Source organism: Corynebacterium halotolerans YIM 70093 = DSM 44683, from assembly GCF_000341345.1.
In the GTDB taxonomy this organism is placed as follows: domain Bacteria; phylum Actinomycetota; class Actinomycetes; order Mycobacteriales; family Mycobacteriaceae; genus Corynebacterium; species Corynebacterium halotolerans.
The window spans coordinates 2,402,423-2,863,795 of the sequence record NC_020302.1 but is presented as its reverse complement, the minus strand read 5'-3'; the positions used below and the strand labels follow the sequence as shown (position 1 = coordinate 2,863,795).

The window sequence follows — 461,373 nt, the reverse complement described above, 5'->3', positions numbered from 1 at the left end:
CTTCATCCCCTTCACCCTCTTCCTGAGCGAAGAAGCACTGATGTCCTGGGGCTGGCGCGTGCCGTTCTGGCTCTCCGCCGTCGTCGTGCTCGTCGCCTTCCTGATTCGCCGGGGCCTGGAGGAGCCGCCCGCATTCCGGGAGGTGCAGGAGTCTCAGGCCAACGGTGAGGCCGTCCGCGGCCCGTCCCCGCTGGCGCTGACCCTGCGTTACCACAAGGCCGCTGTCGCCCGTGTCGCCGTCGCCGCCATGATCAACACCGTCAACGTGGTCTTCACCGTCTGGTCGTTGTCCTTCGCCACCAACGTGGTCGGCCTGGACCGTTCCACCATGCTGCTGGTCCCGGTGGCCGCCAACGTGGTGGCCCTGCTCGCCATCCCGCTCTCGGGGGCGCTGGCCGACCGCCTCGGACGCCGGCCCGTCTTCGTCATCGGTGCCATCGGATCCGCGGTGGCGATGGGCGGCTACCTGAACGCCATCTACTCCGCCAACTGGACCGCGATCTTCATCGTGGGCGTGGTGATGTCCGGACTGTTCTACTCCATGTCGAATGCCGTCTGGCCCGCCTTCTACGCCGAGATGTTCCCCACCCCGGTCCGCGTGACCGGCCTGGCGCTGGGCACCCAGATCGGCTTCGCCGTCTCCGGTGGCTTCGCCCCGGTCCTGGCCTCCGCACTGGCGGGAGCCGAGGGGGACAACTGGCTGGGCGTCGGCATCTTCGTGGGCGTCGTCAGCGTCATCGCCGCCGTCGCCGGCCTGACGGCGAAGGAGACCAGGAACCACAACCTCGACGAGATCGACGCCCTGCACACCGCCCGCGGTGAGGCCACGGACCTGGCCCGCGCCGGCGTCGAGGCCGGCAAGGAGCGCAGGACCACCATCGTGGTGGAGCCGGACCAGCCGCACCCCCGCCGCACCGAAGACAACAACAACGACCACCAGGAGGCCCGACTCTGATGCGTACCTCGATCGCCACCGTCTGCTTGTCCGGCACCCTCGCGGAGAAGCTCCGGGCGGCGGCCGACGCCGGATTCGACGGCGTGGAGATCTTCGAGCAGGATCTCACCGTCTCCCCGCACTCTCCGGAGCAGATCCGGCGGCGCGCCGCCGACCTGGGCCTCACCCTCGATCTCTTCCAGCCCTTCCGTGACTTCGAGGGGGTGGAGGAAGCGCAGTTCGAGGCGAACCTGCGCCGCATGGAGGCGAAGTTCGCGTTGATGAACCGCCTGGGCATCGACACCATCCTGCTGTGCTCGAACGTCGCCACCGCCACCATCGACGACGACGGGCTCTTCGCCGCCCAGCTGCGCCGCGCCGGTGAACTGGCCGAGCGTTACGACGTGCGCATCGCCTATGAGGCGCTGGCCTGGGGCCGCTTCGTCAACGACTTCGAGCACGCCCGACGCATCGTCGACCTGGCCGGCCACCCGCGGGTGGGCACCTGCCTGGACACCTTCCACATCCTCTCCCGCGGCTGGTCCACCGACGCGGTGGAGGAGATCGCGGGCGAGAAGATCTTCTTCGTCCAGCTCGCCGACGCCCCGCAGCTGAGCATGGACATCCTGTCCTGGTCGCGCCACCACCGCGTCTTCCCCGGCGAGGGGGACTTCGACCTGGTGAAGTTCATGCGCCACCTCGCGCGCACCGGCTACGACGGTCCGGTCTCGCTGGAGATCTTCAACGACTCCTTCCGCAAGGCCGAGGTCGGACGCACCGCCGTCGACGGCCTGCGTTCCCTGCGGTGGCTGGAGGACCAGACCTGGCGCGCCCTGCACGCCGCGGGGGAGGGCAAGGCCGCTGAAGCCCTGGAGCTGTCCCCGCTGCCCGAGGTCGCCGACCCCGAGGGCGTGGACTTCGTGGAGATCTCCACCGGCCGACTGGGGGAGACCATCAAGGTGCTCCACCAGCTCGGCTTCCGCCTCGGCGGGTACCACCGCAGCAAGCCCCAGTTCCAGGTGTGGACCCAGGGGCCGGTGCGCGTCGTCATCGGCGACCGCGGGCCGACCGGGGCCCCCACCGGCATCACCTCCCTGGGCGTGCGGACCCCGGACCCGGCCGCCGCGCAGGCCCGTGCCCACCTGCTCCAGGCCCGTCCGGTCCCCCGCGAACGGGCCGCGGGCGAGGTCGAGCTGCACGGGGTGTACGCACCCGACGGCACCGAAGTGTTCTTCAGCGGTCTGGCCCCCGAGACCGCCCCGGCGTGGCTGGCGGAATTCGGCGTCACGGACAACGACCTGGAGCCCGCCCCGCTGATCACCGGCATCGACCACGTCAATCTGGCCCAGCCCTGGCAGCACTATGACGAGACCGTGCTGTTCTACACCTCCCTCATGGCGCTGGAGACCCACAGCCGCGAGGAGTTCCCCAGCCCCATCGGGCTGATCAGCAATAAGGTCATGCGTTCGGCCAACGACACCGTGCGGTTACTGCTCAGCGTCGCCCCCGAGGACGGTGAGCAGGGTGACTTCCTGGCCGCCGCCTACCCGGAGCACATCGCCATCACCACCACCGACATCGTCGCAGTGGCGCGTCGTGCGCGACAGCGGGGACTGGCGTTCCTGCCGGTCCCCGAGAACTACTACGACGACCTGCAGGCGAGATTCGACCTGACCCCGGCCTTCCTCGCCGAACTGCGCGAGAACGACCTGCTCTACGACCGCGACGCCGACGGCGAATTCCTGCACTTCTACACCGGCACCCTGGGCACGATGTTCATCGAGGTCGTCGAGCGCCGCGGCGGTTTCTCCGGCTGGGGCGAGAACAACGCCCCGGTCCGACTCGCCGCCCAGTACCGCAACGTGCGCGACGCCGAACGCGGCATTCCGCAGTAGACCCCGGGCCCCGCCCCGGAGGCCCCGGAAAGGAATCAACCATGGCAGAACGGATTCTGCTGCTGAACGGCCCCAACCTGAACATGCTCGGTCAGCGGGAGCCGGAGATCTACGGCCACGAGACGCTCGACGACGTCGTCACGCTCGTGCGGAAACGGGCCACGGACCACGGCCTCAAGGTCGACGCAGTGCAGAGCAACCATGAGGGCGATCTCATCGACGCGCTGCACCGCGCCCGCGGCACCCACCTCGGCTGCGTGCTCAATCCCGGCGGCCTGACGCACACTTCGGTGGCGCTCCTCGACGCGGTGAAGGCGGCGGAGCTGCCCACGGTCGAGGTGCACATCAGCAATCCGCACGCCCGCGAGGAATTCCGCCGCCACTCCTACCTCTCCCCGGCCGCGAAAGCCGTCATCGCCGGCGCCGGCGTCCCCGGGTACGGATTCGCCGTGGACATCCTGGCCACCCACCACAATGAAGGACACTGACGAAGATCATGAACCACGACAGCATTCTCCTCGGCCTGATCGGCGAGGGCATCTCCCTGTCCCGCACCCCGGCCATGCACGAGGCCGAGGGGCTGGCCCAGGGGGCGGCGACGGTGTACCGCCGCCTGGACACCCTCACCGACCGGCTGAAGGGCAGATCCCTGACCGGGCTCCTCGACGCCGCACGCGCCACCGGATTCAACGGCCTCAACATCACCCACCCATACAAGCAGGCGGTCCTGCCCCTGCTCGACGAGCTCTCGGAGCAGGCCGCCGGGTTAGGGTCGGTCAACACGGTCGTCATCTCGCCCGATGGAAAACTCACCGGCCACAACACCGATGTCACCGGCTTCTCCCGGGGGCTGGAGGAGGGGCTTCCCGATGCCGGCATGACCGAGGTCGTCCAGGTCGGTGCCGGGGGAGTGGGCAACGCGGTGGCCTACTCCCTGGTCACCCACGGAGTGGAGCGGCTGTACGTCGCCGATCTGGATCCCACCCGCGCGCAGGCGCTGGCGGAGTCGATCAACGCAGCCGTCGGCCGGGAGGCCGTCACGGGTGTTGACGCGCGGGGTATCGAGGACGTCATCGCGGCCGCTGACGGCGTGGTCAACGCCACCCCGATGGGCATGCCCGCCCACCCCGGCACCGCCTTCGACACCTCCTGCCTGACGCCCCGGCACTGGGTGGGCGACGTGGTGTACATGCCCATCGAGACTCAACTGCTGGCCGAGGCCAAGGCGCTGGGATGCCGCACACTCGACGGCACCGGCATGGCCATTCACCAGGCCGTCGACGCCTTCCGCCTGTTCACCGGCCTCGAGCCTGATGCGGGGCGGATGCGCGCGACCTTCCTCTCCCTGGGCTGACCTCCCGCACCTACGACGACGGGGGAGACCGGGCCCGGACGGAGTCTCCCGGCACCTCCGCCGGGGGATGCGCACGGTGGTCCGGGATGACCCGCTGCCCCGGCCTTTCGCCCCCGGGGAATGATCTCGGGGGAATCCGGGTGGAAGCGCGATTAAGTAGGTATTTACTCCGGCGACCATTACTGTGAGAACCGTGAATCAGTCAAACAACCAGCCCGCGGGTGGCCGGGGACTGAAGGTTGCTCTCGGGGTGATCGTCGGTCTGCTCGCCCTCGCGGGAATCGCGTGGGGCGTCGACTACGCCCTGAACAAGGACAACGTGCCCCGCGGCACGAGCATCGGCGGCGTGGACATCGGCGGCATGAGCCCCGACGAGGCCGTGTCCGCCCTCGAGCGTGAGCTCGGCGGCGTCGTCGACGAGCCCGTGACCGTGCGCGCCGGTGAGCTCAGCACCGAGTTCGTCCCCGCTGCCGCCGGCCTCACACTGGACTTCGAGCAGGCCGTCGCGGCCGTCGGCACGCAGCCGGCGAACCCGTTCACCCGGCTGGCCAACCTGGTGCGCACCACGGAGGCCGAGGTCGCCACGGGCGTGGACCAGGCCCTGCTGACACCCGAGCTCGAGCGCATGCACGGCGAGCTGACGCCCGAGCCCGCCGACGGCGCGGTGACGCTGGTCGACGGCGCGGTCGAGGTCACCCAGCCCGTCAACGGGCAGAACGTGGACCCCGCCGCGCTGGAGGAGGACGTGACCAGCCGCTGGCTCGACCCCACCGGCGTCGAGGTCGACGCCGAGATCACCGAACCGGCCATCGGCACCGACGCCGTCGAGGCCGCCGAGGACACCGCCACCACCGTCGTGTCCACCCCGCTGGTGGTCCACGGCCGCGACGAGGTCGACGGCGTGATCGAACCGGCCCGGATGGGCGAGGTCGTCACCTTCGTCCCCGAGGGCGATCAGCTGCGCACCGACATCAACGTCGAGGTCGCGCAGGGCATCCTCGCCGAGACGCTCGGCACCACCGAGAGCCAGCGGCAGAACGCCCAGATCACCTTCACCGACGGCGGCCGGCAGATCACCCCGCACGTCGACGGCGTGCAGATCAACTGGGAGGCCACCTTGGCCGACTTCCCCGAGCGGGTGACCTCCGGCAACGAGGACGACCGCACCTGGGAGGCCGCCTACGAGGACGACCCGGCCGCCTTCACCACCGAGATGGCCCAGACCGCGACCTTCGACGAGGTCGTCGGCGAGTTCACCACCTCCGGCTACTCGGAGACCTCCGGCATCAACATCGCGCTGACCGCCGCCGAGGTGGACGGGGCGATCGTCGCGCCGGGCGAAACCTTCTCCCTCAACGGCTACACCGGACCCCGCGGCACCGCCCAGGGCTACGTCGAGGGCGGCATCATCATCAACGGCCGCGCCGGGGAGGCCGTCGGCGGCGGCATCAGCCAGTTCGCCACCACCCTCTACAACGCCGCGTATTTCGCGGGCTTGGAGGACGTGGCGCACACCCCGCACAGCTACTACATCTCCCGCTACCCGGCCGGCCGCGAGGCCACCGTCTACGAGGGCGCCATTGATCTGCAGTTCCGGAACAACACCGAGTACCCGGTGCGGATCGACACCGCTGTCGGCGGCGGCAACGTCACGGTCCGGCTGATGGGTGTCGACACCACCGACGTCGAGTCTGTCTCGGGCGGACGCTGGGCCCACACGCAGCCGGAGACCCGGGTGATCTCCGGGGACGACTGCATCCCCTCCGGCGGTGCGCCCGGATTCACCACCTCGGACACCCGCATCATCCGCGACCTCAACGGCAACGAGATCTCCCGCGAGACCCAGACCACCGTCTACGACCCGCAGCCGATCGTGCGCTGCAGTTAGGACGGTAGTCCGCGGGCAGACAGAAGGCCGGTGCACCCTCTGGAGAGGATGCACCGGCCTTCTGTCGTCCCGGTCGTCATGCGTTGTAAAGGGGCGGTTCACCGGCGAAAAACCGCTGATCCGGCATCTTCTCCGGGTAAACCGCCCCTTTGGGAACGCGCCGGCGTAGCCCCCGCGGGCCGGAGCCGACAAGGGGACACGCGGAAGGCCCGGTCCACCACGAGGGCGGACCGGGCCTGATGAGAGCCGGTGACGGGAATCGAACCCGCACTCTCAGCTTGGGAAGCTGATGTTCTACCACTAAACTACACCGGCAGTGATAACTGCAGCTCACGTGAGCTACCGGCTAGTGTAGCACCCGCCCTCGCCGGCGCCGCAAATGGCCCCGTGTCGGCCACCACACCGTCTGACGTACACTTGGCGACGTGCTGCTTTCCGACCGTGACATCCGTGCCGCCATCGATTCCGGTGACCTGGGCGTCGAGCCCTACGACCCTGAACTCGTCCAGCCGTCGAGTGTGGATGTGCGCATCGACAAGTTCTTCCGGGTGTTCAACAACTCGAAGTACACGCACATCGACCCGAAGCAGGCGATGGAGGATCTGACCACCCTCGTCGAGGTTCCCGACGGGGAGTCCTTCGTTCTCCACCCCGGTGAGTTCGTGCTCGCCTCCACCCTGGAGAAGTTCTCCCTGCCGACCCACCTCGCCGGCCGCCTCGAGGGCAAGTCCTCGCTCGGTCGCCTGGGTCTGCTCACCCACTCCACCGCGGGCTTCATCGACCCGGGTTTCTCGGGGCACATCACCCTCGAGCTGTCGAACGTGGCGAACCTGCCGATCACCCTGTGGCCGGGCATGAAGGTCGGGCAGATGGCGATCTTCCGGATGTCCTCACCCGCCGAGTTCCCCTACGGCACCGGCAAGCTCGGCTCGAAGTACCAGGACCAGCGCGGGCCGACCCCGTCGCGGTACTACCTCAACTTTCGTTGACCGCTTCTCGACGCCCGCGGCGGCACGTCGTCGGCACGTGCCCCCGAAGGGGGCGGGGAAGCGGGCCGGTCGGTGCCATTCACATGCGAGTTCAACCACCGTTCACGTCAAACAGGTAACAATGTCCCTTATGCGCATGACTGTGATCGGCACCGGGTACCTCGGTGCGACCCATGCGGCGTGCATGGCGGAGCTGGGCCATGACGTGCTGGGTGTGGACGTGGACGAGGCCAAGATCGACTCGCTGCAGGCCGGTGAGGTCCCCTTCTTCGAGCCCGGGCTGCCCGAGGTGCTCACCCGCAACCTCGAGGCCGGGCGCCTGGGTTTCACCACCTCCTATGAGCAGGCCGCGGCGTTCGCCCACGTGCACTTCCTGGGGGTGGGCACCCCGCAGCAGCGCGGCTCCTATGCCGCGGACATGACGTATGTGCGCGCGGTCATCGAGAACCTGGTGCCGCTGCTCGAGGGCGAGCACGTCATCTTCGGCAAGTCGACCGTTCCGGTGGGCACGGCGGAGGAGATGCAGGCCCTGGCCGATTCCCTGGCCCGGCCGGGCACGAGTGTGGAGATCGCCTGGAATCCGGAGTTCCTGCGCGAGGGCTACGCGGTCAAGGACACCATCAGTCCCGACCGCATCGTCCTGGGCGTGCGGGAGGGCAGCACCCGCGCCGAGGGGATCGCCCGCGAGGTCTACGCCACCCCCCTGGAGCAGGGCACCCCGTTTCGGGTGATGGACCTGGCCACCTCCGAGCTGGTGAAGGTCTCCGCGAACGCGTTTTTGGCCACCAAGATCTCCTTCATCAACGCCATCTCCGAGATCTGCGAGATCGCCGGCGGGGACGTCACCGCCCTGGCGGACGCCATCGGTCTGGATGAGCGCATCGGGCGCAAGTTCCTCGGCGCCGGTCTCGGCTTCGGTGGCGGTTGCCTGCCCAAGGACATCCGCGCGTTCATGGCCCGGGCCGGTGAACTCGGCGCCGATCAGGCCTTGACCTTCCTGCGCGAGGTGGACGCGATCAACATGCGCCGCCGCGACCGGATGGTGCAGCTGACCAAGCAGGTCTGCGACGGTAACCTGCTCGGCCACCGGGTGGCGGTGCTCGGGGCGGCGTTCAAGCCGAACTCCGATGACGTGCGCGATTCCCCGGCCCTGTCGGTGGCCGGGTCGTTGTCGCTGGCGGGTGCGGACGTGTCCGTCTATGACCCGCAGGCGATGGACAACGCGAAGAAGGTCTTCCCCACCCTCGGCTACGCCGATTCGGTCGAGGAGGCGCTGCGTGGTGCGGACGTGGTGGTGCTGGCCACCGAGTGGCGCCAGTTCAAGGAACTCGACCCCGTGGCCGTCGGCGAACTCGTCGACACGAAGATCATCATCGACGGCCGCAACGTCCTCGACCCGGTCACCTGGCGGGACGCCGGCTGGACCATCCACGCCCTCGGCCGCAGCCTGGACAAGGCGAGCGCGTGAGCTACGACCTGATGGTCTTCACCCTGGACGCCGTCCCGGCCGATACCCCCACGGACGAGCTGCTCGCCTGGTGCCGTAACCCCGGGCATCCCGACGGGTGGGATGTCACCTCGCCCGACGGGACGTCACCGGAGCTGGTGGCCTTCTACGACGAGCTGCGCGTGGACTTTCCGCCGGTGAACGGTCCCGACGCCCCCTCGGGGAACGAGCTCGCCGAGGTTCCGGGGCTGGAGGACCGGCTGGCCGACTACGAGATCGGCGTGGACCACATTTATCTGGCGTTCCCGTGGGGCAAGGCGGAGAAGGTGGCCCAGACGATCCCGGCGGTCGCCGAGCGGCTGGGCCTGGGTCTCTATGATCCGCAGGGGCCGAACGTGTTCTTCCCCGATGGCACGATGGTCTAGAGACAGTTCACGCGAACGGGGGCGACATGAAGGTTGTCTGTCATGCCCGGCCACCTCCGGTCAGAGTGCCGCGGGTCCCCTCTGCGCGACGTCGTGACGCCCGTGCACGGCATGGTAGAAGACAGCGGCCAGCACCGCCACGCCGGCCAGGACGGCGTACATGGTGCCGTAGCTGGTCGCGGACACCAGCACCCCCAGGGCGATTGGTCCCAGCCCGAGCCCCACGTCCATGAACAGAAACATCGTGGAGATGCCGGTGCCGAGTTTGTCCGCGGGCACCGCGCTGACGGCGATGGCCTGGCACGCCGGCATCAGGGTGCCGTAGCCCAGTCCGGTCAACGCGCCCGCGATGATGATCTGCCAGTCGGCGGTCGCGACGGCCAGCAGCCCCAGAGCGAGCGCGAAGCAGACCAGACCCAGGTAGATCACCACATTGTCGCCGTGCCGGTCCTGCACCCTACCGAGCACGAAGCGCATCACCAGCATGGTCGCCGCGTAGGCGAGGAAGAACAGTCCCGCACCGGTGACCACGTCGCGTTGTTCCGCGTACGCGTTCAGGTAGGTGATCACGCCCGCATAGCACAGGCCCACGAACAGCATGAAGGCGCCGATCGGGATCACCGCCGGATGCGCGATGTCGCTGAGTGAGAAACGAGGGTGCTTCGGCGTCTCGCCTGCTTCCCGCGCGGCCTTCTCGGCGGCGGCCTCGGCCTCCCGCTGTTCGGCGGGCCTGCGCAGGAACAACCCGAGGAGCAGGCCGACGGCCGCCGTCGCCAGCGTGACCAGGAACAGGGCGTCGTAGCTGAAGGAACCGACCAGGAACAGGCCCAGGGCCGGTCCGACCGCGGTGGCCAGGGTGGAACCGAGCGCGAAGTAGCCGGTGCCCTCGGCGCGACGCCGGGACGGGATCGCGGACTGCGCGATGGCCATCAGGGCGGTGCTGGCGAAGGCGTAGCCGAAGCCGTGGACGAAGCGCACGACGATCAGCAGCGGCAGAGTGCCGGCCGGAATGTAGAGGGCGCAGGCGATGGTCACCACGACGATGGCGGCCAGCATGATCCGGCGCCGTCCGAGGACATCGATGAGGTAGCCGGCGAAGATCCGGGCCACGGTGGCGCCGACGACGAAGGAGCTGGCGGCGAAGCCACTGGCGGCCTCCGAGGCGGCGAATTCCTTGACCGCGTACAGGGCCACCGTGGTCACCAACAGGTAGAAGAGGAGGAACTGGACGAAGTTGACCAGCCAGGACAGCAAGAAGGTGGGGGTGACCAGCGGCGGGTTGCCCGGATCCGGGGACGGTGGCATCGCGGCTCCTGTGCCGGGCCTGGTGGAGTGGGGTTGATCCGCGTCGGTGTGAGCCGTCACCGTGGTCCTCCTGGAATCTTGAGAGTGATTTGTATGATGCAAACCGTACGCCCCACAGCTGGGGTAAGGGCACACGAGGGGAAGGAAGCCATGGACCACAGAAGCACCGCGGGCCTGGTGTACGAACACATGCTGCTGTCACGGCACGCACTGCAGGGGGCGCGGCCCTATGACCGCGAGACCCCGCTCGACCGCAGCGCGACCGTCCTGCTCTCGCGGCTGGCGGCCGAGGGGCCGATGACGGTGGCGGAACTGGCCGATGTCTTCGACCTGGACATCTCGACGGTGCACCGGCAGGTCGCGGCGGCGATGAAGAAAGGACTCGTGGAACGCATCAACGATCCGGCCGGCGGCGTGGCGCGCAGGCACCGTGCGACAGGGGACGGCACCCGTCGCCTCGCCGCCGAACTCAATGCGCGCCGGACCTCAGCCGAGCGGGTGGTTGCGGACTGGACGGACGAGGACCTGGACACCTTCGTCGCGCTCCTGCGGCGATTCAACGAGGGGGTCGAGTCGGTACGGGGCAAACCCTGGCCACGCCGCGACTGAGGAACCCGGGTCACGCCCGCACCGGTTCCCGGAAATCGGTACGTCCCGCCGGCGCGGGCCGACGGGACGTGCATGAGACAGCTGGGGTGGGAACGAGGTCAGAAGTCGATGCCCTGCTCGTCCAGAATGGCCTTCAGACGGGACGGATAGTCCGTGATGATGCCGTCGACACCGGCCTCGAGCTGCTCGCGCATCTCGGACCCGTCATTGACGGTCCACGGCACCACGCGGTAGCCGCGTTCGTTGGCCTCGGTGTTGAACTGCCGGGCGGCCTCGAGATCGAAGTCGCCGTTGTCGTCGCGGCCGTAGGAGGTGTGGCCCGGGGAGAGGACCTCGACGCCGATCTGGTCGGCGGCGGCGAAGATGTCACCGTTCACCTCGTCGTAGTCGACCTCACCGGTGAAAGCGGAACCGGACTGCCAGGTTCCGTTGCTCCACAGCATGACCAGCGGGATCTCCGGGGCCTGCTCGCGGACCAGCGGCAGGGTGCGCCAGTCGAAGGACTGGATCATGGTGCGGTCGGCCACGTCGTACTCCTCGATGACGGGCAGAATGGCGTCGACGAACTCCTGCGGGGTGGCGGAGGCGTCGGGGTTGTCGGCCTCGACCTTGGTCTCGATGTTGTAGTGGACCCCGATGTCGTCCTTGGTCAATTCGAAGACGTCACGCAGCTGGAGCAGGCGGTTGGTCTCGGGGTGCTCGGCATCCGGGTAGGCGTCCAGCGGGAGGTTGCAGTTCAGCGTCTGGAGCTGTTCCCAGGTCAGGTCGTTGACGAGCTTGCCCACATAAGGGTAATCCGGGTCGCCCTGGATGAGCGGGGTTTGGACGTCGGTGCACTTGTCGGCCTGGATGGTGGGATCGTGCCAGACGACCGGGACGCCGTCCTCGGAGATGACGATGTCGAACTCGAGGGTGGTCACATCCAGCTTCTGCGACTCGATCACGCCGAGCTCGGACTCCTCGGTCCACTCCCCGCGGCCGAAGCGGTGTGACTGCAGATCGAAGGTCTCCGGCAGGTTGTCGGCCGGATCGACGGCCTGCGGGGACTCACCGCTGCTGCTGAGATCGGCCGACGAGGATGAGGAACCGGGAATGGTCCAGGCACCCAGCGACAGGGCGAGGGGGATGGCCACGACACCGGCCAGGACCGAACGGATGTGCTTCACTGCGACTCCTTGGAAAACGGAAAAATGATCGATAAACGCGCATTCCATTGTGGAGAGGCAGGACTAACACGAGGATACTAATAGATTAAGAAGCAGTGAATAATATTCGACTGGCAGGGTGCCCGCGCTCCGCGTCCTGTCTCTGTTCAACCGTCCACGGCGTCCCCCTCGTGGCGACGGCCCCTGGTCACCGACTGCGCCGAGTCCGTCCTGCGTCTCCCGGCGCCCGAGTCGGGAGGGTGAACGACAAGAATCAGTGTGAGCACCGCAGGCGTCGGTACCGGTTGACCGCCGCCATGATCTCCTGTTTGCGCGGCCGGGCCAGGCGTCCCGGATGGAAGTTGCGCCGCTGTCCCGACACGGTGTCGATCCCGTCGGCATCCACCCGGGCAAGCACGTCGTCGACGAGTTCACCCAACGACCGGCGCCCGTCCGACAGCTCACCGAGTCGGGCGAGCACCGCGGCGATCGCCCGGGTCTGTGAGTCGTCGACCAGCTGGGACACCGCGGACAAGTCGATGAACTCCTCGCCGAGCTGGATGGATGACAGGCCCTTCGCCCGCGGTGGCTTCGGGCCCCGCGGCCCGCCACGACCGCCGTGACTTCCGTGACCTCCGCGTGCACCCCGCGATTCCGGGGTGGGCGAGCCCCGTTCCGGCACCCGGGCGTCTGCTGTGGGGAACGGTGCCTGGGCCTCACGTGCCCCGGCCAGTTCCCGTGCCCGGTCCGTCACATCGAGCGGGCGGTACGAGTCGAGCAGAATGACACGATCCGCCACGTCGAGGAACGCCCCGGAACCACCGGCCACCAGCACCGTCGAGACCCCGAGTGACTCCCACAGGGCGCGCACCCGGTCGAGCAGCGGGGTGATGGGCTCGTGCGGGACCAGGGCGCGCATGCGCTCGTCGCGGATCATGAAGTTGGTCGCGGAGGTGTCCTCGTCGATCAGCAGTGTTGTCGCACCGGCCTCCAGGGCCTCGACGAGGCCCGCGGCCTGGGAGGTCGAGCCGGAGGCATTGGGAGTGGTGAAGCGCGTCGTGTCCGTGCCGGAGGGCAGGTCGCCGATGAACTGCGAGATGTCCACGTCCGTGACCGAGCGGCCGTCCTCCGCGCGCAGTGCCATGGCGTCACCGACCGCGACGGCGAACTCGCGGCCGTCGCCTCCGATGTGGTCGTAGACCCCGCGCTCGAGGGCCTTCAGCAGGGTGGACTTGCCGTGGTAGCCGCCGCCGACAATCAGGGTGACCCCGCGGGGCAGCGCCATGCCGGTGACCTCACGGCCGGAGCGCAGGGTGAACGTGCGGCGCAGGCTGTCCGGGGAGGAGAACATCACCGCGGATCCCAGGGGCAGGTCACTGTCGCCGGAGGCCCGCGCCAGCACCGCGCCGTCGGAGACGAAGGCGAGCAGATCGTGCTCCACGAGCTTGCCGCGCAGGTCCGCCTGGTCGAGGTGCAGGACCACGGCCTCCCGCAGCGCCGCGGCGTCCACGCGGAACAGGGCGTCGTCGATGACCTGGGGCAGGACGTCGCACAACAGTCGGCGGGCGGCCTGGCCCCGGATGCGCCGACCCCGGGCGGGCAGGGCGGCGTCCAGCCGGACGGAGACCTCGCGGTCGTCGATACGCACGCTGGAGCGCTCGAGGACCTGCTGGCCGGGGACGTCGATGCCCAGCGAACCCTGCTCCTTGCCGCCCCGGACGCCGAGTCCGCGGATTGCTGACGCGACCCGCCGGGTCAGATGATCGGCGGCGGCGACGGGGGAGGCATCGAGCAGTCCGGCGTCGACGGGCAGGGCGGAGCGGGGAACGGTCACCCGCACCAGAGAGGGCGGGGCGAACGGGTCCGACTGGACCCGGTCGATGTCCAGGGTCAGCCCCCGGCCCAGATCGTGGGAGCCGCGCAGGGATTTGTAGGCGCCGTAGCCGGCGCCGTCGAGCTTGTCCAGTTCCTGCGCGAGCGTCGTCATGCCCGCCAGACTACTTACTGCTTGTAGCTGACCAGAAAGTTGCCCAGGCGCTCGATGGCGTTCTCCAGCTGGGAGGCCCACGGCAGGGTGACCACGCGGAAGTGGTCGGGATCCGACCAGTTGAAGCCGGTGCCCCGCACCATGAGGATCTTCTCGGAGCGCAGGATGTCCAGCATCAGCTTGGAGTCGTCGTGGATCTCGTAGAGGTGGGAGCGCCCGAGATAAGCGCTGACGAGACCACCCGCTGTGGAAACGCTCAGCCCATTTGCTTTCATCCTGAGGGCCAAAATTGTGGCGCATTAAAGGAAAACCGCAGCAGGGCCGTTCCTCTCGAGAAATGGCTCGACAAGCTTCCACTTCATAGGGGCGCGGTGCTACAGGTTGTAGGCGTCGAGCCCCCGGTCAAGAGTCCAGATCCCGGCGTTGATGCCGGTGCGGTCCGCATACTGTTCGCGCTCCGTCAGGATACAGAGGTCACCTGCGCCAACCTGGCTTGTGGCGTGCTCCACGTACGTGCTCCCGGTACCGGCACCAGCAAGAAAACGCATCAGGAAATCTTTGTCCCAGGGGATGTCGTGGAGAATCCACGGGGCTTTGCCCTCGATTACCATCTGGAGCGTACTGCGAAACCGTTCTGCAGTTGTACGGCGCAGATCCCCGTTGGGTACCTGGGCAATGTGGTTGCCGGTCTCGATGACTGTGGTGATGGGAAGGATGAAGTCGGTGCCTGACTTCATCTGGTTCGCCATCTCCAGTTTGATTTCCTCAGAGTTCTGGTCCAAGCCGGGGACCGGAATGATGTTGCACACCACGCTGGTGTCAAGAAAGATGACGTTGCGCATCAGCTTACACCGAGAAACTTCTGGAAATCGGAATAATCCGGCTCGGCGACGACATCGTCGACGAGTTTACCCGCTGTAACGGCATCACCCAGGGTTCCTTCTGCCAACGCGCGTGCGTACCCAGGCAATTCGGTGAGCGCGGTCAATTGGCTGTATCCAGTGGTGGGGTTGCGGTGGCACACGATGATGCTGTCATTCAAGGTTCCCTCCGCAGCATCGAGCAAAGCTGGACTATGCGTCGTGGCGAGGACACGGGCGCCCGTCTCCGAGTGGCTGTTCCGGATCAAATCAAGCACTCGGTGCGCCTGGGAGGGATGAAGGCCGTTCTCGAGTTCCTCAATGACGATGAGAACACCACTATCGGAACCGGACACTTCTAATCCGGTGGTTGAGACGCTGAGTCCGCTATCGATGTCCAGACCAGATCGGGCTGACTTGAGAGTGGTGGCGATACCGAGAATTCGCAGAAGCCCATCGCTCATTTCCCGGGCAGGCGTCAATTCAGTGCTGGTGTTCTTGGTTCCACCTCGCGTTTCCTCCAACTGCAGCATCACGTCCTGAAGGGATGAGGTGGCGAATGAAATACCTGAGATCTGGTCATCAGCTACTTTCCTGGTGAGCTCAACGATCTCAGCGAAAGCAGACGGGTCATTTGCTTCGAGGCTTCGAAGTGCTGCCGAGAGGTTCTCACCGGTGCGGCGGAGAGCGACATCCTGCCCAGGCACGAAGCTCCTCATTAGATGAGGCAAGGGATCGACATGGAAGGTGCCGCGAAGCGCGAGAGCCACTGCCTCGGCCCCCTGGAGAATCGATTTCTCAGTCCTATTTAAACCTGGAAGTGCGAGTGGAATTTGAGTGAGAACCAGGCGACTGTCACGGAAAACCTGTGTCGGATTCACTCCTCGTTTGCCGCTGTATACCTCCGTCTCGATGCCCGGAAGCGCATTGTGGGTGGGCTTGGTTTGAAAGATGACGGTGTCGTTATTTCGGGTACCGCTCTTTGTCGTGATTGTCGGGCCCCGAAGACTTTCGGAGATCACCCTGAGATCCGGTGACACCTGGATCGCGACATCATAAGTGTAGGAGTCTTTTCCGCTTACGACCGTGCAACCGAGCGAGAAGTGATCTGAGCCGTGGGGAGCACAGCCGCGGGAGCCGCCTCTGACTGCGCCACCTTCGCGCCGTCGTCCGTCGAGCGCGTCCGCGAGGTCTTCTCCGCCAGCAAGCCGCGACAGAACCTCGAGGCCATCAAGCGCATTAGACTTGCCCGAGCTGTTGCGTCCCGTCAGTAGAGTGATGTCTTTGAGCGGGAGGATCGAACCGTGGAAGGACTTGAAGTCGGTGAGCCTCAGTTCAACAAGCCGTGCGGTGATCATGGCAGATAACCTCCGAGGATAGAGGAATGGGGCAACTAGAGGTTCACAATACCGGCTGGGAACTAAACCAGTGCTGGGCCTGGAATCGATAAGATCAGCGGCAGCCGGACGGAAAATGCACCTGTCGAAGCCTGATCGCCGGACTCACACGAATGTCGATAAGCAAGAAGCCTCAGATCCTTGGGACCTGAGGCTTTGAGGGCACCGCAATCTACTGCTTGTAGCTGACCAGGAAGTTGCCCAGGCGCTCGATGGCGTTCTCCAGCTGGGAGGCCCACGGCAGGGTGACCACGCGGAAGTGGTCGGGATCCGGCCAGTTGAAGCCGGTGCCCTGCACCATGAGGATCTTCTCGGAGCGCAGGATGTCCAGCATCAGCTTGGAGTCGTCGTGGATCTCGTAGACGTTCGGGTCCAGTCGCGGGAAGGCGTAGAGCGCACCCATCGGCTTGACGCAGCTGACGCCGGGAATCTCGTTGAGCTTCTCCCAGGCGATGTTGCGCTGGTTGAGCAGGCGGCCGTTCTCACCGGTCAGGCCGTAGATCGACTGGCGACCGCCGAGCGCGACCTGGATGGCGTGCTGGGCCGGGACGTTCGGGCACAGGCGGGTGCCGGCGAGCAGTTCCAGGCCCTCAATGAAGCCCCTGGCGTGCTCCTTCGGACCCGTCAGCACCATCCAGCCGGCGCGGTAGCCGGCCACCCGGTAGGCCTTGGACAGGCCGTTGTAGGTGATGGTCAGCAGGTCCGGCGCGAGCGAGGCGATGTTGATGTGCTCGGCGTCGTCGTAGAGGATCCGGTCGTAGATCTCGTCGGCCAGGATCAGCAGCTCGTGCTCGCGGGCGATGTCCACGATCTGCTGGAGGATGTGCCGCGGGTACACCGCACCGGTGGGGTTGTTCGGGTTGATCACCACGATCGCCTTGGTGTTCTCCGTGATCTTGGACTTGATGTCCTCGATCGACGGGTTCCAGTTGTCCTGCTCGTCGGCGAGGTAGTGGACCGGTTGACCGCCCGCCAACGACGTCGCCGCGCTCCACAGCGGGTAGTCGGGGGCGGGGATGAGCACCTCGTCGCCGTCGTTGAGCAGCGCCTGGGTGGTCATCGTGATCAGCTCGGACACACCGTTGCCCAGGAAGACGTCATCGACGTCGAAGTACGGGAAGTCGTCGATGACCTCGTAGCGGGTGACGATCGCCCGGCGGGCCGGGATGATGCCCTTCGAGGTGGAGTAGCCCTGTGAGGTCGGCAGGGCGGCGATCATGTCGCGCATGATGACGTCGGGAGCGTCGAAGCCGAACACCGCCGGGTTGCCGGTGTTGAGCTTCAGGATGGTGTTCCCGTCGAGCTCCAGCCGCTCAGCCTCGGCCGCCACCGGCCCGCGGATCTCGTAGAGGACGTCCTTCATCTTCTCGGACTGGTCGAACGTCCTCGGCGCACGGCGCCGGGTGGTGGTTGCGGGCTGCTGATGAATCATGGCGATCTCGCTCATGGAGTGCATTGTGCCACTCGCGCACCGATTGAGTAAACCAGGTGTTGATCACACCGGTGCTTATCGACGCCCACCCGACCCGCGGCGACGGCGGGACTGATCTACTTGCCGCGGCGCTTCTTGATGGCGTCCCCGGCCCAGTCCATCGCCTTGGTGGTCAGCTCCGCCTGCCGCTCCTTGCGCTGGACCCGCAGCTCCGCGGCACGCAGTTTCTCCGCCTCCCGCAGCTCACGCATCCGCTCCCGGTGCAGCTGCCGCTGACTGGGCTGGTGCCAGGAGGCTGGCCCGACCTTCGCCACGTACAGCATGATCGCGACCACCGGAATGATGAACAGGACAAGAAGGGCCGCCAACTCCATTCCCAGGGCACTCAACGCGATCGATCCGGCGACGGAACCGATCGTGGCCAGGCTCACCACCGCCAGTTTGGGGCGCTTTCCCTGGTCGTGGGCCTGGTCGATCTCGGCGGCGGAGTAGAAGGGCTCCACCGATGAACCGTGCTGCATCTCCGGGACGGGGGGAAGATCCGTGAACAGGGCGTTCAGCTCCGCCTGGGTCTTCGCCGCTGTCGCCAGGGCGCACCGCTCGTCGTACTCGTCCACGGTCAATCTGCCCTCGGCGTAGAACTGGCTCAGGGCGGAGATCGTGGAAGAACGTTCCACATCGGAGACGCGAATATTGTCTGCGTTCGGATTGGAGTTCACGAACTACAAGTTACCAGGTCGAGGGGTTTCGGCCGAGTACGCGGAATTCACGCGGCTTCCTGCCTGACGCCCGTGCCCGCTGCGTCTTGCGTGACGACGCCCCGCTCCCGGCACAACGGCGGGGAGGGCGGGGTGGGCAGGCGCCAACCGCCAGTTGAACGCTCAGTCTTCCTCATCTGTGGAGTCCGGCCGCGGGGAAGAAGCGCCCGGGGCAGGTGGCATAGCTGAGCCTGGGGCTGCAGGCGCCCCTCCGGGTGCCGGTGGGACTGCGCTGCCGGGGGCTGCGGGCGTGCCACCGGGAGCTGCCGGAGTTCCGCCCGGTGCGGGAGGCACAGCGCTGCCTGGTGCGGCAGGCGCGTTGCCCTGCCCGGCGGGCGTGCCACCGGGTGCGGGAGGCACGGAGCCACCGGGGGCGGGCGTGCCCCCGGGCGCAACGGGTGCAGGCGGTGCCGCATGGCCGGGTGCAGGCGGTGTGGCGCCACCGGGGGCAGGAGGAGTTCCACCGGGCGCCGGAGGCGTAGCGCTGCCCGGTGCAGCCGGAGTTCCGCCCGGGGCCGGAGGAATAGCGCCACCGGGAGCCGCGGGCGCATCGCCAAGGGTTGGAATTACAGAATTTCCGGGCGCAGCGGGGACACCGCCGGGCGCAGCGGGGACACCGCCGGGCGCAGCGGGGACACCGCCGGGCGCAGCGGGGACACCGCCGGGCGCAGCGGGGACACCGCCGGGCGCAGCGGGAGCCCCGCCAGGCACCGGAGGCGCGGCACTACCCGGTGTCACAGGGGAACCGCCGGGCGCAGCGGGAGCCCCACCAGGCGCGCTGGGGGCACCACCCGGTGCCGGTGGAGTAGCGGAGCCCGGCGCAGCGGGGGCACCACCCGGGGCGGCCGGCGCCCCACCGCTCGGCTTCTCCTCCCGGGCAGGCTTCGTCGGTTCGGTGACCGCCTTGTCCTTCTTCTTCGGGGTGATTCCCAGGTCGAAGGACTCGCGTACCGGGGCGTCGAGGAAGGCCTTCTCGTGGGCGGGCGGCAGCTCGCCGTCGACCAGCACAGAATCACGCAGCATGCGCGCGACGTCGCGGACCTTCGGTTGCTCGGCCTTCGGGGCGTCGGAAAGCGTATTCACACCGTTGCCGATCATGGTGTTGCAGAACGGGCAGCCGACTGCGATCTCCTCCGCGCCGGTGGCCAGGGCCTCGGCGCTGCGGTTCTCGTTGATGCGGGTGCCGATGTTCTCCTCCATCCACATGCGCGCACCACCCGCACCACAGCAGAAGCCCTCGTTCTTGTTGCGATCCATTTCCCGCAGCTCCATGCCGGTCACGCCGAGCAGCTCACGCGGCGGATCGAAGACCTTGTTGTGACGGCCGAGGAAGCAGGGGTCGTGGTAGGTGATCGGCTTGCGGTTCTCCGGCCCGCGGGGGACCGGGGTGATCCGCTTCTCGCGCACCAGGCGGTTGAGCAGCTGAGTGTGGTGGAAGACGTCGAAGTTGCCGCCGAAGTCCGGGTACTCGTTGCGGATGGTGTTGAAGCAGTGCGGGCAGGTGGTGATCACCTTGCGTTGTCCCGCCGGGACGCCGTCGAAGACGCCGTTGAGGGTCTCGATGTTCTCGGCGGCGAGCATCTGGAAGAGGAACTCGTTGCCCGCGCGGCGGGCGGGATCGCCCGTGCAGGTCTCCCCCGTGGAGAGGACGGAGTACTTCACGCCGGCGGTCTGCAGCAGCTCGATGACGGCGCGGGTGGTCTTGCGCCCCTCGTCGTCGAAGGCGCCAGCGCAGCCGACCCAGAACAGGTACTCGGTGTCGGCGAAATCGGTGATGTCCTCACCGAAGACGGGCACCTCGAGGCCGTCGCGGCGGGCCTCCTCGACCCAGGAGGCGCGCTCGGAGTTGTTGCGGCCCCACGGGTTGCCCTTGGTCTCCAGGTTCTTGAACAGGCCGGTCAGCTCGGAGGGGAACTCGGATTCCGCCAGCACCTTGAAGCGGCGCAGGTCGGTGATGTGGTCGATGTGCTCGATGTCCACCGGGCACTGCTCTACACAGGCGCCGCAGCTCGTGCAGCTCCAGATCACGTCCGGGTGGATGGGCTGCTCCTCACCCACGAGCTTGAGCACGTCGACGCCCGCGTGGGACTCGTCGGCCTCCGGCAGCGACGGGTCCATGAGGTAGGAGGCCTTGTCCATCGCCATGTCCCGGATGTCGATGACCACCCCCTTGGGGCTCAGCGGTTTGCCGGTGTTCCAGGCCGGGCACTGCTCCTGGCAGCGACCGCACTCGGTGCAGGTGGTCGAATCGAGCAGCATCTTCCAGGACGCGTCCCGGATGGTGCCGACGCCGAGGGAATCGTCGTCCTCGATCTCCTCCATGTTGTCCAGGGTCAGCTTCCGGCCCTGGGAGATCATCGGCTTGACCTCGCGCAGGGCCTTCTCCCCGGTGGCGTGGCGCTGGAAGAAGATGTTGAAGAAGGCGAGGAAACGGTGCCAGGCCACGCCCCAGTCCAGCTGACGGCCGATGAGCAGCAGCCACACCATGCCGGAGAGTAGTTTGACCAGAGCGAACACGCTGACGAGCACGTGGCTGGCGGGCAGCAGCTCGGCGACGTAAATGGAGACGAAGTCCGCGACCGGGTGACCGTCGCCGTAGGTGGCGATCTTGCCGGCCTTGACCAGCAGCATGCCCAGGCCCTCGATGAGCACGACCGCCTCGACGAAGTAGGCCGCCTTGACGTTCGAGCCGTAGAAGCGGGAGAGGCGTTCGCGGTGCCCCTTGTTCAGGCGCACGCCGATGAGGAAGAGGATGCCCAGAATCGTGCCCAGGGCGAGGATTTCCTCCAGGAAGCGGTACACGGACCAGCCGCTGAGCAATGGCCAGCCGCTGGCCGGGTTGAAGGTCTGGATATAGGCCTCGAACCAGACCACGGCACCGAACATGAAGCCCACCATCACGAACCAGTGGGCGATTCCCACCGCCGGTTTCCGCAGCATGTCGGGGTGGAGGAAGATCTCCTTGAGCATCTGCCCGAAACGGCGTGCCGGACGGTCGACGCGGCCCGGGGCGGGTTGGCCGGAGGAGATCAGCCGGTACATCCGCCAGGCGCCGCGCAGGAAGTAGAACCACGCGGGCAGGGACAGGAGGATGCCGAGGATGCCGAGAATGATCGTTGTGCTGGTCATCGCCGGGGCCACGGCTGTGGGGAACATTGAGCTCACATTTCCATTCGTCCGTTGACAGTGGATTGCTTCACCGGTTGGGGGAGTGCGGACCCGTTCCAGGGATCAGGTCCCGGACCGAGAGCTTCATGGTTCAACTGAGGCCTGCATCCCCAACTGGGGAGTCAGTTTCACAGCTTAGGGGGTGGAGCGGGCAGCACCCTAAGCGCACGGGGGATTTCATGCGGGGCACGGGAGATTGCGGAACTGTCGGTGGGAAGCGGGGGGGGCGCAGGGGAGGAACGGGGCATTTTCAGTCCGGCACCGCTGCAGGTCGGCTGAGAGCTGTTTCGGGGGAAGGAAACGTCGAGGCGGATGACTTTCCAGGGGGCCACTGGGGTCGTCAGACTTCAAGGATGAGAATTGTCCTCGGGTAAATCATGATCGTGGGGATCCGCTGATCCTCGTTCAGTGGGCGGCGGTGTCGGCATTGCAGCCCCTTTCGGCCCGCATGATACGCGCCCAGGCGACTGGATGTACATCGAGGTTCCGGGCGTGGAGACCCCTGCGTGACGACGTCTCGCTCGCGACTGGGTGGGTGGTGGCGGGGGCGTCGGGAAGCGGGAACCGAACGGGTATGTGGATAGCGCGCCCTACGCGTGCGCGTGGCACGATTGGTGTATGTCTCAGCCTGCTTTCAGTCCATACACGCTTCAGGTCCTCCGTGAGTACACCTCGGCGGAGACGCTTCAGCAGGGTCTTGAGCTGCACAGCCACCGAGCTGCGATGCTGACCGGGCACATGAAGGTGGAAGATGGCATCGTCTACGACTTCTTCGTGCGCAATGGGCCCGGGAAACCGGGGATGGTCCAGACTGTGGTCGAAATTGAGCCGGGTAGCGGGGTGGACAGTGAGTGCACGTGCCCGGATCTGCCGTGTGCCCACGAGGTCGCGGCGATCCTGTATCTCGTCGACAAGGGGTGGGTGAAATTCGCGGCGGACGGGGACGCCCCGCAGAAGACGGTGCCCGCCTAGCGTAGAACCCTGGATTCCGTTCTTCCGCCGGTCGTGGAGGAGGAGGTGACGAACGATGTCTGCCTGTTCTTCTCCGAGGAGGCGGGTTCGCTGCGAATCCGACCGGGGCAGCGGGGTAAGACAGGTTGGATCAAGGGGAAGGCCAAGTGGGACGCGCTGTACAACCTCAAGTGCGGTGCGAACGTCCTTCGGTTGTTGAAGGAGCTGTACAACACCTGGCTCGGTAGCACCAACCGGTACCGCTACGGCTGGGGATACGGCCACCAGGGGGACTGGCTGCCCCTGGACACCCTGGCGTTGCCACAGTTGTGGGACATCTTCACTGAACTACGGGAGGCTGGCGTGGTGTTCATCGCGTGGGACGGCCGACGCCCGGTGGACCTGTCGGCGGAACCGGCCCGCCTGCGGATCGCCGCCCGCCGGAAGGAGAAGGAGGGCGGTCTTGAACTGCTGCCGGAACTGTGCTTCGGAGATTCGCCCGCGTCCACCAGGCCCGGCGTCACCCTGGTATTCCTCGGAAAGCCGTCGACGGTGCTCGCGGAGATTGAACAGACCTCGGCCAGCAGCCAGGACATCCGGCTCCGTCCCTTTGCCGAGCCGCCGCGCGACGAGTTGCTGAGACTGTTCCGCAATCAGGAGACCCTGCGTGTGGGAGCCGAGGAGCGGGAGGATTTCGAGAACCAGTACCTGCCCAGGCTGCAGCAGCTGGTGCCGGTGGAATCACCGGACAATTCCTACCAGCCCCCGGCTCCGCGGCCCGCCGTGCTCAATCTGGAGGTCACGCCGGTGACCGGGGAAAAGGACGAACTGGTGCGCCTGCATCTGAGGTGGTCCTGGAACCGCGGACCGCTGGGGCGGGTGGACCGGGACCACGAATCCGCGGTGGTGGCCGCGGTGAAGGACACCGGTGCTTCCGTGGTAGATCAGACCCTGCCCAGGGAACGGGCCGTACCCTTCCTCGCTAAGACTCTGCCGCACCTGCAGGAGCTCGATCACGTGCACATCAGCATGACTGACGAGGTACCGGAGTTCCGCCAGGCCACTCACGCCCCACAGGTCACTGTCGGCATGAGCGCCGGGGAACAGGACTGGTTTGACCTGCAAGTTGAGGTCACGGTCGGCGGGGAGCAGGTGAGCTTCGCGGCGCTGTTCACCGCCCTGAGCCGGAACGAGGAGATCTTCGTGCTGCCATCGGGCACCTACTTCAACCTGGACACCCCGGAGCTCGACCAGCTGCGGCGGATCATTGAGGAAGCCAAGACCCTCAATGACACGTCAGTGGAGAATCTGAAGGTCAGCCGCTATCAGGTGGATCTGTGGGAGGAACTCGTCGAGACCGGCATCGTGGATGCCCAGGAACACGACTGGTGGGAAAAGATCCACTCCCTTGCCGCGGCCTCGGATCAGACGGATGCCGATTCAACGTTCGAGGTCCCGGAATCCCTCAATGCCGACCTGCGTGATTACCAGAAGATCGGCTACCGCTGGCTGGAGACACTACGCCGGAACAACCTCGGTGGCGTGCTCGCCGATGACATGGGGCTGGGAAAGACCCTGCAGGTGATCACCATGATCAGCGCCGCATTCGAGGAGGATCCGGATGGTGCCCCCTTCCTGGTCGTCGCCCCGACCAGTGTGGTGGGCAACTGGGTGCGCGAGGTGGAGAAGTTCGCGCCGGGACTTGCTGCGGTGGCGATCGAGGGCACCGCGAAGAAGCGGGGTAGGCCACTGGCCGAAGTGATCGGAGGGGCGCAGGTGGTGGTGACCAGCTACACCCTCTTCCGCCTCGAGTTCGAAGACTACGCTGCGCTGGCCTGGTCCGCAGCGATCTTCGATGAGGCGCAGATGATCAAGAACCACACCTCCAAGGCCTACAAGAACGCCCGGCTTCTCGACGTCCCAGTCAAGATCGCGGTCACCGGCACACCGCTGGAGAACAACCTCCTGGAGCTGTGGTCGCTGGTGTCCCTGACCAGCCCGGGACTACTCGGCGGGAAAACGCACTTCACTGAGTTCTACCGGTCGCCCGTCGAAAAGGAGAAGGACACCGAGCGCCTCAAGCTACTGCAGCGCAGGCTACGCCCGTTCCTGTTGCGCCGCACCAAGGAACTGGTGGCGGCGGATCTGCCAGAGAAGACCGAGAACGTCATGGAGGTCGACCTTTACCCGAAGCACCGGAGAATCTACGACCGCCGCCTACAGCGCGAGCGGCAGAAGGTACTCGGTCTGGTGGATGACCTCAACGCCAACCGCTTCGAGGTCTTCCGCTCCCTGACCCTGCTGCGTCAGCTCGCGCTGGACTGCGAACTGGCGGCGGAGGGCACCGCTCCCTCGGCGAAACTCGACACTCTGGCGGAACTGCTCTCCTCGGCGGCGGCGGAGGGACACCGGGTACTGGTGCTCAGCCAGTTCACGCGTTTCCTCACCAAGGCTCGCGACGCGGCGGTCGAGGCCGGGATCGACAGTCTCTACCTGGACGGGAAAACCCGGGGACGCCAGAAACTCATCGACGAGTTCCGCGAGGGTAAGGCTGCGGTGTTCTTCATCTCCCTGAAGGCGGGAGGCTTCGGGCTGAACCTCACCGAAGCAGATTATGTTGTCCTGCTGGATCCGTGGTGGAACCCGGCGACGGAGGCGCAAGCGGTGGACCGCGCCCACCGAATCGGTCAAACGCGACAGGTGATGGTCTACCGGTTGGTGGCCCGGGACACCATCGAATCCAAGGTCATGGAACTCAAGAAGTCCAAGGCCGCCTTGTTCGACCGCGTGCTCGAGGGCGGCGGTACCGTCGAGGCGGATGGCCTGGGCATGGACGACATCCGCGCCCTGGTGGAATAGCCGGGGCAGCTCGGGTCTGGTCCGCCACCACCGTCAGAACCAGAAGTGACCGTTCAGGCATGAGCTCGGCCACGCGGCCGCAACGTCATTCGGTGGTGGCCCGGGCATCCGGTCAATTCGTCGGCACGCAGGGACAACAATTTATCGAACAATCAGCGGCGGGCAGAGGTCGGGAACCGCACCTGCCCAGAAAAGGGGGCCAGCCCGGCACCTGACCTGGCAGCTGAATCCCATCGATGGATTCAGACTCAGAGGCAGGGGTCCTGCCTTTCTGCCGGCATCAGATGCACACCGGCACCTCACGGGCGTGCTTGACCATTTCCTCCCAGTCGACGATCTTCTTGCGCTCGCGGCCCTCTGCCTCGCCCAGGGATCGCTCCTCGGCGTCGAGGCGGTACCAGCCCTCCCAGGTGGTGTAGGCGATGCCGCGTTCGGTGAGCAGCTCGATGATGGCGTCCTCGCCCTCGTGCTTGCGCGGGGCGAGCTTGCCGGCGACGGCGTCGGCGATGAGCATGTCGGTGGTCTGCTTGGCGTCCGACTTGGTGTTGCCGATCAGGCCGATGGGGCCGCGCTTGATCCAGCCGGTGGCGTAGAGGCCCGGCAGCGTCTCGGCGCCGGCCTCGGTGAGCACGTGGCCGCCGTCGTTCGGGATGACCGCGGAACCCTCGTCGAAGGGTACGCCGGGCACTCCCTCGGAGCGGTAGCCGACGGCGCGGTAGACGGCCTGGACGGGCCAGTCGGTGAACTTGCCGGTGCCGTTGACGCCGCCGTTGCCGTCGAGTTCGGTGCGCTCGGTGCGCAGGCCGACCACGTGGCCGTCCTTCTCCAGGATCTCCACCGGGGACTCGAAGAGGTGGATCTGCAGGGTGTGCGGGGCGTCCTTCGGCTCCCGGATGGCGTACTGCTCGAGGATCTGGCAGACCAGGTCCTGGGACTTGGAGTTGCGGCGGGCCTCCTCGGAGGCGGCGTCGTAGTCGATGTCCTCCGGATCGACGACCACGTTGATGGTGTCGGAGTGGTCGAGCTCCTTGAGTTCCTGCGGCGTGAACTTGGCCTGGGCGGGTCCGCGGCGTCCGAAGACGTGGACCTCGGTGGCCTGGTTGTCCTTCAGGGACTCGTAGACGTTGTCCGGGATCTCGGTGACCTTGAGCTCCTCGCCGGTCTTGGCCAGGATGCGGGCAACGTCCAGGCCGACGTTGCCCACGCCGATTACTGCGACGGACTTGGCGGACAGATCCCAGTCACGGTCGAAACGCGGGTTGCCGTCGTAGAAGCCGACGAAATCGGCGGCGCCGTAGGACTCGGGCAGGTCGGCGCCCGGGATGTTCAGCTCGCGGTCGCGGACGGCTCCGGTGGAGAAGACGATGGCGTCGTAGTACTCGCGCAGTTCGTCGACGTGGATGTCCTTGCCGACCTCGATGTTGCCGAGCAGGCGCAGGCGCGGCTTGTCGAGCACCTTGTGCAGGGACTTGACGATGCCCTTGATGCGCGGATGGTCGGGGGCTACGCCGTAGCGGATCAGGCCGAACGGGGCGGGCATCTGCTCGAAGAGGTCGACGTGGACCTCGCGCTCCTCGTTGCGGATGAGGAGATCGGAGGCGTAGATGCCGGCGGGGCCGGCACCGATGACGGCGACGCGCAGCGGCGCAGCGTCCTGCGCGGCCTGCTCGGTCGGCTGATTCGGTTCAGTCATGACTGGGGACCTTTCAGGCTCGGAGGGGGAGATGTCAGTCAATCTGGTGCGGTTATTCTAGACCACTTGGTCTGTAAAAGTAGCACCCTTGGGCGGCGATGCCAAGGTTCCTCGCCTTTAAATTCATCCAATGAGATAACCAATGGAGTGTGTCAATTAATTTATTCATCGTGTGGGGATCCTAATTTATGCAGGTAACCGCTGCCGATGAAGGATTTGCCGGGCGAAATGGCGGCGCATTCTGAAATTAAGGGTTGTCGTAGACAGAGTGGTCCGGATAGGTTCGGTGCCGTACTGCGCGGAACGCCTTCAGGTTGATTCTGCGCCCGATCCCGAGCAGACAGAGCAGTTCAGCAAGAGGAGCAGACATGGCACCGACCACGGCGACAGAGGCGCGTCCCGCCAGGAAGGCCCGGCCGGCGCGCGCGAAGAAGCCGGAAGGCCAGTGGAAGATCGACGGCACGACCCCGCTCAACCGTGACGAGGAGGTCAAGCAGGAGGATCCGGCCATGGACGTCAGGCGGCGGGTCATCGACGTCTACTCCAAGCAGGGCTTCGCCGCCATTCCGGAGGACGATGTCCTCAAGCGTTTCAAGTGGCTCGGCATCTACACCCAGCGACGCCAGGACCTCGGCGGTGAACTGACCGGCCAGCTCGAGAACTACGAGCTCTCGGACCATTACTTCATGATGCGTGTGCGTTTTGACGGTGGCCTGGCCTCGCCCGCCAGGCTGCGCGCCGTCGGCGAGATCTCCCGGGACTACGCCCGTTCCACCGCCGACTTCACCGACCGGCAGAACATCCAGCTCCACTGGATCCGCATCGAGGACGTGCCCACCATCTGGGAGAAGCTCGAGTCCGTCGGCCTGACCACTCTGATGGGCTGCGGCGACGTGCCGCGCGTGATCCTCGGCTCCCCGGTCGCCGGCGTGGCGGTCGACGAGGTCATCGACGCCACCCCCGCGATCGAGGAGATCCAGCGCGATTACCTGCCGCGCGAGGACATCAAGAACCTGCCCCGCAAGTTCAAGACCGCCATCTCCGGCAACTCCCGGCAGGACGTCACCCACGAGGTGCAGGATGTCGCCTTTATCGGCAGCGAGCACCCGGAGCACGGTCCCGGATTCGAGGTGCTCGTCGGCGGTGGCCTGTCCACCAACCCGATGCTGGCGCAGTCGCTCGGTGCCTGGGTCCCGCTCGAGAAGGTGCCCGAGGTCTGGTACGGCGTCGTGTCGATCTTCCGTGACTACGGATACCGCCGCCTGCGTAACCGGGCGCGCCTGAAGTTCCTCGTCGCCGAGTGGGGCGTCGAGAAGTTCCGTCAGGTGCTCGAGGGCGAGTACCTGGGCTACCAGCTCGAGGACGGCCCGCGTCAGCCGATCAACCCCGGAAACCGGGATCACATCGGCATCCACCCGCAGCGCGACGGGCGCTTCTACCTCGGCGTCAAGCCGACCGTCGGCCACACCACGGGCGAGCAGCTCATCGCGATCGCCGACGTCGCGGAGCGCTTCGGCATCGAGCGGATCCGCACCACCGCAGACAAGGAGCTGATCTTCCTCGACGTCGAGCGGGAGCAGCTGGGCCCGCTGGCAGCGGCGCTCGACGAAGTTGGCCTGTACTCGAATCCGAGTGAGTTCCGCCGCGGCATCATCTCCTGCACCGGCCTGGAGTTCTGCAAGCTCGCGCACGTGACCACCAAGGCCCGGGCCATCGAGCTGGTTGATGATCTCGAGGACCGTCTCGGCGACCTCGATGTGCCGCTGAAGATCGCGCTGAACGGCTGCCCGAACGCCTGCGCGCGTACCCAGGTCTCCGACATCGGTCTCAAGGGCCAGACGGTCACCGACGCCGACGGCAACCGTGTCGAGGGCTTCCAGGTCCACCTGGGCGGCTCAATGAGCCTCGACCCCAACTTCGGTCGCAAGCTCAAGGGTCACAAGGTCATCGCGGATGAACTCGGTGACTATGTGGTCCGCGTGGTCAACAACTACAAGCGGGAGCGCAACGACGGTGAGCAGTTCCGGGAGTGGGTCCAGCGCGCCGATGAGGAGGCACTGAAGTGAGCCTGCGACGCGCCCCCAATCCGAACCGCAACCACCCCCTGTACTGCCCGTACTGCGCAGGCGAGGAGTTGTTCCCGGACACGCAGGACGACTTCGCCTGGTCCTGCCGCGACTGCACCCGGGTCTTCTCCGTGCGTTACCACGGCCAGGACGATCCGGAACACCGGCCGGCGGCGGTCCCCTCGACCGCGCAGGCCTACCAGGACTCGCTCGCCCGCCACGGCCACCGTGAAATTCTCCGCGACTCGGGCGACACTGGGTCCGTGGGCCCGCACGGAGCGGGTTCCGAGAAGAAAGAGGTGAACAGCTGAGATGACCACCAGCGTCAATCTGCTCGGCGGCAACGGCGAAGGTCGCGCGGAACCACGTGACCCCGAGCTCAGCCCCGAGGGACCGAAGTCCACCGCGCCGCTGCCCGCGGCCGTCGCGAAGCGCAACGCCGAGCTGGTCGAGCGCTACGCCGACGAGCTCTACGACGCCGACGCGCAGACCATCCTCGAGTGGACCAGGGAGCACGCGCCCGGCTGCATCGCTGTGACGCTGTCCATGGAGAACACGGTGCTGGCCGAACTCGCGGCCCGGCACCTGCCGGAGGCGGACTTCCTGTTCCTGGACACCGGCTACCACTTCGACGAGACCCTGGAGGTCGCCGAGCGCGTCGACCAGCGGTACCCGCAGCAGCTGGTCACCGCGACCCCCATCCTGCCGCGCGCCGAACAGGACTCGATCTACGGGCGCAACCTGTACCGCCACAATCCCACGGCCTGCTGCCGCATGCGCAAGGTCGAACCGCTGGCGGCGTCCCTGTCGCCCTACGCGGGCTGGATCACCGGCCTGCGTAGGGCCGACGGCCCCACCCGGGCGAGCGCGCCGGCGCTGAGCCTGGACGCCACCGGCCGGCTGAAGATCTCCCCGATCATCACCTGGTCGCTTGAGGACACCGACGCCTTCATCGCGGATCGGGACCTGATCGTCCACCCCCTGACCACCCAGGGGTACCCGTCCATCGGGTGCGCCACCTGCACTCTCCCCGTCGCCGAGGGCGACGACCCCCGGGCCGGCCGCTGGGCCGGCAACGCCAAGACAGAATGCGGACTCCACTCATGACCCTTTCCATCGACACCCCAGACACCACCAACACCCGCGAGCTCTCCCCGCACCTGAAGGACCTCGAGAACGAGTCCATCCACATCCTGCGTGAGGTGGCCGGACAGTTCGACAAGGTCGGGCTGCTGTTCTCCGGCGGCAAGGACTCCGTCGTGGTCTACGAGCTGGCCCGCCGCGCATTCGCCCCGGCCACCGTGCCCTTCGAGCTGCTGCACGTGGACACCGGCCACAACTTCCCCGAGGTCCTCAAGTTCCGCGACGACCTGGTCGAGCGCACCGGGGCGCGCCTGCGCGTGGCCAAGGTCCAGGACTGGATCGACCGCGGTGACCTGACCGAGCGCCCCGACGGCACCCGCAACCCGCTGCAGACCGTCCCGCTGGTGGAGACCATCAACGAGCAGGGTTACGACGCCGTGCTCGGCGGCGCCCGCCGCGACGAGGAGCGCGCGCGTGCCAAGGAGCGCGTGTTCTCCGTGCGGGACTCCTTCGGCGGCTGGGATCCGCGCCGCCAGCGCCCGGAGCTGTGGAGCCTGTACAACGGCGGTCACCTGGCCGGCGAGAACATCCGCGTCTTCCCGATCTCCAACTGGACCGAGGCGGACATCTGGGAGTACATCGGCGCCCGCGGCATCGAGCTGCCCCCGATCTACTTCGCCCACGACCGCGAGGTCTTCGAGCGCGACGGGATGTGGCTGACCCCCGGCGAGTGGGGTGGCCCGAAGAAGGGCGAGGAGATCGTCACCCGGCATGTGCGCTACCGCACCGTCGGCGACATGTCCTGCACCGGCGCCGTGCTCTCCGACGCCACCACCATCGACCAGGTCATCGAGGAGATCGCCTCCTCGACCCTGACCGAACGCGGCGCCACCCGCGCCGACGACCGCCTGAGCGAATCCGCGATGGAAGACCGCAAGAAGGAAGGCTACTTCTGATGACCACCGCCACCCTCCCGACCGACTCGGCCACCGAGAAGCTCGCCCAGCGCGAGACCCTGCGGCTGTGCACCGCGGGCTCCGTGGACGACGGTAAGTCCACCTTCGTCGGCCGCCTGCTGCACGACACCAAGTCCGTGCTCGCCGACCAGCTCGCCTCCGTCGAGCGCACCTCCGCCGACCGCGGTTTCGACGGCCTCGACCTGTCGCTGCTGGTCGACGGCCTGCGCGCCGAGCGCGAGCAGGGCATCACCATCGACGTGGCCTACCGCTACTTCGCCACGGACAAGCGCACCTTCATCCTCGCCGACACTCCCGGTCACGTGCAGTACACCCGCAACACGGTCACCGGCGTGTCCACCTCCCAGGTCGTCGTGCTGCTCATCGACGCCCGCCACGGCGTCGTCGAGCAGACCCGCCGCCACCTGACCGTCGCGGCCCTGCTGGGCGTGCGCAGCGTCATCCTGGCCGTCAACAAGATCGACCTGGTCGACTACGACGAGACCGTCTTCCGTGGCATCGAGTCGGAGTTCACCGCCCTGGCCGACGGCCTCGGCGTCACGGACGTCAACGTCGTGCCGATCTCCGCCCTGCGCGGCGACAACGTCGTCGACCGCGGGGAGAACACCGGCTGGTACGACGGCCCGACCGTCCTCGAGATTCTCGAGAGTGTCGAGGTACAGCGCGGCCGTGCCCACGAGCTGGGCTTCCGCTTCCCCATCCAGTACGTCATCCGCGAGCACGCCACCGACTACCGCGGCTACGCCGGGCGCATCGACGCCGGCGAGATCGCCGTCGGCGACACCGTCCACCTGCCCGAGGGCCGCACCACCACCGTCACCCACATTGACTCCTCCGACGGCGAGCTCGCCTCCGCCGGCGCCGGTGAGTCCGTGGCGCTGCGGCTGGCCGATGACATCGACCTCATCCGTGGCGACCTCATCGCCGGTGAGGACCGCCCCGAGGCCGTCCGTTCCTTCGAGGCGACCGTCGTCGGCCTGACCGACAAGGCGCTCAAGACCGGCAAGGCACTCAAGGTCCGTTACGGCACCCAGCTGGTGCGCGGCCGGGTCACCGCGGTCGAGCGCATCCTCGACATCGACGGCGCCGCTGACGTGGAGGACCCGGAGAGCTTCGGGCTCAACGACATCGCGCACGTGCGTATCGACGTCGCCGGTGAACTGAACGTGGAGCCCTACGCCGCCCGCGGTGCGGTGGGTTCCTTCCTGCTGGTCGACCAGTCGGACGGCGACACCCTCGCCGCCGGCCTGGTCGGCCACCGACTCCGCTGAGGTGAGTGACGATGACCGCACTGATCACCCTGTCCCACGGTTCCCGCCACGCCCTGGCGGAACCCGGGATCCGGCGCCTGACCCACGCGACCGCCGATGAGCTCGGGGTGGAGGCGATTGCCGCCCACCTCGACTTCACGAACCCGACGCTGCGGGAGGCCGCGGTTCAGCTGTCGCGTGGGGGAGTGCGCCGGGCGGTCGTCGTCCCTCTGCTGTTCACCCACGCCTACCACGCGAAACACGACGTCCCCGCCGCCCTCGAGGAGGCCCGCGAGGCCAGCGGGCTGCAGCTGGCGCTCACCCCCGGCCTGGGCACGGGGCCCGACGTCGCGCAGGTCCTGGCCGAGCGCGCCCGCGCGGACGCCCCCGCCGGGGCGCACCTGGTGCTCTACTCCGTGGGCTCCTCCGACACCGCCGCCAACCAGTCGGTGATCGACCTGGCCCACGACGTCGGCACCGCCACCGGGCACACCATCGAGGTCATCCCCGCCACCGGCGGGCAGGGCACCGGGGGAGCCGCACTCGTCGAGACCGCCCTGTGCCACGAACGCATCCATGTGCTGCCCCTGTTCGTCACCCAGGGGCTGCTCCTGAGGCGGGTCACCGACCAGTTCGACCACATCGAACGCGCCACCGGCGCCCGGCTGACCGCCTCCGCTCCCCTGGAGACGGCGCTGGCCGGGGTCGTCGGCCAGCGCCACCGCGACGCCCTCGCCGAGCTGCTCGCCCGCGCCTGACCCGGCTGGCTGCCCGGCCCCACCGCCCCCGACTTCCCCGCCCACCCTTCCTAAGGACGTCCGTCATGAAAACCCTCATTCTCATCGCGATCGCGGGCCTCGCGGCCCAGCTCGTCGACGGCGGCCTCGGGATGGGCTTCGGGGCGACCTCGACGACCATCCTGATCCTCCTCGCGGGCCTCGGGCCCGCACAGGCCAGCGCCGTCGTCCACACCGCCGAACTGGGCACCACCCTGGTCTCCGGATTCAGCCACTGGCGCTTCGGCAACGTGGACTGGAAGGTCGTCTTCAAACTCGCGGTCCCGGGTGCCATCGGCGCCTTCGCCGGCGCGACCTTCCTCTCCCACATCTCCACCGAGGCGGCCGTGCCCGTCACCGCCGCGATCCTCACGGCCATCGGCCTCAACCTGGTCTGGCGGTTCTCCCGCGGCCGGGTGCGCCGGGTGTACCAGGAACAGAGTTACCACACCGGATTCCTGGGCGGGCTGGGCCTCTTCGGCGGCTTCGTCGACGCCTCCGGGGGCGGCGGCTGGGGGCCGGTGACCACCTCCACCCTGCTCACCCTCGGGCGGACGGAGCCGCGCCGGGTCGTCGGCACCGTCAACACGGCGGAATTCCTGGTCACCGCGGCGGCCACGCTCGGCTTCGCGATCGGCATGTGGTCCGACCTGCTCGACAATCTCGCCGCGGTGCTCGCCCTGTTGATCGGCGGTTCCATCGCCGCCCCCATCGCGGCCTGGCTGGTCACCCACCTGGACCCGGCGATGCTCGGCGGCATCGTGGGCACCATGCTCGTGCTCGTGAACCTGCCGAACGTGCTCGGCGCCTTCGGTGTCGAGGGCACCGTCGTCCGGGTGCTGCAGGCGGCGGTTCTGGTCGCCGGGGTCGCGCTCTCGGTACTCGGCTACCGGCGGGCGGTGCGCAACCGTAAACGCGAGGGCGCGGTGGTCGCCGAGGTCAGCCTGGATCCGACGGACCGGGAGTCCGAGCGGGCGGAGCAGGAACCGGGGCGGAAAGCCGAGCACTCCGAGCAATCCGAGCCCGCCGAGCACTCCGAGTACGCGGAGGGGCGCGTGCGGTAGGCGCGGCGGTGACAGGGGCCCTCGGTCCGATGGTTACGCTGGACGACATGGCGAACATCGACCGCGGGCCCCTTTTCGTCTCCGCCACCGCGGAGGAGGCGGCCCACCTCCCGCAGGACGCGAGGGTGCTGGTCACCGGTATCGGGACCATCAACTGCGCCGTGAAGCTGTGCCGGGCGATCGAGGGGCACCGGCCCTCGCGCCTGATCAACCTCGGCACCGCCGGTGCCCTGCGGGACGGACTGTCCGGGGTCTTCGAGATCTCCTCGGTGCTGCAGCACGACTTCTCCGGCGAGCTCATCGCGCAGATGACGGGCAAGCCGTTCCCCAACGAGGTCGGCCTGGACACCGCGACGGACCTGCCCACCGCCCGCCTGGCCACTGGCGATGCCTTCATCTCCGACTCGGAAGTCCGTGACCGTCTCGGCGAGCGGGCCGATCTGGTGGACATGGAGGGCTATGCCGTCGCCCGGGTGGGCCGGGCTTACGGCATTCCGGTGACCCTGCTCAAACAGGTCAGCGACAGCGCGGACGAGTCCGCGAAGCGCACCTGGTTCGACGCCGTCGACCGGGGCGCGCGCGAGCTGGCCACGGTCGTGGGGAAGCTGGAGATGGTGTGAGGGTCTGGTCGCTGCACCCCCGTTACCTGGACCAGAAGGGTCTGGTGGCCTGCTGGCGGGAGACCCTGCTGGCGCAGAAGGTGCTCCTCGGGGAGACGAAGGGCTACCGCAACCACCCCCAGCTGATCCGCTTCCGCGCACAGCCGGACCCGGTCGCGTCGGTCGGCGCTTATCTGCGCGGCATTCACGACGAGGCGGTCGCCCGGGGTTACAACTTCGACGAGGGGAAGATCGTCTCGCGGTCTCCGGCGGAGCGGATCGACGTCACCGAGGGGCAGCTTGCTTTCGAGGCCGCGCACCTGCGCGCGAAGCTGGAGGTGCGCGACCCTGCCCGGCGGGCGACGCTGCCGCAGTTGCCCGGGCCGCACCCGCTGTTCCGGGTCGTCCCCGGTGGGGTGGAGGACTGGGAGAAGGTCTGAGCCCGACCGGCTGCGCCTGCGGATCGAGGGTGCGCAGCCGTGCACCCGGGGCCGGGAACCGGGCCCCTCAGCCCCGGGCGGTCCGGCAACCGTCCACGGGAAGGGGACGGTGGCAGACAGGAAAACACCGCCCGCGCCGGAAACTCTTTCCCGGCGCGGGCGGTGCCCCTCGTGCGCTGCCGATCAGCGTCGTTCAGCGGAGTTTAGTGCTCGCCCTCGGCGAACTCCTCGACGATCTTGGCATTGAAGGCCGGCAGGTCGTCCGGGGTGCGGGAGGAGACGAGACCGTTGTCGACGTGGCATTCCTCGTCGACCCAGGTGGCACCCGCATTGCGCAGGTCGGTCTGCAGGCTGGGGAACGAGGTCAGGGTGCGGCCCTTCACCACGTCGGCGTCGGTGAGGATCCAGCCGCCGTGGCAGATGACACCCACGGGCTTGCTGTCGGCGAAGATGTCCTTGACGAACTCCACCGCGGGCTTGTCCAGACGCAGCTTGTCGGCGTTGCCGGTACCGCCGGGCAGGATCAGGCTGTCGAAGTCCTGGGCCTTGGCGTCGGCGGTGGACAGATCCGCCTCGATCTTCGTGCCGTTCTTGCCCTCGATGGTCTCGCCACCGGGGGTGATGTACCTGACGGTGGCGCCTTCCTGGGTGACCGCCTCGACGGGGCTGGTCAGCTCGGAGTCCTCGAAACCGTTGGTGGCGAGGACGGCGATCGTGCGGTTGGTCAGCTTGGCCATGAAACTGCTCCTTCCGGGAATAATTTCGTTTCCTGCCCCGAGGGTAGTGATGGTGGCGATGGGCTGCATCGGCCCTGCTCGTGGAGTCCTGTTCTCACCATGGACGGTGATGCGCCTCTCTGCTTAGCAGCGCAAAACAGTTGCAGATCACATTTTCACCCATAAAGTTCCAGGTATTGCCCTGCCGCCGACCGAAGGAAAACACCATGGCCGAGGACAACGGAAGCACCGCGGCAACAATGCGGCGCGGGGATGACGTGGACAGTCCGGCGCGGGAGGGGACGGGGAAGCGGTCCTGGGGGGATCGCGTTCTCGACCGGATCGAGTGGCTCGGCAACAAGCTGCCCGAACCGTTCACCCTCTTCCTCATCCTCTACCTGATCACGGCGGTCGTCTCGTCGATCATGGCGTGGCTGAATGTCACCGTCCTGGTCCCGGGTTCCGATGAGCAGACCCCGATCCGGGGCCTGTTCACCGGGGAGGGGATGACGTGGCTGACCACCACGATCGGCGAGAACTACATCGGTTTCCCGCCGCTGGTGACGGTCCTGCCGATCATGCTCGCCGTCGGCATCGCCGAACGCACCGGCATGCTCGCCGCGCTGATCCGCAAGCTCTTCGGCTCGGCGAAGCCCTGGATCCTGCCCTATGCGGTGGGCATCGTGGGCGTGACCGCCTCGGTGATGGCCGACGCCGCATGGGTGGTCGTCCCGCCGCTGGCGGCCATGGTGTTCAAGGCCGCCGGACGGCACCCGGTGGCGGGCCTGATCGGCGGTTTCGCGGCCGTCGGCGCGGGCTACTCCACGGCGCTGGTGCCCACCAGCCTGGACGCCCTGTTCGCCGGCATCACCAATGCCGTGATGGCGGCACTGCCCGACATCGCCGCCACCGAAGTCAACGTGGTGTCGAACTACTACTTCAATATCGCGTCCTCGATCGTGCTGGGCATTCTCTCCGGCTTCATCACCGACCGCGTGGTCGAGCCGCGCATGGTCCGCCAGAACATCCCCACCGAGGAGGTTCCGGACGAGGACGGGTCCGACTCCCCGGACAACGGTGAACCACTGTCCCCGCAGCTGAACGCCCAGGAGAACAGGGGCCTGATCGCATCCCTGGTGGCGGGGCTCATCCTCACCGTGGTGATTCTCGCGGCGGTGCTGCCCGGAGTCTCCCCCTGGCGCAACGAGGGCGGCGGCTTCCTGCCGGATTCCCCGCTGCTGGGGTCCGTCGTCTTCCTCGTCTTCGTGTACTTCATCGTGCCGGGTGTCGTCTACGGCCTCTACGTGGGCACGGTGAAGTCGATGACGGACATCGTCGACATGATGGGCGAGTCCCTGAAGTCCATGATGAGCTTCCTGGTCCTGGCGTTCATCCTCGGCCAGTTCGTCGCCCTGTTCTCCTGGACCGGCATCGGCACCTGGACCGCGGTCCAGGGCGCCGGCGCCCTCGAGGCCATCGGGCTGACCGGCTTCCCGGCGATCATCGCCTTCATCATCCTGGCCAGCTGCCTGAACCTGCTCATCATCTCTGGTTCCGGCATGTGGACGCTGATGGCCGCGGTCTTCGTCCCGATGTTCGCGCTGCTGGGCTACGAGCCCTCCTTCATCCAGGCGGCGTTCCGTGTCGGCGACTCCGCCACGCAGATCATGACCCCACTCAACCCCTTCATGATCGTCATGCTCGCCATGCTGCGCCGTTACGAACCGAGGGCTGGTCTGGGCACCCTGATGAGCCGGCTGGTGCCCTTCGTCATCCCCTTCTGGATCGCCTGGACCGTCCTGCTCGCGGTGTGGTTCTACGTGGACCTGCCGCTGGGCCCCGGTTCCGACATCATGATCGAGCAGTAGAGGATTGTCAGCATGGAGGACATGAGCCACCGCCGGGCCCCCATCCAGCCCTCGACCGCCTATCTCGAGTACGCCGGCCGCGGCGTCCGGGCCCGCGTCCGGGCTGCCCACGAGCGGCAGGAACAGGGCGGCCCGCAACCACTGGACGCCTACCCGGAGCAGGCCCGGCTCTGGCGGGCGGCGGCCGCCCGGGTGAGGGGACTGTCCGGTGAGCTGACGGAATTGCTGCACCACCTGCACGACCATCCGGAGCTCGCCTTCGAGGAGACCCGGGCGCAGCAGGCGATCACCGGGCTGCTGCACCGCCACGGCCACCACACCGACAGCGGCGTGCACGGCGTGTCCACCGCACTGCGCAGCAGCTTCTCGACGCCGCATTTCGACCCGGCCGCCCACCGCACCGTCGCCGTCATGGCCGAGTACGACGCCCTGCCCGACATCGGTCACGCCTGCGGCCACAACATCATCGCCGCGGCGGGCGCCGGCGCGTACCTCGCGGCCGTCGACACGTTGCGCGACGCCGCCGACGCCGGTGTCGAGGGTGTCGAGGGCCGGGTCATCCTGCTGGGCACCCCCGCCGAGGAGGGGCACTCCGGCAAGGAGTACATGATCCGCGGCGGCGCCCTCGACGGCGTGGACATGGCGGTGATGATCCACCCGTTCAGCTATGACATCGCCAGCCACGTGTGGGTGGGCCGGCGCACCCTACGGACCACGTTCACCGGCGTGGCGGCGCACGCCTCCTCCCAGCCGTACATGGGACGCAACGCCCTCGACGCCGCCAGCCTGGCCTACCAGGGCATCGGGCTGCTGCGTCAGCAGATGCCACCGAGCGACCGCCTGCACGCGGTGATCACCGAGGGCGGCCACCGCCCATCCGTCATCCCGGACCGGGCCGTGATGGACATCTACGTCCGCTCGCTGGTGCCCCAGGCCCTGGTGGACCTGTCCGCCCGCATCGACGACATCCTCGACGGCGCGGCACTGATGGCCGGCGTCCGGGTGGAGAAGGGGTGGGACACCCATCCACCGACCCTGCCGGTGCGCAACAACGAGACCCTGGCCGCCCGCTGGGCCACGACCCAGGCGCACCGGGGCCGGGTTTCGCTGCCGGCCGGGGTGGTGCCGGACTCGGTGGCCGCCTCCACGGACTTCGGCAACGTCTCGCATCTGGTGCCCGCGATCCACCCGATGGTGAAGATCGCGCCGGAGGACGTCGCCCTGCACACCCGGGAGTTCGCCCGCTGGTCGCGCTCCCCCGAGGCGGAGACCGCGGCCCGGGACTCGGCCACGGGACTGGCGCAGGTGATCATCGACATCCTGGCCGACCCGGAGCTGGCCGCAGCGGCGCGCCGGGAGTTCGCGGAGGCCGGGGGAGAGCAGACGGTGGCGGACTACTTCGGGCGGGGATGAACCGTTGAGCTGGGGATATTTTCCTTGAATATTAAAGGCCCGAGCGGTCTGTTTCTTGTTGGTGTGGCACTCGTCAACGGATGAGAGGACAAGGACGACAACCATGGCCCACCGCTTTCTGACCACCCACGTCGGCTCCCTGCCGCGCACCTCCGAGCTCCTCGCCGCGACCGCCCGTCGCAATGAGGCACCATCGAGGAGGCCGAGTTCAACGCGATCCTGGAGGACGGCGTCACACGCGTCGTCGCCCGGCAGCAGGAGATCGGCATCGACATCGTCAACGACGGCGAGTACGGGCACCTGGCCCCGGCGGCCGTCGACTATGGCGCGTGGTGGACCTACTCGTTCGCCCGCCTGGGCGGACTGGAGCTGCGTAAGGAGGAGTTTCTCTCCAACGCCGAGAAGGTGCGCTCCGAGCCCGGCAACATCAAACTCACGTCCTTCCCGGACCGCCGCGACCGCCACCTCTTCGCCGACGCCTACGCCGACCCCGAGTCGGGCATCTACGCCGGCAGCCCCACCGCGGTCAACCCCGTCATCACCGCGCCGCTGACCTACACCGGCCAGGATGAGGTCGTCCGCGACACCCGCCTGGTCGCCGACCGTATCCTGAAGTTCGCCGAGGTCCTCGGGCCGGAGGTCATCGCCTCCACCGACTGCGGCCTGGGCGGCCGTCTGCACCCCCAGATCGCCTGGGCGAAGCTCGAGTCCCTCGTGGAGGGCGCGCGCATCGCCTCGCAGGAGATCTGATCACCCGCCCGCGGTGAGGGGCCGGACCGGCCTGCCGGACGGCCTCCGCCCCAGCGCCGACCACAACGACGCCCCGCGCACTGAGCGGTTCATCAGTGCGCGGGGCGTCGTCAAGCAGTGACGGGAACGGGTCAGTCGTCGTCCCTGTCCCGCTGCTTCCGCTCGTCCTCCTCGACCTTCTCCAGGTAGGAGGCCTTGGTGCTGGTGCCGCCCTTCTTCCGGAGACGGCCGAGCTCGACCATACGGTCGCGTACCGCGGCGAAGGCCTCCTGACTGCTCATGGTCGGGGGCGCGCCCTTCGCGGTGGCGATCTCGATGTCGTCACTGGTGATCTCGCCGGTGCGCAGGGCGACCATCTCGGAGTGGTAGCGGAGCCAGACGGTGATGGTGGCGGCGACCGGGACGGCGAGGAAGGCGCCGATGATGCCGAACAGCGTGGAACCGACCGTGACGGAGAGCAGCACGACGGCCGCGTGCAGGTTCAGTGCCTTGGACTGCAGCACCGGCTGGAGGATGTTGCCCTCGATCTGCTGGACGGCGATGATGAGCAGCAGCACCAGAAGGGCGTTGGTGACGCCGTTGGTCACCAGCGCGATGATGACGGCCAGCGCACCCGCGGTGAAGGCACCGACGATCGGGATGAAGCCGGCGAAGAAGGTGATGACGGCGAGCACGAGCGCCAGCGGCACACCCAGGAGCACCAGGCCGATGCCGATGAACACGGCGTCGACGAGGGACACCAGCGCCTGGGCGCGAAGGAAGCCGGCCAGGGTGTTCCACGTGCGGCTGCACACCTCGGTGAGGTGCCAGCCGGCCTTGGCGCCGGTGTACTTGCGCACCCAGGGCAGGAACCTGTCGCCGTCCTTGAGGAAGAAGAAGGTCAGCACCAGGAGGACGACGATGGTCACCGCGACGGAGGTGGCGGCCGACAGGCCCGTGAACACGCCCGAGGCGATGTTGGAGGACTGGTCCTGGAGGAACTGCGTGGCATCCTGGACGACCTGGTCGAACTGGCCGAAGTTCAGATTGAGCGGCGGACCCTGCAGCCAGTCCATGATGTCCTGGACTCCCTGCGTGGCCCGGTCCACCAGGTCGCTTCCCTGATTGGCGATGACCGGCGCCATGGCCCCGAAGATGCCGCCGATGACGGCGATGAAGCCGATGATGACGGTGAGCGAGGCGAGGGCGGGCGGGAACTTCAGCTTGCGCAGCGCCTTGGCCACCGGCCACAGCACGGTGGACACCAGCAGGGCCAGCAGGATCGGCAGCAGCCCGGCCCAGACGTATCCGAGCAGCCGGAAAGCGATGTAGCCGGCGGCGATGAAGACGATGAAGCGCAGTGCCCAGCCCGCCGCCCAGCGCCCGTCCCGGCCGATGATCTCGGAGCGGTCGGTGGTCTCCTCGGGATCGGCGGCGGAATCGGTGCCGGAGGAGTCCTGGCCGGGCTCGTCCAGGTGGCCGTCCCGCTCGACGAGCAGTTCGGCGGTGTCGGTGAAATCCCGGTCTTCGTCGTCGGCACCGGGGCCTTGGGCATCGTTGCGAGAATTCATCACAAAACCACTATTCCACGAATCGGGGGAGTGCGTCCGGCGGCAGCATTCAGCGCTCCAGGTGTCCGACGGGGCGCAGCACGCCGAAGCGGTGCATGGTCACGGAGACGGCCTGCTCCAGCAGCAGCGGCAGCAATTCGCGGCGCCCGTCCGCCAGCACCGGGTGGTCGAGGACCACCGACTGCGATTCGACGGCCGCCTCCCACAGCGGGGAGTCGACCTCGCCGAGGACGCGCACGCGCGCGCCCGGGGTGTCCTCGACCTCGACGTCGAAGGCGTCGTCGGAGATCTGACGGACCTCCACGCCGACCTTCCGCAGTTCCGCAGCCACCCGCGGGGAGGCGCTGACGTCCACCTTCGTGCCGGTGCGCAGACCCGCCAGCCGCAGGCGGATGACGTCGCGGAGCGCGAAGCCCGGGCCCACGCGCACCTTGAAGGGCTGCAGGAGCGGGCGGTAGCGGAAGATGTTCGCCTCGCTGCGCAGGGCGGTCAGGTCGTGCTCCACACCGAACTCCTCCCGCCAGGCCAGCTCGTCGAGTTCCGCGGCGCTGCGCAGCCAGGCGAGGTCGGCGTCGGTGAGCTGTCCGCGCAGCCGGTCGTAGGCGGCGCGCAGCTCGGCGGCGACCTCCGGGATGAGCTGCACCTGGGCCTGGGCGAGCGTGCCCTCGGTCCAGGTGCCCTGCTGGCCGACGTAATTCGGACCGCCGGCCTTGGCGCCGGTGCCCAGCGAGGAGTCCTTCCAGCCGCCGAAGGGCTGGCGCTGCACGATCGCTCCGGTGATGCCACGGTTGACGTACGCGTTGCCCACCTCGACGTTGTCCATCCACCAGGCGATCTCGTCGTCGTCGAGGGAGTGGATGCCGCCGGTGAGCCCGAAGCCGGTGGAATTCTGCCACTCCACCGCCTCCTCGAGGGTCTCGGCGTGCATGATGCCGAGGACAGGCCCGAAGCACTCGTTCTGGTGGTACCAGGAGCCGGGTTGGACATTGTCGCGGATGCCCGGGCTCCAGAACCGGCCCTCCTCGTCGAGCTTGCGGGGCCGGACCAGCCAGGTCTCACCCTCGTCCAGCTGGGTCAGGCCGCGCAGCAGCTTGTCTCCCGGCGGCTCGATCAGGCCGTTCATCGTGGTGGAGATGTCGGTGCCGGGGCCGACCTTGAGGGTGGACACGGCGTCGACGAGCTGGTTGAGCACGCGCTTCGACTTGCCGGCCGGGCCGACCAGGATCAGCAGGGCGGCGGCGGAGCACTTCTGCCCGGAGTGGCCGAAGGCGGAGTGGTAGATGTCGGACACGGCCAGGTCGGGGTCGGCCGCCGGGGTGACCACGATGGCGTTCTTGCCGGAGGTCTCGGCGTTGATCTGCATCTCCGGTCGCCAGGAGCGGAACAGCTTCGCGGTTTCCGAGGCGCCGGTGAGGATGACCGAGTCGACGTCCGGGTGCGAGACCAGGCGCTGGCCGGCGTCGCCCTCGTCGGTGCGGACCAGCTGGACGAGATCGCGGTCCAGGCCGTGGGCGTCCAGGGCCCGGTGGATGGCGGCGACGGCCACTTCCGCGCAGGCGACGACCTGGGGGGCGGGTTTGATGATCACCGCGGAGCCGGCCGCCAGGGCGGCGAGCACACCACCGGTGGGGATGGCCACGGGGAAGTTCCACGGCGGGGTGACCACGGTCAGCTTATGCGGGGTGAACACCGAGCGCGCGGCGTCCAGTGCGCGGGCGCTCTCGCCGTAATAGGTGGCGAAGTCGATGGCCTCGGAAACCTCCGGGTCCGACTGCTCGACGGTCTTGCCGCCCTCGTGCGCCATCACGGACAACAGGTCGGCGCGGGAGTCGGCCAGCTCATCGGCGATGGAGTCGAGCACCTCGGCACGTTCGAAGCCGCTGCGCGACGCCCACCCGGGGGCCAGTTCATGCGCCCGGGCGACGGCGGCGTCGACAACCGCGGGGTCGGTGACCTCCGGTGACTCCGGGGTGTACGGGGCGGCGGCGAGCAGGTCGAGCGCCCACGCCCGGTTGGCGCGCAGGGCGGGATCGGTGTCGGGTTCGTTGACGAAGCGTCCGATGCGCGGGGCCTGCCGCCCGGACTCGGCGCCGCGGTCCTGCCTGCGCTGCGGTTCCGCGGTTGTCGTCCAACGCTCGGCGACCGAGCGGCGGAAACGCTGCTCCTGCTCCTCCAGCGGGGTCAGGTGATCCGGGCCCTCGATCTCGGGGGCGAAGAGCGCGTGCAGGAAGTTCTGCGGCTCGGCGTTCTCCTCGAGACGGCGGACCAGGTAGCTGACGGCGACGTCGAAGTCCTCGGAGTGGACGACCGGGGTGTAGAGGATCATCCGTCCCACCACGTCCGCGACGCTGCGCGCCTGGTCCGGGGCCATGCCCTGCAGCATCTCGGCGTCCATCTGGTGCTCGACGCCGCGCCTGACGGCCAGCTCCCAGGCCAGCGACATGGTGTAGAGGTTGTGGCTGGCCACGCCCACCCGCAGGTTATCAGCGTGCTCGGGACGCAGCAGCCAGTCGAGCAGCCGCAGGTAGTTCGCGTCGACCTCCGCCTTGGTGAAGTAGGGCGCCTGCGCCCAGCCGTGCACCTCGGCCTCGGCCTTCTCCATGGACAGATTCGCACCCTTGACCAGGCGGACCTTGATCGGGGCGCCGCCCGCTTCCCGACGCCGCGCGGCGAACTCCGCGAGCTCGACCACGGCGTCGAAGGTGTCCGGCAGGTAGGCCTGCAGCACGATACCGGCCTCGTAGTCACGGAACTCCGGCTCGTCGAGCAGCTCGGTGAACAGGCGGATGGTCAGCCGCAGGTCCTTGTACTCCTCCATGTCCAGGTTGATGAACACCTGCGGGGACTGGGCGTGCGCGGCCCGGTAGAGGGGGCGCAGCGTGTCCTTCAGACGCACCACGCTGCCCTCGAGATCCCAGGGGTTGAGCTGGGCGCACAGGCTCGAGGCCTTCACCGACACGTACGTCACCCGCGGGTTGTTGATCAGTGCGAGGGTCTGCTCGGAGCGTCGGGCGGCCTCCTCGTCACCGAGGACGGCCTCGCCGAGGAGATTGAGATTGAGCTGGTAACCGGCCGCATGGGACTCGTCGAGCAGCTTGTTCAGTGCCTTGCCCTCGGCGTCGAGGACGAGGTGGCCGACCATCTGGCGCATCCGCTGCCGGGCCAGGGGCATGACCACGTTCGGCAGGGCGGGGCCGACCAGCCCGCCCAGCCGCAGCGCCGCCTTATTGAGGGGGCCGAGGAAATCGGGGCCGGCCGGCATCTTGGCCAGCGCGGCCGCGGCGGTGCCGTTGTCCTCCGGACGGGCGACCCGGTCCACGAAGTCCATGGTGAAGTTCACGCCCTCCGGATCACGGACCAGGGCGGCGAGCCGCTCCGTGGCGGTCGAGTCCGACTTGTCGGACGCGCTGGTCTGCTCCAGCCAGGTGCGGGCGCGCTTCACGGCGGACTCGACGACGTCCTCGACGTCGGAGGAGACGGGAAGCGGCGAGTAGGCGGGCGAGGTCTGGGAGGTCATGGTCATACGGTCCTTCCGGTGATGGAGCGGGCGGTGAAGGTAAAAATGGCGTTCAGCGCACCACCGGCGGACGGTCACTGACATGACGGGTGCGGGTCAACTGGAAATTCATCGCGCACACCGCCTTTCACGGGTTGTCGCGGCCATCCGGCCTGCCCGACGTTCGGCGGTGCCCCTGATGTGAGGGGCACCCTGTTTATGGTCAGTATATGAGCCACATCTCACATGTGGGAGGAGTTCATTGTCCGGGTCCCCCTGCGGAGGTGGGGGCGACTGTACCTGTATCGGCGGCGGCGTGCGTGGGCCGGTGGCGCAGCGCCTTTCATGTGTCGCGGTGACGGTGGTGGCCGAGGGGCGATGGGAACTGACCCGAGGGGGGCTGCACTGGCGGCGGTGTCGGGATGCCCAAATCGTCTTGTGGTCGTTTTTAAGAGCTTCGCTTCATGCCGCCGCTGCGAGTTCATGGGGGTACCAGTGAAAAAGAAAAAAGTTGAGTCGAGTGGGAACAACTTTGGGGTACGGTCCGTTGTAGGGTGTGAGAGCTTGAGTGACATCGGCTCAAGGCCTCTGTTAGGATGGCTTCCAGAAGTTGAGCTGGTGTCAGTCAACTTAAAAAACGTGACCAATAGGAGGAAGAATTATGGGACGCGCAGTAGGCATCGATCTCGGTACCACCAACTCGGTGGTTTCCGTGCTCGAAGGTGGCGAAGCCACCGTCATCGCCAACTCCGAGGGCGCCCGGACCACTCCGTCCGTCGTCGCCTTCGCCAAGAACGGTGAGGTTCTCGTCGGCCAGTCCGCCAAGAACCAGGCCGTGACCAACGTCGACCGCACCATCCGCTCCGTCAAGCGCCACATCGGCACCGACTGGACCGTCGACATCGACGACAAGCAGTACACCCCGCAGGAGATCTCGGCCCGCACGCTGATGAAGCTGAAGCGTGACGCCGAGTCCTACCTGGGTGACGAGGTCACCGACGCCGTGATCACCGTCCCGGCCTACTTCGAGGACGCCCAGCGCCAGGCCACCAAGGAGGCCGGCCAGATCGCTGGCCTGAACGTCCTGCGCATCGTCAACGAGCCCACTGCCGCGGCTCTGGCCTACGGCCTGGAGAAGGGCGAGCAGGAGCAGACCATCCTGGTCTTCGACCTCGGTGGCGGCACCTTCGACGTCTCCCTGCTGGAGATCGGCGACGGTGTCGTCGAGGTCCGCGCCACCGCCGGTGACAACGCCCTCGGCGGCGACGACTGGGACCAGCGCATCGTCGACTGGCTGGTGGACAAGTTCAAGTCCGCCAACGGCATTGACCTGACCAAGGACAAGATGGCACTGCAGCGTCTGCGCGAGGCCGCCGAGAAGGCCAAGATCGAGCTGTCGTCCTCCCAGCAGGCCACCATCAACTTGCCGTACATCACCGTCGACGCCGAGAAGAACCCGTTGTTCCTCGACGAGACCCTGTCCCGCACCGAGTTCCAGCGCATCACCCAGGACCTGCTCGACCGCACCAAGCAGCCGTTCAACCAGGTGATCAAGGACGCCGAGCTCTCCGTCTCCGAGATCGACCACGTCGTCCTCGTCGGCGGCTCCACTCGTATGCCGGCCGTCTCCGAACTGGTCAAGGAGCTCACCGGTGGCAAGGAGCCGAACAAGGGCGTCAACCCGGACGAGGTTGTCGCCGTGGGCGCCGCCCTGCAGGCCGGCGTTCTGCGCGGTGAGGTCAAGGACGTCCTCCTGCTGGACGTCACCCCGCTGTCCCTGGGCATCGAGACCAAGGGTGGCGTGATGACCAAGCTCATCGAGCGCAACACCACCATCCCGACCAAGCGCTCCGAGACCTTCACCACCGCCGAGGACAACCAGCCCTCCGTGCAGATCCAGGTCTTCCAGGGTGAGCGTGAGATGGCCACGGCCAACAAGCTGCTGGGCTCCTTCGAGCTGGGCGGTATCGCCCCGGCCCCGCGCGGCGTCCCGCAGATCGAGGTCACCTTCGACATCGACGCCAACGGCATCGTCCACGTCACCGCCAAGGACAAGGGCACCGGCAAGGAGAACACGATCAAGATCCAGGAGGGCTCCGGCCTCTCCCAGGAGGAGATCGACCGCATGGTCAAGGATGCCGAGGCCCACGCGGAGGAGGACAAGAAGCGCCGCGAGGAGCAGGAGACCCGCAACTCCGCCGAGTCCATGGCCTACCAGACCCGCAAGTTCATGGAGGAGAACGCCGACAAGGTCTCCGAGGACATCAAGACCAAGGTGGAGGACGCCGCCAAGGAGGTCGACGAGGCCCTCAAGGGCGAGGACCTCGACGCCATCAAGGCTGCCGTCGAGAAGCTGTCCACCGAGTCCCAGGAGATGGGCAAGGCCATCTACGAGGCCGAGGCCAACGCCGGCGCCACCCAGGCTGACGCCGCCCCGGAGGGTGACGACAACGTCGTCGACGCCGAGGTCGTGGACGAGGACTCCACCGACGAGAAGAAGGACGGAGACAAGTAGTGACTGACCCCTACAAGCTCCCCGACAACCCGGGCGACCCGGACTCCACTGACAACGAGGGGACCTTCCCGGACGAGGCCGAGAACCTCGCCGAGGAGGCGGCCCGCTCCCAGGGTGGTGACGAGGACGACGACCTGCTGACCACTGCCCCGGACCCGATCGTCGACGAGGACGTCGACCAGTTCGACCCCACCCGCGAGGCGGACCTCGAGGGCGACGTGGAGACCGCGCTCGATGACATCGATGCCGAGCTCGGCCCCGACTCCGAGATCGACGGTGACGGCGAGGCGACGAGCGTCGAGCTCCAGCTCGCCGAGCGTACCGAGGACCTGCAGCGCCTGAGTGCGGAGTACGCCAACTACCGGCGGCGCACCGAGCGTGAGCGCGAGGCCGTCATCGACACTGCCAAGGCGTCGGTGCTGACCCAGCTGCTGCCGATCCTCGACGACCTCGACCTGGCCCGCCAGCATGGTGACCTGAGCGAAGGTCCGCTCAAGGTCTTCGCCGACAAGTTCACCGACACCGTGAACGGGCTGAAGCTCACCGCTTTCGGCGCTGAGGGCGACGAGTTCGACCCCGAGATCCACGAGGCGGTCCAGGACCTGTCCTCCGGCGAGGAGAAGTCCGTGGGCACGGTGCTGCGCAAGGGCTATCGCGTGGGCGACCGTCTGGTCCGCACCGCGATGGTCATTATCGCGGACCCGACCGGGGGCGGCGCCGATGAGGAAAAGGGCGGCGGCGCGGAGCAGTAACCGCCCCACCGATCCCACCCTCCTGCACCGCCGTCCCAGGGGACGCCCCCAGCGCCGCCCCCGGGCGGCGGTGCATCCTTCTTTCCACCGGCAGTACCCGACCAACCCGACCTTCCTGAAAGGAGGAGATGCCCAGTGACGATCCAGCGCGAATGGGCAGACAAGAACTACTACGCAGATCTAGGGGTCTCCTCGTCCGCATCCGCCGAGGACATCAAGAAGGCCTACCGGAAGCTGGCACGAGAGAACCACCCCGACACGAACCCCGGTGACAAGGTCGCCGAGGACCGCTTCAAGAAGGTCGCCGAGGCCTATGACGTCCTCGGTGACGAGAAGAAGCGCCAGGAATACGACGAGCTGAAGTCCATGCTCCGCTCCGGCGGGTTCGGTGGCTTCGGCGGGGGCGGGGGTACCGGCTTCTCCGGCGGGTTTCGCCAGGCGGCGGAGGACTTCGACGTCTCGGACATCTTCGGGGGCCGGGGAGGATCCGGTGGAAGATTTTCTTCGGACGGCGGTCTGGGCGATCTCTTCGGTGGCGTTTTCAACCGTGGCAACGGTCCTCGTCACGCAGCTCGGCCGACACGGGGAGCGGACGTCGAAACGGAGATCACCCTTAATTTCCGCGAGGCGGCGAAGGGGACGACGATCCCGCTCCAACTGAGCGGCGAGGCCCCCTGCAACACCTGCCACGGCTCGGGTTCGAAGTCCGGCAACCCCTCCACCTGCGGGGTCTGCAACGGCTCCGGGTTCACCTCGGAGAACCGGGGGGCCTTCGGCTTCTCCGCACCGTGCACCAACTGCGGCGGTACCGGCCAGGTCATCACCGACCCCTGCCCGACCTGCTCGGGTACCGGCACGGTCCACCGCACCCGCTCGATCACCGTGCGCATCCCCGCGGGCGTGATCGACGGGCAGAAGGTGCGCCTGGCCGGCCAGGGCGAGGCCGGACCGAACGGCAAGCCGGCCGGCGACCTGTTCGTCACCGTGCACGTGCGTGACGACGCCGTGTTCACCCGCTCGGGCGACGACCTCGAGGTCACCGTCCCGGTGTCCTTCGGCGAACTCGCCCTGGGCGACACCATCACGGTGCCCACCCTGGACGCCCCCGTCCGGGTCAAGGTGCCCGCGGGCACCCCGGACGGCCGCACCCTGCGGGTACGTGGACGGGGCATCCCCCGGCGCAGCGGTCAGGCCGGTGACCTGCTCGTCACCGTGCAGGTCACCGTCCCGAAGCACCTGGACGCCGCCGCGGCCAGCGCGCTGCGGACCTACGTTCAGGCGGAACGGGACTCGGGCTTCAACCCGCGGGCCGACTGGCCCGGTAACGAATAAGGCAGCAGGAGAGTCAGGAAGGAGGTGACGCACAGTGGCAACCGGGAAGAACAAACAGGACAAGTCCTCCACCGAGGAGCTCGGCGAGGTCTTCGTCATCTCGGTCGCCGCCGAGCTGGCGGGCATGCACGCCCAGACCCTGCGGACCTATGACCGCATGGGGCTGGTCACCCCGCTGCGCACCTCGGGCGGCGGGCGCCGCTACTCCCGCCGCGACGTGGCGATGCTGCGCAAAATCCAGCGCCTGTCCCAGGAGGACGGGGTCAACCTCGCCGGCATCAAGGCCATCATCGAGCTGACCGAGGAACGCGACCGACTGCGCTCCGAGCTCGAGGAGGTGCGCGAGGAGAACCAGCGCCTGCGCGGCAGGATCAACCGCCACTCCCATAATCGGGGCGGTGAACTGGTCCACGTGCCGCGCTCCACGGCGGTGGTGATGTGGGAGCCGCGCCGCATGCGGCGGCGTTGAGTCCCGCTTCCTCGGCTACCCGACGAAGTACCTGACACCCGCCCCATCCCGCTGTTTCGGGGGTGGGGCGGATTTCTCCTGTCCGGCGCCCCGTGCCCCACGGGGGCGGGGGTCGCGGCGTCGGCGCGCATCGTCACCATCTGAACCCTCGCCACCCCCTCGTGGGGGAGACCACCGCGCGGGGTGTCTCCGGTTTGTCCAGCGTGCCGAATCGCGGCGCCCGAAATTCGCCACCCTGCCAGTCCCGCTGCCACAAGTCCTTGCAGGGTGGAGTTCCAACGGTTAAGAATGTGACAGGTGGCACACCTGTCCGCCTCGCATGACTCACCGCACACCTGGAGGACTCCATGACCGTCTACGCCAACCCGGGCTCCGAGGGCTCGATCGTCAACTACGAGAAGCGCTACGACAACTACATCGGCGGCACGTGGACTCCGCCGGTGGACGGCCGCTACATGGACAACATCACCCCGATCACCGGAGAGGTGTTCTGCCAGGTGGCACGTTCCAGCGCCGCCGACGTCGAGCTGGCCCTGGACGCCGCGCACGCCGCGGCCCCGGCGTGGGGAAAGACCTCTCCGGCCGAGCGGGCGCTGATCCTCCACCGCATCGGCGACCGGATCGAGGAGCACCTCGAGGAGATCGCCGTCGCCGAGACCTGGGAGAACGGCAAGGCCGTACGTGAGACCCTCGCCGCCGACATCCCGCTCGCCGCCGACCACTACCGCTACTTCGCCGGCGCCATCCGCGCCCAGGAGGGCGGCATCTCCCAGATCGACGACGACACCGTCGCCTACCACTTCCACGAGCCGCTCGGCGTCGTCGGCCAGATCATCCCCTGGAACTTCCCGATCCTCATGGCCACCTGGAAGATCGCCCCGGCCCTGGCCGCCGGCAACACCATCGTGCTCAAGCCCGCCGAGCAGACCCCCGCGTCGCTGCTCTACCTGATTGACATCATCGGCGACCTGCTGCCTGACGGCGTGCTCAACATCGTCAACGGCCTCGGCGAGGAGGCCGGCGCCGCGCTGTCCTCCTCCGACCGCATCGCCAAGATCGCCTTCACCGGCTCCACCGCGGTGGGCAAGATGATCAACAAGGCCGCGTCCGACAAGATCATCCCGGTCACCCTCGAGCTGGGTGGCAAGTCCCCGTCCATCTTCTTCCCCGACATCATGGACGCCGACGACTCCTTCCGCGAGAAAGCCGTCGAGGGCTTCTCGATGTTCGCGCTCAACCAGGGCGAGGTGTGCACCTGCCCCTCGCGCGCCCTGGTCCACGAGTCCATCGCCGACGAATTCCTGGAGCTCGGTGTCAAGCGCGTCGAGGCCATCAGGATCGGCAACCCGCTCGACACCGAGACCATGATGGGTGCCCAGGCCTCCCAGGAACAGATGGACAAGATCACCGGCTACCTCAAGCTCGGCCCGGAGGAGGGCGCGGAGACCCTCACCGGTGGCGGCCTGAACAAGGTCGAGGGCTACGAGAACGGCTACTACATCCAGCCGACCGTCTACAAGGGCGACAACTCCATGCGCATCTTCCGGGAGGAGATCTTCGGCCCGGTCCTGTCGGTGGCGACGTTCAAGGACTACGACGACGCCATCCGCATCGCCAACGAGACCAACTACGGTCTCGGCGCTGGTGTGTGGACCCGCAACGCGAACACCTCCTACCGCGCCGGACGCGACATCCAGGCCGGCCGAGTGTGGGTGAACCACTACCACGTCTACCCGGCCCACTCCGCCTTCGGCGGTTACAAGGAGTCCGGCATCGGCCGCGAGAACCACCTGATGATGCTCGCGCACTACCAGCAGACGAAGAACATGCTGGTCTCCTACAGCGAGTCCCCGGCCGGGCTCTTCTAGCCCAGCCCCGGTCTCAGCGACCCGGCCTCCCTGTCAGATCACCGATCCGGTCGAGGAAGTCGGGGTCGTCCCAGTAGGAGGCGTGGTCGCCCCGGGGATCCGCCTCCCAGACCTGCGCCCCGAACCGTTCGGAGGTCGGATCCACCCCGTGTACCCCGGTGCGTGGGGTGGCCACGAGCCCGATCGGATCGGCGCCGTTGGTCACGGCGTGCACGCCGGGGGAGTCCCCGAGCAGGTGCAGCTGTCCGGCATGGGTGGCCCCGACCCCGGGACTGCCGACGAGCACCAGCTCATCGGCGTGGAGGCCGGATTCCCCGGCGTCGGCCGCCGCCCCCGCGACAACCGAGCCGTAGCTGTAGCCGACCACGATGCGCTGCTGGTCGGGAAACCGCTGGGCCAGTTCCGCCTGGAAGCGGCGCAGCTCCGCACCCGCCCGGTGGGCCGGTTGCCGGGCCAGGGCGTGGGGGACCTGTTCCGGGGCAGTGTATCCCAGCCACACCACGCCCGCCCCACCTGTGGCCGAGGTCAGTGCCCGGGTGCGGTCGATGTGGGTGGTCCAGCCGGACGGGTCGGAGGAGCCTGTCCCGGCGACGAAGGTGGCGACCGAGTCCGCGGACTCCAGATCGCCCACGGCGGCGACGAGTCGGCCGTCGGAGGCCTCCAGCAGCCGCAGGTCCGGGTGTTGCCGGGCCAGCTCCACCACGTGCGGCGGGGCGTCGAGAAGCATCAGTTCGTGCACGGCGTCGACGGGCAGATCGGGCAGATCCGACAGCCGCCGCGGCGGTTCGGCCGGGACGGGAGTGCACAGCGCGTCGATTCGGCGGGCGCACGCCCAGTCCAGCAGCTCGCCCAGGGCGGCGAGATCGCGCAGCAGGGCGTCGACGGTGGGGGAGGCGCCGCTGACCTGCTCCGCGACGGCGAGCGCCCGGTCGGCCGTCGCGTCGAGTTCCTCGCGCAGCGTGGCGGTCACGGCGAGTACCCGCGCGACCAGCTCCATCTGCCGTGGCGGCAGGGACAGCGGGGTGGTCAGTTCGTGGAGGCGGGCCACGGCTTCGACGGCGGCCTCGCCGGTGAATCCGCTGGCCGGCAGCCGGTCCCAGTCCCGGTGGCGGGCGTCGGTGTCACCGGTCAGGACGGTGGCGGAGTGGGTGAGGGCACCGGCGGCGGAGCGCAGGGCGGTGGCGTCGGGGAGCATCACCGCATCACCTCCCGGAGTCGGCGTGCGGACGCGGCGTCGTGCGAGAAGGCCCGGTGGGCGAAGTCGCGGATTCCCGCCAGGTGGTCGAGGAGAGTGGCCTCGGCGTCGCGGCGGGTGGTGCGCCAGCCCAGCACGGCGCGGGCGAGGGCCGCGGCGGTGCGGGAGCCGGCGGGCAGGGCGGGGGAACCGGGATCGGGGGACGGGCGGTGGAGCAGGTCGGTGAGCAGATCGACGGTGGCGGTCGGCAACTGGAGGTGGCTCATGCGGTCAGTGTCCGCAACGGCCGCGCAAGGGCCAAGCGGGGTGGGTGCGGGGTTGTGGAGAAACGGGGGTTATCCACATATCGTGGGGTGCATGCGGATCGGAATCGTGCAGCTGCAGTCCACAGGGGATACCGTCGAGAATTTGGCGCTCGCCCGCGAACGCGTCCGGGAGGCCGCCGGGCAGGGGGCGCGACTGATCGTCCTGCCCGAGGCGACCAGCCAGTCCTTCGACTCGGGGCGGCTGGACAAACAGGCCCAGGACCTCGACGGTGAGTTCGCCACCGGTCTGCGGGAGACCGCCGAGGAGCTCGGCGTCACGGTCGTGGCCGGTATGTTCCGCCCCGCCGACACCATTGAGCGTGACGACAAGACGATCAACCGCGTCTACAACACCGCGTTGTTGACCGGGCCGGACATCCACACCGGCTACGACAAGATCCACACCTTCGACGCGTACAACTACGCCGAGTCCGACACCGTGCACCCGGGCGAGGACCTCGTGGTCTTCGAGGTCGACGGGGTCGGGGTCGGCGTGGCGATCTGCTACGACATCCGCTTCCCCGACCTGTTCCGGACGCTCGCGCAGAATGGCGCGGAGGTGATCGTGGTGCCCACCAGCTGGATGGACGGGCCGGACAAGCTCGACCAGTGGCGCCTGCTCACCGCGGCCCGCGCCCTCGACTCGACCTCCTACCTCGTCGCCGCCGCGCAGGCCCGACCCGGTGGGGAGGCGGAGGCCGGCCGGGCATCGGGGCCGACGGGCATCGGCCATTCCTGTGTGGTGGGTCCGACCGGCAAGCGCCTGGCGGAGGCCGGGTATGAGCCGGAGGTCATGGTCTTCGACCTGGATCTCGATGAGGTGGAGAAGACTCGCGCATCGCTGCCGGTGCTCGAGAACTAGGGCGGGTGGCGGAGGCCGGCGTTCCGCCCGCCGCCGGTCTTTCCGTCACCCCTTCCCGGCACCACCGAACCGACCTATGCTGGAGGCGACACTCTCCAGCTGACAGGCAACCTCCCGGTCCGGCTCAGAGCCCGGCCCCCGGGGCATCGCCGGGAAGGTACCGGGACATGACGGAGTTTCTGGACAGGCTCGACGCCGGACGGCAACTGGCGCAGCGGCTGCGCGGGCTGTGCAACCGGGACATCGTGGTGGTGGGGCTTCCCCGCGGCGGGGTTCCCGTGGCGGGGGTGGTCGCCCGCGAGCTCGACGCGCCCCTGGATGTGGTGATGGTGCGCAAGCTCGGCGTGCCGCGCTACCCCGAGGTGGCCATGGGGGCGATCGGCGAGCAGGGCGTGCGCGTGCTCGATGAGGCGATCGTCGACCGGGCCGGGGTGACGCCCGGGCAGGTGGCGGAGGTGGAGCAGCAGGAGCAGGCGGTGCTGCAGGAACGGGCCGCCCGCTTCCGGGAGGGGCGCGAACGACTGGATCTGAGCGGCCGCACCGTGCTGATCGTCGACGACGGTATCGCCACCGGCGCCACGGCCCGGGTCGCCTGCCTGAGCGCCCGTCAGCAGGGCGCGGTCACCGTGCTGGTGGCCGCGCCGGTGGCCACCCGGCAGGCGGTCGAACGGCTCACCGACGCGGACGAGGTTGTGGTCCTGTCCACCCCACCGGACTTCCGGGCGGTGGGGCAGTACTACCGGGACTTCTCCCCCACGACGGACGATGAGGTGGTGGCGGCCCTGGACCGGGCCGCCCGCCGCCGACGGGAACGGGCGGGCGGAGACACCGCAGCGCCTGCGGCACCAATGGAACAGGCTCCGGTCTCAGATGAGGTACGGATCCCTGCGGGACAGGTGGTGCTCGAGGGACATTTCCACCTGCCCTCGGCGGGTGCCCCCGTGGTGGTCTTCGCCCACGGCAGTGGCAGCAGTCGGCACAGTCGGCGCAACCACTACGTGGCGTCCGTGCTGCAGGAGGCCGGGCTGGGCACTCTGCTGCTGGACCTGCTCACCCGGGAGGAGGCGGCGGACCGGGCCAATGTCTTCGACATCGGACTGCTGGCCGGGCGTCTGACCGCGGCGGAGGACTGGGTACGCGGACAGTCGCAGAGCATGTCCTCGCCCATCGGGTTCTTCGGGGCCAGCACCGGTGCCGGGGCCGCACTGCGGGCCGCCGCCGAACCGGGGACGTCGGCCGGCGCCGTCGTCTCGCGGGGTGGCCGACCGGACCTGGCCGGGCAGCAGCTGGCGGACGTCCAGGCGCCGACGCTGCTCATCGTGGGCGGACAGGACCGGGAGGTCCTGGCCCTGAACCGCCAGGCCCGGGACCAGCTCCGGTGCGAGAGTCGCCTGGAGATCGTGGAGGGCGCGACGCACCTGTTCGAGGAGCCGGGCACCCTGGAACAGGCCGCCGGGCTCGCGCGGGAGTGGTTCCTCCGGCACCTGTCCCCACCCGACGGCACGGCAACGGACATGGAGGCGGCGTCATGAGATTCTTCGGCTCCCGCGGTGATTCGGACACCGGGGCGGGCGAGGAACTGCGCTCCCTCGCAAGCCCCCTGCGCGCTCCGGCGGACCTGGAGCCACTGGTGGAACAGGCCGCCGACGCCCGGTTCGTCTGCATCGGCGAGGCCTCCCACGGCACCCACGAGTTCTACCGGTGGCGCGCGGAACTGAGCCGCCGGCTGATCACCGAGCACGGCTTCACCTGGATCGGCGTCGAGGGCGACTGGCCCGACTGCTGGCGGATCAACCGGTGGGTGCGCAACCGGGACGACCACGACCTCGACGCCCGCGATGTACTCAAGCACTTCCACCGCTGGCCGACCTGGATGTGGGCGAACGAGGAGGTCGCGGACTTCCTCGACTGGTTACGCGACTGGAACTCGAACCAGCCGTCCGAGCGGCAGGTCAGCTTCTACGGCCTGGACGTCTACTCCCTGTGGGACTCCCTCCGGCAGACCATCAGCTGGCTCGAGACCAATGCCCCCGAGGCGCTCCCGGCCGCCCACCAGGCCTGGCAGTGCTTCGCCGGCTACAACGAGGATCCGCACTCCTATGCCCGCAGCCTGCGGATGGTGGACGAGGCCTGCGAGGACGACGTCGTGGAGCTGCTGGTGCACGTGCGCCGGCTCGCCATGGACGGGGTCCCCGCGGAACCGGAGGCGCTGGATGCGGCCCTCAATGCCCTCGTCGCCGCCGATGCCGAGCACTACTACCGCTCCATGGTCCTGGGCAACCGGCAGTCGTGGAATATCCGCGACATCCACATGGCCGACACCATCGACCTGCTGGCGGAACATCACGGTGAGCACTCCAAGGCGCTGGTCTGGGAGCACAACACCCACGTCGGCGACGCCCGCGCCACCGACATGGCCGATGCCGGGCTGGTCAACGTGGGGCAGCTGGTGCGGGAACGGCACGGCGGGGACGGGGTGGTCCTCGTGGGCTTCGCCTCCCACCGCGGCACGGTCATCGCCGCCGAGCGGTGGGGAGCACCCCAGGAGGTCATGACGGTCCCCGAGGCCCGCGCCGGCAGCCACGAGGCGCTGCTGCACGAGACACTGGGCGAATCCGCGGTGCTCGTCTTCGGCCCGGAGCGCTCGGGGCCGTGGCTGGATTCGCGCCGGGGACACCGTGCCATCGGCGTCGTGTACCACCCTCGGCGCGAGGCGGGCAACTACGTGGCGACGGTGATGGGCGGCCGCTACGACGCGCTGCTCTGGCTGGAGGAGACCACGGCCCTTCGGCCACTGCACCGGGAGGGCCCGCCCGGGGAGCCTGAGCTGGACACCGAGCCCTCCGGTTTCTAGATGATTGATTCCGGGGGTTTAGTGGTCGTACGCGGTCAATGATCTTAGGACCGGCTGGCCGGTGGTGTGGTTGTGCCAGATCACCGCGCTCAACGCCAGCAACCGCCGCACCATCCGGCTGAGCACCCCGGAGATGGTCCGGCCTCCGTGCTGCTCCAGGCCCAACTGGCCTTTCAACGTGTCAAACACCGACTCGATCCGTTGCCGCAGAGGTTTCAGAAAGTGCTTGCCGGGCCTGGATGTTTCCCCTTTCCGGGCCGGCCGGATGAGTTCGACACCACCATTGTTGAGTTCTTCTTCCAACCAGGTGCCGTTGTAGCCCTTGTCCGCCATGATGATCTGGCCGGCCGGCACGGGCACCGGTGCCGCATCCAGCATGGACAGCAGGGTGGCGCGTTCATCGGCCTTCGCCCCGGTGAGCGCGTAGCCGACCGGCAGACCGTGCAGGGTGGAGACCAGATGCAGCCGTAGTCCCCAGAAAAAGCGGGAGTGCGACGCGCAGTAGCCGTACTCGGCGAACCCGGCCATGTTCGATCGTTTCACCGTTTCCCGGGAGCGGCCACATTCGACCGGGGTGGAGTCCACGACCCAGACGTCATCGTTGAGCAGCCCGGTACAGGTGGCCAGGTGGGTCATGATGTGCTGCATGAGTTCGGTGAGGTTGCGTTGGCGTTTGTTGTAGCCGGGCTGCTGGGGGATATAGGGAAATACGCTGGCCAGTCGTGTGCGGGCGAAGCGGATGAAGCGGCGTTCGGAGGTGAATCCGAGCAGGGTTTCGATGATGCCCAGGACGATGAGTTCCGCGTCGCTGATCCGTGGTTGGATTCCGGTGGCTGGTCGCTGTGGCGCGAGCTCGGGATGGGTGTTGATGAAGTCGTCGGCGGTGACGTAGAGTGCGGTTGCGAGAGTGTTGAGATTGTTGTCCACAACTTCGATCTTGAACACTCTCGCTTTATTTTTGGGTAGCGACTCCCCTGGAATCAATCATCTAGCATTCCGCGCCGGGTGCGGTGCAGGGGGAGCTGTGCACCGGCGTGAACACGTTCAGGGCGGGCGCGCCCTGGGGAATAACGGACGGCCGGAGGACGTTGTCGTCTGGGATGCCGCGTAGCTGTCGCCGGTCGTGGTCCGAATCCAGCGGTCGGCCCGTGGTTGCGTGAGGCGCCCGTCTTCTCTGCGTCGTGGAATCGCCGGTCAGCTGGCGCGGGAAAGATGTGCTGCCGCACCCGGGGCGGTGGGGTGGGCCCGCGGAGAGTTATTCGTGTCGTCAGGGTCGCCGGAAACAGGCAAGGCACCAGGCAAGGTGGTACTGCCGCGGGCGATGGGCTCCCCGGCAGTTCGTGACGGTCAGATAACACGGGGTTGTCATCGGGGAACGGGTGCAGGCCGTCTGTGAATGCCGGAAATCCCGTGTGCGGTGGGAATTTGCCCCCGGAAAACCGAGACGTTATTGTTACCCTCCATCAGATAACGGAACGGTCACGACATCGTTGCAAATGCAACACAAATTGTGACGGTAGGCAGATAACCCCACGAAGAGAGAAGATTTATGCTTAGCAAGGCTCAGCGGACGACCAGGCGTCGCATCGCCCTCGCGGCCGTCGCCGGCGGAGCGGTCTCCACCGCGGGCATCGGAGGAGCCACCGCGGCGACCCTCACCCAGACCGAGACCCCCGCCTCCTCCGAGGTGGCGGCCGTCGATTACGAGCTGGTCAACGACGCCACCCAGATGTCGTCCTCCCTGGCCGAGAGCGCCCCGCAGATCCTGGCGCTCTCCGAGTACAAGCCGGTCAGCAACATCCAGGACCAGCTGACCAAGGCCGTGGAGTACAGCGCCGGGCGCGCCCAGGCCGATCTGGCCGCCCGCGCGCCCTCCGTGGTCAAGCCGGCCCAGGGCACCTTCACCTCCGGCTACGGCCCCCGCTGGGGCGCCTTCCACGCCGGCATCGACATCGCGGCCCCGATCGGCACCCCGATTCTGGCCGTCATGGACGGCACCGTCATCAACTCCGGCCCGGCCTCCGGCTACGGCCAGTGGATCCGCATCAAGCACGACGACGGTTCCATGTCGGTCTACGGCCACATGTCGACCCTGGCCGTCGGTGTCGGTGAGCGCGTCAGCGCCGGCCAGTACATCGCGGGCATGGGCAGCGAGGGCTTCTCCACCGGCTCGCACCTCCACTTCGAGATCCACCCCACCGGCAACGGCGCCGTGGATCCCGTCCCGTGGTTCGCCGAGCGCGGGATCTACATCTAGCAGTCCCCGGAAGAGGACCCGGTCGCCATCAGGTGACCGGGTCCTCACCTCTTTCCGCCGGCCGGTCGACGCGGCTTACCGCGGGCCCTTCGCCGGCCACTCCTCGGTACGCTCCCACGCCTCGGCCTGGATATTCTCCGCCGTGATGCCGCCGGCGAGCAGGGTGTCGACCGTGCCGCGCACCCGGTCGGCCTCCCCGGCCACCAGCATCTCGTAGTGGGGCCAGGGCCCGGCGTCGGTGACCACCTCGCCGATCTCCCGGCGCACCCGCGGTGCCAGCCGCTGGAGGGCCTGCGGTGGCACGGTCGACCGGACCCACCAGGCGTCCTCGGCGTGCTCGACGACCGGCACCACCGTCAACCAGGACAGCGCCTTCGACAGCTGCCACAGGCTCATCAGGTCGTAGAGCTCGCCGGGGTACTCGGCCCCGAAGAACAGGTGCACGCTCGGGGGGTTCTCCGCGGTGAGCAGCTCGAACAGAATGGCCCGCAGCGGGGCCAGGCCGGTGGAGTGGGCGATCATCACGATGCCGCGGTCGCCGCGGACGCGCAGCCCGCCCCGCGGGGCACCCAGCGTCCAGTAGTCGCCGGGGCGGGTGGTGGCCAGCAGGTGGGAGGCCGAGCCGGTGTCGTGGGCGCGCACGTGGAACTCGAGCTGGCCGTGCTCGTCCGAGGGCAGTGCGGGGGAGAGCGTGCGCCAGACCCCCGGCAGGTAGGAGGCGGTCACCGGCAGGTGCTGGCCGGCGCGGTAGGGGACGGGCAGGCCGGACTCGAGCCGGATCACGGACACCCGGCGTGAGCGGCGTTCCACGCTGACGACCTCCGCGGAGGACGCCGGCAGCTCGCCCGCCATGTCCGCCTCCCGGGCGGCGTCGGCCATGGCCCCGCAGACGCGGGCGAAGACGTCCCCGGCGGCGTCGACAAGCGGGTCGTCGACGCCGCCGTGCTCCGCCGTCACGGTCCGCAGTCCGCCGCGCAGGGCGGTGAGGAATGCGGGGTAGACCTCGGCGGGGAAGCCGTGGCGGCGGTGGTCGACGCCGAGCCGGCGGATGCGGGCGAGGACATCGTCGGGCAGGGTGCCGTCGGATGAGGTGCGTTCCAGCACCCAGGCCAGGGAGGACGCCAGGTCCACGTGGGTCTCGCGCAGCGTCAGGGGGAAGACCTGGCGGGCCTCGAGGACGTCGAGGTAGAACCGCCGGTGGACCTCGTCGCGGAACTCCCCGGACCGGGCGCGCAGAACTCCGCCGACGGCGGACAGGGGTGACGAGGGCATGGCCCCCATTGTGCCCGCTGTCGCCACGGTGACCACAGTCGACACCCGAACCGCGTCCGCCCCGGTGCCCAATGGTGCGTTTAAACTGGGCTGACCCGGCACGGGTACCGACCACGGGGAAGGGATACGCATGATCGAGTTCGAGGGTGTCACCAAGACCTATCCGGGGTCGGCCCGCCCCGCCGTCACCGGCTTCAGTCACCGGGTGGCGCCCGGATCCACCACCGTGTTCGTGGGGCCGTCGGGCTGCGGCAAAACCACCCTGCTGCGCATGGTCAACCGGATGGTGGAACCCGATGCGGGCCGCGTGCTGGTCCGCGGCGAGGACGTCACGGACGGCAACCCGGTCGCGCTGCGCCGGTCCATCGGCTACGTCATGCAGCACTCGGGGCTGCTGCCGCACCGCACGGTCGTCGACAACATCGCCTCCGTCGCCCGCCTCCACGGGGTGGGTCGGCGGGACGCCCGCGAGCGCGCCGGCGAGATGCTGCGGCTCGTCGGTCTCGACCCCGATCTGGGCGGCCGGTACCCCGCGGAGCTCTCCGGCGGTCAGGCCCAGCGGGTGGGCGTGGCCCGCGGGCTGGTGGCCGACCCGGACATTCTGCTCATGGACGAGCCCTTCGCCGCGGTGGATCCGGTGGTGCGCCGGGGTCTGCAGGAGGAGGTCATGGGCCTGCAGGAACGCCTGGCCAAGACGATTCTCATGATCACCCACGACATCGACGAGGCGTTCCTGCTCGGCGACGAGATCGTCCTGCTGGGCATGGAGGGCCGCATCGAGCAGGTGGGCACGGCGGAGGAGTTCGTCACCGCGCCGGCCAACGGCCGGGTCCGCGAGTTCACCGGCGCGGAGGCGCGCCTGCTGCAGGTCACCGAGCGCGGCGGACGACGCCTCGTCGTCGACCGCGGCGGTCGGGTGCGGGGAGTGCTCGAATGAGGTGGGAGTGGATATGGACCAACCACGAGCGTGTCCTCGAGCTGGCGTGGGCGCACGTGAACCTGTCGTGGCCGGCGGTCGTCGCGTCCTTCCTGCTGGCCCTGCCCGTCGGCTGGTGCGCCCACCGGTACCGCCCGGCCCGGGAGGTGCTGGTGGTGGCCACCGGCCTGCTCTACGTCATCCCCTCGCTGGCGCTGTTCGTGGTCATGCCCCTGGCCCTGGGCACCTCAATCCTGTCCCCGTTCAACGTGGTGGTGGCCATGACCCTCTACGGTCTGGCGCTGCAGGTGCGCACCGCCGCGGACGCCTTCGACACCGTGCCCGGTGAGGTCCGCCAGGCGGCGGTGGCGATGGGGTACCCGGCCTGGCGGCGGGTGCTCACCGTCGACCTGCCCCTGGCGGGCCCGGTCCTGCTGTCCGGGATCCGGGTGGTCTCCGCCTCGACGATCAGCCTGGTCTCCGTCGGCGCGCTGATCGGGGTCTCCTCCCTGGGCACCCTGTTCACGGAGGGCTTCCAGCGCTCCTTTCCCACCGAGATCATCGCGGGCCTGCTGGGCACCGTGGTGCTGGCCGTGATCTTCGACGCCGTCCTGGTGGCGGTCGGCCGGCTGACGATGCCGTGGACGAGGACGCGGACACGGATGCGGACGCGGGCGACCGGGAGGGTGCGATGAACCAGCTCTCCCAGGCGTTCGCCTTCCTGGCCGACCCCGCCAACTGGGACGGGGCCGGGGGAATCACCCAACGCACCCTCGAGCACCTGATGTACACCGGCCTGGCGGTGGCCGTGGCCTGCCTCATCGCCGTCCCGCTCGGCCTGTGGGTCGGCCACACCCGCCGTGCCGCTGACAGCGTGGTCGCCGCCGCGGGGGCGCTGCGCGCGCTGCCGTCGCTGGGCCTGCTGACCTGGCTGACCATCGAGATGAGCATCGGGGTGCGTATGCCCCTGGTGCCGGCGACGGTCGTGCTGGTCATTCTGGCGGTGCCCCCGCTGCTGGCCGGCACGGTTTCGGGCATGGTCGCCGTGCCGCGGGCGGTGACCGAGGCCGCCCGGGCGACCGGTTACAGCGAACGGCAGATCCTCACCGGGGTGGAGCTGCCCCTGGCCGCCTCCACCATGGTCGGAGGGCTGCGCTCGTGCGTGGTGCAGGTGCTGGCGACGACCACCGTCGTGGCCTACATTGGGCTGTCAGGCCTGGGCCGTTATCTCATCGACGGGCTGGCGCTACGGGACTACCCGCAGATGCTGGCGGGCGCCCTGCTGGTGACCGCGCTCGCGCTGATCGTGGATCTCGTCCTCGCGGGCCTGCAACGCACGCTCAAGCCCCAAGGGAGTCCCGCATGAGAATCCGTCCCCGTCACGCCACCGTCACCGTCGCCGCCGGTGTGCTGTTCGGTCTGACCCTGACCGCCTGCTCGTCGGAGGACCCCCTGGCGGGCGACGACGCCGGGACCACCGCGGCGGGCGGCGACGACACCATCGTCATCGGCACCGCGAACTTCCCCGAGTCCGAGATCATCGGCCAGGTGTGGGCGGCGGCGCTGGAGGACGCCGGTTTCGACGTCGAGGTCAACTCCGGCATCGGCTCCCGCGAGGTCTACCTGCGGGCGCTGGAGGAGGGCAGCGTCGACCTGGTGCCCGAGTACCTCGGCAACCTCACCCAGTTCCTCCTCACCGACGCCGGTGGACAGGAGATCGGGACCGGCGCCGACGCGGAGGAGGTGTACGAGACCCTCCAGCAGGCGCTGCCCGAGGGGCTGGCCGCCGGTGAGTACGCCGAGGGCGAGTCCAAGGACTCCTACCGGGTGACCCGGGAGCTGGCCGAGGAGCACCAGCTGGAGACCCTCGGGGACCTGAACAACCTGGAGCAGGTCCGCATCGCCGGCAACCCCGAGCTGGCCGAGCGCCCCTACGGCCCGCAGGGCCTGACCGAGGTCTACGGCGTGGGCGCCGACAAGATCACCCTGGTCCCGATCTCCGACGGCGGCGGTCCCCTGACCATCGCCGCGCTGACGGAGGGCACCGCCGAGGTGGGCAACATCTACACCACCTCGCCGCTGCTCGACGCGGACGGCAACGAGGTCGACCTGGTGACCCTGGAGGATCCGGAGCAGCTGATCCTCCCGCAGAATGTGCTGCCGCTCATGCAGGCCGACGCCGTGCCGCCGGAGGCCCGCGACGTCATCAACGGCGTCAACGACTCGCTGACCACCGATGCGCTGGTGGAGATGAACCTGCGCAATATCGGCGAGGAGAAGGCCGAGCCCACCGTGATCGCCCGCGACTTCGTCGACGAGCAGCAATGATTCCCCGCTGCCGGAGGGCAGCTGCGGGAAGCCGATGACCGTCCTGTTGCGCCACTGGGGACCGGACGGCACGTGGCGCCCGCGGATTATTCGGCGGTGACCCATGAGGCGGACCGCGACAAGATCACACCGATCACGTGCACTCCCTACGGCATCAACTCCGACCGGCTGCCCGTGACCGCCGGAAGCGGGCGCGCCGGGCGGCGGAGTGAGCGCGAGCCCCCGCCTTTCGTGGAGGACGGCAGCTCCGGCGGGGCTCTGGTGTCGGGCTCCGGTTCGTGAGTCCCCTTCATCAGTATTTTGGGGCATGTTCAAACCCGCCCACGTTCACCGAAACCCGCCCATTTTCACCGCCCCGCCACGCACAAACGCCCGCCCCCGAATCCAGAAGGGGCGGGCGTCCACGACGCGGAAGGTCAGTCGATCGGGTAGCCCTCGACGCGGCCCTCGGAGGCCGGGAGCCAGCCGAGTGCCGGGGCCACGTGCTCGGCGAAATTGGACAGGATGGACAGGTTGACGTCCACACCCATCTGGTTGGGGACAGTCAGCATCAGGGTGTCGGCGGCCATAACGGCCGGATCGGCCCTGAGCTGCTCGATGAGCTTGTCCGGTTCGGCGGCGTAGGAGCGGCCGAAGGTCACCGGGGAGCCCTCGCCGAGGGAGCCGATCTGGTCCTGCGAGTTGCCCTGCAGGCCGAACAGCTGCCGGTCACGCTCGCTGACGATCGGGAAGACCGAACGGGAGACGGACACCCGCGGGGTCCAGTCGTGGCCGGCCTCCTTCCAGGCGGCGCGGTAACGCCGGATCTGCTCGAACTGCATCTCACCCAACGAACTCCCGTCGGCCTCGGAGACCAGGGTGGAGCTCATGAGGTTCACGCCGTCACGCGCGGCCTGCTCGGCGGTGGAGTGGGAGCCGGCGCCCCACCAGATGTTCCGGCGCAGCTGCGGTGAGTGCGGGAAGACCGGCAGCGGGGTGCCGCCGCGGTACATCCGCGGGTACTGCTGATCCTCCGGGGCGGCCTTGGCCACGCCGTAGCCGTCGATGGCGGCCAGGAAGGTCTCGAACTTGTTGCGCGCCATGTCCGCGCCGTTGGGGGCCTCCGCGGCGTAGCCGAAGGACTCCCAGCCGCGCTCGGCCGGCTCCGGTGATCCCCGGGAGACGCCGAGGGCGACTCGGCCGTCGGAGAGCAGGTCGAGGGCGGCGGCCTCCTCCGCCAGGTAGAGGGGGTTCTCGTAGCGCATGTCGATCACGCCGGTGCCGACCTCGATGTGCTTCGTGGAGCCGGCGATCGCGCCGAGCAGCGGCATGGGGGACGCGCCCTGCGGGGCGAAGTGGTGGACGCGGAAGTAGGCGCCGTTGACGCCGATCTCGTCGGCGGCCTTGCCCAGCTCGAGGGCCTGCTGGAGGACCTCGCGGGCGCCGGGGCCCGCCTGGTTACCGATGGCGTAGTGGCCGAAGCTCAGGAATCCGAAGGCTTTCATGTTCTCAATCCTAGGTTTGTTCGTCAGATGTGCACGGGGGTCTTTTCGCGCAGGCGCCGGTGGGCCAGTCGACCTGCCAGGCGTCCGGCCCGGGTCGCGCCGACCGTCGAGGCGGTCGAGCCGTAGCCGACGAGCAGCACGCGCGGGTCGGCGGCCGGGGTAACCTCGTCGACCAGCTCGATGCCGCGCGGACCGCGCAGTTTCATCGGCGCGAGGTGGCGCAGGGCGGCGCGGAAGCCGGTGTTCCAGAAGATGACGTCGACGTCGAGCTCGTGGCCGGCCGGCAGCGGGTCCCAGGAGGCCGGGACCTGCAGCCGGCCGCTTACCGACGGCCCGAGTCCCTCGGCGTCGTGGCTGGCCGGTTCTCCGAAACGCACGCCGCGCGGTCCGATCGAATTGAACATGCCGCGGGAGACCAGCACGCCGCGCTCCACGCCGGCGAGGTACTCGGGCAGCTGCGGGATGCCGGTGGTGCGCACCACTGAGGCGGGGGCCAGCCCGTGGTGGGTGCGCTCGCGCACGGCCTTCTCGACGGCCAGGCCCCAGCCGGAGTCGAACTCACGCTCCGTGAAATTCGGCGGGCGGCGGGTGGCCCAGACGGTCTCGGTGACGTCCTCGAGTTCGAGGAGGAACTGCACCGCCGACAGCCCGCCGCCGACGACCAGGGTCTTCTTGCCCGCGAAGTCCTCGCGGCGGACGTAGTCCTTCGTGTGCAGCTGGTGGCCGGTGAACTTCTCGATGCCTGGGATATAGGGGATGTACGGGTTGTCCCAGGTGCCGGTGGCGTTGAGGACGATCCCGGCGGTGAAGTCACCGTGCTGTTGCGTGCTCACCCGCAGCGGGGAGCGGTCGTCGTCCGGGTCGGTCGGCTCGACGCGGAGCACCTTGGCCGGTCGCAGGACCTGCAGGTCGAAGGTGTCCTCATAGGCTCCGTAGTACTCGGCCACGAGAATCGAGGAGGGTGTGGTGGGGTCCGGGTGCTCCATGGGCAGCCCGGGCAGGTCCGCGATGCCGTGGGCCTGGCCGAGCGTCAGGGAGTCCCACCGGTGGCGCCAGGCGCCGCCGGGGCCGGGGTTGGCGTCGAGGACCAGGAAATCCGAACCCGGGTTCAGGCCGCGCCGGCTCAGCTCGTGGGCGGCCGCCAGGCCCGCTTGGCCTGCGCCGATGATGATGGCTCGGAGATCAGTGGTGGACATGCCACTAACCTTACCAAAAGATAGTGATGTGTCAACGTAATTGTGTTCCGGCTTTCGATGAGGGGCGCGGCTGTGGCCTGGGATACAGTGAAGGCGATCTGTCGCTGGTTGCCCTGTGCCCGTCCCGCCCGGGACGGGTCGATTTCTGTGGAAAGGACGTGGGAGCGTGGAGTACACCCCGTACAGTTTGTTGATCGATGTCGGCTGGATCTCGCTGCTCATGGTCGTGGGCAATTTTCTCCGCCGCAATGTGCGCATCTTCCAGAGCCTGCTCATGCCGGCGCCCATCACCGCCGGCCTGCTCGGCATGGTGCTTGGGCCGCAGGTGCTCGATCTGATCGGCTTCTCGGAGCACATCGGCACCTACACCTCTCTGCTGATCGCCGTGGTCTTCGCCGCCATGGCGTACGGCATGGATCTGACCCCCTCGGTGCGCACCGGCGCGAAGACCATGTGGTCGTACTCCACCGGCATGTTCATGGCGCAGTGGGGCATCTTCATCCTGTTGGGCGTCTTCCTGTTCGCCCCGCTCTTCGGCACCGAGAACTGGTTCGGCATGATGCTGCCCGTCGGCTTCGTCGGCGGCTTCGGCACCGCCGCGGCCGTCGGCGGCGCCCTGGAGGGAGCGGGCGCCGCCGCGGCCAGCTCGCTCGGTTTCACCTCCGCGACCGTCGGCACGCTCGCCGCGATCGTCGGCGGCATCATCTTCACCACCTGGGGTGTGCGCACCGGCCGCACCTCACAGATGCCCGGGAAGCTGCCGTGGGATCTGCGCTCCGGGTACATCGATGAGCTGGACCAGCGCCCGTCCATCGGCCGGGCCACCACCAACCCCTCGGCGATCGAGCCGCTGGCGCTGCACCTCGGCGTCATCGTGCTCACCGTCATGATCGCCTACTTCATCAACGGGTTCGTCAACGACCTGTTCCCGAACATCTCCATCCCGCTGTTCGCCATGTCCTTTGTCATCGGCCTGCTCGGCCGCGTGTTCTTCCACGTGGTGAAGAAGCCCGACTACCTGGACAAGGACACGGTCAGCTCCATCTCCGGCGCCTCCACCGACTACCTGATCGCCTTCGGCATCGCGTCCATTGCTCCCGCGGTCGTCGCCGAGTACTGGCAGCCGCTGCTCCTCCTGTTCGTCCTCGGCGTCATCTTCTGCCTCATCTTCTTCTTCGTCATGTCACCACTGTTCTTCGGTGAGAAGTGGCTCGAGCGCGGCATCTTCGGTTGGGGTTGGGCGACCGCCGCCGTGGCCACCGGCATCGCGCTGCTCAAGATCGTCGACCCGAAGCTCAAGTCGGGCACCCTCAATGAGTACGGCGTGGCCTACGTCGGCTTCGCCCCCTTCGAGATCGGCATGACCATCATCGCACCCATCGCCGTGCTCGCCGGTTTCACGGCGGGCCTCGGCTGGGCCTCGCTGCTCATCGCGCTCGTCGCCCTCGGCCTGGCGGTATTCCTGGGCTGGCTGCCGGGCAAGGGGGAGAAAACGGGCTCCGGCGCGAGCCCGGGTTCCGGCTCCGGGGCCAACGCCGGGGCCGGTTCCTCGGCGCAGTAGCCAGGGCTCACCGGCACCGGGCCGTCACCGTCGATGTGGGTTCGCGTGGACGTTTCGCTTTCGGACGCCCGCCCGCACCTCACGGTGTCCACGCGGCCTCACGGGCGGGTGGCCTGCTCCAACAGCTCGAGGATGTGGGAGTAGGGCCGTCCGGTCGCCCGGGTCATGCCGATCTCGCAGGTGCGGTTGCAGGAGGCGTGCGCCGCCGCGTCCAGCCTCCCGACCTCCGCGGCCTCGGGGGCGGTGGCCGAGGCGGTCAGTTCGGGGTGGAGCATGCCGCGGTCGCCCGCGAAGGCGCAGCAGCCCCAGTTCACGGGCACGTGGACGGTTTCCGCGACCGCCGCGCCGAGGGCACCCAGCTGGGCGTCGAGGCCGATCCGCCGGGAGGAACAGGTCGGATGCAGGGTCAGGGATTCGACCGGGGCGGTGACCTCCAGGGCCGGGAGGAGGTGCTCGACGGCGAAGTCCACGGCGTCGACGACCTCCACCCCCTCCTTCTCGAGCGCGGCGGCGAAGCCCTCGGTGCAGCTGGCGGCGTCGCTGACCACCGGCAGCCGGCCGTTGCCGCTGACCTCGCGCACGCTGGCGCGCACCCGGTCCGCCATGAGTTCCTGCCCCGCCGCCTGGCCCTTGGACGACCAGGGCGTGCCGCAGCACAGCGACTCGATGTTCCCCGGCACACGCAGCGCCAGCCCGGCGCGCTCGAGCAGGCGGATGAAGGCCTGCGTGGCTCCCGTCCCCGCCCCGGCACCGTCGCCTTCCGCGCCGAACATGCTGTTGACGCAGGAGGGCAGGAAGACGCCGCTGACCTCGGCGGTGGGATCCCCGACGATCCCGCCCAGCTTCTTCCGCGCCGCGCCCCCGGCGGGCAGGTCACCGGAGTAGCGGGGGACGGTGTCCTCGCCGAGCACCGCCCGGCCGAGGTCGGTGGCGGTGCGCACCACCGGGGTGGGCAGCCGTGACGCCGTGCTCAGCGCCGTGGAGCCGGCGCGGGTGACCGGACCCCAGGTCTTCGCGGCGGCCGTCCAGGCGGTGGAGCTGACCGGGCCGTGGTGTTCCCGGCGCCGCCGCTTGATGAAGTCGCCGGTGTTGATCTGCACGGGGCACGCCGTCTGGCACATGCCGTCGACGGCGCAGGTCTGCTCCCCGGGGTAGTCGTACTCGCGGGACAACTCCTCGGCGGTGGCGTGATCGCCGCGGGCCTGCGCGGCGGCCTGGGCGCGACGGACGACGATGCGCTGGCGCGGGGTGAGGGTGAGGTCGCGGCTCGGGCAGACCGGCTCGCAGTAGCCGCACTCGGTGCACCGGTTGATCTCCTCCTCGACGGGTTCCGGCACCTTGAGGTCGCGCAGATGCGCCTGCGGGTCGTCGTTGAGGATGACGCCGGGGTTGAGCATGGTGTCGGGATCGCAGGCGCGCTTGAGCTCCTGCATGACCTCGTAGAGTTCGTCGCCGTACTGGCGGCGGACGAAGGGGGCCATGGCGTGGCCGGTGCCGTGCTCCGCCTTCAGGTTTCCGCCGGCCGAGAGCACCAGGTCGGCCGTCTGCTCGTGGAACTCGTGGAAGCGGTGGAGCGAGTCATCGGTGTCGAAGCGGTCCGTGAGCATGTAGTGGATATTGCCGTCCTTGGCGTGGCCGAAGATCACCCCGTCGCGGTAGCCGTTCCGGGAGAACAGCTCCTGCAGGGCCTCGCAGGTCGCCGCGATGGCCGGCACGGGCACCGCGATGTCCTCGAGCAGGGAGGTCGTCCCACTCGGCCGGGCACCGGCCACACTGGCGTAGAGCCCCTTGCGGAAGTTCCAGGCGGCGTTGCGGGCGACCGCGTCGGGGGAGAAGGGGGCGGCCGCGTGCAGGCGGGTGCCGGCGAGCACCTCGGTGCCCGAGCGTTCGAGGTGCTCGAGCTCCTCCTGCTCGTCGGCGTGGTACTCGACGAGCAGGGCGGCCTCCTGCCCGACCTTGAAACCCATGATCGCGGACGGCGCGCCGGGCAGGGACTGGCCCACCCGCAGGGAGGTGGCGTCCATCAGCTCCAGGGTGGCGACCCCGGTGCCGACCAGGTCGGGCAGGACGCGGGTGGCGGCGTCGAGATCCGGGAACACCGCCAGGGCGGTGGTGGCCAGGGGGCTGATCCGCACGGTGCGGAAGACCGCTTCGGCGACGAACGCCAGGGTCCCCTCCGAACCGATGATCAGGTGGGTGAGCAGGTCGAGCGGCGAGTCGTGGTCGAGGAAGGAGTTCAGACCGTAGCCCATGGTGTTCTTCAGGGCGAAGTGGCGTTCGATGATCGCGACGGACTCGGCGTTGTCGCGCACCCGGAGCTGCAGCCGGAGCAGGGTGTCCACCAGTTCGGGTTCCTGCGCCCGGAGCGCTTCCTCGGCGTCCGGGGCCGCGGTGTCGATCAACGTGCCGGAGGGGAGCACGAAGGTCATGGACTCCAGGGTCCGGTAGGTGTTGAACTCGGTGCCGCAGGCCATGCCACTGGAATTGTTGTTGATCACCCCGCCGATGGTGGCGGCGGCCTCGCTCGCGGGATCCGGGCCCAGCTTGTGGCCGTGGGCGGCGAGATGGGCGTTGACCTGGCGGACGGTCAGTCCGGGCTGGACCCGGACACGTCGGCCACCGTCGAGGACCTCGATATTCCGGAAGTTGCGGCGCACATCGATCAGCAGGCCGTCGGTGGTGGCCTGGCCGGCCAGGCTGGTGCCGCCGGACCGGAGAGTGACCGGTGTGCCGGACGCCCGCGCCGCGCGGAAGACGGCGGCGACCTCGGCGGCGTCGGCGGCGATGATGACCGCCTGGGGCGTGCGGAGGTAGTGGGAGGCGTTGCCGGCGTAGGCGACGCGGTCGAGCAGGGAGGTCCGGTACCTCCCGGGTTCCGCGACGGCCGCGGCGACGGTGCTGGTGGGCGGGTCCTGGCGGGCGGTCAACGTGGACATGTGCTCCCTTAACGGCTGGCTGGACGTCTGATGGGGGGAGGCGTGGGCGTTCCCTTGTACCCATGTAGCCAGAAAATCCCGCGGAAAACTGCGGAATCGGCGAAAAAATGTGCCTTGGGTCACTCAATGGTGCCGCGGGGATGTCACTGTACCGATCTTCTTGCCGACGTCCGCCCCTGTCTGGCCGTCGCGCGCGAACATCACCGGGGCGCCGGTTGCTCGCGCCGGGCCCCTCCACGGCGATCCGGTGTCGTGTGCCCCTGTGGTGGTCGGGCGTGATCTCCGCGTAGTTCCCGCGTGGCGGCTCCGCGGCGTCCATGTCCACCATTGTCCGCCATTGCCCGGGCCTGGTGCGCGGGCCTGATGCGCCCCGTGCCGTCCTCACCTAAACTTGAGCGCGTCGGACTCAAACTTTTTTCGGCTTGAGTGGAACAGACTCAACTCTTTGTGCGTTGTAGTGAGTGACGAACAGGGATTTAGAGAAAGGAATGTGCCTTGAGCTCGTTCAACCCCACCACCAAGACTCAGGAGGCCCTGCAGGACGCCCTGCAGCAGGCCTCGAGCAACGGCAACCCGGACATCCGTCCGGCGCATCTTCTCGCCGCCATCCTCGACCAGACCGACGGCATCGCCGCCCCGGTACTCAAGGCCACCGGCGTCGACCCGGAGACGGTCCTCAAGGAGGCCCGGGAACTGGTCGACTCCTACCCCAGGGCCGAGGGTGCCAACCTGGCGAACCCGAACTTCAACCGCGACGCCCTCAATGCGCTGACCGCCGCCCAGGAACTGGCCGGCGAGCTCGGCGACGAGTACGTCTCCACCGAGGTGCTGCTGGCCGGCATCGCCCGCGGCTCCTCCGATGCCGCTGATCTGCTGAAGAAGCGCGGCGCCACCTACGACGCCATCAAGGGCACCTTCCCGTCGGTGCGGGGCTCCGCCAAGGTGACCAGCCAGGATCCGGAGGGCCAGTTCCAGGCCCTGGAGAAGTACTCCACCGACCTGACCGCCCGGGCCCGCGAGGGCAAGATCGACCCGGTCATCGGCCGCGACGCCGAGATCCGCCGGGTGGTCCAGGTGCTGTCCCGCCGCACCAAGAACAACCCGGTGCTCATCGGTGAGCCGGGCGTGGGCAAGACCGCCATCGTGGAGGGCCTGGCCCGGCGCATCGTCGCCGGGGACGTGCCGGAGTCGCTGCGCGGCAAGACCCTGATCTCCCTGGATCTGGGGTCGATGGTCGCCGGCGCGAAGTACCGCGGTGAGTTCGAGGAGCGGCTGAAGGCCGTCCTCGACGAGATCAAGAACTCCAACGGTCAGATCGTCACCTTCATCGACGAGCTGCACACCGTCGTCGGCGCCGGCGCGACGGGCGAGTCCGCCATGGACGCCGGCAACATGATCAAGCCGCTGCTCGCCCGGGGTGAGCTGCGCCTGGTCGGTGCGACCACGCTCAACGAGTACCGCAAGTACATCGAGAAGGACGCCGCCCTGGAGCGCCGCTTCCAGCAGGTCTACGTCGGTGAGCCGTCGGTCGAGGACACCGTCGGCATCCTGCGCGGCCTGAAGGAGCGCTACGAGGTCCACCACGGTGTGCGGATCCAGGACTCCGCCCTGGTCGCCGCGTCCACGCTCTCGGACCGCTACATCACCAGCCGCTTCCTGCCGGACAAGGCCATCGACCTGGTCGACGAGGCCGCCTCCCGCCTGCGCATGGAGATCGACTCCTCTCCGGAGGAGATTGACGAGCTTGAGCGCATCGTCCGCCGCCTCGAGATCGAGGAGGTCGCCCTGCAGAACGAGACCGACGTGGCCTCGCGGGAGCGGCTGGAGAAGCTGCGCCAGGAACTGGCCGACGAGCGAGAGAGGCTCGGTGAGCTCAAGGCCCGCTGGACCAACGAGAAGTCCGCGATCGACAGGGTGCGCGAGGCCAAGGAACAGCTGGAGAAGCTGCGCTCCGAGTCGGAGATCGCCGAGCGTGACGGCGACTACGGCAAGGTCGCCGAGCTGCGTTACGGTCGCATCCCCGAGCTGGAGAAGCAGGTCGAGGAGGCCGAGGTTGAGGTGCAGGACGGCGGCAACAACGCCATGCTGACCGAGGAGGTCACCCCGGACACCATCGCCGAGGTCGTCTCCGCGTGGACCGGCATCCCGGCCGGCAAGATGCTCGCCGGCGAAACCGAGAAGCTCCTGGCCATGGAGCGGGTCATCGCCAAGCGTGTCGTCGGCCAGCACGAGGCCGTCCAGGCCGTCTCCGACGCCGTCCGCCGCTCCCGGGCCGGCGTGGCCGACCCGGATCGCCCGACTGGTTCCTTCCTCTTCCTGGGGCCGACGGGCGTCGGCAAGACCGAGCTGGCCAAGGCCGTCGCGGACTTCCTCTTCGACGACGAGCGCGCCATGGTCCGCGTCGACATGTCCGAGTACGGCGAGAAACACTCCGTCGCCCGTCTCGTCGGTGCCCCTCCGGGGTACGTCGGCTACGACACCGGCGGTCAGCTGACCGAGGCCGTGCGCCGCCGCCCGTACACCCTGGTGCTCTTCGACGAGGTCGAGAAGGCCCACCCGGACGTCTTCGACGTGCTGCTGCAGGTCCTCGACGAGGGCCGGCTGACCGACGGTCAGGGCCGTACCGTGGACTTCCGCAACACGGTGATCATCCTGACCTCGAACCTCGGCGCCGGCGGCACCCGTGAGCAGATCATGGACGCCGTCAAGCACGCCTTCAAGCCGGAGTTCATCAACCGGCTCGACGACGTCGTGGTCTTCGACCCGCTGTCCGAGGACCAGCTGACCAGCATCGTCGACATCCAGATCGGCCAGCTGGCCAAGCGGCTGTCCGCCCGCCGACTCACGCTCCAGGTCTCGGACGCCGCGAAGCTGTGGCTGGCCGAGCGCGGCTACGATCCGGCGTACGGTGCCCGCCCGCTGCGCCGCCTGATCCAGCAGGCCATCGGCGACCGCCTGGCCAAGGAACTGTTGGCCGGTGACGTGCGCGACGGTGACACCGTCCATGTCGACGTCGCCGACGGCGGCCAGAGCCTCGACGTCTCGGCGCCGAGGTAGGCGGCCTGGTTGCACACCCGTCACGCCATCCTTTCCGGGTGGGGTGGCGGGTGTCGGCGTGTCTGGGCGGGATGGGATTGCCGGGATCGGATCGCCGGGAAGGTGGCCGGCCCTTAGACCACCCGTCCTGCTCCATGCAGGGCGTCCCGACGACAGGCACAATGTGTTCCGGAGGCCGGGCATTTGAGTCGAGCGGAACCGGAGAACCACATGGCAACGGATGACCGATAACAGCGATCCACCCGGAGCCCCCGATTCCCCTGACCGGGACCCGAAGAAGAACCGGAACAACTACTTCCTGCGCGTTTTCTACCATCACCCGGAAGACCCGGATCTCATGGTCCCCATGCGTTATGGAAGCGGCGTCGACTTCAACTACGCCCGCTGGCCCGGCCGGGCCGCGGCGATCCTTGTCGCAGCAGGTCTGGCCTATGTGTTGTTGACGGCGCTCACCTGAGGACGCGGATTTCGGCTGATGCGTTAGCCTACGGTTTATGAGCGATACCTCGTCCCGGCAGGACCCGATGGTCGACTGGGTGTGGACCATGCCCGATTTCGGCGTCACGTGGTGCAGGTGCACACCTGACCCCCTGACCGGGCTGCCGCCGCATTCCGTGACCCGGCCGCTGATCACCCACCACCTGGTGCGCGTGCTCGGCTCGGTCCCGGACCGGGTGAGCAACCAGGAGATCAGCCTTGTGGTCATGGATCTGTGGAAGTTCCCGGCTATGGCGCCGCCGATCGCCGAAGCGCTGATGCGCTCGGTCAAGGCGGTCAACGGGCTCATGGGCCAGGACTATCCGACGAACACGGCCCTGGCCGTGATCAAACACTTCTCCAACACCTGGAACGGCGAGCCCGCCCGCTGATCGCGTAGCCGAAATCGCCGTACCATGGAGGCATGACCGACACGTCCTCCCCGTCCACGGTGGTCGCGCTGATTCTGGCCGGTGGGCGCGGCAGCAGGTTGTCCCCGCTGACCGACGCTCGTCCGAAGCCCGCGGTGCCATTGGCCGGGTCCTACCGGCTCATCGACGTCACACTGTCGAACCTGGCGCACTCAGATCTGCGCGATGTGTGGATCGTCGAGCAGTACCGTCCAGGTCTGCTCAACCGGCACCTGGCGGGCGGCCGGCCGTGGGACATGGACGGCACGCGTCACGGCCTGCGGATCATGCCGCCGGCGGAGCGTGACGACGATGACCAGGACGGATTCTCCGAGGGTAACGGCCATGCGCTCTATCAGCAGCTGGATGCGCTGACCGAGTTCGGCGCGGACACCGTCGTGGTGCTCAGCGCGGACCACCTCTATCAACTCGACATGCGTCCGGTGCTGGCCCGGCACCGCGAGCGCGGCAGCGAGCTGACGATCGTCACCACCGAAATAAGCGAGGACCCCTCCCGCTACGGAGTGGTGAGCTCAGACGAGCAGGGGACCGTGACCGGTTACGACTACAAGCCCTCCGACCCTTCCGGCAACATCGTCGCCACCGAAGTCTTCGTCTACCAGGTGGACGCCCTCCAGCGGGCGATCACCGAACTCCTTGAGGCGGAACCGGATTCGGACGGCACCACCCTGGGCGACTACGGCGAGACCATCGTCCCCCACCTGGTGGGACAGGGCCGCGCCCACGAGTACCGGATGGACGGCTACTGGCGTGACCTGGGCACCATCGACGCCTATTTTCAGGCCCACATGGAACTCATCGACGGTACCGGTATCCAGCTCGACCGCCCCGACTGGCCGCTGCTGACCAACCTGATGGTCAGCTCCCCGGCGCATATCGACGCCGGCGCCACCATCACCACCAGCATGGTGTGCCCCGGTGCCCGCATCGCCGGTTCGGTCGACCACAGTCTCATCGGCCCCGGCGTCACCGTGGAGCGGGGAGCGACGGTGTCCCGGTCCGTGCTCACGGGGGATGTGGTGGTGCCGGCGGGTGCGCACCTGGAATCGGTCATCGCGGACCACGGGGTGACCATCCCCGCCGAACATGTCGGGAAGAAGGACCCCGGCCCCGGCGACATCACCGTCATCGTCGATGAGGCCTCCACCGATCAGGGTGACGCACTGACCCCGTAGACTGGGGCGGACATGATCACCCTCATCGCCCCCGTCGAGGCTCCGGGCGTCGACTCCGAGGAGATCGCCGCCGACGCCCTCGGCGGCGGCCACTTCATCATCCGCTCCGTGCCGGTGGTCGCCGAGGGCATCGCGCTCGGCGACATCGTCGCCTGTGTCACCGTCGACGGTCGTCCCCATATCGACCGCGTCGTCGTCCCCGGCGGCAACACCACCCTGCGCGTGCTTGTCGACGCCCCCTTCGCGGCGTCGGTACGCGCCCACCTGGTCGCGCTGGGCTGTCCCGTGGCGGAGTCCCTGCCCGGTCTCTTCGCCGTCAGCGTCGCGCCCGACGCTCCGGGAGAGGGGATCCGGGCGTGGCTCGGCGGTCTGGCGGACCAGGGTGTGGCGCAGGTGGCGGAGAAATAGGGATCGTTCACTCCGCGGCCCCCGCCGCGCCGGCGATGTCCTGGCTCGTCCCCGCGTAGTACTCCGACAGCCTCCGGTAGGGCCGTGACAGGAACGCCAGCAGCACCACGACCAGCATGATCGCCCCGGAGATGAGGAACATCAGTGCCATGCCGCGGGTCGATCCCTCACCGAGCAGCCAGCCGAAGGCCGCCCGTCCGGCGTCGGAGGCCATCCACGGGATGATGTAGGCCTCGGCGAGGATCGCCACGACGAAGGTGGACAGCGGGTTGGCGGCCATCTCCACCGCCATGGCCAGGCCGAAGACGCGCCCCTGCTGCCGGAACGGCACCACCCGCTGCAGGATGGTCTGCTCCGCCGCCTCGGCCGCTGGGATGGTCAGCATGAACGCGAGGATGCCGCCGGCGTAGAGCCACCACCACTCGCGCAGCCCGAAGACCATACCGAGCACCGCCACCCCTACGTTGACCAGCAGGAGGGTGCGCACCGGGTTGCGGCCCAGCCCCGTCTTGGCGATCAGCGCGCCACCGGCGATGAACCCCAGGCTCGTCACCCCGAGCACCACACCCCACACCTGCGGGCTGAACAGCTCGAGGCCGTAGGGGTCCATCAACGCGGTGTACACCCCGCCGATGAGGTTGTTGAAGGAGGTGAACAGGATGAGCGCCAGCAGTCCGGGCACCGACATGATCACCGCCAGCGAGCCCTTCAGATCCAGCCCCCTGCTGACGACGTCCGTGGTGGGTGGGGCGGCGGGCACCACGCCACCGGCCTCCGTCTCGGACCCCTCCGTCGCGGCCGCCTGCGCCTCCGCGGCGGTGATGATGCGCTCCTCGGGGATTGTCACCGGGATGAGGTGCACCAGTGCCACCACGGTCAGGCCGAGTGCGATCCACATCGTCGGCCCCATGCCGAGGAACCCGATGGACACCCCCGACAGGATGGAGGTGACGAAGAACGCGACGCCCTGCACCGCGCCCACCAGCCCATTGGCCCTGTCACGGCCGTCCTCGGGGACCATGAGCGTGACCGTGGTGGACAGGGCGATATTGCGCATGTGCTCGACCACGGCGCCGAGGAGGATGAGCCCGGCGAAGAGCCAGAGGGCGGTGTCGTCGGCGCTGACGTCGTCGGGATCCACCCAGCCGGCCCACACACCCGCGGCCAGGGTGAACGCGATGAAGGTGGCCACGGCGGCGAACATCATCACGTTCTTCTTGCGGTTGTGGTCGACCACCGAGCCGAAGAAGATCGAACCGACGGCGATCAACAGCACGTAGGTGCCGTTGAGCACGCCGGCGAGCGCCACATTACGGGTTTCCAGGTACACCCAGAACGTCAGCGCGAACCACAGATAACTGGTGGTCACATTGGCGATCAGGGTGTTGGCCAGGACGTGGTGGAAGTTGGTCACGGCGGGCTCCTGGGAAGAGATGCTTGTCGACGCCCCGCCCGGCGCGCCGGAAGCGGAATAATTGAAAAATACCTGAAATAGGACCGGTCCGGGAAGAGGGTTGCGGTACCGACCGCAGGACGGTTCCGCGTGGTTGGTCGCCGACCACCCCGGGCTCAAGTGGGCACTGTCCGCCGGGGCGTTCGCCACCGCGATCCGGACGGTGCACCCGGGCCGGCGCTTCCTGGACCCCGATCTGGCCGCGCTGACGATCGCGGCGGGGGAGTCACCGCTGACGAGCGGGAGGCCGAGGTCATCGCCGCCTCGATCCATCTCGCGCCCGGGAGCTGGGCTGGATCTAGGGCAGGTAGATGGCGGGCAGGTTCGGACGGTCGGGCAGACCGAGTCGCCGGAGCATCGTGCGGTAGGCGTGCCCCGTGACGACCTCCCGGTAGGTGAAGTGGTTGCTGGTGATCCCCGTCCGCGTCAGGTCGTCGGCGCGGCGTTTCTGCTTGCGGAGTTTGTTTTTCTGTTCGGCCGGGGACTGCCCGTATTTCTCCATCCCGTCACACTCGACGGATTCATGGGTCCCTTTCACCGCGAAATCCAGGAAGTAGGTACGGCCGTCAACCACCACCCGCAGTTGCGGGATGACATCGAAGTCCCCGTAATAGACGACCTGCGCATGGAAGATCGCCTCCAGCGCGGAATCCAGATTCCCGGCCGCCCGTTCGAGAATCCGGGGAAGCTCCTTCGTCCCGTGGAGATTCAGTTTCTCGGTGATGCGGAGGACGTCGCTCCGGTTGCACTTGTTGTGGGCCAGGGCCGCGCTCAGGGCGACGAACGCGGCGCTGAAGCCGTGGTATCGTCCCAGATCAACGATGGTTCGGGCAATACTCGTCACGCGGATACCGGCGATCTCGCTGACGTGCTGTGGAGGGAGCCGCCCGTGCAGCTGACGGTAGCCGAGACCCCGCCCCACCCGGTCGCCGTGCGGACGATAAAACTCCAGTTCCGATGGCGCCGAGTCAACCAGCCAGAGCCCGTGGACCGCAGCGGCGGACAGCCCGCCGAGGATCTTTCCGTGATGATGCCCCAACGCCAGGCTCCGGTACCGGTAGTGCTCCCAGTCCTCGATCCCCGCCAGGGAGATGGACGGGATGTACACGCCACGTTCAAGCCTGGTCAGGACGCCTTTCTTCAACAGGGACCGCAATCTGGTTCCGATATCTGTCAGATGAGTCTGGTCCCTCGGACAGATCATCCCGTGCTGATTCTTGATGAGTTGCCTCAGGTCAGTCGACCCGGCCTGAAGAAGATCCCCCGGCACCTGTTCCCCCTCACTACATCATTGCCCGCCATCTTCTGCAGTGAAAGGTAGTTGACAAGGCCGGTTCATCCAGGGCAGACTCCGGCCCCTGCGTCTTTTCTGTGGAGTTCGGCGAGTTGTCCACAGGCTGTCCCGGACGGACTTCGTCCCAGGCCTACGGGACGGTAGGATCCACGGGTTTCTGTGGTTTGGTCGGCGTTTTCGGTGAAGTTGGTCATGTTTTAACCTGCCCAATTTGTCGGGAAGGTGGGTGCGGCGGCTGGCCGAGGGGTTCAGTGGAACGGTGTTCCCGGTGGGGCCGGTTTCGGGTTTCCGGGGCGGCTGCGTCCGCGTCTTCGGTGAAGTTGGTCATGTTTCAACGCGCTCAATTTGTCACCGGCACAAGCTAAATAGTGTCCTCACCGCCTGCCTCCCAGCGGAATCGCCATTTCTGCGCGAGTTGTTGGGGGCGCCTAAAATCGCGGCCATGAATAACCTCGTGTCCGCCACCGACCTCCGAGAAGCCGTCTACCACGGCAAGAAGATCACTCTTCTCGCCTCCCACTGGGCCCCGGGGGAGGGGGCCGGGTACCGGATGTTCGAGTCCGAGCACATCCCCACCGCCCTGTTCTGCGACCCGTCGACGGCTCTCGCGGGTGTCCCGGGCTCGCACGCCGGCCGCAACCCGTTGCCGGATCCCGGGCACCTGCAGCGGTGGTTCGGGAAGTGGGGCCTCGACCAGGGCAGTCGGGTCGTCGTCTACGACGAGGGGCGGGGACTGTACGCCGCCCGCGCCTGGTGGGTCCTCCGGTGGGCGGGGCTCGAGAACGTCACCGTCCTCGACGGTGGCCTACCCTCCTGGGAACACGAGGGATACCCGGTCGTCGGTGGCCCCGGCAACATCACCGCGCCGGGCGACGCGAAGGTCTCCGCCGGTCAGCTGCCTGTGGCCACCATCGACGACGTCCGCGCCCACGACGGACTGCTTCTCGACGCCCGCGAGGCCCGTCGTTTCGCCGGCCACCGCGAGGTCCTCGATCTGAAAGCCGGCCACATCCCCGGCGCGGTCAACGTGCCCGTGCGCGACCTGTGCCACGACGACAACACGCTCCGCAGCCGGGACGAGATCCGGGAACGCTTCGAGCGGGCTGGCGTGACCTCCGGGGAGAACGTCATCGTCTACTCCGGCTCCGGCAATCACTCGGCCCTGTTGCTTCTCGCGATGGAGCAGGTCGGGCTGTCCGGTGCTGCGCACTACATCGGCGGCTGGTCGCAGTGGAGCGCGGACCGTACCAACCCCGTCGAGCGCGGCGAGTAGAAACCAGCTGCACCCACACCGCGAAAAGTGCGTGGTGGCGCACTAATGTCTACTCTGATGGCCACTCTCGCATTCGTCCTCGCCGCGCTCGCCGTCCTGGCGGCCGCCCTGCTGTGGTATTTTGATGCCCGGCAGCGCAGCCGGCGCGCCCAGCCGACGCAGAACAAGCGTTCCGACCAGTCGACGGCCGCGGCCCCACAGCCGCAGTCGGCTGGACAGGAGTCGGACTCGGGCCCGGAACCCGAGCCGGAGGAGGTTGCTCCCTCGGACAATGACGAGCCTCTCGACGTCGAGGTCGAGGAGACGGCGGAGGAGAACCCGAAGACCGCCGTGTCGCAGGAGTTCGAGCCGGGCCCGGAGCCTCCTGAACCGGGGCCGGAAACGAAATCTGTCCCGCGGCCCGAGCCGGATCCCGGCCCCGAACCTGCACCGGAACCCGAATCCGTTCCGGAGCCGAAGCTGGCACCCGCACCCGCACCCGACCCGGAACCGGAGCCCGAACCGACATCGGAATCTGCACCCGGCCCCGACGATGAACCGGACGAGGAGGAAGAGTCCCAGCGTCCGGCCAGGTCCGCGAAGTCGCACCGGGCCTCGGGGCTGCTGCCGGGCTCCCTGCGTCGCGAGCGTCGTGCGTGGGCCACGGAGAAGGGCTTCGACTTCCTCCGTTCCGATGAGTACCTCAACGACGAGTGGGCACGTGGTGCCGCGGCCAGTGGCGCCGCCGCCCGGGACATCGTCCGCGGCGAGGCCTTCGGCCACGAGATGGTGCTCATGGACCTCGGCGGGGTCAACGTCATGGCGGTGCGCCGGGGCGGGGCCTCGGGTGTGGTGGTGGATTTCCGTCGCGAATCCTTCGAGGACCACCAGCCCTCGGACGACCTCATCGTGGTGCGTACGATCGGGGACTTCCACATCTTCGCCACCGAGTCCGGCCCCGCCGAGCGGCTCATCGACAAGCGGGTGACGACCGCGCTGTCGGCGTTGCCCGAGGTGGTCACCGCCGTGTGGATGGAGTCGGACTGGGTGCTGGCCCAGACGGACAAGGGATCCCACTCCGGCGACTGGGAGGCGATGCTGGCCCCGCTGGCGCTGCTGGCCGACGCCGCCCGCGTCCTGCCCCCGCGGCCCTCCGCCGCGCAGATCCTGCACGTGGAGGACCTCGACCCGACCCGCCGGATGGCGCCGCCCGGGGAACCGGTGCCCGTGGACCGCGAGCACCCCGAGGAGGTTGAGCCGCTGGCCCGGCCGCTGGTCGTCCGCCCGGAGGAACCCCTGGAGATGCCCACCCGCGTCCGCGCGGAGACCCGCGGCGTGGTCGAACCGCGTGCGATCGGCGCCGACGAGGTCGAGGCCATCGCCGACGGCGCGGAGACCGACCCGTTCGGACAGTTCCGCGGCACCCGCATGCCCCGGGACCTGAGCAGGGGGCCGTCCATCTTCGACGACGACGGCGACCGCTAGTCTGGATCCGAACCAAGTCACGACCAAGGAGTCCTCATGAGCCGCACCGATGCCCCCGAAATCGATGCCACCCAGCTCGCCGAACTCGCCGAGCTGGTCAAGGAGCTCGCCGTGGTCCACGGCCGCGTCACCCTGTCCTCGGGCAAGGAGGCCGACTACTACGTCGATCTGCGGCGGGCCACCCTGCACCACCGCGCCTCCCGGCTCATCGGCACCCTGCTGCGCCAGCTGACCGCCGACTGGGACTTCGTCGCCGTCGGCGGCCTGACCCTGGGCGCGGACCCGGTGGCCACCTCCGTCATGCACGCCGAAGGCCGCGGGATCGACGCATTCGTCGTGCGCAAGGAGGCCAAGAAGCACGGCATGCAGCGCCGCATCGAGGGGCCGGACATCGTGGGCCGGAAGGTGCTGGTCGTGGAGGACACCACCACCACCGGCAATTCCCCGCTCACCGCCGTCACCGCGCTGCGCGAGGCCGGCGCCGAGGTCGTCGGCGTCGCCACGGTCGTCGACCGTGCCACCGGTGCCGACGAGGTCATTCGCGCCGAGGGCCTGGAGTACCGCTACCTGCTCGGACTCGATGAGCTCGGACTCGACTAAGGGCCCCACTGAGTGGGGTGAGGGCCGCCACGGCGTCGGCCCCTGGGAACAGCGGTACCCCGGTCAGCCGCTGCCCGCCGATCCGCGTTACGACGCCGAGCTGCTCGCCGAGGGCGACCGCCGCAACGTCGTCGATGCGTACCGGTACTGGAGCCGCGAGGCGATCGTCGCGGACATCGACACCCGTCGGCACCCGTTGCACATCGCCATCGAGAACTTCGAGAACGACGCCAATATCGGCACCGTGGTGCGCACCGCCAACGCCTTCGCCGTCGATACCGTGCACATCGTCGGCCGTCGACGCTGGAACCGCCGCGGGGCGATGGTCACCGACCGCTACCAGCACCTCATGCACCACCCGGACGTGCACTCGCTGCTGGTGTGGGCGCTCCGCAACGATCTCACGGTCGTGTCCATCGACAACACCCCCGGCGCCGTGCCACTGGAGACCGTCGAGCTGCCGCGCGAGTGCCTTCTGCTGTTCGGTCAGGAGGGCCCCGGTATCAGCCCCGAGGCCGCCGAGGGGTCCCTGATGACCTGCTCAATCGCCCAGTTCGGATCGACGCGTTCCATCAACGCGGGGGTGGCGGCCGGCATCGCCATGCACACGTGGGTGAGACAGCACGCGGATCTTGGCCGTTCCTGGTGAGTTTTAATTACGATGGGGTAACAACCCGACCATCAGGAGCGACGGAACCACTGTGCTAGAGAAATGGGCCCATCGTGCGGACCTCGCGGAGGCCGCGATCAACGACCGCCACGCCAGCCGGGTGTGGGGCATACCGCGCACCAATCTGGCGGTCGTCAGCTGGCCGCCGACCACGAAGGAGAAGCTCTTCTTCCACTGGCACTACTGGTGGCAGGCGCACTACCTCGACTGCCTCATCGACGCCGCCCGGCGCCGCACCACCCAGGGCCGCCGCGACCGCATCCGGGAGACCATCCGGGGCATCCGGCTGCGCAACCTCGGGAAGCTGACCTCCAACCTGTACTACGACGACAAGGCCTGGTTGACGCTGGCGCTCGCGCGCGCGGGCCGGCTGAGCAAGATCCGGCGGCCGAAGGTGCTGGACCCGCTGGAGCAGGACATCATGGCCGGCATCGACGGGTTGACCGGGGTGCTGCCGTGGCGGAAGGGGGAGACGTTCTACAACGTGCCCAGCAACGGACCGTCCGCGATCATGATGGCGCGCACGGGACGTCTCGACCAGGCGGTCTCGATCGTCGACTGGATCTTCGACCACCTCATCGACGACGACGGCCTGGTCATGGACGGGCTGCGGATGCGCATGCACGGCCCGGAGCTGGTGCGCGACATCCACCCCTACTGCCAGGGTGTGGTGCTGGGCGCCTGCCTGGAGATCGCGCTCAAGCTGCGTGAACGCGCCGGTTTCGGGCACGACGAGAAAATCGAGGGCTATGACGACGCGGTGCGCGCCGACGACTCCATGCCCTACCTCATCCACGTCCGCAGCATCGTGCAGTCGATCGCCTCGTACATGGCCACCCCTGCCGGCGTGATCGACTGGGAGACCGGTGAGGGCGACGGCGGGCTGTTCAAGGGCATCCTCGCCCGCTACCTGGCCGATGTCGCGGTGCGCCTGCCCACGGACAGCCCGGCCAACCGCGCGACCAGGAAGATCGCCGCCCGCCTGGTCACCGCCTCCGCGGAATCGGTGTGGAATCACCGCCTGGAGGTCGACGGCCTGCCGGTCTTCGCCACCGACTGGACCGCGGACGCCCGGCTGCCCCACAACTACAGCCTGGGCCCGTCCACGCTGCCGGAGGCGATCGGGATGGTCCGCATCGCCGAACGTGACCTGTCCGTCCAGCTCTCGGGGTGGATGCTGCTCGAGGCTGCGGCGCGCGTGGCCGGCGAGTCGGAGACGGAACGCCGGGACGGACGGGAATAGGGGTCGGCGTTCAACGTCCCGATTCGCGGGTGATCCCTGACGGACCCCCGCATCCACCCCGGGGAACCCCACCCGAATGGTGGTTGATTGGTCATACCGCGAGCGTGGGCCTGCGAACACAGGCATACTGGGGGATGGCACCGGCCGCGGTGAAGCCGTAAAAGAGCCGGTGAAGCGATTTTTCGACAACCGCCAATCTGGAGGATCAACCACATGCCCATCGCAACTCCCGATGTCTACAACGAGATGCTGGATCGTGCGAAGGAGGGCGGCTTCGCCTACCCCGCGATCAACTGCACCTCGTCCGAGACGATCAACGCCGCGATCAAGGGATTCGCTGAGGCCGAGTCCGACGGCATCATCCAGTTCTCCACCGGTGGTGCGGAATTCGGTTCCGGCCTGGGTGTGAAGAACAAGGTCGCCGGCGCCGTGGCCCTGGCCTCCTTCGCCCACGAGGTGGCCAAGCACTACAACGTCAACATCGCCCTCCACACGGATCACTGCCAGAAGGAGGTGCTCGATGAGTTCGTGCGGCCGCTGATCGCCATCTCCCAGGAGCGTGTGGACCGCGGCGAGAACCCGCTGTTCCAGTCCCACATGTGGGATGGTTCCGCGGTCCCGATCGACGAGAACCTCGAGATCGCCCAGGAACTGCTGGAGAAGGCCCGCAAGGCCCAGATCATCCTCGAGATCGAGATCGGCGTCGTCGGCGGCGAGGAGGACGGTGTCCAGGCGAAGGCCGGCGCCAACCTCTACACCACCCCCGAGGACTTCGAGAAGACCATCGACGCCATCGGCACCGGTGACAAGGGCCGCTACCTGCTGGCCGCCACCTTCGGCAACGTCCACGGCGTGTACAAGCCGGGCAACGTGAGGCTGCGTCCGGAGATCCTGCTGGAGGGCCAGCAGGTCGCCCGCCAGAAGCTGGGCCTGGGCGACGACGCCCTGCCCTTCGACTTCGTCTTCCACGGCGGCTCCGGCTCCGAGAAGGAGAAGATCGAGGAGGCCCTGCGCCACGGTGTCATCAAGATGAACGTCGACACCGACACCCAGTACGCCTTCACCCGTCCCATCGCCTCCCACATGTTCGAGAACTACGACGGCGTACTGAAGATCGACGGCGAGGTCGGCAACAAGAAGGCCTACGACCCGCGCTCCTACCTGAAGAAGGCCGAGCAGTCCATGTCCGAGCGCGTCATCGAGGCCTGCAAGGACCTGCACTCCGTCGGCAAGTCCACCGCGAAGTAACCCTGTGAGGTAACCTCCGCTTTCCGACGCCCCGGCCGCCGCACCCTGATGCGGGGGCCGGGGCGCCGTCGTTTCCACGGCGGTGTCCGGGGGCACCGCTAGAGTATGGGGCATGGCCAAGCTGAGAATCGGCACCCTGGAGCGGCTCAAGGTCGTCGAGGGGTCCATGCAGTCGCGGGCCCGCCGGGTCCGCAAGCGGATTGGGCCGATCCTGCAGGCGGCCGTCGCCGCGGGTGTGGCCTACTGGGTCGCCCAGGACGTCTTCGGGCACCCGGTCCCGTTCTTCGCACCCATCGCGGTCGTGATCATCCTCAGCCTCTCCGGCGGGGAGCGCATCCGGCGCGCCGTCGAGCTGTCGGTGGGCTGTTCCGTTGGCGTCGGCGTCGGTGACCTCCTCTTCCCGCTGCTGGGGCCGGGGGCGTGGCAGATCGCGGTGGCCGTCGGGGTGTCGCTGTTCCTGGCGTCCTTTTTGTCGAAATCGCAGCTGGTCACCAATCAGGTGGCCATCGGCTCGATCCTCATCGCCACGATCATGCCGCCGGGGACCGCCGGTGGTGGACCGGAGCGCATGTTCGACGCCATCATCGGCTCGGTCATCGGACTGCTGACGATCGCGCTGATACCGACCTCCCCCCTGGGGCAGGCGCGGCAGGAGGTCTCGAAGGTGCTCGGCATCGCCTCCTCGGTGCTCGACGACGTCGCGACCGCCCTGGAGAAGGGGGACGCGCGCGCCCTCGACGAGGCGCTGACCGCCGTACGCAACTCCCAGAACGACATCAACACCATGCTCGCCGCGGCGAAGACCGGCCGCGAGACCTCGACGCTCTCCCCGCTGCTGTGGGGCTGGCGGCGTCGGGTCCGTTCCCTGGAGCGCATTCTGCAGCCGGTGGACAACGCGATCCGCAACGTCCGCGTGCTCGCCCGGCGTGCGCTCGTGCTCTGTGAGGACGGTGATCAGGTCAGTCAGCGGCAGATCAACATCATCGACGAACTCGCCGACATCACCGCCTCCCTGTCGGATCTCTACGAGTCCCACGGGGAGGTCAATGAGGCCACCGAGATTCCCGAGCTGGTCCGCCGCCTGCGTGTCATGGGGGCCCGGGCGGACATGGGCGTGGTCAATGACGAGGCGGTGCTCTCCGAGTACGTCGTCCTGGCGCAGTCGCGCTCCATCGTCTCGGATCTGCTGCAGGTGTGCGGCATGTCCCGGGAGTCCTCCCTGGCCATGCTGGCCCCGACCTCCCGGCACCCGGCCTACCCGCCGGAGGTGTGGAAGGAACTCGCGGACGAGGACGACAACCGCAACGAGGGCGGGGACGAGGACCGGGGACGTCGCTGACGCGGGGACGGCGACCATGCAGAAAGCTCCTGTCCGGCCGGGGTGGCCGGGCAGGAGCTTTGTTCAGCTGACCCCGGATCAGCGTTTAACGGTTGCGGGGGTCGTTCGGGCCGACGTCACGCGGGTCGAAGCGGGGGTCGGTCTCATCGGCGTTGGCGGCGCCAGCGCCCCCGGTGCGGTCGCGGTCGGTGCCGCCGACGCCCTCGGCCTCAATCCGCTCCTTGGCCACGTCCTCGGTGACCTGCTCGGTGTCGCGGACGGTGTCCTTCTCCAGGCGGACCTTCTCCACGGGCTGGGCCTCCTTGGAGACGTTCACCCGCTCCTCGTGCAGGGTCACGGAGGCCTCGTCCTCGGTGAGCTCGCCGCCGGTGCGGGCGCGGGCGTCATCCGCGTCGACCGGGGTGCGCTCGACGTGGACCTCCTCGCGCTCCACGGGGACCTCGACGGTCTCGGTGTCGTGGACGACGTACTTGCGCAGGCGGGCCTGACCGGTGTTCACCCGGTCCTTGTCCACCTGGAGGTGCTCCTCAGAGCGGACGATCTCATCGCCCTCGCCGCCCACGCGGTCGCGGTCGACCCGCTCCTCGTCGCGGTCACCGGTGAGGCCGGCTGCGGCGCCTGTGCCCGCCACGCCGGCACCTGCGGCCATGCCGCCGGGGACGTCGTGGGTGGTGTTCGCCTCTGCGTAGGGATCAGCGTCGGTACCGCGGGTGGCGAGGGGATCACTGAGAGTCTCACGCTCCTGGTCGCGCTCACGACGCTCGTAACCGGGGCCGCGGTCGGGCTCGTAGGACTCGACGTTCTCCGCGCCCTCAAGGCCGTAATGGCGGTAGATCGTGTCCTGCTCCTCTGCGCTCAGGTGGGCGTCGGCGTCAATGTTCGGCGCGTCCTTGATGCGCTCCTTGGAGAAGGCCAGGTTGAGGTTCTCCCCGTCCAGGCGGTGGCCGCGCAGCGGCACCAGGCTGGAGCCCATGCCGAACAGACCGTGGCCCACCTCGACGAAATCGGGCTGGCCACTGGCGTCGTTGATGTAGACCTCCTTGACCGAGCCCAGCTTCTCGCCGTCCTTGTCGTAGGCGGTGGCGGTAGTCAGATCGCGGACGTTCCTGTTGACCATGTCGTGTGTCCTCTCTCAGTCAGTACGTGCTGTCGTAATTGCTTCCCTTCCCCCGGGCCGTATATTGCAATGACGCGGTCGCTGCACCGGGGGTTAACTTTTCTGCTGTGCGCCGTTGCACTTCCGACCGTAGGGACGGCTCGGGTCCGATTTCATGGGTCACCGCCAGCTGGGAGCCACGCCAAGGTATCTGGCGGGGAAGACACAGAGACTGCCGTTACAATGGTTTTGTTTGTGCTTTTATCCGCGCCCGAGATGCAAATCGGAGCGAGGAAAATGCACCACATCGGGGTAATTGCGGGCTGCACTGGAGCGATCCGGCACGGCGGAAAAGGGATCGGGAGACTCGGGAAGTGACCGGAGGGTCACTTACCAGCGACTTTGAGATTGCGGAACGGTCAAGATTTCCAGCCTGTGATCTTTATCACAAAATGCGCTTCCCGGGGTTCGCCCGTCGCTATGAGGTCGTCCCCGCGCGGCGGAACCCTTCCTCAGGGGCGCACGATCTGCAGATCGCGCAGATGCCGGTAGAACGTCACCCGTTCCAGTGGGCGCTTGTGGCGCACGCCGTCCACCGTCACAGCCAGCTCCGGGCCACCGGCCTGGATGGCGCGGCCGGTGGCCAGCGAATCGGCGTCGAGGCGCCCCCGGATGGTCGGGGTCCGCTGCAGGAACCAGCCGGTCAGCGGTCGTTCCGAGAGTTGCTGGGTTATCTCCGGGGAGAAGGAATTGGCGATGGACAGGCCGATGCGTCCACGCAGACCCGGCCCGCCGGCCGAGGGGGCGTGGATGCCCTCGCTGTCGCCGGGGGCCGGGACGGTCTCGATCGGGGAGACCGCGCGCACGGCGGCAATCCCCGGGGCGTCGGTCATCGGCACCAGTCGGGCGCCGAACACGCCGTGGAAGCGCACCGCCGGATTTCCCTCGTGGCGTACCAGGACGTGGTCGTCGACGATGATCTCACCGGTCAGCTCCGTGCCGTCCCACTGGGAAATTGTCGCGGATCCCGCCACGGCAACCCCGGCATCGGTGCGGATGACCGGTACCGGACGGACCCGCCCCGTCACCGCGAGCTCCACGGCCTGCGACGGTGCTCCCGGCAGCCCCCAGCCGCGGCCGGCGGTGGTGCCGGCGGCCGGAACGAAACCGACCTCCGCCCACAGGTGGTCGGCGCGCATCATGCGGGTGAGTACCGCGGACAGAGCGGCGTCGGTGCCCAGCACGACCACCCGCAGCCGCTCGGTCAGGTACGGGGCCTGTGGCGCCGACTGCGGGGTGGCGAGGTGCTCCACGTCGGGCCGGGCGGCGATCTCGCCCAGCGAGGGGGTCGGATCCTCGGGCAGGATCTCCTTCGCCGCTTCGTCGAGGAAGCGCAGCTCGCTCCGTGCGGGGACCTCGCTGAGCTCGTGGATCTCCACGCGGGCGTCGGTACCCGCCCTGTGCAGGAGCGTGTCCACCTCATCGGGGGTGACCTCGGGCAGGGCGTTTCCACAACGCAGGATGAGCAGTCGCATGAGGGGTGATTCTACGCCGCGGCCGAGGGCATTCAGAGGGCGGTATTGGGGTTGGTGGGCGGAGTCGGTAGTAGACTATGCACACGTCTGTGTGTCCGGCACGGCGGATAGTGTCTTCGCCGGACCCACCTGTACTCGATGAGTGATCGGAAGTGACGTAACCAATGGCTGCAATCGTGATCGTCGGCGCCCAGTGGGGCGACGAGGGCAAGGGCAAGGCCACCGACATCCTGGGCGGCCGGGTCGACTACGTGGTCAAGCCCAACGGCGGCAACAACGCCGGGCACACCGTGGTCGTCGGTGGGGAGAAGTACGAGCTCAAGCTCCTGCCCGCCGGTGTGCTCTCCGAAAACGCCGTCCCCATCCTCGGTAACGGCGTCGTGGTCAACCTCGAGGCCCTGTTCGAGGAGATCGACGGCCTGGAGGCCCGTGGCGCGGACGCCTCGCGCCTGAGGATCTCCGCCAACGCCCACCTGGTCGCCCCGTACCACCAGGTGCTCGATCGGGTGCAGGAGCGCTTCCTGGGCAAGCGCGCCATCGGCACCACCGGCCGCGGCATCGGCCCCACCTACGCCGACAAGGTCGGCCGCGTGGGGCTGCGTGTCCAGGACATCTTCGACGAGTCCATCCTGCGGCAGAAGATCGAGTCGGCGCTGGATGTGAAGAACCAGATGCTGATCAAGATGTACAACCGCCGGGCCATCGACCCGCAGGAGATCGTCGACTACTTCCTCGGTTACGCCGACCGCCTGCGCCCGATGGTCATCGACGCGGAGCGCGTGCTCAACCAGGCCCTCGACGAGGGCAAGCACGTCCTCATGGAGGGTGGCCAGGCCACCATGCTCGATGTCGACCACGGCACCTACCCGTTCGTCACCTCCTCGAACCCGACCGCCGGCGGTGCCTGCGTCGGCGCCGGCATCGGACCGACCCGGGTGACCAGCAGCCTGGGCATCATCAAGGCCTACACCACCCGTGTCGGCGCTGGTCCCTTCCCGACGGAGCTGTTCGACAAGTGGGGTGAGTACCTGCAGGAGGTCGGCGGTGAGGTCGGCGTGAACACCGGCCGTAAGCGCCGCTGCGGCTGGTACGACTCGGTCATCGCCCGTTACGCCACCCGCGTCAACGGCTTCACCGACTACTTCCTGACCAAGCTGGACGTGCTCACCGGCATCGGCGAGATCCCGATCTGCGTGGCCTACGACGTCGACGGCGAGCGCTTCGATGAGATGCCGCTGACCCAGTCCCAGTTCCACCACGCCCAGCCCATCTTCGAGACCATGCCCGCCTGGGACGAGGACATCACCGGCTGCACCACCTTCGAGGAGCTTCCCGCAAGGGCCCGGGACTACGTGCTGCGCCTGGAGGAGTTGTCCGGGGCCCGCTTCTCCTACATCGGTGTCGGCCCGGGCCGCGACCAGACGATCGTGCGCCACGACGTCCTGGAGAACTGAGGCAGCACCTGAGACCACCCGCCACTGTTTGACTCCGCCCGCGCGCCGACGCCCGTTCGCACGGGCCCCCGGGGCGCGGGTGGCGCGGTTTCACGGGGTTCCGGGGCTCTGTGGGATAATCCAGACACCCCGGCCGCGAAGGAGTTTTTGCACGCATGGACATCCCAGACCAGATCGGCACCCCGCTGACCCCGAACGCCACGAAGGTGCTGTTGCTGGGCGCCGGGGAGCTGGGCAAGGAGCTGGCGATCTCGTTCCAGCGCCTCGGGGTGGAGGTCCATGCCGCCGACCGCTACGAGGGTGCCCCGGCCCAGCAGGTCGCGCACGTCCCCCACCTCGTGGACGTCTCCGACGGGGCCGCGGTCCTGTCGCTGGTGGACCGGGTCCGCCCGGACTACGTCGTCTCGGAGGTTGATCGGGTCGCCGCCGACGCTCTCGCCGAGATCGAGGAGGCGGGCACCTCGTGTGTCGTGCCGTCGGCGAAGGCCTGTTCCCTGACCGTCGGCCGCGAGAAGATCCGGCGGATGGCCAGCGAGGAGCTGGGCCTGCCCACCACCGCCTACCGCCTCGCCTCCACCGTCGAGGAATACCGCGCGGCCGTGGCCGAGATGGGTTTCCCGTGCATCGTGAAGTCCACCGTCAGCGCCTCGGGACGCAGTCACAGCGTCGTGCGCTCGGAGGGGGACGTCGAGCCGGCCTGGGAGAACTCCCACCGCGGCCCGTACGCAGACGCCGACGTGATGGTCGAGCGCTTCGTGAACTTCGACTATGAGCTCTCCCTGCTCGCGGCGCGCTCCATCGATCCGGCGACCGGCAGGATGGCCACGTGGTTCTCTGAACCTATCGGGCACCTGCACCGCGACGGCGACCTCGTCGAGTCCTGGCAGCCCATGGAGGTCAACCCCCGCGCCCTCGAGAACGCCCGCTCCATGGCCGCGCGCATCACCAACGCCCTGGGCGGGCGGGGGCTGTTCGGGGTGGAGATGTTCGTCGCCGGTGAGGACGTCTACTTCTCCTCGGTGTCCCCGCGCCCGCACGAGACCGGCATGGTCACCCTGTCCTCCCAGCGTTTCTCCGAGTTCGACCTGCACGTGCGGGCGGTGCTCGGGATGCCCGTCGACATGACCCTGACCTCCCCGGGGGCCTGCGTGCTCCTGCACTCCTCCCGGGAATCCGAGACGGTCAGCTACTCCGGCATCGCCGAGGCGCTGGCGGTTCCCGAGGTCGACGTCCGGATCTTCGGCAAACAGGGCGCCTACCCGCGTCGCCGCCTGGGTCTGGTGCTCGCCACCGCCGAGGACGTGGAGACCGCCCGCGCGCAGGCCCGGGAGGCGGCCGCGGCGGTCACGGTCAACGACGGGGAGTCCGACGCCGACTGAGACGGGCGTCGACAAGCGCCTGCAACGCATGCGGCCCGGGAGAACGCGTGTTCTCCCGGGCCCGTTCCATACCGGCGGTGATGCTACTTCCGGGTGATCAGCTCGGCGAGCTTGGCGGCCGCCAGCCGCATCGGCTGGTGGGGGATGCCCTCGTCGTCGACGAGCTCACCGGTGGGCTCGAAACCGAATTCACGGTAGTAACCGATGAGCGGCTCCTGGGCGGTGAGGACGACGTCCCGGCCGGGCTCCTGCTCGAAGGACAGGCGCAGGGTCTGGCGGATGAGCTCCGGGGCCAGGCCCGTGTTGCGGCGGGACGGGACGACGCACACGCGCCCGAGCTGCATGACGGGCGTGCCCTCCCACTCGGCGGGGAAGAGGCGGGCGGTGCCCACCAGCTCGCGGTTGCCGCTGTCGTTGCTCCAGGCGAGCATGTGGAAGGTGGAGTCGAGCGCGTCGACGTCGTCGATCTCGACGTAGGGGGTCTGCTGCTCGTTGACGAAGACATCGACGCGCAGCTTGTAGAGTCGGTGGACCTCAAGCGGGGACATCTCCGCGAGGTGGCTGACGGCGTAGAAGGTGGTCATGGCGAAAGAATCTACACCTGGACCTTTCCGGTGGACGAATCGGTTGAAGGTGAATCCCTGGGTCAGGGGACCGGGAGACACAACAGGGCCGCACCCGGACGAATGCCCGGACACGGCCCTGATTCTAGCGGGAAATCAGATCTCGTACTCGGGTCCCGAGTGCTGGACCATTTCGTCCCACTCGACGATCTTCTTGCGCTCGCGGCCCTCGGCCTCGCCGGCCTCACGCTCGGCGGCGTCGAGACGGTACCAGCCCTCCCAGGTGGTCACGGCGATGCCGCGGGACTCGAGGAATTCGACGACGGCGTTCTCCTCCGGCTTGGCCGGGGCGGCCAGCGACCCGGCCTTCCAGTCGTCGAGCAGCATGCCGGTGGTGTCCTTGGCGTCGGACTTGGTGTTGCCGATCAGGCCGACGGGGCCGCGCTTGATCCAGCCGGTGGCGTACAGGCCGGGTACCGGGGAATCGGTCTCCGGGTCGAGGACACGGCCGCCGTCGTTGGGGATGACGGCGCGCTCGGCGTCGAAGGGCACACCCTCGACGGCCTCGGAGCGGTAGCCGACGGCGCGGTAGACGGCCTGGACGTCCCAGGTGGTGAACTTGCCCGTGCCCTGGACACCACCCTCGCCGTCGAGCTCGGTGCGCTCGGTCTTCAGGCCGACGACCTTGCCGTCCTCACCGAGGATCTCCACCGGGGACTCGAAGAAGTGGATGAACAGCTTGTGCGGGGCGTCCTTCGGATCGCGGATGGCGTAGCCCTCGAGGGTCTGGCACACCAGGTCCTGCGACTTGGAGTCGCGGCGGGCCTGCTCGGAGGCGGCGTCGTAGTCGATGTCCTCGGGGTCGACGATGACCTCGATGCTCTCCGAGTGGTCGAGCTCCTTGAGCTCCATCGGGGTGAACTTCGCCTGCGCGGGACCGCGGCGGCCGAAGATGTGGACCTCCTTCGCGCGATTGCCGGCGAGGTTCTCGTAGACGTTGTCCGGGATCTCGGTGACCTTGAGCTCGTCGGCGGTCTTGGCCAGGATGCGCGCGATGTCGAGGGCGACGTTGCCCACGCCGATCACGGCGACCTTCTCGGCCGACAGATCCCAGTCGCGGGAGAAGTCCGGGTTGCCGTCGTAGAAGCCCACGAACTGGCCGGCACCGTAGGAACCCTCCAGCTCCGAGCCCGCGATCCGCAGCTCGCGGTCGCCGGTCGCGCCCGTGGAGAAGACGATGGCGTCGTAGAACTCACGCAGCTCGTCGACGGAGATGTCCGTGCCGATCTCGATGTTGCCCAGCAGGCGAATCTCCGGCTTGTCCAGCACGTTGTGGAGCGAACGGACGATTCCCTTGATGCGCGGGTGATCCGGGGCCACGCCGTAGCGGATCAGGCCGAACGGCGCCGGCATCCGCTCGAAGAGGTCGATCTTCACGTCCTCACCGGACTTGACGAGCAGATCCGAGGCATAGATGCCGGCGGGACCGGCACCGACGACGGCGACACGCAGGGGGCGCGACATTATATGCGACATCCTTCACGGGGTGGGGGTAAATTTTCTCCCTCCATCTTACCGGCCTCGCGCACGGGGAGGAATCCGCCGACCTGCGGCCGGGGATCGGCCCTACCGCAACACGCGTGGGGGTGGCTTCGGGGGTGGGGCCGACGGGTACGGAGCCGGGAATCAACGGAAGATTCACCGACATTCGCAGTCGCCCGGAGATGTTTTTTGTTGCGCGGTCGGCAGGAGTCGGGCGCGGCGGTAGCGTGGGGGCAGGTCTGTGCCGGGCTGCTGGCATCATCGCAAAAATCTGCTTTGAGCTGCGCTAATGGCAGCCGAAAATGACGGAGTTGATGGGGGATGATCTGGTCCCGGAGGGGCAAGGGTGGGTGAAGTGTCCGGTTATGTGGTGTTAAGGTTGATAATTTTCCTTTCCCCGACTGTGGCGGGGGCTACATTCCATTAGGATTGCGGGGGATCCCACAGTGGCGGCGCGGATGCACGGGAGATCCGACGGCATCCGGACCGCTCAGCGACAGAAAGGTTACGCATGTCTGATCCCCGATCAGCTCTGCTCGCCGTCGTCAACCGTAACTTTGACGGCGTCGACATCGACGGCCTCGCCGCGGCACTCGGACTGAGCGTCAAGCGCCTCAAGAAGCTCGATCCGCACGTCGGCTCGATCGTCGGGGCGGGGCTCCTCGACGATGGGCCTGCCCTGATCGTCGGCACCGGCAACCTGCATTTCGACGCCGAGGTGGCCGCCGCCCTCGGCCTGCCGATCCTGCTGTTGACCGACCGTCCGGGCCGGCACATCCAGCTCGCCGAGCGCCACGCCAAGGAGCTCGAGGCCGTTGTCGCCGCCGCAGTCACCGAGGACGGGCTGCGCGACGTCGTCAAGATCCAGGAGGCACTGCACGTCGCCGAGGTCGCCCCGGTCATGTCCGCCCCGGTCTTCGAGAACTGGCTGCTCGAGCGGGCGAAGAAGAACTGCGCGCACATCGTCCTGCCGGAGGGTGAGGACGACCGTATCCTGCTCGCGGCCCACCAGCTGCTCGCCCGCAACGTCGTCGAGCTGACCATCCTGGGGGATCCGGCCGAGATCAAGAACCGCGCCGACGAGCTCGGCGTGGATCTCTCCGACGCCGACATCGTCAACCACCACACTTCCCCGCTGGCCGAGGAGTTCGCCGAGGACTTCGTCGAGCTGCGCAAGAAGAAGGGCGTGCCCCTTGAGGAGGCACGCGAGACGATGAAGGACATCTCCTATTTCGGCACGATGATGGTGCACAAGGGCCTGGCCGACGGCATGGTCTCCGGCGCGGCGCACACCACCGCCCACACCATCAAGCCGTCCTTCCAGATCATCAAGACCACCCCGGACGCCTCCGTGGTCTCCTCGATTTTCCTGATGGTGCTGCGCGGTCGGCTGTGGGCCTTCGGGGACTGCGCCGTCAACCCGAACCCGAGCGCCGAGCAGCTCGGCGAGATCGCGGTGGTCTCCGCGAAGACGGCCTCCCAGTTCGGCATCGACCCGCGCGTGGCCATCCTGTCCTACTCCACCGGCGCCTCCGGCACCGGAGCGGACGTCGACCGCGCCGTCGAGGCCCTCGGACACGCCCGGCGCATCAACCCGGATCTCTGCGTCGACGGACCGCTGCAGTTCGACGCCGCCGTCGACCCCGGTGTGGCGCGCAAGAAGATGCCCGATTCCGACGTCGCCGGCCACGCCAACGTCTTCGTCTTCCCCGATCTCGAGGCCGGCAACATCGGCTACAAGACGGCCCAGCGAACGGGTTCCGCCCTCGCTGTCGGCCCGATCCTGCAGGGCCTGAACAAGCCCGTCAACGATCTCTCCCGCGGCGCCACGGTCCCCGACATCGTCAACACCGTCGCCATCACCGCCATCCAGGCTGGAGGAAAGCAGTAATGACCTACGCACTCGTCCTGAACTCCGGTTCCTCATCCATCAAGTTCCAGCTGCTGGACCCGAATGCGGGCGCCAACGACGAACCGCTGGTCTCCGGCCTCGTCGAGCGCATCGGTGAGGCAACCGGCGCCATCGCCCTCACGGTCAGAGGGGAGAAGATCACCTCCGAGGTCCCGATCCCGGATCACTCCGCGGGTCTGGAGATGGCGTTCGCGTTGATGGCCGAGCATGGTGTCGGGCCGAGCGACGTCGAGATCACCGCCGTCGGCCACCGCGTCGTCCACGGCGGCAAGGTCTTCTCCGCCCCGGAGCTGATCAGCGACCAGGTCGTGGAGATGATCCGCGATCTCATCCCGCTGGCCCCGCTGCACAACCCGGCCAATATCGACGGCATCGAGGTCGCCCGCCAGATCCTGCCGGACATCCCCCACGTGGCCGTCTTCGACACCGGCTTCTTCCACGACATGCCGCCGGCCGCCGCCCTCTACGCCATCAACGCCGAAACCGCCGCCGAGCACGGCCTGCGCCGCTACGGCTTCCACGGCACCTCCCACGAGTTCGTCTCCCAACAGGTGCCGGACCTGCTGGGCAAGTCGGCCGACGAGGTCAACCAGATCACCCTGCACCTGGGCAACGGCGCGTCCGCCTCCGCGATCCGCGGCGGGCACGCGATCGACACCTCCATGGGGCTGACCCCGCTCGCCGGCCTGGTCATGGGCACCCGCTGCGGCGACATCGACCCGGGCATCATTTTCCACCTCTACCGCCAGGGCCTGAGCATCGACTCGATCGACAACCTGCTCAACCGGCAGTCCGGTGTGAAGGGCCTGTCCGGCGTCAACGACTTCCGTGCCCTGCGCGAGATGATCGAGGACGGGGACACCGACGCCTGGTCGGCCTACAACATCTACATCCACCAGCTGCGCCGTTTCATCGGCTCCTACATGATCTCCCTCGGCCGTGTCGACGCCATCACCTTCACCGCCGGCGTCGGCGAGAATGCCTCCTTCGTCCGCGAGGACGCCCTGGCCGGCCTGGACATGTACGGCATCGAGATCGACCCCGGGCGCAACGGCCTGCCCAACGACGGCCCGCGGGAGATCTCCACGGACAACTCCCGGATCAAGGTCTTCGTCGTTCCCACCAACGAGGAGCTGGCCATCGCGCAGAAGGCCACGCAACTCGCGGCCCGGATGCAGACCAGCGTGAGCTAGCTGCCCCGGGGTTGTCACAACTGGTCCGGCCCCGTTTCCCGAGCACCGCGGCAATCCGGGAAGAGGGCCGGGTTCTGCGCCGGATGGACAGCAGCACCGGAGGCTGACAGACGCAGGGACTGGCGCTTCGTTTCGGCACCACCGTCTGCGGCCGGCGCCGCTCTGGCCGGCGGCTTATGGGGGTGGCCCTGACCCCGGTCCCTGACCCCTCTGATGCGGGCATCGCCGGGTGGTCATACCGTGGTCCCCCATGGGACGGAAGATGCTGCTCGGCTGCACCGGTACTCTCGTGGTCCTCGCGCTCGTCGTCGCGGTGGCGGTCTACGTCTGGGGCCCGACCTACGGAGCGGCATTGCTGGGACGGCCGGTTTTCCTCCTCCCGCCGACCCCCCGAGCGCTACGCCGCCGCGGTCCTCGACACCGCGGCCTCCCGCGGGTTGCGCGCCTCCTCAGACGAGTTCATCCGGGCCCGCGCGGAGGCGGAGGAGGCAGCCGGGCAGGCTGACGGGATCTCCGAGATCCACGACGAACTCGACGCCGCGCTCACCGCCGCAGGCGGAAAACACTCTGGCCTGGTCACACCCGGGCAGATGGAGGAGGCGCTCGCACAGCCGGTCGCCCAACCCACGGTGACCGTCGACGGCGGCGTCGCCACCGCCACCGTCCCGGCCCACTTTGTCGAACACGACGGCCAGGCCTACGCCGACCGGCTCGGGCACGGGATCCACGACGCCGTCGCGCACGAGGCCTGCGGGGTCATCGTCGACCTGCGCGGCAACAGCGGCGGCGACATGGGGCCGATGCTCGCGGGCCTGTCCGGTCTCATCTCCGACGGGACGGCGCTGACCTTCATCGACCGGTACAACGAGCGGCCCGTGCTGGTCGAGGGCAACGCGACCCGGGGCGGCGGCAGTGCGGTCAGCGTCGACGGCGCCGGAAAATACGATGTGCCGGTGGCTGTGCTGGCCGACGCCGGCACCGGCAGTTCCGGGGAGATGACCATGCTGGCCTTCCGTGGCCTGCATTATTCCCGCAGCTTCGGCGAGCCGACCGCCGGCTACGCCACAGCGAACACCACCTTCAACATGCCGGATGGCGCCCAGGTGATGCTCACCACCGCTGAGGTGAGGGACCGGACGGGCGTGACCTTCAACGACACGCCCGTCGTACCCGATGAGGTGACCGGTGCGGAGCAGGCGGCTGACGCGGCCGCGGGGTGGTTGGCCTACGAGTACGGCTGCCGTTGACACCGTGGGAACCGGAGGAGCGGAGCCCGCGCTAGACGACGATGATTAGCACGAGGAGGACAACGAGAAGGAGGAGCGAGCCCAACAGGCCGACCGTCCGGTGACGGTCGCCGCCTTCCCCGGGTTGAGGGGGCGGCTCCGGCATGCCGGCGGTCGGGCTGCCGCTCATTCCGTTGAAAGTCTGCCCCGTCATCGGGTCGTGCTTATCGTGATGATTCGTCATGGGGCTCTCCTCCCGTTCTCTCCAGACTATCCGTGGGGACGCGGGGTTGTGCTTGGGCAGAGGTTCAGGGGTGGGTGACTCACGGGTATCCTGGTGATCTCCGGAGCGGCGACTGGATGGGACACTTTCCCGGCTTCAGGGGACCGGGCGGGGCGGCGAAGTCCCCCTGTTGAATCGGCGGGGAAGCTCCGGCAGCCGGGGGAGTCACAAGAGTACGGCCACCCGGGCCCGCCACGGCACCGAGAGGCTGGCGCCCAGACTCCTAGAACCAGGTGACCGGCCGTACCTGATTCGCCATGTCCACCAGCGCGTAGCGGTGGCGGGGGTAGGGGGCCTGGCGGGCCTGGCGGCGCAGGGTCTCGGACAGGCCGGTCCGCAGGCCGCGCTGTGTGAAGTCGTGCTCGAACAGCGGGTTCGCGGAGGCCGCCGACTCCACCCCCGCGTCGCGCAGGAAGTTCAGCCCGGCGGACATGACGGCGATCTTGATCTGCAGGAAGCGCGGCTCGTTGGTCGGGATCTCCTCCAGCCGACGCGCCGCGCGGCGGATGCGGGACTCGGTCAGCGTGCCGGAGATCAGCTGCAGGATCGTGGTCAGCTGCGCCATCCGGTGGTGGCGGGAGGCCTGCGGCACCTTGTCCAGGGCGGCGACGGCCATCTCGATCTGGTCCTCGGCCATCAGTTGACGGGCCAGGCCGAACGCCGAGGAGACCGTCGTCAGGTTCGTCACCCACACCAGCCCGTAGAGGCGCATGGCGTTGAACCGCAGGAGCGGCGGGTCCTGGGTCAGGTGCGACCAGGTGGTGGACATGTCGGTGAAGATCTCGTTGTCGAGATCGGCGAGGCTGCCACCCAGCACGGAGGTCGCGCGTGCGGTCTTCTCGTCCAGCAGGGCGCTGTGGTGGAAACCGAGCTGCTGGAGGATGAGCTCGTTGACGGCCGCCAGCGCGAGCTTCGGGGCGGCCTCCCCGGGCAGGATGTTGAGCACCTCGGCGAAGTGGCGCTGGGCGGCGACGTAGTCGTCCAGCAGCAGGGCCGTCACGCCCGAGTACCACTGGAAGCGCCAGTCGTGGCCGAGTTCGGATTCCAGGGATCCCAGCCAGGTGCGCGCCTGCCCGGTGAATCCCAGGTCGAGCATGGCGCGCACCACGCCGAGGGGGATCTCGGCGGACTGCTCGTACTCCTCGGTCTTCATCGCCTGGCGCAGGGTCTCCAGGGCCTCCTGCGGCTCGGTGTAGGACGAGCCCGAGAGCATGGCCGCGCCGACGTCGTTGCGGTCGATCAGGGGCGCGGGCAGGGCGGAAACGACCTCGGGGGCGGTGATGCGCACGGTGCGGTCGACGCCGTCGATGAGCTGGTCGGTGCGGAAGACCAGGTGCTTCGTGCCGAAGGTGGTGCGCTGCGGGGAGAACAGCGAGTGCTGGGCGGGGTACTGCACCCCGTCGCGTACGGCGAGCACCTCACGCAGGACCCCGTAGAGCTGGGTGCGTAGCTCCTCGACGTTGCGGAAGCGCTTCGCCGGATCGGAGTGGGTGGCCCGCAGCAGGAGCCGGTAGAAGGACAGGTAGCGGCGGAAGATCGGTTCGGTGTTCGGGCTCGGCAACCCGTGGGTGTAGACGCCGTTCTGTTTGGGCAGGTGGACGGTCAACGCCGCCAGGGTGCGGCCGACGGTGTAGATGTCACTGGCCACGGAGGGTCCTTCGGCGCCGACCTCCGGGGCCTGGAAACCCTTGGTGCCGTAGATGAAGCCGAACGCCCCGATGCCGGAGACCGCGCCCAGGTCGATGAGCTTGACCTGTTCCTCGGTGACGATGATGTTGTCCGGCTTCAGGTCGTTGTAGACGACGCCGCGGGAGTGGAGGTAGTCGAGCGCCTCCAGCGTCTCGAGGATGTAGCCGATCGCCAGGTCCACGCGCAGCAGGTGGTCCGGCTGCGCGTTGCGACGGTCGCGCAGCGACGGCCCGCCGACGTACTCCATGACGATGAATCCACCGGGCACCCGCGGATCATCGATGAAGTTGTAGATCTTCACGATCCCGGGGTGGGTGATGTCGGCGAGGAACTCGCGCTCGGCGATGGCGGTGGCCGTCTCGTCGCGGGACTTCTCCGCCTGCATGCCCTTGAGCACCACCAGGCGTCCCGAGACGAAATGGTCGTTGGCCAGGTAGATCCAGCCCAGGCCGCCGTGGGCGATCACGCCGAGAATCTCGTACTGGCCGGCCACCATCTCCCCCGGGTTGAGCTGCGGGGCGGGGATGCCCTTCTTCTTCACCGCCTTGTCGGGGTCGATCAGGGCGTTCTCGGGGCGGGTGGGCACCACGAACGGCAGGTGGACCATGCCGTCGGCGACGGTGCGCCCCACGCGCCGGGCCCCGCGGCGCTGACGGAACGTGGACAGTGCCTGCTCGCGGGCGCGGGCGGAGGTGTCGGCCGAGGACGGATCGGTGGCCGCTTCCTCACCGTCATGCCGGTCACGCAGCTCGTTGAGGTCGGCGAGCAGGGCGTCGATGTCGGCGCCCCGGTCGGCGTGGTCGTCCCACCCGTCGTCCTCGTCCTCGTCCTCGTCGGCGAAGGGGTCGAACTTCACCGCCTGGGTGCCTTCACCGGTGTCCTCCCCGGCGCCTTTCGAGGCTTTCTGCGCGGCCTCCCGCGGCGTGGGTTCCTCGTCCTCGTCCTCGTCGGCGAAGGGGTCGAACTTCACCGCCTGGGTGCCCTCGCCCGCGTCCTCCCCGGAGTCGTCCCCGCGCGGTCCGCGGTCCTCGCCACCGGTGTGGGCGGAGCGGCCGGTGCCCCGGGAGTCGGTGACATTGTCCAGATGATCGATGTGTCTGAGGCGTTCGGAACGGTCCGAGATGTGGTCGGGGGAGAGCTTGTCCCCGTGATCGTCGGGATGCTCGGTTCCGTCGGGCCGCTCGGGGCTCACTGGTCCACCTCCTCGTCGGACTCTTCAGGTTCAGTCGGTGCGGGTTCTTCACGGTAGTGCAGTGGGGGCGGACCGGAGGTGGCCAGGTAGGAGGAGAACCAGCGGTCATAGAGCCGCCACCAGGTGCCGTCCTCGCGGATGCGCTCGATCGTCGAGTTGACCTGCCGGATGAGCCCGGAGGGGTCGTGGTCCTCGGTGGGCAGTGGCATGCCCACGGCGTAGTCCTCGCGGGCCAGCGACATGCCGACGATGCGGGTGTAGGGATCCTGGGCGGCGATGCCGGAGAGGATCGTGTCGTCGGAGAGGATGGCGTGGGCCTGGTTCTGCTGCAGGGCCACCAGGCAGTCCGCCCAGTTGCGGGTCTTGAGGATCTGCGACTCGGGGGCGAAGAGGCGCGCCTTCTCCAGGGCGGTGGAGCCGTCGGCGACGCAGACGGTGCGCCCGGGCAGCTGGCCGACGCCCTCGATCGCGGAGTTGTCCATCACCAGCAGTCGGGAGTCGGTGGTCAGGTACGGGGTGGAGAAGCTGACCTCCTCCTGGCGGGTGGCGGTGACCGTCATCGTGCGGATGACCACGTCGACGTCGTGGTTCTTCAGCGAGTTGGCCCGGTCGGCGCTGTCGACGAAGCGGAAGTCCACCCGCTCCGGATCTCCGAAGATGTCGCGGGCGATCTCGCGGGCCAGATCCACCTCGAAGCCACGCAGCTCGCCCGAGACGGCGTCGCGGTAGGACAGCAGGTTCTGGGACTGGTCGACGCCGACGACGAGGCGGCCGCGTTCCACGATCTCCGGGACGCGCTCCTCGGGCGTGGCGTCGCCGGGGCGCAGCGAACCTTCCACGTCCTCGGTGTCGATCTCGCGGGGACTGACCGACCCGGCCGGTTCCACGGTCGCCCCGGCGGGCAGCGGTGGGCCGTAACCACGGGCGGTGCCGACCTCGGGCCGGGGAGCCTGGGGCCCGGAGTGGGGGATGAGTGAACAGGACGACAGCGCCAGTGCGGCCGCGAGGCCGGCGGCGATGAGGGGGAGGCGTCGGATGCTCACAGGTACTCCTGCAGTCTCGGGCGCACGCCCAGCCACACGGCGACCACCGCGGCCAGGGACAGCACCAGCACGGCGGTGGAGACCAGCTGCGTGGCCGCCAGGCCGTCATTGATGAAGGCGCGCATCGACGACCGGGCGTCGGCGATCAGCCGGGACAGCGCGGCGTCGAGTGTGTCGTAGGCGCCGGCGGCCGTCGGCGGGGAGCCCGGGGCGACGGTCGTGGTCGTCGACAGCCGCACCGCCTCCTGGAAATCGCCGGTGCGCAGCGCCTCGGCGAAGCGGGCGTGCGCGTCCTCCCAGTTGATCAGCGCGGTGCGCGCCTCGTTGACCAGTCGGCTGTTGCCGCTGGTGGCCAGGGGGTTGTGCCCCTCGGCGGCCTCGTAGTCGTCGAGGGCGGCGGTCACGCCGTCGATGGTGTCGGCGAAGGAGGCCTGGGATTCGTCGACGGATTCGCGGCGCACCAGCGACAGGGTCTCCGTGGTGCGGGCCTGCTGCGCCTGGATGCGGGAGGCGGTCAGGGAGTCCCAGGGCATGGACGCCTCCTCGAAACCGCGGGTGCCGGCCTGCCAGGTGCCGAAATTGGACACCGAGACCCAGATGATCGCCGTGACCAGCAGTGCCGTGGCGGCCAGGAAACCCTTGTTGAGTCTGCGGCGGGTCAGCCGCCACAGCCACCACTGGGCCAGCAGGAGGAAGACCACGGCGGCGAGCAGGCCGGACAGTGGCACCCACTGCGGGGCGGTCAGGTGGTTCTGCTGTTCACGCACCTGCCCGCTGGTCAGGATGAACAGCTCGGAGGCCGCGGGCAGGATCTCCTCGCGCATGAGGGAGGAGGCCTCGGCCATGTACGCCACGCTCACCGGGTTGCCCGCCCGGTTGTTGGTGCGCGCGGTCTCCACCAGGCCGGTGTAGACGGGCAACTGCCGCTGGATGGTGGTGACCAGCTCCAGGGCGCGGTCGTCGTCCATGGTCATGCCGGCCGCCGTCTCGGAGGCGGCGACCGACGCCCGGTCGACCGCGGCGTTGTAGCGCGCCCGGGTGCCGGCGGATTCCACGCCGGCCTGGACGAAGCCGGTGGTGGCGATCGTGTCGGCCAGCGACAGGGAGGTGTAGAGGTTGTGGGCCGCGTAACTCATCGGCTCCGTGGAGGTCAGCAGGACATCCAGGGCGGTCTGGCGGGTGGCGGAGGACTGCGACATGGAGTAGCCCGCCGCGAAGATCGCCACCGACAGCACCAGCGTGACCGTCAGCAGCTTGCCCGGGGTGGTGGCGATGTAGGAGAAGATGCGCCGCAACCACAGCACCGGCACCGTGAAGGTCCCCGTCGCCCGGGACACGAGACTGCGGTGGCTCTCCTCCTCCTCGGAGCTGACCTCGTCGAGCCAGTGATCCTGGGTGTCCTCCGGGACGTCGGCACCGTCATCCTCCACCGCGGGGCGGGCGGGGGTGGTCACGGCGTCGCCGAGATCGCGCAGCCGGGTCCGGGTGCGGACGAGCTGCGCACCTGCGGAATCCCCCGACTGAATCGGCGGTGCAGGCTCGGAGGTGTCCTTGGCGCCGGTCATTACCTTAGGATAACCCGCTCACCACATTGAATGCCATGCTTGCGTTCACCTCCCGGCGGCGGTGGCGGGGAAAGGTCCGGGCGGCGGTCGGAACTGCCCGGGCGAGGGGAGGAACATCGCCGTCCCGATACCGCTACGCTCGAATCCATGAACGGTGACGGCAACGGCTGGGCGGCGGGGCCCGGCGGAGTGAAGGTGTGGGGCCGCTACGGTGCTGCCGGGCTGCTCCTGCTCGCGGAACCGGACGCCACGGGCGTCGAGGTGCTCATGCAGCACCGCGCCCCGTGGACCAACGCCGGCGATACCTGGGCGCTGCCGGGCGGGGCACGGGACTCCCACGAGTCCACGGCCGAGGCCGCGCTCCGGGAGGCCATCGAGGAGTGCTCCCTGGATCCCTCGCTGATCGACGTCCTCCACGAGGAGATCACCGCCGGCCCTTTCCCGGCGGACCCGGACCAGCCGGAGCTGGCCGGGGACTGGACGTACACCACCGTCATCGCCCGGACCCGCGGCGGCCGCCGCCTGCTGACGCACGCCAATGAGGAGTCGCTGGAACTGCGCTGGGTGCCGCTCGACGAGCTCGATTCCCTGCCGTTGATGCCCGCGTTCCAGAAGGCCCTGCCCGGCCTGCGGGAGATCATCGCCGACCTGTGAGGCTGAGCCGCCGCCGCGGCGTCGACTGGGTTCAGCGGGCGCGCACCCGGAAATCTGTGGCAGTCTGGACGACATGATTGACGTGGAAGGCCTGACAAAGCAGTATGGGCAGGTCCGTGCTGTCGACGATCTGACGTTTTCCGTGAAACCCGGGATCGTCACCGGATTCCTGGGCCCCAACGGGGCGGGCAAGTCCACCACCATGCGCATGATCCTCGGGCTGGACCGCCCCACCGCCGGGACCGCGACCATCGGCGGCAAGCGCTACCGCGACCTGAAGAACCCCGTCACGGAGGTCGGCGCCCTGCTCGACGCAAAAGCGGTGCACCCCAACCGCAGTGCCGCCAACCACCTGAAGTGGCTCGCCCAGTCCAATGGCCTGCCCGCGCGCCGGGTCGACGAGGTCCTGGGCCTGGTCGGCCTGACGGAGGTGGCGGGCAAGAAGGCCGGCGGCTTCTCCCTGGGCATGGGCCAGCGCCTCGGCCTGGCCGGCGCCCTGCTGGGGGACCCGCAGGTGCTCATCCTCGACGAGCCGGTCAACGGCCTGGACCCGGAGGGTATCCGCTGGGTGCGCGGCCTGCTCAAGGCGCTGGCCGACGAGGGCCGGACCGTCCTGGTCAGCTCCCACCTGCTGTCGGAGATGGCGATGACGGCCGACCACCTGATCGTCATCGGTCGCGGACGCCTGGTCGCCGACACCTCCACCTACGAGTTCATCAAGCAGCACTCCGCCTCGACGGTGGTGGTGCGTTCCGGGCACCACGATGAGTTCCTCTCCGCCCTGCGCGAGGAGAACATCGATTTCCACGTGGGCACGGACCCGGAGGGGCGGGCGACGATCGAGATACCGGAGCGGAGCACCGACGAGATCGGTGCCCTGGCCTTCTCGACGGGCGTGCTGCTCAGCGAGCTGAGCCTGCGGCGCGCCTCCCTGGAGGACGCCTTCATGGAGATGACCGGGGACGCGGTGCAGTACCACGGCACCACGGCCGCCACGACCCAGCCGGGCGTCGAGAAGCCCCGGACGGAGGAGAAGCAACCGTGACGTTCCTGAACACCCTCGCCTCCGAGTGGACCAAGCTGCGCACCACCCGGTCCTTCTGGTGGACCACGGCGCTGTTCCTGTTCTTCAGCCTCGGCTGGGCGGTCATGCAGGGCAACTTCACCCCCGAAGTCCAGGCCGGGATCCCCACGCTGCGGGCGCCGGCGATCGTCCTGGCGGTCTACAGCTTCGGCTTCACCGTGCTGATCATCCAGGCGGTCATGGTGGTGACCACCGAGTACCGCTACAACCTGCAGTCCGTCACCTACCTGGCCAGCCCGCAGCGCTGGGTCGTCGCGTTGGCGAAACTGGTGATGTACGTGGTCATGGCTGCGGTGCTGACCTTCCTGACGGTGATCGTCAGCTACTACCTGGCGAAGATGCTGGCCCCCGCCTCCGCGGCGGAGCTGTTCCACCCCTTCGATGACGAGCAGGCGCTGCGGCTGATGTGGGTCTATCCCGTCGCGGCCGTGATGTTGATGACGTTCGCCCAGGGCATCGCGCTGCTGCTGCGGCAGACCACCGGCGCGGTGGCCCTGATGCTCATCTGGTTCATGGGCGTCGAGGCGCTCGTCGGCATCATTCCCCGGGTCGGCGACAAGATCCTGCCCTACCTGCCCATGGAGAACCTCGACGCCTTCATCAATGACGAGGCCGTCCAGAACGCCCCGTGGGGGGTCGGCGGCAGCGGGCTGTATTTCGCTGCGTGGGCGGTGGTGCTGTGGATTCTCGGCGCCATCGTCCTGGAGCGGCGCGACGCCTGAGACGACGGGGGACGCCGGTTCAGTTGAAAGTGGTGTAGACCAGCAGGATGAGGGCGGGGATGACGAGGTAGAACCCCGCGAGTAGGGAACCCGTGGCCACGTACCCGTGGGTGGCGGCCCGGCCACCGGCCTGGGCCGCCCGGATGAGCAGCTCGCGCAACGGGCGGATGAGCAGCACCAGCAGGGTGCCGATCACGTTGAACAGCACATGGATCAGCGCGGCCTGCAGGGCGAAAGGGCCCAGCCAGCCGGGCACCGCCAGGGCGGTGACCAGCGACATGAACGTGGTGCCGATGTTGGCACCCAGGATGATGGGCAGCAGTTCGCGCAGTCTCATCGACTTCGCCGCCGCGAAGGGCAGCAGGGACGACACCGTCACCGACGACGCCTGGACGCCCATCGTGATGAGCGCACCGGACGTGACACTGAGCAGGTCGGAGGTGCCGGAGGAACGCTTGATCAGCGTGCGGGTGGTGGCGGCCATGAGGGTGCGCAGCTGCGCACTCATCGTGCGCACCGCCAGCAGCACCAGCACGATGCCCAGGACGATCGCCACGGCCGAGGCGACCCGCGGCTCGAAGAACGCGCCGAGCAGACCCTGGGGGCCCACCGCGTCGACGAGCGGGGAGAACAGCGAGAACAGGAGACCACTGGTGGCCGTCGAGGTCTCACTGTCACTGACGGTCAGACCTGCCAGGAAGCCGGAGAGATGCTGGAGCGGTTGGAAGATCAGCTCCAGCGGCAGCAGCAGTGCCACGAACAAGACGTTGAACCCGGTGTGCAGGGAGGCCGCGGAGTACGCGCGCCGGAACTCGCCGCGCTGGCCGAGGTAGCTGAAGGCGACGATCGACGCGGTGATCGTCGTGCCGATGTTCGCGCCCAGGATGACCGGGACCGCCACGGCGACGGGGACGACGCCGGATCCCACGGCCGCGACGGTCAGTGTGGTCACCGTCGACGAGGACTGGATCGCCGCGGTGGCCAGGACGCCGACGAGCAGGCCGATGAAGGGGTGGGTCGCCAGGTCGAACAGCTGGGAGACCATGCCGGAACCCACACCGTACACGCCGTCGATCATCAGGTAGATGGCCGTGATCATCACGATGACGGAGGTGACGACGGCGAGCCAGCGGACGGCGGCCCCGGGGAAGGACAGCGCGACCACGTCACGGTCCTGTGGGATGGGCCGTGGGCTGAGGTAGTGGTGGGTTCCCGGGAAGGACGGGCGCTGGATTCGCGGGGTACGCATTTCCTCGGTGGTCACGGCACGATTCCTCTCCCCGAACGACCGGACGTGTCACCTGTTGGTAACTCAACGGACAGTGATTGTCCATGTGAATGTAGCAGTTTGGGCATTTTTCTGAAAGAAACCACCATTATTCCTGCCCGCGGAAGCTTTCCAGGGGGTAGTATGTGTGGGTTGTGCACTGCGTGAGCAGGCCGCTGAAAGAAGGAGACAGAATGACTCACGACGATCAGCGACAGGGGAAACAGCAGCTCACCGTGCCGCTGCTGATGGGGCTGGCGCTGCTGACATCCTCGGGGCCGTTCGCCATCGACATGTATCTGCCGGCGCTGCCGGTTCTCGCCGAGGACCTGGGCACCACCGACTCCATGACGCAGCTGACCCTGTCGGGCTTCGTTCTCGGCCTGGCCATCGGGCAGCTGGTGACCGGCCCGGTCTCCGACTCCCTCGGGCGCAGGAAGCTCATGGTCGGGGGAGCCATCCTGGCCCTGGCCGCCGCAGTGCTCGCCGCCCTGGCCCCCACGATCGAGATCCTCATCCTCGCCCGCCTCCTCCAGGGCCTCGGCGGCGGCGCCTGCGTGGTGCTGGCCCGCGCCGTCATCCCCGACCTCGCTCAGGGCGACAGGGCGGCCCGGGCCTTCGCCCTGCTGATGGCGATCCAGGGGATCGCGCCGATCGCCGCCCCCGTGGTCGGCGGCCTCCTCGTCGAACCCCTCGGCTGGCGAGGCCTGTTCTGGATCCTCTCCGCCATCGCGTTCGCCCAGCTGCTGGTGGCCCTGTTCGTGGTCCGGGAATCGAAGCCGCCGGAGGAGCGCAGCCCGTTCACCGTGGCCGGCATCCTGGGCAACTTCGGCTATGTCCTGCGCAACCGGGGGTATCGCGGCTACCTCATCAGCTTCGCCCTCGGTTTCTCCACCATGTTCGCCTACATCTCGGCCTCGCCCTTCGTGCTGCAGAACCAGCTCGGTTTCTCGGTGCAGGCCTACGCCCTGATCTTCGGGTTCAACTCCGTGGGGCTGCTGCTGGCCAACACCGTCAACGCCCGGTTGATCGGCCGACTCGACACCCACGACATCCTGCGTGTCTGTCTGGTCCTCATTCTCGTGTTCTCCGGCGCGCTCGTCGTGGTCATGCTCGTCCACCCGGTCGCCTGGCTCATCCTGCCGCTGCTGTTCCTCGCCGTCTCCCTGGTCGGCCCGGTCCTGAGCAATTCCACCGCGCTGGGCACCGGGCTGGTCAACCGGCGGGCCGGTGCCGCGAGCGCGCTCATGGGCTTCCTGCAGTTCGGCCTTGCCGGCGTCGTCAGTCCGCTGGTGGGCCTCGGCGCCAACGCCGGCTTGTCCATGGCCCTCGGCATGGCGGTCTGCTCCGCACTCGCGGTACTGGGCGCGGTTTACGCCGGGAAGGGCCGGGAGGCGGCGCAGGGCTGAGGCGGGGACGCGGCGTCGGAAATCACCTGCCGAACGGCGCCCCGGCAGTCACGGAGATAGGTAATGAGAAGTGCTTTTCCCGAGACGGTGTCCCCGCTGCGATTTTCGTCCACAGGGTGTCTCGTTTCCAGGGAGCTGAGACGCCCTTTCCCAAGTTCTCGGACAGGGGTGCAAGGCAGGAGATCGCAAAAGTTCACCTCCCTCGCCTGCTGAACAGGCATAATGCGTGCGTCACCCCGCCCCCGCGCTAATTTTTGCGAATAGCCCTGAGGATCGCGCCGCTCGCCGGGGCGGCTGACGCCGGGTAGGGCAGCTGATCATAGACGTTCGCCCTCCTTGCCTGCTCACCGCAGCCGCGCTACTAGCCAGCTGCAAACCACCAACCGGTTCACAAATACCAGCCATCGAGCGACACCGGCCGATGCCGCCGAAATCGGGTGATTCTCCGGCAGGGGAAGTACGTCCTCCCATCAGTCACGAATCGCCCGGGCGTAATACTCGGCGTCAGCCTAGGAGACACCACGCACGGCTACTGCAGCGCCGAGGTCAGCTTCATCACGTTGTCGATGTAACGGCGGAAGAAGCCGCGGCGGTTCCACTCCTCGAGCGTGAGCTGCCGGGAGACCGACCGGTAGATGCCGCCGAGCTCGTTGAGCTGGTCGAGAAGGTTGCCGTGGGCGATCATCATCGTCGATTCGTAGTTGAGGCCGAAGCTGCGGATGTCCATGTTCGCGGAACCGTACGCACCCACCGCTTGGTCGCCTTCGCCGTCCGGGTCGGCGAGCATGAATTTCGTGTGGAGCACGTAGGGCGAGGGGAACAGGTAGATGTGCACGCCCGCCTCGAGGAGCGCCTGGTAGTAGCTGGACTGGGCGTGGTGGACCATGAACTGGTCCGACTGCTCCGAGACCAGCAGCTCCACCCGCACCCCGCGGTAGCAGGCGGTGGTGACCGCGTCCAGCAGCGCCTCGTCCGGGATGAAGTACGGCGAGCACAGCATCAGGCGCTCCTTGGCGTGGTGGATGATCGAATTGAACATGCGCAGGTTCGGCTCGGTGGTGTAGCCGGGGCCGGAGGGCACGAACTGGACGATGTTGGTGTTCTCGGTCCCGCCCGTGTCAACCGCTGGGGGCGCGAGGTCGATCGTCTCCCCGGACTCGGTGTACCAGTCCACGGCGAAGACCAGCTCCAGGGAGGCGACCACCGGGCCGGAGAGCTCGACCAGGCTGTCGACCCATTTCCGGCCGGCGCGCCGGTGGCCGCGCAGCAGGTAGGAGCGGTCGATCAGGTTGAGCGAGCCCATGAAACCGATCTCGCCGTCGACGATGACCAGCTTGCGGTGGTTGCGCAGGTCGGGGCGTCGGAAGCGGGCCCGCCACGGTTTCAGCGGCAGCATGAGGTGCCAGTCCACACCGATGCGGGTCAGGCGGCGGCCGAGTTTGAGGTAGCCGGGGTACTTCCACGAGCCGACCTGGTCGAACAGCAGGCGCACCTTGACGCCGCGCTGCACGGCGCGTTCCAGGGCGTGGAAGAACACCTCGGTGGTGTCGTCCCAGGCCATGATGTAGATCTCGACGCTGACGTACTCCCTCGCCTCGTCGATGGCCTCGGCCATCCGCCGGATCGCCTGGTTGTAGTCGTTGTGCAGTCCGAGGTTGTGGGCGTAGACGGCGGGCAGGTTGGTCAGCCGCCGGTTGAGGCGGATCGTCGACTCGACCGTGGGGTTGAGGTCCATACCCCGGGGTTGGTCGGGGATGTGCGAGTGCACGTCCTCGATCATGACGTTCGCCTCCTGCTGGATGCGGTGGCGCCGCCGGTTGATGTAGGGGCTGCCCATCAGGAGGAACAGTGGCAGGCCGACATAGGGCAGCAGCAGAATGGCCAGCAGCCAGGCGGTGGAGGAGGAGGGGCGCCGGCCCTCGGGGACGAACCCGATGGCCAGGATCTTGATCGTGTAGTCGATGAGCAGCCCGATGAACTGCCAGGTGCTCAGATCGAGGGAGAGGGACACGGTGGTGGTGGGTCAGCGGGGCCGGGTCAGCGGACCTCGTCGAAGGCCTGGGACAGGCTGCGTTCCCGGAGGTCGTAGTCCACCAGGACCGGGGCGTGGTCGGAGGCGCCCTTGCCGGAACGTTCCTCGATGTCGACGAACGCGCTGCCCGCCGTGGCCGCCAGCGCCTCGGAGGCCAGCTGGAAGTCGATGCGCATGCCTTCGCCCTTCTGGTAGCGGAGCCCCTTGTAGTCCCAGTAGGTGTAGCGCTCGCGGGTGAGCGGGCGGGTGACCTCCGTCAGGCCGGCGTCGAGCAGGAAGTCGAAGGCGATCCGCTCCGGCTCGGTGACGTGCGTCGACCCCTCGAAGGCGGCGATGTCCCACACGTCCTCGTCGTGCGGGGCGATGTTGAAGTCGCCCAGCAGCACCAGCTTCTGATCCGGATCCTGCGCGAGGGTGTCCTGGACGTGGAAGCCCAGGGCGTAGAGCCAGCGCAGCTTGTAGTCGTAGTGCGGGTCGGCGATCTCGCGGCCGTTGGGCACGTACAGGCTCCACACCCGTACCCCGCCGCAGGTGGCGCCCACGGCACGGGCCTCCACGTCCTGCGGCTTGTCCGGGTTCTTGTGGAAGCCCGGCTGCCCGGGGAACTGCGTCTCGACGTCCGCGATGCCCACCCGGGAGATGATCGCCACGCCGTTCCACTGGCTGTAGCCCACGTGGGCGACCTCGTAGCCGATCTCCTCGAAGCGTTCGTACGGGAACTTGTCGTCAGCGCACTTGGTCTCCTGCACCGCCAGCACGTCGACGTCGTGGCGGAGCAGGAAGTCCACCATCCGGTCCGCGCGGGTGCGCGCCGAGTTCACGTTCCAGTTGACGATCCGCATGCGGACCAGACTACCGGGGCCGCTGCCGGCCCACCGCCCGGACGGGGGCGTACCGGTGCCGGAAGGTCCCGACCGGGGCAGCCGGACGGCGGTCAGTTGATGGGTGGGCGGCCGGAGATCACCCTGCCCCGCCCGGGACGTCGAACGCCCAGACCACGCCGAACCTGTCCGTCAGCTGGCCGTAGTGGTCGCCCCAGGGGGCGGGCTCGAACGGCATCGTCACTTCGCCGCCGCGGGAGGTGAACTTCCCGATCATCTCCTCGGCCTCCGCCGTGGTGTCGAAGGACAACAGGAAGGAATAGACATCCGACGACAGGGGCGGGTTGTCCTCGCCCACGGCGTCGCCGCCCGAGAGCAGCAGGCCGTCGGCCTCCAGCTGGGCGTGGGCGACGGCCTCGGGGGAGGGGGTGAAGGGGAAACCGGTGGTGTCCGTGTCGGCGTACTTCAGCACCTGGAGGTCACCGCCGAAGATCTCGTGGTAGTGGGACATGGCTTCCGCGGCGTTGCCGGGAAAGGAGATGTAGGGGAGAAAACGCAGGGACATCGTGGATCTCCTTGAAGGAGGCAGGCGGTGGCCTGCGGCCGATGGGGGTGTGTGCTGGCGCACACCCTCGAGGATAGGCCACCGGCTGCCGGTGAGCTAGCCCGTGTGCTCCGCGTAGCGGTGCCGGTGGTGCTCGATGAACCCGAGCTTCTCGTAGAGCATCCTGCCCGGCTCATTCGACGCGATGACCTGCAGATAGGCCTGCTCTGCGCGGTGGTGGCGTCCCCAGTACAGCATCTCGACGCCCAGCCGGGTGCCCAGCCCGCGCCGGCGCCACCGCTCGCTGACCTCCACCGCCGAATAACCCAGCCAGGTGGTGCCGTCCCCGGAGGCGGTCAGGGTGCCGCGGGTGATCGCCACGGTTTCCCCGGCCGGGGTGACCAATCGCCCGAATCCCATGGTCCCGTCGATGCGCGAGTGCAGCAGCTCCAGCGCACGCACGGGCAGGGCCTGCCCGCGGAAGTGGTAGAGCGACAGCCAGTCGTCGTCGGGTTGGTCGTCGATGCGGAACTCCAGATCCGGCAGTTCCGGCAGCACCGGAAGATCCTGCAGCTCCGGGGCGGCGTCCGCGTCCAGGGTCGACAGGTCACGGGTCATGACGATGATCTCCGGGCCCAGTTTCCAGCCCGGCCGGGCCGCCAGCTTCTCGGCGGGGGCGCCGATGCGCTCGGGGATGAGGAGGCGGACTGGCAGCTCGTGGCGGGCGTAGAAGGCCTCGATCTCCTCGGCCGGGACCCCGCCGAATCCGGCGGAGGGGCCCAGCGGGGCCGCGGAATTCGAGCGTTCGGTCACGCCGTCACCGGCGCGCATCAGCCACTGGCCGTCCTGAGACCAGGTGTGCTCGATGCCGGGGAAGGCCTTCGCGGTGGCCGTCTCCACGGCGCGGATATCGGAGTTGCGCACCCGCCGCGGCGAGAGCTTCTTGATGATCTTCAGTTGTCCGGCCGGGATCTCGATGGCCTCGGCCTGCGAGGGCAGACCGCCGACCTCCTGGGGGCGGACCACCAGCGGGTCCACTGAGACGACGTGGCCGATCACGTCGGTGAGGTGCCCCGGGGTGCCGGGGATCTCGCGGCGGACGACCACGCGGTCGCCCACGGCGACGGCGTCGGAGCGGAAGATGCGCGACATCACTCGTCGTGGCCGAACGGGTCCCGGTCCTCACCCGGCATCCAGGTCAGGCCGGGCTGATTCCATCCGTTGGCCTTGATGACCTTCTTCGCCGCGCGCTTGTTCCGTCCGATGAGCGTGTCGGTGTAGACGTAGCCGTCGAGGTGGCCGACCTCGTGCTGGAGCATGCGGGCGAAGAAGCCGTAGCCTTCGACGGAGACCTCGTCGCCGTGCTCGTCGAGGCCGGTGGCGCGGGCCCAGTCGGCGCGCTGGGTCGGGAAGCCCTCGCCGGGCACGGAGAGGCAGGCCTCGTCCTCCGAGCCGTCGTCGGCGGGCATGGTCACGGGGATTTCGGAGGTCTCGAGCACCGGGTTGATCAGGCACCCGCGCTTCATTCCGCCGTCCGGCCTGCTGGTGCCGTCGGGACCGTCGGTGTCGGGGCAGTGGTAGACGAACAGCCGCTTGTTCACGCCGATCTGGTTGGCGGCCAGGCCCACGCCGCGCGCGACCTCCATGGTCTCGTACATGTCGGCGATGAGCTCCTGCAGTTGCTCGACCGGCTCGGTGACGGGCTCGGTGGGATTGTGCAGCACGGGATCGCCGTGGATCACGATGGGGCGAACTGTCATGTTCTACAGTCTAGGCATGTCCGCGCACGTCTCTCTCACCGACCACGATTTCCGCATCCTCGATTTCGAGGAGCGCGCCCCGCGGTCCACCGGGGCGAAGGAGGAGGCGATCCGTTCCGAGTTGGGCATGAGCCCGATCCGGTATTACCAGCGGCTCAACATCATCATCGACGTGCCGGAGGCGATGGCCTCCCATCCCACCCTGACGGCCCGGCTCCGGCGCATCCGCGACCGGCGCGCCGAGGAACGTACCCGTGCCACCGGAGACACAGAGACCGGATAAGGCTAGAGTGACTACTGTGACAGATGTGAATCAGGACAACCAGACTTCTGGCCTTCCGCTGCGTGGCCTGGCGATGGTCCTCATCGCCGTCGCACTGCTGCTGGGCCTGTGGGGCCTCTACGCCCTGACCCAGGACGACGACTCCGATCCCAGCACCGCCGCCGACTCGAACGGCACCGCCACCGCCCCGGCGGAGCGGGGCACGGAGGACGCCGGCTCCGCCGACACCCCCGACGGCGACCGTGAGCCGGCTGCCGACGCCCCGACCGGCACCGCTGAGACCCCGGCCGACGGGGACACGGACGCCGAGGCCGGTGCAGGTGACGGCGCCGCCGCCGACCCCGGGCGCGGCACCGCTGACGCGGACGCCCCGGCTCCGGCGGGGGAGGGCACCGGCGGGAAGGCCCCCGCTCCCGAGCGCCTCAACGTCCTGAACAACTCCACCGTGCCGAACCTGGCCGCCGAGGTCTCCGAGACCCTCAGCGAGGAGGGCCACCGGCTCGGGGAGGTCGGCAACCTGGCCGACGAGATCATGCCGGAGAACACCGTGTTCTTCCAGCCCGGCAACGCCGCCGCCGAGGAACGCGCCCGCAAGCTGGCGGACCGCGTCGGCGGCGTGGCCCGGGAATACATCGACACCCTGCCCGATGAGACCGAAGGCGCCAACGACATCACCCTGGTGCTCGTCGGCCAGGTCGCACTCTAAGGATTTCCTCTCATGGCCGTGGAGTTCCAGCGTTCCCCGAATCCGACCCTCGGCGTCGAGTGGGAGATCGGGCTCGTCGACCCCGTGACCCGCGATCTCGTGCCCAAGGCCGTCGAGATCATCGACCTGGTCAAGGACAGACACCCGGAGGTGCACCTGGAGAAGGAGTTCCTCCAGAACACGGTCGAGCTGGTCACCGGCATCTGTGACACCGTGCCGCAGGCCATCGGGGAGCTGTCCCACGACCTGGCGTGCATCCGGGAGGCCGCCGATGAACTGGGGGTGCGGGTGTGGGGCTCCGGCTCCCACCCGTTCTCGGATTTCCGGGAGCAGCCGATCAGCGCGAAGATGTCCTACGCCGAGATCATCAACCGCACCCAGTACTGGGGACAGCAGATGCTGATCTGGGGCGTGCACGTCCACGTCGGCATCAGCCACGAGGATCGGGTGTGGCCGATCATCAACGCCCTGATGACCAGGTTCCCGCACATGCTGGCGCTGACGGCCTGCTCCCCGGGCTGGGACGGGCTGGACACCGGCTACGCCTCCAACCGGACGATGCTCTACCAGCAGCTGCCGACGGCCGGCCTGCCCTATCAGTTCGGCTCCTGGCAGGAGTGGCTGGACTACATGCACGACCAGGACATCTCCGGGGTGATCAGCCACACGGGCTCCATGCACTTCGACATCCGCCCCGCCAGCAAATGGGGCACCATCGAGGTCCGCGTCGCCGACGCCACCAGCAATCTCCGTGAGCTCTCCGCCCTGGTGGCCCTGGTCCACTGCCTGGTCGTCCACTACGACCGCATGATCGACCGCGGCGAGGAGCTGCCCATCCTGCAGCCCTGGCACGTGGCCGAGAACAAGTGGCGGGCCGCCCGCTACGGACTCGAGGCGCTGGTGATCACCTCCCGGGACACCGATGAGCGCTGGGTCGCGCAGGAGCTGGCCGAGCTGGTGGACATGCTCTCCCCGCTCGCCGAGGAACTCGGCTGTCGGGCGGAACTGCACCTCATCTCCGAAATCCTCGAGCGTGGGGCCGGCTACCAGCGGCAACGCCGCATCTTCCAGCGGACCGGCTCCTGGGAGGAAGTGATCGACGCGACCTGCGATGAGATGGAGGAACTGAAGCCCATTGAACACTGAACACACTGGGCCCCCTGAGCACACCGGCCGCGAAACCACCGACGTCGTCTTCCTCCACCCCACCGGCCGCCAGCCGGACTCCTGGACCGGGGTGGTCCGCAGCCTCCCCGGCGAGGTCAAGCCCTGGCTGCCGAACCTGGGGCGCGGCAGTTTCGAGGAGCAGCGTGCCGCCGTGGAGGCCTTCCTGGACAAGAACGAACTGCGGCGGGTGGCACTCGTCGGGCACGCCATGGGCGCGGTCGCCGCAGTGGCCGTCGCCGCGGCCCAGCCGCAGCGGATCACCGGCCTGGTGTTGTCCCAGCCGCAGTTGTTTTTCGACCCCTCCCAGGTCCGCAACCAGATCCGGGCGCTGAAGCTCATGCCGAAGTTCCTGCTCGGGCGCGCCGGCCTGGACAAGGCCTCGGCGATCGCCGCCCTCGAGCAGGTCCAGCACATCGACCTGCGTGAGAAGGCGAAGGCGATCACCGCCCCCACCCTCATCCTCGCCACGACGGAGGAACCCGCTGGCCTGCCCTCGGCGGAGCAGGCGGCGGAGATCATCCCCGACGCCACGCTCGCGAAGGTCTCCGGACTGTCCGGCACCTGGTACGAGACCGATCCCGCGCGCTTTGTCGCCGAGATCTCCCCGCACCTGGGCGTGGGGTAGGGGCCGCAGGATCAGATCCCGGGCTCCCCGGTCGACGTCCGCCGGTCGGGTGGTGCGTCGACGGTGCGCGTGCCGACGGCCGACGTCGACGGGCCCGCCACCAGCCGCCTGGTCGTCCGCACGCTGACGCTGACGCACCGTTCGAGGGGGCCCTGCCCGAACACCCGGCACCAGGCCAGCGCGAAGGTGGCGGCGACCACCAGGTGGATGAGGAACCACAGGAACGGTTCGTCGTAGTGCACCTCCGCGGCCAGGGCCAGCAGGTGCGCGGTGTACAGGGTGAAGGTCATCGCCCCCATCGTCGCCAGCGGGCCGAGCGGCCCCGGGATCCGCCGGGCGATCAGCAGGCAGGCGCCGAGTGTGGCCAGCCCCACGCCCAGCGCGAAGGCGATGGCGAACGGGGTGTTCGTGTGCCGGGTGGTGATCACCAGCCACCACGCCGTGCCCTCGGGCCGGAACTCCGGGCCCCACACCAGCCACCTCCACAGCAGCTCCTCGTCCATCCCGACGCTGAGGAGCAGCCGGTCGTACCCGCCCGCGCCGTACAGCAGCAGGTGGGAGACGGCCTTGGCGCCGGCGGCCAGTAGGGCGCCCACCACCAGCAGGGTGCGCTGAACCGTCTTCGAGCGCAGATCCAGCCGCCCCACCGCGAGTCCGGCCAGGACGTAGGCCATGTACGGCAGGGCCGGGTAGACGCCGGTCACCAGCAGATGGGACAGGATGCCGAGTGGTTCGGTCGCCAGCTCGTGGAAGGTCGGGTTGTAGGAGGTCGTGCCCGGCAGCCGGTTCCAGAGCAGTTGCATCAGCGGCTGGGAGAACAGGGCAAATCCGGCCGCCCACAGGAACAGCGCCCTCGCACCCAGGTGAAGGAAGGGGACGGCCAGCAGGAAGAAGGCCGCGTAGTAGACCAGGATGCCGGCCGCCGGCGGGTCCTCCGCCGGCATCACGGACGAGACGGTCAGGCCGACCAGCCCGATCAGCATCGCCCGCACGAGAAGGCCCACCCGGTCCGCGGTCATCCGCCTGCCGCGGTGCACGGAGACACCACCGGTGCCCAGCCCCAGGCCGACGCCGGCGAGCAGGGCGAACAGGGCCGCGGAGTTGCCGGAGAACAGAATCCAGGCCAGGCTCGCATCGCCGGTCTCCGGATTCCACGACGGCAGGATGTGGATGACCATCAGCCCGATCAGGGCGATGCCCCGGGCAGCGTCGACGCCCACCAGCCGTCGTGACGCCGCAGGTGTGCCCGCCACGGCTCCGGGCGGGGAAGCACCGTTCACCGGGGCCACTGCGTTCACGTTTCTTCCTTCGTCCATGGATCCACCTCACTGTCAATGAGCAGGCGGCCGTCTGGTCCCGGACAACAGGTCCCCGGCGGTCATGCCAGCAGGGTCGCGTGATTCCTGCGGTCCCACCGCAGAATTCTCATTAGTCTCTCATGAATACTGGAGAGATTTTCTCAGTTTAGCGGCAGGATGGGGAGGATGAGGCGAGTCCGGATCGCGGAGGGCCCGGGAGAAAGTGGTTTCCCGGGCCCTCCGGTCGCGTGGACCGGGATCTTCTCAGCGGCGGCGCATGGGCCGCTCCGCCGGGGCGTCGTTACGCGAGACGTCGTCCCTGACGCCGTAAAGCCCCTCGCGGCGGGACACGCGGCCCAGCCGCTGGGCGGTGACGGGGTTGGTGATCAGGGCGAAGAGCACCAGGAGGACGAGAATGCCCAGGTCCCCGGCCTCGGCGACGCCGAAGTCATCGGAGGCGGTCACCCGGAACAGCGCGCCGATCATCGTGAGGATCAGGCCGGTGGTCTGCGGCTTGGTCACGGCGTGGACGCGCGACATGGTGTCCTTGAACCGGATGACGCCGACCGCGGCGGAGAACACCAGGAACGCACCGGTGAGGATGAAGATCAGCGAGATGATGTCGGCGATGAGTGTGAAGTCCATTTCAGGAACCGTCCCTCTTGCGGAAGCGGGCGACGGACACCGTGCCGATGAAGCCCAGCAGGGCGATGACCAGCATGACGTTGGCGACGGTGGTGTCCAGGGTCCAGCAGATGTAGGTGGCCAGGGCGCACTGGAACATCGCGACGAAGCCGTCGAGTCCGAGCATCCGGTCCATCGAGTTGGGGCCGGTGACGATCTGCCAGGCCATCATCAGGAAGGACGCGGCGAAGAACACGGCCGCGATGGTCAGGAAAGCGTTGTACACGTTCGGATCCACGGCGCCTAGCCTTTCTCGAAAATGGTGATCATGCGGCGCTCGAGCGCCGCGACGTTCTCGATCTCCCGGGCGATGTCCTCGTCCGTCTCGGCGTCGAGCACGTGGATGGTCCACATACGGTTGGCGATGTCGATGTCCGAGACGGAGCCGCCGGGCTGCAGGTTGTAGAAGGTTGTGGCCAGGGTCAGCACGAGGTCATTCGACACCCGCATCGGCACCTGCAGGATCGCGGTCCTCGGCGGGGCGGCCGGCCGCAGGGCCAGCCAGGCGACCTTGAAGGAGGCGACCATGAGTTCCCCGCTCCAGATGAACAGGTAGCGGATCAATCCCAGCCAGCTGACCCGCATGCCGGCGATCGGCATGGCGGGCAGGGGCAGCGCCAGGACGACGAACAGGCCGACGAGTAGGCCGCCGGCGGCATTGGCCCAGGTGACCTCGCCCATGAGCAGGCACCACATGATGATGATCCAGATGACGAACCAGGGTCGGAATCTGCGGCGGAGTCCCTCGAACATCAGCTCTCCTCCTCGATGGCTGGCGCCGGTTGCGGAAGCTCGTGATTGCGGTTGTCCAGGACGTCGGACCGGTCGTCCAGACGCTGCTGGTCCAGGGAACGCGACGGGTTGTCCCAGTTCTCCCCGAGGACGGCCGTGCGGTAGTTGCCGGTGTCCTGGGCGGACTCCGCCGCCCGGTCGGTGACGCTCAGGATCGGGCCCGCCAGCACGGTCACCGCCAGGGAAGCGGCGATCAGGGTGGCGGTGGAGCCGATCATGCCCCCCGGAATGCGGCCCGGATCGTCCCGGTCGCGGAAGTCGACCTCGTCGGTGACGTCGGCCAACGGGGCCGGGCGGGCGATGGCGATACTGCCCTCGGGGGCGTCCTTGCGGTCGCGCCAGAAGCCCTTGGACCACACGATCACCATCACGTAGAGCGTGAGTAGCGAGGTGATCACGGTGCCGGCGATGAGTACCCAGACCACCCAGCCGCCGACGTTGGCGCCTGCCTCGAGCAGGATGATCTTGCCCAGGAAGCCGGAGAACGGCGGGATGCCGCCCAGATTGATCGCCGGGATGAAGTACAGCAGGGCGATGACCGGGGCGGTGTAGAGCAGTGAGCCCAGCCGCCGCAGCGAGGACGTGCCCGCCTGGCGCTCGATGAGGCCGACGACGAGGAACAACGCGGTCTGGACGAGGATGTGGTGCACGGCGTAGAAGATCGCGCCCGACAGTCCCTGGGCGGTGCCCAGCGCGATGCCGAAGATCATGTAGCCGATGTGACTGACCAGGGTGAACGACAGGAGTCGTTTCATGTCGTTCTGGGCCATCGCACCGAGGATGCCCACGATCATCGTCGCCAGCCCCACCCACATCAGCAGGCCGTCGAGTGCGCCGTCGGTGAACACCACCGAGCGCATGCGGATGATCGAGTACACGCCCACCTTGGTCAGCAGGCCCGCGAACACCGCGGTGACCAGCGATGGGGCGGTGGGGTAGGAGTCGGGAAGCCAGGCGTCCAGTGGGAAGACCGCGGCCTTGAGGCCGAAGGCGATGAGCAGGGTGGCGAAGATCGCCGCCCGGGTGCCGGAGGGCACCTCATCCATGCGCAGGCCGATCTGGGCCATGTTGACCGTGCCCACGGAGGCGTAGACCATCGCGAGGGCGAACAGGAAGATCATGGACGAGATCATGTTGACCATGACGTATCCGACGCCCGCCCGCACCCGCGCCGGTGAGGCGCCCAGCGTGAGCAGCACGTAGGACGCGACGAGGAAGACCTCGAAGCCCACGTAGAGGTTGAACAGGTCACCGGAGAGGAAGGACAGGTTCACGCCCATGCTCAGCAGCATGTAGGTCGGCAGGAACACCGCCACCGGCTCATCCTTGCCGCCGTCGCGCACACCCTGGCTGATGGCGTACCACATGACGCAGAACAGGACGACGGCCGAGACCGTCAGCATCACGGTGGACAGCCGGTCGGCCACCAGCGTGATGCCGATGGGCGCGTCCCAGCCGCCGATCTGCACGGTCTGGATGCCCTCCAGGTCGACGACGATGACCATCGACGCGGCGAGCGCGATCATTCCCAGCAGCGTGCCCAGCGCGATGGTGCGCTGGACGTGCGGGTGGCGGCCGGCCAGCAGAGCGAGCGCTGCCGCCAGCGCCGGGAGCGCCACCGGCAGGGGGATGAGGTACGGCATGTAGGGCAGCAGTGCCTCGACGAAGGGTCTCAGGGTCTCAGTCATCCTCTTCTCCCTTCACCGGAGCCTCGAAGGACTTCGGACCGAAGGCGTCGCCTTCGCTGGTCATGCGTCCGGTCTCCGGATCGTCGGAGGCGTCGTGGTCCGGGGCCGCCGAGGCGGCGACCGGACGGGCCGCGATCGCCGCGTCCTCGGTGTCGTCCTCGATGACGTCCGCGGTGCGGTAGCGGTACTGGCGGTAGGCCAGGGTGAGGATGAATGCGGTCATCGCCATCGAGATGACGATGGCGGTGAGGATCATCGCCTGCGCCAGGGGATCGGCGATTGTCTCGTCGTAGACCTCGCTGTCGCGGTGCATGATCGGCGGGGAGCCGGCGGAACCGCCGGCCTGGAGGATGAACAGGTTCGCGCCGTTGCCGATGAGCATCAGGCCCAGCATCATCTTCGTCATGGCGCGGTCGAGCACCAGGTACACGCCCGCGGAGACGAGGGTGCCGGCGGCCAGCAGCAGGAACAGATTGGCGACCATCTACTTCTCATCTCCTTCACGGGTGATGTCGGTGGGGCCCGGTTCCGGTTTCGGATCCGCGTCCGGCGCGTCCGGTATCTCCCCGCCGGCCGGCTGGCCACCCGGGGAGGCGGCCCCGTCTACCCCCGGCTGGGGGCCGCCGGAGGCGCCGCCCGGGGCGACCCTGACCTTCTGGCGGCGTTCCGCGGCACGGGCCATGGAACGGGCGCGGTCGCGGGCGCGCTGCTTGCGCATCTCCTCCTCCAGGTCGAGCTGACCGCCCAGGGAGGTGAGGATGTGCATGATCAGACCGACGACGATGAGGTAGACGCCGGCGTCGAAGAGCAGGGCACTGGGCACGGTGACCGTGCCCACCAGCGGCAGCGTGAACTCCCAGTAGTCGGAGCTCAGCGGCGGGCGGCCCAGGAACATCGGCCAGAATGCGGCGGCGGCCGACAGCAGCAGACCGGTGCCGAGGATGCGGCCGGCGTCGATGGGCAGGGCCTCCTCGAGCTCGGCGCGGCCACCGGCGATGTAGCGCAGGGTGAAGGCGAGCGCGGCGACCAGACCGCCGGCGAAGCCGCCGCCCGGGGCATTGTGGCCCGCGAAGAAGAAGTAGATCGAGACCACCATCATCGACGGGAAGAGGACGCGGGTGGCCACGTCCACCATCAGCGAGCGGTTCTGCTGCTTCTCCGTCTCGACGCCCGCGGCCAGCCAGCGCCGGCCGGTCACCCGCAGGGTGGGGCGGCGCGACTCGCGGGAGAAGGAGCGGGTGCGGTAGATCAGGGAGGCCACGCCGGTGGCGGCGATGACCAGTACCGAGATCTCCCCGAAGGTGTCCCAGGCGCGCAGGTCGACCAGCAGGACGTTCACGGCGTTCGAACCGTGCCCGATCTCGTAGGCCAGATCCGGCATGAACCGCGAGATCGGCTCCGCGGTACGCGCGTTGATGGCGAACATGACGATGATCGTCACCGACAGGCCGACCGCGATCGAGAGCCAGGCGCGCAGCCGCTTGGCCTTCGGCGACTGTTTCCACTCGGTGGAGGTCGGCAGCTTGCGCAGCACCAGCATGAACACGACCATCAGGACCGTCTCCACCAGGGTCTGGGTCAGCGCCAGGTCGGGTGCCCCGTGCAGGGCGAAGATGAACGCCAGGCTGTAGCCGGTGATGCCGACCATGATGACCGCGGAGAGACGGTTGTCCATCTGGGTGGCGGCGATCGCCACGATGATGATGACTACCGAGGCCAGCGCCTGCCACGGGGTGTCCCACAGCATCAGACGGACGTCGGTGCGCTCGCCGAGCACGACGACGATGATCGGCAGCGTGATCAGCACGCCGAAGATGATCGCCAGGTTGCCGGTCAGGGAGCCACGCTGGGTGGAGGCGGTCAGCCGCAGCGAGAGCCGGCGGAAGAAGTCCAGGATGGCGTCGTAGGCCGAGTCCGCGCTGCCGAGCGCCGGCTCCTCGAGCTGGGCCTTCGCCACCAGATCGCGGCGCCAGTGCATGATCACACCGCCGAGGATAATGATCACCGTCAGCAGCAGCGGCAGGGTGAAGCCGTGCCACAGGGCCAGGTGGCCGGCCTCCTCGCCCGGCGCCAGCGGGGCGATGGCGTCGAGGTGGAAGCCGATGGCCGCGTCCAGCGGGGCCGGCCACAGGCCGAGCAGGACGGTCAGCACGGTGAGGACGAACGGGGCCGCCCACAGCTTCAGCCGGATCGGGTGCATCTGCTCCACGGCCTCGGAAGTGCCGCCGCCGCTGGGGTGGTCGAGCGGCTTGACGGCGAAGGCACCGTACAGGAAGTACAGGGCGTAGGCCATGGTCAGCACGGAGCCGACCACCAGGCCCACCATCATCAGGTTGCGGGGCATGCCCACGAGCAGCGGTTCGTGCAGGACGCTCTCGAGCGAGGACTCCTTGGCGATGAAGCCGAACAGCGGGGGAACGCCGGCCATCGACGCCGCGGAGAGCACCGCCAGCACGGTCAGCAGCGGCTGGCGCCGCCCCAGACCGGAGAGCTTACGGATGTCACGGGTGCCGGCGGTGTGGTCGATGGCGCCGACGATCATGAACAGGGTCGCCTTGAACAGGGAGTGGCTGAAGGTCAGCGCCAGGCCCGCCATCATCGCCTCGCGGGAGCCGATGGCCATCACCGCGGCGATGAAGCCGAGCTGGGAGACCGTGCCGTAGGCGAGGATGAGCTTGAGGTCCTTCTGCCGCAGCGCCATCCAACCGGTCATGATCATCGTGAGCAGGGCCAGTGGGATGACCACCAGGTGCCAGGTGTTCACCACGTTGAAGTCCGGGGCCAGGCGGGCGATCAGGTAGATGCCTGCCTTCACCATGGCCGCCGAGTGCAGGTAGGCCGAGACCGGGGTGGGCGCGGCCATCGCGCCGGGCAGCCAGAAGTGGAAGGGAGCGATCGCGGACTTGGTCAGCGCGCCGGCCAGGATGAGCACGATGGCGGCGGTGATGTGCGGGGTGGTGGTGAAGTCGGCGAACTCGCCGATCTCCGACAGCCGCCAGACGCCGGTCTGCCGGCCGAGCAGGATGATGCCGACCAGCATGGCCAGACCACCCATGACGGTGACCATGAGCGCCTGTCCGGCCGCGCGCCGGGAGGAAGCGCGTTCGCCGTAGTAGCCGACCAGCAGGAAGGACAGCACCGACGTGATCTCCCAGAAGACGTACATCAGGAGGAAGTTGTCGGAGGTCACCAGGCCGAACATGGCCATGGCGAAGGCGACCATCTCGGCGCCGAAGATCGACAGCCGGCGGGGGTTCGAGTCGAAGTAGCCCCAGCAGTACAGCAGCACCAGGGCACCCACGCCCAGCACGATCAGGCTGAACAGCCCGGCCAACGGATCGAGACGGAAATCGAGATTCAGATGGGCGGCCGCCATCCATTCGATATTGGTGTTGAGCTCACCATCGTCCCGGAAGGTGCCGTCGAGGAAGAGCGACAGCACCCAGAGGAATCCGGCGGCGGGAACCAGAGCCAACACACCGAACGCGGGGCGGCCCATGGTTCTGATGAGTACGGGCGCAACCACGGCGGCGACGGCGAGGGCACCTAGAAGTATCAGCACGTGTCCGAATCTCCCCTTCGCATTGGCGGACAGGACAAAGCACAACCGCTCCGCGATGTCGGCGCCAACATGCGTGCTGCCCCCAGCGGCAGTTGATCACTCATCCTCCGCCGGGCGACGGGGACAGGGGAGAGTCACTGAGAAACACTCAAGAACAAGGCGGCGTCGTCCACGGCGCGGCCAACGCTCACCAAGTCTACAGGGCCGGACATGTCGCTGGCACTTCAGTTTCCCCTATTCTGTATATATAGGGGTCTCTCACGCCGCCCGCGGCCCCGGTTGCCGGTGCAGACAACACGGTCACCGCCGCAGGTGGGGCATGGAACGCGGGGGAGGGAATTCAGCCGTAGATGAGCTGCGCGCCGGAGCTCAGGGCCGCGGCGGCGGACGCCTCCGGGCTGGCGCCGAAGCCCATCGCCCAGGCCCGCCGACGGTGGTGGGTCTGGTGACCGACGTGCAGGAAGGTGACCGTGGCCTCGTAGAGCTCGGACTGGTGGAAGGAGAGGATCTCGACGTGGCGGCCGGCGTCGGCCAGCAGGTGGGTGCACGCGGAAACCGGGCCGGCGGCGGTGATCTCGCGCGTTTCGGCGTGGGGCTGGGCGGTCTTCGAGGTCCGGGTCAGCTCGGCAGTGAAGCGGTACTCGCCACCCCGCATGCGGGCGGACTCCAGGCGGGAGATGCGCAGCTCGGGCATCGGGGCGTAGGTGGCGGCGAACAGCGACCACTCCATGCCGCGGGCTTCCTCGCGCAGCCCCCGGGGGAGACGGTGGTCGGCGCCGAAGCGGGCACGGAAAGGATCCTCGGCGAACAGGCGCGGCTGGGCGTTCTGCTCCGGAGAGGGGGTGCTGGTGGAGGTGAAGTAGGTGACGGTCGAGCGCGGAGAGGTCTGCGGGAACATGGTGACGGTCCTTCGAATCTTGAGGGAAAGGAAATGGACCGACTCTTCAACGGCGGGAGGGAATAACGACTACTACCCCAGGTGCGGGGAGTCAGTCCCTATCCCGCACTGGGGTGTGTAGCCTCGGCTACTCGCTGAAGAGCAATGTTGTACGTCACACTGACGACGATAACCGGTGCCGTGGCAGGAGGCAAGGCCGGCGCGTGTTCCCGGTGATCACGCCAGCTCAGATCGGTGACTACCCCCGGTACCCGAGCAGGAACATGGCTTCGGCGACGGCGATGTTCTCGATCTCCGTGGGGTCGACGGACTCGTTGGGGGAGTGGATCGTGGACTGCGGCTCCTCGACGCCGAACAGGGCGATCTCCGCGTCCGGGTAGGCGTTCTGCAGGGCCAGGGTCAGCGGGATGGATCCGCCGCTGCCCACGGTCGCGGTGTCCTCCGCTCCGTAGGCGGCGGCCAGGCACCCACGCAGGTGTGCCAGGGCCGGACCGGAGAGATCGGTGCGGAACGGGTCATTGACGTCGGCGATCCCGACATCCACGCGCGCGCCCCAGGGAACGTGGTTGCGCAGGTGCGAGGCGAGCTTCTCCGCGGTGTCGGCGGCGTCCATGCCCGGGGCCACGCGCAGGTTGAGCCGGGCGGAGGCGGTGGCGGGCACGGCGTTGACGGCCTCGTCGACGGGGGTCGAGGTGAAGCCGGTGACCGTCACGGACGGGCGCGCCCAGACGAAGTCGGCCGGGGCGTCGTCCGTGTCGCCCATCAGCCGCACACCGTCGAGCACACCGGCGTCGGCGCGGAAGGTCTCGGCGTCGTAGGGCTCGCCGTCCCAGCGGGTGGTGGTGTCGACGCCGTCGATGACGGTGCGGCCGTGCTCGTCCCGCAGCGAGTCGAGTGCGCGGACCAGGGCGGCGACGGCGTCGGGGGCGGCACCGCCGAACATGCCGGAGTGCACGGGGTTGCGCAGGGTGTCCACGGTGACGGTCAGTTGCGCGCCGCCGCGCAGGGTGGTGGTCAGGGTCGGCGTGCCGACGGCCGCGTTGCCGGTGTCGGCGATGAGGATCGCGTCGGCCGCGAACAGCTCGGGGCGCTCGGCCAGCAGAGCGTCGAGACCCTCGCCGCCGCGCTCCTCGGAGCCCTCGATCACGACGGTCAGGCCCAGGCCGGTGCCGCCGGCGGCCTCGACGGCGCGCAGGGCGGCCAGGTGCATGACGAGGTTGCCCTTGCAGTCGGCGGCACCGCGGCCGTACCAGCGGCCGTCGCGCTCGGTCAGGGTGAACGGATCGGAGATCCACTCGGCGGGGTTGCCCGCCGGCACGACGTCGTAGTGGGAGTAGAGGAGGACGGTGGGCATGCCCTCGGCCGCCTCACGACGCCCGATCAGGGCGGTGGAGCCGTCGACGGTCTCGATGGCCTCGACCTCAAGGCCGGCCTCGGTGAGCGCGTGGCGCACCCACTCCGCGGCGCCCTCGGTCTGGTCCTCCAGGCCGGGCTGGGCGTGCACGGAGTTGAAGGCCACGAGCGCGGAGAGGTCGGAGAAGATACGCTCGCGTTGGGTGGTCACATGGCTGCGGACGGCATCGGTGTTGACTGGGTTGCTCATGGGGGTCCACGTTACCGCCCGCCGCCCCCGGCATGCCTTGCACTCGGGGTGTCCGACTGCTAAAACGGAGGCTGGCACTTGAATAGTCCGAGTGCCAGATGAACTGAAAGTCTTCAGCGGGTGAGGTTGGTTCACACTCACCGACCATGCCGTCGCGGGCGCCTGCCTGGAGCGCAGACGTGAGTGTCGTCCTATATACAACGAGGAGCACAAACACATGGCAAAGATCATCGCCTTCGACGAGGAAGCTCGTCGTGGTCTCGAGCGCGGCCTGAACACCCTGGCCGACGCCGTCAAGGTCACCCTCGGCCCCAAGGGCCGCAACGTCGTTCTCGAGCGCGGCTGGGGCGCCCCGGTCATCACCAACGACGGCGTATCCATCGCCCGTGAGATCGAGCTCGAGGACCCCTACGAGAAGATCGGTGCCGAGCTGGTCAAGGAGGTCGCCAAGAAGACCGACGACGTCGCCGGCGACGGCACCACCACCGCCACCGTTCTCGCCCAGGCCCTGGTCAAGGAGGGTCTGCGCAACGTTGCCGCCGGCTCCAACCCGATGGGCATCAAGCGCGGCATCGAGACCGCCGTGGAGAAGGTCACCGAGGCACTCCTGTCCGCCTCCAAGGAGGTCGAGACCGAGGAGCAGATCGCACAGACCGCCGGCATCTCCGCCGCCGATCCGGAGATCGGCAAGCAGATCGCCCGCGCCATGTACGCCGTGGGCAACGGCCAGGTGAACAAGGACTCCGTCATCACCGTCGAGGAGTCCAACACCTTCGGTGTCGAGCTCGAGGTCACCGAGGGTATGCGCTTCGACAAGGGCTACATCTCCGGCTACTTCGCCACCGACATGGAGCGCCAGGAAGCCGTCCTCGAGGATCCGTACATCCTCCTGGTCTCCTCCAAGATCTCCAACATCAAGGATCTCGTGCCGCTGCTCGAGAAGGTCATGCAGTCCAACAAGCCGCTGCTGATCATCGCCGAGGACGTCGAGGGCGAGGCCCTGTCCACCCTCGTGGTCAACAAGATCCGCGGCACCTTCAAGTCCGTTGCCGTCAAGGCCCCGGGCTTCGGCGACCGCCGCAAGGCCCAGCTGCAGGACATGGCCATCCTCACCGGTGGCCAGGTCATCTCCGAGGAGGTCGGCCTGTCCCTGGAGACCGCTGACCTGCCGCTGCTCGGCCAGGCCCGCAAGGTCGTCATCACCAAGGATGAGACCACCATCGTCCAGGGCGCCGGCAGCCAGGAGCAGATCGAGGGCCGGGTCAAGCAGATCCGCGCCGAGATCGACAACTCCGACTCCGACTACGACCGCGAGAAGCTGCAGGAGCGCCTGGCCAAGCTGGCCGGCGGTGTCGCCGTCCTCAAGGTCGGTGCCGCCACCGAGGTCGAGCTCAAGGAGCGCAAGCACCGCATCGAGGACGCCGTGCGCAACGCCAAGGCCGCTGTCGACGAGGGTATCGTCGCCGGTGGTGGCGTGGCCCTGCTGCAGGCCGCCAGCGTCCTGGAGAACGACCTGGAGCTGCACGGCGACGAGGCCACGGGCGTCAAGATCGTCCGCGAGGCCCTGTCCTCCCCGCTGAAGCAGATCGCCTCCAACGCGGGCCTCGAGGCCGGCGTCGTCGCCGACAAGGTCGCCGGCCTGCCCGCCGGTGAGGGCCTCAACGCCGCCACCGGCGAGTACGTCGACCTGATGGCCGCCGGCATCAATGACCCGGTCAAGGTCACCCGCTCGGCGCTGCAGAACGCCGCCTCCATCGCGGCTCTGTTCCTGACCACCGAGGCCGTCGTCGCCGACAAGCCGCAGCCGGCCGGTGCCGGTGGCGGCATGCCGGACGCCGACGCCATGGGCGGCATGGGCTTCTAGGCCCGTTGTGCCGGCCAGCCTGAGAGCGCCCTGAGCGCTGTTGGCGGGCCGCCTGCTTCGCGACGCCGCGGGGCCACGCTCTCAAGGGGCGTGCGGCCCCGCGGCGTCGTCGCATTTCCGGGCGCGGGGTGGGCGGGCTGCGGTATGGTTGAGGACGGTGAATTGCGGCTGCGGCAGGGAATGTATCCGCCGCCTATGTTGTCGTGCCAGCGAAAATTAGGGTTGCCTTACCCCCGGAATGGGGGGAGGGGGAAATATTTTTTCGGCGCTAGCGGGCCTCTAAATCGAGCGGTAGCTGCGAGGTGTTACGGCATATCGTTTTCGTTAACCCTCCGTTAACTTTTATTATGCCATTCCTGCAGGTCACTCCGTTTGCGCTGGGATGGGGTCTGAAAGGTTAACAATAGGGGGATAACGTTTCGGTCGCAGAAACCGTAACTAAACCTGTGTATCACGCTTGACGAGTAACCGATTTGTGACAAAATATCTTCTTGTGACGCCCTGAGGGGTGTCAGCAATCTGGAAACTTCACCAGCTTCCTGCTGGTCCCTCTCAAGGAGACATATCCATGGATCTTTCTTTCATTCAGGAGCAGCTCGACAACTTCTCCACCTTCGGTGGCGCCATCGAGGACATCTTCGACGCACTCCGTGAGCTCTTCGGTTACGACGCCTTTGATCCGGAGACCGGCGATGTGGCTGAGGGCCCCGAGGGCAACCTGAACAACCTGTCCTCCTACCTCGAGGGCTCCTCCAACGCTGAGGCTGACGCTGACGTTGACGGCGACGACGCCGGCGAGGGCTCCTCCCTCCCGGGCTCCTCCGAGGAGAACGGCGCTGAGAACGGCGACGGTGACGACGCCGAGGGTGACGCCTAAGTAACCCCCCCGCTTCGCCCGGGTTCATGAAGACCCGGGCGCTGCATCCCTCCCTTCCATCTTTCTTTCACAAGGAGCACACCATGGCTGAGCTTTCTTCCCTCGGCGTCGAGATCTTCGGCGTTCTGTCCCCGCTGGTCGACCTGGCCGGCGCCATCTCTGACCTGATCGGCCTCGGCCTCGGCCTCGGCCTCGTCTAAGCCGCATCACCCCTCAACTGAGCCCCGCTCAGTAAAGGCGCGAAGCTCCGACCTCCGGGTCGGAGTTTTCGTTGTTTCCGCCCTCTTTCATTCCTGCTCGCGCTCTGCGGAGATGCGGCTGTCGCAGGCAGGTCCAGCGCGCCGGGGACCCCGGGAATGACTAGGATCAGGGGCATGGCTGACCACAAGGACGACGAATTGCCCGTCATCGACCTCGCCCAGACCGAGGGCTACGTCGTTGACGACACCGATGAGGACGATCCGGTGCTGCTGCGTCCGGACGGCACCGCGATCGAGACCTGGCGGGAGAATTACCCGTATGACGAGCGCATGACGCGTGAGGAATACGACAAGGTCAAGCGCGCCCTTCAGATCGAGCTGCTGAAGTTCCAGAACTGGACGAAGGAGACCGGGCAGCGCCACATCATCCTCTTCGAGGGGCGTGACGCCGCCGGCAAGGGCGGCACCATCAAGCGGTTCAACGAGCATCTCAACCCGCGTGGCGCCCGCACTGTCGCCCTGGAGAAGCCCTCCCCGCGCGAGTCCACCTCCTGGTACTTCCAGCGTTACATCGCGCATTTCCCGGCGGCCGGCGAGATCGTGTTCTTCGACCGCTCCTGGTACAACCGATCCGGCGTGGAGCGGGTCATGGGCTTCTGCACCGAGTCGCAGCACGCCGAGTTCCTGCGGGAGACCCCGATGCTGGAGAACATGCTGCTGGGTTCGGGTATCTCGCTGACCAAGCTGTGGTTCTCCGTCACCCGCAAGGAGCAGCGCACCCGCTTCGCCATCCGGCAGGTGGACCCGGTCCGCCAGTGGAAGCTCTCGCCGATGGATCTGGCCTCCCTGGATCTGTGGGACGACTACACCCGCGCCAAGGAGGAGCAGTTCCGCTACACGGACACCGACGAGTCCCCGTGGATCACCATCAAGTCGAATGACAAGAAGCGCGCCCGCATCAACGCCATACGCGTGGTGCTCAGCAAGTTCGAGTACACCGACAAGGACCACGAGCTTGTCGGCCAGCCCGATCCGCTCATCGTCCAGCGCGGTCGCGATCAGATCGGCGACTAGGACCTTCTGATCAGCCTTCACGGACCCGGGTGCGCGGCACGCGCCCGGGTCCTCGTCGATTCCGGGCCGTTCCACCGCGAAACCGGTGCCGTCCTGTTAGGGTGCCTCCACAGATACCGTGGCAAGTGACGCGGATCCGAGGTTGGCGAAGGATGGGAGAGACGATGTCCATGCGAACCGGTACCGGCACCCGGGGGATGGCGGCGGTGATCGCGGCCGTCGCGGTGTTGGTGACAGCCCTGTTCACCGCCCCGGCGGCGCAGGCGCAGGCGGGGCGGGCCTACGTCGCGATGGGGGACTCCTTCCCCGCGAACCCGGCCATCCCGGAGCAGCTCGACGGTTTCTTCCGCGGCTACTGCTCGCAACGGGACGACGCCTACCCGGATCTGGTCGGGCGGGACTATTTCGGGGGTGACTACGTCAATCTGGCCTGCAACGGCAATTCCCTGAGCGGCGGGGCCGGTCCCAGCCTGGTCTCGAAGATGAATGCCGCCCACGCCCGCGGGGAGATCGGGCCGGCCACCCGGCTGGTGACCATCACCGCCGGTGCGGCGGAGGGGTGGAATCCGGCGACCCCGCGGGGGCGTGACTTCGGCATCATCGACGGTGCCGACCACGTCACCCCGCAGCGCTGGGTTGAGCGGATGGGGCCGGTGATCGGCCGCATCAACCAGCTCGCCCCGAACGCGCGGATCATGTTCGTCTCCTACCCGGAGATCGGCGACGGCAACGGCAACCTCTGCCTGGCCACCTTCAGCGGAGGTTCCGCCCACCTGCCGGTTCCGGTGCCGCTGAACGTCGAGCGCTTCATCGACACGGTCAACTCCACTGCCGCCGCGCACCAGCACCTGGGCTATGAGTACGTGGACACCGACCGTCCCGGCACCGGCACCTGCGCGCCGGTGGGCAACCAGTGGGTGCGGTCGGTCTTTGACATCCCCGGTGCCGGTGACGGTCTGCGCATGCCGTTCCACCCCACGGCGCTCGGGGAGCGGGCGGTCGCGGACATCGTGATGTCCCGGCTCTGAGCCGCGCCGGAAATGACGACAACACCCCGCCACCGGTTGTCCGGTGGCGGGGTCCTCTGCTCCCGGGCGACACGCGCTGCGCCGCTAGGCGCCGCCGTCCTTCCTCGCCCAGGGCTCGATCGGGTTGCCCTGCCACAGGGAGTCGGCGGGCACGCGGTCGCCACGCATCACCAGCGAGCCGGGGCCGACGGTCGCGGCGTCACCGAGCGTGGCCGCCGGCAGCGCCACCGAGTGGGAGGCCAGCGTTGCACCCGCGCCGAGAGTGACGTGGTCCAGGCTCATCACGCGGTCCTGGAACAGGTGGGTCTGCACGACGGTGCCGGGGCCGACGGTGGCACCGCGGCCGACCGTGCACAGGTCGGTCTCGGGGAACCAGTAGGACTCGATCCACGCGCCGCGGCCGATCTTCACGCCCAGCAGGCGCAGGGCGTTGTTGAGCGAGCCGGTGCCCAGGTTCGGGATGAGGAACCAGGGGCCGGCGACGACCTCGACGAAGGTGTCCTGCAGCTCGTTGAGCCACACGAACTCCGACCACAGCGGGTGGTCGGCCGGGCGGTGTCTACCCACGCACATCCACTTCACGACGGTCGTCACGGCCATGGCGACCACGCCGACGGCCATGGTGATCACGCCCGAGAGCAGCCACGCCAGCCACACGTTCCAGGTGACCAGCACGTACTGCATCAGCCCCAGGGCCAGGGCCAGCAGCATCGCGGAGAACATCGGGGCGAGCAGGCGCATCGTCTCGATGAAGCCGCGGGCGATCTTCACGCCCGTGCCCGGGCGGTAGGTCAGGGACTCGCCGCCGGCGGCCTCGACCTGGACCCGCCGCATGCGCTCCGGTGGGGATCCCCACCAGTTGGAGTTGGCCTTCGCCTTCTTCGGGGTGGAGGACAGCACCGCCACCAGCGAGTTCTTCGCCAGTTTGCGGCCGGGTCCGGTGATGCCGGAGTTGCCGACGAAGCTGCGTTTGCCCACGCGGGTCTCGCCGGTGAGCATCCAGCCGCCGCCGAGCTCGTAGCCGCCGATGGCGGTGTCGTCGGCGAGGAACGCGCCGTCCCTGATGTCGGTGAGCTTCGGGATCATCACGGCGGTGGAGACCTCCGCGTCCCTGCCGATTCTCGCGCCCAGGCTGCGCAGCCACACGGGCGTGAGCTGGGAGGCGTAGATGGGGAAGAGGTGGGTGCGGGCGTCGTCCATGAGCCGCTCGATGGTCCACAGCCGCCAGCCCTGGACGGAGCGCACCGGCGCCACGCCGGGTGTGAGACCGACGGACAGCAGGCGCACGCCCAGCCAGGTCATCCCGCTGTAGGCGAGGAAGGCGAGAAGGCCACCGAAGGCGCCGAACAGCACCGCGCCGATGAGCGGGTGCCCGCCGGTCAGCTCCACGAGCCAGATCACCAGCGCCACGCCCAGGCCGATCGCGACGAGCGGCTGCACACTGAGCAGGATCGAGGTCAGCCCATAGATGGGCACCCAACGCGAGCGCCGGGGCGGGTACTCGTCGGGGAAGCGGTGCTTGGAACGGCCGACCTTCTCCGCGGGGGAGCCCGACCAGCGCGAGCCCGGCTTGATGGTCTTCGTGCCGGTGACGGTGGAGCCGGCCTCCACGTGGGCATCGGCGCCGATGACGGTGCCGGGAAGCAGCGTGGAGCGCATGCCGACGCGCGCGTTCTTACCGATCTCGATGGCACCGACGCGCAGGACGTCGCCGTCGAGCCAGTACCCCGACAGGTCCACCTCCGGTTCGACGGAGGCGTGCTTGCCGATGGTCAGCAGGCCGGTCACCGGTGGCAGCGAGTGCAGGTCGACGCCGCGGTGGATGGCCACGCCCAGGGAGCGGGCGTAGTAGTTGACCCAGGTGGCACCGGCGATGGAGCGTGCCCCGGAGGCATCCGACCAGCGTTCCGCGGCCCAGATCCGCAGGTGGGTGGCCCCACCACGGCGGTAGGTGCCGGGGGTGATGCCGGCGGTGATCAGGCGGGCGCCGAAGCCGCCGATGGGCAGGCGGCCGAGCGGGGTGGCGAAGACGACGATGAGCACGACCACCAGCCACCACGGGGTGTGCACGGCCCAGCCCAGGTCGAGTTCCGCGGCGATGTTGCCGACCAGCAGCAGCCAGGCCAGCCAGCTGGTGGCCTGCAGGGTCTGGACCGGCAGCTGGATGAGCAGCTGCGCCAGGCGCGTGCCGACGCCGACCGGGGTGACCTCGCGCGGTTCGGCCTGCTCGGCGTCGTCGCCGAGGGCCACACCGGAGGTGGCGGCGATGTTCTCCACGGCCTCGGCGAGCGAGCCCAGCCGCGGGTGGTCGTAGAGGTCGCGCACGGCGACGGTGGGCACCTTCTCGCGGATGCGGCCGACCAGGGTGGCGGCGGCCAGGGAGGTGCCGCCGAGGCTGAAGAAGTCGGCGTCGGCGTCCTGCACCGAGGTGCCGAGCACGTCGACCCAGGCCTCGGCCAACCACGCCTCGGTCGGCGTGAGGCCGGTGGCCTCCACGCCGACGCCGGGCAGCGGCCACGGCAGGGCCTTCTTGTCCACCTTGCCGGAGGTGCGGATCGGCAGCTCCTCCATCACGCAGATGCGCGGGACGAGCGCGGCGGGCATGGTCTCCGCGAGCCGCTCGTGGGCGGCGCCGTGGTCGAAGCCGGTCGCCGGGTCCTCGAGGGAGACGTAGCCGACGAGCACGGACTGGTCGGCGCCGGTCTTCTGTACGGCGACGGCCGAGTTGTACACGTTCGGCAGGGCCGCGACATTGGCCTCGACTTCGCCGAGCTCGATGCGCCGGCCGCCGATCTTGACCTGGTCGTCGACGCGGCCCACGAAGTACAGCCCGTCCTCCTCGAGGCGCACGTGGTCGCCGGAGCGGTAGGCCCGCGCCCAGCCGACCGAGCGCATGGGGGCGTACTTCTCGGCGTCCTTCTCCGGGTCGAGGTAGCGGGCCAGGCCCACGCCGCCGATGACGAGCTCACCGACCTCGCCGAGACCGACGGGCTGGTCGTTGTCGTCGACGACGAGCAGATCCCAGCCGGCCAACGGCAGGCCGATGCCCACCGGCCGGCCCGGGTGCAGCTGGGCGGCCGAGGCCACGACGGTGGCCTCGGTGGGGCCGTAGGTGTTCCACATCTCGCGGTCTTCGGTGGCCAGGCGCTCGACGAGCTCCTGTGAGCAGGCCTCGCCGCCCACGATGAGCAGGCGGACGTTGTCCAGCGCCTCGGCCGGCCACAGGCCGGCGAGCGTCGGCACGGTGGAGACCACGGTAATGTCGCGGCGGATGAGCCAGGGGCCCAGGTCCATGCCGGAGCGCACCAGGGCGCGCGGGGCCGGTACCAGGCAGGCGCCGTGGCCCCAGGCCAGCCACATCTCCTCGCAGGAGGCGTCGAAGGCGACGGACAGGCCGGCCAGGACGCGGTCCTCGGGGCCGAGCGGGCCGCCGGGGGAGTCGACCAGGAACAGCTGGGCCTCGGCGTCGACGAACGCGGCCGCCGAGCGGTGGCTCACCGCCACGCCCTTGGGCTTGCCGGTGGATCCGGAGGTGAAGATGATCCAGGCGGTGTCGTCGAGCCGGGGGCGGCGGGTGTCACCGCCGGCGCGCGGGGAGAGCATGCGGAAACCCTCGTCGGTGAACACGCCGTTGATGTGCGCCTCCGAGAAAACCATCTCGGCACGCTCGTCCGGGTCATCGGCGTCGACCGGGACGTAGGCCGCGCCGGCCGCGATGGTGGCCAGGATCGCGAGGTAGAGGCCACGCGTGCCACTGGTCATGCGGACGCCGATGCGGTCGCCGCGGCGGATGCCGTTGGCGTGCAGCTCGTCCGCGAGCTCGTGGACGGCGTCGATGAGCTCGGCGTAGGTGAGGATCTCGCCGTCGTCGATGGCGGCGGCGTCGGGGTGGGCGGACGCGGTGGCGGTCAGGACGTCATAGAGGGTGCGTTTGGGAGGGGCCTCGGCGGCACGCAGGTACTGACGCGGTACGGAACTGAGGGACAATTGGGGCCTAGTCCTCCTCGCCGGCGATGATGGCCTTCGCCAGCTTGCGGAGGTGCTTGAGCTGCTTCGAGGTGGACTCGTCGAGTGCCCGGTCCTCGCCCTCGGCGACCAGCTCGGCCAGCTCGGCCTGCGCCTTCGCGCCCTTCTTGGTCGACGCCACGATCTGGCGGCGGCGGTCGTTGGGATCGCGCTCGCGCTGGACCCAGCCCCGGTTCTCCAGGGAGTCGATGAGCCGGACCATGTCCGAGGCGTCGATCGCCAGGGTCTCGGAGAGGGCGGACTGGGAGGCCGCGTCCCGGTCGACGAGGCAGGTCAGCACCCAGTACTCACGCAGGGTGGTGTCCCTGGTGTGCAGGACCGTCTCGACCTCGTCGCGGGTGCGACGGCGCAACCGCTCCAACTGGAACGAGGGCGACTGCAGCAGGGCGGTGGGGACGCCGGTGGCGGGGGTTTCCTGTTTCGACATGCGGGCAATGGTAATGAGCCCAACGTGGAAACATCAAATGATGGGCTTGTTCCCACCATTTTTTCCGCTTCAGTTCATCGGCAGGCCGGCGGCGCGCCACGCGTCGGTGCCGCCCTCGACGTTGACGGCCTCGATGCCGTGGGCCTGCTCGAGGTACTGGCACGCCTGGAAGGAACGGCCGCCGACCTTGCAGAGGACGTAGATGTCCCGGTCGGGGTCGATCTCGTCCACCCGCGCGGGGAACTCGGACAGCGGGATGTGCACCACGCCGGCGGCGTGGTCGACCGCGTACTCGTCGTGCTCGCGGACGTCGATGAGTTGGGCGTCGGCGGGCACCTCGTGGACGGTGACGGACTTCATGGTGTCGGGTCCTTTCTGCTGGGAACGTGTGGGCGTGAGTGTACTGCCCCTGCCGTGGTCGGGGCCGTCCGATACTCTCGGAACGTACCGCGCACGCGGGAGGCGTCGGGTGACGGATCGTGCCCGCCGGATGACTGAGACCCTGTGACCCTGTGAGATGTGAAGGAGAGGCCCTGATGAGTTCAGGCATGTGGTGGTTGATCGCGGTGATTCTCGTGATCGCCGTGATCGTCTTCCTCGTTCTGGGACGACGCAAGCAGAACGAGGAGACGCCGGAGCCCGCCCGCGAGGACCCCTTCGCCCACGTCACCGGCGCCCGCGAGTTCGGCCCCGACATCCTGGGGCCCGGGGCGATCGTCACCCGCGGTGGCACCGACTACGTCGTCCGCGGCACGCTGACGATCACCGAGGGCTACTACACCTGGTACGAGCACATGCTCGAGGGCGGCCACGGCTCCGAGTACCTGTCCGTCGAAGTCGACGAGGGGCGCCTCAACCTGTCCTGGTGGATCACCCGCGGCGACCTGCGGCTCGAGCCCCGCCGGGACGTGACCGTCGACGACGTGGACTACCACCTGAAGGAGAGCGGCCGGGCGACGTTCACCGGCGAGGGTGAGACCGGCCTGCCGCCGCAGGGGGAGGTGGCCTACCACGACATGGAGGCCACCGACGGCGGCGACCGGATGCTGGGAATGGAGCGCTTCGGCGACGGTCAGTGGGAGACCTCCCTCGGCCACGAGGTGCTGCCCGGCGAACTGACCGTCTACCCCGCCCCGAAACAGTGAGGGCCACCGCCACCGGACCCGTCGACCTGACCTGCACCCCCGCCGACGTCACCGCCGCCGCCCTCGGGGTGCGCTGGGACGGGCCGCTGCCCGAGATCCTCGCCGACACCGTCGTCGACGCCGGCGCGGACGGCTCCCTGCACCTGGCGGTCATCGGCGGCTCCCACGTGGTTACCGTCCGCTCCCCGGAGGGGGAGTTCCGCGAGGAGATCTCCTGCACGGCCACCGACGCCCTGCACCCCCTGCCCGAGGAGGCCGGCCGCGCCGGGTACCGACTCGAGACCCGCACCGAGACGCTCGAGCCGGGGGAGTTCAGCAGGCGCGGCGATGAGCTGCTCGACTCCGCCGGGGCCGACGGCTGGTTCGTCGTCCGCTTCCCCGGCCCCGGCCGTCACCACCTGACCGCCCTGCAGGGGTGGCGGGTGAACGGCGGCTGGAGCTGGCGCACCCGTCATCTCTACCCGGAGGAATCCACCATCGTGAGCACGAGGAGCGACTACCGACCATGAGCCATCGCTTCTACTACATCGCCGCGGCCGTCGCCGGGGTGCTCGCCGTCATCGCGATCATCGCGGCCGTCGCGACGGGCAGCCTGAGCAGCCGGATGAACGACAACTTCACGGCCACCAGCTCCACGACGTACCAGTGCACCGGCACGCCGAAGGAGACGGCCGACGACATCGAGGACCGCGTGGGCAACGCCCAGGCCCGGGCCACCGATCCGGCCGACGGCACCGAGTACCTGCGCTATGACCGGAACCTGATCTCGGTGTCGGGCACCAGCGCCGAGGACTGCACGATCCGCGTCGAGGACCTCGGCCGGGTCAACAACGGCGCCTTCATCTTCCTCGGCCCCGGCTTCGCGCCCCCGGCGCCCAGCGGCTCCAGCGGCGGCTCCTCCGGCTCCGGCTCCGGGGTGAAATAGCCCCGTCCCCGTCCTCACCTCCCGCACCCCAGCATTTCCCAGCGTTAAGGAGAACCCCACCATGTTCGACGCCCTGCTGTCCGGCTCCCTGGGCACCGTCGCCTACTTCGTCCTCGCGGCCGTCATCCTGCTCGTCGGCTTCCTCGTCCTCGACCTGCTGACCCCCGGCAAGCTGCTCGAGCTCGTGTTCGTCCACCACCACCCGAACGCGGCCGTCCTGGCCGCCGCCCAGCAGATCGCCCTCGGCATCATCATCGTCAGCGCGATCTTCCACTCCTCCGACGTCCTGGCCGTGGGACTGGTGGAAACGGCCGTCTACGCGCTGATCGGGCTGGTGCTGCAGTGCGTGGCCCTGGTCCTGGTGGAGCTGTTGACCCCGGGCTTCCGCGCCCTGGTGGAGGATCCGAAGCTGCGTTCCGGCGCCGTGGTCGTCGCCGTCACCCTGGTCGTCATCGCCGCGATCAACGCCGCCTGCATGTTGTGAGTACCCGCACCACTGAACAGCACCCCGGGCAGGCCGTGAGCCTCGCGCCCGGGGGCCTGTGGCGCCGGCTGCTGCTGGTCTCCGTGGCGGTGTGTGCCGCCTCGGGCCTGGTCTACGAACTCGCGCTGCTGTCGCTGTCGACATCGCTCAACGGCGGCGGCATCGTCGAGACCTCCCTGATCGTCGCCGGCTACGTCGCCGCCCTGGGCCTCGGCGCCCTGTGCGCCAAACCCTTCCTGCGCTGGCCCGCCCAGACCTTCCTGGCGGTGGAGACCATCCTCGGCCTGGTGGGCGGCACCTCCGCGATCATCCTCTACGTCACCTTCGCCACCATCGGTCAGTCCACGGTGCTCCTGGTGGTGGCCACCGCGCTGATCGGCATGCTGGTCGGCGCCGAGCTGCCCCTGCTGATGACCCTGGTGCAGCGCGGCCGGATCGCCGACGCCCGCTCCGCCGGCTCCCTGCTGGCCACCCTCAACTTCGCCGACTACGCCGGCGCGCTGGTCGGCGGCCTGGCCTGGCCGTTCGTGCTGCTGCCCACCCTGGGTCTGATGCGGGGCACGCTGGCCGCGGGCATGATCAACCTGCTGGCCGCGCTCTTCCTCGGCGCGGTGTTGCTGCGCCACTGGATTCCGGCGCGGCGGTTCGCGGCGTCGATCACCGCCCTGCTGGTGGCAGTGGCGGTGCTGGCGGTGCTGCTGGTGCGCTCCGACGGCATCGTCACCACCGCCCGCCAGTCCCTCTACGCCGACCCGGTGATCTACGCCCACCAGTCCGACTACCAGGACATCGTGGTCACCGAACGCGGGCAGGATCGCCGGCTCTTCCTCAACGGCGGGCTGCAGTACTCCACCCGCGACGAGTACCGCTACACCGAGTCACTGGTCTACCCCGTGCTGCACGACGACGCGCGTGACGTACTGGTCATCGGCGGCGGGGACGGCCTGGCCGCCCGCGAACTGCTGAAGATGGACATCGAGGTCACCCAGGTCGAACTCGACCCGGCGGTGATCCGGCTGGCCAACACCGTTCTGCGGGAGGACAACGGCGGCGCACTCGAGGACCCGCGGGTGAACGTGATCGTCGACGACGCCTTCACCTGGCTGCGCGCCGGCGGCGAGGGCAGGGCCTACGACGCGGTGATCATCGACCTGCCCGACCCCAACAACGAGACCATGGCCCGGCTGTACTCCGAGGAGTTCTACACACTGGCCCACCGGGTGCTCGCGCCGGGCGGGCGGATGGTCGTGCAGTCCTCCTCCGCCTTCACCACCCCGGACGTGTTCTGGCGGGTCAACGCCACCCTGGAGGCAGCCGGCTGCGAGGACGTCATCCCGTACCACGTGCACGTGCCCACCTTCGGTGACTGGGGCTTCAACCTCTGCGCGCCTTCGGGCACGCAGCTGCGGCTGCCCGCGGGCGCGCCGGAGCTGCGCTACCTCGACGACGAGGTGCTCGCCGCGGCCGGGGTCTTCGGCCGCGACAACCGGCCGCGCGAGCTGGAACCCTCGACGCTCGACCGGCCCCACATCGTCGAGGACCTGCGCCGTGGCTACCGGCAGGCGGGGCAGTGACCGGAGGCTGGATGGGGTGGGGCGTCGATAAGCGGCGCGAACTTACTCAAACTGCCCTGTAGCGAGCCTGAAAGCCGGGCTGTGGGGTAAGGATGTGTCATTTTCTGCGGACCGGATGTCAGCTGGTGCTAGGGAGCGGCGTAAGGGCGGACGTGAGGGGTTGGTCGCGCTGGAAAACGCCGGGTCGTCCGCCCTACTGCCGGTGTGGGGCCCCGGGGGCGTCGGTAAGCGGCGGTAAGCGGCGCGAACTTACACAAATTGTCCTGTAGCGAGCCTGAAAGCCGGGTTGCGGGGTAAGGGTGTGTCATTTTCTGCGGACCGGGTGCCGGCAGGTGCTGGGAAGCGGCGTAAGGGCGGACGCTGGTGGCAAACAGATCTAAAATCCGCCGTACCGTCCGTCCAACTGCAGATCCGAATTCTTCGGCTCAGGAGCGCAGCGCCCGCGAGATGCCCTGGGCGTAGGTGACGACCTTGATGGCGAAGAGGAACCGGTGGGCTGTCAATGGCTGCGGGAAATCTCCTGAGGGGGTGGTGGGGGAGCGGGGACGGGGCATGGGGTGCCCCGCAGTTCCTGGCCTCCGGTTATCCTCCACATACCGGTGGCGCCGTGAGACCCCGGGGAAGGGAACTGGGACGTGCCGTACCGACGGGAACATCAGCAGGCCACGAAGCCCGGGGCGGCGACGTGAACGAGGATGAGCTACGGCGGTTGACCGGCATGATCACCGCGCGCATGTGGACCGTGGTGCTGGTGCTCGGGCTGCTCGGGGCGGGGTTGATGTCGGTGGGGCTCCCGCCGCAGATCGGCGCGGCACTGCTCACCCTGGCGGTCCTGGTCGCCCCGCCCGCGGTGATCGCCTCGTTGGCCTGGCTGATGCGCGCACCCGCCACCCGGATTCCCCGGTGGCTGCTGTGGGTCGGGGGAGCGGGCACGGTCCTCGGACTCGGCTGGCTGATCGCGGTGCCGGGCCAGAACACAGCCATCATCATCTTCGCGCTCGGGGTGTGGGTGCTGGTCGTCGGAATCCTGTCCATGGCGGTGCTGTCGATCGCCCGGTAGGGGCCTGGGGCGCCGTCGGTAGGCTGGGCAGGGCAATTGTCTACCGCTGAGGGAGAACGGGGAAATGGGCGACTGGACCTGGCTGATCATCGTCGTCGTGGTGATCGTCTTTGTCACGCTGTGGCTGTACCTGGCCGTGAAGAGACGCAACGCCGCGATCGCGGCGCACGGGGCGAAGACGGAGACAGCATCGACCGACCCCAACTACACCTTCGAGGGCGTGGCGGGGGCCGAACGCTTCGGCCCGGCGGTGCTGGCCGCCGGCGTCCGCGTCACCTTCCGGGGTGAGACCTACCTGGTGGGCGGTACCGCCGCGCTCCGGGAGGGCGACCGGATCTGGTATGAGCACCTGCTCCAGGGCAGCCAGGGTGGCGGGGGCCGGCACTGGATCAGCGTGGAGAACATCGACGACCGCATCCGGCTCGGCTGGTGGAGCATCCGGGAGGATCTGCCCGGGGAGTCCGGCTCGCAGCTGACCCTGGACGGTCGAGTGTTCCGGCAGGAGCGGGAGGGCGACGCCGACTTCGCCGTCTCCGGGTTGTCCGGGGCGGTCTCCCGGGGCACCTACCGCTACCGCGACTTCACCGGCGACCACGACCACGGCCTGCTGCGCATTGAGACCTGGGGAGAGGACGCGAGGCCGGAGGCCTCGACGGGCCACTACATCGACCATGACGAACTTGAGGTCGTACCGCCCCGGGAGGGCTGAGCCGGCATGGAACGGGGGAACGCCCCGTCGGCGTGTTGCCGACGGGGCGTTTTCTGTGTCCGGGGGCTAGGTACGGACTTTAGTGGTAAGGGTGGCGGCTCCCACGGAGAGCTCCTCGACGCTCGGCAGTCCACGGCTGAGGATGGCAGACAGCACGGCGTGCACTGCGTGCTCCGGGTCCTCGACCATCCGGTGAGAGCGCCACGCGATGTGCTTGTCGGGGCGGACCAGAATCATGCCGTCCTCCTCGACCTCGCGCTGGTGCAGCCAGTCGCCGTAGAGGTCCTGGTACTGCTCGCCCTCACCGATGACCACGGCCTTGAGCTCGAGGCCCAGGGTTGCGGCCACCTTCTCCGCCGCCTCGGCCCAGGGACGGCCGGTGATGCCGGTGAACAGGGTGAAGCCGGTACCGGTGGCGACATCGTGGGTGGACTGCTTGGTCATGGTGTCACCGATCCAGGCGTGCGGCAGGCGCAGACCGGGGTAGGTGGACTTCTGGTGGTGCAGCATTGGGTCCTCGGTGACCTCGGGGCGGCCGTGGCCGTCGCAGACCACCGCGGTGGACTGGTAGAACTGACCGATCTCGGTGCCCTGGGCGTTGAACTCGAAGTCCTTGTTGTCGAGTGCCTCGCGCAGCACCTTCCGACGTGCCGCGCCCTCCGGTGTGGCCTCCTTGCGCAACATGAGCTTCTCGCGGAACTCCTCGTCGTTCTCGGCGTCCCAGACTCCGAGCGCCTCGAAGATCGGCTTGTACTCGCGGCCGGAGTTGTTCGCCCGGGTCACGATCTGTTTGGCGATGGGCGCGCGCTCCACCGAGTAGGTCTCCAGCAGCTCGGCGCCGGCCTGGCCCTTGATCACGGCGGCCAGCTTCCACGCCAGGTTGTAGGAGTCCTGGATGGAGGTGTTGGAGCCCAGTCCGTGGCTTGGCGGGTGACGGTGTGCGGCGTCTCCGGCGATGAACACCCGTCCCTTCTGTAGATGGGTGGCCCACTGCTCGTTGTTGCCCCACAGGGAGTAGCCGGTGATCTCCATCTCCAGGTCCGGCACGCCCACCAGATTGCGGACGATGCGCTTGGCCTCGTCCTCGTCGAGCTCCGGGGTCTCGCCGTTGATGTCGTAGCCCCAGACCACCAGCCACTCATCCCACATGCGCACGCAGCGGATGAGACCGGCACCGATGCCGCCGATATTGGAGCCCGGGTGGAAGACCCAGTACAGGATGGACGGGCGGTGGGCGACCAGGTGGGACAGATCCGCTTTGAACTGGATGTTCATGGAACCACCGATGTCCATCGCGCCCTCGAAGGGGGTGCCGATGTCCTCCGCGACCTTCGAGCGGGCACCGTCGGCGCCGACCAGGTACTTCGCTCGGATGGTGTACTCGTGGCCGGTCAGGCGGTTGCGCACCTGGACGCTCACGCCCTTATCGTCCTGGACGTGGGAGAGGTACTCGGTGGAGAACTGTGTCTGGGTCCCGCGCTTGGTGGCGTTCTCCAGCAGGATCGGCTCCATCAGGGTCTGCGGGAGGTCGCACGGCATCGAAGGGGAGGCCAGTTCGTAGTCGGCGCGGCGGTCCGGGCGGAAGCCCCAGGTGGGGCGGCGCCCGATCTCCTCGCCGGCCAGCGACTCGCAGTAGACCGTGTCACCCATCTGGTCGTGCGGGGTGGCCTGGGCCAGCACCTCGTCCTCGACCCCGGCGTCACGCAGGATCTCCATGGTCCGCTGGTTGGTGATGTGGGCACGGGGGGTGTTCGCGGTCCAGCGGTACTTGGTGATCATGATGTTGTCCACGCCGTGGGTGGACAGGAACAGCGCCGCGGAGGCGCCGGCCGGGCCGGAGCCGACGATCAGGACGTCGGTGGTGACCACATTGGCCTCCTCGGGTGCCTCGGTGGCGGTGAGTCCATCGTTGAAGACAGGCATCTTCTTCTCCCTCATGCTGCTGGGCCGGCGTCTGTGCCGGACCGTCCGGTGTGGTTTGCGGATTCGGGTCGAGTGCGGTCGCCCGTGTTCAACCCGTTGAGCAGAAATGTATTGGAGATCACAGGAGGCGAAAAGGGGAGAGGGCGATCACGTCCGGGAGGGGCGAAAATCTGTCGGCTGGGGGACAAAATGGGCGTTCCCGGGTGTCGGAGGCGGGGCGCGGTGGAGGATCGGTGGGCGCCCCTCACCCGTAGAGCAGTCCGCGCCGAGCCTCCTTGCGCCATTGCAGCGGGGTGATCCCGAAGCGTCGGCGGAAGACCCGCCCGAAGTGGCTCTGGGAGGGGAAACCTGAGCGTACGGCCACCTCGGCCACCGTCAGCCGCCCGTGGTCGGGGGAGGCCAGGAGGTCCCGGGCCAACTCCAGGCGGCGGCCCTGGATGTACCGTCCCACGGTGGTGCCCGCGTCCGCGAAGTGGCGGCCCAGCTGGCGTTCGCTGATGCCGACGGCCGCGGCCACGCGGGCCGGGGACAAGTTCTGGTCGGCCAGGTGACGCTCGATGAAGTTCTTCGCGGAGGCCACGAGCCCGGCCGCGCTGCTGTCCGGTGCGCCCAAGACCAGGCGCAGTAGTCCGAAGGTGTCCTCCTCCGCACGGGCCAGGTTCGGGCGCAGGTCACCGCGGCCGTCGGCGGCCTGTCTCTGCCCCGGCTCGGCCTCCCGTTCCGGTTCGGCCACCGGGGCGGGAGGGGCGACCATGCTCAACGTGGCCTGGAGCAGGTTGGCGAGGGCCTGTTCACTGGCGCCGGCCCCGGCCCCGAAGTCGAAGACCGCGGGCAGATCCGGTCCCGACGGGCCCACCAGTTCGGCGTAGAGGTCCTTCGGAATGGTCAGTACGATCTCGCGCAGCCCGCGGGAAAATCCACGGACGAAGGGGCGGTCGGCGTCATAGACAACCGCCTGGCCCGGGTGCAGGTTGAGGTGCCCGCCACGGTGGAAGAAGAAGGCCTCCCCCTCGACGGCGAAGAAGACCGCCATCATGCCGGTGGGGTTTTCGCTGATGAAGGACTCGGAGCGTTCAACGATCTGGGAGGTGCCGATCACGCTCGCCATCCGCACCGAGGGCAGGTGCAGATTGGTCTGCTGCGAACGCATGGGGGAGTCATCGATCGTGCGGATGTCCAGGGGAATCAACGCCCGGGCGTTATGCCCCTCCCACAACTGGACGCGGCTCTCCGGCGAGAGGCCGCGGGTGGTGAACCGCAGGATCTGCGCCGAGCGTTTCGGTTGTTCCTTGGGCATAATGGCCGTAATCATAGGTGAGCCCAGGCATCGGCGGGAGGGGGAACAGCGCCCCGGGGCTGGGGAACCTGGAAAATGACAAAACCCCCGCGGCCCCGGGAGAATCAGTCTCCCGGAGCCGCGGGGGTCCGACGCGAGCCGGTGGGCCCGGGTTTTAGTGCGGGTGCTCCTGCGGCTGCTTCTCGGAGTGCTGCTGGAGGCGCTCGAAGGCCTCGGCGAGGATCTTCTCGGCCTCGGCCTTGTCGCCCCAGCCGGCACCCTCGGCGAACTTGTTGGGCTCCAGGTCCTTGTAGTGGACGAAGAAGTGCTCAATCTCCTTCTTGACGAAGTCGTCGACGTCGTCGACGTCCTGGAACTTCTCGTAGCGCGGGTCGTCGAGGACGCAGATCAGCTTGTCGTCGCCGCCGGCCTCGTCGGTCATCTTGAACACGCCGACCGGGCGGGCGTTGACGACCACACCCGGGAACACCGGCTCCGGCAGGAGGACGAGGGCGTCGAGCGGATCACCGTCTTCACCGAGGGTGTTGTCCACGTAGCCGTAGTCGGACGGGTAGGCCATGGCGGTGAACAGGTAGCGGTCCAGATGGACACGGCCGGTGTTGTGGTCGACCTCGTACTTGTTGCGCGAACCCTTCGGGATCTCGATGGTCACTTCGACGCCCATGTGTTTCTCCTTCAGATCAATGCGGGACGGTCACTATCGTAGCCCCGCGATTTTATGTCACCGCCCCGGTACCCGCAGGCGAGGGTTGGCCGGGGAAGAAGGGGGCGACCTCGGTGAGGACGGTGCTGCCCGAGGCGACGATGAAGATCTGGACGAGCACCAGCACGGAGAACACCGTGAGCAGCAACTTGTCGGCCGGGCCGGAGGCCGTGACCCGCAGTGGGCCGGGCGGCCGGAACTTCCACCACCGCCGCCCGCCCAGGGGGATGAGCGGCGCCAACAGGGGGATTCCCTGCTTGGTGATGGCGTCGCCGAGCAGGTGTGTCAGCACGCCGACGGCGACGGCCGATCCCATCACCGCGGCGGAGGCGGTCGTCGGCACGAGCCGCCACGCCAGCAGGGCGACGAGCGCGGACGCGGCGGTGACCACGTACCAGTCCTTCTTCTTCGACCATTCCGGCAGTAACCCGCGGATCGCCAGGCCGAGGAACACGAACAACAGGCTCATCGCCGCCGGTTTACCGAAGTTGCCGATCAGGCCCCAGGCGCCTGCCCCGGTCAGCAGCGCGAACCAGAGGGTGTGGGTGGCGGTGCGGTGCCCGTTGCGGCAACGGGGATCCTTGCGGCCCCTGGTGAGGTTCACCAGCGCCTGGGAGGTGTTCTCCACCACGTGGGAAAGTCCTTGCGACAGCGGGCCGAACGAGCGCGAGACGGTCGCGGGCGGGGAATCCAGATCCGGTAGGAGGGCGGCCCCGGCGGCGATCCCGGCATAGACGAACGCCTCCTGCGGAGAGGACACCCCGCCCCAGGCTTCGGGAATGGCCTGTGCCACCGCCAGGCCGACGGCGGCACCGCTCATTGAGTGGGTGGGGCCCATCACCATGCGTGGGAATCCTTTCTGCCAAGTTTGTTAACGCAGGTGACTGTACTCAGCGTCCATGACACGACGGTCCCGCCCCCAACTGGGAAAGGCCCCGCTGACGACGGGGCGCGGGATCGGTCAGGGAGGGCGGGTGGCGAGAGGCCTGCAGTTCCCGGCGGGTCGCGGGCGGGCTGACGTGCGATCGAGTTGCGCGGGCGGACCTGCCGGAGCGTGCCGGGAGCTGAAAAGAGTGACCGGGACACGAGGGTGAACGGCTTCGAACAGGTGGGCTATCGGAGTGTGTTCTGGTCTCCGTTTGTGGTGGCACTGTCGGAGATTAGTGTCGCCAGAGGGGGCTGTGAATCTATTGGCCGACACCGTTTCCGTTGGCACCGTGATGAACGTCCGCCGGCAACGGCCATTTTGTCGACGGAATCGCCTGAAGCGGTCTGCCTTCGTCACGCCGGACAGCGTCACGCCGATAGCGTCACGCCGGACAGCGAAGGAGGGGCGGGGCGTCGATAAGCGCGCCGCGACGGTCGAGGCCGTGATGAACACCGACCGGCAACGGCCACTTTGTCGACAAAAACGCCCGAACCGGTCTGCCTTCGTCACAGCCCGCCGCGTCACCGCGCCCACCTTCCCCGATTCCTGCCCCTCCCCGCGCTAGTCTGAACGGGATGAGATTCAAGAAGCTGTGGTGGGGAGTCACCGCCGGTGTCACGGCCGTCGCGGTCGCGGCGGTGGCGGGCGTCGGGGTGCTCACGCAGCAGCGCTACGCCGATCTGGAGCACGCGCCCGCCTATGCGGTGGAGCGCCCCGAGCCGAAGATCGTGCCCGCCGGGGCCGAAGACGGCGTCGACAATGCGGCGCTCGCCGCCGAGCTGACCCGGCTGGCCGCCGACCCGGCCCTGGGCACCCTGCACGGTCAGGTCACCGATACCGTCACCGGTGAGGTCGTGTGGTCGGAGAGCCCGGATGAGCCGCTCCTGCCGGCCTCGTCGACCAAGATCCTCACCGCGGCCGCCGCCATGCTGGAGCTCGACCCCGTCCACCGGCTGACCACCGAGGTCGTGGCCGGGGACGTGCCGGGAAGCGTCGTCATCCGGGCCTCCGGCGACGTCTGGCTGACCGAGGAGCAGATCGACGACCTCGCCGAGCAGGTCGGACAGGCCGACACCGTGTTCATCGACACCTCCGTGTGGTCCGGGCCGGCGTTGATGGAGGGCTGGGACGCCGCCGACATCGACGGCGGCTACGTCGCCCCCATGGAACCGGCGATGCTCCACGGCGCCCGCATCGGCGCGACGGAGGGCGACGTGCCGCGTTCCCACACCCCGGCCCTGGATGTGGCGCAGGCGCTCGCCGACCGGGTCGGGGCGGACACGGTCGGCGAGGGTTCGGCCCCGCCCGGCGCCGAGGTGCTGGCCAGCACGGAGTCGGAGGTGCTCGCCGAGCGGGTCGAGGACATGATGGTCTGGTCCGACAACGTCATGGCCGAGGCGATCGGCCGGGAGATCGCCATTCACCGCGGTCACGAGCCCAGCGCCGAGGGCGCGACGACGGCCACCCTCGAGGTGCTCGCCGAGCACGGCTTCGACACCACCGGGGTCACGTTGAACGACAATTCCGGCCTGTCCACGGGCAACCGAATCCCGCCGCGCCTGCTGGACGACATCCTCCACACCGCCGCCACCGCGGAGGGCGAGGAGCTGCGCCCCATCCTCGCCGCCCTGCCGGTCGCCGGGGGAACGGGTACGCTGATGGACCGCTACCAGGACATGTCGGGCCGCGGCTGGGTCCGCGCGAAGACGGGTACGCTCACCGGCACCTCGGCACTCGCCGGCGTCGTCACCGCCGACTCCGGCCGAGTCTACTCCTTCGGGCTGCTGTCCAACGACTCCGCCATCCTCCCGGCCCGCGCCGCCCTGGACAACTTCGCCTCCACCATCCGGGAGTCCTGATGCCCGCCCGCCTCGGCGATCTCGAGCTGCCCAGGAAAAGTCCCCGTTTCCTGGCCTGCCGGGTCGCCGTGCGGCCGTTCATCACCAGCGAGCCCGTGGTCATCGGCCTGTCCGGTGGTGCCGACTCCCTCGCGCTGACCGCCGCCGCCCTCGCCGAGGGGGCGCGCGTCCACGCCGTGTGCATCGACCATGGCCTGCAGGAGGGTTCCCGCGACGTCGCCACGCGTGCCGCGGAGACCGCCCGCCGCCTGGGCGCCACGGCCGAGGTGGTCGCTGTCGACGTCGCGGGCACCGGCGGCCTGGAGGCCGCGGCGCGTCAGGCCCGCTACGCCGCGCTCCACGAGGCGGCCGGGGCCCGCGAGATCTGGGTCGCCCACACCCTCGACGACCAGGCCGAGACCTACCTGCTCGGCGCGCTGCGCGGCAACCCGGCCGGCATGGCCCCGCGCACCGGGCAGGTGGTGCGCCCGCTGCTGACCGTCCGCCGTGCCGACACCGCCGGCGCCTGCGCGGAGCTGGGGCTTGGGCCCTGGCGGGATCCGCAGAACGCCGATCCCGCTTTCCGTCGCGTCGCGGTGCGGCAGCGGGTGCTGCCCCTGCTGAGTGAGGTTCTCGGCGGCGACGCGGTGCCGCCTGTCGCCCAGGCCGCCTCCCGGCTGGCCGCCGACGACGCCCTGCTCGACCGGCTGGCGGGGGAACCCACCGACGACTGCGCCGAACTGGCCGCCGAGCCGGGCCCGCTCCGGCGCCGCCGCATCGCCGCCTGGTTGCGGGAACGGGGGCTGTCGGTCACCGCGGCGTCCATTGGCGCGATCGAGGCGTTGATCATCGACTGGCGGGGCCAGGGCGGCGTCGCGGTGGGCGGTACGGTGGCCGGGAGGTTGGAAGTGACCCGGGTAGATGGCAAACTGACACTAACTTCCGGAGTCCGATGAGAAAGGTCGTCTGAGCATGCACGAGAAGAAGGACTTCAATGTCCCCGCGAACCGTTACGACGAGGATGTCGAGGCGGTCCTGATCAGCGAGGACGACCTGAAGACCCGTATCAGGGAACTCGCCGACAAGGTGTCGGAGGACTACCGCGACACCGACGACGACCTCATCCTCGTCTGCGTGCTCAAGGGGGCGGTGTTCTTCCTCACCGACTTCGCCCGCGAGCTGTCCATCCCCTCCCAGATGGAGTTCATGGCCGTGTCCTCCTACGGCAACTCCACCAGCTCCTCCGGGGTGGTGCGCATTCTCAAGGACCTCGACGCCGACATCGCCGACCGCGACGTCCTCATCGTCGAGGACATCATCGACTCCGGCTTGACCCTGTCCTGGCTGATGCGCAACCTGAACGGCCGTCACCCGCGCTCGCTGAACGTGATCACCCTCCTGCGCAAGCCGGAGGTCGTCACCGCCGACGTCGACCTGTACGACGTGGGCTTCGACATCCCCAACGAGTTCGTCATCGGCTACGGCCTCGACTATGCCGAGCGCTACCGTGACCTGCCCTACGTGGGCACCCTTCATCCGCGGGTCTACTCCGGCGATTAAGCTGGACGGGAACGAAAACCGCGCCTGAAGCGTTGATCGGTAATGTGGTTCCGCCTCTTCAGGTGGCGGGAACCCAGCTGTCTGACCGTCTTCCCCGCACACGAAAGGCACAGGCCGCACGTGACTGACGAGTCACCGTCGCGGCTGCTTCCATGAAGAACAAGAGAATCCTCCAGATCGGCCTCGGCGCCGCGGTCGTGCTCGTCCTGCTGTTCGTGTTCACGCTGCTCACGGATGACACCCGCGGCTACCAACGTGTGGACACCTCCGTGGCGATGCAGCAGCTGGCCGATGCCAACGTCGAGGAAGCGCAGATCGACGACCGCGAACAGCGCGTGCGCCTCGACCTGCGCGAGCCCATCACGGTCGAGGAGCGTGAGGGCGTCGAGCAGATCATCACGCAGTATCCCGCGCGCACTGCGCCGCAGGTCTTCGACGCCGTCCAGAACTCCGGCGCCGAGAGCTACACCACCGAGGTCACGCAGGACAGCTTCCTGATGAGCATGCTGGGCTTCCTGCTGCCCATGCTGATCCTCTTCGGCCTGCTGTTCTTCTTCCTCACCCGCATGCAGTCCGGCGGCATGTTCGGCATGGGCAGCTCCAAGGCCAAGGAGCTGACCAAGGACATGCCGACGAACACCTTCGCCGACGTGGCCGGCGCTGACGAGGCCGTCGACGAGCTGCACGAGATCAAGGACTTCCTGGAGGATCCCACCCGCTACCAGGAACTCGGCGCGAAGATCCCCCGTGGCGTGCTGCTCTACGGCCCGCCCGGCACCGGTAAGACCCTCCTGGCGCGTGCGGTGGCCGGCGAGGCCGGCGTGCCCTTCTACTCGATCTCCGGTTCCGACTTCGTCGAGATGTTCGTCGGCGTCGGCGCCTCGCGCGTGCGCGACCTGTTCAAGCAGGCCAAGGAGAACAGCCCCTGCATCATCTTCGTCGACGAGATCGACGCCGTCGGCCGTCAGCGTGGTTCCGGCATGGGCGGCGGTCACGACGAGCGCGAGCAGACGCTGAACCAGCTGCTGGTGGAGATGGACGGCTTCGGTGACCGCGAGGGCGTCATCCTCATGGCCGCGACCAACCGCCCCGACATCCTCGATCCGGCCCTGCTGCGCCCGGGCCGCTTCGACCGCCAGATCCCGGTGACCAACCCGGACCTGGCCGGCCGCGCCCAGATCCTCAAGGTCCACGCCCAGGGCAAGCCCATGGGTCCGGACGCGGATCTCGACGCCCTGGCCAAGCGCACCGCCGGCATGTCCGGTGCCGATCTGGCCAACGTGGTCAACGAGGCCGCGCTGCTGACCGCCCGCATCGGCGGCAACGTCATCACCGCCGACGCCCTCGAGGAGGCCACCGACCGCGTGATCGGCGGCCCGCGCCGCAGTTCGAAGATCATCTCCGAGAAGGAGAAGAAGGTCACCGCCTACCACGAGGGCGGGCACACCCTGGCCGCGTGGGCGCTCAAGGACATCGAGCGCGTGTACAAGGTCACCATCCTGGCCCGCGGGCGCACCGGCGGTCACGCCATGACCGCCCAGGAGGACGACAAGGGCATGTACAACCGGGACGAGCTCTTCGCCCGGCTGGTCTTCGCCATGGGCGGCCGCGCCGCCGAGGAACTGGTCTTCGGCGAGCCGACCACCGGTGCCTCCGCCGACATCGAGCAGGCCACCAAGATCGCCCGCGCGATGCTCACCGAGTACGGCATGTCACCCACCCTGGGCACCGTCAAGTACGGCGAGGAGCAGGGGGATCCCTTCTCCGGCCGTGGGGGCGGCGGCTCCTCGGACTACTCTCCGGCCGTGGCCGCCGAGATCGACAAGGAGCTGCGCTACCTGCTCGACTCGGCCCACCGCCAGGCCTACCAGGTCCTGCGCGAGTACCGCGACCACCTGGACCGGCTGGCCGAGAAGCTCCTGGAGAAGGAGACCCTGCGCCGCCCGGACCTGGAGGCCCTGTTCGAGGGCATCGAGCCACGCACCGCCGGGGACGTCTTCCCGGACGAGGACTCCCACTTCCCGCGCCAGGCCGACCGCGAGCCGGTGAAGACCCCGGTCGAGCTGGCCATCGAGCGCGGCGAGGAACCGCCCAAGAAGTTCTCCCTGCTCGAGGCCTCCCAGGCCGCGCGCGCCAAGCGCCAGGCCGAGCTCGCCGCCCAGCAGGCGCAGGACGGACTCACTCCGGTCGCTCCCGTGCAGGGGCCGGCAGAGTCCGGACCGGACTCCGGTTCCGGTGAGCAGGCCGGGGGCCAGGGGCAGGCCGGCCGTCACGCCGCGCCCGAGTCGGGTTCCGGTGCCGGCTTCCCCGGCCCGCAGGGCACCGGTGGCGGACCGCGCTACGGCGGCACTCCGCCGCCGCCCGGCTGGACCGCCCCGGGCTGGCCGCCGGCGGACAACCCCTACTCGCGCGGCAACGCCGAGCCGGTCGAGCACCCGGGCGTGAAGAACTACGGTTCCGGCGAGCCCGTCGAGCAGGGCACCGCCGGTTCGACCCCGGTCTCGGCCTCCGCGCCGGACACGGAGATCATCGGCTTCCGCCTGCCCGAGAGCGAGCGTCCCGACCACCGCGGGCGGGACGAGGCGTCGGCCTCCGAGTCGAAGCCGGATTCCGAGCCCGAGCAGCGCCCGGAGCCGTCGCCGGAGCAGGCCGCGGAGCCGGAGGGCCTGGACGGGCAGGCGCGGCCGCCCCGCCCCTCCGACGCGGACACCAACCAGATCCCCCGGGTCCCGGATCCGGAGGAGAACACCGAGGACACCCAGGAGGGGCGCGATGAGCGGTAATTTCGACCAGGCGCGGGCGGAGGCCGCCGTGCGCGAACTGCTGCTGGCCGTCGGGGAGGATCCCGACCGGGAGGGACTGAAGGAGACCCCGGCCCGGGTGGCGCGCGCCTGCCAGGAGGTCTTCGCCGGCCTGCACGAGGAACCGGCCGAGGTGCTGGCCAAGACCTTCGCCGAGGACCACCAGGAACTGGTGCTGGTGCGCGACATCCCGATCTACTCACTGTGCGAGCACCACCTGCTGCCCTTCTACGGCATGGCCCACATCGGCTACATCCCGGATGAGAACGGGCGGGTCACCGGCCTGTCCAAGCTCGCCCGCCTGGTCGACCTCTACGCCAAGCGGCCGCAGGTCCAGGAGCGGCTGACCAGCCAGGTCGCCGACGCGCTCATGGAGCACCTGGGCGCCCAGTCGGTGATCGTCGTCATCGAGTGCGAGCACCTGTGCATGGGGATGCGCGGCATCCGGAAGCCGGGGGCGACCACCACGACCTCGGCCGTGCGCGGCGGGTTCCGGACCAGCGCCGCCTCCCGTGCCGAAGTCCTCAGTCTGATCAAGGGGTAGACCACCATGCGCGTCTCTGATCTCACCGTCCCGGGCCGTTGCCTGGTCATGGGCATCGTCAACGTCACCGAGGACTCCTTCTCCGACGGCGGGCGGTGGCTGGACTTCGACGCCGCCATCGCCCACGCCCGCGAGCTGGTGGACCAGGGCGCCGACATGATCGACGTCGGCGGCGAGTCCACCCGCCCTGGCGCGGTGCGGGTCGAGGCCGACGTCGAGCGCGACCGGGTGGTGCCCGTCATCCGGGCACTGGCCGCCGACGGCATTCCCACCAGCGTGGACACCATGCGGGCGTCGGTCGCCGAGGCCGCCGCGGAGGCCGGCGTCGCGATGGTCAACGACGTCTCCGGCGGCCTGGCGGATGCGGACATGTTCCGCGTGATGGCCGACGCCGACATCCCGGTGTGCCTCATGCACTGGCGCACCGTGCGCTTCGGGGACGCCGCGGGCCAGGCCGACCACGGCGGGGACGTCGTCAAGGACGTGCACGACACCCTCGACCGCCTGGTCTCCTCCGCACTGGACGCGGGCGTGGACCGCGGCAACATCGTGCTCGACCCGGGGCTGGGCTTCGCGAAGTCGCGCGAGGACAACTGGGCCCTGCTGGGCGCCCTGCCCGAGTTCATCGGCGGGGAATTCCCCATCCTGGTGGGTGCGTCCCGCAAGCGCTTCCTCGCCGCCGTGCGCGGAGACCGCGGCCTGGAGACGGTGCCCACCGACGCCGACCCGGCCACCGCCGCGGTCACCGCGATCTCCGCGCACATGGGCGCGTGGGGCGTGCGCGTGCACGACGTGCCCGTCTCCCGCGACGCCGTCGACGTCGCCGCCGCCTGGCGCTGGGGAGGCGGCCGTGGCTGACCGCATCGAACTCACGGGACTGGAGTGCTTCGGCCACCACGGGGTCTTCGAGCACGAGAAGCGTGACGGCCAGACCTTCCTGGTGGACGTGACCTGCTGGCTCGACTTCGCCGAGGCCGCCGCCGACGATGATCTGGCCAGGACCGTCAACTACGGTGAGCTCGCCGAACTCGCCCACGACATCGTCACCGGTGCCCCGCGCGACCTCATCGAGACCGTCGCCGCGGAGATCGCCGACACCGTCATCGTCCGCTTCGACCGGCTGCACGCCGTCGAGGTGACCATCCACAAGCCGGAGGCCCCCATCCCGCGCACCTTCCGCGACGTCGCCGTGGTCGCGCGCCGCTCCCGTAAGAACGCCGCGAAGTTCAGGAACGCCTGATGCGCGCGGTGCTGTCCATCGGCTCGAACATGGCGGACAGGTGGGCCCTGCTGCGCGGCGTCCACGCCGAGTTCCGCGGCGAGCTCGTCGCGGCCTCGCCCGTCTACTCCACCCCGCCGTGGGGCGTGACCGACCAGGACGAGTTCCTCAACGCCGTGCTCATCGTCGACGTCGACGCGTCCCCGCTGGAGCTGCTGCGCCGTGGCCAGCGCCTGGAGAACGAGGCCGAGCGCGTGCGCGTGCGACACTGGGGTCCGCGTACCCTCGACGTCGACGTCGTGCAGGTCACCGGGGACGACGGCGCGGAGGTGCACTCCGATGACCCGGTGCTGACCCTGCCGCACCCCTACGCGCATGAACGCGCCTTCGTCCTCGTGCCCTGGCTGGCGGCCGACGGTGAGGCCCGCCTGCACGGCCGGCGCGTCTTCGACCTGGTCGCCGGGCTGGAGGCCTCCGAGGTCGAGTCGATCCGCCGGGTGGGCACCCTGGAGGACGGGGAACGCTAGATGAAGAGGACGTCGGTCATCGCCCTCACGGCCACCGGTGGGTTCGTCGCCGCCGTCCTGGCCATCCTCACCTGGGGTTTCTACGGCTCCATGATGGCCATCCCCGCCACCGTGTCGGTCACCCTGTGGGTGATGGCGATCGTCTGTGTCTTCCTCGCCCTGCGCGTGCGCGACCGCAAGGAGGACGGGGGGATCGGGATGGACCGCAGCCAGCTCAACCCCGTCACCGCCGCGCAGTTCCTGCTCGTCGGCAAGGCCTCCGCGTGGACCGGGGCGATCGTCGGTGGGGCGTACCTCGGCATCGGAACCTATGTGCTGCCCAAGGCCGGGGAGCTGCTCGCCGCCGCCGACGACCTGCCCGGAGTGATCGCCTCCGCACTCGGCGGTCTGGCCCTGGCGGCGGCGGGGGTGTTTCTCGAACGAAACTGCGAGGTGCCGCCACCCACTGAAGGGGAATACGTTGGATAGAGTGGACCCCATGAGTGCCGAGAATTCCCCAGGTGGCTACGACCGCGGTCAGATCCTGCTGATCGTGCTCGTCGCGCTCGCCCTCATCGCGAGCCTGATCATGCTGTTCACCAACAGCGACGGCGCACTCAAGATCGCCCTGCTGGCGGCCCTGTGGGCGGCGATCATCGGCTTCTTCCTGGTCACCCGCTACCGCCGCCAGGCCGAGCGCTCCCAGGAGGAGATGGAGCACCGGGAGGACCTCCACCGCGCCGAGATGGAGAAGGCCGCCGCCGAGCGCAGGTCCGAGCAGCGTGGCAGGGAGGTCGAGCTGCGCGACAAGCAGCTGGCCCGCGACACCGAGGTGCTCGAGGAGATCAAGCAGGAACTGGCCGCCCTGCGTGCCCAGCTCGAGGAACTCAACGGTCGCGAGTTCGGCTATGAGCCGGCCGCCCTGCGTGCCGAGGCCCGCCGCATCCAGGAACTCGAGGCCCGCACCTCCGCCGCCCGCGCGGGCTTCGATGCGGGTGACCTGGTGGACCTGGACGACGACAGCGACAGGGACGCCGCGGCCACGGGCAGCGACGCCCGCGGGAAGCCGCTACGCCCGCATGTCTCCGGCGCACCCTCCGCCGAGGCCATCTCCGGCCGCCTCGGCCAGTACGAGCCCTCCCGCCCGCAGGTCAACCCCCTGACCAACCTCATCAGCGAGAGCTACCGCCAGGAGCGGCAGGGCGAGGAGGCCCCGGCCACGGGCAAGGGGCCGCGCCGCATCTTCGACACCGGCTCCTTCCAGACCGTGCCGTGGGACCAGGGCGGTGCCGAGGACGCGAAGTCCAAGGGCGCCGCCGGGCAGGATGACAAGAAGTCCGCCGAGGACGAGAAACCCGCGGAGCCGAAGAACGGGAAGAAGCAGGACAAGAAGTCGGAGAAGAAGGCCGACAAGCCTGACCAGTCGGAGAAGAAGGCCGGGAAGACGCCCGGGAAGCCTGCGGAGCCGGCGGCCGAGTCAGCAGCCGAGCCACAGAAAAAGGGCCAGGCCGACGAGGGCGGGCAGGCGGACAAGACTGAGAAACCGGCCACCGCCACTCCCGTCACCGACGCCCCTGTCGAGGACGATGAGCCGCGTCGGGGCCGTCGCCGCCGGGACGAGCACACCGAGGGCATCTCCGTCGCCGAGCTGATGGCGAATCTCAAGAAGAAGGAGAACTGATGCAGGCTCCCCGACTACGGGTGGGCGTGCTGGGGGAGGACCCCGAGGGCCACCGGCTGGGCCGCAGCCTGGCGGAGGTCGGCCACACCGTCGACATGCTCGAGGATCCCGAGGCCGCCGCCGATCTGGAGCTGGTGATCGTCTCCGCCTCCGCGGCGGACCTGCCCGCCCTCGTCGAGCAGCTGTCCGCCCGGGCCCGGCGCGGCCAGATCTATCTGCACACCTGCCTCGCCCTGGGGGTGCAGGTCTTCGACCCGCTGGAGCCCTCCGGTGCGGTCGTGGTCGCCGCGCACCCGCTGAGCAAGCGGTTGTGGGCGGTCGGGGCGGCCGACGAGCTGGGGGAGACGATCGTCGAACTGCTCGTCGGCGAACTCGGCGGCAACGCCCTGGTGGTCTCCGAGACCCAGCGCGCCCGGCTGGCCGCGGGCATGACCTACGCCGGCTTCATCGAGACGGTCCGCAAGGACGCGGTCACGCTGCTGGCGGAGGCGCTGGGCAATGTCGACCACGCCCAGGAGATCGTCGATTCCCCGGGCACCCGGCGTGCCCTGGGGCCGGTCGCCGGTCCCGGCGGCGTCGTCGATCAGCAGAAGGCCATTGAGGACCCGGGGCTGGCCCGGGCATTCCGGGAACTGGCCCGGCGGACCGCGGAGCTCACCCGCGTCGACGATGTGGAACTGTGGGCGATTCAGGAGGAGAGACCGTGACATTCACCCCCGGCCAGGCCACCGTCTTCGAGGACGCCGGCCAGATCGCCGTGCTGTCCCGCGCCATGCGCAAGGTGGGCAGACCCGTCGTGCTCGTGCCACTGGGCCGCGGGCTGCACGCCGGTCACATCGCCCTCATCCGGGCCGCCCGCCGCATCCGCGGTGCGGTCGTGGTGGTCGCCTGGGCGGGCGAGGAACTGCCCGAGGCCTTCGCCGCCGAGTCGGTCGACGCCGTCTACCGGTACAGCCAGGACGCCCTGTGGCCGCGTGGACTGCGGACCATGGTCTGGCCCGTTGACCTGGATCTCGAGCCGGTCGCAGAGACCGCCGGCCGGCTGACCCTGGCGCTCACCCTCATCAACGCCGTCGGCCCGTCGGACGTGGTCTGCGGCGAGAAGGACTACGAGCAGCTGCTGGCCCTCCAGCACGCGGTGACCGACCTGCATCTCGGGGTGCGGGTGCTCGGCGTGCCGACGGTCCGCATGCCCGACGGACTGGCGGTCTCCCTGCGCAACGCGCGCGTCGCCGAGGCGGACCGGGAGAAGGCGGTGACACTCTCGGCGGCCCTGACCGCCGGGGCGCACGTCGCGGAACACGGGGCCGACGTCGTCCTGGCGACCGCCCGCGGCGTGCTGGACGCCGCCGGAGTGGCATCCGACTACCTGGAGCTGCGCGGCATCGACCTCGGTGACGCCCCGGAGAAGGGCGACGCGCGCCTGCTGATCGCCGTCGAGCTCGGCGGGGTCCGCCTGACCGACAACGTCGGCCTGCCGCTGGGCATCGGGTTCAAGAACATCGAGGCCGAACAACAGGACTGACCGGCACGGTGGCGGTGGTGGCGGTGGGGCCGGGCAGGGACGAAGTTCCGGAGGCGTGTTTTCTCCCGGACCGTTCGCCCGGACCCGGCCTCACAGCCGCACGGCGAAGCGCTCCAGTGCCTCGTGCCCGGTGATGTCCCCGGCCTCCAGCGGCAGCTGGACCACCGGCAGGCCGGGCAGTTCGGTCCGCAGCTGGGCGAGGAAGCCCTCCTCGAGGTCGTGCCGGCGCGCCAGGAACTCGCCCTGGTCGGCCGGGGAGCGCCGGTTGACCACGCACCCGCCGACCCGCACCCCGGAGGCGGTGAGTTCGGCGTGGAACTCGACGGTCTCCAGCACGGGCAGCCGCTCGGCGGCCAGCACGAGGAAGAACACGCAGCGGTCCGGATCGGCCAGCGTCTCCCGCAGGGCCGTGAACCGCTCGCGCCGGGCCAGCAGGATCCGGCGCAGCCGCCGGTCGCGGCGGTCCACCGGATCCTCGGCGCGGCCGGCCACCGTGTCCTTCCCGGTCGGCGACAGTCCGCGCACGGCGGCGCTGAGTTTCTCGGAACGGGCGCGCCGGTCGAGCAGCCCGTCCGTCCAGGCGGCCATCAGTTCGGGCAGGGCCATCAGCCGGGCGGTGTGCCCGGAGGGGGCGGTGTCCACGATGACGTGGTCGTAGTCGCGGGCGTCGTCGGTCACGATGCCCGCGATGCGCTCGAGCACCGCCGCCTCGTGGGTGCCGGGTGCCTGAGCCGCCAACCGCAGGTGTTTGTCCACCTCGCCGCGGAGGCGCTCGGGCATCATCGCCCGCATCGTCTCCCCGACCTGGGCGAGATGCTCGTCGGTGGTGCGCGCCGGGTCGATCTCCACGACGTCGAGACGCTCGGCGACGGCGACGGTACGGTCACCGATGCGCCGGTCCCACAGGTGCCCCTGGTTGTGCGCCGGGTCGGTGCTGACCAGGAGCACGCGCCGGCCGCGGGAGGCCAGTGCCAGGGCGGCGGCGGAGGCGACCGTCGTCTTGCCGACGCCGCCCTTGCCGCCGAAGAACACGACCCGCCGGTCGCCGATGAGGTCTAACAGCATGAGATGTTCTCCAGCGGGGAGTGCTCCATGCCCATGCGCCGGTGCCAGTCGTGGAAGTCCTCGTAGACCACGGGCAGGAGCTCGAGGGTGTAGTAGCTGGCGGGGTTGGGCACCCCGAGCGCCTCGGAGAGGACCAGCATCATGAACAGGTCGTCCTCCTGCCGCTGCGCCCGGGCGAAGCTCGCCCGGTAGGGGGCGGCGTAGTACTCTGTCAGGGCGTCGGAGGCGGCGCGCAGGCGCGCGAGGAGCCCGGCCACGTCACAACCTCCGGTCGGCCAGGACGTCGTCGTCCGTGCTGTCGTCCCCGGTGCCGGCCCGCGCCGGGGCGGGGGCGTCGACATCGTCGTCGGACCAGACCACCGCCGGCTCGCGGCGGGCGCGGTTCATCGCGCCGAAGGCCTCGACGGTGACCCACAGGGCGGCGATGAGGATGACGACGTCGAGGAACAGCAGCAGCCAGTTCCCGTCCGCGAGGAACTGTCCGAGCTGGACGACCAGCGCCCACAGGCTCATCACCAGCACGAAGACCAGCGGGATGAGGATCATCCAGGTCGGGCGGCGCAGGCGGGTGAGGATGACGCAGATGATGGACAGCGTCAGGGCGGCCATCAGCTGGTTGGTGGTGCCGAACAGCGGCCAGATGAGCATGCCGCCCGAGCCGTCGCCGCCGGCGGAGAAGGTCAGGGCCAGTCCCACGACCACGACGATCACGGTGGCGACCAGGGCACCGAGCTTCACACCCATGATCTCGCCGATCTCCTGGACGACCAGGCGCTGCAGGCGCACCCCCGTGTCCATCGTGGTGGCCGCGAACAGGACGGCCATGGTGGCGAGGATGGTGGCGGACAGGGACACCGGGATGCCCAGGCCCTCGTTGATCAGGTTGCCGCCGCCCTCGACGAAGGCGCCGACGCCGCCTTCGTTGAAGGCGGTGTAGATCGACTCCCACTCGGCGATGGTGCGGAAACCCGCGGTGGTGGCGACGATCGTGCCCAGCGAGAGCAGACCCTCCCCGACGGCGCCGAAGTAACCGACGAAGCGGGCGTCGGTCTCCTTGTCCAGCTGCTTGGAGGAGGTGCCGGAGGCGACGATGCCGTGGAAGCCGGAGATCGCGCCGCAAGCGATGGTGACGAACAGCAGCGGGAACATCGACGGCGTGCCCTCGGGCACGGCGGAGTTGACCGCCGGGGCGACGACCGTGGGGGCGGTGAACAGGAAGGCCGCGTAGAGGATGCCCAGGCCGACGAACAGCTGGAGACCGTTGATGTAGTCACGCGGCTGCAGCAGCACCCACACGGGCAGCAGGGAGGCGACGCCCCCGTAGATGAAGAGCAGGAGGATCCACAACGCGGCCGGGCTCAGCCCGAAGGTGGACTCCGGCAGCACGATCGGGAACCGGTCGCCGATGATCATCAGGGAGTAGAGGGCGACGACGCCGACGACCGAGACGATCGGCAGATTCCAGTGGAAGCGGTAGATGGCCTGACCGATGAGCAGGGCGACGATGATCGCTCCCCAGGTCGGGATGACCGCCGTCGGAGTGGAGACCAGGAGGCCGGAGATGACCACGGCGAAGGCCGCAACGACCATGAGCAGCAGCAGGAAGATGACCACCAGGAACAGGTTGCGTCCCCGGGCGCCGATGTAGCGGCCGGACAGGGTGCCGATGGACTGGCCCTTGTGGCGTTGCGAGGCCCAGAGTGCGCCGAGGTCGTGCATGCCGGCGATGAAGACGGTGCCGACCGTGACCCAGATGAAGGCCGGCAACCAGCCCCAGATGACGGCGACGGCCGGGCCCACGATCGGGGCGGCGCCGGCGACGGAGGTGAAGTGGTGGCCCCACAGCACGTACTTGTTGGTCGGGACGTAGTCGACCCCGTCCTTCATGGTGTGGGCCGGGGTGCGGTAGGAGGGGGAGAGCTGGTAGATGCGTTTGCCCAGGAATCTGGAGTAGAGCAGGTACCCGGCGATCATCATGGCCAGGCCGATGCCGACGAGAATCAGGGAGTTCATGGATGCGCCTTCCGGATGTCACTCGCGGTCGTCACAGTCGTAACGGGAACGCCGCGCGGCGGGAGTGGATGGGACGCAGGCACATGGGGCATGTGTCTTGCGTCACGCCAACTTCAACCTATCCCGAGTTGCCGCCGGGCGTGCACCGTTCGGGGATTTCTCTCGCGGTGGGGTGGCCTGACGGGGTGGCCCGCGGCCCCTGCCCCCGGTGCCCCGGAATGGAGAAGACCGCCCGTCTCCCGGGGGCGGGGGACGGGCGGTCGTGGAGGTGGGCGGCGGTCAGCCGCTCACCGGGGCCGGGGCACCGGCGTGATTACGCCTCGACGCCGATGCGGCCGCCGTCGGCCTTCCAGGCGACGACCACTGCCGGACGCGGGTTGGAGTTGCCGCCACCCGGCCAGTGGGAGGCCGGGTTCTCGACGGTCGCGCCGTCGGCCTCACCCGGGTGCTGGACGCTGACCAGGACGCGCTCGTCGTTGATGATCGGGCCGCAGGTCTCGGCGGTCTGCGGGACGGTGAGGAAGCACTTGAGCTCGCCGCGGTTCTCCCCCTCGACGTCCACGGCGTACAGGCCGTCGTTGGAGCCCAGAGCGTTGCCGTCGGTGGAGACCCACAGGTTGCCGTGGGAGTCGAAGGCCAGGTTGTCCGGGCAGGAGATCGGGGAGACCCGGGACTTGTCGAAGCCGCCGAAGTAGGTGTAGGCCTCGTCCGGATCGCCGCAGACGAGCAGCAGGTTCCAGGTGAATCCGGTACCGGCGTGGTCGTCGTCGATCTCCATGACCAGGCCGTTCTTGTTCTCCTTGATGGGGGCGTACTCCATGACGCCCTCCTTGCTGCGGTCGGCGTTCTCGCCGGTGGCGCCGCGGTAGGAGTTGTTGGTCAGCGCCATGTAGACCTTGCCGGTCTTCGGGGAGGCCTCGACGTCCTCCGGGCGGTCCAGCTTGGTCGCGCCCACGACATCTGCGGCCTCGCGGGTGAAGACGGCCACTTCGTCGGCGGAGAAGCCCTCGACGTGGGACTCGGCGGTGCCGTCGGCGTGGGCGGTCAGCAGCGGGGCCCAGGTGCCGGTGCCGTCGAATTCACCGTCGGACGGGAGCTCGCCGGAGCCGTCGATCTCGCTCTGCGGGGAGTCGCCGTCCATGCGGGCGACGTACAGGGTGCCGGCGTCGAGGATGGTCATGTTGTGCTCGAGGTTGCCCTCGATCATCTTCTTCGAGGAGACGAACTTGTAGAGGTACTCGAAGCGGGAGTCGTCACCGGAGTAGCAGACGACGGTGCCGTCGCCGGTGATGTGGACGTTGCCGGCCTCGTGCTTGAAGCGGCCCAGGGCAGTGTGCTTGACCGGGGTGGAGTCCGGGTCGAGCGGGTTGAGCTCGACGATGTATCCGAAGCGGTTGACCTCGTTCGGTTCCTTGGCGACGTCGAAACGGTCGTCGAAGCGCTCCCACTTGCGGCCCGACTCGCCTTCGCCGATGCCGAAGCGGTCCAGGGACTCCTTCACGCGCGGGTCAAGGTCGCCCCTGGCGTTGGCGAAGTACTGGTTGAAGTTCTCCTCGCCGGAGAGGATGGTGCCCCACGGGGTGACGCCGCCGGCGCAGTTGTTCAGGGTACCCAGGACGTGGGTACCGGTCTGGTCGGCGGAGGTCTTGACATGGTCGGAGCCGGCGGCCGGACCGACCAGGCGGAACGGGGTGGTGGCGGTGATGCGGCGGTTGAGCGGTCCGAATTCGCGCTTCAGCTCACCGGAGCCGGCGACCTTGGACACCTCGAGGACGGTCATGCCGTGGCCGGCCCAGCCGATCTCGACCTGCTCCCTGGTCGGGTTCTCCGAATCGTAGTTCGGGTGCATGTCCGGCTCGGTGGTGTACTCGTGGTTGGCCACGTACACCAGGCGGTTCGGATCGGACGGGTGCGCGAGCAGGCCGGCGAAGTCATTGTTGAAGCCGAACTGCCGCGCGGCGGCCTCGGGGGTCTGGTTGTTGATGTCGAACCCGGGTGCGCCCTCGATGACCGGGTCGCCCCAGGCGATGAGCACGGACTGCTCGTACCCGGCGGGGACGACGACGTCGTCGAGGGTGTTCGGCTCGACCGGGGTGAACTGCAGGCCCGGGGCGGAGACGTGCCCGGTGCCGCCGTTGTTGCTGCTGCCGGGGAGAGAGGACGAGGAGCTGCCCCAGGAGGACAGGGAGCTCTGTGCGGCGGCCGGGGCCGCCAGGGCCGCGGCGCCACCGACGGTCAGGACGGTCAGGCCGCCCGCCTTCAGCGCGGAGCGGCGCGACATCAGATCGCCGAAGTACGGGTTGTCGGACTTGTTGTCACACTCGCCGAAGCAGGCGTTGCCGCACTTGTACTCACAGGTCATGGAGCTGCGGCTTGAGGTGAATTTATTGGTGAGAAGGTTGAGGCCCTTCAGTGCCACGGTGCCCTCCAAAGGCTCTAAAAAATTTCAATCTGTTGCGAAGACCAAGGGAATCGTAGGAGACGCATGTGACCGAATGGAGAGTGGAAAGTTACGCCGCGATGAATTTAATGCGGCCAGCGGGCGAAGATGTGACGAGGCTCCTCACGAAGCGAGGTATGTGTGATCCAAATCGCACGGGTTTGGCCGGGGAAATTAATTGAAACGGCTTAACTCGTGTTAATCTCATTCCTGTCGTTGTTTCTGCCCCCGAAGGAGCGAGTCCCCTTGTTCGTCACCACCCAGCCCACCCGCACCCGTCACCTCACCCCGGAGCACGAGGAGACCATCAAGGCGACGCTGCCGCTCGTCGGCGGTCAGATCGAAGAGATCGCCCGGGTCTTCTACCGCACCATGTTCGGCAATCACCCGGAACTGCTGGCCAACACCTTCAACCGCGGCAACCAGAAGAGCTCCGCCCAGCAGAAGGCGCTGGCCGCCTCCATCGCCACCTTCGCGAAGACCCTGGTGGATCCCGAGGCTCCGGACCCGGTCGACCTGCTGGGCCGCATCGCCCACAAGCACGTCTCCCTGGGCATCACCGAGGACCAGTACCAGGTCGTCCACGACAACCTCTTCGCCGCGATCGTGGAGGTGCTGGGTGCGGACGTCGTCACCGCCGACGTCGCCGAGGCCTGGGACGAGGTCTACTGGCTGATGGCCGAGACCCTCATCGGCCACGAGGACGCGCTCTACGCCTCCGCCAACGTCGAACCGGGCGACGTCTTCCGCGACGTCACCGTCACGGCCAAGGAGGAGCTCACCGGCACGGTCACCATGTTCACCCTCAGCGGCGAGGGACTGACGAAGCCGCGCCCGGGCCAGTACACCTCCGTCGGTGTGAAGTTGCCCGACGGTGCCCGTCAGCTGCGTCAGTACTCCCTGCTCGACGGCTCGGCCGACGAGTACCGCATCGCCGTCGCCCGGGACGGTGAGGTCTCCGCCTTCCTGCAGGACAATGTCGAGGTCGGCGACAGGGTGCAGGCCACCCTCGCCGCCGGTGACCTCGTCCTGGCCGAGGGCAGCGACGCCCCGGTGGTGCTGGCCTCCAACGGCATCGGCTCCACCCCGATGGTCGGCATGCTCGCCCGCCTGGTCGAGAACGGCTCCGACCGGGAGATCGTGGTGCTCCACGGCGATGACAGCGAGGCCACGGACGCGCAGCGGGAGCAGACCCGCGCGCTTGTCGAGCAGCTGCCGAACGCCAGCCTGCACACCTTCTACCGCGACAACGGTGAGCTCGTCACCGTCGACGCGGTGCCGGCCGACGCCGATGTCTACCTGTGCGGCGGTAACCAGTTCCTGCAGAGCATGCGCGCCCAGCTCGCCGGGCTGCCCGAGGGCAGGGCCCCGCGCGAGGTCCACTACGAGCTGTTCTCCCCGAACGACTGGCTGCTCTAGCGGGTGGGGCGGCGCGTGGGTCCGGGCAGGGTCCGCGCGAATAATGACCACCCGGTGCGCCGGGTGACGGAGGGAGGTTGCGATCGGGCAACCTCCCTCCGTTGTCGTCCGAGCGGATTTCGGGTGCCGGGGCGAGGGGGTCTCGGCGCACAGGGCGGCCACGTTGTCGGTGATCGTCGGCGCGGAGCCCCGGGAGGGCGGTGCCCGTCCGTGTTTGTCGCCCCAGGGTTTTGCCTGCTGCCTTCCGTCGCCCCCGCTTTCACGTCGTCACGTGAAGAAATGGATCAAGGCTCCGATGACGAACGCCGAGGTGGCCAGCGAGGCAAAGACGAACTCGAGCAGCATGCCGAGTCCCATGGACTTCATCGCCTCCCACGAGGAGCGCCAGGCCGCGGCGAGGTCTCGTCGACGGACCAGCTCGGCGATCAGCAGGCCGACGGCGAAACCGAGGAACAGCCCGACAACCGGGATGATGAACATTCCCACAATGCCCACCACGACGCCGGCCACCACCGGTCCGTTCGGGATGCGTTCCCGGCGCATCTTGCGTCCCGTCAGTACGAGGGATGCGCTCATTCCGATCAGCGCGAGCACAACGCCGATCAGGGCTGCCGTCCAGGACGCGGTCGATCCGACCAGCCAGGCCCACGCGACAAGAGTGATGATCACCAGGACGGATCCGGGCAGAATCGGGAAGATCGTGCCCAACACGCCGACCGCGAGCAGTAACCCGGCGACGATGGTGATGATGGCTTCAAGGGTGGTGGTGTCCATGGGGCCAGTGTCCCACCGGTCCCACTCGGGCACCACGCGTTTATGGGCCCGCACGCCCTTTGCCCGGAGGGGGACGGGGGAGGGGCGCCGCACCTCGGACAATGGGGGCCGGGAATCGCTCACTGTCACCGGTTTTTGCCCCTCGCTGACCGGTGGGCCCGTCAACCTACCCCGCTTCCTTCGGGGGCCGCCCACGGCGGGGGAGCTCGCCCACGTCGCGGGGCAGTCGACCCGCGCGACGCAGTGAATCGCGCAGCATGACCTCGATCTGGGCGTTCACGCTGCGCGTTTCGTCGTCGGCCCAGCGGGTGATGGCCTCGTGGACGGCCGGATCGATGCGCAGGGCAATGCTTTTACGTGCCATGGAGTGGCTCTAAGTGTAGAGGCTGCCGGTGTTGATCATCGGCTGCGCGTTGGTGTCCGAGCACAGGACGACCAGCAGATTGGACACCATCGCGGCGCGCCGCTCCGGGTCCAGATCCACGATCTCCTTGCGCTCCAGCTCGGCGAGGGCGGATTCCACCATGGACACCGCACCATCGACGATGGTCTCGCGGGCGTCGACGATCGCCGTGGCCTGCTGGCGTTGCAGCATCGACTGCGCAATCTCGGGGGCGTAGGACAGGGCGGAGATGCGGGCCTCGAGGATCTCCAGGCCGGCGACCTTCACCCGCGCGGCGACCTCATCGGCCAGCTCACGGGAGACCAGGTCCGTCGAACCGGACAGGGAGGGGTTGTTGGCCGTGCCGCCGTCGTAGGGGTGGGAGGTGGCCACGTGCCGCAGGGCGGACTCGGACTGGGACTGGATGAACTCCTCGACGTCCTCCACGGAGAAGGTGGCCTTGGCGGTGTCGGCGACCTGCCAGACGATGATCGCCCCGATCATCACCGGGTTGCCGCCCAGGTCGTTGACCTTGATCTCGCTGGTCTCGAAGTTGCGCACCCGCACGCTGACCTTGGTGGAGTAGGACAGTGGCGGGATCAGGGAGAGTCCGGTGCGGCGGTTGGTGCCCAGGTAGCGGCCGAAGAACTGGACCACGTGGGTGTGGCCGGGCGAGATGATCTTGATCATCGGCATCAGGATGAAGGACACGAGTGCCGCGAGAATACCGAGGGTGAGCAGTGCGGGGCCGCCGTCGCCGTTGCCGTCCATCAGGAAGATTCCCCAGATGGCCAGGCCGATGCCACCGAAGAGGAGGATGAGCGTGACGACGAGTGTGGCTGCGGCGGCGCCGGCCCCGGCGGTCCAGGTCGGCTGCTCGGTGACGTCGACCCGGGCACCATCGTGACCGACGGGGCGGTCGGCGACCTCGGCCCCAGGGACGGGGGAGACGTCCTGGTCGGTCGCCGGGTCAGGGTCGTGGTCGGAGGGGTGTGGGGGAGTGGTCATGGCGGGTCCTTCCGGGTCGGGTGGGCGCGAGATAATCTGATATCAGTTTACGGAATCTGATATCAGATTTCTAGGGCCCAGGTCTTTTCGGCTGTCCACCGCGCTATGCACTACCCTTGGAGGACGTGACCGACGCAAAGAATCCTCAGGCAAGCAAGGCCGATTCCGGCAACGATCTTCCCGAGCAGCTGCGCATCCGCCGCGAGAAGCGTGCCCGCCTGCTGGAGTCCGGCGTTGAGCCGTACCCCGTCGCCGTCGACCGCACCACCTCGCTGAAGGACCTGCGCGAGAAGTTCGTGGTCGTCAAGGAGGATGAGGACGTCGAGAAGCGCGAGGGCGTGACCTACCTGGCCCCCGGCGAGGAGACCGGGGCCGAGGTCGCGGTCGTCGGCCGCGTCATGTTCATCCGCAACACCGGCAAGCTGTGCTTCGCCACCCTCCAGGAGGGCGACGGCACCCAGCTGCAGGCCATGCTCTCGCTCGCCGAGGTCGGCGAGGAAGCGCTCGCCGGCTGGAAGTCGGACGTGGACCTGGGCGACTTCGTCTCCGTGCGCGGCCGCGTGGTCGCCTCCCGCCGCGGCGAGCTGTCCGTGATGGCCACCGCCTGGACGATGGCCTCGAAGTCCCTGCGCCCGCTGCCCGTGGCCTTCGCCGACATGAACGAGGACCAGCGGGTGCGTCACCGCTACACCGACCTCATCATGCGTGAGCAGGCCCGCACCAACGCCATGACCCGCATCATGGTCATGCGCGCCCTGCGCCACCACCTCGAGGACGAGGGCTTCCTGGAGATCGAGACGCCGATGCTCCAGACCCTGCACGGCGGCGCCGCGGCCCGTCCCTTCCGGACCCACTCCAACGCGCTCGACATCGATCTCTACCTGCGGATCGCGCCCGAGCTGTTCCTCAAGCGCGCCGTCGTCGGCGGCATCGACCGCGTCTTCGAGGTCAACCGCAACTTCCGCAACGAGGGCGTGGACTCCACCCACAGCCCGGAGTTCGCGATGCTGGAGACCTACCAGGCCTGGGGTGACTACTCCGATGGCGCCGAGACGATCAAGAACCTCGTCCAGGCGGTCGCGCAGGAGGTCTTCGGCTCCACCACCGTCACGCTGTCCGACGGCACCGAGTACGACCTCGGCGGCGAGTGGCCGGTCATCGAGATGTACCCCTCCCTGAACGAGGCGCTGGCGGCGAAGTTCCCCGGCCAGCCCGAGGTGACCATCGACACAGGTGTCGAGGAGCTCAAGGCGATCGCGGAGGTCATCGGCCTCGAGGTCCCGGCCAAGGGCGGCTGGGGCCACGGCAAGCTCGTCGAGGAGATCTGGGAGACGCTGTGTGAGGACCAGCTCGAGGGCCCGATCTTCGTCAAGGACTTCCCCGTCGAGACCTCCCCGCTGACCCGCCAGCACCGCTCCAAGCCGGGCGTGACCGAGAAGTGGGATCTCTACGTCCGCGGCTTCGAGCTGGCCACCGGATACTCCGAACTCGTCGACCCCGTCATCCAGCGCGAGCGGTTCGAGGACCAGGCCCGCCTGGCCGCCGGCGGCGACGACGAGGCCATGGTGCTAGACGAGGACTTCCTCGCCGCCATGGAGCAGGGCATGCCGCCGACCGCGGGCTGCGGCATGGGCATCGACCGCCTGCTCATGGCCCTGACCGGCCTGGGCATCCGCGAGACCGTGCTCTTCCCGATGGTCAAGCCGGAACCGAGGCAGTAGCACGCTTCTCGACGCCCCGTTTGACGACGCCGCGCCCCACGCACCGTATGCGTGGGGCGCGGCGTCGGTTTTTGTGTTTCAAGGATCGCTCCGGTGGGGGTCGGCGATGGAGAGCTGACCGGGCGGATGCTCGAAGAGGGGTCTTTCAGAGGCAGACGAGGTAGCCCCCAACGGGGCATGGGCAGGCGAAGACGAGAAAAGACCTGACTCAGGTTCCGCCTACTGGGTGCAAATTCAGGGAAATACACCTCCTCAAAGGGCGAGTGCCCGGAGGGTCCGACCATTCTCGCCATCTACTGTCAGCGTTCCTGCCGTGAAAAGACACGGGTGGCGGTGCCGGCGGACAAGGCCTGCTGTCTCCCCAGCGAACCGGTCATACCTGCGGGGTCGGGGCATCGCCCCCTGATCCCGGACAAAGAAGGCCGGAAAGCCCACAGTAAGGCCAAAGGAACCCGGGGTGGGAGGCCACCGGTCTTCGATTCTGCGGCCCATGAGGGCCGCAACGTCATCGGGCGGTTGCATACCTACAAGCACAATCCCAGGGTGGGCACGCGTCACGACAAACTTACCGTCCGGTTTTGGGCGGTTATCCAGGTCGCGGGCGGCAACCGCTGGCTCACATGACTTTCAGGACAGGAGTCGGAAGCCCCATGAACCGTGTGCCGGGATCAGGACTCTTGCTTTTCGCTCGAAGTGCCCGAGCTGATTGTCGGCCGTATGATTGCAGACGAAAGTAGACCGGGTCCCACAGGACCCGACCTACTTCAATCAACGACTTTCCGCCTCCGTGGCTCAGCGTGCCGTCGCGTCCGCCATCTGCGGGGCTTCCCCACGGGTGTGCAGGTAGCCGGCGATTGCCAGGCGGTTGATTGCGGACCTGCTCACGATGCCCACAACCTGGCCGTTCTCGCCGCGGACCACCGGCACCTTCTTGATATGCGCGTCCGACACCGCCGCAACAGCATCTGCGATCGAGGAGCCGACGTCGATGGTGAGGACGTCGTGGGTGGCCAGCTTCATGACGTTCAGGCCCGCCAGATCGGACATGGCCTGCTCCAGGTCCTCGTCGGCACCGATCGCGTAGGAATAGATCGACGTGGAGGACGGGTGAGCTGCGGACAGGTAGCGCATGACGTCACCATCGGAGAGGAAGCCTGCCAGGGAGCCGTCCGTATCGATGATCGGTGCCCCGGAGATGCCGCGTTCAGCGAAGGTCTGCAGAGCCTCCAGCACCGTCTGGTCGGAGGACAGGGCGTAGACGTCGGACTTCATGATCGACTCGACGGTGTTCTCCGGGCTCTGGGCAGTATCGGTCGAGCGCTGGGACTGCGCCGAGCGGTAGGCGAGGAACGCCAGGAGGATGCCGATCAGCGAGGTGACGACCACCAGGACGACAGCACCGCGGAAGCCGGTGAGCAGCGAGTCGAACTCGTTGTTTCCGGCGTTCAGGTTCGCGGTGGTCAGAGCACCGTAAATGCCGGCGGCCAGGGAGGTGCCCACGCAACCGGCGATCTGGAAGCTGGTGGAGACCACCGTGACACCGTGCGGGCTGGTTTCCCGGTCGAGGTGGGACAGGGCGAAGGTCTGCGACGGTCCGATGACGAACGCAGTGGCCAGCACGGCCGGAATGTAGAGCAGTGCGAAGAGCAGGATCGATGAGTAGCCGGCAGCCACCCCGACCAGGGTGACGAAGACGGCCATGATGAGGAATCCGAGCGGAATCGACCAACGACCACCGTGGCGGTCGAACAGGCGACCTGCCACCGGCCCCATCACGACGGTGAGGAGGATTCCCGGTGCGAGCGCGAGCGAGGCGCCCAGCGGCGCCATACCGTGTGCGGCCTGCAGGAACAGCGGAATGGTGACGTTCATCGCGAACACGAACAGCAGGCCGAGCATGGTCATCAGCACGCCGAACACGAACGGGGCACTGGAGAACGGACGCAGGTCGATCAGCGGATGCTCGATACGACGCTGGCGGATGACGAACATCCACAGTGCCAGCAGGCCGATGACGGCGGAGACGCCGGCGTAGAGGGCGGTGCCACTGAATGCGGAGGACACACCGTAGAGGATGCCGACCAGGCCCACTGCCACGAGCAGGAACGACAGGATGTCGAGAACCTGGCGACCCAGCTCAGCGACATTGCGCAGAGCAATTGCGCCGGCCAGCAGCACGATGAGGGTGAGGCCACCGAAGACCCACATCAGGGTGGTCCACGGGGCAACGGTCAGAAGCGCGCCGGACAGGACGATCGCCAGTGACGGCCCCAGCGTGGTCATTGCAGCCATGATGCCCATGTTGAGCCCCAGCTTCTCGCGCGGCGAGACAGCCAGGGTGATGTTCATGCCGATGGGCGTGAGAAGGCCTGTGCCGATGGCCTGCAGCAGGCGTGCGATGAGGAGCACGCTGAAGGTCGGGGCGAGGGCGCCCACCACCGAGCCGACCACCATGATCGCGACGACGGCGACGAACAGCGGGCGGGTGGGGAACCGGTGGTAGAGGACGTTCGAGACCGGTACGAACACGGCGGCAACCAGCAGATAGCCGGTGGTCAGCCACTGGACGGTGTTCACGTCGACGTTGAAGTCCTCCATGATCGGCGTGAAGGCGACATTGAGGAAGGTCTCGTTGAAGGTGGCGAGGAACGCGGCGGCGGCCGCGACCGCGATCATCCAGGCGGCACGGCCCGGGGAGTGCACAGGGGCAGTTTGAGATGGGGGCATGGATTTTCCTGACATTCGGCGGTGGAGTGGCTGATCGACCGTGCCGTGTCAGAAGGTTCTGCAGATACCTCGCGTGTCGTGTCATCGATGCGCCGTGACGGCAAAGTAGCCATCGAGCCCAACAGTGTATCACGTAGTTGAGTCTTAGTCCAAGCAGTTGCCATCGGTGGGGGCCAGATGCCGGAGAATGGGTGTAGCTGGTGAGGAGGGGCTGACCCCACTGCGCTCATCTCTGCTCAGGGAGGGATGCTGAACCACCGGAGAGGCGATGTCCCGGAACCAGGTGTTGTCGCAAACTCGCGTACTGCGCCCCGTTGAGGCGCGGTCTCCTGGGGCCCTGCTGGTCGGGCACCTTCAGGTCGGCGGTCCGGTGATTGGGCTGCCGCTGTTGATGACCGTGCCCTTTGACTCTGCTCGCGTTCGAGAAGTGAGACACGAAGATGAGCGTGAACGCCGGGGTCGCCTCGGTGGTCCCGGCGGTCCGTCCCATCCCGTCCGGCCTTTGCCCCCATGCGCTGCCCCGGAAATACCTGTCCCGGGTCAAGGTCCCCATCGTGCTCGTGTGCCTGTTCATGTTGCCCGGTGCTCTCCTCCGGGATGCGTTCTCCCCGCCCATCGGCCGCATCTACGGCAAGGCGGGTCTCCGTCCGGTGGCCATCCCCGGCACCCCTGCTCATGATGGTCTCCCAGGGATGGCTTGTCTTCACTATCACGGAGGACACCTCCGTCGGCCTGCTCAGCGCCATCATCATCTTCAATATCGGCATGACCCCCGTCATGACCCCACTGCCGATGGATTTCTGTGCTCACGGCTCCGCGATCATGAACATGCCGCAGCGGTTCGACGGCGCGGCGGTCATCGCCCCGGTGTTCATGGGCCCGCTCCCGCACATACCGAAGGTCGTCGTAGAGTCCGGCTCGACCACGCAGGAGACCGCAAGGTGGACGTCGAGTCTGTTGAGCGGTCACTTCGCCACCGCATCCGCTGGGACGGCCGCCGGGCAGGCGATGTAGTTTCCCCGCCCATCCCGCGTACGAATTTCAACGCCCTATCGCCGCCCCGCACACGCCGGGCCGGCGGTGGGACGCTTTCCTGTCCGCCATCGTCATGACTCCATTGCCGGATCTTCACTGGGGCGCGCTTTGAGGACCGGGGGTCCCGGCTTTCGGCCCGGAAGCCTTCCGCCTGCGTTCTCATGACGCGCCCGAGCACGTGGTGTTGTACGTTTCCGGCACTCCGGGCCAGATTTTGCAGGGACCGGGTACCGACGATCCCCGGTGTCCTGACGCAGTGGCGGGATGCGGGACGCGGGACCGGAGCTGTGGTCATGGTGGATTGAAACCGGAGGGGAGAGGCCTGGAGCGGGGCGTAGAGAACGCCGCTCTAGACTCCAAGGTTTTTCCAAGGTCTAGAACCGTTAGGGCTGTGATTTATATACACCATGCCACAGAAAAGTAACGGACTTTCTGAGTATTTTCGTTAAGGTCGCTAATTTCTGGGTTTTGTAATGTTTTACAGCTGATGACCTTGTTTTTCTCTGGACCTGCTGTTTTGTGAAGGTGATATTTGCAGGAATTGGCCCACTATCTATCGCTGGCCTTTGGATGCTTTTGGTTATCGGGGGGCCTATGGTGTGACTTTTGGGGAACAACTTGCTAAGTACTTTCGGGGAAGGGGGAGATTGTCCAATTAGCGCCTTGACCTCTTCTTTTTCAGAATCAGACAGTGGATGGGAGTGGAATTTCACTCGGAATCCCATTGCTTGCGGCGTGAAATTACCCCCACATTAGGGAGGTTCCGCGGGAAGTTTTTCGGACCCTTCCGGGGGAGGCTGAAGCCGTCCAGCTGCAGGTAACGGGCGTAATATTCTCGTAATTTTTCTCAGGCAGGTGATGTTCAGGCTCGAAGAGAAACCTTAGAAAAAGCTGGCGGGACCCCTTTGGCTGCCTTATAGTTCGGGCAGCGACAGGTTGCTGGACCGAAGCACCAAGCACGACATGGAACACGTCCCGTAAAACGTCTCACTGTCGATTGTCGCGCCCCAGCGGGTCACCACGGGCCAATCCCGGGTGGTTTGCACTTCCCACAGATGACCAACGAGGAGAACCACTCCAATGATCAAGAACCGCATCCGCACCGCGGCTCTCGCAGGTGCCATCGCTGTCGCCACCGGTGTCTCCGGCCTGGCCGTCCCGGCCATGGCGCAGGACGCCCAGGTTGCCACTGCACAGTTCACCGTCGAGGATGGCTCCGCCGCCGTCTCCGCCGACCCGCAGAACATCGACGAGAACGAGCTGCGTGAGCTGACCGACGCCACTGGTGACTACCTCCGTGGCTGGGATCGTGCCGACGGTGTCCGCGACATCGTCCGCGCCTACCTTGAGACCGGTGAGGCCGGCTTCGACCCGTCCGAGGAAGCTGCTCAGGCCGCTTTCGAGGGCGCCCGCGCTGACGCTGCCGCTCAGCTCGCCACCTCGGCAGAGAACATCACCAAGGCCCGTCAGTCTGTCGCGTTCGCTCTGCAGGCCGACCACACTGCCACCAACGCATGGAACGCCCTGCGTGGTGCCCTGGATGACACCCGAGATGTGGTGAACCCGCTGATCGAGGCCACCAACGAGGCCAACCGGTACCAGGGCGAGGAGTTCTGGGACTTTGAGGCCCTGTACACCACCGGTGGTATCGGCCACTCCGAGTCTGACCTGGCTGCCGCCTACCGCGATCTGCTCGAGCTGCGGGACGACATCAACACCCAGTACGAGACCGCTGGTGAGTGGCAGATTGACGACCGCTACAACCGCGTCACTCGCGAGCACATGGCCGCCCTCGACGTTCTGAAGGAGGAGGTTGATGCTCAGGTGGCCGCCATCGAGGGTGTCTACCAGGAGGCCATCGACACCAACCGTGAGGCCCAGCGTTCCGACGTCCTGGTTCGCCAGCTCTACCTGGAGCGCGCCACTGCTCAGCGCGACACCCTCCGCGTTGTCGAAGCCACCTTCCGCACCGCCGCCCGCCAGGTCGAGCTGTACGGTGATAATGACACGCTGGTGGGTAACGACGAGCAGTCCCTGCGGGGTCTCTACACCGCTCTGCTCGCTCCGAATGGCCCGCTGCTCAACGGCCTGAGCATGAACCTCGATTTCCTCGATGAGGCTGATCGTGAGACCTACTTCGGCCACGACGCCTGGTGGACCGACCTGGGCAACAACGCTGACGGTCGCTTCCAGATTTACCGCGAGCACCTGACCTTCGCGTCCGAGAGCTACTCCAAGATCTTCGCGAACGCCACCGTCTGGCAGAACGAGCTCTCCCGTGTCGAGCTGCTCGATCAGAAGGCTGCCGACGAGGTCGCCGAGCGTGAGGCAGAGCGAGAGGCTGAGAAGGCCGCCGCCGAGGAGGCTGCGCGTCAGGCCAAGGAGGCCGCTGAGCGTGAGGAGCGGATCGCCAAGGCCCTTGAGGAGCTGGCCAAGGCCCGCGAGGAGGCCGGCAAGGACAACGGCAACAACAACGGTGACGACAACGACGACGACGACGTCAACGAGGGTTCCTCTGAGGGCTCCTCCGTCGGTGGCCTGGGCATCTTCGCCGCCCTGGCCGGCGTCGTCGGCCTGATCGCCGCCGCCTTCCCGTTCGTCTCCAACTTCCTGAACCTGAACCGCTAATCTGACTGGGCGCTGAACCGCCCCACGGAACAACGGTTTCACGAAACAGCCCGTCCAGTTGGACGGGCTGTTTTCGCGTTCCTATATATATAGGAGACACCACCCGCGCGTATTCCTGCGGGGTGGGTGCGACGCGGCGTCGATAAGCACAGGTGGGGCGCCCGAGTTGAAGGACGGCACCGCGGGTGGCAGCATAGTGAGGTTTCCCTTATCCGTTATCTCCGGAAGGTCCCATTTCCCACATGAACACCGGATCCCCCACCGGGCAACCGCCCGTGATCCCCCGCGAGGTCAAGATCGTACTGTCGGTACTGGTCATCTCGGCGATGGTGATGATCCTCAACGAGACCATCCTGTCTGTGGCGCTGCCGGCCATCATGTCGGACTTCAATGTCGGCGCGGACGTGGCACAGTGGCTGACCACCGGCTTCATGCTCACCATGGCCGTGGTCATCCCGACCACCGGTTTCCTGCTGCAGCGCTTCACCACCAAGGCGATCTTCCTCACCGCCTTGAGCCTGTTCGCCGTCGGCACCCTGGTCGCGGCCATCGCCCCCGCCTTCAGCGTGCTGCTGGGCGCCCGTGTCATCCAGGCCGCCGGCACCGCGCTGGTCCTGCCGCTGCTGATGACCGTCGCGCTCACCGTCATCCCGCCGGAGCGCCGCGGCACCGTCATGGGCATCATCGCGATCGTCATCTCCGTGGCACCCGCCATCGGCCCGACGGTCTCCGGCTTCATCCTCAACTCGCTCAGCTGGCACTGGCTGTTCTGGGTCATGCTGCCGATCGCGCTGCTCGCCCTGATCGCCGGCGGTTCCATCATCCGCAACATCGGCGAGACCCGGACCTCCCCGTTCGACGTGCCCTCGGTCATCCTCTCCGCCGCGGCCTTCGGCGGCCTGGTCTACGGACTGAGCTCCATGTCCTCCATCATCGAGGGGGAGGGAACCGCCGCCATCACCGCGATCATCGTCGGCGTGTTCGCCCTGGTGGGCTTCGTCTGGCGCCAGATCGGCCTGGGGAAGAAGGACCGGGCGCTGCTGGATCTGAGCCCCTTCCGGATCCGCAACTTCACCGTCTCCCTGGTCGTGGTGCTGCTGGCGATGGGCTCCCTGCTGGGCACCATCATGGTCCTGCCGATCTACCTGCAGACCGCGCTCGGGGTCAGTGCCCTGGTCACCGGCCTGGTCGTGATGCCGGGTGGTCTCCTGCAGGGGCTGGCGGCCCCGCTGATCGGCCGACTCTACGACGCGGTCGGCCCGCGCCCGATCCTGATCCCCGGCGCCATCCTCATGACCGCGACGGTGTGGTGGATGACCACGCTGAGCACGGACTCGCCCACCTGGATCGTCGTGGCCATGCACATCTGCTTCTCCATCGGCCTGGCCCTCATGATGACCCCGCTGATGACCACCGCGCTCGGCTCGGTCCCCGCGCACATGTACAGCCACGGCTCCGCCATCCTGAACACCCTGCAGCAGCTGGCCGGTGCCGCCGGTACCGCCGCCATGATCGCCGCGCTGTCCATCGGCACTGGGCTGGCGTCGGAGGCGGGGCGGACGACCGCGGAGGCCACCGCCACGGGTACCCGCTCGGCCTTCATCCTCGCCGGGGTGATCGCGATCTTCGCCCTGATCGGTTCCTTCTTCGTCACCCGCGTGCAGGAGCCGGTGGAGCAACAGGTGCCGGCCACCGCGGACGAGGCGGACGAGGGCGCTCCTCGGGCCGTGTGATCCGCGACTGAAACGGCACGGCCCCGTCCATTCCTGATCACCGGGAATGAACGGGGTCGTTCTTGTCCGGGTGAAACCGTGTCCCCTCGGGGCGCTAGCCCCGCGTCTCGCGGGCCTTGCCCTCGGCGTAGCCCTCCAGCGACTGCACCCCGATGACCGCGCGCTCGTGAAAGGCCTCGATGGAGTCGGCGCCGGCGTAGGTGAAGGAGGAACGCACACCCGAGGTGATCTGGTCCACCAGGTCCTCCACGCCGCCCTGCTTCGGGTCCAGGTAGATGCGGGCGGAGGAGATGCCCTCCTCGAACATGGCGCGCCGGGCCCGCTCGAACGCCTCGACGTCCGCGTTGCGGTTCTCGACGGCCCGTCGCGAGGCCATGCCGAAGGAATCCTTGTACATCCGGCCGTCGGACTCGAAGTGCAGGTCCCCCGGGGACTCGAAGGTGCCGGAGAACCAGGAACCCACCATCACGTTGGAGGCGCCGGCCGCCAGGGCCAGGGCGACGTCGCGCGGATCGCGCACCCCGCCGTCGGCCCAGACGTGCGCGCCGAGTTCCCGGGCGGCCGCCGAGCACTCCACGACCGCGCTGAACTGCGGGCGGCCCACGCCGGTCTGCATGCGCGTGGTGCACATCGCGCCGGGCCCGACACCGACCTTGACGATGTCCGCGCCCGCCTCGACCAGATCCCGCACGCCCTGCGCGGTGACCACGTTGCCGGCGACCACGGGGACGTCGACATCCATGGCGCGCACACGCTTCAGCGCGGAGATCATCGACTCCTGGTGGCCGTGGGCGGTGTCGACGACGAGGACGTCGGCGCCGGCGTCGAGAAGCGTGCGGACGCTGCGCTCGATGTCGCTGTTGATGCCGATCGCCGCGCCGACGCGCAACCGGCCCTTCGCGTCGGTCGCCGGGGTGTAGATGGTGGCACGCAGCGCACCGGCACGGGTGAGGATGCCCTTGAGGTCGCCCCGGGTGTCGACGACCGGCGCCAGCTTGCGGCTGGCCTCACGCAGGCGGGTGAACGCCTCGCGTGGTTCGATGTCCTCGGGAAGCGTGAGCAGTGAGGTGGACATCAGGGTGCCGACCTGCGTGAAGTTGTCGACGCTCCGCAGATCCTTGCCCGTGATCAGCCCGACCGGCTTGTCGTCATCCACGACGACCGCGGCACCGTGGGCGCGCTTGTACAGCAGGTTGCGCGCGTAGCCGACGGTGTGGTGCGGCTTGATGGTGATCGGGGTGTCGAAGACCAGGTGGGCGCTCTTGACCTTGGCGATCGTCTCGGCCGCGATCTCCGCGGGCACGTCCTGCGGGAGGATGGCGACGCCGCCGCGCCGGGCGATGGTCTCGGCCATCCGGCGACCGGCGACCGCCGTCATGTTGGCCACCACCAGGGGGATGGTCGTGCCCGTGCCGTCCGGGGTGGACAGATCGACCGACATGCGGGAACCGATGTCGGAGCGTGAGGGCACCATGAACACATCGGCGTAGGTCAGCTCATAGGGTGGGGTGGAATCGTCGAGAAAACGCATCGCTGCCTCTTTCGTCTCTGTCGTCGAGAGGAATTCGCTCGCCGTCGACGTTACGCATCGCGGGCGATCGGCGGGTGGGGACGGGTGCGGGAATTTCGTGCTGCGGTGTGGCACAGGGGAAAGGGTTGGGGCGGTGGCCCAGGGGGCGGACGCGGCACCGGTGGCCACTCTGCGCCCGCGGCACGTCAGGCGGTGTCCTTCATCCGCCCGGAAGATGCCGGTTCCGGGCCCTGAATCTAATTCGAAATCCGTTGTTCGCTACCGGCGTACAAACCTTTGACCAGGGGAGATGGCCCTTTTCTGGGATTTGACGGGTCCAGGAGCAAATTTCTGGGGCCACTCGCGCGTTAGAGTGAGTGACAAGTTAGGCCAAAAGGTTAGGGGAACGACATGTTCGAGAGGTTCACGGACCGTGCACGCCGCGTTATCGTCCTGGCACAGGAAGAAGCGCGGATGCTTAACCACAACTACATCGGCACGGAGCACATCCTGCTCGGCCTCATCCACGAGGGTGAGGGCGTGGCGGCCAAGGCTCTGGAGTCCATGGGTATCTCCCTGGAGGACGTCCGCCGCGAGGTCGAGGAAATCATCGGACACGGCAGCCAGCCGCACACCGGTCACATTCCTTTTACCCCGCGCGCCAAGAAGGTCCTCGAGCTCTCCCTGCGTGAGGGCCTCCAGATGGGTCACAAGTACATCGGCACCGAGTTCCTGCTGCTCGGCCTGATCCGCGAGGGGGAGGGCGTGGCCGCCCAGGTGCTCACCAAGCTGGGTGCCGACCTGCCGCGCGTGCGCCAGCAGGTCATCCAGCTGCTCTCCGGTTACGAGGGCGGCCAGGGCAGCAACCCGGAGTCCCCGCAGGGCGGTGGCCAGGGTGGTGGCCCGATCGGCGCCGGCACCGGTGCCGCACGTGGCGGCCAGGCCGGCCAGGGTGGCGCCGGCGAGCGCTCCAACTCGCTGGTGCTCGACCAGTTCGGCCGCAACCTGACCCAGGCCGCCAAGGACGGTAAGCTGGATCCGGTCGTCGGCCGCGGCAAGGAGATCGAGCGGATCATGCAGGTCCTCTCCCGCCGCACCAAGAACAACCCGGTGCTCATCGGCGAGCCGGGCGTCGGCAAGACCGCCGTCGTCGAGGGCCTGGCCCTGGACATCGTCAACGGCAAGGTGCCGGAGACCCTGAAGGACAAGCAGGTCTACTCCCTGGATCTGGGTTCCCTGGTCGCCGGCTCCCGCTACCGCGGTGACTTCGAGGAGCGCCTGAAGAAGGTCCTCAAGGAGATCAACCAGCGCGGCGACATCATCCTGTTCATCGACGAGATCCACACCCTCGTCGGTGCCGGTGCCGCCGAGGGCGCCATCGACGCTGCGTCGCTGCTGAAGCCGAAGCTGGCCCGTGGCGAGCTGCAGACCATCGGTGCGACCACCCTGGATGAGTACCGCAAGCACATCGAGAAGGACGCCGCCCTGGAGCGCCGCTTCCAGCCGGTCCAGGTCCCGGAGCCGTCCGTCGAGCTGTCCGTCGAGATTCTCAAGGGGCTGCGCGACAAGTACGAGGCGCACCACCGCGTGTCCATCACCGACGGTGCACTGACCGCGGCCGCCCAGCTCGCCGACCGCTACATCAACGACCGCTTCCTGCCGGACAAGGCCGTCGACCTCATCGACGAGGCCGGTGCCCGCATGCGCATCAAGCGTATGACCGCCCCCGAGGGTCTGCGCGAGATCGACGAGCGCATTGCCGACGTTCGCCGCGAGAAGGAGGCGGCGATAGACGCCCAGGACTTCGAGAAGGCCGCCGGCCTGCGCGACAAGGAGCGCAAGCTGGGCGAGGAGCGTTCCGAGAAGGAGAAGCAGTGGCGCTCCGGTGATCTCGAGGAGATCGCCGAGGTCGGCGAGGAGCAGATCGCCGAGGTGCTCGGCGCGTGGACCGGTATCCCGGTCTTCAAGCTCACCGAGTCCGAGTCCAACCGACTGCTCAACATGGAGGATGAGCTCCACAAGCGCATCATCGGCCAGGACGACGCGGTCAAGGCGGTCTCCCGGGCCATCCGCCGCACCCGTGCCGGCCTGAAGGACCCGAAGCGCCCCTCCGGCTCCTTCATCTTCGCCGGCCCGTCCGGTGTCGGTAAGACCGAGCTGTCGAAGGCGCTGGCGGAGTTCCTGTTCGGTGACGACGACTCCCTCATCCAGATCGACATGGGTGAGTACCACGACCGCTTCACCGCGTCGCGTCTGTTCGGTGCTCCCCCCGGGTACGTCGGTTACGAGGAGGGCGGCCAGCTGACCGAGAAGGTCCGCCGCAAGCCGTTCTCCGTGGTCCTCTTCGACGAGATCGAGAAGGCGCACAAGGAGATCTACAACACCCTCCTGCAGGTGCTCGAGGACGGCCGTCTCACCGACGGTCAGGGCCGCGTGGTCGATTTCAAGAACACCGTGCTCATCTTCACCTCGAACCTGGGTACCCAGGACATCTCGAAGGCTGTCGGCATGGGCTTCACCGGCTCCAACGAGACGGACTCCGACGCCCAGTACGACCGGATGAAGAACAAGGTCAACGACGAGCTGAAGAAGCACTTCCGCCCCGAGTTCCTCAACCGTATCGACGAGATCGTGGTCTTCCACCAGCTCACCCGGGAGCAGATCGTCGCGATGGTCGAGCTGCTCATCGGCCGCGTGTCCAAGGCCCTGGCCGAGAAGGACATGGCCGTCGAGCTCACCGACAAGGCCAAGAACCTGCTCGCCAAGCGTGGCTTCGACCCGGTGCTCGGTGCCCGTCCGCTGCGTCGCACCATCCAGCGCGAGATCGAGGACACCATGTCCGAGAAGATCCTCTTCGGCGAGCTCGGTGCCGGCGAGATCGTCACGGTCGACGTCGAGGGTTGGGACGACGAGTCCAAGGACGCCGACAGCGCGAAGTTCACCTTCACCCCGCGTCCGAAGCCGCTGCCGGAGGAGGACTTCGGGGACCTCTCCCCGGAGGACATCGACAAGCTCGAGGAGAGCTACGACGAGGCCGACGGCGACCGGGTCTCCAGCATCGAGGCGCCGCGCTCGGGCTTCGGCCCCGGTGAGACCGGTGGCGCAGGCGGCGGTGCGGCGCAGCAGTAGCTGACGCCTCCCACGGGAGTCGTGAAGCTCTCCGCCCGTCCGACCATCGAACAGCTCCCCTTCCCGAATCATCGGGAAGGGGAGCTGTCCGTCTGTGTGGGGCCGCCGGGGTTTCACGTTCCGCTCCTCGGGCGGGGAGCAGGTGCCCCACAACGGGGCGCTGTCGACGCAGACCACGACGGCAACCACCACGCGAGACTGCCCCCTACGATCGCCCCGGTCCCATAAGGTGGAGGCACCATCCCCGCCAACGATCACCGAAGGAGCACCGGCCGTGGGTTTCAGTTTCCGCAAGCGCAAGAAGATCGGCAGGAACAGTTGGCTGAACCTCTCCCGCTCGGGTGCCTCGGCGTCGACGAAGGTCGGTCCGGTCACCCTGAACAGCCGCAGCGGTCTGCGGGTGCGGCTGCCCGGCGGCTTCAACTTCCGCGGCCGCTGGAAGTAGAAAGTAGACGCCCTCAGCGGGGCAGGTGGAACAGGCCCGCCCCGTCCTGCTCCGCCAGACCGTCCTCCAGCAGGGAGAACAGGGCCCGCGAGCGCTGCGCCGCGTCCGGCCACACCACGTCGATCTCCGCCTGCGGAACCGGGTGTTCCGCGGAGCGCAGCACGCCCATGATCAGGCCGCGCACCTGCCGGTCGGTACCCGCGAACTTCTGCACCCGCTTCTTCGCCGCGGCCTGCTCCTCCTCGCTGGGGGCGGGGCTGCCGGCCTGCACCCAGGCGCAGTCCCCGCGCACCGGGCACATCCCGCACACGGGGTTCTTCGCCGTGCACACCAGGGCGCCCAGCTCCATCATGGCCACCGAGAACCGCGGGCCGTCCCCGCCCTCGGGCAGCAGCTCGGCGACCTGCGCCAGCTCGCGTTTCGACGCCGTGCCGGCCAGGAACCGGCCCTCGATGAGACGGCGGTGCACGCGGCGGACGTTGGTGTCCACCACCGGCACGTTGTGCCCGTAGGCGAAGCAGGCGACGGCGCGCGCGGTGTAGTCGCCGATGCCGGGCAGAGCCAGCAGCTCATCGACGTCCTCGGGCACGCGGCCGTCGTGACGCGACACGACGGCCCTGGCGCACTCGAGCAGCCGCAGTGCCCGCCGCGGGTAACCGAGCCTGCCCCAGGCCCGCAGCACCTCCTCGGGGGAGGCGGCGGCGAAATCGGCCGGGGTGGGCCACCGGTCCATCCACTCCCGCCACACGGGTTCCACCCGGGCGACCGGGGTCTGCTGGCTCATCACCTCGCTGAGGAGCACCCCCCAGGCGGAGGTGCCGGGCTCCCGCCACGCCAGGGGGCGGGAGTGGGCGGTGAACCAGGTGATCAGGCGCTGCTGCAGGGAACTGGACATGGTGCGACCAGTGTAGTGGTCCCCCTTGTGCACCCGATGGTTCGGCCGGTGGAACAATGGGGGCATGCCAATGTCACAGGTCGAGAAAAACCCCCAGGCCGTCTGGGAAGCACTGCAGGCGGGTAACGAGCGCTTCGTCACCCACCGGGAGGAGCGTCCGAACCAGGACTCCACGCGCCGGGTCGCGCTGCGCACCGGGCAGAGCCCCCGCGCCGTCGTGCTGTCCTGCTCCGATTCCCGCGTGCCCGTCGAGCTGGTCTTCGACGTCGGACTGGGCGACCTGTTCGTCATCCGCACCGCCGGGCAGATCATCGACCAGGCCGTCCTCGGTTCCCTCGAGTTCGCGATCGAGGCCCTCGACGTCGACCTCGTCGTGGTGATGGGCCACGAGTCCTGCGGCGCCGTGAAGGCCACGGCCGCCGCGCTCGAGGGCGACGCGATCCCCAGCGGTTTCCAGCGCGTGCTCGTGGAGAAGGTCGCGCCGTCGATTCTCGAGGCCCGCTCCCAGGGCATGAGCGGAATTGTCGACTATGAGCGGCAGAACGTCACCGAGACCGTCAACCAGCTGATGACGCGCGTCCCGCAGTTGCGTGAACGGCTCAACGACGGCCGCATCGGTGCCGTCGGCCTGCGTTACCGCCTGTCCGACGGCTGCGCCGAGACCGTGGTCACCTACGGCGTGGAGTAGACACGCGGGCAGCCCGGTTCCCGCTGGTGGGGCCGGGCAGGTTTTAGAGTGGGGGATGTGAGCAACCGCAGGAATCAGCGTCTCCCCGAAGAGATCTACGTCCGCCGCCGCGTCGCCGCCGCGGTGATCATTCTCGTGCTCGTGGCCCTGCTCGTGTGGGGCCTGGTGGCCCTGAACCGCGGATCCGACGACGAGGGCGGCACCTCCCCGGCCCCCACGACGACCGCCGAGGCCAGCCCCGCCTCCGACGCCTCCGCGGCCAGCGCGGCGGCCGACGAGACGACCGAGACCGTCGAGGCCGTCGGGGGCGCCGATCCCGCCGAGACCACCGACACCACCGACACCGAATCCTCCGCGGCCGTGGAAAGCTCCGAGAGCTCGGAGGCCTCGGCCAGCTCGGAGACCACCTCCCCGGAGGCGACCACGGAGCCCAAGGACTCCTGCGGGCTGTCCGACCTGCGGATCACCGCCACCAGCGACCAGCCCTCCTACGCGCCCGACGTGCAGCCGACCTTCTACATGACGGTGGACAATCCCACCGCCGCCGACTGCGAGATCAATCTCGACGACAACGTCCTGCGCTTCGAGGTCTACGACATGAAGACCAACCAGCGGATGTGGGCGGACACCGACTGCTACCCCTCCGTGGAGGACGGCACCCGCACCTTCCCGGCCGGCGAGGAGCGCCACTTCGAGGCCGTGTGGTCGCGCCTGGGCTCCGCGCCCGGACAGTGCAACAACCGCCAGCCGGTGCCGGACGGCAGCTACTACCTCCACGGCGTGATCGGCCAGAACCCCTCCAACGCCCACTCCTTCAACCTGGGCTGAGGGGCCACGGGCTAGCGGCGTAGTCGGCCGAGTCCCTCGTGCACGTGGCGGGCCCACAGCTCGCCCACGTTGTCGACGGCCGCGATATCCCCCTCGTCGGCCTTCAGCAGTGCCTTGAGGTCGTCGAAGACGGCGATGATCTTGTTCATCAGGAACATCTGCACCCGTGGGATGCGGGCGAGCACCCGGTAGCCGCGGGGCACGATCCACTGGCTGAGCGACTCCTCGGTGGCGGGCAGTCCCAGGATGCGAGCGACGTTCGCCGGCTTGAGCAGGTCGGCGTCGGGCAGCTCGTCGAGGGACGCGAGCGCCTCGGCGACGGCCTCGTCCGAGGGCGGGCCCGCCGAGACCAGATAGTCGCGCAGCAGCATCTCGATCTCGCGGTCATTGTCGCCGCGCAGTTCCGTCAGCTGCAGGTCGAGCTGGCGGCCGCTGGTGCCCAGCTCGAGGACGTCCTCGTCGATGTCGAGCGCGACCCGCTTGACCAGCAGCTCGCGCTGGAGCACGTTCACGGCGTCGGCCACGGTGGCGTAATTGTTGACCTCGGAGACGAACAGCCGCTGGTTGGCCACGTCGAGCCGGGAGCGGTACCGCTCCAGGGTGGCGATCGCCTGGTTGGCGCGGGTGAGGATCATCTCCGGCTCCACGAGCACGCGCCGCATCCCCTCGACGTAGAGGGTGATCACGTTCATCGACTGGCTCACCGCTATGACGGGCCGTCCCGACTGCAGGGCGGTGCGCTCGGCGGTGCGGTGCCGCATGCCCGACTCGTTGGTGGGGTAGGTCGGCGCCGGCATGAGCTGGACGTTGGCCCGCCGGATGCGGGTGCCGTCGGTGGACAGGATCACCGCGCCGTCCATCTTGGACAGCTCGCGCAGGCGGGTGGGGGCGAAGGGCACGTCGAACTCGATGCCGCCGTCACACAGCGAGATGACCTCGTCGGCGTCGCCCAGGACGATGAGGGCGCCCGTGCGGCCGCGCTGAACGCGTTCCAGGCCGTCGCGCAGGGCGGTGCCGGGGGCGAGTTGCTGCAGGGCCTCACGCAGGGTGGCCGACGACGTCGCGGAATCGCTCATGGGCACCCAGGTTACTATCCCGCGGTAGCCGTGGTGCGTGTGGTGTCAATGTTGCGCCTGTTGCGTGTGTTTCGTCGCGGGTCGCCACCGCTCCCGCCCCCGGGGGTCACGGCGGCGATGGCGTCGCGCAGGGTGGACACCTGGGTGACGTGCATGCCCTTCACCGTGGTCTCCCCGCCGTCGGGGACGATCGCGCGTTCGTAGCCCAGGCGGGCGGCCTCCGTGAGTCGGCGTTCCAGGTTGGGCACCCGCCGCAGCTCCCCGGCCAGCCCGACCTCGCCGATGACCACGGTCTTGGGCGGCAGCGGCTGCTCGTGCAGCGAGGACCACGTGGCCAGCGCGACGGCCAGATCCGTGGCGGTCTCGGTGATGCGCACCCCGCCCACGGTGGCCACGTAGGCGTCCTTCTCGTTGGAGCGCTCCCCGGCGCGGGCCTGCAGGACGGCCAGGATCATCGGCACCCGGTTCGAGTCCAGCCCGGTGACCACGCGCCGCGGGTTCTTGGCCACGGGGTCGACGGTCAGGGACTGCACCTCGGCGAGGATGGGGCGCACCCCGTCCATGGCGACGGTGACGGCGGAGCCGTCCGGGGTCATGCCGCGGTGGGAGAGGAACAGTCCCGACGGGTCCGGCACCTCCCGGATGCCCTCGCCGGTCTGCTCGAAGCAGCCGACCTCGTCGGTGGCGCCGAAACGGTTCTTGATGCCGCGCAGCATCCGCAGGCTCGACTGGCGGTCGCCCTCGAAGTTCAGGACGACGTCGACCAGGTGTTCGAGCACGCGCGGGCCGGCGACATTGCCGTCCTTGGTCACGTGCCCGACGAGCAGGACGGGGATGCCGGAGGTCTTGGCCAGGGTGGTCAGCGCCGCGGTCACCGCGCGGGACTGGGCCACGCCACCGGCCACGCCCTCCACGCCGGAGGCGTGCATCGTCTGCACCGAGTCGACGATCAGCAGGGAGGGTTTGAGCTGTTCCACGTGGCCGAAGACGATGTCCAGGTTCGACTCGGCCGCCAGGTAGAGGGTGTCCTTGAGTGCCCCGGTGCGCTCCGCGCGCACGCGCACCTGCCCCGCGGACTCCTCGGCGGTGACGTACAGCGCCTTGCGCGTGTCCGCCCCCTCGGCGTCGGGCTGGGAGGCCCAGCGGGAGGCGACCTCCAGCAGGAGGGTGGACTTGCCGACGCCCGGTTCACCCGCCATGAGCACGACCGAGCCGGGCACCACGCCGTCGCCGAGCACCCGGTCGAGTTCACCGATGCCGGAGGGCACGGAGGTGGACGCCACGGCGTCGACCCGCGTGATCGGGGTGGCCGGCGCGGTCGGCGTCAGCCCGGCGGGCACCTGCCCGGACACGGCCGCATTCGCCGCCGCCCCGGCCTTCGGGGCGGCGGCGGACTCGACGAGGGTGCCCCAGGAGCCGCAGTCCGGGCAGCGGCCGAGCCACTTGGGGGAGGAGTATCCGCACTCGGAGCAGGTGTGGATGGAGCGTGCCTTCTTTGCCATGGCCTCACTGTAGAACAGGGCCCGGACACGACCTCCCGCAGAACGCGCAACACCCGGATCCCTGCAGGTGGCAGGGAATCCGGGTGCGGGCTGGGAGGGGTCAGTGCTCCTCGGTCACGCGGCCCTCGCCCGGGCCGCGGGTGAGCTCACCGGCGTCGAGGGGGGTCGGGAAATCGACGGTCGCGTCCAGCTCGATGGTGCCCGAGTCGAAGGTGAAGACGACCGGGAGGTTGCCGCCGACGGCGAAGTCGTCGTTGGGCAGGGAGGTGGCGGTGTAGGAGATGCAGTCGACCTCCTCGGCCTGCGGCATGTCCTCGATGACCGGCTGGGAGGCGCCGACGAGGGAGCACTCGTGCTCCAGCGGCACGTTGTTGTCCAGCTGGACCTCGGTGCCGTCGACCTCGATCGACTCCAGGGTGTGGGTCTGCACGGCGTCGTCCTGGTTGATGGCCGTGAACTTGAGGGCGGCGTCGCCCTCCTCGCCGACGATCACGGTGACGTCGCGGACGGCGATCGCACCGTCCTCGGAGTCGGCCCGAGCGCCGTCCACGGCGGCGACCTGCGAGGAGGTCTGGGTGACTTGGCCTGCGGAGCAGGATGCCAGCGCCAGTGCGGACAGGGCGGCGGCGGAGACGATGCCGCCGCGGCGGGCGGCCGACTTCAGGGACTTCACGGGAGCGTCCTCCATCAGTTCTGTGATCATATAGTTGTTCGCCGCTTAACCTTAGTATCTTTCCCGTCCTTCCACACAGTTCCGGGGCTCGCCCGCATCCGGAGCGGGGGCAATGCGGGGGCGAATCCCGCGCCCCCTCGGGTCCCCGCCGCCCCCGCGGGGCCCAGGCGACCACGGGTCCGGATGAAAGTGCTGGTGGGGGGCGTGGTAGAATGCGAGTTCCAGTGTGCACGCGCAGGGCGGTCCGGAACACCATGAACACCATGAACACCGCCCCGCGGCGAACCAACAGCACCCAAGGGAGTGGGAATGGATTTCAAGGTCGGGGACACCGTTGTCTACCCTCACCACGGCGCAGCCGTGATCGCGGACATCGAATATCGCGAGATGGGTGGCGAGAACCTGGAGTATCTGGTCCTCCAGATCCACCAGTCCGATCTGGTGGTGCGCGTCCCCTCCAAGAACGCCGAGCACGTCGGTGTGCGCGACGTGGTCGGCGAGGAGGGCCTGCAGAAGGTCTTCGGTGTGCTGCGCGAGACCGACGTCGAGGAGGCCGGCAACTGGTCCCGCCGCTACAAGGCCAACCAGGAGCGGCTGGCCTCCGGTGACGTCAACAAGGTCGCCGAGGTCGTCCGCGACCTGTGGCGCCGCGACCAGGACCGCGGCCTGTCCGCCGGTGAGAAGCGCATGCTGGGCAAGGCCCGGCAGATTCTCGTCGGCGAGCTGTCCCTGGCCGAGACCGTCGACGACAAGAAGGCCGACGAGTTCCTCGCCCAGGTCGACGAGACCGTCAAGCGCCACAAGGGCGGCGGCGACGAGGAGAAGAAGGAGGACCTGGACGACGTCGACGTCGACCTGGACGACCTCTCCTTCGATGACGAGGACGACGACTAGACCGCCGTGGCGGAGGACAGCCGGAGGGTGATCGCCCTCGTCGCCGCCGCCGGGCGCGGCACCCGCCTGGGGGCGAGGGTGCCCAAGGCCTTTGTCACGCTGCGCGACCGCAGCCTGGTGGAGCGCTCCGCCCTCGCGATGGTCAACTCCGCGGTCGTCGACGAGATCATCGTGCTCGTCAGCCCCGACATGGCGGCCTTCGCCGCGGACCTGCTGCGCACCCGCGGGGTGCTCGACAACGGTGAGGTGCCCGTGCGTCTCGTCCACGGCGGCGGCGAGCGTGCCGACTCCGTGTGGGCCGGCCTGCAGGCCATCACCGATGACGACGCCGTCGTGCTCATCCACGACGCCGCCCGCGCGCTGACCCCGCCCGGCATGATCGCGCGGGTGGCCCACGCCGTTCTCGCGGGTGCCCCGGCGGCCGTCCCGGTCCTGCCCGTCGCCGACACGATCAAGGAGGTCGACGACGCCCGCCAGACGGTCGTCGGCACGCCCGACCGGTCGCGCCTGCGGGCCGTGCAGACCCCGCAGGGCTTCGACCTGGCGCGGCTGCGCCGGGCCAACGAGGCCTACTTCGCCGCCGCCGACCCCGGTTTCACCGCCACCGACGACGCCTCGCTGATGGAGTGGCACGGCGTGCCCGTGACCTGCGTACAGGGCGACCCGATGGCCTTCAAGGTGACCACCCCGATCGACATGATGCTCGCCCGCACCATCACGGACGAGGCCGAACCGACCATCTTCGAGGTGCCCAGTGACTGACCCCGCCCCCATCATCCCCCGCGTCGGCATCGCCACCGACGCCCACCGGATCGAGGAGGGAAAACCCTGCTGGCTCGCCGGCCTCCTCTTCGACGGCGCGCACGGCTGCGAGGGCCACTCCGACGGCGACGTCGTGGCGCACGCCATCGTCGATGCCCTGCTCTCGGCCTCCGGGCTCGGCGATCTCGGCTCCTTCGTCGGCGTGGGACGCGCCGAGTACGACGGGGTCAGCGGGGAGCGCCTGCTGCGCGAATGCCGGGAGCTGCTGGAATCACACGGTTTCGTCATCGGCAACGCCGCCGCCCAGCTCATCGGCCAGACCCCGAAGGTCGGCCCGCGCCGTCAGGAGGCCCAGGAGGTGCTCTCCGGCATCCTCGGCGCCCCGGTTTCCGTCTCCGCCACCACGACCGACCACCTGGGTTTCACCGGCCGCGGCGAGGGACGTGCGGCTGTGGCCACCGCCGTGGTCTGGGCGCCGTAGCACCATATCCCCGCCCTGACCGGGTGGGCGTCCGGCGCAGGGCATAAAGTTGCGTCCATGGAGATTCTGATCCGCCCGACGCCGGATGAGGTGGCCGCCACCGCCGCCGACATCCTCTCCGCGCACATCAGGCGTGGGGCCGTGCTGGGTCTGGCCACCGGCTCGACACCGCTGGCCACCTACCGCGAGCTCATCGACCGCCACCGCCGCGGTGAGCTCAGCTTCGCCGGGTGCCGGGCGTTCCTGCTGGATGAGTACATCGGCCTGCCGCCCGGGCACGTGCAGAGCTACCACCACACCATCCGCAACGAGTTCACCTCGCACATCGACATCGACGACGCCGCCGTGCACAGTCCCGAGGGCACGGATCCGAGGCCCTGGGAGGCCGCAGAGCGCTACGAGCGCGCGATCACCGACGCCGGCGGGGTCGACGTCCAGCTGCTGGGGATCGGCACCAACGGCCACATCGGTTTCAACGAGCCGGCGACCTCGCTGAGCTCGACGACCCGCATGGAGACCCTGCACCCGCAGACCGTGGCGGACAACGCCCGCTTCTTCGACTCCGAGGACGAGGTGCCCACCCACGCCCTGACCCAGGGGCTGGGCACCATCCTGCGTTCGCGGCACGCGGTGCTGCTGGCCACGGGCGTCGGCAAGGCGGAGGCCGTGAAGAAGCTGGCCGAGGGGCCGTTGACCGCCGCGGTCCCGGCCTCGTCGCTGCAGCTTCACCCGCGGGCGACGGTCATCGTCGACGAGGAGGCCGGCGCCCTGCTGAGCGAGAAGGACTACTACCGCTACATCGAGGCCCACCGCCCGTCCTGGCAGGGTCACGACGGTCTGCCGGTCGATGACGCGCAGTAACCGCCCCGGCCGGGGCGGCCACCGCGGCAGGCGGTGTCCATGGCCTCGTCTAGACTGGCAGGCGTGACACTACGCATCTTCGACACCGGCACCCGCACGCTCCGCGACTTCGTCCCCGTCCGCGAGGGACACGCCTCGGTGTACCTGTGTGGCGCCACGCCGCAGTCGCAGCCGCACATCGGCCACGTGCGTTCCGGGGTCGCGTTCGACATCCTGCGCCGCTGGCTGCTGGCAAAGGGTTTCGACGTCGCGTTCGTGCGCAACGTCACCGACATCGACGACAAGATCCTCACCAGGGCCGCCGAACACGGCCGTCCCTGGTGGGAGTGGGTGTCCACCCATGAACGCGCCTTCACCTGGGCCTACGAGCAGCTCGGCGTGCTCCCGCCGTCGGTGGAACCGCGGGCGACGGGGCACGTGACCCAGATGGTCACCTACATGCGGCGACTGATGGACAACGGCTTCGCCTACGAGGTGGACGGTTCCGTCTACTTCGACGTGAAGGCCTGGGTCGACGCCGAGGGCAGCGACTACGGCTCGCTGTCCGGCAACCGCGTCGAGGACATGGAGCAGGGCGAGGCGGACAACCGCGGCAAGCGCAACCAGCTGGACTTCGCCCTGTGGAAGGCCGCCAAGCCCGGCGAGCCGTCCTGGCCCACCCCCTGGGGCGAGGGCCGTCCCGGCTGGCACCTCGAGTGCTCGGCGATGGCCACCTGGTACCTCGGCGGCACCTTCGACATCCACGCGGGCGGGCTGGATCTGCAGTTCCCGCACCACGAGAACGAGATCGCCCAGGCCCACGCCGCCGGCGACGGCTTCGCCAACTACTGGATGCACAACCACTGGGTGACCATGGCCGGCGAGAAGATGTCCAAGTCCCTGGGCAACGTACTCTCCGTGCCGCACATCCTCGAGCTGGTCCGCCCCGTGGAACTGCGCTACTACCTCGGCTCCGCCCACTACCGCTCCGTGCTCGAGTACTCCGAGGAGGCGCTCAAGGAGGCCGCCGCCGGGTACCGCCGCATCGAGGACTTCCTCGCCCGCGTCGGCGAGGTGGCGGTCGGGGAGTGGACCCCGGAGTTCGGGGCGGCCATGGACGAGGACATCTCCGTACCCAGGGCGCTCGCCGAAATCCACAACGCCGTGCGTGCCGGCAACACCGCCCTGGCCGCCGGTGACCGGGCCGAGGCGGAACGCATCGCCGGAACCGTGCGCGCCATGACCGGCGTGCTCGGCGTCGACCCGCAGTCGGAGACCTGGGCCACCGGGGCGTCGGCAAGCGACGACGCCCTGACCGCCCTCGACGTCCTCGTCCGCGCCGAACTCCAGCGCCGCACCGAGGCCCGGTCCGAGAAGGACTGGGCCACCGCCGACGCCGTGCGCGACCGCCTCACGGCCGCCGGCATCGAGGTCACCGACACCCCCGACGGCCCGCAGTGGTCGCTCAAGAACTAGAAGGAGCCACCCCATGGCAAAGAATCACGGCCGCCCCGGTGTCCGCAAGACCAACAAGAAGGGCGCCGCGAAGGGCTCCGGCGGGCAGATCCGCCGCGGCCTGAAGGGCAAGGGTCCGACGCCGAAGGCCGAGGACCGCGTCTACCACGTCGCGCACAAGCGCAAGAAGGAGGCCGAGCGCCGCGCGCAGGGCCGCCACTCGCGCGAGTCCACCACCGAACTCGTCGTCGGCCGCAACCCGGTCATCGAGTGCCTGCACGCCCGTGTGCCCGCCACCGCACTGTACGTCGCCGAGGGCGCCAGCAACGACGACCGCCTCTCCGAGGCCGTGCAGACCGCCGCGTCGCGGTCCATCCCGCTGATCGAGGTGCCGCGCCACGAGCTGGATCGCATGACCGGCAACGGCATGCACCAGGGCATCGGCCTGCAGATTCCGCCGTACGAGTACACGGAGGTCTTCGACCTGATCTCCTCGGTCAAGGACCGGGGCGAGGACGGCATGATCGTGGTGCTCGACAACATCACCGACCCCCGCAACCTGGGTGCGGTCATCCGTTCCGTCGCGGCCTTCGGCGGCCACGGCGTGGTCATCCCCGAGCGCCGCTCCGCCTCCGTGACCGCGGTGGCCTGGCGCACCTCCGCCGGCACCGCGGCCCGGCTGCCCGTGGCGCGGGCGACCAATCTGACCCGTACCATCAAGGAGTTCCAGCAGAACGGCTACCAGGTCGTCGGCCTCGACGCCGGTGGCGAACACACCCTGGACACCTACGACGGCGGCGCCGGTCCCGTGGTCATCGTCGTCGGTTCCGAGGGCAAGGGCATCTCGCGCCTGGTCAAGGAGAACTGCGACGTGATCATGTCCGTGCCGATGACCGACTGGGTCGAGTCGCTGAATGCGTCAGTGGCCGCAGGCGTGGTCCTGAGCGAGTTCGCGCGGCAGCGGCGGGCGGCGGTTTCGCGCGGGGAATAGGGCCCGGATCCGGGTGCGGGCCCGGGGAGGCGGTCGGCGGAGGGTCGGCGAGGGGCCGGTGGGGTCGGTGGGTCAAATCCACGCAGATCCTTTCAAAAGTCCCCGAACTCCGAGAATTCGCAGCCTCTCTGCGTGGATTTGATCGGTTCTGAGGCTCCCGAGTAGCACCCTGCCGGATTGTCTGCGATCTTGGAGGCATGAGCAAGGTCGGGGGGCCGTTACTTCATACCGCGGGGATGACGCGGGCCGAACGCAGCCGCATCGGTCGGCTGCATGCGAAACAACAACTGGTGAGGGTGTCTCCGGGGGTTTACATGGATGCCCGGCGCTACCACGGTCTCAGCCGAGAGAAGCAGTGGTTGGCGTGGGTGGTCGGACATGCCGCGTCGTCACCGTCCTCTGCCGTCGTCGGTCGCACGGCGGCGCGCATCGTCGGCATGCCACTGAACGGCAGGGAGCGGAACCCGCAGGTGGAACTCGCCGGGGAGAGCAGGTCGGGAGCGGGGCGCCGGAAAACGGTGCTCTACCGGTCGTTGCCTGACCACCTGCGGGACCGCGTGCTCGCCTACCCGACGGAATTCGGGACCGTGGATCTCACCCATCCGGCACAGACCGGAATCGACCTCGCCCGCTGGCACACCCTGGAGGACGCGGTACTCGGCCTGGACCACGGGCTGCGGCAGGGGTGGTTCAACGAGGGGGACCTGGAGCGGCTGCTGCGGTGGGCGGGTCCGTTGCTCCGGATCGGGAGATCCCGGCGGGCAGCGGCCTTGGCAACGCCGTTCTCGGAGAGCCCACGGGAATCGGCGCTGAAGGTGGCGATGTGGCGGAAGGGACTGCCCGCGCCGTACCAGCAGGCCGTGATATACGACTTATGCGGTGAGGACATCGGTCGCATCGACTTCTTCTTCGGGGATGTCGGACTGGGGGTGGAGTACGACGGCCGGGGCAAGTACGAGGGGGAGTTCGGCGAGGCACCCGACAGCGTGAGGCGTCGGGAGATGCACCGGCAGAAGAGACTGCTGCGTGAAGGGGTGGTGCTGGTGCGCATCGACCAGGACAGCTTCCGTGACGGCAGCGGAGTGCGCGAGGTGTGCAGGATGTACGAGCACCTCGTCCGCCAGAATTACACGATCCCAGATCGGCAGTGGGAGGCCGGCGGCCTGGCGTGGCACTGAGGGGGTGGGAGCGGGGCAAATCCACGCAGGTGAACCCCGAAGAGCGGCGCACGGCAGGGTTTCCGGCCCTGGTGCGTGGATATGACCGGACGCCCGACGTCCGGGCCCCGCGGCGGACCGCGGACCTACCCCAGCCCGAAGAACTCCGCCATCACGTCGGCTGCCACGAAGGAGTCCGTGCCGGTGCCCAGCCGCGTGTCGACCTCCTTGGGCGAGGGGACCACGTGCCCCATGCCCTCGACGGTCCACAGCTGCACGGGCGGGTGGCCCTCGCGGGACCACTCGTCCACCACGACGTCGTCGGCGAAGCGGGTGCGTGTCCGGTCCCCCTCATCCAGCCCGTTCAGCCCCGCGAAGTAGGCGGCTGACTCCGGCGCGGAGGTCACGGCGCCGCGGGAGCGGGCGGCGTCGAAACCGGCGTCACCGCCGGAGTAGGGGACCAGCGTGTCCTCGGTGCCGTGGATCGCCAGGTACGGGGTGGGGGCGGTCCCGCGCAGCGGCAGGCCCGGGGCGAAGTTGTCCGGGGTGGGCATCGTGGCGGCGAAGGTGGCCGCGCCGGCGAACAGACCGGGCGCGTCGTGGAGGAGGCGGATGACCATCTGCCCGCCGTTGGAGTAACCGGAGACGTAGACACGGGAGCGGTCGACGTGAAAGTCGGCGACCATGCGTTCGATGATCTTCCCGGTGAAGCCGACATCGTCCACGCGGAGCTGCCGGGTGCGCTCGTTGAGGTCCCGGCGGGCGTCGTTGAAGTGGTGGTGCACGCCGTCGGGGTAGACGAGGATGGTGCCGGTGCGCAGGGCGATGTCGTCGAAGCTGCGCCCGGTGAAGGTGCGGGCGACGCGGCCGGACTGGAGGGAGCCGTGGAAGAAGAACAGCAGCGCCGGGTGCTCGGGCCGCTCGGTCGGGGCGACGACATGGAAGATGCGGTCGCGTCCCTGGTGCTCGAGGGTCAGTTTCTGGGCGGAATAGGTGGCCACGTCACTCACGAGAGAGATTGTAGTTTATCTCTCACTCTGCGCCCAATGGGACGTGATGCGAACAGTCCTGAATCACAACCGCTGCGGACGCGCGGGCGGCGGATCCTCCGGGTGGCAGTGCTCGACGGCCGCGTCGTCGGGCACCGCGGTGGACTCGGAGGCGTTCCCGGCGGGCGCCGGTACGACGACGTCCGCACGCCGGGCCGCGGCCACCTCGTCGCGACTGGCCCGACGCCCGCGCCGCCACCCGACCAGTCGGCAGAGAAGGTAGATCACAAAGGAGATGGTCGTGACGAACACCGAGACCGGCAGGCCGGGAGCCAACGACAGGACGAGGCCACCCACGGCGGCGATCTCCGCGAAGAGCACCGACCACGCCACGGCCTTCACCGGCGAGGAGGTGATCTGGACGGCGGCCGCGCCGGGTGTGATCAGCAGCGCCATGACCAGCAGTGCGCCGACGATCTGCACGGACTGGGCGGCGGTCAGGCCGACGAGTACCGCGAAGAGCAGGGAGAAACCGCGCACGGGCACGCCCGCCGCCTGCGCCATCACCGGGTCCGCGGAGGCGAACAGCAGCGGCCGCCAGAACAGCCACACGGTGCCCACCACGAGCACGGCCACCAGTCCCAGCAGCCACACCGACGTGCCGGACACGCCGACGATCTGGCCGGTCAGCAGCGAGAACGCCGTCGAGGAGTTGCCGGGGTAGAGGTGGATGAACAGCACGGACAGGCCGAGGCCGAAACTCATGACCACACCGATGGCACTGTCCTGCTGCCGGCGCATCCCCAGCAGTGCGAGCAGCAGTGCGGCGACGATCGAGCCGACGACCGCGCCGCCGCCGATGTTGAGCCCGAAGAGCAGGGCCGCGGCCGCGCCCATGAGGGCGAGCTCGCTGGTGGCGTGGACGGAGAACGACATCTGCCGCAGCACGATCAGCGGGGTCATCACCCCGGAGAGCACACCGAGGATGGCGGAGGCCAGCAGCGCCTGCTGCACGAACCCGACGGTGAACAGGTACTGGGTGTCGGCGAGCATCTGGGCGAAATCCATCAGATCACCACCATCCGGCCGTTGACCTCGACGACGTCGACGCGGGTGTTGTACAGCCGGGACAGCACGTCCGAGCGCATGACCTCGTCCACGGTGCCGAGCGTGTGCCCGCCCGGGGCGAGGTAGAGCACCCGGTCGACCACGGAGAGCACCGGGTTGATGCCGTGGGTGACGAACAGCACCGAGGTTCCGTGCTCGCGTCGCCGCCGGTCGAGCATGTCGACGGTCGCCTGCTGACGCGCCAGGTCGAGGCTGAGCAGCGGCTCGTCGGCCAGCAGGATCTGCGGGTCGTTCGCCAGCGCCTGCGCCTGCCGGATGAGCTGCTGCTGGCCGCCCGACAGGGTGCCCACGCGGCGGTCCGCCAGGCCGGCGGCGCCCACGGACTCCAGGAGGGCGTCGACCTCCGCACGCTGCGGGGAACGCCGCTTCACGACGCCGTGGGCCAGCGCGAGCGAGGCCAGGTCGCGGGCGCGCATGGGCAGCTCGCCGGGGAACATGCGCTGCTGGGGGATGTAGCCCACGCGGGCGTCGACACGCACCTGCCCGCGGGTGAGGCGGCGGGTGCCGAGGACGGCGCCCAGCAGGGTGGACTTGCCCACGCCGTTGGGGCCGAGTACCGCGATGAACTCCCCGGGTCCGATGTCAAGGTCGAGGCCGGACCAGAGGGGGTCCACCGCGGCGTCTGAGAAGCTGACGAGCATTGTGCCGATCCTAGGCCGATCCCGCGCCGGTCGCCTGTGCGAGTTCCTCGACGACTCGGGAGAAGTAGCCGAGGAAGTTCTCGCCCTCCGGCGGGGTCTCGCGGATCTCGACGACCGGGACGCCCGCGTTCTGCGCCTCCTCGCGCAGGCGGTCGGTCAGATCGGTCATCGTCTGCGGGTTGTGGATGAGCAGGTCCAGGCCGCCGTCGGCGATGAGTTCCAGGAAGGCGGCGAGGTCGGCGGCGGAGGGCTCCGAGTGTGACAGCGAGGTCGCGCGGTAACCGTCCGGGGTGACCTCCTCCATCGCGGTGTGGGCCAGCAGGTGGTCGGCGATCGGCTCCGTCTGTGCGACGCGCTGGGCCGGCAGCTCCTGCAGGGCGGTCTCGACGGTCGCGAGCTGTCCGGAGAGTTCCGTGGCGTCGGCTCCGGCGGCCGGGTCGAGGGTGTTCACGGCCGCCGCGATCTGCTCCGCCACGTCCGTGACGGCCGCCGGGTCGTACCAGACGTGCTCGTTGGCCTCGGCCGGGCCGTGGTCGTGGCCCTCGTGGGAGTGTTCGTCGTGACCGTGGTCGTGTCCGCCGGACAGGGGCAGGGCGTGGATGAGCTCGGCGTCGTTGTCCTCGCCGACGGCGTCGTAGAGCCAGGCGTCGTATCCGCCCCCGCCGACGACGATGATGTCGGCGTTCTCCACGCGCGCCATGTCGGCGGCCGAGGGTTCGAAGGAGTGCGGGTCGGCGTCCTGGTCCTGCACGATCGGGGTGATCTCGACGGTGCCCGGATCTACGACGGCGGCGGCGACGTCGCCCCAGATGGCGGTGGAGGTGACGATGGACGGACCTTCCCCGCTCCCCTCGCCCCCATCTGCGGTGTCAGCGGCCTCCCCGCTGGCGGAGCAGGCGGCGGTGAACAGGAGGGAACCGGCGAACAGGGACGCGGCGGCGGACTTGGCGGTCGTGGCGGCTGGGGCGGGGAATGGGGTCATGTCCCAAATCAAACGCCTATTGGAAATAATTGTCAACATGAAAATCTATTGAAAACGGGACCGCGGGGCGGGGCTGATACATTCATGGACATGGTCAAACGCGCCCGTCCCGGCGGCACCCTCGCTTCGCTGGCCGCTGAACTCGGGGTCTCGCGCACCACCGTCTCCAACGCCTACAACCACCCGGACCAGCTCTCCGCGGCCCTGCGCACGAGGATTCTCGCCGCCGCCGAGGCGCGCGGCTACCCCGGCCCCGATCCGACCGCCCGCTCGCTGCGCACCCGGCGCACCGGATCCGTCGGCGTCCTGCTCACCGAGCACCTGTCCTACGCCTTCGAGGACTTCGCCTCCGTCGACTTCCTCGCCGGCATGGCCAGCTTCTCCGAGGAGTCCTACGGCGCCGAGTCCACGCTCACCCTCATCCCCGTCGGCCCCGAGACCGCCGAGGACGAGGCCACCGCCGCCGCGCTGGTGGGGCGCGCCGTCGTCGACGGGTTCGTCGTCTATTCCGTCGCCGAGGACGATCCGTACCTGGCCGCCGCCCGCGCCCGCCGTCTGCCGCTGGTGATCTGCGACCAGCCCACCCACATCCCGGATCTGCCGTTCGTGGGCATCGACGACCGCGCCGCCATCGCCCCGGCGGTCCGCGCGCTCGTCGAGGCGGGGCACCGCAACATCGGCATCCTCACCATCCGTCTCGACCGCGTGCGCCACGACGGGCACGTCGACCACGCCACGCTGCCGGCCGCGGGCATGCACGTGCAGCGCTCGCGCGTCCTGGGCGCGCTCGACGTGCTCGCGGACGCCGGCCTCGACCCGGCGAGGGTGCCCGTGGTCACCCGGCACATCAACGACCGTGCCAACTCAGTCGACGCGGCCCGCGAGTTGCTCGAGACCCATCCGGGGCTCACGGCCGTGCTGTGCACCACCGACTCGATGGCCTTCGGCGTGCTCGAGTATGCCCGCGACCGTGGCATCAGGGTGCCGGAGGAGCTCTCCGTCACGGGTTTCGACGGCATTGAACTGGCGCTCGTGCGTGGGCTGACCACGGTCATCCAGCCGAACAAGGCGAAGGGCGCGGCCGCCGGGCACCTGCTGCAGCAGCTCATCGACGACCGTGTGGGGGACCGGGCGAGCGAGGATCCCGCGCCGCGCAGACTGCTGGCGACGTCCTTCCACCCCGGCACCACCGTCGCCGCGCCGCGGGAGGGGTAGCGGGGGTTAGCCGCGCAGCCCGAACTCCGGGTCGCGGCCGATGTGGGCCATCAGGCGCACGTCCGCCCGCGCGTCCTCTGGGACCGGGTGGGCGGGGCCGAACTGGCCCGACTCGCGCAGACGCTCGCCCAGGGACTCCAGGCCGGCGAGATTGCGGGCCGCGAACTCCTCGTCGAGGCGGACGTCGTGGCCCTGCGAGCGTCCCAGATCCCAGGTGTGCATGAACACGTCCGGGATGAAGAAGCCCCGGGTCGCCTGCTCCACCGTCTGCCCCTCGTCGGGACCGGCGGTGAACTGCGCGCCGGAACGCTCCGGATCGTCGAGCAGGGCCTGGGTGGCCGAGACCAGCTCGGTCCACGCCTCCGCCGGATTCTCGCGGGCGTCGGTCCTCAGTCCGAGGTCCACACCCGCATTGCGTAGATTGGCCGGGTACCAGGTCGCGAGGTGGGCGACGAGGTCGCGGGCGGTCCACTCGGAGCAGGGGGTCTGCGCGTCCCAGTCGTGCACCCGCAGCACCTCGGCGGTGAAGCTGGCGGCCACGGCCCGGAAGCGGGCCGGGGTCTCCGCCGGGATACCGGTGTGGGCCGTGCGGGCGTCCGCGAGGTCGGTCAGGACGCGGGCCACCTCGGTGGTGTCGGCCACGCGCACGCTGGCGGCAGTGGCGCCCTCGCCGACCTTCACACCGAGGTCATGGTCGGCGAGCACCCGGAAGCCGTTCTCGTCGGTGGCGTCATCGCCGATGAACAGGGTGCGGGTGGCGCCGACGCGTTCGCGCTCCGCGGCGAGCCAGGTGCCCTTGGTGAACTCAGCGGCGGAGAACTCCACGATGTTCTTGCCGTAGGTGATGTGGGCGCCGCCGTGGTCGATCTCGGCCACCCGCTCGAGGATGTTCCGCGCGGCCTCCGGATCCTCCTCGGCCACCTTGGCCACGTGGGCGACCCGCTGGTACGGCTTGACCTCGAGTTCGGCCTTGGGGTGGGCGGCCAGGATCCGGGTGAGTGAGTTCTCGATGTGGGCCAGGTGCGCGCGCATGTCCTGGGTCAGCGGCAGGCTGCCGGAGGCGGATTCGGCGCCGTGGGAACCGACCAGGTTCACCGGGGTCCGCAGCGCACAGACCTGCGTGAGACCGTCGACGTGGCGGCCGGACAGGATGGTCACCGTCGTGCCCGGCAACCCGGCCAGGCGTGCGAGGGCGGCCAGGGAATCGGTGTTGACGGGCACGGCGTAGGGATCGGGGACGAGGTCGGCGAGGGTGCCGTCGAAATCGGCGACGACCAGCAGTTGATCGGTGGCGGCGAGGTCGGCGAACGTGGTGATCGAGGTGGTCATGCCCCCGAATCTACCGGGGGTCAGCCTCAGACGGCGGACAGGCGGATGACCGGGCGGTCCACCAGCTCCCCCTGCCGGGTGAGCACCAGCTCGACCTCGGATTCATGGCGCAGGTCGTACGCGGTCTCCGGGGCCAGCAGGTCGGTCAGATCCTCGTGGACGGAGCGCACGGTCCCCTGGCAGCTGTCGTCGGGCACCTCGATCTCGACGGCCTCGAAGGTGACGGCGTCGGCCTCCCGGGCGCGCGAGGGATCGCCCCCGCGGGTGAAGCTGACCGTCCCCTGGATGGGGGCGCAGCCGGTGGAGCCGGTGACGGTCGCCTCGCCGAAGATGAGCTGGGCGCGGCCGGCGGCGGCGTCGGGAAGCATGCCGGGATCCTCCGGGGTGGTCCACAGGCCGGTGATCTGCCAGGTGGAGCCGGCCACGGCGGTCTCCCGGTCCCCGCAGGCGGACAGGACCGGGGCGGTGGCCAGCAGCGCGGCCGACAGTGCCGCGAGCGCCCTCCGGCGCGGGGTCGTCATCGCGGCTCCGGCTCCCCGTCCGAGTCGCCGGTGGAGTCGGCCTGCGCGAGGCAGTCGAGGAAGGAGCTCGCCCACAGGTCCACGTCGTGGGTGGTCACCTGCTCATGCATGGCCAGCATGCGCTCCCGGGTGGCCTCCGGGGCGTCGTCGAGATCCCAGACGGCGTTGAGGATGGCGCGCTTGACGGACTCCAGGTCGAAGGGGTTGCACAGGTGGGCCTGCTCCAGCTCGACGGACGCGCCGGCGAACTCGGAGAGCACCAGCGCGCCGGAGCCGTCCGGGTGGGTGGCCACGTACTCCTTGGCCACCAGGTTCATGCCGTCCTTGAAGGAGGTGACGAGCATGATGTCGGCCATCGCGTAGTAGGCGCCCAGCTGCGACTTCGGCATGGAACGGTGCTGGTAGTGCACCACCGGGTTGCCGATGGTGCCGAAGTGGCCGTTAATGCGGCCGACGGCCTCCTCCACCTGGGAACGGGCCACGCGGTACTGCTCGATGCGCTCCCGCGAGGGGGTGGCGACCTGCACCAGCACGACCTCCTCCGGGTCGAGTGCGCCGGACTCCAGCAGCTCCTCGAAGGCGAGCAGGCGCTGGAGGATGCCCTTGGTGTAGTCGAGGCGGTCGACGCCGAGCATCACCGTCTTCGGTTCCCCGAGCTCCGCGCGCAGTTCCGCGACGGCCGCGGGATCGGCGGGGCCGATGGAGTCGACGTCGATGGAGATCGGGAACGCGCCGACACCCACGCGACGGCCGTCCGAGGTGGTGATGTGGGCGCCGATCTCCCGGGTGGCGGCGGCGCCCTCGACCCGCAGCTCGTCGGGCTGCCCGATGTGGGAGCCGGACGGACCGCTGACCTGGCGGGCCAGGTCCAGGAAATTGGCGGCGTTGGACTCGTTGTGGAAGCCGATCAGATCCGCGCCCAGCAGGCCGCGGACGACCTCCTCCCGCCACGGCAGCTGGCGGAACAGCTCCGGGCCGGGGAAGGGGATGTGCAGGAAGAAGCCGATCTTCAGGTCCGGGCGCAGCTGGCGCAGGATGCCCGGCAGCAGCTGCAGCTGGTAGTCCTGCACCCACACGGTCGCGCCCTCGGCGGCCACCGCGGCGACCTCGTCGGCGAAGCGGAGGTTGACCTCCCGGTAGGCCGACCACCACTCGCGGTCGTAGATCGGGGGCACGATCAGGTCGTGGTACAGCGGCCACAGGGTGGCGTTGGAGAAGCCCTCGTAGAAGCCCTCGAAGTCGGCGGCGGTGAGCCTGACCGGGTGCAGGAGCACGCCGGCGTCGGTACGGAAGGGCTCGAAGGTCTCGTCGGCCACACCGGGCCAGCCCACCCAGCAGCCCTGGTGTCGTTCCAGGACGGGGGAGAGGGCGGCGACGAGGCCGCCGGGGCTGGGGGCCCAGGTGCTGGTGCCGTCGGGTTCGGTGGTCAGGTCAACCGGCAGCCGGTTGGCCACCACCACGAAACTGTTGTCGCCGCTCATACAGGTGATCAGGCCTTCTTGGTGGTCTTCTTCGTCGCCTTCTTGGCGGTGGTCTTCTTGGTGGTTTTCTTCGTGGTCTTCTTGGCGGTGGTCTTCTTGGCGGCCTTCTTGGTGGTCTTCTTCGTGGCCTTGCGGGTGCGCTTGGCCGTCGTCGGCTGCGCATCCTCGTGCTCGGCGGCGACCTTCGAGTAGACCAGGCCCTCCGGCTCAACGCCGAGCATGCACATCAGCGTCACGCCGTCCAGGAAATCCTGGGAGTAGGTGGCGACGATGCGGCGCGCGCCAAGGGCGGTCTCCTCCTCCACGGCATGCAGCGCCTCGGCGGTGGGACGGGTATCGGTGACCTTGGGCGGCACGTGATCCTCCTGGGGACGGTCGGGAACTTCGGGGACAGGTGCGGTGGCGGGGACGAGCACTGGGCCGCGGCCCGGTCAACGGGTGGGCGTCCACAGGGGAATTCGTCCCCGTACGGGGCACAGTAGAAACCCCATTCTACGCTACGGGCCGGGGGATTTGCGCACCCGGCGCCGTGCGACGGGGTTGCGCTGGGCCACCTGCTGGAAGGAGAAGCGGCGGGCGGCCCGGAAGTAGCGGTAGGGATTCAGCGTCGGCGGGCGGCGTAGGCGACGGGCGATCCACTCGCCGAGCACCACGCCCGCGGCCAGGCCGGAGGCGATCGCCAGCGCCGTCGCGATATTGGTGAAGCCGATGAGCATCTGCTCGTTGAGGGCGGCGTACATGCCGCGGTAGACCGACAGTCCCGGCAGGAACGGGGTGATGCCCGCGATGGCGGTGATCAGCGGCGGGATGAGGAAGCGGCGGGCGAGCAGACCGCCGGCCAGGCCGATGATGATGGCGAAGACCGCCGAACCAATGACGGAGCCCACCCCCATCGGCAGGAGCAGGAAGTAGTAGAAGGCGGAGCCGGCCGTGCCGGTGATGCCCGAGAGCAACACCGACGACCACTCGGCGTAACTGGCGATCGCGAAGCCCGCCGCGGCGAAGCCACCGCTGATCACGCGCACCGTCGTCGAGGTGAAGTTCGGGGCCGCGATCGCCTCCAGGGGAGGCAGCGTGACACCGAACACCGCCGAGAGCTGGATTCCGATGCCCACCCCCGCGACGATGCCGCCGGTGAACAGCAGCGTCTCGAAGAACCGCGCCGAGGCCGTTACCGGCGCGCCCGTGATGCCGTCCTGCAGGGACTGCACCAACGTCAGTCCCGCGAGCAGGACGACGATGCCCGAGGCGATGATCTGGCTGGGCAGGATCTGCAGGCCGTAGCGGGCGGCGACCCCGTAGATGATGGCCGCGGGCATGGTGGCGATGATGCCGCCGAAGACATTCTGGAAGAAGTACGGCAGGCTGTGCCGGGACAGCCAGGTGTTGATCATCATGATCAGCATGGAGGTCAGGGACGAGATGGCGGCGACGAACACCCCACCGCCGAGCATCACGGCGATCGCCGCACCGAACAGTCCCCAGCCCGTGATGGAGGTGAGCGTGCCGTAGGCGGGCGGGGTGGCGGCGAGCTCGTCGAGGATCTTCTCGGCGACGTCGGGCGGGGTGGCGCCGGCCTGGATGGAACGGATCAGGCGGTCGACCTCGGAGAGCTTGGAGAAGTCGGTCGACAGGGAACGGACCACCCGGAACACGTTGACCGGGGTCTTCTTCGTGGTGCCGATGTTCGTGAAGATCGTGATGGTGTTCATCGTGATGTCCACGTGGCAGTAGTGCAGGCCGTACGCGGAGGTCACGGCGTGAATCTGGGTCTTGGTGTCCGAGTTCGAGGTGCCGGAGGACAGCAGGATGTCACCGATGCGCGCGGCCAGGTCCATGACGCCGGCGACCTGCGCGTAATCGGTGAGGTCGATCGGCGCGAGCGGGGACGGCGGCGGTGCGGACCGCGCGGCGTCAATGGTGGCGATGCGCCCGGTACCGGTGAAAAACGAGCCGATTCTCTCGAACAGCGTGGACACGTGGGCGATCTACCTCGGTCGGAGAAGGGGGTGGTGAATGACAAAAACACACATTAGCCTGTGCCTTTGCCGCGCGCACACGGCTTTCCGACGCCCGTCCGGCCCACCGCCGTACGCTGCGGCAACGCCGCACGCGGAGGGGTTTTCCGGTAGGCGCGCGACCTCGGGTAGCATCTGACAACGTGCCCGCCCGTGCGCGGCGGCACGTGCTGGAGTGGCGCAATCGGTAGCGCAACGGTCTTGTAAACCGTAGGTTGCGAGTTCAAGTCTCGTCTCCAGCTCCGCAACCGCCGACCGGTGATCTCACCGGCCGGCGGTTTTCCGGTGACCGGGGCGGGGTGCGGGAACTGCCGGTGGTGCCGGGCGCGGATTGCCGGTACAGCTTCCCACCTGCGGGTCACCCCCCTTCCGTAGAATGATGTCCGCACATGCAGCCCCGTTCGGAAGGAACTCAAGACATGGCAGACATCCGGGTCGCAATCGTCGGCTACGGCAACCTCGGCCGCTCAGTGGAGAAGCTGATCCAGCAGCAGCCCGACATGGAGCTGGCGGGGATCTTCTCCCGGCGTGATTCGCTCGACACGCTGGATCCGGACACCCCGGTGCTGCCGTCCGCCGGGTTCGCCGAGCACACCGACAAGTTCGATGTGGCCCTGCTGTGCCTGGGCTCCGCCACCGACATTCCCGCGCAGGCGCCCGAGTTCATCGCGCACGCCTCCACCGTGGACACCTACGACAACCACCGCGACATCGCCCGCCACCGTGCGGAGATGGACAAGGTGGCCAAGGCCGCCGGCACCGTGGCCATCGTGGCCACCGGCTGGGATCCGGGCATGTTCTCCCTGAACCGCACGCTGGCCAAGGCCATCCTGCCCACCGCCCAGCAGCACACCTTCTGGGGTCCGGGTCTGTCGCAGGGCCACTCCGACGCCCTGCGCCGCATCGAGGGTGTGCGCAAGGCCGTGCAGTACACCATCCCCAGCGAGGACGCCCTCGGGTCCGCCCGCCGCGGCGAGGCCGGTGACCTGGACGGCAAGCAGGCCCACGTCCGCCGCTGCTTCGTCGTCTGCGACGCCGCCGACGAGGAGCGCATCGAGAACGAGATCCGCACCATGCCGGACTACTTCGTGGGCTACCAGGTCGAGGTCAACTTCATCGACGAGGCCACCTTCGACGCCGAGCACACCGGCATGCCCCACGGTGGGCACGTGGTCACCGCGGGCGACACCGGCGGTTTCACCCAGTCCATCGAGTACACCCTGGAGCTGGAGCGCAACCCCGACTTCACCGCGGCCGTCCAGATCGCCTACGCCCGTGCCGCCCACCGACTGCGCGAGGCCGGCGAGTCCGGCGCCTACACCGTCCTGGAGGTCGCCCCCTACCTGGTGTCGCCGACCTCCCTGGACGAGCTGATCACCCGCGACGTGTAGCGCGGGCACAGGTGCGGACACGGGCCTCACCCGCCGCTAGGGTGGGGCCCACACCCTGATCGTCCGACAGGAGGCCACACCGCCATGACCGAGCCGACGCCCCCGCCCGCCCTGGTCTACGCCGGTGACGACCACCTGCTCTACCTCGACGACCGCCGGGTGCATGTCCGGCTGCCCGACCACCCGCTGGAGCACCTGCCCGTCGGGGACAACGAGGCGCAGGCGCTCTACCGCCGCCACCTCGACCCGCTCCTGGCGCGGTCGGTTGCCCAGCGGGCCAACCAGCTGCTGGCCACCCTCGACGACGCCGGCACCACCTCCGCGGCCAGGATCCTCTCGGGTTGCATCACGAACCGGGCCGAGGAGGATCTGAGCGCACGCTCGGGGCGGCAGGAGGTGATGACGGCCACGGAGTCCTACCTCATCGACTGGGACCGGCGCACCATCTCGACGGGGGAGGCCACCCACGAACTGCAGGCCGTCCACCACCTTCTCCCGGGGCAGGACGGCCTGGTGCGCATCGGCGGGGTCGAGGACACGGGTCTGCCGGCGCACCGCCGCCTCGGGCTGGTGCTCAGGATCCGGGATCTCCCGGTCGACGGAGACTGAACCGGGCCCGCCCGCCCCCTCACCCCTGCTTCGCGGCGGGGTCCTTCACCGGGAACAGCAGCAGCGCGCCGACCAGCAGCACCAGCCCGATGCCCAGGATGCCGCCCCGGTCCTCGCCGCCGGAGAGGGTGACGAACACGCCGAACAGGATCGGCGAGAGCCAGGACACCGCGCGCCCGGTGGTGGCGTAGAGGCCGAACACCTGTCCCTCCCGGTGCGGCGGAGTCACCCGGGAGAGGAAGGACCGCGCCGCCGACTGGGCCGGGCCCACGAACAGGCACAGCAGCAGGCCGAAGACCCAGAACCCGGCCGGGCCGCCGACGAACAGCAGCACGACGGCGTCGACGACCATGAGCACCAGGCAGACGAGGATGACCGGCTTGGGGCCGAAGCGGTCGTCGAGGAAACCACCGACGACGGCGCCCAGGGCGGCGGCGATGTTGGCGGCGATGCCGAAGATGAGGACGTCACCGGAGCTCAACCCGTAGGCGGTGACGGCCAGGACGGCGCCGAAGGTGAACACCCCGGCCAGGCCGTCACGGAAGACGGCCGAGGCGACGAGGAAACCGAGGGCGTTGCGGTCCTCCCGCCACAGGTCACCGATGCCCCGGAACAGCTCCCGGTACTGGTCGATCACACCCCTCGGCCGGTGGCCCGCGTCAGCGGCGGGGGAGATCTCCGGGACGCGGAGCAGCAGCGGGATGGCGGAGACGGCGAACCAGGCCGCGGCGAAGACCGCCACCAGCCGGATGTTCAGGCCGCCGTCGACCGGCAGGTCGAGCAGTCCGCGGGTGTCCCCGGAGCCGGCGACGAAACCGACGTAGCACAGCAGGAGGACGACGATGCCGCCGAAGTAGCCCATGGCCCAGCCGAAACCGGAGACCCGGCCGACGTTGTCCTCCGTGGCGACCTGCCGCAGCTGCGCGAAGTAGTTGACCTCCGCGAACTCGAAGGTGATCGACGCCAGGGCCATGATCGCCAGGCCGAGCCAGAAGAACAGCTGATCGTCATTGCGCACGAAAAACAGCGCCGCCATGAGCATGACGGTGACGAAGGTCCAGGTGCCCACGGCCCGTTTCCGGGTGCCCCGCAGGTCGCTGCGCTGCCCCATGATCGGGGTGATCACGGCGATCGCCACGCCGGCCGCGGCCATGGCCCAGCCGTACCACTGTGTCGGGGTGAAGCGGCTGTCGATGCCCGGGCCCACGGAGTCCGTCAGATAGACCGAGAAGATGAAGGTCACCAGCACGGCGTTGAAGGCCGCGGAGCCGCAGTCCCACAGCGCCCAGGCGGTGACCGTGCCCCGGTCCGTGCGCCGGGGGGACTGCCGGGGGCCGTCGGGGATCGCCGTGAGAGCCATAGCCGGGAGTCTAGACCGCGGGCGCGTCCTCCGCGCGGCGTCGGAATCCGCTGCCCTCCGGGGACGGGCGTCGGGAAGCGTTCCGCTTCACTACCCCACGCTGTCGGCGCTCTTCGGGTTGCCGCGGAAGCACCACGCGGTGAGCACGGCCAGCACCGCGGCGAAGACGGCGATGATGGCGAGGACACCCAGGTAGGCCTGGTCGTAGGCGGCCGCGGCCGCGGGACCGTGCACCGGGTGCGCGAGCCCGGCGAGGGGATCCGCGGGGGCCGACGCCGGGGCCCGCAGGAGATAGAACATCGGCAGCAGGCTGCCTAGGATGGCCACCGACAGCAACGTGCCGAACTCGTAGGAGACCTCCTCCACCCCGGCGGCCATGCCGGCGCGGCGCACCGGGGCCGAGCCCATGATCGCGGTGGAGGACACCGACATGATCGCCCCGGCCCCCGCGCCGACGAACAGCAGACCCACGACGAAGGGGACGAAGTCGTCCCGGCCCCCGGCCCAGCACGCCAGCCCCACCCCGGTCGCCACGGCCGCGAAACCGCCGGAGATCAGCGGGGTGAACCCGATGCGGTGCAGGAAGGCACCGCCGAGAATCGACATCGGGAACGCCGAGGCCGTCACCGCCGCGACGAGCAGGCCCGCCTCCAGCGGGCTGAAACCGCCCACGAGCTGGAAACGCTGGGTGGTCATCAGCTCCACGCCGGCCACCGCGAACATCGCCCCGCCGGCGGCGAGTACCCCGCCGGTGAAGATGCGGGAGCGGAAGACGTCGAAGGCCAGCAGGGGGTCGTCCAGACGGCGCTGACGGCGGGTGAAGGCCACCGCGCCGAGGGCGAACACGGCGGCCGCCCCGGCCAGCAGCCAGGGCTGGCGCGCCGGGTTCGTCAGTTCCTTGACCGTCATCACCAGCCCCGACAGGGTGAGCAGGGCGTAGAGGGAGGAGACGGCGTCCCAGCGCTTGTCCGGGTTCGGTATATTCGCCGGGGCGACCACCACCGTGCCCAGCAGGGTGAGGACGACCACCGGCACGTTGATGAGGAAGACCGAGCCCCACCAGAAGTGCTCCAGCAGCAGCCCGCCGAGTACGGGGCCGGCGGCCGCGCCGATCACGGCGATCGAGCCCCACACCCCGATGGCGGTGTTGCGTTCCCGCTCATCGGAGAAGGTGATGCGGATCAGCGCGAGGGTCGCCGGCATCATCGTCGCGGCCCCGACCCCGAGCAGGGCGCGGGCGGCGACGAGGAACCACGCGGTGGGCGCGAAGGCGGCGGCCAGCGACGCCACGCCGAAGACCGACAGGCCGATGAGGAACATCAGACGGTGCCCGATCCGGTCGCCGAGGGTGCCGGTGCCCAGGAGCAGGCCCGCCATCATCAACGGGTAGGCGTTGATGATCCACAGCCCCTGCAGCGCGGTGGTCCCGAGCTGGACGCGCAGCTCGGGCAGGGCGGTGTAGAGGATCGAATTGTCCACGCCGATCATCAACAGGCCCAGGGAGATGATGACGAGGAAACTCCACCGCCGGGCCGGGGTGGAGTCGACGTCGTCGAGGTGCGCGCGGTCGTTCACCCGCCACACTGTACCGGCGGTTTCACCCGCGCCGGGGCGCGCGCCGACGCCCCGCGACCGGCGCTGTGGGGGAGGAATCATGCGTAGGGTCGGGGGCAGCACATCGACGCCGTCGGTGCCGCTCACCGACACTCACCCGAGCATCTCGACAGGAGTGGAAACCATGCCCCGGACCTACGCCGCACAACTCATCGCCACCCTGGAGGCCCAGGGCGTGGAACGCATCTACGGCATCGTCGGCGACAGCCTCAACCCCGTCGTGGACGCCCTGCGCGACTCCTCCATCGAGTGGGTGCACGTCCGCAACGAGGAGGCCGCCGCCTTCGCCGCCGGCGCCGAGTCCCTGATGACCGGCAAACTGGCCGTGTGCGCCGGGTCCTGCGGGCCGGGCAACACCCACTTCGTCCAGGGCCTCTACGACGCCCACCGCAACGGGGCGAAGGTGCTGGCCATCGCCTCCCACATCCCCTCGCTGCAGATCGGCTCCACCTACTTCCAGGAGACCCACCCGGAGCTGCTGTTCAACGAATGCTCCGCCTACTGCGAGATGGTCAACTCCACCGACCAGGGCGGGAGGATCCTCCACCACGCCATCCAGTCCACCGTCGCGGGCAAGGGCGTCTCCGTCCTGGTGCTGCCGGGCGACATCGCCGAGCACGAGGCCACCGACGACACCTTCACCGACTCCGTCATCGCCACCGGATCCCCCATCACCTTCCCGGATCCGGCCGAGGCGGCCGCGCTGGTGGCCGCGATCAACGACGCCGACTCGGTCACCCTGTTCTGCGGGGAAGGCGTGAAGAACGCCCGCGGTCAGGTCCTCGCCCTGGCCGAGAAGATCAAGTCGCCCATCGGCCACGCCTTCGGCGGCAAGATGCACATCCAGTACGACAACCCCTTCGACGTCGGCATGTCCGGCCTGCTCGGCTACGGTGCCTGCCGTGACGCGATGTTCGACGCCGACCTGCTGATCCTGCTGGGCACCGACTTCCCGTACACGGACTTCCTGCCCGCCGGCAACGTCGCACAGGTTGACATCGACGCCTCCCACATCGGCCGCCGCACCACCATCCACCACCCGGTGGTCGGTGACGTGGCCGCGGTCATCGAGAACATTCTCCCGCACGTCGAGGAGAAGACGGACCGCTCCTTCCTCGACCGTCAGCTGCGCAACCACGCGGAGGCGCTGGAGGGGGTCGTGGAGGCCTACACCACAGGCGTCGAGAAGCACACGCCCATCCACCCCGAGTACGTCGCCGCCGTCATCGACGAGCTCGCCGCCGACGACGCCGTATTCACCGTCGACACCGGCATGTGCAACGTGTGGGCGGCGCGCTACATCACCCCGAACGGGCGTCGCGAGGAGCTCGGCTCCTTCCGCCACGGCTCCATGGCCAACGCCCTGCCGCAGGCCATCGGCGCGCAGGCCGCCGACCGTGGGCGCCAGGTCATCTCGTTCTCCGGCGACGGCGGGCTGTCGATGCTGCTCGGTGAGCTGCTGACCGTCAGGCTGCACGACCTGCCGGTCAAGACGGTCGTGTTCAACAACTCCTCACTCGGCATGGTCAAGCTGGAGATGCTCGTCGGGGGCATGCCGGAGTTCGGGACCGACCACGAGCATGTCAATTTCGCGGCCATCGCCGAGGGCATGGGCATCAGGACCGTGCGCATCGAGAACCCGAAGAAGGTGCGCTCCGGCATCGCCGAGGCGCTGGCGCACGACGGGCCGGTGCTCGTCGACGTCGTGACCGACCCCAATGCGCTGTCCATCCCGCCGAACATCACGTGGGACATGCTGCTCGGGTTCTCGAAGGCGACCACCCGCACCATCTTCGGCGGCGGCGTGGGCCGCATGGTGAACCTGGCGCGCTCCAACCTGCGCAACATCCCGAAGCCGTAGAGGTGCGGGCCGGTTAGTCTGGGCGGCATGACCCGCCCGACCCGTTTGGCCGACCTGCCGCACCCGCCCGATACCCCGGCGGTGCTCATCGACCGCTCCGTCCTCGACCGTAACCTCGCGGGGATGGCCGAGTTCGCCGCGGCCCGGGGGCTGCGGCTGCGCCCGCACGTCAAGACCCACAAGATTCCCGAGATCGCCCGCGCTCAATTGGCCCGGGAGGCGGCGGGATTGACGGTGGCCACCATCGGGGAGGCCGAGGTCTTCGCCGCGGTGGGCTGCACGGACCTGTTCATCGCCTATCCCGTCTGGCCGACCCCGGCCAAGGGCGGGCGGATCCGCGCCCTGCTCGAGGCGGGCGTGCGGCTGCGCGTCGGCGTCGACTCCCCGGAGGCGGCCGCCCGATGGGGCGGACCCGACTTCGACGGCCTGGAGCTGATGATCGAACTGGATTCCGGGCACCACCGCTCCGGTGCGCGGGTCGATGGCGTCGGCGAGATCGCCCGCGTGGTGGCGGGAACCGGGCGTCGCCTGGCGGGGCTGTTCACCTTCCCCGGCCACAGCTACACCCCGGACGGGGTCGCCGAGGCCGCCGCGGACGAACACGACTGCCTGACTGCCGCGCGCGACCTGCTGGCCGAGTCCGGCTTCGCGGTCGCCGGTCTGGAACTGTCCGGCGGCTCGACGCCCTCGGCGACGTTGACCACTCCCGGCGCCACCACCGAGATCCGGCCCGGCGTGTACGTCTTCAACGACGCCCAGCAGCTCGAACTCGGCCGCTGCGGCTGGGATGACATCGCCCTGACCGTGGCCGCGACGGTCGTCTCGCGCCGGGAGGACCTGGGCCAGGTGATCCTCGACGCCGGCTCCAAGATCCTCGGCTCGGACCGGCCCGCCTGGGCGACCGGCTTCGCCCGCGTCCCGGGAGCGCCCGGCGCCCGCGTCACCGCGCTGTCCGAGCACCACGCCACCGTCGCCTGGCCGGCGGGCGAGCCGCTGCCGCAGCGCGGGGAGCTGCTCGAGGTGGTGCCCAACCACGTCTGCCCGGTGCTCAACCTCGTCGACGAGGTCACCGTGACCGACGGGGGAGAGATCGTGGACCACTGGACCGTGGCGGCGCGCGGGCGCAACAGCTGATGCCCTGTCATTCGTCCCTTGCGCTTGACGCGACGTCAAGCAGGACACTGGTGCCGTGACCGACCACACCATCGGCGAGGCCGCCGACATCCTCCACGTGACCACCCGCACGCTGCGGCACTGGGACGCCATCGGGCTGCTGGTGCCCAGCTGGCGCACGTGGGCGGACCACCGCCTCTACACGGACGATGACCTGGACACCGCGCTCCAGATCCTCGTCTACCGCGAGGCCGGGGTACCGCTGAAAGAGATCGGCGCCCTGCTCGCCGAACCGGCGACGGCGGAGGAGCGGCTGCGCCGCCAGCGCGACATCCTGGTGGAGAGAATCGGTCACCTGCACCGGATGGTCCGGGCAGTCGACGAAATCCTGCAGGAGGACGAGATGAATGACGAGAAGATGACCACCGAGGAGAAGATCGAGCTCTTCGGCGGCGACTGGAAGCCCGAGTACCAGGACGAGGCCGAGCAGCGCTGGGGTGGCACCCCCGAGTGGGAGCAGTCCCAGGCCCGGCAGGCGAAGATGACGAAGGAGGACTGGATCCGCGTCAAGGAGGAGCAGGACGCCTTCGTCGACGCGCTCGCCGACGCCGCCACCCGCGACGTGGAGCCCGGCTCCGACGAGGCCTCGGCGCTGGTGGCCCGGCACCTGGCGAGCATTGACCAGTGGTACGAGGTGTCCAGGTCCAGGCAGGTGCTGCTGGCGCGGATGTACGTGGCCGACGAGCGATTCAACGCCGCCTACCGCGGCCACGCGGCGTACCTGCTGAGCCTGGTCGAGGCCGAAGCCGAGAAGGAGGGCGTGGATCTGGCGGACGTGCAGTGGGGGTGAGCTCTCCGGGGAGCATGCCGCGGTAGGCCATCCTGACCATCTACGTTTTTCCTGGAGCGAATCAACGGCAGAGCAGTGACACCCTCACAGTAAACGCCCAGAACTCATTCAGCCCCACCGCAGTGCGGTGGGGTTGACTCTTGGGAGCGACGTAGAAAGTGATGGACAATGGAAGACATGAACGACACCCAGTCTCCCCAGGCGGCGGTGAAGGTCCTGGTCGTCGACGATGAGCCCAACATCGTCGAGCTGCTCACCGTGAGCCTGAAATTCCAGGGCTTCGAAGTGCGCACCGCCAGCTCGGGAACCGAAGCTCTCCGCCTGGCGCGCGAGTTCAACCCCGACGCCTACATCCTCGATGTCATGATGCCGGGGATGGACGGCTTCGAGCTCCTCGCCAAGCTGCGTGGTGAGGGGCTCGACGGCCCCGTGCTGTACCTGACCGCCAAGGACGCCGTGGAGCACCGCATCCACGGGCTGACCATCGGTGCGGACGACTACGTCACCAAACCCTTCTCCCTGGAGGAGGTCATCACCCGGCTGCGGGTCATTCTGCGCCGCGGTCACACGGTGGAGGAGTCCTCCGAGGACGCCACGATCACCTACGCGGATCTCACCCTCAACGACGACACCCACGAGGTCACCAAGTCGGGCAAGATCGTCGAGCTCTCGCCGACCGAGTTCAATCTCCTGCGCTATCTCATGCTCAACTCCGAGGTGGTGCTGTCGAAGTCGAAGATCCTCGACAACGTCTGGCACTACGACTTCGGCGGCGACGGCAATGTCGTCGAGTCCTACATCTCCTACCTCCGGCGCAAGATCGACACCGGCGACACCCCGCTCATCCACACCGTCCGCGGCGTCGGCTACGTGCTGCGCACCCCACGCCAGTAAGTGGCCAGGCGTTCCATGGCTGATCAGGCGACCACCATCCCGTCGGGTGTCCCCAACCCCTACCGGGGCCGGACGCTCGACGACCAGATGGGCTCGGCGTCGGCAAGCAACGGGAAACGGCGCCGCACCGCGTCCCCGGTCTCCACGATACGGTCGATGCCGCTGCGCACCTGGCTGGTCGTGATCATCGTGGCGGTCTCCGGGCTGGGGCTGGCGGCCAGTTCGGTGGCGGTGTCCTCGATCATGAAGGAGGTCGTCTACTCCCGCGTGGACGACGATCTCGTCGCCTCCCTCGACGGCTGGGCCAGCAGCTCCGCGATCTTCCGGGCCAACCCGTCCGCGCGGCCGCCGTCCGATTACAGCGTGATCAAGATCTACGAGGACGGCTCCACCATCATCTTCAATGACCGTAACGGTCCGCCGAATCTCAGCGAGGTGGTCATCGGCGGCCCGCCGCAGACCGTCGGGTCGGTGCCCGGTTCGGGCAAGACCACCGAGTGGCGCGTCATCGCCGAGGCCGAGGACGGAGTGACGACGGTCGTCGCCAAGGAGCTCGACCGCGAACAGAACCTGCTCTACCGCCTCGCCCTGGTGCAACTGACGATCAGTGCGCTGGTGCTGCTGGTCATGGGACTGCTGGGCTACTTCTTCATCCGCCGGGCCATGCAGCCGCTGCGCGAGGTGGAGCGCACCGCCGGCGCCATCGCCGCCGGTGATCTCGACCGGCGTGTGCCCCAGTGGCCCCGCGAGACCGAGGTCGGCCAGCTGGCCTACGCGCTCAACACGATGCTAGCCCGCCTGCAGGAGTCCGTCGAGTCCGCGCGGAGCAAGGAGGAGCAGATGCGCCGCTTCGTCGGCGACGCCTCCCACGAGCTGCGTACGCCGCTGACCTCCGTGCGCGGCTACACGGAGCTGTACCGCTCCGGCGCCACCGGCGACGTCGACCGCGTGCTGACCAAGATCAACGACGAGTCCCAGCGCATGAGCCTGCTGGTTGAGGACCTGCTGGCGCTGACCCGCGCGGAGGGCAGCCGCCTCGACAAGCGGCCCGTGGACCTGCTGGAGACCTCACTCGCGGCGGCGAGCTCCGCCCGCGCGGCGTTCGCCGGACGGACGGTCACCGTGGCCAACGAGACCTCGTCGATCCCCGTCGTCGACGGCGACCCGGCTCGCCTGCACCAGGTGCTGCTCAACCTCATCACCAACGGCCTGGTCCACGGCGGACCTGAGGCGAGCGTGGGGCTCACTCTGTGGCTCGACGGGGATGACGTCGTCGTGACCGTGGCCGATGACGGCCGCGGCATGGCCCCTGAGACCGCCGCCCACATCTTCGAGCGCTTCTACCGCGAGGATTCCTCGCGCTCCCGCACCTCGGGTGGCTCCGGGCTGGGCCTGGCGATCGCGAAATCGCTGGTCGAACAGCACGGCGGCCGAATCCGCGTGGACTCCGTGGAGGGGGAGGGATCCACCTTCACGATCCGGCTGCCGCGGCTGCAGGACAGGGAGTAGGTCGGTCGGCCTGTCGGCGGGCGTCGGGAAGCGTCACCTCCGCCGGCCGGGTGAAAGCGTCCTCGACCCGAGCCGTTCACGGCCGCCACCCCAGGGCGTCCGTGATCTCGGCGGCCAGGCCCGGCAGGTGCTCATGGCGCACCCCGTGGACCTCCACGAGCTCGCCGAGTCGACTGGAGTCGGTGGGTACCACCCGATCCGCGTCCGAGACGATCGAGACCACCCGCGTGCCCTCCGGGACCACGGCGTCGAGAGGTTGGGGCACCATCAGCTCGCGGGCGCCGACGCCCATCACGGTGCCGATGCCCCAGCCGAGCAGGCGGTTGCGGGCGGGTGGCAGCCCCCGGAAGGCCGCGCCCAGGCCGACGAGGGTGCGCACCTTTCCGGGCAGGTAGTGGGCCAGGCGCAGTCCCATCAGCCCGCCCAGGGAGTGGCCGACGATGTCGATGCGGCCGGTCGGGGAGTGTCCGAGCACCTCACCGATGCCGTCGGTGATCTCCGCGAGAGAGCGTTCCAGGCCCACGGTGCCGTGGCGGCCGTATTCGGGGGCGGCGACGGGTACGCCGGCGTCGAGTAGCCTGCGCGCGGTGCGCTCGTAGTTGCCGGGCGAGCCCATCAGCCCGTGCAGGAGCACGACGGGGGTGCCGGGGGCGTCGGCGAGCGGAGGCAGCTCCGGCAGTGTGCCGCGGTGCGGCACCCACAGCAGCAGACTCAGTGGGGACGACCGTTCTCGTCGGTGCCGAGGGCGGCACGGATCTTCTCGGCGGCCTCGTCCATCTTCGCCGGGTCCGTGGCGTCGGCGGCCATCTGATTCGCGAAGTCGTACTCGCTCATCCGGTCCGTGGGGAAGACGTGGATGTGGGCGTGGGGGACGTCGAAGCCGGCGATGATGTAGCCCGCGCGGGAGGATCCGAAGGCCTCGATGACGGCGCGGCCGACGTTCTGGGCGACCTCGTTGACCCGGCCCCAGATACGCGGATCGAGGTCGGTCCACTTGTCGACCTCCTCGACGGGAACGACCAGCACGTGGCCGTAGCGGAGGGGCTCGATGGTCAGGAAGACGACGACCGCATCATCGCGGTAGACGAAACGTCCCGGCAGTTCGCCGTTGATGATCTTGGTGAACACGCTACTCATGCCAGCCAGGGTACCTGCGGGTGCCGCTCCCGGCGGCGGAAGTTCCCGGCGGTCCACCCCCCAACTAGGATTGACCGCATGCGCATTCTCGTGATCGGATCGGGCGGCCGCGAGCACGCCCTGCTCAAGGGCCTGGCCGCCGACCCCGCCACCACCGACCTGCACGTGACCCCCGGCAACGCCGGCATGGCCGGCCTCGCCACCATCCACGCCGACGCCGGCGCGGTGGACGACCCGGCCGCCATGACCGCACTGGCCCAGCGTATCGACGCCGGGCTGGTCGTCATCGGCCCCGAGATCCCGCTCGTCGCCGGCGTGGCCGACGCCCTGCGCGCGGCCGGTATCCGGGTGTTCGGCCCCAACCGCGACGCCGCCCAGATCGAGGGCTCCAAGCAGTTCGCGAAGGAGGTCATGGCCGCCGCGGGCGTGCGGACCGCGCGCGCCGAGCAGCTGCAGCCCGGCACGGGCGACGCCGGGGTGGAGGCGGCGCTCGACCGCTTCGGCCCCACCTGGGTGGTCAAGGACGACGGCCTCGCCGGGGGCAAGGGGGTCGTCGTCACGTCCGATCGCGCGGCCGCCCGCGAGCACGTCGACGCCGTGCACGCCCTGGGTAACCCGGTGCTGCTGGAGTCCTTCCTCGACGGTCCGGAGATCTCCCTGTTCTGCCTGGTCGACGGCGAGACCGTCGTCCCGCTGCTGCCCGCCCAGGACCACAAGCGCGCCTACGACAACGACGAAGGCCCCAACACCGGCGGCATGGGCGCCTACACGCCGCTGCCCTGGCTGCCGGCCGAGGGCGTGCAGCGCATCGTCGACGAGGTGTGCGTGCCCGTCGCGAAGGAGATGGTCCGCCGCGGCACCCCGTACTCCGGGCTGCTCTACGCCGGCCTGGCGTGGGGGGCGGAGGGCCCGGCCGTCGTCGAGTTCAACGCCCGCTTCGGCGACCCGGAGACCCAGCCGGTTCTCTCGCTGCTCAAGACCCCGCTGGCCGGGCTGCTGGACGCCGTGGCCCGCGGGGAGCTGGCCTCGCAGCCGGAGTTGGAGTGGGAGGACGGCTACGCGCTGACCGTCGTGCTCGCCGCGGAAGGCTACCCGGCGTCGCCGCGCAAGGGTGTGGCGATCACCGGTTCCGCGCTCGGTGACGCCGGGAAGGTCCTGCACGCCGGCACGGCGCTGGGCCCGACGGGGGACACGGAGTCCGCCGGGGGACGCGTGCTCAACATCCTCGGCAAGGGGGCCACACTGGAGGAGGCGCGCGACACCGCCTACTCGATCCTGGACGGGATCGAGCTGGCCGGCGCCTTCTACCGCCACGACATCGCCCTGGCGGCCGTCGAGGGGCGCATCAGCCTCCGGTAAGTGGCCTAGACTGGCGGGTATGAGCACGTTCGCCAGGCAGATGGCCAGCCAGCGCAGCCAGGTCCAGCCTTTCCGGGTCATGCAGATGCTCGACCGGGTGCAGCGCCGGAGGCGTGCGGGCAGGGACACCATCATGCTGTGTGCCGGCCAGCCCGCCACCGGCGCACCGTCGGCGGTGCTCGACCTCGCCGAGCGGGAGCTGCGGGCCTCGCCCCTGGGCTACACGGAGGTCGTCGGTGACCGCGAGCTACGCGAGATCGTGGCCGGGTGGCACTCTTCGACCTACGGCGTGACGACGCCCGCGGACAACGTCATCATCACCACCGGCTCCTCCGGCGGCTTCGTCGCCGCCTTCCTGGCCGTGCTCGACCACGGCGACACCGTCGCCCTGTCCTGCCCCGGCTACCCGGCCTACCGCAATATCCTCGAGGCCTTCGGCGCCCGCATCGTGGATCTGGTCTGCGATGACTCGACCCGCTTCCAGCCGACCGCCGCGATGCTGGAGGCGCTGCCTGCAGCGGATAAGCCGCGCGCGGTGATCATCACCTCGCCGGGCAATCCGACGGGCACGATCATCGACCCTTCGGAACTGGAGCGGATTGCGCGGTGGTGTGACGCGAACGGCGCGGTGCTGATCTCCGACGAGGACTACCACGGCATGAGCTTCGGCCGGGAGTTGGCGACGGCGCGGCAGTTCAGTGATCGTGCGGTCACGGTGGGCACGCTGTCGAAGTACTTCTCCATGACCGGCTGGCGTGTCGGCTGGCTGATCGTGCCCGATGAGCTGGTCACCCCCATCGAGAACCTGCAGGCCTCCCTCGCGCTGAGCCCGCCGGCGATCTCCCAGGTGGCCGGGCGGGCAGCGTTCAGCGAGGCGGCGAAGGCCGAACTCGACGGCTATGTCGCCGACTACCGGCGGGTGCGCGATGTGCTGCTCGAGGAGCTGCCCAAGATCGGCCTGGGGCACTTCGCCGAGCCCGACGGCGGGCTGTACCTGTGGCTCGACGTGAGTTCGGTGACCGACGACTCCGAGGCGTGGTGCGGGAAACTGGTGGAGGAGATCGGAGTGGCGTTCGCGCCGGGTATCGACTTCGACCCCGTCCACGGCAACGGCTGGGTGCGACTGTCGCTGTGCGTGTCGCCTAGCGACGCCCGCGAGGCCTGCCGCCGGCTGGGTGAGTACCTGGGGCGGTAGCTGGAAAACCTGTTCGGGAAAACTGTTGACGCCGAAGTGGGAGTGGGCTAGTGTCGAACATGTAAGCGAACAACTTCGGGGGCGGGGTGAACGTGATCATGGGGGCGGCTGAGGACATCGCGCGGTGCGTCGACCAGATCGAGGCCGGTCTGGCGGGGCTGGCCGGGCACCTGGTCGATCCCTCGGCCGTCGCCTTTGACGAGATCCGCGAGCACTTCGAGCGTCTCGAGCAGGTCGTGGCCGGCAAGTCCTATCTGGACGCCGCCTTCGCGTTCATCGCCCAGGAGGCGGACGCGGGCCGACGGGTCGGCTCCACCAAGGTGGTCGACTACCTGACGAAAAGGCTGGGCTTGTCCACCGCCGAGGCGTGGAGCCGCGTCAGCCAGGCCCGCTCCCTGTTCACCCCGCCGGAGCCGCCGAAGCCGGAACCCGTTGAGGGATCGGAGTCGGAGGGGGAGCGGGTGGCCCGGGAGCGGGCCGAGCGGGAGGCTCAGGAGAGGGCCCGCCGGGAGCGCGAGGCCCAGGAGCGCATGCGGGAGAAACTCCGGAAGGAGAAGGCCGCCGCGGAGCGGCTCAAACTCATCGAGCGCGAGCTCGAGCAGCTGTCCCTGCACGCCGTGCCCGGACGCCACGTCATCTACGAGCAGGCACTCGAGGAATCCAGGCGGCGCAGCCCCGAGGACCTGCGGGCCTGGGTGCGTGAGCGCGTGCGCCACGCCAACGCCGCCGGGCGCAGACCGGACGGGGCCCGGGATCTCTTCGCGGCACTGCGCAAGCGCAGGATCCGGTTCTCCCGCCCCGACGCCGATGGCGGGGTGGCCTTCTCGGGATACCTGCCCGCCGACTCGGCCGCGAAACTCAAGGTCGCGCTCGATCCGGCCAGGAAACCCGAGCACCTGGCCTCCGTGCCGCCGGAGGAGGACAAGCGAACCCTCGATCAGCGCCGGGCTGACCAGCTCGACCACATCCTCACCGGATACCTCTCCGGAGAGGGCGCCAGACCCGGGGGAATCGGCTCGATCGTGGTCTCCACGACGATCGACGACCTCGACTCCCTGAGCCTGGACAGCCGCTTCCCGACCAATACCGGCGACCTGCTGAATCCCCTGGAACTGCTGCGGCTGGGCGCGGCCGGGACAGACTACCTGTGCCTGTTCGACAAGGATGCGGTCGTTCCGCTGGCGATGGGCCGCGCCCGGCGCACCGCCACGCTGGAACAGCGGATCGCGCTGCTGGCGGCCGAGCTGGTGTGCACCGATCCCGGCTGCGACCGCCCGGAGACCGACTGCGATGCCCACCACCTGGTCCCCTGGGTGCAGGGCGGGCGGACCGACGTCGAGAACCTGACCCTCAGATGCCGGAAACACCACGGCAACAACAACGACGCCCGGGACGGCAGCGGCGGGATGGGGCACGCTGAACGCGATCCCGTCACCGGCCGGGTCGGTCACCGCTGGGCCGGTGCCGCCGACGTCGAGGTCAACGACACCGTGGCGCAGCAACGTTCGGCGGCGGACAAACTCCGGCGGCGGGGAAGGCCCGGGGAGCCACCGGGGAATCGTCCCGGAGAGTCGCCCGGTGATCCGTCCGCTCGGCCATCCGGTCCGTCATCGGATCCGCCGCCGGATGAACCCACCCTGTTCGACCGATCCGCCTGAGCCTGTGCCCCTGTGCCCCTGTGCCTCTTGTGCCCAGGGGTCACGCGGGTGGCGTCAGGCATTCTCACCGCGCCCCTCACCTGCGCCCTGAACGGGGTCATCACCCCCGCCGTGCATTCTGTCCCGGGCCCTGGCCGTGGAATAATCAGCCCCGTGGCTGAGAAAAAGAAGATCGCAAATGTCCTGTCCTCGCGCTACGCGTCCGCGGCGCTGACCGAGCTGTGGAGCCCGGAGCACAAGATCATCCTGGAGCGCCAGCTCTGGATCGCCGTGATGAAGGCCCAGAAGAGCCTCGGCGTCGACATCCCGAACGAGGCGATCGCCGCCTACGAGTCCGTCATCGACCGCGTCGACCTGGCCTCCATCGCCGAGCGTGAGAAGGTCACCCGCCACGACGTCAAGGCCCGCATCGAGGAGTTCAACGCCCTGGCCGGGCACGAGCACATCCACAAGGGCATGACCTCCCGCGACCTCACCGAGAACGTCGAGCAGCTGCAGGTCTACCGCTCCCTGGAGCTCATCCGAGACAAGGCCGTCGCCGTCGTCGCCCGCGTCGGCGGGCGCGCCGCGCAGTACCAGACCCTGGTCATGGCCGGCCGCTCCCACAACGTCGCCGCCCAGGCCACGACCCTGGGCAAGCGCTTCGCCTCGGCCGCCGACGAGATGCTCGTGGCCATCGAGCGCGTCGAACAGCTGCTGGGCCGCTACTCGCTGCGCGGCATCAAGGGTCCGATGGGCACCGCCCAGGACATGCTCGACCTCATGGGCGGCGACGAGGACAAGCTCGCCGCCCTCGAGACCAGCATCGCCGACCACCTCGGCATCTCCCGCATCTTCGATTCCGTCGGGCAGGTCTACCCCCGTTCCCTGGACTTCGACGCCGTCTCCGCGCTCGTCCAGCTCGGTTCGGGCCCGTCGTCCCTGGCTACGACCATCCGCCTGATGGCCGGCAATGAGACCGTCACCGAGGGTTTCAAGGAGGGCCAGGTCGGCTCGTCCGCGATGCCGCACAAGATGAATGCCCGCTCCTGCGAGCGCGTCGGCGGCCTGCAGGTCATCCTGCGCGGCTACCTCACCATGCTGGCTGACCTGTCGGGCCAGCAGTGGAACGAGGGAGACGTGTTCTGCTCTGTGGTCCGCCGCGTGGCGCTTCCCGACGCCTTCTTCGCCATCGACGGCATGTTCGAGACCTTCCTGACCGTCCTCGACGAGTTCGGTGCCTTCCCCGCGATGATCGACCGCGAGCTCGAGCGCTACCTGCCGTTCCTGGCCACCACCCGCATCCTCATGGCCGCCGTCCGGGCCGGCGTCGGCCGCGAGACCGCGCACGAGGTCATCAAGGAGAACGCTGTCGCCGTCGCCCTGAACATGCGCGAGAACGGCGCGGACCAGGATCTCATCGAGCGCCTGGCCGCCGACGATCGCCTGCCGCTGGACAAGGAGGCGCTCGACGCCGCGCTGGCCGACAAGCACGCCTTCATCGGCGCCGCAGAGTCACAGGTGGCCCGGGTCATCGGCCGGGTCCAGACCCTGGTGGACAACCATCCGCAGGCCGCGGGCTACCAGCCGGGGGAGATTCTGTAGGTTTCTCAGCGGCTGGGGAGAAACAGGGACACCGTCTCCAGCACATCCCAGAGCCGGTCGGAGGAACTGCCCGACGAACCCTGCCCTTCGGGGGTGAGCTGGGGTTGCGCCTCGCCCACGTCGGCGCCGGTGCGCATCCCCTCCACGCAGTTCCCGCGGATCTGCTGCAGGGTGGGCAGGTGGTATCCGTTGCGCAGTTCCCGTGCGGCCTCCCCCGTCCGGTCCTGCTTGCCCGCCGCCGCCCCCTGGAAGGCGGGGGAGAGTAGCGTGTCGTCGGCGAAGGAGAACGGGCCGGTCAGGGCGTAGTAGTTCGACTCGAACGGGTCGGGCCGCTCCGGCCAGTCCGGCCAGTTCCGTTTCCGCTGGTACTCCACCTCGTCCAGGTTTCCGCTCCAGACGTAGGCGTCCAGCATCGTCTCGGGCAGCGCCAGCTGCGGCGCGAGCAGCGGAAGCTCGACCCCCGGCGAGTGTGGCACGGCGATGATGACCTCCACCTCGGCCGGGGTGAATCCCCGCCGGGTGAGCTCCCGGTGGATCTCCCCGCGCAGGGCGGTGGCCCTCGCCCAGTCGTCGGCGGGGTAGTGGGCGGCGTCCAGTCGGCCGTGCCGGTCGATCAGGGCGTCCAGCTCCGTGAACTGCCGCTTGAGCCGGATGTCCGAGCGGATGTCGTGGACCACCGCCCGGAAATCCCGGATCAGCGCGGTCCGGTAGTCGCGCAGCTTGTCGCGGTCGGTGGCCGACGGTGCGATGGTGCAGTGCCGCTCGCCGTCGATGGTCCGGTAGCGCAGCTCCGGATCGGCCTGCGCCATCGGCGCCGCGGTCACCGCCAGAGCCACCGCCACCACTGCCGCACCCCACCGTCGATATGCCCTACCAACCATCTCGTCCAACTCTCGTCTCAGAAATCCCAGCTACCTCATCAGTTACAAGCCTTCCCAGTGAATCAGTCTCGGTGGGGGACCGCAACGGACGGGACCACGGCCCGATTACCCAACCACCCCCCGCGGGTCTAAACTGCGGAGCCATGCGTCCTGAGCTGTCCGAGTACAACCACCTCTCCGCCGGCAAGGTCCGCGAGATCTACGAGATCGACGACGAGACCCTGCTCATGGTGGTCTCCGACCGTATTTCCGCGTACGACCACATCCTCGAGCCCGAGATCCCCGACAAGGGGCGCGTGCTCACCGCGATGAGCGTGTTCTTCTTCAACGCCATCGACTTCCCGAACCACCTCGCCGGCCCGGTCGACGATCCGCGCATCCCCGAGGAGGTCCTCGGGCGCGCGCTGGTGGTCAAGAAGCTGCGGATGCTGCCCTTCGAGTGCGTGGCCCGCGGTTATCTCACCGGCTCCGGCCTCGCCGAGTACCGCGCCGACGGCACCGTCTGCGGTATCGAGCTGCCCGCCGGCCTGACCGAGTCCTCCCGACTGGCCGAGCCGATCTTCACCCCGGCCACCAAGGCCGAGCTCGGCGACCACGACGAGAACGTCTCCTTCGACGCGGTCGTTGCCAAGCTGGGGCAGGCGCGCGCCGACGAGCTGCGTGAGGCCACCCTGCGCATCTACTCCGAGGCCGCCGCCCTGGCGGAGGACAAGGGCATCATCCTGGCCGACACGAAGTTCGAGTTCGGTCTCGACGCCGACGGCACCCTGGTGCTCGCCGACGAGGTGCTCACCCCCGACTCCTCCCGCTACTGGCCCGCCGAGGGGTACGGGGAGGGCAAGGTCCAGCCCAGCTTCGACAAGCAGTACGTGCGCAACTGGCTCACCGGGCCGAAGTCCGGCTGGGACAAGAACGGTCCGACCCCGCCGCCGGCCCTGCCGGGTTCCGTCGTCGAGGCCACCCGGGAGCGCTACGTCGAGGCCTACGAGCGACTCAGCGGGGAGAAGTTCTCCGACTGGGTCGGCTGCTGCGTCTGACGGGGCACGGCTACCATCGGGGGCCATGGTTAATTCCCCGGCACATTCCCCGGTCAATCCCCCGGCAGCACCCCGCCATCCTGTCACCCGCAGCTTCCACGGCCACGACTTCGTCGACGAGTACGAGTGGCTGCGGGACAAGACCGCGCAGGAGACGCTCGACTACCTCAACGCAGAGAACGACCACACCAAGGCCCGGACGGAGCACCTGGAGCAGCTCGCGGAGAACATCTACTCCGAGATCAAGTCCCGGGTGAAGCAGACCGACATGTCCATCCCGGTGCGTTCCGGCGACCACTGGTATTACGGGCGCACCGAGGAGGGCAAGGACTACGGCTACTCCTGCCGTATCCCCGTCGCCGAGGCCGACGACCCCTGGGTCCCGCCCGTCATCCCGGACGACGGGCCGGTCGAGGGCGAGCAGATCCTCCTCGACCTCAACGCCATGGCGGAGGGCCACGAGTTCTTCTCCCTGGGTGCCTCCAGCGTGACGCTGTCCGGCCGCTACCTCGCCTATTCCGTCGACACGGAGGGTGACGAGCGCTTCGATCTCCACGTCAAGGACCTTGAGACCGGCGAGCTGCTCGCCGACCGCATCGAGGGCGTGTTCTACGGCGCCACCTGGGCCGGCGAGGAGTACCTGTTCTACCAGCGCGTGGACGACGCCTGGCGCCCCGACACCGTGTGGCGCCACCGGATCGGCACCCCCGTCGACGAGGACGTGTGCGTCTTCCGCGAGGAGGACGAGCGCTACTTCACCGGCATCGGCTCCACGCGCAGCGAGCGTTACCTGTTCATCGAGTCCGCCTCCAAGATCACCTCCGAGACCCGGGTGCTCGACCTGGATAACCCCACCGGGGAGTTCGAGGTGCTCTGGGAGCGCGAGCCCGGCGTCGAGTACACGGTCGACCACGCCGTCATCGACGGTGAGGACCGCTGGGTGGTCACCCACAACGCCACCGGCCCCAACTTCGCCGTGGGGGAGTGCGCGGCTCTGCGTGGCGACGCCCTGCCCGGCCTGCGCGAGCTCACCGAGCTCATCACCCACCGCGACGACGTCCGCATCGAGGGCGTCGACACGTACCAGCACCAGATCATCGCCGCCTACCGGCGCGGTGCGATCGGCCGCCTGGCGGTCATGGTGCTGCCGGAGTCCGGCTACGGCGAGTTCACCGAGCTCGACTTCGACGAGGAGCTCTACACCGCCGGTGCCCTGGGGAACCCGGAGTGGGACGCCCCCGTCATCCGCATCTCCTACGGTTCCTTCACCACCCCGGCGCGCCTCTACGACTACCGCGTGGCCACCGGCGAGTACACCCTGCTCAAGGAGCAGGAGGTTCTCGGCGGCTACCACCGGGAGGACTACACCGCCTACCGGCTGTGGACCACCGCCGCCGACGGGGAGCGGATCCCGGTCTCGGTCGTCCACCGTGCCGACCTCGACGTCGACAAGCCGCAGCCCACCCTGCTCTACGGCTACGGCTCCTACGAGTCCAGCATCGACCCCGGCTTTTCCATCGCGCGGCTTTCCCTGATGGACCGCGGCATGATCTTCGCCGTCGCGCACGTCCGCGGCGGCGGCGAGATGGGCCGGGCCTGGTACGACAACGGCAAGCAGCTGAGCAAGAAGAACACCTTCACCGACTTCATCGACGTCGCCGATGACCTCATCGCCCGCGGTGTGACCGAGCCGTCCAGGCTGGTCGCCGAGGGCGGATCCGCCGGCGGCATGCTCATGGGAGCCGTGGCCAATCTGGCCGGCGACCGCTTCGCCGGCATCCAGGCCGTCGTCCCCTTCGTCGACCCGCTGACCTCCATGCTCATGCCGGAGCTTCCGCTGACCGTCACCGAGTGGGACGAGTGGGGCGATCCGTTCCACGACCCGGAGGTCTACGACTACATGGCCTCCTACGCGCCCTACGAGAACGTCGAGGCCAAGGACTACCCCGATATCCTGGCGGTCACGAGCCTGAACGACACCCGCGTGCTCTACGTGGAGCCGGCGAAGTGGATCGCCAGGCTGCGCGCCACGGCCACTGGGGGCGAGTTCCTGCTCAAGACCGAGATGTCCGCCGGACACGGGGGAGTGTCGGGCCGCTACTCCAAGTGGCGCCAGACCGCCTTCGAGTACGCCTGGACCGCGAACAAGGCCGCGGGGGTGGCTGAGTAGAAGCAAGGTCAGGCCGACTCGGGCGAGTGTCTTGGCCCGATCGGGCATGACCGGATGCGCAATCACAAAAGGTATGATCACAATCACCCCCGGGGGTGGCTAGTTTGTTCGCCTAATGAACCGTGACGCATAATTCCCCGCGTCAATCGGTGTGTGGCACATCACCGCTGCCGTCGACGATTGCGCCGCCCGGCCCGAGACGAATTTTCCGGATTTCCGCCCCACCCTTCCCGGATGATGGGGTTCCTGTTCTGATCCCCGGGCGCCGACCACGAGTTCCCCTCGGCGTGTGTGGTGCCCGGAGGGTAATCCCCCGTCGCCACGTGCACCCTGAAAGCACCCAACGGAAAGAACAAGCATGGCTGACAAGGCCGCATCCCACCCGGTTCCGAACCCCGGCTCGCCGAAGATCGCCGAGCGCGGGAAGAAGAAGGACAACACCCACTGGCTCTATATCGGCGTGATCGTCGCCGTTATCGCCGGAATCATCTTCGGCCTGGTCGCCCCGGAGGTGGCCTCCGGCTTCAAAATCCTCGGCACGATGTTCGTCGATCTCATCACGATGGTCATCACTCCGGTCATCTTCTGCACCATCGTGCTCGGTATCGGCTCGGTCCGTGCCGCGGCGTCGGTGGGCAAGGCCGGCGGCATCGCCCTGGTCTACTTCATCACCATGTCCACCCTCGCCCTGGGCATCGGCCTGGTCGTCGGCAACCTGATCAACCCCGGCTCGGGATTGAACATCGAGGCCACCAGGGGTGATGCCGCGTCGCTGGCCGGCGGGGGCCACGGGGACGGCGCCGACGAGGGGCTGGTCGGCTTCATCCAGTCGATCATCCCGGACACCTTCTTCTCCGCCTTCACTTCCGGCTCCGTCCTGCAGGTTCTGTTCGTCGCGCTGATCGTCGGCTTCGCCGTCCAGGCCATGGGCAGACAGGGTGAGCCGATCCTGGACTTCGTCGCCGCACTGCAGAAGCTGGTCTTCAAGATCCTCTCCGGCATTCTGTGGCTCGCCCCGGTCGGTGCCTTCGGCGCCATCGCCGGTGTCGTCGCCTCCACCGGTTTCGACGCCGTTCTCCAGCTGGGCGTGCTCATGCTGGCCTTCTATGTCACCTGCGTGATCTTCATCTTCGGTGTCCTGGGCTTCGTTCTGAAGACGTTCACCGGCTTCTCCATCTTCAAACTGGTCAAGTACCTGGCCCGCGAGTACCTGCTCATCTTCGCCACCTCCTCCTCTGAGTCGGCCCTGCCGAACCTGATGCGCAAGATGGAGCACGTCGGCGTCGGTAAATCCACCGTCGGCATCGTCGTACCCACCGGTTATTCCTTCAACCTGGACGGCACCGCCATCTATCTGACGATGGCCGCAATCTTCATCTCTGACGCCATGAGCATGCCCATGTCCACCGGCGAGCAGATCTCCCTGCTGGTCTTCATGATCATCGCCTCCAAGGGTGCCGCCGGCGTCTCCGGCGCGGGCATCGCCACCCTGGCCGCCGGGCTGCAGTCCCACCGCCCCGAGCTGCTCGACGGCGTCGGCCTCATCGTCGGCATCGACCGCTTCATGTCGGAGGCCCGTGCACTGACGAACTTCTCCGGCAATGCCGTGGCCACCCTCCTCGTGGGCACCTGGACCGGCACCATCGACAAGGGCCGGGTCAAGCGCGTCCTCAACGGCGAGGAGCCGTATGTGGAGGGGACCGACGAGCCTGATGACCACGACGACCACGACGTCCACGAAGATCACGGTGTCCACGCCGTCGAGCTGCAGCCGACGCCGCAGACCGGTTCCGAGAGGTACGGGACGCCGGAGAGATAGGGCGCTTTCCGGTGCCGTCCGCGGTGATCTGAGCTACTCGCCGCGACAGGGCGGGCCGGGCGTGGGATAATCGGCGGCATGCACGGCCACCTCCTGGTATCGATCTCCAGTATCTTCGATGAGACCCGGGCGGCGGTGGCGGAGATGGTCGACGCCCTGGACGGAGCGGGCATCCCCGTCTCCCTGCTGGTGGCACCCCATATCGACGGCAACTGGCGCCTGGCCCGCGACGAGCGGACGCGCGACTGGCTGCTCGCCCAGCAGAAGGCCGGGCGGGCGATCATCCTCAACGGCTTCGACCGGGCGGTCCAGGGGCGTCGCGCCGAGTTCGCGAACCTCGACGCCCACGAGGCCCGCCTGCGGCTGGCCGGCGCGACCCGGCAGATGTCCCGCATCGGCTTCGACACGGATATCTTCGCCCCGCCGCGCTGGCGACTGTCCCCGGGCACCCTTGAGGTGCTGCCGCAGTTCGGTTTCCGGCTCGCGGCGTCGACACGTGGCCTGCACCACCTGCCTGACGGGGAGTTCCACCAGTGCCGCAACCTTTCCGTCGGCGAGGGTTTCGGGGCCGCGAAGTGGTGGCGCCGCAACGTCATCCGCGCCGCCGAGCGGGGCGCGGCCAGCGGCAACTCCATCCGCCTGTCCGTTTCGGGGCGCAACCTGCTTGACGCGAAGGTGGCCAGGGACGTCCGCCACGCCGCGATCCGCGCCGTCGCCGCCGGGGCGCGGCCGGGCGACTACCGGATCTTCGCCCCGGTCTGAGGTGGTGTCTCCGGGCCGGTTTCCGGCGTCCCGTTTTTCCGGAAACGGAGGTGATCGGGCGGTATAGTTCTCGACGAACGTGTCCTGCATTACATGTTCGCCCCTGATGGGCCCCTGATGAAGGAGAACTCCGCCATGACCCTCGCCATGACCATGGAATCTCGGCTGATCATCGACAACGAGGCCCGTCCGGCCTCCGGTGGCGCCACCTTCGAGCGCCGGCACGCGCAGGAGGGGCACGTCGTCACCACCTGTGCGGCCGCGACGGTGGAGGACGCCGTCGCCGCCGTCGAGTCCGCCGCGAGGGCCTTCCCGAGCTGGGCCGCGACCGGTCCGACCGAGCGTCGCCGCATCCTGCTCAAGGCCGCTGACCTGCTGGAGGAGCGGTCGGGGGAGTTCATCGAGACGATGATGGCGGAGATCTCCGCGCCCGCGGACTGGGCCGGTTTCAACGTCTTCCTGACCACCCAGTGCCTGCGGGAGGCCGCCGGTCTCGCGTCCCAGCTGGTCGGCGAGACCATGCCGAACGACCGGGGAGTGCTGTCGATGACCGTGCGCCAGCCCGCCGGCGTGGTGCTGAGCATGGCGCCGTGGAACGCCCCCGGCGTGCTGGGGATGCGCGCGCTGGCGTACCCGATCGTGTGCGGCAACCCGGTCGTCTTCCGGGCCTCCGAGGGCAGCCCGCGGACCCACCAGATGCTCGTCGAGGTTCTCAACGACGCGGGTCTGCCGCCGGGGGTGGCGAACTTCCTCACCAACGCGCCCGAGGACTCCGACACCGTCGTCAGCGCGGTGATCGAGCACCCGGCCGTGCGCCGCATCAACTTCACCGGCTCCACGAAGGTCGGCCGCATCATCGCGGAGAAGGCCGCCCGCCACCTCAAGCCGGTGCTGCTCGAGCTCGGTGGCAAGGCCCCGCTGGTGGTGCTGGACGACGCCGACGTCGACGGCGCCGTCAACGCCGCGGTCTTCGGCGCGTTCATGTACCAGGGGCAGATCTGCATGTCGACCGAGCGCATCGTCCTGGACGAGAAGATCGCCGATGAGTTCATGGAGAAGTTCACCGCCCGCGTCGGCGAGCTCCGTCCCGGCGATCCCACCGAGGACGAGGCCGTGCAGATCGGCTACGTCTACCAGCCGCAGACCGGTGAGCGGATCAACGCGATGATCGACGACGCCGTCGGCAAGGGCGCGACGATCGCGGTCGGCGGGCGCGCGGACAACGCGGCCCTGCCGGCGACGGTCCTCGACCACGTTGTCCCGGAGATGGAGATCTACCACGCTGAGACCTTCGCCCCGATCACCACCGTGGTGCGCGTCAACGGCTACGACGAGGCGATCGCCACCGCCAATGACACCGAGTACGGCCTGGCGGCGGCCGTCCACGGCGCCGATTCCTTCCGTACCCTGCAGGCGGCGATGGCGATTCAGGCGGGCCATGTCCACATCAACGGCGCCACCGTGCAGAACGACGCGAACGCACCGTTCGGCGGCATGAAGAACAGCGGCTACGGACGGTTCGACGGCCGCAGCGTCATCCGCGAGTTCACCGAGGAGAAGTGGATCACCATCGAGAATCCCCGGCAGGGCTACGCGTTGTAGGGCTAGCCTGGCGGGTATGACCGACACCGCACTGACTGACATTCAGCTGAACCTCAACGACGCGACCGACACGACCCTGGGAGACCTGGCACCGGGCAAGCTCGTGCTCATCGTCAACACCGCCTCCGAGTGCGGGTTCACCCCGCAGTACGAGGGGCTCCAGAAGCTCCAGGACACCTACTCCGACCGCGGCTTCACCGTCCTCGGCGTGCCCTGCAACCAGTTCGGTGGCCAGGAGCCGGGGACCGACGAGGAGATCAAGGAGTTCTGCTCGTCCAGCTTCTCCGTGACCTTCCCGCTGCTGTCCAAGGTCGAGGTCAACGGCACGGGCGCACACCCGCTGTTCCGGCAGCTGACCGCCATCGCGGACGCCGAGGGCGAGGGCGGCGACGTGAAGTGGAACTTCGAGAAGTTCCTCGTCGCCCCCGACGGTGAGGTACTGGGCCGTTTCCGCTCTCGGACCGAGCCGCAGGACCCGCAGCTGGTCGAGCTGATCGAGGAGAACCTGCCGGGCTGACGGGCCCGACGGACCGGGTCTACGCCGGAACGAGGACACCCCGCCCGCACCGTCAACGGTGCAGGCGGGGTGTCGGTGATTCGGAAGGGGGTGGAATTCCCCGACTGTTCCAGCTAGCGGAAGAGGGACAGGAACTGGTCGACGATGCGACCGAGGAGGCCACCCAGATCCGCGAAGAGCTGCCCGATGAAGCCGGAGCTGCTACCGCCGGACTGGGCGTCCCGGTCGTCGGTGGCGGTGACGCGTCCGAGGTCCTGGGTGGTGCCGTCGGTGTAGGACACGATCAGGTGGCCCTCGTCGTTGATCTCGAAGGAGTCGACGCCGCGACCGTCGGTACCGTCAAGGCCATCCTCGCCGTCCTCGCCGTCGGTGGCGGTGACGCGTCCGAGGTCCTGGGTGGTGCCGTCGGAGTAGGTGGCGATCAGGTGGCCTTCGTCGTTGATCTCGAGCGTGTCGATGCCACGGCCGTCCTCACCGTCGGTGCCGTCGGTGCCGTCAAGGCCGTCCGCACCGGCGATCCGGCCCAGGTCCTGGGTGGTGCCGTCGGTGTAGGACACGATCAGGTGGCCTTCGTCGTTGATCTCGAGCGTGTCGATGCCACGGCCGTCCTCACCATCCTGGCCGACGAAGCCGGGGAGGGGACCGAAGTTCTGCTCGGTGCCGTCGGTGAAGGTGATGATCAGCTCACCCTCGGTGTTGATCAGCAGGCCGGCGATGCCCGCCGGCCGCTCCGGATCGGCCGGCTCCTCCGGCTGGCCGGGCTCCCCGGCCTCGCCGAGATTGAAGCCCACCTTGATCGGGTCATGGTCGGAGGAGCGGAACGGGGAGTCGTCGTGGAAGTCGACGATGTTGTAGTTCCGGCGCGAGTACTCGAACGCGACCGGCTCGTCGGCGTTGATGTTCCACACGCGCGCGTCCTGAATCAGCTCCATGGCCGCCTCATTGCCCAGCGCGTGATCCAGGGAGCCGAGACGGCCACCGAACTGGTAGGTCGGCTCGCCGCCCGCGAAGGCGGTGTTGATGTTGGTGTAGCCGGCGTTCTCGAGGACCGTCATCGCGGTCTCGCGCGAGTAGGCGTTGAGGTCGCCGAGGATGAAGGTGGGCTTGCCCTCCCAGTCCTCCTGCTGCCCGAGGTGGTCGAGCAGTGCCTGGGACTGGTTGGCGCGCACGTTGGGGTTGTTGCCCTGGCCGTCCCCGGTGGCCTCGTCGCCCCGGGTCACGGAGCCCTTGGACTTGAAGTGGTTGACCACCGCGACGAAGGACTCGCCGGAACCGTCGACCGGGGCGAACTCCTGAGCCAGCGGCTGGCGGGCGGTGCCGGTGTAGACCTGGTCATCGAAGATGCGGGACTCGCCGACCGGCTCCACGGTGTCCGGGTTGTAGATGAAGGCCACGCGGATGTAGTCCTCGTCGGTGCCCAGCTGCGCCGGGGACTCGACGTACGCCCAGCGCTCCTCGCCGACGGCGGCGTTCAGGGCGTCGACAAGCGTGGCCAGTGACTCGTCGCGGCGCTCGACCTCGCCGGTGACGGTGGCGGTGTTCTCGATCTCCTCGAGGCCGAGGACGTCGACGTCGAGTGCGTTGATCGCGGCGACGATCTTGTCCTGCTGGTCGGCGAGGGCCTCTTCGGTGTAGGCGCCTCGCACGTCGCAGTAGTCGGCGGCGACCGGGGTGCCGTGCATGTCCTCATAGGCCTCGCAGCCCGGCTCGTCCTGGCCCAGGGAGGTGAAGTAGTTCAGGACGTTGAAGGAGGCGATGGAGTAGTCGCCCTCCACGGTGTCAATGGCGCCGATCTCGGCCGCGCGGGAATCCTCCCAGGCGATCGGAAGCTCCTCGGCGGAGTTGTGGCCCGTGATCGGGGTGGTCGGCTGGAAGCGCCACAGGTCGTGGTCATAGTGGACGACCACCGGGTGCTGGAAGTCGACGGTGTCGCCGGTGCGGATCGACTGGTGCACCTCGCCGTCGGCGGTGATGTACGGCAGCGGGGTCTTCGTGTCGGTGTTCATGTAGTTGCGGGTGCGGCCGTCGTCGAGGGTGACCTCCTGGGCCGCCTGTTCCGCCATCAGCTGCTGCACCGGCGAGCTCGGATCCGTGTCCGGCGCATGCACGTCGGTGCCCTGGCGGAAGGCCTCGGTGCCCGGGGCCAGCCCGATCTCGCCGTAGGTGTTCAGCGCGTAGTTGTTGGTCACCGTGTAGTCGCCGGTCGGCAGGACCAGCATGGACTCGTAGGCCTCGCGGGCCTGGTCACCCGCGGGCAGGTGCTCGATGGTGACCGGATCGACCGGGGCGAAGGTCTCGGCCGCGGCGGTGACCGTCGCGTCGCTCAGCTGAGTTGTCCCGTAGTGCTCGCCGGCCTGACCGGTGACGGTCAGCGACTCGCCGATCTCCGGGTAGGAACCCGAGTTGCCCAGGTGGACGAAGATGCCGTGGGAGGCGTCACCGGTGGTCTGCTCCTCGCCACCGGTGCCCGGGGTCTGGAGGTAGAAGCCGTCGCGGCCGCCCTCGGCATAGACCCCCGTGACGACGCCCGTGGTGGTCACCGTCTGCCCCGCCAGCGGGGTGGCGTCGCCGGTGCCCTGGATCTCGGCGATGGGGATGACTTCGCCGGGCTCGGGCGGATCGACGGGGAGCTCGGGGTCCGCGGCGCCTCCGGAGGTCTCACCCGCGGCGTTGGTCGGGGACGGGCTACCCACGGTGAAGTCGGCGGCGTTGTCGTCGGTGTCCACGCCGGGAGTGGTGCGTTGAACGGAGGTCGAGTTGGAGGTGCTCTGGGCGGGGGAGCCCTCGGCGACGGAGTTGCCGCCCCAGCCGACCAGGTCGACATCATTGCCTTCTGCGTCTCTGACGCGAATGGCGGCACTACTTGCCCCAATGGTCAGTACGTTGTCATCGGTGGCGTAGTCGGGGGTGGGCAGGGCGCCGGTATCGCTGTTGCCGCTGGCCGCCTGAATGAGGAAATGTGCGCCGGGTTGGATGGTGCCGTTGAGGGCGGCGACATCGCTCTGCTCGTTTCCGTTTCCGGAGTAGCGGACAACGGTCCAACCATCGAGGGAGACCGGTTCGTCGGTTGGGTTGTACAGCTCCACGAAATCATTGGAATAGACGGAGCCGGAGTTTCCGCCACCCCCGTAGACCTCGTTGATGACGACATTGCTGCCGTCCGCTGCCGCGGTGGCCGTGGGGACGAGCAGGACGCTGGCCGCCGTGGCGGCGGCCACTCCGACGGCCAGCGTGCGCGACCGGCGGGCGGAGAAGGGGGACAGGGACATGTGTGTGCCTTCGTGGTTATCGGTTGAGCATCAGTAATTGACGACGGCGCCCTGGCCGGTGCGCGGAGCATCAGTGCGCGGTCCGTCAGGGCGTCGTCGGTGGTGAGGGCGTTGCGCCATAGATAGTCCTAATGGATGGGCGCGAATTCTGCAGAGGATGCTTTCCGTGTCGCCTGGGGGTTCACTGCGGGGTGGGGGAGAATTCATCATCCCTTCACTTCGTGGAGATTCAGGCTTTACCGCGGAAGCTCCGGGGCCTGGCCGGCACCGGGAAACGGAGGCGGCGGACGTCAACTGGAACGCGACGTCGATAAGCGGTTCTACCTGCGCCGGACGGGTGCTTCCCGGCTTTAGGGGGATTTGCTTTCGCACGCTAGACTAAAAGACGACCAATTCCGGCGAAGATAGGGAAAACAGTGGCCCGTGTTGTTGTGAATGTCATGCCGAAGGCGGAGATCCTGGACCCTCAGGGTCAGGCCGTTCATCGTGCCCTGGGGCGGATCGGTGTCACCGGCGTCAGCGATGTCCGCCAGGGCAAGCGTTTCGAGCTGGAGGTCGACGACTCCGTCTCCTCCGCCGATCTGGAGAAGGTCGCCGAGACGTTGCTGGCCAACACCGTCATCGAGGACTTCGAGGTGGTTGGTGTGGAGGTCGCCCAGTGACCGCCAAGATCGGAGTCATCACGTTCCCGGGCACGCTCGACGACGTCGACGCTCTCCGGGCCGTGCGTATCGCCGGCGCCGAGCCGGTCAACCTCTGGCACGCCGACACCGACCTCAGGGGCGTCGACGCCGTCGTCGTCCCCGGGGGGTTCTCCTACGGTGACTACCTGCGTTCCGGTGCGATCTCCGCGCTCGCCCCGGTGATGCGTTCGGTCGTCGAGGCCGCGGGCAAGGGCATGCCGGTGCTCGGCATCTGCAACGGTTTCCAGATCCTCACCGAGGCGGGTCTCCTGCCGGGTGCGCTCACCCGCAACGAGGGCCTGCACTTCCACTGCACCGACACCTACCTCGAGGTGGTCAACAACACCACCGCGTGGACCACGGACTACGGGATCGGCCAGCGGATCCTGGTGCCGGCCAAGCACGGTGAGGGCCGCTTCCAGGCCTCCGCGGAAACCGTCGCCGAGCTGGAGGGGGAGGGCCGCGTGGTCTTCCGCTACACCGACAACTACAACGGTTCCGTCAACGGCATCGCCGGCATCACCGACGCCGCCGGCCGCGTCGTCGGACTCATGCCGCACCCCGAGCACGCCGTCGAGACGCTCACCGGCCCGTCCACCGACGGTCTCGGCCTGTTCCTGTCCGCCATCGGCAAGATCGCCGCCTAAGGAAGGTTGGTTAACACATGACCGTCCACAACGACACCGTCGCAGCGGCCCAGGCCGATCCGGACGCCCCCCAGCCCTACGCCGAGCTGGGTCTGCGGGACGAGGAGTACGCCCGCATCAAGGAGATCCTCGGCCGGCGCCCCTCGGACGCGGAGCTGACTGTCTACTCCGTGATGTGGTCCGAGCACTGCTCCTACAAGTCCTCGAAGACGCACTTGCGCTACTTCGGCGAGACCACCACCCCGGAGATGTCCGAGAAGATCCTCGCCGGTATCGGTGAGAACGCCGGCGTGGTCGACATCGGGGACGGCAACGCCGTCACCTTCCGCGTCGAATCCCACAACCACCCCTCCTACGTCGAGCCCTACCAGGGCGCGGCCACCGGCGTCGGCGGCATCGTCCGCGACATCATGGCCATGGGGGCACGCCCGATCGCCGTGATGGACCAGCTGCGCTTCGGCGCGGCCGACGCCCCGGACACCAAGCGTGTCCTGCCGGGCGTGGTCTCCGGTATCGGCGGCTACGGCAACTCCCTGGGCCTGCCGAATATCGGCGGCGAGACCGTCTTCGACGAGTCCTACGCCGGCAACCCGCTGGTCAACGCCCTGTGCGTGGGTACCCTGAAGGTCGAGGATCTCAAGCTGGCCTTCGCCTCCGGAACCGGTAACAAGGTCATGCTCTTCGGCTCCCGCACCGGCCTCGACGGCATCGGCGGCGTGTCCGTGCTGGCCTCCGAGACCTTCGAGGACGGCGCCGAGCGCAAGCTCCCGGCGGTCCAGGTCGGCGACCCCTTCGCCGAGAAGGTCCTCATCGAGTGCTGCCTCGACCTGTACCACGCCGGCGTCGTCGTCGGCATCCAGGACCTCGGCGGCGCCGGCCTGGCCTGTGCGACCTCCGAGCTGGCCGCGGCCGGTGACGGCGGCATGCGCGTCAACCTCGACGCCGTCCCGCTGCGCGCCAAGAACATGTCGGCCGCCGAGATCCTGGCCTCCGAGTCCCAGGAGCGCATGTGCGCCGTCGTCGCCCCGGAGAATGTGGAGAAGTTCTTCGAGATCTGCGCGAAGTGGGACGTCACCGCGGCCGAGATCGGCGAGGTCACCGACGAGGACGACCGCCTGGTGGTCACCCACAACGGTGAGGTGGTCATCGACGCCCCGCCGTCGAGCATCGACGACGGCCCGGTCTACGAGCGCCCCTGGGCCCGCCCGGAGTGGCAGGACGAGCTGCAGCGGTACGTCCCGGTCGAGCGCCCGGCCGACCTGAGGCGGGCCCTGCTGGACATGGTGTCCTCCCCGGCGCTGTGCTCCCGTGACTTCATCACCGAGCAGTACGACCGTTACGTGCGCGGCAACACCGTCAAGGCCAAGTACTCCGACGCCGGCGTGCTGCGCATCGACGAGGAGACCAACCGCGGCGTCGCCGTCTCCGCGGACGCCTCCGGCCGCTACACCAGGCTGGACCCGAACACCGGCGCCCGCCTGGCCCTGGCCGAGGCCTACCGCAACGTCGCCGTCACCGGCGCGAAACCCGTCGCCGTGACCAACTGCCTCAACTACGGCTCCCCGGAGAATCCGGACGTGATGTGGCAGTTCCGCGAGTCCGTCCACGGGCTGGCCGACGGCGCGAAGGAGCTGGGCATCCCGGTCTCCGGCGGCAACGTCTCCTTCTACAACCAGACCGGCGACGAGCCGATCCTGCCGACCCCGGTCGTCGGCGTCCTCGGCGTCATCGACGATGTCCACGACGCCATCGGCCACGACCTCGGCACCGTCGACGAGCCGGAGGTGCTCATCCTGCTGGGCGCCACCCGCGACGAGTTCGGAGGCTCCATCTGGCAGCAGGTCTCCGGCGGCGGGCTCAACGGCCTGCCCCCACAGGTGGACCTGGCCGACGAGGAGCGTCTGGCGGACTTCTTCGTGGGCAACACCATGCTGACCGCCGCCCATGACCTCTCCGAGGGCGGCCTGGCCCAGGCGGTCGTCGAGATGGCCGTCCGCGCCGACCGCGGGGTGGAGCTGGATCTGTCCGGCGTCCACGACGACGCCTTCGTCGCCCTGTTCTCCGAGTCCGCCTCCCGCGCCCTGGTCGCCACCACCGCCGATCACGTCGACGGCGTGCTGGCCCGGGCCGCGGAGCTGGGTGTGCCGGCCGTGCAGGTCGGCAGCACCGCCGAGGGCCGGGACCTGAGCTTCGGCGAGGTCACCGTCCCGGTCGCCGAGCTGCGCGAGGCCTGGTCTTCCACCCTGCCGGAGCTGTTCGGCCACGCCGTCGGCGCCAACGCGGTCGTCGAGTAGCAGCTGACGCGCACAGACGCCCCCGTCATCCCCTCAGCGGACGACGGGGGCGTTTCGTGTTCTCAGGGTGCCGCGGGCGAAGGCACGCTCGTGACCACCGGGCTTCGAGGGCGAACACCGCGGTATCCTCGTTCGTCGGCGTGGCTGACCCGGGGAATGCCCCGCGCAACGGCGACCTTGGCGTTGGCGGGGGAGCGGCCCGGACGAGTAGACTTTACGCGTTCGTAGCTTACTGGACCGAAGGCAGGTACTCCGTGGCTGAGGAAACCCCCGATACCGGGGCAGTGGGGGGAAACCGCGACCGTGGGGGCAATGATGAACCGCTGATCCAGCTGACCCGCTGGGTGATCGACCGCGGCCAGCGTCCTGCCACGCGCGGCTGGTTCCACCTGATCGCCGCGTTCCTGTCCGTCATATCCGGCTCCGTGCTGTCCACCTACGCGTGGATGACCCTGCCCTGGGGACAGGCGTTCGGCGTGACGGTCTACGCGGTCGGGGTCTTCGTGCTCTTCGCCGTCTCCGCGATGTACCACCGCGGCCCCTGGCGCAGCATGCGCACCGTGCAGTGGTGGCGCCGGGCCGATCACGCCACCATCGCCGTGTTCATCGCCGCGACCTACACGCCGCTGTGCCTGATCATCCTGGAGCCGAGGACGGCGACGTGGATGCTCACCACCGCCTGGGTGGGGGCCCTGGCCGGCGTGGTGCTCAACCTCGTCTGGATCGCCCACCCGCGCTGGCTGGCGGTGGCGGTCTATCTGGTGCTCGGCTGGTTGATCGTGCCGCTCATCCCGCAGCTGTGGTCGAACGCCGGGCCGTTGGTCGTGTGGCTGCTGCTCATCGGTGGCGTCGTCTACTCCCTCGGTGCGCTGATCTACGGCTTCCGCTGGCCGGGCCGCAACGCCCGCATGTTCGGCTACCACGAGTACTTCCACGCCACGACCATCGTCGCCGCCATCATCCACCTGGTGGCGGTGTGGATCGTCGTGGTGCAGGGCTAGCTCCGGACCTCGGCGCGGGTCAGTCCAGCGGCAGGGGCAGCGGCCGGTCCCGGACCACCGAGCGCATCACGAGCGTCGAGTTGATCTTCTCCACCCCGGGCAGCGTGCCCAGGCGGTCGTCGCGGATGCGCTGGTAGTCCGCCAGATCCCGGGCCACGAGCCGGACCAGGAAGTCGGGGTCGCCGAACAGCCGCTCGGCGGTGAGCACCTCGGGGATCGCCGCGATCTCCTCCTCCAGCGCCGCGACCGTGGCCCGGTCCTCCCGGCCGAGAGTGATGAAGGCCGTGACCTGCATCCCGAAGCCCGCCGCCGCCGGATTCACCCGCGTGTGGAACGCCTCGATCACGCCCCCGTTCTCCAGTGCGCGCAGCCGCCGCAGGCAGGTCGACGACGACACCCCGGTGTGGTGGGACAGCTCAGCGGCGGTGATCCGCGCATTCTCCTGCACGAGCGCCAGAATCTTCCGGTCAATGGCATCCATGTGACGGATTCTTGCACAGGCCGCGGGAAAAACCACGTCAATGACGTGAAACGCCGGTATTTTCCGTACCGCCGCTGAACAGGCACGATGACGGCATCCTCACCACCGGGAGAAAGGGGGGCGCCGTGGAGGCGACCGTTCTGCTCAGTTTCTGGGCCCTGTGCCTGCTGCTCGTCGTGACCCCCGGCCCCGACTGGGCCTTCGTCCTCGGGCAGGTGCTGCGCGGGCGCGGCATCGCCGTCCCGCTGACCGGCATCGCCCTCGGTTACCTGGGGCTGACCACCGTGGTCGCCGCCGGACTCGGCGCCGTCGTCGCCTCGCACCCGGCGGTGCTCACCGCCATCACCGTGGTGGGCGCCCTCATTCTGGTGAAGATCGGCTGGTCGATGCTCCGCTCGGCGCTGCGGGGACCGGTGGACGGTTCCGCACCGGTGGACACTCCCGCACCGGTGGACGGTTCTGCACCGTTGGACAGCCCCGCGCCGGTGGCAGAGTCCGCGCCCGCCGCGGGGGAGGAGGCGGTGCCGCACCACGGCGGCGTCGGCGGCACTGTGACGGCCACCGCGACCACCCCCGCCACCCGAGTGACGACGCCCGCGCCCGTCCCCGGTCGGCTGAGGGTGCTGCTGCAGGGCGCGGCCGTCAGCGGCCTGAACCCGAAGGGGGTCATGGCGTTCGTCGCCCTGCTGCCCCAGTTCGTCGTCCCCGCGGCGGCCTGGCCGCCGGGGGCGCAGCTGTTCACCCTGGGCCTGGTGTTCATCGCCTCGGCGATGTGCGCCTACTCGCTGCTGGGTCTGTTCGCCCGGAAGGTGCTCGCGGGCAGCGACCGTGCCTCCCGGATTCTCACCGGGGTGGCGGGCACCGCCATGCTGCTGCTGGCCGCGGGCATGCTCGGCGGGCAGTTCCTGGGCTGACCCTCCTCCGCCCGCCGGGGCCCGCGTCGTTAGATGCTGTAGCTCGAGGACGCGGGGATGACCAGCGGCACGGGCGTGTACTCGGCGCGCAGCTCACGCAGCGTCGTCGCGTGCTCGGCCAGGCGGATGTCCTCCTCCGTGCGCGGGGTGAACTGGCGGGCCGGCAGGGGATTGCCGTCGATGTCCACGCTGAGGTAGGTCACCGTCGCGTGGATGGCGGTGGCCAGATTCTCCCGGCCCCCGCGGGGGCTGCCCGAGCGCACGTGGACGGACATCTGCATCGAGCGGTTGTCGGTGCGCATCATGCGGGCGTCGACCTCGATGAGGTCACCGATGGAGATCGGCTTGTAGAAGCGGATGCCCCCGGCGTAGACGGCGACGGTGTGCTCCCCCGACCACTCCATGGTGCAGGCGGCGCCCGCCTCGTCGATCCACTCCATGGCGGTGCCGCCGTGGACCTTGCCGCCCCAGTTGATGTCCGTGGGCTTGGCCAGGAAACGGTGGATGACCCGTGGGGCGTCCGACGGGCCGTCGTAGGTCTGCTTCTCCATCTCCGCCTCGATGGCCTTGCGCAGGTCGATGCGCGTCAGGGCGGCCTCGAGGACGCGGCGCTCCTCGTCGGTCGACGGCTCGAAGGGGGGCACCGCCTGGGACTTGCCGGTGGCGGTGTCCTTGGCCACGAAGATGACCAGGCAGTCGCAGGCGCGGGTGTAGATACCCTCGCGGGGATCGGCGGAGAACACCTCGTTGACGATGTGCATCGACGACCGGCCGGTCATCGCGATCCGGGAACGGACCTCCACCATGTGACCCGACGGGATGGGGCGGGTGAAGTGGATGTGACCGACGTAGGCGGTCACGCAGTAGGTGCCGGACCACTGGGTGGCACACGCGTAGGCCGCCTTGTCGATCCACTCGAGGACGCGGCCGCCGCCCACACCGTGGGAGCCGGCCATGAGCACGTCCGTGGGCGCGGCGAGGAAGCGGAGGGTGACCTCCGGGGACTTGGTTTCGGTCGACATGCGGACAGACTTTCTCAGGGCGAACAAGGGCAGTGTTTCCGCCAACCTTAACGCACGTCATACGCCGGGGGCGCTAGGATCGGCCCGCATGAGCAAGACTGTCGACCCCGCCGCCACCCGCGCCGCCGTCGATGCGGTCCGGGACTGGATCCGCGACCCCGACGGCGTCGATAAGCCGCCGCGGAAGCCGCTTGCCGACGCCGTGAAGCTCACCGCCCGCACGCTCGCCCGGGACGCGCCGGGCAGCAGCGTCGAGGTGCGGATTCCCCCGTTCGTGGCTGTCCAGTGCATCGAGGGCCCGCGCCACACCCGCGGCACCCCGCCCAACGTGGTGGAGACGGATGCGTTGACCTGGTTGCGGCTGGCCACGGGGCAGACGAGCCTGCCGGAGGCGATCGCCACGGGAGCGGTGGACGCCTCCGGTTCCCGGGCGGGGGAGGTGGCCCGCTGGCTGCCGGTTATTAGTTTGCAGGGGGTAACCGACTAAGGTTGTGCACGTGGTACTCAAGGACCGTTCCCGGACCGATTCGACCAGCGCACCCGCGGATCACTCGCCCTATGACGACCGCGGCGAGCAGGAGCCCCGTGAGGAGTGCGGCGTCTTCGGCGTCTGGGCCCCAGGCGAGGATGTCGCCAAACTGACCTACTTCGGGCTCTTCGCCCTCCAGCACCGTGGCCAGGAGGCCGCCGGCATCGCCGTCGGCGACGGTGACCGCATCGTCGTCTTCAAGGACACCGGGCTGGTCTCCCAGATCTTCGACGAGCCCTCCCTCGGGGCCCTGCAGGGCGACATCGCCATCGGGCACACCCGCTACTCGACGGCCGGCGGCGCGGACTGGGACAACGTGCAGCCCATGTTCCGCACCTCCCCGGACGGGACCGACGTGGCGCTCGGCCACAACGGCAACCTGGTCAACTTCCGCGAGCTGCGTGACGAGGCGGTCGAGCAGAAGCTGCTCAGCCCCAAGCACGCCTCCTCCGACACCGCGGTGATGAGCGCGCTGCTGGCCCACTCCGTCACCGAGGGTACCTCGGTCCTGGAGTCGGCCCGTCGGCTGCTCCCGCGCGTGCGGGGCGCGTTCTGCCTGACCTTCACCGACGGGCACACCCTCTACGCCGCCCGCGACCCCCACGGCGTGCGCCCCCTGGTGCTCGGCCGCCTCGAGCGCGGCTGGGTCGTCGCCTCGGAGACCTGCGCCCTCGACATCGTCGGCGCCTCCTTCGTCCGCGAGGTCGAGCCGGGTGAACTCGTCGCCATCGACGAGTCCGGAGTGCACACCGAGCGCTTCGCGGAGACCCGTCACAAGGGTTGCGTCTTCGAGTACGTCTACCTCGCCCGCCCGGACACGGACATCCGCGGCCGGTCCGTCAACGCCACCCGCATCGAGATCGGCCGCCGCCTGGCCCGGGAGTACCCGGCCGAGGGCGACCTGGTCATGCCGGTGCCCGAGTCCGGCACCCCGGCGGCGGTGGGCTACGCCCGCGAGTCCGGCATCCCCTTCGGGCAGGGCCTGGTCAAGAACGCCTACGTCGGCCGCACCTTCATCCAGCCCTCCCAGACGCTGCGCCAGCTCGGCATCCGCCTGAAGCTCAACCCGCTGCGCGAGGTCATCGCCGGCAAGCGACTGATCGTCGTCGACGATTCCATCGTCCGCGGCAACACCCAGCGGGCGTTGATCCGCATGCTGCGCGAGGCCGGTGCGGCGGAGGTGCACGTGCGCATCGCCTCCCCGCCGGTGAAGTGGCCGTGCTTCTACGGCATCGACTTCGCCAGCCCGGGCGAGCTGATCGCCAACGCCGGTGACAACCAGGACGAGGCCGCGGTCGTCGAGTCGATCCGCCGGGCGATCGGCGCGGACTCCCTCGGTTTCGTCTCCATCGACCAGATGGTGGAGGCCACCGAGCAGCCCCGGCACGAGCTGTGCACCGCCTGCTTCTCCGGCGACTACGAGCTTGGCCTGCCCGCCGGAAACCCGAACGCGGAACTGGTGGCCAAGCTGCAGCACACCAGGCTCGACGCCTCGGGCGATGCCGCCCAACCCGCCCAGTAACCCCCGCCGACGAAGGAAAGTGACACGACCATGAGCGAGAACGAGAACCTCTCCGCCGACCCTGCCGGGGAGGGCGCCTCCTACGCCGCCGCCGGCGTCGACATCGAGGCCGGTGACCGGGCCGTCGAGCTGTTCGCGCCGCTGGCCAAGAAGGCCACCCGTCCGGAGGTCCGCGGCGGGCTCGGCGGTTTCGCCGGCCTGTTCGCGCTGGGCAAGTACGAGGAGCCGCTGCTGGCCGCCGGTTCCGACGGGGTGGGTACCAAGCTGGCCGTCGCCCAGGCCATGGACAAGCACGACACCATCGGCATCGACCTGGTGGCCATGTGCGTCGACGATCTCGTCGTCTGCGGCGCCGAGCCGCTGTTCCTCCAGGACTACATCGCCATCGGCAAGGTCGTGCCCGAGAAGGTCGCGGAGATCGTCTCCGGCATCTCCGAGGGCTGTGTCCAGGCGGGCGCGGCCCTGCTGGGCGGCGAGACCGCCGAGCACCCCGGGGTGATGGGGGAGAACGAGTACGACGTCTCCGCCACCGCCGTCGGCGTCGTCGAGGCCGCGGATCTGCTCGGCCCGGACCGGGTGCGTTCCGGTGACGTGCTCATCGGCATGGCCTCGTCCGGCCTGCACTCCAACGGCTACTCCCTGGCCCGCCACGTCCTGCTGGAGAAGGCCGGCCTGCCGCTCGACGGTTATGTCGAGGAGCTCGGCCGCACCCTGGGTGAGGAGCTGCTCGAGCCGACCCGCATCTACGCCAAGGACTGCCTGGCGCTCGCCGCGGAGTGCGAGGTCCGTACCTTCTGCCACGTCACCGGCGGCGGACTGGCCGGCAACCTCGCCCGCGTCCTGCCCGAGGGCCTGGTGGCCGAGATGCACCGCAACACCTGGACCCCGGCCCAGATCTTCCGCACCATCTCCGCGCTCGGCCGCGTCAGCCGCGAGGAGATGGAGAAGACCTTCAACATGGGCGTGGGCATGGTCGCCGTCGTCTCCCTGCAGGACCGCGACCGGGCACTGGCCATGCTGACCGCCCGGCACATCGACTGCTGGGAGCTGGGCACCGTCCGCCAGGCCACCGACGCCGACGACGAGCGCGCCGTGCTCCTGGGCGACCACCCCGGTTTCTGATCCCCGGACCGGGGCGGACCCCGCGGTCCCGTCCCGGTGTCCCTGCGGCTGAATCGCAGACGGGCGAATCGCAGGCGGGCGAACCGTGGAAACGCCAACGGCGCGGCACCGTTCTTTCCGGGGGAAAGAGTGGTGACGCGCCGTTAACGCAGGAATATGCGTTATATGTCCCGTCGATCAGCGACGGGTGTAGGGCGATCCTTCATCGGAGTCGTCCTCGTCGTTCCAGTCCGCGTAGTCCGCGTACCGGTCTTCGACATCGCTGTAATCGTCGGGGGCGTCCTCGTAGTGGCGTCGAGACGGAGACGACTGCGAGGCGAGCTCACGCTGGAGTGAATCCAGATCCATCTCAGGTGTATTGTACTTCAGCTGGCGTGCAACCTTGGTCTGCTTTGCTTTCGCGCGACCGCGACCCATGGCCTGACCCCCTTGAGGTGTGTGAGGGCGATCCAGGGAATTCGGATGCCCCATCGGCTTTACGTCTGTGTGTATTCCTGTAGAACACAATAGCCTGAACCGTGAAAAAATTCCTCACTGCCCCCCTGAGCAGGCTAAAAGGCCTATATATAGGGAAATTGCATGATAACTGTGACGAAACGGGGGTAGTTCGGGTGGGGGCGGGGCCGCCGAATGACCCGGCGGCCCCGCGGGCTCAACGGCCCCGCAGCCGGTCGATCGCGGCGCGGCCGGCCTTCTCGCCCTCGTCCTCCGGAATCGAGGACGGGTCGACGGAGACGGCGACCTCCCCGGCCATCAGCTCACCGGAGTCGAGCGCGCTGCGCTTGACCAGACCGAGGGCGATCGGACCGAAGTCGCAGTCGTGGACCACGGTGCCGAGCCGACCGACGGTGCGGCCGTTGAAGGTCAGCGCCGAACCCGGGGCGGGGGCCTCCGGGGCGGAGCCGTCCAGGTGGAGCATGACCAGCAGCCGGGGCGAGCGGCCGAGGTTCTCCACGCGGGCGACGGTCTCCTGGCCACGGTAGCAGCCCTTCTCCAGGTGCACCGCGCCGAACCGGTCGCCGCGGCCGATCCAGGCGGACACCTCGTGCGGGATGGACTTGTGATCGAGATCGACGTCCTTCTCCGGCTCGAGGGCGCGGACCCGCTCGGCGGTGAAGGCCATCAGTCCGGCGAGCGCGGCGCCGGCGGCCAGCAGGGCGTCGACGGCGACGTCGAGACGCGCACGCTCCACGACGACGTCGCGGCGGGCGGTGCCCGGCCACTCGACGGTGCGGACGAAGACCGCGCTGACCTCCTCCGGTACGGCGACGTCACCGCCGAGGAGGGTGAGTACCCCCAGGTCGGTCTCGGTGACCTCCACCTGGGACCAGAAGACCATCTTGCGCAGGAAGTCGACGAAGGTCGGTGCCTGGCTGGCCGGCAGGTCCAGGTAGAAGGCGTCGCCGACGCGGGTGACGTCGGTGTGGTGCAGGATGCGGCCCTGGATGTCCAGGTCCAGGGCGGAGGCGGAGAAACCGTCCGCGACGTCGTCGAGCTTCTGGGAGAGCAGGTTGTTGAGGAAACCCGGCGCGTCCGGTCCGTCGACCCTGATCACCTGGCGGTGGGAGCGGTCGACGACCACGGTGGTGGTCTCCACCAGCCGTTGCTCGCCGAGCGGGTTCCCGTAGTGCCAGGCCACGCCGGCCGAGTCGACGGTCGCGTCGGCATCCCGGGCCTCCGCCGCGCCCGGGAGGTCGAGGAGGGGGGAACGGTACATGGGCTGCTGATCCAGGGGTTCTTCAATAGTCACGGACTCGATGGTAGCCCGGTGAAGCAGGCATAATCCATGGCATGGACTCTGCCGACTCTGCCGACCCCACCGACACCGCCGGTTCCGCCTCCCGCCGGTCTCCCGCGGACCCCCAGCCCGTCATCCTCGTCGTCGAGCCCTACGGCGGTTCCATCCGCCGCCACAATCCGGCGCTGCCGCTGGTCTACTGGGACGACGCCGCGGTCACCCGCGGCGACGGGGTCTTCGAGACGCTGCTGGTGCGCAAGGGCAGGGCCGCGAATTTCAAGCGCCACGCCCGTCGTTTCCTGGCCTCGGCGCGGTTGATGGAGCTTCCGGAGCCCGATCTGGACAAGTGGGAGGAGGCCACCCGGCAGGCGGTGGAGAGCTGGTACGCCGAGAACGACGGGGACGCCAGGTGCGTGTGGACCTACACGCGGGGCCGGGCCTCGACGGGCCACCCCTCGGCCTGGATCGTCGTCAGCGCCATCCCGCAGACGACGCTGCGGCAGCGGAAGGCCGGGGTGAAGGTGATGACCGCCCCGCGCGGGTACTCCATCAACACGATGCTGCCCGGGGTCGGGGACGCGACCACCGGCACCGCGTCGCCGACGCCGCCGTCCCTCGCGCCGTGGCTGACGGTGGGGGCGAAGACGCTGAGCTACGCGGCGAACATGGCCGCCCTGCGCCACGCCAACGCCCACGGCTTCGACGACGTCATCTGGGTCGAGGCCGAAACGGGGCGGGTGCTTGAGGGGGCGACGTCGAGCGTGGTGACGGTGAAGAAGGGCGGTCGGCTGCGCACGCCCACCCCGGGCGGCGACATCCTGCCCGGCACCACCCAGGCGGCGCTGTTCGGGCACGCGCGCCGGCAGGGGTGGCGCTGCAAGGAGAAGGACCTGTACGTCGACGACCTGCTGCGTGCGGAGTCGGTGTGGCTGGTCAGTTCCGTGCGCATGGGGGCGCGGGTCACCGCGCTCGACGGCCGGAAGCTGCCGGCGCCGGACAACGAGGCCGAGATCCGGCGCCTGATCGCCGACGCCCTGGCACGGTAGCGGCGGGGGTCAGCCCGCGACGCGCTTGAGCTGCGCGGACATGCGCGGGCGCAGCTCGCCGTCGACCATGCGCTCGTCGACCCAGCCCAGGTCGTTGTTGGGCATCAGGCCGTAGAGACGCTTGCCCGGGCCGAGGGCGGCCGGGCCGGTCGAGGTGACCATGGTGGAGGCGGACTCGATCTGCCAGGCGCGCTCGTTGACCGGCTCGCCGTAGAAGATCTCCGCCACGCCGGTGGAGTGGGTGCAGATGAACTCGATCTCGTCCTTGAGGGAGATGCGCCAGAAGCCGGACTCGCGCTGATCCGGGCCCGCCGGGTTGCCCTCCGGGTCGATCTTCCAGATACGCGACTCATAGGTCAGGTAGTTCTCGCCGTCGTGGGCGAAGATGATCTGCTGACCGAAGCTGTACTGCCCGTCCACGGCGGTGTCCGCCTGGCCCTCGCCGCGCCACACGCCGACCAGCGGCAGCAGTGCCAGCAGTCCGTCGTGCAGGTTCGGGCCGTGGCGCAGGTTCGCCGTGTCATCGGGCAACGGCAGCTCGCCCAGGTCCAGACCCGGGATGTTGCGGTGGGCCGTGGACTTGGACTGCTCGGCCGCCAGGTTCACGGCGTCGTTGCCGCTGAGCGTCTCAGACTGGGGCTGCGGCGTGGTGTCCTCGTGCCGGGCCGCGCCGGAGCCGGCTGCGGCGGCGTCGCCCGGGGTGTCGGACGGCGGGTTCTCGGGGGTGTCCGGGTTGTCGTTTCTGTCCTGATTCATGCGCTCAATCCTAGTCGCCGTACCGTTCCGGCAGGGAAGACGGGCGCACTGCGGCTATTGTGGCTGATGTGCGCGTGCTGATGATTTCGAATCCGAATTCGACCAGTCAGAACGACCGCCTGTTCCGCCGGGTGGTCCCTCTGCTTCGGCAGGTCGATGGCCTGCACCTGGTCAGCCGGTTCACCCACCGCCCGGGGCACGCCGAGGAGATGTGCCGGGGGCTGACGCGTGACGACGTCGATCTGGTGCTCGCCGTCGGTGGCGACGGCACCGTGAACGAGGTGGTCAACGGTCTGCTCGGCACCGTCGGCGGGGACCGTCCGGATCCCCGCGCCGTGCCGGCGGTCGCGGTGATCCCCACCGGTTCGGCCAATGTCTTCGCCCGCGCCCTCGGGTTCCCGCCCGACCCGGTGGCGGCCACCGAGTCCCTGGTGGATCTGCTGCGCCGCGACCTACGCCGACTGATCTGCCTGGGCACCTGGAATGACCGCTGGTTCGCCGTCAATGCCGGCTTCGGCATCGACGCCGACGTGATCGCTGACGTCGACCGCACCCGTGACCAGGGTTTCGCCGCCACCCCGCTGCGCTATCTACAGGTCGGGGTGCGGGCGTGGTACCGCGCCGGGCGCAGACCTCCGCACATCGACGTTGACGCGGTCAGCGCCGGGGGCGAACGGATTGAACTCACCGGGGTGCCGCTGCTGTTGGCCTCCAACACCAACCCCTGGACCTTTCTCGGGCCGCTGCCGGTGGTGACCAATCCCCGCAACTCCTTCGACCAGGGGCTCGGGCTCTTCGGGTTGACTGACATTCGCGGCGTGCGGGGCGCGGCCAGCGTGCTCCACCTCGTCGGGTTCGGACATGAGCGCTTCCCCGCGTCCTGGATCAACCGACGCATCGTCCAGTTCGACGATGCGAGTTCGGTGACCCTGAGCTGCCCTCGGCCCCAGCAGTTCCAGGCCGACGGGGAGTTCGAGGGGGAGATGCGGCGGGTGCACCTCGCCAGCATCCCCGACGCACTCGAGGTCTTCGCCCCCGAGGAGGCCTACCCCGCCCGGCACCGTAACTGGGGGCAGATCCTGCGCGACCTGGTGCGGATCTACTGAATCCGCCGGGCCTGCGGGTCCGCCGGGTCCTCCTCCGGGTCCGGGCCCGTCCGGTCCAGCGGGGAGAGGTCGGATACCTGCACGGTGACGTTGTGGCGCTGCGCCTCGAAGTAGATGGACCCGCCCGACAGGGTGACCGAGGAGGCCTGCCCGGACAGCGGCAGGCGGCGGGTGTCCAATGAGTAGGTGAACGCCTCCCGCGCCCGGTCGGCCAGTTCCTCGGGCACGTCGACCAGCGCCCGCGGGGTCAGGTGGAACATGGGGCCGACCAGGCGCAGATCGACGATGACGGTGACGGGGGCGTCGAAACCCGGGGGCGTGCCGGTCATCTGCGCCTCCGAGGACACCCCGCCCGTGGGGGAGATGTTGTAGGGGTTGGCGATGTCCAGGTCCGTCATGTCGAGCAACCGCCCCAGGGAGACACCGTCCAGGCTGATGGTCCGCGAGATCAGCTCCGCGGGCGCACCCTCGATCTCACCGCTGAACACCTGCCCCGGCTCGACCAGCAGACCGGCGACGGACGTACTGGCGTTGACCATTCCGAGACCCTCGACGTTGACGTCGAGCGCGTCGACGCTCAACCGGGGGATCTCCCCGGTGACCAGCGCCTGCAGGTAGGGGGCGCCGCCGACGAAGACCGACGGGCTCATGTCGAGGCGGGAGTTCTCCTCCACCTCCCGGGAGATGGCCCGTTCCACACGCAGGGCGGCCACGGAGTCGGTGAACCAGCCCGCCCCACCGATCACCGCGGCGACCGTGACGAGGGCGAGGGGAATGCGCGGTACAAACACCCATCTATATGTACCCGATAGTCTGGGGCGCATGGAGATTCAGACCCTGTCCCTGCCCGATCACCCGGACCTGGCGGCCCGTGTCGCGGAGCTCGCCGCCGAGGCCGGGAACGCGGACGGCGTGGCGCCGCTGTCCGAACAGTTCCTGCTCGGCCTGACCGACGCCCGGTTGGGCCACCGGCACCTGCTGGCCGTCGAGGACAACCGGCCCGCAGGCGTCGCCGCGGTCGACGGACTCACCGCTGAGATGGTCGTCGCCCCCGCTTCCCGACGCCGCGGTATCGGCACCGCCCTGCTGCGCGAGCTGGGGGGCGTCGAGGTCTGGGCGCACGGCAACCTCCCCGGCGCGCAGGCGCTGGCGGCCGCCGACGGGCGGCGTGTGACCCGCCGCCTGCTGGTGATGGCCATCGAGGGGCCGGCGCTGGCCGCCGCGGCCGAGTATGAGGGCCATGACGCCGTCACCGCCGCCAACCTGCGGGTCTCCGCGGAACGTTTCGGCCGTCTCACCGTCGAGCAGGCCTGGTTGAAGGCCAACAACGAGGCCTTCTCCTGGCACCCCGAACAGGGCGGCTGGGATCTGGCCCGGCTGCGGCGGGCCACCGAGGCGGAGTGGTTCTCGGAGGAGGACGTGCTGTTCCTCTGGCCCGACGGGCCCGCCCTGGCGGGCGCGGACGGCGACGGCGTCCCACCGCTCGCCGGATTCCACTGGACGAAGTGGCACGCCGAGTCCACCCCGGCCTTCGGCGAGGTCTACGTCGTGGGACTGGCCTCCGACTTCCGGGGCCGGGGGCTGGGGGATCCGCTGCTGCGCGTGGGTCTGTCCCACATGGTGCGGAAGGGTGCGGACCGCGTCATCCTCTATGTGGAGGCGGACAATGAGCCGGCGGTCCGGGCCTACGGGAAGCTGGGCTTCACGGTGGCGGAAGAGCACGCAGTATACGCAAATCAGTGACGCGTGTCTCAGATTTCCGCCGGGAGACCAGTTGTTCTTTCAAAGATGACTCAGTGTTAACCGGTCGTTCACCATTTGGGCCCCAGTCGGTTACGTCCAGCGCCTAGGTTTACCCCCTGTGAGCAACACTGTCGTTTGTGGCGGGGCGGACCCGTGCCTGCCGCCGACCTCCTCGGCGCCCCTCGCGGGGACTCGGCGTTGCTCGGATTTCCAACCGATGATCTGCAGAGGAAAGGTTTTTCCGTGATTCGCAACTTCAAGCGCACCGCCGCTGTCCTGGGCATCGTGGCCGCCGGTTCCGCCGCTCTCGTCGCCTGTGGCGACGAGAGCGGCAACGGCTCCACCGAGACCACCGCCTCCAACGGCTCCGGCGACGCTTCCGCCTCCGGACTCTCCGGCACCACCGGCCAGCTCGTTGGTGAGGGTGCCTCCTCCCAGCAGAACGCGATGGATTACTTCAACATCAAGTACCAGGAGGCCACCGGCGGCGACGCCTCCCTCGCCTACACCCCCTCCGGCTCCGGCTCCGGCCGCACCAACTTCGTCGGCGGCCAGGTCGACTTCGCCGGCTCCGACTCCCCGCTGTCCGAGGACCAGGTCGAGCCGGCCGCCGAGCGTTGCGGCGGCAACGAGGCCTGGCACCTGCCCTTCGTCATCGGCCCGGTCGCCATCGCCTACAACCTCGAGGGCGTCGATGAGAACCTGAGCCTTTCCATCCCGACCGTCGCCAAGATCTTCAACGGCGAGATCACGAACTGGAACGACGAGACCATCGCCGCCGAGAACGAGGGTGTCGAGCTGCCGGACACCGAGATCTCCGTGGTCTACCGTTCGGATGAGTCCGGCACCACCGACAACTTCCAGCAGTTCCTGAACACCGCCGCCCCGGACGACTGGGACACCGAGGGCCAGAACTTCCCGACCGAGGTCGGTGCCGGGGCCAACGGCTCCAACGGTGTGGCCAACGAGGTCGCCGCCATCAACGGTGGCATCACTTACGTGGAGTCCGGCTTCGCGCAGCAGCAGGGTCTGGGCATCGCCAACCTGGACTTCGGGTCGGGCCCGGTCGAGCTGAACGCTGAGAACGTCGGCACCGCCCTGGACGCCCTCGAGTTCCAGACTGAGGGGCACAACATGGTCGTCGACACCGAGGCCCTGTTCGCCCAGAACCAGGAGGGTTCCTACCCGCTGGTCCTGACCACCTATGAGATCGTCTGTTCCGCGGGTTACGATGAGGAGACCTCCAACATGGTCAAGGACTTCCTGACCGTCGCCCTGGACTCCCAGGACGAGGACCTGGAGGCCCTGGGTTATATTCCGGTCACCGGCACCCACCACGAGCGTCTGACCGCGGCCGTCGAGGCCATTCAGTAAGGTTCGCCCTGCATGTGACGTGTGAGGCCGCCAACCGGGAAAAGCCCCGGTCGGCGTCTTCCCCCTTATGCCCCCGCCCGCGTCCGGCGCGACCGGGGGCTCTGCCACGCCTGGGACGTGGCCGAGCGACACTGAACAATTTCCGCCAAGCTCTAAGGAATCGCGCTTCATGGCAAGCAACAAACAGACCACGGACGAGCAGGGGATGCTCGACCAGAGCGATCCGATGATCGCCAACACCGTGGCCACCATCGGCAACACGCAGCAACCGGAGGACACCGGCGGCGTCAAGACCACGGGCGGCGTCAAGCGTCCGGGCGACCGCGTCTTCGAGTTCCTGTCCACTGCCTCCGCCACCCTCATCACCGTCCTCATCGCCGCAATCGGTGCGTTCCTGATCTGGCGGGCCATCCCCTCCCTCAACCGGAACGCCGAGGGCTTCCTGGGCTTCTTCACCTACACGGGCGCGTGGAACACCAACAACACCGAAGCGATGTACTTCGGTATCCCGAACCTGTTCGCGGTCACCGTGCTGATCTCGGTGGTGGCCCTGGCCATCGCCATGCCGATCGCCCTCGGCATCGCGATCTTCCTGTCCAACTACGCCCCGAAGCGGGCCGTCAAGCCGCTCGGTTACCTCGTCGACATGCTCGCCGCGGTGCCGTCCATCGTCTACGGCCTGTGGGGCTGGCTGGTTCTCGGCCCGTTCCTCGCCAACTTCTACGAGTGGCTCAACGGCTGGGCCGGTGGTTTCTTCCTCTTCTCCACCTACGCCAACTCCCCATCCTTCGCGACCGGCCGCAACGTGCTCACCGGTGGCATCGTCCTGGCTGTGATGATCCTGCCGATCATCGCCGCCACCGCCCGCGAGGTCTTCGTCCAGACCCCGAAGGGTCAGATCGAGGCCGCCCTGGCACTCGGCGCCACCCGCTGGGAGGTTGTGCGCATGACCGTGCTGCCGTTCGGTCTGTCGGGCTACGTCTCCGGCTCCATGCTGGGCCTGGGCCGCGCGCTCGGTGAGACCATGGCGCTGTACCTGGTGGTGTCCCCGTCCTCCGAGTTCCGTTTCTCGCTGTTCGACGGTGGCACCACCTTCGCGACCGCGATCGCGAACGCGGCCCCCGAGTTCAACGATGACATCCGCGCCGGCGCCTACATCGCCGCAGGTCTGGTGCTGTTCCTGCTGACCTTCGTGGTCAACGCCATCGCCCGTGCTCTCGTGAACAAGAAGTAGGCGGAGAAACACTATGTCCCACAACGTCAACACCGTGACCCCGGCCTCCGAGAACCTGGCCGACCAGTCCGCCTTCTCCCACATCTCCGGTCGCCGCAAGACCACGGACAGCATCGCCACGGTCCTGGTGTACCTCACCATGGCGATCGCGATGATCCCGCTGGTGTGGGTGCTCTGGGAGGTCATCTCCCGTGGGCTGGGCCCCATCCTCGACGCCGAGTGGTGGACCTCGTCCCAGCAGGGTGTGCTCTACCATCTGCCCGGCGGCGGCGCTTTGCACGCGATCGTCGGCACCGTGATGCAGACCCTGATCGCCTCGGTCGTGTCCATCCCGGTCGGCATCTTCACCGCCATCTACCTGGTGGAGTACTCCAACGGGAACCGACTGGGCCGCATCACCACCTTCATGGTCGACATCCTCACCGGTGTCCCGTCGATCGTCGCCGCCCTGTTCATCTTCACCACCTGGATCACCCTCTTCGGGTTCGAGCGCTCCGGCATGGCCGTCGCCCTGTCGCTGGTGCTCCTGATGGTTCCGGTCGTCGTCCGCAACACCGAGGAGATGCTCCGCGTCGTCCCCATGGACCTGCGCGAGGCCTCCTACGCCCTGGGCGTGCCGAAGTGGAAGACCATCGCCAAGATCGTGCTGCCGACCGCGCTGTCCGGCATCGTCACCGGCATCATGCTGGCGATCGCCCGCGTCATGGGCGAATCCGCCCCGGTCCTGATCCTCGTCGGCTCCACCCAGACCATGAACTGGAACCCGATGGAGGGCCCGCAGTCCTCGCTGCCGCTGATGATGCTCGACATGTACAAGGCCGGCACTTCCCCGGCCGTGCTGGACAAGCTGTGGGGCGCCGCCCTCACCCTGGTCCTCATCATCGCCCTCCTCAACATCGGCGCCCGCCTCATCTCCGCCCGGTTCTCGGTCAAGCAGTAGCGCCCCCGGCGGGCGCTGCGCCCCGGATCACGACGAACACATCCCCACAGCTCACAGGAGTAATTGATGTCCAAGCTCTCCCTCAACGACGTCAACATCTACTACGGCGACTTCCACGCCGTCCAGAACGTCAACCTCGAGGTCCCGGCTCAGGCCGTGACCGCCTTCATCGGCCCGTCCGGCTGCGGCAAGTCCACGGTGCTGCGCACCCTCAACCGCATGCACGAGGTCATTCCCGGTGCCTACGTCAAGGGCAATGTCCTCCTCGACGGGGAGGACATCTACGGCCCGAAGGTCGACCCGGTCTCCGTCCGCAACACCATCGGCATGGTCTTCCAGAAGGCCAACCCGTTCCCGACCATGTCCATTGAGGACAACGTCGTCGCCGGCCTGAAGCTCTCCGGCGAGAAGAACAAGAAGAAGCTCCGTGAGGTCGCCGAGCGCTCCCTGCGCGGCGCCAACCTCTGGGAGGAGGTCAAGGACCGCCTCGACAAGCCGGGCGGCGGCCTCTCCGGCGGCCAGCAGCAGCGTCTGTGCATCGCCCGCGCCATCGCCGTCGAGCCCGAGGTGCTGCTCATGGATGAGCCCTGCTCCGCTCTCGACCCGATCTCCACCCTGGCTGTCGAGGATCTCATCCACCAGCTCAAGGAGGACTTCACCATCGTCATCGTGACGCACAACATGCAGCAGGCTGCCCGGGTGTCCGACAAGACCGCCTTCTACTCCCTCGAGGCCACCGGCAAGCCGGGTCGCCTCGTCGAGTTTGGTGACACGAAGAAGATCTTCGAGAACCCGGACCAGAAGGAGACCGAGGACTACATCGCCGGCCGCTTCGGATAATCCGACGCCCCCGATGAACCGCAGGCCCGCAGCGCACCCCGCGCTGCGGGCCTGCCGCCGTTGCGGGGGAAGAATTCCCCGTTTCCCCTAGGCTGGGGAGCGGATCGTCCACGGAGCAACAAGTGAGGGAGACACAGTGAGCACCGACAACGCCGCGCCCGCCGAGGCTCCCGTCGACCCGGCCGGCCGTGACCCCCGGGACTTCGGTGATGAGCTGCTGGCCACTGAGCAGAGACCTGTCGCGCGGGGGAGGGGCGGGCGTCGCCGAGCGGTCGTCCCCGCCTCCGACGGCGAGATCCTCGTCGCAGGCCACGCCGAGGTGGTCCGGGTGGCCGAGGACGCGGAGACCTTCAGCTCGGCGGTCTCGGCGCATCTGCAGATCCCCAACGGTCTCGACGGCCGGGAGCACATCCGCTTCCGCCGGTTGCTCGACCGCTATCTGGCGCCCGACGTCGTTGCGGAGTACGGGGAGCCGTTCCGCCACGTCGCCCGCGCGGTGGTCGACGACTTCCTCACCGGCCGCACCGCCCGGGTGGATGCGGTCGACGATCTGGGGGCGACGTTCGCGGTGCGGGCGATGCGCGCCTGGCTGGGCTGGCCGGCGGAGCTCGAGGAGCGGCTGCTGGCCTGGATCGCCGAGAACTCCGCGGCCACCCGCTCCAGGGACCGCTCCCGCACCGCGGCCGTGGCCGAGGAGTTCGACGACATCATCGCCGAGGTCGTCCGACCCAGGCTCGAGGCCCCCGACCGCTTCGACGACGTCACCGCCGAACTCGTCCACGACACCAGCCTGGGGCGGAAGCTGGAGTTTGCGGAGATCGTCTCCATCCTGCGCAACTGGACAGCCGGCGACCTCGGCTCCGTGGCCCGCTGCATCGGGGTGGTCCTCCACGGCCTGACGGAGAACCTGGCGCTGCAGGAACACCTGCGCTTCGGGGTCTCCGACGCCGAGTTCACCGCGGTCGTCGACGAGTTGCTGCGCGTCGACAACCCATTCGTCTCCAACCGGCGCGTGACCACCTGCCCGGTCACCCTCTCGGGGGTGGAGCTGCCGGAGGGACAGCGGGTGCGCATCCACTGGACCGCCGCCAACCGTGACCCCGAGGCCTTCCGTGACGTGGAGGCCTTCGACCCCGAGGGCAACGCCGGGAAGAATCTCGTGTGGGGGACGGGGCCGCACGTGTGCCCCGGCAAGCCGCTGTCGATCCTGGAGATCCGGGCATTCATCGAGGAGCTGCTGAAGGCGGCCACGGTGTGGCCCGCCGAGGGAACCGGTGACGACGGCGCGGGCGGCGCGAGCCGCGGGGTGCACCCGGTGGGCGGCTGGGAGCACTACCCGGTCGAGCTGGAACGACTCTGAGCTGCCGGCTCCGGCGGGCGGCTACTCCCGGCGGTGGGAGAACTGCCGTTCCAGTTCCTCGAAGCGGCGCGCGATGTCGGCCTCCGCCTCGTCGCGTTCGCGCTTCGCCAGGTACTCATCCGGGTTCAGCCCCGAAGTCAGATAGACGATGCGGGCGGCGACGTTGACACAATGGTCGGCGTAGCGCTCGTAGAAGCGCGCCAGCAGGGCCACGTCGACGGCCTCGCGGGTGGAGTACGCCCACTCGCGCTGGGTGAGCATGACGAGCATGTGGTCGTTGAGGTCGTCGACGGCGTCGTCGTCATCACTGAGCATCAGGGCGGCGTCGGCGTTCGGGTCGATGAGGATGTTGCGGGTCTTCTCCGCCATCTCGGTGACCAGTCGGGCCATCTCCGTGAAGTAGCCGGCCATCCGCTCGGGCACCGCGTGCTCCGGGTGGCGGCGGCGGGCCGCCTTGGCGACGTGCATGGCCAGGGCGGCCATGCGGTTGAAGTCCTCGACGATGTAGATGGAGGAGATCACCTGACGCAGATCCCGGGCGACGGGACCCTCCAGGGCGAGGAGCTCAACCGCCCGCTCCTCGCACCGGACGCGGATCTCCTCGAGCTCATCGGCCATGGAGAGGGCCTCCTCCGCCGCCTGCAGGGAGGCCCCGAGCAGGGCGTGGGATGCCTTGGACATGATCGTCTGGACGGAGTCGCACATGACGATCAGGTCGTGTGCGAAAGAGTCCAGGTCTTCACGGTAGGCGGTGCGCATACTCTCATCTTAATGTGACCATGGGAGCACCGCCCGCTGAAGCAACGGGGAGGGCCGGGGAAATCGCGGGATCAGCCGCCGGAATGCATGATCTCGGCGCCCTCGGGGACGGTCTCGTCCTCCGGGTCGTCGAGCCAGCCGTCGGGCAGCGCGACTTTGGCGGGGGAGCCCTTCCGTCCGCGGGCGCCCTCGGCGTCGTCGGCCCGGACCTCGGATTCCGCCCAGGGGGCGAGGATCTCGCGCAGCTCGGCCAGTGAGGTGATGCGGGCGAGGTTCGCGCGCAGCTCGCCGCCGACGGGGAAGCCACGCAGGTACCAGCCCATGTGCTTGCGCAGGTCGCGGCTGGCGTGGTCCTCGCCGTCGTGGGCGGCCAGCAGCTCGGCGTGACGGGTGATGATGCGGGTGACCTCGCCCAGGGTCGGCTCGGCGGGGACCGGCTCGCCGCGCAGCTCGGCGGACAGCTCCGCAAACAGCCAGGGCCGGCCCAGGCAGCCACGGCCGACGACGACGCCGTCGCAGCCCGTGGCGTCCATCATGGCGCGGGCGTCCGAGGCAGCGAAGATGTCGCCGTTGCCGAGCACCGGCACGCCGGAGCCGTCGAGGTGCTCGACCAGACGGGTGATCTCGTTCCAGTCCGCCTCGCCCGAGTAGCGCTGGGCGGCCGTGCGGGCGTGCAGGGCCACGGCGGCCGCACCCTCCTCCACGGCGATGCGCCCGGCGTCGAGGTGCGTGTGGTGCTCGTCGTCGATGCCGACGCGGAACTTCACCGTCACCGGAATGTCCGTGCCCTCCGTCGCGCGCACGGCGGCGGCCACGATATTGCCGAACAGGCGGCGCTTGTAGGGGATGGCGGAGCCGCCGCCGCGGCGGGTGACCTTCGGCACCGGGCAGCCGAAGTTCATGTCGATGTGGTCGGCCATGTCGTTGTCCACGATCATCTTCGCCGCCTCGTAGGTGTACTTCGGATCGGTCGTGTACAGCTGCAGCGAGCGCGGGTTCTCGTCGGGGGCGAACGTCGTCATGTGGAGCGTCTTCTTGTTGCGCTCCACCAGGGCGCGGGCGGTGACCATCTCGCAGACGTAGAGCCCGGAGACGGTGCCGGTGCGTTCGATCTCCTGCTCCCGGCACAGGGTGCGGAACGCCACGTTCGTCACGCCGGCCATGGGGGCGAGGACGACGGGCGAGTTCAACCTCAGGGATCCGATTGTCAGAGTCACGGTGCCCATTGTCGTCGCCTGGGGCGGAGATCCCAAACCCGTCGCGGGCCTGCCCTGGGCCCGAGTGGGCGACCTCCGCGCCGGGACGGAAAGTGGCTTAGATAATATGTTTAGGGTCACTTAACCACCTGCCCGGAATCGACATTCCGAATCGGGGCGGGGTTATGAACGCCACGAACACTGGATGGATCGGGTCCGGACCCCACGAAGGTGCCGGGACCCGCTTACAAGGAGGTCTTAGATGTCTGACCGGATCGCGAACGCGCAGCTGCGCTCGAAGGTCATGTCCGCCGATGAGGCGGCCCAGTTCATCAACCACGGCGACACGGTCGGCATGTCCGGTTTCACCGGCGCCGGTTACCCGAAGGCGCTGCCGTCAGCCATCGCCGCCAAGGCCCGTGAGATCCACGGCAGGGGCGAGGACTTCAAGATCGACGTCTTCACCGGCGCCTCCACCGCCCCGGACGCCGACGGTGTGCTGGCCGAGGCCGACGCCGTCAACTACCGCATGCCCTACCAGTCGGACCCGATCATGCGGAACAAGATCAACGCCGGCGAGATGAAGTACCAGGACATCCACCTGTCCCACTCGGGCCTGTACGTGGAGCAGGGCTTCTTCGGCAAGGTCAATGCCGCCGTCATCGAGGCCGTGCGCATCACCGAGGACGGCAATCTCATCCCGTCCTCGGCCGTGGGCAACAACCTCGAGTACCTCGAGGCCGCCGACCGGATCATCATCGAGGTCAACTCCTGGCAGTCCCTCGACCTGGAGGGCATGCACGACATCTGGAGCATGCCGAAGCTGCCGAACCGCATCCCGATCCCGATCAACAACGTCGGCGACCGCATCGGCACCACCCACATCCAGATCGACACGGACAAGGTCGTCGCGGTCGTCGAGACGGACGCCCCGGACCGCAACGCGCCGTTCAAGCCGGCCGACGAGATCTCGAAGCAGATCGCCGGCAACTTCCTCGACTTCCTCGAGGGCGAGGTCGCCGCCGGCCGCCTGACCTACGACGGCTACATCATGCAGTCGGGCGTCGGCAATGTCCCGAACGCCGTGATGGCGGGCCTGCTGGACTCCAAGTTCGAGAACATCCAGGCCTACACCGAGGTCATCCAGGACGGCATGCTCGATCTCATCGACGCCGGCAAGATGACGGTCGCCTCCGCCACCTCCTTCGCGCTGTCGCCGGAGTACGCGGAGAAGATGAACGCCGAGGCCAAGAAGTACCGCGAGCAGATCGTCCTGCGCCCGCAGCAGATCTCCAACCACCCGGAGGTCATCCGCCGCGTCGGGCTCATCGCCTCCAACGGCCTGATCGAGGCCGACATCTACGGCAACATCAACTCCACCCACGTGGGCGGCACCCGAGTCATGAACGGCATCGGCGGTTCCGGCGATTTCACCCGCAACGGCTACATCTCCTCCTTCATCACCCCGTCCGTGGCCAAGGACGGCGCGATCTCCGCGATCGTGCCGTTCGCGTCCCACATCGACCACACCGAGCACGACGCCATGGTCATCGTCTCGGAGTACGGCTACGCCGACCTGCGTGGCCTCGCGCCCCGCGACCGCGTGAAGAAGATGATCTCCATCGCGCACCCGGACTACCGTCCGCTGCTGGAGGAGTACTACGAGCGTGCGGCGAAGAACAAGTTCCTGCAGACCCCGCACGACCTGGCCACCGCCTTCGACTTCCACGTCAACCTGGCCGAGAAGGGTTCCATGAAGGGCTGAACACCAGCGCATGACTGACACGGAACCGGAGGTTGCCCCGCGCAACCTCCGGTTTCTGCTTTCCGATGACCGCGTGCCGACGCCCTGAGGGGCCGGCAGGGGTGGAGGACAACGCGAACGGGGGGAGCCTGGGGTGGGGGATAGACGCTGTTCGGGGTGAAATTCCCGCACCTCGGCCATGGGATGTCATGCCAATCGCTGGCGCGGAACCTAATCACAAGTCACAATGGATAGTGATGACACTCACTGTGTGGACCATGTGCTCTGACGTGCCTTTTACGTCAGGGCGACCGGCGCACGGCGGGTGCCCGATTACCCGACAGTAAACACGACCCGAGGTGACACTCAATGACTGACCGGATTGCGAACTCCGAGCTGCGCTCCAAGCTGATGTCCGCCGATGAGGCGGCCCAGTTCATCAACAACGGTGACACGGTCGGCATGTCCGGCTTCACCGGTGCGGCCTACCCCAAGGCGCTGCCCACCGCCATCGCCGACAAGGCCAAGGAGTTCCACTCCAAGGGTGACGAGTTCAAGATCAACGTCCTGACCGGCGCATCGACCGCCCCGGACTGTGACGGCGTGCTGGCCGAGGCCGACGCGATCAATTACCGCATGCCCTACCAGTCGGACCCGATCATGCGCGGCAAGGTCAACAGTGCCGAGATGAAGTACCAGGACATCCACCTGTCCCACTCCGGCCTGCAGGTCGAGCAGGGCTTCTTCGGCAACATCGACGTCGCCGTCATCGAGGTCACCCGCATCACCGAGGAGGGCCATCTCATCCCGTCCTCCGGTGTGGGAAACAACATCGAGTACCTCGAGGAGGCCGACAAGGTCATCCTCGAGGTCAACGAGTGGCAGTCGCTCGACCTCGAGGGCATGGCGGACATCTACCGCGTACCGCACCTGCCGAACCGCACCCCGATCCCGATCAACAACGTCGGCGACCGCATCGGCAACACCTACATCCAGATCGACACCAACAAGGTCGTCGCCGTGGTGGAGACCAACGCCCCGGACCGCAACAGCCCCTTCAAGGAGCCGGACGAGATCTCGAAGCAGATCGCCGGTAACTTCCTCGACTTCCTGGAGGCCGAGGTCGCCGCGGGCCGTCTGGCCTATGACCGATTCATCATGCAGTCCGGCGTGGGCAACGTACCCAACGCCGTGATGGCGGGCCTGCTGGACTCCAAGTTCGAGAACATCCAGGCCTACACCGAGGTCGTCCAGGACGGCATGCTGGATCTCATCGACGCCGGCAAGATGACCGTCTCCTCCGCCACCTCCTTCGCGCTGTCGCCGGAGTACGCGGAGAAGATGAACGCCGAGGCGAAGAAGTACCGCGACCACCTCGTCCTGCGTCCGCTGCAGATCTCCAACTCCCCGGAGGTCATCCGCCGCATGGGCCTGATCTCCTCCAACGGTCTGATCGAGGCCGACATCTACGGCAACGTCAACTCCACCCATGTCGGTGGTACCCGCATCATGAACGGCATCGGCGGCTCCGGTGACTTCACCCGCAACGCCTTCGCGTCGACCTTCATCTCCCCGTCGGTGGCCAAGGACGGGGCGATCTCCGCGATCGTGCCGTTCGCGTCCCACATCGACCACACCGAGCACGACGCCATGGTCATCATCACCGAATACGGCTTCGCCGACCTGCGTGGTCTGGCTCCGCGTGACCGCGTGAAGAAGATGATCGCCGTGGCCCACCCGGACTACCGTCCGCTGCTGGAGGAGTACTACGAGCGTGCGGCGAAGAACAAGTTCCTGCAGACCCCGCACGACCTGGCCACCGCCTTCGACTTCCATGTCAACCTGGCCGAGAAGGGTTCCATGAAGGGCTAGAAACCCGTCGGCCTTCCGCTGAGTGCTCCGCCCCCTCGCTGCGGCAGCGAGGGGGCGGACACCTTGATCGGGATGCGGCGGTGCCCGGGAATACGTTGTCGAGGTGCCGGAATCCGGGTGCCCCCACGGTCGAGGGAACCTGACTCACCGAGGGGTGGTTTCCCTCACCGCAGGGAGGGGAAGTAGAATCTGGGGCGCGACGGATATTGGACCGTCGCCCAAGGGCCTATAGCTCAGTTGGTAGAGCTACGGACTTTTAATCCGCAGGTCGAGGGTTCGAGCCCCTCTGGGCCCACCGACAACACCCCCTGACAGCTCGGCTGTCAGGGGGTTCGGCGTTCATGGGGCACGTCGGGAAGCGGCGACCGGGCATCTTCTGCCATACGCCCCCGGCAGGGAAGCCGCCGGGCCCGTTCCCGGACGTGGGACCCCACCGGCCGCGGCAGCCGTCGTCGGGCCCGGATGGATTCGGTGGGAATCATCGAGCCTGAAGGGGGCGTCCTGGGTGGCAGGCGTGATGTAACAATGGAATGGTGCGAGAACATGATGAAGACCACAATCATGATGAGGCTGAGAGTCTCCGAATACGCGGTTCCATACCGGATGTTCCCCGCGAAACGTACTGGAAACGGTTGTGGCGTCCCTTCTGGGCAATTCCCGCCGCCAGCGTGCTGGCCGCGCTGATCCTGGGCTCCCTCCTGCCCGTCTGGGAACGCGGGCTGCCGAGCTCCACCCTGGAGTTCGTCTTCGAGGGTGGCCCCTCCGCCGCCCGCGAGGTTCTGGGGACCATCGCCTCCTCCACGATCTCGGTGACCGGTCTCATCTTCGCCAACACCCTGGTCATACTCCAGCTGGTCAACAGTCAGTTCAGCCCCCGGATGCTCAACGGATTCCTGCGTAACCGCGTCGTGCAGGGCACCCTGGCGATGTTCCTGGCAACCTTTGTGTTCTCCCTGACCGTCCTCCGCTACGTCTGGAACGACTTCGAGAAGCTCGACGGGTTCGTTCCCCGGCTGTCGGTGACGGTCGCATTTCTGCTGGTGCTCGGTTGCCTGGGTTTCTTCCTGGCCTTCATCCGCCACATCACCTCCTCCATGCACGTGTCCAACGCCATCTCTGAGATCGGCGGGGAGGCCATGAAAGTGGCGGAACGGCTCTACCCCCTGCAGATTGAGGAGGCCGGCCGGGCACAGGGGCCAACCTGGTCCCCGCGGCCCGGCGACCCGCGGGAGGAGATCCCCGCGGACAGCCATGGTTCTCTGGTGTGGGTCGATTACCGGAAACTGGTGTCCTGGGCAGAAGAACATGAAGCCGTGATCACCGTCGACCGTCGGGTGGGGGATTATCTCGTGGCCGGCCAGCCGTTGCTGCGTGTGTGGGGGGGGGGACAGGGAACTCAGCGACCGGGACCGGAAGGCGCTGTGCGCGGCGGTGGAGGTGCGCGCGGAGCGGGAACTTCGCCAGGACCTGGCCTTCGGTTTCCGCCAACTTGCCGACATCGCCGACCGCGCCTTGTCCGCGGGCGTCAACGACCCGGCTACCGCGGTCCGGTGCATCCATGAGATCCACCGGGTCTTCCGCTATCTGGTCACCACCGTCGAACCCAGCCCCTATATCGCAGGCGATGACCGTCGGGTGCGGGTGGTGCATCAATCCCAGCACATCACGGAGATGCTCGACGAGGTCATCCGGGAGATCCACCACTACGGCGCGGGGTCGGCGATGATCCCGGACCAGCTGCGCAGCATGCTCGATGATCTGGCAGGGGTGTCCGCCGATACCTACCTGCCCGCCCTGGAACGCGGGCGGGAGTTACTGGACCGGGGGAAGGAGAGGGAGAACGAGGCCTCTGAGGCCTGACGTTCCCGCGGATGTCCGGTTCAGGACTTCACCATCCGCTGAATGGCCTTCATGGCCTCCTCGATCTTTTCGTCGGCGACGTCGCCGCCCTCGACCGCGGCACCGGTGACGCAGTGACGGATGTGGTCCTCCAGCAGCGCCAGGGCGACATTCTCCAGGGCGGAGGTCACGGCGGAGACCTGAGTGAGAATGTCGATGCAGTACTGGTCCTCGTCGACCATCCGGTGAATGCCGCGGGCCTGGCCCTCGATGCGCTTGAGGCGGGCCAGGTACTTCGACTTGTTCTCGTTGTAGCCGTGGACGTGGGCGTCATGGCAGGCGCAGGTGGCCTTCATGTCGGTGTCCTTGGTGTCCTTGGTGTCCTTGGTGTCCTTGGTGTCCTTGGTGGCCGGGGTCTGGGCGCCGTCGGGCAGGTCGGTGATGTTCGGGGTGCTCATGATGTCTACCTGTTCACTTCAATGCGGGGGTGTGGGGTCATTCCCGGCCGAGGAGGCGGGCAGTGCTGCAGTCCGGGGTCGGATCGGGCCCGCGTAGCAGCTGGGCGTTGAGTGCCACGACCGTGGACGGCGGCAGCGGGATTGCGCCGGCACCCATCGGGGGACGAGCTTTACCGGTGCCAGGGTACCCGCCGTCAGCAGTGCGCAGAGGGGGTCATGGCCGATCTCCCGTGGGAGGTTCTGGACATCTTGTGCCAACTGGCCCAGAGCGTGGAACGATCGTGGTGACCGTGATGGGCGTGGTGACTGAAACAACCGCGCGGGGGAGACTCATATTCGGAGGATCCCTTCCCACGACACTTTCATGCTGGTGAGGTATTGTCCTTATCCTATACCCCCTGGGGGTAGTGGGCAAGAAGTGCTGCCGGATCGTTGTCGGTGGGAGAAACTTCCTTGGCCTGCGGTTTTGCTCTCGGCGCGAAATGCAGTATATTTTCTAACCAGTCGCTATTGCCCCTATGTGCTCTGGCGAAGGTTCATCAGGCCCCCATCGTCTAGAGGCCTAGGACACCGCCCTTTCACGGCGGCGACACGGGTTCGAATCCCGTTGGGGGTACGAAGTAATTGCTTCGGCGACAGCTTCAATAAATGCAAGGCCCTGTGGCGCAGTTGGTTAGCGCGCCGCCCTGTCACGGCGGAGGTCGCGGGTTCAAGTCCCGTCAGGGTCGCTCATGAGGGCGTCGGTACCGGTTCGGTACCGACGCCCTTTTTCATGTCTGCCGTATCGCGTGGGCTAGCGGAGCGTGCCGGGGGCGGGGTGGGGTTCGCTGAGTCTCGTCGGGGCCCTGTCTCCGGTGGCTGCCATCCCGGCTTCGGGCCGATACTCCTCCCGGTCCGGGAGGGTCGTTCCTGCTGTTATTCTCATTGCTGAAATGCTTGCTGACCTCACGATTTGTGGGAATCGCGAGAGTCTGTGTAAAGTAACTTCTCGTGCAACGGGGCAAGCCCGGAACACCAGAATGGCCCTGTGGCGCAGTTGGTTAGCGCGCCGCCCTGTCACGGCGGAGGTCGCGGGTTCAAGTCCCGTCAGGGTCGCTGAGATTGTCTCAGTGACGATTTCCGGCCAGATAGCTCAGTCGGTAGAGCGTCCGCCTGAAAAGTGGAAGGTCGCCAGTTCGATCCTGGCTCTGGCCACACTACACCCCCTTTCCGTCCCGTACGGAAAGGGGGTTTGTGCTGCTCGGGGCATATTGCTCAGATTAGCGCGAACTAAATACTTCCCCGCGGGGAACAAAAGAGGGATACTGGCATTTGGACCCATCCCACGTCACCCCGCAGAGGAGAATCGTATGTCCGATCAGAACATCTCGGTCGATCACGATGAGGGCGCGCGCCGCTTCGTCGTTACCGTGGACGGCCGCGAGGCCGGCTACTGCTCCTATGTCCCGCGCTCCGGCGATGTCCGCGATTTCAACCACACGGTGGTGGATCAGGCGTTCCGGGGGCGTGGCTTGTCGGCACCGCTGATCCAGGCGGCCCTTGACGACACTCGCGAGGCCGGGCTGAAGATCCACTCGAGCTGTTCCGCCGTGGATCACTTCCTGAACAAGAACGAGGAGTACCGCGACCTCGTCGCCTGAACGGCCGCCCACAACGGGCGTCACGGGCCGCTGCAGGCCCGCGTGACGCGCCGTAATGAGGTAACCCCGGCCTTCCGCACCCTTCATGAGGGTGGGGGACCGGGGTTCGGGTGCCCCGGGATGGGCTGCGCCGTCCCGGATTCGTCCTGGTGGGGGAATGTCTAGATGTAGTAGTCCGGATCGACGAGTTTGACCTGCTCCTCCTTGCGGCGCGGGCGGTTCTTCGCCGGAATGCCGGTGGCGATGTGCTCCGGGGGGACGTCCTTGGTCACCACGGCGTTCGCGCCGATCGCGGAGCCGACGCCCACCGTGATCGGGCCGAGCACCTTGGCACCGGCGCCGATGGTCACGTTGTCCTCGATGGTGGGATGTCGCTTGGTCTGCGTGAGTACCTGCCCGCCCAGGGTCACCCCGTGGTAGAGCATGACCCCTTCGCCGATCTCGGCGGTCTCGCCGATGACGATGCCCATGCCGTGATCGATGAAGAAGCGGCGGCCGATGGTCGCACCCGGGTGGATCTCGATGCCGGTGAAGAAGCGGTTGAGCTGGGCCAGGATGCGGGCCGGACCGCGCAGACCCCGTTTCCATAGCCAGTGGGAGACACGGTGGCACCAGATCGCGTGAAGTCCGGAGTAGACAAGGGCGTTCTCGACGTCACCGCGGGCGGCCGGGTCATGTTCGCGGGCGTTCTTCAGGTCTTCCCGGATCATCTTCACGAGGCTGTACATGGATGACGAGTCTAACAGTGGTAACGGCGCCTGTAGCCGCCCGTTCCGAATATTATTCAGCCACGTGCCCGCGCGGAAACGCGGCGACGCCCGCCCCCGGGGCGGGGACGGGCGTCGGCACGTGCGCTCAGAGCACCGGCGGGTGACTAGTCGCGGATGTCCTCGTAGAGGATGGTGGAGACGTAGCGCTCGCCGTAGTCGCAGACGACGGTGACGATGGTCTTGCCCTCGTTCTCCGGGCGGGCGGCCAGCTCGAGGGCGGCCTTGACGTTGGCGCCGGTGGAGATGCCGCCGAGGATGCCGTCCTTGACGGCCAGCTCACGGGAGGTCGCCACGGCGTCCTCGTTGGAGACGGTCAGCACGTCGTCGAGGACCTTGCGGTCCAGGACCTCGGGGATGAAGTTGGCGCCCAGGCCCTGGATCTTGTGCGGACCGGCCTTGCCGGCGGACAGCAGCGGGGAGGCCTCCGGCTCGACCGCGTAGATCTGGGTCTCCGGCTTGCGCTCCTTGAAGACCTGGCCGACACCGGTGACGGTGCCGCCGGTTCCGACGCCGGCGACGAAGATGTCCATGTTGCCGTCGGTGTCGTGCCACAGCTCCTCGGCGGTGGTCTCGCGGTGAATCTTGGCGTTGGCCTCGTTGGCGAACTGGCGGGCCAGGATGGCGTTTTCGCGTTCGCCGACGATCTCGTTGGCCTTGTCGACCGCGCCCTGCATGCCGGCGGCGCCCGGGGTGAGGACGATCTCGGCACCATAGGCGCGCAGCATGACGCGACGCTCGTTGGACATGGTCTCCGGCATGGTCAGGACGACCTTGTAGCCACGGGCAGCGCCGACCAGGGCCAGGGCGATGCCGGTGTTGCCGGAAGTCGCCTCGACGATGGTGCCGCCCGGCTGGAGGGAGCCGTCGGCCTCAGCGGCGTCAATGATGGCCTTGCCGATGCGGTCCTTGACGGAGTTGGCCGGGTTGAAGGATTCGATCTTCACGAGCACCTCGGCCTTGAGGCCCTCGGTGATGCCGTTGAGGCGGACCAGTGGGGTATTGCCGATGGTGTCGAGGATGTTGTCGTGGATGTTGCCCATGGCGGGAAATCTCCTCACAGATGGATGGTCAGGAATTTCTGTAACTCTGTCTGGGTGTCCGTGCGCCAGGTGCGCCTTCTCGTGCCGTTGCGCTGCCGGGAGGCGGCGACGCGGGCACCCTCCGCATCCATCGTACACGACGAAAGTAGACCGATCGGTATACGGTTGCTAGACCGTTGGGTTTTTCCGTGGGGATGTGCGCTGAGCTCAGGGTTGGGGGCAGGGGAAGCAGGGGTATTTGTCAGTAAATATTCAGCATGTGATCGACCTTACAGTTTTACTGACTCCCGTCGGTGGGGGCCGCGCCGGTTGTCGGGGGTGAAAAGCGGGATACCGGTGGTGACCTGCGGCGGGAACGTTCGGGAGTTCCCGACTGTTGGCCAAGGGGGAGGGTGATCACCCCTTGGTTGTGTACTCCAATTCAAGGATTCGTAGCCGTTCCCGCAGCGGGTGTAGTTCCCTTCACCCCCGTTCCGTGGTTATACTGCGCATCTGACACAGAAAGCAGCCCACGACAGGGCGTACCACGGGTACACCTGCTTGGGGGCACCCGCAGGAGGATATTCAATGGATTCTCAGCGAATCAAGGATGACGACGAAGCAGTCCGCGCAGCACTGACGTCCCTCAAGACCGCGACGGGCATCCCGGTCACGATGTACGCCACCCTGCTGGCCGACAACCGACTGCAGATCACCCACTGGGTGGGGCTACGCACGCCGGCTCTGCAGAATCTCATCATTGATCCTGGCGCCGGCGTCGGCGGCCGCGTCGTCAGTACGCGCCGCCCGGTGGGCGTCAGCGACTATACCCGTGCCAACGTCATCTCACACGAGAACGACCGCGCCATCCAGGACGAGGGTCTGCACTCCATCGTCGCGGTGCCGGTGATCGTCAACCGGGAGATCCGGGGCGTCCTCTATGTCGGCGTTCATTCCCCGGTCCGCCTGGGGGACAAGGTGATCGAGGAGGTCACCATGACCGCCCGCACCCTCGAGCAGGATCTGGCCGTCAACTCCGCGATGCGCCGCGCCGAGGGCGGGAAGAACGGCGCCACCAAGTCGGGCCGTGTCATGAACGGTGCCGAGTGGGAGCAGGTTCGGTCGACCCACTCCAAGCTGCGGATGCTGGCCAACCGCGTCGAGGACGAGGCGCTGCGCAAGGAGCTGGAGCTGCTCTGCGATCAGATGGTCAGCCCGGTCCGTGTCAAGCAGTCCACGAAACTCTCCGCCCGCGAGCTCGACGTGCTCTCCTGCGTGGCCCTCGGCCACACCAACGTCGAGGCCGCCGAGGAGATGGGCATCGGTGCCGAGACCGTCAAGTCCTACCTGCGCTCCGTCATGCGCAAGCTGGGCGCGCACACCCGCTATGAGGCCGTCAACGCGGCCCGCCGCATCGGGGCCCTGCCCTGAGTTGGGGAGGCGACGGCGCTTGATGACGCGGCGTCACCCCGGCTGACACGGCGGGCAGCGGGGCGATCCCTACGAGGCCGGGATCCGGCTAGTCTTGATCTTCGTGAAGGATCGATTTCTTGTCTCCGGTGGTGCCCGTCTCAACGGCGCCGTGAAGGTCAGCGGCGCAAAGAACAGCGTCCTGAAACTCATGGCCGCCGCTCTGCTGGCGGAGGGCACCACCACACTGACCAACTGTCCCGAGATCCTTGATGTGCCCCTCATGCAGCGAGTGCTTGAGGGACTGGGGTGCACCGTCGAGATCGACGGTTCCACCGTGCGCATCACGACGCCCGCGGATCTGAAGTCCGACGCGGATTTCGAGGCCGTTCGCCAGTTCCGCGCCTCGGTCTGTGTGCTGGGCCCGCTGACCTCCCGCTGTGGCCGCGCCGTCGTGGCGCTGCCCGGCGGTGACGCGATCGGTTCCCGTCCGCTCGACATGCACCAGTCGGGCCTCGAGCGGCTCGGGGCCCGCACCCGCATCCACCACGGGGCCGTCGTCGCGGAGGCCGAGGAGCTTCGCGGGGCGAAGATCGCCCTCGACTTCCCCTCGGTGGGTGCCACCGAAAACATTCTGACCGCGGCTGTCCTGGCCAAGGGACGTACCGTGCTGGACAACGCCGCCCGGGAGCCCGAGATCACCGACCTGTGCGACATGCTCAACTCCATGGGCGCGCAGATCGAGGGCGCAGGCACCTCCACTCTCACTATTGACGGTGTGGATGAACTCCACCCGACCGAGCACGAGGTCATCGGAGACCGCATCGTCGCCGGCACCTGGGCCTACGCCGCAGCCATGACCCAGGGGGACATCACCGTCAGCGGGATCGCGCCGCGGAACCTCCACCTTCCGCTGGAGAAGCTGAAGGTGGCCGGTGCAACCGTGGAGACCTACGAGTCCGGCTTCCGGGTGCGCATGGGCCGTCGCCCCGACGCCGTGGACTACCAGACCCTGCCGTTCCCGGGTTTCCCCACTGATCTTCAGCCCATGGCCATCGGTATCGCTTCGATCGCCGACGGCATGAGCGTGATCACGGAGAACGTCTTCGAGTCCCGTTTCCGCTTTGTCGACGAGATGCTGCGCCTCGGGGCCGACGCCTCCGTTGACGGGCACCACGTGGTGGTCCGCGGAATCGATCAGCTTTCCTCCACTGATGTGTGGAGCTCCGATATCCGGGCCGGCGCCGGCCTCGTTCTGGCCGCCCTGGTCGCCGACGATGTCACCACGGTCCACGATGTCCACCACATCGACCGCGGCTACCCGCACTTCGTGGAGAACCTGCAGAGGCTGGGAGCGAACATCGAGCGGGCGACGCAGTAGGACCGCCGCTGAAGGTGTTACGCACCCTTTCCGTGCTCCGACCTGCGGGTTTGTGGGTTTATGGCTAGGGTGTGTAACTTTATGTGAGTCAGCGAGACCGACAACGCCCCGCCGGGTGGAACATTCCGGTGAGATGGCGGACAGGAAAACAGTCGCTGGCGATCATGGAAGAGCCTTCCGGGTGCGGAATTGACTTCGGTTGGTTCGGTCGAGTAAGTTTCTTCAAGCCGCCAGGAACACACCCGGAGTTATCGGGTGCGGACATGGTGTGCGGATGTTGTGTGAGAACTCAATAGTGTGCCAATGTACTTTTTATTTTTGTCTGTGACGTTGGTTGTGTCGTCGGTTGCCCGGCTGGCCGGTCCCTGTGGGGATGGGTTGGTGGGTGCGTGCCGGGTGGCCTTTCGGAAATGGGGCCACTGTAAAGAAATGACACTGCCACTTGGTGGTGGTGTGTGTTTCCGGTGCGTGGACGTGCAACACAATTTGGTTGCGGATGCCGGCCCTTGTTTTCAGCCCCGTCGGGTGTGGGGGTCGGTGGAAGTTTATGCAGTAAAATTATTTTGGACAATCATGAGCGCCACGGCTTTCGGGTCGTGGTGTGCTGGTTGTTCGTTTTGTTGGGTTCGGGCTTTCTACGCCTGGAAACATCCCTTCTTGAGACGGGTCTTGTGCTTGTTTTGAGGTTTGTTTTTTGTGGAGAGTTTGATCCTGGCTCAGGACGAACGCTGGCGGCGTGCTTAACACATGCAAGTCGAACGGAAAGGCCCCTTCGGGGGTACTCGAGTGGCGAACGGGTGAGTAACACGTGGGTGATCTGCCCCGCACTTCGGGATAAGCCTGGGAAACTGGGTCTAATACCGGATAGGACCTTCCTTTAGCGTGGAAGGTGGAAAGTTTTTTCGGTGTGGGATGAGCTCGCGGCCTATCAGCTGGTTGGTGGGGTAATGGCCTACCAAGGCGTCGACGGGTAGCCGGCCTGAGAGGGTGGACGGCCACATTGGGACTGAGATACGGCCCAGACTCCTACGGGAGGCAGCAGTGGGGAATATTGCACAATGGGCGCAAGCCTGATGCAGCGACGCCGCGTGGGGGATGACGGCCTTCGGGTTGTAAACCCCTTTCGCCCACGACGAAGCGTAAGTGACGGTAGTGGGATAAGAAGCACCGGCTAACTACGTGCCAGCAGCCGCGGTAATACGTAGGGTGCGAGCGTTGTCCGGAATTACTGGGCGTAAAGAGCTCGTAGGTGGTTTGTCGCGTCGTCTGTGAAATTCCGGGGCTCAACTCCGGGCGTGCAGGCGATACGGGCATAACTTGAGTGCTGTAGGGGAGACTGGAATTCCTGGTGTAGCGGTGAAATGCGCAGATATCAGGAGGAACACCGATGGCGAAGGCAGGTCTCTGGGCAGTAACTGACGCTGAGGAGCGAAAGCATGGGTAGCGAACAGGATTAGATACCCTGGTAGTCCATGCCGTAAACGGTGGGCGCTAGGTGTAGGGGACTTCCACGTCTTCTGTGCCGTAGCTAACGCATTAAGCGCCCCGCCTGGGGAGTACGGCCGCAAGGCTAAAACTCAAAGGAATTGACGGGGGCCCGCACAAGCGGCGGAGCATGTGGATTAATTCGATGCAACGCGAAGAACCTTACCTGGGCTTGACATACACCGGACCGGGCCAGAGATGGTCCTTCCCTTGTGGCCGGTGTACAGGTGGTGCATGGTTGTCGTCAGCTCGTGTCGTGAGATGTTGGGTTAAGTCCCGCAACGAGCGCAACCCTTGTCTTATGTTGCCAGCACGTGATGGTGGGGACTCATGAGAGACTGCCGGGGTCAACTCGGAGGAAGGTGGGGATGACGTCAAATCATCATGCCCCTTATGTCCAGGGCTTCACACATGCTACAATGGTCGGTACAGCAGGTCGCGAACCCGTGAGGGTGAGCCAATCCTCGTTAAAGCCGGCCTCAGTTCGGATTGGGGTCTGCAACTCGACCCCATGAAGTCGGAGTCGCTAGTAATCGCAGATCAGCAACGCTGCGGTGAATACGTTCCCGGGCCTTGTACACACCGCCCGTCACGTCATGAAAGTTGGTAACACCCGAAGCCAGCGGCCCAACCGGTTTACCGGAGGGAGCTGTCGAAGGTGGGATCGGCGATTGGGACGAAGTCGTAACAAGGTAGCCGTACCGGAAGGTGCGGCTGGATCACCTCCTTTCTAAGGAGCATAAACAAGTCGGCCCGCGCGGTAGCGCAGGTCGCGTATCGCTGGTTGGTGGTCACGAGTGTTGACCCGCCGGCACTATCAATCGGGTGGACACGCACCCCACGACCCACAGATGGTTGTGGCGGGGTGGCCGCACGGGCAGGACCGGTGGAGCAGGCGGAAATAAATGAGTGGGTATGTTGGCATGCTGTTGGGTGTCTGGGGCAACATTGTCCTGACTGACCATCCGTGACCGCACCTGTGGGGAGTGTTTCTCCTTCTGGGGTGTGGGGTGGGTGGTGTGTTGTGTGAGAACTGTATAGTGGACGCGAGCATCTTTATTTTTCTGGTGTTTTTTGTTGTGAGTATGTTGTATCCCGCACGCGCCCCGGTGGGGTGTGTGTGGTGTGTGTTTGTGTAAGGGCACATGGTGGATGCCTTGGCATGCTGGGCCGATGAAGGACGTGAGAGGCTGCGTTATGCCTCGGGGAGCTGCCAACTGAGCGTTGATCCGAGGATGTCCGAATGGGGAAACCCGGCCACCGTTGTGGGTGGTCACCCGATCATGAATTCATAGTGGTTGTGGAGGGTCACGCGGGGAAGTGAAACATCTCAGTACCCGCAGGAGAAGAAAATAATAATGATTCCGCTAGTAGTGGCGAGCGAACGTGGAGGATGGCTAAACCGTGTGTGTGTGATACCTGGCAGGGGTTGCGCATGCGGTGTTGTGGGGTTCCATGTGTCGGGTCTGCCAGCCCGGCGTCGGTGGTCGTGTGGTGAGCGGAAGTGGTCTGGGATGGCCCACGGAACAGGGTGAGAGTCCCGTACGTGAACATCATGCGGTGCTGATTGTGGTGTCCCCGAGTAGCAGCGGGCTCGTGAAATCTGCTGTGAATCTGCCGGGACCACCCGGTAAGCCTGAATACCCAGTGTGACCGATAGCGGATAGTACCGTGAGGGAATGGTGAAAAGTACCCCGGGAGGGGAGTGAAATAGTACCTGAAACCATGTGCTTACAATCCGTCAGAGCACCATTAAAGGTGTGATGGCGTGCCTTTTGAAGAATGAGCCTGCGAGTCAGCGGCATGTCGCGAGATTAACCCGTGTGTGGGGTAGTCGTAGCGAAAGCGAATCCTAACAAGGGTGACCATAGTGGCATGTCCTGGACCCGAAGCGGGGTGATCTACCCATGGCCAGTGTGAAGCGACGGTAAGACGTCGTGGAGGCGCGAACCCACTTAGGTTGAAAACTGAGGGGATGAGTTGTGGGTAGGGGTGAAAGGCCAATCAAACTCCGTGATAGCTGGTTCTCCCCGAAATGCATTTAGGTGCAGCGTTGTGTGATGCTTGCCGGAGGTAGAGCTACTGGTTGGTTGAGCGGGACTACCATCTTAGCAATGTCAGCCAAACTCCGAATGCCGGTTTCAAGTTAGCGCAGCAGTGAGACTGTGGGGGATAAGCTTCATAGTCGAGAGGGAAACAGCCCAGATCGCCGGCTAAGGCCCCTAAGCGTGTACTAAGTGGAAAAGGATGTGGGATCGCGACGACAGCCAGGAGGTTGGCTTAGAAGCAGCCATCCTTGAAAGAGTGCGTAATAGCTCACTGGTCGAGTGGTCCTGCGCCGACAATTCAGTGGGGCTCAAGTACACCGCCGAAGCCGCGGCATAAACATTGTTTATGGGTAGGGGAGCGTCGTGCACGGGGTGAAGCGGTACCGTGAGGAGCCGTGGACTGTGTGCGAGTGAGAATGCAGGCATGAGTAACGAATTGACAAGTGAGAATCTTGTCCGCCGGATGACCAAGGGTTCCTGGGTCAAGTTCGTCTTCCCAGGGTGAGTCGGGACCTAAGGCGAGGCCGACAGGCGTAGTCGATGGACAACGGGTTGATATTCCCGTACCCGTGTGTGCGCGCCCGTGGTGAATCAGTGATACTAACCACCCACAAACCACGTCACGGCCTTCGGGTCGTGAGGTGGGGCGTGCGTGGGGCCTGAGCTGGTAGTAGCCAAGTGATGGGGTGACGCAGTGGGGTAGCCGAGCCACTGATTGGATTGTGGTGTAAGCGTGTAGGGCCGGTGGTAGGCAAATCCGCCACCGATCAATGCCTGAGGCGTGATGCGTAACCCGTATTGGGTGATGTCGGTGATCCCGTGCTGTCGAGAAAAGCCTCTAGCGAGTGCACATACGGCCCGTACCCCAAACCGACACAGGTGGTCAGGTAGAGAATACTAAGGCGTTCGGGTGAACTGTGGTTAAGGAACTCGGCAAAATGCCCCCGTAACTTCGGGAGAAGGGGGGCCACCACCGGTGACGGGAGCTAGCCTCCGTGAGCTGGTGGTGGTCGCAGAGAATAGAGGGAAGCGACTGTTTATTAAAAACACAGGTCCGTGCGAAGACGATAAGTTGAGGTATACGGACTGACGCCTGCCCGGTGCTGGAAGGTTAAGAGGACCTGTTAGGACCCTTGTGGTCCGAAGCGGAGAATTTAAGCCCCAGTAAACGGCGGTGGTAACTATAACCATCCTAAGGTAGCGAAATTCCTTGTCGGGTAAGTTCCGACCTGCACGAATGGCGTAACGACTTCCCTGCTGTCTCAACCACAGGCCCGGTGAAATTGCAGTACGAGTAAAGATGCTCGTTACGCGCGGCAGGACGAAAAGACCCCGGGACCTTCACTACAGCTTGGTATTGGTGTTCGGTTCGGTTTGTGTAGGATAGGTGGGAGACTGTGAACACACCACGCCAGTGGTGTGGGAGTCGTTGTTGAAATACCACTCTGATCGGATTGGACACCTCAACCTTGGCCCATGATCTGGGTCGGGGACAGTGCCTGGTGGGTAGTTTAACTGGGGCGGTTGCCTCCTAAAGAGTAACGGAGGCGCCCAAAGGTTCCCTCAGCCTGGTTGGCAATCAGGTGGCGAGTGTAAGTGCACAAGGGAGCTTGACTGTGAGACTGACAGGTCGAGCAGGGACGAAAGTCGGGACTAGTGATCCGGCACCTACTCGTGGATGTGGTGTCGCTCAACGGATAAAAGGTACCCCGGGGATAACAGGCTGATCTTCCCCAAGAGTTCATATCGACGGGATGGTTTGGCACCTCGATGTCGGCTCGTCGCATCCTGGGGCTGGAGTAGGTCCCAAGGGTTGGGCTGTTCGCCCATTAAAGCGGCACGCGAGCTGGGTTTAGAACGTCGTGAGACAGTTCGGTCTCTATCCGCCGCGCGCGTGGAAACCTGAGAAAGGCTGTCCCTAGTACGAGAGGACCGGGACGGACGTACCTCTAGTGTGCCAGTTGTCCCGCCAGGGGCACGGCTGGTTGGCTACGTACGGAAGGGATAACCGCTGAAAGCATCTAAGCGGGAAGCCTGTTTCAAGATGAGGTTTCATCAATCAGGCCCCCCACAGACGATGGGGTTGATAGGCCAGAACTGGAACCACCGCAAGGTGAGGAGGTGACTGGTACTAATCGGCCGACGAAACACACACAACCCCCACACGGGGATTGGATGTGCACCCACGCAACGAACCTGAAAACATGTTCGCGTCCACTATGCAGTATCTGACACAACACGTCAGGACCCCACCACGGGGCCCCACGACTGTGTCGGTGGTTGATAGCGGCAGGGACACGCCCGGACCCATTCCGAACCCGGAAGCTAAGCCTGCCCGCGCTGATGGTACTGCACCCGGGAGGGTGTGGGAGAGTAAGTTACCGCCGACCAAAAACTTAAAAATATGAAGACCTCCGTGACGGAGTGGCCCACAGGCCCCGTCACGGAGGTCTTCTTCATTTCCGGACCCACCTCTGAGTCTCTCCGAACCTGCGGAAGTGGCCGCAGATTCTGCAGGCCGCGCCGGCCCCGGAGTCTCAGTAACAGACCGCGCCATCGGCCACCGAGTGGACCAGCTTGGCGTACTTGCCCAGCACGCCGTGCAGACGCGGGTTCTCGGGGATGACCCACTCAGCCCTGCGCCGCGCAAGCTCAGCGTCATCGATCCGTACATCGATCGTGCGGTTCGGGATATCCACCCGAATGGGATCGCCGTCCCGCACGAAGGCGATCGGGCCCCCGTCCACCGCCTCCGGGGCGACGTGGCCGATGCACAGGCCGGTGGAACCACCGGAGAAGCGGCCGTCGGTGATCAGCAGGACGTCCTTGCCGATGCCGGCGCCTTTGATGGCACCGGTGATGGCCAGCATCTCCCGCATGCCGGGGCCTCCCTTGGGCCCCTCGTAGCGGATGACAACGACGTCGCCCTTCTTCAGTTCACCGTTGAGCACGGCGTCCATGGCCGGCTGCTCCCGGTCGAAGACCCGGGCGGTGCCCTCGAAGATTTCTGCGTCGAAGCCTGCGGTCTTGACCACGGCACCCTCCGGAGCCAGGGAGCCCCGGAGGATGCTCAGGCCTCCCGTGGCGTGGATCGGATTGTCGAGGGCCCGCAGAATCTTGCCGTCCGGATCCGGCGTCCGCACCTCGGCGAGGTTCTCCGCGACGGTGCGGCCGGTGACGGTCAGGCAGTCGCCGTTGATCAGCCCGGCGTCGTAAAGCGCCTTCATGACGACGGGGATGCCACCGATACGGAAGACATCGGCCATGACGTACTGCCCGAAGGGCTTTAGGTTGCCCAGGTGCGGGACCCTGTCGGCCACCTCATTGAAGTCGTCGAGGGTCAGGTCTGCCTCTGCCTCGCGGGCGATCGCCAGCAGGTGCAGGACGGCGTTGGTGGAGCCTCCCAGTGCCATGACGACTGCGACGGCGTTGAGCAGGGAGTTGCGGGTGATGATGTCGCGGGCGCGGATTCCGCGGCGCAGCAGCTCGACCACGGCCTCGCCGGAGTGCCGGGCGTGGAGCATGCGGTCGCGGTGGACCGCCGGGGGAGCGGCCGAACCCGGCAGGGACATCCCCATCGCCTCGGCGGCGGAGGCCATGGTGTTGGCGGTGTACATGCCGCCGCAGGCGCCCTCTCCCGGGCAGATGGCCCGCTCGATGACATCGACGTCGTCCTCGGACAGCTTGCCGGCCCGACAGGCGCCGACGGCCTCGAAGGCGTCGATGAGCGTGACCTCCTGCTCACTGCCGTCGTCAAAACGGGCGGTGCCCGGCATCGTGGAGCCGTTGTAGAGGAACACGCTCGACAGGTTCAGCCGGGCGGCGCCCATGAGCATGCCGGGAATGGACTTGTCGCAGCCGGCCAGGAGCACGGAGCCGTCGAGCCGCTCGGCGCTCATCACGGTCTCCACGGAGTCGGTGATCACTTCGCGGGAGACCAGGGAGTAGTGCATGCCCTCGTGCCCCATGGAGATACCGTCGGAGACGGAGATCGTGCCGAACTCGAGCGGGTAGCCGCCGGCGGCGTGCACCCCGTCCTTGGCGAACTCCGCCAGCTTCTTCAGGGTCAGATTGCAGGGTGTGATCTCGTTCCAGGAGGAGGCCACGCCGACCTGCGGTTTGTCCCAGTCCTCGTCGCCCATGCCCACGGCCCGCAGCATGCCGCGGGCGGCGGTGCGCTCCAGCCCGTCGGTGACGTCGCGGGAGCGGGGCTTGATGTCCACGCCTCTGGTGTTGTCTGTGATCTTGGCCATGTCCCCGAGTCTAGGGAAGATCGGCGCCCGGAGAGGGGTTCCGGTGGCGCGGTCGCCGCAGGCAGCGCAGAGCGCGGTGCAGGTGCCGCCGGGCCATCCCGGGATCGGCGTCCCGGAGCGGAATCGGAGCGAAGATCGGGGCAACCCCCGATGTTTTGCGGGTCGGGCCCCGGTAGTTTGTAATTTGTACCCATTTAGTCATCGAGGGAGTAGAACCGATATGTCAGACCGCGAGACCACCCCGTCCGCCGGACGATCCGGCGATCAGGACCCGCAGGAGGCGACCACCGGCGTCCAGGGCGTCGGGGCCGGGACCCCCGGTGCCGCGGCCCGCGCCGTCGGGCTGTTCAAGCAGTACGGGCAGGGCGATACCGCAGTCACGGCCCTCGACCACGTCGATGTGGAGTTCGTCCGCAACCAGTTCACCGCCATCATGGGCCCGTCGGGTTCCGGCAAGTCCACCCTGATGCACTGCATGGCGGGTCTGGATTCGGCGACCGGGGGATCCGCGTTCATCGGTGACACCGATCTGTCCACGCTGCGGGACAAGGAGATGACGGCTCTGCGGCGCGACCGGCTCGGCTTCATCTTCCAGTCCTTCAACCTGGTGCCCACCCTGACGGCCGCGGAGAACATCACGCTGCCCTCCGACATCGCAGGCCGAAAGGTCGACCAGGACTGGTTCGGGGAGATCACCTCCCGGCTTGGGCTCTCTCAGCGGTTGACCCACCGTCCCGCGGAGCTCTCGGGTGGTCAGCAGCAGCGTGTGGCGTGCGCCCGCGCGCTCGTCTCCCGCCCGGAGATCATCTTCGGTGACGAGCCCACCGGCAACCTGGACTCCAAGTCCTCGGCCGAGGTGCTGTCGATCCTGCGCACCGCCGTCGACCAGGACAACCAGACCGTGGTCATCGTCACCCACGACGCGACAGCCGCCGCCTACGCTGACCGCGTCATCTTTCTCGCGGACGGCCGGATCGTCAACGAGCTGCACGCGCCGACGATGGACACGATCCTGGCCACCCTGACCGGTATCGAGGACTAGTCCATGGCATCCAGAAACTCCACCATGCGCAAGGTCAGTCTGCGCACCATCGCGGCCCATAAGCTCCGGCTGGCGCTGACGGTGTTGGCGGTCGTGCTCGGCACGGCCTTCATCTCCGGCGCGTTCATGTTCACCAACTCCCTGTCGAGCACCTTCGATTCGGCGGTCAACAACGCCTACCGGGGCGTTGACGCCGTTGTCTCCGCAGGGGAGGGCCAACCCGGGGTCTCCACGGAGACCCGGGAGGCGATCACCGCCGACGGGCAGGTCGACCGGGTGAACCTCAACGCCTCCACCACGGTGGTGGTCGCCACGGGTGAGGGTGAGCCCATCCAGACCGGCGGGGGTACCTCCAGCCTGTCGGTGTGGTACCCCCCGGAGGAACGGGTCGGCCAGGCCGAGCCCATCGTCGAGGGGGAGGCCCCGGGCAGCGTCGACGAGGTGGCCGTCAACGCTGCCGCCGCCGAGCGGTTCGGCGTCGGCGTCGGGGACACCCTGACCGTCGTCGATCCGCAGGCCCGGCACGAGGTGACCGTCACCGGTCTCTTCGACAACGAGCTCGATCAGGGCGGCTCCCTCATCCTCTACATGCCGGAGGCCGACTATCTCGAGCGCTACACCGACGGAGAGTATGTCGATCAGCTCATCATCGACGGTTCTGACGACGTCAGCGCCGAGGATCTCGTCGCCGACCTGCGTGAGCAGCACCCCGATACGACCGTCGAGACAGGGCAGACCCTGGCCGATGAGACTTCGGAGCTGGTCTCCCAGGCCCTGAGCTTCGTCAACTACTTCCTGGTCGCCTTCGGCCTGGTGGCCCTGCTGGTGGGCACCTTCCTGATCGCGAACACCTTCTCCATGATCGTCGCCCAGCGGACCAAGGAGTTCGCGCTGCTGCGCGCCCTGGGTGCCGCCCGCCGTGAGATCACCCGTTCCGTGGTCTTCGAGGCGGTCATCGTCGGTCTCGTCGGTTCCGCGCTCGGCGTGCTCGCGGGCATGGGGCTGGTCTCCGCCATCCAGGCCGTACTCGACGCCCAGGGCATGTCCCTGCCGGACGCCGGACTGGGACTGACGCCGACCGCCGTGATCCTCCCGATTGTCCTCGGCACGCTGGTCACCGTGGTCTCCGCCTGGTTCCCGGCCCGTCGCGCCGGAGAGGTCGAACCGGTCGAGGCCATGCGCAGCACCGAGTCCGCCGCCGGGTCCCCGCTGAAGGTCCGCACCATCATCGGCGCCGTCCTCATCGTCGCGGGGGCCGCCGCCGCGCTAGCGGGCGCTCTGCTGGACGATTCGGGCACCGGCACCCGCGCCAGTCTCGTCGGCGTGGGCGCGGTCGGTGTGATCGTCGGCTTCTTCTTCGCGGGCCCGGCGTTCTCCCTGCCGGTGGTGCCGACGCTGGGTCGGGTAATCGGCGCCCCCTTCGGGGCCGTCGGCCGGCTCGCGTCCACGAACTCCCGGCGCAACCCGCGTCGCACCTCCGCCACTGCCTTCGCGCTGACGCTGGGCATCGCCCTGGTCACGGCGATCGGCATGCTGGGAGAGACCATGAAGGCGTCAATCTCCGATGTCTTCGAGAACAATGTCACCGCCGACTACGTCCTCTCCGGGCCGACGAGCGGAAACTTCCCCACGCCCGCCGAGGTGCCGCAGGCCGCCCGTGACACCGAGGGCGTCGGTGAGGTGCTGACCATGTCCACCGCTCCCGTCACGGTCGACGGCGTGGCCACCTATCAGTTCGGCGGAGGCGGGACCACCGGGGTGATCGACGGCAATCCGGAGAGCATGGCCACAACGACCGTGCGCGAGGGCACCGCCGACATCGGTGAGGCGGGCGTACTCGCCAGCACCGTCTTCGCCGACGCCGTCGGCTGGGAGGTCGGCGACACCTTCGAGTTGGCGGCTCCGGGCCTCAGCCCGGAGACCACCGAGGTCGAGGTGGTCGGCATCTTCGAGCCGAACAACATCCTCGACAACATGATGGTCAGCCAGGACGCGGTCGAGGAGATCGTGCCCACTGGGGCGCTGACCGTCTCCATGGTCGGCGTCAACGGCGACGGCTCGGTGCCCGAGGACCAGCTGCGCACCAACCTCGAGGAGTCCGTGAGCGACTTCATCGTGGTGCAGGTGATGAGCACGGAGGAGATGGCCGGTCAGGCCGGCCAGGCCATCGACCAGATGCTCAACATCCTCTACGCCCTGCTCGCGCTCGCGGTGATCATCGCGGTGCTCGGCATCGTCAACACCCTGACGCTGAACGTCATCGAGCGCCGCCAGGAGATCGGCATGCTGCGCGCGGTGGGCACCCAGCGCGGCCAGGTGCGCATGATGATCACCCTCGAGGCCGTCCAGATCGCCGTCTTCGGCGCTGTGATGGGCATGATCATCGGCCTCGGTCTGGGCTGGGCGTTCCTCACCGTGCTGGCGGGCGAGGGGCTGGACACCATCTCCGTCCCGATCGGCCAGCTGCTGTGGATGCTGCTGGCCTCCGCGGTGGTCGGCGTGGTCGCCGCGCTGTGGCCGGCGCACCGGGCGGCGAAGACCCCGCCGCTGGACGCCATCGCGGATTGATTCCCCGCGGAAGTCCGCCCGCTTTCCGACGCCCCGCCCCACCGGCCACCACGGCCGGTGTGGCGGGGCGTCGTCGTGTCCCGCCCCTCGGGCCACAGTTGGGGGCGGGCCGGAACGGTGCGCGGGTGAACGGCCGGAATCGGCCCGGGCGGGGCGGGGCGGGGAGGGGAGGGGGCGTCTCCGAACGCTCACGCGCCACACGATCCGACCGGAGAGGTCATCCGCCCCAGATGCGACCGGCGAAGACGGCGCCGCGCCAGGCGAAGATGATCCCGGGGACCACCGTGGCACCGAGATAGAGCCAGAAAGTGCGCCACTGTCCCGCGCGACCGAGCTGGCCGAGTTCGCGGGCCAGTGTCGACCAGGTGGACAACGCGCCCGCGAAACCGGTCCCGGCGGCCAACGGCACCAGCCCGGGACCGCCGAGGGCCACCCCGAGGACCAGGCACGCGGTCATGTTCGCGCCCCAGGTGCCGGGGCGCCCGCCGGGCCACCGGCTCAACGCCCAACGCCCCAGACCCCCGAGGAAACCTCCCACGGCCACCGCGAGTGCGGCCCACAACAGCTCAGCGGTCCCCGTCACCGGCCACCCGCTTTCCGACGCCGCGCCGACCGCGCCGATCGGGCCCACCGGTCACCGAGCAGCCACGCACCGACGCAGCCGATGACGGTGGCCGCGACGTAGCCCGCGGCCCCCGCAGCGGAACTGTCGGCGGTGAGCACCGCGAACGTCGAGAAGCTGGTGAATCCGCCGAGGACACCCGTGCCCCAGAACAACCCCGGGCGTAGTGCGCCCATGAGCAGGGAGCCGAGGACGTTGACCGCCAGCAGCGGCCACATCCCGGCTCCCAGGACGTGCTCGACCGCGAAACGGGCCAGCGCGCCGAGGGCCGCGCCGGCCGCCACGGTCAGGGCGTCACGAAGCACCCGTTCAGGTTACTTCCAGTCCGTGCCCTGCTGCCGCAGGAAGGTCTGCACGTCCTCCGGGGTCTTGTTCAGTTTGGGGTCGAACTTCAGGTAGGCCCTGGTCTCGCGGGCCACCAGGCCGGAGAGGATGAGCAGGCCGATGAGGTTCGGCAGCGCCATCAGGCCGTTGGCCAGGTCGGAGAAGGACCACACCAGGCCCAGCTCCACGGTCGCGCCGATGAACACCACGACGGTGAACAGCATGCGGTAGGGGACGGTGCCACGGCGCCCGATCAGCGACTCCAGCGAGCGCTCACCGTAGTAGGACCAGCCGAGGATCGTGGAGAACGCGAAGAAGATGACCGACAGGGCCACGATCGTGCCGCCCCAGTCACCCGGCAGCGCCACGGAGAAGGCGTCGGCGGTCATCACGCCGGCGGACTCGCGGCCGGTGTCCCAGACGCCCGTGGTGACGATGACCAGGCCGGTGATGGTGACGACGATCAGGGTGTCGATGAAGGTCTGCGTCATGGAGACCAGGCCCTGACGCACCGGGTGGGAGGTCTTGGCCGCGGCGGCGGCGATGGCGGCGGAACCCATGCCCGACTCGTTGGAGAAGATGCCGCGGGCGACACCGAACTGGATGGCCAGCATGAAGCCCGCACCGACGAAGCCGCCCGTGGCCGCGGTGCCGGTGAACGCGTCCGTGAAGATGAGGGACAGCGCGGCCGGGATGTCCTCGGCGAGGAGCACGAGCACGACGATGCCGCCGGTGACGTAGAGCAGGATCATCAGCGGGACGAAGGCGGAGGTCACCCGACCGATGGCCTGAATGCCCCCGAGCAGTACGGCGCCGACGAACACGAACATGAGGATGCCCGAGATCCATGGATCGACGCCGAAGGTGCCCTCCATGTTGGTCGCCACCGCATTGGCCTGGGTGAGATTGCCGATGCCGAAGGAGGCGATCACCGCGAAGACGGCGAAGAGGAAGGCCAGCACCTTGCCGACGGGGCCGGGGATACCGCGCTTGAGGTAGTACTGCGGACCACCGGACTGCTCCCCCTTGGCGTCGGTGGTGCGGAATCGCACACCCAGGAAGGCCTCGGTGTACTTGGAGGCCATGCCCACCAGGCCGGTCACCCAGATCCAGAACAACGCGCCGGGCCCTCCCACCGCCAGGGCGGTGGCCACGCCGACGATATTGCCCACGCCCACGGTGGCGGCCAGCGCGGTGGTCAACGCCTGGTAGTTGGAGATGTCGCCCTTGCCGTCCGTGTCGCTGCGGTCGATCAGCCCGTGACGCAGCGCCCGTCCCAGGGTCCGGAACTGGATCGCCCCGAGCCGGATCGTCAGATAGAGACCGGTACCCAGCAGGAGGGGGATGAGGACGAAGGGCCCCCACACGATGCCTCCGAGCCAGTCGAGGACGTTCTGCACGTTTTCCATGAGGAAAATCTAGCTTGCGATAGAAATCACAACCAACAGATACGGGCAAAAAACTCGGCACGCGCCGCAATTCGCCCCCTCGCGGGGGTGTCGGACGTGTCAAAGGAGCGACTTTTCCGGGTTCCGGTGGGCCAAACGGGGGAGGGGGCGGCGATGGGGCTGCGCGGGTGACGCGGACGGATGACAATGGGGGGAAAGCCGTTCCCGGGCGCCCGCCGTCCGGGTTCACGTCCGATCCGAACCAAGGAGCACCACGTCATGGCACACGAGCGCGCCGGCCAGCCCGCCCGGCCCGAGGACCTCATCGACATCGCCGAGGTCGTCACCGCCTACTACACCCGCACGCCTGATGCGGACAACCCGGACCAGCAGGTGACCTTCGGCACCTCCGGCCACCGCGGCTCCTCCCTCGACACCGCCTTCAACGAGGCCCACATTCTGGCTACCACCCAGGCCATCGTCGACTACCGCTCCCAGCGCGCGTGGACTGGTCCGCTGTTCATCGGCCGGGACACCCACGCGCTCTCCGAGCCGGCGATGGTCTCCGCGCTCGAGGTGCTGCTGGCCAATGACGTTGACGTACTTGTCGACGCCGCGGGGCGCTACACCCCGACCCCGGCGGTCTCGCACGCGATTCTGGCCCACAACGCCGGAATCCGGTGGGGCACCGCCACGCCTTCGCCGGCCCCGGCCGACGGCATCGTGATCACCCCCTCCCACAACCCGCCGCGGGACGGCGGCTTCAAGTACAACCCGCCCAGCGGTGGCCCGGCCGACACCGACGCCACCGACTGGATCGCCAACCGTGCCAATGAGCTGCTTCGTGGCGGCCTCAGGGACGTCAAGCGCACTCCCGTCACGGGCGTGCTGGACGAACGCGCCCACCGCCATGACTACCTGGGCACCTACGTCGCCGATCTGCCGAACGTGGTCGACCTGGCCGCGATCAGGGACGCCGGGCTGTCCATCGGCGCCGACCCGATGGGAGGGGCCTCCGTGGACTACTGGGGCGCGATCGCCGAGACGCACAACCTGAATCTCACCGTGGTCAACCCGCAGGTGGACGCCACCTGGCGCTTCATGACCCTGGACACCGACGGCAAGATCCGCATGGACTGCTCGTCGCCGAACGCCATGGCCTCGCTGATCGCGAACCGTGACCGCTACGACATCGCCACCGGCAACGACGCCGACGCCGACCGCCACGGCATCGTCACCCCGGACCATGGCCTGATGAACCCCAACCACTACCTGGCCGTGGCCATCGAGTACCTCTTCGCCCACCGTCCGGGGTGGGCCGCCGACACCGCCGTGGGCAAGACCCTGGTCTCGTCCTCCATGATCGACCGCGTGGTGCACAGGCTCGGACGCACCCTCAACGAGGTCCCCGTCGGCTTCAAGTGGTTCGTCGACGGACTGCAGAACGGCGGCATCGGCTTCGGCGGCGAGGAATCCGCCGGCGCGTCCTTCCTGCGTCACAACGGCAAGGTCTGGTCCACCGACAAGGACGGCCTGATCCTGAACCTGCTCGCCGCCGAGATCACCGCCGTCACCGGCAAGACCCCTTCGCGGCGCTACGCGGAACTGGCCGAGGAGTTCGGTGCCCCCGCCTACGCGCGCACGGACGCCCCGGCGACCCGCGAGCAGAAGGCCATCCTGAAGAAGCTCTCCCCGGAACAGGTCACCGCCACCGAGCTCGCCGGCGAGGCGATCACCGCGAAGCTCACCCGCGCGCCGGGCAATGCCGCCCCCATCGGTGGGCTCAAGGTGACCACCGGGAACGCCTGGTTCGCCGCCCGCCCCTCCGGCACCGAGGACAAGTACAAGATCTACGCCGAGTCCTTCCGTGGCGAAGATCACCTCCGTCAGGTGCAGGACGAGGCGCAGGCCGTCGTCAGCGCCGTGCTCGGACAGTAGCCCCAGCTCCCGACGCTGCGGACCGTCCCGGGGGGAGGGGCGCGGATGTGGGGTGGCTGTGAACCGGCTGGGCGGGTCCGCAGAGCCGGTGCCGGGTCCGTCTGCCCAGCCTGCGACCACGGCAGATAAGTATGTACCGGGGCCGGAAGTTGCGATAAGGTCAGGGACTGTGTCGACCATCGAAATGACTGACGAGGCGCGGCGGCCGGCGGCCGGAACCGGGCCGACGTCCACCACCGCACCGAGCTTCCTCAGCGGCCCGCGGGCCCGCGTGGGGCTCGACCTCATCAGCTTCCTCGCCCGCTTCGGCATGGCGGGGATCTGGCTGTGGGCCGGTTTCTCCAAGCTCGGCAACGAGATGGGCGTGGCCCAGTCCGTGCTGGCCTACGAGATGTTCACTCCCGAGGTGGCCAATTTCATCGCCCTGGTCCTGCCGCCGCTGGAGATCGCGGCGGGACTGATGCTCCTGCTGGGCATCTTCCTGCGTCCCACCGGCAAGATCACCGCTTTCGTCCTGGGGCTGTTCACCATCGGCCTCATCCAGGCCTGGGTGCGTGGACTGGCGATCAACTGCGGGTGCTTCACCGTGAACATCAACGATACCGGGGACCACATGACGTACTTCTGGGCGGTGCTGCGTGACCTCGGTTTCCTGGCGCTGTCGCTGTGGACCGCCTACCGTCCCTTCAGGAAGTGGGCCCTGCACCCCTGATCCCCGGCCGGGCAGCCCGCCGGCACCTCACCGACGCAACCGACTGAACAGACTGGAACAAGGTATTTAATAGTGAGCACAAAGGTCAGTGATCCGAACAAGAAGGGCGGGGCAGGCTTCCTCTGGGCCATCGTCGCCGTTGTGGTGATCGCCATCGTGGTGATCGGCTACATCATCTTCTCCGGCCAGGGCGCCAAAACCGAACACCTCGCGGACCGGGAGTACGAGGAAGTGGCCTTCACGGCCGACTACCACGACGGCATGGTCACCCTGGCCGCCGAGGACGTCGCTGACGATGCCGCCGAGGTCCACCTCTACGAGGACTTCTCCTGCCCCCACTGCGCCACGCTCGCGGAGAACACCGACGCGGACATGAAGAACGCCATCGAGGACGGCCAACTCGTGGTCAACGTCCACCCGCTGAACTTCCTGGACCGCGGTAACACCGACGGGCACTCCACTCAGGCCGTGGCCGCCATCCTGGCCGTCGCCGAGACCGGGGATCCGGCGCTGTACTGGAACTACCGCTCCGTCCTGATGGAGGAGCAGGAGGACATCTACAACAAGTGGAGCAACGACGACTTCGCCAACGCCGCCGAGGAGCTCGGCGCACCCGGCGACGTGGTCGACTCCATCCGCAACGGTGAATACCACGACCAGGCCATCGAGGTGGCTCAGGGCAACGCCCAGCAGCTGGAGGAGCAGACCGGTTCGGTCTCCTCCCCGCGTGTCCTCCAGAACGGCCAGGACGTCGAGGTCGCCGACATCAACCAGTGGGTCGACGCCGTCGTCGGCCAGTAGGCGCACGCGACCGTCGCAACCGGCTGACTGAACCATCGTTCACACGCCTTTCGCGCACCCTGCCGCCGGGCCCTCCGGCGGCAGGGTGTTTTACTCGGTGACCTGGCGATTTGTTTCCTGATCGAGACGGCGTGTACATTTACATGAGTTGCAACACGGGGCTATGGCGCAGCTGGTAGCGCACCACACTGGCAGTGTGGGGGTCACGGGTTCGAATCCCGTTAGCTCCACCGCTGAACACCGCAAGCGGTGGGAAGTGAAAAATAAATAGATTCAGGGGCTATGGCGCAGCTGGTAGCGCACCACACTGGCAGTGTGGGGGTCATGGGTTCGAATCCCATTAGCTCCACCGGAAGATAGGGGCCGGTCACCGCGTTTTGCGGTGACCGGCCCCTTGTCATGTCCGCGGGACGTGGGGCAGTCCGCCGGGGCCGGGTACGGTGGCGCCCACCCATGATCTCCGGGAGACCTGACGATGGACATGCGTGTGCTCGGCCGACAGGGCCTGACGGTCTCCGCCCTCAACTACGGGGCGATGGGAACCGTGGTCAACTACGGCCCGTCCGATGACACCTGGTCCATCGCCGCGATTCGTCGCGCACATGCACGGGGTGTGACGATGTTCGACACCGCCGAAATGTACGGCTGGGGTGAAGGGGAGAGGCTGCTCGGCCACGCGGTCACGCCCTTCCGTGACGAGGTCGTGCTCGCCACGAAGTTCGGCCTGACCCCGGGCTCCGGCCCGAACTCGCGTCCCCGGCACATCAGCAAGGCCGTCGACAACAGCCTGCTCAACCTCGGCGTGGGCTCGATCGACCTGCTGTACCAGCGCCTCCCGGACCCGGATGTCCCGGTCGAGGAAGTGGTCGGGTGATGGGGAGTTCGCCACCGCCAAGGTGGAATATCTCGGCCTCTCCCACGCGGACGCCGACACCGTGTGGCGCGCGCACGCGGTGCATCCGGTCTCGGTGCTGCAGTCCGGGTATTCGATCCCCACCGGGGTCAGCGAGGAGTTGCTCGGTGCCCTGCAGGAACTCGGATCGGCTTCGTCGCCCACTCGCCCCTGGCGCGCGGCTTCCTCAGCGGAGCGGTCAGGCCGCGCGACTCCTACCGGGAGGATGACTTCCGCGGAACATCCCGTGGTGGGCACCGGAGAACTTCGCGGCGAACCTGGAGACCATGGACCGGCTCATCAGCCTCGCGGAGAGTGGGGGTCAGCCTCCCGCAGCTCGCGCTGGCGTGGCTGCTGGCCCGCGGCGACAACATCATCCCAGGTTCCCGCAACCGAGAACGTGTCGCACAGAACCTCGCCGCCACCGAGCTCACGCTGTCTGACGCCGACCTGGCACTCATCGACGACATCGCCCCCGAAGGTGGCGTGGAGGACTGGACCCGGGTTCCCACGGCCCCGCTCCGCGGCGGACGGGACGCCCGGCGCAAATGGGGGGAACGTCCCCCACGGCGGTGATTCCGCGAGGATGATGGAGGCATGGCCAACTACAGCGATGTCTACCGCGAGCTCACCCTCGACCAGTCCCTCGCCCGTCTGGCCGGGACCCAGCCGGGCCGGGTGGTCGTCCACCGCACGGGCGAAATCGACATCTTCCCGGTCAACTTCGTCGTCGACGCCGGGAACGTCTACTTCCGCACGGCCGAGGGGTCCAAGCTGTTCACCATCCACCTCAACAACGATGTGCTCTTCGAGGCCGACGGCCGCGACGGGGACACCGTCTGGTCCGTCATCGTGCGCGGCACCGCGACTGTCCTCAACAACACCGACGAGATCGCCCACGCCGAGACCCTGGGCCTGAAGCCCTGGCTCCCGACGCTGAAGTACAACTGGGTGCGCATCGCCCCCGGGGAGATCACGGGCCGTGCGTTCGAGGTCACCGAGGAACCCGAGCGCTACTGACCCGCCTTCCGGCTACCCTGGGGCGGCATGAGCGAGATCTTCACCAAACGTCCCCGTGAGGAACGTGCCGCCGAGGCCGAGGCCGCCGGGCTGCAGTGGTTGCGCCAGGCCTCGGACGCCGTCGCGGAGGTCGTGGCCGTCGGAATGAACACCCTGACCACCGTGCGGGTGCAGCCGGTCTCCCCGACGAAGGAGACCGCGCGTCGGGCCGGCCGCGAACTGGCGTTCATCCACCTCGCCGGGGCGGACGCCTTCGGTTCCCCGCCGGACGGGTGGGAGGGGCCGAACTACATCGGCATCCAACCCCAGGAGTGCCGGCCCACCCCGCACTGGGGCCTTTTCTATGCCGAACAGCGCGTGCTTCCCTTCGCCCGGGCGGCCCACCGGGTGGGCCACCTCGACCGGGACGGGCTGGACTGGGTTGAGCGGGCGTCATCGGCCGTCGCCGAGACCCACTGGGACGTCGAACCCGCGCGTATCCACGGTGACCTGTGGAGCGGCAATCTGCTCTTCGGCGCGGACGGCCCGGTGTTCATCGACCCCGCCGCCCACGGCGGCCACCCGGAGACGGACCTGGGCATGCTGGCGTTGTTCGGTGCGCCGCACCTGGACGATATTTACGCCGGGTACCGCGAGGTGCGCACCCTGCCGAAGGACTTCCGCGAGTGGATCCCCGTCCACCAGCTCCATCCGCTGGCCGTGCACACCTACACCCACGGCCCCGGCTACGCCCGGCCGCTGACGGTGGCGGCGATGGCCACCTGCGAGCGACTGGACCGGTTCCGCTGACCCGGACTCAGCGCCACCAGTCGTCGGTGGGGGTGACCGGCGGGCGGCGCTTGTGCATGCCCGCGTGCCACAGCTGCTCGAGCCGCTCGCCGGTGGTGTCATCGACGTCGCCCCCCTCGAGGTAGGTGTCGATCTCGTGGTAGGTCACGCCGAGCGCCTCCTCGTCGGGCAGGGCGGGACGGTCATCCTCCAGGTCGGCCGTGGGGACCTTCGTCCACAGTGACTCGGGCGAGCCCAGGTGCTGGAGGAGGTCGGCGCCCTGGTGCTTGTTCAGGCCGGCGAGGGGAAGGACGTCCGCCGCGCCGTCGCCGAACTTGGTGTAGAAGCCGGTGAGATTCTCCGCCGCCTGGTCGGTACCGATGACGAGCAGGCCCTTCTCGCCGGCGATGGCGTACTGGGCGACCATGCGCAGACGGGCCTTCACGTTGCCGCGGTTGAAGTCGCCGAGCTCCCCGAGACCGAGGGCGGCGGCGACGTCCCGGGAGAGGGAGGCGGTGGGATCCGCGATATTGACGGTCACGCTGTGGTCCGGCGCGATGAAGTCGAGGGCGGCGAGCGCATCGTCCTCGTCGGACTGGACCCCGTGGGGCAGGCGGACGGCCCAGAATTCGGCGTCATATCCGCGGGCACGGAGCTGCTCCACGGCGAGCTGGGCCAGCCGGCCCGCCAAGGTGGAATCCTGGCCTCCCGAGACGCCGAGCACGAAACCGTTCAGGCCCGTCTTCTCGAGGTACTCGGCCAGAAAGGTGACACGTTTCGCCACCTCTTTCTCTGGATCGATCAAGGGACGTACTTGCAGGGAGGAGATGATGGTTTTCTGCAGGTTATCGGGCTGTGTGGACATGACAGCCAGGGTACCCGGCTGCCAGAATCGGCGAGTGTGAACGAAACAACTGAATCCTCCCACGTCCTCCCGGGACCGGAACCGACGCTGGCCGACGGTCCCGACGGTCCCGCCGGGCCCGTCGAGCGTGACGCACGTACCCGCCGGTACGTGCGCACCGTCGCGGCCATCGCCGCGCTCGGCGGACTGCTCTTCGGCTACGACACCGGAGTGATGTCGGGTGCCCTGCTGTTCATCAGCCCCGAATTCGGCATGGGCCCGGCGGAGGAGGGGTGGGTGACCTCCATGCTGCTCGTCGGGGCAGCGGTCGGCGCCCTCTTCGGCGGCCGCGTCGCCGACCTCCTGGGGCGGCGGCTGACCCTCATCATCGGCGGTGCCATCTTCGTTCTCGGGTCCCTGTGGTGTGCGGTCGCCGGCTCGGTGGCGATGCTCGGCGCCGCCCGCACCTTCCTCGGCCTCGCGGTCGGCGCCGTGAGCATCGTCGTGCCCATGTACATCTCCGAGCAGGTTCCCGGCGAAGTGCGCGGGAAGATGGTCTCCCTCAACACACTGATGATCGTGGTCGGCCAGCTCGCCGCGTACCTGGTCAACTCCGTGCTCGCGCCGACCGCGAACTGGCACCTCATGCTCGGCATGGCGGCCGTCCCCGGTGCCGTCCTCGTGGTCGGCATGTGGTTCCTGCCGGACACCCCGGTCTGGTACGCCCGTCGCGGCCAGCTGGAGCGCGCCCGCGCGACCGCCGCGCGCGCCGGGATGTCGCTGGCCGAGCTCTCGGCAGTCGCCGGCGCCGGGCAGTCGCGCGGCGGGGGCGGTGAGTGGCGGGCGCTCAAGACGAACCGGTGGCTGCGGGTGACCGTGCTGCTGGCGCTGCTGATCGGCGTCACCCAGCAGATCACGGGCGTCAACGCCGTCATCTATTTCGCGCCGACGATGATGAGCCAGGTGGGCATCTCCACCGAGAATGCGGTCTACACTTCGATCGTCATTGGCGTGGTCAGTGTGCTCGCCTGCTGGGTCGGCCTCCAGATCGTCGACCGGATCGGGCGTCGCCGTCTGCTGCTCATCGGCCTGGCCGGAAACGTCGTTTCGCTGATTGTGCTGTCGGTGACCTACAACTTCGCCGAAGGCAACGTCAGCGTGGCGTTGCTGTCCCTCGGGGTCATGGCGCTGTTCATCGCCTTCCAGCAGGCGGCGGTCTCACCCACGACCTGGCTGTTGATCTCCGAGCTGGTCCCGGTGCGCATCCGTGGCCTGGGCATGGGCATCGCCGGCCTGTCCCTGTGGGTGGCCAATTGGGCGGTGGCGCAGTTCTTCCTGCCGCTGGTGGCCGTGCTCTCCGGCGCGGGCACCTTCCTGTTGTTCGCGGGTCTCGGCCTGACGGCGCTCGGTTTCGTCCGGACGTTCATCCCCGAGACCTCCGGTCGCTCGCTCGATGAGGTCGGCCGGGAGCTCGAGAGGCGACACGCCGGGCACTGAAATTGGCCCTGATGGGCGGTTTGGGCATTCCCGTCGACGTGGGGTAATATGTTCCCTCGTGTCATGGCTGACAGATACGTCCGATCCTCAGGCGGATCGATCAGCCACTGCGATAATTGAGTCTCAATTCCAATGAGCGCATAAAGAAAGGAGCGCCCGATGAAGGTTCGCAAGTCGCTTCGGTCGCTGAAGAACAAGCCGGGCGCCCAGGTTGTCCGCCGCCGCGGCAAGGTCTACGTGATCAACAAGAAGGAGCCGCGCTTCAAGGCCCGCCAGGGCTAGAGGCCGGATACTCCGGACAGTCCGAAGGCCGTCCGTCCCTCCCCACATCAGGGGAGGGCGGGCGGCCTTTGGCTTGCCCGCGCGCCTGTCGGAGCCCACCGACCACCCGTGTCCGCCGGCCCCTGCTCGTCAGCGCCCGCGCGCCTGTCGGCCCCTGATGCCCCTCGAAGGGCTCCGGGGCGTCGATGCCGGAAGCCTGTCTGCACCCGCCCCGACACGGCCCTCCGCCGAGGCGTCTGCCGATGCTCCTGTCCCCGCCTCGTCCATACTTGTTCGCCCCGGCCCTCACGCCGCTGAAGCATGGGGTGAAGTAGCGCATTCACCCCGAAAATAACGATTCAATAACGGCATGAAAGGGTGAACTGCGGAAATGACACCGTTGTTGTTTCGGGCGTGCACCCCAACGTCGGGGGCGGGTCAATATGTGGGGTCCGGAGTCCCTCTTAGCTGGGAATATCATCGATGTAACTACTATATGTAGTGCTATTTGCGGGTTCCGACCACAAAGTATAGTGTCGGTTCATGACACCCCACCAAGGGTGGAAAACAGAAGGCGAACCGCAGGAGCGCGTGAAGGCCGGCCATTCGACCGCCGGGGCGCGACAGGAACCGGCGGCCAGTACGAAGACATCGAGACCGAGGAGCACCCCATGGCTATCACTCTCTACACCAAGCCCGCCTGCATGCAGTGCAACGCCACGAAGAAGGCTCTCGACCGTGCCGGCCTGGAGTACGAAACCGTTGACATCAGCCTGGATGACGAGGCCCGTGACTACGTCATGGCCCTCGGCTACGTGCAGGCCCCCGTGGTCGAGGTCGACGGCGAGCACTGGTCCGGCTTCCGCCCCGAGCGCATCCGTGGACTGGTCGCCCAGGCCGCCTGAGCCCGCTCCTCCGTTCGTCCGGAGGCGTCAGAGTCCTACCCGGGATCCGCGACCGCCTCATCCGCCGCCCACGAGACCGGGCGGCTTTATTCGTCCACGACTTTTGTTCAATCGAGTCAGCACCGCGAAAACCGGCGGGCGTCCGCCGGTGGTGTCAGAAGGGAAGTGAGCGCTCAGTGCTCGTCGTATACTTCTCCTCCGTGACGGAGAACACGCGCCGTTTCGTCGACAAGCTGGGATTTCCCAGTGCCCGGATTCCGCTCCACCGCACCGATGAGCCGCTCATCGTCAACGAGCCCTACATTCTCATCACCCCGACCTACGGCGGCGGTGTGACGATGACGGGCAAGAATTCGAAGCCCGTGCCGAAGCAGGTCATCCACTTCCTCAACAACGAGCACAACCGCAGCTTCATCCGGGCGGTGGCCGCCGGCGGCAACACCAATTTCGGCACCGACTACGGACTCGCCGGGGAGGTCATCTCCGCCAAGTGCAAAGTGCCCTACGTCTACCGCTTTGAGCTGATGGGCACCGACGAGGACGTCCGCGTGCTGCGGGGCGGGTTGCTCGACAACGCCGAGCGCCTCGGGCTGACTCCCATGGTCACCCCGGCCCCCGCGGCCGGAACCGCCTCCTCCTAGTCTTTTCCTGGTCTCAGTTCACTGAAATTCCCCACCCACCTCCTCACCGAAAGGCCACAACACGTTGACCACCACACTGGGAAAGTCCGTTGCCGAGCCGGTCAAGCCGGTTGACCAGCTCGACTACCACGCCCTCAACGCCCTGCTGAACCTCTACGACGAGAACGGCGCGATCCAGTTCGACAAGGACCGCGAGGCCGCGAACCAGTTCTTCCTGCAGCACGTCAACCAGAACACGGTCTACTTCCACGACCTGGAGGAGAAGCTCAAGTACCTGGTCGAGAACAAGTACTACGAGACGGAGGTGCTGGACAAGTACGACTTCGAGTTCGTCAAGGATCTGTTCAAGCGCGCCTACTCCTACAAGTTCCGCTTCCAGACCTTCCTGGGCGCGTACAAGTACTACACCTCCTACACGCTCAAGACCTTCGACGGCCGCCGCTATCTCGAGCGCTTCGAGGACCGCGTCTCCATGGTCGCCCTCTCCCTGGCCGACGGTGACCGCGCCCTCGCGGAGAACCTCGTCGACGAGATCATGTCCGGCCGCTTCCAGCCGGCCACCCCGACCTTCCTCAACGAGGGCAAGGCCCAGCGCGGCGAGCCCGTGTCCTGCTTCCTGCTGCGCATCGAGGACAACATGGAGTCCATCGGCCGCGCCATCAACTCCGCCCTGCAGCTGTCCAAGCGTGGCGGCGGCGTCGCCCTGCTGCTGTCCAATCTGCGCGAGGCCGGCGCCCCCATCAAGCACATCGAGAACCAGTCCTCCGGCGTCATCCCCGTCATGAAGCTGCTCGAGGACTCCTTCTCCTACGCCAACCAGCTGGGTGCCCGCCAGGGCGCCGGCGCGGTCTACCTCAGCGCCCACCACCCGGACATCCTGAAGTTCCTGGACACCAAGCGCGAGAACGCCGACGAGAAGATCCGCATCAAGACCCTCTCCCTCGGTGTGGTGATTCCCGACATCACCTTCGAGCTGGCCAAGCGCAACGAGGACATGTACCTGTTCTCCCCGTACGACGTCGAGCGCATCTACGGCAAGCCCTTCGGCGACATCTCCGTCACCGAGCACTACCAGGAGATGGTCGAGGATCCGCGCATCCGCAAGACCAAGACCAACGCCCGCCAGTTCTTCCAGACCCTGGCGGAGATCCAGTTCGAGTCCGGCTACCCCTACATCATGTTCGAGGACACGGTCAACGCCGCGAACCCGATCGAGGGCCGGATCAACATGTCCAACCTGTGCTCGGAGATCCTGCAGGTCAACACTCCTTCCGAGTACAACGACGACCTGACCTACTCGAAGGTCGGCGAGGACATCTCCTGCAACCTGGGCTCGCTGAACATCGCCATGACGATGGACTCCCCGGACTTCGCCAAGACGATCGAGACCTCCATCCGGGGCCTGACCGCAGTCTCCGAGCAGACCTCCATCGACTCGGTGCCGTCCATCCGGGAGGGCAACAATGCCGCCCACGCCATCGGTCTGGGCCAGATGAACCTGCACGGCTACCTCGGCCGCGAGCACATCTACTACGGCTCCGAGGAGGGCCTGGACTTCACCAACGCCTACTTCGCCGCGGTGCTCTACCAGGCCCTGCGGGCCTCCAATAAGCTCGCCCGTGAGCGCGGCCAGAAGTTCGCGAACTTCGAGAACTCCGAGTACGCCTCCGGTGTGTACTTCGACAAGTTCGACCCGGCCGAGTTCGCCCCGAAGACCGACAAGGTCAAGGAGCTGTTCGCCAACTCCACCGCCCACGTGCCGGACGCGGAGGACTGGGCCCGGCTCAAGACGGACGTCATGGAGCACGGCCTGTTCAACCGCAATCTGCAGGCGGTGCCGCCGACCGGTTCAATCTCCTACATCAACAACTCCACCTCCTCGATCCACCCGATCGCCTCCAAGATCGAGATCCGCAAGGAGGGCAAGATCGGCCGCGTCTACTACCCGGCGCCGCACATGGACAACGACAACCTGGAATACTTCCAGGACTCGTACGAGATCGGCTACGAGAAGATCATCGACACCTACGCGGTGGCCACCAGGTACATCGACCAGGGTCTGTCCCTGACCCTGTTCTTCAAGGACACCGCCACCACCCGTGACATCAACCGCGCCCAGATCTACGCCTGGCGCAAGGGCATCAAGACCCTCTACTACATCCGTATGCGTCAGGTGGCGCTGGAGGGCACCGAGGTCGAGGGCTGCGTCAGCTGCATGCTCTAGATCCACCGGTCCGCCGGAACGCCGAAGGCCCGCACCCCATCAGGGGGTGCGGGCCTTCGGCGGCTGCTCCGCCCCCGCGCGGCGCTTGTCGACGCCCGTCCGACGCGGCATCGGCAGGCTACTGGAACAGGGCGGCGCGGACCTCGGTGAGAATGCGGCGCGCGTGCTGTTCGGCGGCGTCCGGGTCGCCGTCGGCGATGGCGTGGGCGAGCTCCTCGTGGGCCTCGATGGCGGTGGGGGCGGGCTCGTCGGGCTGCAGGCCGAAGGTGGTGCGCCCCTGCAGGACGTTGAGGATGCTGGGGGTCAGTGCGGCGAACATCTCGTTGTCGGAGATCTCGAGCAGCAGCGAGTGGAAGCGGATGTCGGCGGCGAGGAATTCCTCGGAGGCGCCCTGGCCGGCGTTGCCGAGCTCGCGCAGCTCCCGGGCGAGCGCCAGGAGTTCGGCACGCTCCTCGGTGCTCGCGCTATGGGCGGCGTTGCGGGAGGCGGTGGGCTCGACGGCGATCCGCAGCTCATTGAGCGACTGCAGCTGCTTGCGGCGCTCCTCGGGGCAGCGTAGACGCCAGTTGATCACCGCCGGGTCGAACACCGCCCAGGAGCTGCGGGGGAGGACGGTGATGCCGACGCGGCGTGAGGAGGAGACCAGCCCCATCTGCTCGAGCGCGCGCATTGCCTCCCGGGCGACGGTGCGGGAGATCTCGAAGCGGTCGCTGATGTCCTGGAGTGTGAAGGTCTTCCCCTCGGGCAGTGTGCGGGAGACGATGTCACTGCCGAGCTGGTCGAGTACTCCATCAAGCAGTGGGGCGGCGGGGGACTGGGGGCTGGCGGCCATCAGGGGCATCCTCGTTTCACGATGAGCGGCGCAATCCAGCGGGCGCCGGAGAAGGGCTGGGCTAGTAATGGTGATCTTAACGATCATGAATGGAGCCTGAGAGCTGTTTCACGTAAACGGGGGGAGTTTGTTCCTGCCGTAACCACCGCTGAAAGGGGAGGACTGGCCGTCTCGGGGGTGGCTGGAGGCTTTGGTCTGACCTGTGAAACTGTGGTCAGGATCCCGTCCGAAGTCGCCTCCGTCACCATCCACGGTCGGATCGTCCGCGGTGACCGCATGGCCGCGGATCCCGGCAGGGACTGTGGTGCGGGTGAGAAGGAGCCGGCACTTCCCGTGCCGCAGCGGCGATACGGCGCTGTTTCCCGTCGATCGGATCCGGGCTGCGTCGGTGTCCCTCCCCGCGCCGTCCCAGGGGGCGGGCGGTGCGGAAACCGTCAACGGTGGCCACGGGACCTCCGGTTTCCGTTGGGGGCGCTGTCATTCCTTATATATATATGAAGGAGTTCTCGCCCCAGGATGGAAGCGCGGAATTTTGGGGGAGGAGGTGGCCGAGGTGGCCGTCGCCGGGGCGTCGGCGGTGGGGAGCGGTATCCGGCCCAGGGGTCCTTATTTCCCGGCAGATTCCGGCGCTGCCCTTCGATGGAGACGGGTTCAATCGAAAGGTTGATTTCGACCGGGGGTGGGGTCGAGGTGCCCCCAGCGGTGAATCGGGTGCTCCCGGGAATTCGTCCTGTGTCATGTGTCACTGGTCGGTGGTTGGTTCGCAGGTGACTGTCCCGTCGACGGTCGTTTCCGGCGGATCTTCTGTCGTGACCGGCGGGGGAGCGGGTTAGACTGGGCTGTGTCTCCAGTAGGTACGAGCTGGAAATAATTCTTACCCGTCCTCTATGATGAGACGGTGTAACACCATGGCGGTCCGGCCTGCCCGGACTGTCCCGTAGTCAGGAGGATCGAATGACTGCTGTGGCGCCTAGGCTCGACGATTATGTCGAGCCGGAACGTCCTGCACCGACCGGGCATGAGCGCGTAGGCTCCAGGGCCTGGAACATGCTCACCACCACCGACCACAAACAGCTGGGCATCATGTATATCATCGTGTCCTTCTGCTTCTTCTTCCTCGGTGGACTGATGGCACTGCTGATTCGTGCGGAGCTTTTCACTCCGGGCCTGCAGTTCCTCTCCAACGAACAGTTCAACCAGCTGTTCACCATGCACGGCACCGTGATGCTGCTGCTCTTCGGCACCCCGATCGTCTGGGGTTTCGCCAACTTTGTCCTTCCGCTCCAGCTCGGTGCGCCGGATGTCGCTTTCCCGCGGCTGAACGCCTTCGGCCTCTGGATCACCGGCCTCGGTGGCATCGTCATGCTGACCGGCTTCCTCACCCCGGGTGGCGCCGCCGACTTCGGCTGGACCATGTACTCCCCGCTGTCGGACGCCGTCCACACCCCGGGTGTGGGCGCTGACCTGTGGATCATGGGTGTCGGCATGACCGGTATCGGCACCATCGCCTCCGCGATCAACATGCTGACCACCATCCTGTGTCTGCGTGCCCCGGGCATGACCATGTTCCGCATGCCGGTCTTCGCCTGGAACATCTTCGTGGTCTCCGTTCTGGCCCTGATGATCTTCCCGCTGCTGACCGCCGCGGCCCTGGGCGTGCTCTACGACCGCAAGCTGGGCGGCCACATCTTCGACACCGCCAACGGCGGCTCCATCCTGTGGCAGCACCTGTTCTGGTTCTTCGGCCACCCGGAGGTCTACGTCCTCGCCCTGCCGTTCTTCGGCATCGTCTCCGAGGTCATCCCGGTCTTCTCCCGTAAGCCGATGTTCGGCTACATCGGTCTGGTCTTCGCGACCCTGGCCATCGGCGGCCTGTCCATGGCCGTCTGGGCGCACCACATGTTCGTCACCGGTGCGGTCCTGCTGCCGTTCTTCTCCTTCATGACGTTCCTGATCGCGGTTCCGACCGGCGTGAAGTTCTTCAACTGGACCGGCACCATGTGGAAGGGCCACATCACCTGGGAGACCCCGATGATCTGGGCCGTGGGCTTCATGGCGACCTTCCTCTTCGGTGGTATGACCGGCATCATGCTGGCCTCCCCGCCGCTGGACTTCCACCTGTCCGACTCCTACTTCCTGATCGCCCACTTCCACTACACCCTCTTCGGCACCGTGGTGTTCGCGTCCTTCTCCGGCGTGTACTTCTGGTTCCCGAAGATGACGGGCCGCATGCTGGACGAGCGACTGGGCAAGATCCACTTCTGGCTGACCTTCGTCGGCTTCCACGGCACCTTCCTCATCCAGCACTGGCTGGGCAACATGGGTATGCCGCGTCGCTACGCCGACTACCTGGACTCCGACGGCTTCACTCTGTTCAACCAGATCTCCACCGTCTTCTCCTTTGTCCTGGGTGCCTCCGTCATCCCGTTCCTCTGGAACGTGTTCAAGTCCTGGCGCTACGGCGAGATCGTCACCGTCGACGATCCGTGGGGCTACGGCAACTCCCTCGAGTGGGCGACCTCCTGCCCGCCGCCGCGCCACAACTTCGTCTCGCTGCCGCGTATCCGCTCCGAGCGTCCGGCGTTCGAGCTGCACTACCCGCACATGGTTGAGCGCATGCGCCTCGAGGCCCACGTCGGTGCCCACGACGAGCGTGCCGAGCTCCAGAAGTCCCCGACGCCGCACGCGATGCGGGAAACTGAGGAGCAGTCCCCTCAGCGGTAGAAGCAGTTAGGGACTACGAGTATCCCCTCTGACTAGACATACCCCCGGTAGGTGCCCACCTACCGGGGGTATGTCGTTGTATCGGCCCGGGTCATGAGACAATGACCGCGTGACAAACCCCAATGAATTCGAAGGTACCCCGGACGATCAGTTGGGCATGGCGGTCAGCCTGCGCCCCGGTCTGACTCCCGCGGTCATCACCGCCACCGGCAAAGACCGCCCCGGCGTGTCCGCCGCTTTCTTCCGCGTCCTCTCCGCGCATGACATCCAGCTCCTCGACGTCGAGCAGTCTCAGTTCCGTGGTCGGCTCTCGCTTGCGGCCTACGTCGGACTGGAGGCGGCCGGCGAGGAGACCATCACCGAGGGGTTGAGCGAGACCCTCAAGGGCTACGGCCAGCGGGTCACGGTCGAGGTCGGCGAGACCCGTGAGAGTTCCCGCCCCCGCTCGACCCACGAGCTCGTGGTGCTCGGCAATCCGGTCACGGCCGCCGATGTCTCGGCCATCGGCCAGACCCTGGCGAACTATGACGCCAACATCGACCGCATCCGCGGCATCGCCGACTACCCGATCACCGGTCTCGAGCTGCGGATCACCGTGGCGAATCCGGAGCCCGGCGGTGGCAAGGCGCTGCGCAAGGCACTTGCCGAGCTCACCACCCAGCTGGGCGTGGACATCGCGATCGAGCGTGCCGGCCTGCTGCGCCGCTCCAAGCGCCTGGTCTGCTTCGACTGCGACTCCACCCTGATCACCGGCGAGGTCATCGAGATGCTGGCGGCCCACGCGGGCAAGGAGGCCGAGGTCGCCGAGGTCACCGAGCGCGCGATGCGTGGCGAGCTCGATTTCGAGGAGTCGCTGCGCGAGCGCGTGGCGACGCTCGCGGGTCTCGACGCCTCCGTGGTCGACGAGGTGGCGGCCGCCATCGAGCTGACTCCGGGTGCCCGCACCACGATTCGCACCCTGAAGAAGATGGGCTACCGCACCGCGGTCGTCTCGGGTGGGTTCATCCAGGTGCTTGAGGGGCTCGTCGAGGAACTGGAGCTGGACTACGCCCGCGCCAACACCCTCGAGATCGTCGACGGCAAGCTCACGGGCAGGGTCATTGGCAAGGTCGTCGACCGTGCCGCCAAGGCCGATTTCCTCCGCGAGTTCGCCGAGGACTCGGGCCTGGAGATGTACCAGACCGTCGCCGTGGGGGACGGCGCCAACGACATCGACATGATCTCCGCCGCGGGCCTGGGCATCGCCTTCAACGCCAAGCCCGCCCTCCGCGAGATCGCGGACACCTCCGTCAACCACCCCTTCCTCGACGAGGTGCTCCACATCCTCGGCGTCCCGCGTGAGGAGATCGACTCCTCCGATCTCGAGGAGGGGACCTTCCACAGGGTGGCCCTGATCCAGTGAGCGGCGACTGGATGACGCTCGCCCATGAGATCCTGTCGAGCCGGGTGGGAGTCGCGCACTCCGAGGATCCCGACCGCCCGGAGACCGTGCAGGCGATGCAGCTCGCCCTGCACGTCCCGAAGGCCGACCCGCCGCGGCGCACGGACCTGCTGGAGGCCGCGGCCCGCGCCGTCGTGGAGGTCTGCTTCGACGAGCGCGTGGCCACCGACCCCGCCTGGCGTAAAGCGCTGGAGAACTGGTATGACCACCTCATCCGCAAGGTGGCGCGGCGGGCCCGCAACAAGCAGTGGACCGATGTCCAGGAGGTCCCGGGGGTCACGGTCGCCGTCAACGGTGCCGAGGCCCGGGCCTTCCTGCCCTCGGCGGTCTCCGAGGTGCCGGCCCCGGTCCGCAAACTGCAGATACAGGGCACCGAGCTGCCGCAGGATGAACCGGGCGAGATCGACGCCGACCTGCCGACGATCCTCATCGACGGCGGCCTGCGGATGACCACCGGCAAGGCCGCCGCCCAGGTCGGCCACGCCAGCATGCTGCTGGCCGCCCACAAGGACCTGGAATGGGTGCGCGCGTGGGCGGCGATGGACTTCGCGCTCAATGTCCGCGAGGTCGCCCCGGACACCTTCGCCCGGTACGCGGACAACCCCCTCGCCGTGACGGTGCACGACGCGGGGTTCACGGAGGTCGCCCCGGACTCGCTGACGGTGTTCGCGATTCCGGGGCGGCTGCTGGCCCACTAGCGGGAGGCAGGGGCCGGGATCAGACGCTGGCCGCCTGCCTGGCCTCCGCACGGTGGGCATCCGGGGTCTCGTCCTCCCGGAGGGTGGGCCGCAGCAGGAGCATCGCGATGGCGATGACCAGCAGGACGGACGCCTCGTGAACGAGCATGCCCAGCGACATCGTGACTCCGCCGAGGAGGACGCCGGCCAGCAGGACCGCGACCGTGAGCAGGGCGACGGCGATGTTGACCCTCATGGTGCCCACGGTGCGCCTGGCCAGCCCCAGGGCATGGGGCAGACGCGGCAGCCGGTCGGCCATCAGGGCGATGTCGGCGGTCTCGATCGCGGCGGGCGAGCCCGCGGCCCCCATGGCCACCCCGATGTCGGCCTGAGCCAGTGCCGGGGTGTCGTTGACGCCGTCACCGACCATGGCCACCGTGTGGCCCGCCGCCTGCAGCTCCCTGACGATCGTCAGCTTGTCCTCGGGCATGAGCTCGGCGTGGACCTCGTCGACACCGAGTTCGGCGGCGACGTTCCCGGCCACGCGTCGGGCATCACCGGTGGCCATGATGATCCTGATCCCCTTGTCGTGCAGGGCCTTGATCGCGGCCGGGGCGTCCACGCGGATGGTGTCGGCCACGGCGAGGATCCCGATGGCCCGGCCGTCCACGCCGACGTACATGGCGGTCCTGCCCTGGCCGTTGAGCTCCAGGGTGCGGGAGGCGTCGGGGATCTCCCGGAGCAGGGCGGCGGAGCCGACGGCGACGGTGCGGTCGTCGACCCGGGCGCGGATGCCCTGGCCGGCGATCGGTTCCGCCTTGCCCACCATCTCGACGGTCAGGCCCCGGCTTTCGGCGCCGTGGATGATGGCCTCGGCCAGCGGGTGCTCGGAGGCGGTCTCGGCGCGGGCGGCCAGAGTGAGCACCTCATCCTCGGTGTAGTTCGGGTCGAGAACCTCGACGTCGGTCAGCTCGGGGCGGCCGTCGGTCAGCGTGCCGGTCTTGTCGACGACGACGGTGTCGACCTGGGCGGAGGTCTCCAGGTACTCGCCGCCCTTGATGAGCACGCCGTCCCGGGCGGAGCGGCCGATGCCCGCGACGATGGAGACCGGGATGGAGATGACCAGGGCACCGGGGCAACCGATGACCAGCAGGGTCAGCGCCAGCTCCACGTTCCGGGCCAACAGGCCGACCACGAGGGCGGCGAGCATGACTCCGGGGGTGTAGTAGCGGGAGAACGTCTCCAGGAAGGTCTGCGTCCTCGCCTTGTCGTCCTGGGCGTCCTCGACGCGGTGGATGATCTTCGCCAGCGTGGAGTCCGGACCGATGCCCACGGCCTCCACCTGCAGCACGCCGCTGCGCAACCAGGTGCCGGCGAAGACCTCCGAGTCCTCCGTCTTCTCGGCGGGGACGGACTCGCCGGTGATGGTGGCCTCGTCGACACCGCCGTGGCCGGAGACCACGCGCCCGTCGACGGGGATCTGCTCACCGTTCCTGACCAGGACGACGTCACCCGGGACCAGTTCCCGGATTGCGACGGTCCCGGGCTCCCCGTCGCGCAGGACGGTGGCGGTCTCGGGCGCTGTGTCGACCAGGTCGGACAGAGCCCGGCGGGTGCGGTTGAGCGTGGCCTTCTCCAGTGCGCCGCCGAGGGCGAAGAGGAAGGTCACGGCCGCGGATTCCCAGTAGTTGTTGATGAACAGCGCACCGACCGCGGCGACGACGACCAACAGGTCGATCGAGATGGTCCTGATGCGCAGCGCCCGGAAGGCGGAGACCGCGATCCGCCAGCCGGCGACCACGGCCGCGACGATCATCAGCAGATCGGATCCCGTGATCCAGGACAGGATGATCAGCAGTCCCGAGACGGTGACCACGCCCCAGGTTCTCCACGTCTTCATGAATTATCTTCCCTTTCACTCGATGTCTTCAGTGTCTTCAGTCTTTCTTTCCTGACACCTTTGAATCTAGGGGCGGAGACGGGGAAGTTCCTTGACGCGGATCAAGGAACGGGAGACCCGCTGACCTGGGCGGAAGGCAGCGGGAAGGAACGTGCGCCCCGGCAGTCCGTCGGCGCCACGGAGGGCTGCCGGCGGGCTGCCGGGGGAGGAAGGGCGGTGGGGCTAGATGGCCGAGGGCCTGGCGGTGTAGCCCACGGCGGCGACGGCCTCGACCAGGTCACGGACGCTGACCCGGGTCGGGTCGTGGGAGACGAGGATACGTCCGGAGGAGAACTTCACCTCCGCGGACTCCACGCCGTCGAGGCCGTTCAGCTTGGTCTCGATCTTGGTGATGCAGCTCGGGCAGGAGAACTCATCGGAGCGCAGGGTGGTGTTCTTCAGCTTGGTCGGGGCGGTCATCGCAACCAGTCCTTTCGTCGTCTCGGTCGGTGTCCGCACTGCCATGTTCTGGCGTGCACCTTCGACTCTAAGAGCCGGGGGAGACAACTTCCTTGACCTGGATCAAACAACGGGAAACGGTCTCAGACCGGTGTCATCCCCGGTCGATCAGCTCGTCGAGTCCGGCGTGGTCGACAATGGCGACCCATTCCCGGCCGGAGTCGATCAGGCCGAACCTTTTCATCTTCGACATTGCCCGGGACGCGGACTCCAGCGTGGTGCCGGCCATGCCGGCGATGTCGTCGCGGCGCAGCCGGATCTGCAGCAGACTGGACCCGTCCTCCCGCCGGTGGCCGAGCTTGTCGTCGAGCCGGCGGAGGACCGCACCCACCCGCTGCTCGACGCTCCTCGTGGTCCGGCCGATGTCACGCTCGCGGGACTGGGCGAGACGGTCCTGCTGCATCCGCAGGAGCGCCAGGGCCAGCCGGGGGTGCTCCTCGACCACCTCGGCCAGCGAGTCGGCGGGCAGGTACAGAGCGCAGGTGGTCTCCATCGCCCAGGCCGAGTCGACGGCCTCCGCCGGTGCGGTGCCCAGCGGTCCGATCACGTCCCCGGGGGCGGCGAGGTCGACGGTGATCCCGCGGCCGTCGATGGTGTCGCGGGTGACGCGCACGCGACCCGAGACCACGAGGTAACTGCCCGTGGCCTCGTCACCCGCGAGGAGAATCGGCTGGCCCTCGCCCCATGACCATGCGCTGAGGTGCCGGTCCAGCTCCCGGTGCTCGTCCACGGCCAGCTCCCGGGTCAGCGGGGAACGCGCCATGACCTCCATGCGCACGTCCGCCGAGCAGTGGTGGGGACGGGCGCAGTTGGCACGGACGGGATTGCCGGACATGTCCCCATGCTAGCCCCCGGGCAACCGGGGTGGGCCCTCTCGGGTTACTGGGCGACCAGCCGCTTGAGGGCCCCACGCACGACCTGCGGGTCAGTGGTCTCCCAGAAGGCCGGCATCGACGCCCGGAGGAAACTGCCGTAGCGCTTGGTGGCCAGTCGATTGTCCAGCACGGCGACGACGCCGCGATCGTTGACCGAGCGCAGCAGCCGGCCCGCACCCTGCGCCATGAGCAGCGCCGCGTGCGTGGCGGCGACCTCCATGAAACCGCTGCGCCCCTCGGCGTCGGCGGCCTCCTTGCGGGCCTGGAGCAGCGGGTCGTCGGGACGCGGGAACGGGATGCGGTCGATGAGCACCAGGGAGCAGGACCGCCCGGGCACGTCCACACCCTGCCACAGCGTCAGCGTGCCGAACAGGCAGATGTTCTCGTTCTTCGCGAACTTCTCCACCAGCGCGCCGGTGGTGTCGTCACCCTGGCACAGGACGTCGAAGGGCAGGCGGGTACGCATCGCCTGGGCGGCCTGCTCGGCGGCGCGCCGGGAGGAGAACAGGCCGAGCGTGCGGCCGCCGGCGGCCATGATCAGCTCGGCGATCTCATCGAGGGTCTCGGGCGCCAGTCCGTCGCGCCCGGGCTGGGGCAGATGCCGTGCGGTGTAGAGGATCCCGGACCTGCGCGGGTTGAACGGGGTGCCGGCGTCGAGGGAGTCCCAGCTGCCCTTCGGCAGGCCCCAGGCCGCGGCCATGGCGGAGAAGTTGCCGCCCACGGTCAGCGTCGCCGAGGTCAGCACGACAGTCTGCTCCCGGAAGAGCCGCTCGTGCAGCAGCCCCGCCACCGACAGCGGGGCGACGGTCAGCACATCACCGCGGCGTTCGCTGCGGTCGAGCCACACGACATCGCTCTGCGCGGCCGGATCGGTCTCGTCGAAGACCTCGAGGATGCGCACCACCGCGTCGTGGAGCTCCTGGAGGTGGTTGGCCAGGTTCTGGCGTTCGGCGAACTTCTCCGGGTCATTGGCCGCCTCCCCCTCGGGCGGCCGGACGATGGCCTCCCGCAACGACCACAGGCCGCCGCGCAGACCCGCCAGGCTGCCGCGGGCGCTGACCCCGAGGTCGGTCCAGCGGCCGTCGGGAAGCGATTCGCACGCCGTCTCCCAGTCACCGGTCAGCTCGTCGAGCCGCTCGTCCTTCCCGTCCGCGCCGAGCTTCCCGGCGCGCTTGGCGGCCATGCGCAGGGAGGTCGGGGCGATCTCGGCGGTGGCCACCGAGGTGATGCGGCCGTCGAGTTCGTGGGCCTCGTCGATGACCACGACGTCGTGCTCGGGCAGGATGTCGATGTCCGCCAGGGCGTCGATGGCCAGCAGGGCGTGGTTGGTGACGATGACGTCGACGTCCTGGACCTTGGCGCGGGCCAGCTCCGCGAAACACTCCTCGCCGTGTGGGCAGCGCGACGCCCCCAGGCACTCCTGGGCGGTCACGGAGACCTGCTTCCAGGCCATGTCGGGCACGCCGGGTTCGAGATCGTCGCGGTCGCCGGTCTCGGTGTCGTTCGCCCAGTCGTGGACACGGGAGATGTGCCGGCCCAACCAGGAGACGTCGGCCTCGTCGATGAGTGCGTCCTCCGGCTCGTCCGCGCCCTGGCCGAGCTTGTTCAGGCACAGGTAGTTTGAGCGGCCCTTCATGATCGCGAAGGTGGGTCTGCGCTCCATGTGCGGTTCCAGCGCCTCCGCCAGCCGGGGCAGATCCCGCTCGACGAGCTGACGCTGCAGCGCGATCGTCGCCGTGGAGACGATCACGGTGGTGCCGGTGGCCTGGGCGTGCCGGATCGCCGGGATCAGGTAGGCCAGGGACTTGCCCGTGCCGGTGCCGGCCTGGACGGCGAGGTGACGTTCGGTCTCCATGGCCTTCGTGACGGCCTCGGCCATGGCGATCTGGCCCTCGCGCCGGGCGCCGCCGAGGGACTCGACGGCGGCGTCGAGCAGATCGGGGGTGGACTGGGTCAACGGTTCCTCAGATACTTCGGGCACTGTGGTTCTAGTGCGCCGGCTCGCGGTTGCTGTCGGCGAAACCGACGAAGCGGGTGTTGATCGCGGGCTCGTCGCGGGACAGCGCCAGGCCCTCCCACGGGAGGGTGATCAGCTGGGCGGCCAGGTGGTCGCGGGACTCGTCCAGGGTCGGCAGGCCCTCGACGATCCGGCCGTCGCGCATGAGCGGGGCGGTCAGGGCGGTGGCGGTCAGCTGTCCCACGTCGGGGGCCGGTGTGCCGAAGGGGTGGACGATCTCCTCGACGGCGACGCCGGTGGCGCGGTAGGCACGCAGCGCGGACTTGGTGCCACCGGTCATGGCCTTGCCGCGGGAGCGCTTGGCCACCGGGTGGCCGTCGACCTCGACGAGCTTGTACACCAGGCCCGCGGTCGGCGCGCCTGAGCCGGTGACCACGGAGGTGCCCACGCCGAAGCCGTCGACGGGATCGCCGCGCAGACCCGCGATGGCGAACTCGTCGAGGTCTGAGGAGACGACGATCTTCGTGTTGTGGGCACCCAGCTCATCGAGCTGGCGGCGCACCCGCTGGGTGAGCACGCCCAGGTCACCGGAGTCGATGCGCACCCCGCCGAGCTCGGGTCCGGCGACCTCGATGGCGGTCTCGACGCCGCGGGTGATGTCGTAGGTGTCCACCAGCAGGGTGGTGTCCACGCCGAGGGTCTCGACCTGCGCGCGGAAGGCGGCGGCCTCGTTCGGGGTGCCGTCCTCGTTGATGTGCAGCAGCGTCCAGGCGTGGGCGGAGGTGCCGGAGGCGGGGATGCCGTAGCGGTGGGCGGCCTCCAGGTTGGAGGTGGCCACGAACCCGGCCAGGTAGGCGGCCCGGGAGGCGGAGACGGCCGCGTACTCGTGGGTGCGGCGTGAACCCATCTCGATGATCGGGCGGCCGTCGGCTGCCGTGACCATGCGGGCGGCCGCCGAGGCGACCGCGGAGTCGGCGTTCATGATCGACAGGATCACCGTCTCCAGGATCACGCATTCCGCGAAGGTGCCGCGCACCGTGAGGATGGGGGAGTAGGGGAAGTAGAGCTCGCCCTCCCGGTAGCCGTCGATCTGGCCGGTGAAGCGGTAGTCGCGTAGGAAGGCCAGGGTCTCCTCGTCGAGGAAGTCCAGGTCGGCCAGCTGCTCCTCCGTGAAGACGAAGTCACGCACGGCGCGCAGGACGCGCGCGGTGCCGGCGACCACGCCGTAGCGGCGCTCATTCGGCAGCCGGCGGGAGAACACCTCGAAGGTGCACTTCCGGTGCGCCGTGCCGTCACGGAGGGCGGCCTGCAGCATCGTCAGCTCATATTTGTCGGTGAGCAACGACGTGGAACGATTCTGGGGCAGCGAGGACACCTGAGGGGAAGTCACACCGACCACCTTAGTTCACCGTTAATTCACCGTGTCAGGCGGAGAACTGGACGACGGCCCACACCTGACCGTGGCCGTGGGCGAGACCGACGCCACGGACGGTGTGGGCGGGATCGATCAGCACGGCGGTGTGCGGCCCCGAGTGCAGCCACTGATCCAGGAGCGTGTGACCGGAGGCCTGCTCGATCGGCAGGTGTGCCTGGACCATCGCCACATTGGCGGGGGAGTTGTCCTCCCGGCCGAGGACGGCGTTGCGTTCGGCCCAGTGCTGGGCACCGATCTGCAGGTTCCCGTCGGTGACCACGGGCGGCACGCCCTCGCCGTGGCGCAGCTCCAGGACGGCCTGGATGAGATCGGTGCGGATGGTCTCGAGTTCCTCCTGCACCTCCAGTGGCGGCTGCTGGTAGTCCGGTAGCTCGGCACCGGGTACGTCATCGTCCGGCTCCGGGGCGGGCGGTGTTGAGCCACCGAGACCCGCGACCACCGCCCACACGAGGGAGACGACCGTCATCAGGGCCGTCAGACGCGGCAGAAGGTCACGGATGGCGGCTACCGGGTCACTGAGGAATCCGGGCATGCGGTTCACGTCCTCCGGGGATGTCGATGGCTGTCGGCGTCTGACGGCGCCTGTCGGTGGGGTCCGGCCTGTCGTGCGCGTCGTCCGTCGCCCCGGAGGAGACCTCCCCGCGGCCGAGGGGGACCGGCGCGGGGGCGGTCGGCTCGGAGTAGATTGGTAACGAAGCTACCTGGTCCGGCCGGTGATCACCACTGGGCCGCAGCTGTTTCCGGGACAAGTTTCCAGGGGCGGGCCGGGGGCGCCTACACACGAACGACAAGGTTGACTAGGCTGAATCACATGAACGGTCCATTCCACGCTCAGATGATGGGTTCGCCGATGGCGACCCCGGAGCTCGACGAAGCCCTCGAGGTCGACGTCTCCACGGCCGAGAATCTGCCGTGGATGTGCATCGTGTGGGACGACCCCGTCAACCTCATGAGCTACGTGGCGTACGTCTTCCAGACGGTCCTGGGCTACGACCGCAAGCGTGCCACCGAGTTGATGATGCAGGTCCACACCGAGGGCAAGGCCGTCGTCTCCTCGGGGGAACGCGACAAGGTCGAGGGCGACGTGAAGAAGCTGCACACCGCGGGCCTGTGGGCCACGATGCAGCAGTCCAGTTAGGAAAGGAAGACGCGCGTATGCAGGCGTGGCGGAAGAAGAAGGGCCTGATGCGGGCCGCGAAGTACACCACCGTGCTCGAGCCGATGGAGCGTGAGGTGCTCGGCGATCTCACCGCCACCGTCTCGGAGGCCCTGATCGCCCGGGCGCAGTCCGCCCCGAAGGATGAGCTGGCCGAGCTGACCGGCATCTCCTCCGGCCACAAGGACACCCCGGAGGATCCCTCCCTGGCGCGTCTGCTGCCCGATTTCGCCCGTGAGGGCGACGAGGAGTTCGACGGCGAGAACTCGCTGATGCGCAGTCTCCACGAAAACGACATCTGCCGCGAGAAGCTGGCCCACCTGCAGATCATCGGCCAGGCCGTCGGCCCCGACGGCGGTGTGGAGATCAGTCTCAGCGAGGAGGAGGCCCACGCCTTCATCTCCGGCCTCAATGACCTGCGCCTCTACGTCTCCGCAGGCGAGATCGCCGGCGGGGAGGGCGCGCAGGAGGACCGTGACAGTCTGGTCGAGTGGCTGGCCTTCAACCAGGACAGCCTGCTCAACGCCATGATGGGGCAATGACGGCCCCGGGGCGTGGCTCGCTTGTCGACGTCCCCGGCCTCGGCGTCGGCCATGCGGGGCTCGGCGACACCGGGGTGACCGTCGTCCTCGCCCGCTCCCGGGTGGGTGCCACCGCCTCCGTCGATGTGCGCGGCGGCGGCCCCGGTACGCGGGAGACCGACCTGCTGGAACCGCACAACACCGTCGAGCGCGTCCACGCCGTCGTCCTGGCCGGAGGGTCGGCCTTCGGACTCGCTGCCGCGGACGGCGTGATGTCCACCCTCGAGGCCGCCGGCCACGGCTTCCCCGTCTTCGGCGAGGACCGGCCGGGCCCACGGGTGCCGATCGTGCCGGGCGCGGTCATCTTCGACCTGCTCGTCGGTGACGCCGCCCACCGGCCCACCGCCGCCGACGGCGCCGCCGCCACCCGCGCCGCACTGTCGGCCGGGGACGACCGGGCGTCGGGAAGCGTCGGCGCCGGCTGCGGGGCCACCGCCGGCGTGTTGCGCGGCGGCTTCGGCCAGGCCTCCCGACGGGTGGGGGAGTACACGGTGGCCGCCGGGGTGGTCGCGAACCCGGTCGGGGAGGTCATCGACGCCGTCACCGGCCGCTTCCACGGCGACCCGACGCCCGCGCCCGTCGACCCGCGGCGCTTCGCCGCACTCGAGCGCACGGAGGCGAAGCTCAACACGACGATCGGGGTGGTCGCCACCGACGCGCCGGTGACGAAGGCGCAGGCCAGGCGCCTGGCGATGGTCGGGCACGACGGCATCGCCCGCGCGGTGCACCCGGCGCACTCGCCGCTGGACGGCGACACGCTCTTCGTCCTGTCCACCGCCGAACGCGCCCACGGCGTCGAGGTGGCCACGCTGCACGGGTTGGGGGCGGCCGCCGCCGAGGTCGTGGCCGCGGCGATCGTCGACGCCGTGGTGCAGGCCGACCCCGGGTTCGGGCTGGGCACCTACCGCGAACTCGCGGTGGGCTGACGGCGCCGGGGTTCCGCTCCCGCTAATCTGGGGTGCACCATGAGCTTCCAGAATCCGCACCCCCGGCCCCAGGGCTTTCCGGCGTCGATGGCCCCGGCCCGCAGTGAGGCGAAACGGACGGTGAGGCACCGCGTGCGCACCGGCCTGAGTTTCGCGGCCGGCTACGTCATCGTCATCTGGGCCGTCCACCTGGTCAACACCTTCGCCTTCGGCGGGCTGCTGACCTTCTTCGGCGTCCACCCGCTGGACCCGGGCGCCCTCTGGCAGATCTTCACGGCGCCGCTGCTGCACGGCAGCTTCGGGCACCTGATCTCCAACACGGTGCCGGGTGCGATCTTCAGCTTCCTCATCGGCATGTCCGGCGCCCGGGTGTGGTGGGAGGTCACCGCCGTCGTGGTCGTCGTCGGCGGGGCTGGCGTGTGGTTGCTCGGCGGGGTCGGCACCAACCACATCGGCGCCTCCGGACTGGTGTACGGGTGGCTGGCCTATCTGATCGTGCGTGGCATCTTCAACCGCAGCCTGGGGCAGATCGTCGTGGGCGTGTTCCTGGGCATGGCGTACTCCGGACTGGTGTGGGGGGTCCTGCCCGGCGCGGAGGGGATCTCCTGGCAGGCGCACCTGTTCGGCGCGGTCGGCGGATTCGGCGCCGGCGTGTTCATCACCTCCGACGACCCGCCGGCGCTGCGCGCGAAGCGGCAACAGAAGCGGTTGCAGCGGGGTCGCTGAGGGCTTCATCGGCCGCCTGGGGTAGGGTGGCGGGGGCGGAAACGGGGGTGGCACAGGGGCCCCACAGGGAACCGGCAGCGTCTCTTGACGTAACACCTAAGTAAACTTTAAGAAACTTTCTTAGATTTTCGCGTAACATGTGCCGCGTGAACGACGACAACCTGCAGTGGCTCAATGACGAGGAGACCGAGACCTGGCTCAACGTCTGGTCCTTCTACGTCTGGCTCCCGACCCGACTCGATGCCCAGCTCAAACGCGATCACGGCATCAGCCATTACGACTATTTCGCCATGGCCCGCATCTCCATGGCGGAGGACGGCCGGCTGCGCATGAGCGAACTTGCGGCGCAGTCGGACATGACACTTTCTCATCTTTCCCGCGTGGTCACCCGCCTGGAGAACCAGAACTGGGTCCGCCGCGTACCCGACCCGGCCGACGGCCGCTCCACCTTCGCCGAACTGACCGAATCCGGCTGGGATCTGATCCGCGCCGCCGCCCCGGGGCATGTCCGGGAGGTACGCCGGCTCTTCTTCGACCACCTCACCCCGGAGGAGAGCCACCAGGTCGGCGAGGCGATGAAGAAGATCGTCGTCGGACTGCGGCCGCAGAAAGAACAGGAGGGGGAGAAGAGAGGCGGCGGGCACGGCCCCGAGCGGACTTCGGACCCCTGATCCGGCCGTCCCGGGACTACCATGGTGGGCGTGTCTGAGCCCGCCGTCGCACCCGCTGTCCCCGCCACCGATCCCGCCGCCCCGATCGGCATCTTCGACTCGGGGGTCGGCGGTCTGACCGTGGCTCGGACGATCATGGATCAGCTGCCGCACGAGTCCATCATCTATATCGGCGACACCGCGCACGGACCCTACGGCCCCCTGCCGATCGCGGAGGTCCGCGGCCACGCCACCCGGATCGCGGACGAACTCGTCGAACGCGGCTGCAAGATGCTGGTCATCGCGTGCAACACCGCCTCGGCGGCGTTCCTGCACGACGCCCGCGAGCGCTACGACGTGCCCGTCGTCGAGGTCATCCAGCCGGCCGTGCGCCGCGCGATGGCCACCACCCGCAACGGGAGGGTCGGGGTCATCGGCACCACCGGCACCATCAACTCCGGCGCCTACCAGGACCTGTTCTCCATCAACCCGGGTGTCGAGGTCCACGCGCAGGCCTGCCCGAGCTTCGTCGACTTCGTCGAGCGCGGCATCACCTCCGGCCGCCAGATCCTCGGCGTCGCGCAGGCCTATGTGGAGCCGCTGCAGGCCGCGGGCGTCGACACGCTCGTGCTCGGCTGCACCCACTACCCGCTGCTCTCCGGCGTCATCCAGTTGGCCGTCGGTGACCACGTCACCCTGGTCTCCTCGGCGGAGGAGTCGGCCAAGGACGTGCTGCGCGTGCTCTCCGAACGCGACCTCCTCGCCGACCCGCGGCTCCACCCCGAACCGGTCCGCGTCTTCGAGTCCACCGGTGACCCGCTGGCCTTCGCCCAGCTCGCGCAGCGCTTCCTCGGCCCCGGTGTGATCGACGTCCACCAGATCGCCGGATGGTGAGTTTCCCGGCTTTTTCCGCCTGTTACGGTCGAAAAAAGCCCCGGGCCGTGGCACAGTAGCGTCATGAAGTTGACCATCCTCGGCTCCTCCGGAAGCGTCGGTGCCCCGGGCAACCCCGCCTCCGGGTATCTCGTCACCGTGGACAATTCGCCCGGCGTCGTCCTCGATCTGGGCCCGGGCACACTGGCCGCCCTGCAGGAGGTCCACGACCCCAGCGACGCCCACGTGGTCTTCTCCCACCTGCACGCCGACCACTGCCTCGACTTCCCCTCGCTGGTGGTCTGGCGCCGCTGGCACCCCACCGCCGCGGCCACCAGCCGGCACCTGTGCCACGGCCCGTCGAACACCATCACCCACCTGGGGGATCTGAGCTCCGACGACCTCACCGAGATCGACGACTTCTCCGACACCTTCGCCTTCTCCCCCTGGGAACTGGGGCAGGAGCACATCATCGACCGCGTGAGCATCACGCCCTTCAGGGCCGTCCACCCCGTCGAGGCCTACGCCCTGCGCGTCGAGGAGCACACCACCGGCAAGACCATCGCCTACTCCGGCGACAGCTCCTGGTCCGACTCGCTGGTCGACTGCGCCCGCGAGGCCGACATCTTCGTCTGCGAGGCCACCTGGGGGGCCAGCGACTCCGGCCGCCCGGGCGGAATGCACCTCTCCGGTGCGGAGGCCGGCCGCCTCGCGCGGCTGGCCGGGGCGAAGCGGCTGCTGCTCGTGCACATCCCGCCGTGGGGAGACGCCGAGGAGACCGTCGCCGCCGCGCGGGCCGAGTACGACGGGCCGATCAAGCTGGGCACCCCGGGTATGGTCCTGGAGGTCTGACGGGAGCAGGGGACCGGTGCACGACGCACAGCCGTACCTGAGTGGCCTGGCGCGGTTGCGCGCCAGCCCCAGCTCCACAGGACCGGATGCCGGGCACCGGCATGTGTCTCCAACGGGGCGCGGTAGCGTGGAGGTCATGACTTCCACTTTTGAACGCGCCGACGGCCGCGCCACCGATCAGCTGCGCAGCGTGCGCATCACCCGCGGCTTCACCTCCAATCCCGCCGGCTCCGTGCTCGTCGAGTTCGGCAACACCCGCGTCATGTGCACCGCCAGCGTGGAGCTGGGCGTGCCGCGCTTCAAGCGGGACTCCGGCGAAGGCTGGCTGACCGCCGAGTACTCGATGCTGCCGGCCGCCACCCACGAACGCATGCCGCGCGAGTCCATGCGCGGCAAGGTCAAGGGCCGCACCCACGAGATCTCGCGGCTGATCGGCCGCAGCCTGCGCGCCGCGGTGGATCTGTCCCAGCTGGGCGAGAACACCATCAACATCGACTGTGATGTCCTCCAGGCCGACGGCGGCACCCGCACCGCCGCCATTACCGGCGCGTACGTCGCGCTCGCCGACGCCGTCTCCGTCCTGAAGTCCCGCGGTGTGGTCCCCGGTTCCCCGCTGCTGCCGCCCGTCGCCGCTGTCTCCGTCGGGTTGATCGACGGCCGCGTGTGCCTCGACCTGCCGTACGAGGAGGACTCCCGTGCCGAGGTGGACATGAACGTCATCATGACCGAGGCCGGCAAGTTCGTCGAGATCCAGGGCACCGGCGAGCAGGGCGATTTCGGACGCGAGGAGCTGGGCGAGATGCTCGACCTCGCGGAGAAGGGCTGCCGGGAACTCATCGCCGCACAGAAGGCTGCGCTGGGGGTCTAGGGCGCATGCGGCTGCTGATGGCGTCGAACAACGCCAAGAAACTTCGTGAACTGGAGCGGATCCTCGCCGAGCACGGCGTCGACGGTGTGGAGCTGGTGCCCCTGTCGGGCGTCACCGCCTACGACGAGCCGGTCGAGGACGGCCGTACCTTCGCCGACAACGCGCTGATCAAGGCGCGCGCCGGGGCCCGCGAGACCGGGCTCGTGACCGTGGCCGACGACTCCGGCCTGGCCGTCGAGGAACTGAACGGCATGCCCGGCGTGCTCTCCGCGCGCTGGTCGGGCCGTCACGGCGATGACGCCGCGAACAACGATCTGCTGCTGGCCCAGATGGGGGACGTCCCGGATGAGCGGCGCGGCTGCGCGTTCGTCTCCGTGTGCGCCCTGGTCACCCCCGACGGCGCCGAGCACGTCGCCGAGGGCCGCTGGGAGGGACGCCTGTTGCGCGAACCGGTCGGGGAGAACGGCTTCGGCTACGACCCGCTGTTCGTCCCCGCGGAGGAGGACGCCGAGGGGGCCGCGGGACGTTCCTCGGCGCAGCTGTCCGCCGGGGAGAAGGACGCGCTGTCCCACCGCGGCAAGGCGCTCGCCCGGCTGGTGCCGGTGATCGCGGAGCTGGCGGGGAAGTAGGGGAGAACCGGGGCGCCCGGTGCCCCGGACAGGGGTCTTCCCGCGGCGGTGCGCCCCGCCGCGGCGTTCGTCACCAGTCGGTCGTGACCGGCAGTGGCGCGGTGCCGTCGAGCATGAAGTAGGTGTTGGGGTCGAAGTCCATGTCGACCACGTCGCCGACCTCCGCATCCGGAACCGCCGACAGATCCAGCGTCACGACCGTGCCGTGGTGGAGCACGACCGGGACCTCCTGACCGCGGATGGTGAACACCACATTGGTCTCGCGGCGCGGGATGTGGTTGACCAGGCCCACCTTCATCGGCTCCTCGGTCGGGTCAGTGCAGTCGTAGTCGATGCACCAACCGGCGGGGAGGGTCTTGATCTGCTCGAGCTCCGTGGTCCAGGAGTAGACCCGGTCCTCGACGTCCAACCCGCCGAAGAATGCGCCGCCGATGCGCATGAGGTCGTAGAACAGCGGCTCGATCTGGTTGTACAGCACGTCGCTCGCGCCGGCGTGGATGAGGGCGTCCTGGCCCAGGCCCGCATCCCGGATCTCCGCGACCGCGGTGTCGAAGCGGTTCTTCTGGGCCACGGTGGTGTTCGTGGCGTCGTTGTTCTCGATGGCCTCGGCGTCGTTCTCCGTGATGGTGGAGAAGTGCGTGGCGATGCCCACCAGTTCCAGGTTCTCGGATTCCTCGATCGCGCGCGCCAGGGGAAGCGCCTCGTCGGGGGTCACGCCCTCGCGGCCCAGGCCGGTGTCGATCCACTGGTGGACGCGCAGCGTGCCGTCGGACTGCGACACGATCTCCTCGGCCTCCTCGACCCACGCGAGGTTCGCGGCGGTCGCCTCGATGTCGTAGTGCAGCATCAGCGGGATGTCCTCGATCTGGGAGACGTACATGACGGCGATCTTCGACTCGATGCCGGCGTCCCGGAGGGCGATTGCGTCATCCAGCTTCGGCACGAAGAAGTACTCGGGCGCGGCCGCCTCGTCGATCACCTGACCGAACACGTCCACCGGTGCACCGTTCTTCAGCACGGCACCCAGCTGAACGCCGGGGGGATAGGCGCCCCGGACCACCTCGGCGTGCCCCCGCACCGTCTCCGTGTCCACCGTCAGGACGGGCATGTCCTGCGAGCCGTCGGTCGTGTAGGTGTACGACGTGGTCTCGGCGAGGGGAACCCCGTTCGTGCTGAGGGCGACGTCGACGGTGCCGGGCACCTCACGGGCGGGGACGATGCAGGCGTGCCGGCCCGACTTGTCGTCGAACTCGCACTCGACGCCGGTGTCGCCGAACTGGGCGGTGACCGGCTCCTCGGTTCCCTCGCCGGTATCCACGAGGACGAGGTTGCCGCCCTGGATCCCACCGTGCGCGGGGGCCAGGGAGACCACGCCGGTCCCCTCTCCCGTGTCCCCGTCCTGTGCGCCGGCCTCGCTGACTTGTGTGCATCCGGCCAGGATGAAGGCGGACAGTCCCAGGGCCGGGACCGCCAACATCCATGTCCGGCGGGCCGACCCTCTCACGAAGTACTGCTTCCCCACGGTGATTCTCCCTCTCGGTGTTGATTGGATGATGCAGACAACAGTTTCTGGTAAGAATATCCTGAGAAAATGTTTATTGCAGCTTGTGATTCAAGTGAGGGGTTGGCGGGGGTGGGGAAGATGTCCCTGGCATTGCCGCCCCTGGGACGACTGTCCCGCGGGCACGGTGGAAGGGGCTGCGTTCCGGTCGGTGCTGGCGCCGTCCTCCGGAACGTGACGACCCCGGTACCCGTCAAGGGGATACCGGGGTCGTCACGTTCCGGAATGCCGCGGAGCGGCGGCGTCCTGTCAGGGGCGGTCCAGCTGGAACTTCTCCACGACCTCCCGGCGGCGGTTGTTCTCGATGAAGAAGGACAGGAACGGCACCACGCCCGAGATCGCGGTGGTGAACCACACGACGGGCTTCCAGCGCGCCTTCAGTCCCAGATTCAGGGTCGCCAGCAGGTAGGCCATGTATGCCCATCCGTGGAAGATGGCGACCATGGTCGCCCAGGCCGGCAGGTCCACCTGGAGGAGGTACTCCATGATCATGCGGATGACCAGGAGGATGAGGAACACGCCCGTGATCCACGCCGTGACGGAGAAGATGTTCAGCGCGGTGCGCACGCGCTTCTTGCGCTGGGGGTGAATCTTCGGGGCGGTCGGGGTGGTCTGCGGGGTCATGAAGTGGTGTCTCCGGTGGTGTCGGTGTCGTCGCGCACGGACCGGTTGGTCTCGGAGTCACGGCCGCGGCGCGGGGTGTTGATCTCGTTGAAGGTGGCGACGTCGAGGGTGGGGCGCTGCGGGAGGAAATCCGCGGGAAGCTCGGTGACCCGGTCCCCGAACTCGGCCTTGTCCGCCTCGTAGAGGAAGTCCGGATCGTCGGAGTTCTCCTCGGCCTCGATCATCTCGTTCTCGTATTCAAGGTACTTGCGGTAGGCGAACACGAAGAAGGCGCCGAACAGCGGCCACTGGAAGGCGTACCCCAGATTCTGGAAGGTGCCCGAGCCGGCCTGGAACCGGGTCCACTGCCACCAGGCGAGCGCGAAGGTTGCCAGGACCGCGAGCGCGAGGAAAACGATGTGCGAGGTCCGCACCCTCTTCTTCCGCCTGCCTTGGACGTTCATATCGCTCACAAATGACAAGGATACCCCCTGTCCATAAAAAGTTGGAGTCACCGGGAGGGCGGGCTGTGGTAGGGGCGGGCGGGGCACGTTGTACACTCTTTTTTCGTATGCGCCCGTGGCGGAACTGGCAGACGCGCTGGATTTAGGTTCCAGTGCCCTAGGGCGTGTGGGTTCAAGTCCCACCGGGCGCACCAACTTCCCCGGCGTGCCGCAGGATCTTCCGTGTGGAATGCCCCGCGGCGCGCTTTTGCTGTTGTGCTCCCGCCGGAAACGCCCACCTCACGCCCCCGGAGGGGCGCAGGTGGTGGCCGTGGGGTGTCCGGCCCGCACGTCCCGCACGTCCCGCCGGGCGCGGCCGCCGACCATCCGCGCAACACTCCCGAATGGCCGTCCCGGTGTTCCGTGCCGGGGCCGACTATCCTGCGGACCATGAGCATCGACCGGTACGTGGACACCTACTTCGCCGACCGCGGCACCGGGCCGGTCGTCGAGGTCGTGCCCGATCACGCATGCCAGGAGTTCGCTCCCGGGCCGGGTGTGAGCATTTTCGCGTCTGGTTCAGCGGGTGATGAAAATCACCATGCTAGCACGAATACCTCCGTCCTGGAGAGTGCCCGCACTCTCGTCCATGAGCTGCTGCGTCCCTGAAAAAGTGGCCTGACGCGGCGAATCGCCCCCCGGCTGCACGTGCCCCGATCTCGGTGGTTGCGGACCCGTCACCCATCCGCGACGCACCTGACACCCCGGTGAAAGATGACGCTTTCCTCATGATTTTATGGCATATTTGGCAAGCAAAACATGTGGGCGAAGTGTGCCCGCATGTCGTCATGCACGAGTAGGAAACACAGGAGCGAGTTCTCACGTGACCGAATACAGCACCTCCTTTCGGACGGACCGACTGATCAACCGCTTCGACCGCGAGCCGTTCGCCCTGGCCTTCGCCGGTCAGGGCTACGACTGGTTGAAGACCCTGCGCGCCTCCGTGGCTGCCGGTGTCGGCTCCGCCATCGACGGGCTCGTCGCCCGGGCAGCCACCACGCTTGAGCCTGTCACGGACGAGCTCGCCGGTACCCGGCCCTTCGGCTTCGATCCGGTCACCTGGGCCCGGAGCGAGGACGCCCCGTCCTTCGACACCGCCCAGGCCGCGGTGTCCGTCCCGGGCATCCTCACCTCCCAGCTCGCCACGTGCGAGTCGCTGAAGAACCAGGGCCTCAATCTCGATGAGGCCGTCGCCGCGATCGGCCACTCCCAGGGTGTCCTCGGCGCCTTCGCCGTCCAGGGCCGCGCGGAGGCCGCCGACCTGCTGGCCATCGCCCAGCTCATCGGCTCCGCCATCACCCGCACCTCCCGGATGACCGGTCTCATCCAGCAGGGCGGGCAGATGCCGATGGTCGCCATCTCCGGCATCACCGCCGAGCAGCTGCAGCAGGCCATCGACCGGGTCTGCGCCGAGGTCCCGCAGGAGATCCGCCCGGTCGTCGGCCTGCGCAACGCCCGCGACAACTTCGTCCTCGTGGGCCGCCCGCACGACAACGCCGCCGTCATCGACGCGCTGCGTAAGCTCGCCGACCGCGACGCCAAGGCCGTGGAGAACAAGGAGCGCGGCGGCACCCCGTTCAATCCGCGCTTTTCCCCGCTCAACGTCCAGACCGCCTTCCACCACCCGGCCATGGAGACTGCCGTGGAGCAGGCCGTGGCCTGGGCGAAGCAGTGCGGTCTCGACGAGACCATCGCCCGCGAGGCCGCCGACGCCGTGCTGGTCACCCCGGTGGACTGGCCCGCCGAGGTCGACGGTGTCATCGCCCAGGGCGCGAAGTGGATCCTCGACGTCGGCCCGGACGGCGGCGTCGACCCGCTGACCCGCCGCATCGCCGCCGGCCGCGGCGTCGGCACGCTGGTGGTCTGCGGCAACGAGGGACAGGCCGCGCTGTTCGACGCCGGCCTGGCCCCCGAGCTGCCCGTCGACTGGTCCACCTACGCCCCGCGCATCGAGAAGTACCGCGGCCGCAACCGCCTGGTCACCCGCTTCACCGAGCTGACCGGCCGCAGCCCCATGCTGCTCGCCGGCATGACCCCGACCACCGTCGACCCGGCGATCGTCGCCGCGGCCGCGAACGCCGGCCACTGGGCCGAGCTCGCCGGCGGCGGCCAGGTCACCCCGGAGATCCTCGACGGCAACCTGGACAAGCTCGCCGGACTGCTGAAGCCGGGCGTCAACGCCCAGTTCAACACCATGTTCCTGGACCCCTACCTGTGGGGCCTGCACTTCGGCGGCAAGAAGCTGGTCACCAAGGCCCGCACCAACGGCGCTCCGCTCGACGGCGTGGTCATCTCCGCCGGCATCCCCGAGCAGGACGACGCCGTGGCGATCATCCACGAGCTGCGCGACGCCGGCTTCCCCTGGATCGCCTTCAAGCCGGGCGCAGTCCGCCACATCAACCAGATCCTCAAGATCGCCGACGCCGTGCCGGAGATCCCGATCATCCTCCACGTCGAGGGCGGCAAGGCCGGTGGCCACCACTCCTGGGAGGACCTGGACGAGCTGCTGATCGCCACCTACGGCGACATCCGCGCCCGCCGGAACACCGTGCTCGCCGTCGGCGGCGGCATCGGCACCCCGGAGCAGGCCGCCGACTACATCACCGGCTCCTGGGCCGAGAAGTACGACCTGCCCGCCATGCCGGTGGACGGCATCCTCATCGGCACCGCCGCCATGGCCGCCCAGGAGGCCACCACCTCCCCGCAGGTCAAGCAGCTGCTCGTCGAGGCCGCCGGCGGCAACGAGTGGGTCGGTGCCGGTTCCGCCAACAACGGCATCGCCTCCGGCCGCTCCCAGCTGGGCGCCGACATCCACGAGATCGACAACTCCTTCGCCCGGGCCGGCCGCCTCCTCGACGAGGTCGCCGGCGACGCCGAGGCCGTGGCCGCCCGCCGCGACGAGATCATCGCGGCCATCGGCAAGACCGCCAAGGTCTACTTCGGCGACCTCGAGACCATGACCTACCGCGAGTGGCTGAACCGTTACCTGGAGCTGTCCGGCCCCACCGACAAGGGCTGGACCGACGTGTCCTGGCACCGCCGCTTCGCCGGTATGCTCGAGCGCGCCGAGGCCCGCCTCACCGAGGTCGACCACGGCACCTTCACCCCGGTCATCGAACTCGGATACGGGGACGACGCCGCCGCGGCCGTCGAGAAGCTCGCCGAGACCTACCCGGCCATCGACGACCTCCTGCACCCGGCCGACGTCGCCTGGTTCCTCACCCACTGCCGCACCCCCGGCAAGCCGGTCAACTTCGTCCCGGTCATCGACGCCGACGTGCGCCGCTGGTGGCGCTCCGATTCCCTGTGGCAGGCCCACGACGACCGCTATGACGCCGACGCCGTGTGCATCATCCCGGGACCGGCCGCCGTCTCCGGCATCACCCGCGCCGACGAGCCCATCGCCGACCTGCTGGAGCGCTTCAACGCCGCCTCCGTCGACCGCCTCGAGGCCGCCGGCGAGCAGCCGGTCGAGCACGGGCGCACCGTCGTCGAGCACGTCCTGGCCGCGCCGGGCACCTACTGGGCCGGTCGCCACCAGCACTCCTTCATCGCCCTCCTCGGCGACGCGGAGACCTGGGAGCTCAACGACGACCGCACCGCGGCCACCCACGGTGCCACCGGTGCGACGCTGACCGCCGTCGATGAGGAGCACGCCGAGCTGACCGTCCCGCTCGCCGGCTCCACCGCCACCGGCACCACCACCGACCTGGTCATCCGCTTCACCCTCCCGACCGACGCCCCCGCGGGCGCCGTCCCGCAGGTCACCCAGGCCGACGCCGAGACCGCCATGGCCGAGCTCACCCGCGTGGCCGCCGGGGGCGAGCTTGCCGAGGTCACCGACGGTGTCGCGGAGTGGTCCACCACCATCGACGCCGAGCTGCTGGCCGACTACGACAACGTCACCACCGGCCATCTGCCGGGCACCCTGGCCTCCCACGGCACCGCCCCGGACGTCCTGGTCGGGCGGGCCTGGCCCGCCGTCTTCGCGGCCGTGCGCTCCGCGGTCATCCCGGGCACCGACTCGGCCTCCGTGGTCGAGGGCATGCTCTCCCTGGTCCACCTCGAGCACCACCTGACCATGCTCGGCGAGCTGCCGGAGGCGACCGACGGCGCCGTCGAGCTGTCCGCCACCGCCACCGCCGACGAGGTCACCGACACCAACATGGGCCGCCTCGTCGTGGTCCGCGCCCAGCTGAGCGTGGACGGTGAGCCGCTGGCCACCCTGTCCGAGCGCTTCGCCATCCGCGGCCGCAACGGCGAGGCGACCGCGCGCACCAACACCTCGGCGCTGCCGAGCGTGGTCGACACCCCGCGCTCCTTCCGCTCCTTCGCCCGCGTCGTCGCCCCGACGTCGATGAAGCCCTTCGCGATCGTCTCCGGCGACCGCAACCCGATCCACGTCTCCGACACCGCCGCCAAGCTGGCCGGCCTGCCGGGGGGCGGCGTGATCGTCCACGGCATGTGGACCTCCGCCATCGGTGAACTCGTCGCGGCCGCCGGCTTCTCCGACGAGAACACCACCACCTCCCCGGGCAAGGTCGTCGAGTACACCGCCACCATGCTCGGCGTCATCCTGCCCGGCCAGACCATCGAGTTCACCGTCGAGCGCTCGGGCGTGGACAACCGCCCCGGCCGCGGCGAGGTCCGCTCCGTGACCGCCACCGTCAACGGCAACCTGGTGCTCACCGCCACCGCCGTGATGGCCGCGCCGAGCACCTTCTACGGCTTCCCGGGCCAGGGCATCCAGTCCCAGGGCATGGGCATGGAGTCCCGCGCCTCCTCGCAGGCCGCCCGCGAGGTCTGGGATCGCGCCGACCGCCACACCCGCTCCCGGCTGGGCTTCTCCGTCCTGGAGATCGTGCAGAACAACCCGGTCGAGGTAGTCGTCGACGGCGAGCGCTTCCACCACCCGGAGGGTGTGCTCTTCCTGACCCAGTTCACCCAGGTCGCCATGGCCACCCTGGGCTGCGCCCAGGTCGCCGAGATGGAGGAGGCGGGCGCACTGAACCAGCGCGCCTACTTCGCCGGCCACTCCGTCGGCGAGTACAACGCCCTGGCCGCCTACTCGGGTGTGCTGTCGCTGGAGTCCGTCGTGGAGATCGTCTACCGCCGCGGCCTGACCATGCACCGTCTGGTCGAGCGCGACGCAGCCGGCAACTCCAACTACGGTCTGGCCGCCCTGCGGCCCAACAAGATGGGCCTGAGCGCGAAGAACGTCCACGGCTACGTCGCGGAGATCGCCGAGAAGACCGGCGAGTTCCTGGAGATCGTCAACTACAACATCGCCGGCGTGCAGTACGCCGTCGCCGGCACCCGCGCCGGCCTCCAGGCGCTCAAGGCCGACGCCGAGACCAGGGCCCCGGGCATGCGCGCCTTCATCCGCATCCCGGGCATCGACGTGCCCTTCCACTCCAGCCACCTGCGCGACGGTGTGGACGACTTCCGCGAGCACCTGGACTCCCTGCTGCCGCACGGCGCGGACCTGTCGGTGCTCAAGGACCGCTACATCCCGAACCTCGTGGCCCGCCCGTTCGAGCTGACGGAGGACTTCGTCCGTTCGATCGCCGACGTCGTGGACTCGCCCTACATCAACGAGATCCTGGCCGATTTCGACGCGGCCGCGAAGGACGAGGGCAAGCTCGCCCGCACGCTGCTCATCGAGCTGCTGGCCTGGCAGTTCGCCTCCCCGGTCCGCTGGATCGAGACCCAGGACCTCATCCTGCGCGACCGCGCGCACGGCGGTCTGGGCATGGAGCGCTTCGTCGAGGTCGGTGTCGGCTCCTCGCCGACCCTGGCCAACATGCTGGGCCAGACCCTGCGCCTGCCGCAGTACGCCGGCACCCCGATCGAGGTGCTCAACGTCGAGCGCGACCGCCAGACCGTCTTCGCCACCGACGAGCTCGTCCGCGAGGTCGCCGAGGCGGAGGAGAACACCCAGGGCACCGGGACGCCTGCGCAGCAGCAGACCGCCGAGGCCCAGGCCGCGGCCGCCCCGGCCCCGACCGAGACCGCCCCGGCGCCGGCCGCGACCGGTGGCCCGCGCCCGGACGACATCGCGTTCACCCCGGCCGACGCCACCGAGATGCTCATCGCCGTGTGGACCAAGGTCCGCCCGGATCAGATGGGCGCGACCGACTCCATCGAAACCCTCGTCGAGGGGGTCTCCTCCCGCCGCAACCAGCTGCTGCTGGACCTGGGCGTGGAGTTCGGCCTGGGCGCCATCGACGGCGCCGCCGACGCGGAGCTGAACGACCTGAAGGCCACCGTCACCAAGATGGCCAAGGGCTACTCCGCCTTCGGTCCGGTCCTCGGCGACTCCGTCGCCGACGGCCTGCGCCGCATCACCGGTCCGACCGGCAAGAAGCCGGCCTACGTGGCCGAGCGGGTCACCGGCACCTGGCAGCTCGGCCAGGGCTGGGCCGACCACGTCGTCGCCGAGGTCGTCATCGGTGCCCGCGAGGGTTCCTCCCTGCGTGGCGGCGACCTGGCCTCCCTGGCCCCGGCCGCTCCGGGCAACTCGGCCGAGCTGGATCAGCTCATCGACGCCGCCGTCCAGGCCGTCGCCGCGAAGCAGGGTGTGTCCGTGTCCCTGCCGTCCGCCGGCGGTGCCGGTGGGGGAGTCGTCGACTCCGCCGCCCTGGGCGAGTTCGCCGAGCAGGTCACCGGCCAGTCCGGTGTCCTGGCGGAGACCGCCCGGACCATCCTCACCCAGCTCGGCATCGAGCAGGTCCCGAACCAGAACCTCGAGGACGAGGAGGACGCGAACGCGCTGTTCGAGCTGGTCTCCCGCGAGCTCGGCTCCGACTGGCCGCGCCAGGTCGCCCCGCGCTTCGACGCGGATCTGGCCGTGCTCATCGACGACCGCTGGGCCTCCGCCCGGGAGGACCTCACCCGCGCCGCGCTCGGCCAGATCGACGTCGACCAGCTGGACGTCACCGGCACCGGTGAGAACGTCGCGAAGCAGGCCGAGTACCTGGGCCTGCCCGAGCAGGCCGCGCAGGCGCGGGCCAGCGAGGTCCTCGAGTACACCGGCGAGGTCGCCGTCGTCACCGGCGCGTCCCCGAACTCCATCGCCGCCGCGGTCGTCGAGAAGCTGCTGGCCGGTGGCGCCACCGTCGTGGTGACCACCTCCAGCCTGTCGACCGAGCGCCTGAAGTTCTACAAGCGGATCTACTCGCGCTCCGCCCGCGGCACCGCCGCGCTGTGGATCATCCCGGCCAACCTGTCGGCCTTCTCCGACCTGGACTCCGTGATCGAGTGGATCGGCACCGAGCAGACCGCCACCGTCAACGGCCAGAAGGAGGTCCTCAAGCCGGCCCTCATCCCGACGCTGCTGTTCCCCTTCGCCGCGCCGCGCGTCGCCGGCACCCTGGCCGACGCCGGCCCGCAGTCCGAGGCCCAGATGCGTCTGCTGCTGTGGGCCGTCGAGCGCCTGATCGCCGGCCTGTCCGGGATCGGCTCCGACACCCACGTGGGCAAGCGCCTGCATGTGGTCCTCCCGGGCTCGCCGAACCGCGGCCGCTTCGGCGGCGACGGCGCCTACGGCGAGTCCAAGGCGGCGCTCGACGCCGTGGTCACCCGCTGGAACGCCGAGCCGGTCTGGGGCGAGCGCACCAGTCTCGTCCACGCGCTGATCGGCTGGGTGCGTGGCACCGGCCTGATGGGCGGCAACGACCCGCTGGTCGAGGCCGTCGAGGCCAAGGGCGTGGCCACCTACTCCCCGGCCGAGATCGCCGAACAGCTCATCGCCCAGGCCACCGACGAGGTCCGCGCGCAGGCCGCGCAGTCCCCGGTCACGGTCGACCTGTCCGGCGGGCTCGCCGAGTCCACCTTCAACATCGCCGAGCTGGCCCGCGAGGCCGCGGCCGACGCCGCGCAGTCCGGGGCTCCGGAGCAGCAGGCGGAGCCGCGCACGCTGGCCGCCCTGCCCACCCCGTACCGCCGCCTCAACTGGACGAGGCCGGAGTTCTCCGGGGTGAGCCAGAAGCTCGACGACATGGTCGTGCTCGTCGGCGCCGGCGAGCTGGGCCCCTACGGCTCCGCCCGCACGCGTTTCGACGCCGAGCTGTCCGGCGAACTCACCGCCGCCGGTGTGACCGAGCTGGCCTGGTCCATGGGCCTCATCCACTGGGACGGCGCCTGGTACGACGCCGAGGAGAACGAGGTCCCGGAGGAGGAGATCCACTCCCGCTTCCACGACGAGGTCATCGCCAAGATCGGCGTGCGCCGCTACCACGACGACTTCGGCATGCTCGACAACCTCGCGCCGGAGCTGACCACGGTCTACCTCGACAAGGACCTGTCCTTCACGGTCTCCGACAAGGCCACCGCGAAGACCTTCGTCGACACCGATCCGGAGCACACCAGCGCCTTCTTCGACGAGGAGGGCGGCGAGTGGACCGTCGTGCGCCACGCCGGCTCCGCCGTGCGCGTGCCGCGGCGGGTGACCATGTCGCGGTTCGTCGGCGGCCAGATCCCGGAGGGCTTCGACCCGGCCGTCTACGGCATCCCGGCCGACATGATCGACAACCTCGACCGGCTGGCCCTGTGGAACCTCGTCTGCACCGTCGACGCGTTCCTGTCCTCCGGCTTCACCCCCGCCGAGCTGCTGCGCGACGTCCACCCGGCGCGCGTGTCCTCCACGCAGGGCACCGGCATGGGCGGCGTCGAGTCCATGCGCTCGCTGTACATCGACGGCCTGCTGGCCGAGCCGCGCGCGAACGACATCCTGCAGGAGGCCCTGCCGAACGTCGTCGCCGCGCACGTCATGCAGTCCTACGTCGGTGGCTACGGCCAGATGATCCACCCGGTCGCCGCCTGTGCCACCGCCGCGGTCTCCGTGGAGGAGGGCTACGACAAGATCGCCCTGGGCAAGGCCGACTTCGTCGTCGCCGGTGGCCTGGACGACCTGTCCATCGAGGGCATCACCGGCTTCGGCGACATGGCGGCCACCGCCGACTCCGCCGGCCTGGCCGCCAAGGGCATCGACTACCGCTTCTTCTCGCGGGCCAACGACCGCCGTCGTGCCGGCTTCATCGAGTCCGAGGGCGGTGGCACCCTGCTGCTGGCCCGCGGCTCCGTGGCCGCCGACCTGGGGCTGCCGGTCCTGGGTGTGATCGGTTTCGCCGAGTCCTTCGCCGACGGGGCGCACACCTCCATCCCGGCCCCGGGCCTGGGTGCGCTCTCCGCCGCCCGTGGTGGCGTGAACTCCCGGCTGGCCGAGCAGCTGGGCCGGCTGGACGTGTCGGCCGATGAGATCGCGATCATCTCCAAGCACGACACCTCCACCAACGCCAATGACCCGAACGAGTCGGACCTGCACGAGCGCATCGCCGCCTCCATGGGGCGTGCGGACGGCAACCCGCTCTACGTCATCTCCCAGAAGACGCTGACGGGCCACGCCAAGGGTGGTGCCGCCGCCTTCCAGATGATCGGCCTGACCCAGGTCCTGCGCTCCGGCATCCTGCCGGCGAACATGTCGCTCGACTGCGTCGATCCGGTCCTGGAGCGCCACCAGCACCTGGTGTGGCTGCGCGAGCAGCTGGACCTGCGTGCCCGGGCGCCGAAGGCCGGCCTGGTGACCTCGCTCGGCTTCGGCCACGTCTCCGCGCTGGTGGGCATCGTCCACCCGGGTGCCTTCCTCGAGGCTCTCCGCGCCGAGCGTGGCGACGCCGCCGCCGAGGCCTGGGAGAAGGCCGCCGCCGCCCGCGAGGAGGCCGGTCTGCGCCGCCTCGTCGCCGGCATGCACGGCCAGGCCCCGCTCTACGAGCGCCCGGTCGACCGCAACCTGGGCGGTACCGGCGACGTCGTCAAGGAGCGCGAGGCCGCGGTCCTGCTCGACGACGACGCCCGTCTCGTCGACGGCGTGCTGCGCACCGGGGGCGAGATCTAGCCCCCGCCTGCGTGCCTGACACCGACGGCCCCACCGGAAGTTTTTCCGGTGGGGCCGTCGGCCTCGGTCGGGCAGGGATCAGCTGCGGGTCTGATCCGACGGGGCGTAGTAGTCGTCGGCGTCGTCCTCGCCGGTGCGCTGCCGCGAGTTGTCCGGCTGCGACTCGGACGTCGGCTGCTCATGGGTGGGGCCGTCGGAGTCCGAGACCGTCGAGGGATCGGACTGGTCGTTTTCCACTGGGCCGGAGTTCGTGGTGGTGTCCTTCTCCGGGACGTTGTCCTCGTTCTTCGGGTCCGGCTTCTTCGTCTGAGGCTGGTCATTCGTGTTGGTGGCACCGAAGATGGCTCGCTTGATGTCGCCCATTGCTCTCAGTTCCTTTCCTCAGGGTGTGTGTACCGCCACTCTAGGTGTGTTCCGTGCCGGTCACCATAAGCGCAGGCGAGCGGCGGAGGACCCCGGGAGGGGTGGGCCCACCGGTCGTTGCGCTGCGGTCCCGCGTCCGCTGTCGCCCGGCATCCGCTGCCCCCGCGGCGGGCGGGGGCGTGGGACGATGGGGGCATGGATAACCGCCACTTCGTCGGCATCGACCTCGTCCACGTGCCCGGGTTCCGTGGGCAGCTGGAGACCCCCGGCAGCACCTTCGAGTCGGTGTTCTCCGCGCTCGAGCTGCGGGCCGCCGCCGGCAAGCCCGACCGGGCGGAGCATCTGGCGGGCCGCTGGGCGGCGAAGGAGGCGTTCATCAAGGCGTGGTCGCAGGCGATGTACGGGCGCCCGCCCGTCATCCCGGCCGAGCAGGTCACCTGGTCCGAGATCGAGGTCCAGCCGGACCGGTGGGGGAGGGTGGCCCTTGCGCTGCGCGGACAGGTCGCCGGGGCGGTGGCCCACTCGCTGGGGCAGGTGCACACGTCCCTGAGCATCAGCCATGACGGCGACTACGCCACGGCGACGGTGCTGCTGGAGGTGGGGCGGCCGGGAGCCGGGCGCCCCCGATGATGCGTCTCAGGTGGAAGGCGTGTTTCCCGTGGGGGGCGGCCCAACCCCCCCCCCGGGCCGGCGGGGTCAGCTCGTAGCCACCGCGAAGAGGTAGGCCACCAGCATGCGCTTGATCTCGCCGACGATGGAGTCGAACTGGGAGTCGTCGCGGTCGCAGTCGCGGATGGCGTAGTTCAGCAGCGAGGAGACCGTGTGCACCAGCAGGCCCGCCAGCTGCATCCGGTCCTGGTACGTGGCGCGGGGATCCAGGGGTTCCACCACGGCGGAGATGATCTCCAGCATCTGCCGTTCGGTGGCGGCGGCCGTCGCCCGGGTGGCCGGGGTGGACTGGACCGCGTGCCACACGGCGCGCCGGGAGGGGTCGTCGTGCCACATGTGTGCCAGGTGGTCGATGAACTCGTCGAGGATGTCCGGCCACTGCAGCGCCGGCACCCGCTCGGAGAACTTCTTCAGCTCGGCGACGGTCTCGGCGGTGTCGACCCGGTCGAGTTCGCAGATGAGCACGTACTTGTTGGCGAAGAACTGGTAGAGCGTGCCGATGGGGACCTCGGCGCGCTTGGCCACCTCATCGAAGGTGAAGGATTCGAAGCCGTGGTCGACGAGCACGCTGCGCGCGGCCGTGAGGATGCGGTTGAACCGCTCCCGGCTGCGTTGTTGCGCGGGCCGTCGCCGGGGGACGAGGATGCCGTCCTCCGGTGGTGCGTCGGCGTCGGAATGCTCCTTCGGCATGGTGGAGGCTAGTTCAGGTCCCGCAGGACCCGGGCGACGTGGCCGGTGGCGCGCACGTTGTAGAGGGCCAGGCCGATAGTGCCGTCCGGCTCGACGAGGAAGGTCGAGCGGATGACGCCCTGGACGATCCTGCCGTAGTTCTTCTTCTCGCCGAAGGCGCCCCAGGCGGTCATGACCTCCTTGGACTCGTCGGAGAGCAGCGGGAAGTTCAGGTCGTGGTCCGCACGGAAGTCCGCCAGCTTGTCCACCTTGTCGGGGGAGATGCCGACGACCCTGATGTTGAGGTTCTCCAGCTCGCCGAGGTTGTCGCGGAAGTCGCAGGCCTCTTTCGTGCACCCCGGCGTGTTCGCGCGCGGGTAGAAGTAGACGAGCACACGCTCGCCGGCGAAGTCGGACAGGGACGTCTCGGAGCCGGAGTCATTGGGCAGGGTGAAGGCGGGGGCGGCGTCGCCCACGGCCAGGCGCGAGGGACCAGTCATGCGCTCAACCATACCGGTACCGCGACCGGGTGCGGGGACTCCGGGCGTGGTCGCGGCATGCGGGCGCAGGTCGCGCTACACTACCCTGGGAATGACCGACGTGGGTACACGTCCATGAATTACGTTGAACCGGGAGACTTCTGTGGCACGCAACATCGATGACATCCAGCGCGATATCGAGCGCACCCGTCGCCAGCTGGCCAACACCCTCGACGAGCTCGCCGAGCGCGGCAAGCCGAAGAACCTGGTGGATGACGCCAAGCGGGAGGCGACCGGCAAGCTGCAGGACCCGACCGTTCAGAAGGTCCTCGCGGGGGTGGGCGCCGTCATCGTCGGTGGCATCATCTTCGCCGTGGTGCGTTCCCGCAAGCACAAGAAGGACATCCAGGAGGTCCAGCGCCTGCTGGCCGCCCGCGTCGTCTAGTTCCCTCTCCGCTCAGGTACCCCCCGGGCGTATGATGTGGCGGTAGCCGCCGCCCCCGACCCGGAGGAGCCTGTCGTGCGCCCGCCGACCACCCGCATCACCGCCGTTCTACTCGCGACCGCCACCGCACTGGTGCTGTCCGCCTGCGGGGCCGGCGCCGACGCCGGCCCGCCCGCCGCCGAGCAGGTCGAGCGCAGCGCGGGCATGCCGGACGAGGCGAACGACACCGACGTCCACTTCCTCGGGATGATGGTCCCGCACCACCAGCAGGCCATCGACATGTCGGAGACCCTGCTGGCGGACCCGAGGGTCGATCCCGCGGTCCGCGACCTGGCGGAGCGGATCCGGGACGGCCAGCAGGCCGAGAACGACCGGATGAACGCCTGGGCCGGGGAGTGGGGCCAGCAGGAGGCCATGGAGTACCACTCCCACCACCTCGCCAACGGGATGTTCAACCCCACTGTGCTGGGGAATTTCGCGCAGCTGGAGGGCGAGGAGCTGCAGACCCGCTTCCTCAAGCTGATGCACTTCCACCATGCCGAGGTCATCGCCATGACGCAGGATGAGGTGGACAACGGCGGTTATCCGCCGCTGACGGACCTGGCGGCCCGCATGATCGAGGTGCAGACCGCCGAGATGGCCGAGATGGAGGAGCTGCTCGGCTACGTGCCGTCCGGGTAGCGAAGGTTCCTAGACCAGCTCGGCGCCGGCGTCCTCCATCTCCTCGAGGGCGGCGTCGCCACGCGCGTTGTCGACGGCCGCGCACATGCCGGTGAGCACACGGACCTCGAACCCCGCCTGCAGGCCGTCGAGCACCGTGGCGCGCACGCAGTGGTCGGTGGCGATGCCCACGACGTCGAACTTGGTCACGCCGCGCTCGCGCAGCCAGTCGGCCAGCGGCACCCCCTCGGCCCGGCCCTCGAAGCCGGAGTAGGCGGCCTCGTACTCGCCCTTGCGGAAGAAGGCGTCGATACGGTCGGTCTTCACCGCCCCGTGCAGGCGGGCGCCGTCGGTGTCGGCGACGCAGTGCCGCGGCCAGGAATCGATGAAGTCCGGGTTGTCGGAGAAGTGGCCGCCCGGCTCGATGTGCCAGTCCTGGGTGGCCACGACGTGGGCGTAGGCGTTCTGCTCCGCGAGCTCGGAGACCTGGTAGTTGCCGATCATGGCGGCGACCTCGTCACCGCGCCCGGTGCCGAGCGCTCCGCCCGGGCAGAAGTCGTTCTGGACGTCGACGATGATCAGTGCGCGCATGGCGTGGTCCTCCTTCAGGCGATCTTCAGTGTGGCCCAGTCTATCCCGGTGACCGGGACGGAAGCGGGGGACGCGGGATGCCACTGAGGTGCCACCGTCCCCCCGGGCACTGTCACCGGCGGCGGAGACCCCCTACAGTTCCAGGCAGGACATCTGTTCTCTCCCGTCGGACGAAGGATGCGGACATGGCCGGCACTTCCGGAACATCGAGAACCACCTGCGCCATCGTGGGAGGCGGGCCCGCCGGGCTCGTTCTCGGACTGCTGCTCGCCCGCGCCGGGGTCCGGGTCACGGTGCTCGAGAAACACGCGGATTTCCTGCGGGACTTCCGGGGCGACACCGTCCACCCGACCACGCTGGCCATGCTCGACGATCTGGGCCTGTCCGAGCGCTTCGACGCCCTGCCGCAGACGCACCTGACCCAGGGCGCCTTCGCGGGCGAGGGCCGGAGGACCGTGCTCGTCGACTTCAGCCGCCTGCCGCTGCGGTATCCCTACATCGCCATGGTGCCGCAGTGGGATCTGCTGAATCTGCTGGCGGAGGCGGCCCGGGCGGAGCCGACGTTCACGCTGCTCACCGAGCACGAGGTGACCGGCGTGGTCCGGGAGGGGGACCGGGTGACCGGAGTCGACTATGACTCCCCGACCGGGCCCGGACGCCTGCTCGCCGATCTCACGGTCGCCTGCGACGGCCGTCGCTCGACCGTGCAGCAGGCGGTGGGGCTCGCCGCCCGGGAGTTTCCCGTCACCTTCGACGTCTGGTGGTTCCGCGTCCCCACCTCCCGGCCGGTCGGGCAGTCGCTGGCACCGCGGCTGGGGAAGGGGAGGGTGGTGGTCGGCATTCCCCGCGAGGGCTATCTGCAGGTCGCGTACCTGGGGCGGAAGGGCACCGACGCGAAGCTGCGGGACCGGGGGATTGCGGCGTTGCGCTCGGATGTCGCCGCGCTGCTGCCCGAACTGGCCGATGACGTCGCGGGCATCGCGTCGATGGAGGACGTCAGACACCTCGACGTGCGGGTGGACCGGCTGAAACGCTGGCACGCACCCGGGGTGCTCTGCATCGGCGACGCCGCCCACGCCATGTCACCGGTGGGCGGCATCGGCATCAACCTGGCCGTGCAGGACGCCCTCGCCGCCGCCCGCCTGCTGGCCCGGCCCCTGTCCGGCGGGGGGCCACGGCACGGGGTGGAGCGTCGTCTTGCCCGGGTGCAGCGACGCCGCACCTTCCCCACCGTCGCGACCCAGGCCCTGCAGCGTCTCCTGCACGCCCGCGTCTTCGACCCCGCGCTCAGCGGCCGGGAGGTCGCCCCACCCCGCGCTCTCCTCGCGCTGGTCCACCGGGTGCCCGCCCTGACCGCGCTGCCCGCCGCCGTCCTCGGCGTCGGCTTCCGGCCGGAGCGGGTGCCGCGGTGGGCCCGGCGCATGCCGGGGCGGGCCGATACTGCTCAATTCTGAGGGCTCTGAGGGCTCTGAGGGCTCTGCGTCGGCCCACCGACGGACAACTCCCCGCACGCCCGGTGCGGGGAGTTGTCCTGTCTCGGTCGTCAGACGGGGGCAGGGGGGGTCAGGCGGACTCGTCGAGGCCGGCGAGCCAGTCGGTGACCTGGTCGACGACGGTCTCCGGGGGTTCGGCGATGTCGAATACCTGCCCGGTCTCGTCGGGGCCGAGGTCCTCGAGCGTGTCGAACTGCGACTCCAGCAGGCTGGCGGGCATGAAGTGCCCGGGGCGGTGCAGCATGCGCTCGTGCAGCAGCTCGCGGGTGCCGTGGACGTGGACGAACACGACGCCGGGGGCGGATTCCCGGATCATGTCCCGGTATGAGCGCTTGAGCGCGCTGCAGCCGATGATGCCGCCGTCCGGGTGGTCGGTCAGCCACTCGCCGACCAGTCGCAGCCACGGCCACCGGTCCTCGTCGGTCAGGGGTTGGCCGGCGGACATCTTGTCGATGTTGGCCGGTGGGTGCAGGTCGTCGCCGTCCCGGTAGGGCAGGCCCAGCCGCTCGCCGAGCAGCTCGCCCACGGTGGACTTGCCGGAGCCGGAGACCCCCATGATCACGATGTGTTTCGTCATGGCGGTCACCAGTTGTGGACGGTGCCGTCGGCGAGGCGGTTGTACGGCAGGTAGGCCTGCTCGTAGGGGAACTTCGCGGCGGCCTCCTCGTCGAACTCCACGCCCAGGCCCGGGGTGTCGGACGGGTGCAGGTAGCCGTTCTCGAAGCTCAGGGACTCGCGGAAGACCTCCTTGGTCAGCTTCGAGTGCGGCATGTACTCCTGCAGGCCGTAGTTGTGGATGTTCAGGCCCACGTGCAGCTGGGCGGCGAAGCCGACCGGGGAGACGTCGGTGGGGCCGTGGAAGCCGGACTTGATCTGGTACATCTCGGCGAAGGCCATGACCTTCTTCAGCGGGGAGATGCCGCCGAAGTGGGTGGAGGCCGCGCGCACGTAGTCGATCAGCTGCTCCTGGATGAGGTCCTTGATGTCGTAGACCGAGTTGAAGACCTCGCCGATGGCCAGGGGAGTGGTGGTCTGGCTGCGGACGTAGCGCAGGGCCTCCTGGTTCTCGGCGGGGGTGCAGTCCTCGAGCCAGTACAGGTCGTAGGGCTCCAGCGACTTGCCCAGCTGGGCGGCCTCGCGCGGGGTCATGCGGTGGTGGCCGTCGTGCAGCAGCGGCAGCTCGGCGCCGAACTCGTTACGCACGGCCTCGAAGACAGTGGGCACATGGCGCAGGTAGGCGCGGGTGTCCCAGTCCTCCTCGACGGGCTGGGCGCCGCGGTTGGCGGGCTCGAAGTCGTAGCGCTCACCGGAGGCCTGCACCTGGGCGGCCACCCCGTAGAGCTTCTCGATGCCCGGCACGGAGGTCTGCACGCGGATGGACTTGTAGCCGTGCTCCAGCTCCTCGCGGATGGAGTCGAACAGGGAGGGCAGATCCATGCCGGAGGCGTGGCCGTAGGCGCGGCAGCCGCGTCGCGACGCCCCGCCGAGCAGCTCGTAGACCGGCATGCCGGCCATCTTGCCCTTGATGTCCCACAGGGCCATGTCGACGGCCGCGATGGCGGCCATGGTCACCGGTCCGCGGCGCCAGTAGGCGGCGCGGTAGAGGAACTGCCAGGTGTCCTCGATGGTGGCGGGGTCGCGGTCGAGCAGGAGCTGGCAGACGTGTTCCTTGAGGTAGGTGGCCACGGCCAGCTCGCGGCCGTTGAGGGTGGCGTCGCCGATGCCGGTCACACCGTCGGAGGTGGTGATCTTCAGGGTGACGAAGTTACGCGACGGGGAGGTGACGAAGACCTCGGCCTTTTCAATGCGGGTGCTCACGGAGGAGTCCTTTCTCGGAGATATCAGAACTGCATAATGGTCGTATCTTAGCCCGGACGGGGGCGGCGGATCTGTCAGTTGGGTTGGCGGATTTCGGCGACGAGTCCGCGGATGCGCTCGACGACCGCCCCGTCGGCGGCCAGCTCCTCGTCGAGGGCGGAGATCAGGGCGGGTACCGGGTCGTCGGCCCGACGGGCTGTGTCGAGCTCCCCGGCGCGGGTGTCGGCGATCTGTTCCGTGTCCAGCAGGTAGGCGATCCAGGCGGCGATCGAGAAGGCCGCGGCCTCGCCGTCGCGGCCGGCGGCCCGCTCGGCCCGCAGGATCGGCACGGCGCGCATGCGCTGCTTCGTGCCGCCGTCGACGGCGATCTGCGCGAGGTTGTGGCGGATGCGCGGGTTCTCGAACCGCTCGAGGAGACTGGCCCGGTACTCGGGCACCTTCAGCTCCGGGGCGGCGAGGTGGTGCGCGGCCTCGTCCCACAGCGCCTCCACACGCCCGCGCACGACCGGATCGCCGATCGCCCCGGCGACGGTGTCGTGCCCGCGCAGCTGCCCGAAGTAGGCCATCAGGGAGTGCGAGCCGTTGAGCAGCCACAGCTTGCGGCGCTCGAAGGTGTCGATGTCGTCGACGAACTCCACCCCGGCGTTCTCCCAGGCGGGACGGCCGGCGGGGAACCCGCCGGAGATGACCCAGCTGGCGAACGGCTCGGTGACCACCGGGGCGGCGTCGGCGAAGCCGGTCGCGGCGGTGACGTCGGCGATCAGCTCGTCGGTGGTGGCCGGGGTGATGCGGTCGATGGAGGTCGACGGGAAGGTGACGTGGGCGGCGATCCACTCCGCCAGACCGAAATCCACCTCCCGGGCCAGACCCAGGACGGATGCCCGCGTGGTCTCCCCGTTGGCGGCGATGTTGTCGCAGCTCACCACGGCCAGGCCACCGTGACCGGCGGCGCGGCGGGCACGCAGTCCGGCCACGATGCGCCCGGCCGCCGTGGCCAGGTTCGCCGGCTGCCCGGCCCGCAGCGCGGCGATGTCCGCGATGACCTGCGGATCCGCGGTGTCCAGTTCACCGGCCCCGGTGAGGTGGTAGCCGGCCTCGGTGACCGTGCACGTGATCACCGCGACCTGCGGATCGGCGACCAGCTCGACGAGCCGGGCCAGGTTGTCGGCCGGCTGGGCCTCGACGAGCGTGGAGACGATCTCCGGGGTGTCACCCTCACCAGAGCGGGTGACCAGGGCGAACAGGCCGTCCTGCGCGGAGAGCAGGTCGGACATCCGGGCGCTGCGGCCGGTGAAGGAGGCGTAGCCCCACCCCGGATCGGCCTGCTGGGTGTACCAGACCTGGTGCGCCCGGTGGAAGGCGCCCAACCCCAGGTGGACGAGGCGGACCGGGGGAGCGGTGACCGGGTGGGTGGTGCGGTTCAGGGGTTTCGGTGGGGTGCTCACAGCTTGAAGACCCTCCTCGGGGACGCGTCGATGAGATCGACGATGATGTCGGCGGCGCGGTCCTCGCTCAGGCGGTGCTCGGCGACCAGGCGGGCCAGGTAACCGGCCTCCACGCGGCGGGAGGTGTTGTGGCGCGCCGGGATGGAGCAGTACGCGCGGGTGTCGTCGATGAACCCGGAGTAGCGGGAGAATCCGGTGGTGCCGGTGGTGGCGGCCCGGAAGCGGTTCATGGCGTCGATCTCGTCGATGAACCACCAGGGTGCGCCCACGTACGTCGAGGGGTAGTAGCCGGCCAGCGGGGCCAGCTCCCGGGAGTAGGTGGTCTCGTCGATGGTGAACAGCACCAGGTGGAAGTCGGGGTTCTCGCCGAAATCGCTCAGCAACGGCTGCAGACCGTTGGTGTACTCCATCCGGAAGGGGATGTCGTGGCCGGTGTCGGCGCCGAAGCGCTTGAAGGCGCCGGCCGAGTGGTTGCGGTGCACCCCCGGGTGGATGGTCATCACGAGCCCGTCGTCCTGGGCCATCTGCGCGAAGCGGTAGGTCATGTTCGCCTCGAAGGCGCACGCCTCGGCGAAGGTGGCCTCCCCGCGCAGCCCCTTGTCCAGCAGCCGCTGGGCCTCGGCGTCGTCGAGCGGGGTGGAATCGGCGTTGTGCGTGCCGTGGTCGGAGCTGGTGGCGCCGTGGTCGATGAAGTACTGGCGGCGGTTGCGCAGCGCGGTGAGGTAGCCCTCGTAACCGGTCTGGCCCTCACCCGCGACGTCGATGAGCCTCTCGATATTCGCGGCGAACTCCGGCCGGTACATCTTGGTGTAGCCGTCGGGGCGGAAGGTCGGCAGCACGCGCGGGGTGAAGGTCGGGTCCTCGGCCAGTGCCTTGTGGTGCGCCAGGTCGTCGAGGGGATCGTCGGTGGTGGCGAGCACCTCGAGGCCGAACTCCTCCGCCAGGGCGCGGGGCCGGAAGTCCGGCTGGGCGATGATGGCGGCGAGCTCGTCGTAGATCTCGTCGGCCGTCTCTGCGGAAATGCGGTCCGGGTTGATGTTGAACACGTGCTGGAACTCCTGCTCCAACCAGTAGCCGGAGGCCGTGCCGGAGAACAGCTTCCACCGGGAGCAGAAGATTCGCCAGGCCTCGCGCGGATCCGCCTCGTGCCCGCCCACGCCCAGGTCGGCGAGGTCGACACCCGCCGAGTGCAGGACGCGCGTGACGTAGTGATCGGGGCTGATCAGCAGCGTGGTGGGGTCGGGGAAGGGGGCGTCGGCGGTGAACATCGCCGGATCCAGGTGGCCGTGCGGGGAGATGATCGGGAGATCCTCCACATGCGCGAGCAGCCGACGGGCGATGTCGCGGGTGCCCGGATCGGCCGGCAGGAGCCGGTCAGGGTGAGCTGCGTGTGATGGGGTCATGCCCCCATTCAATACCCCGGATCGGGTCACAACCACCGGGTTGCCAACAGTTGCCGTGCATGTTTTTCCGCCGCCCGCAGGCGCCGGGACTGACGGACTACTTCACCCAGTGCCGGAGCGAGTCCTTGAGCAGCTCGACGGCCTCGTCCTGCCACTTCGGGCCCCAGGTCACGCGGCGTACGCCAAGCTTGCGCAGGGTCTCCAGATCACCGGGCTGATTGGCCACGGGGGAGGCGGTGACGTTCAGCGGCACGTCGACCACCTGCACCAGGCGGGTGATCTGCTCGTGGTCGGTCACACCCACGGGGTAGAGGGAGCGGGCACCGGCGTCGGCCATCAGCTTCATGCGCTCGACGGCCTCGGCCTCCGGATCCTCGAAGTCGGCGGTGCCGCGCTTGATGGCGTCGGTGCGGGCGTCGATGACCAGGGCGAGGTCCTTCGCGTCGGCCGCCCGGCGCACCCCGGCGATGTACTCGGCGTGCTCCTCGCGGGAACGGATGCGCCCACCCTCACCGTGGACGGTGTCCTCGATGTTCATGCCGACGGCGCCGGTCTCGGCGACCTGCTCGAGCAGCTCCTCCGGGGCCAGCCCGTAGCCGGACTCGACGTCGACGCTGACGGGGACGTCGACGGCGGCGACGATGGCCCGGGCGACGTCCAGGTAGTGCTCGAAGTTCATGGTCTCGCCGTCCTCGGATCCGACGGCGTTGGCGACGGGGTGGCTGCCGATGGTCAGGCCGGGGAAGCCGGCGTCGACGGCGAGTCGGGCGCTCCAGACGTCCCAGACGGTCGGGAGCACGAGGAGCTCTCCGGAGGCGTGGGCGTCGGCGAACTGGCGGGCGAGATCGTGGTTGAGGGGCATGACGGTCCTCCTACGGGGTGGATTTCTGTGGGAAATCAAGGGGATTTCGCTCCCTGCGCCCATGATCACACAGTACGGCCCGCCGCCGCAGGGGCCGCCGCAACCGTCAGCGCCGAGGCAGACGCATCGTCGACTCCCGGACGATGAGACGGGTGGGCAGGACGCGGGGTTTGACGAAGGTGGTGCGGATGCCCTTGACCAGGGCGATCAGGTTGGCCGCCGTCACCCGCCCCACGGCCCGCAGGGGGCCGGCGACCGTCGTCAGGCTGGGGGAGACGATCGTCGTCATCTCCGTGTTGTCGAAGCCGATCACCGCGACGCCGTCGGGCACGGCGACGCCGTTGACGCGGGCCTGCTGGAGGAAGCCGACGGCCACGAGGTCGTTGAAGCACAGGACGGCGTCGGTGGGGTCGCGGCGCCAGACCTCGAAGGCGCGGCGTCCGCCGCGGATGGTCGGTTCGTCGACCCGCTGCTGGCGCACGCTCACGTGTGCGAGCCGGCGGACGTGCTCGAGACTCAGCCTCGTGGCAGAGGTCAGGGAGACCGTCGGGTCCGTGGAGTCGGTGTGGGACACGGCGTCGACGAGTCCACGCCAGCGGGTCGCGTCCGCCCAGGAGTCCTCGGGACCGGCGAGGTAGGTGATCGAGCGTGCCCCCTGCGCCTCGAGATGGATGGCCGCCTTGATCGCGCCCTCGTGGTTGTCGACGAGCACGCTCGGCACGCCCTGCACGGGGCGGTTGACGACGACCGTCGGAATCGTCCGGGCGATCTTCTGGATTTCGCCCTGCGACAGCCGGGCCGAGGCCAGCATCAGCCCGTCGACGTGCGGGATGAGCTGCTCAATGGCGCGCAGGGCGCGGGGGACGGATTCCTGGGTGTTGGCCACGGTGACGGTCATGTTCTGGGTTCTCGCGGCGTGTTCCGCACCATGGAGAATCTCGAGGAAGAACGGGTTGGTGATGTCGGCGACGACGAGCCCGAGGTTGTCGGTGCGGGTGGGTGCCTCCGCGGGACCGGGGGTGCGGGTGGCCAGCCGACTGCGGTAGCCGAGCCGGTCGGCGGTCTGGCGGATCCGCTCGGCCGTCCGGAAGCTGACGCGGTCGGGGCGGCTGAGGGCGCGCGAGACCGTGGAGGCCGCCACCCCCGCCGCCTCGGCGACGTCGTAGATGGTGACGGCCCGGTCCGTCGACTCCGAACCGGTGCTTTCTGGCATGGCCACGAGTATACGGAGCGCAGCTAGACTTGCCGCAGTACTGACCACGGCCACCGAGAGGCGAGACCCCGACGTGAAGACCCCGATCCCCGACTACCTCGGCCAGATCCTCGACAGCGTCCGTGACCGGGACGGGGGCGAGGTCGCCGACTACATTCCCGACCTCGCCACCGCCGAGCCCGAGCGGCTGGCGGCGGCCGTGTGCACCGTGTCGGGCAACGTCTACAGCGCGGGTGACGACGGCGACGAGTTCACCATGCAGTCCGTCTCCAAGCCCTTCGTCTACGCCCTGGCCCTCCAGGAGCTCGGCCGCGACGCCGTCTTCGACGCGGTCGGCATGGAGCCCTCGGGGGAGGCCTTCCACGAGCTCTCCCTCGAGGAGGGGACCCACCGGCCGATGAACCCGATGATCAACGCCGGGGCGATCACGGTGAATCAGCTGATCAACGGGGAGGACTCGAGCGTGGAGGACCGGGTGGAGGTCATCCGCGGGTTCTTCTCCGAGCTGGCCGCCCGGGAGCTGAAGGTCAACGAGTGGGTGACCGACTCCGAACTCGAGCACGCCGACCGCAACCTCTCGATAGCGCACATGCTGCGCAGCCACGGCATCATCCGCGACAACGCCCACGAGGCGGTGCTCAGTTACACCCGGCAGTGCGCCATCGAGGTCACCGTCCGGGACCTGGCGGTCATGACCGCCACCCTGGCCAACGGCGGGGTGCAGCCGGTGACCGGGAGGCGGATCCTGAACCAGGACGTCTGCCGGCTGACACTGTCTGTGATGAGCTCGGCGGGCATGTACGACGCCGCCGGCCGCTGGATGGCCACCGTGGGTATCCCCGCCAAGTCCGGGGTTTCCGGCGGACTGATCGGGACACTGCCGGGTCAGCTGGGTATCGCCACCTTCTCCCCACGGCTGAATCCGCAGGGCAACAGTGTGCGCGGAGTGCACATCTTCGAACGGCTCTCCGAGGAGATGGGGCTGCATCTCATGGCCGCCGATCCCTCCGGCACGCACGCCGTGCGCTCCATCCAGTCCGACGGCGAGGACACCGTCATCAACCTGCAGGGCCCGGTCAACTTCACGGCGGCGGAGAACATCCTCGACGAGATCTCCGGCCGCGAGTTCCCCGGCGAGCGTCTCATCCTCGACGTCTCCCGGGTCTCCGGCTTCCACCGGATGGGCCGCAAGATGGTCAAGGAGGGCCTGCGCCGCCTGCGCGAGGACGGTTTCGAGGTTGCCATCTACGACCCCGAGGGCGTGGTCGCCGACCTCGAGTTCTCCGACGGCACGCACGCCGAGAGCGTCGAGGAGCGCTGACCGCCGGATCGGTGACAGCTGTCGGGGCCGTGGCTACGCTGGGGCTCCCGACGATTGGAGGAACCATGGCCAAGCAGAACCGTAAGGAAGATCCCGGCCCCAGCGTCAAGGACAAGGAGGTCTACGAGGCCGTCCGCGACGACGGGGCCAGCAAGCAGAAGGCCGCCCGCATCGCGAACGCCGCTGCGGCCAGCTCCCGCGAGGAAATGGGGAAGAAGGGCGGCGAGGCCGGCTCCTACGAGGACTGGACCGTCGACGAACTCCGTGACCGCGCCCGGGAGCTCGACATCACCGGCCGCTCCGACATGAACAAGGACGAGCTGATCGACGCCCTGCGCAACAGCTGACGCCTGCCCGGTGGTCGACCGGCTGCTTACCGACGCCCGCGGCGGCCCCGGCCCGTCCCGGTGGGCGTCATCTTCAGGAGGACCTCCGGGCAGGCGGGCAGGGGTGACCAGGCATGCGCAGAAGACTGGTGAACGCGGGCGGTTCAGTACTCGTGTGCACGAGAGCGAAATGTTCAGAAGCCCTGTCCACAAAAGAGCAGCAGAGAAGGGACAGACCCAAGGTCTTCACCGTCGCGATATCCAGCTCTCGTGGGGCCGGAGCCGTATGGGGCCTGCAATAGGTGGTGGGCGGGGATTAGGTCAGCGATAATGCGTTCATGGTGATCAATCTGGTGCTGGCGCTGTTTTCCGGGGTGCTATTGATCCTGTCGGCGTTTTCGAGGCTGTTCCAACGGGCCAGTTTGCCCGGGCCGGTCCTGGCGTTGGCGTCCGGGGTGTTGATCGGCCCGTTCGGCCTGGATCTACTACGGATCGAGGACTTCGGTCTCCCCGCCGGGACCCTGTTGGAACAGGCGGCCCGGATCACATTGGCCATTGGGTTGACCGGGGTCGCGTTGCGGTTACCGCACGGCTACTGGCGTAGGAACGTCCGTTGGTTCCTGGCGGTCATCGGGCTGGGGATGGCCTTGATGTTCGTGGTGGCGACCGGGGTCCTCTGGGCGCTGTTGGGCGTTCCGTTCCTTATCGCCCTGTTGCTGGGAGCCATCCTGACCCCGACTGACCCAGTTGTCACCACTCCGATTGTGACGGGGTCCTTGGCTGAGGAGAAGATCACCGAGCGGGTGCGGCACAATCTCTCGGCCGAGAGCGGGATCAATGACGGGGCGGCCTACCTGTTCGTTTTCCTGCCGGTTCTGCTGATGACAGAACCAGGCCAGGCCTGGCATGGCCTGCTCACCAGGGTGCTGTTGTGGGAAGTGCTGGCTGGCGCCGTATTCGGGGCGCTGGTCGGTTGGCTGCTGGGCCGACTGTTCGTGGTGGTGAAGGACAAGGGTTTGATGGAGGAGAGCTCCTACCTCGGATTCCTCATTCCGCTGGGCCTGGCAGTGTTGGGGGCCGGGAAGCTGCTGGGTTTCGATGCGTTGTTGTCGGTGTTTGTGGCCGCCGCGGTCTTCGGGCAGACCATCCCTCAGCGCGATGAGGAGCAGGAGGATAGAGTGCAGGACGCCATCAGCCGCCTGTTTCTGCTGCCGATCTTCATCCTGCTCGGGATGGCCCTACCCCTGGACGCGTGGGTGAAGTTGGGGTGGATCGCCGTGGTGGTCCTTGCCGTAGCTGTTCTGGGGCGCCGACTCGTGACGTTGTGGCTGCTGAGGCCACTGCTCACCAAGGTGCATGATCTGCCGGAGACCTTCTTTCTCAGCTGGTTCGGGCCTATCGGCGTCTCTGCCCTGTTCTACGCAACGCTGGCGGAACGTCACACCGGCAACCACGAGATCTTTGTCTACACCACCTTGGCGGTCACTATTTCCGTTGTCGTCCACGGCATCTCCACTGTGCCGATGAGTACGTGGCTCCGCCGCCAGGAGCCGGAGCAGAAAGAGAAGCAGGACACCCCCGCCTGACCCGCTCGCCATCCCGAACCGGGTGCGCCGAAACCTTCCTCATCAACGGCCTATGTCGTTTTCAGAAGTCCGCTGCACGAAGTGCGCGTGGTGATCGAGGAGTTCAACACGCGAGTGGAAGCATTCCACCATCACGTGCACACCGAGCAGAACGACTGAACCGGGTCGGATCGTGCCGTGTCAGGCGTTCGTCACCGCCCGGCCGGTCCCGGAGCTGGAGGTCTGGCGTCGACCCCGGGCGAATGTCGGACGATCGGTCGCTCGGTGAGAACGGGAACCCGAAAGCGTGCGCGACCGTGAGCATGCTGCCGGTGGCCGTTGCCGTGTACAACGGCCAGGGTTCGTATGTGATCGGAAACCGGGGCAGCCGGTTCGGTCATGGGACGGTGGGGCGCGGGCATGGCGGCTGCTATCCGGGCCACTTTTGTCGCAAAGAAAAACCGGGCCGGGGAGATCGTGAAGATCTCTCCGGCCCGGTCTTATTGTGCGCCATCAGGGAATCGAACCCCGAACCCACTGATTAAGAGTCAGTTGCTCTACCAATTGAGCTAATGGCGCTCAGTGTTGTCTCTTTCGAGCCGCTCGGGCTCTCTCGGCAACGAAGAAAAATATAGCAGGCATTCCGACGACTAGTAAAATCAGCTGGTCAGTGGATATTTTCAGGGGGTGGATGAAGCGGTTGGCCCACCTGTCACCCCAGCCCGCTTCAAGGCGGGGTGGGTAGGGCGGAAAGGGCGGTGACGTCCTGAGGCAGGCACCACGCCCCGCTGTGCGCACCCCCACCCCGTAACGATTCGGTAATGCTGCCCACCGCCTGCGCTTCCGGATCTGGTTGTGGCGTTAATTCAGGATACGGTGGGAGGGTACGAATATTTCTGATTTGAGGGTGACAGTGAACTTCAGTGTTTCTCCGATGAAGGGGATTGTGGCCGCAGCGACAGCAGTGGTGCTGGGGGCGGCCGCACTCACCGGGTGCACCATTGACCGTCCCTCCGCGGCGGCCGACGCATCCCCGCTGACGGGGGAGCAGGCCTCCGTGGAGGCCGAGGATCTCGCTCCGGAGGTCTCCGTCGCCGACGGGGCGACTGACGTGGATCCCTCGGAACCGGTGACCGTTACCGCCCGCGGGGAGGGACTGTCCGAGGTCACCATGACCAACGAGAGCGGCGGCGTGGTCGAGGCGAGCCTGTCGGCCGACTCGCGGACCTGGATCACCGAAGAGGTCCTCGGATACAACCGCACCTACACCATCGAGGCGACCGACCGGAACGGTACGAGCACCACGACGGTGTTCAGCACCGCGACCCCGGCCGCGACGACCGGCGTGGCACTGTCCCCGCTGCCGGGATCCACGGTCGGCGTGGGGCAGACCATCGCCTTCCGCTTCAGTTCGGTGGTCGACGACCGGCAGGCCGCCCAGGACGCCATCACCATCGAGACCTCCCCGCAGGTCGAGGGCGGCTTCTACTGGCTGAACAACCGGGAGCTGCGCTGGCGCCCCAGGGAGTACTGGGAGCCGGGCACCGAGGTCTCCGTCTCCGCGGACATCTACGGCGTGGATTTCGGCGGTGGTCTCTACGGTTCCGAGGACAACGCCACGAACTTCACCATCGGTGACCGGGTGGAAACCGTGGTCGACGACGCCACCAAGACCATGACCGTCTACCGCAACGGTGAGGAGCTGCGCACCATCCCGGTGTCACTGGGGCGGGACAATGCCACGTGGGCCACCCCGAACGGCATCTACATCATCGGCGACGAGCACGAGTCCATGATCATGGACTCCACCTCTTTCGGCCTGGGCTACGACGAGGGCGGCTACCGCACGCCGGTGAAGTACGCCACGCAGATGTCCTACTCGGGCATCTTCGTCCACGCCGCCCCCTGGTCGGTCGGTGCACAGGGCAACACCAACACCTCCCACGGTTGCATCAACGTCACCACCGAGGCCGCCGCCTGGTTCCAGGACGTGGTCAAGCGCGGCGACATCGTGACGGTGAAGAACACCGTCGGTACGACACTGTCCGGTTACGACGGCCTGGGGGACTGGAACATCCCCTGGTCCGAGTGGAGCCAGGGCAACGCGGACGAGACCTCCGCCTGGTGATCTGAACCGCTCCGGTTCATGCCCCGGGCACGATCGGGGCCTGTTCCGCGCTTGAGTGGCCGAGAAGGCCCCTGGGTCTGTGGATGACGCGAAGTTCTCCACGGAGGAGCAGGATGGCCAGTTGTATCGGAGACTCCCGTCGCAGATACTGTGGTCTTTGGTTTTACGTCGAGATCAGGTCGTCGAAAGGGGATCTGATCTCGACCAATCGGGTCGAAACCGGATCCCCTTTCGACGACGTGATCTCGAACTTGGCCCGGGACCGCACCCGGATCGAACCAATCCAACCAGGCGAGAACCCGGCCCGAAACTTAGCGGGTGTTTCGCGAAACACCCGGGGCATCGCCATGTCCGGACCGGAGCGCGGGTTCTTGGCCCGGTCTATCCGGCGGTGAACCTGCGGGCGGGCGGGGCCGGGGTAGGCACATCCTCGGAGGTGGCATGGCCGCGCAGGGACGTGGCGCAGGCGATGCCGGCAGAGGCACCTTGGCCGATCGCGATCGGCACCAGCTGCAGGCCCGGGGTGATGTCACCGGTGGCATAGATTCCGTCGACGCTGGTGAGCTGGAAACCGTCGACGATGATCTGCCCCTCGTCGTCCAGATCGCATCCCAACTGAGCGGCGAGACTGTTGGTGGGGACGTGGGCATAGGAGAAGAAGATCTTGGAGCCTTCCACCACGGTCCCGTCCGCCAGGCGCAGACCCTGCAGGGCCCCAGGGTTTCCGACCAGGGCCTCGGCCGTCCCGACCACGATCTCGATGCCGTGTTCATCGAGTGTCCTGCACTGGGTCCGGTCGAAGGTCGGGTGCTCGGTATCAGTGACGAGCCGCACGGTCCTGGCCCAGTCGAGCAGCTCGGAGGCGTAGGCCGGTACGTGGGCGCCGGCACCGAGCACGATCACATCCTGGTCCCGGGCGGTGAGCCCGTCGCAGGCCGGGCAGTGGTGGATGTCGGTGCCGTAGTGGTCGTCGAATCCGGCGATCCGCGGAAACCGGTCACGCACCCCGGTGGCCAGCACGAGACGGGCGGCGGTCACCCGGTGAGTGCCGTCGACGGTGGCGCAGAACCGACCGTCCTCGTCACGGTGCACGGCGTTCACTGTCCCGTGACGGAGAAGGACCTGGGGGTACTGCTCCAACCCGGCACGGGCCTCGGCGAGCAATGCCTCAGGAGTGATCGGGTCTCGCCCCAGCAGGCCGTGGGCGAAATCGGCGAACCGGTTGCGGTGCTGTCCGGCGTCGATGACCAAGGTGGAGCGCTGATACCTTCCCAGCCAGGTTGCGGCGGACAACCCGGCGGGCCCACCGCCCACGACGAGGACATCGACGGTGGTGGGAAGGTCAGTGTTCATCGAGCCTCTTCTCGGAAGGACTCCGGGAAGCCGCAGCCGCTGCGCTCCCGGGGGTCCGGTGTTTCCGTGCGGACAAGCGGGTCAGGGGGTCGGCGTGCCACCGGTGACGGCGAGGGTCTCGCCCATGACGTAGGAGGCCTCGTCGGAGGCGAGGAACACGTAGGCGCCGGCCAGCTCCGCCGGCTGTCCGGACCTGCCCAGAGAAGAACTCTGGCCGAAGGAGGTGATCTTCTCCTGCGGCTGGCCGTGGCTCGGCTGGATCGGCGTCCAGATCGGGCCGGGAGCGACAGCGTTGACGCGGATGCCCTTGGGAGCCAGCTCCTGCGCGAGTCCCTTGCTCAGGTTGTTCATCGCCGCCTTAGTCATCGCGTAGTCGAGCAGGGTCGGCGACGGCTGGTAGGCCTGGATCGATGAGGTGAAGATGATCGACGATCCCGGCTCCATGTGCTCCAGGGCCGCCTTGGTCACCCGGTAGGAGCTGTAGATGTTGGACTTCATGGTGGCGTCGAAGTCCTCGTCGGGAATGTTCTCGATGCCCTCGTGCCAGATCTGGCGGCTGGCATTGTTGACCAGGATGTCCAGGCCACCGAAGGCCTGGACGGTCTCGTCCACGATCTTCCGGCACTGCTCAAGCTCGCAGAGGTCGCCCGGGAGGGCCAGTGCTTTCTGACCGGCGTCCTCGATGGCCTTGACAATGCGCTGTGCGTCGGGCTCCTCCTCGGGCAGGTAGGCGATGGCGACGTCGGCACCCTCGCGGGCGAAAGCCACGGCCACGGCGGAACCGATGCCGGAGTCGCCGCCTGTGATCAGGGCCCGGCGGCCCTTGAGGCGGCCGTTGCCCTGGTAGCTCTCCAGACCGATATCGGCCTGAGGTTCGAGGTCGCGGTCCAGGCCCGGGTGGGGCTGGGTCTGCTCCGGGGGAGCGATCTTGGGGTGCAGGGTGCGGGGGTCGTTCAGGGGAGACATGTGTTTGTTCCTCCTCGAAGTCGAGGTCATAAACGTTTTGTTATTCCTGCACCACCCGAGCGTACTCAAATGCCGCTGTCAGCGACGCGCGTCACAGTGACCGTGCGTGCGCCTGGAGCAGGCGCTCGGGGCGCAGGATTGGGACGGGGAGGCCTAAGGCGTCAGCATGCCACCGGTCACAGCCAGGGTCTCGCCCATGACGTAGGAGGCTTCGTCGGAGGCGAGGAACACGTAGGCGCCGGCCAGCTCGACGGGCTGTCCTGCACGGCCGAGGGGGGCCATCTCGTCGAACTGGGTCAGCTGTTCCTGTGGCTGGCCGTGACTCGGCTGCAGGGGAGTCCAGATCGGACCAGGGGCCACCGCGTTGACGCGGATGCCCTTGGGGGCCAGCTCCTGCGCGAGTCCCTTGCTCAGGTTGTTCATCGCGGCCTTGGTCATGTCGTAGTGCAGCAGGGTCGGGGTCGGCTGGTACGCCTCAATGGAGGAGGTGAAGATGATCGACGAGCCCGGCTCCAGGTGCGCCATCGCGGCCTTGGTCACGCGATAGGAGCTGTAGATATTGGACTTCATCGTCTTATCGAACTCATCGTCCGGGATGTTCTCGATGCCGTCGTGCCAGATCTGGCGGCTGGCGTTGTTGACCAGGATGTCCAGCCCGCCGAAGGCTTCGACGGTCTCGTCCACGATCTTCCGGCACTGCTCGAGTTCGCACAGGTCGCCGGGCAGGGCCAGGGCCTGCTGGCCGGCGTCCTCAATAGCCTGGATGACACGCTGTGCGTCGGGCTCCTCCTCGGGCAGGTAGGCGATGGCGACGTCGGCACCCTCTCGGGCGTAGGCGATGGCCACGGCGGCGCCGATGCCGGAGTCGCCGCCGGTGATCAGGGCCCGGCGGCCCTTGAGGCGGCCGTTGCCCTGGTAGGTCTCCAGGCCGATGTCGGACTGAGGTTCGAGGTCGCGGTCCAGGCCGGGGTGGGGCTGGGTCTGCTCGGGCGGCTCAACCTTCGGGTATCGGTTACGGGGGTCGTTCAGGGAAGTCATCTAACGGTCCCTCCTCACGGTTGTACGTTTCGGTGTAACTGCCTGCGCCACCCGAGGGTAGCCGTCTCCCCCGTTCTGAGAGCCGGACGAAAAACTGATATAATTTCGGACTTCGCGCTCAGGGGGGGCTTCTTGACCACGTCTGCTCGGCGTAGGTCAGAGGCATGGAACGGGAGTCGTCGTGCCGGGATCGGGCAGGTGCGGCGCACCGCCCGAGTAATGTCCGATCTACGGCGTCAGCATGCCGCCGGTGACATTCAGGGTTTCGCCCGTGACGTAGGAGGCCTCGTCGGAGGCCAGGAACACGTAGGCCCCGACGAGCTCGACGGGCTGTCCGGCGCGTTCGATCGGGGCCTCCTCGTCCACCGAGGGAATCTGGTCCTGCGGCTGGCCGTGGCTGACCTGCATGGGCGTCTAGACCGGACCTGGGGCGACGGCGTTGACACGGATGCCCTTCGGCGCCAGCTGCTGGGCCAGTCCCTTGCTGAAATTGTTCAACGCCGCCTTGGTCATGGAGTAGTCCATGACCAGGGGAGAGGGCTGGTAAGCCTGGACCGAGGAGGTGACGATGATCGACGATCCCGGCTCGAGGTGGGGCAGGGCGGCCCTGGTCACCCGGAAGGTGCTGTAGATGTTGGACTTCACGGTGACGTCGAAGTCCTCATCGGGAATGTTCCCGATGCCCTCGTGCCGGACCTGGTGGGCGGCGTTGTTGACGAGGATGTCCAGCCCGCCGAAGGCTTCGACGGTCTCCCCGACGATCCTCTCGCACTGCTCCAACTCGCGCAGATCCCCGGGCAGGGCCAGGGCCTTCCGGCCGGCGGCCGCAATGGCCTCGATGACACGTCGGGCATCCGGCTCCTCCTCGGGCAGGTAGGAGATCGCGACGTCGGTGCCCTCCCGGGCGAAAGCCACGGCCACGGCGGCACCGATGCCGGAGTCGCCACCGGTGATCAGGGTCCGGCGGCCCTGCAGGCGCCCATTGCCCTGGTAGCTGTCCAGCCCGAGGTCGGCGGTGGGGACCAGCTCGCGGTCCAGGCCCGGCGGCTGTTGGGTCTGCTCCGGTGGGTCCACCTTCGGGAACCTGTTCCGGGCGCGGTTCACGGAAGACATGGTGACGGTCCTTCCTCGCGGAAATAGGCCTCAGGTCAGCTTCCTGCTCCATCCCAGGGTAACGAAAGCCTTCAGTCCGTCGCGGTGGCCGTCGGGCGGCGGGGACCGCTCTACATGATGATCACCAGGTCGAAGATCCTGGCGAAGAGGGAGCGGACGGATCCGAGCAGGCCGGGGTCGTGGATGAGGGGGTCGAACATGGAGTTTCTCCGTTCAGCGGTGATCGTGGTGGAAATCGTGGCGGCTCCACGGTGTTCGTCCGGCACGTCGGGCGGAAACACCACTTCTCAGGGGCGCCATCTCCCCTTGTCCCGGGGTTGTTGACGTTACCGAACACCGGTGGTCGGTAACAGGGTGGCACCGGGGCCGCGGCGGATCTCCCGCGAGCCCGGGCTGGTAAGGATGGGGTATGGTCGCCGTCCCCAAGAATCTGCACTTTTCCCTGCTCGACCGCGCGAACAGCAACGCCGGAGCCACCGACGCCGCGGCGCTTCAGGCCGTGGTCGACCGGGCCCGGCACGTCGAGGATCTCGGTTACCGGCGCATCCTCGTCGCCGAGCACCACGGCGTGCCCGGCATCCCCGGCTCCACGCCCGCCGTGCTCGCTGCGGCGGTGGCCTCAGCGACGACGTCGATACGCGTGGGCACCGGGGGCATCATGCTGCCGAACCATCAGCCGTTGATCGTCGCGGAGCAGGTCGCCACACTGGAGGCCCTCTACCCGGGGCGCATCGACGCGGGCATCGGCTCGTCGGTGGGGTTCACCGAGCCCGTGCGCAAGGCGCTGCGGCAGCGGGATCCCCTCGGGAGCAAGGCCCGGTACCCCGAGGACCTGGAGGAGATGCTGAGCTTCCTGCGTGGCGACGCCGCGATCACCGCCCGCCCGGCCAACGGCGCCGCCACGCCTGTGTACCTGTTGGCCGGTTTCCGGTCGGCCATGCTGGCGGCGCGGAACGGCCTCGGCGTGATTCTCGGCGGCCCGTCGCTCTTCGACCGCAGTCTCGGGGTGCACGAGGGGTTGCGCCGCTACCGGGAGGAGTTCGTCCCCTCGGCGTTCCACGGGACGCCGCACGCCATCGTCTCGCTCAACATCGCGGTGGCCGACACCGAGGAGGCTGCCCGTGACCTGCTGATCCCTGAGGCGTGGGCGCAGGTGAAGGCGCGGGCGACCGGTTCCTTCGGCCCCCTGGAGCCGGTCGCGGAGCTCGACGAATCGCGGCTGACCGGCCGGGAGCGCCAGCGCCTGTCGGAGCTGCTGGCGCAGTCGGTCTACGGCACCCCCGCACAGGTGGCCGTGCAGCTGCGCGATCTGCAGGCGTTCACCGGCGTTGACGAGGTATTGGTGACGGGCGGGATGAGCGACACCGAGGGACAGCGGCGGTCGGACACCCTACTCGCGGAGATTTGAGCTGCGTCGGGCAACCTCAGGGATTAACATGATAGTGACGTGACACGGAAATCGGTGATCACCGGTTTCCCGCCCAGGAGAGGGGGCATCCCATGCCCGGACACCAGCCCACCGCGCCGCTGGCGGAGCTGCGTTCCACCGGATTCGCCAGCCTGCTGCTCCGGGGCATCCTCGCGGTGCTCCTCGGGGTGATCATGCTCATCGCCCCGGGGTTGAGCGTGGGATACATCGCGGTATTCCTCGTCGTGGTCATCGGCCTGTGGCTCATCCTCGACGGGATCGCCTCCTGCCTGCTGGCCTCCCGGGAGCGGAAACATGACCGGCGGGGCTGGGGCTGGACCCTCGCAGGTGGTGCCGTGGCGATCCTCATCGGTTGTCTGGCGCTGATCTTCCCGTTGAGCACCGCGCTGGCCGGAGGCACGCTGGTCCTGTGGTTCCTGGCCGCCGGCCTGATCCTGCGGGGCGCGCTCGAGCTCGGCGACCGCCGCCTGGGAGGGCGGGGCACCGCCATCGGGATCGTCAACATCCTCTTCGGTTTCTTCATCGCCGTCATGCTGCTGCTCAACCCGGCCGCCGTGCTGCTGGCGATGGTCTGGGTCGCCGCGGTCTACGGCATCGTGTTCGGCGTGCTCAGCATCGTCGTGGCCTTCCGGGTGCGCGACCCCCGCCGGTGAGCCGGGGTTTTCCTCCGTTTAGGTGGAGGACATCGGCTTGAGCTCCTCGGGCGCCCGGATCTCCCAGGCGTCGGTGAGCAGCTGGGTGAGCTCCTCGGGGTCGATGTGGGCCAGGCGCACCAGGATGATGGGGCGGCCCTCGTAGGACGGGGTGATGAAGTACTTCTGTGACTCGGCCATCAGCAGCATGTCCTGCTCGTCGATGTCGCGCACCCGGAACGCCAGCACGGTCTCGTTCTCACGGAGGCGGGCGAACATCCGACCGGCCACGGAGAAGGACGGGATGTCCTCGATGGTCTCCTCGATGACCTCGGGGAAGGACGTGACGATGCGGCGGACGTCCGCGGCGGTGCTCATGGGTGATGTCTCGTCGATGTTCATGGTCGGGGCCTCCTGACGTTCCGCGTTTCCAGCTGTCGCGCCCCACCTTATCGCGGGTGTGGCGCAGGCCATGTCATCCGTGTCCGGATGGGCGCCGAGGTCTGTGGGACGATGTTCGGCGGATCCACTGTTTTCGGGACAGAAAGCAACTAGGCTCGGGGGCATCACCGACACGCGTCGGATGTCCCCTTATCCGGCGCCCGTGACCCCCGTGGCACCGACCCGAGGAGGGCAGGGCACATGTCCGAGCACGTGGAGACCGCTTTCGGCGATACGGTCGCCTTCGACCGGTACGGAGGGCAGGGCCCGGGCCTGCTCTTCGTCGCCGGCGCCGGACCCTGGCGGGAGACCGACCCCGTGACCACCCGCACCGCCGAACTGCTGGCGGAACAGGGGATCGCCGCCATCGTCTACGACCGGCTGGGCCGCGGGGAATCCCAGGTGGAGGGAATCCCGATCACCCTCGACCGGGAGGTCGCGGCCGTCGAGGCGTTGCTGGGCGAGCTGCCCGGCCCGACGGTGCTGTGCGGCCACTCCTCGGGAACCGCGATCGGGCTGTACGCCGCCGGCCGCGGGATGCCGGTGGCCGGGCTGGCGCTGTGGGAGGGACCCTTGTCCCCCGATGAGGGCGGGGCCGTGGAGTGGGCGGTCGAATTCGGCCGGCTGCTCGACGCCCGGGATCTGACCGCCGCGCTGCGCCACTTCATGCGCGACATCCCCGTCGAGCTGGTCGAGATGCTCGAGGCCTCCGCCTCCTTCCCGGTCATGGTCGAGCAGGTCGACAGCCAGCGGCCGGACGCCGACGCCCTCGCGTGGGCGAAGTCCGCCGCGCACGAGGAGCTCTTCGGCTCCGTCAGCGTGCCGGTGCTGGCAATGGTCGGCGAGCAGACCTATCCCGAACTGGTCGAGGGCGCCGAGTGGATCGCCGGCTCCATTCCCGATGCCCGGTGGAAACGCGTGCCCGGTGCATACCACACCTGGGAGCCCGGCCCCATGGCCGCGGAGCTGGCGCAGTTCGTCCGTACCGTGTCGCAGGCGGGGTGATCTCCGTGCCTGTCGGCGTCCGGTCCGCTGTGTAGGCTCGGCCTCAAAGCGCAGGGGCGTGACGGGCGGCGGGTACCCGCAGCAGGCCCCGGATGCCGCGGACACCGCCCCTTCTTCCGCCAGGAGACGATGATGAGGACGATCGTCCACACCGACTACCGCACCGACTCCCTCCACCTCGAGGAACGTCCCCGACCAGGGATCGCCCCGACCGAGGTGCTCGTGCGCGTCGCCGGCGCCGGGGTGGACCGCGGCACCTGGCACCTGGTCACCGGCACCCCGGCGCTGATCCGCCTCGGCTCGGGCCTGCGGCACCCCCGCCAGCCCGTGCCGGGCAGCGAACTGTCCGGCACGGTCGAGCGCGTCGGGGAGAAGGTCACCCGGTTCGCCCCCGGCGACCACGTCTTCGGCGTCGGCCGCGGCACCTGGGCGGAGTACGCGGTGGCCGCCGAGGATGGTCTGGCCCCCGCCCCGGAATCCTCCCCGCTCGCCGATGTCGCCGTGCTCGGCGTCTCCGGGGTGACGGCCTTCGGGGCGGTGGGTGCGGCCCGGGTGCGCGCCGGGTCGACGGTGCTCGTGCTCGGCGCCAGCGGCGGCGTCGGCACGCACGTGGTCCAGCTCGCGACGGCCCGCGGCGGGTTGGTCACCGCGGTGTGCAGTGGGGCGAAGGTGGACGTGGTGCGCGGGCTGGGCGCCCGGCGGGTGCTCGACTACGAGAAGGGCGAGGATATCGACGCCGGGGACTTCGACGCCGTGATCGACCTGGGCGGCAACCGTTCCCTGAGCACGCTGGCGTCCTACCTGACCAGAGGCGGCACGGTCGTCATCGTCGGCGGTGAACAGGATGGCGGCGGCCTGCTCGGCGGATACGGGCGTCAGCTGTCCGCCCCGGTCGTCGGCACGCTGACGGGGCGTCGCCTGCGGGGGCTGACCTCGGCGACGCGCGCGGGTGAGCTGGCGGAGCTGGCCACGCTCGTCGACGCCGGGCAGCTGCGACCGGTGGTCGACCGCCGCCTGCCGCTCGAGCGGGCCGGGGAAGCGCTCCGACTGCTGGAGCAGGGGAAGGTCACCGGCAAGATCGTGCTGACGCCGTGACGGCCACGGCCGTGCTCAACGCCGGCCGGTCAGGCTGAACCGCGCCCCGCACCCGGGGCAGGTCAACGACGCGAACAGCTGCAGCAGCACGGCCGCGAGATCGGGCCGCTCGGCCTCGACCGCCCGGTACAGCTCGAGCTCAGGGCCGGCGAGTGAATCCGGGGCCGCCGGCCGGATGTCGTGGACGACGCCGTTGACGATCACCAGCGCCAGCCGCCCGGCCCGGTGACGCAGGAGCAGCAGCCGCCCACAGGCGGGGCAGGGGACAGTCACCTCCCCACCCATGAGCCGGGTCAGCAGCGGGTACCACCGGCCCCCGCCCACGAAGACCTCGACCGCCCGGACGGCGGCGAGTGATTCCACCCAATCGCTGACCTCAGGCAGCCGCAGGCGGGAGGCCAACTCGAGCCACCGTAGGTCATCGTCGGTGATGTCCCCGCGGCCGATACTGCGGGTGCCGAGCAGCTCCACCAGCCGGGACAGGGCGGCCCGGGCGAGGTCGGTGTCGTCCCGGCGGGCGAGTCGGCACAGTTCACCGGGGTCCGACAACCCGGCGACGTGATTCTTCCGGAGCACCATGCCCACAGTCTGGCAGACGGTGCGGGCGGGTGGGGCGGAAATGACGGGGGCCCTGCCCGGAACAGATGTTCCGGGCAGGGCCTCCGCTTCTTGGGGGTGGCTGACGGGACTCGAACCCGCGACACCCAGGATCACAACCTGGTGCTCTACCAGCTGAACTACAGCCACCATCGCTGCTCAAACGCAGCGGGATTAAGACTAACCCATGGACGCGAAATTACAAAAACCGCTGGTAGCGCTCGTCGGCCAGGCGGGCGGACTCCGCTGCCTCCGGCGAGGCGGGGCCGGGGGAGGGCACGAAGACGGCGCGCCGGTAGTAGTCGAGTTCCCGGATCGACTCGACGATGTCGGCCAGCGCCCGATGGGCCATGCCCTTGGCCGGCTGGTTGTAGTAGGCCTTCGGGAACCAGCGCCGCGCCAGCTCCTTGACCGAGGAGACGTCCACCATGCGGTAGTGCAGCGCGGCGTCGAGACGCGGCATCTGCTCGTGGATGAAGGCGCGGTCCGTGGCGATCGAGTTGCCCGCCAGCGGCGCGGGGTGCTCGGGGCTGCAGTGCTCCGCGATCAGCTCGAGCACGGCGTCCTCGGCCTGCGCCATCGTCACCGTGGATTCGCGGATCTGGGCGGTCAACCCGTTCTCGTTGTGCATGTTGGCCACGAAGTCGTCCATCTGCGCCAGCTCCTCCTCGGTGGCGTGGACGACCAGGTCCACGCCCTCGCCGAGGATGTTGAGGTCGGCGTCGGTGACCAGGGCGGCGACCTCGACGATGACGTGGCGCTCCAGGTCGAGGCCCGTCATCTCCAGGTCCACCCAGACCAGGCGGTCGTGCTTGGCGGGCGTGTCATTGACGGGTGTCGCCCGGGCAACGGAATCGGTCGTGGTGATCTCTTCGGACACGTGTCATCCCATCCTCTTGTAGAAGTTGCCGATCACCGGGGCCAGCAGGCCCGTCGGCGCGTACGCGGAGACGAAGTTCATCGCCTTCGACAGCGGGCCGGGCACCACCCGGCGCCGGTTCCTCGCCATCGCCTCGAGCGTCTCACGCGAGCAGGACTCGTAGGTCGTCCACAGGAAATCCGGCACCACCTTGTCCACGATGGACTTCTCGGCGTCGGGGATCTCCGCCTCACGCACCGGGCCCGGGGCCAGCAGGGTGCAGGTCACACCGGTGCCCCTGAGCTCGTAGTGCAGCGCCTCGGTGAAGGCGTTCACCCCGGCCTTGGTGAACACGTAGGTCGCGTTGTTCGGGATCGCCACATTGCCGGCCGCCGAACCGACATTGCAGACCGCACCCGTGCCGCGGGCGACCATGCCCGGCAGCACGGCGCGGGTCAGCCGGTGCACGGCGGTCGCGTTGAGGTTGAACTGGTCGACCTCGTAGTCCCAGTCCTGCTCGAGGAAGGGGCCGAAGCTGGCGATGCCGGCGGAGTTGACCAGGATGTTGACCTCGCGGGCGTCGATACGCTCGATCAGGCGGCTGACCTCGTCGTGCTTGCTCAGATCGCAGGCGAAGACCTCGGCGGTGACGCCGTGGGCGCTCTCGAGTTCGCGGGCCAGCCCGGCGAGGACGTTCTCGCGCCGGGCGACGAGGATCAGGCTGTGGCCCATGCGGGCCAGGTCACGGGCCATCGCCATCCCGATGCCCTGGCTGGCACCGGTGACAAGGGCGCGGGTGTCCGCGCCGGGGGAGGGCAGGGGCATGCGTGTTCCTTTCATGCGCAGGTTAAACCTCTACGCTAATCGACGCCGCGCGACAGTGCCGCAGCGCCTCTGCTCAGGGCCCGGACCGGCGCAGACGGTCCAGATCCGTGAGAAAGCGGGTGGGCTCGTGCTCCAGTGGCAGGCCGATGAGGTCGTGGACGCCGTCGATGCTGCCGGCCGGGTCCACGTCGGCGCGGTTGAAGAGCAGGTCCCAGTCGTCCACGGATTCCCCTGGGCCGGAGAAGAGCTCCACCGTGCGGAAGTTCGCGGAGTCCGTGAGCACCGACTCCACCAGCGTCTTGGCGATGTGCCGACGGGAGACCCCACGCCTGGCGTTCAACGGGGTGCGGTCGCCCTGCTCGAGGATCGCTCGGTCGTCACCGGGGGAGTGGCCGTCGAACCAGCCCGGACGCACGATCGTGTACGGCAGGCCGGAGGCGCGGAGGAGACGCTCGCCGCGGCGGCGCCACTCCAGGACCTCGGCCCAGGCTGGAATGTTCTGTGTCACGGAGATCGCGGACATCAGACTGACGTGGGGGCGCCGCTCGCCGAGCTGCTTGAACGCCTTGACGACGGCGGCGATGACGCCGTAGTTCACCTCCTCCGGGGAGGAGTCCTTCCCGTGGGTGAGGATCACGGCGTCGACACCGTCGACGACCGCGGTGACCGCGGCGGGATCCGTGCCCTCGGCCTCGAGGATCTCCAGGCCCTCCCGCTCGCCGAGGATGCGGTGGGCGCGGCCGGCGCTGCGGCTGGTGGCACGCACCGTCAGCCCGCGGTCGAGTGCTGCATCGACAGTGAGGCGGCCGTTGGAACCCGTGGCGCCGATGATCGCGACGGTGGTCATGCCGGTGGTGCTCCTTTCGGTCTGGCGTGCGCCCCAGGGTAGGTCGAAGGCGGCCGCGTGGCCGGGGAGCGCCGTCAGGGGGATGAAAACCGGCCGCTGCCGAGAGTCTCCTGAGCACGCGGACAGCAGGGAGACCAACCTGTTGCCGAACTGTTCCCGGAACGCATCCGAACACGCGGACGGGTGGGTATAGGTTGGCGGCATGAGCAGGACCATCCGCGCACTCACGTCCATGACCGTGGCAGGCGTAGTCGCCCTGTCCGGTACCGGGATCACACACGCCCAGTCCTCTTTCCACGAACCGTTCTCCGCCGGATCCGTCCTCAGCGCTCCCCCGGAAGACCCGGCCCCGCACAGCGGGACGGTCACGCGTCTGGAAACCGCGTTCGTGGCCCTCCACGAGCACACCGGAGTGCCGGTCAGGGAGGAGTTCCAGCGCAACGCGCAGGAGTACGCCGATCTCGGTGCGGCCGGCGAACTCGAGTACGTGCCAGTGTCCGACGGCTCTGCCGAGGGGATTTTCTCCGTCTTCAGCGCCCCCGGCGAAGATGAGTTCTTCGCCTTTGTCTGGCGGCTGACACCCGAACAGGCAGGGGTGTGGGCGGAAAACCTCGAGGCCGAGCTCTCCGGGGAACCGGGTGAAGAGGTGCGCGAAATTTTCCGGACCGGCAATTACGCCGCCGCGAGCGACGGAGAGCACATCTATATCGCCTTCTCGGGCGCGGCGCTTCCCCAGTGACCACGGAGCGGTTCCGGGGCCGTCGGGCGGTGCGGCCGCGGGCCGGAGGACCGGCCTGCCCCGGCCCGCGGACGAAAAAGTGCCCCCAGCAGGATTCGAACCCGCGACCAGCCGGGTAGAAACCGGATGCTCTAATCCACTGAGCTATGGAGGCATGGACGATTCACGTGTGCTTCGTCCGACGCGATAGTTTAGCGCAACCCGCGGAGGAAACCCGAAACCCGAATGTGATTCGTGTTATTTTTCCTTCCTGCATCCTTCCCGCCGTCCCTTCCGCCCTGCTCAGCCGGTCTCCTGCAACTATGTCCGTGGGTGGTGGGGAAGTAGGGTGAAGGGCATGGCTGTCACTCAGGACGCGAACCCGGCGGGGACCGGGACGACGTCGCAAAGCACGAACGCGGCCGACCATCCCAGGGAGCGCGTGCGCTCCACGTGGCCGCTGTACCTACTGTTCTTCGTCGTGGCCGGCCTGATCGGTGCGACGATCTCCTACGCCTTCCTCACCGAGTCGCTGACCGCGCTCGGTATCCCGGACCCGGGTTTCGTGACCACCTACGGACTGCCGTTCTTCCGCGCCGTCGGCTGGATGCTCGCGGCGCTGGCGGTCGGTTCCTTCATGTTCGCCGCGTTCTACATCTCGCCGCGGGTGCCCGAGGGCGACAACGACCGGCTGATCAAGGCCCCATTGAGCGTGGACGGGCACCTGGCCTCCCGCACGGGCGCGGTCTCGGCGCTGTGCTTCGGGCTCGTCGCCCTGCTGATGATTCCGCTGGTGCTCTCCGACGTCTCCGGCACCCCGTTCGTGCAGACCCTGCGGCCCGACGCCTTCGGGGTGGCCCTCGAGCAGGTGGCCACCGCGCAGGCGTGGGGCGTGGTCGCCGCCATCGCGCTGGTCACCGGCATAGTCGGCCTGTTCCTGCGTAACTGGGCGAGCCAGCCGCTGCTGATGCTGGGCGCCATCCTGATGATCGTGCCGCTGGCCATGGAGGGGCACTCTGCCTCCGGCGGTGACCACGACTACGGCACCAACTCCTACCTGTGGCACCTGGTCTTCATGGTCGTCTGGGTCGGCGGTCTCATGGCGCTGGTCGCCCACGGTCGCCGCCTGGGCCCGGATCTGGACGTCGCCCTGCGCCGCTATTCGGCGGTCGCCCTGTTCTCGATCATCGTCATGGCGGTCTCCGGTCTGGTCAACGCCGGCATCCGCATCGAGTTCTCCGACTGGTTCACCACCCGTTACGGCCTGATCATCGTGGCCAAGACCGTCGGGGTGATCGTCCTCGGCGTCTTCGGCTGGCTGCACCGGGCCTGGACGATCCCCAAGGTGCAGGCCAACCCCCACGACCGCCGACTGTTCCGCCGGGTGGCCATCGGCGAGGTGCTCGTGATGGCGGCCGTGACCGGCGTGGCCATCACCATGGGGCGCACCCCGCCGCCCCCGCCGCGCGATCCGAACCTCTCGCCCATGGCCGTCCAGATCGGTTACGAGCTGACGGAGGAGCCCACCTTCCTCAATGTGTGGACCATGTGGCGCTTCGACCTCCTCTTCGGCACCATCGCCCTGCTCCTGGCCGCCGGTTACCTCTACGCGGTGTGGCGGGCCCGCCGCGCGGGCAGGGACTGGGCTACCTCGCGTACCGTGTGGTGGCTGCTCGGGTGCGCGTCCCTCGTGCTCACGATGAGCTCCGGTATCGGCCTGAACATGCCGGCGTCGTACTCGATGCACATGCTCGGCCACATGATCCTGTCGATGGTCGTCCCGCTGTTCCTGGTCTTCGGCGCCCCGCTGACCCTGCTGATGACGGCCTTCAAGTCGGGCCCGCCCGGCAGGCCCGGCATCCGGGACTGGGCGTACGCCTTCACACAGAGCCGACTGCTGCGGATCATCAGCAACCCGGTGGTCAACCTCGTCCAGTTCCTGTTCTTCTTCTACGTGATGTACCTGATCATCCCGCTCTACGAGCTGATGATCTCGGAGCACGCCGGGCACATGATCATGAATGCGATCTTCCTGGTCTCGGGGTACTTCTACTTCTGGGAGGTCGTCGGGCCGGATCCGATCCCGCACCGCCGCCCCACCCCGGTGCGCCTGGCCGTGCTGTTCGTCTCCATGCCGGTGCACCTGTTCCTGGGTGTCTACCTCATGCAGCTCAACACCGTGATGGGCCAGGAGTTCTACGAGTCCCTGTTCCTGCCGTGGAACCCCGACCTGCTGGTCGATCAGAAGGAGGGCGGTGGCATCGCCTGGGCCTTCGGTTCCTTCCCGTTGGCGATCGTCTTCGCCAGGCTCGCGCTCGACTGGCGCCGCGAGGACAAGGCGGAGACGAAGGTCTACGACGACAAGGTCGCCCGCGGCGAGGACGACGAGTTCGAGTCCTACAACCAGATGCTCGCCCGCATGAACGCCGGCGGGGAGCAACGGGACGACTACTACAACAAGGAGTTTGGCAAGTAGGGACCGCGCGCGGACGCCGGATCTGTGGACAGAGGGGAGTTATCCACAGGCCGGCGTCCGCTGCGGTTTACGGCCCCGGGGGAGCGTGGCAGGGTTCGCGGTGCAAGACAAGACCGCACATCACTCAGGGGGAAGAACACCATGCCACTGCTGCCGATCACCATCACCGGAAACCTGACCAAGGACCCGTGGCTGAAGAAGCTCCAGTCGGGCAACTGCCTCGGAAGAATGCGGGTGGCCGCCAGCCGCCGGATCCGCGACGAGAACGCGCCGAGCGGCTGGCGCGACCTCGACAACCTGTTCATCAACGTCGAGTACTGGGGGCAGCTCGCCGTCAACGTCAAGAAGTCCCTGACCAAGGGCATGCCCGTCCTCGTCACCGGGGTCCTGCTCACCCACGAGTGGACCGATGAAAAAGGGGAAATGCAGCAGCGGATCATCCTGCGCGCCAGCCAGGTCGGTCTCGACCTGGCCCGGCACGTCATCGGTTCGAAGAAGTCCGAGCCGACCGAGTACAACGTGGACAACATCCCGCTGCCGGATGTCGAGGACCGCCCCGAGCTCTTCGACGAGATCCAGGCCGGGACACAGGAGCCGGCGCCCAGCTCGTTCGAACGGGGACTGGCCAGGCCGGTGGACACGAATCTCCTGGGGCAGCAGCCGACCGCTCCGGGACAGCAGCCCGAGGAGGTCGGTACTTCCGTCACGGACGCCACCGCGGACGGTGCGGCGGAGGGTGCCACAGCAGATTCCGACCCCGCGTCCGGGGAGGAGAACGCCGAGGCAGGGCGGGAGCCGGTGGGTGCCGGTGCGGAGCAGGGAGGCGGGCCTCCGTTCTGAAACCGGTGATGTACCCTTTGGGGTGACTTAACGTTCCACAACAAAGGGGAATCATGGGCGAATTCATCTACACGATGAAGAACGTGCGCAAGGCCATCGGTGACAAGGTCATTCTCGACAACGTCACCATGGCCTTCTACCCGGGTGCCAAGATCGGCGTGGTCGGCCCGAACGGCGCCGGCAAGTCGTCGATCCTCAAGATCATGGCCGGCCTGGATCAGCCGTCCAACGGCGAAGCCTTCCTCGACCCGGGCGCCACCGTCGGCATCCTGCTGCAGGAGCCGCCGCTGAACGAGGAGAAGACCGTCCGCCAGAACGTCGAGGAGGGCCTCGGCGAGATCTTCGAGAAGAAACAGCGCTTCGAGGAGATCGCCGAGGAGATGGCGACCAACTACACCGACGAGCTCATGGACGAGATGGGCAAGCTCCAGGAGGCCCTCGACGCCGCCGACGCCTGGGAGGTCGACTCCAAGATCGAGCAGGCCATGGAGGCACTGCGCTGCCCGCCGTCGGAAGCCCCGGTCACCCACCTCTCCGGTGGTGAGCGCCGCCGCGTCGCGCTGGCCAAGCTGCTGCTCTCCGAGCCGGACCTGCTGCTGCTCGATGAGCCCACCAACCACCTCGACGCCGAGAGCGTCCAGTGGCTGGAGAAGCACCTGGAGAACTACCCGGGCGCTGTCCTGGCCGTCACCCACGACCGTTACTTCCTCGACAACGTCGCGGAGTGGATCTGTGAGGTCGACCGCGGCAAGCTCTACCCCTACGAGGGCAACTACTCCACCTACCTGGAGAAGAAGGCCGAGCGCCTCCAGGTCGCGGGCAAGAAGGACCAGAAGCTGCAGAAGCGGCTGAAGGACGAGCTGGCGTGGGTCAAGTCCTCCCCGAAGGCCCGCCAGGCCAAGAACAAGGCCCGTCTGGAGCGCTACGAGGAGATGGCCGCCGAGGCCGAGAAGTACCGCAAGCTGGACTTCGAGGAGATCCAGATCCCCACGCCGCCGCGCCTGGGCAACAAGGTCGTCGAGGTCGAGGACCTGGAGAAGGGCTTCGACGACCGCATCCTGATCAAGGACCTGTCGTTCACCCTGCCGCGCAACGGCATCGTCGGCGTCATCGGCCCGAACGGCGTGGGCAAGTCGACCCTGTTCAAGACGATCGTCGGCCTGGAGGAGCCGGATTCCGGCACCGTGGAGGTCGGCAGCACCGTCCAGATCAGCTATGTCGACCAGAACCGGGAGAACCTGGACCCCGAGAAGACCGTGTGGGAGATCGTCTCCGACGGCCTCGACTACATCCACGTCGGCCAGAACGAGATCCCCTCGCGCGCCTACATCTCCTCCTTCGGTTTCAAGGGCCCGGACCAGCAGAAGCCGTCCAAGGTGCTCTCCGGTGGTGAGCGCAACCGTCTCAACCTGGCGCTGACCCTCAAGCAGGGCGGCAACCTGATCCTGCTGGATGAGCCGACCAACGACCTGGACGTCGAGACCCTCGGTTCCCTGGAGAACGCCCTGACCAAGTTCCCGGGCTGCGCCGTGGTCATCTCCCACGACCGTTGGTTCCTGGACCGCACCTGTACCCACATCCTCGCCTGGGAGGGCAATGTGGCCGAGGGCCAGTGGTACTGGTTCGAGGGCAACTTCGGTGACTACGAGAAGAACAAGGTCGAGCGCCTCGGCGAGGACGCCGCCCGCCCGTCGCGCGTCACCCACCGCAAGCTGACCCGCTAGTCGCCTGACCGGCCGGTCTCCCTGCAGTGACAGCCCGCCACCCCGGCCGGGGGAGGCGGGCTGTTGCCGTTGGGTGGGGCCGTGGCCGGGAACGGATTCCCCGCGGCAGGTGCCGGGGAGAACGTCCCCCCAGTCGCACGCGGGGGCACCGGAGATGCCGTTCCCGGGGGCGTGGTGGCGAAACTCGGTGGAGGCCTCCCTGCCCGGTGGCCTGATTACGTATAGATTGGACGCAGAAACCTCGCCCCATGTGCGCCCGGGGCGGGGCACATTTTAGTACCACCCCGGAAGAGGAACGTCCCAGCCACATGTTTTCCGATAACAATCCTGCCCTCCACGTGTCCGCCGTGCCGGTCCGTTGGTCCGACTTCGACCGCTACGGTCACCTGATGAACGCCAATTACGTGGAGCTCGCGCAGGAGGCGCGACTGCAGTTCGCGAACGACGAGTTCTACGCCAAGGGCCACGACTTCGCCGTGTTCGTCCGCCACATCGACGTCGATTTCCTGCGTCCGGTCATGCCCGACACCACTGAGGTGCGGGTGGAGACCCAGGTCGTGGAGATCGGCAACACCTCCTTCACCACCCGTCAGGAGATCAAGGACCGTCAGGGCCGCGTGGCCTGCGTGGTCGAGTGCGTGCAGGTGACCATCGACATGGACACCTCCCGTCCGCGTTCCATCACCCAGCAGGAGATCAGGATTCTCTCCCGCGCGCCGGAGGCCGAGGGGATCGAAGCTGCCGAGTCCGAGCAGTGATCGCCGAGTCGCTGCGCGTCGACGCCGGCGCTCCCGGGCTGCAGGCGCTCGTCGCCCGGGCGGTCGGTCTGGACGCCTCCGCCTCGGCGCGGTTCAGGCAGCTCACCGAGGACTCGGTCGACGTCTTCGTCACCACCCCCTTCGAGGTGGTCGCCGCCCGCCGCATCCGGGGAGCAGCCTCCCGCGACGGGGCGGTCGTCGCCGCGTCGGATCTGCTCACGGCTCTGGAGCACGACGTCGAGGAGATCGGCCCGGCCCGGGATCCGAACTGGCCCGGCGCCCTGCCTCCGGCGGAGGGGTTCCGACTGTTGGACACCCTGCCCGTGACGGTCGTGCGCGAACTCGCCGACCAGGGTCAGGCCCTGGCGCGCCAGTTCTCCGGTCCGCTGGGTCCGCCGGCGAGCCTGCTCAACCAGTCGGTCATCACCGTGACCGGGGAGGGCGGGGAAGCCGGCGGCACGGCGGAGATCCCGATGCGCATGATCTTCACCTGCACGTCGCTGGGCCTCATCCCGGGCTTCGCGGCCCCCATCGACATCCCGCGGCACCTGCGGGTGTCCACGGTGGGGCGCTGGGTGCGGATCGACGCCCCCTTCGGCAGCGTGTACCGCTCCAGCGGGCTCGCGCTCTTCTGACCGTCCCCTCACCGCGAAGCTGGGACGGCCGCTCCGGGAAGCGTGGCGGCCGTCTCACCCTGTCCCTAGGCTGGGCCGCAGGAGGTGACCGTCATGAGTCAGGAAACAATCCGACCGGTCAAGTGGACTCTGCCCATCATCACCCTCGTCGGTGTCGCCGCCGCGATCGTCACCGCGTTCTTCGGCAGCGGAGCGCTCGGCGGGACCCCCGTCAGTGAGGCCGCCGGTGGCGCGCTGTCCGCGGACGCCACCCCGGTGGCGCCCGCGGGTTCCGCGTTCAGTATCTGGAGCGTGATCTATCTCGGCCTGGCCGCCTACGCGCTGTGGCAGCTGACGCCGACGGCGCGCCGCTCGTCCCGGCAGCGGGCGCTGCGGCCCTGGGCGCTGTTGTCTGCGCTGCTCAACGCCGCCTGGATCTGGGCGGTGCAGTTTGACCTGCTGATCGGCTCGGTCGTGGTGATCGTGCTGCTGCTGGCCGTGCTGATCCGCATCATGTTCATCCTGGGCGCCCCGCGCACGGGTGGCTGGCTCGAGGTCCTGCTCGTTGACGGCACCTTCGGGCTGTACATGGGCTGGGTGTCCGTGGCCACGCTGGCCAACACCTACGCCCTGCTGGTCGCCGAGGGTATCGAGCTGTTCCGGGGCATCCCCCTCGGCGTCGTCGGTATCGTCGTCGCCGCCGGCATCGGGGTGGCCACCGCGTTGATCAGCCGGGGGCGCATCGCCCCCGGCCTGGCCACCGCCTGGGGTCTGGCGTGGGTGGCCGTCGGCCGCACCGAGGGGCAGTACGAGTCCCAGGTGCTGGTGTGGACGGCCGCCGTCGCCGCGGCCGTCGTCCTGCTCGTGGCCGTGCTCACGCGGGTGCGGTCCGGCGCCAGGATCGTTCCGCAGGCCACGGCGGACGCGACGGCGCCCGAGGAACGTTCCGGTATCGTCGCGCGCCCGGTCCGGGGCAATTGAGCCGGCGCACCCCCATGACTGACCGGGGCGTCTACCACAGGACCCACCCGGCGAGGGCGGCGAAGGCCGCGACCGACCAGGGCGGCAACGCCCACCGCGCCAGCCCGAGCCAGCACAGCGCGGCGATCGACAGGGAGGCGACACCGGTCACCCCGTGGGTGAGGACCGGATCCCAGAAGGCGGCGGCCAGCAGCCCGACGACCGCGGCGTTGACACCGGTGAATGCCGCGCGCAGGTAGGGGGAGTGGCGCCAGCGGCCCCAGAAGTGGAGGCCGGCGGTCATCAGCAGCGCCGACGGCAGGAAGATCGCGATGGTGCCGAGTACCGCACCCCCGACGGCGCCGGCGACCCCGGGCCCGCCGTCGATCGAGCCGAGGTAGGAGGCGAAGGTGAACAGCGGGCCGGGCACAGCCTGGGCGGCGGAGTAGCCGGAGAGGAACTCGGCCTCCGACATCCAGCCCTCGGCCACGGTCTGCTGCTCCAGCAGCGGCAGGACGACGTGCCCACCGCCGAAGACGAGCGCGCCCGTCTGGTAGAACGCCGACGCCCGGGTCAGGAACCAGCCGCCGACCACGGCCGCGCCGGCCCACAGGCCGATCAACAGGACGAAGAAGGCCACGAGACTGACCCCGGCGGCACGGGTGCTCACCGGCCGGATCTCGTCGAGCTGTTCAGGGTCGTCGTCCTCCCCGCCGCCGTCGGTTTCCCGGGAGCCGCGGAGCAGCAGCACGCCGAGCACCCCGGCGGCGAGGATGACGGCGATGTGGGTCCAGGTCGAGGGGACCGCGAGCACCACCAGCCCGGCGGCCACCGCGATCGTCGCCGTGAGTCTCGTGTCCGCCAGCTTCCTCGCCATTCCGGACACGGCGTGGAGGACGACGGCCACCGCCGCGGCGAGCAGTCCCCGGATCCACCCGGCCTCCGGATCGACGCCGAAGTGCCCGAGCAGCAGGGCGAAGACCACGAGTGCGGCCGCGGACGGCAGCGTGAACATCACCCAGGCGACCAGCATGCCGGCCCAGCCGGCCCGGTGGTAGCCGAGCGCCATGCCCACCTGGGAGGACGCGGGGCCGGGGAGGAACTGGGCGACGGCGACGATATCGGCGTAGGAGCGCTCCGACAGCCACCTGCGCCGGGCGACGAACTCCTCCCGGAAGTAGCCGAGGTGGGCCGTGGGTCCGCCGAAGGCGGACACCCCGAGCACACCGAAGGAGCGGATGACCTCGCCGAGCCGGTTGTTGTTCTCGTTCACATGCGGGATGTTAGAGTGCGTCAACCCGAACCGCAGTCCGGGCGGAACCACTGTGAGAGAATCAATGGAATCCAGGTCACAGTTCCTCAGGTCCAGGAGGTCTTTCTCACATGCGCATCGGTATCCCGAAGGAAGTCATGAACAGCGAGGGCCGCGTGGCCCTCAGTCCGGGCGGAGCCGGCACCTTGGTGGCCGACGGGAACGAGGTCATCGTCGAGCGCGGGGCGGGGGAGAACTCCAACTTCCCCGACGGCGAGTACGCCGCCCACGGCGCACGGCTCGTTGACACGGCCGCGGAGGCCTGGAACGACGCCGAGTTGGTGCTCAAGGTCAAGGAGCCGCTGGAATCCGAGTACGGCTTCCTGCGCGAGGACCTCATCCTGTTCGCCTACCTGCACCTGGCCGCCTCCCGGGAGGTCACCGACGCGCTGCTGGACTCGAAGACCACGGCGCTGGCCTACGAGACGGTCACGGATTCGCGCGGCGGGCTGCCGCTGCTGACCCCCATGAGCCAGGTTGCCGGCCGCCTGGCCGTCCAGGAGGGCGCACACCACCTGATGAGCCCCAAGGGCGGGCGCGGCGTGCTGCTGTCGGGGGTGCCCGGCACCGCCCCCGCGAAGGTCGTGGTGCTCGGCGGCGGCCAGGTCGGCGCCTCGGCGGTGGCCATGGCGCACGGGCTGCGCGCCGACGTCACGGTGCTCGACCTGGACCCGCAGGTCCTCGCCCGCTTCGACGACCTCTACCAGGGGCACGTGCGCACCCTGCTGTCGGATCCGCTGACGATCGAGGCGCAGCTGCTCGACGCCGACCTGGTCATCGGCGCCGTCCTGGTGGCGGGCGCCAGGACCCCGACGCTGGTGCCCGATTCCCTGGTGGCCCGCATGAGGCCGGGCGCGGTGCTCGTCGACGTGGCCGTCGATCAGGGCGGCTGCTTCGAGTCCTCACGCAAGACCTCCCACGACGCCCCGACCCACCCGGTCCACGGCACCCTGTTCTACGGCGTGCCGAATATGCCGGGCGCGGTCGCCAACACCTCCACCCGTGCCCTGACCAGCGCGACCCTGCCGTATGTGCGCGCCATCGCCCGTGCCGGGGTGGACGCCGCGATCGACCGGCACCCGGGACTCGAACCGGGTCTGATGACCCGCGGCGGGACGCTGGTCAGCAGGCCTGTCGCCGAGGCCTTCGGTCGCTGAAAAACCGGCGCGGACACACCGACGGCGGCCCCGGTTGGGGGCCGCCGTCGACGGTGTGCGAGGTGATCAGTCCGGCTGGTTGATGAGCATGGCCGCGGCGCGCTCCATGTGCTCCCAGATGGCGTGGCGGTAGGTCGGCGGGATCGTCTCCTCGTCGATCTGATCGAGGGAGTTGCGCATCAGCTCCAGCCACCGCAGCGCCGCCTCCCGGTTGACGGGGAATTCGATGTGGCGGCGGCGCAGCATGGGGGCGCCGCGGCGTTCATTGAAGGTCTGGGGTCCGCCCCAGTACTGGGCGAGGAACCACTTGAGGCGCTGCTCGGCGCCCTCCCAGTCGTCCTGCGGGTACATCGGGCCGAGGATGTCGTCCTCGGGGACCTGTGCGTAGAAGCCGCGGACGATGCGGGCGAAGGTCTCCTCGCCGCCGACGGCCTCGTACACGGACTGCGGGTTCTCCGGGGTAGTCATGCCCTCCACTCTAAGGCCCCGGGATCCGCCTAGATGTCGAAGTCCCCGGGGCGTTGCGCGCCGATGCCGTGCGGGTACGGGGTGGTGATGCCCGCGGCCTGCATGTCCTGGAGGACGCGGGCCATGATCAGGCGCTGCACGGCCCACTGCTGGCCGGGCAGGGTCTTGACGGACACGCGGAAGCTGAGGTGGTCGACGTCGAAGTCGGTCACGCCGTTGAGCACCGGTTCATCGATGACGGCGTCGGAGACCGCCTCGTCCTGGACCGTCTTCTGCGCCGAGGAGAGGATGACGTCGGCGGCCTTCTCGGCGTCGTTGGACAGGCCGACGGGCACCTGGATGCGGGCGATGGAGAACTCATCCGAGTAGTTGCCGATCCGCAGGATCTCGCCGTTGCGGACGTACCACAGGGTGCCGTCGATGTCGCGGATCGTGGTCACGCGCAGGGTGACCTCCTCGACATCGCCGATGATGCCGTCGCCGACGTCGACGGTGTCGCCCACGCCGTACTGGTCCTCCAGGAGCATGAAGATACCGGAGAGGAAGTCCTTGACCAGGGACTGCGCGCCGAAACCGAGGGCGACGCCGGCGACACCGGCGGAGGCGAGCAGCGGGGCGATGTTGACGCCGAGGGTCTGCAGGATCGCCAGGAACGCCCACAACCAGACGAAGATTCCGACGGCGGACTTGCCGACGTCCGCGAGGGTGTGCACGCGTGCCTGCCGACGGCCCTCCTGCGCCTTGCGCATGGCGGACATCTGCGCGGAGGCCTCCTCCTCTTCACGACTGCGGCGCCCGAAGGGGGCGAAGGCCGGCAGTTTGGCCTTCTTGTTGGCGGAGCGCCGGGCGAGGCGGTCGATGAGTTTGCGCAGTCCCCAGTGGGCGATCAGCGCCACGATGAGCGTGATGCCGATCTCGATGGGTTTGTCGATCAGCCACTCGCGCGTGGCGGGGTTGTCCCACCAGGTGTTGACCGCATCGACGGTCTGACCGACGCTGTCTTCCGTATTGGAGTCTTGTGCTGTGATCATCACCGCCGAGGGTAGTACGCGATTCTTGAAGAGGCTCACCGGCAGCTGAGGATAGGCTGTACACCATGTCTGCCGCATTGAGGTTCCGGGACGTCGCCGTCCGCCGGGGCGCCACCATGCTCGTGGAGGATCTGTGTCTGGATATCCCGCGGGGTTCCCACTGGGCGGTGCTGGGCCCCAACGGGGCGGGGAAGTCCACGATGCTCAAGCTGGCCGGCGGCTGGCTCCACCCCACGGCCGGTACCGTCGACATTCTCGGCCACCGGCTCGGCCGGGTGGACGTGCAGTCCCTGCGCCGGGGCATCGGCTGGGTGGATCCGCGCCAACGGTTGGGTGACATCCCGGTCCACGAGGCGGTGCTCTCCGGGCTGACGGGATCGAACGGGCTGCTTCCGCGGTGGGAGCCGAGTTCCGCGGAGCTCGAGCGGGTCGGGCGGCTGCTCGCGCTGACGGGCATGGCGGCCAAGCGGGAGCGGCGCTGGACGCAGCTGAGTCAGGGCGAGCGGGCCCGCACGCTCATCGCCCGCGCCCTGGTCACCGAGCCCGAGCTGCTGCTGCTCGACGAGCCGTCGACCGGTCTCGACCTGCCCGGGCGCGAGCGCCTCCTCCGGGTGGTCGACGACCTGCGGGCACGTCGTCCGGAGCTGACGACGGTGCTGGTCACCCACCACGTGGAGGAGATCGCGGCGTCGACCAGCGATGTGGCGATGATCGCGGACGGGAAGGTGCTGGCCGCCGGCCCGGTGGGGCAGGTGCTCACAGCGGCGAACCTCTCCCGCCTCTACGGGCTGCCGGTCCGGCTGGGGGAGGTCGCCGGGCGCTGGTTCGCCCACGCCTGAGACCGCGGGGGTGGGCGAGGGGTTCGCCAAGAATGGACAGCTTGGTCTATCATGGCGACTGATCACCCCACCAGCACCATTTCAGGAGCACGATTTCACGATGACCGCCGCCGATAACCAGGGCTTTTCCACGGCCTCGATTCACGCCGGCTATGAGCCGGACAGCCTGTACGGCCCGATCAACACCCCGATCTACGCGTCCACGACCTTCGCGCAGGACGGACTGAACGAGCTGCGCGGCGGCTACGAGTACACCCGGGTGGCCAATCCGACGATCACCGCCCTGGAGCGCACCGTCGCCGCCCTGGAGGGCGGGAAGTTCGGCAAGGCGTTCTCCTCCGGCATGGCCGCCACCGACATCGTCCTGCGCATCCTCCTGCGCCCGGGCGACCACCTGATCTTCGGCCACGACGCCTACGGCGGCACCTACCGGCTCATCGACTCCGTCTTCGCGGAGTGGGGCGTGGAGTACTCGGTCGTGGACACCACCGACGTCGACGCCGTGCGCGAGGCCATCACCGACAGGACGAAGGTGATCTGGCTGGAGACCCCGACCAACCCGAACCTGTCGGTCACCGACATCGCTGCCGTCGCCGGGATCAAGGGATCGGCCAAGCTCGTCGTCGACAACACCTTCGCCTCCCCCTACCTGCAGCGCCCGCTGGCCCTCGGCGCGGACGTGAGCCTGCACTCCACCACCAAGTACCTGGGCGGACACTCCGACGTCGTCGGCGGCGTGGTCGTCACCGACGACGCCGACTTCGACGAGCAGCTGGCCTTCTACCAGGGCGGCGTGGGCCCCATCCCGAGCGTCTTCGACGCCTACCTGACCGCCCGCGGCATCAAGACCCTGTCGGTGCGCATGGAGCGCCACTGCGACAACGCGGAGCGCATCGCCGAATTCCTCGACTCCCGCCCCGAGGTCTCCCAGGTCCTGTACCCGGGCCTGGCCTCCCACCCGGGCCACGAGGTGGCCAAGAAGCAGATGGACCGCTTCGGCGCCATGATCTCCGTGCGCTTCGCCGGTGGCGAGGAGGCCGCCCGCCAGTTCTGCCTGAACACCCGGCTGATCTGTCTGGCGGAGTCCCTCGGTGGCGTGGAATCCCTGGTCGAGCACCCGGCCAGCATGACCCACCAGTCCGTCAACGGCTCCCAGCTCGAGGTGCCGCGCGACCTGGTGCGTATCTCCGTCGGCATCGAGGACGTCGAGGACCTGCTCGCCGACGTCGAGACCGCCCTGGACGCGATCAACTGACCCGGGTCCACGGAAAACCCCCGGTGACGCCCAGCTGGCCGTCGCCGGGGGTTCGTTTGTCCTGCCGCGGCCGCACACCGGGATTACGCTGAGGGGCACCCGACCCCCGCCCCGACGAAGGGACGAGCCATGGCCACCTCCCCGCACCCGTTCCACACCCCCGACAGCACCCTCGACGACGACCTGGCCGGCTGGCTCGGCGAGCACGCCGACCACCGGGTGTTCGATGAGCTCGCCCGGCGCATTCTCTGCGGCGACATCGTCTTCCCGGCCGACGCCGGGGAACTGCTCGCCGAGGCCCTCGGGGACGAGGGCCTCCTGCCCGCCGGCGTCACGGATTCCGCGGCCGTCGCGGGCCCGGTCGCCGAACAGATCTGGCGGCACTGCGAGACAACCGCCGAAGCCTGGGCGGACGAGCACACCGACGCTGACCGGGTGATCGAGGCCTTCGAGTCCCTGGCGGAGCGGGGCATCGTCGCCGGCGTGTTCGTGGACTTCACCGACCTCGAACTCACCGACGAGTACCCCGGCGGCGTGCTGATCTGGGTCGACGAGTGGGGGAACCTCGACCCGTATGAGCGGCGCGACCTGAGCATCCAGTTCACCGGCCTGGGCGAGGCCGATGAGATGATCGGCCGCGCGCTCGTCGACGCCCTCCGCGCCGCCGGGCTCGAGCCGGCGGAACCGCTCGACGACGTGGTGACCGTGCCGGTGGTCTGGAAGTGGCACGTCGGCCGGGACAGTCCCCACGTGGATGACCTCGACCGGGACGACGTCGACGACGAGTTCGACGACACGGACTTCGTCCTGGGCGGGCCCTACTGACCGGCGTGGGCTAAACCAGGCGGATGAGCGCCACCCCCGCCACCATGAGCAGCAGGCCGAGTGCCTGCAGCGCGGTCGTCGGCTTGCGTCGGGCGCCCAGCAGCCCGAAGTGGTCGATGATGAGGCTGCCGCCCATCAGGCCGAGCAGGATGACCATCACCGTCAGCCCGGTGCCGATGATCGGGGCGAGGAAGGCGTTGCCGAAGACGAACGCGGCGCCGAGGAAACCGCCGATCCACATCCACCACGGGTTCGGGCGACCGTCGAGGCGCCTGAGCCGCCACGGCGTCCGCGTGGCCAGGACGATCAACAACAGGGTGGTCACCCCGACGGTGAAGGAGACCAGCGCGGCGGCCACCGCGGAGTCGATCACCACCCCGAGCCGGCCGTTGACGGCCGTCTGGGTGGCGCCGCACATGCCGAAGACCACGCCCGCGGCCCGCCACAGCCACAGGCCCGCCCCCTCACCACGGCCCCCGTCCAGCACCGGGGCGACGGTGCGGCGGCGCACCAGGGTGTCGAGCAGCCCGATCGCCCCGAGTACGCCGACGACCAGCAGGACCGCACCGGCCACGCGCGTGGCGGACAACGGGGCCTGTGGGGAATGGAACCACCCGAAGTGGTCGATGAGCAGGCCCATCAACACCTGCCCCGTGATGGGCAGAACCACGGTCTGCACGCTGCCCAGCCGCGGGAACAGGAAGATATTGCCGGTCAGCACGACGACGCCGAGGAAACCGCCCGCCCACAACCAGCCCGGTTGGCCGGCGGCGAGCCCCAGGTCGGGCAGGCCACCATCGACCAGCAGCGTGGCCACCAGCAGCGTGAGGGTGCCCACCAGAAACGAGATGAACGACGCCAGGAACGGCGAGCCCACCGACAGTCGCAGGCGCGAATTCGCGCTGGTCTGCAGCGGCATCACCAGACCGATGAGCACACCGAGGGGTAAAGCGAGCACGGGGACCTCCTTCATGCCTGGGCCGATCAGTTCACCCTAGTCCGGCCGGGCACCCCGGCCCGGCGGGCCCGGCCAGTCCGGCCACCGCATGCCGGAACCTGGCGGGCGTGGACACCCACGTCACCGCCGTCCCCTCGGCGGCGGGCAGGTCCTCGGTCCGGTGCACGCTCTCGATGGCCACGAAGGCGGGGGCGGTGTCCACCCGCTCGGCGAGCAGACCCGTGATATGGCACAGTTTGAACAGGAAGGACGCCTCCTGCGGCGACAACTCGGCGGCGAGGAGACACCCGCCCGTCGCGGTACCGGGATCGGTGCCCCCGGTGCCCCCGGCGCCCCCGGTGCCGGCCAGGTCCAGCCGGAACGGGAGGGGCCGCCCGCCCAGGCTCAGCGGCTCGTCCTCATTGACCATCAGGACACCACCCGCTCCGTCGCCGGCCTGCCGGACCCGCAGACGGTAGTGCCCGAGGAACGATCCCAGGACCGCGGGATCCGGGTCGACCCGTCGCCCGCGGAGATAGCGGTGGAGGTGGATGACGGCCATGACCCGGAAACTAGCAGGACGGCCGGACACGGCGCCATCGCACCACCCGGGCGGTGGCCGGGACCGGCGGGCTAGAGTCGAGGGGCATGACTGAACGCATCGCCATCGTCACCGGGGCCACTGGCGGCATGGGCCGGGAGATCGTCGCCGACCTGGCCCGCGACCACCACGTCTACGCGCTCGGGCGCAACCACGAGGCCCTCGCCGAACTGGGGGCCCTCGAGAAGGTCACCCCCGTCGGCGCCGACCTGGTCGGCGACCTGCTGGACGACGACACCGCCTCCTCCGCCGTCCGGCGCCTGCTCGGGCTCACACGCGTCGACGTTCTCGTGCACGCCGCCGCCATCGCCCGGCGCCACAGCGTGGACAGCGCCCGGGCCGGGGACTGGCGCGGCCAGTACGACCTCAACGTCGTCGTCCCCGCGGAGCTGACCCGGCTGCTGCTGCCCGCCCTGCGCGAGGCCGACGGCACGGTGGTCTTCCTCAACTCCGGGGCCGGGCGCGGCGCCTACCCCGGCAACATCGTCTACGCCGCCACGAAGCACGCGCTGCACGCGCTCGCCGACGGCCTGCGCAAGGGGGAGGCGAACAACGGCGTGCGCGTGACGACGGTCGCGCCGGGCCCGACCGACACCGGGATGCTGCGGGCCCTGCACGACGAGGCGGGGCAGGAGTACACGCCCGAGCACTACATCGCCCCCGCCGAGGTCGCCCGGGCCATCCGCCTGGTCGTCGACGCCGACGACTCCGCCCAGATCACCGGGATCGCCGTGCGCCCGCGGGTGGAGCTGGCCGACCGGCGGTAGCGCCAGGGGCCCGTCGGCGTCGAGTGCGGCCTCCAGACTGACCGGAGGCGTACCGCCGGGCGGGAAGAAGGCGGTCGCTTCGTCGGGGCTGCGTCCCGATGCCGCGTTCCACCCTCAGTGTGGTACCGCCCCGCAGGAGTGCCGAGGTCCTATGTTCCCAGCGCGACCTGCAGTGCGTGGAGTGCGGCGGTATCGGTTTCCTGCAGCATGAGTGGGTCCGTGCCGGGCATGGAGATGGTGGTGTCGGGCAGCTGTGCGTGGGTCGGGATACCGATGAGGTGGACCCGCGGGTCCACCCGGCCGTCCGCGCGCACCAGCAGGCGGGTGGCCGGGTCGACCTCGGGGGAGCCGGTCGCGATCCCGGTGCCGTCGGTCGTGGTGTCACGGAACGGGCGCAGCCGTCCGGCGTCGTCGAGGGAGACCGCGAGCGGATCGGCGGGGCGGCGCACGTCCGGTTTGTGCATCCAGGCGTCGACCAGCGTCATCGAGCGCACCTCGGCGTCGCCGGTGGTGTGGGAGTGGGCGACCCATTCCCCGGACGCCAGGTCGACCCGCAGCTTCGGGTCCGCGCCCAGGAAGGTGACCAGCCCCGCGTCGACGAGCGCGAGCAGCTGGCGGGTGCGGAACAGTGGCGGGCCGGAGCCGGCCATCTGACCCAGCGACATCATGGTGGCGAAGAGGTTGCGGCGCGACTCAAAGGTGTAGCGGCCCTCCGCCCCGAGGACCGCGGAGGGTTTGCGGGAGGCGCTGATCGACCACAGTGCGGCCTTGAGGGGACTGTCCGGGCCCAGGGTGGCCTGGCGGATGTCCTCGACCAGGGCCGTGGCGATGGCGGCGGTGACCTCGTGCCGGGTGCCGCCGACCCCGCCGAGCGGGTCGAGCCAGCGGGTGAGCGTGAACGGTTCGGCGCTGTGGGGTGCCAGCGCCGCATCGAGCGTGCCGACGCCCGCGTTGACCTGGGTGGTGTGGATCTCCGCCGCGTCGATGACCGCGACGATCTCGTCGAAGGAGGTGGTGACCGATTCCGGGCGCACCCGGTTCAGCACCCGGTAGTAGGCCTCGTAGGCGTCGCGGACGATCGCGGGCCAGACCTGAGAATCGAAGTCGATCGACGCGGGTTCCGTCGTGCCCGACAGCTCGGTGATGACGGCCCTGAGCCGGCGCAGCTCGGCCTTCGGCGGCAGGCCGCCGAAATCGGATTTCGGCAGGTAGGGGTAGCCACGGTGGGAGGTGACCACCAGGTGCGGCTCGCGGCCCGAGAGTTCGTAGCGCAGACCGGAGCGGGTGGCGGGGTCCTCGTGGAAACGCCCGCCCCGGTCGACGGTCAGCAGTGCCATGGCATCGAAGAAACCCATGCCGAGCCCGCGCACGAGCACGGTGCCGGATTCGGGGACCTGCTCGACGGGCTGGTCGACGGGGTTGCCGGGGCGGATCCACCTCAGTCCGGCGTGCTGTGCCTCCGCGTGGGCGAAACCCGCCTCGGCGTGGGTGGGGCCGGGGACCTGCCAGCCGTGGGCCAGCACGGTGGCGTCGGCGGGGACGACCGCGCCGTCGGACAGCGTGATGAGGTCCCGGTCCCGGTCGTCGTCCGCGGCCACGGCGGTGGCGCGGGCGTGGTGGTCGACCACGGTGACATTGTCGGGCAGGCGATGCAGCGCGACGTCGAGAACCCACCGCAGGTAGGCGCCGTAGAGGGCGCGCGAGGGGTGGGACTCCGGCACGGTCACGGCGATCTCCGCGGCGAAGGACTCGGCCACCCCGGCCCCGGGTGGGAACTCGTCGAAGACGGCGACCTTGCCGGGGTCGATGCCCGCGGGGTCGCCGCGCAGCAGCCGGATCCACTCGTGGAGGATGGGGCCCTCGAACACCGGGGCGGCCACGGTTGAGCGGGGCTCGGTGAAGAGGGTGACGGCCCCGGAGAGGGTGTTCATGCACAGGGTGCGGGTCTGCCCGGTGTCCCAGATGCGGCCGGCGCCGTGCTGAGCGTCGTCGATGAGGTGGAGTGTCAGCCCGGGGCGCTCGTCGGCCGGGAGCTCCCGCAGGGCCGTGCCGAGGCGTTCGACGACGGAGGTGCCGCGCGGGCCCATGCCGACGATCGCGATGGCGGGGGAGAGGGTGCTCACGGGTGCTGCTCCTGACATGACCGAAAGGGTAGCCCACACCACTGGGTGGGCCCTCGTGTCCGGGCCGGTTTGTCCGGTAGCGGCGGGACAGCCGGTCCATCCTCGGCGCCCCTGCGCGTCTGTAGCCTGGACCGCAGAAACGGGAGAAAGAAAGGTAAGGACACATCCATGGCCGACATCATCAACCTGCTCTCCGCTCTGCCCGGGGACCACGGGCTGGCCCGCCTGCGGGAGAAGCGCCCACAGGTGCTCGAGAATGCGCAGGCCAGCTTCGAGGCGCTCTTCGAGCCCGTCGATCCCGGCTCCTTCAGTTTCGCGGAGCGCTACGCCGTGGCCGCCTACGTCTCCGGGCTGCACCGGGTGGCCAACGCCCGTACCTTCTACACGGAGCTGCTGCGCGACGACGCCCCCGACGCCCTGGTCGACGCCGTCGACACCATCATCGAGGCCTCCCTGTCCACCGGACCCTACGGGACCTACCGCGAGCCCGGCCTGAGCGGGGACTCCGAGCCGGGTGGCCATGTCCTCAATGACAAGGGCGGGCTGGGCACACGCCTGGCCGCCGCCTTCGACTTCGCGCACCTGCTGGTCTTCCATCCCCGCGACTCCCGCCCCGAGTCCATCAGGCGCCTCGTATCCGCCGGCTGGTCCGCCGACGACGTGGTCAGCCTCGCCCAGCTGATCTCCTTCCTGACCTTCCAGCTGCGCGTGGTCCACGGCCTGCAGACCCTCGCCGGCCGTGATGTCGAGGTCAAGGCCGACGACAAGGCCCGTCACCCGGGCCTGGCCGCCGAGGACGTTGAGTGGGAACTGCCCGACCGGGGCCTCTTCGAGATCACCACCTACCCGGACCTGGTCCGCCCGGCGGCCTTCGTCAACCATGCCCTGGGCTGGAAGCCCTGGGTGCCGCCGGTGGTCAGGGCCGAACTGACCGATGGGCAGCGGGATGCGTTGATCACACCCGAGCGGGCTGACATGCCGTATTTCCGGCTGCTGGCCCGCGACCCCGCGGTGCTGAAGGCCCGCACCCTGACTGATTCGGGCATCTTCCACAACACCGACGGCGGTCTCGGCCGCGCCGGGCGGGAGCTGGTTGCCCTGCTCACCTCCCGGCTCAACGGCTGCGTGTACTGCGCCGCCGTCCATGCCGAGCGCACGGTCGAGGAGGGCGGGGACGCCGCGGTCGTCGACAAGCTGCTGGACGACGGCCTCGACATCGACCTCGGCTCCGACCGGTGGAACGTGCTGCGCGATGCCTCCCGCACCCTGGCATTCACCCCGATGGAGTACAACGCCGGCTGCGTGGGCAAGCTGCGGGCCGTCGGCCTCGACGATGCCGCGCTGCTCGACCACCTCTACGCGGTCTCCTTCGTCAACTGGGCCAACCGTCTGATGCTCTCGTTGGGTGAACCCGAGGTGCCCGTCCGCTTCCGGTAATGCGGGAAGCGCTCCGGTGCACCACCCCCGGTCCAGGGGTGAGGTGGGTGGGGCGGGGCGGAAGCAATAGTGGACTTCAGTGGCTGAACAGCACATATGCGATAATGAACATGGATTGGATAGGGTATGGGGGTGTCCACCTCATTCCGTCGTCATCCGGCGTACCTCGCCATCGCAGATGAACTCCGCGCCCGCATTGAACGGGGGGAACTGACGGCGGGTGACCGGTTGCCCACCGAGCGTGATCTGGTCACCGAGTTCGGGGTGGCCCGCATGACCGTGCGTCACGCTCTGGACATCCTCCAGCTGGAGGGGCTCATCGACCGCCGCCGGGGCCGCACCGGCGGCACCTTCGTGCGCAGCGTGCCCCCGGTCGTTGAACTCACGCGCATCGAGGGGCTCATGCCGCAGCTGCGGGAGCGCAACCTGACGGTGGAGTCCGAGGTACTCACGGCGGCGCGGATCCCCGCCCCCGCCCATGTCGCCCAGGCCCTCGGCCTCGAGGCCGACGACCCGGTCCTCCACCTCATCCGGCTACGCCGCGTCGAGGGCACCCCGCTGCTGCTCGAGAACTCCTTCCTCCCGGAACACCTGGTGCCCGGCCTGCTCGATGAGGACCTCACGGGCTCCCTCCACGACCTGGTGCGGGACGGATGGGGACTGCGCCCGGTGCGCAAATGGGAGACCATCACCCCGGGCATCGCCTCCGGCTGGGAGCAGGAGACCCTCGGCGTCACCCGCAACCTGCCCCTGCTGCGGCTGACCCGCACCGTGGAATCCGACCGCGGCGACATCATCCAGTACTCCGAGGACGCCCTGCGTTCGGACATCGCCCATATCCAGGTGGTCACCGAGGACGAACCGCTTCCCGGCACGGCAAAGCCGCAGCTTCGTCCGTTGGCCGTGCCCGGGGAGACGGATCGGGATCTCGACGGCCCGCTGCTCTCCGGCACGCGGGCGTAGGCCCCCGGGGCCCGGCCGGAGTGCAGGGGCGGGGGAGCTACACCAGCCGGTACCCGGAGCCGCGGACCGTCTCGATCTTCTCGGTGCCGATCTTCTTGCGCAGCGTGCGCACGTAGACGTCGACCACATTGGAACCGGGGTCGAAGTCCATGCCCCAGACCATGCTCAGCAACTGGGCGCGCGAGAGGATCTGGCCGGGGTGGCGCATGAAGGTCTCCAGCAGGCCGACCTCGCGCCGGGAGAGATCCTTCCACTTCTCGCCGACCTTCACCCGCTGGGTGCGCAGGTCGAGCACGAGACTGCCGCGGGTCATGCGGTAGGTGGTGTCGGCGCCGGCGCCCTCGACGTTGGCCTTGTCGACCAGGCGCAGCCGCACGCGCGCGAGCAGCTCCGCGAACTGGAAGGGCTTGGGCATGTAGTCGTCGGCGCCGCCCTCGAGCATGCGGATGCGGTCCTCGATCTTGGTGCGCGCGGTGAGCACGATGACGGGCATGGTCACCCTCAGTGCGCGCAGCTGCTCGAGCACGTCGGCGCCGTCCATGTGGGGCAGGCCCAGGTCCAGGATCATCAGGTCGAAATCCCCGGATCGGGCCAGGGCGAAGGCGGCCGGCCCGGAGTCCACGACATCACAGGCGTAGCCTGCGGCCTTCAGCCCACGCTGAATGAAATCGGCGATGCCGCGGTCGTCCTCGGCGACGAGAATCCTGCTCACTTCTGCTCTTTCCTCATTCTGTCGGTCTCGGTCACGGTTCCGGCACCCGTCTCCGGGGCAGGGATCTCCAGGCCGAAGATCGAGCCCAGTCCGACGGTGGAGTCGACGTAGGCCCGGCCCCCGTGGGCCTCGCCGATGGCCTGGACGATCGACAGCCCGAGCCCGGCGCCACTCGGCCGGTTCGTGCCGGTCTGCTCGCCGCGGGAGAAGCGGCTGAAGACGACGTCCTGCTGCTCGGCGGGCACCCCGGGGCCGCGGTCGCGCACCCAGATGCGGAACACCCGGCCCGTGCCCTCGCCGATGAACTCGGAGCCGAGACCGACCCCGTCCCCGCTGTAGCGCAGGGCGTTGCCCATCAGCTCCAGGACCGCCTCGGTGATCCGCTGCTCGTCGAGGGTGACCGTTCCCTCGGCGACGGCGACGAGCTGGATGCGGTCGCTGATCGTCTGCGCCTTGTCCTCGATGTCGATGGTCAGCTCGGCGGCGTCGACCTCGGCCGGGTGCACGAAGTCCCCGGAATCGGCGACGGCTAGGAACAGCAGGTCATTGACCATGCGTGCCATGCGGTCGAGTTCCGCGGTGGCCAGCTCGATGGACCGGGCGCGTTCCTCCGGCGGGGAGGACTCGAGCAGTTCGAGCTGGCCGCGGACCACGGTGATCGGGGTGCGCAGCTCATGCCCGGCGTCATCGACGAACTGGCGCTGGTCGCGGTAGGCGGCCTCCAGCCGGTCGAGCATGGCGTTGAAGGTCTCGGCCAGCTGGGCGATCTCGTCGTTGCCCTCCACGGGCACGCGCCGGGTGAGATCCGAGTTGGAGATCCGCGAGGAGACGTTCCGCAGCTGACGGATGGGGGCGATGATCTGGCCGGCGATCAGCCAGGCGATGAGCACGCTGGCGGCCAGGCCACCGAGGGCGACCAGCGAGATCAGCCGCACCTCCGCGTCGACGGCGGTGCGGTGATCCTTCGTGAACGCGATGACCGCGAAGTGGGATTCCGGATCCTCCGGGCCGGTGGACACGTTCACCCGGCCCCAGTGGGCGGGGCCGCGCTCGTCGTCGGTGACCACCCCTGCGGTGGCCGCTGACGTGGCGATCTCCCGGACCAGCGGTTCAGTGCTCGACAGCGGTTCTGGGTGGGTACCGCCGATACCGGAGAGATCCATCTGGATCAGCTGATCGTCGACCAGACCGAAGATGGCCTCGTTGTCGTCGGGGATCTGGCGGGCGAGGTAGACCTCGATGAGCCGGGCCGCAGAGCCGAAGGGCTGGGCCGTGGCGGGGTCGGTGCCCTCCTGGGCGAAGCGGCGGAACTCCTCGATCTCCTGCTCGACGGCCGCGTTGGCGGTGTTCGTCACCTGGGACAGCAGCACGGAGCGGGTGATGACGATGACGCTGGCCAGGGTGACCAGCACGACCACCGTGATCCAGAGGACGATTCGCCAGCGCAGCGAGGCGGAAGGATAACCCGAGGGGAGACGGGGCGAGGGGAGTTTCACTTAGTCGTCCCAGTCATCGTCCCAGTCATCGTCGTCCCCATCATCGTCATCCCAGTCGTCGTCATAATACTGGTAATTCAACGGCGGTTGCGGGGCCGGCGCAGGGGCCCGGTACTGCGGCTGCGGGGCAGGCGCCGGGGCTGGGTCCGGGGCCGGCTGTGGGGCGGGTGCCGGCGCCGGCTCCCGGGCCGGGGCGTCGTCCACGCCCTCATTGCCCGTACCCTGCTCAGACGGTCTGTCTTCCGACGTCGCGGGGCCGTCCCCGACGGCCGTCTCCGGGGCGCCGGTGTCGTCACCGACGCTGACGGTGGCGGTGCGCGGATCGATGTCGGGGGTCTGGTTGTTGTTCGCCAGTGCGGCGCCGCCGACGGCGACGATGAAGAGGAGGGCGACGATCGCGATGAGTGGGGCGAATCGACGGAGTGTGGGCATGGCGCGGATGTCCTTCTACTCGTGTACGGTCGTGAGCTTTGTCATCTGAGCACCATTGTCGACCGCCCCCGTGAGAACCGGGTGAGGTGAGCATGAAGGTTTCTTCATCTGCGCCGCGGTGGTGTCCCACCGTCACGCCCGTCGGGGAGTTACCGGCTGAACTGCTGGGTGGCGTAGGTCGCGCCGTCATCGGAGACCGCCAGGCCCACACCGATGCGGGTGTGGTCGGGGTTGAGGATGTTGGCGCGGTGACCGGGGCTGTTCATCCACATGTCCACGAAAGTCGCGGCGTCCACGTCCGGCGCGGTGGTGTAGGCGATGTTCTCGGCGACGTTCCACCCGGTGCTGTGCCGGAAGTTCCCGTCCCCGGCCATCTGGCCGGACCACTGCCGCGAGTTCTCGGACAGCGTCGAGTCCTGGACCAGCGGGTCGAGGCCACGGGTGGCCCGTTCCTCGTTGGTCAGGCGGATGATCTCCGCCTCCACGGCGCTGGTGTCCCGATCTGGGGCGGTGACCGGGGAAGGAGCGGTCTGCGGCAACGAACTGGAGCTGGACTGGGCGTGGGCGGGAGCGGCGCCGACCGCCAGTGCCGCCGCTACGGCGAGGGTCATCATCTTCTTCTTCATCGGTGGTTTCCTCCGGTGTTCGGTGGGATGGGTGGCGGGACGTTCCCCGCTGGGGAGAACGACCCTCCGAAAGTGGTGCCCCACGGTAGGGGACGGGGAGCACGACGACAAGAACGAAAGAGACCACAAGGACGACAGGGAAGTCCGCGCCGGGCACCGGGGTAGCATCGGCGCTCATATCCCGGAGAAGGCGAATGAAGGAGGATCAGTGACCACGATCGAGGAGCTCTTGCCCGATGACCTGCTGGAGACCCTGCGCGGACGGGCCGCCGGATACGACGAGGACAACCGGTTCTTCACGGAGGACCTGGAGGATCTGAAAGCCGCGCGCTACCTGACCATGCTGGTCCCTGAGGAATTCGGCGGGCACGGGCTCACCCTCCGGCAGGCCAGCCAGGCGCAGCGCCGGCTGGCGCAGGCGGCCCCGGCCACGGCGCTGGGCATCAACATGCATCACGTGATCATGGGTATGGCCTACACGCTGTGGCGGCGGGGCGACCACCGCCTGGACTGGGTCTTCGAGGACGCGGTCAAGGGCGAGATCTTCGCCTTCGGGATTTCCGAGGCGGGCAACGACGCCGTCCTCTTCGACTCCGTGTCCACCGCCACTCCTTCGGGGGACGGCGGGTACACCATCAGCGGCACGAAGATCTTCACCTCGCTGTCCCCCGTGTGGACCCGGCTGGTGGTCCACGCCCGGCACGAGGACCAGCTGGTCTTCGGTTTCCTCGACCGCGACGCCGACGGCATCGAGATCATCAACGACTGGGACACCCTGGGCATGCGCGCCTCCCAGTCCTGCACGACCAAACTGCACGAGGTGGTCATGCGCCCGGAGCGGGTGGGCACCCACACCCCGCTCGGCCCCAACCCCGACCCGCTGGTGTGGGGCATTTTCGGCGCCTTCGAGCTGCTGCTGGCCGCCGTGTACACGGGCATCGGTGAGCGGGCGGTCAACCTGGCCGTCGAGATCGTCGGCAAGCGTCGCTCCCACGTCAAAAACGCCCCCTACGCCCACGATCCCGACATCCGCTGGCAGATCGCCTCGGCCGGGATCCTCATGGACGGCGTCGTCCTGCAGCTGGAGAAGCTGACGGGCGATGTCGACCTGGTCGGTACCGGGGAGGAACCGCAGTACGGCGGGAAGTGGTTCCTGCACTTCTCGGGCGTGAAGGGCCGGGCCACCGAGGCCGCCAAGGAGGCCGTGGAGCTGGCCGTGCGCACCACCGGTGGCTCGCAGTACTTCCGCCGCAGCGAACTGCAGCGGCTCTACCGCGACGTCGTCGCCGGGCTCTACCACCCCTCCGACAATGAGTCCCTGCACGCCTCCTACGCGAAGGCACTGCTGGGCCCGGTCAGGGAGTAGCTGCGATCCGGGCCCGAGATCACCTGACTGAGAGCACCTCACCGAGAGCAGTACCTGATCTCGGTCTCGCGGCGGCCTCCCCACCGAGATCAGGTGGCGGTCTCGGTGGGGTCCTTTCGGGCCGGTGATCTCGGGGAGGGCCCCGAGGATCCCCGTCACACCTCCCGGCCGGGATCGGCTGCCTCTCCCGGCGCGGAACCGCCCCGAAACCCTCCTACTCCCCGGCGTCGACGCGGCGGTTGCGCAGGGCGCGTTCCACACGGGAACGCTCCTCGGTGATCACCCGCGCCAGGCCGGCGGGCAGGTCGCGCTCGAGGAAGGCGGCGGCCCGGTCGAGGCCCGCCCGGCTGATGTCCCAGCTGGGGTAGAGGCCGGCCAGGGTGCGCAGCGCCATCTCCGTCGACGAGTTCTCCCACAGCTTCTCGGCGACCTCGAAGTAGGGCCCGGCCAACGGGGCCAGATGTGGGGTCGAACCCGGGTAGACCAGGCCCTCCATCTTGTGTCGGGCGTCCAGGTTCGACAGGTCGCCGGCAATGAGCTCGTCCCACACGGCCTTCTTGGCCTCGTCGGTGTTCACCGCGGCCGCGGCGCGCAGGGCGGCCTGTCCGCCGGTGGCCGAGCGGTCGCGGGTGCGCTCGGCGGCGATCGCCGCATCGACCTCGTCGACGGCACCGTGGGCGATGAGTGCGGCCAGGGCCCGCCAGCGCAGGTCTGCGTCGACGGTCACGTGCTCGGCCGCGTCGTCGAGCACCGAGCGCAGGAAGTCGGCGGCGGCGTCGGTGAGCGGGATCCGGGTCAGCGCCTGCGCGAAGACCAGGGAGGACTCCTCGTCTCCGGTGCGCACACCGGCCAGGAAGGCGTCGGCCAGCAGCGCGTTGCCCTCTGATTCGGCCCAGGCGGGGTCGGCGTAGGAGCGTACGGCGGCCGCGGCCTGTCCCAGGATGCGCTCGAGGACGGCCAGCTCGGTCTCGTGCGCCGCGCCGCGGGCGACCAGGGCGGCGAAGTCACGCGCGCGCAGCTTCCCGTCACGGGTCATCTCCCACAGGGCGGACCAGCACAGGGTGCGGGCCATCGGGGAGTCGATGCGGTCGATGTTCTCCAGCACGAAGGCCACCGACGCATCGTCCAGACCCATCAGGCAGTAGGTCAGATCGTCGTCGTTGACCAGCACCAGGTCGGCGGCCTCCACCCCGACGAGCTCATCGACGCCGGCCGACGCGCCGTCGACGTCGAGCTCGACGCGGTGGGTGCGGCGCACGCGGCCGCCGTCGGACGGGTCAAGCGAGTAGAGGCCGACGGCGGTGCGGTGGGTGCGCAACTCACCTGCACCGGGTTCGGCGCCGGACTGCTCGACGGTGAAGGAGGTGTACTTTCCGTCCTCGACGGTGAAGGCGGGGGTCAGGCGGTTGATGCCGGTGGTTCTGAGCCACTGGTCGGCCCAGCCGGACAGGTCGCGGCCGGAGGCGGTCTGCAGGGCGCCCAGCAGGTCGTCGAAGGTGGCGTTGCCCCAGGCGTGGTCGGCGAAGTGGCGGCGCACGCCGGCGAGGAAGTTCTCCCGGCCGACATAGGCCTGCAGCTGCTTGAGCACGCTGGCGCCCTTGGCGTAGGTGATGCCGTCGAAGTTCTGCTCGACGGTCTCGATGTCGGAGGCGTCGGCGGAGATCGGGTGGGTGCTGGGCAGCTGGTCCTGGCTGTAGGCCCAGGACTTCTCGACGTTGGCGAAGGTCACCCAGGCGGTGCCGTACTGCGTCTCCTCGGCCTGCGAGATCGCCGCCGACCAGGTGGCGAAGGACTCGTTGAGCCACAGGTCGTCCCACCACTGCATGGTCACCAGGTCGCCGAACCACATGTGGGCCAGTTCGTGGAGGATGGTCTCCGCGCGGCGCTCGTAGCGGTAGTGGGTGGCCTTCGAGGTGAACACGTACTCGTCGCGGATGGTCACGCAGCCGGCGTTCTCCATCGCGCCCATGTTGTACTCGGGGCAGAAGACCTGGTCGTACTTGCCGAAGGGGTAGGCCATGCCGAAGTTGCGGTGGAAGAAGTCGAAGCCCTGCTTGGTCTCGGTGAACAGGCGTCGGGAGTCCAGGTGCTTCGCGATGGACTGGCGGCAGAACAGGCCCAGCGGGACCTCGAGCTCGGTCGGCTGGTCGGTGGGCGTCTCCGGGTGGTGGGTCAGCTGTCCGCGCCAGGTGTCGCGCACCTCGTGGTAGGGGCCGGCGCACACGGCGATCAGGTAGGTGGACAGGGGGGTGTCCACCCGGGAGAGGTGGGTGGCGGTTCCCTCGCGGCGCACGGTGCGCTGCGGGGCGTTGGAGATGACCTTCCAGTCGTCCGGGGTGTGGACCGTCAGCGCGTAGGTGGCCTTGAGATCCGGCTGATCGAAGCAGGTGAACACCCGCTTGGCGTCGGCGGTCTCGAACTGGGAGTACAGGTAGGTCAGGCCGTCCGCCGGATCGACGAAGCGGTGCAGCCCCTCGCCGGTGCGCGAGTACGGGCAGACGGCCTCCACCCGCAGGGAGTGCCGCCCCACGGACAGGTCCTTCAGCGCGATGCCGTGGGTCTCGTCGTAGCCTTCCGCGTTGAGCGTGAGTGCGTCCGGGCGGATGTCGCGGCCGTCGAGAAGCACCTCCTCGACGCGGCGGGCGCGCAGGTCGATGAAGGTGTCCCCGGCCTCACGGACGGTGAAGTTCACGACGGTGGTGGAGATGAACTCGGTCTCGGAGCCGGTCAGATCCAGGGTGATGTCGTAGTGGTCAACCTGGAGCAGGCGGGACCGGTGGGCGGCCTCGTCGCGGGTGAGATTGGTCGACGTCATAACGGCTCCTTTGCGGTGGGACGGGGGTGTGCTGCAGAGCACCGGGCAACGGCATCCAGCCTAATCCGCGCCTAAGGTGGGGCAGACAGGATCCCCTGACTGACTTATTAAGGAGACTTTCAATGGCTGAGTCCGTGAAGTTCGGCTTCGACGTCATCTGCCCGTTCGCGTGGCAGACCTCCCGTTGGATCAAGGAGGTGGAGAAGGTCCGCGACATCGAGGTCGAGTGGGTCCCCATGTCCCTGGCCGTGCTCAATGACGGCCGCGACCTGGACGAGGGCTACATGGAGGGTATGAAGGCCGCATGGGGCCCCGCCCGCGTCTTCGCCAAGGTCAAGCTGGAGGCCCCCGAGAAGGTGGACGAGCTCTACACCGCCATGGGCACCATCATCCACCCCGGTGGAGAGGGCGGCGGGAAGGGCTTCGGCGCCTACGACGAGGTGATCAAGAAGGCGCTGGCCGAGGTCGGCCTCGACGCCTCCTACGCAGAGGTGGCCAACACCGAGGACGTGGACGCCGACCTGCGTAAGTTCCACGAGGACACCATGCGGCCAGTTGGCGACGAGGTCGGCACCCCGGTGCTCCACCTCGGCGACACCGCCTTCTTCGGCCCCGTGATCACCCGCGTGCCCGAGGGCGAGGAGGCCGGTGAGATCTTCGACGCCGCCGTCCGCCTGGCGCAGTACCCCTACTTCTTCGAGGTCAAGCGGTCGCGCACGGAGATGCCGCAGGTGAAGTAGGTTTTCGCGGAAGTTTCGAACCCCCGGTCGTGGTGAACGCACGGCCGGGGTTCTTTTCTCTGGGGCTCCGGAGTTTTCCGGGCAAGGTCATCACGGTGCCTCAGTCCGTTACAGAGGGGCAGTTTGTTGCTGGATCCCCGGCTTCGCCCATGGTCAACAGGGCTAAACCGCCCCTTTGTAACAGCGGTACCGATCGCCGTCGTGGGGTGGCGCGCATCCCGGGCCCTGCCGGCACTGTGGTGCCTCACCCGGATGCACCGGCGGGTTCCGGGTCGAACGGCTACCCTCGGGATAAAACCGCAGGTTACTGCCTAACCAAGGAGCCGACCATGCCGCACCGCGAACTCGCACCCAATGTCCTGTCCTGGGCCAGCATCATCGACGACGCCACCGCCGACCAGGCGATTGCGCTCGCGAAACTGCCGTTCGTCGCCCCGCACGTGGCGCTGATGCCCGACGCCCATTTCGGCATGGGCTCGGCCGTCGGCACGGTCATTCCCACTGATGGGGCCGTACTTCCAGCTTCGGTTGGGGTCGACATCGGATGTTTCACGGGCGACACCAAGGTCCCGCTCCTTGACGGTCACCAGAAAACGCTCAGGGAAATGACCGAAGAAGGTGGAACCCACTGGGTCTACTCGCTGGATAGCGAGCGCAAGATCGTCCCTGGCCGGGCCGTCGGTCTCAAGACCCGGGAAGACGCGGAGCTGATGCGGGTGACCGTCTCCGGCGGGGAGGAGATCATCTGTACCCCGGATCACGAGTTCATGCTGAATGACGGAACCTACCGGGAAGCCAGGGACCTCCAATTCAATGACAGCCTCATGCCCCTGTACAGGAAGTGGCAGACCCGTGATGGGTATGAAAGCGCCAGCACCGGCAAAGGGAGTGCCCGTCAAACCCATGTGATGGTGTACGAGGCGCTGCACGGGGCTGTGCCTGACGATCACGTCGTGCACCACAAGAACCACATTCATTTCGATAACCGGCCGGAGAACCTGGAAATCATGGAGAAGGGGGAGCACTCCCGATACCACCGCCGGGTGGGGCACAGCTTCGACAACACATCTCCTGAGTTTCAGGAGCTGCGGATGGCGGGTATTCGGCGGCGGGCCGAAGACCCAGCCAAGCGTGAACGAATGGTGGAGGTCGGAACGAAGAACATCACCGCCTACATGGAGGGGAAGCCAGAGCACTTCAAGGAGGCGGTGGCGGACAACGGTAAGCGCGGTGCGCCCTATCTCACCAATTTCAACACCTCTCCACGCGCTTGCGATGAGTGTGGCGAAGTGTCCGAGAACCCGGCGGCGTTGCGCTGGCACAAGAACCGCGAGCATGGAACCAACCACAAGGTGATCAGGATCGAGCACCTGGATGAGCGCGCTGACGTGTACTGCCTGCAGGTTGAGGAGCACAACAACTTCGCTCTGGCAGCCGGCGTGTTCGTGCATAACTGCGGAATGATCGCCGCCCGCACCCACTACACCGCTGAAGACCTGAATCGGATTGAGCTGACCGAGCTGCGCGACCAGATCGAACGCGCCATCCCGCTCTCGCCCGGCAACTACAACCGCAGGGTCCACCACGACCACACGAGGCAGCGGGTGCAGGAACTCGAGAACCTGGCCGACCGTGACGGCGTGGACCTGTCCCATTCCCCGAAGTGGCGTGAGCAGCTCGGCAGCCTGGGCGGCGGCAACCACTTCATCGAGCTGTGCCTCGATGAGCGGGACCGGGTGTGGTGCTTCCTGCACTCCGGCAGCCGGGGCGTGGGCAACAAGATCGCCCGCAAGCACATCGGCATCGCCCGCGACCGGTCCGGCAAGGGGGACATCGAGCTGACGGACCCGGACCACGCCTATCTGCGGGAGGGCACACCCGAGTTCGACTCCTATCTGAAGGACCTGCACTGGGCGCAGACCTTCGCCCTGCTCAACCGCGAGGAGATGATGGACCGCTTCGTGGGCCAGCTCGCCCGCCTAATGGGGGATGACGCAGCCGAGATCGAGGTTGAGCGGGTCAACACCCACCACAACTACACCGAGAAAATCAATCTCTACGGCAGCGAGGTGTGGCTGACACGCAAGGGCGCGATCGACGCCACCGAGGGTAGGCCCGGCCTGATCCCCGGTTCCATGGGTACCCGCTCCTACGTCACCCGCGGCAAGGGAAACGAGGACGCGCTCTACTCCGCCCCGCACGGCGCCGGGCGCACCATGTCCCGCCGACAGGCGAAGAAGCAGTTCACCGCCGAAGATCTCGACGCCCGCATGACGGGCATCGTCTACCGGCCCGGCAAGGAATGGGTGGACGAGATTCCGGATGCGTATAAGCCGATCGATCAGGTGATGGAGGACGCGAGCGACCTCGTCGAGGTGGTCCACGAGCTGCGCCAGGTGCTCAATATCAAGGGCACGTAGGTCGGGGCGGAAGCAAGGTGCATTTTCGTGCGTGCATTCGATTGACAGGAGTGCATTTCCCCTGTTCAGCCCATTTCGGCGGAAAGGAAAATACACCTGACCGTTCGAGGATCGGTCTCACCCAGGTCCGCAGCTCCGACCGGACGCACCGCCCGACGGTACGATTGACGGTAGCTCGGCCCACGGCCCGCACATCACGGAACCAGGCACCTACGACTCGAGTTAGTGCAGGTGAAGGAACTCATGTTGGAAACCACGATCATCGCTTCGGTCATCGCCCTCATCGGAGGGGCGGTCGCCTACTACGGATGGGGAAACCATAAGCTGCTGTCCATCGTCGGCGGCGCGATCGGCATCATCGCGGCGGCGGTCGCGATCATTGGCGCCTTCATCGGCGCCCTGGCGGTCATCTTCAAGCTCATTCCGGTCCTGATCCTCGCCGGACTGATCCTGCTGCTGTGGAGGATCTTCGGCAACCGAGATCGGTCGGCGGATACCGGCTCCGACACGGCATCGGCAAACTACCGCTGATCGCAGGAGACAACGAACCCGGGACCACCGCGTGGTCCCGGGTTCTTCCGTTCCGCCGGCCGTTCAGTGCTGCAGCAGCCCCAGCAGCTCGTGACGCAGCCCGGCGCTGCGCTGCTCGCCGACCGGGTCGTCGGACTCACCGAAGCGCGGCCGCGGCAGGTCCACGGTGATGTCGGCGATGATCGTGGAGTCCGGGCTCGGCGCCATGACGAGCACCCGGTCGGAGAGCAGGATCGCCTCGTCCACGTCGTGGGTGACCATGACGACGGTGCGCCGGGACGCCTCCCACACCTGGAGCAGCTGGAGCTGCAGCTGCCGGCGGGTCAGCGCGTCGAGGGCACCGAACGGTTCGTCGAGAAGCAGGATCTCCGGATCGATGGCGAAGGCCCGGGCCAGGCCCACGCGCTGCTGCATGCCACCCGACAGGCGCGCCGGGCGCCGGTCGGCGGCGTGGGTGAGCCCGACCTTCGCCAGGAAGTCCGCGGCGATCTCGCGGCGCTGCTGCTTGCCGTACTGCGGACGGGCGGACTTCAGCCCGAACTCGATGTTGCCGCGGGCGGTCATCCACGGCAGCAGCGCGTGGTGCTGGAAGACCATGCCGCGGTCGGGGCCGGGGCCGGTGACCTGTTCGCCGCCCGTGGACACGGTGCCGGTCGACGGGAACTTCAGGCCGGCGATCATGCCGAGGATGGTGGACTTTCCGCAGCCGGAGGGGCCGAGGAGGGAGACGAACTCGCCCTCGTCGATCGTCACGGAGGTGGGCCCGATGATGGTGGTGGACCCGTAGGACTTGGTGATCTGGTCGATCTCGACGGTGGAGCTAGTCATAGCGGACAACCTTCTGCAGAGCGGCGATGAGGTGGTCGAGGATGAGGCCCGTGACGCCGATGATCACGATGGCGACCACGATGGCGTCGATGTCCAGGCGGTTCCACATGTTCCACACGAAGAAGCCGATGCCCTGGCCGCCGACGAGCATCTCGGCGGCGATGATCACCAGCCACGACGTGGACAGCGACAGGCGCAGGCCGGTGATGATGCCGGGCAGCGCGGAGGGGAACCAGACGTAGACGATCCGCTGCCACCAGGGGGTGCCGAGCGTGGCCGTCAGATCCAGGTAGGTCGGATGGATGCCCCGCACCGCGTCGATCGTGTTGACCAGGGTGGGCCACAGCGCGGAGAGCACGATGACGAACACGGCGGTGTTCTCCGCGTCGCGCAGCAGCGCCAGGCCCAGCGGCAGCCAGGCCAGCGGGGAGACCGGCCGCAGAATCTGGATCAGCGGATCCACGGCCCAGCGCAGGGTGGTGCTCGCGCCCAGCAGGAAGCCCAGCGGGATGGCGATCGCCGTGGCGATGGCGAAGCCGATGACCACCCGCCGGAGGCTGGCCACCAGGTGCCAGAAGATGCCCACGCTGGCGGGACCGTCCCGGTAGAACGGATCGGAGAGGATCTCGACGCCGCGCTCGAGCGTGCGCGCGGGCGTCGGTGCGAGGTCGCTGAGCCAGCCGGCCGACGCGGCCAGCTGCCAGACGCCGATGAACGCGGCGAACACGACGAGGCCGAGCACAGCCGCGTTGAGTGGTTTCGGGGTGGTCTTCATGCTTTCCGTCAGCTCCTCGCGTACCCGGCGGTGGGGCGGGCAGGGTCGAATCGGTGGCCGTTGATCATCACGGGGTCGCCGGCCCGGGGGACGTCGGCGGGCAGCACGGAGCGGCTGGCCCGGATGAGGACGTCGTCGTCCATCCTCAGCGCGTCCCCGCCGAGGTCCCAGCGGGCCATCTGGGTGGTCATCCAGGTGATCGCCGTGACGTCGGTGGGGTCGCCGAAGGACATCAGCTCCGGGTCGACGACCTGCTCGCCGCCCCAGGTCAGGTAGCTGCCCTCCAGTTCGGGCGTGATCAGGCCGGTCGGCTGGTTGAGGTACTTCTCCTGCGCGAGCACGGGGGAGACGTGCCCGGTCCGGGCGGGGTCGTCCGCCAAGACCGCCGCCTCGCCCAGCGCGGCGATGAGCCCGTCCGCGGTCTCCGGGTGGGCGGCGCGCCAGTCCTTGGCCATCGCCACGCTGCAGCAGGGGTGCTTGTCCCACAGGTCCTTGGTCAGGGTGAAGATCCGGCCCGCGCCGGACTGCAGCGCCCGTTGGTTGAACGGCTCGGGCCCGATGAATCCGTCGATGCCGCCGACCTCCAGCTGGGCCACCATGTCCGCCGGGCGCAGCAGCCGCAGCTCGACGTCCGCGACCGGGTCGACTCCGCCGGCGGCGAGGAAATCGCGCAGCAGCAGGGCGTGCACCGAGTACTCGAAGGGGATGCCCAGGATCATGCCGCGCATGTCCTCCGCGCCGCGCACCTCCGGGTGGTGCTCCGCGGCCAGGGTCAGGGCCTGCCCGTTGGTGTTCTGCGTGAAGCTCAGCTCCGTGGGACGCGTCGCGTTCGTCGCGCCGGAGTCGATGGCGGCGGGCATGGGGGAGAGCATGTGCGCCACGTCGAGCTCGCCGGTGGCGTAGGCGGTCCACAGATCCGCCCAGCCCGCGTACTTCTTCAGCCGCACATCGACGCCGTGGGCGGCGAACAGGCCCTCGGAGTCGGCGAGAATGAGGGGCGCGGCGCAGGCGATCGGGACGAAGCCGATCGTCAGCGGGCCGGAGGGGCCCTGGCCGGGGGAGTCCTGGGCCGGGGAGCAGGCCACCGCACCGCCGAGGGCGACGCCGGCGGCGGTCAGGCCCGCCGCGCGCAGGAAGCCCCGCCGGGAGAGCCGCCTCCTCAATGGGCCGGAGGGCTGCCGGGGATGGTGGTGCATGGGGTGGGAACCTCATTCTGCGCGGATGGGCGGAACCGCGGGGCGGGCGGCGGGCAAGGGGGAGTGAACGAAACGGTCGGTCCATGATTATAGACCGCTCTGTCTCACTGTTTGTCTGGCGACTATAACCGAGTGTCTCCCGTAGTGTCCATGCGGTGGCGTGCCCCCTGCGGGACACCTTTCCCACGGTGGCCCCCATCTGGGCCGTATGCAGGTTGTTACTGGTCCGCGAGTTAAATTCACGTAACTCCCGTATCTGCCCCGCTACTGCGCCGCAGGTGGGGGTGGTGGGGGTCGGACCGCTTCCCCTGCAAGTAGTAGACCGTACTGTCCATTTAAATGCAGTTCGTGTTAGTCTCGGCGGCGAACCCCAACCACCGCGAAAAGGAGCTGTTCGACATGTCCGACCTCACCCCGAACCACAAGGACGGCGAGCCGCTGGCCCCCATCGACGCCGAGAAGCTCTCCGAGCTGGCGAAGAAGAACACCGAGAACCCGGAGGGTGGGCGCAAGACCATCCGCACCCACACCGAGGCCGACGGCCAGTTCCGCAACTACACCCGGGTCCGTGACCTGGATCCGATCCTGGTCTCCGAGCCGCCGCAGCTGCTGGGCGACAACTCCGCGGGCAACCCGACCGAGGTCGCCCAGGCGGCCCTGGCCGCCTGCATCTCCGTGGGCATCCAGGCCATCGCCACCAACCGGGGCGTGACCCTGACCAAGATCGCCATCGACATCGAGTCCGACATCGACATCTCCCCGGTCTGGGGCGTCGGCGACCTGGCCGAGGACAAGCGTCCGGGCGTGTCCGACGTGCGCGTCAAGATCGACCTCGAGGGCGACGCCGACCGCGAGACCCTGGACCAGATCCAGAAGGACGCCGTCAAGTGGTCCCCGGTCGTCAACACCTACACTCGCCCGGCCAACCTGACCTCCGAGCTGGTCTAGCACCGAGCGCACCACCCACCCCCGATCCCCGGAAGGCCCCGATGAGCACCACCGCAGTTTCCCCGACCACCCCCGCGCTGATTCTCGACCCGGAGCTGCGCGCGAGCATCGCCGAGAACGCCAAGGCGGTGGACAAGGGCGAGAAGGACGCCCGCTACGCCCTGTCGTTGCTGGGGGAGGCGGGACTGCTCGGTCGGGACCTGCTCGACACCGCCCGTCTCATCCGGGAGCTCTCGGCGGAGGACCTCTCCGTCGGGTTCACCGTCTGGGCGGACCGTGTCACCCTCAGCTACCTGGAGGCCGCCGGCACGGGGTACGCACTCGAGCTCGCCGAGGCTCTGCGCGTCGGCCGCCGCCCCGGTGTGTCCGGCATGGCGGGCCCCTTCAAGGAGTTCGCCGGCTGCGGGGAGATCGACCTGCACGCCGAGAAGACCGATGACGGCTACGTCATCAACGGCAAGCTCAACTGGGCCTCCAACCTCTACGACGACGCCGTCGTGGTCTCCGGCGCGAAGACCGACGGGGGCGAGCGTTTCCTCTTCGTCCTGGAGGCCGGCCACAAGGGGGTGCACTTCGGCCGGCCCTTCGGCCTGCTGGGGCTGAACGCCACCGCCTCGGCCTGGGTGACCTTCGAGGACGTCCACCTCCCGGCCGCCCAGGTGCTCACCGGGGACTTCGAGTCCTTCATGGCCCAGGCGCGCCCGACCTTCTCGCTGCTGCAGATCTCCGAGTGCATCGGTGTCGCCGAGGCCTCCGCCGCGGCCGCGGGCACGCGGCTGTCCGGCGTCAACGAGACCTTCACCGGCGACGTCGAGCGGGCGGTGGCCACCAACGCCGAGCTCGTGGAGCGTCAGGAGGCGATCATCGCCCGCCTCGGGCAGGGTGAGAAGGTCTCCCCGGTGGAGCTGCTGGAACTGCGTCTCGACGCCGCCGAGGCCGCCGTGGCCGCGGCCAACGTCGAGGTCCGCGTCGCCGGCGGAGCCGGCTACGCCAAGAACTCCCCGGCCTCGCGCCGCTTCCGGGAGGCCGCGTTCATCCCGGTGCAGTCGCCGTCGGAGGCCCAGCTTCGCTGGGAGCTCGCCCGCGCGCGCGAGAACGCGGACAACTGACGCGGGCGGGTCGGACGCCTGAACCGGAAATCCGGTGGTCGGATAGAATCTGTGGCATGCGCGTTTATCTAGGAGCAGACCACGCCGGATTCGAGATGAAGAACGTCATCTCCGAACATCTGAACAAGCAGGGCCACGAGGTGATCGACTGCGGCGCCCACACCTACGACGCCGAGGACGATTACCCCGCCTTCTGCATCGAGGCCGCGAGCCGCACCGTCAATGACCCGGGTTCCCTCGGCATCGTGCTGGGTGGCTCCGGCAACGGTGAGCAGATCGCCGCGAACAAGGTCGAGGGCGCCCGCTGCGCCCTCGCCTGGTCGCCGGAGACGGCCCGCCTGGCCCGCGAGCACAACAATGCCCAGCTGATCGGCCTCGGCGGCCGCATGCACTCCGAGGAGGAGGCCATCGCGATCGTCGACGCCTTCCTGGAGCAGGAGTGGTCGCGTGCGGACCGCCACCAGCGCCGCCTCGACATCATCTCCGAGTACGAGCGCACCGGCATCGCCCCCGCCCTGCCCGAGGAATAACCCGGCCGTGGCCTGAGGGCCCCGCTTTTTCTCCCGTCCGACACGGTCGACCCGCCGTCCGCCGCCACCTTCCGCGTGGTGCCGGGCGGCGGTTTCCTGTTGTTTGCGGCCGGGACGGATGCCGGGACGGGCGGGTCAGGTGCGTTCGGGCAGGCGGAAGACGTCGATGACGTACTCCTCCTCGCGCCACCCGCCGAGCAGCTGCAGGCCGTGGCGCGGATCCCGCAGCTCGGCGTGCGCCTCGTCGCCGGTCATCTCCATGCCCTCGTCCCGGGAGCGCCAGTGCACCGCGACGATGTCCGCCCCGGGCTGCGCTGCGGCGAACAACCGCTGCAGGGTGGGGCCCAGCTTTTTCTCGGGCAGGTAGTAGAGCACCTCGGAGAGCACGATGAGATCCGCGGCCGGGAAGGCGGCGTCGGGGTCGAGCTCCTCGCCGGTGACCGTGACCCGCTCCGTCAGGCCCGCCGCCGACACCCGCTCACGACACCGCAGCCGTGGCCGCTCGATCGGCTCCCACGCCTCGAGGTGCTCGCAGCGTTCGGCCAGCCGAGCGGTGAGTACCCCCACTGAGCATCCCGGCTCGAAACCCGACCGGTAACGATGCCGGGGCAGGGCCGCGAGGGTGAGCGCGTATTTGCGCGCCTCGTAGTCGCTGGTCTCAAGCTCCCAGGGATCCTCGGTGCCGGCGTACAACACCTCGAAGAAGTTCCGGTTCATCGTGGGTCTTCCATTCTGATTCGGTCGGGGAGGCCGACAACTGCGGTGCCGGTGGCGACCTCCGTGTGCGGACAGGCCCCGACCCCGGCGGGTTCCCCGGATTCCCCGCCGGTCTGGCGGCGCCCGGCAACCGGGGCCAACTCCGTGCTAGACGTCCACCTCGTCGGGGTGGGGGCCCACGCGGCCGTCGCCACCGCGGTCGAGGTCGGTGATGGCGGTCATCTCGTCGTCGCTGAGCTCGAAGCCGAAGACGTCGATATTGCTGCGGATGCGCTCGGGCGTGCGGGACTTGGGGAAGACGATGTTGCCCTTCTGCAGGTGCCAGCGGATGACCGCCTGCGCCGGGGTCACGTCGTGGGCCTCCGCCGCGCCGCGGACCGCATCCGAGTCGAGCAGGTCGTATTTGTTCTGGCCGAGCGGGGCCCACGCCTCGACCGCCATGCCGTGGTTGCGGAAGAAGTCGACCTCCTCGGGCCGCTGGTAGGCCGGGTGCAGCTCGACCTGGTTGACCACCGGCACCACCTCGGAGGAGATCAGGAGCTTCTCCAGGTGGTGGGGCAGGAAGTTGGACACGCCGATCGAGCGGGTCAGCCCCTCCTCACGCAGTCCGACCAGCGACTCCCAGGCGGTGACGTAGGCGTCCTGCCGCGGGCACGGCCAGTGAATCAGGTAGAGATCGACGGTGTCGAGGCCCAGCTTGTCCAGCGACTCACGCAGGGCGGCCGGGGCGTCGTGGTGGCGGTCGTTCCACAGCTTGGTGGTCACGAACAGCTCGTCGCGGTCCAGTCCCGACTTCGCGATGGCACGTCCCACACCCTCCTCATTGCCGTAGACCGCAGCGGTGTCGATGTGGCGGTAGCCGGCCTCAAGCGCCTCGCTGACCACGCGTTCTGTCTCGTCGGGGTCGACCTGGAAGACACCGAAGCCGAGCTGCGGGATGGTGGTGCCGTCATTGAGTTCGATGGTGGGGATGCGGTTGTCCATACCGACCAGGCTACGCCCGATCGGGCACGGACAGCTCCACCCCGAGGATGGTGCCGGGTCCCACCGTCGACTCCGCCCAAGCCCACCCATCGAGGCCGCGGGCGGTGCTGCCCAACAGGGTGCCCGGGTCCGACAGCAGCTTCGACAGTCGGTCCTGCGGCACGACCTCGCCCCGGGCGTGCAACCACAGGCTCAGCACGCGTTCGGGCTCCGAACCCTTGAGGGGGCCGCCGGAATCCACGGGCCCGCCCGCCGGGCAACGGAGGCCTGCCCGCACGCCGGGAGGAGGGCGGTGGTCAATTGCCGACGTCCCGTCTGCCCGGCGTCGTGATCAGGCGTCCGGTGAGAGACCAGGACAACGCCGCGGCCACCCCGGCGGTGAGTAGGGCCAGGCCGGCGTGCGTGGTCAGCTGCGCGTCGGCGCGCTCCCGGGCGGAGTCCGTCCACCGGGCCACGACGAGGGTGACCGGGGTGGTCGAACCGCTGACCTCGACACGCCCCCAGTGGACGGAGCCGCCGTCGATCTCGTTGACCACCCCCGAGCTGACGGGGGAGGACAGGATTTCACCGGCGAGGGTGGAGCCGGGTTCGATGCGCCGACCGACGCGCTCCATCTGGATGATCTCCCCGTCCACCTCCGCCGCCAGGGCGTCGTCGGGGCCGGGCACCTGGTGTGACAGGTAGGACTCGACCAGCCGCGGACCGGACTCGAAGGCCCGCCCCGTCAGCGGATCGGCCGCGGTCTCGGCATAGGTGACGAACTGCTCGACACCGACCTCGACGTGGGTGTTCGCCTCCTCCGTGACCTGGGCCAGCAGACTGGTGCGCACCGCGACGAACACGAACGCCAGGCAGGCCACGACCAGGGCCGTCATCCCAATCGCCAGACACAGGCGCGGTGCCGCCGGGCGGAGCCGGGAGAGTGCGGTGGTGGGGGCCATGGCGGGGACCTCCGGATCGGGGTGGGTGGGGATCCGCATTATCGTGACCCACCCGGATGAACCACCGGTGAAAATTCCATGAGGGTTCCTTCATCGGCGCCCGGGGCGTGGGAAACGGGTGGGGCAGCAAAAAACCGGCGCCTGGGCGCCGGTTTCCGGAGGTCACCTGGTCAGCGGGGGATCAGAAGTCGAAGCCGAGGTCGAAGCCGTCGAAGAGACCGCCGCCGTCCTCCATGCCGCCCATGTCCTCGCCGCCGCCCATGTCGCCGCCGGCGTCCCCCATGTCACCGGCATCGCCCATGTCGCCGCCTTCGCCGGCGCCGCTGGCGAACTCCTCCCCGCCGTAGTTGACGCCGGACATTCCGGCGAACATCGCGGAGAACATGAACATGGAGCTCGCGGCCCACATGCCGGTCATCATGGCCGGGGCCCACCAGGCGGTGGAGTACCAGCCGGCCGGCACCGGGCGGCCGGCGACGGTGCCGCCGGGGTAGTAGTTCGGGGTCTCGTCGGAGGCGTCCGGGGAGGCGGTGATGGTCTGGCCGTCGTGTTCGATGGTGCGGCGTTCGGTGACCTTGCCGGCCTTGCGCTGGCCCTCCAGCGGCGGCAGCTCCGGGCCCGGGGTCATGCCCATGATGTCGCGCGCGGCATTCATGTAGTGCATGCCCTCAAGTGCGGACTCGCGCGCCAGCTCGGCCTGCTTGGTCGTGTCCGCGGTCGAGATGGCGGAGGAGGCGGCGTTGTAGCGCTCGGAGGCGTCGGCGATCGCCTGCGTCGAGGCGGCGTCGGTGCCCGAGATCGTCAGCACCTGCGAACCGAGACGCTCAATCCAGCGGCGGGCGTCGGCGCGGGCATCCTCGAGCCGGGCGGCCTCGCGCTCCTCTTCCTTCTTCTTGTTGGAGCGGGACGTGAAGTAGGCGGCGCCGCCGCCGAGGACGAGTAGGATGAGGAGAAGTTCCACGGGATCATTCACTCCGAGGTCGAATGTGGGAGAGGGCTTTGTGGGTACAACGATATCGCGGCCCGGAAAGTTCCGTTTTCGTTTCGGCGGGGGAGTGCGTTAGACTGTCCCGCACCGGCATGGGAATGTCGTATAGTGGCTAATACCTCAGCCTTCCAAGCTGATGACGCGGGTTCGATTCCCGTCATTCCCTCCACGTGAGCCCCGGATCGCCAGCAGCGGTCCGGGGCTTTTTCATCGCCTTCGCCGACGACGGATGGTATCGCATTGCCCGTGGTGGGTGCCCCGTCACCGGGCGCGGACACCGTTTTTTGACCCCGGTGTCGTCACCGATTAAGAGCGGACGGTAAACTTGTATCTCGTATGTCTCCCACCCCTGGGAGAACATACGGGGCGTGGCGCAGCTTGGTAGCGCACCTGCTTTGGGAGCAGGGGGTCGCAGGTTCAAATCCTGTCGCCCCGACTAGGGGGCCGGTACCCGTAACCCGGTACCCGGTCCTTAAATACGAACTTCAATGCGAATCCAGGAGAGTTACTCGTGAAGAGTTCCGTCGAGAAGCTGAGCGACACCCGCGTCAAGCTCACCGTCAATGTTCCTTTCGAGGACCTCAGCACCGAGATTGACCAGGCCTACGCCGCCATCGCGCAGCAGGTGTCCATCCCCGGTTTCCGGAAGGGCAAGGCGCCGCGCCAGCTGATCGACGCCCGCTTCGGCCGTGGCCCGATCCTGGAGCAGGTCGTCAACGACATGCTGCCGTCCCGTTACGAGCGTGCCTGCCAGGAGAACGAGCTGGTCGTCATCGGCCAGCCGGACATCGACATCACCAAGATCGAGGACAAGGAGTTCGTCGAGTTCACCGCCGAGGTTGACGTCCGCCCCGAGATCGAGGTCCCGGACTTCTCCGAGATCGCCGTCACCGTCCCGACCATCAGCGTCGACGACGCCGCCGTGGACGAGGAGCTCGACGAACTGCGCGCCCGTTTCGGTGAGCTCAAGGACACCAAGCGCAAGCTGAAGACCGGTGACTTCGCCGTCATCGACATCAAGGCCACCGTCGACGGCGAGGTCGTTGAGGAGGCCACCACCGAGGGGCTGTCCTACGAGGTCGGCGCCGGTGATCTCATCGATGGTCTGGACACCGCCCTGCGCGGCATGAAGACCGACGAGGAGAACGAGTTCACCACCACGATCGTCACCGGTGAGCACAAGGACAAGGAGGCCACCGTCTCCGTCCGCGTCCAGCAGACCAAGGAGCGCAAGCTGCCGGAGCTGGACGACGAGTTCGCCCAGATGGCCTCCGAGTTCGACACCGTCGAGGAACTGCGCGAGTCCACCAGGACCCAGGTCGAGGAGACCCGCAAGGGTCAGCAGGCCGCCAACATCCGTGATGAGGTCCTCAAGGAGGCCCTGGCCAAGACCGACTTCGCGCTGCCGGAGTCCGTCGTCGACGAGCAGGTCCACCAGCAGCTGCACCAGCTGCTCGGCCAGATGGCCCATGACGAGGCCGCCCTCGCCCAGATCCTGGAGGCCCAGGGCACCACCCGCGAGGAGTTCGACGAGCAGGCCCGCAAGGACGCCGAGGAAGCCGTGCGCACCCAGCTGTTCCTGGACACCCTGGCCGAGCAGGAGAACCCGGAGGTCTCCCAGCAGGAGCTGACCGACCACATCCTGTTCACCGCCCAGTCCTACGGCATGGACCCGAGCCAGTTCGTCGGCCAGCTGCAGCAGTCCGGCCAGATCGCCAACCTGTTCGCCGACGTCCGCCGCGGCAAGGCCCTGGCCGCCGCGATCTGCCGCGTCTCCGCGAAGGACGAGGACGGCAACGAGGTCGATCCGGCCCAGTACTTCGGTGAGGAGGAGACCGAGGAGGTCGCCGAAAACACCGAGGCCACTGAGGCTACGGAGGCTCCGGAGGCTCCGGAGGCTCCGGAGGCTTCCGGGGACGCCGAGAAGACCGAGGACTAGTCCTCCCGCGGCAGGGCTCCGACGTAGAACGTCGGGGCCCTTTCGCCTACCCGGGGAGACACGGGCGTCGGGAAGCGTTGCGACGCTGTGAGCGAACAGGGAAGCAGTTTCGCCGTCACCGCTAGTACCCTGGGGAGCATCGATGACACGAGAATTACAGGAGTTTGATTCCATGACTGACCAGATCCGGATGACGTCGCCCGGCGGGGGCCTCAACCTGGGTGACTCGGTGTACGAGCGACTGCTGCGTGAGCGCATCGTCTTCCTCGGCCAGCAGGTCGACGACGAGATCGCGAACAAGATCTGTGCCCAGATCCTGCTGCTGACCGCGGAGGATCCGCACCGCGACATCTCGCTGTACATCAACTCGCCGGGCGGCTCCGTCACCGCGGGTATGGCCATCTACGACACCATGAAGTACTCGCCGTGCGACATCGCCACCTACGGCATGGGCCTGGCCGCCTCGATGGGCCAGTTCCTGCTCTCCGGCGGCACCAAGGGCAAGCGCTTCGCCCTGCCGCACGCGCGCATCATGATGCACCAGCCCTCCGCCGGCGTCGGCGGCACCGCGGCCGACATCGCCATCCAGGCCGAGCAGTTCTCCCAGACCAAGCGCGAGATGGCCGAGCTCATCGCCGAGCACACCGGCCAGACCTTCGAGCAGGTCACCAAGGACTCCGACCGCGACCGCTGGTTCAACGCGGAGCAGGCCAAGGAGTACGGCATCGTCGACCACGTCATCACCTTCGCGCAGGGTTCGATCAGCAACTAGGGATTGAGGAGTAAAAAATAATGACCAACGGATTCCAGATGCCTTCGTCCCGTTACGTGCTGCCGTCCTTCGTCGAGCAGTCCTCCTACGGCACCAAGGAGACCAACCCCTACGCCAAGCTGTTCGAGGAGCGCATCATCTTCCTGGGCACCCAGGTCGACGACACCTCCGCCAACGACATCATGGCGCAGCTGCTCGTGCTTGAGGGGCTGGACCCGGACCGGGACATCACCATGTACATCAATTCGCCCGGTGGCTCCTTCACCGCGCTGATGGCCATCTACGACACCATGCAGTACGTCCGCCCGGACGTGCAGACCGTGTGCCTCGGCCAGGCCGCCTCCGCCGCCGCCGTGCTGCTGGCCGCCGGTGCCCCGGGCAAGCGCGCCGCGCTGCCCAACACCCGCGTGCTCATCCACCAGCCGGCCACCCAGGGCGTCCAGGGCCAGGTCTCCGACCTGGAGATCCAGGCCGCCGAGATCGAGCGCATGCGCCGCCTGATGGAGACCACGCTGGCGAAGCACACCAACCGGACCGCGGATCAGGTCCGGGAGGACACCGACCGCGACAAGATCCTCACCGCCGAGGACGCCGTCGAGTACGGCATCATCGACCAGGTCTTCGAGTACCGCAAGCTCAACGTTTAACGCGGCCACCCACTGATGAGGGGGCGCCCCGGGAATTTCTCCCTGGGGCGCCCCCTTTTCGGCGTTTCCGGGTCGGGGAGTGCACAGCCGCGCACCCCGCCACGGGCCGGGTCCCGCCTACAGCTCGCCGAGCACCCGCGGCAGCTCGTTGCGGGTGCGCACACCGAGCTTCCGGTACACCCGCGTCAGGTGGTACTCCACGGTCTTCGACGACAGGAACAGCTCCCGGGCGACCTCCCGGTTGGTGGCGCCCTCGGCCACCAGCTTCGCGATCTCCTCCTCCTGCGGCGTCAGACCCCCGGCACCCGTGGTGCGGGTGCCCAGCCCGCCGGCGCGGCGCTCGCGGTTGCAGCGTTCGACGAACTCGGTGGCGCCCATGGCGGCGAAGACCTCGCCGGCGCGGGCGAAGATCTCGTCCGCGTGCCGACGCCGTCCCAGACGGCGCAGGACGCGACCGTACTGGTAGAGGATGCGGGACTGGTAGGAGGGCAGGGGGAGGGTCTCGATGAGCTCGACCGACTCGTCGAAACGGCGGATGCCGCCCTCGATGTCGCCGCGCGCGAGCAGGATGCCGGCGCGTGGCACCCCCAGCTTGGCGTGCAGGGAGGCGATCCCGGAGCCCTCGGCCTTCTCCTCGGCGCGGGTGGTCACCTCGTCGGCCTCCTCGACCCGTCCGGCCTGCAGCAGCTGCTGGGCCCACACGTCCTCCCACGGCCAGTAGCCCGGCTGGCTGATGTCGGTCTCCCTGCCGATCTGGGTCAGGGTCTCACCGGCGCGCTGGGCCGTGGACATGTCGCCCTCGATGGCCGCGATCTGCAGGCGGCACATCGCCGAGGGGATGCGCTGGATGACGAAGGCGTCGTGGCTGAAGGTCAGCCGGTTGACGTAGGAGCGGGCGAGCTCGCGGTCACCGCGGAAGGCGGCGATCTGTCCGCCGGTCCACAGCAGCAGCGGCTCGAGGAACTTGATGCCGAAGCGCTCGGCGCGCGCCAGGCCCTGCTCGACGACGCGCTCGCCCTCCCGGTATTCGCCGAGCAGGAACATGGCGCGCGCCAGCCACCCCTCCATCCACAGGCTGATGCGCTCGGAGCCCTCGGCACCGCTGCTGAACTCCAGGTACTGGCGGGCGGCGACGGGGTCGTCGTGGGCGAGGTGGATCCAGCCGGCCGCCATCTTGCGGCGCTGCGCCAGGATCGGCGTCTCCTCGGGCAGCGGGGTGTCCGGCGGGATGGTGCCGGTGATCGCGGCCCGGCCGATCATGGCGATGTACTGCGCCTCAAGCCGGGTGGGGGAACCCTCCGGGGCCCATTCGTCGGCGATGTCCGCCCAGTGGACGACCTGTTCCGGCTGCCAGTCGTTGAGGTTGATGAACACCTTGCGGGAAGCCACGCGTGCCCGCATAACGGGATCCATGCTGTCCTGCTGCTGGAGGGTCCGCCAGGCCCGGTCGATGAGGCTGACGGCCTCGGAGCGCCGTCCCTCGTGGAGGGCGAGGTAGCCGCGCATCGAGTCGACCTTGGCGTCCTGGAGCGCCCGGCTGAGTGACCCGGCGTGCAGCCGGGCGCGCGGGATGTCCGAGGTGGCGATCAACGCCTCGATGGAGGACAGGTGGTTGTCCTGGGCGATCCTGGGGTCGGAGGCCACCCGTGCCGCGAGATCGAAGGCCTCGGCGGCGGCCCGCCACTGGCCGCCCGCGGCGAGCTGCTCGCCACGCTCGGCCAGCTGCCCGGAGATCTCGTCATCGGTGCCCGAGGTGCCGAGCGCCTCGTGGATGAGGGCGGAGCCGACGTCGTGGTGGGCGCGGTGGTATGCGGCGGCACGGTGGTGCAGCCGGGTGGCCTCGCCGGGCCCGAGCATGGAGCGCACCACGGCGCGGTCGGTGGGGTGGGTGAACCCGACGACGGGCGCCTCGGCGTTCGGGATGAACTCGAGCAGACCGGCGGCGAAGGCGGCGTCGAGCATCTCGTTGGATTCGTCGTCGGCGAGGTGGCGGATCAGGTCCGCCTGCCCGCTGCCGGTGCCGGGCAGGATGGCGACGGCGTTGAGCACGGCGTCGACGTCGATCCCCTCGCTGCGTCGCCGGAGGGACGCCCGCCACGGCCGGGGGATGGGGATGCGGGGGTTGCTCAGCCGCCAGTGGTCGGCGGGGGCGGCCTGCAGCACCTCCCGGATGCGGCCCGGGCGTCCACCGGTGATGTCGCGTAATTCGGCCGCCGCCAGCGGGGACAGGTGGGCGCCGACGGTCGACAGTGCCAGGGCGCGGACGTCCTCGACATCGAAGGGGGCGATGGTCACGGACTCGTCGGCCATCGCCTGCAGCCTGCTCACCGACATGGGACGGGGTGCGTCCTCCTTGTCGGAGACGGTCATGATGACGGCGACGCGTCCATGTTTCAGGCGGCGGGTGGCCTCGACGAGGGCCTGCAGGGAGGTGTTGTCGGCCCAGTGGGCGTCGTCGACGACGATCGCGGTGGATGCACCTGCCCGGTCCACGAGCTCGGTCAGCGAGCCGCTGTGTCCGCCGCGGTCGAGGATGTGGCCGAGCAGCTCGCCCTCGTTGCCGGCCTGCCAGGATAGTGCGGAGGCGCGGATGCCGGCCCAGCCGGGCAGGGAGCGCACGACCTCGCGCACCAGGGAGCTCTTGCCCGACCCGGCCGGCCCGGTGACGAGCAGCAGCAGGCCGCGGCCGGCCTCGAGTTCGGTGATCCGGTCCACCAGGAGACGGAGGGTGGCGCGGGCGGCGTGCTGGGTACCGAGGGCAGGGGAAGAGAACACGCCTCCCACGCTAACACCGGAGTGCCTGCGTGGGAGGCGTAATCCCTCACCAGTCCCTGAGCTTTACCCTAATGTTATCCCTGGTCGCCGCCAGCGACGGGAAGGACCGAGCCGGTGATGTAGCTGGCCTCCTTCGAGGCCAGGAACACGATCGGGGCGGCCTGCTCGTCGAGGGTGCCGTAGCGCTTGAACAGGGAGGAGTCCACCGTCTGATCGACGATCTGCTGGTACCACTCCTTCTCCTGCTCGCCCTCGGGGCCGGGGCCGCGCTGGACCTTGCGCTCCGGGGCGAGCGTGCCGCCCGGGGCGGTGGCGACCACCCGCACGTTCTTCGGCGCGGCCTCGAGGGCCAGCGCGGAGACCAGCGCGTTGACGCCGCCCTTGGAGGCCGCGTAGGGCACGCGGTTGACGCCGCGCGTGGCCACCGAGGAGACGTTGACGATGGTGCCTCCACCGTTATCGATCAGGGCCGGGAGCTCGGCGCGTACCGACCACAGGGTGGTGAACAGCGAGCGCCGCACCTCCTTCTCGATCTCCTCGGGCGTGTAGTGCTCGTAGGGCTTGGCCCAGATGGTGCCGCCGACGTTGTTGATCGCCACGTCGACGGAACCGAGCTTCTCGACGGCCGCGGCGACCATGGCCTCCGCGCCCTCCCAGGTCTCCAGGTCAGCGGTGGCTGATCCCACGGTGCCGGAGGTGACCTCGGCGAGGTCCGCCGCCACCTGGTGCACCAGCTCGGAGCGGTCGACCAGGAACACGGAGCCGTTCTCGTGGGCGATGCGGTTGGCCACGGCCTGGCCGATGCCCTGGGCCGCGCCCGTGATGAGCACGTTCTGGCCCTTGAAGCGGTCCGGGGTGAACAGCTCCGGGGTGCCCTCCACGCCCTCGCCGACCGGCATGGTGCCCTTCGCCGACTGCGGGGCGGCTTCCCGGTCTCCGGCTCCCTGCGGGGTCACTTGGCCGCCTCCGTCTCAGCGCCGAGGCGGTTCTCGATGGCCTTGTCCATGGTGGAGACGGCGTGCTCGTTGTGGGAGCGCAGCACCTCGCCGTACTTGGCCAGATCCTTGGCCTCGAGCGCGTCGATCATGTCCAGGTGCTCCTGGGCGATGGCCGACTCGATGAAGCCGTTGTCCTCGAGCTCCTTGCTCATCACATCCATGACTCGGAGATTGTTGTAGGCCTCCAGCATCGACGGGTTGCCGGAACGGTGGAACAGGAACTCGTGGTATTCGTTGTTCGCCTTCACGTAGCCGTCGGCGTCGGTGAGCTTGTCGCCCTCGATGAACGAGTTCGCCTTCTCCGCGAGCCCGCGGAACTTCTTGAGGTCGTCGCTGTCCAGGGTCTCGTGGACCAGGGACGCCACGCCGAACTCGAGGGCCATACGGGCCTCGAAGACGGCGCGGGAGTCCTGCTGGGTGCGGTGGACCTGACCGGTCTGGACGCCCGGTGCGGAGACCGAGACCTCGGCGTAGCCGGGTGCGGACTTGGTCTCGACCTCGACGACGGACTCCTTGTTGGAGCCGGCCGCGGAGTTGAACTTCTCGAAGTAGAAGTTCTCCGGCGGGGTCGGCTGGTCGTTGAGGAACTTGCGCACGGCCTCGACCATCGGCGGGGGACCACACAGGTACACGTCGGCGTTGCCGTCGTGCAGGTGCTCCTTGGAGTCCATGTGGTCGGTGACGTAGCCCTTGCGCTCGTGGTTCGACTCGGGGTCGGAGACCACGGTGAAGTAGTCGAAGTCCGGCAGGCGGTCACGGTAGGAGTCCAGCTTCTCGAGCTCGACCAGGTCGTGATCGAAGGTGGCGCCGTAGATCAGGCGGACCGGGACATCCAACAGCTCGTCCTCGGTCAGCTTCTCCAGGATGGCCATGATCGGGGCCAGGCCGGTGCCGCCGGCCAGCAGCAGGATCGGATCCAGCGGCTCACGCAGGAAGAATGAACCCATCGGTCCGGTCAGGTTGAGTTCGTCGCCGACCTTGGCGGTGTCCGTCAGGTACTCGGACATCAGGCCGCCGCGGGTCAGCTTGACCAGGAAGGTCACGATGTCCTCGGAGGGGCCGGAGGAGAACGAGTACGAGCGGTGGTCATCCCAGCCCGGCACGGAGATGTTCATGTACTGGCCGGGCAGGTAGTTGAGCTGGTCGCGCTCCTTGATCTTCACCGAGAACTTCACGGTCGACTCGGAGAGCCGGTCGAGCTCGGTGATGTTGCCGATCAGGGTGGAGGCGCCGGTCTTGGCCTGATCCGAGGTGATCGGGACCTGGATGACCATGTTGGTGAAGGGCTTCGTCTGGCAGCAGAGGATGTAGCCTTCGTCGGCCTCCTCGTCCGTCAGAGCGTCGTCGATGTACTCGCCCTCGTCGTAGTCGCCCGATTCGGCGAACGCCTTGCAGGTACCGCAGGCGCCGTCGCGGCAGTCGAACGGGATGTTGATCCGCGCCTTGTAGGAGGCGTCGATGATCGTCTGGTCTTCTTCACACTCGACGAACCGGGTGATCCCGTCCTCGAATGCCAGGGCGATTTCATGTGCCATGTTGAGGGGTTTCCTCCTTCCGGGGAAAAGTCAGGTGATTAGAGCTGGTAGATGTCCACGACGTGGTGGATGTAGTCGTTCTTCAGGACGATCTTCTTCTTCTTGATCAGCGGGGCCTCACCGGAGACGTCGATGGTCAGCCAGGTGGTGCCGAAGTAGTGGTCGGTGGTGTTGTACCGGAAGTAGTAGGAAATCCAGTTGTAGCGAACGTCGACCTCGCCCTCGCGGCGGTCGAGGATCTCCAGGTTGTTCAGGTAGTGACCGGTGCGCGGCTCCGGGATGGAGGTCGCGGAGGAACGCTCGGTGCGGATGCGGAAGACGCGGTCCTCGAGGCCGGCACGGGAAGGGTAGTAGATCAGGGAGATCTCGTTCTGCGGGTCCTGGGTCAGGGTGTCGTCGACATCCCAGGCCGGCATCCAGTACTCGACGTCCTTGCTGTAGAGCTCGAGCCACTCCTCGAACTTGCGGTCGTCGAGGAGGCGGTTCTCCTTGTAGAGGAAGTCCAGGATCTGGTCCCGGGTGATCTCGGAGGCGGACACGGCGGCGGTCATGATGTTCTCCTTAGAGGTGTTGGGGTGGGCTCGGGTGCGTCTTACTCGGCACCGCGGGTGCGGCGGCGGCGACGGCGGCCGGAGCCCTCGCTGGAGCCGGAGGCGGCCTTGGCGGCGGCCTTCTCCTTGGCGAAGGCGACGGTGGCGGAGGCGGACTCGGCGTCGTCACGCACGTGCTTGTCGGACTTGGCGGCGAGGTCGGCGTCCTCGGCGTCGACGGCCTTTTCCATCACGGACTCCCAGTAGCCGTGCTGGATGGGGTACAGACCCTCGTCCTCGGTACGGGCGCCGGAGGAGAGCACCTCGTTCAGGCCCAGGTCGCGGGCGACGTCGTTGAGGCCCTCGACCTGCTGGCCGAGGCCGCGGGTCATGTCGTTCCACGGGAAGGCGGAGGCCTGGTAGGTCTTCTGGCAGGAGCGGAACTCCTCCAGGTCGTCCGGGGTGGCCATGCCGGTGGCGTTGAAGAAGTCCTCGTACTGGCGGATGCGGTTCGCGCGTGCCTCGGCGGACTCACCCTTCGGGGCGATGCACCAGATGGAGACCTCGGTCTTGTCCACGGCCTTCGGCTCGAGACGGCGGATCTGGGTGGAGAACTGGTCCATGATGTAGACGTTCGGGTAGAGGCACAGGTTACGGGAGGCACCGACCATGAACTCGCCGCGCTTCTCGCCGTGCAGCTCCTTGAGCTCGTCGAGGCGGTCGTACACCGGGCGGTCCTCCGGGTTGCCCCACTCCTGCCACAGCATCAGGTGGCCGTTCGGGAAGGAGAAGTAGCCGCCGCCCTGCTCGCCCCAGGAGCCGGCGTCCATGGCCTTGGTGTCGTTCTCGGACTCACCGGTGCTGCGGCGGGAGGTGGTGGCCGCGTAGTTCCAGTGCACGGAGGAGACGTGGTAGCCGTCGGCGCCGTTCTCGGCCTGCAGCTTCCAGTTGCCGTCGTAGGTGTAGGTGGAGGTGCCCTTCAGGACCTCCAGACCCTCGGGCGACTGGTCGATGAGCATGTCGAGGATGACCCGGGTGTCACCCAGGAACTCGTCCAGGGTGCCGACATCCTCGTTCAGGGAACCGAAGAGGAAGCCGCGGTAGGACTCGAACTTCGGGACACGGCGCAGGTCGTGGGAGCCGTCCTTGTTGAAGTTCTCCGGGTAGGCGCCGTTCTTCTCGTCCTTGGCCTTGAGCAGGGAGCCGTCGTTGGAGAAGGTCCAGCCGTGGAAGGGGCAGGTCAGGGTGGTGCGGTTGTCCACCTTCTTACGGCAGAGCATGGCGCCGCGGTGGGAGCAGGAGTTGATCAGGCAGTTGAGCTTGCCGTCCTTGGAACGGGTGATCATCACCGGCTGACGCCCGATGTTGGTGGTGAAGTAGTCACCCGGGTTCGGGACCTGGGACTCGTGGGCGAGGAAGAGCCAGTTGCCCTCGAAGATGTAGCGCATCTCGAGGTCGAAGATCTCCTCGTCGGTGAAGATCTCGCGGTTCACGCGGACGATGCCCTCTTCGGGACGGTTCTCGAGCGCGCGGGAGAGGATCTCGCGGGTGTCGGCGGTGGGTGCGGTCATGATGAACATCCAATCTTTCTGGTCGACAAGGAAGACCGTGGCCGACGCTCGGCGGGAGCGTCCCGGTCGTGACGGTTTCCTGCGATCGATGGAACGGTGATGCCGCTCACTCTCCAAGTGAGGGATAGCGACCATCATGCACCATCATGTTATGGGTCACACTAGGGAAAGGCCTGGGACTGGGCCGGGGGTCTGTGTGCGAATGCACGACCGTGCGGTCTGCGCACCCGCCCGTGCCAGCAGAAACGGTTCCGGGCCGGGGTGGTGGAAGGTGGGGGAAGATTTTTCCTCCGCGACCCGTATTTGGGGGTGAATCGGGGGTGATTTTGGGCGATGGTGTCTGAATTCGGCGCGCAGTGGGGAGCGGTGGACTAAGGGGTGGTCCCGCATGCCTGTGCGCCTCATTCGCCCCGTCGGGCCGGACGACGCGCCCCGCCGTGCGCGGGGGTGGGGTTTCGGGTAGGGGTGGCAGCGACTGTGGGGGTCAGCTGTGTAGCCGTGGCGGTGATGGATGAGGGATTCCACCCCCGCTATCCCCCCATTTCGTCAGGGGTGTGCCTAGGATTAGGTCGGGGTGGGAGGTTTCATTCCGCGGATATTCAGGGGTGTGCAACTCCTCCACCAGTGAAAATAGGGGGCAGGGAAAGCCGTGAAAGGGTAGGATCGGCTATTTTCGGGAAGATTCGTATTTGCATCCCCTCGTGAGGTGGGACACAGTAATTACAACCCAGGAGTTGCATCACCGGTCTATTTGGGATGCACACCAAACTGGATCTACCCCAAAAACCGCCTACTCCCACGTAAAGGAGATCGTCATGGCTAATCTCGCCGATCTGCAGAACGAGGACCCCACCGCCAAGGGTTCCGGCAACGCCGCCACCGACAAGTTCAAGGGTGAGTCCGTCAAGTCCGACACCTCCAAGGAGCGTGCCAACGCGATCTACAAGGATCTGCTGGCCGCCATCGCCGAGGTCGCCCACAAGCACCAGGTCACCTACGACGAGTACCGCGTCCTGAAGAACTGGATGATCCAGGTCGGCGAGTACGGCGAGTGGCCGCTGTGGCTGGACGTCTTCGTCGAGCACGAGATCGAGGAGATCAACTACAACCGCAACTCCTACACCGGCACCAAGGGCTCCATCGAGGGTCCGTACTACGTTCCGAACTCCCCGGAGCTGCCGTGGAAGTGCGAGATGCCGATGCGTGACAAGGACAAGGAGGCCACCCCGCTGATCTTCAAGGGCCAGGTCACCGACGTCGACGGCAACGGTCTGGGCGGTGCCACCGTTGAGCTGTGGCACGCCGATGAGGAGGGCTACTACTCCCAGTTCGCCCCGGGCATCCCGGAGTGGAATCTGCGTGGCACCATCGTCACCAACGAGAACGGCGAGTACGAGATCAAGACCCTGCAGCCGGCCCCGTACCAGATCCCGACCGACGGCCCGACGGGCTGGTTCATCGAGTCCTACGGTGGCCACCCGTGGCGCCCGGCCCACCTGCACCTGCGCGTGAAGTCCCCGGGTTACCGCGAGATCACCACCCAGCTCTACTTCCAGGGTGGCGAGTGGGTCGAGAACGACGTCGCGACCGCCGTCAAGCCGGAGCTCGTCCTGGATCCGCAGAAGGATCCGGAGACCGGTTACAACCTCGTCGAGTACGGCTTCGCCCTCGACAAGGAGGACTAGCCCCCTCTGCGCGCGCCTCGCGTCCCTACACTCGTGGGGGCGTGGGGCGTTTCGTGTTTCCGCTCCCGAGCGCCCGTCCCGGCACGGCCGATACCCGCGCCAGCCTCACCCATCTCACGTAATAAGGAAGAGTTCATGTCTGATCTCACGATCGCCAAGGTCGAGACCCGCCTTCTCGACGTCCCGCTGTTCCGCCCGCACGGTTTCGCCACCTACACCGCCACGGCCCAGCCGATCCTGCTCGTCTCCGTCACCCTCGACGGCGGCGTGACCGGTTACGGCGAGGGCGTCGTCCCCGGTGGCCCCTGGTGGGGTGGTGAGTCCGCGGAGACCATGAAGGTCATCATCGACGGTCACCTGGCCCCGATCATGGAAGGCCGTCAGGTCAACGAGCTGGCCGGTATCATGGCCGACTTCGAGAGGTCCGTGGCCAACATGCGCTTCGCCAAGGCGGCCTGCGACGTCGCCATGCACGATGCCTGGGCACGTGCCCTGGACATCCCGGTGCGCGACCTGCTCGGTGGTCGTGTCCGCGACGAGATCGACGTGACGTGGGCACTCGGCGTCCTGCCGTTGGACGAGGCCGTCGCCGAGATCGAGGAGCGCATCGAGCGGTACGGCCACAAGTCCTTCAAGCTGAAGATGGGCTCGGGCGATCCGGCCGTGGACACCGCGCGCATCGCCCAGCTGGCCCAGAACCTCGGCGGCAAGGTCGGACTGCGCATCGACGTCAACGCCCGCTGGGACCGTCTCACCGCGCTGCGTTACCTGCCGAAGCTGGCCGAGGCCGGCGTCGAGCTGTTCGAGCAGCCCACCCCGGCCGATGACCTGGCCACCCTCCGCGAGATCACCACCCGCATCGGTGTGCCGGTCATGGCGGATGAGTCCGTCTGCTCCCCGGCCGACGCCCTGGCCGTGGTCAAGGCGCAGGCCGCGGACGTCATCGCCATCAAGACCACCAAGCTCGGTGGTCTGCAGGAGTCGAAGAAGACCGTTGCCATCGCCGAGGCCGCCGGGCTGGCCTGCCACGGCGCGACCTCCCTGGAGGGCCCGTTCGGCACCGCCGCCTCCATCCACTTCGCCTGCGCGACCAAGGGCATCTCCTTCGGCTCGGAGCTCTTCGGCCCGATGCTGCTCAAGGAGTCCTACACCACCACCGACCTCGAGTACGGCGACGGCGTGGTCAAGCTGCCGGAGGGCCCGGGCCTGGGTCTCGAACCCGACTGGGACAAGATCAACCACTTCACCCGCAACTGATGTCCACCTGGCTGGTACGCCTGAGCCCGCACATTCCCGGCGACATGGACCCGGAGATCCGCGCCGACCTACGCGGGCGTACCCGCGCCGGCCTGGCTGACTGGCCGGGTGCGCGGTGGTGGCGGGTGGCGGGCTCGGACACGCTCGTGGCGCTTGTCGACGCCGCGACCTCCGCCGATGTCCACGAACGGATCACGGCCCTGCCGTTGCACCGTTATCTGGCGGTGAGCGTGGAACCGCTGAGCGGCTACCGCCCCTGAGTCCGTGAGCTTGAAGGCCGCCCCCTCCTGTCAGGAGGGGCGGCCTTCCGGTTGCGGTGAACGGAGGAACCGCGGTCCCGGCTACTGCGCTGCGACGGTCTCCCGCTCCTGCAGTGCGTCAGCGGAGCCGGCGCGGTCGTGGGATCCGGAATGTGCCCGCACCCCGATCAGTGCCACGGCGGCCAGGGCCACGATGACGGCGGCGCTGAGGTACAGGGCCACCGGGGACCAGCCGGCGTCGAAGAGGTAGCCGACGGCGATGGGGGCGATGACCGCACCGGCGCGGCTGACGCCGATGGCGGTGCCCACGCCCGTGGTGCGCAGCGCGGCCGGGTAGGCCTGCGGGGTGATGGTGTACATGCCGGTCACGCAGCCATTGAGGAGCATGCCCACGGCCACTCCGGCGGCGAACATGAGCGTCGGGAGATCGGTCGCCGAGATGAAGGCGACGAGGGCGACCGCCGAGAGCAGGGAGAAGGCGATCAACAGGCGGCGGGCGTGCAGCCGGGTGGTCAGCGCGCCGTAGATCAGCGAACCGATCGTGCCACCGAAGGAGAGCATGATGCCGCCGATGATGCCCTGCTGCGCGGAGAGTCCGGACTCGGTCAGCAGCTGCGGGGTCCACTGGTTGGCGAAGTTGAAGCCGAAGGTGATCAGGGAGAACGCGACCCACAGTTTCAGCGTGGTTCCCAGGTAACCGGAGGAGAGGATCTCGCGGGTGCGGGTGCGGGGCTGCTCCCCGGCCTGCTTCGCCGACGCCGTGACGGGTCCGCTCTTGCCCAGGCGGCGGGCGACGGCCTCCACCTGCTCCGTCCGGCCCCGGGCGGCGAGGTGGTCGACGGACTCCGGGAGGAAGAACAGGGTCAGCGCCAGGGCCAGCAGGGTCAGGCCGGCACCCGTGATGAACACCGACTGCCAGCCGTAGGCCGGGATGGCCTGGGCGGCCAGGACGCCGCACAGGGAGGCGCCGAGACCGTAACCGGCGGAGTAGATGGACATCGCCAGGCCGCGGAAACGCAGGTTGGAATACTCGCTGACCACGACCGTCACACAGGCGAGGATGCCGCCGACGCCGATGCCGGTGAGGGCCCGGAAGGCCAGCAGTGTCTCGAAGTTGGTGGCGAAGCTCGAGCAGGTCAGGCCGACCAGGTCGATGAGCAGGGCGGTGATGATCAGGCGCCGGCGGCCGAAGCGGTCGGCCAGCGGGGCGAGGATGATCGAGCCGACGCCGATGCCGATGAGCGCGGCGGAGAGCAGCCAGCCGAGCTGGGCGCCGGACAGGCCGAAGTCCGCGCTGACGGACTGGGAGGTGAACGCCATGGCCACGAGGTCGTAGCCGTCGAGGGCGTTGAGGAAGGCGGCCAGGCCGATGATGAGCCACTGGTAGCCGCCCATGCGGGTGGTGTCGATGAGCTGTCGGATATCCACGGGTGATTCTTTCGGGATGGGTACAGCTGCAGCTCGGGTACCGGGGCTCCGGGGGAGAGGCAGGAACGTGTGGGTGACAAGGCGCGGCCGCAGGGGCGGGCCGCGCTTCGTCCACGGAGATCGAGGGCTCTCTGAACCGCGGGACTTCAAGCACATTACGCGACGGCGGGACGATTCGCCGGAATTATTTTCATCCCTTCACCACCCCCGGAGCCGCCGTCGGCCCTGGGGCGCGGAAAATGGCCCGGATCTTCTCGACCGGTAGGGAGGCCGCACGACATGAGCGGGACGGGCGCCGGGCCGGGCACGGCCCCCTGATCTTCGTCACGGACCCTGAGCCACACCCCTGACCAACCCCTGGGGCAGGGGTGTGGAGGCAAAGCCGCTGGCCAGTGATGTTTCACTCATGACTTCGTTGTTCGTTCCGTGAACGAGTTGCTGTGGCCTGAACCGTACTCCTATCGTGAGCGTCATCACTGTAGGGCAGATCACAGAGAGGGCTCATCATGGAGTCACGGTTGACCACCACACACAACGCGTCCACCGAGGGGGTCTTCGCGCCCCTGCACTTCCCGGAGTACCGGACCACCATCAAGCGCAACCCGAACAACGACCTGATCATGGTCCCGGAGCGCCTCGGTGAGCTGACCGGTCCGGTCTTCGGCGACCGTGACTTCGGCGGTATCGACAACGACATGACGCAGGCCAACGGCGGGGAGGCCATCGGCCAGCGCATCTTCGTCCACGGCCGGGTCCTCGGCTGGGACGGCAAGCCCGTCCCCAACACCCTGGTCGAGGCCTGGCAGGCCAATGCCGCCGGCCGCTACCGCCACAAGAACGACTCCTGGCCGGCCCCGCTGGATCCCCACTTCAACGGCGTGGCCCGCACCCTGACCGACGAGAACGGCCACTACAGCTTCTACACGATCCAGCCGGGCTGCTACCCGTGGGGCAACCACCACAACGCCTGGCGCCCCGCCCACATCCACTTCTCGCTGTTCGGCCGCCAGTTCACCGAGCGCCTGGTCACCCAGATGTACTTCCCGGGTGATCCGATGTTCTTCCAGGACCCGATCTACAACTCCGTGCCGGCCGGCGCGCGCGAACGCATGATCGCCGTCTTCGACTACGACGAGACCCGCCCGAATTTCGCCCTCGGCTACAAGTTCGACATCATCCTGCGTGGCGCCCACGCCACCCCGTTCGAGTAGACCGCCCCCACCAGTCAGCACAGCCAAGGAGTCAGAAATGATCGACACCTCCAACGCCACGGAGTTCCGCTACCCGGTCTCGGGCATCCGCGACCAGGACGAGGCCGGGTTCGGCATCACCCCCTCCCAGACCGTGGGGCCCTACGTCCACATCGGTCTGACCCTCGACGACTCCGAGCAGATCGTCCCCGAGGGCACCGAGGGCGCCGTCCACGTCACCACCACCGTCATCGACGGCGACGGCAACCCGATCTCCGACGCCATGATCGAGGTCTGGCAGACCGGGACCGACGGCGTCTTCAATTCCCCGCTGGATCCGCGCACGGGGGACCAGGCCACCGTCGAGGGTTTCCGGGGTCTGGGCCGCGGCATGGTCGACGGCACCGGCAGCGTCACCTTCACCACCCTCCTCCCGGGCGCGATCGAGTTCGAGGGCGCCGACACCGAGGCCCCGCACCTGAAGCTGGGGGTGTTCGCCCGCGGCATGCTCGAGCGTCTCTACACCCGCCTCTACTTCCCGGAGAACGAACAGGCCAACGCCGCCGACCCGGTGCTCAACGCCGTGCCGGAGGAGCGCCGCCATCTGCTCGTCGCGGAGAAGACCGGTGACGGCTACCGGCTGGAGATCGTCATGCAGCACGACGATCCGACCCGGGAGACCCCCTTCTTCCGCGTCTGAGACCGTCCCCCGCCCTCAAGTCAAGGAGCAGATGTCCATGGATCTGTGCCGGTCCACCTACGGCGACCTCGCCGGTGGTGACACGCGAGCCCACCGCCACCTCTCCGACGGGGCCTTCCTGGCCGCGATCGTGGAGTTCGAACGGGCGCTGACCGACGCCGCCGAGGACTGCGGCGCGATCACGGCCGCCGACGCGCAGGCCGCCCGCGGCGCGCTCGACCGCTACGTTCTCGACGTCGCGGAGATCTCCGCGGCCTCCGTGTCCGGCGGCACCCCCACCATCCCGATCGCCGCCGGACTGAAGAAGCTCACCCCCGACAACACGGCAGGCATCCACGTGGGGGCGACCAGCCAGGACGGCGTCGACACCGCCCTGGCCCTGTGCGCCCGGCGCGCGGGCGGGGTCATCGTCGCCCAGGCCCGGGACGTCGTGGCGCTCCTGGCCGGGCAGGCGCGCACCCACCGCCTCACCCCGGTGATGGGACGCACGCTGGGCCAGCAGGCGTTGCCGACCACCTTCGGGCTGATCGCCGCCGGCTGGGCCGAGGGCGTCGACCGGGCGGCCGGCGAGCTGGAGCGCGCGTTTCTGGCGCTGCCGGTGCAGTACGCCGGGGCGACCGGCAACCTGGCGGCCACGCACCCCCACGGCATCGAAATCCACGATCGTCTCGCCGAGCGGCTCGGCCTGGCCGACCGGCCGCTGGTCTGGCACACCAACCGGCTGCCCTTCACGACCGTGGCGACCGCTGCCGCGCAGCTCGCGGGCAGCGTGCGCAAGGTCGCCGGCGACATCATCGCCCACTCCGTCACGGAGATCGGCGAGCTGCGCGAACCCACCCCCGGTGGCAGCTCCTCAATGCCGCACAAGGCCAATCCGGCCGCGGCCGTCGCCTGCGACGGCTACGCCCGCCGCACCCCGGGACTGGCCGCCACGCTGCTCGACGCCCTCGACTGCCGCTGGCAGCGCGGGGTGGGCAGCTGGCACGCCGAGTGGCAGTCCCTGCGCGACCTGCTGGCCGCGACCGCCTCCGCGGTGGCCCGCCTGCACGCCAGCCTCGACGGGATCCACGTGGACACCGACGCCATGGCCCGCAACATGACCCGCACCGGCAACGGGCCGGACGACGCCACCGGCCACGCCGGGGAGATCGTCGACCTCATCCTCGCCGGTCTCACCGACCGCACCGATCGCACCGACCCCGCCCACCAGTAGATAAGGAATGACCACGATGAGTGACCAGTACGACTCCGGACGTGCCGCGGCCCACGAGGTCGGCATGAGAAACCGTCGGACCGTGCTCGGCGACGCGCACGTCGATGCGGCCGTCGCGAAGCAGACGCCGACGACCGAGATCTTCCAGGACTTCATCACCCGCACCGCCTGGGGCGATATCTGGAACCGCGAGGGCCTGGACCACACGCAGCGCCGCCTGCTGACGATCGCGGTCCTGACCGCCGTGGGCAATGACGGCGAGCTGGACATGCACATCCGTGCCGCGCTGCGGGCGGGCGTCGACAAGGATCTGATCGCCGAGGTGCTGCTGCACACCGCCGTCTACGCCGGCGTGCCGAACTCCAACCACGGTTTCAAGCTGCTGTCCGCCGCTGTCGCAGAAGAGGAGAACTGACATGTCCCACACCCCTGTCGCCATCATCGGGGCCGGCCCGGCCGGCCTGACCCTGTCCCACCTGCTGCACCGGCACGGCGTCGAGTCCGTGATCCTCGAGTCCCGCTCGCGTGCGGACGTCGAGGAGACCGTGCGCGCCGGCGTCCTCGAGCAGGGCACCATGCGGCTGATGCGTGAGACCGGTGTCGGTGAGCGCATGGACCGCGAGGCCGACATCGACGACGCCATCGAGATCTCGATCGACGGCAGGCGCACCCGCATCGGACTGACCGAGCTGACCGGCCACCACATGGCCGTCTACCCGCAGCACGAGTACCTCAAGGACTTCATCGCCAAGCGTCTCGAGGACGGCGGGGCCATCCACTTCGAGACCACCGTCGACGACGTCACCGGCTACGACGGTGACGAGGTCACCGTCACCTACACCGACGCCTCCGGGGCGCAGCAGACGCTGACGTGCGATTACGTGGTGGCCGGCGACGGCTCGAAGTCCCCGTACCGCACGCCCGTCCTAGAGCTCGACGGTGCGGTGCGCGACCGCCACGAGTACCCCTACGCGTGGTTCGGCATCCTGGTCAACGCCCCGCAGACGCAGAAGGAACTGATCTACGGCACCCACGACAACGGGTTCGCGCTGATCTCCACGCGCACCCCCACCGTCCAGCGCTACTACCTGCAGTGCAATCCCGAGGACACGGTGGAGCAGTGGTCGGATGAGCGCATCTGGTCCGAGCTGCACACCCGTGTGGACTCCGAGGACCTGCAGGTCTCCGAGGGCGAGATCTTCGACAAGGCCGTCCTGCGCTTCCGCTCCGCGGTCACGGACCCGATGCAGCGCGGCCGGCTGTTCCTCGCCGGCGACGCCGCCCACACCGTCCCGCCGACCGGGGCGAAGGGCCTGAACCTGGCCGTCGCGGATGTCGCCGTGCTCGCCCCGGGCCTGGTGCGCGCCGTCAAGAAGGGCAACCGCGACCTGCTCGACGAGTACTCGGCGCTCGCCGTGCCGCGCATCTGGAAAGCCCAGCACTTCTCCTACTGGATGTCGTCCATGCTGCACTCCGTGCCCGGCGACCCGCACTTCCAGACCCGCCGCCGCATCGCGGAGCTGGAATCCGTCCTGTCCACCGAGGCCGGCCGCACCTACCTGGCGCAGCAGTACGTCGGCCTCGACCTCCCCCGATTCGAGATCTAAGGACCATGACACCGACTAAGTCCGCCACCGCCTCACGCCCCACCAGAAGCGTGGGCACCGTCATCACCCTGCTCTGGCTGGCGATCCTGCTCGACGGCTTCGACCTCGTCGTCCTCGGCGCCACCATCCCGTCCATGCTGGCCGACCCGGGCTGGGATCTGAGCGCGGGTGACGCCACCACGGTCAGCACCGCCGGTCTGATCGGCATGACCATCGGCGCCCTGGCCATCGGGTTCCTCACCGACAAGCTCGGCCGCCGCCGGGTGCTGATGTTCTCCGTGCTGTCCTTCTCCATCTTCACCCTGCTGCTGGCCTTCACCGACAGTGTCGCGCTGTTCATCCTGTGGCGCTTCCTCTCCGGTGTGGGCCTCGGCGGCGCGCTGCCCACCGGCATCGCGATGGCCACCGAGTTCCGCCCCGGCTCCAAGGCCGGTTCCGCCTCGACGACCCTGATGACCGGCTACCACGTCGGCGCCGTGGCCACCGCCTTCCTGGCGCTGCTGCTGATCGAGGCCTTCGGCTGGCACTCCATGTTCATTGCCGGCGCCGTCCCCGGCCTGATCCTGGTGCCCGCCCTGTACTTCCTGCTACCGGAGTCCCCGCAGTTCCTGCGCATGAAGGGCCGGGAGGAAGAGGCCACGGCGATCGCCACGGCCTACGGCCTGTCCACCGAGGACGACCTGGACCGCCGGCACGAGGCGGAGGCCGGCACCGGTGGTCTGGCGGCGCTGTTCCGGCCCACCTTCCGCCGCAACACCATCGCCATCTGGGGCACCTCCTTCATGGGCCTGCTGCTGGTCTACGGCATGAACACCTGGCTGCCGCAGATCATGGTCCAGGCCGACTACGACCTGGGCAACTCCCTCGGCTTTCTGATGGTGCTCAATATCGGCGCCGTGATCGGCCTGGTCATCGCCGGCAAGGTCGCCGACAGCCAGTCCCCGCGCCGCACGGCACTGCTGTGGTTCTTCCTCTCCGCGGTGTTCCTCGCGCTGCTGGCCGTGCGCATGCCGATGATCGCCCTCTATGTCGCGGTCCTGCTCACCGGCGTGTTCGTGTTCAGCTCCCAGGTGCTGGTCTACGCCTTCGTCGGTGAGAACCACCCCTCCTCGGTGCGCGCCACCGCCATGGGCTTCTCCGCGGGCATCGGCCGCCTGGGGGCGATCTCCGGGCCGTTGGTCGGTGGCCTGCTGGTCACCGCCGGCATCGCCTACCCCTGGGGCTTCTTCGCCTTCGCCGGCATCGGCCTGCTCGGGGCGCTGATCTTCTCCACCTCGGTGACCCTGCGTGGCCGCGGCGGGGAGAAGGCGGCGACGTCCTCCTGAACCGGAGGATCCCTCCGAGGCTGATCCGGCACCCCGTACCAGGGCCCCGCGGCCCGCGCAGTTTCTGCGCCGGCCGCGGGGCTCGTGTCATTTCCGCCCGGCCCGGCCCACGGCCGTCACCGGAACCCACCTGCCCGGACTGATCGGCCCGGACATCTCCCTGTCGCACACGCTGGCGCTTGCCGACGTCCCGCTGGCCGAACTGCCGGGCCCGGCCGGCCCGGCGGCTCCCTCACCCACGCCGCACGGAGCTGCCGACCGAGTGGACGCCGTAGGCCACGCCCACCTGCAGGCCGGCGTGGAGCTGGTCACCGGCACGCCCGGGGCGAAGCCCTGGACGGTCCGGAGCCAGGCCGGATTGACCGGGATCCCGGAGCTCGGGAGTGAGGGGCCCACGAAGCATCGGGATCTCCCGGCGGCAAGCCAGAAGACAACCATGGAAATCGGCATAAGGAACGCCGATAAGCGGTGGTCACCTTGAACCTTCCCCGGAGAAAGGCCCGGAGAAGGCCCGGGCAGTGGGGGTGGACCAACCGGTCAGCGCCCGAACAGGGAGGTCGGTTTTCTGCCGCAGATGATCTCCCGACCTGCGGCTCACCCCGCGTTCAGCAGCTCACGCAGTTCCTGCCGGGAGCGCACCTCGAGTTTCCGGTACACGCGGGTCAGGTGGTACTCCACCGTCTTCGTCGACAGGGTCAGCTCCCGGGCCACCTCTCCGTTGGTGGCACCCTCGGCGACCCGCAGGGCGATCTGCTCCTCCTGCGGGGTCAGCCCGTGCCGGCCGCGGTGGTGCCCGCCGACCCCGCCGATGCGCCGTTCCGCCGCGCAGCGCTCCACCATGGCGGTCGCCCCCATCCGGCCGAAGACCTCGGCGGCGCGGGAGAGGATGTCGTCGGCCTGTGAACGCCGGCCGTGCCGGCGCAGCACCTTGCCGTACTCGAAGAGGATGCGGGACTGGTAGGCGGGCATGGGTACGGAGGAAATCGCGTCGACCGCGTCCTGGAAGGTGCGCAGGCCTGCCGTCAGCTGGCCGCGCTGCAGCTGGATGGTCGCCCGCGGAACGGCGTTCTTGGCGGTCAACGAGACCAGGCCAGAGGGGGAGTGGCGCTCCTCGGCCGAGCTGATGACCTCGTCGGCCCGGTCGATGCGGCCCGCCCGGATGAGCGTCTGCGCGTACACGTCCTCCCAGGGCCAGAATCCGGGGTGCTGGGTGTCGGTGCCGGTGACGATCTGGGCGAGCTGCTCGCCGGCGCGCAGTGCGGTGGGCAGGTCGGAGTTGCTGGCCGAGACGATCATCTTGCCCATCGCCGAGGGAAGCTTCTGGATCAGGAAGGCGTCCTCGCCCAGGGTCAGCCGATGCAGGTAGTTCTGCGAGAGTGCCGCATCCCCCTGCATCGCGGTGATCTGGGCGCCGGTCCACAGCAGCAGGGGCTCGAGCAGGCGGATGCCGTGGGTTTCGGCGCTGGCCAGGCCGCGCTCCACCACCAGCGCCGCCTCCGACCACTCGCCGAGCACGTACAGCGTGCGGGCCAGCCAGGCGTCCTGCCACAACCCGGTCACGGGGGAGCGCCCGGGCAGGGGCTGCAGTTTCTCCCGGGCCGTGAGCGGATCGTCGAAGGCCAGCGACAGCCAGCCGTGGACCATGCCCAGGCGCTGGCCGTTGAGCGAGTTGGTCGGGGCGAGGTCGATGGCGGGCATCCGGCCGGACAGCGCGGCGTCGGCCACGAGCCCGACGATGCGGGCCTCCATCACGGCGGTGGACTCCGGGTCCCCACTCTGCCGGATGGCGGCCACCTTGCGCTGCATGCCCACCGGATCCCAGTCCGCCAGGGAGAGCAGTACCCCGCGCACCGCCTGCTCCGGTTCGGGGCCGGGCTCATCCAGGTAGGCGTGCGCGCCACGGGGATGCCCGGCGTACAGGGCCAGATAGCCGCGCAGATTGTCCTGCTTCTCCGGCTCCACCCGTCCCCGGCACTCACCCAGGTAGAGATCGGCCACCGGCAGGTTGAGCCGGGCCGCCCCGGACAGGGCCTTGGCCAGCTGCCGACGCTCGTAGGCCACCGAACCGTGTTCCCCGGCGGGGGAGTCCGGGACGGCCTGGTCCGGGTTGAGGCTGGCCGCGACCGCCGCGTCGCGCGGGTCCCGGAACAGCCACCGCCGGCCCCGCGCGGTCGGCACACCGTGGAGGACGCCCCGCGCCACCGCCTCCGGGGCCCGGTCGAGATCCCCGCGGTGCAGGGCATCGACGGTCGCGGGGTCCAGGCCCTCGCAGATACCCGCCCACCGGTTCCGCCACGGCTCCGGAACCGGGACCGTGGCACCCGGCACCGCGAGATGGCCGCCCGGCGCGGCCGCCACCACCTCGTCGATGAACCCGGGCCAGCCACCGGTCATGGCGTGCACCGCCTCCACGGTGTCGGCGGGCACCCGGTCCCCGGCGACGGAACGCAGGTAGGCGGCGCTCTCCGGCAGCGTCAGGGGTGGTAGGTGAATCACCCGGGAGGCCAGCGGGTCCAGATCCGGGCCGTCGACGGTCGCGAGGACCGTCAGCGGGGAACCCGGCCGACGCACCCGGGTGACGAGGAACTCGAGGGACGGCTCGTCGGCGTGGTGCAGATCGTCGATGAGCAGGACCGTGTCGTCCTCCAACGGGGGAAGCAACTCCCGGACCGCGCCGGGCTGTGCGCGGTACCACGCAAACAGCGGAATCCGCACCTGCGGCCGGTGGGACAGCGGGGCCGCCAGGGCGTCGAGGGCGGTGGAACGTTTCGCCCCTTCCGGGCCGCCGATGAGGATCAGGGAACCGGAGGGGCCGGAGCCGGCCGCGGTGGTCACCCGCGCCAACAGGTGACGGCGGATGTGCCGGAGGAAGAGCGTGCTCATGTCCCGTCCGAGATTATCAGCCCTGGGGCTGGTGGGAACCGGTTTCTGCGGGCAAGGGGCGCACCGACGACACCACGCCGGTCACCGTCGCGGGAGATGACCCGGGCGGTACCGGCGTGGTGGGCAGGTGGGGGAGGACGGCTCAGTGTTTCGACGACTGCCGTCGGGCGGCCTCCCGGGCCGCGGCCTCACGGGCCTCACTGTCCTCCAGGAGCGCGGCCTGGCGGGCCTCGTCGCAGGAATCATCGCCCGCGGGATCGTCCGGGGCCGCGGGCACGGTCTCTGACTCGGTCTCAGCCTCGGGCTCGGTCTTCGCCGATTTCGGGTCCATCAACCAGGCGATCAGGCAGCCGAAGACGATGCCCCAGAACGGGGCGGTGATGCCGAGCAGCGTCATCTCGGAGACGGTCACCAGGAAGCACACGAGTGCGCCGGTGGAGAAGGCCCCCGAGAAGCCCGCCACGAAGGCGTTCTTCAGCGGGGTGAGCATGGCGATGCCGGCGAGTGCGGCGACGAAGGACGCCGGCATGGCCAGCATGAAACCGACGAACGCGGGGGAGAACAGGCCGACGCAGATCGCCCCGAGTGCGGTGACCATCGCCGCAACGTAGTGGCGCTCCTTGTTGGGGCCGGAGACGATCAGGGCGTTGGTCGGGCCGGTCAGGCAGCTGGAGATGTTGCCGATGAACGCCATCGGGATTGACACCAGGCCGCTGGCCGCGGCCGCCAGGTTGACGCCGGGCCGGTGGCCGGCGGCCTGCAGCACGGCCACGCCCTGCCCGTTCTGGACGATGACGACGGTGATCGCCAGCGGGACCACCAGCTCCGCCATCGCGCCCAGCGAGAACTCCGGGGAGACGAACACCGGGGAGGCGATCAGGCCGTCGTCGAGGATCCCCGGCTCCAGGCGTCCGGCGACGATCGCGATGAGCGTGCCGACGACCGCGGCCACCGCCACCGGCGGGGCCACCGCCGCGATCCGGGGCACGATGCTCAGCGCGACGAAGATGAGGATCATCGGGACGGCGATGAGCGGGTCACCGGTGGCCGCGGTAATCAGATCCAGGCCGAAGCGCAGGAAGATGCCCGCGACCATCGCCATCACGATCGTCGGCGGCAGCGCCGCCATGATCCTGCCGATCAGGCCGGTCCACCCCAGCAGGAAGATCAGGACACCGGTGACCAGATAGGCCCCGACCACCTCCCCGAAGCTCAGGTGCACGAGGGCGTCGCCCACGATCACGGTGCCGGGGATGGTCCAGAAATAGGCCTGTGGGCTGCGGTAGAGCCAGGTCAGGAACAGGGTCAGGATGCCGTTGCCGAGGAAGGCCCCGAAGATCCAGGAGGAGGTCTCCTCCGCGCTCAGGTTCCCGGCCGCGGCGGCCGCCAGGATCACGGCGATGGGGCCGGAGGCGGAGAAGATCAGCGCCACCAGACCGTTGCCGATCTCCTGGGGGCCGGTGTCCCGCGCGATCTCCCGGAGGGAGGGGCGGGGCAGATGCGGTTTCTCGACAGCGAGCAGGGGCAGTGCACTCATGGGTGGCCTCCTGAGGTGGGGGGGGTGCCGGGTCAGGCGCCCAGGAATTCCTGGAGCAGGGCGTTGACTTCGGCGGGACGTTCGACGGTGGGTACGTGGGCGCCCGGGGAGAGCACCTCGGCGCGCGCCTCGCCGGAGACGGCGTCGGCGATGCCCTGCAGGGTCTCCGGCGGGGTGGAGGGGTCGTCGCCACCGGCGATGGTGAGCACCGGCACGGAGATCTCGGCGAGACGGTCCTGGAAGTCCCAGTTGGCCAGGGCCTCGCAGCAGCTGGCGTAGCCCTCGTCGTCGCAGGAGGCGACCATGGTCCGGTAATGGTTGGTCGTGGCCGGCCTCGATTCGAGGAAACCGGGGCTGAACCAGCGGCCGATGACGGCATCGGCCAGGGCGCCGGTGCCGGTGGAGCGGGTGGCGGCGGCGCGCTCGATCCAGGACTCGCGGGTGCCGAACTTCGGCGAGGTGCACATGAACACCGCGCGGGTGACGCGCGGGGAGGTCGCGGCCAGGTACTGGGCGACGGCGCCGCCCAGGGACAGGCCCACCACGGCGAAGTCCTCGACGTGGAGGGTGTCCAGGGTCTCCAGGACGTCCGCCGCCAGGGCCTCGATGGTGGCCGGGCCCGGCACGACCGGGGAGCTGCCGTGGCCGCGGTGGTCGAGGGCGATCACGCGGTGGTCACGGGACAGGGCGTCGAGCTGCGGCAGCCACATGTCGGTCGTGGAGCCGATGGACCCCAGCAGGACGACGGTGCCGTTGTCGGCGTTCGTCTTGCCGTAGGTGACGTGATGCAGGACGGTCATTTAGTTCTCCTCCTTCTCGAGCACGGCGGCCAGGCCCTGGCCGCCGCCGATGCACATGGTGACCAGGGCGGTGTTGGCGTCGCTGCGCTGCAGCTGGTGGGACGCGGTGACGAGCATACGGGCGCCGGTGGCGCCGACGGGGTGGCCCAGGGAGATGCCGGAGCCCAGCGGATTCAGGCGCGGGTCCTCGGCGTCGATGCCCCACTCGGAGAGCACGGCCAGGGCCTGGGCGGCGAAGGCCTCGTTGAGCTCGATGAGGTCGATGTCGTCGAGGGTGAGATCCAGACGGTCGAGGACCTTGCTGGTGGCGGCGACCGGGCCGATGCCCATGGTCTCCGGGGCGACGCCGGCGACGGCCCAGCCGCGCAGGCTGGCCACCGGGGTCAGGTTCAGCTCGCGGGCCTTGGCGCGGGTGGTCACGATCATGGCGGCCGCGCCGTCGTTCTGGCCGGAGGCGTTGCCGGCGGTGACGGTGGCCTCCTCGTCCTGGCGGCCCATGACCGGGCGCAGCTTGGCCAGGGACTCCACGCTGGTGCCCGGGCGCGGGTGCTCGTCGCGGTCGATGACCTGCTCCGGATCCTTGCGGCGCTTACCCGGCACGGTCACGGGCACGATCTCCTCGGCGAAGATGCCGTTCTCCTGGGCGGCGACGGCCCGCTCGTGGGAGGCCACGGACAGCTTGTCCTGGGCCTCGCGGTCGATGGAGTACTCGCGGCGCAGGTTCTCGGCCGTTTCGATCATGCCGCCCGGGATCGGGTGGTGCCTGCCGCCGGCGGTCTCGCGGGCCTCGGCGAGGCGGTCGCGGAAGACCATGTTGCCGCCCTTCTTGCCCCAGCGGACGTCGGCGTCGACGGTGTACTCGGTGCGCGACATGGACTCCGCGCCACCGGCGATGATCAGGTCGGCCGCCCCGGCGGAGATGTGCGCGGCGGCGGTGACCACGGCCTGCAGGCCGGATCCGCAGCGGCGGTCCAGCTGCATGCCCGGCACGGACTCACCCAGGCCGGAGTCGAGGGCGACGACGCGGCCCAGGGCCGGGGCGGCGCCGTTCGGGGCAGCCTGGCCGAGGATGAGGTCGTCGACCTCGGCGGCGTCGATGCCGGTGCGCTCGACGACGGCGCGCACGACGGTGGCGGCCAGGTCCTGGACCGGCACGTCGGTGAAGATGCCGCCGTAGCGGCCGACGGGGGTGCGCAGCGGGGAGCACAGGACGATGTCGGTGTCCTGCGGGGTGGTGGAGGACATGTGGTGTGGTTCCTTTCTAGAACAGTTCGGTCGCGGAGAGATCCGCGGAGATCTGCCGTGCGGTGTCGATCAGCGACGGCAGGAACGCCCGGTGGAGTTCATCGAGATCATGCACGGCGGTCTGTGTGGAGATGTTGACCGCCGCCACGATTCTGCCCTCGGTGCTGTGGACCGGGGCGGCCAGCGAGCGCAGACCCGGCTCGAGCTCCTGATCGACGATCGCCCAACCCTGATCCTGCACGCGAGCGATCTCCTCGCGCAGACGGGACTCCTCGTGGATGGTGGTCGGCGCCAGAGTGACCAGCTCGGTGGCCTCGAAGTACTCGTCGAGCTCCCCGGGGATCAGCCCGGACAGCAGGACACGCCCCATCGAGGTCGCGTACGCCGGGAAGCGGGTGCCGATGGTGATCGACACGGTCATGATGCGCCGCACCGGCACGCGGTTGACGTAGACGATGTCCGGGCCGTCGAGGACGGACAGTGAGCTGGACTCGCCCACCTGGCGGGAGAGCTCCTCCAGCCGGGGCTGGGCGATGGCCGGCAGGCCGAGCCCGGACATGTAGCTGTAACCGAGCTCGAGGACACGCGGGGTCAGCCAGAACTCCACGCCGTCGGTGTCGGCGTACCCGATCCCGACGAGCGTGTGGAGGAAGCGCCGCGCGGTGGCCCGCGCCAGGCCGGTCGCCTCGGCGACCTGGGCGAGGGTCTGTCGCGGCCGGTCGGCGTTGAAGGTCCGGATGACCGACAGGCCGCGGACGAGGGACTGGACATTGGGTGTCTCTCCCGACGCCAATTCCGGCTCCTTTCGTGGATGGTGGGGGTAATGATCATCACAAAGTTCACGTTGCGAACCCTTGTGCAGATCGTGAACATCAGTGTACAGTTTTAATCATGCTGGACAAGACCTTTTCAACGACTGATGCGGCCGTGGCCGACATTCACGACGGCGCGTCCATCGCCGTCGGCGGATTCGGACTCGTCGGCATCCCCGCCCGACTCATCGACTCGCTCCGCGCCCAGGGGGCCGGCGACCTGACGATCATCTCCAACAACTGCGGCACCGACGGCTTCGGACTCGGCCTCCTCCTCGAGGACGGAAGGATCTCCCGCACCATCGGCTCCTACATCGGCTCCAACAAGGAGTACGCCCGCCAGTACCTCTCCGGCGAGCTGACCGTGGAGTTCACCCCGCAGGGCACCCTCGCCGAGCGCATGCGCGCCGGCGGCGCCGGCATCCCGGCGTTCTACACCACCGCCGGTGTGGGCACCCAGGTCGCCGAGGGTGGCCTGCCGCAGCGCTACAACTCCGACGGCACCGTCGCCGAGGTCTCCAAGCCCAAGGAGACCCGCGAGTTCAACGGCCGCCTCTACGTGCTGGAGGAGGGCATCCGCGCCGACTTCGCCCTGGTCCACGCCCACAAGGCCGACCGCTACGGCAACCTCGTCTTCCGCAGGACCGCCCGCAACTTCAACCCGGACGTCGCCATGAGCGGCAAGGTCACCATCGCCCAGGTCGAGCACCTCGTGGACGAGATTGACCCGGACGAGGTCCACACCCCCGGCATCTACGTCGACCGCGTCGTGGCGGTCGGCCCGCAGGAGACCGGTATCGAGAACAGGACGGTGAGCAAGTAATGACCTGGAGCAAGGAACAGATGGCCGCGCGTGTGGCCGAGGAGCTCGTCAACGGCCAGTACGTCAACCTCGGCATCGGCATGCCGACCCTCATTCCCGGCTACCTGCCCGAGGACCTCGAGGTCGTCCTGCACTCCGAGAACGGCATCCTCGGCGTCGGCCCGTACCCGACCGAGGACGAGCTCGACCCCGAGCTGATCAACGCCGGCAAGGAGACCATCACCGTCAACGAGGGCGGTTCCTACTTCGCCTCCTCCGACTCCTTCGCCATGATCCGCTCCCGCGCCGTCGATGTCGCGGTGCTCGGCGCCATGGAGGTCTCCCAGCACGGTGACCTGGCCAACTGGATGATTCCGGGCAAGATGGTCAAGGGCATGGGCGGTGCCATGGACCTGGTCCACGGTGCGAAGTCCATCATCGTGATGATGGACCACGTGACCAAGAAGGGCGCCTCCAAGGTGCTGCCGGCCTGCCTCCTGCCGCTGACCGGCGCCAAGTGCGTCGACATGATCGTCACCAACTACGCGGTGTTCGACGTCGACGAGAACGAGGGCCTGACCCTGCTGCAGTGCGCCGAGGGCGAGACCGTCGAGTCCGTCCGCGAGGTCACCGAGGCGCCGTTCGCGGTCGCCGAGGGTCTGGAGTAGGCTCGCGCCCCCAGCCCCCGGGGACCGGCCGGAACCGGCCCACAACCCGCCTGCCCTCCGGCAGGCGGGTTGACGCATTCGTTAGAGTGAAACCACCACCCGGGGCAGTACTGCCCTCCCCAGAGTGAAACGAGATCGATACCCCTCATGGCACGTATGCAAGAAAGCGCCGATCTGCTCAAGTGCTCCTTCTGCGGGAAGAGCCAGAAGCAGGTGAAGAAGCTCATCGCCGGCGGCGGTGTGTACATCTGCGACGAGTGCATCGAGCTGTGCAACGAAATCATCGAAGAGGAGATCGGGGCCGCGCAGGCCGCGGAGCAGAAGGAGGACAAGCTCCCGCGCCCGTCGGAGATCTCCGCCTTCCTGGACAAGTACGTCATCGGCCAGAACGACGCCAAGCGCGTGCTGTCCGTGGCGGTCTACAACCACTACAAGCGCATCCGCACCGACGAGCGCGCCGGGATGTCCTCACGCAAGCACCGGGACGACGAGGTCGAGATCGCCAAGTCGAATATCCTGCTGCTCGGTCCCACCGGCTCGGGCAAGACCTACCTGGCCCAGACCCTGGCCCGCATGCTGGACGTGCCCTTCGCCATCGCGGACGCCACCTCCCTCACGGAGGCCGGCTACGTCGGTGAGGACGTGGAGAACATCCTGCTCAAGCTGCTGCAGGCCGCCGACTTCGATGTCCAGCGCGCCCAGCGCGGCATCATCTACGTCGATGAGGTGGACAAGATCTCGCGCAAGTCCGACAACCCGTCGATCACCCGCGACGTCTCCGGCGAGGGCGTGCAGCAGGCGCTGCTGAAGATCCTGGAGGGCACCACCGCCTCCATCCCGCCGCAGGGCGGGCGCAAGCACCCGAACCAGGAGTTCATCCAGCTCGACACCTCCAATATCCTCTTCATCGTCGCCGGCGCCTTCGCCGGCCTGGAGAAGGTCATCTCCGAGCGGGTGGGCAAGAAGGGCCTGGGCTTCGGCTCCCAGATCGAGACGGCCTCCGACCGCGAGAAGCTGGACCTGTTCGCGCAGGTGCGCCCCGAGGACCTGGTCAAATTCGGCCTCATCCCCGAGTTCATCGGCCGCCTGCCGGTCGTGGCCACCGTGGACAACCTCGACCGAGAGTCGCTGGTGCGCGTGCTCACCGAGCCGAAGAACTCCCTGGTCAAGCAGTACCAGCGGCTCTTCGACATGGACGGCGTCCAGCTGACCTTCGAACCGGACTCCCTGAACGTGATCGCCGACCACGCCCTCGAGCGCGGCACCGGCGCCCGTGGCCTGCGCGCCATCATGGAGGAGCTGCTCGTGCCGGTCATGTACGACCTGCCGGACCGGGAGGACGTCGCCGAGGTCATCATCACCGAGGCCGCCGCCCTCGGCGAGGGTGAGCCCGAGCTCGTGCTCACCGAGGAAGCGGAGAAGACCGCTTAGGCGACACCGCCGCGGCCCCGGTCGGTCGGCGCAGTCGAGGGGACTGCGCCGATCAGCCGGGGCCGTTGCTGTCCGGTTTCCCGGTCAGTTCCCGCCGAAGATGTCGTTCTGGTCGGGATCGTAGATGCCTAGCGCGGACTGCGGCTCGTCGCCGGCCAGGTTGGGGGTGAGGTAGCTGCGGTACCCGGAGTCCGGGATATTAGAGGTCAAAAACGCCAGGACGGCGTCGACCACGAAGCGGTGCATGCCCGCGGTGTTCTCCTCGTTCATCATGTCCACCCCGAAGAGGTTGACGGTCAGATCCCGGTTGGCGGTGCGGTAGAACGCCAGCGAGGAGATGAGCAGGTAGATGTCGTCGGCCGAGATGCCGGGGCGGAAGGCGCCCGCGTCCTGTCCGAGCATGAGCAGCCGGTCCAGGTGCAGGGTCATCGACGACTCGTCGGTCAGGGGCGCGAGCTCGGGAGTGCCCAGCACGTGGTGGACGTTTTCCATGATCAGCAGACGCACGGCGTCGGGGTGGTCCACGAACCTGTCGAAGAGGGCGTCGACAAGCTTGCGCACGCCCTCGACGGGGACACTGGAGTCGAGCTCCAGCGCCTCCTCGTCAGGGTGGATCCACTCGATCGCCGCGACCAGCGAGCGGTGGTACAGACCCTTCTTGTCACCGAAGTGGTAGTGGATCATACGCTTCGACATGCCGGAGGCACGGGCGATGTTCTCGAGCTTCGCCTCGTGGAATCCGTCACGGGCGAACTGGGTGACGGCGACCTCGATCACCCGGTCGACGGTGACGGTCTCGTCGAAACCATCGTGCTCGGACTCCGCCTGCCGGAGATCGGCTGCGTCGTAGTGCATTCCTTGGGTTCCTTATGTTCGGAGAGTTTCAGGGGGCCGGGCCGGTGGGCCGCGGGGTGGGCGGGCATCGGGCTCGGAGGGCCCTGCGGTGAGAGCCCTCGCCTCGGTCGTGTCTATCGTGCCTGAAAGGCAACGGGGTCGAAGCGCACGCAGCACAAACGGGGGTGAACCACATAAACGGGCTGGGAATCAGGTGCAATCCTAGGGATGCCGGGCAGTATTTCCTCCCCATCCGGGGGTGACACCCCGCCTCCCGGCAGGGCTAGGCTGGGGCCAGCGACCCGCCCCCGCACGAGAGGAATCCTCCCATGACCGCCTCCACCGCCAAGATCGCCGTCACCGGCGCCGCCGGTCAGATCGCCTACTCCCTGCTGTGGCGCCTGGCCGCCGGCGACGTCTACGGTCCCGACACCCGCATTGAGCTGAGCCTGCTGGAAATCCCCGACGCCGTGGGCGCCGCCGAGGGGGTGGCCATGGAACTGGGGGACTCCGCGCTCCCGCTGCTGGCCTCCGTCGAGGTGACCGACCGAGCCGAGACCGCCTTCGACGGGGCCAACGCCGCCTTCCTCGTCGGGGCGAAGCCACGCGGGAAGGGGGAGGAGCGGGCCGACCTGCTCGCCGCCAACGGCAGGATCTTCGGGCCCCAGGGCAGGGCCCTCAACGACCACGCCGCCGATGACATCCGGGTGCTCGTGGTGGGCAACCCCGCCAACACCAACACGTTGATCGCCCGGCAGGCGGCCCGGGACATCCCCGCCGAGCGCTTCACCGCCATGATGCGCCTCGACCACAACCGCGCGCTGTCCCAGCTGGCCACCAGGCTCGACGTCGCCACCACCGACATCGACAACCTGGTGGTGTGGGGCAACCACTCCGCCACCCAGTTCCCGGACATCACCTGGGCCACCGTCCACGGCCAGCCCATCGCCGACCGGATCGACCACGACTGGTACACGGGCGAGTTCATTCCGCGGGTGGCCAGACGCGGCTCCGAGATCATCGAGGTCCGTGGCAAGTCCTCGGCCGCGTCGGCGGCGTCCTCCGCGGTCGACCACATGCGGGACTGGATCGCGGGCACCGAGACCTGGTCGAGCGCCGCGGTCGTCTCCGACGGCTCCTACGGCATCGACGCCGGCCTGGTCGCCGGCCTGCCGACGGTCGCCCGCGACGGGAAGTGGGAGATCGTCCAGGGCCTGGAGCTCAACGATTTCCAGCGCGAGCGCATCGCAGCCAACGTGGAGGAGCTGCGGGCCGAGCGCGAGGCCGTGGCCGACCTGCTGGGTTAGCTGCACCGTTCATCCACGCTGCGCCGTGTGCGCAGCTGCGCACTCCTGCCACGCGGTGGAGAGCGAGGGTCGTCGTCGCGCACCCGGCAGCTAAGATGGTGCGCGTGACTGAGCAGAACGAGACGAACCGCGCCGACAGGCTCCCCAAGTCCTGGGATCCCCAGGCTGTGGAGGCCGAGATCTACCAGGGCTGGGTCGATGCCGGCTACTTCACCGCCGACCCCGACAGTGACAGGCCCGCGTACTCCATCGTCCTGCCGCCGCCGAATGTGACCGGCCAGCTGCACATGGGCCACGCGCTCGACCACACGCTCATGGACGGCCTGGTCCGCCGCAAGCGGATGCAGGGCTATGAGGTGCTGTGGCTGCCGGGCATGGACCACGCCGGCATCGCCACCCAGACCAAGGTCGAGGCCATGCTCAAGGAGACCGAGGGCAAGGACCGCTACGACTACGGCCGTGAGGAGTTCATCGCCAAGGTCTGGGAGTGGAAGAACAACTACGGCGGCCAGATCACCGACCAGATGCGCGCCATCGGCGACAGCGTGGACTGGTCGCGTGAGCGTTTCACCCTGGACGAGGGCCTGTCGCGCGCCGTGCAGACCATCTTCAAGCACCTCTACGACCGCGGCATGATCTACCGGGCCAACCGCCTGGTCAACTGGTCACCGGTGCTCGAGACCGCGGTCTCCGACATCGAGGTCGTCTACCGGGACGTCGAGGGTGAGCTCGTCTCCATCCGTTACGGCTCGCTCAACGACGACGAGCCGCACGTCGTCGTCGCCACCACCCGCGTGGAGACGATGCTCGGCGACGTCGCCGTGGCCGTCCACCCCGACGACGAGCGCTACCGGGATCTGATCGGCCAGACCCTCGACCACCCGTTCCGCGACGACCTGAAGCTCAAGGTCATCGCCGACACTTACGTCGACCCCGAGTTCGGCTCCGGTGCGGTGAAGATCACCCCGGCCCACGATCCGAACGACTACGCGATGGGTCTGCGCCACGACCTGGACATGCCCACGATCATGGATCCCACCGGTCGCATCAGTGACACCGGCACGCAGTTCGACGGGCTGACCCGCGAGGAGGCCCGCGTGGCCGTGCGCGAGGCGCTGGCCGAGCAGGGGCGCATCGTCAAGGAGATCCGCCCCTACGTCCACTCCGTCGGCCACTCCGAGCGAAGCGGTGAGGCCATCGAGCCGCGCCTGTCCCTGCAGTGGTTCGTCAAGGTCGACCACGTGGCCCAGATGGCCGGGGACGCCATCCGCGAGGGTGACACCAGGGTCCACCCGGAGTCCATGGAGCCCCGCTACTTCGAGTGGGTCGACAACATGCACGACTGGACCATCTCGCGCCAGCTGTGGTGGGGCCACCGCATCCCGATCTGGTACGGGCCCGACGGCGAGGTGGTCTGCGTCGGACCGGACGAGGAGCCGCCGACCGGCGAGGGCTGGGAGCAGGACCCGGACGTCCTGGACACCTGGTTCTCCTCCGCCCTGTGGCCGTTCTCCACGATGGGCTGGCCGGAGAAGACCCCGGAGCTGGAGAAGTTCTACCCGACCTCCGTGCTGGTCACCGCCTACGACATCCTCTTCTTCTGGGTGGCGCGGATGATGATGTTCGGCACCTTCGCCGGCGAGATCACCCCCGAACTGCTCGGCGAGGGGGAGAACGGCCGCCCGCAGGTGCCGTTCACCGACCTGTTCCTGCACGGCCTGGTCCGCGACGAGCAGGGACGCAAGATGTCCAAGTCCCTGGGCAACGGCATCGACCCGATGGACTGGGTGACCCGCTACGGCGCCGACGCCCTGCGCTTCACCCTGGCCCGTGGTGCGAACCCGGGGACGGACCTGCCCGTCGGCGAGGACGCCGCGCAGTCCTCCCGCAACTTCGCCACCAAGCTGTTCAACGCCACCAAGTTCGCGCTCCTCAACGGTGCGCGCGTGGGCGAGCTGCCCGACCGCGCCGAACTGACCGACGCCGACCGCTGGATCCTCGACCGCCTCGAGCAGGTCCGCGCGGAGGTCGACGCCTACTTCGACGACTACCAGTTCGCCAAGGCCAACGAGGCGCTCTACCACTTCGCCTGGGACGAGGTCTGCGACTGGTACCTGGAGATCGCCAAGACCCAGATCCCGCGCGAGGGGGAGACCGCCACCGGCCGCAACACCCAGCTGGTGCTCGGCCGCGTCCTCGACGTCGTCCTGCGCCTGCTGCACCCGGCGATGCCGTTCGTCACCGAGGTGCTGTGGAAGGCCCTGACCGAGCAGGAGTCCATCGTCCTGGCCACCTGGCCGACCGCGGAGGACACCAACGGCGGCGCGGCCACCGACGAGACCGCCGCCCGCCGTATCGCCGACGCGGAGAAGCTGATCACCGAAATCCGCCGTTTCCGCTCCGACCAGGGCGTCAAGCCATCCCAGAAGGTCCCGGCCGCCATCGACTTCGCCGCCGCCGACCTCGCCGGCCAGGAGGAGCTCGTCCGCTCCCTGGCCAAGGTCACCACCCCGGAGGACGGTTTCGCCGAATCCGCCGCCATCGAGCTGCGCCTGTCCCGGGCCACCATCGCCGTGGCGCTGGACACCTCCGGGACCGTCGACGTCGCCGCCGAGCGCAAGCGTCTGGAGAAGGATCTGTCGGTGGCCAACAAGGAGCTGGAGACCACCGGCAGGAAGCTGGGCAACGAGGCCTTCCTGGCCAAGGCGCCCGAGCAGGTCGTGGACAAGATCCGCACCCGCCGTCAGGTCGCGGGCGAGGAGGTCGAGCGCATCACCGCCCGGCTCGAGGCGCTGGCGGCATTGGAGGTGCAGCAGTAATGTCCGCACAGGACCGGGACCGGGGACGCCGCGACGACCGGGACAACTCCGAGGAGGAGCTGCCCGCCAACCTCGCGGACGACGGGGACCTCGAGGATCTTGAGGGCGCGGACGGCCTCGACGCCGGCGGCGAGGCCGACCTCGACTTCGGTGCCGTGGAGGTCACGGAGTCGGGTCTGAGCCTGAACATCGGCGGCGAGAAGGAGCACGGCACCGGCGCGGACGCCCCCGTCCCCCGTCCGGTGACGGAGGAGGACCTGGCCGCACTCGCCGAGGTCGAGAACGAACTCAACCAGCGCTGGCCGGAGACGAAGATCGACCCGTCGCTGGAGCGCATCGAGCTGCTCATGGATCTGCTGGGCAACCCGCAGCGTTCCTACCCGTCCATCCACGTCGCCGGCACCAACGGCAAGACCTCGACGGTGCGGATGATCGAGTCGCTCATGCGCGCCTTCCACCGCCGCACGGGGCGCACCACCAGCCCGCACCTGCAGCTGGTCACCGAGCGCATCGGCATTGACGGTGAACCCATCCACCCGGCCGACTACGTGCGCATCTGGCGGGAGATCCAGCCGTACGTGGAGATGGTCGACGCCCGCTCGGACGTGCGCATGTCCAAGTTCGAGGTGCTCACCGCCATCGCCTACGCCGCGTTCGCCGACGCGCCCGTCGACGTCGCCGTCGTCGAGGTCGGTATGGGAGGCACGTGGGACGCGACCAACGTGATCTCGTCCGACGTCGCCGTGGTCATGCCCGTCGGGCTCGACCACACGGACTACCTCGGCGACACGATCGAGGAGATCGCCGCGGAGAAGGCCGGCATCATCAAGTCCCGCCGGAACGGCAGCGAGGAGCCCGACCCGCTCACCCCGCCGGACAACGTCGCCATCGTCGCCGGACAGGACCCGGCCGCGATGCGGATCATCCTCGAACGCGCCGTGAGCGTCGACGCCGCCGTGGCCCGCGCCGACTCCGAGTTCGGGGTGGTGGAGTCCACCATCGCCGTCGGCGGCCAGCAGCTGAAACTGCGCGGGCTGGCCGGCGAGTACGACGAGATCTTCCTGCCCCTGTCGGGTGAGCACCAGGCCCGCAACGCGGCGGTGGCCCTGGCGGCCGTCGAGGCGTTCTTCGGCGCTGGGGCGGGCCGCCCGCTGGACATCGACACCGTCCGCCGCGGCTTCGCGGGCGTGACCTCACCGGGGCGCCTGGAGCGGGTGCGCACCTCGCCGACGACGTTCGTCGACGCCACGCACAACCCCCACGGCGCGGCGGCCCTCGGGCAGGCGCTGGAGCGCGACTTCGACTTCCAGCGGCTGATCGGGGTGGTCGGCGTGCTCGACGACAAGGACGCGAAGGGAATTCTCACCGCGCTGGAGCCGCACCTGAGCGAGATCGTGTGCACGCAGAATTCGAGTCCCCGGGCACTCGACGCGTACGATCTGGCGGAGTACGCCCGGGACATCTTCGGGGAGGAACGCGTCCACGTCGACGACTCCCTGCCGGGCGCCTACGCGCTGGCCGTGGAGCTGGCGGAGGACGCCGACGTCCAGTCCGGTTCCGGCGTCGTGATCACCGGTTCCGTCGTCACCGCCGGCGAAGCCAGAACCCTGTTCGGAAAGGACCCCGCATGAGCGAGCAGCCCCGGCCCGCCGAGTACGGCCCGCTCGGCCCCGGTCACGCCCCCGCCAAGGATCCGATGAAGGGCATCCGCGGCGTCATGGCCGGCACCCTGGTGCTGGAGGCGATCACGATCCTGCTGTCGCTGACGGTGATCCTCAAGGTCGACGAGGGCGTGTACTGGACGACCTTCAACTGGGTCTACCTCACCGCGGTGGGCGTGACCCATCTCGTGCTGGCCTTCCTGCAGCGCTTCCGCTGGGCCCTGCCCGTGAACCTGGTGCTCCAGCTGTGCGTGCTGGCCGGCTTCTTCGTCCACCCGTCGGTGGGCATCATCGCGATCATCTTCCTCCTCGTGTGGTGGTACCTGCTGCATCTGCGCTCGAACATCATCCAGCGCATGAAGCGCGGACTGCTGACCACCCAGCACCTGTAGTGCGGTAGGGGGCTGCGCGGACAAGGCCCGGGACGACGGTGACGTCGTCCCGGGCCTTCGTCGTCCGCCGTGATGGGGCGGGCGTTCCGGCGCTCACCTCTTCCGCGGCGGGAGCAGCGGATGATGGGAGGCGATGGAGATGCGGTTGTAGGCGTTGATGAGGATGATCGCCCATTCGAGGGCGGCGACCTGCTCCTCGGCGAAGACCTCACAGGCGGCCAACGCCGCGTCACCGTTCTTCCGCCCCTGCGGCAGCAGGGTGAGGGTCTCCGCCAGCTCGAGGGCGGCGTTCTCCTGCTCCGTGAAGGCGGTGACCTCCCGCCAGGCCGGCAGGACGTCGAGCTTGTACTCGTCCACCCCGGCGCGCCGGGCGGCGGGCACGTGGATGGACAGGCAGGTCCCGCAGCGGTTGAGCTGGCTGACGCGCACGTTGACCAGCTCGATGAGGCTGGTGGGCAGGTCCACGTCCGGGAAGACCTTCCGCAGCTGCTTGGCGACGTCGCCGAGACCGCGGTAGAGATCGGGGTGGAACTTGTCCAGGTAGGGCGGGTGGGGGCTCATCGCTCATCCTCGTCGAACTCGGCGAGCTCGTCCGGGGTGGGCTCGCGCCAGGCCCCGTTGTGCCCCTTCTTCTCGAGGTGGCTTCTGACGAAGGGGCAGACGGCGACGATCCGGCGGCCCTCGGAGGTGGTGTCGAGCAGGGCCTGGCGGATGAGCAGGGAGGCCAGGCCGCGCCCCCCGTACTCCTCGCCGACCTCGGTGTGGAAGAAGATGCGCTCCGGGCCCTCCGTGCCGTCGCGGTCCTGGAAGTCCGCGAGGCCGGCGACGGTGGTGGCGGCCTCGCTGGGGTAGCAGATGACGTATTGGTGGTTCCCGCGGTCCAGGTGGACGTCGACGGTGTTGCCGAGTTTGTCCTGCATGATCAGATCCTCTCGTCGGGGCGGGCGACCGGGGACGGGTTGACCCGCGGGGTGATCGCCGCGTTGGGCAGCTTCGGGGCCGGGAGCCATTCCGGGCCGTCGGGGTGGTGTCCGACGTACCCTTCAGTCTTGCCGAAGCGGTCCGCCTGTGTCTGCCATTCCCCGCGATAGCCCGCGATCTCCTCGTGGGTGCGGCCGATGAAGTTCCACCACATGACGATCTCCTCGGTGAACGGCTCGCCGCCGATGAGCACCGTGCGGGCGCGGGTTCCGCCGTTGTTGCGGATGCGCAGGCGGGTCTCGCCCACGCCGGTGTAGGCCAGTTCGGCGGGGTTCACGCGCACCCCCTCGAGATCGATCTCGCCGGCGTCGACGAGCAGGCCGTGCTCGTGGTCCGGGTCGACGTCCAGCTCGAGCACCGCGCCGGGGTCGAGGCGGAGCTCCGCGCCGACGAGCGGGGTGAAGGTGGTGACGGGGGAGTCGTGGCCCAGCAGTGAGCCGAGGAAGACGAGTGCCTCGCCGCCGTCGAAGGTGACCGGGGCGGGCTCGTGGTGGTCGAAGCGGCGCGGGCCCTGCCGGTCGGAGTCGGGCAGGACGGTCCACAGCTGCACGCCGTGCAGGGTGGTGGTGTCGGGGGTGGACACCTCCGAGTGGCAGATGCCGGCGCCCGCGGTCATGAGGTTGACCTCGCCGGGGACGACAGTGGCGTGGTGGCCGCCGGAGTCGTGGTGGTCGACGTGGCCCTCGAACAGCCAGGTGACGGTCTGCAGGCCCGTATGGGGGTGCGGGGCGACGTCCATGCCGCCGGTGACGGAGACGTCGTCGGGCCCGTAGTGGTCGACGAAGCACCAGGCGCCGATCAGGCTGCGCTGGCGCTGGGGGAGGGTGCGGTGGACGGTCATGGCGCGCGGTCCGCCCAGCGGGACCTCGCGGGAGGTGATGATCTCGACCTTCGCGCCGTCGACGCAGCGCGGGTTCTCCGGGGCGAGGGCGAGCTCATCCGGGTCACGCTCGAGATTGGTCATTGCCGGTCCTTTCGGTCGTCTCGCGGCCAGCCTACCGCAACGTTGTTGACGTGTCATCAAGACGGGTGGCGTGCGCACCCGATAAAGTGGTGCCCATGCGCGCCGTCTACCTCTCCCTGGCCGCCGCCTTCTGCGTGGTCGCGATCCTCATCCAGCTCTTCAACGTCTCCGGCCTCCTCGCCATCGCCGCACTCGTCGTGGCCGGCATCTTCCTCGTCCTCGGTCTCAAGGTCTCGGCCGCGAACCGCGTCGAACAGCCCATCGTCCTCGACGAGGAGAAAAAGGACGCTCTCCGCAGGCTGAAGTCCCAGGGCAACGAATCCGGGGCCATCCGCCAGGTGCAGCTGTGGTTCCGGGACGTCTCCCCGGATCAGGCGCGCGACATCGTGCGGGATCTCGACTGACCCGCTGTGCGCCGCCTTCGCGCGACGACGGAAAGCACCTTCGGTACAGTGATCGCCATGACTGAACGCACTCTCATCCTCATCAAGCCGGACGGCGTCACCAACGGCCACGTCGGCGAGATCATCTCCCGCATTGAGCGTAAGGGCCTCAAGCTCACCGCCCTGGACCTGCGCGTCGCAGACCGCACCACCGCCGAGCAGCACTACGCCGAGCACCGCGACAAGCCCTTCTTCGGCGAGCTCGTCGAGTTCATCACCTCCGCCCCGCTGGTCGCCGGCATCGTCGAGGGCGAGCGCGCCATTGAGGCGTGGCGTCAGCTGGCCGGCGGCACTGACCCGGTCTCCAAGGCCACCCCGGGCACCATCCGCGGTGACTTCGCCCTGACCGTCGGCGAGAACGTCGTCCACGGCTCCGACTCCCCGGAGTCCGCCGAGCGCGAGATCTCCATCTGGTTCCCGAACCTGTAAACCCGCACTCACGCAGGCCCGCACCGGGTGGTGCGGGCCTTTCGCGTGCCCGGGCCAGGGCCAGCCACCGCCGAACCCCGCGATCACGATGACGTGTTCACCCACTGATTGTTCTGGAGCTGCGGAAGGGGGGCCTACCGGGAAACTGATCGCGTACTTCGCGGTCGACGCTCATCGACGCCCGAGCTGGCCCAGCACCCGCACGCCCGTGGGCGTGAGCTCGAGCAGCTGGCGGCTGACGTCGTCACCGGCGTCGATGGTGGAGATTCCCACCAGGCCGTGCCGGCGCAGCTCCCGGGCGCCGGTGAGCAGATCCGACTGATCGGTCCCGATGATCTCGTTGAGCTTCCACAGCCGCACCCGCAGTCCGTCCACGGCACCCACACCGAGCAGCGCGGTCAACAGCGTGCGGTGGTGCTCGGCGGCGTCGAGCCGTTCCCGCGTGAGACCGTCGAGGCCGGGCTCGGCCAGAATCTTGCGGGCGCGGCGGGCGCCGACGCGGGCCATCTGGCCGCCGATGCGTCTGCACATCCACGTCATGGACAGCATCGCGGCCGCCCCGTACGTGGTGCCGGCGAGCACCGGGGCCACCGGCAGCGGCTCGAGCGCGAAGCCGGCCAGGAAGGTCACCGCCGGCGGGATGACGGGCGCCCAGTAGTACCAGGTGGGGTAGTCGCCGGGGCGGGAGTCGACGGCCTCGTAGCCGGAATTGAAGACGGAGAGTTCCTCCGGGCGCCAGACCAGCAGGACCACCAGGGTCAGTGCGGCGACCGCGATCGTCGGCACCAGCAGGCCCAGGTGCGCGAAGGTCGTGAGCAGTCCGAGGCCGACCCCCGGCACGAGTGCCTGCGGCCAGGTCAGATTCAGCTGTGCCCGGTAGCGCTCGAGCTCATTGCCCATCAGTGTGCCTTCCTCATCGCCGCCGCAATTCGTGGAGCACCCGCACGCCGACCGGGGTGAGCTCGACCAGGCCGCGGGAGGGGTCGTCCCCGGCGTCGACGGCGGAGGTGCGCACCACCCCGGCCCGCGACAGTCCGGCGATCTTCTCCCGCAGCACGTCGATACCGGCGCCGGTCACCTCGGCCAGTTTCCACAGCCGCACCTGGATGCCGTCGATCGCGCCGAGCGTCACCAGCCCGGCGAGGACGCCGCGGTGCTCCTCCGCCACCGTCAGACGGAAGGAGGTCGCCTCCGCCAGGTCCGCCTTCTCGAGGGCGGCCTGTGCCCGGCGCCGCCCGATGCACCGGCTCTCCGAACCGGCGCGCCGGAACGCCCAGGTGCTGGAGGCCGTCATCGCCGTGAAATAGGCGGGAACGGCCACCGTCGGGTCCACCGTGGTGGGCTCCAGCCCCACGCCGGCGGCGAAGATGCCGATGGCGGGCAGGAACGGCCGCCAGTGGGCCGACTGCGGATAGTCCGCCTCCGAGGTGACGCGCACAACGTGACCGGTGCGCAGGGACCGCTTCGGGTGGACGATCACCGGCGCCAGGCCGAGGAGGACCAGGACACCCAGCGCGATCAGCCCGGCGATGAACAGCTCCAGATGGAACAGGGTGACACACGCTCCGGCAGCGGCACCCATGGCCAGGGCGAGCGGCCAGGAGATCTCCTGGCCGTCCCGGTACCGTTCCATGTCCTTCATACCGAAAGCAATGGTACTGCGCTCCGGCGAGGGCCGGGTGGAATGTGCGACAATGGGAATCCATTGCGCCGTCGTCGCCCCGCCGGGGTCCGCTGAGGCGGCGCATGTGAGGACAACTGAACACCGGACCGAGAAATCTTCCCGGCCGGTCTCCCTGCGCGGCGGCGGCGAGCATCTCGCCAGCGCCCGGGGAACCGCGCCGGACAACAATTACAGGAGCGCCCGTGGCTGATTCCACTGCATCCAATAACGATCCCCAGAATCCGGAAGGCGGGGACGTCGCGAAGAACGCCGACGCCACCGACGTCACCGGAAACACCGCCGCGGAGTCCGCCGAGCAGCCCAGGAAGCGCCGCGCCACCCGCAGCTCGGGCACCGGGGCGACGAAGAAGACGACACGGAAGACCACACGCAAGACTTCCGGGAAGACCACCCCGACGCCGGGCGACGACGCCCCCGCCGCAGAGGGACCGGCCCCCGAAGCCACCGACGTCACCGGAAACACCGCCGCGGAGTCCGCCGAGCAGCCCAGGAAGCGCCGCGCCACCCGCAGCTCGGGCACCAAGGCGACGAAGAAAACCGGGAAGAAGACCACGGGCGCGGCCGCCCAGACCATGGAGGGCCCGGACGCCGACTCCTCGGTCGAGCAGGCCGTGCAGGCCACCGCCGCCACGGGGACCGCGGAATCCACCGACGCCGTCGGGACGGCCGCCCCGACCGGGCAGCCGAAGAAGAACACCCGCCGCGGCGGCCGCCGGAACGCCGGCACAGACGCGAAGATGGCCAACCCCTCCGCCGACTCCACCGTGACCGCCGATCCGGTCGCCGAGCGCGCCGCCGGTGACGCAGACACGCGGAAGAAGACCAAGCGCGCGGTCAAGCGCGCCACTCCGGGCACCACTCCGGCGCCCGCCGCCGAGACCACCCCGGCCGCCGACTTCGACCGCGGCCGGCTCGGGGAGAAGACCCGCGTCCACGTGCTGGCCAAGGCCCTCGGGATGACGTCCCGCGACCTCATCGTCGCCCTCGACGCGCTGGGCATCGTCAAGGTCGCCCAGTCCTCGCTCAGCCGCGCCGAGGCCGAGCGCCTGCTCGACGCCCTCGCCGCCGGCGACACCCCGCAGGCCCCCGCCGCAGAAACCGTCACCGCGGAGGAGCCGGCCGGGGATCAGGCCGAGGACCAGGCCGAGGACCAGGCCGAGGACCAGGCCACGGGGGAGGCCACACAGCAGCAGGGCGGGGAGCCGGTGGAGAAGATCCGCACCCGCGTGCGCAAGAACGTCGCCAACGAGATCCACCAGATCGAGGAGAAGGTCGAGGCGGATCTCGCCGCCGCCATCGAGGAACAGGGCGACAGTGAGCTGCTGGAGGACATCACCCCGGAGATCACCCCGAAGCCCGAGACCGCGGAGGACACCGCCGCCCAGTTCGTGCCCCTGTTCATGGCGCCGAAGCAGACCAGGACGGCCCCGGCCGCGACCACCGACAGCACTGAGACCGGAGACGCCGGCACCGCCGACGCCACCGGGGCCGGCGACACCCCCGACGGTGGGGAGGCCGCTTCCCGACGCCGCCGCCGTGGCCGCCGTGGCGCCAGCCGCGGACGTGGCGCCGAGGACGCCCGCGGGCAGGAGCAGCGCGACGTCGACACGCACGACCTCGACACGCCCACCGCCGACCGCACCCAGGACGCTGACACCGCCGACGGCGAGGACCTGCCGGAGGAGCCGGTGGCCCTGAAGGGCTCGACCCGCCTGGAGTCCCAGAAGCGCCGTCGCGCCGAGATGCGCGAGGAGGGCCGCAAGAAACGTCACATCGTCACCCAGGCTGAGTTCCTGGCCCGCCGCGAGTCCGTGGAGCGCACCATGGTCGTGCGCGAGCGCCAGCGCCACGACCACCCGGGCCTGGTGACCCAGGTGGGTGTCCTGGAGGACGACCTGCTCGTCGAGCACTTCGTGACCTCGGAGACGCAGGCCTCGATGATCGGCAACATCTACCTCGGGCGCGTGCAGAACGTACTGCCCAGCATGGAGGCCGCGTTCATCGACATCGGCAAGGACCGCAACGGGGTGCTCTACGCCGGCGAGGTCGACTGGAAGTCCACCGGGCTGGGCGGGCGCAGCCGCCGCATCGAGCAGGCGCTGAAGTCCGGCGACCAGGTGCTCGTCCAGGTCACCAAGGACCCGGTCGGCCACAAGGGGGCGCGCCTGACCACGCAGATCTCCCTGGCGGGCCGCTACCTGGTCTACGTGCCGGGCGGCCGTTCGGCGGGTATCTCCCGCAAGCTGCCCGGGCCGGAGCGCAAGCGGCTCAAGGAGATCCTGGGCCGGGTCGTGCCCGGGCAGGGTGGGGCGATCATCCGCACCGCCGCCGAGAACGTGCCCGAGGAGGCCATCGCGGCGGACGTCAACCGCCTGCACCGCCTGTGGGAGGACGTCCAGAACGCCGCGCAGAAGGAGAAGGACTCCAAGGGCGCGAAGCCGGTGACCATGTACGAGGAGCCGGACATGCTCGTCAAGGTCGTCCGCGACCTGTTCAACGAGGACTTCTCCGCGCTGATCGTCGACGGCGACCGGGCCTGGAAGACCGTGCACGCCTACGTGAAAGCCGTCGCCCCGGACCTGCTGGACCGGGTACAGAAGTACGACCGCGCGGCCCACGGTGACCGGGACGCCTTCGAGCAGTTCCGCGTGGACGAGCAGCTGCAGAAGGCGCTCGCCCGCAAGGTCTGGTTGCCGTCGGGTGGCACCCTGATCATCGAACGCACCGAGGCGATGACCGTCATCGACGTCAACACCGGCAAGTTCACCGGCTCGGGCGGCAACCTCGAGGAGACGGTCACCCGCAACAACCTCGAGGCCGCCGAGGAGATCGTCCGCCAGATGCGCCTGCGTGACATCGGCGGCATGATCGTCGTCGACTTCATCGACATGGTCCTGCCCGAGAACCAGGATCTCGTCCTGCGGCGCCTGACCGAGGCGCTCGGCCGCGACCGTACCCGCCACCAGGTCTCCGAGGTCACCTCGCTCGGTCTGGTGCAGATGACCCGCAAGCGCCTGGGCACCGGACTGCTGGAGACCTTCTCCACCGAGTGCGAGCACTGCGCCGGCCGCGGTCTCATCCTCCACGACGATCCGGTCGAGGAGCAGCCCGAGCGCGCCGAGCACGAGGAACGTGGCCCGCGCCGCGGCCGCCGTCGCCCCCGGCCGGAGCAGGAGCCGGGGCGCCCCCCGGCGGCCGCCGCCACGCAGCGTGACGACGCCCCCAAGGCGCCCGCCGTCAGCTCCGACAGCGACATCGAGGAGCTCGCGGCCTCCGTCATCGTCGCGGGCGGCAGCGAGGACTCCGACGACAGGGCCGACCGGGCCGAGACCGGGGACACCGGCCGTTCCCGCGACGGGAAGGGCCGGAAGGGCCAGCGGGGCCGCGAGGAGCGGGACGATCAGCGCCGTTCCCCGCGCCGGGGCAGTCGCGGCCGCGGCCGGGGCCGCTCCCGGGACGATGAGCACACCAGCGACCTGGAGGAGATCGTCTCCGCCGCTGTGGACCTGGCCGCCGAGACCGACCCGGACGAGCCGTCGGCCGCCAACCTCGTGCCGCAGCACACCGGCCGCACCGCCGACGTGACCGAGGACCCGGTCGACGACGAGCCCGACATCGAGCTCGCCCCGACGGGGGAGAAGTCCTTCCAGCAGGCGGTCGCCGACTGGGAGCGCTCCCCGCGCCGGCGCCGCCGTACCCGCGGCAACTCCCGTTCCGACCACCGCCCGAACCCCGAGGACTTCGCCCAGGCCCCGACCGAACCGGTCGCCGACTGGGTGGAGCCGGGCGCGGCGAAGGAGGACGACGAGGTCGGGAAGGCCACGGACAAGTCGGCGGACCGGCCCCGGGGCGGGCAGCGCGATGAGCGTGCCGACGGCCGCCGGGAGGACGGTTCCTCCCGCCGCCGAGGCCGCCGCCGCACCACTACCCGCAGCGAGCCCCGCGCCGGGGAACCGGCACAGGAGCGGCCCGCGCAGGAGCAGGCCGCGAAGGAGCAGGCGGGACGCCGCGGGCGTCGCCGCGCGGTACGTCGGACGATGGCCCAGCCGGACGTCGAGAAGCAGCGGCCGCAGGACCGCAGCCCGGCGGCCGGGAAGCAGCGGAAGTCCGAGCCGGAGCAGGCCGCGGAGTCGACGCCGAAAGGGTCCGGCAGGGGCCGTCGCCGAGTGGTGCGTCGCACGTCGTCGTCCTGATGGGGTCGAAAGGTCCAGGTAGACGCGGTTTGTTTTTTACTTGCCCTGCGGGGTAGTATTTGACAGTCGCTGTTTTAGGGTAACTTGCGCCGTCCGCAACCCTCGGTTGCGGGCGTGCCTGCAGAACCCGGAACGCTCAGCAGTAACACGTCCATTCAGGTTGCCCCACCGGGCGCCTGAGCCGAGTTTAGATAAGGGGTAACCCTCCTATGTACGCGATCGTCAAGACCGGCGGCAAGCAGTACAAGGTTGCCGAAGGTGACCTCGTCAAGGTCGAGAAGATCGAGGGTGAGCCGGGTTCGTCCGTGGCTCTCACCCCGGTTCTGCTCGTCGATGGCGCCAACGTCAAGTCCAAGACCGATGATCTCGCCACCGTGAGCGTCGACGCTGAAATCGTCGAGCAGACCAAGGGCAAGAAGATCGACATCCTGAAGTACAAGAACAAGACCGGCTACAAGCGCCGCCAGGGCCACCGTCAGTCGCTGACGGTTCTCAAGGTCACCGGCATCAAGTAAGCCTGCCGTCTAATCCGATTAGATCCCTGAGGAGGGAAAACCAATGGCACACAAGAAGGGTGCGTCAAGCTCCAGCAACGGCCGCGACTCCGAGGCCAAGCGCCTCGGCGTCAAGCGCTTCGGTGGTCAGCAGGTCAAGGCCGGCGAGATCCTGGTCCGTCAGCGCGGCACCAAGTTCCACCCGGGCGAGAACGTCGGCCGCGGTGGCGACGACACGCTGTTCGCCCTGAAGTCCGGTGCCGTCCAGTTCGGCATCAAGCGCAACCGTCGCATGGTCAACATCGTTGAGGATGCCCCGGTCGCTGTCGACGCCTAAGTCGCCGACACCCGGTCACTTCGACCCGAACCCGCTGCACCCCGGATTCCCGGGGGCGGCGGGTTTCGTCATTGTCCGGGGCTGTGGACGGACTCAGCCGCTCCCGTCCTACCCGACGAGCACCGGGGTCGGCGGCGGGGTGGGGCTCGGCGCGTCGTCATGACGGCCGCCGTCGTCGGAGTCCCCGTCGTCCCCCTCGTCGAGGGCGGGGTCGGCGATGAAACGACCGAACCCGTCGCGCCTGGGCACCCCGTCCGTTCCGGCCGTGCTGCGCCAGGGGCCGTCGTCGAGGACGGCCATGCCCCTGAACAGCCACCGGTGGAGGACGGCGGTCACCTCCTCCTCACCGCGGCGGCGGGTGGTGTAACGCCGGCCTTCCTCCGCGACCTCGATGACCCAGGCGCCGGTGCGCTGATCGAGGTGGGTCTGGATGAACCGGTCCGCACGTGGGTGGCGGGTGAGCAGCAGGAACTCGTCCAGGTATCCGGTCTCGGCCAGCCGGGAGTCGCGGGCGGGCACCCAGTCCCACACATTCGCCGGGTTGGTGCGGTGGACGTAGGACCGCAGCGCGGCCGGCGAGGTCCAGGGCACGGACAGCTCCGTCATCTCCAGGCTCACCTCGACGCTGTCGTCGCCGTGGAGGTAGACCTGCGCGCTGCTCAGCTCCGCGAGCCCCACATCGGCGTCGATGGCCAGCTGCACGAGGTCGTTGAAGGCCTCCTCCACGGAGTCGGTCTCCAGGCTGACCAGCATGGTGCGGTCCCCCAGCTGGCGGGCGCTCGGATCCGGTACCGAGGGATCCCCGCTCACCGCGATGCGCCGGGCGATGGCCGCCGCGTCCGCCTCCAGATCCCGCAGTAGCGGGGAGGACGTGAGCCGGGTGGCCTCCATGCGGCGGACCGTGGCCTCCAGCGGATCGTACGGATCAACGTGCACTCTTCCCGATCGCGTGCGGTCGGGGATGAAATAGAGGAACTCGAAGAGCATGCCGTTACCCTAGCGGGAGGGCCGGACACAGTCACCGTCTTTGCGGCGGCGGGGCGGTGACCCACCCCGAACAGACCCCGACGGGGCGCGCTGGCACCCCGCTGCGGCGGCTTCAGCGGGAGTGGCGGCCATCCTCGCCGAGGTCGTGGCCGGCGCTGGTCTCGTATTCGATGGCGGCCTCCGGGATGTCCAGGTGCTTCCAGTCGAACTCCTTCTTCAGGGACCTGTCGCGGGTGATCCACCTGGCGAAGGCGTCCTCCACCTCGGCCCGGCCACCCACCCGGGTGTGGAAGTGCTTGGCCACGGAGCCGTCGCGGTACTCCAGCTGCCAGCTGCCGTCCTCGGGGCGGTAGGTGGTCTGCAGGTAGGTCTCCGGGGCCGAGAGGTCGGAGACGATGAGGAAGTCGGCGGCGAAGTCACCGTCGCCGGAGTCCTCCTGGGCCGCCTGCACCTCGGCCAGCAGCAGCGGGATGCGGGCGGGGGAAACCACGGGCTGGTCCAGCTCGGCCGTCTCGGTGGAGAAGTCGCGGATTTCGTCGCCGACCAGGAGGACCTCCCGGTCGGTGGCGGTGGCCAGGCCCAGGTCCTGGTCCGTGGCCAGGGTGGCCAGCCAGACGGCGGTGTCCTGGATGGAGTCGTCGGTCACGGAGACCTGCAGGCAGCGGTCGCCGCGCAGGCGCACCACGCCGTCGGCCAGTTCGATGCCCTCCCGGGGCAGGAAGGTGGCGTGGGCGTTGATCTCGTCGCGCAGCTTCTCCAGCTTCCGGGTGGGCGTGATCTCGGCGGCGTCCCGGCGCAGCCGCAGGCGCAGCCACGCCCCGTCGCCGAGGATCCTGGGGGCGCCGGAGTCGTCCCGGTCCGGCTCGAAGAGAATGAAGTCGTAACTCATGGCGGCTCCCTGTGTGTTAGGTTCGGCAATTCTCGTCTTAATGCTACGGACACGGCCGATGCTAGGATCGGCCTACCTGTACTGAACTGGAGGAATCCATACATGTCCCGCTTCGTAGACCGCGTGGTCCTGCACCTTTCCGCCGGAGACGGTGGTAACGGCGTCGCATCCGTCCACCGCGAGAAGTTCAAGCCCCTCGGCGGCCCCGACGGCGGCAACGGCGGCCACGGTGGCGACATCGTCCTCGAGGTCTCCACCCAGGTCCACACTCTGATGGACTTCCACTTCCGCCCGCACATCACGGCCGAGCGGGGCGGCAACGGCGCCGGCGACCACCGCAACGGCGCCCGCGGCAAGGACCTCATCCTCGAGGTCCCCGTCGGCACCGTCGTCCTGAACGAGGACGGGGAGACCCTGGCCGACCTGACGGTCCCGGGCACCCGTTTCATCGCGGCGGAGGGCGGCTTCGGCGGCCTGGGCAATGCCGCGCTGGCCTCCACCAAGCGCAAGGCCCCCGGCTTCGCCCTCAACGGCGAGCCGGGCGAGCAGCACGACCTGATCCTCGAGCTGAAGTCCATGGCGGACGTCGGCCTCGTCGGCTTCCCCTCGGCGGGCAAGTCCTCGCTGATCTCCGTGCTCTCGGCCGCCAAGCCGAAGATCGGCGACTACCCGTTCACCACCCTCCAGCCCAACCTGGGCGTGGTCAACGTCGGTCACGAGTCCTTCACCATGGCCGATGTGCCGGGCCTCATCCCCGGTGCCTCCGAGGGCCGCGGACTCGGGCTCGACTTCCTGCGCCACATCGAGCGCACCAGTGTGCTCGTCCACGTCGTCGACACCGCCTCCATCGATCCCGGCCGCGACCCGGTCAGCGACATCGAGGCGCTCGAGGCGGAGCTGGCGGCCTACCAGTCGGCCCTCGACGAGGACACCGGCCTCGGCGATCTGCGGGATCGCCCGCGGGTGATCGTGCTGAACAAGGCCGACGTGCCCGAGGCCGAGGAGCTCGCGGAGTTCGTCAAGGAGGACCTGGAGGAGCAGTTCGGCTGGCCCGTGTTCATCATCTCGGCCGTGGCCCGCAAGGGACTGGATCCGCTGAAGTACCACCTGCTCGAGGTCGTCCGGAAGGCCCGTAAGCGGCGTCCGAAGGCGGCGGTGGACCGCGCGCACACCGTCATCCGGCCCCGCGCCGTCGACGCCCGCGGCTCCGGACACGACTTCGACGTCGCCCCGGACCCCCAGATCGAGGGTGGCTTCATCGTCACCGGTCGCAAGGTGGAACGCTGGATCCTGCAGACCGACTTCGAGAACGACGAGGCCGTTGGATACCTCGCGGATCGTCTCGCGAAGGCAGGTGTCGAGGACGCCCTGCGCAAGGCCGGCGCGAAGGCCGGCGCGACCGTGACCATCGGCGACATTTCCTTCGAATGGGAGCCCCTGACCGGCGCGGGAGTCGATCCGACGCTCGCCGGCCGCGGTGCCGACGCCCGCCTGCAGGGCACCTCGCGCGCCTCGGCCGCCGAGCGCAAGCGGGCCTCCCAGGCCCGGCGCGGACTCATCGACGAATACGACTACGGCGACGACCGTCCGGCCGACCGGGAACGCTGGCAGGGCTAGCCCTTTGCGCACCCTTGCCGGTAATCTGGAGAGACATGACTTCCCTTCGCAGTCACGGCCTCCCTCTGTCCCCCTACGAAAGCACCGACGACACCGACGTTGAGTTCCCGGCGCCCGCCCACGGCACCGACGAAGGTCCGGCTTTCGGACACGAGTCGACCATGCGCGAGCGCATCGCCGGAGCGAAGCGGGTGGTGGTCAAGCTCGGTTCGTCCTCGTTGACCCGCGAGGACTTCACCGTCGACCCGAACAAGATCAACCACATCGTCGACGCCCTGCAGGCCCGCATGGAGCGCTCCGATGTCATCGTGGTCTCCTCCGGCGCCGTCGCCGCCGGCATGGGGCCGCTGGGCCTGACCCAGCGCCCGACCGACCTGGCCACCAAGCAGGCCGCCGCGGCCGTCGGCCAGGTCCACCTCGCCCACCAGTGGGGCCGCTCCTTCGCCCGCTACGGCCGCACCATCGGTCAGGTCCTGCTCACCGCCTCCGACGCCGGCCGCCGCGACCGTGCCCGCAACGCCCAGCGCACCATCGACCGTCTGCGCCAGATGCGCACCATCCCGATCGTCAACGAGAACGACACCGTCGCCACCTCCGAGATGCGCTTCGGCGACAACGACCGACTGTCCGCCATCGTCGCGCACCTGATGGCGGCCGATGCCCTGGTGCTGCTCTCCGACGTCGACGGCCTCTACGACAAGAACCCCGCGGAACCGGACGCGAACTTCATCTCCGAGGTGCGCACCGGACGTGACCTGAAGGGTGTCGTCGCGGGTGACGGCGGGCTGGTGGGCACCGGCGGCATGGCCTCCAAGGTCTCCGCCGCCCGCCTGGCCTCCCGCGGCGGCGTTCCCGTCCTGCTGACCTCCGCGGCGAATATCGGTCCGGCGCTGGATGACGCGAACGTCGGCACCGCGTTCCACCCGCGCGAGGACCGTCTGAGCGCCTGGAAGTTCTGGGCCCTGTACTCCGCGGACACCGGCGGCACGCTGCGTCTCGACGCCGGCGCCGTCGACGCCGTGACCGGTGGCGGCGTCTCCCTGCTCGCGGTGGGCATCACCGCCGTGGAGGGCGAGTTCCAGGCCGGTGAGATCGTCGAGATCATCGGCCCGGACGGCCAGATCGTGGGCCGCGGCGAGGTCGCCTACGACTCCGACGTCCTGCACGGCATGCTCGGCAAGCACACCGAGGATCTGCCGGAGGGGCAGCGCCGCCCCGTGGTCCACGCCGACTACCTGTCGAACTACGCCTCGCGGCTGTAGGGAAAGTAACCCGGTGTTCGGCCGGGCGGCGCGGGCGTGCGCGGCGCCCGGCCTCACCCCGGGGCCCGGCCGGCGCCGGCCCCGATAGGCTGGGGGTCCGCGCCGGCACCGGACGAAGGCGGGCCGGCGGCCGAACGGAACGCAAAGGAGAACAGGTGAAGTTCGCGATGGGGCCGGGAGTCTGGCGGGGGACGGTCGAGGAGCTGGTGGCCGCCGGCCACGAACACGTCACCGATCTGAACCGGGCCGAATTCCTCGTCTACACCGGTGGACCGCTGCCGCGGCCCCTGCCGCGGAACATCAAATGGATCCAGTACACCTTCTCGGGCGTCGACCGGCTCATCGAGGCCGGGGTGATGGTCCCGGGCGAGGTCCGCTGGGCGAACGCCGCCGGCGTCTACGGCAGGCCCGTTGCCGAGATCGCCATGTCGCTGCTGCTCTCCCAGCTCCACCAGCACAAGGCCGCCGCCCTCGCCGGCTCCTTCCGGGTGCGCGAGGAGCTCGACGCCCGTCAGGGCTGGCTCTTCGCGGACACGACCGTCGCGATCATCGGCGCCGGCGGCATCGCGAAGGAGCTCATCCCGATGCTGCGGGCCTTCGGCGTGCGGATCGTGGCGGTCAACCGCTCCGGCCGCGAGGTCGAGGGGGCGGACGAGACGCACCCGATCTCGGAGGCCGGGCACGTGTGGGGTCAGGCCGACGCCTTCGTCCTGCTGATGCCCCTGACCGAGGAGACCGACGGCATGGTCGACAGGGACATCTTCGCGCAGATGAAGACCTCCGCCGTGGTGGTCAACGTCGGCCGCGGGCCGCTGGTCGTCACCGACGACCTCGTCGAGGCGCTGCGCACCGGGCAGATCGCCGGTGCCGCCATGGACGTCACCGACCCCGAACCGCTGCCGGACGGGCATCCGCTGTGGGGGATGGACAACTGCACCATCACCCCGCACATCGCCGCCACCGGGCGTATCGCCCAGCAACTGATCGCGCCCCAGATCATCGCCAACGCCGCCGCCTTCGCCGCCGGCGAGCGCATGCCCACCGAGGTGGACGTCGAGGCGGGGTACTAGCGGCTTCCCGTGGCTCTGCCGGGAAGGTGCCTTTGCCCGTGTCCCGCTCGATGCTCCACATAGGGACATCCCCCTGTTCGGCAAATGGTGGTACGTGGGAAAAGTACCACCGGTCCGCCTGCCGGGTCGGCGGGGACGGGAGTCGGCGTGACGACGGTCGCGGCCCCCGCATCCCGGTCCGGTGTCCCCGATCCCGCCCCGCCCGGGGTGTTCCGCCGGTAGCGTGGTGAACGTCCCGACGACGAGTGAAGGAGCCGACGTGAAATTCGCTTTCCTGCCCACTGAGTGGCCAGAGTCCATCGCCGAGATCGAGGAGGCCGGCCACGAGCACGTCACCGACCTCGGCCAGGCCGACTTCCTCGTCTTCAACGGTGGCGCCGGCGCCTTCCCCGATCCGCTGCCCGACAACATCCGCTACGTGCAGGCCACCTTCGCCGGCGTCGACGCCCTCCGCGACGCCGGCTCGCTCAAGCCCGGCGAGGTGCGCTGGGCCAACGCCTCCGGCCTCTACGACGACACCGTCGCCGAGTCCACCATCGCCCTGCTGCTCGCGCAGCTGCACATGCACAAGACCGCGACCCTGGCCGGGTCCTTCTCCGTGCGCGGGAAGATGGACGAGGGCAAGGACTGGCTGTTCCAGAACAAGACCGTGGCCATCATCGGCGCCGGCGGCATCGGCGTGAGGCTCATCGAGATGCTGCGCGGCTTCAACGTGCGCACGATCGCCGTGAATCGCTCGGGTCGGCAGGTCGCCGGCGCGGACGAGACCCACCGGTTGTCCGAGGCCGGGCACGTCTGGGGCGAGGCGGACTACTTCGTGCTGCTCATGCCGTTGACCGACGAGACACGTCGGATGGTCAACGCCGACGTGTTCGCGAAGATGAAGGACACCGCCGTGGTGGTCAATGTCGGCCGGGGCCAGCTCATCGACACCGACGACCTCGTCCGCGCGTTGGCCGACGGCACCATCGCCGGCGCGGCGCTCGACGTCACCGATCCCGAGCCCCTGCCGGACGGGCACCCGCTGTGGGAGCTGGAGAACTGCGTGATCACCCCGCACGTGGCCAACACCTCCGGGGCGATCCGGGAGCGCGCCGGGCGGCTGACGGTGGTCAACGCCGCCGCCTTCGCCGCCGGCGAGCGCATGCCCAACGAGGTCGACCTCGAGGCGGGGTACTAGGGGCGGTGACCGGGGGAGGGTGACGGTGCGCTCACCTGTGTTCCTGCAGGATAGGGGCCACAGCCGCTACACTGGATAAGCATGACTGACCAGAACACCGCAGACCGCACCGCCGAGCGCGACGAAGTCCTGGCCAAGGCCAAGGCCGCCAAGGCCGTCGCCCCCGTCCTGGCGCAGCTGCCGACCCCGCGCAAGAACGAGATCCTCCTCGCCGCGGCCGAGGCCCTCGTCGACGCCACCGATCAGATCCTGTCCGCGAACCAGCGGGACATCGACACCGGCCGCGCCAACGGCATGGCCGAATCCCTCATCGACCGCCTGAGCCTCGACGGCCCCCGCATCGAGGGCATCGCCGACGGCCTGCGCCAGGTCGCCGGCCTGAACGACCCGGTGGGCGAGGTGCTCACCGGCCGGGTCATGAACAACGGCATCCAGATGCGCAAGGTCCGGGTTCCGCTGGGCGTCATGGGCATGGTCTACGAGGCCCGCCCGAACGTCACCGTCGACGCCTTCGGACTGGCCCTGAAGTCCGGCAACGTGCCGCTGCTGCGCGGCTCGAAGACCGCGAGGAACTCGAACGCGAAGCTCGTCGAACTGCTGCAGGACGTCGTCGAGCGCTTCGGTCTGCCGCGGGAGACCGTGCAGCTGCTGCCGTGCGAGACCCACGACTCCGTCCAGGACCTGATCACCGCCCGCGGCCTGGTCGACGTGGTCATCCCGCGCGGTGGTGCCCGCCTCATCGAGGCCGTGGTCACCGGCGCGACCGTCCCGGCCATCGAGACCGGCACCGGCAACTGCCACTTCTACATCGACGTCGACGCCGAGCTGGACCAGGCCATCGAGATGGCGCTGAACGGCAAGACCCGCCGCTGCTCGGTGTGCAACGCCACCGAGACCATCCTCATCGACGCAGCCCTCGCGGACGCCGACAAGCTGAAGATCGTCGAGGCCGTCCAGGACGCCGGTGTGACCGTCCACGGTGAGGTGGACGAGCTCGAGGCATTCGGGGCCAAGGACGTCGTCCAGGCCGAGGAGACCGACTGGGCGGAGGAGTACCTTTCCTTCGATATCGCGGTCAAGGTCGTCGACGGCGTCGCGGGGGCGATCGCGCACATCGCCGAGTGGTCCACCGGCCACACCGAGGGCATCGCCACGGGCAACATCGTCACCGCGCAGAAGTTCGCCGACGAGGTCGACGCCGCCGCCGTGATGATCAACGCCTCCACCGCCTTCACCGACGGCGAGGTCTACGGCATGGGCGCCGAGATCGGCATCTCCACCCAGAAGCTGCACGCCCGTGGCCCCATGGCGCTGCCGGAGCTGACCTCCACCAAGTGGATCCTGCAGGGCACCGGTCAGATCCGCCCCTGACCGTTCGCATCTGACCCGCCAGAGCTCACCGATCGGGTGGGGTGAAGTGCGCCGACGCCGTTTCCCCTTTAAAGTTCAGAGTGTCAAGCACTGCACACAGGGGGAGTTCCATGCCGCGTCGTCCCGGCCCGTCTGATCAGCTCAGCCAGCCCGGCCGACTGATCCGGCTGCTCGTCATCACCCTGCTCGCCGTCACCGGTCTGGTCGTCGCCCCGGCGACCGCGGCCGCTGCGCCGGCGATTGAGCTGCGTGACGTGCCGGGCACCGGACAGCGGTGTCCGGCGGTGACGGTGGTGGCCGCGGGGGAAGGTGAGCCGGATCCGGATGCCGCGCCGACCCGCTACAGCCCCGGGGCCCCCTGGGCGTCCAATGGCCACGAGGGGCCCGTCATCCGCGCCTTCCTGCAGAAATCGGAGACCCGTTACCGCGGGACCCACGACGGCGCCACCCTGATGGACGACGTCCACGTCCTGGGGCTTGAGCCGCGGCACAATCCGACGGTGCCCCCGGCCGCGGAACCGGCGGAGACCACCGGCACCCCGGAGGGCCTGCTCCAGACGATTCTGCTGGCCAACCGGCTCGCGCACCCGTTGCTCCAGGGCGTGGCCACCGCCGCCGACGCCCTCCTGGCCGGCACGCCCACCGGGCCCTCCGGGGCGGGGTCGGCCATCGCGGAGTATGAGGAAGCCACCGGCTGCCGTCCGCAGTACATCCTCATCGGCCACGCCCGGGGCGCGACAAACCTGGCGCAGCAGGAGCAGCCCCTGGCCGAGCGGGGACAGCTCGCCGGGGCCCTGTATCTCGGTTCCCCACTGGTCACCGCCACCGGCCGGGGTACCGTCGACGTCCCCGGGCCCGCCGGCAGCCTGCTGAGCCATCTGGCGCAGGGCGATTCCGGGGACGTGACCACCGAGAACCGCATCAGCTACTGCCTGCCCGACGACGACGCCTGCGATAACTCCGCAGCCCGCCGGCACCCCGCTCGGTCCGGGGAGGCCGGCGATCGTGACGGGCACAGCGGCAGCGACGGCTACCTGCGGTGGGACAGCCCGTGGGACAAGCGGGTCATGGA

Annotated in this window: 395 protein-coding genes, 15 tRNA genes, 3 rRNA genes and 4 pseudogenes (2 of these 417 only partly in view); 249 read left to right on the top strand and 168 right to left on the bottom strand. The window is 68.6% G+C overall.

Going from position 1 to position 461,373, the window contains the following annotated elements:
* The 5 genes from A605_RS13125 to A605_RS13105 form a co-directional block, all read left to right on the top strand.
* Positions 1-955, top strand: partial view of an MFS transporter gene (locus tag A605_RS13125; protein ID WP_015401993.1) — the 3' portion only. The gene continues 524 nt to the left of window position 1, outside the view; only the last 955 of its 1,479 coding nucleotides appear in the window; the start codon falls outside the window, past its left edge; the stop codon is at positions 953-955.
* Positions 955-2,829, top strand: coding sequence for a bifunctional sugar phosphate isomerase/epimerase/4-hydroxyphenylpyruvate dioxygenase family protein (locus A605_RS13120; RefSeq protein WP_015401992.1), 1,875 nt, complete (start codon positions 955-957; stop codon positions 2,827-2,829). Before A605_RS13125 ends, A605_RS13120 begins: the two co-directional genes overlap by 1 nt.
* A gap of 41 nt (positions 2,830-2,870) precedes the next feature.
* Positions 2,871-3,317: a type II 3-dehydroquinate dehydratase gene (gene aroQ, locus A605_RS13115; protein WP_015401991.1), complete on the top strand. Its 447-nt coding sequence runs from the start codon at positions 2,871-2,873 to the stop codon at positions 3,315-3,317.
* A gap of 8 nt (positions 3,318-3,325) precedes the next feature.
* Complete coding sequence (locus A605_RS13110) at positions 3,326-4,183, top strand: quinate/shikimate dehydrogenase (NAD+) (protein ID WP_015401990.1); 858 nt, start codon at positions 3,326-3,328, stop codon at positions 4,181-4,183.
* 193 nt (positions 4,184-4,376) lie between these two features.
* Positions 4,377-6,071: a VanW family protein gene (locus tag A605_RS13105; protein WP_244428987.1), complete on the top strand. Its 1,695-nt coding sequence runs from the start codon at positions 4,377-4,379 to the stop codon at positions 6,069-6,071.
* 244 nt (positions 6,072-6,315) lie between these two features.
* Here the strand turns inward: A605_RS13105 and A605_RS13100 are convergent.
* Positions 6,316-6,386: transfer RNA gene (locus A605_RS13100), tRNA-Gly, on the bottom strand.
* A gap of 110 nt (positions 6,387-6,496) precedes the next feature.
* Here A605_RS13100 and dcd point away from each other — a divergent pair.
* From dcd to A605_RS13085, 3 genes are all read left to right on the top strand, one after another.
* Positions 6,497-7,060 carry a dCTP deaminase gene (dcd, locus tag A605_RS13095; protein WP_015401988.1) on the top strand — a complete coding sequence of 188 codons (564 nt, stop codon included), beginning with the start codon at positions 6,497-6,499 and terminating at the stop codon, positions 7,058-7,060.
* Between the two features lie 130 nt (positions 7,061-7,190).
* The gene (locus A605_RS13090; protein WP_015401987.1) at positions 7,191-8,528 is read left to right on the top strand and encodes a UDP-glucose dehydrogenase family protein; all 1,338 of its coding nucleotides are present in this window, start codon (positions 7,191-7,193) and stop codon (positions 8,526-8,528) included.
* A complete protein-coding gene (locus A605_RS13085; RefSeq protein ID WP_015401986.1) occupies positions 8,525-8,932 on the top strand; it encodes a hypothetical protein in 408 nt (135 codons plus the stop codon). Before A605_RS13090 ends, A605_RS13085 begins: the two co-directional genes overlap by 4 nt.
* A 60-nt stretch (positions 8,933-8,992) precedes the next feature.
* Here A605_RS13085 and A605_RS13080 read toward each other — a convergent pair whose 3' ends face one another.
* Positions 8,993-10,237, bottom strand: a complete 1,245-nt coding sequence (locus A605_RS13080) for an MFS transporter (protein ID WP_015401985.1) — start codon at positions 10,235-10,237, stop codon at positions 8,993-8,995.
* A 150-nt stretch (positions 10,238-10,387) separates the two neighbouring features.
* On the opposite strand from A605_RS13080, the gene A605_RS13075 reads away from it, so the two are divergent.
* Positions 10,388-10,846, top strand: a complete 459-nt coding sequence (locus tag A605_RS13075) for a MarR family winged helix-turn-helix transcriptional regulator (RefSeq protein WP_015401984.1) — start codon at positions 10,388-10,390, stop codon at positions 10,844-10,846.
* A 98-nt stretch (positions 10,847-10,944) separates the two neighbouring features.
* On the opposite strand, the gene A605_RS13070 is transcribed toward A605_RS13075, so the two are convergent.
* The 8 genes and pseudogenes from A605_RS13070 to A605_RS13035 form a co-directional block, all read right to left on the bottom strand.
* The gene (locus A605_RS13070) at positions 10,945-12,012 is read right to left on the bottom strand and encodes a glycerophosphodiester phosphodiesterase family protein (protein WP_015401983.1); all 1,068 of its coding nucleotides are present in this window, start codon (positions 12,010-12,012) and stop codon (positions 10,945-10,947) included.
* 253 nt (positions 12,013-12,265) lie between these two features.
* Entirely contained in the window at positions 12,266-13,978 is a 1,713-nt protein-coding gene (locus A605_RS13065) for an ABC-ATPase domain-containing protein (protein WP_015401982.1), read from the bottom strand.
* A gap of 14 nt (positions 13,979-13,992) precedes the next feature.
* Positions 13,993-14,187 (bottom strand): annotated as a pseudogene (locus A605_RS13060) (aminotransferase); the annotation flags it as partial.
* 165 nt (positions 14,188-14,352) lie between these two features.
* Complete coding sequence (locus tag A605_RS13055) at positions 14,353-14,820, bottom strand: hypothetical protein (RefSeq protein ID WP_015401980.1); 468 nt, start codon at positions 14,818-14,820, stop codon at positions 14,353-14,355.
* Positions 14,820-16,196 carry an AAA family ATPase gene (locus A605_RS13050; protein WP_034990968.1) on the bottom strand — a complete coding sequence of 459 codons (1,377 nt, stop codon included), beginning with the start codon at positions 16,194-16,196 and terminating at the stop codon, positions 14,820-14,822. The genes A605_RS13055 and A605_RS13050 overlap by 1 nt, the downstream gene beginning before the upstream one ends.
* Before the next feature lie 211 nt (positions 16,197-16,407).
* The gene (locus tag A605_RS13045) at positions 16,408-17,682 is read right to left on the bottom strand and encodes a pyridoxal phosphate-dependent aminotransferase (protein ID WP_042440539.1); all 1,275 of its coding nucleotides are present in this window, start codon (positions 17,680-17,682) and stop codon (positions 16,408-16,410) included.
* Between the two features lie 101 nt (positions 17,683-17,783).
* The gene (locus A605_RS13040) at positions 17,784-18,386 is read right to left on the bottom strand and encodes a DUF1707 SHOCT-like domain-containing protein (protein ID WP_015401977.1); all 603 of its coding nucleotides are present in this window, start codon (positions 18,384-18,386) and stop codon (positions 17,784-17,786) included.
* 162 nt (positions 18,387-18,548) lie between these two features.
* Positions 18,549-21,581: a (Fe-S)-binding protein gene (locus A605_RS13035; RefSeq protein WP_015401976.1), complete on the bottom strand. Its 3,033-nt coding sequence runs from the start codon at positions 21,579-21,581 to the stop codon at positions 18,549-18,551.
* Between the two features lie 750 nt (positions 21,582-22,331).
* Here A605_RS13035 and A605_RS15415 point away from each other — a divergent pair.
* Both A605_RS15415 and A605_RS13025 read left to right on the top strand, forming a co-directional pair.
* Complete coding sequence (locus A605_RS15415) at positions 22,332-22,565, top strand: hypothetical protein (protein WP_149029445.1); 234 nt, start codon at positions 22,332-22,334, stop codon at positions 22,563-22,565.
* A gap of 45 nt (positions 22,566-22,610) precedes the next feature.
* A complete protein-coding gene (locus tag A605_RS13025; RefSeq protein ID WP_149029444.1) occupies positions 22,611-25,403 on the top strand; it encodes a DEAD/DEAH box helicase in 2,793 nt (930 codons plus the stop codon).
* 280 nt (positions 25,404-25,683) lie between these two features.
* Here A605_RS13025 and A605_RS13020 read toward each other — a convergent pair whose 3' ends face one another.
* The gene (locus A605_RS13020) at positions 25,684-27,096 is read right to left on the bottom strand and encodes an FAD-dependent oxidoreductase (protein WP_015401973.1); all 1,413 of its coding nucleotides are present in this window, start codon (positions 27,094-27,096) and stop codon (positions 25,684-25,686) included.
* Between the two features lie 368 nt (positions 27,097-27,464).
* Here A605_RS13020 and A605_RS13015 point away from each other — a divergent pair, with 368 nt between their 5' ends.
* The 9 genes from A605_RS13015 (at position 27,465) to A605_RS12975 (ending at position 35,351) form a co-directional block, all read left to right on the top strand.
* Positions 27,465-29,162, top strand: a complete 1,698-nt coding sequence (locus A605_RS13015; RefSeq protein ID WP_015401972.1) for a nitrite/sulfite reductase — start codon at positions 27,465-27,467, stop codon at positions 29,160-29,162.
* Complete coding sequence (locus A605_RS13010; RefSeq protein ID WP_015401971.1) at positions 29,159-29,473, top strand: hypothetical protein; 315 nt, start codon at positions 29,159-29,161, stop codon at positions 29,471-29,473. The genes A605_RS13015 and A605_RS13010 overlap by 4 nt, the downstream gene beginning before the upstream one ends.
* Position 29,474: 1 nt before the next feature.
* The gene (locus A605_RS13005; protein ID WP_015401970.1) at positions 29,475-30,269 is read left to right on the top strand and encodes a phosphoadenylyl-sulfate reductase; all 795 of its coding nucleotides are present in this window, start codon (positions 29,475-29,477) and stop codon (positions 30,267-30,269) included.
* Positions 30,266-31,201, top strand: a complete 936-nt coding sequence (gene cysD, locus A605_RS13000; RefSeq protein WP_015401969.1) for a sulfate adenylyltransferase subunit CysD — start codon at positions 30,266-30,268, stop codon at positions 31,199-31,201. Before A605_RS13005 ends, cysD begins: the two co-directional genes overlap by 4 nt.
* The gene (locus A605_RS12995) at positions 31,201-32,493 is read left to right on the top strand and encodes a sulfate adenylyltransferase subunit 1 (RefSeq protein ID WP_015401968.1); all 1,293 of its coding nucleotides are present in this window, start codon (positions 31,201-31,203) and stop codon (positions 32,491-32,493) included. Before cysD ends, A605_RS12995 begins: the two co-directional genes overlap by 1 nt.
* Before the next feature lie 11 nt (positions 32,494-32,504).
* The gene (locus tag A605_RS12990) at positions 32,505-33,230 is read left to right on the top strand and encodes a sirohydrochlorin chelatase (protein WP_015401967.1); all 726 of its coding nucleotides are present in this window, start codon (positions 32,505-32,507) and stop codon (positions 33,228-33,230) included.
* Between the two features lie 65 nt (positions 33,231-33,295).
* Positions 33,296-34,312, top strand: coding sequence for a sulfite exporter TauE/SafE family protein (locus A605_RS12985; RefSeq protein WP_015401966.1), 1,017 nt, complete (start codon positions 33,296-33,298; stop codon positions 34,310-34,312).
* A 47-nt stretch (positions 34,313-34,359) separates the two neighbouring features.
* On the top strand, positions 34,360-34,932 hold the full coding sequence (locus A605_RS12980; protein ID WP_027004453.1) for a nucleosidase: 573 nt from the start codon (positions 34,360-34,362) through the stop codon (positions 34,930-34,932).
* Positions 34,929-35,351, top strand: a complete 423-nt coding sequence (locus A605_RS12975) for a pyrimidine dimer DNA glycosylase/endonuclease V (RefSeq protein WP_015401964.1) — start codon at positions 34,929-34,931, stop codon at positions 35,349-35,351. The genes A605_RS12980 and A605_RS12975 overlap by 4 nt, the downstream gene beginning before the upstream one ends.
* Positions 35,352-35,554: 203 nt before the next feature.
* Here the strand turns inward: A605_RS12975 and A605_RS12970 are convergent, their stop codons facing one another.
* Positions 35,555-36,088 (bottom strand): type 1 glutamine amidotransferase domain-containing protein, encoded by a 534-nt coding sequence (locus A605_RS12970; RefSeq protein ID WP_015401963.1) that lies wholly within the window; start codon positions 36,086-36,088, stop codon positions 35,555-35,557.
* Between the two features lie 206 nt (positions 36,089-36,294).
* Here A605_RS12970 and A605_RS12965 point away from each other — a divergent pair, with 206 nt between their 5' ends.
* From A605_RS12965 to A605_RS16065, 3 genes are all read left to right on the top strand, one after another.
* Positions 36,295-37,935, top strand: coding sequence for an AbgT family transporter (locus A605_RS12965; RefSeq protein WP_015401962.1), 1,641 nt, complete (start codon positions 36,295-36,297; stop codon positions 37,933-37,935).
* Positions 37,936-37,947: 12 nt separating this feature from the next.
* Entirely contained in the window at positions 37,948-39,348 is a 1,401-nt protein-coding gene (locus A605_RS12960) for a M20 family metallopeptidase (protein WP_015401961.1), read from the top strand.
* Positions 39,349-39,753: 405 nt separating this feature from the next.
* Positions 39,754-40,098: a 5-methyltetrahydropteroyltriglutamate--homocysteine methyltransferase gene (locus tag A605_RS16065; RefSeq protein ID WP_015401960.1), complete on the top strand. Its 345-nt coding sequence runs from the start codon at positions 39,754-39,756 to the stop codon at positions 40,096-40,098.
* A gap of 131 nt (positions 40,099-40,229) precedes the next feature.
* Here A605_RS16065 and A605_RS12945 read toward each other — a convergent pair whose 3' ends face one another.
* Both A605_RS12945 and A605_RS12940 read right to left on the bottom strand, forming a co-directional pair.
* Entirely contained in the window at positions 40,230-41,648 is a 1,419-nt protein-coding gene (locus A605_RS12945; protein WP_015401959.1) for an AI-2E family transporter, read from the bottom strand.
* A 49-nt stretch (positions 41,649-41,697) separates the two neighbouring features.
* On the bottom strand, positions 41,698-45,171 hold the full coding sequence (locus A605_RS12940; RefSeq protein ID WP_015401958.1) for a proline dehydrogenase family protein: 3,474 nt from the start codon (positions 45,169-45,171) through the stop codon (positions 41,698-41,700).
* 634 nt (positions 45,172-45,805) lie between these two features.
* Between A605_RS12940 and dnaK the strand changes: the two genes are divergently transcribed.
* The 5 genes from dnaK to exaC all read left to right on the top strand — a co-directional run bounded on the left by dnaK (position 45,806) and on the right by exaC (position 52,080).
* A complete protein-coding gene (gene dnaK, locus A605_RS12935; RefSeq protein ID WP_015401957.1) occupies positions 45,806-47,659 on the top strand; it encodes a molecular chaperone DnaK in 1,854 nt (617 codons plus the stop codon).
* A complete protein-coding gene (gene grpE, locus A605_RS12930) occupies positions 47,659-48,411 on the top strand; it encodes a nucleotide exchange factor GrpE (protein WP_015401956.1) in 753 nt (250 codons plus the stop codon). The genes dnaK and grpE overlap by 1 nt, the downstream gene beginning before the upstream one ends.
* Positions 48,412-48,552: 141 nt before the next feature.
* Positions 48,553-49,743, top strand: coding sequence for a molecular chaperone DnaJ (gene dnaJ, locus A605_RS12925; RefSeq protein ID WP_425277968.1), 1,191 nt, complete (start codon positions 48,553-48,555; stop codon positions 49,741-49,743).
* A gap of 124 nt (positions 49,744-49,867) precedes the next feature.
* A complete protein-coding gene (locus A605_RS12920) occupies positions 49,868-50,212 on the top strand; it encodes a heat shock protein transcriptional repressor HspR (RefSeq protein ID WP_149029530.1) in 345 nt (114 codons plus the stop codon).
* 347 nt (positions 50,213-50,559) lie between these two features.
* Entirely contained in the window at positions 50,560-52,080 is a 1,521-nt protein-coding gene (gene exaC / locus A605_RS12915) for an acetaldehyde dehydrogenase ExaC (RefSeq protein WP_015401953.1), read from the top strand.
* Positions 52,081-52,093: 13 nt separating this feature from the next.
* Here the strand turns inward: exaC and A605_RS15600 are convergent, their stop codons facing one another.
* On the bottom strand, positions 52,094-53,275 hold the full coding sequence (locus tag A605_RS15600) for an alpha/beta hydrolase (protein ID WP_015401952.1): 1,182 nt from the start codon (positions 53,273-53,275) through the stop codon (positions 52,094-52,096).
* On the bottom strand, positions 53,275-53,541 hold the full coding sequence (locus tag A605_RS12905) for a hypothetical protein (protein ID WP_034990974.1): 267 nt from the start codon (positions 53,539-53,541) through the stop codon (positions 53,275-53,277). Before A605_RS12905 ends, A605_RS15600 begins: the two co-directional genes overlap by 1 nt.
* A 91-nt stretch (positions 53,542-53,632) precedes the next feature.
* Here A605_RS12905 and A605_RS12900 point away from each other — a divergent pair, with 91 nt between their 5' ends.
* The 3 genes from A605_RS12900 to A605_RS12890 all read left to right on the top strand — a co-directional run bounded on the left by A605_RS12900 (position 53,633) and on the right by A605_RS12890 (position 57,296).
* Positions 53,633-54,442, top strand: a complete 810-nt coding sequence (locus tag A605_RS12900) for a carbon-nitrogen hydrolase family protein (protein WP_015401950.1) — start codon at positions 53,633-53,635, stop codon at positions 54,440-54,442.
* Positions 54,443-54,609: 167 nt separating this feature from the next.
* Positions 54,610-55,974 (top strand): phosphoribosyltransferase family protein, encoded by a 1,365-nt coding sequence (locus A605_RS12895; protein ID WP_015401949.1) that lies wholly within the window; start codon positions 54,610-54,612, stop codon positions 55,972-55,974.
* Complete coding sequence (locus A605_RS12890; protein WP_015401948.1) at positions 55,971-57,296, top strand: erythromycin esterase family protein; 1,326 nt, start codon at positions 55,971-55,973, stop codon at positions 57,294-57,296. The genes A605_RS12895 and A605_RS12890 overlap by 4 nt, the downstream gene beginning before the upstream one ends.
* A gap of 18 nt (positions 57,297-57,314) precedes the next feature.
* Here A605_RS12890 and A605_RS12885 read toward each other — a convergent pair whose 3' ends face one another.
* Positions 57,315-58,223 carry an IS982 family transposase gene (locus A605_RS12885; protein ID WP_042440207.1) on the bottom strand — a complete coding sequence of 303 codons (909 nt, stop codon included), beginning with the start codon at positions 58,221-58,223 and terminating at the stop codon, positions 57,315-57,317.
* A 622-nt stretch (positions 58,224-58,845) separates the two neighbouring features.
* Between A605_RS12885 and A605_RS12880 the strand changes: the two genes are divergently transcribed.
* Entirely contained in the window at positions 58,846-59,553 is a 708-nt protein-coding gene (locus tag A605_RS12880) for a M23 family metallopeptidase (RefSeq protein ID WP_015401947.1), read from the top strand.
* 75 nt (positions 59,554-59,628) lie between these two features.
* Here A605_RS12880 and A605_RS12875 read toward each other — a convergent pair whose 3' ends face one another.
* Positions 59,629-60,825, bottom strand: coding sequence for an FAD-binding oxidoreductase (locus A605_RS12875; protein ID WP_015401946.1), 1,197 nt, complete (start codon positions 60,823-60,825; stop codon positions 59,629-59,631).
* A gap of 130 nt (positions 60,826-60,955) precedes the next feature.
* Between A605_RS12875 and A605_RS12870 the strand changes: the two genes are divergently transcribed.
* The 5 genes from A605_RS12870 (at position 60,956) to A605_RS16060 (ending at position 64,351) form a co-directional block, all read left to right on the top strand.
* A complete protein-coding gene (locus A605_RS12870; protein ID WP_015401945.1) occupies positions 60,956-61,762 on the top strand; it encodes an ABC transporter ATP-binding protein in 807 nt (268 codons plus the stop codon).
* Entirely contained in the window at positions 61,759-62,436 is a 678-nt protein-coding gene (locus A605_RS12865; protein WP_015401944.1) for an ABC transporter permease, read from the top strand. Before A605_RS12870 ends, A605_RS12865 begins: the two co-directional genes overlap by 4 nt.
* On the top strand, positions 62,433-63,107 hold the full coding sequence (locus A605_RS12860; RefSeq protein ID WP_027004394.1) for an ABC transporter permease: 675 nt from the start codon (positions 62,433-62,435) through the stop codon (positions 63,105-63,107). Before A605_RS12865 ends, A605_RS12860 begins: the two co-directional genes overlap by 4 nt.
* Positions 63,104-64,069: an ABC transporter substrate-binding protein gene (locus A605_RS12855; protein ID WP_015401942.1), complete on the top strand. Its 966-nt coding sequence runs from the start codon at positions 63,104-63,106 to the stop codon at positions 64,067-64,069. Before A605_RS12860 ends, A605_RS12855 begins: the two co-directional genes overlap by 4 nt.
* A 96-nt stretch (positions 64,070-64,165) precedes the next feature.
* Positions 64,166-64,351 (top strand): hypothetical protein, encoded by a 186-nt coding sequence (locus tag A605_RS16060; protein WP_015401941.1) that lies wholly within the window; start codon positions 64,166-64,168, stop codon positions 64,349-64,351.
* A 134-nt stretch (positions 64,352-64,485) separates the two neighbouring features.
* On the opposite strand, the gene A605_RS12845 is transcribed toward A605_RS16060, so the two are convergent.
* Together A605_RS12845 and A605_RS12840 are read right to left on the bottom strand one after the other, a co-directional pair.
* Positions 64,486-65,553 carry an LLM class flavin-dependent oxidoreductase gene (locus tag A605_RS12845; RefSeq protein WP_015401940.1) on the bottom strand — a complete coding sequence of 356 codons (1,068 nt, stop codon included), beginning with the start codon at positions 65,551-65,553 and terminating at the stop codon, positions 64,486-64,488.
* A gap of 23 nt (positions 65,554-65,576) precedes the next feature.
* A complete protein-coding gene (locus A605_RS12840; RefSeq protein WP_015401939.1) occupies positions 65,577-66,749 on the bottom strand; it encodes an NAD(P)-binding domain-containing protein in 1,173 nt (390 codons plus the stop codon).
* A gap of 166 nt (positions 66,750-66,915) precedes the next feature.
* Here A605_RS12840 and A605_RS12835 point away from each other — a divergent pair, with 166 nt between their 5' ends.
* Entirely contained in the window at positions 66,916-68,310 is a 1,395-nt protein-coding gene (locus A605_RS12835; RefSeq protein ID WP_015401938.1) for a sodium/glutamate symporter, read from the top strand.
* Between the two features lie 98 nt (positions 68,311-68,408).
* Here the strand turns inward: A605_RS12835 and A605_RS12830 are convergent, their stop codons facing one another.
* Positions 68,409-71,246 (bottom strand): FAD-binding and (Fe-S)-binding domain-containing protein, encoded by a 2,838-nt coding sequence (locus tag A605_RS12830; RefSeq protein WP_015401937.1) that lies wholly within the window; start codon positions 71,244-71,246, stop codon positions 68,409-68,411.
* Positions 71,247-71,741: 495 nt separating this feature from the next.
* Here A605_RS12830 and clpB point away from each other — a divergent pair, with 495 nt between their 5' ends.
* The 5 genes from clpB to A605_RS12805 all read left to right on the top strand — a co-directional run bounded on the left by clpB (position 71,742) and on the right by A605_RS12805 (position 76,794).
* On the top strand, positions 71,742-74,303 hold the full coding sequence (gene clpB / locus A605_RS12825; protein WP_015401936.1) for an ATP-dependent chaperone ClpB: 2,562 nt from the start codon (positions 71,742-71,744) through the stop codon (positions 74,301-74,303).
* Between the two features lie 220 nt (positions 74,304-74,523).
* A complete protein-coding gene (locus A605_RS12820; RefSeq protein ID WP_015401935.1) occupies positions 74,524-74,760 on the top strand; it encodes a DUF5808 domain-containing protein in 237 nt (78 codons plus the stop codon).
* A 37-nt stretch (positions 74,761-74,797) separates the two neighbouring features.
* Entirely contained in the window at positions 74,798-75,172 is a 375-nt protein-coding gene (locus A605_RS12815) for a hypothetical protein (RefSeq protein WP_034990900.1), read from the top strand.
* 32 nt (positions 75,173-75,204) lie between these two features.
* Entirely contained in the window at positions 75,205-76,386 is a 1,182-nt protein-coding gene (locus tag A605_RS12810; protein ID WP_015401933.1) for a glucose-1-phosphate adenylyltransferase family protein, read from the top strand.
* 12 nt (positions 76,387-76,398) lie between these two features.
* Positions 76,399-76,794 carry a DUF4265 domain-containing protein gene (locus A605_RS12805; protein WP_015401932.1) on the top strand — a complete coding sequence of 132 codons (396 nt, stop codon included), beginning with the start codon at positions 76,399-76,401 and terminating at the stop codon, positions 76,792-76,794.
* Positions 76,795-76,801: 7 nt separating this feature from the next.
* On the opposite strand, the gene A605_RS12800 is transcribed toward A605_RS12805, so the two are convergent.
* Positions 76,802-78,208, bottom strand: coding sequence for an MFS transporter (locus tag A605_RS12800; RefSeq protein WP_015401931.1), 1,407 nt, complete (start codon positions 78,206-78,208; stop codon positions 76,802-76,804).
* 337 nt (positions 78,209-78,545) lie between these two features.
* Positions 78,546-79,355, bottom strand: a complete 810-nt coding sequence (locus A605_RS15595) for a hypothetical protein (protein ID WP_162175325.1) — start codon at positions 79,353-79,355, stop codon at positions 78,546-78,548.
* A gap of 628 nt (positions 79,356-79,983) precedes the next feature.
* On the opposite strand from A605_RS15595, the gene A605_RS12790 reads away from it, so the two are divergent.
* The 7 genes from A605_RS12790 to A605_RS12760 all read left to right on the top strand — a co-directional run bounded on the left by A605_RS12790 (position 79,984) and on the right by A605_RS12760 (position 87,378).
* The gene (locus A605_RS12790; RefSeq protein WP_027004395.1) at positions 79,984-80,814 is read left to right on the top strand and encodes a sulfurtransferase; all 831 of its coding nucleotides are present in this window, start codon (positions 79,984-79,986) and stop codon (positions 80,812-80,814) included.
* Between the two features lie 57 nt (positions 80,815-80,871).
* On the top strand, positions 80,872-82,278 hold the full coding sequence (locus tag A605_RS15535) for a type III secretion system chaperone family protein (RefSeq protein WP_015401928.1): 1,407 nt from the start codon (positions 80,872-80,874) through the stop codon (positions 82,276-82,278).
* Positions 82,279-82,314: 36 nt separating this feature from the next.
* Entirely contained in the window at positions 82,315-82,878 is a 564-nt protein-coding gene (gene pyrE / locus A605_RS12780) for an orotate phosphoribosyltransferase (RefSeq protein WP_015401927.1), read from the top strand.
* Entirely contained in the window at positions 82,859-83,527 is a 669-nt protein-coding gene (locus A605_RS12775; protein WP_015401926.1) for a TrmH family RNA methyltransferase, read from the top strand. Before pyrE ends, A605_RS12775 begins: the two co-directional genes overlap by 20 nt.
* 52 nt (positions 83,528-83,579) lie before the next feature.
* A complete protein-coding gene (locus A605_RS12770; RefSeq protein ID WP_015401925.1) occupies positions 83,580-84,791 on the top strand; it encodes a glycoside hydrolase family 76 protein in 1,212 nt (403 codons plus the stop codon).
* A 213-nt stretch (positions 84,792-85,004) separates the two neighbouring features.
* Positions 85,005-86,039 carry a class II fructose-bisphosphate aldolase gene (gene fbaA, locus A605_RS12765; protein ID WP_015401924.1) on the top strand — a complete coding sequence of 345 codons (1,035 nt, stop codon included), beginning with the start codon at positions 85,005-85,007 and terminating at the stop codon, positions 86,037-86,039.
* A 112-nt stretch (positions 86,040-86,151) separates the two neighbouring features.
* A complete protein-coding gene (locus A605_RS12760) occupies positions 86,152-87,378 on the top strand; it encodes an FUSC family protein (protein WP_015401923.1) in 1,227 nt (408 codons plus the stop codon).
* Positions 87,379-87,463: 85 nt separating this feature from the next.
* Here the strand turns inward: A605_RS12760 and A605_RS12755 are convergent, their stop codons facing one another.
* Together A605_RS12755 and A605_RS12750 are read right to left on the bottom strand one after the other, a co-directional pair.
* Positions 87,464-88,495 (bottom strand): DUF2382 domain-containing protein, encoded by a 1,032-nt coding sequence (locus tag A605_RS12755; RefSeq protein WP_015401922.1) that lies wholly within the window; start codon positions 88,493-88,495, stop codon positions 87,464-87,466.
* Between the two features lie 491 nt (positions 88,496-88,986).
* On the bottom strand, positions 88,987-90,009 hold the full coding sequence (locus A605_RS12750; RefSeq protein WP_015401921.1) for a diacylglycerol kinase family protein: 1,023 nt from the start codon (positions 90,007-90,009) through the stop codon (positions 88,987-88,989).
* A 164-nt stretch (positions 90,010-90,173) separates the two neighbouring features.
* On the opposite strand from A605_RS12750, the gene A605_RS12745 reads away from it, so the two are divergent.
* Both A605_RS12745 and purT read left to right on the top strand, forming a co-directional pair.
* On the top strand, positions 90,174-91,463 hold the full coding sequence (locus A605_RS12745) for an adenylosuccinate synthase (RefSeq protein ID WP_015401920.1): 1,290 nt from the start codon (positions 90,174-90,176) through the stop codon (positions 91,461-91,463).
* 155 nt (positions 91,464-91,618) lie between these two features.
* The gene (gene purT, locus A605_RS12740; RefSeq protein ID WP_015401919.1) at positions 91,619-92,842 is read left to right on the top strand and encodes a formate-dependent phosphoribosylglycinamide formyltransferase; all 1,224 of its coding nucleotides are present in this window, start codon (positions 91,619-91,621) and stop codon (positions 92,840-92,842) included.
* Between the two features lie 83 nt (positions 92,843-92,925).
* Here purT and A605_RS12735 read toward each other — a convergent pair whose 3' ends face one another.
* Complete coding sequence (locus A605_RS12735) at positions 92,926-93,426, bottom strand: GNAT family N-acetyltransferase (RefSeq protein WP_015401918.1); 501 nt, start codon at positions 93,424-93,426, stop codon at positions 92,926-92,928.
* Positions 93,427-93,561: 135 nt separating this feature from the next.
* Entirely contained in the window at positions 93,562-94,929 is a 1,368-nt protein-coding gene (locus A605_RS12730; RefSeq protein WP_015401917.1) for an FAD-dependent oxidoreductase, read from the bottom strand.
* A 529-nt stretch (positions 94,930-95,458) separates the two neighbouring features.
* On the opposite strand from A605_RS12730, the gene pta reads away from it, so the two are divergent.
* From pta to A605_RS15120, 3 genes are all read left to right on the top strand, one after another.
* Positions 95,459-96,838, top strand: a complete 1,380-nt coding sequence (gene pta, locus A605_RS12725; RefSeq protein WP_015401916.1) for a phosphate acetyltransferase — start codon at positions 95,459-95,461, stop codon at positions 96,836-96,838.
* On the top strand, positions 96,838-98,052 hold the full coding sequence (locus A605_RS12720; protein WP_015401915.1) for an acetate kinase: 1,215 nt from the start codon (positions 96,838-96,840) through the stop codon (positions 98,050-98,052). Before pta ends, A605_RS12720 begins: the two co-directional genes overlap by 1 nt.
* A gap of 437 nt (positions 98,053-98,489) precedes the next feature.
* Entirely contained in the window at positions 98,490-99,299 is an 810-nt protein-coding gene (locus A605_RS15120; protein WP_015401914.1) for a S41 family peptidase, read from the top strand.
* 31 nt (positions 99,300-99,330) lie between these two features.
* Here A605_RS15120 and A605_RS12710 read toward each other — a convergent pair whose 3' ends face one another.
* The 4 genes from A605_RS12710 to A605_RS12695 form a co-directional block, all read right to left on the bottom strand.
* A complete protein-coding gene (locus tag A605_RS12710; RefSeq protein WP_015401913.1) occupies positions 99,331-99,522 on the bottom strand; it encodes a hypothetical protein in 192 nt (63 codons plus the stop codon).
* Positions 99,523-99,784: 262 nt separating this feature from the next.
* A complete protein-coding gene (locus A605_RS12705) occupies positions 99,785-102,442 on the bottom strand; it encodes a serine/threonine protein kinase (RefSeq protein WP_015401912.1) in 2,658 nt (885 codons plus the stop codon).
* The gene (locus A605_RS12700) at positions 102,439-103,485 is read right to left on the bottom strand and encodes a glutamate ABC transporter substrate-binding protein (RefSeq protein ID WP_015401911.1); all 1,047 of its coding nucleotides are present in this window, start codon (positions 103,483-103,485) and stop codon (positions 102,439-102,441) included. Before A605_RS12700 ends, A605_RS12705 begins: the two co-directional genes overlap by 4 nt.
* The gene (locus A605_RS12695) at positions 103,482-105,050 is read right to left on the bottom strand and encodes a hypothetical protein (RefSeq protein WP_015401910.1); all 1,569 of its coding nucleotides are present in this window, start codon (positions 105,048-105,050) and stop codon (positions 103,482-103,484) included. The genes A605_RS12700 and A605_RS12695 overlap by 4 nt, the downstream gene beginning before the upstream one ends.
* Before the next feature lie 147 nt (positions 105,051-105,197).
* Between A605_RS12695 and A605_RS12690 the strand changes: the two genes are divergently transcribed.
* The 3 genes from A605_RS12690 (at position 105,198) to A605_RS12680 (ending at position 107,510) form a co-directional block, all read left to right on the top strand.
* Entirely contained in the window at positions 105,198-105,704 is a 507-nt protein-coding gene (locus A605_RS12690; protein WP_015401909.1) for an NUDIX hydrolase, read from the top strand.
* A 73-nt stretch (positions 105,705-105,777) separates the two neighbouring features.
* Positions 105,778-106,749 (top strand): ABC transporter ATP-binding protein, encoded by a 972-nt coding sequence (locus tag A605_RS12685; protein WP_015401908.1) that lies wholly within the window; start codon positions 105,778-105,780, stop codon positions 106,747-106,749.
* Positions 106,746-107,510, top strand: coding sequence for an ABC transporter permease (locus tag A605_RS12680; RefSeq protein ID WP_015401907.1), 765 nt, complete (start codon positions 106,746-106,748; stop codon positions 107,508-107,510). The genes A605_RS12685 and A605_RS12680 overlap by 4 nt, the downstream gene beginning before the upstream one ends.
* Before the next feature lie 19 nt (positions 107,511-107,529).
* On the opposite strand, the gene A605_RS12675 is transcribed toward A605_RS12680, so the two are convergent.
* Positions 107,530-108,774 (bottom strand): Na/Pi symporter, encoded by a 1,245-nt coding sequence (locus tag A605_RS12675; protein ID WP_015401906.1) that lies wholly within the window; start codon positions 108,772-108,774, stop codon positions 107,530-107,532.
* Between the two features lie 197 nt (positions 108,775-108,971).
* On the opposite strand from A605_RS12675, the gene A605_RS12670 reads away from it, so the two are divergent.
* Entirely contained in the window at positions 108,972-110,186 is a 1,215-nt protein-coding gene (locus A605_RS12670; RefSeq protein ID WP_015401905.1) for a multidrug effflux MFS transporter, read from the top strand.
* 529 nt (positions 110,187-110,715) lie between these two features.
* Here A605_RS12670 and cls read toward each other — a convergent pair.
* The 5 genes from cls to A605_RS12645 all read right to left on the bottom strand — a co-directional run bounded on the left by cls (position 110,716) and on the right by A605_RS12645 (position 115,343).
* Positions 110,716-112,197 carry a cardiolipin synthase gene (gene cls, locus A605_RS12665; protein WP_015401904.1) on the bottom strand — a complete coding sequence of 494 codons (1,482 nt, stop codon included), beginning with the start codon at positions 112,195-112,197 and terminating at the stop codon, positions 110,716-110,718.
* A 26-nt stretch (positions 112,198-112,223) separates the two neighbouring features.
* Positions 112,224-113,060 carry an exodeoxyribonuclease III gene (locus A605_RS12660; protein ID WP_015401903.1) on the bottom strand — a complete coding sequence of 279 codons (837 nt, stop codon included), beginning with the start codon at positions 113,058-113,060 and terminating at the stop codon, positions 112,224-112,226.
* A 118-nt stretch (positions 113,061-113,178) separates the two neighbouring features.
* Positions 113,179-113,604 (bottom strand): VOC family protein, encoded by a 426-nt coding sequence (locus A605_RS12655; protein ID WP_015401902.1) that lies wholly within the window; start codon positions 113,602-113,604, stop codon positions 113,179-113,181.
* Between the two features lie 96 nt (positions 113,605-113,700).
* Positions 113,701-114,735 (bottom strand): N-acetylglutamate synthase, CG3035 family, encoded by a 1,035-nt coding sequence (locus A605_RS12650; protein WP_015401901.1) that lies wholly within the window; start codon positions 114,733-114,735, stop codon positions 113,701-113,703.
* The gene (locus A605_RS12645) at positions 114,735-115,343 is read right to left on the bottom strand and encodes a peptide deformylase (RefSeq protein ID WP_015401900.1); all 609 of its coding nucleotides are present in this window, start codon (positions 115,341-115,343) and stop codon (positions 114,735-114,737) included. The genes A605_RS12650 and A605_RS12645 overlap by 1 nt, the downstream gene beginning before the upstream one ends.
* On the opposite strand from A605_RS12645, the gene A605_RS12640 reads away from it, so the two are divergent.
* From A605_RS12640 to A605_RS12625, 4 genes are read left to right on the top strand one after another with little or no spacing between them, the layout of a single operon-like run.
* A complete protein-coding gene (locus A605_RS12640; RefSeq protein WP_027004397.1) occupies positions 115,342-115,626 on the top strand; it encodes a DUF3263 domain-containing protein in 285 nt (94 codons plus the stop codon). The genes A605_RS12645 and A605_RS12640 overlap by 2 nt on opposite strands.
* 16 nt (positions 115,627-115,642) lie before the next feature.
* Positions 115,643-116,332 (top strand): LytR C-terminal domain-containing protein, encoded by a 690-nt coding sequence (locus A605_RS12635; RefSeq protein WP_149029442.1) that lies wholly within the window; start codon positions 115,643-115,645, stop codon positions 116,330-116,332.
* Between the two features lie 12 nt (positions 116,333-116,344).
* Positions 116,345-117,478, top strand: coding sequence for a glutamate--cysteine ligase (locus tag A605_RS12630; protein WP_015401897.1), 1,134 nt, complete (start codon positions 116,345-116,347; stop codon positions 117,476-117,478).
* A complete protein-coding gene (locus tag A605_RS12625; RefSeq protein WP_015401896.1) occupies positions 117,468-118,124 on the top strand; it encodes an alpha/beta fold hydrolase in 657 nt (218 codons plus the stop codon). The genes A605_RS12630 and A605_RS12625 overlap by 11 nt, the downstream gene beginning before the upstream one ends.
* A gap of 11 nt (positions 118,125-118,135) precedes the next feature.
* On the opposite strand, the gene A605_RS12620 is transcribed toward A605_RS12625, so the two are convergent.
* From A605_RS12620 to A605_RS12580, 9 genes are all read right to left on the bottom strand, one after another.
* Positions 118,136-119,422: a heparan-alpha-glucosaminide N-acetyltransferase domain-containing protein gene (locus A605_RS12620; RefSeq protein WP_244428986.1), complete on the bottom strand. Its 1,287-nt coding sequence runs from the start codon at positions 119,420-119,422 to the stop codon at positions 118,136-118,138.
* Between the two features lie 264 nt (positions 119,423-119,686).
* The gene (gene mnhG / locus A605_RS12615; RefSeq protein WP_015401894.1) at positions 119,687-120,067 is read right to left on the bottom strand and encodes a monovalent cation/H(+) antiporter subunit G; all 381 of its coding nucleotides are present in this window, start codon (positions 120,065-120,067) and stop codon (positions 119,687-119,689) included.
* A 1-nt stretch (position 120,068) separates the two neighbouring features.
* The gene (locus A605_RS12610; RefSeq protein WP_015401893.1) at positions 120,069-120,344 is read right to left on the bottom strand and encodes a monovalent cation/H+ antiporter complex subunit F; all 276 of its coding nucleotides are present in this window, start codon (positions 120,342-120,344) and stop codon (positions 120,069-120,071) included.
* Between the two features lie 5 nt (positions 120,345-120,349).
* Complete coding sequence (locus A605_RS12605) at positions 120,350-120,859, bottom strand: Na+/H+ antiporter subunit E (RefSeq protein ID WP_015401892.1); 510 nt, start codon at positions 120,857-120,859, stop codon at positions 120,350-120,352.
* Positions 120,859-122,586: a Na+/H+ antiporter subunit D gene (locus A605_RS12600; RefSeq protein WP_015401891.1), complete on the bottom strand. Its 1,728-nt coding sequence runs from the start codon at positions 122,584-122,586 to the stop codon at positions 120,859-120,861. The genes A605_RS12605 and A605_RS12600 overlap by 1 nt, the downstream gene beginning before the upstream one ends.
* On the bottom strand, positions 122,579-123,070 hold the full coding sequence (locus A605_RS12595) for a Na(+)/H(+) antiporter subunit C (RefSeq protein ID WP_015401890.1): 492 nt from the start codon (positions 123,068-123,070) through the stop codon (positions 122,579-122,581). The genes A605_RS12600 and A605_RS12595 overlap by 8 nt, the downstream gene beginning before the upstream one ends.
* Positions 123,071-126,148 carry a Na+/H+ antiporter subunit A gene (locus tag A605_RS12590; RefSeq protein ID WP_081602138.1) on the bottom strand — a complete coding sequence of 1,026 codons (3,078 nt, stop codon included), beginning with the start codon at positions 126,146-126,148 and terminating at the stop codon, positions 123,071-123,073.
* Positions 126,149-126,488: 340 nt separating this feature from the next.
* Positions 126,489-127,046, bottom strand: coding sequence for a hypothetical protein (locus A605_RS12585; protein WP_015401888.1), 558 nt, complete (start codon positions 127,044-127,046; stop codon positions 126,489-126,491).
* Positions 127,047-127,284: 238 nt separating this feature from the next.
* Positions 127,285-128,649, bottom strand: coding sequence for a dipeptidase (locus A605_RS12580; RefSeq protein ID WP_015401887.1), 1,365 nt, complete (start codon positions 128,647-128,649; stop codon positions 127,285-127,287).
* Positions 128,650-128,866: 217 nt separating this feature from the next.
* Between A605_RS12580 and groL the strand changes: the two genes are divergently transcribed.
* The 4 genes from groL (at position 128,867) to A605_RS12560 (ending at position 133,692) form a co-directional block, all read left to right on the top strand.
* Positions 128,867-130,513 carry a chaperonin GroEL gene (gene groL, locus A605_RS12575; protein ID WP_015401886.1) on the top strand — a complete coding sequence of 549 codons (1,647 nt, stop codon included), beginning with the start codon at positions 128,867-128,869 and terminating at the stop codon, positions 130,511-130,513.
* A gap of 568 nt (positions 130,514-131,081) precedes the next feature.
* Positions 131,082-131,390, top strand: a complete 309-nt coding sequence (locus A605_RS12570; protein WP_015401885.1) for a PorH family porin — start codon at positions 131,082-131,084, stop codon at positions 131,388-131,390.
* A gap of 374 nt (positions 131,391-131,764) precedes the next feature.
* Positions 131,765-132,664, top strand: a complete 900-nt coding sequence (ppk2, locus tag A605_RS12565) for a polyphosphate kinase 2 (protein WP_015401884.1) — start codon at positions 131,765-131,767, stop codon at positions 132,662-132,664.
* A gap of 164 nt (positions 132,665-132,828) precedes the next feature.
* The gene (locus tag A605_RS12560; protein WP_015401883.1) at positions 132,829-133,692 is read left to right on the top strand and encodes an SGNH/GDSL hydrolase family protein; all 864 of its coding nucleotides are present in this window, start codon (positions 132,829-132,831) and stop codon (positions 133,690-133,692) included.
* Between the two features lie 84 nt (positions 133,693-133,776).
* Here A605_RS12560 and A605_RS12555 read toward each other — a convergent pair whose 3' ends face one another.
* From A605_RS12555 to A605_RS12545, 3 genes are all read right to left on the bottom strand, one after another.
* Positions 133,777-137,679 (bottom strand): Pls/PosA family non-ribosomal peptide synthetase, encoded by a 3,903-nt coding sequence (locus tag A605_RS12555; protein WP_015401882.1) that lies wholly within the window; start codon positions 137,677-137,679, stop codon positions 133,777-133,779.
* Between the two features lie 7 nt (positions 137,680-137,686).
* A complete protein-coding gene (locus A605_RS12550; RefSeq protein ID WP_015401881.1) occupies positions 137,687-138,145 on the bottom strand; it encodes a MarR family winged helix-turn-helix transcriptional regulator in 459 nt (152 codons plus the stop codon).
* A gap of 69 nt (positions 138,146-138,214) precedes the next feature.
* Entirely contained in the window at positions 138,215-138,505 is a 291-nt protein-coding gene (locus A605_RS12545) for a rhodanese-like domain-containing protein (protein ID WP_015401880.1), read from the bottom strand.
* Between the two features lie 176 nt (positions 138,506-138,681).
* Between A605_RS12545 and A605_RS12540 the strand changes: the two genes are divergently transcribed.
* From A605_RS12540 to A605_RS12520, 5 genes are all read left to right on the top strand, one after another.
* Positions 138,682-139,290, top strand: a complete 609-nt coding sequence (locus A605_RS12540) for a DUF4178 domain-containing protein (RefSeq protein WP_244428985.1) — start codon at positions 138,682-138,684, stop codon at positions 139,288-139,290.
* Complete coding sequence (locus A605_RS12535) at positions 139,287-139,799, top strand: DUF2617 family protein (RefSeq protein ID WP_015401878.1); 513 nt, start codon at positions 139,287-139,289, stop codon at positions 139,797-139,799. Before A605_RS12540 ends, A605_RS12535 begins: the two co-directional genes overlap by 4 nt.
* Positions 139,796-140,215, top strand: a complete 420-nt coding sequence (locus A605_RS12530) for a DUF4247 domain-containing protein (RefSeq protein WP_015401877.1) — start codon at positions 139,796-139,798, stop codon at positions 140,213-140,215. Before A605_RS12535 ends, A605_RS12530 begins: the two co-directional genes overlap by 4 nt.
* A gap of 61 nt (positions 140,216-140,276) precedes the next feature.
* Positions 140,277-140,699: a DUF350 domain-containing protein gene (locus A605_RS12525; RefSeq protein ID WP_015401876.1), complete on the top strand. Its 423-nt coding sequence runs from the start codon at positions 140,277-140,279 to the stop codon at positions 140,697-140,699.
* Positions 140,700-140,734: 35 nt separating this feature from the next.
* A complete protein-coding gene (locus tag A605_RS12520) occupies positions 140,735-142,273 on the top strand; it encodes a polyamine aminopropyltransferase (RefSeq protein ID WP_015401875.1) in 1,539 nt (512 codons plus the stop codon).
* Positions 142,274-142,698: 425 nt separating this feature from the next.
* Here the strand turns inward: A605_RS12520 and A605_RS15985 are convergent, their stop codons facing one another.
* On the bottom strand, positions 142,699-142,827 hold the full coding sequence (locus tag A605_RS15985) for a hypothetical protein (RefSeq protein ID WP_280109777.1): 129 nt from the start codon (positions 142,825-142,827) through the stop codon (positions 142,699-142,701).
* 131 nt (positions 142,828-142,958) lie between these two features.
* Here A605_RS15985 and A605_RS12515 point away from each other — a divergent pair, with 131 nt between their 5' ends.
* Positions 142,959-143,333, top strand: coding sequence for a hypothetical protein (locus A605_RS12515; protein ID WP_149029440.1), 375 nt, complete (start codon positions 142,959-142,961; stop codon positions 143,331-143,333).
* A 64-nt stretch (positions 143,334-143,397) separates the two neighbouring features.
* Positions 143,398-144,042 (top strand): DUF4178 domain-containing protein, encoded by a 645-nt coding sequence (locus A605_RS14875; RefSeq protein ID WP_015401873.1) that lies wholly within the window; start codon positions 143,398-143,400, stop codon positions 144,040-144,042.
* A 66-nt stretch (positions 144,043-144,108) separates the two neighbouring features.
* On the opposite strand, the gene A605_RS12505 is transcribed toward A605_RS14875, so the two are convergent.
* From A605_RS12505 to A605_RS12490, 4 genes are all read right to left on the bottom strand, one after another.
* A complete protein-coding gene (locus A605_RS12505) occupies positions 144,109-145,965 on the bottom strand; it encodes an FAD-dependent oxidoreductase (protein WP_015401872.1) in 1,857 nt (618 codons plus the stop codon).
* Positions 145,966-146,209: 244 nt separating this feature from the next.
* Positions 146,210-147,262 carry an AraC family transcriptional regulator gene (locus A605_RS12500; RefSeq protein ID WP_015401871.1) on the bottom strand — a complete coding sequence of 351 codons (1,053 nt, stop codon included), beginning with the start codon at positions 147,260-147,262 and terminating at the stop codon, positions 146,210-146,212.
* Between the two features lie 154 nt (positions 147,263-147,416).
* Positions 147,417-147,926 (bottom strand): inorganic diphosphatase, encoded by a 510-nt coding sequence (locus A605_RS12495; protein WP_015401870.1) that lies wholly within the window; start codon positions 147,924-147,926, stop codon positions 147,417-147,419.
* A gap of 52 nt (positions 147,927-147,978) precedes the next feature.
* Positions 147,979-148,809 (bottom strand): metal-dependent hydrolase, encoded by an 831-nt coding sequence (locus A605_RS12490; protein WP_015401869.1) that lies wholly within the window; start codon positions 148,807-148,809, stop codon positions 147,979-147,981.
* 659 nt (positions 148,810-149,468) lie between these two features.
* Here A605_RS12490 and dacB point away from each other — a divergent pair.
* From dacB to A605_RS12430, 12 genes are all read left to right on the top strand, one after another.
* A complete protein-coding gene (gene dacB, locus A605_RS12485) occupies positions 149,469-150,752 on the top strand; it encodes a D-alanyl-D-alanine carboxypeptidase/D-alanyl-D-alanine endopeptidase (protein WP_015401868.1) in 1,284 nt (427 codons plus the stop codon).
* The gene (tilS, locus tag A605_RS12480; protein ID WP_015401867.1) at positions 150,752-151,687 is read left to right on the top strand and encodes a tRNA lysidine(34) synthetase TilS; all 936 of its coding nucleotides are present in this window, start codon (positions 150,752-150,754) and stop codon (positions 151,685-151,687) included. The genes dacB and tilS overlap by 1 nt, the downstream gene beginning before the upstream one ends.
* Positions 151,688-151,703: 16 nt before the next feature.
* On the top strand, positions 151,704-152,291 hold the full coding sequence (gene hpt, locus A605_RS12475) for a hypoxanthine phosphoribosyltransferase (protein ID WP_015401866.1): 588 nt from the start codon (positions 151,704-151,706) through the stop codon (positions 152,289-152,291).
* A 152-nt stretch (positions 152,292-152,443) separates the two neighbouring features.
* Complete coding sequence (ftsH, locus tag A605_RS12470) at positions 152,444-155,074, top strand: ATP-dependent zinc metalloprotease FtsH (protein WP_015401865.1); 2,631 nt, start codon at positions 152,444-152,446, stop codon at positions 155,072-155,074.
* Positions 155,064-155,636 (top strand): GTP cyclohydrolase I FolE, encoded by a 573-nt coding sequence (gene folE, locus A605_RS12465; RefSeq protein ID WP_015401864.1) that lies wholly within the window; start codon positions 155,064-155,066, stop codon positions 155,634-155,636. The genes ftsH and folE overlap by 11 nt, the downstream gene beginning before the upstream one ends.
* A 6-nt stretch (positions 155,637-155,642) precedes the next feature.
* Positions 155,643-156,494, top strand: coding sequence for a dihydropteroate synthase (folP, locus tag A605_RS12460; protein WP_015401863.1), 852 nt, complete (start codon positions 155,643-155,645; stop codon positions 156,492-156,494).
* A complete protein-coding gene (gene folB / locus A605_RS12455; protein WP_015401862.1) occupies positions 156,487-156,876 on the top strand; it encodes a dihydroneopterin aldolase in 390 nt (129 codons plus the stop codon). Before folP ends, folB begins: the two co-directional genes overlap by 8 nt.
* Entirely contained in the window at positions 156,876-157,382 is a 507-nt protein-coding gene (gene folK, locus A605_RS12450; RefSeq protein ID WP_015401861.1) for a 2-amino-4-hydroxy-6-hydroxymethyldihydropteridine diphosphokinase, read from the top strand. Before folB ends, folK begins: the two co-directional genes overlap by 1 nt.
* The gene (locus tag A605_RS12445) at positions 157,383-157,850 is read left to right on the top strand and encodes a DUF3180 domain-containing protein (RefSeq protein ID WP_015401860.1); all 468 of its coding nucleotides are present in this window, start codon (positions 157,383-157,385) and stop codon (positions 157,848-157,850) included. It abuts the gene before it with no gap.
* A gap of 10 nt (positions 157,851-157,860) precedes the next feature.
* Entirely contained in the window at positions 157,861-159,042 is a 1,182-nt protein-coding gene (locus A605_RS12440) for a DUF6779 domain-containing protein (protein ID WP_015401859.1), read from the top strand.
* Complete coding sequence (locus A605_RS12435) at positions 159,042-159,749, top strand: 6PGD fold domain-containing protein (protein ID WP_015401858.1); 708 nt, start codon at positions 159,042-159,044, stop codon at positions 159,747-159,749. The genes A605_RS12440 and A605_RS12435 overlap by 1 nt, the downstream gene beginning before the upstream one ends.
* Positions 159,746-160,567: a pantoate--beta-alanine ligase gene (locus tag A605_RS12430; RefSeq protein WP_015401857.1), complete on the top strand. Its 822-nt coding sequence runs from the start codon at positions 159,746-159,748 to the stop codon at positions 160,565-160,567. The genes A605_RS12435 and A605_RS12430 overlap by 4 nt, the downstream gene beginning before the upstream one ends.
* 90 nt (positions 160,568-160,657) lie before the next feature.
* Here the strand turns inward: A605_RS12430 and A605_RS12425 are convergent, their stop codons facing one another.
* The 4 genes from A605_RS12425 to A605_RS12410 all read right to left on the bottom strand — a co-directional run bounded on the left by A605_RS12425 (position 160,658) and on the right by A605_RS12410 (position 166,064).
* Positions 160,658-161,632 carry an ArsA family ATPase gene (locus tag A605_RS12425; protein ID WP_015401856.1) on the bottom strand — a complete coding sequence of 325 codons (975 nt, stop codon included), beginning with the start codon at positions 161,630-161,632 and terminating at the stop codon, positions 160,658-160,660.
* Entirely contained in the window at positions 161,623-161,889 is a 267-nt protein-coding gene (locus tag A605_RS12420) for a cory-CC-star protein (protein ID WP_015401855.1), read from the bottom strand. The genes A605_RS12425 and A605_RS12420 overlap by 10 nt, the downstream gene beginning before the upstream one ends.
* 1 nt (position 161,890) lies before the next feature.
* A complete protein-coding gene (locus A605_RS12415) occupies positions 161,891-163,645 on the bottom strand; it encodes a carbon starvation CstA family protein (RefSeq protein WP_015401854.1) in 1,755 nt (584 codons plus the stop codon).
* Positions 163,646-163,958: 313 nt separating this feature from the next.
* On the bottom strand, positions 163,959-166,064 hold the full coding sequence (locus A605_RS12410) for a PhoX family protein (protein WP_027004401.1): 2,106 nt from the start codon (positions 166,062-166,064) through the stop codon (positions 163,959-163,961).
* 267 nt (positions 166,065-166,331) lie between these two features.
* Between A605_RS12410 and A605_RS12405 the strand changes: the two genes are divergently transcribed.
* Entirely contained in the window at positions 166,332-167,504 is a 1,173-nt protein-coding gene (locus A605_RS12405; RefSeq protein ID WP_015401852.1) for a globin domain-containing protein, read from the top strand.
* Between the two features lie 267 nt (positions 167,505-167,771).
* On the opposite strand, the gene A605_RS12400 is transcribed toward A605_RS12405, so the two are convergent.
* The 3 genes from A605_RS12400 to A605_RS12390 all read right to left on the bottom strand — a co-directional run bounded on the left by A605_RS12400 (position 167,772) and on the right by A605_RS12390 (position 169,668).
* A complete protein-coding gene (locus tag A605_RS12400; RefSeq protein ID WP_027004402.1) occupies positions 167,772-168,278 on the bottom strand; it encodes a DUF456 domain-containing protein in 507 nt (168 codons plus the stop codon).
* A gap of 166 nt (positions 168,279-168,444) precedes the next feature.
* Entirely contained in the window at positions 168,445-168,642 is a 198-nt protein-coding gene (locus A605_RS12395; RefSeq protein WP_015401850.1) for a type II toxin-antitoxin system antitoxin, read from the bottom strand.
* A gap of 9 nt (positions 168,643-168,651) precedes the next feature.
* Positions 168,652-169,668, bottom strand: coding sequence for an SPFH domain-containing protein (locus A605_RS12390; protein ID WP_015401849.1), 1,017 nt, complete (start codon positions 169,666-169,668; stop codon positions 168,652-168,654).
* Positions 169,669-169,793: 125 nt separating this feature from the next.
* Between A605_RS12390 and lysS the strand changes: the two genes are divergently transcribed.
* Complete coding sequence (gene lysS / locus A605_RS12385; protein ID WP_027004403.1) at positions 169,794-171,389, top strand: lysine--tRNA ligase; 1,596 nt, start codon at positions 169,794-169,796, stop codon at positions 171,387-171,389.
* A gap of 792 nt (positions 171,390-172,181) precedes the next feature.
* Here the strand turns inward: lysS and A605_RS12380 are convergent.
* Positions 172,182-174,092 (bottom strand): MFS transporter, encoded by a 1,911-nt coding sequence (locus A605_RS12380; RefSeq protein WP_015401846.1) that lies wholly within the window; start codon positions 174,090-174,092, stop codon positions 172,182-172,184.
* Between the two features lie 699 nt (positions 174,093-174,791).
* On the opposite strand from A605_RS12380, the gene A605_RS12370 reads away from it, so the two are divergent.
* The 3 genes from A605_RS12370 to A605_RS12360 all read left to right on the top strand — a co-directional run bounded on the left by A605_RS12370 (position 174,792) and on the right by A605_RS12360 (position 179,512).
* The gene (locus A605_RS12370) at positions 174,792-175,130 is read left to right on the top strand and encodes a hypothetical protein (protein WP_015401844.1); all 339 of its coding nucleotides are present in this window, start codon (positions 174,792-174,794) and stop codon (positions 175,128-175,130) included.
* A gap of 1,101 nt (positions 175,131-176,231) precedes the next feature.
* Positions 176,232-177,779 carry an S-layer protein PS2 gene (gene cspB / locus A605_RS12365; protein WP_015401843.1) on the top strand — a complete coding sequence of 516 codons (1,548 nt, stop codon included), beginning with the start codon at positions 176,232-176,234 and terminating at the stop codon, positions 177,777-177,779.
* A 242-nt stretch (positions 177,780-178,021) separates the two neighbouring features.
* A complete protein-coding gene (locus A605_RS12360) occupies positions 178,022-179,512 on the top strand; it encodes an MDR family MFS transporter (protein WP_015401842.1) in 1,491 nt (496 codons plus the stop codon).
* Between the two features lie 94 nt (positions 179,513-179,606).
* On the opposite strand, the gene A605_RS12355 is transcribed toward A605_RS12360, so the two are convergent.
* A complete protein-coding gene (locus A605_RS12355; RefSeq protein ID WP_015401841.1) occupies positions 179,607-181,043 on the bottom strand; it encodes a GuaB1 family IMP dehydrogenase-related protein in 1,437 nt (478 codons plus the stop codon).
* A gap of 390 nt (positions 181,044-181,433) precedes the next feature.
* On the opposite strand from A605_RS12355, the gene A605_RS12350 reads away from it, so the two are divergent.
* On the top strand, positions 181,434-184,151 hold the full coding sequence (locus tag A605_RS12350) for an ATP-dependent Clp protease ATP-binding subunit (protein WP_034990906.1): 2,718 nt from the start codon (positions 181,434-181,436) through the stop codon (positions 184,149-184,151).
* A 274-nt stretch (positions 184,152-184,425) separates the two neighbouring features.
* Complete coding sequence (locus A605_RS15115; protein WP_015401839.1) at positions 184,426-184,596, top strand: DUF4236 domain-containing protein; 171 nt, start codon at positions 184,426-184,428, stop codon at positions 184,594-184,596.
* Between the two features lie 13 nt (positions 184,597-184,609).
* Here A605_RS15115 and A605_RS12345 read toward each other — a convergent pair whose 3' ends face one another.
* Positions 184,610-185,491: an HhH-GPD family protein gene (locus A605_RS12345; protein ID WP_015401838.1), complete on the bottom strand. Its 882-nt coding sequence runs from the start codon at positions 185,489-185,491 to the stop codon at positions 184,610-184,612.
* Positions 185,492-185,555: 64 nt separating this feature from the next.
* On the opposite strand from A605_RS12345, the gene A605_RS12340 reads away from it, so the two are divergent.
* A complete protein-coding gene (locus A605_RS12340; protein ID WP_027004404.1) occupies positions 185,556-186,179 on the top strand; it encodes a carbonic anhydrase in 624 nt (207 codons plus the stop codon).
* Between the two features lie 57 nt (positions 186,180-186,236).
* Positions 186,237-187,007, top strand: coding sequence for a hypothetical protein (locus A605_RS12335; protein ID WP_015401836.1), 771 nt, complete (start codon positions 186,237-186,239; stop codon positions 187,005-187,007).
* Positions 187,008-187,018: 11 nt separating this feature from the next.
* Here A605_RS12335 and disA read toward each other — a convergent pair whose 3' ends face one another.
* From disA to A605_RS12320, 3 genes are all read right to left on the bottom strand, one after another.
* Positions 187,019-188,083: a DNA integrity scanning diadenylate cyclase DisA gene (gene disA / locus A605_RS12330; RefSeq protein ID WP_015401835.1), complete on the bottom strand. Its 1,065-nt coding sequence runs from the start codon at positions 188,081-188,083 to the stop codon at positions 187,019-187,021.
* A 14-nt stretch (positions 188,084-188,097) separates the two neighbouring features.
* Positions 188,098-189,585 (bottom strand): DNA repair protein RadA, encoded by a 1,488-nt coding sequence (radA, locus tag A605_RS12325; protein WP_015401834.1) that lies wholly within the window; start codon positions 189,583-189,585, stop codon positions 188,098-188,100.
* A gap of 100 nt (positions 189,586-189,685) precedes the next feature.
* Entirely contained in the window at positions 189,686-190,273 is a 588-nt protein-coding gene (locus A605_RS12320) for a hypothetical protein (protein ID WP_034990937.1), read from the bottom strand.
* A gap of 294 nt (positions 190,274-190,567) precedes the next feature.
* On the opposite strand from A605_RS12320, the gene A605_RS12315 reads away from it, so the two are divergent.
* The 7 genes from A605_RS12315 to A605_RS14870 all read left to right on the top strand — a co-directional run bounded on the left by A605_RS12315 (position 190,568) and on the right by A605_RS14870 (position 196,859).
* Positions 190,568-191,152 carry a CarD family transcriptional regulator gene (locus tag A605_RS12315; RefSeq protein ID WP_015401832.1) on the top strand — a complete coding sequence of 195 codons (585 nt, stop codon included), beginning with the start codon at positions 190,568-190,570 and terminating at the stop codon, positions 191,150-191,152.
* A 27-nt stretch (positions 191,153-191,179) separates the two neighbouring features.
* Complete coding sequence (gene ispD, locus A605_RS12310; RefSeq protein WP_015401831.1) at positions 191,180-191,914, top strand: 2-C-methyl-D-erythritol 4-phosphate cytidylyltransferase; 735 nt, start codon at positions 191,180-191,182, stop codon at positions 191,912-191,914.
* Positions 191,907-192,395: a 2-C-methyl-D-erythritol 2,4-cyclodiphosphate synthase gene (ispF, locus tag A605_RS12305; protein ID WP_015401830.1), complete on the top strand. Its 489-nt coding sequence runs from the start codon at positions 191,907-191,909 to the stop codon at positions 192,393-192,395. Before ispD ends, ispF begins: the two co-directional genes overlap by 8 nt.
* A 57-nt stretch (positions 192,396-192,452) precedes the next feature.
* Complete coding sequence (nagB, locus tag A605_RS12300; protein WP_015401829.1) at positions 192,453-193,256, top strand: glucosamine-6-phosphate deaminase; 804 nt, start codon at positions 192,453-192,455, stop codon at positions 193,254-193,256.
* Between the two features lie 63 nt (positions 193,257-193,319).
* Positions 193,320-194,711, top strand: a complete 1,392-nt coding sequence (gene cysS, locus A605_RS12295; RefSeq protein WP_015401828.1) for a cysteine--tRNA ligase — start codon at positions 193,320-193,322, stop codon at positions 194,709-194,711.
* Positions 194,712-194,724: 13 nt separating this feature from the next.
* A complete protein-coding gene (gene rlmB / locus A605_RS12290) occupies positions 194,725-195,681 on the top strand; it encodes a 23S rRNA (guanosine(2251)-2'-O)-methyltransferase RlmB (protein WP_015401827.1) in 957 nt (318 codons plus the stop codon).
* Positions 195,682-195,995: 314 nt separating this feature from the next.
* Complete coding sequence (locus tag A605_RS14870) at positions 195,996-196,859, top strand: hypothetical protein (protein ID WP_149029439.1); 864 nt, start codon at positions 195,996-195,998, stop codon at positions 196,857-196,859.
* Positions 196,860-196,984: 125 nt separating this feature from the next.
* Here the strand turns inward: A605_RS14870 and A605_RS12280 are convergent, their stop codons facing one another.
* From A605_RS12280 to A605_RS12265, 4 genes are all read right to left on the bottom strand, one after another.
* On the bottom strand, positions 196,985-197,848 hold the full coding sequence (locus tag A605_RS12280; protein ID WP_015401825.1) for a CE1 family esterase: 864 nt from the start codon (positions 197,846-197,848) through the stop codon (positions 196,985-196,987).
* 63 nt (positions 197,849-197,911) lie between these two features.
* Entirely contained in the window at positions 197,912-198,895 is a 984-nt protein-coding gene (locus A605_RS12275; protein ID WP_015401824.1) for a metal ABC transporter permease, read from the bottom strand.
* Positions 198,895-199,596 carry a metal ABC transporter ATP-binding protein gene (locus tag A605_RS12270; protein ID WP_015401823.1) on the bottom strand — a complete coding sequence of 234 codons (702 nt, stop codon included), beginning with the start codon at positions 199,594-199,596 and terminating at the stop codon, positions 198,895-198,897. Before A605_RS12270 ends, A605_RS12275 begins: the two co-directional genes overlap by 1 nt.
* 10 nt (positions 199,597-199,606) lie before the next feature.
* Positions 199,607-200,578 (bottom strand): metal ABC transporter solute-binding protein, Zn/Mn family, encoded by a 972-nt coding sequence (locus A605_RS12265; protein ID WP_015401822.1) that lies wholly within the window; start codon positions 200,576-200,578, stop codon positions 199,607-199,609.
* 90 nt (positions 200,579-200,668) lie between these two features.
* On the opposite strand from A605_RS12265, the gene A605_RS12260 reads away from it, so the two are divergent.
* Complete coding sequence (locus A605_RS12260) at positions 200,669-201,793, top strand: LacI family DNA-binding transcriptional regulator (protein WP_027004407.1); 1,125 nt, start codon at positions 200,669-200,671, stop codon at positions 201,791-201,793.
* Between the two features lie 6 nt (positions 201,794-201,799).
* Here A605_RS12260 and otsB read toward each other — a convergent pair whose 3' ends face one another.
* The 5 genes from otsB to thrE form a co-directional block, all read right to left on the bottom strand.
* Positions 201,800-203,122 carry a trehalose-phosphatase gene (gene otsB / locus A605_RS15110; RefSeq protein WP_015401820.1) on the bottom strand — a complete coding sequence of 441 codons (1,323 nt, stop codon included), beginning with the start codon at positions 203,120-203,122 and terminating at the stop codon, positions 201,800-201,802.
* A gap of 26 nt (positions 203,123-203,148) precedes the next feature.
* On the bottom strand, positions 203,149-203,643 hold the full coding sequence (locus A605_RS12250) for an META domain-containing protein (protein ID WP_015401819.1): 495 nt from the start codon (positions 203,641-203,643) through the stop codon (positions 203,149-203,151).
* The gene (locus A605_RS12245) at positions 203,640-205,124 is read right to left on the bottom strand and encodes an alpha,alpha-trehalose-phosphate synthase (UDP-forming) (RefSeq protein ID WP_015401818.1); all 1,485 of its coding nucleotides are present in this window, start codon (positions 205,122-205,124) and stop codon (positions 203,640-203,642) included. Before A605_RS12245 ends, A605_RS12250 begins: the two co-directional genes overlap by 4 nt.
* Before the next feature lie 8 nt (positions 205,125-205,132).
* Positions 205,133-205,480 (bottom strand): hypothetical protein, encoded by a 348-nt coding sequence (locus A605_RS12240; protein ID WP_015401817.1) that lies wholly within the window; start codon positions 205,478-205,480, stop codon positions 205,133-205,135.
* A gap of 141 nt (positions 205,481-205,621) precedes the next feature.
* Entirely contained in the window at positions 205,622-207,103 is a 1,482-nt protein-coding gene (thrE, locus tag A605_RS12235; RefSeq protein WP_015401816.1) for a threonine/serine exporter ThrE, read from the bottom strand.
* A 208-nt stretch (positions 207,104-207,311) separates the two neighbouring features.
* Here thrE and A605_RS12230 point away from each other — a divergent pair.
* The 3 genes from A605_RS12230 (at position 207,312) to A605_RS12220 (ending at position 209,142) form a co-directional block, all read left to right on the top strand.
* Positions 207,312-207,384 (top strand) — tRNA-Thr (locus A605_RS12230).
* Between the two features lie 177 nt (positions 207,385-207,561).
* Positions 207,562-208,533, top strand: coding sequence for a diaminopimelate dehydrogenase (locus A605_RS12225; RefSeq protein WP_015401815.1), 972 nt, complete (start codon positions 207,562-207,564; stop codon positions 208,531-208,533).
* 84 nt (positions 208,534-208,617) lie between these two features.
* Positions 208,618-209,142 carry a hypothetical protein gene (locus A605_RS12220; protein WP_015401814.1) on the top strand — a complete coding sequence of 175 codons (525 nt, stop codon included), beginning with the start codon at positions 208,618-208,620 and terminating at the stop codon, positions 209,140-209,142.
* Positions 209,143-209,161: 19 nt separating this feature from the next.
* Here A605_RS12220 and A605_RS12215 read toward each other — a convergent pair whose 3' ends face one another.
* Positions 209,162-210,502 carry an MFS transporter gene (locus tag A605_RS12215; RefSeq protein ID WP_015401813.1) on the bottom strand — a complete coding sequence of 447 codons (1,341 nt, stop codon included), beginning with the start codon at positions 210,500-210,502 and terminating at the stop codon, positions 209,162-209,164.
* A gap of 90 nt (positions 210,503-210,592) precedes the next feature.
* Positions 210,593-211,990 carry an MFS transporter gene (locus A605_RS12210; protein WP_244429048.1) on the bottom strand — a complete coding sequence of 466 codons (1,398 nt, stop codon included), beginning with the start codon at positions 211,988-211,990 and terminating at the stop codon, positions 210,593-210,595.
* 250 nt (positions 211,991-212,240) lie between these two features.
* Between A605_RS12210 and A605_RS12205 the strand changes: the two genes are divergently transcribed.
* The 5 genes from A605_RS12205 to A605_RS12185 all read left to right on the top strand — a co-directional run bounded on the left by A605_RS12205 (position 212,241) and on the right by A605_RS12185 (position 218,343).
* Positions 212,241-213,977: a pyruvate dehydrogenase gene (locus A605_RS12205; protein ID WP_015401811.1), complete on the top strand. Its 1,737-nt coding sequence runs from the start codon at positions 212,241-212,243 to the stop codon at positions 213,975-213,977.
* 27 nt (positions 213,978-214,004) lie between these two features.
* Positions 214,005-215,111 carry an alanine racemase gene (locus tag A605_RS12200; RefSeq protein ID WP_015401810.1) on the top strand — a complete coding sequence of 369 codons (1,107 nt, stop codon included), beginning with the start codon at positions 214,005-214,007 and terminating at the stop codon, positions 215,109-215,111.
* A 55-nt stretch (positions 215,112-215,166) separates the two neighbouring features.
* Entirely contained in the window at positions 215,167-215,940 is a 774-nt protein-coding gene (locus A605_RS12195) for a MerR family transcriptional regulator (RefSeq protein WP_015401809.1), read from the top strand.
* 168 nt (positions 215,941-216,108) lie between these two features.
* Complete coding sequence (locus A605_RS12190) at positions 216,109-216,834, top strand: response regulator transcription factor (protein WP_015401808.1); 726 nt, start codon at positions 216,109-216,111, stop codon at positions 216,832-216,834.
* Positions 216,835-216,849: 15 nt separating this feature from the next.
* A complete protein-coding gene (locus A605_RS12185) occupies positions 216,850-218,343 on the top strand; it encodes a sensor histidine kinase (protein ID WP_042440165.1) in 1,494 nt (497 codons plus the stop codon).
* 76 nt (positions 218,344-218,419) lie between these two features.
* Here the strand turns inward: A605_RS12185 and A605_RS12180 are convergent, their stop codons facing one another.
* Together A605_RS12180 and A605_RS12175 are read right to left on the bottom strand one after the other, a co-directional pair.
* Positions 218,420-219,040 carry an alpha/beta fold hydrolase gene (locus A605_RS12180; RefSeq protein WP_015401806.1) on the bottom strand — a complete coding sequence of 207 codons (621 nt, stop codon included), beginning with the start codon at positions 219,038-219,040 and terminating at the stop codon, positions 218,420-218,422.
* Positions 219,041-219,054: 14 nt separating this feature from the next.
* Positions 219,055-219,480 (bottom strand): HIT family protein, encoded by a 426-nt coding sequence (locus A605_RS12175; protein ID WP_015401805.1) that lies wholly within the window; start codon positions 219,478-219,480, stop codon positions 219,055-219,057.
* A 78-nt stretch (positions 219,481-219,558) separates the two neighbouring features.
* On the opposite strand from A605_RS12175, the gene purD reads away from it, so the two are divergent.
* The 4 genes from purD to purB all read left to right on the top strand — a co-directional run bounded on the left by purD (position 219,559) and on the right by purB (position 225,276).
* On the top strand, positions 219,559-220,839 hold the full coding sequence (purD, locus tag A605_RS12170) for a phosphoribosylamine--glycine ligase (protein WP_015401804.1): 1,281 nt from the start codon (positions 219,559-219,561) through the stop codon (positions 220,837-220,839).
* Positions 220,840-220,918: 79 nt separating this feature from the next.
* A complete protein-coding gene (locus A605_RS12165; RefSeq protein WP_027004412.1) occupies positions 220,919-222,034 on the top strand; it encodes a pyridoxal phosphate-dependent aminotransferase in 1,116 nt (371 codons plus the stop codon).
* A gap of 98 nt (positions 222,035-222,132) precedes the next feature.
* Positions 222,133-223,692: an HNH endonuclease signature motif containing protein gene (locus A605_RS12160; RefSeq protein WP_042440531.1), complete on the top strand. Its 1,560-nt coding sequence runs from the start codon at positions 222,133-222,135 to the stop codon at positions 223,690-223,692.
* A gap of 144 nt (positions 223,693-223,836) precedes the next feature.
* Positions 223,837-225,276: an adenylosuccinate lyase gene (gene purB / locus A605_RS12155; protein WP_027004413.1), complete on the top strand. Its 1,440-nt coding sequence runs from the start codon at positions 223,837-223,839 to the stop codon at positions 225,274-225,276.
* Between the two features lie 5 nt (positions 225,277-225,281).
* Here the strand turns inward: purB and A605_RS12150 are convergent, their stop codons facing one another.
* Positions 225,282-226,121 (bottom strand): hypothetical protein, encoded by an 840-nt coding sequence (locus tag A605_RS12150; RefSeq protein WP_015401800.1) that lies wholly within the window; start codon positions 226,119-226,121, stop codon positions 225,282-225,284.
* Between the two features lie 179 nt (positions 226,122-226,300).
* Here A605_RS12150 and A605_RS12145 point away from each other — a divergent pair, with 179 nt between their 5' ends.
* The 6 genes from A605_RS12145 to A605_RS12120 all read left to right on the top strand — a co-directional run bounded on the left by A605_RS12145 (position 226,301) and on the right by A605_RS12120 (position 234,064).
* Positions 226,301-227,194 (top strand): phosphoribosylaminoimidazolesuccinocarboxamide synthase, encoded by an 894-nt coding sequence (locus A605_RS12145; RefSeq protein ID WP_015401799.1) that lies wholly within the window; start codon positions 226,301-226,303, stop codon positions 227,192-227,194.
* A 25-nt stretch (positions 227,195-227,219) separates the two neighbouring features.
* Positions 227,220-229,364, top strand: coding sequence for a S9 family peptidase (locus A605_RS12140; RefSeq protein ID WP_015401798.1), 2,145 nt, complete (start codon positions 227,220-227,222; stop codon positions 229,362-229,364).
* A gap of 358 nt (positions 229,365-229,722) precedes the next feature.
* Positions 229,723-231,183, top strand: a complete 1,461-nt coding sequence (locus A605_RS12135; protein WP_015401797.1) for a C4-dicarboxylate transporter DctA — start codon at positions 229,723-229,725, stop codon at positions 231,181-231,183.
* A 78-nt stretch (positions 231,184-231,261) separates the two neighbouring features.
* Complete coding sequence (locus A605_RS12130; RefSeq protein ID WP_015401796.1) at positions 231,262-231,945, top strand: DUF2334 domain-containing protein; 684 nt, start codon at positions 231,262-231,264, stop codon at positions 231,943-231,945.
* A gap of 93 nt (positions 231,946-232,038) precedes the next feature.
* Positions 232,039-233,547: an aldehyde dehydrogenase gene (locus tag A605_RS12125; protein WP_244428984.1), complete on the top strand. Its 1,509-nt coding sequence runs from the start codon at positions 232,039-232,041 to the stop codon at positions 233,545-233,547.
* A gap of 16 nt (positions 233,548-233,563) precedes the next feature.
* Positions 233,564-234,064: a glutathione peroxidase gene (locus tag A605_RS12120; protein WP_015401794.1), complete on the top strand. Its 501-nt coding sequence runs from the start codon at positions 233,564-233,566 to the stop codon at positions 234,062-234,064.
* A 113-nt stretch (positions 234,065-234,177) separates the two neighbouring features.
* On the opposite strand, the gene A605_RS12115 is transcribed toward A605_RS12120, so the two are convergent.
* A complete protein-coding gene (locus A605_RS12115; protein WP_015401793.1) occupies positions 234,178-237,333 on the bottom strand; it encodes an ExeM/NucH family extracellular endonuclease in 3,156 nt (1,051 codons plus the stop codon).
* 416 nt (positions 237,334-237,749) lie between these two features.
* On the opposite strand from A605_RS12115, the gene purS reads away from it, so the two are divergent.
* The 4 genes from purS to trhA all read left to right on the top strand — a co-directional run bounded on the left by purS (position 237,750) and on the right by trhA (position 241,958).
* Positions 237,750-237,995: a phosphoribosylformylglycinamidine synthase subunit PurS gene (gene purS, locus A605_RS12110; RefSeq protein WP_015401792.1), complete on the top strand. Its 246-nt coding sequence runs from the start codon at positions 237,750-237,752 to the stop codon at positions 237,993-237,995.
* Positions 237,992-238,663 carry a phosphoribosylformylglycinamidine synthase subunit PurQ gene (gene purQ, locus A605_RS12105; RefSeq protein WP_015401791.1) on the top strand — a complete coding sequence of 224 codons (672 nt, stop codon included), beginning with the start codon at positions 237,992-237,994 and terminating at the stop codon, positions 238,661-238,663. The genes purS and purQ overlap by 4 nt, the downstream gene beginning before the upstream one ends.
* A gap of 17 nt (positions 238,664-238,680) precedes the next feature.
* A complete protein-coding gene (purL, locus tag A605_RS12100) occupies positions 238,681-240,957 on the top strand; it encodes a phosphoribosylformylglycinamidine synthase subunit PurL (protein ID WP_015401790.1) in 2,277 nt (758 codons plus the stop codon).
* 284 nt (positions 240,958-241,241) lie between these two features.
* Positions 241,242-241,958: a PAQR family membrane homeostasis protein TrhA gene (trhA, locus tag A605_RS12095; RefSeq protein ID WP_015401789.1), complete on the top strand. Its 717-nt coding sequence runs from the start codon at positions 241,242-241,244 to the stop codon at positions 241,956-241,958.
* Between the two features lie 19 nt (positions 241,959-241,977).
* On the opposite strand, the gene A605_RS12090 is transcribed toward trhA, so the two are convergent.
* Complete coding sequence (locus A605_RS12090) at positions 241,978-242,439, bottom strand: Lrp/AsnC family transcriptional regulator (protein WP_015401788.1); 462 nt, start codon at positions 242,437-242,439, stop codon at positions 241,978-241,980.
* Between the two features lie 125 nt (positions 242,440-242,564).
* Here A605_RS12090 and A605_RS14865 point away from each other — a divergent pair, with 125 nt between their 5' ends.
* Positions 242,565-243,353, top strand: a complete 789-nt coding sequence (locus A605_RS14865; protein ID WP_015401787.1) for a LysE family translocator — start codon at positions 242,565-242,567, stop codon at positions 243,351-243,353.
* Between the two features lie 29 nt (positions 243,354-243,382).
* On the opposite strand, the gene A605_RS12080 is transcribed toward A605_RS14865, so the two are convergent.
* On the bottom strand, positions 243,383-244,375 hold the full coding sequence (locus A605_RS12080; protein WP_015401786.1) for an acyl-CoA thioesterase: 993 nt from the start codon (positions 244,373-244,375) through the stop codon (positions 243,383-243,385).
* 88 nt (positions 244,376-244,463) lie between these two features.
* Here A605_RS12080 and A605_RS12075 point away from each other — a divergent pair, with 88 nt between their 5' ends.
* The 3 genes from A605_RS12075 to purM are packed head-to-tail and all read left to right on the top strand — an operon-like array spanning position 244,464 to position 247,548.
* Positions 244,464-244,862, top strand: a complete 399-nt coding sequence (locus A605_RS12075; RefSeq protein WP_015401785.1) for a sterol carrier family protein — start codon at positions 244,464-244,466, stop codon at positions 244,860-244,862.
* A 10-nt stretch (positions 244,863-244,872) separates the two neighbouring features.
* Positions 244,873-246,426, top strand: coding sequence for an amidophosphoribosyltransferase (gene purF / locus A605_RS12070; protein WP_015401784.1), 1,554 nt, complete (start codon positions 244,873-244,875; stop codon positions 246,424-246,426).
* Positions 246,427-246,456: 30 nt separating this feature from the next.
* On the top strand, positions 246,457-247,548 hold the full coding sequence (gene purM, locus A605_RS12065; RefSeq protein WP_015401783.1) for a phosphoribosylformylglycinamidine cyclo-ligase: 1,092 nt from the start codon (positions 246,457-246,459) through the stop codon (positions 247,546-247,548).
* Between the two features lie 177 nt (positions 247,549-247,725).
* On the opposite strand, the gene A605_RS12060 is transcribed toward purM, so the two are convergent.
* Positions 247,726-247,965: a DUF3073 domain-containing protein gene (locus A605_RS12060; RefSeq protein ID WP_015401782.1), complete on the bottom strand. Its 240-nt coding sequence runs from the start codon at positions 247,963-247,965 to the stop codon at positions 247,726-247,728.
* Between the two features lie 235 nt (positions 247,966-248,200).
* Positions 248,201-249,265 carry a CAF17-like 4Fe-4S cluster assembly/insertion protein YgfZ gene (gene ygfZ / locus A605_RS12055; protein WP_015401781.1) on the bottom strand — a complete coding sequence of 355 codons (1,065 nt, stop codon included), beginning with the start codon at positions 249,263-249,265 and terminating at the stop codon, positions 248,201-248,203.
* Between the two features lie 74 nt (positions 249,266-249,339).
* Here ygfZ and A605_RS12050 point away from each other — a divergent pair, with 74 nt between their 5' ends.
* Positions 249,340-250,332, top strand: coding sequence for an aminodeoxychorismate lyase (locus A605_RS12050; protein WP_015401780.1), 993 nt, complete (start codon positions 249,340-249,342; stop codon positions 250,330-250,332).
* Positions 250,333-250,341: 9 nt separating this feature from the next.
* Here the strand turns inward: A605_RS12050 and A605_RS12045 are convergent, their stop codons facing one another.
* Positions 250,342-251,088 carry a heme-binding beta-barrel domain-containing protein gene (locus tag A605_RS12045; protein ID WP_015401779.1) on the bottom strand — a complete coding sequence of 249 codons (747 nt, stop codon included), beginning with the start codon at positions 251,086-251,088 and terminating at the stop codon, positions 250,342-250,344.
* Positions 251,089-251,156: 68 nt separating this feature from the next.
* Here A605_RS12045 and A605_RS12040 point away from each other — a divergent pair, with 68 nt between their 5' ends.
* Positions 251,157-252,194 carry a diacylglycerol/lipid kinase family protein gene (locus A605_RS12040; RefSeq protein WP_027004420.1) on the top strand — a complete coding sequence of 346 codons (1,038 nt, stop codon included), beginning with the start codon at positions 251,157-251,159 and terminating at the stop codon, positions 252,192-252,194.
* Here A605_RS12040 and A605_RS12035 read toward each other — a convergent pair.
* Complete coding sequence (locus tag A605_RS12035) at positions 252,188-252,985, bottom strand: LmeA family phospholipid-binding protein (RefSeq protein WP_015401777.1); 798 nt, start codon at positions 252,983-252,985, stop codon at positions 252,188-252,190. The two genes, A605_RS12040 and A605_RS12035, sit on opposite strands and share 7 nt — an antisense overlap.
* Positions 252,986-253,016: 31 nt before the next feature.
* Here A605_RS12035 and mshD point away from each other — a divergent pair, with 31 nt between their 5' ends.
* The 6 genes from mshD (at position 253,017) to A605_RS15980 (ending at position 259,685) form a co-directional block, all read left to right on the top strand.
* Positions 253,017-253,937, top strand: coding sequence for a mycothiol synthase (mshD, locus tag A605_RS12030; RefSeq protein ID WP_015401776.1), 921 nt, complete (start codon positions 253,017-253,019; stop codon positions 253,935-253,937).
* Between the two features lie 243 nt (positions 253,938-254,180).
* Entirely contained in the window at positions 254,181-255,311 is a 1,131-nt protein-coding gene (gene pstS, locus A605_RS12025; RefSeq protein WP_015401775.1) for a phosphate ABC transporter substrate-binding protein PstS, read from the top strand.
* Positions 255,312-255,480: 169 nt separating this feature from the next.
* Complete coding sequence (gene pstC / locus A605_RS12020) at positions 255,481-256,545, top strand: phosphate ABC transporter permease subunit PstC (RefSeq protein WP_015401774.1); 1,065 nt, start codon at positions 255,481-255,483, stop codon at positions 256,543-256,545.
* A 13-nt stretch (positions 256,546-256,558) separates the two neighbouring features.
* On the top strand, positions 256,559-257,485 hold the full coding sequence (gene pstA / locus A605_RS12015; RefSeq protein WP_015401773.1) for a phosphate ABC transporter permease PstA: 927 nt from the start codon (positions 256,559-256,561) through the stop codon (positions 257,483-257,485).
* Between the two features lie 66 nt (positions 257,486-257,551).
* Entirely contained in the window at positions 257,552-258,325 is a 774-nt protein-coding gene (pstB, locus tag A605_RS12010; RefSeq protein ID WP_015401772.1) for a phosphate ABC transporter ATP-binding protein PstB, read from the top strand.
* Between the two features lie 136 nt (positions 258,326-258,461).
* Complete coding sequence (locus A605_RS15980) at positions 258,462-259,685, top strand: cytochrome P450 (protein WP_015401771.1); 1,224 nt, start codon at positions 258,462-258,464, stop codon at positions 259,683-259,685.
* Positions 259,686-259,706: 21 nt separating this feature from the next.
* On the opposite strand, the gene phoU is transcribed toward A605_RS15980, so the two are convergent.
* Together phoU and dusB are read right to left on the bottom strand one after the other, a co-directional pair.
* Positions 259,707-260,444 (bottom strand): phosphate signaling complex protein PhoU, encoded by a 738-nt coding sequence (gene phoU, locus A605_RS12000; RefSeq protein ID WP_015401770.1) that lies wholly within the window; start codon positions 260,442-260,444, stop codon positions 259,707-259,709.
* 71 nt (positions 260,445-260,515) lie between these two features.
* Positions 260,516-261,661, bottom strand: coding sequence for a tRNA dihydrouridine synthase DusB (gene dusB / locus A605_RS11995; RefSeq protein ID WP_015401769.1), 1,146 nt, complete (start codon positions 261,659-261,661; stop codon positions 260,516-260,518).
* A gap of 241 nt (positions 261,662-261,902) precedes the next feature.
* On the opposite strand from dusB, the gene A605_RS11990 reads away from it, so the two are divergent.
* The 5 genes and pseudogenes from A605_RS11990 to A605_RS15970 all read left to right on the top strand — a co-directional run bounded on the left by A605_RS11990 (position 261,903) and on the right by A605_RS15970 (position 267,116).
* Positions 261,903-263,405: an acetyl-CoA hydrolase/transferase family protein gene (locus tag A605_RS11990; RefSeq protein WP_015401768.1), complete on the top strand. Its 1,503-nt coding sequence runs from the start codon at positions 261,903-261,905 to the stop codon at positions 263,403-263,405.
* Between the two features lie 348 nt (positions 263,406-263,753).
* A complete protein-coding gene (locus A605_RS11985; RefSeq protein WP_015401767.1) occupies positions 263,754-265,256 on the top strand; it encodes an acetyl-CoA hydrolase/transferase family protein in 1,503 nt (500 codons plus the stop codon).
* Between the two features lie 222 nt (positions 265,257-265,478).
* Positions 265,479-265,551, top strand: a tRNA-Lys gene (locus A605_RS11980).
* A gap of 235 nt (positions 265,552-265,786) precedes the next feature.
* A pseudogene (locus A605_RS15975) lies at positions 265,787-266,584 on the top strand (DUF2254 domain-containing protein); the annotation flags it as partial.
* A gap of 43 nt (positions 266,585-266,627) precedes the next feature.
* Positions 266,628-267,116 carry a DUF2254 family protein gene (locus tag A605_RS15970; protein WP_341872420.1) on the top strand — a complete coding sequence of 163 codons (489 nt, stop codon included), beginning with the start codon at positions 266,628-266,630 and terminating at the stop codon, positions 267,114-267,116.
* A gap of 20 nt (positions 267,117-267,136) precedes the next feature.
* Here A605_RS15970 and A605_RS11970 read toward each other — a convergent pair whose 3' ends face one another.
* Positions 267,137-267,451 (bottom strand): metal-sensitive transcriptional regulator, encoded by a 315-nt coding sequence (locus tag A605_RS11970; RefSeq protein ID WP_027004422.1) that lies wholly within the window; start codon positions 267,449-267,451, stop codon positions 267,137-267,139.
* A 645-nt stretch (positions 267,452-268,096) separates the two neighbouring features.
* Here A605_RS11970 and A605_RS11965 point away from each other — a divergent pair.
* From A605_RS11965 to A605_RS11945, 5 genes are all read left to right on the top strand, one after another.
* Positions 268,097-268,169 (top strand) — tRNA-Glu (locus tag A605_RS11965).
* Between the two features lie 38 nt (positions 268,170-268,207).
* Positions 268,208-268,281 (top strand) — tRNA-Asp (locus tag A605_RS11960).
* A 293-nt stretch (positions 268,282-268,574) separates the two neighbouring features.
* Positions 268,575-268,648, top strand: a tRNA-Asp gene (locus tag A605_RS11955).
* A 26-nt stretch (positions 268,649-268,674) separates the two neighbouring features.
* Positions 268,675-268,747: transfer RNA gene (locus A605_RS11950), tRNA-Phe, on the top strand.
* 155 nt (positions 268,748-268,902) lie between these two features.
* The gene (locus A605_RS11945) at positions 268,903-269,193 is read left to right on the top strand and encodes a GNAT family N-acetyltransferase (protein WP_015401765.1); all 291 of its coding nucleotides are present in this window, start codon (positions 268,903-268,905) and stop codon (positions 269,191-269,193) included.
* A 161-nt stretch (positions 269,194-269,354) separates the two neighbouring features.
* Here A605_RS11945 and epsC read toward each other — a convergent pair whose 3' ends face one another.
* Entirely contained in the window at positions 269,355-269,921 is a 567-nt protein-coding gene (gene epsC, locus A605_RS11940) for a serine O-acetyltransferase EpsC (RefSeq protein ID WP_015401764.1), read from the bottom strand.
* Positions 269,922-270,067: 146 nt separating this feature from the next.
* Positions 270,068-271,003 carry a cysteine synthase A gene (cysK, locus tag A605_RS11935; RefSeq protein WP_015401763.1) on the bottom strand — a complete coding sequence of 312 codons (936 nt, stop codon included), beginning with the start codon at positions 271,001-271,003 and terminating at the stop codon, positions 270,068-270,070.
* A 567-nt stretch (positions 271,004-271,570) separates the two neighbouring features.
* Between cysK and ramA the strand changes: the two genes are divergently transcribed.
* From ramA to rrf, 5 genes are all read left to right on the top strand, one after another.
* Positions 271,571-272,413 (top strand): acetate metabolism transcriptional regulator RamA, encoded by an 843-nt coding sequence (gene ramA / locus A605_RS11930; RefSeq protein ID WP_015401762.1) that lies wholly within the window; start codon positions 271,571-271,573, stop codon positions 272,411-272,413.
* A gap of 103 nt (positions 272,414-272,516) precedes the next feature.
* Entirely contained in the window at positions 272,517-273,773 is a 1,257-nt protein-coding gene (murA, locus tag A605_RS11925) for a UDP-N-acetylglucosamine 1-carboxyvinyltransferase (RefSeq protein ID WP_015401761.1), read from the top strand.
* Positions 273,774-274,466: 693 nt separating this feature from the next.
* Positions 274,467-275,988 (top strand): 16S ribosomal RNA (locus A605_RS11920).
* 395 nt (positions 275,989-276,383) lie between these two features.
* A 23S ribosomal RNA gene (locus A605_RS11915) occupies positions 276,384-279,461 on the top strand.
* Between the two features lie 117 nt (positions 279,462-279,578).
* Positions 279,579-279,696, top strand: a 5S ribosomal RNA gene (gene rrf / locus A605_RS11910).
* Together the 16S, 23S and 5S rRNA genes form the textbook arrangement of a ribosomal RNA operon.
* 147 nt (positions 279,697-279,843) lie before the next feature.
* Here the strand turns inward: rrf and ilvD are convergent.
* Positions 279,844-281,559 (bottom strand): dihydroxy-acid dehydratase, encoded by a 1,716-nt coding sequence (gene ilvD, locus A605_RS11905; RefSeq protein WP_015401760.1) that lies wholly within the window; start codon positions 281,557-281,559, stop codon positions 279,844-279,846.
* 220 nt (positions 281,560-281,779) lie between these two features.
* Here ilvD and A605_RS11900 point away from each other — a divergent pair, with 220 nt between their 5' ends.
* Together A605_RS11900 and A605_RS11895 are read left to right on the top strand one after the other, a co-directional pair.
* Entirely contained in the window at positions 281,780-282,601 is an 822-nt protein-coding gene (locus A605_RS11900; protein WP_015401759.1) for an ABC transporter ATP-binding protein, read from the top strand.
* Positions 282,602-282,604: 3 nt separating this feature from the next.
* Positions 282,605-285,169 (top strand): ABC transporter permease, encoded by a 2,565-nt coding sequence (locus A605_RS11895; RefSeq protein ID WP_027004245.1) that lies wholly within the window; start codon positions 282,605-282,607, stop codon positions 285,167-285,169.
* 217 nt (positions 285,170-285,386) lie between these two features.
* Here the strand turns inward: A605_RS11895 and A605_RS11890 are convergent, their stop codons facing one another.
* Genes A605_RS11890 through A605_RS11880 form a run of 3 tightly spaced genes read right to left on the bottom strand, consistent with a single transcriptional unit; the run spans position 285,387 to position 287,524 of the window.
* Positions 285,387-285,752, bottom strand: a complete 366-nt coding sequence (locus tag A605_RS11890) for a fluoride efflux transporter FluC (RefSeq protein ID WP_015401757.1) — start codon at positions 285,750-285,752, stop codon at positions 285,387-285,389.
* Positions 285,749-286,096, bottom strand: coding sequence for a fluoride efflux transporter family protein (locus A605_RS11885; protein WP_015401756.1), 348 nt, complete (start codon positions 286,094-286,096; stop codon positions 285,749-285,751). The genes A605_RS11890 and A605_RS11885 overlap by 4 nt, the downstream gene beginning before the upstream one ends.
* Before the next feature lie 9 nt (positions 286,097-286,105).
* Positions 286,106-287,524, bottom strand: a complete 1,419-nt coding sequence (locus A605_RS11880) for an alanine/glycine:cation symporter family protein (RefSeq protein WP_015401755.1) — start codon at positions 287,522-287,524, stop codon at positions 286,106-286,108.
* Positions 287,525-287,782: 258 nt separating this feature from the next.
* On the opposite strand from A605_RS11880, the gene pgm reads away from it, so the two are divergent.
* From pgm to A605_RS11835, 9 genes are all read left to right on the top strand, one after another.
* On the top strand, positions 287,783-289,441 hold the full coding sequence (pgm, locus tag A605_RS11875; protein ID WP_015401754.1) for a phosphoglucomutase (alpha-D-glucose-1,6-bisphosphate-dependent): 1,659 nt from the start codon (positions 287,783-287,785) through the stop codon (positions 289,439-289,441).
* A gap of 169 nt (positions 289,442-289,610) precedes the next feature.
* On the top strand, positions 289,611-290,153 hold the full coding sequence (locus A605_RS11870) for a DoxX family protein (RefSeq protein ID WP_015401753.1): 543 nt from the start codon (positions 289,611-289,613) through the stop codon (positions 290,151-290,153).
* 72 nt (positions 290,154-290,225) lie between these two features.
* Entirely contained in the window at positions 290,226-290,954 is a 729-nt protein-coding gene (locus A605_RS11865) for a DsbA family protein (protein ID WP_015401752.1), read from the top strand.
* Positions 290,955-291,111: 157 nt separating this feature from the next.
* Positions 291,112-291,184: transfer RNA gene (locus A605_RS11860), tRNA-Ala, on the top strand.
* Positions 291,185-291,230: 46 nt separating this feature from the next.
* Positions 291,231-291,303, top strand: a tRNA-Ala gene (locus tag A605_RS11855).
* Between the two features lie 126 nt (positions 291,304-291,429).
* Positions 291,430-291,828, top strand: a complete 399-nt coding sequence (locus tag A605_RS16095; RefSeq protein ID WP_015401751.1) for an aldo/keto reductase — start codon at positions 291,430-291,432, stop codon at positions 291,826-291,828.
* A 63-nt stretch (positions 291,829-291,891) separates the two neighbouring features.
* Positions 291,892-292,422 (top strand): aldo/keto reductase, encoded by a 531-nt coding sequence (locus A605_RS16090; protein WP_244428983.1) that lies wholly within the window; start codon positions 291,892-291,894, stop codon positions 292,420-292,422.
* A 21-nt stretch (positions 292,423-292,443) separates the two neighbouring features.
* Positions 292,444-292,866 carry a pyridoxamine 5'-phosphate oxidase family protein gene (locus A605_RS11840; protein WP_015401749.1) on the top strand — a complete coding sequence of 141 codons (423 nt, stop codon included), beginning with the start codon at positions 292,444-292,446 and terminating at the stop codon, positions 292,864-292,866.
* A gap of 27 nt (positions 292,867-292,893) precedes the next feature.
* Complete coding sequence (locus A605_RS11835; RefSeq protein WP_015401748.1) at positions 292,894-293,655, top strand: fructosamine kinase family protein; 762 nt, start codon at positions 292,894-292,896, stop codon at positions 293,653-293,655.
* Between the two features lie 7 nt (positions 293,656-293,662).
* On the opposite strand, the gene nadE is transcribed toward A605_RS11835, so the two are convergent.
* Positions 293,663-294,499 carry an ammonia-dependent NAD(+) synthetase gene (nadE, locus tag A605_RS11830; protein ID WP_015401747.1) on the bottom strand — a complete coding sequence of 279 codons (837 nt, stop codon included), beginning with the start codon at positions 294,497-294,499 and terminating at the stop codon, positions 293,663-293,665.
* 87 nt (positions 294,500-294,586) lie between these two features.
* On the opposite strand from nadE, the gene A605_RS11825 reads away from it, so the two are divergent.
* The 5 genes from A605_RS11825 to nrdE all read left to right on the top strand — a co-directional run bounded on the left by A605_RS11825 (position 294,587) and on the right by nrdE (position 300,006).
* On the top strand, positions 294,587-295,975 hold the full coding sequence (locus A605_RS11825; protein WP_042440522.1) for a sugar porter family MFS transporter: 1,389 nt from the start codon (positions 294,587-294,589) through the stop codon (positions 295,973-295,975).
* Between the two features lie 159 nt (positions 295,976-296,134).
* Complete coding sequence (gene ykgO / locus A605_RS11820) at positions 296,135-296,257, top strand: type B 50S ribosomal protein L36 (RefSeq protein WP_005511141.1); 123 nt, start codon at positions 296,135-296,137, stop codon at positions 296,255-296,257.
* A gap of 650 nt (positions 296,258-296,907) precedes the next feature.
* Complete coding sequence (nrdH, locus tag A605_RS11815) at positions 296,908-297,141, top strand: glutaredoxin-like protein NrdH (RefSeq protein ID WP_015401745.1); 234 nt, start codon at positions 296,908-296,910, stop codon at positions 297,139-297,141.
* 176 nt (positions 297,142-297,317) lie between these two features.
* Entirely contained in the window at positions 297,318-297,782 is a 465-nt protein-coding gene (gene nrdI / locus A605_RS11810) for a class Ib ribonucleoside-diphosphate reductase assembly flavoprotein NrdI (protein ID WP_015401744.1), read from the top strand.
* Positions 297,783-297,846: 64 nt separating this feature from the next.
* Positions 297,847-300,006: a class 1b ribonucleoside-diphosphate reductase subunit alpha gene (gene nrdE / locus A605_RS11805; RefSeq protein WP_015401743.1), complete on the top strand. Its 2,160-nt coding sequence runs from the start codon at positions 297,847-297,849 to the stop codon at positions 300,004-300,006.
* Between the two features lie 118 nt (positions 300,007-300,124).
* On the opposite strand, the gene A605_RS11800 is transcribed toward nrdE, so the two are convergent.
* A complete protein-coding gene (locus A605_RS11800) occupies positions 300,125-300,838 on the bottom strand; it encodes a FadR/GntR family transcriptional regulator (protein ID WP_015401742.1) in 714 nt (237 codons plus the stop codon).
* A gap of 954 nt (positions 300,839-301,792) precedes the next feature.
* Here A605_RS11800 and ctaD point away from each other — a divergent pair.
* The 3 genes from ctaD (at position 301,793) to A605_RS11785 (ending at position 305,701) form a co-directional block, all read left to right on the top strand.
* A complete protein-coding gene (ctaD, locus tag A605_RS11795; RefSeq protein ID WP_027004250.1) occupies positions 301,793-303,562 on the top strand; it encodes an aa3-type cytochrome oxidase subunit I in 1,770 nt (589 codons plus the stop codon).
* 157 nt (positions 303,563-303,719) lie between these two features.
* A complete protein-coding gene (serB, locus tag A605_RS11790; RefSeq protein WP_015401740.1) occupies positions 303,720-304,964 on the top strand; it encodes a phosphoserine phosphatase SerB in 1,245 nt (414 codons plus the stop codon).
* Between the two features lie 11 nt (positions 304,965-304,975).
* Positions 304,976-305,701, top strand: coding sequence for a peptidyl-tRNA hydrolase (locus A605_RS11785; RefSeq protein ID WP_015401739.1), 726 nt, complete (start codon positions 304,976-304,978; stop codon positions 305,699-305,701).
* Positions 305,702-305,720: 19 nt separating this feature from the next.
* Here A605_RS11785 and A605_RS11780 read toward each other — a convergent pair whose 3' ends face one another.
* The 6 genes from A605_RS11780 to A605_RS14860 form a co-directional block, all read right to left on the bottom strand.
* Positions 305,721-307,580, bottom strand: a complete 1,860-nt coding sequence (locus A605_RS11780) for a heavy metal translocating P-type ATPase (RefSeq protein ID WP_015401738.1) — start codon at positions 307,578-307,580, stop codon at positions 305,721-305,723.
* A 222-nt stretch (positions 307,581-307,802) separates the two neighbouring features.
* Positions 307,803-308,039 (bottom strand): heavy-metal-associated domain-containing protein, encoded by a 237-nt coding sequence (locus tag A605_RS11775; RefSeq protein WP_015401737.1) that lies wholly within the window; start codon positions 308,037-308,039, stop codon positions 307,803-307,805.
* Positions 308,040-308,172: 133 nt separating this feature from the next.
* Complete coding sequence (locus tag A605_RS11770; RefSeq protein WP_015401736.1) at positions 308,173-308,913, bottom strand: Crp/Fnr family transcriptional regulator; 741 nt, start codon at positions 308,911-308,913, stop codon at positions 308,173-308,175.
* A gap of 44 nt (positions 308,914-308,957) precedes the next feature.
* Positions 308,958-310,934, bottom strand: a complete 1,977-nt coding sequence (locus A605_RS11765; RefSeq protein ID WP_027004253.1) for an ATP-dependent DNA helicase — start codon at positions 310,932-310,934, stop codon at positions 308,958-308,960.
* Between the two features lie 7 nt (positions 310,935-310,941).
* Positions 310,942-312,300, bottom strand: a complete 1,359-nt coding sequence (locus A605_RS11760) for a nicotinate phosphoribosyltransferase (protein ID WP_425277934.1) — start codon at positions 312,298-312,300, stop codon at positions 310,942-310,944.
* Between the two features lie 34 nt (positions 312,301-312,334).
* Positions 312,335-312,877, bottom strand: a complete 543-nt coding sequence (locus A605_RS14860) for a CAP domain-containing protein (RefSeq protein ID WP_015401733.1) — start codon at positions 312,875-312,877, stop codon at positions 312,335-312,337.
* A 318-nt stretch (positions 312,878-313,195) separates the two neighbouring features.
* Between A605_RS14860 and clpS the strand changes: the two genes are divergently transcribed.
* From clpS to A605_RS11710, 9 genes are all read left to right on the top strand, one after another.
* Positions 313,196-313,483 (top strand): ATP-dependent Clp protease adapter ClpS, encoded by a 288-nt coding sequence (gene clpS / locus A605_RS11750; RefSeq protein WP_034990608.1) that lies wholly within the window; start codon positions 313,196-313,198, stop codon positions 313,481-313,483.
* A gap of 17 nt (positions 313,484-313,500) precedes the next feature.
* The gene (locus A605_RS11745; protein ID WP_015401731.1) at positions 313,501-314,043 is read left to right on the top strand and encodes a DUF2017 domain-containing protein; all 543 of its coding nucleotides are present in this window, start codon (positions 313,501-313,503) and stop codon (positions 314,041-314,043) included.
* A complete protein-coding gene (locus A605_RS11740) occupies positions 314,040-315,008 on the top strand; it encodes a P1 family peptidase (protein WP_015401730.1) in 969 nt (322 codons plus the stop codon). The genes A605_RS11745 and A605_RS11740 overlap by 4 nt, the downstream gene beginning before the upstream one ends.
* Positions 315,009-315,095: 87 nt before the next feature.
* Entirely contained in the window at positions 315,096-315,734 is a 639-nt protein-coding gene (locus A605_RS11735; RefSeq protein ID WP_042440158.1) for a rhomboid family intramembrane serine protease, read from the top strand.
* A gap of 137 nt (positions 315,735-315,871) precedes the next feature.
* A complete protein-coding gene (locus A605_RS11730) occupies positions 315,872-316,405 on the top strand; it encodes a MarR family winged helix-turn-helix transcriptional regulator (protein WP_042440157.1) in 534 nt (177 codons plus the stop codon).
* Between the two features lie 21 nt (positions 316,406-316,426).
* Positions 316,427-317,278, top strand: a complete 852-nt coding sequence (gene murI, locus A605_RS11725; RefSeq protein ID WP_015401727.1) for a glutamate racemase — start codon at positions 316,427-316,429, stop codon at positions 317,276-317,278.
* 63 nt (positions 317,279-317,341) lie between these two features.
* Positions 317,342-318,109: an MBL fold metallo-hydrolase gene (locus tag A605_RS11720; protein WP_015401726.1), complete on the top strand. Its 768-nt coding sequence runs from the start codon at positions 317,342-317,344 to the stop codon at positions 318,107-318,109.
* 136 nt (positions 318,110-318,245) lie between these two features.
* On the top strand, positions 318,246-318,977 hold the full coding sequence (rph, locus tag A605_RS11715) for a ribonuclease PH (protein ID WP_027004256.1): 732 nt from the start codon (positions 318,246-318,248) through the stop codon (positions 318,975-318,977).
* Positions 318,978-318,982: 5 nt separating this feature from the next.
* Positions 318,983-319,606 carry a non-canonical purine NTP pyrophosphatase gene (locus tag A605_RS11710; RefSeq protein ID WP_015401724.1) on the top strand — a complete coding sequence of 208 codons (624 nt, stop codon included), beginning with the start codon at positions 318,983-318,985 and terminating at the stop codon, positions 319,604-319,606.
* Positions 319,607-319,676: 70 nt separating this feature from the next.
* Here A605_RS11710 and A605_RS11705 read toward each other — a convergent pair whose 3' ends face one another.
* The 3 genes from A605_RS11705 to A605_RS11695 all read right to left on the bottom strand — a co-directional run bounded on the left by A605_RS11705 (position 319,677) and on the right by A605_RS11695 (position 322,234).
* Positions 319,677-321,128 (bottom strand): alanine racemase, encoded by a 1,452-nt coding sequence (locus A605_RS11705; RefSeq protein WP_211208977.1) that lies wholly within the window; start codon positions 321,126-321,128, stop codon positions 319,677-319,679.
* Between the two features lie 288 nt (positions 321,129-321,416).
* Entirely contained in the window at positions 321,417-321,791 is a 375-nt protein-coding gene (locus A605_RS11700) for a DUF3817 domain-containing protein (protein ID WP_015401722.1), read from the bottom strand.
* The gene (locus A605_RS11695; protein WP_042440156.1) at positions 321,788-322,234 is read right to left on the bottom strand and encodes a membrane protein; all 447 of its coding nucleotides are present in this window, start codon (positions 322,232-322,234) and stop codon (positions 321,788-321,790) included. The genes A605_RS11700 and A605_RS11695 overlap by 4 nt, the downstream gene beginning before the upstream one ends.
* 109 nt (positions 322,235-322,343) lie before the next feature.
* Here A605_RS11695 and A605_RS11690 point away from each other — a divergent pair.
* From A605_RS11690 to A605_RS11680, 3 genes are all read left to right on the top strand, one after another.
* Positions 322,344-322,428: transfer RNA gene (locus A605_RS11690), tRNA-Leu, on the top strand.
* A 235-nt stretch (positions 322,429-322,663) separates the two neighbouring features.
* Complete coding sequence (locus A605_RS11685) at positions 322,664-322,882, top strand: hypothetical protein (protein ID WP_027004257.1); 219 nt, start codon at positions 322,664-322,666, stop codon at positions 322,880-322,882.
* Positions 322,883-323,096: 214 nt separating this feature from the next.
* Entirely contained in the window at positions 323,097-332,168 is a 9,072-nt protein-coding gene (locus A605_RS11680) for a type I polyketide synthase (RefSeq protein WP_015401719.1), read from the top strand.
* Positions 332,169-332,246: 78 nt separating this feature from the next.
* On the opposite strand, the gene A605_RS11675 is transcribed toward A605_RS11680, so the two are convergent.
* A complete protein-coding gene (locus A605_RS11675; RefSeq protein ID WP_015401718.1) occupies positions 332,247-332,531 on the bottom strand; it encodes a hypothetical protein in 285 nt (94 codons plus the stop codon).
* A 195-nt stretch (positions 332,532-332,726) separates the two neighbouring features.
* Between A605_RS11675 and acpS the strand changes: the two genes are divergently transcribed.
* Positions 332,727-333,161: a holo-ACP synthase AcpS gene (gene acpS, locus A605_RS11670; RefSeq protein ID WP_015401717.1), complete on the top strand. Its 435-nt coding sequence runs from the start codon at positions 332,727-332,729 to the stop codon at positions 333,159-333,161.
* Between the two features lie 66 nt (positions 333,162-333,227).
* On the opposite strand, the gene A605_RS11665 is transcribed toward acpS, so the two are convergent.
* Both A605_RS11665 and bcp read right to left on the bottom strand, forming a co-directional pair.
* Complete coding sequence (locus tag A605_RS11665) at positions 333,228-333,890, bottom strand: TetR/AcrR family transcriptional regulator (RefSeq protein WP_015401716.1); 663 nt, start codon at positions 333,888-333,890, stop codon at positions 333,228-333,230.
* An 8-nt stretch (positions 333,891-333,898) separates the two neighbouring features.
* The gene (gene bcp, locus A605_RS11660) at positions 333,899-334,369 is read right to left on the bottom strand and encodes a thioredoxin-dependent thiol peroxidase (RefSeq protein WP_015401715.1); all 471 of its coding nucleotides are present in this window, start codon (positions 334,367-334,369) and stop codon (positions 333,899-333,901) included.
* Between the two features lie 142 nt (positions 334,370-334,511).
* On the opposite strand from bcp, the gene A605_RS11655 reads away from it, so the two are divergent.
* On the top strand, positions 334,512-334,793 hold the full coding sequence (locus A605_RS11655; RefSeq protein WP_015401714.1) for a DUF3618 domain-containing protein: 282 nt from the start codon (positions 334,512-334,514) through the stop codon (positions 334,791-334,793).
* 75 nt (positions 334,794-334,868) lie between these two features.
* A complete protein-coding gene (locus A605_RS11650; RefSeq protein ID WP_015401713.1) occupies positions 334,869-335,474 on the top strand; it encodes a DUF305 domain-containing protein in 606 nt (201 codons plus the stop codon).
* Between the two features lie 9 nt (positions 335,475-335,483).
* On the opposite strand, the gene A605_RS11645 is transcribed toward A605_RS11650, so the two are convergent.
* A complete protein-coding gene (locus tag A605_RS11645; protein WP_015401712.1) occupies positions 335,484-336,044 on the bottom strand; it encodes a nicotinamidase in 561 nt (186 codons plus the stop codon).
* 185 nt (positions 336,045-336,229) lie between these two features.
* Between A605_RS11645 and A605_RS11640 the strand changes: the two genes are divergently transcribed.
* On the top strand, positions 336,230-337,498 hold the full coding sequence (locus A605_RS11640) for an FAD-dependent oxidoreductase (protein WP_015401711.1): 1,269 nt from the start codon (positions 336,230-336,232) through the stop codon (positions 337,496-337,498).
* A gap of 109 nt (positions 337,499-337,607) precedes the next feature.
* Here the strand turns inward: A605_RS11640 and A605_RS11635 are convergent, their stop codons facing one another.
* From A605_RS11635 to A605_RS11610, 6 genes are all read right to left on the bottom strand, one after another.
* Complete coding sequence (locus A605_RS11635) at positions 337,608-338,114, bottom strand: gluconokinase (RefSeq protein WP_034990561.1); 507 nt, start codon at positions 338,112-338,114, stop codon at positions 337,608-337,610.
* Between the two features lie 5 nt (positions 338,115-338,119).
* Positions 338,120-339,355 carry a D-mannonate dehydratase ManD gene (manD, locus tag A605_RS11630; protein WP_015401709.1) on the bottom strand — a complete coding sequence of 412 codons (1,236 nt, stop codon included), beginning with the start codon at positions 339,353-339,355 and terminating at the stop codon, positions 338,120-338,122.
* 74 nt (positions 339,356-339,429) lie between these two features.
* On the bottom strand, positions 339,430-340,800 hold the full coding sequence (locus A605_RS11625; protein ID WP_015401708.1) for a mannitol dehydrogenase family protein: 1,371 nt from the start codon (positions 340,798-340,800) through the stop codon (positions 339,430-339,432).
* On the bottom strand, positions 340,797-342,203 hold the full coding sequence (gene uxaC / locus A605_RS11620) for a glucuronate isomerase (RefSeq protein ID WP_015401707.1): 1,407 nt from the start codon (positions 342,201-342,203) through the stop codon (positions 340,797-340,799). The genes A605_RS11625 and uxaC overlap by 4 nt, the downstream gene beginning before the upstream one ends.
* Positions 342,204-342,300: 97 nt before the next feature.
* Positions 342,301-343,065, bottom strand: a complete 765-nt coding sequence (locus A605_RS11615) for an isocitrate lyase/PEP mutase family protein (RefSeq protein ID WP_015401706.1) — start codon at positions 343,063-343,065, stop codon at positions 342,301-342,303.
* Positions 343,066-343,171: 106 nt separating this feature from the next.
* The gene (locus A605_RS11610) at positions 343,172-344,278 is read right to left on the bottom strand and encodes a LacI family DNA-binding transcriptional regulator (RefSeq protein WP_015401705.1); all 1,107 of its coding nucleotides are present in this window, start codon (positions 344,276-344,278) and stop codon (positions 343,172-343,174) included.
* 73 nt (positions 344,279-344,351) lie between these two features.
* On the opposite strand from A605_RS11610, the gene A605_RS11605 reads away from it, so the two are divergent.
* The 3 genes from A605_RS11605 (at position 344,352) to A605_RS11595 (ending at position 347,511) form a co-directional block, all read left to right on the top strand.
* Positions 344,352-345,599 carry a glutaminase gene (locus A605_RS11605; protein ID WP_015401704.1) on the top strand — a complete coding sequence of 416 codons (1,248 nt, stop codon included), beginning with the start codon at positions 344,352-344,354 and terminating at the stop codon, positions 345,597-345,599.
* A gap of 65 nt (positions 345,600-345,664) precedes the next feature.
* A complete protein-coding gene (locus tag A605_RS11600) occupies positions 345,665-345,946 on the top strand; it encodes a DUF7218 family protein (RefSeq protein WP_015401703.1) in 282 nt (93 codons plus the stop codon).
* Positions 345,947-346,263: 317 nt separating this feature from the next.
* A complete protein-coding gene (locus tag A605_RS11595) occupies positions 346,264-347,511 on the top strand; it encodes a cation:proton antiporter domain-containing protein (protein ID WP_015401702.1) in 1,248 nt (415 codons plus the stop codon).
* A 485-nt stretch (positions 347,512-347,996) separates the two neighbouring features.
* Here A605_RS11595 and A605_RS11590 read toward each other — a convergent pair.
* A tRNA-Lys gene (locus A605_RS11590) sits at positions 347,997-348,069 on the bottom strand.
* 355 nt (positions 348,070-348,424) lie between these two features.
* On the opposite strand from A605_RS11590, the gene A605_RS11585 reads away from it, so the two are divergent.
* The gene (locus A605_RS11585; RefSeq protein WP_027004260.1) at positions 348,425-349,618 is read left to right on the top strand and encodes a L,D-transpeptidase; all 1,194 of its coding nucleotides are present in this window, start codon (positions 348,425-348,427) and stop codon (positions 349,616-349,618) included.
* 381 nt (positions 349,619-349,999) lie between these two features.
* Here A605_RS11585 and A605_RS11575 read toward each other — a convergent pair whose 3' ends face one another.
* From A605_RS11575 to A605_RS11560, 4 genes and pseudogenes are all read right to left on the bottom strand, one after another.
* The gene (locus A605_RS11575; RefSeq protein ID WP_015401699.1) at positions 350,000-350,971 is read right to left on the bottom strand and encodes an NAD(P)/FAD-dependent oxidoreductase; all 972 of its coding nucleotides are present in this window, start codon (positions 350,969-350,971) and stop codon (positions 350,000-350,002) included.
* 81 nt (positions 350,972-351,052) lie between these two features.
* Positions 351,053-351,937, bottom strand: a complete 885-nt coding sequence (locus A605_RS11570) for an SDR family oxidoreductase (protein WP_015401698.1) — start codon at positions 351,935-351,937, stop codon at positions 351,053-351,055.
* Positions 351,938-352,090: 153 nt separating this feature from the next.
* A complete protein-coding gene (locus A605_RS11565) occupies positions 352,091-352,975 on the bottom strand; it encodes a glucose 1-dehydrogenase (protein WP_015401697.1) in 885 nt (294 codons plus the stop codon).
* Between the two features lie 228 nt (positions 352,976-353,203).
* Positions 353,204-354,088 (bottom strand): annotated as a pseudogene (locus A605_RS11560) (SDR family oxidoreductase).
* Positions 354,089-354,497: 409 nt separating this feature from the next.
* Between A605_RS11560 and A605_RS11555 the strand changes: the two are divergent.
* Positions 354,498-355,496, top strand: a complete 999-nt coding sequence (locus tag A605_RS11555) for an MsnO8 family LLM class oxidoreductase (protein WP_015401696.1) — start codon at positions 354,498-354,500, stop codon at positions 355,494-355,496.
* Between the two features lie 92 nt (positions 355,497-355,588).
* Positions 355,589-356,170: an HdeD family acid-resistance protein gene (locus tag A605_RS11550; RefSeq protein ID WP_015401695.1), complete on the top strand. Its 582-nt coding sequence runs from the start codon at positions 355,589-355,591 to the stop codon at positions 356,168-356,170.
* 18 nt (positions 356,171-356,188) lie between these two features.
* Here the strand turns inward: A605_RS11550 and A605_RS11545 are convergent, their stop codons facing one another.
* Positions 356,189-356,551 carry an MmcQ/YjbR family DNA-binding protein gene (locus A605_RS11545; RefSeq protein WP_015401694.1) on the bottom strand — a complete coding sequence of 121 codons (363 nt, stop codon included), beginning with the start codon at positions 356,549-356,551 and terminating at the stop codon, positions 356,189-356,191.
* A 240-nt stretch (positions 356,552-356,791) separates the two neighbouring features.
* Here A605_RS11545 and A605_RS11540 point away from each other — a divergent pair, with 240 nt between their 5' ends.
* Together A605_RS11540 and A605_RS11535 are read left to right on the top strand one after the other, a co-directional pair.
* Entirely contained in the window at positions 356,792-357,595 is an 804-nt protein-coding gene (locus tag A605_RS11540) for an alpha/beta fold hydrolase (protein ID WP_015401693.1), read from the top strand.
* 132 nt (positions 357,596-357,727) lie between these two features.
* Positions 357,728-358,690, top strand: coding sequence for an NAD(P)-dependent alcohol dehydrogenase (locus A605_RS11535; protein WP_015401692.1), 963 nt, complete (start codon positions 357,728-357,730; stop codon positions 358,688-358,690).
* A 15-nt stretch (positions 358,691-358,705) separates the two neighbouring features.
* On the opposite strand, the gene A605_RS11530 is transcribed toward A605_RS11535, so the two are convergent.
* From A605_RS11530 to A605_RS11510, 5 genes are all read right to left on the bottom strand, one after another.
* Complete coding sequence (locus tag A605_RS11530; protein WP_015401691.1) at positions 358,706-359,269, bottom strand: hypothetical protein; 564 nt, start codon at positions 359,267-359,269, stop codon at positions 358,706-358,708.
* 95 nt (positions 359,270-359,364) lie between these two features.
* A tRNA-His gene (locus A605_RS11525) sits at positions 359,365-359,437 on the bottom strand.
* Positions 359,438-359,486: 49 nt separating this feature from the next.
* Complete coding sequence (gene orn / locus A605_RS11520; RefSeq protein ID WP_042440512.1) at positions 359,487-360,155, bottom strand: oligoribonuclease; 669 nt, start codon at positions 360,153-360,155, stop codon at positions 359,487-359,489.
* A gap of 15 nt (positions 360,156-360,170) precedes the next feature.
* A complete protein-coding gene (gene cmrA / locus A605_RS11515; RefSeq protein WP_015401689.1) occupies positions 360,171-360,971 on the bottom strand; it encodes a mycolate reductase in 801 nt (266 codons plus the stop codon).
* Positions 360,972-361,044: 73 nt separating this feature from the next.
* Positions 361,045-361,818 carry an NAD(P)H-binding protein gene (locus A605_RS11510; RefSeq protein ID WP_015401688.1) on the bottom strand — a complete coding sequence of 258 codons (774 nt, stop codon included), beginning with the start codon at positions 361,816-361,818 and terminating at the stop codon, positions 361,045-361,047.
* A 202-nt stretch (positions 361,819-362,020) separates the two neighbouring features.
* On the opposite strand from A605_RS11510, the gene A605_RS11505 reads away from it, so the two are divergent.
* The gene (locus tag A605_RS11505) at positions 362,021-362,557 is read left to right on the top strand and encodes a hypothetical protein (RefSeq protein ID WP_015401687.1); all 537 of its coding nucleotides are present in this window, start codon (positions 362,021-362,023) and stop codon (positions 362,555-362,557) included.
* An 80-nt stretch (positions 362,558-362,637) separates the two neighbouring features.
* Here A605_RS11505 and A605_RS11500 read toward each other — a convergent pair.
* Positions 362,638-362,711: transfer RNA gene (locus tag A605_RS11500), tRNA-Arg, on the bottom strand.
* 183 nt (positions 362,712-362,894) lie between these two features.
* Between A605_RS11500 and A605_RS11495 the strand changes: the two genes are divergently transcribed.
* From A605_RS11495 to A605_RS11470, 6 genes are all read left to right on the top strand, one after another.
* Positions 362,895-365,012 (top strand): bifunctional copper resistance protein CopD/cytochrome c oxidase assembly protein, encoded by a 2,118-nt coding sequence (locus A605_RS11495; protein WP_149029434.1) that lies wholly within the window; start codon positions 362,895-362,897, stop codon positions 365,010-365,012.
* Between the two features lie 141 nt (positions 365,013-365,153).
* Complete coding sequence (locus tag A605_RS14855; RefSeq protein WP_015401685.1) at positions 365,154-365,852, top strand: single-stranded DNA-binding protein; 699 nt, start codon at positions 365,154-365,156, stop codon at positions 365,850-365,852.
* Between the two features lie 53 nt (positions 365,853-365,905).
* Positions 365,906-367,576 (top strand): energy-dependent translational throttle protein EttA, encoded by a 1,671-nt coding sequence (ettA, locus tag A605_RS11485; protein WP_015401684.1) that lies wholly within the window; start codon positions 365,906-365,908, stop codon positions 367,574-367,576.
* A 308-nt stretch (positions 367,577-367,884) separates the two neighbouring features.
* Positions 367,885-368,334, top strand: coding sequence for an acyl-CoA thioesterase (locus A605_RS11480; protein ID WP_015401683.1), 450 nt, complete (start codon positions 367,885-367,887; stop codon positions 368,332-368,334).
* The gene (locus A605_RS11475; RefSeq protein WP_015401682.1) at positions 368,331-368,969 is read left to right on the top strand and encodes a DUF8185 domain-containing protein; all 639 of its coding nucleotides are present in this window, start codon (positions 368,331-368,333) and stop codon (positions 368,967-368,969) included. The genes A605_RS11480 and A605_RS11475 overlap by 4 nt, the downstream gene beginning before the upstream one ends.
* Before the next feature lie 93 nt (positions 368,970-369,062).
* Positions 369,063-369,929, top strand: coding sequence for a tryptophan-rich sensory protein (locus A605_RS11470; protein ID WP_015401681.1), 867 nt, complete (start codon positions 369,063-369,065; stop codon positions 369,927-369,929).
* Between the two features lie 31 nt (positions 369,930-369,960).
* Here A605_RS11470 and chrA read toward each other — a convergent pair whose 3' ends face one another.
* Positions 369,961-371,181 carry a chromate efflux transporter gene (gene chrA, locus A605_RS11465; protein ID WP_015401680.1) on the bottom strand — a complete coding sequence of 407 codons (1,221 nt, stop codon included), beginning with the start codon at positions 371,179-371,181 and terminating at the stop codon, positions 369,961-369,963.
* A gap of 110 nt (positions 371,182-371,291) precedes the next feature.
* On the opposite strand from chrA, the gene ald reads away from it, so the two are divergent.
* Entirely contained in the window at positions 371,292-372,377 is a 1,086-nt protein-coding gene (gene ald, locus A605_RS11460; protein ID WP_015401679.1) for an alanine dehydrogenase, read from the top strand.
* A 66-nt stretch (positions 372,378-372,443) separates the two neighbouring features.
* Here the strand turns inward: ald and A605_RS11455 are convergent, their stop codons facing one another.
* Together A605_RS11455 and A605_RS11450 are read right to left on the bottom strand one after the other, a co-directional pair.
* Entirely contained in the window at positions 372,444-372,845 is a 402-nt protein-coding gene (locus A605_RS11455) for a globin (protein ID WP_015401678.1), read from the bottom strand.
* A 29-nt stretch (positions 372,846-372,874) separates the two neighbouring features.
* Positions 372,875-373,876 carry a mechanosensitive ion channel family protein gene (locus A605_RS11450; protein ID WP_015401677.1) on the bottom strand — a complete coding sequence of 334 codons (1,002 nt, stop codon included), beginning with the start codon at positions 373,874-373,876 and terminating at the stop codon, positions 372,875-372,877.
* A 65-nt stretch (positions 373,877-373,941) separates the two neighbouring features.
* On the opposite strand from A605_RS11450, the gene A605_RS11445 reads away from it, so the two are divergent.
* The 3 genes from A605_RS11445 to A605_RS11435 all read left to right on the top strand — a co-directional run bounded on the left by A605_RS11445 (position 373,942) and on the right by A605_RS11435 (position 376,795).
* On the top strand, positions 373,942-374,715 hold the full coding sequence (locus A605_RS11445) for an ABC transporter ATP-binding protein (RefSeq protein ID WP_015401676.1): 774 nt from the start codon (positions 373,942-373,944) through the stop codon (positions 374,713-374,715).
* Positions 374,716-374,815: 100 nt separating this feature from the next.
* On the top strand, positions 374,816-375,970 hold the full coding sequence (locus tag A605_RS11440; protein ID WP_015401675.1) for a cystathionine gamma-synthase: 1,155 nt from the start codon (positions 374,816-374,818) through the stop codon (positions 375,968-375,970).
* 129 nt (positions 375,971-376,099) lie between these two features.
* The gene (locus A605_RS11435; RefSeq protein WP_015401674.1) at positions 376,100-376,795 is read left to right on the top strand and encodes a hypothetical protein; all 696 of its coding nucleotides are present in this window, start codon (positions 376,100-376,102) and stop codon (positions 376,793-376,795) included.
* A gap of 10 nt (positions 376,796-376,805) precedes the next feature.
* On the opposite strand, the gene A605_RS11430 is transcribed toward A605_RS11435, so the two are convergent.
* Together A605_RS11430 and A605_RS11425 are read right to left on the bottom strand one after the other, a co-directional pair.
* Positions 376,806-377,753 (bottom strand): DMT family transporter, encoded by a 948-nt coding sequence (locus A605_RS11430; protein ID WP_027004264.1) that lies wholly within the window; start codon positions 377,751-377,753, stop codon positions 376,806-376,808.
* A gap of 31 nt (positions 377,754-377,784) precedes the next feature.
* Positions 377,785-378,294 carry a hypothetical protein gene (locus A605_RS11425; RefSeq protein ID WP_015401672.1) on the bottom strand — a complete coding sequence of 170 codons (510 nt, stop codon included), beginning with the start codon at positions 378,292-378,294 and terminating at the stop codon, positions 377,785-377,787.
* A gap of 86 nt (positions 378,295-378,380) precedes the next feature.
* Here A605_RS11425 and A605_RS11420 point away from each other — a divergent pair, with 86 nt between their 5' ends.
* Complete coding sequence (locus tag A605_RS11420; protein ID WP_015401671.1) at positions 378,381-379,100, top strand: SDR family oxidoreductase; 720 nt, start codon at positions 378,381-378,383, stop codon at positions 379,098-379,100.
* 149 nt (positions 379,101-379,249) lie between these two features.
* Here the strand turns inward: A605_RS11420 and A605_RS11415 are convergent, their stop codons facing one another.
* On the bottom strand, positions 379,250-381,223 hold the full coding sequence (locus tag A605_RS11415; protein ID WP_015401670.1) for an FAD/NAD(P)-binding protein: 1,974 nt from the start codon (positions 381,221-381,223) through the stop codon (positions 379,250-379,252).
* A gap of 168 nt (positions 381,224-381,391) precedes the next feature.
* Between A605_RS11415 and A605_RS11410 the strand changes: the two genes are divergently transcribed.
* Positions 381,392-382,660 (top strand): alkylhydroperoxidase domain protein, encoded by a 1,269-nt coding sequence (locus A605_RS11410; protein WP_015401669.1) that lies wholly within the window; start codon positions 381,392-381,394, stop codon positions 382,658-382,660.
* A 132-nt stretch (positions 382,661-382,792) separates the two neighbouring features.
* The gene (locus A605_RS11405; RefSeq protein ID WP_244428981.1) at positions 382,793-383,623 is read left to right on the top strand and encodes a GntR family transcriptional regulator; all 831 of its coding nucleotides are present in this window, start codon (positions 382,793-382,795) and stop codon (positions 383,621-383,623) included.
* Between the two features lie 37 nt (positions 383,624-383,660).
* Here A605_RS11405 and A605_RS11400 read toward each other — a convergent pair whose 3' ends face one another.
* From A605_RS11400 to A605_RS15570, 4 genes are all read right to left on the bottom strand, one after another.
* Positions 383,661-384,335: a response regulator transcription factor gene (locus A605_RS11400; RefSeq protein WP_015401667.1), complete on the bottom strand. Its 675-nt coding sequence runs from the start codon at positions 384,333-384,335 to the stop codon at positions 383,661-383,663.
* Positions 384,332-385,831 (bottom strand): sensor histidine kinase, encoded by a 1,500-nt coding sequence (locus tag A605_RS11395; RefSeq protein WP_015401666.1) that lies wholly within the window; start codon positions 385,829-385,831, stop codon positions 384,332-384,334. The genes A605_RS11400 and A605_RS11395 overlap by 4 nt, the downstream gene beginning before the upstream one ends.
* Positions 385,832-386,263, bottom strand: a complete 432-nt coding sequence (locus tag A605_RS11390; RefSeq protein WP_015401665.1) for a hypothetical protein — start codon at positions 386,261-386,263, stop codon at positions 385,832-385,834.
* A 149-nt stretch (positions 386,264-386,412) separates the two neighbouring features.
* On the bottom strand, positions 386,413-386,889 hold the full coding sequence (locus tag A605_RS15570; protein WP_015401664.1) for a CAP domain-containing protein: 477 nt from the start codon (positions 386,887-386,889) through the stop codon (positions 386,413-386,415).
* 208 nt (positions 386,890-387,097) lie between these two features.
* On the opposite strand from A605_RS15570, the gene A605_RS11380 reads away from it, so the two are divergent.
* Positions 387,098-388,255 (top strand): acyl-CoA dehydrogenase family protein, encoded by a 1,158-nt coding sequence (locus A605_RS11380; protein ID WP_015401663.1) that lies wholly within the window; start codon positions 387,098-387,100, stop codon positions 388,253-388,255.
* 214 nt (positions 388,256-388,469) lie between these two features.
* Here the strand turns inward: A605_RS11380 and pepN are convergent, their stop codons facing one another.
* Complete coding sequence (gene pepN, locus A605_RS11375; protein ID WP_015401662.1) at positions 388,470-391,070, bottom strand: aminopeptidase N; 2,601 nt, start codon at positions 391,068-391,070, stop codon at positions 388,470-388,472.
* Positions 391,071-391,192: 122 nt separating this feature from the next.
* Here pepN and A605_RS11370 point away from each other — a divergent pair, with 122 nt between their 5' ends.
* The 4 genes and pseudogenes from A605_RS11370 (at position 391,193) to A605_RS11360 (ending at position 394,761) form a co-directional block, all read left to right on the top strand.
* A complete protein-coding gene (locus A605_RS11370) occupies positions 391,193-391,810 on the top strand; it encodes a mycothiol-dependent nitroreductase Rv2466c family protein (protein ID WP_015401661.1) in 618 nt (205 codons plus the stop codon).
* Positions 391,811-391,959: 149 nt separating this feature from the next.
* Positions 391,960-392,346: pseudogene (locus tag A605_RS16085) on the top strand (RtcB family protein); the annotation flags it as partial.
* Positions 392,347-392,349: 3 nt separating this feature from the next.
* Positions 392,350-394,230, top strand: coding sequence for an RtcB family protein (locus A605_RS15100; RefSeq protein ID WP_428829373.1), 1,881 nt, complete (start codon positions 392,350-392,352; stop codon positions 394,228-394,230).
* A 243-nt stretch (positions 394,231-394,473) separates the two neighbouring features.
* Positions 394,474-394,761 carry a hypothetical protein gene (locus A605_RS11360; RefSeq protein ID WP_015401659.1) on the top strand — a complete coding sequence of 96 codons (288 nt, stop codon included), beginning with the start codon at positions 394,474-394,476 and terminating at the stop codon, positions 394,759-394,761.
* Between the two features lie 63 nt (positions 394,762-394,824).
* Here A605_RS11360 and A605_RS11355 read toward each other — a convergent pair whose 3' ends face one another.
* From A605_RS11355 to A605_RS11345, 3 genes are read right to left on the bottom strand one after another with little or no spacing between them, the layout of a single operon-like run.
* The gene (locus tag A605_RS11355) at positions 394,825-395,589 is read right to left on the bottom strand and encodes an ABC transporter ATP-binding protein (RefSeq protein WP_015401658.1); all 765 of its coding nucleotides are present in this window, start codon (positions 395,587-395,589) and stop codon (positions 394,825-394,827) included.
* Positions 395,582-396,364, bottom strand: coding sequence for an ABC transporter permease (locus A605_RS11350; RefSeq protein ID WP_015401657.1), 783 nt, complete (start codon positions 396,362-396,364; stop codon positions 395,582-395,584). Before A605_RS11350 ends, A605_RS11355 begins: the two co-directional genes overlap by 8 nt.
* Positions 396,365-396,372: 8 nt before the next feature.
* Complete coding sequence (locus A605_RS11345) at positions 396,373-397,560, bottom strand: ABC transporter substrate-binding protein (protein WP_015401656.1); 1,188 nt, start codon at positions 397,558-397,560, stop codon at positions 396,373-396,375.
* A 399-nt stretch (positions 397,561-397,959) separates the two neighbouring features.
* On the opposite strand from A605_RS11345, the gene A605_RS11340 reads away from it, so the two are divergent.
* The 3 genes from A605_RS11340 to A605_RS11330 are packed head-to-tail and all read left to right on the top strand — an operon-like array spanning position 397,960 to position 400,147.
* The gene (locus A605_RS11340) at positions 397,960-398,508 is read left to right on the top strand and encodes an OsmC family protein (RefSeq protein ID WP_027004266.1); all 549 of its coding nucleotides are present in this window, start codon (positions 397,960-397,962) and stop codon (positions 398,506-398,508) included.
* Between the two features lie 41 nt (positions 398,509-398,549).
* Positions 398,550-399,617 (top strand): acyl-CoA dehydrogenase family protein, encoded by a 1,068-nt coding sequence (locus tag A605_RS11335; protein WP_015401654.1) that lies wholly within the window; start codon positions 398,550-398,552, stop codon positions 399,615-399,617.
* A gap of 56 nt (positions 399,618-399,673) precedes the next feature.
* Entirely contained in the window at positions 399,674-400,147 is a 474-nt protein-coding gene (locus A605_RS11330; protein WP_015401653.1) for a ribose-5-phosphate isomerase, read from the top strand.
* Positions 400,148-400,282: 135 nt separating this feature from the next.
* Here the strand turns inward: A605_RS11330 and A605_RS11325 are convergent, their stop codons facing one another.
* From A605_RS11325 to A605_RS11300, 5 genes are all read right to left on the bottom strand, one after another.
* Positions 400,283-400,864 carry an SAM-dependent methyltransferase gene (locus A605_RS11325; RefSeq protein WP_015401652.1) on the bottom strand — a complete coding sequence of 194 codons (582 nt, stop codon included), beginning with the start codon at positions 400,862-400,864 and terminating at the stop codon, positions 400,283-400,285.
* A 147-nt stretch (positions 400,865-401,011) separates the two neighbouring features.
* Positions 401,012-401,848 carry an aldo/keto reductase gene (locus A605_RS11315; protein WP_015401651.1) on the bottom strand — a complete coding sequence of 279 codons (837 nt, stop codon included), beginning with the start codon at positions 401,846-401,848 and terminating at the stop codon, positions 401,012-401,014.
* A 10-nt stretch (positions 401,849-401,858) separates the two neighbouring features.
* Entirely contained in the window at positions 401,859-402,089 is a 231-nt protein-coding gene (locus A605_RS11310) for a hypothetical protein (protein WP_149029433.1), read from the bottom strand.
* 55 nt (positions 402,090-402,144) lie between these two features.
* Positions 402,145-402,828, bottom strand: coding sequence for a hypothetical protein (locus tag A605_RS11305; RefSeq protein ID WP_015401650.1), 684 nt, complete (start codon positions 402,826-402,828; stop codon positions 402,145-402,147).
* 142 nt (positions 402,829-402,970) lie between these two features.
* Complete coding sequence (locus tag A605_RS11300) at positions 402,971-403,750, bottom strand: hypothetical protein (protein ID WP_015401649.1); 780 nt, start codon at positions 403,748-403,750, stop codon at positions 402,971-402,973.
* Between the two features lie 121 nt (positions 403,751-403,871).
* Here A605_RS11300 and A605_RS11295 point away from each other — a divergent pair.
* The 5 genes from A605_RS11295 (at position 403,872) to A605_RS11275 (ending at position 407,135) form a co-directional block, all read left to right on the top strand.
* Positions 403,872-403,946, top strand: a tRNA-Gly gene (locus tag A605_RS11295).
* A gap of 193 nt (positions 403,947-404,139) precedes the next feature.
* Positions 404,140-404,213, top strand: a tRNA-Pro gene (locus tag A605_RS11290).
* Between the two features lie 75 nt (positions 404,214-404,288).
* Positions 404,289-405,716, top strand: coding sequence for a trigger factor (gene tig, locus A605_RS11285; protein ID WP_015401648.1), 1,428 nt, complete (start codon positions 404,289-404,291; stop codon positions 405,714-405,716).
* 172 nt (positions 405,717-405,888) lie between these two features.
* Positions 405,889-406,488: an ATP-dependent Clp protease proteolytic subunit gene (locus tag A605_RS11280; protein ID WP_015401647.1), complete on the top strand. Its 600-nt coding sequence runs from the start codon at positions 405,889-405,891 to the stop codon at positions 406,486-406,488.
* A gap of 20 nt (positions 406,489-406,508) precedes the next feature.
* Complete coding sequence (locus A605_RS11275; protein WP_015401646.1) at positions 406,509-407,135, top strand: ATP-dependent Clp protease proteolytic subunit; 627 nt, start codon at positions 406,509-406,511, stop codon at positions 407,133-407,135.
* Positions 407,136-407,252: 117 nt separating this feature from the next.
* On the opposite strand, the gene A605_RS11270 is transcribed toward A605_RS11275, so the two are convergent.
* The 5 genes from A605_RS11270 to benA form a co-directional block, all read right to left on the bottom strand.
* Positions 407,253-409,910, bottom strand: a complete 2,658-nt coding sequence (locus tag A605_RS11270; protein WP_015401645.1) for a helix-turn-helix transcriptional regulator — start codon at positions 409,908-409,910, stop codon at positions 407,253-407,255.
* Positions 409,911-409,984: 74 nt separating this feature from the next.
* Entirely contained in the window at positions 409,985-410,809 is an 825-nt protein-coding gene (locus A605_RS11265) for a 1,6-dihydroxycyclohexa-2,4-diene-1-carboxylate dehydrogenase (protein ID WP_034990622.1), read from the bottom strand.
* 53 nt (positions 410,810-410,862) lie between these two features.
* Positions 410,863-412,443, bottom strand: coding sequence for a benzoate 1,2-dioxygenase electron transfer component BenC (benC, locus tag A605_RS11260; RefSeq protein ID WP_015401643.1), 1,581 nt, complete (start codon positions 412,441-412,443; stop codon positions 410,863-410,865).
* Between the two features lie 38 nt (positions 412,444-412,481).
* Positions 412,482-412,994 carry a benzoate 1,2-dioxygenase small subunit gene (gene benB / locus A605_RS11255; protein ID WP_015401642.1) on the bottom strand — a complete coding sequence of 171 codons (513 nt, stop codon included), beginning with the start codon at positions 412,992-412,994 and terminating at the stop codon, positions 412,482-412,484.
* 41 nt (positions 412,995-413,035) lie between these two features.
* Entirely contained in the window at positions 413,036-414,544 is a 1,509-nt protein-coding gene (gene benA, locus A605_RS11250; RefSeq protein ID WP_027004271.1) for a benzoate 1,2-dioxygenase large subunit, read from the bottom strand.
* Positions 414,545-415,359: 815 nt separating this feature from the next.
* Here benA and catA point away from each other — a divergent pair.
* The 3 genes from catA (at position 415,360) to A605_RS11235 (ending at position 417,746) form a co-directional block, all read left to right on the top strand.
* Positions 415,360-416,229: a catechol 1,2-dioxygenase gene (gene catA / locus A605_RS11245; protein WP_015401640.1), complete on the top strand. Its 870-nt coding sequence runs from the start codon at positions 415,360-415,362 to the stop codon at positions 416,227-416,229.
* Positions 416,230-416,364: 135 nt separating this feature from the next.
* On the top strand, positions 416,365-417,486 hold the full coding sequence (locus tag A605_RS11240) for a muconate/chloromuconate family cycloisomerase (RefSeq protein WP_015401639.1): 1,122 nt from the start codon (positions 416,365-416,367) through the stop codon (positions 417,484-417,486).
* Positions 417,486-417,746 carry a muconolactone Delta-isomerase gene (locus A605_RS11235; RefSeq protein ID WP_015401638.1) on the top strand — a complete coding sequence of 87 codons (261 nt, stop codon included), beginning with the start codon at positions 417,486-417,488 and terminating at the stop codon, positions 417,744-417,746. The genes A605_RS11240 and A605_RS11235 overlap by 1 nt, the downstream gene beginning before the upstream one ends.
* Positions 417,747-417,827: 81 nt before the next feature.
* Here the strand turns inward: A605_RS11235 and A605_RS11230 are convergent, their stop codons facing one another.
* The gene (locus A605_RS11230; RefSeq protein ID WP_015401637.1) at positions 417,828-419,174 is read right to left on the bottom strand and encodes an MFS transporter; all 1,347 of its coding nucleotides are present in this window, start codon (positions 419,172-419,174) and stop codon (positions 417,828-417,830) included.
* Positions 419,175-419,692: 518 nt separating this feature from the next.
* Here A605_RS11230 and pcaH point away from each other — a divergent pair.
* From pcaH to A605_RS11200, 6 genes are read left to right on the top strand one after another with little or no spacing between them, the layout of a single operon-like run.
* Entirely contained in the window at positions 419,693-420,385 is a 693-nt protein-coding gene (gene pcaH, locus A605_RS11225) for a protocatechuate 3,4-dioxygenase subunit beta (RefSeq protein WP_015401636.1), read from the top strand.
* 37 nt (positions 420,386-420,422) lie between these two features.
* On the top strand, positions 420,423-421,064 hold the full coding sequence (gene pcaG / locus A605_RS11220) for a protocatechuate 3,4-dioxygenase subunit alpha (RefSeq protein ID WP_015401635.1): 642 nt from the start codon (positions 420,423-420,425) through the stop codon (positions 421,062-421,064).
* A gap of 31 nt (positions 421,065-421,095) precedes the next feature.
* Positions 421,096-422,277, top strand: a complete 1,182-nt coding sequence (locus A605_RS11215) for a lyase family protein (RefSeq protein WP_015401634.1) — start codon at positions 421,096-421,098, stop codon at positions 422,275-422,277.
* A gap of 16 nt (positions 422,278-422,293) precedes the next feature.
* Positions 422,294-422,692: a 4-carboxymuconolactone decarboxylase gene (gene pcaC, locus A605_RS11210; protein ID WP_015401633.1), complete on the top strand. Its 399-nt coding sequence runs from the start codon at positions 422,294-422,296 to the stop codon at positions 422,690-422,692.
* 1 nt (position 422,693) lies between these two features.
* Positions 422,694-423,884 (top strand): 4-hydroxybenzoate 3-monooxygenase, encoded by a 1,191-nt coding sequence (locus A605_RS11205; RefSeq protein WP_015401632.1) that lies wholly within the window; start codon positions 422,694-422,696, stop codon positions 423,882-423,884.
* Positions 423,885-423,889: 5 nt separating this feature from the next.
* On the top strand, positions 423,890-425,209 hold the full coding sequence (locus A605_RS11200) for an MFS transporter (protein ID WP_027004273.1): 1,320 nt from the start codon (positions 423,890-423,892) through the stop codon (positions 425,207-425,209).
* Positions 425,210-425,803: 594 nt separating this feature from the next.
* Here the strand turns inward: A605_RS11200 and A605_RS11190 are convergent.
* From A605_RS11190 to A605_RS11170, 5 genes are all read right to left on the bottom strand, one after another.
* The gene (locus A605_RS11190) at positions 425,804-428,092 is read right to left on the bottom strand and encodes a helix-turn-helix transcriptional regulator (RefSeq protein ID WP_015401629.1); all 2,289 of its coding nucleotides are present in this window, start codon (positions 428,090-428,092) and stop codon (positions 425,804-425,806) included.
* A 142-nt stretch (positions 428,093-428,234) separates the two neighbouring features.
* Positions 428,235-429,629 carry a benzoate/H(+) symporter BenE family transporter gene (locus A605_RS11185; protein ID WP_015401628.1) on the bottom strand — a complete coding sequence of 465 codons (1,395 nt, stop codon included), beginning with the start codon at positions 429,627-429,629 and terminating at the stop codon, positions 428,235-428,237.
* Positions 429,630-429,661: 32 nt separating this feature from the next.
* Entirely contained in the window at positions 429,662-430,429 is a 768-nt protein-coding gene (pcaD, locus tag A605_RS11180) for a 3-oxoadipate enol-lactonase (protein ID WP_015401627.1), read from the bottom strand.
* Positions 430,430-431,674, bottom strand: a complete 1,245-nt coding sequence (locus tag A605_RS11175) for an acetyl-CoA C-acetyltransferase (protein ID WP_015401626.1) — start codon at positions 431,672-431,674, stop codon at positions 430,430-430,432.
* A gap of 16 nt (positions 431,675-431,690) precedes the next feature.
* Positions 431,691-432,467: an IclR family transcriptional regulator domain-containing protein gene (locus A605_RS11170; RefSeq protein ID WP_015401625.1), complete on the bottom strand. Its 777-nt coding sequence runs from the start codon at positions 432,465-432,467 to the stop codon at positions 431,691-431,693.
* 98 nt (positions 432,468-432,565) lie between these two features.
* On the opposite strand from A605_RS11170, the gene A605_RS11165 reads away from it, so the two are divergent.
* The 3 genes from A605_RS11165 to clpX all read left to right on the top strand — a co-directional run bounded on the left by A605_RS11165 (position 432,566) and on the right by clpX (position 435,387).
* The gene (locus tag A605_RS11165) at positions 432,566-433,309 is read left to right on the top strand and encodes a CoA transferase subunit A (RefSeq protein WP_015401624.1); all 744 of its coding nucleotides are present in this window, start codon (positions 432,566-432,568) and stop codon (positions 433,307-433,309) included.
* Complete coding sequence (locus tag A605_RS11160) at positions 433,309-433,956, top strand: 3-oxoacid CoA-transferase subunit B (RefSeq protein ID WP_015401623.1); 648 nt, start codon at positions 433,309-433,311, stop codon at positions 433,954-433,956. The genes A605_RS11165 and A605_RS11160 overlap by 1 nt, the downstream gene beginning before the upstream one ends.
* A gap of 147 nt (positions 433,957-434,103) precedes the next feature.
* On the top strand, positions 434,104-435,387 hold the full coding sequence (clpX, locus tag A605_RS11155; protein ID WP_015401622.1) for an ATP-dependent Clp protease ATP-binding subunit ClpX: 1,284 nt from the start codon (positions 434,104-434,106) through the stop codon (positions 435,385-435,387).
* A gap of 84 nt (positions 435,388-435,471) precedes the next feature.
* Here the strand turns inward: clpX and A605_RS11150 are convergent, their stop codons facing one another.
* A complete protein-coding gene (locus tag A605_RS11150; protein ID WP_015401621.1) occupies positions 435,472-436,242 on the bottom strand; it encodes a TetR/AcrR family transcriptional regulator in 771 nt (256 codons plus the stop codon).
* A 308-nt stretch (positions 436,243-436,550) separates the two neighbouring features.
* Between A605_RS11150 and A605_RS11145 the strand changes: the two genes are divergently transcribed.
* From A605_RS11145 to A605_RS11130, 4 genes are all read left to right on the top strand, one after another.
* Entirely contained in the window at positions 436,551-437,528 is a 978-nt protein-coding gene (locus A605_RS11145) for a malate dehydrogenase (RefSeq protein WP_015401620.1), read from the top strand.
* A 95-nt stretch (positions 437,529-437,623) separates the two neighbouring features.
* Positions 437,624-440,347, top strand: a complete 2,724-nt coding sequence (locus A605_RS11140) for a valine--tRNA ligase (RefSeq protein WP_034990590.1) — start codon at positions 437,624-437,626, stop codon at positions 440,345-440,347.
* Entirely contained in the window at positions 440,347-441,978 is a 1,632-nt protein-coding gene (gene folC / locus A605_RS11135) for a bifunctional tetrahydrofolate synthase/dihydrofolate synthase (protein WP_015401618.1), read from the top strand. Before A605_RS11140 ends, folC begins: the two co-directional genes overlap by 1 nt.
* Positions 441,975-442,400 carry a DUF4233 domain-containing protein gene (locus A605_RS11130; protein ID WP_015401617.1) on the top strand — a complete coding sequence of 142 codons (426 nt, stop codon included), beginning with the start codon at positions 441,975-441,977 and terminating at the stop codon, positions 442,398-442,400. Before folC ends, A605_RS11130 begins: the two co-directional genes overlap by 4 nt.
* Positions 442,401-442,493: 93 nt before the next feature.
* Here the strand turns inward: A605_RS11130 and A605_RS11125 are convergent, their stop codons facing one another.
* Genes A605_RS11125 through A605_RS11115 form a run of 3 tightly spaced genes read right to left on the bottom strand, consistent with a single transcriptional unit; the run spans position 442,494 to position 444,345 of the window.
* The gene (locus tag A605_RS11125; RefSeq protein ID WP_015401616.1) at positions 442,494-442,961 is read right to left on the bottom strand and encodes a carboxymuconolactone decarboxylase family protein; all 468 of its coding nucleotides are present in this window, start codon (positions 442,959-442,961) and stop codon (positions 442,494-442,496) included.
* A complete protein-coding gene (locus tag A605_RS11120) occupies positions 442,958-443,320 on the bottom strand; it encodes a GNAT family N-acetyltransferase (RefSeq protein ID WP_015401615.1) in 363 nt (120 codons plus the stop codon). The genes A605_RS11125 and A605_RS11120 overlap by 4 nt, the downstream gene beginning before the upstream one ends.
* A 2-nt stretch (positions 443,321-443,322) precedes the next feature.
* The gene (locus tag A605_RS11115) at positions 443,323-444,345 is read right to left on the bottom strand and encodes a pirin family protein (RefSeq protein WP_015401614.1); all 1,023 of its coding nucleotides are present in this window, start codon (positions 444,343-444,345) and stop codon (positions 443,323-443,325) included.
* A 95-nt stretch (positions 444,346-444,440) separates the two neighbouring features.
* Between A605_RS11115 and A605_RS11110 the strand changes: the two genes are divergently transcribed.
* Positions 444,441-444,749 carry a hypothetical protein gene (locus A605_RS11110; RefSeq protein ID WP_015401613.1) on the top strand — a complete coding sequence of 103 codons (309 nt, stop codon included), beginning with the start codon at positions 444,441-444,443 and terminating at the stop codon, positions 444,747-444,749.
* A gap of 57 nt (positions 444,750-444,806) precedes the next feature.
* Positions 444,807-445,217, top strand: a complete 411-nt coding sequence (gene ndk / locus A605_RS11105; protein WP_015401612.1) for a nucleoside-diphosphate kinase — start codon at positions 444,807-444,809, stop codon at positions 445,215-445,217.
* A 171-nt stretch (positions 445,218-445,388) separates the two neighbouring features.
* Here the strand turns inward: ndk and A605_RS14845 are convergent, their stop codons facing one another.
* Together A605_RS14845 and A605_RS11095 are read right to left on the bottom strand one after the other, a co-directional pair.
* Positions 445,389-446,117: a hypothetical protein gene (locus A605_RS14845; protein WP_015401611.1), complete on the bottom strand. Its 729-nt coding sequence runs from the start codon at positions 446,115-446,117 to the stop codon at positions 445,389-445,391.
* A gap of 13 nt (positions 446,118-446,130) precedes the next feature.
* Positions 446,131-446,859 carry a hypothetical protein gene (locus tag A605_RS11095; RefSeq protein WP_015401610.1) on the bottom strand — a complete coding sequence of 243 codons (729 nt, stop codon included), beginning with the start codon at positions 446,857-446,859 and terminating at the stop codon, positions 446,131-446,133.
* A 224-nt stretch (positions 446,860-447,083) separates the two neighbouring features.
* On the opposite strand from A605_RS11095, the gene A605_RS11090 reads away from it, so the two are divergent.
* From A605_RS11090 to rpmA, 3 genes are all read left to right on the top strand, one after another.
* Positions 447,084-451,094, top strand: a complete 4,011-nt coding sequence (locus A605_RS11090; RefSeq protein ID WP_015401609.1) for a translation initiation factor IF-2 N-terminal domain-containing protein — start codon at positions 447,084-447,086, stop codon at positions 451,092-451,094.
* Positions 451,095-451,303: 209 nt separating this feature from the next.
* Positions 451,304-451,609: a 50S ribosomal protein L21 gene (gene rplU, locus A605_RS11085; RefSeq protein ID WP_015401608.1), complete on the top strand. Its 306-nt coding sequence runs from the start codon at positions 451,304-451,306 to the stop codon at positions 451,607-451,609.
* A 43-nt stretch (positions 451,610-451,652) separates the two neighbouring features.
* Positions 451,653-451,925, top strand: a complete 273-nt coding sequence (gene rpmA / locus A605_RS11080; protein ID WP_015401607.1) for a 50S ribosomal protein L27 — start codon at positions 451,653-451,655, stop codon at positions 451,923-451,925.
* Between the two features lie 108 nt (positions 451,926-452,033).
* On the opposite strand, the gene A605_RS11075 is transcribed toward rpmA, so the two are convergent.
* Both A605_RS11075 and A605_RS11070 read right to left on the bottom strand, forming a co-directional pair.
* On the bottom strand, positions 452,034-452,912 hold the full coding sequence (locus A605_RS11075) for a hypothetical protein (RefSeq protein WP_015401606.1): 879 nt from the start codon (positions 452,910-452,912) through the stop codon (positions 452,034-452,036).
* A 112-nt stretch (positions 452,913-453,024) separates the two neighbouring features.
* Positions 453,025-453,801, bottom strand: coding sequence for a hypothetical protein (locus A605_RS11070; RefSeq protein WP_015401605.1), 777 nt, complete (start codon positions 453,799-453,801; stop codon positions 453,025-453,027).
* 102 nt (positions 453,802-453,903) lie between these two features.
* Here A605_RS11070 and obgE point away from each other — a divergent pair, with 102 nt between their 5' ends.
* From obgE to A605_RS11040, 6 genes are all read left to right on the top strand, one after another.
* Positions 453,904-455,418: a GTPase ObgE gene (gene obgE / locus A605_RS11065; protein WP_015401604.1), complete on the top strand. Its 1,515-nt coding sequence runs from the start codon at positions 453,904-453,906 to the stop codon at positions 455,416-455,418.
* 161 nt (positions 455,419-455,579) lie between these two features.
* Positions 455,580-456,680, top strand: a complete 1,101-nt coding sequence (proB, locus tag A605_RS11060) for a glutamate 5-kinase (RefSeq protein ID WP_149029518.1) — start codon at positions 455,580-455,582, stop codon at positions 456,678-456,680.
* A gap of 155 nt (positions 456,681-456,835) precedes the next feature.
* A complete protein-coding gene (locus A605_RS11055; protein WP_015401602.1) occupies positions 456,836-457,750 on the top strand; it encodes a D-isomer specific 2-hydroxyacid dehydrogenase family protein in 915 nt (304 codons plus the stop codon).
* 259 nt (positions 457,751-458,009) lie between these two features.
* A complete protein-coding gene (locus A605_RS11050; RefSeq protein WP_015401601.1) occupies positions 458,010-458,930 on the top strand; it encodes a D-isomer specific 2-hydroxyacid dehydrogenase family protein in 921 nt (306 codons plus the stop codon).
* Positions 458,931-459,011: 81 nt separating this feature from the next.
* Complete coding sequence (locus A605_RS11045) at positions 459,012-460,301, top strand: glutamate-5-semialdehyde dehydrogenase (protein WP_015401600.1); 1,290 nt, start codon at positions 459,012-459,014, stop codon at positions 460,299-460,301.
* A 110-nt stretch (positions 460,302-460,411) separates the two neighbouring features.
* Positions 460,412-461,373, top strand: the 5' portion of a protein-coding gene (locus A605_RS11040; RefSeq protein WP_015401599.1) for a hypothetical protein. Its footprint extends 37 nt past the window's final position; only the first 962 of its 999 coding nucleotides appear in the window; it begins with the start codon at positions 460,412-460,414; its stop codon lies beyond the right edge, outside the window.

Coding starts and splice junctions, on each gene's coding strand:
- A605_RS13120 (WP_015401992.1), top strand. CDS start 955: ATGCGTACCTCGATCGCCACCGTCTGCTTGTCCGGCACCCTCGCGGAG.
- aroQ (WP_015401991.1), top strand. CDS start 2,871: ATGGCAGAACGGATTCTGCTGCTGAACGGCCCCAACCTGAACATGCTC.
- A605_RS13110 (WP_015401990.1), top strand. CDS start 3,326: ATGAACCACGACAGCATTCTCCTCGGCCTGATCGGCGAGGGCATCTCC.
- A605_RS13090 (WP_015401987.1), top strand. CDS start 7,191: ATGCGCATGACTGTGATCGGCACCGGGTACCTCGGTGCGACCCATGCG.
- A605_RS13080 (WP_015401985.1), bottom strand. CDS start 10,237: ATGCCACCGTCCCCGGATCCGGGCAACCCGCCGCTGGTCACCCCCACC.
- A605_RS13075 (WP_015401984.1), top strand. CDS start 10,388: ATGGACCACAGAAGCACCGCGGGCCTGGTGTACGAACACATGCTGCTG.
- A605_RS13065 (WP_015401982.1), bottom strand. CDS start 13,978: ATGACGACGCTCGCGCAGGAACTGGACAAGCTCGACGGCGCCGGCTAC.
- A605_RS13055 (WP_015401980.1), bottom strand. CDS start 14,820: ATGCGCAACGTCATCTTTCTTGACACCAGCGTGGTGTGCAACATCATT.
- A605_RS13050 (WP_034990968.1), bottom strand. CDS start 16,196: ATGATCACCGCACGGCTTGTTGAACTGAGGCTCACCGACTTCAAGTCC.
- A605_RS13045 (WP_042440539.1), bottom strand. CDS start 17,682: ATGAGCGAGATCGCCATGATTCATCAGCAGCCCGCAACCACCACCCGG.
- A605_RS13035 (WP_015401976.1), bottom strand. CDS start 21,581: ATGTTCCCCACAGCCGTGGCCCCGGCGATGACCAGCACAACGATCATT.
- A605_RS15415 (WP_149029445.1), top strand. CDS start 22,332: ATGAAGGTGGAAGATGGCATCGTCTACGACTTCTTCGTGCGCAATGGG.
- A605_RS13020 (WP_015401973.1), bottom strand. CDS start 27,096: ATGACTGAACCGAATCAGCCGACCGAGCAGGCCGCGCAGGACGCTGCG.
- A605_RS13015 (WP_015401972.1), top strand. CDS start 27,465: ATGGCACCGACCACGGCGACAGAGGCGCGTCCCGCCAGGAAGGCCCGG.
- A605_RS13005 (WP_015401970.1), top strand. CDS start 29,475: ATGACCACCAGCGTCAATCTGCTCGGCGGCAACGGCGAAGGTCGCGCG.
- cysD (WP_015401969.1), top strand. CDS start 30,266: ATGACCCTTTCCATCGACACCCCAGACACCACCAACACCCGCGAGCTC.
- A605_RS12995 (WP_015401968.1), top strand. CDS start 31,201: ATGACCACCGCCACCCTCCCGACCGACTCGGCCACCGAGAAGCTCGCC.
- A605_RS12990 (WP_015401967.1), top strand. CDS start 32,505: ATGACCGCACTGATCACCCTGTCCCACGGTTCCCGCCACGCCCTGGCG.
- A605_RS12985 (WP_015401966.1), top strand. CDS start 33,296: ATGAAAACCCTCATTCTCATCGCGATCGCGGGCCTCGCGGCCCAGCTC.
- A605_RS12980 (WP_027004453.1), top strand. CDS start 34,360: ATGGCGAACATCGACCGCGGGCCCCTTTTCGTCTCCGCCACCGCGGAG.
- A605_RS12970 (WP_015401963.1), bottom strand. CDS start 36,088: ATGGCCAAGCTGACCAACCGCACGATCGCCGTCCTCGCCACCAACGGT.
- A605_RS12965 (WP_015401962.1), top strand. CDS start 36,295: ATGGCCGAGGACAACGGAAGCACCGCGGCAACAATGCGGCGCGGGGAT.
- A605_RS12960 (WP_015401961.1), top strand. CDS start 37,948: ATGGAGGACATGAGCCACCGCCGGGCCCCCATCCAGCCCTCGACCGCC.
- A605_RS12945 (WP_015401959.1), bottom strand. CDS start 41,648: ATGAATTCTCGCAACGATGCCCAAGGCCCCGGTGCCGACGACGAAGAC.
- A605_RS12940 (WP_015401958.1), bottom strand. CDS start 45,171: ATGACCATGACCTCCCAGACCTCGCCCGCCTACTCGCCGCTTCCCGTC.
- dnaK (WP_015401957.1), top strand. CDS start 45,806: ATGGGACGCGCAGTAGGCATCGATCTCGGTACCACCAACTCGGTGGTT.
- A605_RS12920 (WP_149029530.1), top strand. CDS start 49,868: ATGCACGCCCAGACCCTGCGGACCTATGACCGCATGGGGCTGGTCACC.
- exaC (WP_015401953.1), top strand. CDS start 50,560: ATGACCGTCTACGCCAACCCGGGCTCCGAGGGCTCGATCGTCAACTAC.
- A605_RS15600 (WP_015401952.1), bottom strand. CDS start 53,275: ATGCTCCCCGACGCCACCGCCCTGCGCTCCGCCGCCGGTGCCCTCACC.
- A605_RS12905 (WP_034990974.1), bottom strand. CDS start 53,541: ATGAGCCACCTCCAGTTGCCGACCGCCACCGTCGATCTGCTCACCGAC.
- A605_RS12900 (WP_015401950.1), top strand. CDS start 53,633: ATGCGGATCGGAATCGTGCAGCTGCAGTCCACAGGGGATACCGTCGAG.
- A605_RS12895 (WP_015401949.1), top strand. CDS start 54,610: ATGACGGAGTTTCTGGACAGGCTCGACGCCGGACGGCAACTGGCGCAG.
- A605_RS12890 (WP_015401948.1), top strand. CDS start 55,971: ATGAGATTCTTCGGCTCCCGCGGTGATTCGGACACCGGGGCGGGCGAG.
- A605_RS12880 (WP_015401947.1), top strand. CDS start 58,846: ATGCTTAGCAAGGCTCAGCGGACGACCAGGCGTCGCATCGCCCTCGCG.
- A605_RS12875 (WP_015401946.1), bottom strand. CDS start 60,825: ATGCCCTCGTCACCCCTGTCCGCCGTCGGCGGAGTTCTGCGCGCCCGG.
- A605_RS12870 (WP_015401945.1), top strand. CDS start 60,956: ATGATCGAGTTCGAGGGTGTCACCAAGACCTATCCGGGGTCGGCCCGC.
- A605_RS12865 (WP_015401944.1), top strand. CDS start 61,759: ATGAGGTGGGAGTGGATATGGACCAACCACGAGCGTGTCCTCGAGCTG.
- A605_RS12860 (WP_027004394.1), top strand. CDS start 62,433: ATGAACCAGCTCTCCCAGGCGTTCGCCTTCCTGGCCGACCCCGCCAAC.
- A605_RS12855 (WP_015401942.1), top strand. CDS start 63,104: ATGAGAATCCGTCCCCGTCACGCCACCGTCACCGTCGCCGCCGGTGTG.
- A605_RS12845 (WP_015401940.1), bottom strand. CDS start 65,553: ATGAAAGCCTTCGGATTCCTGAGCTTCGGCCACTACGCCATCGGTAAC.
- A605_RS12840 (WP_015401939.1), bottom strand. CDS start 66,749: ATGTCCACCACTGATCTCCGAGCCATCATCATCGGCGCAGGCCAAGCG.
- A605_RS12830 (WP_015401937.1), bottom strand. CDS start 71,246: ATGTCCACGTTGACCGCCCGCCAGGACCCGCCCACCAGCACCGTCGCC.
- A605_RS12820 (WP_015401935.1), top strand. CDS start 74,524: ATGACCGATAACAGCGATCCACCCGGAGCCCCCGATTCCCCTGACCGG.
- A605_RS12815 (WP_034990900.1), top strand. CDS start 74,798: ATGAGCGATACCTCGTCCCGGCAGGACCCGATGGTCGACTGGGTGTGG.
- A605_RS12810 (WP_015401933.1), top strand. CDS start 75,205: ATGACCGACACGTCCTCCCCGTCCACGGTGGTCGCGCTGATTCTGGCC.
- A605_RS12805 (WP_015401932.1), top strand. CDS start 76,399: ATGATCACCCTCATCGCCCCCGTCGAGGCTCCGGGCGTCGACTCCGAG.
- A605_RS12790 (WP_027004395.1), top strand. CDS start 79,984: ATGAATAACCTCGTGTCCGCCACCGACCTCCGAGAAGCCGTCTACCAC.
- A605_RS15535 (WP_015401928.1), top strand. CDS start 80,872: ATGGCCACTCTCGCATTCGTCCTCGCCGCGCTCGCCGTCCTGGCGGCC.
- pyrE (WP_015401927.1), top strand. CDS start 82,315: ATGAGCCGCACCGATGCCCCCGAAATCGATGCCACCCAGCTCGCCGAA.
- A605_RS12775 (WP_015401926.1), top strand. CDS start 82,859: ATGAGCTCGGACTCGACTAAGGGCCCCACTGAGTGGGGTGAGGGCCGC.
- fbaA (WP_015401924.1), top strand. CDS start 85,005: ATGCCCATCGCAACTCCCGATGTCTACAACGAGATGCTGGATCGTGCG.
- A605_RS12760 (WP_015401923.1), top strand. CDS start 86,152: ATGGCCAAGCTGAGAATCGGCACCCTGGAGCGGCTCAAGGTCGTCGAG.
- A605_RS12755 (WP_015401922.1), bottom strand. CDS start 88,495: ATGGTCAACAGGAACGTCCGCGATCTGACTACCGCCACCGCCTACGAC.
- A605_RS12750 (WP_015401921.1), bottom strand. CDS start 90,009: ATGCGACTGCTCATCCTGCGTTGTGGAAACGCCCTGCCCGAGGTCACC.
- A605_RS12745 (WP_015401920.1), top strand. CDS start 90,174: ATGGCTGCAATCGTGATCGTCGGCGCCCAGTGGGGCGACGAGGGCAAG.
- purT (WP_015401919.1), top strand. CDS start 91,619: ATGGACATCCCAGACCAGATCGGCACCCCGCTGACCCCGAACGCCACG.
- A605_RS12735 (WP_015401918.1), bottom strand. CDS start 93,426: ATGACCACCTTCTACGCCGTCAGCCACCTCGCGGAGATGTCCCCGCTT.
- A605_RS12730 (WP_015401917.1), bottom strand. CDS start 94,929: ATGTCGCGCCCCCTGCGTGTCGCCGTCGTCGGTGCCGGTCCCGCCGGC.
- pta (WP_015401916.1), top strand. CDS start 95,459: ATGTCTGATCCCCGATCAGCTCTGCTCGCCGTCGTCAACCGTAACTTT.
- A605_RS12720 (WP_015401915.1), top strand. CDS start 96,838: ATGACCTACGCACTCGTCCTGAACTCCGGTTCCTCATCCATCAAGTTC.
- A605_RS12710 (WP_015401913.1), bottom strand. CDS start 99,522: ATGACGAATCATCACGATAAGCACGACCCGATGACGGGGCAGACTTTC.
- A605_RS12695 (WP_015401910.1), bottom strand. CDS start 105,050: ATGACCGGCGCCAAGGACACCTCCGAGCCTGCACCGCCGATTCAGTCG.
- A605_RS12690 (WP_015401909.1), top strand. CDS start 105,198: ATGAACGGTGACGGCAACGGCTGGGCGGCGGGGCCCGGCGGAGTGAAG.
- A605_RS12685 (WP_015401908.1), top strand. CDS start 105,778: ATGATTGACGTGGAAGGCCTGACAAAGCAGTATGGGCAGGTCCGTGCT.
- A605_RS12670 (WP_015401905.1), top strand. CDS start 108,972: ATGACTCACGACGATCAGCGACAGGGGAAACAGCAGCTCACCGTGCCG.
- A605_RS12660 (WP_015401903.1), bottom strand. CDS start 113,060: ATGCGGATCGTCAACTGGAACGTGAACTCGGCGCGCACCCGCGCGGAC.
- A605_RS12655 (WP_015401902.1), bottom strand. CDS start 113,604: ATGTCCCTGCGTTTTCTCCCCTACATCTCCTTTCCCGGCAACGCCGCG.
- A605_RS12650 (WP_015401901.1), bottom strand. CDS start 114,735: ATGTCGCGCATCTTCCGCTCCGACGCCGTCGCCGTGGGCGACCGCGTG.
- A605_RS12640 (WP_027004397.1), top strand. CDS start 115,342: ATGTTCTACAGTCTAGGCATGTCCGCGCACGTCTCTCTCACCGACCAC.
- A605_RS12645 (WP_015401900.1), bottom strand. CDS start 115,343: ATGACAGTTCGCCCCATCGTGATCCACGGCGATCCCGTGCTGCACAAT.
- A605_RS12630 (WP_015401897.1), top strand. CDS start 116,345: ATGGCCGTGGAGTTCCAGCGTTCCCCGAATCCGACCCTCGGCGTCGAG.
- mnhG (WP_015401894.1), bottom strand. CDS start 120,067: ATGGACTTCACACTCATCGCCGACATCATCTCGCTGATCTTCATCCTC.
- A605_RS12605 (WP_015401892.1), bottom strand. CDS start 120,859: ATGTTCGAGGGACTCCGCCGCAGATTCCGACCCTGGTTCGTCATCTGG.
- A605_RS12600 (WP_015401891.1), bottom strand. CDS start 122,586: ATGACTGAGACCCTGAGACCCTTCGTCGAGGCACTGCTGCCCTACATG.
- A605_RS12595 (WP_015401890.1), bottom strand. CDS start 123,070: ATGGTCGCCAATCTGTTCCTGCTGCTGGCCGCCGGCACCCTCGTCTCC.
- A605_RS12585 (WP_015401888.1), bottom strand. CDS start 127,046: ATGTTCCCGCAGACCTCTCCGCGCTCGACCGTCACCTACTTCACCTCC.
- A605_RS12580 (WP_015401887.1), bottom strand. CDS start 128,649: ATGAGCAACCCAGTCAACACCGATGCCGTCCGCAGCCATGTGACCACC.
- groL (WP_015401886.1), top strand. CDS start 128,867: ATGGCAAAGATCATCGCCTTCGACGAGGAAGCTCGTCGTGGTCTCGAG.
- A605_RS12570 (WP_015401885.1), top strand. CDS start 131,082: ATGGATCTTTCTTTCATTCAGGAGCAGCTCGACAACTTCTCCACCTTC.
- ppk2 (WP_015401884.1), top strand. CDS start 131,765: ATGGCTGACCACAAGGACGACGAATTGCCCGTCATCGACCTCGCCCAG.
- A605_RS12560 (WP_015401883.1), top strand. CDS start 132,829: ATGTCCATGCGAACCGGTACCGGCACCCGGGGGATGGCGGCGGTGATC.
- A605_RS12550 (WP_015401881.1), bottom strand. CDS start 138,145: ATGTCGAAACAGGAAACCCCCGCCACCGGCGTCCCCACCGCCCTGCTG.
- A605_RS12545 (WP_015401880.1), bottom strand. CDS start 138,505: ATGAAGTCCGTCACCGTCCACGAGGTGCCCGCCGACGCCCAACTCATC.
- A605_RS12540 (WP_244428985.1), top strand. CDS start 138,682: ATGAGTTCAGGCATGTGGTGGTTGATCGCGGTGATTCTCGTGATCGCC.
- A605_RS12530 (WP_015401877.1), top strand. CDS start 139,796: ATGAGCCATCGCTTCTACTACATCGCCGCGGCCGTCGCCGGGGTGCTC.
- A605_RS12525 (WP_015401876.1), top strand. CDS start 140,277: ATGTTCGACGCCCTGCTGTCCGGCTCCCTGGGCACCGTCGCCTACTTC.
- A605_RS15985 (WP_280109777.1), bottom strand. CDS start 142,827: ATGCCCCGTCCCCGCTCCCCCACCACCCCCTCAGGAGATTTCCCGCAG.
- A605_RS14875 (WP_015401873.1), top strand. CDS start 143,398: ATGGGCGACTGGACCTGGCTGATCATCGTCGTCGTGGTGATCGTCTTT.
- A605_RS12505 (WP_015401872.1), bottom strand. CDS start 145,965: ATGCCTGTCTTCAACGATGGACTCACCGCCACCGAGGCACCCGAGGAG.
- A605_RS12500 (WP_015401871.1), bottom strand. CDS start 147,262: ATGCCCAAGGAACAACCGAAACGCTCGGCGCAGATCCTGCGGTTCACC.
- A605_RS12495 (WP_015401870.1), bottom strand. CDS start 147,926: ATGGGCGTCGAAGTGACCATCGAGATCCCGAAGGGTTCGCGCAACAAG.
- A605_RS12490 (WP_015401869.1), bottom strand. CDS start 148,809: ATGGTGATGGGCCCCACCCACTCAATGAGCGGTGCCGCCGTCGGCCTG.
- dacB (WP_015401868.1), top strand. CDS start 149,469: ATGAGATTCAAGAAGCTGTGGTGGGGAGTCACCGCCGGTGTCACGGCC.
- tilS (WP_015401867.1), top strand. CDS start 150,752: ATGCCCGCCCGCCTCGGCGATCTCGAGCTGCCCAGGAAAAGTCCCCGT.
- hpt (WP_015401866.1), top strand. CDS start 151,704: ATGCACGAGAAGAAGGACTTCAATGTCCCCGCGAACCGTTACGACGAG.
- ftsH (WP_015401865.1), top strand. CDS start 152,444: ATGAAGAACAAGAGAATCCTCCAGATCGGCCTCGGCGCCGCGGTCGTG.
- folE (WP_015401864.1), top strand. CDS start 155,064: ATGAGCGGTAATTTCGACCAGGCGCGGGCGGAGGCCGCCGTGCGCGAA.
- folP (WP_015401863.1), top strand. CDS start 155,643: ATGCGCGTCTCTGATCTCACCGTCCCGGGCCGTTGCCTGGTCATGGGC.
- folK (WP_015401861.1), top strand. CDS start 156,876: ATGCGCGCGGTGCTGTCCATCGGCTCGAACATGGCGGACAGGTGGGCC.
- A605_RS12445 (WP_015401860.1), top strand. CDS start 157,383: ATGAAGAGGACGTCGGTCATCGCCCTCACGGCCACCGGTGGGTTCGTC.
- A605_RS12440 (WP_015401859.1), top strand. CDS start 157,861: ATGAGTGCCGAGAATTCCCCAGGTGGCTACGACCGCGGTCAGATCCTG.
- A605_RS12435 (WP_015401858.1), top strand. CDS start 159,042: ATGCAGGCTCCCCGACTACGGGTGGGCGTGCTGGGGGAGGACCCCGAG.
- A605_RS12425 (WP_015401856.1), bottom strand. CDS start 161,632: ATGCTGTTAGACCTCATCGGCGACCGGCGGGTCGTGTTCTTCGGCGGC.
- A605_RS12415 (WP_015401854.1), bottom strand. CDS start 163,645: ATGAACTCCCTGATTCTCGTCGGCATCGGCCTGGCCATGATGATCGCC.
- A605_RS12400 (WP_027004402.1), bottom strand. CDS start 168,278: ATGGACACCACCACCCTTGAAGCCATCATCACCATCGTCGCCGGGTTA.
- A605_RS12395 (WP_015401850.1), bottom strand. CDS start 168,642: ATGGCACGTAAAAGCATTGCCCTGCGCATCGATCCGGCCGTCCACGAG.
- A605_RS12390 (WP_015401849.1), bottom strand. CDS start 169,668: ATGACCACTCCCCCACACCCCTCCGACCACGACCCTGACCCGGCGACC.
- A605_RS12370 (WP_015401844.1), top strand. CDS start 174,792: ATGATGGTCTCCCAGGGATGGCTTGTCTTCACTATCACGGAGGACACC.
- cspB (WP_015401843.1), top strand. CDS start 176,232: ATGATCAAGAACCGCATCCGCACCGCGGCTCTCGCAGGTGCCATCGCT.
- A605_RS12360 (WP_015401842.1), top strand. CDS start 178,022: ATGAACACCGGATCCCCCACCGGGCAACCGCCCGTGATCCCCCGCGAG.
- A605_RS12355 (WP_015401841.1), bottom strand. CDS start 181,043: ATGCGTTTTCTCGACGATTCCACCCCACCCTATGAGCTGACCTACGCC.
- A605_RS12350 (WP_034990906.1), top strand. CDS start 181,434: ATGTTCGAGAGGTTCACGGACCGTGCACGCCGCGTTATCGTCCTGGCA.
- A605_RS12345 (WP_015401838.1), bottom strand. CDS start 185,491: ATGTCCAGTTCCCTGCAGCAGCGCCTGATCACCTGGTTCACCGCCCAC.
- A605_RS12340 (WP_027004404.1), top strand. CDS start 185,556: ATGCCAATGTCACAGGTCGAGAAAAACCCCCAGGCCGTCTGGGAAGCA.
- disA (WP_015401835.1), bottom strand. CDS start 188,083: ATGAGCGATTCCGCGACGTCGTCGGCCACCCTGCGTGAGGCCCTGCAG.
- radA (WP_015401834.1), bottom strand. CDS start 189,585: ATGGCAAAGAAGGCACGCTCCATCCACACCTGCTCCGAGTGCGGATAC.
- A605_RS12320 (WP_034990937.1), bottom strand. CDS start 190,273: ATGGAGGACGCTCCCGTGAAGTCCCTGAAGTCGGCCGCCCGCCGCGGC.
- A605_RS12315 (WP_015401832.1), top strand. CDS start 190,568: ATGGATTTCAAGGTCGGGGACACCGTTGTCTACCCTCACCACGGCGCA.
- nagB (WP_015401829.1), top strand. CDS start 192,453: ATGGAGATTCTGATCCGCCCGACGCCGGATGAGGTGGCCGCCACCGCC.
- rlmB (WP_015401827.1), top strand. CDS start 194,725: ATGGCAAAGAATCACGGCCGCCCCGGTGTCCGCAAGACCAACAAGAAG.
- A605_RS14870 (WP_149029439.1), top strand. CDS start 195,996: ATGGATGCCCGGCGCTACCACGGTCTCAGCCGAGAGAAGCAGTGGTTG.
- A605_RS12275 (WP_015401824.1), bottom strand. CDS start 198,895: ATGGATTTCGCCCAGATGCTCGCCGACACCCAGTACCTGTTCACCGTC.
- A605_RS12270 (WP_015401823.1), bottom strand. CDS start 199,596: ATGCTCGTCAGCTTCTCAGACGCCGCGGTGGACCCCCTCTGGTCCGGC.
- A605_RS12265 (WP_015401822.1), bottom strand. CDS start 200,578: ATGACCCCATTCCCCGCCCCAGCCGCCACGACCGCCAAGTCCGCCGCC.
- A605_RS12260 (WP_027004407.1), top strand. CDS start 200,669: ATGGTCAAACGCGCCCGTCCCGGCGGCACCCTCGCTTCGCTGGCCGCT.
- otsB (WP_015401820.1), bottom strand. CDS start 203,122: ATGACCACCTCGATCACCACGTTCGCCGACCTCGCCGCCACCGATCAA.
- A605_RS12250 (WP_015401819.1), bottom strand. CDS start 203,643: ATGACGACCCCGCGCCGGAGGGCGCTCGCGGCACTGTCGGCCGCGCTG.
- A605_RS12245 (WP_015401818.1), bottom strand. CDS start 205,124: ATGAGCGGCGACAACAGTTTCGTGGTGGTGGCCAACCGGCTGCCGGTT.
- A605_RS12225 (WP_015401815.1), top strand. CDS start 207,562: ATGGCAGACATCCGGGTCGCAATCGTCGGCTACGGCAACCTCGGCCGC.
- A605_RS12220 (WP_015401814.1), top strand. CDS start 208,618: ATGACCGAGCCGACGCCCCCGCCCGCCCTGGTCTACGCCGGTGACGAC.
- A605_RS12215 (WP_015401813.1), bottom strand. CDS start 210,502: ATGGCTCTCACGGCGATCCCCGACGGCCCCCGGCAGTCCCCCCGGCGC.
- A605_RS12210 (WP_244429048.1), bottom strand. CDS start 211,990: ATGATCGGCGTGGACAATTCGATCCTCTACACCGCCCTGCCCGAGCTG.
- A605_RS12205 (WP_015401811.1), top strand. CDS start 212,241: ATGCCCCGGACCTACGCCGCACAACTCATCGCCACCCTGGAGGCCCAG.
- A605_RS12200 (WP_015401810.1), top strand. CDS start 214,005: ATGACCCGCCCGACCCGTTTGGCCGACCTGCCGCACCCGCCCGATACC.
- A605_RS12190 (WP_015401808.1), top strand. CDS start 216,109: ATGGAAGACATGAACGACACCCAGTCTCCCCAGGCGGCGGTGAAGGTC.
- A605_RS12185 (WP_042440165.1), top strand. CDS start 216,850: ATGGCTGATCAGGCGACCACCATCCCGTCGGGTGTCCCCAACCCCTAC.
- A605_RS12175 (WP_015401805.1), bottom strand. CDS start 219,480: ATGAGTAGCGTGTTCACCAAGATCATCAACGGCGAACTGCCGGGACGT.
- purD (WP_015401804.1), top strand. CDS start 219,559: ATGCGCATTCTCGTGATCGGATCGGGCGGCCGCGAGCACGCCCTGCTC.
- A605_RS12165 (WP_027004412.1), top strand. CDS start 220,919: ATGCAGATGCTCGACCGGGTGCAGCGCCGGAGGCGTGCGGGCAGGGAC.
- A605_RS12160 (WP_042440531.1), top strand. CDS start 222,133: ATGGGGGCGGCTGAGGACATCGCGCGGTGCGTCGACCAGATCGAGGCC.
- A605_RS12145 (WP_015401799.1), top strand. CDS start 226,301: ATGCGTCCTGAGCTGTCCGAGTACAACCACCTCTCCGCCGGCAAGGTC.
- A605_RS12140 (WP_015401798.1), top strand. CDS start 227,220: ATGGTTAATTCCCCGGCACATTCCCCGGTCAATCCCCCGGCAGCACCC.
- A605_RS12135 (WP_015401797.1), top strand. CDS start 229,723: ATGGCTGACAAGGCCGCATCCCACCCGGTTCCGAACCCCGGCTCGCCG.
- A605_RS12130 (WP_015401796.1), top strand. CDS start 231,262: ATGCACGGCCACCTCCTGGTATCGATCTCCAGTATCTTCGATGAGACC.
- A605_RS12125 (WP_244428984.1), top strand. CDS start 232,039: ATGTTCGCCCCTGATGGGCCCCTGATGAAGGAGAACTCCGCCATGACC.
- A605_RS12120 (WP_015401794.1), top strand. CDS start 233,564: ATGACCGACACCGCACTGACTGACATTCAGCTGAACCTCAACGACGCG.
- A605_RS12115 (WP_015401793.1), bottom strand. CDS start 237,333: ATGTCCCTGTCCCCCTTCTCCGCCCGCCGGTCGCGCACGCTGGCCGTC.
- purL (WP_015401790.1), top strand. CDS start 238,681: ATGACCGTCCACAACGACACCGTCGCAGCGGCCCAGGCCGATCCGGAC.
- A605_RS12090 (WP_015401788.1), bottom strand. CDS start 242,439: ATGGATGCCATTGACCGGAAGATTCTGGCGCTCGTGCAGGAGAATGCG.
- A605_RS12080 (WP_015401786.1), bottom strand. CDS start 244,375: ATGTCGACCGAAACCAAGTCCCCGGAGGTCACCCTCCGCTTCCTCGCC.
- A605_RS12075 (WP_015401785.1), top strand. CDS start 244,464: ATGAGCAAGACTGTCGACCCCGCCGCCACCCGCGCCGCCGTCGATGCG.
- purM (WP_015401783.1), top strand. CDS start 246,457: ATGAGCGAGAACGAGAACCTCTCCGCCGACCCTGCCGGGGAGGGCGCC.
- A605_RS12060 (WP_015401782.1), bottom strand. CDS start 247,965: ATGGGTCGCGGTCGCGCGAAAGCAAAGCAGACCAAGGTTGCACGCCAG.
- ygfZ (WP_015401781.1), bottom strand. CDS start 249,265: ATGTACCGTTCCCCCCTCCTCGACCTCCCGGGCGCGGCGGAGGCCCGG.
- A605_RS12050 (WP_015401780.1), top strand. CDS start 249,340: ATGGACTCTGCCGACTCTGCCGACCCCACCGACACCGCCGGTTCCGCC.
- A605_RS12045 (WP_015401779.1), bottom strand. CDS start 251,088: ATGAATCAGGACAGAAACGACAACCCGGACACCCCCGAGAACCCGCCG.
- mshD (WP_015401776.1), top strand. CDS start 253,017: ATGGAGATTCAGACCCTGTCCCTGCCCGATCACCCGGACCTGGCGGCC.
- pstC (WP_015401774.1), top strand. CDS start 255,481: ATGGCAAGCAACAAACAGACCACGGACGAGCAGGGGATGCTCGACCAG.
- pstA (WP_015401773.1), top strand. CDS start 256,559: ATGTCCCACAACGTCAACACCGTGACCCCGGCCTCCGAGAACCTGGCC.
- pstB (WP_015401772.1), top strand. CDS start 257,552: ATGTCCAAGCTCTCCCTCAACGACGTCAACATCTACTACGGCGACTTC.
- phoU (WP_015401770.1), bottom strand. CDS start 260,444: ATGCGCACCGCCTACCGTGAAGACCTGGACTCTTTCGCACACGACCTG.
- A605_RS11990 (WP_015401768.1), top strand. CDS start 261,903: ATGTCTGACCGGATCGCGAACGCGCAGCTGCGCTCGAAGGTCATGTCC.
- A605_RS11985 (WP_015401767.1), top strand. CDS start 263,754: ATGACTGACCGGATTGCGAACTCCGAGCTGCGCTCCAAGCTGATGTCC.
- A605_RS11970 (WP_027004422.1), bottom strand. CDS start 267,451: ATGAAGGCCACCTGCGCCTGCCATGACGCCCACGTCCACGGCTACAAC.
- A605_RS11945 (WP_015401765.1), top strand. CDS start 268,903: ATGTCCGATCAGAACATCTCGGTCGATCACGATGAGGGCGCGCGCCGC.
- epsC (WP_015401764.1), bottom strand. CDS start 269,921: ATGTACAGCCTCGTGAAGATGATCCGGGAAGACCTGAAGAACGCCCGC.
- cysK (WP_015401763.1), bottom strand. CDS start 271,003: ATGGGCAACATCCACGACAACATCCTCGACACCATCGGCAATACCCCA.
- ramA (WP_015401762.1), top strand. CDS start 271,571: ATGGATTCTCAGCGAATCAAGGATGACGACGAAGCAGTCCGCGCAGCA.
- ilvD (WP_015401760.1), bottom strand. CDS start 281,559: ATGGCCAAGATCACAGACAACACCAGAGGCGTGGACATCAAGCCCCGC.
- A605_RS11900 (WP_015401759.1), top strand. CDS start 281,780: ATGTCAGACCGCGAGACCACCCCGTCCGCCGGACGATCCGGCGATCAG.
- A605_RS11895 (WP_027004245.1), top strand. CDS start 282,605: ATGGCATCCAGAAACTCCACCATGCGCAAGGTCAGTCTGCGCACCATC.
- A605_RS11880 (WP_015401755.1), bottom strand. CDS start 287,524: ATGGAAAACGTGCAGAACGTCCTCGACTGGCTCGGAGGCATCGTGTGG.
- pgm (WP_015401754.1), top strand. CDS start 287,783: ATGGCACACGAGCGCGCCGGCCAGCCCGCCCGGCCCGAGGACCTCATC.
- A605_RS16095 (WP_015401751.1), top strand. CDS start 291,430: ATGGACATGCGTGTGCTCGGCCGACAGGGCCTGACGGTCTCCGCCCTC.
- A605_RS11840 (WP_015401749.1), top strand. CDS start 292,444: ATGGCCAACTACAGCGATGTCTACCGCGAGCTCACCCTCGACCAGTCC.
- A605_RS11835 (WP_015401748.1), top strand. CDS start 292,894: ATGAGCGAGATCTTCACCAAACGTCCCCGTGAGGAACGTGCCGCCGAG.
- nadE (WP_015401747.1), bottom strand. CDS start 294,499: ATGTCCACACAGCCCGATAACCTGCAGAAAACCATCATCTCCTCCCTG.
- ykgO (WP_005511141.1), top strand. CDS start 296,135: ATGAAGGTTCGCAAGTCGCTTCGGTCGCTGAAGAACAAGCCGGGCGCC.
- nrdH (WP_015401745.1), top strand. CDS start 296,908: ATGGCTATCACTCTCTACACCAAGCCCGCCTGCATGCAGTGCAACGCC.
- A605_RS11800 (WP_015401742.1), bottom strand. CDS start 300,838: ATGGCCGCCAGCCCCCAGTCCCCCGCCGCCCCACTGCTTGATGGAGTA.
- ctaD (WP_027004250.1), top strand. CDS start 301,793: ATGACTGCTGTGGCGCCTAGGCTCGACGATTATGTCGAGCCGGAACGT.
- serB (WP_015401740.1), top strand. CDS start 303,720: ATGGCGGTCAGCCTGCGCCCCGGTCTGACTCCCGCGGTCATCACCGCC.
- A605_RS11785 (WP_015401739.1), top strand. CDS start 304,976: ATGACGCTCGCCCATGAGATCCTGTCGAGCCGGGTGGGAGTCGCGCAC.
- A605_RS11780 (WP_015401738.1), bottom strand. CDS start 307,580: ATGAAGACGTGGAGAACCTGGGGCGTGGTCACCGTCTCGGGACTGCTG.
- A605_RS11775 (WP_015401737.1), bottom strand. CDS start 308,039: ATGACCGCCCCGACCAAGCTGAAGAACACCACCCTGCGCTCCGATGAG.
- A605_RS11770 (WP_015401736.1), bottom strand. CDS start 308,913: ATGTCCGGCAATCCCGTCCGTGCCAACTGCGCCCGTCCCCACCACTGC.
- A605_RS14860 (WP_015401733.1), bottom strand. CDS start 312,877: ATGCCCGGATTCCTCAGTGACCCGGTAGCCGCCATCCGTGACCTTCTG.
- clpS (WP_034990608.1), top strand. CDS start 313,196: ATGGCGACCCCGGAGCTCGACGAAGCCCTCGAGGTCGACGTCTCCACG.
- A605_RS11745 (WP_015401731.1), top strand. CDS start 313,501: ATGCAGGCGTGGCGGAAGAAGAAGGGCCTGATGCGGGCCGCGAAGTAC.
- A605_RS11740 (WP_015401730.1), top strand. CDS start 314,040: ATGACGGCCCCGGGGCGTGGCTCGCTTGTCGACGTCCCCGGCCTCGGC.
- A605_RS11735 (WP_042440158.1), top strand. CDS start 315,096: ATGGCCCCGGCCCGCAGTGAGGCGAAACGGACGGTGAGGCACCGCGTG.
- A605_RS11730 (WP_042440157.1), top strand. CDS start 315,872: ATGTGCCGCGTGAACGACGACAACCTGCAGTGGCTCAATGACGAGGAG.
- murI (WP_015401727.1), top strand. CDS start 316,427: ATGGTGGGCGTGTCTGAGCCCGCCGTCGCACCCGCTGTCCCCGCCACC.
- A605_RS11720 (WP_015401726.1), top strand. CDS start 317,342: ATGAAGTTGACCATCCTCGGCTCCTCCGGAAGCGTCGGTGCCCCGGGC.
- rph (WP_027004256.1), top strand. CDS start 318,246: ATGACTTCCACTTTTGAACGCGCCGACGGCCGCGCCACCGATCAGCTG.
- A605_RS11710 (WP_015401724.1), top strand. CDS start 318,983: ATGCGGCTGCTGATGGCGTCGAACAACGCCAAGAAACTTCGTGAACTG.
- A605_RS11700 (WP_015401722.1), bottom strand. CDS start 321,791: ATGACCCCGCAGACCACCCCGACCGCCCCGAAGATTCACCCCCAGCGC.
- A605_RS11695 (WP_042440156.1), bottom strand. CDS start 322,234: ATGAACGTCCAAGGCAGGCGGAAGAAGAGGGTGCGGACCTCGCACATC.
- A605_RS11685 (WP_027004257.1), top strand. CDS start 322,664: ATGAGCATCGACCGGTACGTGGACACCTACTTCGCCGACCGCGGCACC.
- A605_RS11675 (WP_015401718.1), bottom strand. CDS start 332,531: ATGGGCGACATCAAGCGAGCCATCTTCGGTGCCACCAACACGAATGAC.
- acpS (WP_015401717.1), top strand. CDS start 332,727: ATGGATAACCGCCACTTCGTCGGCATCGACCTCGTCCACGTGCCCGGG.
- A605_RS11665 (WP_015401716.1), bottom strand. CDS start 333,890: ATGCCGAAGGAGCATTCCGACGCCGACGCACCACCGGAGGACGGCATC.
- bcp (WP_015401715.1), bottom strand. CDS start 334,369: ATGACTGGTCCCTCGCGCCTGGCCGTGGGCGACGCCGCCCCCGCCTTC.
- A605_RS11645 (WP_015401712.1), bottom strand. CDS start 336,044: ATGCGCGCACTGATCATCGTCGACGTCCAGAACGACTTCTGCCCGGGC.
- A605_RS11640 (WP_015401711.1), top strand. CDS start 336,230: ATGGCCGGCACTTCCGGAACATCGAGAACCACCTGCGCCATCGTGGGA.
- A605_RS11635 (WP_034990561.1), bottom strand. CDS start 338,114: ATGACGAAACACATCGTGATCATGGGGGTCTCCGGCTCCGGCAAGTCC.
- uxaC (WP_015401707.1), bottom strand. CDS start 342,203: ATGACCCCATCACACGCAGCTCACCCTGACCGGCTCCTGCCGGCCGAT.
- A605_RS11615 (WP_015401706.1), bottom strand. CDS start 343,065: ATGCCCCTCAACCACGATCTCGCCCGCCAGTTCGCCGACGCCCACGCC.
- A605_RS11610 (WP_015401705.1), bottom strand. CDS start 344,278: ATGCCAGAAAGCACCGGTTCGGAGTCGACGGACCGGGCCGTCACCATC.
- A605_RS11600 (WP_015401703.1), top strand. CDS start 345,665: ATGGCCAAGCAGAACCGTAAGGAAGATCCCGGCCCCAGCGTCAAGGAC.
- A605_RS11595 (WP_015401702.1), top strand. CDS start 346,264: ATGGTGATCAATCTGGTGCTGGCGCTGTTTTCCGGGGTGCTATTGATC.
- A605_RS11585 (WP_027004260.1), top strand. CDS start 348,425: ATGAAGGGGATTGTGGCCGCAGCGACAGCAGTGGTGCTGGGGGCGGCC.
- A605_RS11575 (WP_015401699.1), bottom strand. CDS start 350,971: ATGAACACTGACCTTCCCACCACCGTCGATGTCCTCGTCGTGGGCGGT.
- A605_RS11570 (WP_015401698.1), bottom strand. CDS start 351,937: ATGTCTCCCCTGAACGACCCCCGCACCCTGCACCCCAAGATCGCTCCC.
- A605_RS11565 (WP_015401697.1), bottom strand. CDS start 352,975: ATGACTTCCCTGAACGACCCCCGTAACCGATACCCGAAGGTTGAGCCG.
- A605_RS11555 (WP_015401696.1), top strand. CDS start 354,498: ATGGTCGCCGTCCCCAAGAATCTGCACTTTTCCCTGCTCGACCGCGCG.
- A605_RS11550 (WP_015401695.1), top strand. CDS start 355,589: ATGCCCGGACACCAGCCCACCGCGCCGCTGGCGGAGCTGCGTTCCACC.
- A605_RS11545 (WP_015401694.1), bottom strand. CDS start 356,551: ATGAACATCGACGAGACATCACCCATGAGCACCGCCGCGGACGTCCGC.
- A605_RS11540 (WP_015401693.1), top strand. CDS start 356,792: ATGTCCGAGCACGTGGAGACCGCTTTCGGCGATACGGTCGCCTTCGAC.
- A605_RS11535 (WP_015401692.1), top strand. CDS start 357,728: ATGAGGACGATCGTCCACACCGACTACCGCACCGACTCCCTCCACCTC.
- A605_RS11530 (WP_015401691.1), bottom strand. CDS start 359,269: ATGGTGCTCCGGAAGAATCACGTCGCCGGGTTGTCGGACCCCGGTGAA.
- cmrA (WP_015401689.1), bottom strand. CDS start 360,971: ATGCCCCTGCCCTCCCCCGGCGCGGACACCCGCGCCCTTGTCACCGGT.
- A605_RS11510 (WP_015401688.1), bottom strand. CDS start 361,818: ATGACCACCGTCGCGATCATCGGCGCCACGGGTTCCAACGGCCGCCTC.
- A605_RS11505 (WP_015401687.1), top strand. CDS start 362,021: ATGAGCAGGACCATCCGCGCACTCACGTCCATGACCGTGGCAGGCGTA.
- A605_RS11495 (WP_149029434.1), top strand. CDS start 362,895: ATGGCTGTCACTCAGGACGCGAACCCGGCGGGGACCGGGACGACGTCG.
- A605_RS14855 (WP_015401685.1), top strand. CDS start 365,154: ATGCCACTGCTGCCGATCACCATCACCGGAAACCTGACCAAGGACCCG.
- ettA (WP_015401684.1), top strand. CDS start 365,906: ATGGGCGAATTCATCTACACGATGAAGAACGTGCGCAAGGCCATCGGT.
- A605_RS11480 (WP_015401683.1), top strand. CDS start 367,885: ATGTTTTCCGATAACAATCCTGCCCTCCACGTGTCCGCCGTGCCGGTC.
- A605_RS11470 (WP_015401681.1), top strand. CDS start 369,063: ATGAGTCAGGAAACAATCCGACCGGTCAAGTGGACTCTGCCCATCATC.
- ald (WP_015401679.1), top strand. CDS start 371,292: ATGCGCATCGGTATCCCGAAGGAAGTCATGAACAGCGAGGGCCGCGTG.
- A605_RS11455 (WP_015401678.1), bottom strand. CDS start 372,845: ATGACTACCCCGGAGAACCCGCAGTCCGTGTACGAGGCCGTCGGCGGC.
- A605_RS11450 (WP_015401677.1), bottom strand. CDS start 373,876: ATGATCACAGCACAAGACTCCAATACGGAAGACAGCGTCGGTCAGACC.
- A605_RS11445 (WP_015401676.1), top strand. CDS start 373,942: ATGTCTGCCGCATTGAGGTTCCGGGACGTCGCCGTCCGCCGGGGCGCC.
- A605_RS11440 (WP_015401675.1), top strand. CDS start 374,816: ATGACCGCCGCCGATAACCAGGGCTTTTCCACGGCCTCGATTCACGCC.
- A605_RS11435 (WP_015401674.1), top strand. CDS start 376,100: ATGGCCACCTCCCCGCACCCGTTCCACACCCCCGACAGCACCCTCGAC.
- A605_RS11425 (WP_015401672.1), bottom strand. CDS start 378,294: ATGGCCGTCATCCACCTCCACCGCTATCTCCGCGGGCGACGGGTCGAC.
- A605_RS11420 (WP_015401671.1), top strand. CDS start 378,381: ATGACTGAACGCATCGCCATCGTCACCGGGGCCACTGGCGGCATGGGC.
- A605_RS11410 (WP_015401669.1), top strand. CDS start 381,392: ATGGCCGACATCATCAACCTGCTCTCCGCTCTGCCCGGGGACCACGGG.
- A605_RS11390 (WP_015401665.1), bottom strand. CDS start 386,263: ATGCCCACACTCCGTCGATTCGCCCCACTCATCGCGATCGTCGCCCTC.
- A605_RS15570 (WP_015401664.1), bottom strand. CDS start 386,889: ATGAAGAAGAAGATGATGACCCTCGCCGTAGCGGCGGCACTGGCGGTC.
- pepN (WP_015401662.1), bottom strand. CDS start 391,070: ATGACGTCGACCAATCTCACCCGCGACGAGGCCGCCCACCGGTCCCGC.
- A605_RS11370 (WP_015401661.1), top strand. CDS start 391,193: ATGGCTGAGTCCGTGAAGTTCGGCTTCGACGTCATCTGCCCGTTCGCG.
- A605_RS11360 (WP_015401659.1), top strand. CDS start 394,474: ATGTTGGAAACCACGATCATCGCTTCGGTCATCGCCCTCATCGGAGGG.
- A605_RS11355 (WP_015401658.1), bottom strand. CDS start 395,589: ATGACTAGCTCCACCGTCGAGATCGACCAGATCACCAAGTCCTACGGG.
- A605_RS11350 (WP_015401657.1), bottom strand. CDS start 396,364: ATGAAGACCACCCCGAAACCACTCAACGCGGCTGTGCTCGGCCTCGTC.
- A605_RS11345 (WP_015401656.1), bottom strand. CDS start 397,560: ATGCACCACCATCCCCGGCAGCCCTCCGGCCCATTGAGGAGGCGGCTC.
- A605_RS11340 (WP_027004266.1), top strand. CDS start 397,960: ATGTCCGACCTCACCCCGAACCACAAGGACGGCGAGCCGCTGGCCCCC.
- A605_RS11335 (WP_015401654.1), top strand. CDS start 398,550: ATGAGCACCACCGCAGTTTCCCCGACCACCCCCGCGCTGATTCTCGAC.
- A605_RS11330 (WP_015401653.1), top strand. CDS start 399,674: ATGCGCGTTTATCTAGGAGCAGACCACGCCGGATTCGAGATGAAGAAC.
- A605_RS11325 (WP_015401652.1), bottom strand. CDS start 400,864: ATGAACCGGAACTTCTTCGAGGTGTTGTACGCCGGCACCGAGGATCCC.
- A605_RS11315 (WP_015401651.1), bottom strand. CDS start 401,848: ATGGACAACCGCATCCCCACCATCGAACTCAATGACGGCACCACCATC.
- A605_RS11305 (WP_015401650.1), bottom strand. CDS start 402,828: ATGCGGATCCCCACCCACCCCGATCCGGAGGTCCCCGCCATGGCCCCC.
- A605_RS11280 (WP_015401647.1), top strand. CDS start 405,889: ATGACTGACCAGATCCGGATGACGTCGCCCGGCGGGGGCCTCAACCTG.
- A605_RS11275 (WP_015401646.1), top strand. CDS start 406,509: ATGACCAACGGATTCCAGATGCCTTCGTCCCGTTACGTGCTGCCGTCC.
- A605_RS11265 (WP_034990622.1), bottom strand. CDS start 410,809: ATGCCGGTCGGCGAGGGCGTGGAGGGCACCCCGGAGCTGTTCACCCCG.
- benC (WP_015401643.1), bottom strand. CDS start 412,443: ATGGCACATGAAATCGCCCTGGCATTCGAGGACGGGATCACCCGGTTC.
- benB (WP_015401642.1), bottom strand. CDS start 412,994: ATGACCGCCGCCGTGTCCGCCTCCGAGATCACCCGGGACCAGATCCTG.
- benA (WP_027004271.1), bottom strand. CDS start 414,544: ATGACCGCACCCACCGCCGACACCCGCGAGATCCTCTCCCGCGCGCTC.
- catA (WP_015401640.1), top strand. CDS start 415,360: ATGGCTAATCTCGCCGATCTGCAGAACGAGGACCCCACCGCCAAGGGT.
- A605_RS11240 (WP_015401639.1), top strand. CDS start 416,365: ATGTCTGATCTCACGATCGCCAAGGTCGAGACCCGCCTTCTCGACGTC.
- A605_RS11235 (WP_015401638.1), top strand. CDS start 417,486: ATGTCCACCTGGCTGGTACGCCTGAGCCCGCACATTCCCGGCGACATG.
- pcaG (WP_015401635.1), top strand. CDS start 420,423: ATGATCGACACCTCCAACGCCACGGAGTTCCGCTACCCGGTCTCGGGC.
- A605_RS11215 (WP_015401634.1), top strand. CDS start 421,096: ATGTCCATGGATCTGTGCCGGTCCACCTACGGCGACCTCGCCGGTGGT.
- pcaC (WP_015401633.1), top strand. CDS start 422,294: ATGAGTGACCAGTACGACTCCGGACGTGCCGCGGCCCACGAGGTCGGC.
- A605_RS11205 (WP_015401632.1), top strand. CDS start 422,694: ATGTCCCACACCCCTGTCGCCATCATCGGGGCCGGCCCGGCCGGCCTG.
- A605_RS11200 (WP_027004273.1), top strand. CDS start 423,890: ATGACACCGACTAAGTCCGCCACCGCCTCACGCCCCACCAGAAGCGTG.
- A605_RS11190 (WP_015401629.1), bottom strand. CDS start 428,092: ATGAGCACGCTCTTCCTCCGGCACATCCGCCGTCACCTGTTGGCGCGG.
- A605_RS11185 (WP_015401628.1), bottom strand. CDS start 429,629: ATGAGTGCACTGCCCCTGCTCGCTGTCGAGAAACCGCATCTGCCCCGC.
- pcaD (WP_015401627.1), bottom strand. CDS start 430,429: ATGACCGTCCTGCATCACGTCACCTACGGCAAGACGAACGCCGACAAC.
- A605_RS11175 (WP_015401626.1), bottom strand. CDS start 431,674: ATGTCCTCCACCACCCCGCAGGACACCGACATCGTCCTGTGCTCCCCG.
- A605_RS11165 (WP_015401624.1), top strand. CDS start 432,566: ATGCTGGACAAGACCTTTTCAACGACTGATGCGGCCGTGGCCGACATT.
- A605_RS11160 (WP_015401623.1), top strand. CDS start 433,309: ATGACCTGGAGCAAGGAACAGATGGCCGCGCGTGTGGCCGAGGAGCTC.
- clpX (WP_015401622.1), top strand. CDS start 434,104: ATGGCACGTATGCAAGAAAGCGCCGATCTGCTCAAGTGCTCCTTCTGC.
- A605_RS11150 (WP_015401621.1), bottom strand. CDS start 436,242: ATGCACTACGACGCAGCCGATCTCCGGCAGGCGGAGTCCGAGCACGAT.
- A605_RS11145 (WP_015401620.1), top strand. CDS start 436,551: ATGACCGCCTCCACCGCCAAGATCGCCGTCACCGGCGCCGCCGGTCAG.
- A605_RS11140 (WP_034990590.1), top strand. CDS start 437,624: ATGGTGCGCGTGACTGAGCAGAACGAGACGAACCGCGCCGACAGGCTC.
- folC (WP_015401618.1), top strand. CDS start 440,347: ATGTCCGCACAGGACCGGGACCGGGGACGCCGCGACGACCGGGACAAC.
- A605_RS11130 (WP_015401617.1), top strand. CDS start 441,975: ATGAGCGAGCAGCCCCGGCCCGCCGAGTACGGCCCGCTCGGCCCCGGT.
- A605_RS11125 (WP_015401616.1), bottom strand. CDS start 442,961: ATGAGCCCCCACCCGCCCTACCTGGACAAGTTCCACCCCGATCTCTAC.
- A605_RS11120 (WP_015401615.1), bottom strand. CDS start 443,320: ATGCAGGACAAACTCGGCAACACCGTCGACGTCCACCTGGACCGCGGG.
- A605_RS11115 (WP_015401614.1), bottom strand. CDS start 444,345: ATGACCAATCTCGAGCGTGACCCGGATGAGCTCGCCCTCGCCCCGGAG.
- A605_RS11110 (WP_015401613.1), top strand. CDS start 444,441: ATGCGCGCCGTCTACCTCTCCCTGGCCGCCGCCTTCTGCGTGGTCGCG.
- ndk (WP_015401612.1), top strand. CDS start 444,807: ATGACTGAACGCACTCTCATCCTCATCAAGCCGGACGGCGTCACCAAC.
- A605_RS14845 (WP_015401611.1), bottom strand. CDS start 446,117: ATGGGCAATGAGCTCGAGCGCTACCGGGCACAGCTGAATCTGACCTGG.
- A605_RS11095 (WP_015401610.1), bottom strand. CDS start 446,859: ATGAAGGACATGGAACGGTACCGGGACGGCCAGGAGATCTCCTGGCCG.
- rplU (WP_015401608.1), top strand. CDS start 451,304: ATGTACGCGATCGTCAAGACCGGCGGCAAGCAGTACAAGGTTGCCGAA.
- rpmA (WP_015401607.1), top strand. CDS start 451,653: ATGGCACACAAGAAGGGTGCGTCAAGCTCCAGCAACGGCCGCGACTCC.
- A605_RS11075 (WP_015401606.1), bottom strand. CDS start 452,912: ATGCTCTTCGAGTTCCTCTATTTCATCCCCGACCGCACGCGATCGGGA.
- A605_RS11070 (WP_015401605.1), bottom strand. CDS start 453,801: ATGAGTTACGACTTCATTCTCTTCGAGCCGGACCGGGACGACTCCGGC.
- obgE (WP_015401604.1), top strand. CDS start 453,904: ATGTCCCGCTTCGTAGACCGCGTGGTCCTGCACCTTTCCGCCGGAGAC.
- proB (WP_149029518.1), top strand. CDS start 455,580: ATGCGCGAGCGCATCGCCGGAGCGAAGCGGGTGGTGGTCAAGCTCGGT.
- A605_RS11045 (WP_015401600.1), top strand. CDS start 459,012: ATGACTGACCAGAACACCGCAGACCGCACCGCCGAGCGCGACGAAGTC.